Origin of the sequence: Methylobacterium indicum, from assembly GCF_017347565.1 — a bacterium.
Lineage (GTDB): Bacteria > Pseudomonadota > Alphaproteobacteria > Rhizobiales > Beijerinckiaceae > Methylobacterium > Methylobacterium indicum.
This window is the reverse complement of sequence record NZ_AP024145.1, coordinates 4577236-5024183: the sequence shown is the minus strand read 5'-3', so window position 1 is coordinate 5024183 and position 446948 is coordinate 4577236. Positions and strand designations below refer to the sequence as shown.

Here is a 446948-nt window from a genome sequence, read left to right as displayed (position 1 = left end):
GGTTCAGCCGCGCCTTGGTGACCGCGATGGTCGGGCGGATGTCGGTGCCGGTGCCGATCGCCTCGCGAAACACCTCGCCGGGCATGTGGCCCCAGGGATCGAGGGAGACGATTTTTTCCGGGTCGGCCCATTGCGGGTGCGGGCCGATGCCGACCACCGGGTGGGTGTTGGTGAGGTCGGGCCGCGCCAGGGGGTTCAGCGCCCGGCCGGCGATGGCGAGCGCCCGGTAGAGCGAGTAGGCGCCGCCATTGGCCCCGATCACGTTGCGGTCGGCCGGGTTGGTGACGGTGCCGATGATCGGCCCTCGCTCGCGCGGGTCGGCGGCGCCCCAGCGGATCGGCCAGCGGGCGGCGCCCGGCTCCGGGTGCGAGGTGAGCCGGATATGCGACGAGCGGTTGGAACTGGTCATGCGGACGCGCCGTCCTTCAACGGAGAAGGCTCCCCGCGGGGGCCGCGAGGAGCCTGTCGAGTGCTTGACCGGACCGAGGGTGGCCCAGCCGATTCGGCGCGTCAAGCTCAAGCCTGAGGCGCCGTTTCGCCCAATGGGGCGGCAGGACCGCCCCGTCGGGACCACCCTCCTCCGGTGATCAGAAGTTCGAGCCGGCGCGGCGGCGGGCCATGAAGGCGTCGAACTGCTCGCGGTCGCGGGCGCGCTTCAGCTCGTCCACGAACTCGGTGAAGGCGCGGCTCTCCTCCTCGAGGCGGCGGCGCTCCTCTTCGAGGCGCTCGATCTCCTTGCGGCGATACTCCTCGAAGGCCCAGTTGCCGCTGTCGTGGCGGGCGGCGCCGAAGCCCGAGAACCCCGAGAAGCCGTTCCGGAAGGAGCGCTCGGCGAAGGACTTCATCTCGTTCAAGGCCGGGTATCCCATGAGCTTCCACACCACGTAGGCCGCGGCCAACGGCCACGCATAGATGAAACCGATGACGATCGCGCCGATCTCGAGGGAGCGGCGCGGGAACGGGCCGTTGCGGCAGGAGCGGCCGCTCGACCAGGGGGCAGAGGAATACGACACGGTGCGATCTCCCGCGGGATGTAAATGTGAACGACATTTACATGCGGGGTCCGACGAGCGGTTTCAAGGAGGGCGGCGCGGGGAAAATGCGCGATGTCGGATCGCGCCGCCCGCGGCAGCGGGTCAGGCGCGGCGATAGCCGGCAAAGCACAGACGTGATTTATGCGATGTAGAAACGTATCAATTACACTAAAGATACAAAATGTGCTGTCTGAACAACAACGTCGGGAAAGATAAATTATGACGATATAATGAACATGCGGGTCGGATGATCATTTTCTAATCGTCCGCTCCGGGGCGCCGGGCCGGAGGGCAGGCGGCTTTTCGGGGATCTCGCCATGCTCTTCAGACACAGCGTCTCGCTCGTCGCGCTCGCCGCCGCGGCCCTCTCGGCCGAGGGCGCCCACGCCCAGACCGCCACGATCGCGCCGACCAGCGCCAACGTGCTGAATCTCCTCAGCCCGTTCCTGAGCCTGAACGCCACGGCGACCGGGCGGGCGGCCCTGCAGGCGAACCTCGACCAGGCGGTTCGGTACAACAACACCGCGATCCTGCGTCAGCAGCAGCTCGCGATCAGCGACAAGAACCTGCTCGGCTCGGCGACGAACAATCTCGCGTCGGTGGGCCTCGGCCTCTACGGCGCCGGCGCCAACCTGGCCGGCGGCCTGCCGGCCCAGACCGTCATCAACGGCATCACGCCCCAGCAGCCGGTCGGCGGCCTCGGCCCGGTTCTGGGTCCGATCTACGTCGCCGGCAGCGCCGCGGGCACGAGCGGCCCCCTCGGCAGCGTCGTCAATCTGCTGGCGCGCGCCTACAGCTTCACCGGCAACGACCTCGGCGTCGCCAAGAACTACTTCGCCAACGGTGCCGCCAGCAACCCGAGCACCACACCTGCGGGCTACGTGCCGGTCCCGGCCGCGGCGCCGCCCGGCTACACCATCCCGACCTTCAACGGCCTGCCCAACACCCGCGACAGCGTCTACGACCTCGCCTACGGCGTGACCAACACGCAGCCGGGCCAGGACGTCTACGGCTCCTCGCGCCCGATCCAGGTCGCGCAGGGCCGCTACACCATCTTCGATCCGACGGCCCTCAACGGCATCGCCACCAACCCGTCCTTCCCGAGCGGGCACACCACCTACGCCTTCACCGACGGGATCCTGCTGGCGATGACGACGCCGCAGGCCTACCGGAGCATGCTGCTGCGGGCCTCCGAGTACGGCGAGAGCCGCATCGTGCTCGGCGTGCATTACCCGCTCGACATCATCGGCGGCCGGGCCCTGGCGACCTACGACCTGGCGCAGGCCTTCACCAACCCGCTCTACCTCAACAACGCCGGCACCACCGGCACGGCCATCGACCTGCCGAGCCTGTACACTCAGGCATCGAGCCAGATGCAGAGCTATCTTGCGGCCCAGTGCGGCGCGTCGGTAGCGAGTTGCGCGGCGAGCGCGGCCAGCACCACGAACAACCCCTACCTGCCGTCGGCGGCGAATCAGGCCCTCTACCAGCAGCGCCAGAGCTTCGGCCTGCCGACCCTGACCTTCGCGCAGGCGCCCCGCGAGGCGGCGCCTTCGGGCGGGCCCGACGCCTCGATCCTGCTCGCCCCGATCTACGGCGGCAGCTCCGCCGCGGCCCAGCGCATCGCTCCGACCGGCGGTCTCGCCGGCAGCCTCGCCACCGACACGATCAACCAGATCGTCGTCAACACCGAGTCGAATGCGATCGCGGCGCTCTACGGCACGCCGCTGAGCTACTGGAGCCGCGTCGACCTGTATTCGGCTGCCGGCTATTTCGGGAACGTGATCGGCACGGTGCAGATGGCCGCCGACGACCGGCTCACCACCGACGTCACGATCGGCAACACGGGCGCGCTCTACGCCAACGGCACCATCGCCGGCCAAGTCACGGTCGGCGCCGGCGGCCTGCTCGGCGGCACCGGCACGGTCGGCGGCGTGACGGCGCAATCCGGCGGCACAATCGCCCCCGGCAATTCCATCGGCACCCTGACCGTCGCCGGCAACGCCGCCTTCGCGCAGGGCTCGACCTTCCAGGTCGAGGCGAACGCCGCCGGCCAGTCCGACCGCCTCGCCGTCACCGGCACCGCCACCCTCCAGGGCGGCACCGTCCAGGTGCTGGCCTCGAGCGGCACCTACAACCCGCGCACCCAGTACACGATCCTGTCGGCCGGCACCGGCGTCTCCGGCACCTTCGCGGGCGTCTCCTCCAACCTCGCCTTCCTCACCCCGACGCTGCGCTACCAGCCCGCCGAGGTCGATCTCACGCTCACCCGCAACGACGTCGCCTTCGCCGCCATCGCCCGGACCCGCAACCAGGCCGCCGTCGCCACCGCCATCCAGGGCGCGGGCACGGGATCGGGCGTCTACGACCGCACGGTGGGGCTGACCACGCCGGAGGCCGTCACCGCCTTCCAGGCGCTCGCCGGCGACATCCACGCCAGCTCGGTCTCGGCCGCCTACGAGACCGCCTTCTTCGTCCGCGAAGCCATCCTCGACCGGCTGCGCTGGTCGGGCGAGGCCACCCGCGACTACGGGAACCTGCCCGCCACCTACACCGCCGACCTGCCCGGCCGCCGCGCCCCGGTCGCCCCGGTGCCGGTGCGGGTGCTCGATCCCCGGGTCTTCGGTCTCTGGGGCCAGGGCTTCGGCAGCTTCGGCCAGGCGCGCAACGATGGGAATGCCGTCACCCTCAACCGCGACACCGCCGGCTTCGTGCTCGGCGCCGATATCCGGCTCGAGAGCGGCATCCGCCTCGGCGTGGCCGGCGGCTACACCCGCACCACTCTCGATGCGCCCGGCCAGACGGCGAGCGGGTCGATCGAGAGCGGGTTCGGCGGCGTCTACGGCGGGTACGAGGCCGGCCCGTTCGCCCTGCGGCTCGGCGCAGTGTACGCCGACAACAGCCTGCGCCTGCGCCGCTCCGTGGTGTTTCCCGGCGTCTCCGAGACCGAGAGCGCCCGCTACGGCGGATCGACCGTGCAGGGCTTCGGCGAGATCGGCTACCGGATCGCGCTCGCGGCGGGGACGCTCGGCAAGGCCTCCGCGTCCTCCATCGAGCCGTTCGTCGGCGGGGCCTATGTCGGCATCGACCGGGACCGGTTCGCCGAGACCGGCGGCGTGGCGGCCCTGAGCGGTGCCTCGCGGCTCGCCGAGATCCCGACGCTGACGGCGGGTGTCCGCGGGCAGACCGAGGTGGATCTGGGCTTCGGCGCGCCGGTGTCGCTGCACGGGCTGGTGGGCTACCGCCGCGCCTTCGGGGACGTGATCCCGACGGCGCTCCTGGCCTTCGGAACCGGCCCGAGCTTCGTGACCGCGGGGATCCCGATCAGCCGGGACGCGCTGGTGGCCTCGGCGGGCCTCGACCTGCGGGTGTCGCAGGCGGCGACGATCGGCGTGTCCTATACCGGTCAAGTCGGGTCGCGGGCCGAGGACCACGCGGTGAAGGGCAGCTTCACCTACCGGTTCTGACCCGACGCGGCTTCGACGGATAAATGGCGCGGCGCGAGCCGCGCCTTTCCCCGTCACGGGCTCGGCGGCGCCATCCCCTTCTCCGCCAGGACCGGCGCGGCGCCGGGGCCGGCGAGGTCATGCAGGAGCACCGACGCGGCCTCGGCCGCGCCCGCCGGGACCATGCCCGCATAGATCGTGAAGGTCTGCACCTCCGCGGGGATCGGGCCGACGAGGCGGGCGCCCCCGACCGCCAGCAGCTCGCTCGTCTGCTGCAAGGCCAGGTCCGCCTCACCGGTGACGAGGCGCGCGGCGGCGAGCCCTCCCCGCACCAGCACCAGCTTCCCCTTCATCGCCTCCGCGATGCCGAGGCGCTCGAACAGCCCCGCGAGGTAGATCCCGCTCGATCCGCCGGAGGCCGGATCGACCATCGCCACCGCGCGGGCCCGCAGCAGCGCCTCGCGAAAGCCCGCCACCGTCCCGATGTCGGGCGCGGGCGCCCCGTCGCGCACCGCGACGCCGATCCCGACCTGGGCGAGCGGCACCGGCGGCGCGCCGGACAGGCGGCCGTCCCGGATCAGCGCGTCGAACCCGCCCGGCGTCAGCACCACGAGGTCGGCCCGGGCCCCGTCGCGGATCGCCTGCGCCACCGCGCCGGCGGTCTCGTTGCGGATCGCGACGTGATGGCCGGTGCGCCGCTCGAATGCCGGGACCAGAGCGGCGGCGACGGGCTTGTAGGCGCCGGTAGTGAGGAGCGTGATCTCGGCCGCCGGCGCAGGTGTGGCGAGGGCGAGGCAGCCGGCCGCGCTCGCGCGCAGCAGGGCTCGGATCAGGATCGTGGCGCGGCGCATGGGCGGAGGCTCCCGGCGGGTGGGCCGTGTGCCCGGCCCCTGCCCCATCGGTAGCCGACTACCCTCGCCTTCAGCGAGCGAAATCCGAGAAACCGCCGGTGACGGCGCCCGAGGCCGCGAGCGCCGCGCGGCTCGCCGGCGCCGTGAGGGCCGCCAGCTCCTCGGCATAGGCGTAGCCCGGCGCCTCGCCCGGGAAGCCGCCCGCGGTGGCGGGGTGCAGGTAGAGTTCGGTCAGCCCGTCCGGCAGGTGGCGCAGCAGGCCCTCGACCCGGGCGGGTGTCATGGCCCCGGACCAGGCGAGGCCGAGCACCCCGTCGGGTACCGTGAGGCCGGCGCGCCGCGCCCGCCAGCCGAGCAAAGCCGCCCAGGGGGCGGTGTCGAGGGCGAGGCCGGGCTTCGCCCCCGGCTCGGCCCGGCGCAAGGCGTCCCGCGATTCCCACGGCACCCGGATCGCCCGCATGCCGAAGTCGCGCCCGATCCTCAGCACCATCCCGGCGATGATCGGGTGGACGTGGAAGTGCTTGTGCGCGTTCACGTGGTCGAGGGGCAGCCCGGTCGCGCGAAACGCTTCGAACTGCGCCCGGATCTCGGCGGCGAGCTGGCGGCGGGCGCGGGCGTTGCGCGCCAGGTCGAGTCCGAGCTTGGCCTGATCGGCCCGCATCAGCCCGGCGCCGTCCACGAGATCCGGCAGGTCGGAGGCCGGCAGGGTCGGCCAGGCCTCGACCATCACGAGGTGGAGGCCGACCCGCAGGGACGGCATCGCGCGGGCCCGGGCCACCGCGTCGGCGGCGGCGGGCGCGGACACCATCAGGCTGGCCGTCGTGAGGATGCCGTCGCGATGCGTCCGCTCCACCGCCTCGTTGACCTGGGGCGACAGGCCGAAATCGTCGGAGGTGACGACGAGGCGCTTGGCGGATGTGGGCGTGCTCATGCTCGGTCTCGTGACGTGAAAGAGCCTCCCCGTCCGGCCGGACGGAGAGGCTCGCACCCGCTTCAGGCGGGACGACTAGAGCACTTCACGATCGCGCTGCAATCGCGAAGTTCTCTACGTCTTCGTTTTGCCGCATTTTCTTCGACGAACCGGCATCCACTTCGTCGGAAAATGCTCTAGTCTCCAGGACGCTTACGCCGCCTTCTTGGCGACGCCCTGGCGCTCGCGCAGGAAGTGCCAGAACTCGACGCCCTCGCGCAGGCGGCGCTTCATCATGTCGGGCGAGCGCACCATCTCGCTGACGATCGAGGCGATCTTCGGGGCGCGGAAGTAGAACTTCTTGTAGAACGCCTCGACCGAGTTGAAGATCTCGGTGTGCGACAGGTGCGGGTAGTGCAGCGGCGCGATCTGCACGCCGTTCTCGTCGACGAGCTCGGCGTTGTCCTTGTCGAGCCAGCCGTTCTCCACCGCCTGCTTGTACAGGAAGGTGCCCGGATAGGGCGCGGCGAGCGAGACCTGGATGGTGTGCGGGTTGATCCGCTTGGCGAAGGCGATCGTCTCCTGGATCGTCTCGCGGGTCTCGCCCGGCAGGCCGAGGATGAAGGTGCCGTGGATGGCGATGCCGAGCTCGTGGCAATCCTTGGTGAACCGCTCGGCGACCTCGACCCGCATGCCCTTCTTGATGTTGTTGAGGATCTGCTGGTTGCCCGACTCGTAGCCGACGAGCAGCAGGCGCAGGCCGTTGGCCTTGAGCACCTCGAGGGTCTTGCGCGGGACGTTCGCCTTGGCGTTGCACGACCAAGTCACGCCGAGCTTGCCGAGCTCGCGGGCGATCTCTTCCGCGCGCGGCAGGTTGTCGGTGAAGGTGTCGTCGTCGAAGAAGAACTCCTTGGTCTGGGGGAACTCCTTCAGGCAGTACTTGATCTCCTCGATCACGTGCGCGACCGAGCGGGTGCGGTAGGTGTGCCCGCCGACCGTCTGCGGCCACAGGCAGAACGTGCAGCGCGACTTGCAGCCCCGGCCCGAATAGAACGAGATGTAGGGGTGCTTGAGGTACCCGATGAAGTACTTCTCCATCTCCAGGTCGCGCTTGTAGACCGAGGTCACGAACGGCAGCTGGTCCATGTCGGTCATGATCTCGCGGTCCTCGTTATGGACCACGACGCCGTCGGCGTTGCGGTACGAGAGACCCTTGATCTCCGCCATCGGCACGCCCTCGGCGACCTCCTTGACGGTGAAGTCGAACTCGTTGCGGGCGCAGAAATCGACCGCCGGGGCCTGGGCCATCGAGCCGGCGGCGTCGACCGCGACCTTGGCGCCGATCAGGCCGGCGATCAGCTTCGGGTTCTTGGCCTTCAGCGCCTCGATGGTCTTCACGTCCGACTTGAAGGACGGCACCGAGGTGTGCAGCACCACGAGGTCGAAGTCGTCGGCCTGGGCCACGATCTCCGGCAGCTTGATGTCGTGCGGGGGGGCGTCGATCAGCTTGGAGTTCGGCACCAGGGCGGCCGGCTGGGCGAGCCAGGTCGGGTACCAGAACGACTTGATCTCGCGCTTGGCCTGGTAGCGCGAGCCGGCGCCGCCGTCGAAGCCGTCGAAGGTGGGGGCCTGGAGGAAAAGGGTCCGCATCATCGGGAGTGTCGTCTTCTTGATCGGGGCCGCTTGCGGCCGGTGGGGCCGCGTCGCGGCCGGTGAGGCCGCCGGGCGGCCCGATGGCTGTCGTTCAGGTCGAGGGAGCGCCGGATTCGCGGGCGAGGCCGGATTCCGGGATCAGCGTACCGTCCGCAACGACCCGATAATCATGACCTTTCCAAGTCACGGCGCCGGAGGCGAAGCACCAGACGAAGCCGGCGAAGGACAGGAGGTCGCGGATCGGCAAGAGCCAGTACGGGTGCGGCTCGAGGCCGAAGGCCCGCTCGACCCGCATGCACAGCACGATCCGGCAGGCGAGCGCCAGCGCCGCGGTAGCGAGCGTGTAGGCTCCGGCATCCGGCAGCAGCGCGGCGATCAGCGCCAGCGGGAAGGCGTGGGTGACGAGGGTGCCGGCATAGCCCGCCGGATCGACGTTGCGGATGGTGCGGTTCCACCGCGTCTCGTGGCGCCACAGGCCGGCGAGCGAGGTGTCGACGCAGGTATGCCCGATGGTGAAGTTCGGGATCGCCACGATCCCGCCCTCGGCCCGCAGCGCCGCCCCGAGCGCGTAGTCGTCGGCGAGGTCGTCGCGGATCGATTCGAAGCCGCCGATGCGGGCAAGGCACGCGGTGCGGAACGCGATGGTCGAGCCGAAGCACGGATCGGCAAGCTTGAGGCCCGTGCCCATCAGGACGTTGGGCAGGAACTGGGTGTCGATGGCGAGCGTCGAGAGATGCGCCCAGACGCCCTGATTCGCCGGCACGCCGTGGTAGAGGCAGGTGACGCCGGAGACCCCCGGGCGGGCCAGCTCGGCGACGATGCGCTCGAGGTAGTCGGACGCCACCACCATGTCGCTGTCGGCCAGGACCACGATCTCGTGGGCGATGAGCCCCGCCATGTTGATCAGGTTCGAGACCTTGCGGTTCGCCCCGTGCTGGTGGGCGTCGATCACGAGGTCGATGCGCAGGGACGGGTGCTCGGCCTGGAGCCGGTGCACCACGGCGATCGCCGGGTCGGTGGCGTTCTGCACCCCGAAGATCACCTGCACCGCGCCCGCATAGGCCTGGGTGCAGAAGGTCGTCAGGTTGTGGTGCAGGTTCGGCTCGTCGCCGCAGAGCGGCTTGAGCAGGGTCACGGAGGGGCGGGCCGCCTCCGCGGGCAGGCGCGGCACCGGCTGGCGGGCGAGGCGGCCGGCGAGCCAGGCGGTGGTCAGGCCGTAGCCGCACCCGGCGAGCGCCAGGACGAGCAGGAGGGTGGAGATCCAGGTCCAATCCATGGCGATCCCTGGGAGGAGTTGGCGGCGCTGGGTGCGCGGCGAGCAGTCTTGTTGAGGATGCCGGTCCGAGGGTTGACGGCCGGTATGCCGCCGGCCGTCGGAAGGCGGGCCGGCGCTTACTTGGCCTTGGGGGCCGGCGCCGCGAGCATCGTCTCGGTGGATTTCTTCAGGTGGGCGAGCAGGCCGTCGGCCCCGCCTTCCTGCAGCGGCTCGGAGAAGCCGGTGCGCAGGGTGCCGGCCTCGCTCACCGTGCCCTGGAGGAAGACGTCGGTGATGCGGTTCTCGGCGTTCAGCACGTAGTCGACCGGGGAGGTGTCGCCGCTGCCGTCCGTCACCGTGACGTGCACGATGCGGCCGGCCCCGCGGGCCTCGCTCTTCGGGTCGATGGCGAAGCTGCTGCCGGCCGCGGCGCTGAGCCGCGTGGCGTAGGTCGCCGACAGGTAGGGGCCGAAGGCTGCGGTCAGCTCCTGCTGCTTGGCCGCCGGAATGTCCTTCCAGCGGGTGCCGACGCCCAGGCGCAGCATCGCCGGCAGGTCGAAGGTCTCCTTCATCGGGCCGGACAGGATTTCGGCCCGGGCGCGCACGTCGCCGGCCTTCAGCGCCGCCTCGAGGGCGTCGGTCATCTTGCGCACGGTCGCGACCGCCGGGTCGCCCTCCCCGGCCGCAGCCGCGGGGGAAGCGGGGGCGGGCGTCTGGGCCAGGGCCGGCAGAGCCGCCGCCAGGCAGGCGGCGATCGTCAGGCTGCGCAGGGTCTCGCGTCGGGTCTGCACCAGGTCACTCTCCTTTGCCGTCGGCGGGCGCCGCGGCATAGCCGAAGGCGGGCGCGTGAGTCCCGCCGCCGTGGGCCCGGCGCGGGCGCGTGAACGCCCGCAGGGCCGCGCCGATCCCGGCCGCCGGGCGGCGGCCCGGCTCGGTCTTGTCGTCTTCCATCGCGTGCCAGAGCATCAGGCTCGGCAGGCCGACCGCGAGGTCCGCCAGCCGCTTGATCAGCGACAGGGCGAGCGCCGCCTCGGCCGGGATGCCGAACACCGCGCAGAGCGCGATCAGGCCACCCTCCTGGGCCCCGAGCGCGCCCGGTACCGCGAAGGCGGCGCCGCGCACGGCCTGGGCCAGGCTCTCGATCACGATCGCCTCGAGGAAGCCGACCTCGTAGCCCATGAAGCGCAGGGCGATCCAGACCTCGAGGGTGCCGATGATCCAGCCGAACAGATGCGTGCCGATGGCGGTGAGAATGCGGCCGCGGGCGGCGTAGAGGCCGCGCAGGCGCTCGAACAGCACGTCGACCGCGCCGAAGATCCGCCATTCGCGCCCGCCGGCGAAGCGGTTGATCGCGGCCTGGAGCAGGCTCTGCCCGAAGCGGCGCTGGATCAGGTAGAAGGCCAGCAGCGCCGGCGCCGCCACGACGAGGCCGAGGCCCACGTAATGCACGATCGGCCCGTCGCCGCCGAGCGCCACCAGGATGCCCAGGCCGGCGACCGTGAACAGGAACTGGGTGAGCGCCTGGACCATCAGGTCGACGAGGGTCGTCGCCCCCGACAGCGCGCCCGAGACCCGGTAGCGGGTGAGGAGCCGCGCGCCGATCAGGTCGCCGCCGACCTGGGCGACGGGAAGCAGGGTGTTGACCCCCTCGCGCACGAAGCGCACGCTGACGCAGTCGCGCAGCAGCGGCCTCTCGCCGCGGGGAAACACCACCCACCAGCCCAGGCCCGCCCAGGCCACGGCGACGAAGCGCGCCACGACGACCAGGACCGCACCCCAGCCCGACGCCCACAGGGCCGCCGCGACCGCCTCCGGCCCCGAGGAGACGAACAGGCCGATCACGGTGCAAAGGCCGGCGATCAGGCCCAGTGTCGTCAGTCGCTTCATGACCCTCTTTCACTCGTCGCGGCGGCGGCCCCGGGGGCGCGCCATTCCGGCAACGGAGTCGAAACAAAGCAGCGCCGTTGCATCCCGGCACGTTGCAGCTTTGATGGGCCCTGTCTATCACCGCCCGGACACAGTGCCGGTGAAAGCGGCACGATCCGCGGGCGCGGCGAGCCCGCCCAAGCATCGCCGCAAGCCTATGTTATGGCGCGTCTTCCAGACCGGCCGGCGCCACGCCGGCGGGGCCGGATCACGCGAGGAATGGCCGCTTTGTGACGGCCGTCAGGGGATGGACGAGGCATGGACCGGGAGACGACCTTCGAGGCCGAGCGCGGCGCGCTCGACGATGCGGCCACGCACGACCTTTCGGCGTTCCAGGGCGGCGCCGACCGCGCCCCGGCGCCGCAATCGCCGGTCATGGCCTGGAACGAGTGGGATCCGCTGGAGGAGGTGATCGTCGGCTCGCTCGACGGCGCCACGATCCCGACCCATCACCTGACGGTGATCTTCAACCTGCCGCGGGCCGCCCAGCCGTTCTACCGGCTCGCCTCCGGCTGGAAGTACCCGGGCTTCATGAAGAAGCTGGCCCAGCAGGAGCTGGACGGCTTCATCAAGATCCTGGCCGGCGAGGGCGTGAAGATCCGCCGTCCCGATTCCGTGGACTTCTCGAAGAAGTTCAAGGCGCCGCGCTGGTCCTCGCGCGGCTTCTGCGTCGCCTGCCCGCGCGACCCGTACCTGGTGATCGGCGACGAGATCATCGAGAGCCCGATGTGCTGGCGCTCGCGCTACTTCGAGGGCGACGCCTACCGCTCGCTGTTCAAGGAGTATTTCCGGGCCGGCGCGCGCTGGACCTCGGCGCCGCGGCCCCAGCTCACCGACGACCTCTACAACTACGACTACCGGGTGCCGAACCTGAAGGCCGGCGAACCGATGCAGTTCACGGTCAACGAGTTCGAGCCCGTCTTCGACGCGGCGGACTTCGTGCGCTGCGGCCGCGACCTGTTCGTCACCCGCTCGAACGTGACCAACCTGATGGGCATCGAGTGGCTGCGCCGCCACCTCGGCCCGGGCTTCCGCATCCACGAGATCGAGAGCCGCTGCCCGCAGCCGATGCACATCGATTCGTCGTTCATGCCGCTCGCCCCCGGCAAGGTACTGGTCAACCCCGACTACATCGACGTCGAGAAGCTGCCGGCGGTGCTCAAGAAGTGGGACGTGCTGATCGCCCCGCGCCCCGACCCGGTCGAGGGCTTCATGAGCAAGATCTCGATGTGCTCGCCCTGGACCTCGATCAACGTGCTCGCCATCGACGAGAAGAAGATCGTAGTCGATGCGAGCCAGCCGACGCTGATCAAGGCGCTCAAGGATTGGGGCTTCGACCCGATCCCGACGCCGTTCCTGTCCTACGGCCCGTTCGGCGGCTCGTTCCACTGCGCCACGCTCGACGTGCGCCGGCGCGGCCCGCTGAAGTCGTACTTCTAGATCGGCGAATCCGGCCCGCCGCGGGCGGGTCGGGCATCATCGAGGATGCCGGAATGCGAAGAGGCCCGCCACCTTCCGGTGGCGGGCCTCTTTTGGTCCTGCGCGGACGCGCCGGCCGCCGTCGTCAGCGCCCGGCGGTCGCGCCCTTGTCGGTCCAGTCCGGCGGCAGGCCGAAGGAATCGCCGACGATGCCGTCGACGCCGGGGGCCCGGCCGAAAGCCTGGCAATCGGGGTCGCGGGGCATCTCGCCGAGCATCGTCACGCGGATGCGCTCGTAGGTCGGGATGGTCAGCTCGGACTCGAACGGGTCCTCGCCGGTGGCGAGGTAGGAGCCGAAATCCTGGCCGAAATCGCCGGCAAGGTCGTAGATGTCGGCGATGGGCGAGAACCGGGCCTGGTTGGTGAAGGAGTTGGCGCCCCCGGCCCACACCATCGCGGCGCGCTGCTGGCGTCGCGCGTCGAGGGCCTCGGCCTCGATCGTGAGGTCGCCGAGGCCGATCGGCAGGCGCGGCACCGGCACCTTGCCGATCGTGTCGGCGAAGCCGACGCCGACCTGCGCCGCGATGGTGATCGCCGCCGAGGCGCCGATGGCGACGCCGGAGGCCGGCACGTTGGTGAGGCCGGCCCGGGTGATGTTGGCCCGCACGGTCAGGTCGGCCGGGCCCGACGAGACCACGTCGTAGCGCAGCGACAGCTCGTAGCAGAGCGCCCGGTCGGCCGCGTTGGCGACCACGTGGCGCTCCCTCTCGGTCAGGACCGGGCCCGCGACCGCGGCCGGAAAGGTGGTGGGGATGATGCGCACCGTGCGCACCCGCGCCATCGCCGCCTTGTCGATGAAGATCCGCGACTTCGTGGCGGTGGCCTCGCTCGGCGTCAGGTGGTCGTAGTTGGTCAGGAGTCCGGTCTGCGTGAGCACCGGCGTGGCGCAGCCGGCGAGCAGCGCCAAGGTCGTCACGGCCGCGACGCGGCGGGCGGCCCGCGCGTTCAAGGCAGCCTTGATGGTCGTCCGCATTCGGTCGCTTTCCCGGATCGCGTGAAGCCGGACCCCCGGGCATCCCGTCATGGATTCCCGAAGGCCGGCTCCCGGCGGCGCGCGAGCGGACCCCGAGAGGCACGCCGCGCCGTTATGTCGTCGAGCCTAACGGTCGCCGGCCGGCCGGGAAAGCCGAGCTTGACCGCGAGCGCCGCTTCGCCCCGGGCTGTAACGCTTGGGCCACATTGTTTCCGATGTCCGCGCCGCGCCCCGGGCGCGCGACCGGTCAGGCCAGGGCCGCCATGCTGCAGCTCTGGCCGCCATCGACCGGCAGGCACACCCCGGTGATGAAGCGGGCCTCGTCGGAAGCCAGGAAGACCGCCGCGTGGGCGATGTCCCAGGCTTCGCCCAGGCGCCCCAGCGGCACCCGGCGGTCGCGGCCCGATTCGGGGGTGACGGCACCGCGGCACTCGTCGGCCAGGGTCGTGTCGAGGAGGCCCGGCAGGATGGCGTTGGCCCGGATGCCGTCGCGGGCATATTGCATCGCCACCGACACGGTCGCCTGGTTCACCGCCGCCTTGGCGGCCGCGTAGGCGAAGGACGGGGCCCCGGCCCAGCGCAGGGCCGCGATCGACGAGATGTTGACGACGGCGCCGGAGCGCCGCGCCCGCATCCCCGGCAGCACCGCCTTGCAGGTGCGCCAGACCCCGCCGACATTGATCTCGATCGCCCGGCGCCAGCTCTCCTCGTCGAGGTCCTCCGGCCCGCCGGCCTCGGGCTGGCCGACATTGTTGTGCAGGATGTCGATGCGGCCGAAGCGGGCCTCGCCGGCGGCGACCGCCCGGGCCACCGCGTCGTAATCGGTGACGTCGGCAGCGAGCGCCTCGGCCTCGTTGCCCTCCTCGGCGATGATCTGCGCCGTCTCCTCGGCGGCGGCGAGGCCCCGGTCGACGCAGACCACCCGGGCGCCCTCCCGGGCGAAGGCGACGGCCACGGCCTTGCCGTTGCCCCAGCCGGTGCCGGACGAGCCGGCCCCGAACACGATCGCGACCTTCTTCAGCAGGCGTGTCGACATGGGCCCGGCCTCCGCGCTCGGCGGAGAGACTCGCGGCAAATGCCGGGCGGGCGCAACGGGCGGGGAAGCAGGGCGGCCAGTCTCGGCCCGCATGTCTGCACCGGTATCGCGGCGGTCCCGTCCGTCGGGGAGAATCAGGCTCCGGCGGGCCGGCCTCCCCGGGCCCAGCGCCAGGCCGCGAGGCCGACCGCCAGCGCGAGGGCGACCTGGGCCAGGCTCCCCTCCCCGAGATGGGCATGGCCGAGGCCGTACCGCACGGCGAGGCGCACGAGCGTCCCGGCGATCCAGTAGCCGAGGCAGAAGGTCAGGGCGGCGACGAGGAGGGCGACGAAATCGTTCACGAGCGAAACCCCCGCGGGCGAGGACACCGTGGCGCCGCCTCGACGGGCCGGCGAAGCGGCGCCCGTGCCAGGATAGCGCGGCCTGGCTTGTGCCGGGCCGTCCGCCCGGCACCGGGCAGCCGCTCGACGTCCAGCAAGAGCCGCGCCACCGCCGCGTCGGGTCAGTCCGGGCGGGTCGCCTGCATCGAGGGGCGCTCGCCGAAGCGGGCGTACCAGGAGGCCGCCGCGGGAGCGCGCTCGCGCCAGCCGAGATCGGGAAGGCGCAGGTCGAGATAGCCGAGGGCGCAGCCATACGTGATGGTGGCGATGTCGACCCGATCGCCGAACTCGCCCGCCGCCGCTTCGATCCGCGCCAGGGCATCGCCGATCTTCTCGCGCTGGCCGGCGACCCAGGCGGTGGAGCGCTCGCCCTCCTGGCGCACCCGGGTCTCGTAGACGCACAGCAGCGCGGCATCGAGCAGGCCGTCGCCGGTCGATTGCGCGGTCAGCGCCGCCCAGCGGGCCGGCCCCGCCGCGGGAAACAGGCCGCCCTGCCCGAGATGGTCGAGGTACTCGCAGATCACCCGGCTGTCGGCGAGCGCGGTGCCGTCGTCGAGGATCAGGGTCGGCACCTGCCCGAGCGGGTTCTGGGCCCGGATCGTAGCGTCGCGGTTGATCGGGTGGGCGGCAGCCGGCAGCAGCTCCACCCGGTCGGCGAGGCCGAGCTCGTGGGCGGCCACCAGCACCTTGCGGACGAAGGGCGAGGCCTTGGCGTAGAACAGCTTCATCGGGTCTCCTCCGGATTTTTCTTCTGTCGTCGGCGGGGCGTCTCGTCCGCTTCGGCGGAAGAGGCGCCCCTTCGCATCGGAGCGCGGTCGCGACGGCGGGACCCGTTCCGGTCGCCGTCGTCGGCCGGCCGCTCACTGCCCCCGGGCCGATCCCGCCGGCTTCGCGGCCGGTTTGGCGGCCGGCTTGGCCGGGACCGGCGCGGCGACCGCCGTTCCGGGCTTCGGCGGGGCCGGCGGGCGCGGGGTCTCGACGGAGAGCCGCCGCACCGGCCAGCCGTCGCTCCAGCGCTCCATGTCGGTGAAGCGCGGGTTGCTCTTCAGGCTCGTGGCGGTCTGGCCCGAGAAGGCGGCCGCCGCCGCCATGTCGAAGGTCTTCCAGACCGCGAGGTAGTCGAGGCTGTCGGTGCCCGCGCCGTTGATCTGCCCGACCAGGACGGTCTGCTCGCCGGTCAGCGTCATGTCGGCGGACCACTTGAACGGGGCCGGCTTCTGCTTCGGGTCCGGGGTCGGCAGCTTCAGCTGGGCGACGTCGTAGGCCGTGTTGACGCCGGCGGGCGAGGCCAGGGTGGCCGACAGCGCCGGGAAGCCGTGGTCGTCGGAGAGCGCCCGGACCATCAGCTTGTGATCGGTCGGCACGGCGGTCGCCTCGCGCATCACCCGCCGGGCGGCGATGTCGGCGGCCCGCGCGTCGCGGTCGCCGATCACCGTGACGATGAGCGTCGCGGGATCGATGGCGTTGAGGTCGTGGAGCGCGATGCCCCGGGCCTTGTCGTCCCGGGCGATGCCGCCCGGCATCGCCCCGAAGATCAGCCGTGGCACCGGCAGGCCGGTCTCCCGCGCATGCGCCGCGAGGTTCGCTGCCAGCGGCACCCCGGCGAGATGGCCGACCAGCGCCACGCGGGTCGTGTCGGGCTTGGCTTCCTGGTCGCCGGCGAGCTCGGCGAGCGCGTCCTTGACGAGGTTGGCCGCGATGCCGCTCGCATCCACCGGCCGGGTGCGGCCCACCTCCTGGAAGCGCGGAAACAGCACGAGGTAGCCGGAGCGCGCGAGGTGCTCGATGAAGGAGCCGTAGGCCTGCGGGTTCACCGCCCCCCAGGCATGCAGCATCACCGCCACCGGGCGTCCCTGCTCGGGAGCCGCGCCGTTGCCGTAATAGGCCAGCGTGACCGCTCCAGCGCGGCCGAGCACCCGTTTCACCACGCTGGCGCTGGCATAGCCCTGGCCTCCCGGCCCCTCCTTGGGCTGGGCGGGCGGCGTGGCGGCGCCGGCGCCTGGCGCGCCGCCGAGGACCACGAAGGCCAGGGCGAGCGGAAGGGCGAGGCGGGTGAAGGTTAGCGGCGGCATGAGGCTGGGGGGCTGGCGGCTCGGGAGCCGCACCCCACACTGTTTCGCGCCCGCACTCAAGGCACGATCGACCGGCAAGGGGGTGTTCCTGCCCGTCATGTCGTTTCCACGGTACAGTCCCGCTCCCACGATCGGGTCCGGACGCCGAACGGTTCCTCGTGCGGCGCAAATGCCTAGCGTCGGGATTCGGGGTCGTCGCCCAGCACGGCGTGCAGCTGCTCGACCAGGGCGTCGAGTTCCCGCGGCACCGGCGCGTCGCTCACATCCGTGTACATCGCCCGCAGGTCGTGCCCGAGCTTGGCAAGCAGCAACGCATCGGCGAGCGAAGACGCCGTGATGTGCGTCTGGCCGAAGCTCGCGGCGTGATTGCTCGGAATCAGCTTCATGGCGCGTCAACGGGACGACAGTCCCGGCTCCGTCAAGACGAGGGCGGTGTTCGATACACGGGGCCCGTACCCGTGCAGGTTATGGAGAGACCGGAGTGCCGGCCCGACATGAACAACGCACGTCAAGGGGGGCAGTTGCGCCCGATTTTCGGGCAACGCCGACGCGGGGACCGCGACGACAGGAACGAGATCCTGCGCCGCGGCCGATTCTCTTTTCAGGCGACGGGGTTTGGCACGGTGGGGAACCGAGTCGGCCCCCCGGCCCGTCGCCCCCTCGCCGCCCCTCCGGTGGTCGTGGACAAGGCGTCGCGGGCCCTTGGGTCCACACGGTCCGGTTGTCACCCGGCTAGAGCATTTTCCGACGAAGTGGATGCCGGTTCGTCGAAGAAAATGCGGCAAGACAAAGACTTAGAGCGCTTCGCGATTGCAGCGCGATCGTGAAGCGCTCTAGCATCGTCCGGACCGGATTGGGCGGACCGGGAGGCCTTCCATGAAGGGGCTCTCGTCTCGTCAGCTTCACATGGGCGGCGTCAGGCCGTCCTTGCCGACCGAGACGCTGCGCGCCTCCAGATGGTCGCCGTCGCGCACCGCGGAGGCGAAGACCTTGGCGCCCGGCACCAGCACCGCCCGGTCGGCGGGCTCCAGCCGCACGATCGGCGTGCCCGGCGGCACCGCGACCGCGAGGCTCTGCCCCTTGTACGAGACCGTGAGGGTGCGGCCGGCACCGGGCGCGCCCGCAACGGTGCCGTTCGTCATGCTGGTCTCGGCGCCCGGGGCCCCGACCGTCCCGTTGGTCATGCTCGTCTCGACCTCCGGTGCCTTGACGGTGCCGTTCGTCATGCTGGTCTCGACCGGGCCGCTGGCGGCACCGTCGGGCAGGCGGTCCCACGGGTAGTGCCCCTCCCCCGCGCCCCGCAGGGCCTCGGGGAAGATCAGGACCTCCAGGGCGACCGGCGGGTCGCCGGGCTTCGGCCCGGCCTTGGCGGCGGTGCCGATGAAGCTGCCGTCCTTGACGTCGTCGAGGCTCGCCGGGGCGAGCTGCGCCACCCGCGTCCCTGCGGCGAGCCGCACGGTCTCGGTCGTGCCGGCACGGGTGCGGATGGTGACCGCGTCGCCCTCGACGCGTTCGATCGTGCCGCGCAGGCGCTCGACCTGCGGCGCAGCGAGGGCAGCGCCGAAGGGACCGCCTGCGGCCAGCATCAGGCCGGCGGCCGCGATCGTCCTGAGAAGGGGCATGGGGACACTCCGGGAGATGGGCCCGGGGATCCGGGCCCCGCCCGTTATGGTTCGCCCCGCCGCGCCGGACATTCTTCTCGCGCACACGTGAACGGGCGCAGGATCGCGAGACCGGCCTCGCTCCGCCCGCTCGCGGCCGCGGCACTTCGGCCTTCGCGATGCGGGAGACGACGATGGGGTACCGGGATCTACCCGACGATCAGGCTGCAATGCGGCTCGATGACCGGGTTGGCGCGCGACCAGTCCGTGACGTTGCGGCCGGCATCCCAGGTAAAATCGTACACGCCGAGATCGATGAAACGCTGGTGGATTCGCGCGTCGTACTTCTCGCTGACGGCGCGCGTGAGCCGCTGGATATCCTTGTTGCGCAGCCTCTGCGTATTTCCCACTTCGTTATAGTATTGAATGTAGCAGAACTTTCGCAGAAGAATCATTCGCGTGTGAAGGAACGTTCTCACGCATAACTCGTAATCGTCGGCGGCGGCCAAGTCTGGATTGTGCCCGCCGATGCCGTGATAGAAATCCTTGCGCCACGCCCTGATGTGGTTCGGGGCCGAGACGATGTGCCGTATCGTCTTGGCGTTGATCTTCGGTGCCTCATGGACGATGTAGTCCCGGCCGTTGTAGGTCTCGACCCGGTCCCGTCCGTAGAAGAACGCCCAGTCCTGGCCGTAGGTCGCGTTGCGCCCGTCCTCGAAGACCTCGGCCCAGTCCGTGTAGAGAAAGCCGGCTTCGGGATGCTGGTGAAACGCCAGCACGACCGCATCCAGGCTGGTGGACGTCAATTCGTCGTCGTGATCCAGTTCGAGGAGGATGTCGCCGCCGGCCAGGCGGCAGGCCGTCTGCTTCACCTCGCCGATCCGGCCCGACGGGCGATGCGGGCGGTAGATGCGGATACGGTGATCCTGTGCCGCCAGAGCGTTGAGCTCGGAGAATGTCACCCCATCATCGTCCGAGTCGTCGACGATGATCCACTCCCAGTCGACATAGGTCTGGGCCCGCAGAGACTTGAAGGGGCGCAGGATGCGGTGACCGGACCGATAGGCCGGCGTGAAAACGCTCACCAAGGGGCGCGACCGTCGAAACGTCGTCGCATTGTCGAGAAAACAGTAGAAAATCTGCCGCCCGATCTCGTCGGCATCGGCGGCAGTCGCGAAATTGATCCAGCGCTTGCGCACCTCGTACGGCGCGCGCATCAGATTCTGGAATTTCGCCTCCTCTCCGAAGGTCGCGATCACGTGCGGCCGCTTCGCGATGAGGATGTGCTCCAGATCACGATCGTCCGGATAAAACGAGCAGTTCAATTGCCTCGTTTCGACGTCGATATCCGGACCGGGACTTTTGATCTCGAACTCGCCGCGGCCGATGACGACGATTTCCGGAAGACTCACGACGGGCCTCGCGATTTGTAGATGACAGGATCCGACGTTCGGGACTGCAGGCGGCGCAGACCCGCTCCGGAGCATCGCCCGATCGCCTCGCGACGCAGGACACGCCACAGGAGGCGGTGTGGGCGAAACGGCAGCGCGACCGGACGAGCCCCTATTCCTCCTCGGCCTCTTCCGGCTCCAGCGTCGCCTTGACGGTCTCGAGCACCCGCCGGGCGAGGTCGGAATCCGGGTCCTCGCGGTTCAGCGCGTCCTCCAGCATGGCGAGGTAGCTGCCGAGCTGGTGGCGGTAATGGTCGGAATCGATGCCCCGCAGGATGCCGGCGACGAAGCGCACCGCCATCTGCAGGGCGACCTGCTTCACGGCGACGTCGGACTGCGCCTCCGACAGCCGGGCGATCATCTCGCCGTGATGGGCCGAGAGGGTGGTCAGGCCGGTGATCTTGTCGTCCTGGCTCATCGCGCGGGTCTCCCGAAGATGCGAAAGGGGCCCTTCCCGATCGGAAAAGGCCCCCGTCGCCGGTGGTGGGTCCCGGGTCCCGTCATCCGGGACCCGGTCGGCGGAGGACCGCCCCCGAGGGAGCGGCTCCTGTCCGGTCCTTACGCCGCGAGCTGGCGCAGGACGTAAGGCAGGATGCCGCCGTTGCGGAAGTACTCGAGCTCGTCGAGCGTATCGATGCGGCAGGTCAGCGGGACCTCCTTCACCGAGCCGTCGGCCGAGGTGATCTTGGCGGTGAGCGTCTGGCGCGGCTTCAGCTCGCCGGCCAGGCCCTCGATCGTCACGGTCTCGTCGCCCTTCAGGCCGAGCGAGGCCCAGGAGGCGTCGCCCTGGAACACCAGCGGCACCACGCCCATGCCGACGAGGTTCGAGCGGTGGATGCGCTCGAAGCTCTCGGCGATCACCGCGCGGACGCCGAGCAGCTTGGTGCCCTTCGCCGCCCAGTCGCGCGACGAGCCGGTGCCGTATTCCTTGCCGGCGAACACCACCAGCGGGGTGCCCTCCTGCTCGTAGCGCATCGCGGCGTCGTAGATGAACATCCGCTCGCCCGACGGCTGGTAGAGGGTGTAGCCGCCCTCGACCACGCTGCCGGACTCGTCGCGGACCATCTGGTTCTTGATGCGGATATTGGCGAAGGTGCCCCGCATCATGACTTCGTGGTTGCCGCGGCGGGTGCCGTACTGGTTGAAGTCCTGCACCCGGACCTGGTGCTCCTGCAGGTAGGCGCCCGCCGGAGACGCCGCCCGGATGTTGCCGGCCGGCGAGATGTGGTCAGTGGTGATCGAGTCGAGGAACAGGCCGAGGATGCGGGCATTGACCACGTCCTCCACGGGCTTGGGGGTCTTCTCCATGCCGACGAAGTAGGGCGGGTTCTGGACGTAGGTCGAGCCGCCGTTCCACGCGAAGGTCTCGGCCTCGGTGACCTCGACGTCCTTCCAGTTCTGGTCACCGCCGAACACGTCGGCGTAGCGCGACTTGAACAGGGTCGAGGTGATGTTGGCCTCGATGAACTCCTGAACCTCGGCGGTCGAGGGCCAGATGTCCTTCAGGTAGACCGGCTTGCCGTCCGAGCCGGTGCCGAGGGGCTCGGTGGTGATGTCGATCTGCATCGAGCCGGCGAGCGCGTAGGCGACGACGAGCGGCGGCGACGCGAGGTAGTTCGCCCGCACGTCGGGATTCACCCGGCCCTCGAAGTTGCGGTTGCCCGAGAGCACCGCGGCGGCCACCACGTCGTTGTCGTTGATCGACTTCGAGATCGCCGCCGGCAGCGGGCCCGAATTGCCGATGCAGGTGGTGCAGCCGAAGCCGACGAGGTTGAAGCCGAGCGCGTCGAGGCTCGGCTGCAGGCCGGCCTTGTCCAGGTACTCGGCAACGACCTGGGACCCCGGGGCGAGCGAGGTCTTCACCCAGGGCTTCGAGCGCAGGCCCTTGGCGACCGCGTTGCGGGCCAGCAGCCCCGCGCCGATCATCACGCTCGGGTTCGAGGTGTTGGTGCAGGAGGTGATCGCCGCGATCACCACGTCGCCGTGGCCGATGTCGAAGTTCGCCCCCTCGACCGGATAGCGCTTGGCGATGTCGGCCGCCTTCTTGAACTCGGTCTCCATCGACTGGGCGAAGCCGGGCTTGGCGCCGTCGAGGAGCACGCGGTCCTGGGGACGCTTCGGGCCGGCGAGCGAGGGCTTCACGTCGCCCATGTCGAGGGCCAGCGTGTCGGTGAAGACCGGGTCCGGGGTCTGGGCGTCACGCCACATCCCCTGCGCCTTGGCGTAGGCCTCGACGAGGGCGATGCGGTCGTCGGCGCGGCCGGTGACCTTCAGGAAGTCGATGGTCTTCTGGTCGACCGGGAAGAAGCCGCAGGTCGCGCCGTATTCGGGCGCCATGTTGGAGATCGTGGCGCGGTCGGCGACCGACATGTCGTCGAGGCCGGGACCGTAGAACTCCACGAACTTGCCGACCACGCCCTTCTTGCGCAGCATCTGGGTGACGGTGAGCACGAGGTCGGTGGCGGTGGTGCCCTCGGGCAGCTTGCCCGACAGCTTGAAGCCGACGACCTCGGGGATCAGCATCGACAGCGGCTGGCCGAGCATCGCGGCCTCGGCCTCGATGCCGCCGACGCCCCAGCCCAGCACGGCGAGGCCGTTGACCATCGTGGTGTGCGAGTCGGTGCCGACGAGCGAATCCGGGTAGGCGACCTCATGGCCCTCGAAGGGCTTGGTCCACACGGTCTGCGACAGGTACTCGAGGTTGACCTGGTGGCAGATGCCGGTGCCCGGGGGCACGACGGAAAAGTTGTCGAAGGCCGACTGGCCCCACTTCAGGAAGGTGTAGCGCTCGCCGTTGCGCTCGTATTCGAGCGCGACGTTGTCGGCCAGCGCCTTCGGGGTGCCGAACTCGTCGACGATGACCGAATGGTCGATGACGAGATCGACCGGGACGAGCGGGTTGATCTTCTGCGGGTCGCCGCCGAGCGCCACCATGGCGTCGCGCATCGCCGCCAGATCGACCACCGCCGGCACGCCGGTGAAGTCCTGCATCAGCACGCGGGAGGGGCGGAACGCGATCTCGACCTCGGTCTTGCCGCGGTTCTCGAGCCAGCCGACCACGGCCTCGATATCGGCCTTCTTGACCGAGCGGTCGTCCTCGTAGCGCAGCAGGTTTTCCAGCAGCACCTTCATCGAGAAGGGCAGGCGGCTCGCATCCGGCAGGCCGTTCTTCTCGGCCTGGGGAATCGCGTAGATGGTGTAGGTCTTGGCGCCGGCCTGAAGGGTCTGGCGGGCCTTGAAGCTGTCGATCGATGCCACGGCGTGGTCCTCGCGAGGGGTTGTCGAACACGGCGCAGGCAGGACCCGCGCCACTCAGAAGTGTTCGGCCGGATGCGCTGACGGGATCGATCGTGCCTGACGCCAAGGGATCGCCACGCACGAAACACCCGTGTGCCGCCCGCCCTCGCCTTGCGGCTGAGAATCGGACGGTGCGCGCGCCGCCCCGGGGGTGCCCGGACTGGGATGCGCGAAGGACGGTTTGGACGCCTCTGAAGGTCGCGCGGCGCAGCCGGGGATGCGTATAGAACACTTCGAAACTGGCCGCTACGGGTCTCTCGGCCGCGCAATCGGTCATTCTCGCCGGGGCAGGCATAGCGTAAACGCGGGCGGTCCCTCCCGCCCGCGGAGCCCCCTGCCCCTCGGAGCCTTCTGCCCCTTGGAGCCTCTGCCCTTGGAGCCTTTGCCCTTGGACCCCCGCCCTTGCGCCTGATCGCCGAGGACCTCGCCTGCCGGCGCTCCGGCCGCCGCATCTTCGCCGGGCTCTCCTTCACCCTGGCCGCCGGCGAGGCGCTGACGGTGACCGGGCGCAACGGTGCCGGCAAGTCGTCGCTGCTGGCGATCCTCGCCGGGCGGCTGCGGCCCGAGGCCGGGCGGCTCGTGGCCGAGGATGTGGGCGAGCGCACCATCCCCGAATGCCTCCACGTCGTCGGCCACCGCGACGGCCTGAAGGGCGCGCTCACCGCGGAGGAGAACCTCGCCTTCGCCCGCGACCTCCTGGGGGATGCCGACCTCGAACCCCGCGCGGCGCTGGCCCGTCTCGGCCTCGCCCACGCGGCCGGCCTGCCGGTGGCCTATCTCTCGGCCGGCCAGCGCCGGCGGGTGGCGCTCGCCCGGCTCCTCGTCTGCCGCCGGCCGCTCTGGCTCCTCGACGAGCCGACCGCCGCCCTCGACGTCGCCTCGCAGGCCGCCCTCGCCGGGCTGATGCGGGCCCACCTGGCGGGGGGCGGCCTCGTCATCGCCGCCACCCACCAGGCGCTCGGGCTCGAGAAGGCGCGGGACTTGTCGGTCGAAGCCTTCCGCACCAGCCGGTCGGAGGCCGCCGCCGATCCCTTCTCCGAGGTGATGTGATGGGTCGCGCCTTCCTGGCGGTGGTCGCCCGCGACCTGCGGCTCGCCGGCCGCATCGGCGGCTCGGGCGCCCTGTCCCTGGTGTTCTTCCTGATGATCGTCGCCCTGGTGCCGTTCGGCCTCGGGCCCGACCTCAACCTGCTCGCCCGGATCGGCCCCGGCATCCTGTGGATCGCCGCGGTGCTGGCGACGCTGATCGGCCTCGACCGGCTGTTCCAGGCCGACGACGAGGACGGCTCCCTCGACCTCCTCTCCGGCGCCCCGGCGCCCCTCGAACTCCTGGTGCTGGCCAAGGTCACGGCGCACTGGCTCACCACCGGCCTGCCCCTGGCGCTGGCGACCCCGCTCTTCGGGCTCCTGGTGGCGCTCAGCCCCACCGGCATGGCGGCGACCAGCCTGACGCTGCTGGTCGGCACCCCGGCGCTCACCTTCATCGGCGCCGTCGGCGCGGCACTCACCGCCTCGATCCGCCGCGGCGGCCTGATCCTCGCCGTGGTGGTGCTGCCCCTGATGGTGCCGACCCTGATCTTCGGCGTCTCGGCGGCGGACGCGGCGCTCGGCGGCACCGTGCCGTTCGCGACGCCGCTGGCGATCCTGGGTGCGCTGAGCCTCGCGGCGGGGGTGGTCGGCACGCTGGCGGCGGCGGCGGCGTTGCGATGGGGGGAATAGGCTCAGGCCGCCCTCAGCTTTCGGGCCGCCTCGGCCAGCGCCTCGTGCATGCGCGTCTGCCAGCCCGGACCGGTGGCCTTGAAGGTCTCGAGGATCTCGGGATCGATCCGCAACGACACCGGAACGCGCCGCGTCTCCGACCTTGGCCGGCCTGCACGGCTCCGGAACGCGGCCGCCATCTCGTCCGGCATGCCGTCGGGCCCCGGACGCGCCCGCGCCAGCTCGTCGCCCGTCAGCGGCGGGGTGTCGGAGACCTCATCCCAATCGTCCTGCGAGTAGAGTGGGTTCGGAACGTATCCGGGTGCGCGGTCATGGGACGGCATAGGCGGCCCTCTCGGTCTTGTTGGCGCGGCGGACGCTGACGACAGCGGTGGCTTCCGACCCGAGCGGAGAGACGATCGCCACCACGACGACCTCTCCATACCAAGTGCCGATCAGCTTGAATCTGGCACGTCCGGTTTCGCTTTGTGCGGCATCGATGGTGAGGAAGCGCTCGAAGCTGAATGCATCCTCGAAATCCGCGAGGTCGAAACCGTGCTTCGTGAGGTTTGCCTGTCGTTTCGGCTCGTCCCACACGAACGTCATGGTTCGTATCCTCCATATTTTCGTATATACGAAAATATGTGCTGCAGCAATCGCGCCATGTCTGCAGGAACGCGGTGGTCATGCCGTCGTGGGAACATCCCGTTCCATGACCACCGTCCGCTCCTCCCCGTGCCGGTGCTCGCGTGTCGCCCGGAACCCGAGCCGCGCGTAGAAGCCCACCGCCGTCAGCGAGGATTGCAGGGTCAGGGTCGTCACGCCCGCCGCCCGCGCGGCGCGGTCGACCTCGCCCATCAGGCACCGGCCGATGCCGCGACCCTGCGCTTCGGGGGCGACGAAGACGGCGCGCACCACCCGGCCGTCGCGGCTCGCCGTGCCGAGGATGCGGTCGCTGTCGAGGGCGACGAAGACCTGTCGCGCCGCGATCTGCGCGGCGATTGCCTCCAGCGTGAAGCCGCCGGCGATCCGCGCGATCGTCTCGGGCCCGTAGTCACGGCTGTTGGTCTCGTGCAACGCGGCGAGGACGACGCGGCTGATCTCCGCCGCATCGTCCGTCACCGCTCCGCGAATCGCGTACGCCATGCGCACCCTCCCCCGGCGCCGCGCACCGGGGGAGCGCCGCCGCTAGAACACCGCTTGGCCCATGACCACCGCCGCGATCACGATCACCACCGCGATCACCAGGAAGAGCCCGAACAGCAGCCGCGCGATGCCGCGGGCGCCCGACGCCACGTTGGTGAAGCCGAGGCCGCCGGCCACCAGCGAGATCACGAAGAAGATGATCGCCCATTTCAACATCGCGGCGGTACTCCGGTGCCTTGCGACAAGTCGCAGCGATAACCGGCACCGCCACGCTTCGTTCCGGTGCGGCCCGTCCCGAAGCGTCTCGCCCGTCTGCGCCGTTCGTCCGCATTGCCCGCGCCGCCCCGCACGGGCTACACCGCGACCATGGCGATGGGTCTCCTCACCCGGCTGGCGCAGCCCGGCCACTTCATGCGCTGGTCCGGGGCCTTGCTGCCCTGGGTGGCTGGCCTCGCGGTCGTGCTGCTGGCGGTCGGCCAGTACCTGACCTGGTTCGTCGTGCCCCCCGACTACCAGCAGGGCGAGACGGTGCGGATCATGTACATCCACGTCCCGGCGGCCTGGATGGCGGTGTTCTTCTATGGCGCCATGGCGGTCTCGGCGCTCGGCACCCTGATCTGGCGCCATCCGCTGGCCGACGTGGCGCAGCGCGCCGCCGCCCCGATCGGCGCCGCCTTCACGCTGATCTGCCTCGTCACCGGCTCGCTCTGGGGCAAGCCGATGTGGGGCACCTACTGGGTCTGGGACGCGCGCCTGACCTCGATGCTGGTGCTCTTCCTGATCTATTGCGGGCTCCTCGCCCTGTGGCGGACCATCGAGGATCCGAGCCGGGCTGCCCGGGCGGTCGCGATCCTGACCCTCGTCGGCGCCGTCAACCTGCCGATCATCAAGTTCTCGGTGAACTGGTGGTCGACCCTGCACCAGCCGGCCTCGATCCTGCGGATGGGCGGGCCGACCATCTACGCCTCGATGCTCTATCCCCTGCTCGTCATGATCGCCGCCGCCTCGGTGCTCGGCATCGCCCTGCATCTCCAGGCGATGCGCACCGAGATCCTGCGCCGGCGCGTGCGCACGCTCACGATCCTCGAAGCCGAGCGGCTCGACGCCGCCCTGATGGCGCCGCAGGCGGCCTGACCATGGATCTCGGACCTCACGCCGCCTTCATCCTCGGCGCCTACGGCTTCACCGCCCTGGTGATCGTCGGGCTCGTCGCCCACGCGATCCTCGACCGGCGGGCGCAGGAGCGGGCGCTCGCCCGCTTGGCGAAGGAGCCCCTCAAGCACGAGCCGGCGCGGGGCGCCCGGTGAGCGGCGCTCCCCCGCACCCGGCCGACGCGGCCGAACCCGCCGACGAGGCGCCGCGCCGCTCCCGGCTGATCTTCCTGCTGCCGCTCCTCGCCTTCGCGGCGCTCGCCGGCATCTTCCTCGGCAAGCTGCTCACCAAGGGCTACGACCCCTCGGCCATCCCCTCGGCGCTGATCGGCCGGCAGGTGCCCGACTTCGTCCTGCCGCCGGTCCCCGGCCTGGCGGCGGACGGCGCCGCGGTGCCGGGCCTGACGACGGCGGACCTGAAGGGCAAGGTGACGGTGCTCAACGTCTGGGCGTCGTGGTGCGCGCCCTGCCAGATCGAGCACCCGATGCTGATGCGGCTCTCCCGCGACGGGGTGAACCTCGTCGGCATCGACTACAAGGACCAGCCCGAGAACGGCCGTCGTTTCCTCGGGCGCCACGGCAACCCGTTCCGCGCCGTCGGTGCCGACGAGGCCGGCCGCGTCGGCATCGACCTCGGAGTCTACGGCGTGCCGGAGACCTTCGTCATCGGGCCGGACGGGCGCATCCGCGAAAAGCTCGTCGGCATCCTGACGCCGGAGACCTACGACGCCTTCCTCGCCCGGGTGCGGGCGATGAAATAGGAGCGGGGCTCGGGGCCCCGCCGCCGTCTCGGCTCCGCTTCCGCAGAAGTCGCCCGGGGGAGGAAGCGCCCGGCGCGCCCTATTTCGGCAGGGCGTAGATGTTGACCTCCAGCGCCTCGTCGGACGGGCTCGCGAGCGGGGTCAGGTACTCCTCCACGAAGGCGTCCTGGACGAGGATGCCCTTGGCGTCGAGATAGGCCGTCACCGTCTCGTAGGTCTGGTCGATGCCCTCGTAGGGGCCCTTGTGGGTGAAGCGCAGGGCCTTGCCGCTCGGGGTGGCGCCGAAGCGCAGGTCGTCGGGCAGGCCGGCCGGGCGCGGGTTCGGCACCGCCTCGACCGGCACCATCACCTCGTACTGGAAGCCGTCGTCGTCGGTGCGATTGAAGACCGAGATCGGCTTGCCGTTGGCCTTGATGCCGGCCTGGGCCAGCGCCGCCTCGACCTTGGCGATCGCGTCCTTGAGGCTCGGCACCGCCTGGTCCCACTTCGCGCTGCCGGACAGGATCGCCGCGGGCTTGGCCGGCAGCGTCACCTCGTCGACGTCCGACGGGTCGCCCGGATTGGCGACGAGGGGCGGCCGGTTGGCGCTCGACGGCGCCTGGCCTGCGGGCGGCACCGCCGGGGTCCCGGGCGGCAGCGCCTTCTCGGGTGCGGGCGGGGTCGGCGCCTGGTTGGTGCCCGGGCCCGGCCCGGGGGCGGTGGTGGTCGGCAGCGGCGTCGTCTGCGCCGGCGAGGGCGTCGCGGCCGGGGGCGCGGCGGGCGACGGGGCGGGAGCCGGGGCGGGCTGCTGGGCCAGAACGGAGGCCCCGCAGGCCAGGGACGCGGCGAGGCCGATCGCGATCGTCGGGAGGCGGGTCTTCATCACGGGCGGAACGCTCCGGGGTCTGGCGGGGCCGGTCTGGCCGGCTCTGGCACGGGCCGGCATCGCCGGCCCGGTCGAACGCGTCAAGCGCAAAGCCGTTGCGCCGTCATCGCGAGACCGTGAGCGCCATGGGTCCCGTCTTCCCATGGGTCCCGTCTTCCCATGTGCCCCGTCTCCCTCCTCGCCCCGCCCTCGTCTCGCCTGCGGGCCGGTTCTGGTCCATACAGCGACCGGCCCCCATCTCGTGCGTCCGTCGGAGAGCCCTGCCCGTGTCCCCCCTCGCCCATCGCCGCTTCCTCAAGATGAACGGGCTCGGCAACGAGATCGTGGTGCTGGACCTGCGCGGGAGCGACGTGCGGGTGCAGCCCGCCGAGGCCCGGGCGATCGCGGCCGATCCGGCCTCGCGCTTCGACCAGATGATGGTGCTGCACGACCCCGTCACCCCGGGCACCGACGCCTTCGTCCGGATCTACAATACCGACGGTTCGGAGGCCGGCGCCTGCGGCAACGGCACCCGCTGCGTCGCCTGGGCGATGCTGGACGATCCCGCGATGGCGCGCCCGCCTTTGGGGGAGAACCTGGTTCTCGAGACCCGGCCCGGCCTCCTCGCGGTCGTGCGGGTGTCGCCGGTCGACTTCACCGTCGATATGGGGCGGCCGCGCCTGAAGTGGGACGAGATCCCCCTCGCCGAACCCTTTCCCGATACCCGCCGCATCGAGCTGCAGGTCGGGCCGATCGACGATCCGGTGCTGCACTCGCCGGGGGCGGTCAGCATGGGCAATCCGCACGCGGTGTTCTTCGTCGCGCGCGACCCCGAGACCTACGACCTCGCCCGGGTCGGCCCGCTGCTCGAATGCCACCCGATCTTCCCGGACCGGGCCAACATCTCGCTCGCCCAGGTCCTCGACCGCGGCCATCTCCGCCTGAAGGTCTGGGAGCGCGGCGCCGGCCTGACCCGGGCCTGCGGCACCGCGGCCTGCGCCGCCCTCGTCGCCGCCGCGCGCCTGCGCCTCACCGACCGCGAGGCCACCGTCACCCTGCCGGGCGGCGACCTGCGTATCGCCTGGGGCGAGGACGACCACGTCCGCATGACCGGCCCGACCGAGCTGGAGCACGAGGGCACCTTCGCTCCCTCGCTGTTCGAGGCCGCCGCGTGAGCGTGGAGGTCCTGAGTTTCGGCTGCCGCCTCAACGCCGCCGAATCGGAGGCGATGCGCCGGCAGGCGGAAGGCGCGGGCCGCACCGGTCTCCTCCTCGTCAACACCTGCGCGGTCACGACCGAGGCCGGTCGCCAGGCCCGCAAGGCGATCCGGGCGGCGGCGCGGGCGAACCCCGACGCCCGGGTGGTGGTGACGGGCTGCGGCGCCCAGGTCGAGACCGACGTCTACGCCGCGATGCCGGAGGTGGCCGAGATCGTCGGCAACCGCCGCAAGCTCGACCCGGCGACCTGGGCCCGATCGTCGTCCGAGCGGGTGCGGATCGACGACGTGATGGCGCCGGGTGCCGATCCGCTGACGGACGCGACGCCGATGCCGGCGCGCACCCGGGCCTTCCTGCCGGTGCAGAACGGCTGCGATCACCGCTGCACCTTCTGCGTCATCCCGTTCGGGCGCGGCAACTCGCGCTCGGTGCCCGTGCCGATCGTCGTGGGGCAGGTCCGTGCGCTCGTGGCGGGGGGCACCCGCGAGGTGGTGCTGACCGGCGTCGACCTCACGGCGTACGGCCGCGACCTCGGCGAGGTCACCCTCGGCGCCCTGGTGCGGGCGATCCTGCGCGGGGTGCCCGACCTCGACCGCCTGCGCCTGTCCTCGATCGATTCCGTCGAGGCCGATCCCGAGCTGGTGGCGGCCTTCGCCGAGGAGGCGCGGCTGATGCCGCATCTCCATCTCTCGCTCCAGGCCGGCGACGACCTGATCCTGAAGCGCATGAAGCGCCGTCACGGCCGGGACGACGCCATCCGGTTCTGCGCCGAGATCCGGGCTCTTCGCCCCGATGCGGTGTTCGGCGCCGACCTGATCGCCGGCTTCCCGACCGAGACCGAGGCGCAGTTCGCCCGCTCCCTCGACCTCGTCGTGGAATGCGACCTCGCCCAGCTCCACGTCTTCCCCTACTCGCCCCGCCCCGGCACCCCGGCCGCGCGGATGCCGCAGGTCGCCCCGGTGGTGATCAAGGAACGCGCCGCCCGCCTGCGCGAGGCCGGCGCCGCCGCCTTCGCCCGGCGCCTCGACCGCGAGATCGGCGAGACCCGCCGGGTGCTGGCCGAGCGCGGCGGCACGGGGCGCACCGAGGGTTTCTTGCCGGTGCGGCTGCCGGAGGGCGTCGAGGCCGGGACGCTGACCACCCTGCGGATCGTCGGGCATGACGAGCAGGTCTTGCAGGGACAGGTGCTGCGGGCGGAGTGAGGCGGGAATCGGCGCCGGGCCTCACGGCACACCGCCTCACCGTCCCAGGGCCTGCCGCTCCGCCGGTCCCTCGATCAGCCGGTCGCTCTCGTCCTTGAGCGATACCCCGGTCAGTTCCCGGGTCAGCGCCTGGTCGATCAGCCAGGACAGCTTGAACGCCGCGAGGTCCGGCCTGAGCCCGGCCGCGCGCACGTTCGACAGGCAGTTGCGCTCGGCATCGGTGCGGCCGGGGCGCGGGCCGAAGGTGAGGTAGACGCCGAGGCTGTCGGGCGAGGACAGGCCGGGCCGCTCGCCGATCAGCACCGCGACGGCGCGGGCCTTGAGCCGCGCCCCCACCGCGTCGCCGAGCGCCACCCGGGCCTGCATGGCCACCACCACCGGGGCGAGGCTCAGTCCGGCGCCGGCCAGCGCCGGCGCGAGCGCCGCCAGCAGCGGCACCGCTCCCTCGTGGACGGCGCGGGCCGAGAGGCCGTCCGCCACCACGAGGGCGAGGTCGACCGGATTTCCTGCCGCCGCCGCGAGCGCCGCCGCGGAGTCCTCGTCGAGGCGGCGCCCGAGATCGGGGCGGCGCAGGTAGGTCGCCCGGTCGGGCGCGGCCGAGGCTACGACCAGCGTCTCGAAGCCGAGCGCCGTGATCCCCTCCCGCACCGCCTCGACGTCGAGGGGGGTGTGGACCGCGTCGCGGGCCTGGGCATGGGCGAGGGAGAAGCGCAGCACCTCCCGGGTCGGCAGGCCAGAGCCGGCCCGGCCGAGCGCGATCCGGGCCGGGGTCAGGGCGGCGAGGCGCCGCCAGGCTCCCGCCGCCTCGTCCTCGCGGCTCACGCGGCGAGCCCTGCCAGCAGGGGCATGCCCCCGCCCGGCCGCAGCGCGCCGTCCGCGTCGGTCAGGCCCATCCGGACGAGCCAGGCGGCGAATTCCGGCGCCCGCTTCAGGCCCGTCACCTCGCGCAGGTAGAGCTGGTCGTGGAACGAGGTCGACTGGTAGTTCAGCATCACGTCGTCGGCGCCGGGAATGCCCATGATGTAGGTCACCCCGGCGGTGCCGAGCAGCGTCAGCAGCGTGTCCATGTCGTCCTGGTCGGCCTCGGCGTGGTTGGTGTAGCAGACGTCGACGCCGAGCGGCACGCCCATCAGCTTGCCACAGAAATGGTCCTCCAGCCCGGCCCGGATGATCTCCTTGCCGTCGTAGAGGTATTCCGGTCCGATGAACCCCACCACCGTGTTGACGAGGAGCGGCCGGAAGGCGCGGGCGACCGCGTAGGCCCGGGCCTCCAGGGTCTGCTGGTCGATGCCGTGATGGGCATCGGCCGAGAGCGCCGAGCCCTGGCCGGTCTCGAAATACATCACGTTGTCGCCGACCGTGCCGCGCTTGAGGGCGAGGGCCGCCTCGTGCGCCTCCTTGAGCAGCGGCAGCGTGACCCCGAACGAGGCGTTGGCGGCCTGCGTGCCGGCGATCGACTGGAAGACGAGATCGACCGGAACGCCGCGGTTCATCGCCTCCAGCGTCGTGGTGACGTGGGTGAGCACGCAGGCCTGCGTCGGGATGGCGAAGCGCTCGATCGTCTCGGCGAGGAGGTGCAGCAGGCCGGCGAGCCCCTGCACCGAATCCGAGGCCGGGTTGATGCCGATGCAGGCATCGCCGCAGCCATAGGCCAATCCGTCGAGGATCGCCGCGGCGATGCCGGCGGGATCGTCGCTCGGGTGGTTGGGCTGGAGGCGCACCGCCATCGTGCCGGGGAGCCCGATCGTGTTGCGCAGGCGGGTGACCACCCGGGCCTTGCGGGCCACCAGGATCAGGTCCTGGTTGCGCATGATCTTCGACACCGCGGCGGCGATCTCCGGCGTCACCCCGGGGGCGATCGCCGCCAGGGTCTCGGGCGGGGCGGTGAGCAGGAATTCTCGGAAATCGCCGACGGTCAGATGGCCGATGCGCCCGAAGGCGGCGGCGTCGTGGGTGTCGAGGATCAGCCTTGTGACGTCGTCGGCCTCGTAGGGGATCAGCGGCCGGGCCAGGATCTCGGCGAGCGGCACCTCCGCGAGGCACCAGCGCGCCGCGACGCCCTCCGCGGCGCTCTCCGCCGCGAGGCCCGCGAGCCGGTCGCCGGAGCGCGGCGGGCTCGCCTTCGCCATCAGCTCGGCGAGGTCGGCAAAGACGAAGGTCCGGGGTCCGACGACGTGGCGGTAGCTCATGCGGGGCCTCCCGGGCGGAACCTAAGCAGATTTCGCCGAAGTGGACACCGGTTCGGCGGCAAAAATCTGCGACACGACAAGAACCTGAGCGGGCGAAGCGTTGGCTTGCCAACGCAAGTCTGCTTAGCGCAGGCCGCCCCCGGCGTCAGGACCCTCCTCCGCGGTCGAGATCGCCGCGGTCGTGCGCTCGCCCCTCTCCGGCGTCCCGTCGGCCCGGTCGATGCGGATCTCCATGCCGGTCGGTTTCATCTCGCCGAAGGGCGTCGAGAAGGCGATCTCGGCCGCGTCGCGCCCGACGCCGATCCGCACCAGCCCGTCGAGGTTGGCCTGCCGCGTGGCGTCGAACAGCCACCAGCGCCCGTCGAGATAGGCCTCGAACACCGCGTGGAAGTCGCACGGCACCAGGCCGTAGGCGTAGCAGCTGACGAAGCGGGCCGGGATGCCGAGGGCCCGGCAGAACGCGGCGCCGAGATGCGCGAAATCGCGGCACACCCCTGCCCGCTTCAGAAGCGTCTCGTCGGCGGTGGTCTCCTCGTCGCTGGCGCCGCGGACATAGGCGATGTGGTCGTGGATCCAGTTGCAGATCCGGCTCACCCGCTCGAAGCCGGGAGGGGCGTCGCCGAACTCGGCCTGGGCGAAGGGCGCGAGCCGGTCGGAGGAGACGAAGCGGCTCGGCAGCAGGTAGGGCAGGATGGCGAGCGGCAGGTCCTTCACCGGCGTCTCGCCGATGCCGGACGGATCGGCCCGATGGGGCTCGAGCGTCACGGCGGCCTCGTAGTCGAGGCTGAAGCGGCCGGGCGGCACCGTGACGGCGACGTAGCGGTTGCCGGTCTCCGGTGCCTCGTGCCGGCGCAGGGGAAGGTCCGGCGAGAGACGCAGCGTCTCCGAGAGGGCGCGGTGGCGCACCTGCCGTGCGACCTCCAGGTTGAAGATGAAAGCCGTCTCCGTCTCGACCTCGTAGGAGAGACGACAACCTAAAGTATAGCGCACGGCTTGAGCCCCTTCCCGCTGGCGGTATAGGGTCTCGCAAGAGCCGCGCCGATTCGGCCGGGCTGGGCGCCGCCTCGAATCGGCCCGATCTTTGCAGGCCAAGGCTTAGCCTGCGTTAAGGCCGATTGTCGTGGGGCCCGGCAAGACCGGGGCGAGCAGGGAGGACATGCCGTGCACCGCTACTTCTTCGACCTCGAAGCCGGAACCTGGGACGCCCGCGACACGATCGGGGTCGTCCTCACCGATGCCGGTGCCGCCCATGCCGAGGCCGTCCAGGCCCTGCGCTCCTGCTCCCTCGACCCGGCCCGGTCCGCCGGGGCGGCCCTGGCCATGAACGTCCGCGACGAGACCGGGCGGACGCTCTTCCGGGTGTCGCTGGCGCCGCAGTGAGCCGCTACGGTCGTGGATGACGGCGACGCCGTCGTTCATCGATCGGTCCCGGCCTCGTGCCTCGCTTGCCCCGAGGGATCCGCGATTGCCACGTGGCTGGCGGTCATGGATGCCAGGACTGGGGAGATGCGGAATCCGCATTGATCTATGGCTCTACGGCACCCGCGGCCAGACCGCGGAATCGGTGATCCGAGGGATCGCGCCGACGCATCGACCGGGCGATACCGCGCTCATCACCGCCTGAGAGCATCGGCGATCCGTCCTCGCGACCGTCGGCCTCGGCCTCGCCCCGGGACCTGCCGATCCGGGGCCATTCCAAACCCCGCCGCGGACGGCCCCTCGGACGAGAGGCCGACGGTCGCGTTCCGGCGCCCGGGTGCCGGTGCGTGCCGTCCACGCCGTCAGGCCAGGGAACGCCGCGCGGCGGCGGTGCTTTCGGTGCCGTTGCGAGACTGGAAGCGCCCCGCCGGTTCCGACTCGAGGTCCCGGGCCCTTCTGCGGTCGCATCCTGGGCCCGGAAAAGAAGGCGTGGCCTAACGAGGAGGCATCCGCTTCCTCACGGCACCATCGCCCCTTGCGTCTCCACATACACCGCGTAGATCGACGTGCTCGCCGCCATGAACAGCCGGTTCTTCTTCGGCCCGCCGAAGCAGAGATTGGCGCAGGTCTCCGGCAGGTGGATCTTGCCGATCAGGTCGCCGGACGGCGTGTAGCAGCGCACTCCGTCCTCCTTCGGGTCGGCCCAGCCCATCGAGCACCAGACGTTCCCGTCGACATCGGTGCGCACCCCGTCGGTGAAGCCCGGCGAAAACCCTTCGGCGAAGACCCGGTCGCCGGTGAGACGGTCGCCCTCGACGTTGAAGGCGCGGATGTTGGCCCGGCCGCCATGGGTGGCGCCGGAATCGACGACGTAGAGGATCTTTTCGTCGGGGGAGAAGGCGAGCCCGTTCGGACGGTCGATGCCCTCGGCCGCCACCTTGGCCTGGCCGGACGACGGATCGAGGCGGTAGACCCGGGTCGGGAGTTCCGCCTTGTCCTTGTGGCCCTCGTAGAACCCATCGATGCCGTAGCCCGGATCGGTGAACCAGATCGCGTTGTCGGCGGCCACCACCACGTCGTTGGGGGCGTTGAGCGGCTTGCCGTCGAATTTGTCGATCAGCACCGTGATCGTGCCGTCGGGCTCGGTGCGGGTGACCCGCCTGGTGTCGTGCTCGCAGGTGATGAGCCGCCCCTGCCGGTCGCGGGTGTTGCCGTTCGAGTAGTTCGCATTCGCCCGGTAGACGCTGACATGGCCGTTCTCGAGCCAGCGCATGATCCGGTTGTTGGGAATGTCGCTCCACAGGAGGTAGCCGCCGTCCCGGAAGTAGACCGGGCCTTCGGCCCAGCGGAAGCCGGTGGCGATGCGCTCGATGGCGGCGTTGCCGACCTTGTAGCGGAAGCGCTTGTCCAGGGCCTCGACCCGCGGGTCGGGATAGCGGGTGCCCGGCAGGTCGCCGAGGGGCAGCCTTTCGGCCCGTGCCGCGACCGTGGATGCGGTCAGGGCGGCGGCGCCCGCGAGGACGTCACGTCGGTTCATCACTCGTCTCCTCCCGTCCGGTCTTCGTGCCGGACGGGGGGATTGTAGGGGAGCGGCGCGCGGTGTCTCGTGGTTTTCCAGTCGATGAGGCGATGGTGCCGTGGCGGGGAGCGCTCGGTAAGGTCGCGAGTGGGGAGGCGGCGCAATGGCTCGCACCGTGACTAAAATGAACGAGGACCAGCATGTCTGCTCGCGGTCGGTGCGTCATCATGACAAGATCGAATCCAGAAGCTGCCAGCAGGTTGGCCAGAATATCCCTTCCGATCACCCTGACAATCTCTCTGCCATCCTCAGCGTGATCGACAGCATGCCAGACAACATGCTGTGCGATCTTCATGACGGCCTCCCGCAAGAGCGAGACGATCTGTAAAACTTACCGCGATAGCGGTGACTTGGCTGCCTCGTCGACATCATCCGGCACGACGCCGGTGCCGAGCGCCGCGAAGGCAGCCTCCGGCTCTCGCGCCACGACGGTTAGCAGGGCGCGGGCCGGGGCGTCCGGCACGGTGCGGCCCTGTTCCCAATTGCGGATCGTCGCCAAAGGAATGTGGAGCGCCTCCGCAAATTCTCGCTGCGTCAGGCCGAGTCGAACCCGCACGTCCCGCGGACCCGGCACGACCCGCACCGCTTTCGGCTCGAACTCGGGGTCAAAGCCATCCTCCTCCTGATAGGCCCGGATATCCTCTTCGGTCGTTGCATCCAATTTGGCTTCGTCGACTTGAGGGCGGTGCAGAAGCGCCTGGCTCAGACTGAATTTCGCCATCGGGTACGCTCCTTCCTGTTCGAGGGCCAGGCGGTGATGATCCAGCGCACCGGCCCTCGATCCGTGTAGACGACGGTGTAGAACCTGCCTCCGACCTCACCGACCGCAATCATGCGAGGTTCGCCGTAGGCTTGGCGCAGGTCCTGCCACTCGACGATCCGGCCGAGAAAGATGCCGACGGCATCCTCGAAGCCGAAGCCGCGCTCCGCGCGCACCTTCTCGTTCTTCTCGTCATGCCAGTCGAAATCCATGTGAAACGGTACGCTTACAACGTACTCATCGCAAGGTGGCCAGGCCTGGAGGATCTGCGGACTGTCCTCCGTAGAAGCCCGCCTTCAGCTCACCCCCGATACGCCTCCCCATCCAATCCAAACGACCGCCCCGCCGCCAGCAGCGTCTCCCAGACCGGATCCGGCAACGGCACGCCCTCGGCTAGGCGCGCGGCCCGGGTGCGCCGCTCCGGCTCGCCCGGCAGCATCACCTCGCCGCCCGGCACCGGCCGTGCGCCCTTGAAGAAGTCGAGATAGGCGCGGGTCTCGCGCACCATCGCATCCTCGGAGCCGAAGGCCTCCGGCGTCATGTAGAGCGACAGCATGCCGTTGCAGAACCGCCGCGCGCCCGGGCCCGCGGTGCCCGATCCGGTGAGCGCGCCGGCGAGCAGTTCGCATAGCAGCGCCAGCCCCGAGCCCTTGTGCTCGCCGAAGGCCCGGATCGCGCCGGCGCCCTTGAGATTGTCGCGCTCCGGACCGTCGAGGGGGCCGTAGAGCGTCGCGGGGTCGCTGGAGAGCTGACCGTCCGGCTCGATCAGCACGCCCTCGGGCAGCGCCTTGCCGCCCTGCGAGGCCACCAGCACCTTGCCCTCGGCCACCGCCGAGGTGGCGAAGTCGAGGATTACCGGCTCGGCGCCCTGGACCGGAAACCCCGCCGCGAAGGGCGCGGTCGAGAAGCGCCGGTCGACCGAGCCGAAGGGCGCGACGAGGAGGCTGCCGGCCACGTTGACGAAATGCACCGAGACGAGGCCGGCGGCGGCCGCCTGCTCGGCCCATTCGCCGATGCGGCCGAGATGGCCGGCATGGCGCAACGCCACGATGGCGACGCCGTTCTCCCGCGCCTTGCGGATGCCGAGTTCGGTCGCGAACGGGCCGGCGGTCTGGCCGAAGCCGTAATGCGCGTCGACCAGCGCGAAGGCCGGGCCGTCGGTCACCACCTCGGGGGTCTTGTCGGCCTCGACCTCGCCCTCCTGCAACCAGGAGACGTATCGCGGCACCCGGATCACGCCGTGGCTGTCGTGCCCGGTCAGGTTGGCGGCGACGAGATAGCGGCCGATCCGCTCGGCCTCGGCTTCCGAGCAGCCCGCGCGGGAAAAGATGTCCCGGACATAGGCGGTCAGGCCGCTGGCTGAGATCTGCATGAAAGAATCCTCCCGGTTTCTTGGTTTGGGTTTCTATTGTTCCGGCGGCCGGTTGGGATGGCCGCGCATTCTGGCGCGCCGGAGAATGGCCGCGCCGGCGCCCGCGGTCGAGGGCGTCCGGTGCAGATCTGCCCGGGCATTTTTAATCCGGGCGGACAGGCGGAGGGGATGGACATGGCAGCGCTGCCGGTGTCTCATCCGCTCCAAGGCCGGGCCTCGAAGCATCGGCCATTTTCCCACGGGAGGAACATGCCGATGAGGACGACGCGCCGCGTTTTCCTGAAGAGTGCGGCCACGGTCGCGGCTGCCGGCGTCGTCGCGCCGTCGATCATCCGGCCCGCCAGCGCCCAGGGCGGCACGGTGCGGATCGGCATGGTGCTGCCGGTCACCGGGCCCGGCGCCGATGCCGGCCGCTTCGCGCTGAACGGCGCCAAGATCGCGCTGGAAGCGGTCAACAAGGCCGGCGGCGTGCTCGGCAAGCCGCTGGAGCTCGTCACCGAGGACGACCAGACCACCAATCCGGGCGCCGTGCTGGCCTTCTCGAAGCTCGCCTCCCAGCCCGATCTCGTGGCGTTCCTCGGCTCGATCCGCTCGACCCAGAACCACGCCATGGCCCCCGACATCCTCAAGACCGGCAAGCCCGTCGCCTTCGGCGGCACCGATCCGGTGCTGACCCAGCTCGGCAATCCCTGGCTGTTCCGCTTCCGCCCGAACGACAGCTTCTCGGCCCGGGTGATCGCCGAATACGGCGTGACGACGCTCGCCAAGAAGAAGTGGGCGATCATCCACTCGACCGACGCCTTCGGCACCAGCGGCGCCAAGGCGCTGACGGAAGCGCTCGGCAAAGCCGGCGCGACGGTGGCGCTGGACCAGGGCTACACCAACCAGAGCCAGGACTTCACGCCGGTGGTTCTGGCGATCCGCCAGTCCGGCGCCGACGTGATCGGCTCCTACTTCACCTTCGAGAACGACCTCGGCATCTTCGCCCGGCAATTGCGCCAGCTCGGCGTGCAGGCGCCCTGGGTCGGCTCGGCCTCGATCGTCAACGTCACGGCGCTCAAGCTCGCCGGCCCCTCGCTCTACAACACCTACGGGGTGGCCGATTACGCCGAGGAATCGAGCGACGCGGCGCGCAACTTCGGCAAGGCCTACCGGGCGGTGATGAAACTCGCCCCCGACAACCAGTCGTCCTGGACCTTCGACGCCGTGACGGTGCTGGCCAAGGCCATCAACGCCGCCGGCAAGACCGACCCGAAGGCGATCCGCGAGGCGATCCTCGCCATCCGCGGTCACGAAGGCGCCGAGGGTACCTATAACTTCGACCAGAACGGCGACGGCCTGCACGGCTACAACGTGGTGCGCAACGACAAGGGCAACATCGTCTTCGACAAGCGCATCGACTTCTACAAGGCCTGACCTTCGGAAGACCCCGAGCGGGACGGCGATGCGCCGTCCCGACGCCGTCTCGGCCGCGGCGCCACGCGCGGCGGCACGACCCTTCTCATCCGATCGGGGCGGGCCCGCATGGACCTCATCCTCCAGCTTCTGTTTACGGGAATCGGCATCGGCGCCGTCTACGCGCTCGTCGCGCTCGGCTTCGTGCTGATCTTCCGCGCCACCAACGTGGTGAACTTCGCACAAGGCGAGTTCTCGATGGTGGCGGCCTTCCTGATGGTGGTCTTCGCCGTCGACCTGCAATGGCCGTACTGGCTGTCCTTCCTGCTCGCCATCGGCGGCATGGCGGCGCTCGGCGCCCTGTTCAACCTCGGCGTCTATTATCCCCTGCGCCACCGCACCTACCTGCCGGTGATCATCTCGACCATCGGTGCCTCGATCTTCCTCGCCAACACCACGCTCGCCCTCTACGGGCCGCAGCCGCAGGTGCTGCCGCCGGTCTTCGAGACGCAAGGGTTCCTGGTCGGCCCGGTCTTCCTCGACACCCAGTACCTGCTCATCATCGCCGTCACCGCGGTGCTGGTGGCGTTCCAGTACTGGTTCTTCGAGCACACCCTGATCGGCAAGAAGCTGCAGGCGACCTCGCAGGACAAGGAGATGGCGGCTTTGCTCGGCATACCCGTCGCCGGGATGATCATGCTGACCTTCGTGTACAGCGCGGTTCTGGGGGGCATCGCCGGCATCCTGGTGGCACCCGTGCTGTTCGTGTCGATCCAGATGGGCGCCACCATCGCGCTCAAGGCCTTCGCCGCCACCATCATCGGCGGCTTCGGCGACGTGACCGGCGCGATCATCGGTGGGCTGGCTCTCGGCATCATCGAGACCTTCGGCGCCGCCTACATCTCGGTGCCCTACAAGGACGCCTTCGCGTTCATCGTCCTCGTCGCCTTCCTGGCCTTCCGCCCGCAGGGCATCTTCGGCGAACGCATCGCGGAGAAAGCATGACCGGCTCCCCTCGCCCCGTCGCGGCGGACCCGGTGTCCGACGCTCCCGCCCGCCGCTTCCCCCTCGGCACCCTCGCCTATCTGGGCCTGGTCGCGGTCGCGGTCTTCCTCGCCGCCACGACGCCGTTCAGCGGCTACGTGCTCAACATCCTGATGCAGGCCGCGACCTACGCCATCGCGGTCATCGGGCTCACCGTCGTGCTGGGTCTCTGCGGGCAGATCAACCTCGCCCAGGCCGCCTTCTTCGGCATCGGCGCCTACGCGGTCGGCCTCGGCACCGTCGATCTCGGGATCAGCTTCTGGCTCTGCCTGCCGATCGGCCTCGCGCTCGCGCTCGTCCTCGGTGCGGTGCTCGGCGCCTCGACCCTGCGGCTCGGCGGCCACTACCTCGCCATGGTGACGATCTCGTTCCAGCAGATCCTGACGCTGATCATGATCAACTGGATTCCCGTCACCCACGGGCCGGACGGCGTGCCGAACATCAAGCGGCCGGGCCTGTTCACCGACGGCCAGAGCTACCTCGCGCTCTGCGTCGTCGTGCTGGCGGCGGTGGCCTACGCGGTGTGGCGGATGCCCAAGACCCGGCTCGGCCGGGCCATGCGGGCGGTGCGCGACAACGAGCTGGCGGCCGGCGTCACCGGCATCGACATCTACCGCACCAAGGTGGCGGCCTTCGCCATCGGGGCCCTTCTGGCGGGCCTCGGCGGCGGGCTGTTTGCCGGCAGCTTCACCTATATCAGCCCGGACCAGTTCTCTTTCGCCGAGTCGGTGGTGTTCCTCACCATGGCGCTCCTCGGCGGCGTCGGCTCGCCGGTCGGCGCGGTGATCGGCACCGGGCTCCTGATCCTGATCCCCGAATGGCTGCGGTTCCTGAAGGAGATCCCGGGCCTCTACCTGGCGATCTACGGGCTGGCCGTGATCCTGATCGTGGTATTCATGCCGGAAGGCATCTGGGGCTTCCTCGGCGACCAGGTGAAGCGCCTGCGGCCGAAGAAACCCGCCGCCCCCCGGGCGCAGGAGCTGACGCTGACGCAGGCCGCGGCCTCCGCCGCCCCGGTGCTCCAGGTCGAGGGCTTGTCGAAGCATTTCGGCGGCCTGAAGGCCGTCGACGAGGTGAGCTTCACGGTGGCCCGCGGCGGCATCCACGCGCTCATCGGCCCGAACGGATCGGGCAAGACCACGACGCTCAACGTGCTGTCGGGCCTCTACACCCCGACCGGCGGCCGGGTGCGGCTCGACGGGCAGGACATCACCCGCTTCGCCCCGCACCGGCGCGCGGCCTCGGGCCTCGGGCGGACGTTCCAGAACATCCGCCTGTTCCGCTCGATGAGCGCGCTCGAGAACGTGGTGATCGGCGCCGAGCGGCCGGGCAACGGCATCGTCGCCCAGGATCGCGCCTCGCTGGAGGCGCGGGCCCGCGCGGCTCTGGCCTTCGTCGGGCTCGAAGCGCGGGCCGACGAGCCGATCGCGTCGTTCTCCTACGGCCACCAGCGGCTGGTCGAGATCGCCCGGGCGCTCGCCGGCAACCCGGTGCTGCTCCTCCTCGACGAGCCGGCGGCGGGCCTCAACTCGACCGAGAAGAACGCGCTCACGGTGCTGCTACGCCGGATGGCCGCCAAGGGCCTGACCATCCTCATCATCGACCACGACATGACGCTGGTGAGCGACGTGGCGAGCCACATCACGGTGCTGAATTTCGGCCGGCGCATCGCCGACGGGGTGACGGCCACGGTGCTGCGCGAGCCGGCGGTGATCGAGGCCTATCTCGGCCAGGAGAGCACCGAGGGGCCGAATGTCGGCCTCAAGACCGACCTCGCGACGGCCTAAACAGGAGAGATCGATGGCACTCCTGGAAATCCGCGACCTGACCGTGCGCTACGGCGAGATCGAGGCCGTGCGCGGTATCTCGTTTTCGGTCGAGGCCGGCGAGGTCGTGACGCTGCTCGGCTCCAACGGCGCCGGCAAGTCGACGACGCTCAAGACCATCTCGGGGCTGGTGAAGCCGGCCGGCGGCGAGGTCCTGTTCGAGGGCCAGTCGCTGCTGGGCCTGAAGCCCGAGGAGATCGTGCGCCGCGGCGTGGCGCACGTGCCGGAGGGGCGCCGGGTCTTCCCGGGCCTCACGGTCCGCGAAAACATCATGCTCGGCGCCTCGAACCGGAAGGGACTCTCGACCCGCCAGATCAAGGACGAGGCGGAGGGCATGTTCGAGCTCTTCCCCGACATCCGCCGCTTCGGCGACGCGCTCGGCTGGACGCTCTCGGGTGGCCAGCTCCAGATGGTGGCGCTGGCCCGCGGGCTGATGGCGAAACCCCGCATCCTGCTCCTCGACGAGCCGTCGCTGGGCCTCGCCCCGGTGATCGTCCAGGCGGTGTTTTCCATCATCGCCGAGGTGCGCCGACGCGGCACCACCGTGCTCCTCGTCGAGCAGAACGCCCGCATGGGCCTCTCGGTCGCCGATCGCGGCTACGTGCTGGAGACCGGGCAACTGGTGCTCAGCGGCGCGCCGCAGGACCTGTGGGCCAACGACGACATCCGGGCGGCGTATCTCGGTGGGCGGGCCAAGGCGGAGGCCCTGGCGCATTGAACCTACTCAGTGGACAGGAAGTGGCGCGGGTCCCCCCTCTCCCGAGTGGGAGAGGGGCCGGGGGTGAGGGTGACACGCCTCAGTGTAAATCGCTGAGCATGGTGCTGGTAGCGGGACGGTCGGAGCCTGCCTCAGGACCATAACACCCTGCGCGATCTTCGATCGCCCCTACCCCTCTCCCACACGGGAGAGGGGATCCCGCGTTCCATGACACGCGAAACGCAGAATGGCCCGACGGACCGCACGGCCGTATGGTGCCCCTTCAGACTCACAAGGTCCCATCCATGTCCGCCCCCACCCCGCTCCACCCCACCAACCCCCGCATCGTGCGCCTCAGCCACGAGGACAACGTCGTGGTGGCGGTGGATCCGATCGTGCCCGGCGCCGTCGTCGAGGGCGTGACCGCCTCCGCGCGGGTGCCGCGGGGCCACAAGTTCGCCGTGGTGGCGATTCCCGAGGGCGGGCCGATCCGCAAGTTCGGTCAGATCATCGGCTTTGCGAACCGGCCCATCGCCCCGGGCGAGTGGGTGCACGAGCACAATGTCGGCCTCGGCGAGGCCAAGGGCGACTTCGCCCGCGACTACCGCTTCTGCGAGGAAGCGCGTCCCGTCGCGATGGTGCCGGAGAACGAGCGCGCCACTTTCGAGGGCTACCGCCGGGCCGACGGCCGGGTCGGCACCCGCAACTATGTCGGCGTGCTCACCTCCGTGAACTGCTCGGCCACGGTCGCCCGCTTCATCGCCGAGGAGGCCCGCCGCTCCGGCCTCCTCGACGCGTTTCCGGGCATCGACGGCATCATCCCGCTCACCCACGGCACCGGCTGCGGCTACGACATCCAGGGCGAGGGCGCCGACATCCTCAAACGCACGCTGTGGGGCTACGCCGCCAACCCGAACATGGGCGGCGTGATCATGGTGGGCCTCGGCTGCGAGGGCCTGCAGATCGACCGCTGGAAGCGCGCCTACGGCATCGAGGAGAGCGAGACCTTCCGCAGCTTCACCATTCAGGATACCGGCGGCACGCGCCGCACCATCGAGGCCGGCGTCGCGGCGCTCCGCGAGATGCTGCCCGCGGTGGCGAAGGCCAAGCGCGAGACCGTGCCGGCCTCCGAATTGATGCTGGCGCTGCAATGCGGCGGCTCGGACGGCTATTCGGGCATCACCGCGAACCCTGCCCTGGGAGCGGCGGTCGACCGGCTGGTGGCCGAGGGCGGCACCGCGATCCTGTCCGAGACGCCGGAGATCTACGGCGCCGAGCACCTGCTGACGGCCCGCGCCGCGAGCCCCGAGATCGGCCACAAGCTCGTCGAGATGATCCACTGGTGGGAGGCCTACACCGCCCGCAACGGCGGCGAGATGAACAACAACCCCTCCCCCGGCAACAAGGCCGGTGGGCTGACCACCATCCTGGAGAAGTCGCTGGGGGCCACCGCCAAGGGCGGCTCGACGACGCTGACGGGCGTCTACCGCTACGCCGAGCCGGTGACCGCGAAGGGCTTCGTCTACATGGACACGCCCGGCTTCGATCCGGTGGCGGCCACCGGCCAGGTCGCGGGCGGCGCCAACGTGCTGTGCTTCACCACCGGCCGCGGCTCGGCCTATGGCTGCAAGCCGACCCCGTCGATCAAGCTCGCGACCAACAGCGAGATGTACCGGCGGATGCAGGACGACATGGACATCGATTGCGGCGACGTGCTCGACGGCACCTCGATCGAGGAGAAGGGCCGCCAGATCTTCGAGACCATCCTGCGGGTGGCGTCCGGCGAGCGCACCAAGTCGGAAGGGTTCGGCTACGGCGATGCCGAGTTCGTGCCCTGGCAGATCGGCGCGGTGATGTAGCGGCCGCGATATGGCGGCAGCGGCCGAACCGTTTTAAGGGGCGCTCCGGGGCACACCAACAAGAACGCCCCGGAGGATACCACGATGACACCGAACGGGGGCGGCGGGCACGATCTCACCCGCCGCCAATGGAAGATGACGCTGCTCGCAAGCCTCGGCGGCGGGCTCGAATACTACGATTTCATCGTCTACGGGATCTTCGCCAAGGATATCGCCGCGGCGTTCTTCCCGGCGACCGATCCGGTGGTGGCGCTCACGCTGTCGCTGGCGGTGTTCGCGGTCGGCTACCTCGCCCGGCCCCTCGGCGGGCTGGTGCTGAGCCATTTCGGCGACCGCTACGGCCGCAAGACGGTGTTCGTGGTCACCGTCTTCACCATGTCGGCCTGCACCCTCGCCATGGGTCTGGTGCCCTCCTACGCCTCCTGGGGCGTGTGGGCGACCCTGCTCCTCGTGACCTTGCGCTTCGTGCAGGGGCTCTGCATCGGCGGGGAACTCCCCGGCGCCATCACCTTCGTGGTCGAGACCGCCTCGCGCCGCCCGGGGCTCGCCTGCGGCATCGTCTTCTGCCTCGTCAACGGCGGCGTGCTGCTCGCGGCTCTGGTCAACCTCGCCCTGCAATCGGTCCTGCCGCCGGCCGTCATGGCCGAATCCGGCTGGCGCCTCGCCTTCCTGTTCGGCGGCGTGGTCGGGCTGGTGAGCTTCTGGCTGCGGCGCTCCCTGGAAGAGACGCCCGAGTTCCTGCGCCTCCAGCATCGCGCCGCCCGCAGCCCGGTCGGAGAGGTACTGCGCGACCATCGCGGCCGGGTGCTCGTCGGCGTCGGCATCGTGGCGCTCACGGCGGGCTTCAACGGCATCCTGTTCGCCCACATGCCGGCCTACCTGATCCAGGTGCTCAAATATCCCCCGAAGACCGTGGCGGTGGCGATGAACGTCGCGCTCTTCGCCATGTCGGCCTCGCTGCTCTTCGCCTCGTTCTTCGCCGACCGGGTGGCGCCGCGGCGCCTGATGCAGGCCTCCGCCCTCGTCGTCCTGCTCGGCGTGATCCCCGCCTATCAGGTCCTGGCGCGGGGCGATGCCAACCTGTTCCTGGTGCTGCCGCTCCTCACCATGGCGGTGGCGGGCGCCAACGGCAGCTTCGCCTACCTGCTGGCCGGGCTGTTTCCGACCCGGGTGCGGTTCAGCGGCGTCGCGCTTTCGCTCAATATCGGCTTCACGCTGCTCAGCGGGCTCGGTCCGCTCGCCGCCAACGCGCTGATCGGCGCCACCGGCTGGACGGCGGCGCCGGCCCTGATCATCGCCGGGTCGGCGCTGATCGGGCTTCTGGTCGCGAGCCGCCTCTCCGACCGGCCCGACACGCTCGCCGAGGCGGCGGCGGTCTCCGGCTGACCCCGTCCGATCCCGGGCGCGCCGTTCAGGCCGCGTCCGGGGACTTGCGGGCGAGCCAGGCGCCCCAGAACAGGCTCGAGAAGAACCGCAGGGGCGGCGCGAAGCCGCCCTCGCGCAGGAGATCGGCGACCGCCTCCTCCGACGGGGGCGGGTCCGCCCCCTGCAGGATCCTGGCGCGCTTCGCCTCGACCTCCGCGGGTCCGGCTCCCTGCTGGCGCCAGCGCTCGCCCCAGGCGGCGAGCAGCAGCGGCTCGCTGGCATAGGCCCGGTAATTGCCCGCGAGGATCAGCGGCGCGCCGGGGCGCAGGCGCCGGGCGATGTCCTGCAGGATCGCCCGCTTGGCCGCGTCGCCGGGCAGGTGGTGGAGCACCCCGATCAGGGTCGCGGCGTCGAACGCGTCCCCGTCCGGCAGGTCGGCGACGGTCCCGCGCACCACCTCCGTCCGCGCCGTCAGGCCGGTCTCCTCCAGCCGGGCGACGGCCAGCGCCAACATCGGCTCGGACGGATCGACCGCGAAGAAGCGCCAGTTCGGCTCCAGGGCCGCCGCCGTGACGATCTCCGTCGCTCCGCCGCCGGCCCCCGCCACCAGGATCCGCGCCTCGCGTCCGGTGCCGAGGGCGGCCGCCAGCAAGCAGGCGGAGAGTTCGTGGCAGGCCTCGTAGCCGGCGAGCGCGATGCGGCTCTGCTGCCGGTATTCCCCGGCGCGGGAGGTGTCGAACTTCTGGGCGGAGTCGGGCGCGGTGCTCACGGGCAGGCTCCGGTCGTGGAACGGGTCCGCGAGTTGGACCCGACCGGAACCGGTGCGCAAGGCGGCGCCCCCAAATGAGCGCCGAGCCCGGTTGGCCGTAGCCTCAGCCCTCGGGATGCCGCTCGCGCCAGCGCGGGCCGGGGCCGCGCATGTAGTGCAGCTCGGGGCGGTAGGGGTCCATGAACTCCGCGACGAGATCCCGCCAGTGCTGGGCGAGGCGTCCGACGAAGGCCATCAGCATGGAACCGTCCTCCTGCGCGCGAGCGATTCGCTGTCGGTCCAGGCGAGGATCGTGCCGGCCGTTCGTTGCGAAACCCTTGACGGCGACGCTGGTCGGACGCTTTGGCGAGAGTGCGACGGCGGTGGGGAGGTCTCAGGGCAGGATTCCGGCGAGCTTCAGCCCGCCCGCGGCGATCACCGCCAGCACCACGCCCCAGAGATCGAGGGGCATCGCCGCCCACCAGGCGGTGCTCTCGACCCGCTTCAGCGGCGCGTCCGGCGCCCGTGCGACGTCCTGCATGGCCTATCTCCCTCGGTCGTGTGCGTCCTCCGGGCGTTCGTCTGATGCGACCGTCCCTGCCTCAATCTACAGCATGCTGCCGACGGGAATAGCGGACCGGGCCGGAATTGGCCGGGTACCGGCGCTCAAAGATGTGCCGCCCCTGAAATTTGCCCATGCTCCGTGCAGATGGCGCCGGCTCGTGGCCGGCTCGTAGCCGGCTCGTGGCCGGCTCGTAGCCGGCTCGTGGCCGGCACGGGCGGTCCGGGATCCGCATCCTCGCGGTCTCGGACGGACCGATGGGGCCCACGCGCCGCACCGGCAACAAAAAAGGGAGGGCCCCTGGGGGCCCTCCCGATCGTTGCGTTCAGCGTCCGAGAAAAATGGAGGCCAGTCGCTGGAACAGACCCTGCGGCGGAGGCGGCGGGGGCGGCGGTGGAGGCGCCGCTGACTGCTCCGGACGGTTTCCTGTCTAGGCGACGTTCGCCGCGAAGGGGTGCTGGGCGCTCTTGTACTGCTGGGTGACCTCGGCGGCGGTCGGCGTGCCCTTGATGGCGCGCTCGATCGACAGCTTCGTCGCCTCGTAGTTGTACTTCTCGATCTTGGCGTCGTCCGCGGCTTCCCAGTGGATGAACACGCCGACCAGGATGTACAGGTCGTCGGCCTCGGCGGCCGGGATGATGCCCTCGGCGACGCAATCCTGCACCGCCTTGGCGACGGCGTGCTGGGCGGGTCCGAACATCTGGACCGCCTGGCGGGCGTCGTTGATCGTGACCTTGTTGAACAGCAGGGTGTTCGGCTTGCACGGCAGGTTCGGCGCGACCACGGCGAGCAGGCTGGTGAAGCCGTGCTTGTTGTTGGTCAGGCTGTTGCAGAACGCCGTCTCGGCGGCGCTGCCGCGCGGGCCAATGATGAGATCGATATGGGCGACCTCGTTGCCGTCGCCGACGAGGGCCTCGCCGACCATCACCTTGTTGATCGTCGCCATGTGGGGCTTCTCCCAGGTGTCGAAAGGTTAGCCGGCCGCCACATCAGTGCGGCGCAGCACCGCCATCCTTGCTGTCGGCGTTCAGCGTGAGCCGAACCGGTTGTCTGGATGGCGGGCGGACCCTACAGCGCCGCTGAACTCCGAACAAGCCGGCCGGCCCGGTACATTGGGCCATTTCCGGCTCGGCGACGGAAGGAAAGCTCTTACGGGGTTAAGACTTATTGGCAGGTTGCGCCGGTTCGGACCCCTCGCCGGCCTTCGCTCGAGCGAGGGCGTCGAGGAACAGCGTCGCGACCGTGAGGTCGGCACTGGTGCCCGGGTTGAGACCGGCGGCCTTCAAGGCGGAATCGTGGGAAAGGAGCGCGGCGCGCGCCTCCTCGCCCAGGGTAAGGGCACCGAGGGCGGCCTGCGCCTCCGCCCGCACCGTCTCGGCCGCTGCCGCGCCGAACTTGCGGGCGAGGTGACTGTCGGGAAAGCCGGTCAGGAAGGCGAGATGGACCGCCGTGGTGGTCCAGGGCTCTGCGAGGCCGCGGGCCCGTGCCTGCGCGAGGGCCGAGAGCCCGGTGTCGAACAGGTCCTCGAAGCCGGTGACGTAGGCCCGCGCGATGCGGTCGCGCGCGGCCGCCTCGCCCATCGCGGCGAGCACCGGCGGCGGCGGGCCATCCGCCGTCACGTCGTGGCGCTCGGCCCGGCCGAGCCCGCCCGGGCTCGCGAGCCGGATCGCCGCGTAGATCCCGGCGGCGTCCGCGTCGTCGAGGTCGGCCAGCACGGCATCGAGCGCCGGGCGCAGGGGCCCCGGCCGCTCGGCCGCGCGGGCGAGCGGCGCGCAGAGCAGCACGATGCCGAGATTCGTGTTCTGGCCGACCCCCGCCCGCGTGGCGGCGACCGCGCCCTCGGCCCGGGCGCCGACCCCGGCCCCGGCGGATGCGAGAGGGGGCGCCGAGAGCGCCGCGCTCGCCTCGAAATCCGCCACGCTCATCCGGTGCCCGGCGGCGTGGATATGGACGTTGCCGGGCTTGATCGCCGCGAGCTCCGCCCGGCACGCGGCGAGATAGGCCGCCGCGATGGTGTCCGCGCCGAGACCCGGCGACGGCACAGGGCCAGCCGTCACAGGGCGACCAGCCGCGGCGCGTGTCCCGCCCGCACCGCCGCCAGGAAGCCGGCGGCGACCTCCCGGGCGATGTCGACCTGCGTCACCTGCTGCAGCCCGGACCAGGCCGGCATGCTGTTGACCTCGAGCACCTGGAAGCCGCCCTCCCCGTCCTCGACGAGGTCGATCCCCGTATAGCCGCAGCCGACCGCGGCGGCGGCGGCCTCGGCGAGTTCCGCGGCCCGGGCCGGCGGGCGCCAGGGCAGCGGCCGGCCGCCCCGGTGGACGTTGGTGATCCAGCCGTCGCCCTCGCGGATCATCCCGGCGACGGCCCGGCCGGCGCAGACGAAGACCCGGTAATCCTGCCAGGCGCCGTCGCGGCGGGCGACGTAGCGCTGGAGGTAGTAGACCCGGCCGACCAGCTCCTCGGGCGGCAGCTCCTCGGGTCGGGCGATCAGCTGAAGCCCCTCCCCCTGCGAGCCGAAGAGGGGCTTGAGCACCAGCGGGCGGCCGGGTGCCGCCTCCCGGGCCACGACCGCGGCGGCGGCGTCCCGGCGCGAGAGCACGAAGGTTTCGGGCGTCGGGATGCGGTGGCGCGCGAGGAGCAGGCTCGTCATCGCCTTGTCGACCGAGCGCTCGATGGCCGAGGGCCCGTTCCACACCACGGTGCCGGCGGCGACGAGCGCGTGCAGCACGCCGAGCCGCATCGTGGTGGCCTCGAAGGTCCCGCCCGCGATGGTGCGCAGCAGCACCCCGTCCGGCAGGGCGTCGCCGAAGCCCGGCACCCGCAGGGGCTCCGGGTAGCCGGTCTCCACCGTGACGTCGGCGAGCGAGAACAGCACCGGCGTGGCGCCGAGCGCCGTCAGCGCGGCCAGCAGCCGGGCCTTGTGCCAGGCGCCGTTATCGGCCGCGAGCCCGATCCGCATGACCCCGATCCTCTCGATTCCGCCTCAGGCGAAGGAGCGCGCCACCAACTCCGGCACGAGCCGGCCGGCGCGGTGGCTATGGCCGGAGCGCAGCGAGGTCACCACCACCTCGGCCGGGCTGAACAGGTGCTTGTCGATGGCGTAGAAATCGCCGTTGAAGCGGGAAAAAATCTCCGCGAAGGGGGCGCCGTGGTCGCGCGAGGTCGTGCTCGGCAGCGCCTCGGCCAGGCCCTTGGCGTCGGCGTCGTCCGCCTCGACGAAGAGCTGGACCCGGCCGCCATAGATGATGGCGTCGTTGGTGCGGCCCATCGCCTGGATGAAGTCCGGGTGCGGCGGGCTCAGCGGCGCGGCGCCGATCCCGTCGACGACGGCATTGAGGTCGAAGCCGACGGAATGCGCCTTGTGCAGCGCGACCTCGAGCACCCGGGCGACCACCTGGGTCGCACCGGCGAGGCTCTGGGTCGGGGCGTACACGAAGGTGACGTCGGCGGGCTTCACGCCGGCCGCCTCGGCCACCTTGGCGGTGACGGAGGCCGGCGGCGGGCTCGCCGATTCGAGCACCAGGGCGATGCGCTCGGCGGAATCGCGGTAGGCCAGCTCCTCGAACAGGTGCTCGACCGCCGCCGCGGCCCGCCCCGGGCCGGAGCCGAGGGCGAAGAAGCCCGAATCTCCGGTCTCGTCGGCGAGGCTCCAGCCGGCATACTGGCTGCCGAGGCAGGCGAGCACCGGATCGGTGCTGTGCACGGTGAGCGTGAAGGGCCAGGCCTCGAGCGGGCCGGCGGGGGCGATCGTCACGGTGCCGAGACCGCCCAGGCAGATCTCCGCCATCCGCCGGCCGGCCTCGATCGAGCCGCGCACGCCCGCCCCGGCATCGATCAGACGCGAGCCGTCCGGCGCCCGCGACACGGCGAGGCGCAGGCGGACCGCCTCGGCGGCCAGGGCCTCGACCAGGGGGGCGGCGAGCGCGTTGACGCTCGGGCGGGCGGCGGCAGTGGGGGTGGAACTCATCGGGTGGACTCCCTTGGGCCGGGCCGGGGCGTGTCGGCCTCCGGTCGGCCGGTCGAATCGATCGGGGTCTTCGAGGCCCCTTGGGACGCTGGAGCATCTTCCGACGGAGCGAATACCGGTCCGTCGTAGAAAATGCAGAAATATCAAAGACCTAGAGCAGCGTCCGATCGCGACGCGATCGGGCGCGGTCTAGAGCACTTCACGATCGCGCTGCAATCGCGAAGCTCTCTATGTCTTTGTTATATCGCATTTTCTTCGACGAACCGGCATCCACTTCGTCGGAAAATGCTCTAGTCGGGGCGCGTGATCCCCCCTCCCGCACGAGAGAGGGGATCGCGCGCCTCGCCGCCGAGCATGACGCTGCGGCGTGCGAAAGCCAACGCGGCGTCTCCTGGCCTTTTCGCCAACTGCGCCCGCAACGCGGCCGCCCGGGCTTCGAGGGCGCGGCGGGCCGCGATCGCGTCCGCTCCCTCGGCCATCACCGTGCAGATCGGGGCGCCGGCCTCGATCCGGCTGCCGGCGGCGGGGCGGTCCATCGCCCAGTCGGGCCAGTCGAGGGCCGGAACCGCGGGAATCGCCGCGTCGGCATAGAGGATCTCGGTCGCCGCCGCATCCCCAGGCACCGGCAGGGCCTGCGGCAGCCGGCCCCGGCTCGCGGCGAGATGGGCCGCGAAGAGCGGCACGGGCCCGCGATCGAGGAGGTCGAGGGTGGCGCCGGGCCGCGGATTGACCTCGAGGAGCCACCACGCCTCGCCCTCGACCAGGACATCGGCGCTGACGAGGCCGCGCAGGCCCGTCGCGGCGACGAGGCCGGCGAGTGCCTCCACGACCGCAGCCCGCACGCCGTCCGGCAGGGCGACCGGACCGACGGCGCCGGCATAGCGGAAGGGCCGGTCCGCGCCCGGCGCGGTCCATTGCTCGCTCGCGGCCAGCACGGCGATCCCGCGCCCGTCGGCGAGCGCCGCGAGGGCGTGCGGCCGGCCCGGCACGCGGCGCTGGAGATAGGCGTTCCTCGGCAGCCGTCCCGTCCGGGCCGCCCGAACGTGGCCGCCGCCCGAGGCGCCGCGCCGCTTCACGAGCCAGGAATCGGGGGCCGCCACCGGCGCCAGGGCGATCTCGGGGTGTGGAATGCCGAGGCGGGCGCACGACGCCGCGAAAGAGTCCGGGTCCTTCAGCGCCGCCACCGCGTCGGGCGAGGCGCCGAGCAGGGGATACCGCTCCGCGAGGCGTCGCATCAGGCCAGGCGATCCCTCGAAGCCGGAGCCGAGAACGAGGCCGACTGCGGGGCCGGCTTCCGCCGCCAGGGCGGCGAGGGCCGCCTCCACGCCGCGGGCCCCCGGGCCGGCGCCGAGGCGGCCCGGCACGCGACGATAGCCGGCGGCGAGGGACCGGGTGTCGTCGTCGCCGAACAGGTCGGCCACGAAGGGCCGGTACCCGGCCCGGCGAGCCGCGGCGGCGAGCGCCCGCCCGGATTGCGCGGCGATCAGCACCGCCTCGCCGGTCATCGCCGCGAGGTCCCCGCCCGTCCGGTCTCGTCCCGTCGGGTCACGCGGGTCCGGCTTGGCCGGTCAGCTCGACGGCGAGCCGATAGGCGTCGCGGAAATCGAGGACCAGGGGCTGGTCGGCCTGGAGCAGGCGGCGGAAGAGCCCAGCCTGAGTACAGTACTTGACGTTGCCGATGGCGAGCGCGCCGATGCCCACGCCCCGTCCGCTCGGCAGCGGGACCGCATCGGCGTTGACGTCGATCCCCGCGATGCCGGCGGGCGGCACGGCGTTGACGTCGGCGGCGACGAGCAGTCGGCCGGCCTGGGTCAGGTCCTCGGCGCTCAGCACCTGCACGCCGGCGGCCGCCGCCGACAGGATCACCTCGGCGTCCCGGGCCGCCGCGAGCCGGCCGGCCTGGTCCGAGCCGTCGGCGGCCTCGACCGCGACGCCGAACCGGGTGCGGATGCTCTCGGCGATCGCCGCCACCCGCTCGCGGCCGTTATAGCCGACGAGGACCGGGTGGGCGCCCTCCTGGGCGGCGATGACCGCGGCGCAATAGGCGACGACGCCGGTGCCGCCGTAGATCGCGACGCGCTTGCCCGCGAGCCCCTCGCCGAACCTGTCGTGCAGCGCCTTGCGCACGCAGGCCACCATCGCGGCCCCGGTGGTGAAGGAGCCGGCTGGGTCGGCGAAGACGTGGTTGGCGAAGGGCGGCACGAAGGCGCTCGTCGCCGCGTCCACCATGTCGAGGGAGGCCTCGGCGTTCTTGCCGCCGATGAAGATCGCCGTGCGGGTGCCGTCCTGAGGCGCGCGGGAGAAGATCGAGTCCTGGACCAGCGGCACCACCTCGCCCGGCTCCACGGCGGTGTAGGTCGAGACGACCTCGAAGCCCGCATCCACCGCCATGTTCACGTCGAACGGACTCATGTGCTTGAGCGGCGTCAGCATGTGCAGGATCGAGCGGGCCATTCGAACCTCCTGTCGGGAGCGGCGCAGCCGGGCGACCGCACCGGCAGCCCGTGCCGTGACGGGTGCCGTCCCGCCTTCTAAGCCGGGCGGTCCCGCCTGTGTCTTGTACGATAGTGCTGTTGCGCCGGTTCGAGTCGGTCCGGCCCGGCGGATTCTCGGAAGATGGCTTCCGAATTCTCTCTCAGCCGATCTCGGCGCCCCGGTTGCGCCCGCGCGCGATGCGGTAGCCCAGGTCCGGGTGGCGGGCGCGCAGGGTCGCGACCAGCGCCTCGGCCTCCGCCGCACCGGCGACGAGGGCGAAGCCGGTCGGCCCCCAGGAACTCTGGCCGAAGCCCGCGATACCCTCCGCCTCCACGGTGGCGAGCGCCGCCGCCACCGCGTCGCTGGCGTAGCGCCCGCCCTGGTGCGGGGCGAAGTAGTCGCCGATCCGGCGCTGGATCCCGGTGATGCCGGAGCCGAAGCGCGGCAGATCCTCGGTCACGGCCGCGGGCAGCACCTGCATCAGCACCGTGCGGCAGATCTCGGCCGCCTCCGCGGCGGGGAACCGGGGCAGTTCGCGGAAGGCCCGGCGCTCCTCGGAACCGTGGACGCCGGTGCGGCCCGCATCGAGCATCAGCACCACCCGCCAGGCCTCCGGGAAGGCGAGCCGGGCGATCACGGGCGGCGGCGCGTCGGTCTCGTCGCGCCCGCCATCGACGATGAGGCCGCCGGTGACGAAGGCGGCGAGGCCCACGCCCGAGCGGTTGCCGCGGTCGAGGACGTCCGCGAAGGCGGCGGGCGCGAAGGGGGCGCCGTGGAGCGCCGCGAGGGCCGCGGCGACCGAGAGGGCGAGCTGCGTGCCCGAGCCGAAGCCCGCATGGGCGGGGATCGCCTCCGCGAGGTGGAAGGCCCCCGTCTCCGGCACCCCGAGATGGCGGGCCGCGAGCGCCGCGTAGCCGCGCACCCGCGCGCATTCGGCGGCGATGCCGGGCCCGTCGGCCCCGGTGACCCGGAGGGTGTCGGCCCGCGCGGCGGTGAGGTCGAGGCCGGGCGCGTCGAGCCCGAGCCCGATGCTGCCGAAGCGCCGGCCGAGCCCGCCATGCAGGTCGAGGAACCCGAAATGCAGCCGCGCCGGGGCGCGCACCCGCACCTCAGCCCGCGCCGTCCCCATCCCGTGCGCCAAACCGGCCTCGCTTCCTGCCCTGCTGCCCGACCCTGCCGCCCGGGCGGCCGCGCCGGGCCGTCCCGCCGCGGGACTGTCCCACACCGTCGGTCGCCTGGGCAACTCTCGGCGCAACGGTGCGGGGCGGATATTTTCTGGCGCCCGGTGCGGCGAGCCGGACTTTCGGGGGACTTGCCTCGCCGCCCTCCCGGATGCGACCGTCCGGCGCGGAATCGAAGCGGGGTCCGGGTCGGGCGATCCACGGGACCGCGAAGACGTGAGCGAGGGCGGATGACGGCCTGGATCGACGGGCAAGCGGTGGAACGCGACGCGGCGGTCGCGGCGGCGGCGGAGCTGCTGGCGGGGGCGCGCAGCCCCCTCGTCGCCGGCCTCTGCGCCGACGCGGCCGCCGTGCAGGCGGCCTTCGACCTCGCCCGGACCGTCGGCGCCTCCGTCGATCCCGCGGCGGGCGCGGCGGTCTACGCCGATCTCGGCGCGCTCGCGTCCGTCGGTGCCATGGCGACGACCCCGGCCGAGGCGCGGGGCCGGGCCGACCTCGTGCTGGTCGTCGGGCAGGCGCCCTGGACCGCCGGTCTCGTGCCCGATCTCGCGGCGGGCGATCCCGTGCGGGGCCGGGCCTCGGGCCGTCCGCGCACGCTCGCGACCCTCGGCGGCACCGGCGACGGCGCCGTTCGGCACGTCGCCTACCCGGCGGGCGAGGCCGGGATCCCGGCGGCGATCGGGCTGCTGCGCGGGCTCGTCGCCGGCCGCGTCGCCGGTCCCCATCCGCTGGCCGACCTCGCGGCGCGCCTGCGCGACGCCCTCTACGGCGTGATCGTCTACGACCCGGCCGAGATCGGCGCCCTCGGGGCCGAGATGCTGACCGGTCTCGTCAAGGACCTCAACGAGACCACCCGCTGCTTCGCGCTTGCCCTCGGCGATGCCCATCAGGGCCGCACCGCCATGCAGGTCGCGGCCTGGAGCACCGGCCAGGGGCCGCGCGTCGGCTTCGGCCGCGGGCGCCCCGAGCACGATCCCTGGCGCTTCGATTCCGGACGGCAGGTCGCCGCCGGCGAGGTCGACGCGGCCCTGTGGCTCGCCGCCCTGCCGGCTCCCCTGCCCGCCTGGACCCGCACCGTGCCGAGCGTGGCGCTCCTCGGGACGCCGACCGGCAGCGAGGCACGGATCGTGATCGCAGTAGCCGTGCCGGGCGAAACGGCCGGCGCCGCCCTCTGGCATCCCGGCCGGGCCGCGATCGCCTGGCACGAGGCCGGGGCGCCCGCCGCGGCCGCGGCTCCGGACGCCGCCGCCATCCTCGCCGACCTCCACGACCGCCTCGCCGCCGCACCGATGCGTGCGCCTGCGGCCCCTACGGAGCTTTCCGCCTCATGCTGACCCGCATCGCCGGCGGCCGGGTGGTCGATCCGACCGCCGGGCGCGACTCCGTCAGTGACGTCTGGATCGAGGACGGCCGCATCGTCGCCACCCCGGATCGCGGGCCCGACCGCACCATCGATGCCGCCGGCTGCATCGTCATGGCGGGCGGCGTCGAGGTCCATTCGCACATCGCCGGCGGCAACGTCGTGCTGGCGCGCCTGCTGCTGCCGGAGCTCGGCGTGTCCGAGCCCGACGCGCCGAACCCGCACGGGTCGGGCCGCGACGTCGGCCTGCTCTACGCCCGGATGGGCTACACCACCGCCGTCGAGCCGGCGATGCCGCCGGTCAACGCGCTCGCCACCCAGCTCGAACTCGCCGAGATCCCGCTCCTCGACCGGGGCGGGCTGTGCGTGATGGGCAACGACGACCAGCTGCTCCAGCTCCTGCGCGACCGCGAGAGCGCGGATGCGGTGCGCGACCTCGTGGCGCTCAACGTCGCGACCTCCCGGGCGCTCGGCGTCAAGGTGATCAATGCCGGCGGCGCCGACGCCTTCAAGGACGGAGCGGTGCGCTTCTCCCTCGACGACGAGGTGCCGGCCTACGGGCTGACCTCCCGCACCATCCTCAACGGGCTCCTCGACGCGGTCGAGGCGCTGAAGGTGCCCCATCCGCTCCACGTCCATTGCAGCAATCTCGGCCTGCCCGGGGCCGACGACAGCCTGATCGAGACCCTCGAGGCGGCGGAGGGCCGGCGGATCCACTTCGCCCACGCCCAGTTCTACGCCTACGCGGCCCTGGACAAGGACAACCCGCTGACCGGCGGCTTCAAGTCGGCCGCGTCGCGGATCGCCGAGGCGCTGGCGCGCCATCCCAACGCGACGCTCGATATCGGCCAGGTGGTGTTCGGCCAGACCGCGACCATCTCCCTCGACGTCCTGCGCCAGTTCGCCGGCCGCAAGGGGGCGAGCCCGAAGAAGTGGATCGTCAATGCCGGCGACGCCGAGGGCGGCGGCATCGTGCCGTTCCGCTACCGCGACCGCGGCCCGACCTCGTCGCTGCAATTCGCCATCGGGCTCGAGCTGATGCTGCTCTCGCCCGACCCGGAGCGCACCATCCTGACCACCGACCATCCGAATGGCGGGCCGTTCACCGCCTATCCGCGCATCCTTCACCTCCTGATGGACAAGGAGGCGCGGGACCGCGAGGTCGCCGCCCATCCCAAGGTCGCCGCCGAGCGCTCGGGCCTCGCGGGAATCGAGCGCGAATACACCCTCACCGAGGTGGCGCAGCTCACCCGCTCGGGCCCGGCGAAGCTCTTGGGCCTCACCGACCGCGGCCATCTGCGCCCCGGGGCCCGGGCCGATATCGCGGTCTACCGCGACCAGGCGGACCGGACCGCGATGTTCGCCCGCGCCCACCGGGTGATCAAGGACGGCACGGTGATCGTCGAGGACGGCGAGGTCGTCGCCTGGACCCGCGGCCGCACGCTCCAGCTCTCCGTCGAGGCCGATGCTGGCATGGCGCGGCGGACGGAGTCCTATCTCCAGGGCCGCTTCGGTGCCGGCCTGTCGAGCTTCACCGTTCCCGACGCGGCCTTCCCGGGCCGCCGGGCGGACGAGCCGGTTTTCGAGGCGGTGGCATGCCGGACCTGATCCTCAACGGCATCCGAGTCGAGGATACCTTCGCGGAGGCCTTCGACATGGCGGGCACCGCCCTGGTGCTCACCGCCGACACCGCCGAATGGGCGATGATCGCCGCCGTCACCATGACCGGCTTCGCCACCTCGGTGATCGGCTGCGGGGCGGAAGCGGGCATCGACACCGTGCTCTCGCCCGACGACACCCCGGACGGGCGCCCCGGGGTGCGCGTCCTCCTGTTCGGCTTCGATGCCGGCGGCCTCAAGGACCAACTCCTGCGCCGGGTCGGACAGTGCGTGCTGACCTCGCCGGGCAGCGCGGTCTATGCCGGCATCGCCTGGGACGACCCCAACGCCGCCAAGGCGATCAAGCTCGGCGGGGCGATCCGCTATTTCGGCGACGGCTTCGCCACGGCCAAGCGCGTCGACGGGCGTCGCTACTGGCGCACCCCGGTGATGGACGGCGAGTTCGTCTGCGAGCATTCCGTGCCGACGATCCAGGGTGCGGTCGGCGGCGGCAACCTGCTGTTCCTCGGCCGGCGCTTCCCCGACACCCTGCGGGTGGCCGAGATCGCGGTGGCGGCGGCCCGCGCGATCCCGGACGCGATCCTGCCCTTCCCGGGCGGCGTCGTCCGCTCCGGCTCCAAGGTCGGCGCACGCACCAAGGGCATGATGGCCTCGACCAACGACGCCTATTGCCCGACCCTGAAGGGCCGCGCCGGCTCGCTCCTGCCGCCGGAGGTCGACGTGGTGCTGGAGATCGTCATCGACGGGCTCTCGGCCGGCGCCGTCTCGGCGGCGATGCGGGCGGCGCTCCACGCCTCGACGAAGGCCGGGGCCGATCTCGGCCTCGTCGCGGTCACGGCGGGCAATTACGGCGGCAATCTCGGGCGCCACCACTTTCACCTCCGGGACCTGCTCGGAGAGGCCGCATGACCACCCTGACCCTACGCGCCGCGCCTCCCGAACGCCTGGATCTCGCCGGGATCACCCCCGCGGCGCTGGCCGGCCTGTCCGAGGGCGAGGCCGCCCGGCTGCCGGTCGGCACCAGCCGCCACGGCCTCACCCTCGGCGATTGCTTTGCGGTCGCCCTCGACGGGGCCGACGAGTTGCGGATCGTCGGTGCCACCGACCGCCTCGACCGGATCGGCGCCGGCCTCGAAGCCGGCCGGATCGTGATCGAGGGCGATGTCGGCCAGCGCCTCGGCGCCGGCATGACGGGCGGCACGATCACGGTCTCGGGCTCCGCCGGCCCCTTCGCCGGCACGGCGGCCAAGGGCGGTACGATCCGCATAGACGGCGACGCCGCCGAGAGCGCCGGCGGCGCGATCCACGGCGCCCCCGCTGGGCTCGACGGCGCGACGCTGCTGATCGGCGGTCGCGCCGGCGACCGCCTCGGCGACCGGATGCGCGCCGGCTTGATCGTGGTGAAGCAGGCCGGGGACCATGCGGGCTCGCGCATGATCGCCGGTACGATCGTGGCCGAAGTCGTCGGCGACCATCCGGGCTACGGCATGCGCCGCGGCACCCTGGTGGCCGCCCGCCACGGCGCCCTGCTGCCGACCTTCGCCGAGACCGGGAGACAGGATCTCGTGGTGCTGCGCTTGCTGGCGAAGTCGATCGCGGCGCATTCCCCCGGGGCGGCGGCCCTGCTGCGCGGATCGATGCGCCGCTACGGCGGCGACCTCGCGACCCTGGGCAAGGGGGAGTTGTTCACCCCGGCGGGGTGAGAGCGGTCATCGCTGGTGCGGAGGTGTGCCCGCGAACACGCGTCCACCTGGCAGGGGCATCCCGGGGCTCGCCGCAGGCGAGAGCCCGGGATCCGGAACCGCCGATGGTTCCATGGAAGTCGGGACGCGTCCCGCCTCGTCCTGTAAGACTTGAGCGTCCGGATCCCGGGCTCCGCTGCGCGGCCCCGGGATGACGCGGAGGGTATTCAGGCTCGTCGTAGGGAGGCAGGCTCCGTCACAGCCTTGCCTGGATCTTCTTCGCGATCGCGCCCAGCCGCTGCTCCAGCAGGGTCGGCACCTCGCAGACATAGGTCAGCGACTGGCTGCGCTCCTGGAAGATGCGCTTGTCCCAATTGAAGCGGGATTCGATTTCGGCGAGTTCCTTCGTGTCGGGGACGTCCGGCGCGGTCTTGACCTCGCTGATCCGCCCGGCCTCGTCGCGGATGCGCTCGGCCATCACCTTCTGGCCGCGGGCGTAGCGGCCGATGCCGGCCACCACCTTGTCGCGCTCGCCGTTCAGCACCTCGAACACGCCGGCGAAGACGCGGGTCAGGCGGGCATCCTTCTCGGCCTTGTCGAGCTTGGCCGTGAACGCGTCGAGGAGGCCGTCGACCTCGTCCAGCGGCAGCCGACGCGACGCGATTTTTTGCGCCAGCAGGGCCGCGTCGGTGTCGTTGCCCCACTCGGCCAGAGCCTGGGTCGGGTCGGGCCCGGTCCAGACCGCGCCGGGACCCAGCGTCGAGACCTTGCGCTGGGCGCAGGGCCAGTCGGAATCGGGCTTCGGCTGGGCGAGCGCCGGGACGGCGGCCAGGACCAGGAGCGTGGCGAGGGTGGAACGGAGCATCATGGGCATCTCTCGATGATGGGCGGTCAGCCCGCCTCCCCGGCCGGGCCGCCGCGCCGGGCGAGCAGCCCGCGGCCGGGATCGTAGGCGGCCACCGCCATGACGAAGAACGCGAGGCCGGTCCCGACGACGACCGCGCAGGAGACCGGGTTGAAGGCGCCGTAGAGGGCGAAGCGCACGAGTTCGACCGCGTGGGTGAACGGGTTGATCTGGCAGATCCAGTAGAGCGTCGCGCTCGATTCGTTGATCCGCCACAGCGGGTAGAGCGCCGAGGAGGCGAAGAACATCGGGAAGATCACGAAGTTCATCACGCTGGCGAAGTTCTCGAGCTGGCGCACCAGCGAGGACAGGAACAGCCCGATGGCGCCGAGCATCAGGCCCGAGGCAAGGAAGGCCGGCAGGGCCAGGAGGTAGCCGCTCCAGGGGATGTCGGTCTCGAAGAAGCTCGCCACCGCTAGGAAGACGTAGGCCTGGATCAGCGAGACGATCACCCCGGCGATCAGCTTGGCCAGCAGCAGGCTCCAGCGCGGATAGGGGCTGGTGAGCAGCACCCGCATCGAGCCGACCTCGCGGTCGTAGACCATCGACAGCGAGGATTGCATGCCGTTGAACAGCTGGATCATCACCGCGAGCCCCGGCACGACGTAGACCTCGTAGAGGACATACGTTTCGTAGGGCGGCGTGATCGACAGGCCGAGGGTGTTGCGAAAGCCGGCGGCGAAGATGAACAGCCAGACCAGCGGCCGCACCAGCGCCGAGAAGAACCGCTCCTTCTGGTTGAAGAAGCGGAGCAGCTCCCGGCGGACGATGCCCGTCAACGCGATGAGGTAGCCGCCGGCATCGAGCCGGCCGCGGACCGGAGTGAGGCTCGCGCCCGCGCTCATGCCATCGTCCTCATGCGACCCTCTTCGTGGTGTCGGGGCCGCGCTCGGCGGTCATCTGGCGGAAGGCGGTCTCGAGGGAGCCGGTCGGTTCGCTGAGCGCCCCGGCGAGACCCCGGGCGATGATCCGGCCGCGATGCAGCACCACCACCCGGTCGTCGCCCTCGATCTCGTCGAAGATGTGGGTGGCCCAGAGCACCGACAGCCCCTCCTCGCGCACCAGGGCGCGAACGATGGCGACGATGTCGGCGCGGGATTCGAGGTCGAGGCCGACGGTCGGCTCGTCGAGGAGCAGCAGGTCTGGCGAATGGATCAGCGCCCGGGCGATCTCGATCCGCCGCGACTGGCCGCCCGACAGGGTGCGGATCTTGTCGTCGCGCCGCTCGACCAGGCCGATGCGGGCGAGCAGCGTCTCGATCCGGGCGAGTGCGGCCTTGCGGGGAATGCCGTGGAGGGCGGCGTGGTAGAGCAGGTTCTGGCGCACCGTCAGGTCGGTGTCGAGGGTGCGGGCCTGGAAGACCACGCCGAGGCGGGCGAGCGCCTGCGACGGCTCGCGGTTCAGGTCGTGCCCCAGCAGCGCGACCCGGCCGGCCTGGCTGGCATAGAGCCGGGTGACCACCGAGAACAACGTGGTCTTGCCGGCGCCGTTCGGCCCGAGCAACGCCACGAAGGCGGCCCGCGGCACCTCGAACGACACGGCGTCGAGGGCGGTGCGGGCGCCGAAGCGGTGGCTGACGCCCTCGACCGCCAGCGCCGGCCCGCTCATCGGCCGAGCGCCTTGCGGGCGTCGCGCACCGCATCCAGGCACTCGTCGTATTCCTTCTCGCCCAGCTCCCGCTCGGCGACGCGCAATTCCTTCTTCAGGGTCTTGGCGACCGCCTCGGCCGGGGCCTTCGCCAGCTCGGCCTTGATCATCGCGATGCCCTCCCGGCACGACGCGGCATCGTCGGCGCGGGCGGGCAAGGCCGTCAGCAGGAGCAGGGCGGCGAGGAACGCGCGCATCCGGGGGTATCCTCCTTGGTGGTGCGGTCGATGTAGGCCGGCGGTGGCGACCCGCCTACCCCGGATCATTTCACGATGAAGCGCCCGGTCATGCCCCGGCTCTCCAGCCCCTGGACCGACCACGGGAACTCGCCGGCCCGCACGGTGACGAACTCGACCGCGATCGTGCCCTGGTCGTCGAATTCGAGGTGGTGCGGCGGGCCGGCCATGTGCACCTCGAGGTGGTTGATGACGATCTGGTTCATCCACACGCCGCGGAAGAACTCGCTGGCGAAGAACTTGTACTCCTTCTGCCCCTTGGCGGTGATGCGCAGGCGGTAGGACTTGCCCGCCTCCATCTCGATGTCCTTCACGGGCACCGCGTAGTCGTTGTCCTCGGCGCCGAGGAACAGCTCGGGCAGGTCGGTGCGGCCCTTGGTGAGGTCGCCCGCGGAGGCGTGGGTGGCGAGGAGGGCGAAGGCCAGGGCGGCGGTGAGAAGGGCGCGCATGATCTGTCCGGTTGGGAGGTCGAGCACACTCCCCGCCCCACAAGGGGGAGGGGAAGTACGAAACTATTGCGGCGAGACCGCCACGCCCCAGGGCAGGAGCCCGACCGGGATGCTCTTCGTCACCTTCATGGCCTCGACGTCGATCACCGAGACGTCGTTCGAGGTGCCGTTGGTGGTGAACAGCAATTTCTGGTCCGGCGTGAAGGCGAGCTGCCACACCCGCTGGCCGACCGGCAGGTACTTCTGGACCTCGTAGGTCTTGGCATCGACCACCGCGACCCGGTTGGCGGGCCCGAGCGCGATGAAGGCCTTGGTGCCGTCGCCGGTCAGGCGCACGCCGACCGGCTGGATCTGCTCGTCGGTGACGCCCGGGATCTTGAAGGTGATCTTCTTCACCACCTTGCGGGTCTCGACGTCGATGACCGAGACGGTGCCGCCGACCTCCGCCGAGACCCAGAGCCACTTGCCGTCGCGGCTGAACTCGGCGAAGCGCGGGCGCGCGTCGACCAGCACGTTGTCGATCACCTGGAAGGTCTTGGTGTCGATGAAGTGGGCCATGTTGGTGGTCTCGGAGGTGTTGACCAGGATCGACCCGTCCGGGCTCAACCCCATCCCCTCCGGCTCGACGCCGACCGGCACCTCGGCCACCACCTTGTTCTTCTCGATGTCGAGCACCGTGACCTGGCTGTCGTCCTCGTTGGCGACGTAGAGCGGGTTGCCCGAGGGGTGCGCGATGAACTGCTCGGGGTCGGGCCCCGAGCGCAGCGAGCGCACGATCTTGCCGGTCTTGGTGTCGAGCACGTCGATGCGGTCGTCGTCGCTGGCGCAGACGTAGAGCAGGCTCCCGTCCTTGCCGACCGTGATTCCCCGCGGCCGGCGACCGACCGGCCAGGTCGCCGTGACCTTCAGGGTCTCGACGTCGATGACGCTGACCGAGTTGCCCTTCTCGTTGCTGACATAGACCGTGGTGGCCTGGGCGGGCGCGGCGAGGAGAGCGGCGGACAACGCCGCCGCGAGCGCCGCGGGGCGCGCCGGTCCGATCCGGTGACGGCTCATTCGTCCTCCCTTCCGGCCGCGCTGATGGCACGCGGTCCGCCTGTCTCTTGGGTCGTCGGATCTTACCTGGCCTGCCGCGAGGCCGCGGGCGAGGCCGACTTATGGCGGAAGCCTCTCCGCCATTGTCGCAGTCACGATTTCGGCAGCTTGCACTGCGTCTCCGGCAGGTCGATGCCCAGCGTGTCGAGCGGCGTGCGCTGGTGCAGGTAGCCCTGCTCCGGCGCCACCGCCACGAGCGCCTGGGGCTGCACCAGGAGCATCGGCTGGCGCAGCTGGTGGTCCCAGGGGCGGAAGCTCAAGGCCACGCCCTTGTAGCCCGGCAGGGTGAAGGCCGGGTCGGCGATCGCGGCCGTGAGCGCCGCCGGGTCGGTGGTCTTCTTCTGGAAGGCGGCCTCGCCGACCGCGCGCACCGACGCCCAGACCTGGTAGTCGAGGGGGCGCATCAGCCGGCCGGCGAGGCGGCGGAAGCGGTTCTGGGCCTGGGCGGCGCCCCAGACCTCCAGCGTCGGGTGCCAGGTGGTGGGGACGAGCCCTTGCGTGCCGACGACGGGCCGCGGGTCGACGGTGTGGAACGGCACGTAATCGCCGAAATCGCCCGCCTCGTCCGCCACCACGGCGACGTCGTAGTCGAGCCCGCGGGTGAAGACGAGGGCCTCGGCCCGGGTCGGGGTGTCGCCCCGCGCCCGCGCCAGGGGCCCGAAGGTCCAGGGGCGTTCCGCCGTGATCTGGAGCCCGAACTTCTTGGCCGAGCGCTTCAGCGCCTCGGCCCAGAGCTTGTCGCCGTCCTGCGGGCCGGTGATCAGGAAGAGCTTGCGCCAGCGCATGAAGGCCAGGAACTGCGCCAGCGCGTCGGTCTGCATCGCCCGGCTCGGGGCGACGTGGAAGATGTCGGCCCGGCAATCGGTGCCGCGCAGGCGGTCGTCCGGGGCACTGGCGTTGAACAGGACGACGCCCGACCCTTTCAGCGCATCGGCCACCGCCAGCAGCTCGTCGGCGGGCAAAGCCAGCACGATGAAGCGCAGGCCCTTGGCGGCGAGTTCGCGGGCGGCGTCCACCGGGCTCTGCGGCGGCGGCGCGCCGGGGGCGGCGGTGCCGAGCGCCACCGCGTCGAGGGCGTAGCTCTGGCCGACGAAGCGGCCGGTCGTGGTGTTGTCGCGGATGGCGAGGTTGGCGCCCGCCAGCCCCTCGTCCTCGGGTGCGGCCTGCGCGTCGTAGGAGGACGGCGCCGGGGCCGGCCGGTAGATCAGGCCGATGCGGATCTCCGCCGCCTTCGGGGCCGCGGGCTGGGCCGCCGGCGGCGCGGGCGCTCCTGCATCGGGCGCTTGAGCCTGGGCTTCGGGGAGCCACGGCCCGGGCGCCGCCGTCAGGGCGGCGAGGAGGCCGAGGGGGGCGAGGGCGCGCTTACGGAAGGAGGCCATGCCGGGGCAGGCTAGCCCGGATCGTCGCGCACCCTCAACGCCTGTTCGATGAGGAATTTCTGAGAATTTCTTCGCCCAAAGTCCGAAGGCCGGTGGCGCGAGACCGCGTTGCGCCCGCCCGCGCCGTCATGCGAGGGTCGCCCGATGCTGGTTCCGCGCGCCCTCTCCGTCCCGGCGATCCTGCCCGCCCTGGCGGCCCTGCTCGTCGGCCCGCCCGTCATCTCGCCCGTCTTGGCCGCGTCGAGCCCCGCGGCGGTGTTCGCGATCGAGCTCGCCGAGCCCGGGGTGATCGGGCCGCGGCCGCTGAAGCCCGACGAGGCGCGGCGCCTGGCGCTGGCCACCGACGCCCTGCGGCGCGAGGTTGCCGGGCGCGGGCTCGACCCCGTGGACCTGGCGCCCCAGGCCGCGGCGATCCGGCGCGACGCCCCGCTCTACAAGTGCGAGGGCTGCGCGGAAAAGATCGCCCAGGCGGCCGGGGCGGCTCTGGTCGTCTACGGCTACGTCCAGCGCAGCGCGCCGCAGGTGCTCAACCTGAACATCACCATCACGGACGTGGCGAGCGGCAAGGTGCTGCGCGGCGGCCAGGTGGTGATCCAGGGCGACACCGACGAGACCTGGCTCCACGGCGTCCGCTCGCTGGTCAAGAACCGCCTCTTCGCCGAGCCGCTGCCGAACCGGTCCTGATCCCGTGCCCGATCCCTCTTCTTCCCGCGTCCGCCTCCTCGTCAGTGTCCGCGACGCCGCTGAGGCGGCGCTCGCCCGCGATGGCGGCGCCGACCTGATCGACGGCAAGGACCCGGAGCGCGGCGCCCTCGGGGCGCTCCCGGCCGAGACCGTGCGGGCGATCGTGGCGGTCTCCGGCGACCGGCTCACCAGCGCGGTGGGGGGCGAGCCGCGGGACGCCGCGGAGGCGTCCGGCTGCCTCGCGGCGCTCGCCGGCACGGGGGTCGGCTACCTCAAGATCGCCTGGGCGCCGGGGCGGGACGCGACCGGCCTGCTTCTGCCCGCTGGCACGCCGGTGATCGCGGTGCTCTTCGCCGAGGACGGGCCGGACGGGGCCGATGTCCCGGGGCTCGCTGCCGCGGGCTTCTCCGGCGCGATGATCGACACGCGGGGCAAGGACGGCCGGCGCCTCACCGACCACCTGGACCTCCCGCGCCTCGCCGGCTTCACGGCGGCGTGCCGGGCGCACGGGCTGCTCTCGGGCCTCGCCGGCTCGCTCCGGCTCGACGACATCCCCGGCCTCGCGGCCTTGCGGCCCGGCTATCTCGGCTTCCGCGGCGGCCTCTGCGCGGCGGCGGACCGGACCGGGCGGCTCGATCCGGCGCGGATCGCCGAGGCGGCCCGGCGGCTGGCGGCGTCCCGCGTCGCCGCGGCCTGACCCCGTGCCGAGGCAGGAGACGGGCTTTGCGGGGGGGCTCACCGTCGTGAAGGTCGGCGGCAGCCTCGTGGCCGATCGCGACCGGCTGCGCCGTGTTCTCGCGTCCCTCGCCGAGGGGGAGGACGGGCCGGTCGCGATCGTGCCGGGCGGCGGCGCGCTCGCCGAGGCGGTGCGCACGACGCAAGGCGCCCTCGGATTCTCCGATCCCCTCGCCCATCGCCTCGCCCTCGACGCGATGGCGGGCATGGCCCGGATCTTCGCCGCCCTGGAGCCGCGTCTCGTCGTGACGCCGGAGCCGGGGGCGTGCCTCGCCGCCGGCGCCGTGCCGGTCTGGGATCCCTCCCCCCTCGGCGCCGGCCATCCCGACATCCCGGAGAGCTGGGAGGTGACCTCGGACAGCCTGGCTCTGTGGCTCGCCGCCGGCCTCGGGGCCGCGCGCTGCCTGCTGGTCAAGTCCGTCGATCCGGCGCCCGGGGGCGCCCTGGCGGATCTGGCGCGGGCCGGGCTGGTCGACGCCGCTTTCCCGTCCTTTGCGACTCTCTTCGCCGGCGCGATCGTGCTACGGGGCCCCGGCGGCGACCGGACCTGCCGCGAATCCCTGTCGGAGCGCGCCGCGTGAGGGAGCACCTCGTCTTCATCACCGGACGGCTCGCCAAGGCGCGGCTGGAGAAGATCGCCGCGACCCTGCCGCCGGAGCGGTTCGCCTGGACCATCGCGGATGCCGGCGTGAAGGTCGCCGCGCTGATGACCGAGGAGATCATCCGCCGCCGAGTGACGATCCCCGCTGACGCGACGCGGGTCATCCTGCCCGGGCGCTGCCGGGCGGACCCGGCCGTGCTGGCGGCACATTTCGGCGTGCCGGTGGAGCGCGGGCCCGACGAGATCGTCGACCTGCCGGTCTTCCTCGGGCTGGCCGGGCGCAAGGTCGACCTGACGCACCACGACGTGCGGATCTTCTCCGAGATCGTCGACGCCTCGCGGATGACGCCCGAGCAGATCCTCGTCCGTGCCCGGGACCTCGCCCGCCGCGGCGCCGACGTGATCGATCTCGGCGGCCTGCCGGACACGGCCTTTCCCCATCTCGACGAGACGGTGCGGCTCCTCAAGGCCGAAGGGCTGCGCGTCAGCATCGATTCGTTCTCGGCCGACGAGCTGCGGCGCGGCGCGGCCGCCGGGGCCGACTTCCTGCTCAGCCTCAACGAGGAGACCCTCGACATCGCCTTCGAGACCGAGGCGGTGCCGATCCTGGTGCCGACGCGGCCCGAGGATCTGCCTTCCCTCGATCGGGCGATCGAGCGGATGCAGCGGGCGGGAAAACCCTTCATCGCCGACCCGATCCTCGAACCGATCCATTTCGGCTTCGCGGCGTCGCTCGTGCGCTACCACGAGACCCGGCGGCGCCACCCCGACATCGCCATGATGATGGGGACCGGCAACCTGACCGAGCTCACCGAGGCCGACAGCCTCGGGGTGACGGCGCTGCTGATGGGCGTGTGCTCCGAACTGTCGATCGGTAACGTGCTGATCGTGCAGGTCTCCAACCACACCCGCCGCACGGTCGAGGAGCACGACGCCGCCCGCCGGGTGATGTACGCGGCCAAGGCCGACGCCGCCCTGCCCAAAGGTTATGGCCGCGCCCTCCTCGCCCTGCACGACAAGCGGCCCTATACCCAGAATGCGGACGAGATCGCGGCGCTCGCCGCGGACGTGCGCGATCCGAACTACCGCGTCGCGATCGCGGAGGACGGGGTCCACATCTACAACCGCGACATCCACGAGGTCGGGCGCGACGCGATGGCGTTCTTTCCCAAGCTCGGCGTCGAGGCGGATGGCGGCCATGCCTTCTATCTCGGCGGGGAATTGACCAAGGCGGAACTGGCTTGGCGCCTCGGCAAGCGCTACGTGCAGGACGAGCCGCTGGACTGGGGCTGTGCGATGGACGCCGACGCCGAGGACACCACCCGCTTCAAGGCTCCGGGCCATACCCGCCAGAGCGGAAAGCCCTGAGCGCCGTGCCGCTGATCCTCGAGACCATCGTGACGACGGCCGACCCCGACGGCGCCCTGCACCTCGTGCCGTTCGGGCTGATCCAGGACGGCGACGATTTTTGGGTGGCGCCGTTCCGGCCCTCGCCCACCATCGCCAACCTGGAGGCGGTGCCGTTCTTCGCCGCCGCCGCGCCCTCCGACGTGCGGGTGATCGCCGGCTGCGTCACCGGCCGGCGCGACTGGGCGACCGTCCCGTGCCGCGACATTCCGGTACCGCGCCTGGAGGCGGCCTACGGCCACATGGAATTGCAGGTCGCGGAGGTGCGCGACGATCCCGTCCGGCCGCGCTTCCGCGGCCGGGTGGTTCGCGCCGAGGCGCACCGCCCCTTCCTGGGTTACAACCGGGCGCAGAGCGCGGTGCTGGAGGCGGCGATCCTGTCGACGCGCCTGCACATGCTGGAGCCCGCGACAGTGCTGGCCGAGCTGCACCACCACCGCATCGCCGTCGAGAAGACGGCCGGGCCCGCCGAGCGCGAGGCCTGGAACTGGATCGCCGCGAAGGTCGCGGCCGCCCTGCCCCAGGCGGCCGGAGGTTCCCTCGCGGTCGATGACGCGTGAGACACGCGTGAACAGGAGAGATCCGATGAAGCGCATCATCGCGGCGGCCCTGGTCGCCGCCTTCGCGGCGGCCCCCGCCGCCCAGGCCCACGGCCCGACCCGCAAGAAGGTCGAGGAGAAGGTCACGATCAACGCCTCGCCGGACAAGGTCTGGGCGGTGGTCGGCAACTTCCAGGACATGAGCTGGCTGCCGCCGGTCGAGAAGACCGAGGGCAAGGGCGGCAACGAGGTCAAGGCCACCCGCACCCTCACCCTGAAGGGCGGCGCCACGGTCGAGGAAGAGCTCTACAAGTACTCGGCCGAGCAGAAGAGCCTGTCGTACCGTATCAACAAAGTCGACGTGAAGGTCCTGCCGGTCAACAACTACTCCTCGACGATCAAGGTCGAGCCGGCGGACGGCGGCAAGGCGTCCGAGGTGGTGTGGGACGGCGCGTTCTATCGCGGCTACATGAACAACGATCCGCCGCCCGAGCTGAGCGACGAGGCGGCGATCAAGGCGGTGTCGGCCCTGTACCGCGCCGGCCTCGACAACCTGAAGGCGAAGCTCGAGAAGAGCGGCTCGTGAGCCGCGGGCGCGCCCGGTCCCTCGCCGGGCTCTGCCTCTTCCTGGGGGTCGGCCTCGTGCCGGTCCCCTCCCGGGCGGGGCCGTCGGGGGCGACGGAGGCGTTCGTCACCGCCCAGAACGCCGACGCGGTCGACGTGGTCGAGCTCGACGGGCTGAAGCGGGTGGCGACGATTCCCGTGCCCGGCGCCCCGGCCGGCATCGCGCTCTCGCCCGATCGGGCCCGGGTCTACGTCACGGCGCCGGAGGGCAAGGCCCTGGTGGTGATCGACGCCGCCACGCGCCGGGTCGTGCAGACGGTCGCCCTCGGGGGCGGTCCCCTCGGGGTCGGGGTCAATCCGGTGAGCGGCGCGGTCTACGTCGCCGACTGGTACGCCAAGCGGTTGTGGCAGGTCGACCCGACATCGTTGACGGTCGCGGGCGAGATCCCGGTCGGCACCTCGCCGTCGGGCATCGCGGTGACGCCGGACGGCCGGTTCCTCCTGGCGGCGGACCGGGACGACGACGCGCTCTCCCTCGTCGATACCGCGACGCGCCAGCGGGTCGCGGTGATTCCGGTCGGCACCCGGCCCTTCGGGGTCACGATCGATGCCGCGGGCAAGCGGGCCTACAGCGCCAATGTCGGCTCGAACGACGTCTCGGTCGTCGACATCGCGACGCGCCGCGAGGTCGGCCGGGTCAAGGTCGGCGAGCGGCCCTACGCGGTGGCGCTCGCCCAGGGCCGCGCCTTCGTGACCGACCAGTATGGTGGTACGGTGAGCACCTTCGACACCGCCACCCTGGAACCGGGGCCCCGCCTCGATGTCGGAGAGTACCCGGAGGGCATCCAGGCGAGCCCGGACGGCAAGACGGTCTATGTCGCCAACTGGGAATCGAACACCGTCACGGCGATCGATACGGCGACCCTGCGGGTGACCGGGACCGTGAAGACCTCGGACGGGCCGCGGGCCTTCGGGCAGTTCCTGCGCTGAACCCCGGCGGGGCGGATCGCGCGTCGATCGGCACGGACCGGTAATTCGACGCGAACGGGTTGGTCACCAGCCCGCCCTCGGCCCGCGCGGGCACGGCGAGCAGCAGGAGGAGGGCCGCGAGCCGCAGCCGCATCAGAGACGACTCGTCCTCACAGGCCGGCGACCTTGCGGAGCGCCGCGTTGATGCGGTCCTGCCAGCCCGGCCCCTCTTCCTGGAAATGCTCGAGCACGTCGCGGTCGAGGCGCAGGGACACGGTCTCGCGCACGCCCGGCACGGCCGCCCGGACGGCGGGTTTCACCACGCCCTTGGCTGCGGCGTCCTTGCCGTCCTGGGGCGCTGCGCCCTCCACGGGCTTGCGGGTCACGGCCCGGAACGCGGCCTCGGCGGCCTGCCGGGGGTCGCTGCCGCGGCGGGAACGATCGAATGACATCGGGGGTCCTCCTGCCACCGCCGTAGCATGCCCCGCCCGGACCCCAAAATAACGAAGGCCCGCCGGCGCACCGACGAGCCTTAAAAGGCAGGGTCCACGTTCCAGGGTACGGGTGGCTCTCGCGCGGCACGCTGGTGATGGCCGTCTCGGCCCCGTGCCGCAATCAGCCCGCCCTGGAACCACTACCCCTGTCGCAAGGTGTCCGGTGGAGTTTCCTGGTCACCGGCATCGGTTTGTGTCGCGTGAGGGCTGCAACCTTGAGAATTCATGGTGGCCTCCTCGAGTTCTTCTCGACGAGGACTATGCTGCTCCTCTGCCGGAGGGTCGTCAAGAGGATTTCGTAGCCGGCTGCGCGCGATCTTTGCGAGGGGCGGGGAACTTGACGACAGGTTAATAACACGCTCGCCTGCCTCTGCGTCCGTCCGCGATCGACCGGCCGGTCGACGTCCTCTTGATGTGGGGCAGCGAAGACGTGGGGTGAGGATGTCCGGTGATCCGTCGCAAGCGCCGGCCCGGTGCGAGCTGAGTCGGAGTTCACAGGAGCCCAGAAACAACGAAGGCCCGCCGGCGCACCGACGAGCCTTAAAAGGCAGGGTCCACGTTCCAGGGTACGGGTGGCTCTCGCGCGGCGCGATGGTGATGGCCGTCTCGGCCCCGTGCCGCATTCAGCCCGCCCTGGAACCACTACCCCTGTCGCAAGTAGTCCGGTGGAGTTTCCTGGTCACCGGCATCGGTATGTGTCGCGTGAGGGCTGCAACCTTGAGAATTCATGGCTACCTCCTCGAGTTCGACTCGATGAAGACTATGCTGCCCCTCCTCGGGGGGATGGTCAAGGGGGATTCGTAGCCGACTGTGGGAGGGGCCTGCGGGAGCACGGACCCCTCCGGCTGACCCGCCGTTCCGCGCGGCGCAGTGTCGCCGCGCCATCCGGCGGACCGCGTGGCGCACCCGTGGGCCGATGTGACGGCTTCGGGCCGGGTGCCGCCGGTCGTCGCGAGCCGACCGTGGCGGGTCCACCCGTCTCGGTCTCCTGTTTCACTCGCCGCTGCTTGATCGCCGAACGATCTCCGGACCTTTCTCTGGACGTGGATAGACCTCGTTCATCATGCGGGCGATCGACGGGGAATACACTGCAAGTTGTAGGCGCGATGACCTCCCGTGATCGCAGGGGAAGCGAGGTCATGATTCGTTATCCGAGCCCGATTACCGGATATCAACGTCCGCTCCGGCATGGTCTCCATCGCGAAATTCCTCAGCGATGAATTGGCGGACTCGAGCCATGCGGCCGATCATGACGTGCATCGCGGGGCTCGCCCTCGGCCTGACGTTGGGGGGGAGCGCCGGCACCGCTTCCGTCGAGCTGCGGATTGCGGCGGCCGGGCCGGCGACGAGCGACCTCGACGGTCTGATCTGGCCCGCGGGCGCGGCGGGACGCCGGATCGACCAGGGTGGTGCAACCCTGAGCCCCGACGACCTGCGCGACCGGATCGTGGTCGTGTCCTTCGTGGCGCCGGACTGCGCCATCGTGTGCGTCGCCCGCACCCTCGATCTCGAGCGGGTCGCCCGCTCCCTGCCGGACGGTCTGCGCGACCGCGCGGTCTTTCTCGCGGTCTCGTTCGACGCCTCGCCCACGCGCCTGCGGGCTTTCGTGGACGGCACCGTCGGGGCGGGGACGCGGCTGCGCTTCCTGGCCGGCGCCCCGGCCTGGAGCCACGCGCTCGCGGCGATGCTGCGCTACCCGGCGGCGTCGTTGCCGGAGCCGCCGCCGCAGATCCTGCTCTTCGACCGGCGCGGCGCGGTTGCGTCGAATTACGGCGGCGACCCGGTCGATGGTCCGCGGCTCGCCGGCGACATCGCCGTCCTCGACACCTTCGCGCAGGGCCTCGACGCCGCCCGCTGAGGCCGCGTCCCGCTCCCTTCCCTCTCGCCTCCGGAAGACCCGACCATGACCGTACCGATACGCGGCGCCGCCCAACGTCTGCGGGATGCCGCCCTGCTCTCCGCCACGGTGCTGGCGACCGGCCTCCTCGCCCCGGCCGAGGCCGCGCAGTTCAAGGTGGTGGTCAATCCGGTCGCCGACCCGACGATGGCGGGTCTCGCCCTTCCCGACGGCGCGCCGGTGACGGGCGTCTTCTCGGGGGTGCAGGGTTGGCCGATGAATGCCATCACCCTGAGCCTGCTGCCGAGCGGCAAGATCCTGTCCTTCGGCACACCGGCGGGCAATCCGGGAACCCAGGACGGCCGCACCTTCGACAGCTGGGATCCGACCCAGGGCTTCGGAGCCGGGCACATCACCCTCGCGGGCGTCGGCGGCATCAACAGCTTCTGCGCCGCCCAGGCCTTCCGGCCCGACGGCTCGCTGATGATCGCCGGCGGCATCTTCGACAACGGCAACGACAAGGGCAGCCTGACCCTGAACGGGACCGCCACCGCCGTGACCGCCGTTGCCGCCAAGCTCGCCAACGACCGCTACTACTCGACCATGCTGACCCTGCCCAACGGTCGGCAGCTGATCATGGGCGGCTCCTACCCCTACCAGGGCGGCTGGGCCGACCCGCAGGGCAGCATCGACAAGGGCTACATGACCGGGATGACCCCGGAGCTCTTCGACGGCACCCGGTGGACGAGCCTGTTCGGCGCCAAGAGTCGCGACGCGTTCGGGCCGGACAACAACAGGTGGTGGTACCCGCGCGCCTGGGTCGCCCCCAACGGCAAGGTCTTCGGCATCACGTCGGAGAAAATGTGGTTCCTCGATCCGAGCGGCAACGGCGCCGTGACGGTGACGACCTTCAAGGAGCCGCAGCGCGACGCCGCCTCGGCCCTCGACGCGCCGAATGTCGGCCCGGTCTCGACGGCGGCGATGTTCGACACCGGCCGCATCCTGCAGGTCGGCGGCAACAGCTACGACAACGGCAACGGCTTCCTGTCGAGCAGCCGCGCCACGGTGATCGACATCAACGGCGGCAACCCGGTGGTGACCGACACCGCCCCGATGAGCGTCGGGCGCGCCTGGGCCAACGCCACGGTGCTGCCGACCGGCCAGGTCGCCGTGACCGGCGGCAGCAAGTGGAACGACCGGGCCGACGGCGACACCGTGCTGCAATCCGAGATCTGGGACCCACGGACCGGGACCTGGACGGCGGGTGCCTCCGGCGGGGTCTATCGCGGCTACCATTCGAGCGCGATCCTGATGCAGAACGGCACCGTGCTGCTCGCCGGCGGCGGCGCGCCGGGTCCGGTGGCGAACCAGAACGTCGAGGTGTTCTACCCGCCCTACCTGTTCACCACCGTGGACGGGAAGACGGCGCTCGCGCCCCGCCCGCAGATCGTCAGCCTCTCGACCGCGCAGCTGCAGCACGGCCAGGCGATGCAGTTCGAGCTGACCTCGCAGAACGGCCTCGCCCAGGTGGTGCTGGTCGGCCTGAGCGCGACGACGCACAGCTTCAACTCGACCCAGCGCCGCATCCCCGCCGCCTTCACCCAGGCCGGTACGGCCGTGACCCTGCAGCCCCCGGCCTCGGCGAACGTCGCGCCTCCGGGCTACTACCAGCTCGTCGCGATCGACCAGAAGGGCGTGCCCTCGCCGGGCGTGATCGTGGCGCTCGGCGCCGGCGTCGCGGCGCCGAGCCAGGTGGCGGCCCCGGCGGTCGCGGCGACGGGCACCGGCACCGGCACCGGCGGCCAGGCCGGCGGCGGGACCAGCGGCGGCACGGGTGGAGGCGGCACCGGCGGCGGCACCGGCACGAGCGTCGCCAGCGGCGCGGCGGTGAGCCTGCAGGCGAGCAACTACACGACGAGCTACCTGACCAATGTCGGCGGCACCGCCCGCCTGATGACGCCGGCTACCGCCTCCGACCGCCAGCAGGCGACGTTCCGGCAGGTGCCGGGGCTCGCCGGCCAGGGCGTGTCGTTCCAGTCGAGCACGGCGGCCGGCCAGTACCTGCGCCACCAGAACTTCCAGATCTACCAGCAGGCCAACGACGGCGGCGACATCTTCAAGCGCGGCGCGACCTTCACGCCGCGGGCCGGGCTCGCCGGTACCTGCGGCTGCACTACCGGAGCCTGCACGTCCTACGAGTCGATCGACTGGCCGGGCTATTACCTGCGCCACCAGAACTTCAACTTCTACATCGCGCAGCCGGACGGCGGCGATCTGTTCAAGCAGGACGCCTCGTTCTGCCCGGCGCCGCCGGCCGACGGCTCCGCCGCCTCGACGCCGGTGAGCCTGCAGTCGAGCAACTATACGACGAGCTACCTGACCAATGTCGGCGGCACCGCTCGGCTGGTCGTGCCGGGCAGCACGTCCGACCGCCAGCAGGCGAGCTTCCGGCAGGTGCCGGGGCTCGCCGGCCAGGGCGTGTCGTTCCAGTCGAGCAAGGCGGCCGGCCAGTACCTGCGCCACCAGAACTTCCAGATCTACCAGCAGGCCAACGACGGCGGCGACATCTTCAAGCGCGGCGCGACCTTCACGCCGCGGGCCGGGCTCGCCGGTACCTGCGGCTGCACCACCGGAACCTGCACGTCCTACGAGTCGATCGACTGGCCGGGCTATTACCTGCGCCACCAGAACTTCAACTTCTACATCGCGCAGCCGGACGGCGGCGACCTGTTCAAGCAGGACGCCTCGTTCTGCCCGGCCCCCGCGCTCCAGTAGGGAGGCCCAGGGGGGAGGACGAACCGCCCTCCCCCCGACCGGGCGGATCGTTCCCGTCGGTCGCGGCGCGAAACCGGTTTTTCCGGTCCGCTCAACCCCGCTCGCGCCCCCGCCGGCTCTCGTAGGCCTTGAGGTGGGTGTAGGCGGTCGCGAGGGAGGGCCACGCCCCGTCCGGATCCGCCGCGCGGCCGCGGGCGAGGAGGTCGCCGACGATGTGGTCGGCCTCGATCCGGGCGCCCTTCTCGATGTCGCGCAGCATCGAGGCGGTGAAGCCGGAGCCCGCCGCCGTCAGGGTGCCGCGGCTCGTCTCGACGAACTTCTCCCGCGGCGCCTCGCCCGCCGCCTTCGCGATGGACAGGCACTCCTCCAGGAGGCCGAGCATCGCCTCGCGCCCGCCCGGGGCGGCGACGATGTCGCCGATGGGCGCGCGCATCAGGCAGGTGCCGGCGGCGAGCGTCGCGAGGAAGACCCACTTCTCCCACATCTCGAGCAGGATCGTCTCGCTCAGCCGCGCCGTGAAGCCCGCGCCCTCCATCACGGCCGCGACCCGGGCGACGCGCGCGGAGCGCGTCCCGTCCCGCTCGCCGAAGGTGAGCGCGTGCAGCTCGGTCATCTGGACGATCGCGCCCTCGGGCGAGAGCGTCGCCGCGATGGCGCAGGAGCCGCCGAGCACCCGCTCGCGCCCGAACCGGGCGTCGAGGGCGTCGAGATGCGCCATCCCGTTGAGGATCGGCAGCACCATCGTGTCCGGCCCGACCGCCGGGGCGACGTCGTCGAGGGCGCCCGCGAGGTCGTAGGCCTTGCAGCTCAGGAGCACGAGATCGAACGGCCCCGGGATCGCCGCCGCGGTCACGGTCGTCGGCGCATCGATCCGGACATCCCCGAGTGGGCTTCGCACCGAGAGGCCGGCTTCCGCCAGCCGCGCCGCCCGGGCCGGGCGGACCAGGAAGGTCACGTCGCGTCCCGAAGCGGCGAGCCGGGCGCCGAAATACCCGCCGGTCGCCCCGGCTCCCACCACCAGCACCCGCATGCGGCTCCCTCCTGCCTGTTCTGTCGGCGAAGAGCTTCGCATTCCCGGCGGCTTCGTCCAAGGTACCCATCGGTCAAGGTGATGAGGGACACGGCGGTGCGGGGTTTGAGGGGGCGGATGCCCGGGGCGCGGGATCTCGCCGGTGTGTGGGTCCGGCGCGGCCTGTTCGTGGTCGGCGGCATCGCGGTCGGCGGTGCGGCGGTGCTGATGGCCTCGCTCGCGGATGCCGCGCAGGCGGGGTTCCGGGCGGTGCTGGGGATCTCGCCCCTGATCGCCCTCGTCCTCACGCCGTTCGGCTTCGGGCTCGCGGCGCTCCTCGCCCGCACGGTCTTCCCGAACTCGCAAGGCAGCGGCATCCCGCAGGTGATCGCCGCGCGCGACATCGAGGACCCGTCCCTGCGCCATCGCCTGATCTCGCTGCGGGTCGCCGCCGGCAAGATCGTGGTGATGACCCTCGGGCTGTTCTGCGGCGCCTCGACCGGGCGCGAGGGGCCGACGGTGCAGGTCGGCGCGGCCCTGATGGCGGCGGCCGGGCGGTTCGCCCCGGAGCGCCAGCGCGGCCTGCTGCTGGCCGGGGGCGCCGCCGGGGTGGCGGCGGCCTTCAACACGCCGCTCGCCGGCATCGTGTTCGGCATCGAGGAGCTCAGCCGCTCCTACGAGGCCAAGACCTCGAGCCTGATCCTCGGGGCGATCATCGCGGCGGGCCTGACCTCGCTCGCGCTCGTGGGCAACTACACCTATTTCGGCACCACCGGCGATACGCTGCCGCTCGGGCGGGCCTGGGCGGTGGTGCCGGTCTGCGGCGTGCTCGGCGGCCTGTTCGGCGGGCTGTTCAGCCGCATCGTCATCGCGGTCTCCCGCGGGTTGCCGGGCCCGGCCGGGCGGTTCGTCTCGGGCCGGCCGGTGATCTTCGCGGCGCTGTGCGGGCTGGGCGTCGCGCTCTGCGGGCTCCTCACCGACGGGCACATCTACGGCACAGGCTACGAGCAGGCGAAGGCGCTCCTGCACGACACCGCCGAGACCCATGCCTGGTTCGGCCCGGTCAAGTTCGTCGCCACCACGCTGTCGTCGATCAGCGGCATCCCGGGCGGGCTGTTCGCCCCCTCGCTGGCGGTCGGGGCGGGCCTCGGCGCCGAGGTCGCCGGCCTGTTCCAGGGCGTGCCGGTCGGCGCCGTGGTGCTGGTCGGCATGGTGGCCTACCTCACCGGCGTGCTCCAGGCGCCGATCACCTCGTTCGTCATCGTCTCGGAGATGACGGAGAACCACGCCCTGGTGATCCCCCTGATGGTCGCGGCGCTGATCGCCGACGCGACCTCGAAGCTCGTCTGCCGCGAGGGGCTCTACCACGCGCTCGCCGAGCCGATGGTCGAGCGCCTCACCGGGCGCCCGGCCCACGCGCCGCGCGTCGACGGCCCGGCGTGAGGGCGGGACGCCGCGCACGGACCCCCGTGCGCGGTCGCGGTCAGAGCGGCAGAATGCCGAACTCCGCGATGCGGCGGCTGTGCTCGCGCCACAGGCGCCGCATGCCGGCGAGGAAGCCGGTGGTGGCGGGACGGGTCGCGGCGGTCGACGGGGAGGCCATGGGCTCGGCTCCGAAGTGGGAGGGGACGCGGAACTCTTCGGTTCCTGTCCCGACCATGCCCCCGATGTTGCGCTGCAACAAACGATGATCTCGCAACTGCGATATGCGAGAATCGCACGCAACGCGCGCTATTTCGCCGAAACGCCTCCGTCGCATGCATGAGGCGCCGGGTCATGCGTCATCCTGCATGATCGCACGCCACGCCCCTCAGCGCCGGCCGAACAGCCGCTCCACGTCCGACAGCTTCAGCTCGACATAGGTCGGCCGGCCGTGGTTGCACTGGCCGGAGAACGGCGTCGCCTCCATCTCGCGCAGCAGCGCGTTCATCTCCTCCGGCCGCAGGCGCCGGCCGGCCCGGATCGAGCCGTGGCAGCTCATCCGCGACAGGACCGCGTCGAGGCGGCGGGCGAGCGGGTCGGCCCCGCCCTCGATGAGGGCGTCGACCACGTCGGTGAGGAGCGCCCGCAGCGACCCGCCGGCGAGGGCGGCCGGCACCTCCCGCACCAGCACCGCGCCGTGGCCGAAGGGCTCGAGGACGAGGCCGAGATCCTGCAGGGCGTCGGCCGCGTCGGCGAGGCGGTCGGCGTCGGCCGGGTCGAGCTCGACCACGTCGGGGATCAGCAGGATCTGGCGGGCGATGCCGCCGCCCGCCCGCTCGCGCTTCAGCCGCTCGTAGACCAGCCGCTCGTGGGCGGCGTGCTGGTCGACGATGACGATCCCGTCCCGGGTCTGGGCGACGATGTAGGTCTCGTGCAGCTGCGCCCGCGCCGCACCCAAGGGGTGGGCGGTCTCCGCCGCCGGCGCGGGGGCCGCGGCGGGCGCCCGCAGGTCGGCGCTCGGGGCGGCGAGGTCGCCGGAGAACTGCGCCTGGGCCGCCTCGCCAAAGCCGCCGCCCGCCTCAGGCGGTCCCTCGTCGGCGGCCTGAGCGGGCTCGCGCGCCTCCCAGGGCGTCTCCCAGGCCGCCTCCCATGGCGTTTCGTTGGGCGCAGCGCCAAAATCCCGCTCGAAGGCCTCGATCCGGCCCGAGCCCTCCGGCCGCGACGGCGCGGTCTCGTCGCGCCGTGCGAACAGGCTCGCGGGCGCACGGGCCGCCGAGGAGGCCGGCGCTCCTTGTGCCACCCGCCCCTGATGAGCCGGCAGCGGCGTGTGCGCCGGCCGCAGGCTCTCCAGGGTGCGGGCCGCGACCGTGCCGGAGCTGCGCCCGCCCTCCCGGCGCAGGGCCTCGTGGATCGCGCTGACGATCAGCCCGCGCACCAGGCCGGGATCGCGGAAGCGTACCTCGGTCTTGGCCGGGTGGACGTTCACGTCGACGAGGGCCGGATCGCAGGTGAGCGCCAGCGCCAGGACCGGATGACGGTCGGAGGCCATGACGTCGGCATAGGCGCCGCGCACCGCCGAGAGCAGCAGCCGGTCGCGCACCGGCCGGCCGTTGACGACGAAGTGGACATGGGTGGCGGCCGCCCGGTGGAAGGTCGGCAGGCCGACATGGCCGTCGAGGGCGAAGGCCTCGCGCTCGAGACTGAGGGGCGCCGAGTTCGCGCCGAATTCGGGGCCGAGCACCGCGACGAGCCGGCGCAGCCACGAGCCGGGCCCGGATTCGGCCGGGAGCACGAGGCCGGCCGTCGTCGAGCCCTCGCTGCTCAGCGAGAAGCGGATCTGCGGGTGGGCGACCGCGAGGCGGCGCAGGATCTCCCCCACCGCCGTGGCCTCGGCCCGGTCGGATTTCAGGAACTTCAGCCGCGCCGGTGTGGCGGCGAAGAGATCCGTCACCTCGATCCGCGTCCCGGGCTGGCCGGCGGCCGGGCGCACCGCCCCGCGCTCGCCGGCATCGACCACGATCGAGTGGCCGCTCTCCGCGCCGGGCACCCGCGAGGTGATGGCGAGCCGCGCCACCGCGCCGATCGACGGCAGCGCCTCGCCACGAAACCCGAGGGTCTCGATGCGTTCGAGGTCGCCGTCGGGCAGCTTCGAGGTGGCGTGGCGCTCGACCGCGAGCGCCAGGTCGCCCGGGCCCATGCCGCCGCCGTCGTCGACGACCCGGATCAGCCGCCGGCCCCCGGCGGCGATCGTCACCGCGATGCTGGCGGCGCCGGCATCGATCGCGTTCTCGACCAGTTCCTTGACCGCCGAGGCCGGCCGCTCGACCACCTCGCCGGCGGCGATGCGGTCGACGAGCACCGGGTCGAGGCGGCGGACCTGCGGGCGTCCGGGAGGTGAAGCGCTCATGACCGGAATATAAGGGGTCGAGGGCCGCGCCAGAAGGTGCCGGCCGGCGCGGTCCACCGGAGGGAGTGCGGTGATGGAGGAGAGCGAGACGGTCCTGCGGCCTTGCCGGGAGGACGACGTCGCGGCGATCACGGCGATCTACGCCCAGGCGGTCGCGACCGGCCGGGCCTCGTTCGAGATCGACCCGCCGGACGAGGCCGAGATGGCCCGGCGCCGGGCGGCCCTGGTCGAGAGCGGCTACCCCTACCTTGTCGCCGAGCGGGCGGGCGCGGTCGTCGCCTACGCGTATGCGGGACCCTACCGGACCCGGCCGGCCTATCGCGGCACGCTCGAGAACTCGGTCTACGTCCGGCCCGACCAGGCCGGGCGCGGCCTCGGCCGGCGGCTGATGGAGCGTCTGATCGCCGAGGCGACGGAAGCCGGCTTTCGCCAGATGGTGGCGGTGATCGGGGATTCGGCCAACGCCGCCTCGATCGGCCTCCACGCCGCCCTCGGCTTCCGGCATGTCGGGGTACTGACCTCGGTCGGCTGGAAGCACGGCACCTGGCTCGACACCGTTCTGATGCAGCGCGCCCTCGGCCCCGGCGACGGGGCGCCGCCGGATGCCCGAGGCAGGGGGCCGGTTACCGGGGCTTAACCCTGTTCGTTGTACCGCTCTTAACCATGATGGTCCGGCGGCCCCGGCGGGCCCCGGCGGAGCGGAGCGGCAGGCCCGTGGCGGACGAGCGGCGAACACGCGGACAGGCCGGCCCCGGCCTCCCGGCCCTGGCGCTGGCCGCCTCCCTGTCGGCGGCGCTTCCGTCGGCCGCGATCCTGTCGGCCCCGGCCGCGGCCCAGACCGCCACCACCCCGGCGACCGATCCGTCGCTCCCCGGCCCGCTCCCGGGCGGGCAGGATCCCGCCACCTTCGCGCTGCGGGCCGGCCCGGCGCCGCAGGGGCTGTCGCGGACCCCTGCGCGCCCGGGCGCGTCGCGCTTCGGCGCCCGGCCGCGCACGCCGCCGCAGCGGCGCAGCCGCCCGCCCACCACGGCGATCACCCGCCAGGCCACCCAGCAGGGCGTCGCCGACGAGCTGCGCCTGCGCCCGACCGTGCAGGTGCCGGTCTCGGGCCTGCCCGACCTCGCCACCGCGGCGCCGCTCCTGCGCCGCCGCACCATCGATCCCCTCGACCCCTACGGGCCGCTCGGCATCCGGTTCGGCGGCCTCACCCTGTTTCCGGCCCTGCAGCAGAGCGTCGGCTACGACAGCAACCCCGACCGCTCGATCTATCGCCGCAGCTCGATGGCCCTGCTCACCCAGGGCGAGTTGCGCGTCGCGAGCGACTGGTCGTCCCACGAGCTCACCGGGGCGATGCGCTTCGGCTACTTCCTGTACCCGGACAACCGCAACGCCAACCGGCCGGACGGCGACGGCGCGATGCGCCTGCGCCTCGACGTCGCCCGCGACACCAAGGTCGACCTCGAGGGCCGCTACGCCATCTCGACCCAGCGCGCCGGCAGCCCGGACCTCGCCGCCCAGGTCCGCGACCGGCCCCTCGTCGCGGCCTATGGCGGCACCGTCGGGGTGACGCAGGCCTTCAACCGGCTGCAGGTCACGGTGGCGGGCCTCGTCGACCGGCAGACCTTCGAGAACGCCCAGCTCACCGACGGCACGCTGCTGCGCCAGGACGACCGCAACGCCAACCAGTACGGCCTGCGCCTGCGCACCGGCTACGAGATCACCCCCGGCTTCACCCCCTTCGTCGACGCCCTGGTCGACACCCGCATCCACGATTTCGCCGTCGACCAGTCGGGGCTGCGCCGCGATTCCGACGGCGTGACGGTGCGGGGCGGCTCCAGCTTCGAGATCAGCCGGCTCCTCACCGGCGAGGTCTCGGGCGGCTACCTGTCGCGCCACTACGCCGACAGCCGCCTGCGCGACGTCACCGGACCGGTGATCGACGGCACGATGACCTGGGCGGCCACCGCCCTCACCGCCCTGCGCCTCGGCGCCTCGACCAGCGTCAGCGAGACCATCGTGCCGGGGGCGAGCGGCATCCTCACCCGCACCGCCGTCGCCGAGATCACCCACGACCTGCGCCGCAACCTGCGCCTGACCCTCACCGGCACCGTGATCAACAACGACTACCAGGGCACCAGCATCCGCGAGCAGGGCTACAGCGCCGGCGTGAAGCTCGACTATCGCCTCAACCGCTGGCTGGGCTTCCGGGCGAGCTACGCCCGCGAATTGCTGAAGAGCACGGCGGTGGGGTCGAGCTACCACTCGGACACGTATCTGGTGGGAGTGCGGGTCAACCCGTAGGCCCGTCTCACCCTGCGACACGGGCGCCGCGCAACCCGGAGCACCCTCCCCCGGTTTCATCGGATCGGTGCAACCGGTCCGAGGAGGGCGTATCCGCGCGATGACGACGGCGTTCCGGCCCGAGCGGATCTTCCTGGTCACCAGCCTGGTGCTGACCGTGGCCGCGGCGGTCGCGCTGTACCTGCTGCAGGCGACGACGCTCACCATCGCGGTGGCGCCGCGCGACGGCACCGAGCCCGCCCTGATCCGCGCCTACGCGGAGGCGCTGAAGACCGCCCAGAAGGGCGTGCGCCTCAAGATCCTGCCCTTCGACGACGTGCGCGAGAGCGCCAAGGCGCTGGAGGCGGGACAGGCCGACCTCGCGGTGGTGCGACCCGACGTCGACCTGCCGGCGAACGGCCTGACGCTGGCCATCCTGCGCGACCAGGCGATGCTGATCGCCTCGCCGGCGCCGTCCGGCATCACGACCTTCCCGGGCCTCGCCCGCAAGCGCCTCGGCATCGTCGCCCACCGCGACGCCGATCTGTGGCTGCTCAAGAACCTGATGGGCTATTACGGCCTCTCCCTGCAGGAGGGCGGGACGGGGCCCATTCCTGCCGGGCAGGTGCGGCTGGTGCCGATGGCGGAAGAGGACCTCGCCGGTGCCTTCGCGCAGAAGCGCATCGACGCGGTGGTGGCGGTCATCGCGCCGGCCGCCCCGATGGCGCTGCGCCTCGTCGGCACGGTCCAGGCGGCGAGCCGGACCCGCAAGGTCGACTTCGTCGGGGTCGAGGACGGGCCGGCGATCATCGAGCGCCTGCCTCGGCTCCAGGCGGTGACGGTGCCGGCCGGCCTGTTCGGCGGCAGCCCGAAGGTGCCCGAGGAGGAGGTGAAGACCGTCGGCGCGTCCTATCGGCTGATGGCCAAGGCCTCGATGAGCCGCACCGTGGCGGCGGACGTGACCCAGCACCTGTTCGAGCTGCGCTCGCGCCTCTCCGACGCGACGCCGGCGGCCGATTACGTGGCGGCGCCCGCCTACGAGACCACCGCGGAGGCGACGAGCGCCCGGCTGCCGATCCATCCGGGCGCCATCGACTATTACGAGCGCGAGCAGCAGGGCTTCATCGAGCGCTACGGCGACTGGGTCTACCTCCTGGCGGTCCTCGGCGGTGGCTTCGGCTCGGCCTTGGCCTGGCTGCGCCAGCGCCTCAGGCGCCTGCGGCGCGAGCGCATCGACGTGGTGATGGACCGCCTGCTCGAGATCCTGGCCGAGGCGAGGGGGGCGGAGGCCGCCGGCCTCGACGCCCTGACGGGCGAGGTCGATGCGCTTGCCGCCGACGTGGTGCGCTACACCCGCGAGCGCGAGACCGACACCCGCACCATGGCGGCGGTGATGATCGCCATCGAGACGGCGCGCTCGACCATCGCCGATTGCCGACGGATGATCGGCGCGACGGGGGGCGCCGTGGAGCCCCGCCGTCAGGCCTTCCGGCTCAGCGCGGCCGAGTAGTCCTACCGCACCATCGCCAGCGGCGCGCCGGACTTCGACAGGGCGCCGTCCATCGCCCCGCCCGCCGGGCGCAGGCGCGCCGCGACGGTGCCGCCGGGCTGATACAGGTAGACCTCGCCGTCGCGGTAGTCCCAGGCGGTGACCTTGGCGAGGTCCTTGTTGGCGCAGCCCGAGGACGAGGCCTTGTAGAGGTCGAGCGCCGGGGTGCTGGCGAGGTTCACCTTGCAGCTCGCGCCGGTGGCGTCCTTGGCGGTCCAGCCGCCGACCACCGCCGAGCGGCCGCCGGTCGAGACCACCGGGGGCGGCGGCGGCGCGATGGCGGCCTGCTGCTGCACCGGCGGCGGGGGGCTCGGCTCGGCCATGATCGGGCCGGAGGGGTTGGCGACGACGGGAGCGCCGGCGGCGCCCGGCGGCGGGGCGAGCGGCGCCGAGGTGACCGGGCCGGAGGACAGGCCGGGGCCGAGATCCGGCTCCTCGGGCGGCAGCGGCCGGGCGACCCGCGGGGCCGGCCGGGCCGGGGCGCTCAAGGCCGCGGTGTCGAAGCGCGACGAGGAGCAGGCGCCGGCGCTGGCGGCGAGCGCCAGGGCGGCGACGGTGCAGAGGATCTGACGCGGCATCGAGGGGTCCTGCAGGGGCCTGATTTCGAGGTCGTTGGTCCCCGGCAAATACGATCCCGCGAAGGCGGGCACAGGTCTTTCCCCAACGACAAAGGCGCCCGAAGGCGCCTTTTCCAGGGGGTGTGGCCGACAGGACCCAGTCGGCCACACCCGGGCGTGTCGCGCGGGAGGATCAGACCTCGCGGGCCACCATCATCTTCTTGATCTCGGCGATGGCCTTCGCCGGGTTCAGGCCCTTCGGGCAGGTGTTGGCGCAGTTCATGATGGTGTGGCAGCGGTAGAGCCGGAACGGGTCGTGCAGCCCGTCGAGGCGCTCGCCGGTATTCTCGTCGCGGCTGTCGATCAGCCAGCGATAGGCCTGGAGCAGGGCCGCCGGACCGAGGAAGCGGTCGCCGTTCCACCAGTAGCTCGGGCACGAGGTGGTGCAGCAGGCGCACAGGATGCACTCGTAGAGCCCGTCGAGCCGCGCGCGGTCCTCGGGGGTCTGGCGCCACTCCTTCTCGGGCGAGGGCGTCTCGGTCTGCAGCCACGGCTCGATCGCCGCGTGCTGGGCGAAGAACGAGGTCAGGTCGGGAACCAGGTCCTTCAGCACCGGCATGTGCGGCAGCGGATAGATCTTGACTTGGGCAGACTTGCAGTCGTCGATGCCGAGCGTGCAGGCCAGCGTGTTCTGCCCCATGATGTTCATGGCGCAGGAGCCGCAGATGCCCTCGCGGCACGAGCGCCGGAAGGTCAGGGTCGGGTCGATCTTGTTCTTGATCCACAAGAGCGCGTCGAGGACCATCGGGCCGCAATCGTCGCGATCGACGTAGTAGGTGTCGATCCGCGGATTGGCGCCGTCGTCCTCGTTCCAGCGGTAGATCCGGAACTCCTGAACGTTCTTGGCCCCGGCCGGCTTCGGCCAGGTCTTGCCCTCGGTGTACTGGGAGCCTTTGGGGAGGTTGAACTGGGCCATCTGTCTATGCCTGATCGGTGCGGTCGAGCCCGAGGGGACGCAATCGCACCCGTCCGGTCTCGATGGTGAGGAGGGCTCCGGTGAGCAGGTCCGCCCGCGCCCCGTCGATCGCGCGGGCGACGAGGGGGCCGACGCGCCCGGGCAGCGTGGTTCCCGTGCGGAGCTGGATGACGCTCGGTGCGGTCGCGTCCGACCGTGCCAGGGCGATCCCGAAATCGAGATCGGCCGTCATGACGGCGCGGTGGTGACTCCGCGCCCAATCGATGATGTCGGTATCGGGCGCATCCTCCGCACCGACCTCCGACCAGTGGACCGCGTCGTGCCCGAGGCTCGCGAGATAGGGGATCCAGGCGGGCGCGAGGTTCATGTCGATCACGATCCTCACGCCGCCGGCTCGAGAGCGATCTCACGCTCCTGCGCCATCCAGGCTGCGTAGCGAAGAGCCTCGAGGACATCCTCGCGCTCGAGATAGGGATAGGCCGCCAGCAACTCGTCGATGCCGACGCCCTCGCCGAGATTCCCCAGGATCATTGCGACCGTCACCCGCTTGCCGCGGATGCAGGCTTTCCCGGCCATGACGGCCGGGTCGCGGGTGATCCGGGGGAACTCGGTCATCGATCCCTCCAAGCCGGCCGTCGCGTCGGCCTTTAGTACACGCGGGCCTTCGGCTCGATATACGCGATGTCGTTCGACATCGTGTAGGTATGGACCGGCCGGTAATCGATCGCGACCTTGCGGGCGTCGGGATCGAGCCAGGCGAGCGTGTGCTTCATCCACTGCTTGTCGTCGCGGTCCGGGAAGTCCTCGCGGGCGTGGGCCCCGCGCGACTCGGTCCGGTTGGCGGCGGATTCCATGGTGACGACGGCCTGGCCGATCAGGTTGTCGTATTCCAGGGTCTCCAAGAGGTCGGTGTTCCAGACCAGCGAGCGGTCGGTGGTCTTCACGTCGTCGGTGCCGGCCCAGACCTTGTTGATCAGGCCCCTGCCCTCTTCCAGCACCTCGCCGGTGCGGAACACGGCGCAGTTGTTCTGCATCGTCTTCTGCATCTCGAGGCGCAGCTCCGCCGTCGGCGTGCCGCCATTGGCGTAGCGGAAGCGGTCGAGGCGCGAGAGCGCCTTGTCGGCGGAGTCCTTGGGCAGTTCCGGCAGACGGCCGCCCTTCTCCACCGTGTCGGCGCAGCGCAGGCCCGCGGCGCGGCCGAACACCACGAGGTCGATGAGCGAGTTCGAGCCCAGCCGGTTGGCGCCGTGGACCGACACGCAGGCCGCCTCGCCGATCGCCATCAGGCCCGGCACGACGTGGTCGGGGTTGCCGTCCTTCAGGGTCAGCACCTCGCCGTGGAAGTTCGTCGGGATGCCGCCCATGTTGTAGTGGACGGTCGGGATGACCGGGATCGGCTCCTTGGTCACGTCGACGCCCGCGAAGATCTTCGCGCTCTCCGAGATGCCGGGCAGGCGCTCGTGCAGGATCTTCGGGTCGAGGTGGTCGAGGTGCAGGAAGATGTGGTCCTTGTTCTTGCCCACGCCGCGGCCGGCGCGGATCTCCATGGTCATGGAGCGGGAGACCACGTCGCGGGACGCGAGGTCCTTGGCCGAGGGGGCGTAGCGCTCCATGAAGCGCTCACCCTCGGAATTGGTGAGATAGCCGCCCTCGCCGCGCGAGCCTTCCGTGATGAGGCAGCCGGCGCCGTAGATGCCGGTCGGGTGGAACTGGACGAACTCCATGTCCTCGAGCGCCAGGCCCGCCCGCAGCACCATGGCGTTGCCGTCGCCGGTGCAGGTATGGGCCGAGGTCGCCGAGAAATAGGCCCGGCCGTAGCCGCCGGTTGCCAGGATCGTCGTGGCGGCGCGGAAGCGGTGGATCTCGCCGGTCGCCTGGTCGATGGCGATGACGCCGCGGCAGCGGCCCTCCTCGTCCATGATCAGGTCGAGGGCGAAATACTCGATGAAGAAGTTGGTCTGCGCCTTCACGGCCTGGCCGTAGAGGGTGTGCAGCATGGCGTGGCCGGTACGGTCGGCCGCCGCGCAGGTGCGCTGGGCGGTGCCCTTGCCGTAATCGGTGGTCATGCCGCCGAACGGGCGCTGGTAGATCTTGCCTTCGGCGGTGCGCGAGAACGGCACGCCCCAGTGCTCGAGCTCGTAGACCGCGGCCGGGGCGTTGCGCACCAGGTACTCAATGGCGTCCTGGTCGCCGAGCCAGTCCGACCCCTTCACGGTGTCGTACATGTGCCAGCGCCAGTCGTCCGGGCCCATGTTGCCGAGCGAGGCCGAGATGCCGCCCTGGGCCGCCACGGTGTGTGAGCGGGTCGGGAAGACCTTGGTGATGCAGGCGGTGCGCAGGCCCGCCTGCGAGCAGCCGACGGTGGCGCGCAGGCCCGCGCCGCCGGCGCCGACGATCACGACGTCGAAGCTGTGGTCGATGATGGTGTACGCCTTGCCGTTCTGGGCCGGCGCGGCGGAAGCGGTGGAGGCCATGGGCGAGGTTCCCGTTCTGGCGTTACGCGAAGGCCCGCAGGCTCACGCGCACGATGGCGTAGAGGCAGGCGACCGCGACGACGACGCAGTAGAAGTTGTTGGCGATGACCGCGGCGATGCGCAGGCCCTTGTCGTGGACGTAGTCCTCGATGACGATCTGCAGGCCCATCCGCATGTGGTTCGTGACCGAGAGCACGCCAAGGATGAGCAGGATCGCCACCAGCGGGTGCGACACCAGGGCGACCGCCTCCGGGTAGGGCCGGCCGGCCATCAGGGCGACGATCACCACGAAGGCGAGGACGAGGGGCACGTTGGAGACCGCGGTGACGCGGTGCATCCACCACTCGCGGGTGCCGTGATGCGCAGGCCCCAAGCCGCTGATGCGGGCGCGGGCGGTACGGATCGAGGGACGGGTGTCGGCCATCTCGGGGGCGTCCTTCTCAGCGGGCCAGGAGGGCGACGAACCAGATCGCCAGCGTCAGCGCGGTCGAGCCGATCAGGGTGAAGCGGGCCATCGCGATGCGGGTGCCGGGCTCCATGCCGTGGCCGAAATCCCAGACCAGGTGGCGGATGCCGCCGAGCATGTGGTGCATCAGGATCCAGGTGTAGACGAACAGGATCAGCCGCCCGAGGATCGAGCCGAAGAACCACGCCACCGGGCCGTAGGCGCCGGGACCCGCGGCCAGCGCGACCAGCCAGAGGGCCAGCAACGCCGTGCCGCCGTAGAGCGCGACGCCGGTGATGCGGTGGGCCACCGACATCGCCATGGTCCAGGTCCAGCGATAGATCTGGAGATGGGGCGAGAGCGGTCGCACGACCGGTCTGCCGGCGGGGTTGCCGGAGGGGTTCATGGGCCTTGCGGTGTCCGCCATCGTGATCCTCGAAAGATTCCTGGTCTGTACCGGCTCTAAACTGGGTCACCTATCGGCTCCGCCGCGCGAGCGCAACGTGGCCGTCGGTCCACACGCGTGACACAAGCCGCAACCTGTCTCTCTGGAATGCGTCCAGTTCGCAATGCGGTTCTCGTTGACCCAGCCTTCGCGAGCCGCGAAGGCTGGAAGGGCCTCTGGTCATCGTGGGCCCGGGCGCTCTACCTTCGTGGCCGGCGAAACGATCGGTCGGGACCGGCGGACGTCGGATACCCCGGGGAGGTGCGGCCATGCATTTCGATCTCGTCGATCTCAGCCTGTTTCGCCACGTCGTCGAGGCGGGGTCGATCACCCACGGGGCGAACCGGGCGAACCTCGCGCTCGCCGCGGCGAGCCACCGCATCCGCAGCATGGAGGCCTCGCTCGGCGCCTCCCTGCTCGTCCGGGCCCGTCTCGGCGTCACCCCGACCCCGGCCGGGCGCACGCTGCTGGCCCATGCCCGCCAGATCCTCGGCAACGTCGAGCGGCTGCAGGGCGACCTCGCCGCCTTCGCGGGCGGGGCGGCGGGCCAGATCCGGGTCCTGTCGAACACCAACGCGCTGACCGAGTTCCTGCCCGAGGTGCTGTCGGCCTACCTCGCCCGGCATCCGGGGGTGAGCGTCGACATCGAGGAGCGGCTCTCCGACGAGATCGTCGGCCTCGTGGCCGAGGGCGCGGCGGATCTCGGCCTCGTCGCCGGCACGGTCGAGACCGGCAGCCTCGAGACCTACCCGTTCCGCCGCGACCGCTTCGTGCTGGTGGTGGCCCAGGGCCATCCGCTGGCCGCGCGGCCCTCCGTGCCATTCGCCGAGGTGCTCGGCCACGATCTCGTCGGGCTCGACCGGGCGAGCGCGCTCACCCGCTTCCTCGCCGCCAAGGCCGGCCGCAGCGGCCAGCCCCTGCGGCTGCGGGTGCAGCTGCGCGGCTTCGATGCGGTCTGCCGCCTGGTCGAGTGCGGGGTCGGCCTCGGCATCGTGCCCGAGACGACCGCGCGCCGGGCCGCCCGCACCATGGCGATCGCGCCGGTGGCGCTCGACGACCCCTGGGCGGTGCGCGACCTGACGATCTGCGTGCGGGACCTCGCCGCACTCCCCCCGTTCGCGCAGGATTTCGTCGCCGACCTGCGTCTGCCCGAGGGATGAGGCCGCCGGGGATCGCGAACGGCAGGGCCCTGCACACCCGGCCCGTCCTCGGGTAAGACTGCGTCACCCCGAACCGACGAACGAGGCGGACGACCCCACCCCATGCAGGACACCGACCGCCCGCACGAGCCCGCCGCCCTGGTCGATGCCGAGGCGCATTCCGCCGGCTTCCGGCAGGTGCGCGAGGCGCGCCGGCTCGAGCTGGTCGAGGATTACGTCGAGCTGATCGCCGACCTGATCGGCGACGGCGGTGAGGCGCGCCAGGTCGACATCGCGGCCCGGCTGGGCGTCGCCCAGCCGACGGTGGCCAAGATGCTCAAGCGCCTGGCCGAGGACGGCCTGGTGCAGCAGCGGCCCTATCGCGGGGTCTTCCTCACCGAGGCCGGCCGGACGCTGGCCGCGGAGGCGCGGGAGCGCCACCGCATCGTCGAGTCGTTCCTGCTGGCGCTGGGCGTCAGCCCCGACGTGGCGCGCTGCGACGCGGAAGGCATCGAGCACCATGTCAGCCGGGAGACCCTGGAGGCGTTCCGCCGCTTCACCGCCGCCAGGACCGATGCCTGACACTCCGACGCCTGATCCAGGCATCGGAGGTCGACGATGCGTTCTGGAGGACGGCCCCGTCAGGCCGCCCGCATCGCGTGCAGGAACGCGTCGGTTTGGACGTTCAGCTCGCGCGAGCGCTCCGAGACCTGCGACGAGGCGGTCATCACCCGTGCCGCGGTCTCGCCGGTCTCGGCGGCGGAGGCCGAGACGCCGGCGGTCCCCGTCATCACGTCGCCCGCACCCGTGGCCGCCTGGGCGACGTTGCGGACGATCTCCTGGGTCGCGGCGTTCTGCTCCTCGACCGCGGCGGCGATGGTCGTCGTCACGCTGCTGATCTCGCGGATCCGCGTGCCGAAGCCGCTGATCGCCGAGACCGCCTGCGCGGTCGAATCCTGGATGCGCGTGATCTGCGCCGAGATCTCGTCGGTCGCCTTGGCGGTCTGGTTGGCGAGTTCCTTCACTTCCGCCGCGACGACCGCGAAGCCGCGGCCCGCCTCGCCGGCCCGGGCCGCCTCGATGGTGGCGTTGAGCGCGAGCAGGTTGGTCTGCCCGGCGATCGAGGAGATCAAGCTGACGACGTCGCCGATCTTGCTCACCGCGCCGCTCAGTTCCTGCACCAGGCGCGCGGTCGAATCCGCCTCGACCACCGCCGCCTCGGCGAGGCTCGCCGAGCCCTGGACCTGGCGTCCGATCTCGTTGACCGAGCTGCCGAGCTGCTCGGAAGCCGCCGCGACGGTGCCGATATTGCTCGACGTCTGCTGGGCGGATCCCGCGACTTCCGTCGAGCGGGCGCTGGTCTGGCTCGCCGTCCCGGCCATCGAGGCGGCGGCGGCGTTCATCTCCGTGGCGGCATTCGAGAGGGTGGCGAACAGGGCCGCGGAGTCCCGGGTGAAGCCGGTCAACAGCTCCTCCAGCCGCTTCGCCCGTTCCTCGTCGCGGAGCTTGATGTTCATCTCCTCGTCGATGTCGACGAGCGAGCCGCAGATCCGCGTCGGGATGCCCTTCGCATCGTAATTGGCGCCACCGGTGGCGCGGAACCAGCGCGGCTTGCCGTCCGGCATCACGATCCGGTACTTGACGTCGTAGGCGCCCTGGTTCTTCGCGTCTTTGATCGCGGCGGCGAACGCGGACATGATGTGATCAAGATCGGCGGGATAGATCCGGCTCGACCACGCCTCCAGCGTGTTCGGAAACTCCTCGATCGTCTTGTAGCCGAGGATGCGCCGCATTTCCGGCGTCCAGGTCACCGTGGTCTTCGGATGGGTGAGATCGCCCTGATGCGGCACGACCTCCCACAGACCCACGCCGGCCCGCGTCGCGAGCAGCTCCAAAAACTCGTTTTTCCGTGAGAAGCGCTTCAGCATCTGCCGTCGTCCGGTCGTCCCTGGGCAAACCTTACGGCTCAACGATGAAGAAGACGTTACGTTAGATTTGAGAGATACTTACCGGCTTGTCCGAACGTTCCGCCCGTGCGAGTGGTCGCAGGGGCCAAGCGGCGTCCTGGCGTATGGGCAAAGCCAATCCCGGTCCCCCGGCAAGGCCTTCGACGTCGCCGGACGAGGCCCCCGCGATGCGCTCAGCGCGGCATCAATGCCCAGTAATCGAGGTCGAGGATGACCGCCGGGTCGGTGGCGTCCCCGACCTTGTCCGGATGGGCGGCGCAGGGCTGGTTCTTGGTCGCGATGGTGCGCAGGCGCAACGCCCCGACATCGTTGCGCCCGGGAAGCTCGGCGACCGCCAGAACCTCGCTCCAGGCATAGACCGTATCGCCGGCAAACAGCGGCGCGACGTGGCGCCCGGCATTGATGCCGGCGATCGAGAACGCGTTGCCGAGCCCGTTGAAGCTCAAGGCCCGGGCGAGCGAGATGACGTGGCCGCCATAGATCAGCCGCTTGCCGAAGCGGGTGTCCTTGGCGGCAAAGCCGTCGAAATGGACCTTGGCGGTGTTCTGAAAAAGCCGGGTGGCGATCTGGTGCTCGGCCTCCTCGACGGTCATCCCGTCGACGTGATCGATGCGCTCGCCGACCGCGTAGTCGCCGACGCGGTGCGGGCTGCCGGCAAGACCGAGATCGTAGGCGCCGGCGTTCAGGGGCGGCAGGGCGGCGGCCAGCTCCTCGGGCGCCACCGCCTTGGCGAGGCTCGGCACCGCCTCGGCGGCGATGGTGGCCTCGGGGTCGCGCTTGCGCACCAGCACCCAGCGGCAATAGCTCAGCACCGCCTCGCCGGCGGCGTTGGTGCCGGTAGAGCGGACATAGACCACGCCGGTCTGGCGGTTGGAGCTCTCCTTGAGGCCGATGACCTCCGAGACGGTGTTCAGGGTCTCGCCCGGATAGACCGGCCGCAGGAAGCGCCCCTCCGCATAGCCGAGATTGGCGACCGCGTTGAGGGAGATGTCCGGCACCGTCTTGCCGAACACGACGTGGAAGACCAGCAGGTCGTCGAGGGGAGCCCGAGCGTAGCCGAAGGCCGCCGCGAAGGCGTCGGAGGATTGCACCGCGAAGCGCGGGCCGTAGAGCGCGGTGTAGAGCGAGACGTCGCCGGTGGTCACGGTGCGCGGCGTGGCGTGGCGGATGGTCTCCCCGAGGCGGAAATCCTCGAAGAAGCGGCCCGGGTTGGTCTTCATCGTCGCCCCTCTCGTGCGAGAGCCTGTCATGCAAGAGCCTGCCGGGCGCGCCGAGGCGCCCGGCAGGCTCCGGGAAGTGTCCGATACGGCCGGGACGGGTCCGGCCGAGGATGCCGGCGGCGATTTGAGGGGCAGCGCCGCCCCACGGTCAAGCCCTACCGGAGACCGGTGACCGAGCGGCTTCGGGCCTCATCGCGCCCGCTGTCCGGCTAAGGCCTCGAAAAGCCGGGACAGGGCCGCCCCGTCGCCGGCGATGCGAAAGAGCTTGATCCGCGCGGTGGCGCCGGACGAGAGCGTCACCGCGGAGGCCGGGAGGCCGAGGGCGCGCCGCAGGACGTCCCGGATGGCGGCATTGGCGGCCCCGTCCTCCGGAGCCGCCCGCACCCGCACCTTCAGCACGGGCAGGCCGTCGTCCCGGGTCTCGACGCCGTCGAGGGCGTCGCGCCCGCCCCGCGGGGTGGCCCGGACCCGGACCTCGATCCCCTCCGGGGTCGTCCGCCAGGGCCGGGCGCTCATCGCGGGTCCGCCCCGTCCGCCCTACGCCATGCCGGCGAAGAGCTCGAACATCAGGTTGCGCAGGAAGAACAGGCCCAGCACCAGGATGATCGGCGAGATGTCGATGCCGCCGAGGTTGGGCAGGATGCGCCGGATCGGCCGCAGGGCCGGCTCGGTCACCCGGAACAGGAACTCCCCGATCTGCGACACGATCGGGTTGCGCACGTTGACCACGTTGAAGGTCACCAGCCAGCTCAGCACGGCGCTGGCGATCAGGAGGTACACGTAGAGCGTGATGATGTTGTCGATGAGCCAGAGGATCGAGCGCATGCGTGGTCCGTGCGAGCCCGGGGCGCCCGCGCGCAGTCGCGACGCGGCGGGGCCTCCAGGGGAATTGACAGGCTGAGAAGGGCCGGCCTACAAGGCACCCGCCTCGGACGGGGCTGTAGCTCAGATGGGAGAGCGCCGCAATCGCACTGCGGAGGTCAGGGGTTCGAATCCCCTCAGCTCCACCAGGCCTGCCTCGCGTGGTTAACGCTGGGTTGGGTCCGGTGAAGAGGTTGGTGGTTTTAGCGCCACCGGGTAGGTGACATCGCTTCGGCGATATGACATATGCCCGCTCACGGCGGGGCTGTAGCTCAGATGGGAGAGCGCCGCAATCGCACTGCGGAGGTCAGGGGTTCGAATCCCCTCAGCTCCACCAAATCGTCTTTGGTGGAACTCATCCTCGACTGGGTTCGAGATGAGATGAACCGGGATCGGCGCACGCCGAGGCCCGGTTTTTTCATGTTCGGCGTCGGCGTCGTCGTGTAACGAGGACGGCGCCCTCTCGGCCATCGGCGTCGCGCTGTCCGCTCTGTGGATGGGTGACAGCCCGCGCACCTCCCGGTTTCTGGCCTTTCTCCCTGGCGGCTCTGACTCCCACGCGACGGCCCCATCCCGCGCCTCGTCCGGCATCGGGCGCGATGCGGCAGCTGTGCGGTTCTGCCCTCCTGGGAAAAACCCGTCCGCCACGCTCGAACCGCCCCAGAGGCGGCACGTTGGTCGTCGATTCCAGATACTCACGCAGAGTATATTTCCCTGATGTGAGATCGGCGGCGCACGGCGTCCGGGATCACCGCGCGAGCGGAGAATCACCCAGCGTCAGGACGGAGAGCCCGATGTACTATCACGACAAGCGCCTGCAATATCCGGTCAAGGTCGACACGCCGGATCCGCTGTTCGCCCGCCAGTTGCAGCAGGCGATCGGCGGCATCGAGGGCGAGATCCGCGTCTGTCTCCAGTATTTCTTCCAGGCCTGGGGCGCCCGGGGACCGGACACCAAGTACCGCGACGTCCTGCTCAACACCGCCACCGAGGAGATCAGCCACATCGAGATGCTGTCGACGGCGGTCGCCCTCAACCTCGAGGATGCGCCGGCGACGCTCCAGGAGACCACCGCCCAGGCCAACCCGATCGTCGGAGCGGTGATGGGAGGCGAGCGCCCGCGCCACGTCGTTGAGGGGATGCTCCAGCGCCACCTGCTCTCCACCGGCATGGCGGCCTTGCCGGTCGATTGCGACGGCACGCCCTTCGATTGTTCGCATGTCTATGCCAGCGGCAATCTCGTCGGCGACATGTTCTGCAACGTGGCGGCGGAGGCGACCGGCCGCACCCTGGCGGTCCGGCTCTACAATTCCACCCACGACAAGGGCATGCAGGACATGCTCAGCTATCTCATCGCTCGCGATACCATGCACCAGCAGCAATGGCTGGCGATTATCGAGGATATGGGCGGGCTGAAGGATTCGTTGCCGGTCCCCAATTCCTTCGACCAGTCGAAGGAGGCACAAGACTTTAGCTATATGTTCATGGGTACCGAGCGTAACGGCACCCCGGTACCGCCCGGCCGCTACAGCGAAGGCCCGTCGATCGACGGCAAGGGCCAGTTCCACTTCAAGGCGTTCGAGCCCTTGGGCGAGGAGCCGGTGCTCGGCCCGGCCCGGCCGGATTCGGGCGCCCAGCGCGAGCAGATGGTCGAGCGCCCGGTCACCAACAGCAAGACCTAGCCCGAAGGAACGGGGGGGCGCGCGGCCGGGCGGCCAAGATTGAGCTTGACCTGCCCGGCCGTCATGCAAGAACGGTTGCCGTTCCTCAGGGAAAGGGCGGCGATCACTCATCAGACCCGACATCGCCCGGGCCGCCCGCGCCCTCCCGGACGAGCGGACCCCCGGTCGGGGAAGGCACACCATGGATTACCAATACGTCGACGGCCGGCTCCAGGTGCGCCGCACCGACGAGGAGAAGAAGCCGATCCTCCAACGCCTCAAGCGCATCGAGGGCCAGGTGCGTGGCCTCCAGGCGATGGTGCAGGAGGATCGCTACTGCCTCGACGAGGTCCAGCAGATGAACGCCATCACGGCCGCGGTGCGCGAGGCTGTGCTCCAGCTCATCAGCTCGCATCTCGACGCCTCGGTCGACTACGCGGCCAAGTCCGAGGATCGCGACGGCGCCATCGAGGAGATGGTGCGGGTCCTGCGCGCGGCCTTGCGGCAATCCTGACGTCCCGCGGGCGGCGCGCCTCGCGCTGTCCGGGCGCTCTGTCCGACGGACGGCGCCCGCGCTGTCCGGTCGCCCTGGCGGTGCGGGAGCACGGGCTTATCTAGGCTCCAAGTCCGGCGCGCGGCCCCCGTCCGCGCGCGTCCTCGCACGAGCCACGTCCCCGCATGTCCGACAGCGAAGCCAATCGCTTCTCCGCCCGCGCCGCCCGCTACGCGAAGGTCGGTGCCAATGTCGGCGGCGTCGCCGCCCGGATGGCCGGCGCGCGGCTCCTCGGGCGCAAGGGCGAGGACGTGTCGAGCGCCGCCGCCCTCGCCCAGGCCCTGGGTGGCCTCAAGGGACCGATCATGAAGGTGGCGCAGCTGCTCGCCACCGTGCCGGACCTGTTGCCGCCCGAATACGCCGCCGAGCTGCAGAAGCTGCAATCCGAGGCGCCGCCGATGGGGGCTGCCTTCGTCAAGCGCCGCATGGCCGCCGAACTCGGGCCGCAATGGAAGGACCGCTTCGGCGCGTTCGACCTGCGCCCGGCCGCCGCCGCCTCCCTCGGCCAGGTCCACCGGGCCGAAGCGCTCGACGGCACGCCGCTGGCCTGCAAGCTGCAATACCCGGACATGCAATCCGCCGTCGAGGCGGACCTCAAGCAGCTCGAACTCGCCTTCGCCCTGCACCGGCGCATCAGCGCGGTGATCGACACCCGCGAGATCGCCAAGGAGATCGGCGACCGGGTGCGCGAAGAGCTGGACTACACCCGCGAGGCCAAGCACGCCGCGCTCTACGCCGACGTGCTCAAGGGCGTCGAGACCGTGCGGGTCCCGGTCGTCTACCCGGACCTGTCGACCAAGCGGCTCCTCACCCAGGGCTGGCTGCAGGGCGAGAAGATCCTGAATTTCACCGGCGGGCCGCTGGAGCTGCGCAACCGCCTCGCGCACGCCATGTTCCAGGCCTGGTGGCACCCCTTCAGCCGCGCCGCGGTGATCCACGGCGATCCTCATCTCGGCAACTACACGGTCTTCTCCGAGGGCGACGAACCGCAGGGCATCAACCTGCTCGATTACGGCTGCGTGCGCATCTTCCACCCCCGCTTCGTCGGCGGCGTGGTCGACCTCTACAAGGGCCTCCTGCACGACGACGAGGCCCGCGTCGTCCACGCCTATGAGAGCTGGGGATTCCGCAACCTCACCCGCGACCTCGTCGAGACCCTCAACATCTGGGCCCGCTTCATCTACGGGCCGCTCCTCGAGGACCGGGTCCGCACGGTGGCGGACGGCGTCAAGCCGAGCGAGTACGGCCGCCGCCAGGCCTTCGAGGTCCATCGCGCCCTCAAGGAGCGCGGTCCCGTCACGGTGCCGCGGGAATTCGTCTTCATGGACCGGGCGGCGGTGGGCCTGGGCGCGGTGTTCCTGCACCTTCGCTCGGAGCTGAACTACCACCGCCTGTTCGAGGCCCAGATCGACCGGTTCTCCCTCGACGACCTCGCCGCCCGCCAGCACGCCGCCCTGGAGAAGGCGGGCCTGCCCCATCCCGTCTGAGGCGGAGGCGCGGCCGGGCGGAGCCTGGATTTGGAAAAAGGTGCGGATCCGCACCTTCGGCCGTCGATCCACGCCCGCGGCCGGCCCGCCGGCGGGCCGGTCCGCACGCCCGAAAATCTCGCTCCTGCAACGGCTTGCCGGTGGGTCGAGCAAGCCGCGTCCGCGCGCGCGGATCATCTATCGGCTGATTGCCGGGACCTTGAGCATGCGCTAAAGCCCGGCCAACGAGCACAAGACGGGGTCTACCGCATCATGGCCGACATCAATCACGCCACCGACTCCGCCTACAGCCCGGAGATGGACGGACCGACCCACGAGGCTACCTACCGGGGCTTCGTCCGCTTCGTCGAGATCGCCACCACCGTGGTGATCTGCTGGGTGCTCTCCCTCGCCGTCGGCGGTGTGCGCGAGGCCTGGATCACCGCCATCATCGGCGTCGTGCTCGGCGGCATCGGCGGTGCCATCGGCGCCCTCTCCCCGGGAATCGGCTGGCGCGCCCCGGCCGTGGTGGCGGTGCTGCTCGCCCTCATGCTCGCCTTCTACTGAGGCGGCGGGCGGCCCGTCCGCCCCTCCCCCTCTCACGCGCCCGACAGATTGCGCGTGACTCAATCGTTAAAGATTTGTAACCAGAGCCGTCCCTTCTGCCGAGGGGACGGCTTTACAGTTGTGGGGCAGGCGTGGCCTTGTACACACCGCCCGCAAGGGGGATCGGCGCTCCGCGCCGTGTATCGACCAAAGGGAAATCTGAATGCGGATCGCGGTCCTATCCGAGACCGATCCGGCGGAGCCGCGGGTCGCGGCAGTCCCGGAAACGGTGAAGAAGTACAAGGCTCTCGGGGCCGACGTGACGGTGCAGTCCGGTGCGGGCCTCAAGGCCGGCGTGCCGGATGCCGAATACGAGGCCGCGGGCGCCTCGATCGCCGCCGACGCCAAGGCCGCCGCCGAGGGCGCCGACATCGTCCTGCGGGTGCGCCGCCCCGGCGCCGACGAGCTTCCCGCGCTCAAGCGCGGCGCGATCGTGATCGCCATCATGGATCCCTACGGCCACGAGGCCGAGGTCAAGGCGATGGCCGATGCCGGCGTCTCGGCGATCGCCATGGAGCTGATGCCCCGCATCACCCGCGCCCAGGTGATGGACGTGCTCTCGAGCCAGGCCAACCTCGCGGGCTACCGCGCGGTGGTGGACGGCGCCGCCGTCTACGGCCGGGCCCTGCCGATGATGATGACCGCGGCCGGCACCGTGCCGGCGGCCCGCATCTTCGTGATGGGCGCCGGCGTCGCCGGGCTGCAGGCCATCGCCACCGCCCGCCGGATGGGCGCGGTCGTGACCGCCACCGACGTGCGGCCCGCCGCCAAGGAGCAGGTCGAGTCGCTCGGCGCCAAGTTCGTCGCCGTCGAGGACGACGAGTTCAAGCAGGCCGAGACCGCCGGCGGCTACGCCAAGGAGATGTCGGCCGAGTACAAGAAGAAGCAGGCCGAGCTGGTGGCGAGCCACATCGCCAAGCAGGACATCGTGGTCACCACCGCGCTGATCCCCGGCCGGCCGGCGCCCAGGCTCGTCACCGCCGACATGGTGGCGGCGATGCGGCCGGGCTCGGTCCTCGTCGACCTCGCGGTCGAGCGCGGCGGCAACGTCGAGGGCGTCAAGGCCGACGAGGTCGTGGAGACGCAGAACGGCGTGAAGATCGTCGGCTACGCCAACGTGCCGGGGCGGCTGGCCGCCACCTCGTCGAGCCTCTACGCCCGCAACCTCTACGCCTTCGTCGAGACCCTGGTCGACAAGGCCGCGAAGACGCTGGCGGTGAAGTGGGACGACGAGCTCGTCAAGGCGACTTGCCTGACCCGCGACGGCGCCGTCGTCCACCCGAACTTCCAGCCCAAGGCGGCCTAAGGCCGCTCGCCCCGCAATCGGAGGAGACCTCATGGCTACCCTTCCCCCCGACCAGGCGGCCGAGCAGGCACGCGCCGCCGCCGCCGCCGCCCGCAACGCGGCCGACATCGCCGCCCGCGCCGCCGACCAGGCCGCGATCATCGCCGACAGCGTCGGCCACGGCGTCGCCGCCGCGACCCACGGCGCCATCGACCCGACCGTGTTCCGCCTGGCGATCTTCGTGCTGGCGATCTTCGTCGGCTACTATGTGGTCTGGTCGGTGACCCCGGCCCTCCACACCCCGCTGATGTCGGTCACCAACGCGATCTCCTCGGTGATCGTGGTCGGCGCGCTTCTGGCCGTCGGCGTTCCGTACATCGAGAAGGGCACCGGCTGGGCCCGCTTCTTCGGGTTCATCGGCCTGGTCTTCGCCAGCGTGAACATCTTCGGCGGCTTCCTCGTCACCCAGCGCATGCTCAGCATGTACAAGAAGAAGGCCTGAGGCGATGTCGGAGAACGTCTCCTCGCTCCTCTACCTCGTCTCCGGCGTCCTGTTCATCCTGGCGCTGCGGGGCCTGTCCCACCCGACCACCTCCCGGCAGGGCAACCTGTACGGCATGATCGGCATGGGCATCGCCATCCTGACGACGCTGATCGGCCATCCGCCGGCCGGCGTCGGGGCGTGGTTCCTGGTGCTGCTCGGCATCGGCATCGGCGGCGGCGCCGGCGCTGTGATCGCCAAGCGCGTGCCGATGACCGCGATGCCGCAGCTCGTCGCGGCCTTCCACTCCCTCGTCGGCCTCGCGGCCGTCGCGGTGGCGGCCGGCGCTCTCTACGCGCCGCAGGCCTTCGGCATCATCGAGAACGGCGCCATCCACAAGCAGTCGCTGTTCGAGATGGGCCTGGGCGTCGCCATCGGCGCCATCACCTTCACCGGCTCGGTGATCGCGTTCCTGAAGCTCGACGGGCGCATGTCGGGCAAGCCGATCATGCTGCCGCAGCGCCACGCCATCAACATCGTGCTCGCCATCGTGCTGGTGGCGTTGCTCGCCGGCTTCATCGGCGGTGGCAGCAAGGTGCTGTTCTGGCTGATCGTGATCCTGTCCTTCGTGCTCGGCGGCCTCCTGATCATCCCGATCGGCGGCGCGGACATGCCGGTCGTGGTCTCGATGCTCAACTCCTATTCGGGTTGGGCGGCGGCCGGCATCGGCTTCACGCTGGGCAACCTCGCGCTGATCATCACCGGCGCGCTGGTGGGCTCGTCCGGCGCGATCCTGTCCTACATCATGTGCCACGCGATGAACCGGTCGTTCATCTCGGTGATCCTGGGCGGCTTCGGCGGCGACGCCGCGGCGTCCTCGGGCGGCGGCCAGGTCGAGACCCGTCCGGTCAAGCAGGGCTCGGCGGACGACGCGGCCTTCATCATGAAGAACGCCGAGAAGGTCATCATCGTGCCGGGCTACGGCATGGCGGTGGCACAGGCCCAGCACTCGCTCCGCGAGATGGCCGACCAGCTCAAGAAGGCCGGCGTCGACGTGAAGTATGCCATCCATCCGGTGGCGGGCCGCATGCCGGGCCACATGAACGTGCTCCTCGCCGAGGCCAACGTGCCCTACGACGAGGTGCACGAGCTGGAGGACATCAACGGCGAGTTCCCGCAGGCCGACGTGGCCTTCGTGATCGGCGCCAACGACGTCACCAACCCGGCCGCCAAGACCGATCCGCAATCGCCGATCTACGGCATGCCGATCCTCGACGTGGAGCGGGCCAAGACCGTGCTGTTCATCAAGCGCGGCATGGGCTCGGGTTATGCCGGCGTCGAGAACGAGGTGTTCTTCCGCGACAACACCATGATGCTGTTCGGCGACGCCAAGAAGGTGGTCGACGAGATCGTCAAGAACTTCTGACGGTCGACCCGTCAGGGCACGGTCTGCCGGAGCACTTTGCTCCGGACCGGGAAAGCGGGGCCTCGTGCCCCGCTTTTCGCGTTTGAAGGGACCCGCTCGGCGAAGCCCTATCCCTCTGCGCAGGGCTGTCCGGGGACAATTGTGGCGCGCCTCCCCTCTCCAGGCGATGCCGGGCAAGCCCGGCATCGCCTGGAGAGGGGATCCCGCGCTTGCTTCTGAAAGGAATATTCCCCGGATAGCCCTGCCCAAGAGGGGGAAGAGTTCACGCGGCGCCCTCAAGCGTGAACGCCCCCCACTGTCGCCCGGCTGCGGCAGCGCGCTCCCGCGAATCCCGCTACACTCCCCCGGTGTCCACGATCCTCGACCTGCCCCGCCCCCTCCTCGACGTCCACCGCTCCGCGCTCGGGCGGCCCTGGCACGAGCGCTGCGCCTCGGCGCCGGCGCAGAGCCTCGCGGTCGCCATCGCGCAGGGCCACGGCCTGCCGGAGGTGCTGGCCCGGGTGCTGGCCGGCCGCGGGGTCGACCTCCATGCCGTGCCGGGCTTCCTCGAGCCGCGCCTGCGCGACCTCCTGCCCGATCCCGCCGTGCTGGTCGACATGGAGGCCGCGGCCGACCGGCTCGCCGTCGCGATCCAGAAGCGCGAGAAGGTCGCGATCTTCGGCGATTACGACGTCGACGGGGCGGCGAGTGCCGCCCTGCTGGCGAGCGCGCTGCGCGACCTCGGCGTGCCCTACCGGCTTCACATCCCCGACCGCATCACGGAAGGCTACGGCCCCAACGTCGCGGCGGTGCGGATGCTCGCCGAGGAGGGCGCGACCCTCCTCGTCACCGTCGATTGCGGCACCGCCGGGCACGAGCCCCTGGCCGAGGCCGGGCGCCTCGGCATGGACGTGGTGGTGCTCGACCATCACGGCGCGCCCGAGGTGCTCCCGCCGGTGCACGCCCTCGTCAACCCGAACCGCCTCGACGACCTCTCGGGCCTCGGCCATCTCTGCGCCGCCGGGGTGGTCTTCCTGACGCTGGTGGCGCTCAACCGGCGCCTGCGCCGCGACGGGCTCGCCATTCCCGACCTGATGGCGGGGCTCGACCTTGTGGCGCTAGCCACCATCGCCGACGTCGTGCCGCTGCACGGCCTCAACCGGGCCTTCGTGCGCCAGGGGCTGGCGGTGATGCGCGGCCGCGGCCGGCGGGGGCTCGCCGCCCTCCTCGACGCCGCCGGTCTCGGGGAAGCGCCGCAGGCCTGGCATCTCGGCTTCCTGCTCGGCCCCCGGATCAATGCCGGCGGCCGCATCGGCGATTCGACGCTGGGCGCCCGGCTGCTGCTCTGCGAGGATCCGATCGAGGCCGCCGGCATCGCCGCCCAGCTCGACGCGCTCAACCGCGAGCGCCAGGCGATCGAGGCCGCCGCCGTGGCGGAGGCCGAAGCCGAGATGGGGATGCGCCTGGAACGCGATCCCGACCAGCCGGTCCTCGTCGCCGGCAGCCCGGATTGGCATCCGGGCGTCGTCGGGCTGATCGCGGCCCGCCTCAAGGAGCGGTTCGGCCGCCCGGCCTTCGCCTTCGCGCTGCGCCAGGACGGCACCGCCACCGGCTCGGGCCGCTCGATCCCGGGGGCCGATCTCGGCCGGGCGGTCCGGGCCTGCGTCGAGGCCGGGCTTGCCGCCAAGGGCGGCGGCCACGCCATGGCGGCGGGCGTGACGCTCGCCGCCCTCGACCTCGACCGCTTCCGCGAGGCGCTGTCGGGCGACCTCGCCGCCTCGGTGGCGGAGGCGCGCCTCGGCGAGGCGCTGCTGGTCGACGGCCTCGTCTCGGCCGGCGGGGTGCAACCCGATCTCGCGGACGCCGTCGAGCGGGCCGGGCCCTTCGGCCAGGGCGCGCCGGAGCCGGTCTTCGCCCTCGCCCGCCACCGCGTCGCCGATGCGCGCGTCGTCGGCACCGGCCACGTCAAGGCGCAGCTGCGCGGCCGGGACGGCGTCGCGGTCGGCGCCATCGCGTTCCGGGCCGCGGAATCGCCGGTCGGGCGGCTCCTGCTCTCGCATATCGGCCGGGACATCCATGCCGCCGGCACCCTCTCGCGCGACCGCTGGCGCGGTGCCGACCGGGTCGAGTTGCGCCTCTGCGACGTGGCGGAGGCGGGCTGACACGGCTCCGGTGAGCCGGCCACGGATCCCGGCTTGACACCCCCGGAGCGCCCCACCATAAGGGCCCCGTCGCCGAGAGGCGGCCCCTGCCGGTAACGGCAGCGTGGGGGAATGTCCCGAGCGGCAAAGGGGGCGGACTGTAAATCCGCTGGCTATGCCTTCGTAGGTTCGAGTCCTACTTCCCCCACCATTCAGTTTTCAGGTCAACCCGTCGTTGAGCGATGCCGATCCGCATCGACGGCACGGGTCGGGGCGGCTTCCGGCGTCTTGCGGGACGCGGATCGCTCCATCATACGGACCCGCTGCTCGCGCGGCGGCCCCTGCCGGCGACGGCAGCGTGGGGGAATGTCCCGAGCGGCAAAGGGGGCGGACTGTAAATCCGCTGGCTATGCCTTCGTAGGTTCGAGTCCTACTTCCCCCACCACTTTCCTTTCCCCATCGTCAGCGAGCCCGGCCGTTGCGGTCCCGGCGGCCGGCTTCTCGATAGTGTCATGGGACGGCGGGTAAGGCTTCCGGTCGGACGAACGGGAGCGGGACACACCACCATGAGCGAGTTGGACGGCACGTCGCAGGCGACCCTCATCGCGGCGCTCCGGCGCGAGATCGCCGAGGCCTACGACGAGGAGCTGGAACTCGAGATGGAGGAGGAGCGCCTCGCCGGCCTCGTGCCGCCGCGCGAGGGCGCCGGGCCGGAGCTCGACCGGTGCTTCTACTTCCGCGAGCTGCTGCGGCTCCAGCACGAGCTGGTGCGGCTCCAGGACTGGGTCCAGACCCACAAGCTCAAGGTCGTGGTGCTGTTCGAGGGGCGGGACTCCGCCGGCAAGGGCGGCGTCATCAAGCGCATCACCCAGCGCCTGAACCCCCGGGTCTGCCGTGTCGCCGCCCTCCCCGCCCCGAGCGAGCGCGAGCGCGGCCAGTGGTACTTCCAGCGCTACGTCAGCCACCTGCCGACCGGCGGCGAGATGGTGCTGTTCGACCGCTCCTGGTACAACCGGGCCGGCGTCGAGCGGGTGATGGGCTTCTGCTCCGAGGCCGACGTGGAGGAGTTCTTCCGCTCGGTGCCCGAGTTCGAGCGCATGCTGGTGCGCTCCGGCATCGTCTTGGTGAAGTACTGGTTCTCGATCACCGATGCCGAGCAGGCCCACCGCTTCGAGATGCGGATCCAGGATCCGCTCAAGCAGTGGAAGCTCAGCCCGATGGACGTCGAATCGCGCCGGCGCTGGGAGAGCTACACCCGGGCCAAGGAGGACATGCTGGCCCGCACCCACATCCCCGAGGCGCCCTGGTGGGTGGTCGACGCCGTCGACAAGCAGCGCGCCCGCCTCAACTGCATCAGCCACCTGCTGGAGCAGGTGCCCCACGGCACCGTCGAGCGGGCGCCCGTCCACCTGCCCGAGCGGGTGCGCAACCCCGATTACGTCCGCGGCCCGGTTCCGGCCGAAATGTACGTGCCGGCGCGGTACTGAGCGCGGCATGGCGGACTGGCGCGCGGCGATTCTGGGTCTCGTCGGTCTCGCCGCGGGCGAGGCCGCAGCCCAGCAGGCCGCGCCGGCCCCGACCCTGCCGATCCTCGCCCGCTTTCCCCTCACGGGCGCCGGCGGCGACCCGCAGACCGCCATCGCCCAGGCGCGCACCTCCGATCAGGTGTCGCTGACGATCGGCGGCTCGATCCAGTCGTCGCTGGGCCCCTATGGCGACCCGTTCGGCACCCGCGCCTTCCTCGCCGAGCGCGGCATCACCACCACCATCACCTATATCGGCGAGGGGCTGGCCAACCTGCGCGGGGGCTTGCGGCGCGGCGTCACCTATGGCGGGCGCCTCGACACCTCCCTCGACGTCGATCTCGACAGGCTCGCCGGATGGACCGGAGCGAAGTTCCACACCGACTTCTTCCAGATCCACGGCCACGGGATGTCGCGCTCCTACGTCAACAACCTGACGACGGTGAGCGGCATCGAGGCGCTGCCGGCAACCCGGCTGTTTGAATTGTGGCTCGAGCAGAGCCTGTTCGATAACACGCTCTCGATCAAGGTCGGCCAGGTCTCGGCCGATACCGAGTTCGCCATCGCCCAGTCGGCGGTGGTGTTCTTCAATGCCGGATTCGGTTGGCCGAATATCGGTGCCGTGGTGCTGCCGAGCGGCGGGCCGATCTATCCGCTCGCGACCCCGGCCGTGCGGGTCAAGTACGTCCCCGACCCGCACCTGTCGATCCAGGCCGCGCTCTTCAACGGCGATCCCGCGGGCCTGCGCCGGGGCGACGACACCGACCCGCAGCGCATCAACCGCAGCGGGACCAGCTTCCGGACCAGCGATCCGCCCCTGCTGATCGGCGAGGTCGCGTACGCCTACACGCTCGATCTCTGGGGCGAGGCCCTGCACGGCACCGCGACGCTCGGCGGCTGGCAGCATTTCGGCGGCTTCGACAGCCCGCGCCTCGACAGCGTATCTGGCCGGCTGCTCGCCGACCCGGAAGCGAGCGGCGTCGCCCGGCGCTTTCGCGGCGACCGCGGCGTCTACGGCATCATCGACCAGACGCTCTACCGCGAGCCCGGCACCGAGGACGAGGGCGCGAGCGCCTTCCTGCGGCTGTCGAGGGTGCCGGGCGACCGCAACCTGATCGATTTCTATCTCGATGGCGGCCTCGCCTACAAAGGCCTGCTGCCGGGGCGGCCCAACGACACCGTGGCGCTCGGGGTGATCTATTCCCGCATCGGCCCGGCGGCCCGGGCCTTCGACCGGGACACGATCCTGTTCGGCCAGGGCACAGGACCGATCCGGTCGAGCGAGGTGGTGATCGAGGCGACCTACCAGGCCGAAGTGGTGCCCGGTTTCACGGTGCAGCCCGACTTGCAGCTCGTGATGCGGCCCGGCGGCGGGCTCGCCGGCGAGGATGGCCGCCGGCTGAAGAACGCCACCGTGATGGGCCTGCGGGCGACGATCAACTATTGACGCTCAGGCCGAACGGCCGCCGCGCGCGGATCTCCGATCCGCTCAGAACACCTTCAGCACCCGGACGATCGCCCCGAATTCCTGCTTGAAGCCGCCGACGGCGCGCAGGTCGTGGTTGAGCTCCAGGCCGACCTGGAGGGTCGGGTCGATGAAGTAGCCGGTATGGGCGCGGATGCGCTGGATCTTGGTGCGGGCGCCCGTCAGGATGCCGTCGATCCGCTGCTCGCCGCCCCATGTGCCGGTATAGCCGAGCGAGGTGGTGAAGGCCGCGTTCCAGCGCCAGTTCGCCCAGGCCTGGATGCGGTGCGTGGTTCCCTGGCTCAGGACGCCGCCGCCCGGGAAGGGCCGGTCGTTGTCGCCGTAGAACTGGGCGTCGTAGGCGAGATCGAGGCCGAACTGCTCGCCGAAGCCCTGCTGCAACCCGACCTGCACCGTGCCCCGCACCCGGTTGTCGCCGAGGTTGAGGGGGGCGAAGCGGTCGTAGGTCCCGGTCGGCGGATTGAGGAAGCCGACCACGATCACGGCGGTCTTCGAGGCCTCGTTGATGTAGGGCCAGGCGAAGGCCGAGAGGCCGATGTTCTGGGCGCCGAAGGCCCCTTCGAGGCGCTGCCCCCCGATCCGCGCATCCTGGAGGCCGCCGAAGGCCTGGAACACCTGGACGCCGCCGCGGATGCCCGCGATCTCGTCGTAATGCACCAGCCGGGCGATGCCGATATGGGTCTCGAGGCCCGAATCGCGGAAGGTCGGACCCCGGGCGATGCTGTAATCGGTGTTGTGGCCGTAGGCGTAATAGCCGAGCGCCAGGTTTGTGCCCGCCGGCAGCGGCGTGAACTCGTAGGGCATGATCTCCTGCGCCGCCGCCGGGGCGGCCCGCAGGCCTGCCGCTGCGGCAAGGAGCGTCAGGCACAGCCCGACCCAGGCGCGGACCACGCGCCGCGCGCCGGCGGCCCGGCTCGACTCAGTCGTCATCTTGGTCATTCCCCCCACATGGCTTGCATTGAACGCCGCCGATCGGCAGCCCAGCCCCTTGCTGCCGATGCGGAGAGCGGTTTTCCCGACGCGACTCGAACAACAGCACCACAAAAATGGATCGATGCCGCGAACGAACACGGCCGATCGGCGAAGCGTCGATCTAGTAATATTATCGGATAACCGACACGACAGGTGGCGTCAGGCGAGACATGTGCCGGATAAATTGGCATGACTTGTGGTCATGACGCAAGGGATGCGTGTATGCCCCTGAAAGAGCGGCAACCTGTGTCCCTGGAGCAGCACGCGGTCGCGTTGCAACCGGACGCTGCTCCGGATCTTCGATTGTGCCGCATTGTCTGCGACGACCCGTTACCCGTGTCGTCGGAAGATCCTCTAAGCAGATTTCGCCGAATTGGTTACCGGTTCGGCGCCGAACATCTGCGACAAAACAAGAACCTCAGCGGACGAAGCGTGGCCCCCAATGCAAGTCTGCTCAAGATACGTCGTGCAGGGCCCGGTACAGGGCCGTCTCGAAGGCGAGGTAGCCGCCGAACGAGGCCGGGTCGCCGAAGGGAAGGATCTGGGTCGCCCAGAAACCGCCGACGCCGGACGTGCGGTCGATCCAGTAGAACAGGTTGGCCAGGCCGGCCCAGCCGAGGGCGCCGGCCGGACGGCCCGTCGGCGCCGGGGCGTCGTTGATCATGAAGGACAGGCCCCAGGATTTCGGCAGGCCGGGGAAGAATTCCGCGTCGTTGGACAACGCCGGGATCACCCCCGGCATCATCGTCACGCGCTGGCCGTCGAGGTGGTTCTGCGCCGCCATGCGGACGGTCTCGGGCCTCAGGACCCGGCCGCCCTCCCCCTGCCCGTCGTTGAGCCACATGCGGATGAAGCGCATGTAGTCGCCGACCGTGCCGTAGAGCCCGTGGCCGCCCATCTGCACCTCCGGGTCCTGCGGCAGCTCGAACGGCATCGCCGAAAGGGCGCCGCCGGCCTGGCGGGCCTGCATGCCGGCCGCCCGCGCCCGCAACGCCTCGCTCAGGGAGAAGGCCGTCTCGCGTATGCCCAGAGGCTCGAAGATGCGGGCCCGGAACACCTCGTCGAGGCGCTCGCCGGTGATCGCCTCGACGATCTGGCCGCACCAGTCGAGGTTGCTGCCGTATTCCCAGCGTTCGCCCGGATCGAACAGCAGCGGCGTCGTCAGCGCGGCCTTGGAGCCGGTGATGACGCTGGGCTGGCCCCGTTCGGCGGCGAGCCGGGCATAGGTCGCGTTGAAGAAGTCGTAGCCGAAGCCCGCGGTGTGGGTCAGCAGCATCCGGGTGGTGATGTCGCGCTTCGGCGCCCGCAGGAGCGGCGTCCCGTCCTCGCCGAAGCCGTCGATGACCTGGAGCTGGCCGATCTCCGGCAGGTAGGTGCGGGCCGGCGCGTCGAGGTCGAGACGGCCCTCCTCGACGAGCTGCAACGCCGCCGTGCCGGTGACCGCCTTGGTGGTCGAGAACAGCGCGAAGACGGTGTCGGTCGTCATCGCGGCCTCCTCGCCGAGGCGGCGCGTGCCGGCGGCGCCCTCGTAGACGGTGCCCTCCCGGTCCGTCGCCATGGCGACGACGCCGGAGACGCCCTGGTCCGTCGCAACCGCGCCGCGCAGGATGGTGTCGGCCGCCGTCGCGAAGGCGGCCGGAATCGCTGAGCCGGTCATGGTCGAACTCTTTCGTGTGGTCGGGGAAGGGGAAGCGCGGTCCGAGGGCGCGTGTGGGCCCCGCCCCGGCCCGCACCGATCAGGCCCTGAAGCATTTTCCGACGAAGTGGATACCGGTTCGTCGCAGAAAATGCTTCAAAAGCAAAAACCTGGAGAGCTTCGCGATGGCAACGCAATCGCGAAGTGCTCTAGCGAAGGCTAAAACCCGCGTAGTTGTTGGCCGCGACCTGGTCGCATTGCTGGCGATAGGCGCCGACGCCGCCGATATACGAGAGCAACCGCCGCGGCTTGCCTTCGACGTTCGAGCCCATGTACCAGGAGTTCGTCTTGGTCACGAGGGTCGCGGCGGCGATCTCGTCGTGATGGGCGACCCACTGGTCCTGGAACGCCTCCTCCGCCTCGATGACCGCGAGGCCGTGCTCGCGCATGGAGGCGATGCAGGCGGCGATCCATTCGGTCTGCTGCTGCAAGCAGGTCGTCATGTTGCACAGGGCGGCGGAGGGGGCGAGCGGCGCCGCCGTGGTGAACAGGTTCGGATACCCGTGCACCTGGAGACCCAGGGTGGTGCGGATGTCCCGGCTCCATTCCTCCCTCAGGGAGCGCCCGCCGCGGCCGCGGATGTCGATCCGGGTCAGGGCGCCGGTCCCGGCATCGAAGCCGGTGGCGAGGATCAGGATGTCGAGGGGGTGCTCGGTCCCGTCGGCCAGGCGCAGGCCCGTCGGGGTGATGGCGGCGATCGGGTTGTCCTTGACGCTGACGAGGGCGACGTTCGGCCGGTGGAAGGTCTTGAGGAAGCCGCGCTCGAGCGGGACGCGGTGGGTGCCGAAGCCGTAATCGGTCGGGATCAGCGCCGCGCAGAGCGCCGGGTCCTTCAGCTCCGCCCGCATCTTGGCGCGCACGAACTCCGAGACCTCCGCGCTGACCGCCTCGTCGACGAAGATCTCGGCGAAGGCGGCGAGCCACAGCTTGAGGGAGCCGTCCTGCCAGGTCTCCTCGAGGATCGCCTGCCGCTCCTCCGGGGTCCTGTCGGCCCAGGCACCGTTGTCGCACTCGTATTCGAAGCCCGAGAAGGTGTGCGGGATGCGGGCGGCCAGATCGTGGAACTTCGCCTTGTAGGCCTCCTGGTCGGCCGGCGTGTAGGTCGGGTTCTTCATCGGCAGGACGTATTGCGGCGTCCGCACGAAGACCGAGAGATGGCCGGCCTTGTCGGCGATGGTCTGCACCACCTGGATGCCGGTGGCGCCGATGCCGACCACGCCGACCCGCTTGCCGGAAAAGTCCACCGGCTCCTTCGGCCAGCGCGCGGTGTGGAAGACCTGGCCCTGGAAGCTGTCCTGACCCGGAAACATCCCGGTGAGCGGGGCCGAGAGCATGCCGCAGCAGGTGATCAGGAAGCGGGCATCGATCACCTGTCCGCCATCGGTGGTGATCCGCCAGCGCCCGGTCGCCTCGTCGAAATGCGCGGCGGTGATCGTCGTCTCGAACTGGATGTCCTTGCGCAGGTCGAGCCGGTCGGCGACGTAGTGCATCCAGCGTTCGATTTCCGGCTGGGCCGGGAATTTCTCGCTCCAGCTCCAGTCCTTGTAGAGCTCTTCCGAGAAAAGGTACTGGTAGATGTAGGCTTCCGAATCGAAGCGTGCGCCGGGATAGCGGTTCCAGTACCAGGTGCCGCCGACATCCGAGGCGGTGTCGAAGGCCCGCACCGCGAGGCCCTGCCGGCGCAGCAGGTAGAGCTGGTAGAGCCCCGCGACGCCGGCACCGATCACCGCGGCATCGAGGACGAGGGGCGCGTCGGCGGAACCGGGCGCGCGCGAGGGCGACGTCACGTCGGACATGTCTGTCTCCATCGGGATGGTGGGATGATGAAGTGTCTGGCTCGGCCGGCTCCGGTCAGCCGGCGGACATCGCCCCGTCGACGGAATACGCTCCGCCCGAGCAGAACCCGCTCTCGTCGCCGGCGAGGAACAGGGCCAGTGCCGCGACCTCCTCCGGCGTGCCGTAGCGGCCGGCCGGGATCCTGGCGGCAAACTCGGCCTTGGCGGCCTCCGCCGCCCCCGGGGCCGCGCCCTCCTCGATGGCGCGCATCATCCGGGTCTCGATCGGCGAGGGATGGATGGTGTTGACCCGGATGCCGTACGCCGCCCCTTCGAGCGCGGCGCAGCGCATGAGGCCGAGGACCGCGTGCTTGCTGGCGGCATAGGCCGACAGGCCGGCAAAGCCGCGCAGGCCGGCGATCGACGAGGTGATGACGATGCTGCCGCCGCCGCTCTCCTGCATCGCCGGCATCGCGGCGCGCAGGGACAGGAACACCCCGCGGACATTGACCGCCATCACGCGATCGAAGGCGTCGAGCGGATACTCGGCCAGGGGCAGGACCCGGCCCTCGATCCCGGCATTGCTCATCAGGATGTCGAGGCGCCCGTAGCGGTCGACGGCCGTGGCGGTCGCCCGCTCGACATCCTCCGGATCGGAGATGTCGGCGACGCAGGTGCTGCACCGCTCAGGCCCGATCCGGGCGACGAGCCCGTTCAGCGCCGCCTCGTCCCGGTCGACGAGGAGCAGCGTGGCGCCCTCGCGGGCGAAGGACACCGCCATTGCGGATCCGATGCCGCCCGCGGCGCCCGTGATGATCGCGACCTTGCGCGACAACCGCGGCATGACTGTCCTCCCGTCGATCATGTCACCGCGATCCGGCTCTGGCGTCCCGGATCTCGGTGCGTGGACTTGTGCGTCCCGGATTGGTGCGTCCCGGATGATCCGGGTGTCCGCGCATCAAGCCTGTCGATCTGAGGAGTGTCTTGAACGGAGGCGAACGCCTGCGTTGTTCAAACTTGCTGCGTGCCAGCGAGTGGTCGGCCGGGCGCGATCACCCGGTGATGTGCCGGCGGTAGGAAGCCGGGGTCGTGCCGAGCAGGTTGCGGAAGGCCCGGGTCATGTGGCTCTGGTCGGCGAAGCCGCACTCGGCGGCGACGACCTTGAGCGGCAGGTCGGGTCGGGCCAGGAGGCGCTTCGCGCCTTCCAGGCGCCGGCGCAGTACGTAGGCGTGAGGCGGACAGCCGAAGCTCCCGCGGAACTTCCGGGTGAAATGGAAGATGCTGAGGCCGACGAGGCCCGCGAGGTCGGCCAGCGTCAGGGACTGGCCGAGACTGTCCTCGATGAAGGCGGACAGCCGGCGACATTGGGCCGGCGACAGGCCGCCCCGGGCTTCGGGCTCGCGGAAGCGCACTTCGGCGTAATGGCGCAGGAGGTGGACGCAGGCGGCCTGCCGCAGGGATTCGACGTAGAGGCCGCCTTTCCCCACCTCTCCGTCCCGCGCGCGGCCCTCCCGGGCTTCCCGGGCGAAGCCCGCGACAAGGCCGGCGAGGACCGGATCGTCGGCCGCCAGGACGTCGCGCAGGGCCACCGCGCCGATCTCGCGCGCGTAGAGGTCGGTGGCGGTCCGGGCCATGAGGGCGGGCGAGAGGTAGAGGTGGAACACCTCGATCGTCTCGCTCCAGCGCCAATGGGAATCCTGTGCGTGGCTGAGGAGCGACACCGCGCCGGGTCTGGCCTCGTCCGTTTGCCATGCGCCGGTGCAGCGCCGATGTATCGTGCTGGCTCCCGCCCGATAGGCGACGAGCGCGTTGTCGCGCAGCGGCGGAATCCCCACGTCGGAGCCGGTATAGCGGTAGCCGACCAGCCGCACGCCGTCCCAGCACAGGTGCGCGCTGTCGTCGGTGCGTATCCCCGGCACATAAATCGGCAGGTCGTCCGGCGTGATCGGCGTGCTCATGCGACCCCCCCCTCCCCCCGTCGGGAGCGATCGGCCGGCCGCCGCATGAGGAATCTCCGTCCCCCGGGTCATCCCCCCATTCGGGTCGGATGGATTATGTCGCGATGTCCGGCCGCCATGCATGCTTCGACGAGTCGTATCACGTTATCTTGCGTCATGCCGTTACGCAAGATCGACGGTCCGACTGGCTCGGTCCCTTGTCCGGGATCGGGCGTGCTGCGGCACACCGGACATTGTTTGAGCGCGGCGGGAGCGCAGGAGACGTTTCCCCCCTGCGCTCCCGCCGCGCCGCATTCTTCTCCCCGCTCCGGTCAGGCGGCCTGGATGTCGCGCAGGAAGGTGTCGACCTCCTGCTTCACGCTGAGCGACTGCGTCGCCAGCTCGGCCGCCGCCCCCAGCACCTGCGTCGCCGCGCTGCCGGTCTCGTTCGCCGAGGTCAGCACCCGCGCCACGTTGGCCGACACGTCCTGGGTGCCGTGCGCCGCCTCCGCGGCGTTGCGCGAGATCTCCGTCGTCGCCTCGGTCTGCTGCACCACGGTGGAGGCGATCATCCCCGAGATCTCGTTGATCGACGCGATCGTCCGGCCGATCTGCAGGATCGCCTCGCCGGCACGCCCGGTCGCGGCCTGGATCGCCGTGATCTGGCCGCCGATCTCCTCGGTCGCCTTGGCGGTCTGGCCGGCCAGTTCCTTGACCTCGGCGGCCACCACCGCGAAGCCCCGGCCCGCCTCGCCGGCCCGGGCCGCCTCGATGGTGGCGTTCAGCGCCAGCAGGTTGGTCTGCGCGGCGATCGACGAGATCGTCGTCACGGCCGCGCCGATCTGCTCGGAGGCGGTGCCGAGTTCGGCCATTGCCGAGCCGGAGGCCTCGGCCTCGCGGGCGGCGTGCGACGCCACCTCGTTGGAGCGCAGCACCTGGCGCTGGATCTCGTGGAGCGAGGAGACCATCTCCTCGGCGGCCGAGGCGACGGTCTGCACGTTGACCGAGGTCTCTTCGGCGGCGGCGCTGGAGGCGACGGCCTGGCGGTTGGTGGTGTCGGCGACCTGGGTCATCGAGCGGGCGGTGGCGTCGAGCTCGGTGGCCGCCGAGGTGACGATCTCGAGGGAGCGGGCGACCTTCTGCTGGAAGGCGCGGACCAGGGCGTCGACCCGGTCGGCGCGGCGCTGGCGGGCGGATTGCTCGGTGGCCTGGGCGGCTTCGAGATCGAGGCGGGCGATGGCGTTGTCGCGGAACACCGCGACGGCGCGGGCCATGTCGCCGATCTCGTCGCGGCGGGTCAGGTCGGGGATCTCGGCCTGGACGTCGCCGTTCGCCAGCCCGATCATCCGCCGCGTCGCCCGGTTGATCGGCCGCACGAAGGAGCCGGCCGCGACGAAGATGCCGGCGAGGAGAGCCAGCAGGATCACGACCGAGGCGACGACCATCGTGATGAGGGTCGATCGGGCACCCGCCATGGCCGCGTCGTGCGGGATGGTCATGACGACCTGCCAGCGATCGGCGAGACCCGGGAAGTGGATCGGGATCGCCGAGACGAAATCCTGCGTCCCGTCGTCCCGCGTCGCGAGTTCGATCACCGGTTCGTCGGCCTGGCTCGCCGCTGCGATGAGCTTGGTCAGGTCCGGCCGGTCGAGCGGCTTGCCCAGAAGCGCGGTCTCCGCGTGCGATACCCAGGACCCGCCGGCCACGATCATGATCCGCCCGACGCCGAGCGGAACGAGATGGCTGGCGAAATCCTGCATCCGCGCGAGCGACAGGTCGACGCCGACCACGCCGATCGGCGCCCCGCCCCGGTCGCGGACGATGTCCGCCACGGTCGTCATCAGGATCTGCTTGCCGTCGACGGCGTAGCTGTAGGGGTTCAGCAGACGCGCCGCGTTGCTGCGCAGCGGCTTGACGTACCACTCCTGCATGCCGCTCTCGTCGTTCATCACGACCGATTCACGGCCGATCGACCCGTCGGGCTTGCGGAACGCGTAGGGGACGAACCGGCCGAGATCCTTGTCGCTCCGGTCGAAGGCATCCGGCTCCATCATCACCGAATGGCCGAGCATGTCCTTGTTGCTCGCGACGATGTTCGCCATGAACTGCTCGACGGCGGCCCGGTTGGGCCGGCCGGCCGCGACGAGCCCCGAGACGACGTTCGCCGTCGTCTCCGCGACCTTCGACCCTTCGGTGATCTTCAGGGACACTTCGTTGGCGTAGCGGCCGAGCAGGGTCCGCATCTCGCGGCGGGCCGCCTCTTCCGCCGACCGGTACATGAAGAACGAACCGGCAAGCGTCACGGTCGCCGTCGCGATGACCACCACGATGCCGCCACCCAGCGTCAGCCGCGATTTTATGCTTGTCAGCTTGAGCATCGTGCGGTCTCGGAGGCCGGAGGGTAGAAGACGGGCCGCGCGGTCAACGGCACCGCTCCGAAAATTCGGACCCTCTCCCTCTACGTTAATCTGGTTAACACTCCGTTCGGTCGGCCCGGTCCCTGGGGCATGAGGTGGTCGACTGTTGCGTTCCACTGCCCGACGGACATGCGACACTGGCAGGATGGCGACGGCAAGGCCATGGACGAGATGAGCGGGCGCCGCGCTTTTTCGCGCTGCGTGCCCCCTCCCGCCCGCCGGACGGGATGGAGCGGCGTCCGGCCCCCTTCATCGGGGGCCGACCGACGTCAGACCAGTTCGCCGGCAGGACCGACCGGGACGCCCGTGCGACGGCGCCGGATCACGAGGGTGGTTCCGGTGCCGGCGGCGATCACGAGGGCGAAGATCACGAAGATCTGCAGGTTGTAGACGACGAGGGCGACGAAGCAGACCACCGCCATCGCGAGCGCCGCCAGCGGGGCCACGGGGTAGAGCGGGGCACGGTAAGGCCGGGCGAGGGTCGGCTCGGTGCGGCGCAGCCGGAAGAGGGCCGCCATGCTGACGATGTACATCGTCAGCGCCCCGAACACCGCCATCGTCACGATGCTGGCGGTGAGCGACTGGCCGGCGATGCTGACGAGGTTGTCGCTGTAGATCGCCGCGATGCCGACCGCGCCGCCGGCGAGGGTCGCGAGGTGCGGGGTCTGGAAGCGCGGGTGCAGCCGGGCGAAGATGCGGGGCAGGAATCCGGCCCGGGCGAGCGCGAAGATCTGCCGGCCATAGCCCATGATGATGCCGTGGAAGGAGGCGACGAGGCCGAACAGCCCGAGCCAGACCAGCATGTGCAGCCAGCCGCTCGACTCGCCGACGACGCGCTTCATCGCCTGCGGCAGGGGATCGTTGAGATCGGCCAGCGACTTCCAATCGCCCGCGGCGCCCGCGAACAGCATCACCCCGAAGGCGAGCGCGGTGAGGGTGAGCACGCCGGTGATGTAGGCGATCGGGATCGTGCGCTTGGGGTCCTTGGCCTCCTCCGCCGCCATGGCGACGCCCTCGATGGCGAGGAAGAACCAGATCGCGAACGGCACCGCCGCGAACATGCCGCCGATGGCGGCGGGGCCGAAGGTGTCCTGCCCGGCCCAGCCCCCGGCGACGAAGTTCGAGACGCTGAAGGCCGGGGCGACGACGCCCATGAAGACCAGGAGCTCGCCGACCGCCAGGACCGTCACCACCAGTTCGAAGGTGGCGGCGATCTGCACGCCGACGATGTTGAGGCCCATGAACACGATGTAGGCGCCCAGAGCCGCGTGCTTCGGGTCGAGCCCCGGATACTGGACGTTGAGATAGGCGCCGATGGCGAGGGCGATGGCCGGGGGCGCGAAGACGAACTCGATCAGGGTCGCGAAGCCCGCAATCGCCCCGCCGGTCTCGCCGAAGGCGCGCAAGGCATAGGCGAAGGGGCCGCCCGCCTGCGGGATCGCGGTCGTCAGCTCGGTGAAGCTGAAGATGAAGGCAACGTACATCAGCGCCACGGCCGTCGTGGTGACGAGGAAGCCCAGCGTCCCGGCCTGGGCCCAGCCGTAGCTCCAGCCGAAATACTCGCCGGAGATCACCAGGCCGACGGCGATGCCCCAGAGGTGAAACGCGTTGAGCCCCTTGTGAAGATGAACCGGTGCCTCTGTCATGATTTCGTCCCCTGTTATCCAGCGATGCTCGATGTCGTTTCTTCTTGTTGTCGTTGTCGTGGTCCCGCCCCTCAGGGCGGGGACAGAAGCGGCGTGCCGGGCTCGGCCGCGAGGGCGGCCGGCATGTCGTCCTTGAGGGCGACGCCGGAGATTTGTCGGCGCAGGGCCTCGCGGGCGAGCCAGCCGAGCTTGCGGGCGGCCTGACCGGCGGTGAGGCCGCCGTTGGGGTGGATGTTGGAGATGCAGTTGCGCTCCGAATCCTGCCGGCCGGGCCGGGGACCGAAGGTCAGGTAGATCCCGAGGCTGTCGGAGACGGTGAGGCCGGGCCGCTCGCCGACGATCATCACGCAGAGGGCCGCGCCGAGGCGGGAGGCGATGGCGTCGCCGAGCGCCACCCGCCCCTGGGTCGCGACGACCACCGGGGCGAGGCTGAATCCGGCGAGCTCCGCCGCGCAGGCATGGACGAGGGCCGCCGCATGCGCCTGCACGCCGGTGGCCGAGAGCCCATCGGCGACGACGATCGCGATCTCGGCCGGCGGGAGATCGGCCAGGGCCGCGTGGCTCTCCGGCGCGAGCGTCCGGCCGAGATCCGGGCGTCGCAGGTAGGTGGCGCGATCCGGGGCGCTGCTGGCGACCTGGATCGTCGGCAGCGGCGCGAGGCCTCTGCACAGGGCGGCGGTGTCGAGGGCGTCGTGGACGGCGTCCCGCGCCAGGGCGTGCGCGTACTGGAACTCCAGCACGGCCCGCATCGGGATGGCGTTCCCGGTGCGGCCGAGACCGATGCGGGCCGGCGTCAGCGTGCGGAGGACCGCCCACGGATCGGCGAGAGCGGGGCGGGCCCCCCCGGTCGGAGTTTTTTCGGAAAGGGCGCCCTTCCCGAGGGCGCGTTCGCCAAGGGCATGTTCGTCGTCGCGCCGGCTCATGCCACCCGTCCATCGACGAGCTGGCGCACGAAGCGGGCCTCGAGCGGCGCTGGGGCACGGGCGCCGCTCCCCGTCACGCCCATCTCGGCGAGCCAGGCTTCGAATTCGGGGGCAGGCCGGACCCCGAGCAGCGAGCGCAGATAGAGGATGTCGTGGAACGACAGGCTCTGATAGTTCAGCATCACGTCGTCGGAGCCGGGCACCGCGATCAGGAAGGTGCAGCCCGCCGTCGTGAGCAGCGTCATCAGGTCGTCCATGTCGTCCTGGTCGGCCTCGGCGTGGTTCGTGTAGCAGACGTCGCAGCCCATCGGCAGGCCGAGCAGCTTGCCGCAGAAATGATCTTCGAGGCCGGCCCGGATGATCTGCTTGCCGTCGTAGAGGTATTCGGGGCCGATGAAGCCCACCACCGTGTTCACCAGCAGCGGCTCGAAGGCGCGGGCGACCGCGTAGGCGCGGGTCTCGACCGTCTGCTGGTCGACGCCGTGATGGGTGCCCGAGGACAGTGCCGCGCCCTGGCCGGTCTCGAAATACATCGCGTTGTGCCCGACCGTGCCGCGGTTCAGGGCCCGGGCGGCGTCGTAGGCCTCGCGCAGCACCGCGAGGTCGACCCCGAAGCCGACATTGGCGGCTTGCGTCCCGGCGACCGACTGGAACACGAGGTCGACCGGTGCGCCCCGGTTCATGATCTCGATGCAGTTCGTGACGTGCGTGAGCACGCAGGTCTGGGTCGGGATTCGGTATTCCTGGCGCAGGGCATCGAGCATCTCCATCAGGGCGACCGCGTTGGCCACGTTGTCGGTCGCAGGATTGATGCCGATCACCGCGTCGCCGACGCCGTAGAGCAGACCGTCGAGGGTGCTCGCCGCGATGCCGCGGGTGTCGTCGGCGGGATGGTTGGGCTGGAGCCGGGTGGCGAGGCGCCCGTCGAGCCCGAGGGTGGTGCGGAACGCCGTGACGATCCGGCACTTGCGGGCCACGCCGATCAGGTCCTGGTTGCGCATCAGCTTCGAGACGGCCGCGACCATCTCGGGCGTCAGGCCCGGCGCCAGGGCGGCGAGGGCGGCGGCGTCCGCCGCCTCGGAGAGCAGCCAATCGCGAAAACCGCCGACCGTGAGGGAGGAGACGGGGGCGAAGGCGGCCCGGTCGTGAGTGTCGACGATGAGGCGGGTCACCTCGTCGTCCTCGTAGGGGACGACGAGGTCCTCCAGGAAGGTCTTGAGCGGCAGGTCGGCGAGGGCGAAGCGCGCGGCCATGCGCACCTTGGCGCTCTCGGCGGCGAGGCCGGCGAGCGCATCGCCGGATTTCGGCGCCGAGGCGGCGGCGAGCAGGGTTCTCAGATCCGCGAAATTGTGGCGTTCGCCGCCCAGCGTGCAGTGATAGGTTGCCATGGCGCTTGCCCCTCAACTCCGGTGAGCCGTAACGGAACCGAAGCGACATCGATCGTTAGCGTGAAGCAGGCATGTCTTTTAGCACCTCGCCCGTCCGACCGGATTGACAGGGGAATCCGAAAAACTGACACCTGACGACACGGACGGTCGCCTGGACCTGAGCCGGGCGTGCGCACGTCCCGGCACAGGCCTGAATGGCCCAAGAAATGCAATCACGTGAACCGTACGTCTTGTCCTGCATTCGCTCGCCGCGCGTTGCAGAGGGTCTTTTGGAGGAGACCGCCCGCATGGCCGCTCCCGCCCACGCCGCCGGCACGCCGAAGCTCCTGTCCGCCGCCGCGACGGGGCTCGCGAGCTTCATCGAATCCCGCCGGCTCTGCCTGGACGCGATCCTGGGCCAGGCCGGCATCGACCCGGCGAGCCTCGCCGATCCGGTCGCGCCGTTGAGCCTCGACGGGTACTGCACCGTCCTCGATCTCGCGGCCCGGCGCTCGGGCGACGACAATTTCGGCCTCGCCTACGGCCAGCAGTTCCTGCCGAGCCAGCTCGGCCTCATCGGCTACATCGCCCTGTCGTCGGACAACGCCCTGCACGCGGCCGAGACCCTGGCCAGCCACTTCCGCTACCACCAGCAGGAGACCACGACCGCGCTGACCTTCGCCAACCCGTTCTACCATCTCACCTACAGGATCGAGGACGCGCGCATCGCGCACCGCGACCAGGACGCGGTGCTGACGCTCGGCATGTTCTGCAACGTGTTTCGCCACTGCTCCGGCCCGGACTGGTGCCCGGACGAGGTCCATCTCGAACAGGCCAGGACGGAGAACTGGCGCAGCATCGAGGCCGCCTTCGGCGCGCCGGTGCGCTTCGAGAGCCGGACCAACGCCCTGCTCTTTCGGCCGGAGCGGGCCGTCGCCCCGATGCCGCAGGCGGACCCGACCCTGCTGCGGCTCCTGTGCCACAACATCAAGTCCCTCGGTTTCCTCAAGTCGGCCCAGTCCATCGCCGCGAAGGCCGAGGACTACATCCGCGAGAACATCGCCAGCGGAAGCGTTTCCCTCGACGGCGCCGGCCGCGCCCTGCGCATGCCGTCGCGCATGCTGCAGCGGCGCCTCGTCGAGGAGCAGGCCAGCTTCGCCGACCTCGTCGAGCAGGTGCGGCGCGCGGAGGGGCGCAGAACCCTTCTGGAGGGCAAGCTCGACGTCGCGCAGATCGCCTACAGCCTGGGCTACTCCGAGCCGAGTGCCTTCGTGCGCGCCTTCAGCCGGTGGTACGGCGTGTCGCCCCTGCGCTTCCGGAAGATGCACCGGATCTGAGCGCCGTTCGCCGGGGAGGTCCGGGTTCGGCGCCGGCCGCGCCGCGGGCGCGTCGCGGCCCGCAGGCGCTCCCGCGTCGATCGGGCAGGCAGGCCCGGTCGGGCGGCGTCCGTCCGGTCCCCGAGAATACGATCCGCCGGCGATCGGACGCCCGGCGCGGGCGCGCCGACCGGGCAGGCTGCGGCCGGCGCCGGCATCTCGCTGCCGGCCGTCGCCGAGGACGCCGTCTCGATCCCGGAGTTCTTCACGGGCCGCCGCCGCGTCGTCGGAGGCCGCGCGCCATGATGATCGACGCCCACAGCCTCTGAATTCGCCGAGTTGGACAGTCGTCGGAAGTGGATCGACATTTGGGTCATCCGGCGCCGGTTGCTGTGTTGGTTCGCGCGATTGACGACAGCTTTGCTTGCGGCAGGATGTGTAGTGCGACCTAATAATGAAATCGAATGAGAAAATTTGATTTACGACAAGCCCTGGTTGTCGGGGGGTGATTACTAATTGAGCGACTTTGTGGCGATGTTAATTGGAATTTAAGGGTTTTGCCGCGTAATGCTGCATCCGCCATTGGTCTCATTGCCATGCTGTCGAATCTCACGATCCGGACGCGCCTGGTCGCCTCGCTCGCCGTGCTGTTGGTGCTGACACTCGGGCTGGGCGGCTTCTGCTACCACCGGCTCGGCGAGCTGCGCGCCGCGGTCGGCGAGCTCGGCGGGAACGCCCTGCCCTCGACCCGCATCATCGGGCGCCTGGCGACCAACTTCGAGGCGTTGCGCAGCCGGCAGCTGGCCTATCTCCTGTCGAGCGAGCAGCGGCGGCCGCAATCCCTCGGGCGCCTGCGCGAGACCATGGCGGCGGTGGAGGCCGACCTGAAGGAGTACGCGCCCAATGTCAGCCCGGGCGAAGAGGCCCTGTGGCAGGCAATCCAGACGACGGTGCCGGCCTATTCGCGGATGGGCGAGGAGTATCTGCGCCGCCTCGGCAGCGGCGACGAGAAGGGCGGGTCCGACTACCTCCTCGACGGCATGCTGCCGGCGCTCAACGCCGCCCGTGCCGCCCTCAAGGCCGATGTCCAGTTCAACGATGCGTTCGGTCGCAGGGCCGCCGCCATGGCCGATGCCCTCGGCGAGAGCGCCCGTCTCGCGATCGCGGTCGTCCTCGCCCTCGTCGTCGCGGTCACGCTCGCCATCTCGTGGATGGCCGTCTCCTCGATCTCGGTGCCGATCCGGCGCATGGCCGGCGTGATGCGGGTGGTGGCCGAGGGGGATGCCGCCGCCCCGGTGCCGAATGCCGGCGAGCGCAGCGAGCTCGGCGAGATGGCGGCCGCCCTCCAGGTGTTCAAAGACAACCTCGCCCGGACCCGGGCGCTGGAAGCGGAGACCGCCCGCGCCCGCGCCTCGGCCGAGGAGCAGCGCCGATACGCCATGCGGGAGATGGCCGACGGTTTCGAGAGGGCGGTCGGCGGCGTCATCGGCATGGTGGCGTCCGCGGCGACCGAGCTGCAGGTGACGGCGAGCTCCATGAGCGGCACGGCGGCCGAGACCGCGGCACAATCGACCGCCGTGGCGGCGGCCGCCGAACAGGCCGCCGCGAATGTCGGCACGGTCGCGGTCGCCGCCGAGGAACTCGGCGCCTCGGTCCAGGAGATCAGCCGCCAGGTCGGCGGCTCGGCCGAGCTGGCGCAGCGCGCCGTCGCCGAGGCCGACCGGACTGGAGCCCAGGTGCAGGAGCTGACCGCCGCCGTGTCGCGGATCGGCGACGTGGTCGGTTTGATCTCGACCATCGCGAGCCAGACCAACCTGCTCGCCCTGAACGCCACGATCGAGGCCGCCCGGGCGGGGGCGGCCGGCAAGGGCTTCGCCGTCGTCGCCTCCGAGGTGAAGGCGCTGGCCGAGCAGACCGGCAAGGCGACGAGCGAGATCTCGGAGCAGATCGTGCGCATCCAGGCCTCCACCGCCCAGGCGGTCTCCTCGATCGACGGCATCACCGGGCGCATCCGCGAGATCAGCGCCGTGGCGACCTCGATCGCCGCGGCCGTGGAGGAGCAGGGGGCAGCGACGCAGGAGATCGTCCGCAACGTCTCGCAAGCCTCGGTCGGCACCACCGAGGTCACCGGGAACATCGCCGGCGTGGCGGGCGCAGCCGAGGAGACCGGAGCGGCGGCGAGCCAGGTGCTGGCCGCCTCCTCCGAGCTGTCGCGCCAGTCCGAGCACCTGACCGCCGAGGTCGCGCGGTTCCTGGCGACGGTGCGGGCGGCCTGACGTAGGATTGTCGTAGAGGAATAAATACTCTATTTTCGGATGCACCCGCATTTGCTAGAGGGTAATGCCCGAGATTAATTCGGATCTATTCGGCCGTGCGATCGTCGTTACTGATTCCGCAAGCCCTCGACGTCGATGTTGCCGTGAGGGCGCAGTCGTCATCGTGCAGGGTCATGGACCGCACTCTGCCCATGCCGCCCGGCATCGATCGAACCATCGCGGCGTCATCGAGCCCGATCCGGCGCACCGCTTCGCGATCACGAGCCCGATGACACACCTCAGGCGCTGCCTGCGGTCGTCCCGGACCTGGGTCATGGTCGGGATCCTGGCACCCCTCGGCATGGTCGTGGTCTGCAGCCTGATGCTGCTCGACCTGCGCCGCGATGCCTGGGACAGGGCGGAGCAGACCTCCCGCAACCTGCTCCAGGTGATCGAGCGCGATATCGACCGCAACGTCGAGATCATCGATCTCGCCTTGCGCGCCGTCGTCGAGAACATGGCACTGCCCGGCCTCGAGACGCTCGAGCCGCAGTTTCGCCAGCGCATCCTGTTCGACCGCGCGGTCAACGCCAAGGATCTCGGCGTGATGCTGGTCCTCGACGAGAACGGCGACACCGCCTTCGATGCCGCCGCCTGGCCGGCCCGTCGGGTGAACAACGCCGAGCGGGTCTACTTCCAGGCGCACAAGGCACGGGCCGATCTCGGGCTCTACATCAGCCAGCCTCTGGTCTCGCAGCTCACCGGCGCGCCGATCATCGTTCTCAGCCGTCGCATCGACAAGCCCGACGGGTCGTTCGGCGGCGTCGTCCTCGGCAGCCTGTCGCTGTCCTATTTCAGCCGCCTGTTCGATCGGATCGAGCTCGGCCGGGCGGGGACGATCAACCTCTTTCTCCACGACGGCACCCGGATCGTGCGCTACCCGGAGCCCAACGCCGAGCTGGCCCCGAACTTCGCGACTTCGCCCAACGTCCAGCGCTTCCTGCGCGACGGGCGCGGCAGCTTCGTCGGCCTGACCCCGAGCGACAGCATCGAGCGCCTCTACACCTTCACCCAGGTCGGCACCCTGCCGCTCATGCTGAACGTCGCGCTCTCCACCCGGGAGATCGAGGCGGAGTGGCGCCTCAAGGCCCTGGTGATCGGTTGCATCGTGCTCGCGCTGTGCGGGACGACCATGGGACTCTCGCTCCTCGTCGGCGGGGAGCTGCGGCGGCGCAACGCGGTGGAGGCGGAACTCGCGCAGCTCTCCCGCACCGACGTCCTCACCGCCCTCCCCAACCGGCGCCACTTCGAGGAGACGTTCGGGCGGCTCTGGGCGGCGGCGCGCCTCGCAGGCGGCCCCCTCGCCCTGCTCGTGGTCGATGCCGACCACTTCAAACGCTACAACGACCGCCACGGCCACGCCGTCGGCGACCTCGTCCTGCAGGCCCTCGCCGGTGCCCTGTCGGCGAGCGCCCGGCGGCCGAGCGACCTCGTCGCCCGGGTCGGCGGCGAGGAATTCGCCGTCCTCCTCCCGGGCACCGACGCTCCCGGCGCCGCCATCGTCGCGCGGGCGGTGCACGAGGCCGTCGCCGGGCTCGCCGTGGAAGCCGAGGGGGGCGACATCGGCCCGATTACCGTCAGCATCGGCCTCGCCGCCGGCCTGCCCCTCGAAGGAGGCTCGCCGGGCGACCTGTTCCGCCGGGCCGATGCCGCCCTCTACGAGGCGAAGTCGCTCGGTCGCAACCGGACCTGCCCGGCGCAATCCGGCGACGAGCCGATCTCACACGCGCAAGCCCCGGTGCCGGTCGCGGCGACCTGACCGCCCGGCCGGGGGCGCCTCTCTCGGGACAATCCACGTGGGGGTGCCCCCATCGCGACTGCCCGCGGGCGTTCCCCGGGACAGGCCGGGCCTCGCCTCGCCTCGCGCAGGCGTCCCCTCGGGCGTGGCCGCCCGAGGGGGATAGGGTTTAGAACAGCCCCTCGATCCGTCCCTCGGCGTCGAGATAGATGCCTTCCGCCGCCGGAACCTTGGGCAGGCCCGGCATCGTCATGATCTCCCCGCAGATCGCCACCACGAACCCGGCGCCGGCCGACAGACGGGCGTCGCGCACCGCGACGACGTGGTCGCTCGGCGCACCCATCAGGGTCGGGTCGGTGGAGAAGGAGTACTGTGTCTTGGCCATGCAGACCGGCAGGTGGCCGTAGCCGGCCTGCTCGAAGGACGCGAGCTTGGCCGCGGCCTTCGATTCCACCTGGATGTCGGCGGCGCCGTACAGGGTCTGGGCGACGGTGCGGATCTTCGCCTCGAGCGGCATCTCGTCCGGGTAGACGAAGCGCGGGGCCGCGGCGGGGCCCGCATCGGCGAGCGCGGTCACCGCATGGGCGAGGCCCTCGGCGCCCGCGCCGCCCTCGGCCCAGTGCCGGCAGGTGATCGCCTCGACGTCGAGGCGGTCGCGGCAGAGTGCCTTGAGCGCCGCGTGCTCGGCCTCGGTGTCGGCGTGGAAGTGGTTGACCGCGACCACCACCGGGGCACCGAAGCGGCGCACGTTCTCGACGTGGCGGGCGAGGTTGGCAAAGCCCCGCTCCAGGGCCTCGACATTCTCGCGGCCGAGATCGGACTTGGCGACGCCGCCATGCATCTTGAGGGCCCGCACCGTCGCCACGATGACGACCGCCGACGGGTTCAGGCCGGCCTGGCGGCACTTGATGTCGAAGAACTTCTCCGCTCCGAGATCGGCCCCGAAGCCGGCCTCGGTCACCACGTAGTCGCCGAGCTTGAGGCCGGCCCGGGTCGCGATCACCGAGTTGCAGCCATGCGCGATGTTGGCGAAGGGGCCGCCATGGATCAGGGCCGGGCTGCCCTCCAGCGTCTGCACGAGGTTGGGCTGGAGCGCGTCCTTGAGCAGCACCGTCATGGCGCCGGTCGCCTTGAGGTCGGCCAGCGTCACCGGCTTGCGGTCGCGGGTCTCCGCCACCACGATCCGGCCGAGTCGCGCCTCCAGGTCGGCGAGGTCGCGGGCGAGGCAGAACACCGCCATCACCTCCGAGGCGACGGTGATGTCGAAGCCGTCCTCCCGCGGGAAGCCGTTGGCGACGCCGCCGAGGCTCTGGGTGATGGTGCGCAGCGCCCGGTCGTTCATGTCGAGGACGCGGCGGAACGCCACCCGGCGCAGGTCGATGTCGAGCGTGTTGCCCCAGTAGATGTGGTTGTCGATCAGCGCCGCCGCGAGGCTGTGGGCCGAGGTGATGGCGTGGAAGTCGCCGGTGAAGTGGAGGTTGATCGCCTCCATCGGCACGACCTGGGCCTTGCCGCCGCCGGCCGCGCCGCCCTTCATGCCGAAGCAGGGACCGAGCGAGGGCTCGCGTAGGCAGATCACCGTCTTGCGGCCGATCCGGTTGAGGGCGTCGCCGAGGCCGACCGTCGTGGTGGTCTTGCCCTCCCCCGCCGGCGTCGGGCTGATCGCCGTCACCAGGATCAGCTTGCCCTCGGGCCGCCCCTCGAGGCTGCGGAGATGGGCCTCGTCGACCTTGGCGATGTGCCGGCCATACGGGTGGAGCGCGTCCTCGGGGATGCCGATCCGCTCCGCGATGGCGGTGATCGGCTGGAGGGTGGCCGCGCGGGCGATCTCGATGTCGGTCGGCATGGTTCCCGATCGTTGTTCTGGAGCCGGGGGGAGGACGGCTGGCGTGAGGCGGATTTTAGGCCGAGGCCGCCAGTTTCGAACAGATCAAATCGCTTGAGCAGGATCCTCAGAAAAATTGAAGGTGGCATCGACCGGTTGCGAACAGCAACCGCCATCCCGGGGGGCGCTCCGGCCCTCGTTTCGGGCCGAAAGCCCCGTTAGGCATGTCGGCAGATCGCTGCGGGCCGGTTGGAAGACGTTTCACGATTGGCGCCCCAGAGTGCCGTCGGGCGCCCGCGACCATGGACGCCCGACGGCACGATCGGGACGCGGGGGAACGGAATGGCCTTCTGGCTGCGGGCCGGGCTGGTGATCGGCGCGATCTATTACCTGTCGCCGCTGCGCCTCGGCGATGCCGCGGCGCCCGAGAAGGCCAAGACGGGGCATTTGCCGGCGCATTTGCCCGCGAGCCTCGGCGAGGTCGCCGGCGCGGCCTTCGAGCGTCTGCCCGGCGACCTGCGCGCCCGGATCGTCGAGACCGCGACCGCGGAAGCCGGGCGCTCCCTCGAGGCCGGGCTGCGGAACGCCGTCGAGGCGGGTCGTCCGACCTCCCGCGACACCCTCACGACGCAGGACCGGCAGCCGTCCTGGCGGGGCGCCGCGGAGCGCGAGAGCCGCTGACGGCCCGCCGCCGCGGGAGCGCCTGCGACGCCCGCCCCTGCCCGTGAGGCAGGCGGCGGAACTTTGCCGTTCTGCTCCGGTTTCCACCTCATACACTAACAGGTAGTCGTGGGAATTGCTGCCCGCCTGCGAGCCCCCCGGCGGGTGTGACGGTCGGGTTCCTTACCCTGTCATGTCAGAAGCTTCGAGCCCGAGCCGCAGTGCCCCGCTACTTCTTCGATATCATGGACTCGACCCAGAGCGTGCCGGACGAGGCCGGGCTCGATTGCCGCGACCTCGACGAGGCGCATCGTCAGGCGCGGACCCTGATCGTCGACGCGATGACCGGCCCGGAGGCCACCCGGATCGACTGGTGTGCCTGGCGCGTCGAGGTGCGCGACGAGGCCCGCAGCCTCCTCTTCACCATACCGTTCCCGCACCCGCACGCCTGAGCCCGGGAGGTGCGATCGCCGCCGCATGCCCGGGGACAGGCGGCATTGCCCGGTTGAAAGAACTAACAAACCGTGATCACACCAATGTACCAGTAGGGAGCCTATATACTAGTAGGGAGTTGCCGGTGGCGCCCGCGGTGCCGGGCGAGAGGGGCGAGGTCGGCCCCGACCGGCAGGAAGGTCGTGACAGGAAAGGCTTCGATGTCCGAGATCGAGGGGGAGGTTCCGCCCGGCCGCGTGGTCGATGCCCTGGAACTCGTCCTGCAGACTCCACCGTTCCTGCGCTCGCCGAAGCTCGCCCGCTTCCTGCGCTTCGTGGTCGAGGAGGAGCTGTCCGGACAGGGCGCCACCATCAAGGCCTACACCATTGCCACGCAGGCACTGGGCCGGGGGCCGGACTTCGACCCGAGCCTCGACCCCAGCGTGCGCGTCGAGGCCGGTCGCCTGCGTCGCGCCCTCGAGGACGTCTATGCCCGGCACGCGGAGGGGCTCGCGGTCCGCATCGCGATCCCGGTCGGCAGTTACCGGCCCCGCTTCGGGGTTCTCGATGCGGCGCCCGTCGCCGTCGAGGCCAGCCCGGATCCCGTCTCCGGTGACCTGCCGCCGGTTCCGGCGTCGCGACCGCGCCCGGCCGTCGCCCTCAGCCCCCGCGGCGAGGGCGCGATCATCGCGCTCCTCGCCGGCATCCTGCTGGTGCTCTGCATCGATCTCGGGCTGACGGTGAGCGCGCGGCTCGCCGGAGGGCCCTCCCCCACCCGCGAGATCGCGGTGCGGGGGCGTTGAGGATCAGGTCCAGCGAGTGGCGAACCGGGCGAGGTCGGCGGCGCTCGCGAAGGCGACGACGCCGAGCGTGCGGGTCTCCTCCGGCCATCCCGGAAACAGCGCGTAGGTCACCGGGCGCCGGCTGAACGCGGCGCTGGGCGCTTCCGTGCCGGCCCAGTCCCGCACCTCGGGCGCGAGGGCGTCGGGGTCGTCCGGGGCGACGAGCCCGGAGCGCTCGCGCAGGGCGAGCACGTAGGGGCCGAGATCCGGGTGCTGGTCGCGCAGGACCTTGACGATGTCGATCATGGTCCGGTCCGCTCTCCGGAGAAGGGCCGGGCCCCGCGTCCGTCCTTGGGTTGCGTCATGACGGGATTGTCTCCTCGCATCCGCCCGCGACCCCGGGTCGGGGTCGCGGGCGGAGGATCGGTCTCGATCCGATCAGAAGCTCTGCGGCTCGTTGATCTGCACCACCGGCTGGCCCTTGAAGAAGTTCGGGATGTCCCCGAAGATCTCCTTGCCGTGGGCGGCGCCGGCCTTCTGGAAGTCGTCGAGGGAGCGGAAGGTGAGGAGCGCCATCATCTGGAACGGCGCCGGGCTGCCATCCGGCGTCCCGCTCGCCTTGACCACCTCGACCTTGTCCAGGCCCATCGAGGACCAGCGCTCGCGGACCAGCGGCATGTGGTGCTTGAGGTAGTAGTCGAGGTCGAAGGGCTGGGCGTCGGAGCCGCCCGGATACATCACGCTGACGAGGATCATGGCGTCGGTTCTTCCCCGGCTTCTCGGGGCCCTTGCGCGGCCCCTGCACGAGAGAGAGCATCGTTCCGGCCCCGGGCGCAAGCGCCCGGCCCGCCGGTTCGCCGCCGGGCCGGGCCTTCCCCCATGGCATTCAGCCCCAGAGCGCCGGCTCCGGCGGATGGACGAGGCTGCCCTCGAAGCGCAGGCCGGGCTCGCGGTCGCGGGCCAGCAGCAGCGGGCCGTCGAGATCGACGAAGTCGGCGAAGCCGGAGAGCAGCATCGCCGGCGCCATGGCGAGCGAGGTGCCGAGCATGCAGCCGACCATGATCGACAAGCCCCGCGCCTTGGCGGCCTGGGCCAGCAGCAGCGCCTCGGTGAGGCCGCCGGCCTTGTCGAGCTTGATGTTGATCGCGTCGTAGCGGTCGGCCAGCGCGTCGAGCCCGGCCCGGTCGTGCAGGCTCTCGTCGGCGCAGATCGGGATCGGACGGGCGATGGACGCGAGCAGCGCGTCGTCGCCGGCCGGCAGCGGCTGCTCGATCAGCTCGACCCCGGCCGCCACGCAGGCCGCGAGGTTGGCCGCCATGGTCTCGGGCGACCACGCCTCGTTGGCATCGACCACCAGGCGCGAATCCGGCGCGCCCCGGCGCACCGCCGCGATCCGCTCCGGGTCCCCGGCCCCGCCGAGCTTCACCTTCAGGAGCGGCCGGGCCGCCGCCACATGGGCGGCGGCCGCCATCTCCTCCGGGCTGCCGAGGCTCAGCGTGTAGCAGGTCGTCACCGGCGCGGGCGCGGGGATCCCGGCGAGGGCGAATGCCGGCCGGCTCGCGCGCTTGGCCTCGAGGTCCCACAGGGCGCAATCGAGGGCATTGCGCGCCGCCCCCGCGGGCAGGCACGCGGCGAGGCCCGCCCGGTCGAGGCCGGCGGCGAGCGCCTCGGCCTGCCGGTCGATCGCCGCGCGCACGCCCTCCACGGTCTCGCCGTAGCGAGCATAGGGCACGCACTCGCCCCGGCCCGTGGCGGTCCCGTCGGTGACCTCGGCGGTCACCACCACGGCCTCCGTGCGGCTGCCGCGCGAGATGGTGAACCTGCCGGCGATCGGCCAGGGCTCGATGGCGGTCGCGAGCCGGATCACGCCGGGAACTCCTCGACCAGGCGGTCGACCAGCCCCTCGACCCCGAACCGCACCGGGTCGGTCGCCGGCAGGTCGTGCTCGGCGGCGAGGCGTTCGAGGAGCGCCCGCGCTTCCCCCTCCTCCAGGGCCTGGGTGTTGACCGCGATGCCGGTCGGCCGGATGTCGGGGTTGGTCAGGCGCCCGAGCCGCACCGTCAGGTCGATCACCTCCCGGATGCTCGGCAGCGGATGCTTCACGCCGCGCATCGTCGTGCGGGTCGGCTCGTGGCAGACCACGAAGGCGTCGGCCTGCGCCCCGTGCAGCAGGCCGAGGCTGACGCCAGCGAAGCTCGGGTGGAACAGCGAGCCCTGGCCCTCGATCAGGTCCCAGTGGTGCGGGTCGGCGGCGGGCGCGATCCACTCGACGGCCCCGGAGATGAAGTCGGCCACCACCGCGTCGATGGCGACGCCGCGGCCGGAGATGAAGACCCCGGTCTGGCCGGTGGCGCGGAAATCGGCGTCGAGGCCGCGGTCCCGCATGCCCTTCTCGAGCGCCAGCACGGTGTACTTCTTGCCCACCGAGCAGTCGGTGCCGACGGTCAGCAGCCGCCGTCCCGGGCGCCGCGTGCCCTTGCCGGTGTCGAAGCGCTCCTCGGAATGGCGCACGTCGTGGAGGCTGCGCCCGTGCCGACCCGCGGCCTCGGCGATCTCCGGCACCGAGCCGAGGCGGGTATGCAGGCCGCTCGCCACGTCGAGCCCGGCCTCCAGCGCCGCCACGATGGTGGCGACCCAGTGCGGCGGCAGCACGCCGCCGGCATTGACGACGCCGACGATCAGCGTCCGGGCGCCCTGGGCGAGCCCTTCCGCGATGGTGAGATCCGGGATGCCGAGATCGGCGGCGCAGCCGGGCAGGCGCAATTGCCCGACGCACCAGTCCGGCCGCCAGTCGACGATACCGTAGGCGGTCTTGGCGGCGAGCCGGTCGGGCACGTCGCCGAGGAACATCAGGTAGGGCGTGGCGATCTGCATCGGTCTGAACGGTCCGTCGTCGCGGGGGCGTCACGGGTGCCGGGTCCCCCGCGGAGCCCGAAGGGTCTCGGGCCCGCGCCGGGCGTGTCCGGGCGCCGGCAGCTTCGCCCGGGTGGGGCCGGGGCGCAACGGGGCGCGGAGGGAAGACGGCCCGGCCGGAACGCCGGCCCGTTTGGCCCATCCCTTGCTCCCGCGTCCTCCGGACACGACCGCCGGTCGAGGTGCAGGATCCTGCGCCAAACGGTTCGTCCGGTCACCGCCATCCCCAGCCTAACCCTTGACGCCATGAGCGCGGTGACGGACTAGGTCGTTGCCCAAAAGGAGAGCACGAATGCGTTTGAGAAGCCTGCTTCCCGTCCTGCTCGCCGGCCTGGCGGCCTCCGCGGGAGCCGCCTCTGCCCAGGACCTCACCGGGACGCTCAAGAAGATCAAGGAGACCGGGCAGATCACGCTGGGCTACCGCGATTCGTCGGTGCCGTTCTCCTACCTGGACAACAACCAGAAGCCGGTCGGCTTCGCGATGGACATCTGCTACAAGATCGTCGACGCGGTGAAGGCCGACCTCAAGCTCGACAAGCTCGAGGTGAAGCTCAACCCGGTGACCTCGGCGACGCGCATTCCGCTGATCGCCAACGGCACGGTGGACCTCGAGTGCGGCTCGACCACCAACAACGCCGACCGCCAGAAGCAGGTCGCCTTCACCAACACCCACTTCCTCACCGCCAACCGCTTCGTCGCCAAGAAGTCGAGCGGCCTGACGAAGTTCGAGGACCTGAAGGGCAAGACCGTCGTGTCGACCTCGGGCACCACGAACATCAAGATGATCAACGAGTACAACGCCGACAAGAAGCTCGGCATCACGATCCTGCCGGCCAAGGACCACGCCGAGGCGTTCCTGATGGTCGAGACCGGCCGCGCCGCCGCCTTCGTGATGGACGACGTGCTGCTCGCCTCGCTCGCCGCCTCGTCCAAGGAGCCGGGCGCCTACATGATCTCGACGGATGCCCTGTCGAAGCCCGAGCCCTACGGCATCATGCTGCGCAAGGACGACGCGCCGTTCAAGAAGGTGGTCGATGCGGCGACCGCGGCCTTCTACAAGAGCCCCGAGTCGAAGGTCGCCTACGACAAGTGGTTCATGAAGCCGATCCCGCCGCGGGACATCAACCTGAACCTGCCGATGAGCGATGCGCTGAAGAACGCCTTCGCCAAGCCGAGCGACAGCCCGGACCCGGCCGCCTACTGAGGTGACGCCCGGCGCCGCCCCCGCCGCGGGGCGGCGCCTCCCTTCTCCGGCCTCGTCGCCCTCGGCACTTTTCCCTGTGCCCTCGCCCGCGCCCCGCCTCGCCCGGGCCGGAAAAACCCGTATACCTTCGCTGTCCAGGCGCACCCGGAAGACAGGGCATGAACTACAACTGGAACTGGGGCATCTTCTTCGAGCAGTCGCCCGAAGGGACCGGCACCTACGCCGACATGCTGCTGTCGGGCTTGATGTGGACGATTCTCACGGCGCTCTGCGCCTGGGTCATCGCCTTCGCGATCGGGTCGGTCGTCGGCGTGCTGCGCACCCTGCCGAGCCGGGCGGCGCAGGCCGTCGGCAACGCCTATGTCGAGCTGTTCCGCAACATCCCGCTCCTCGTGCAGATGTTCCTCTGGTACTTCGTGCTGCCCGAGGTGCTTCCGGAATCCTGGGGCACCTGGCTGAAGCAGCTGCCGAACGCCCCGTTCTACACCGCCGTCGTGTGCCTGGGCTTCTTCACCGCCTCGCGCGTCGCCGAGCAGGTGCGGGCCGGCATCCAGGCCCTGCCGCGGGGCCAGCGCATGGCCGGGACGGCGCTCGGGCTCACCACCGCGCAGACCTATCGCTACGTGCTGCTGCCCAACGCCTACCGCATCATCCTGCCGCCCCTGACCTCCGAGTTCCTCAACAACCTGAAGAACACGTCGGTCGCGCTGACCATCGGCCTCCTGGAGCTGACCGCCCGGGCCCGCGCGATGCAGGAATTCTCATTCCAGGTCTTCGAGGCCTTCACGGCCGCGACGATCATCTACATCGTCATCAACCTGCTGGTGGTGACCGTGGCCGGGCTGATCGAGCGCCGCGTCGCGGTGCCGGGCCGCTGACACTCACGTCATCGATATCGTCGCACCGTCTGCGGCGAACCGGTATCCACTTCGTCGAAAAATGCTCTAGGCTGCCGGACAAGGGCCCGCGATGTTCTCGAACTTCGATTTCAGCGTCATCCTGAATTCCTGGCGCTACCTGTTCTTCGACGGGATGGCGTTCACCCTGACGCTGACCGCGCTCGCGGCGATCGGCGGCGTGGTGCTCGGCACCCTGATCGCGATGATGCGCCTTTCCAGCGTGCCGGCGCTGCCGCAGATCGCCAAGGTCTACGTCAACTTCATGCGCTCGCTGCCGCTGGTGCTGGTGATCTTCTGGTTCTACTTCCTGGTGCCGTATATCGGGCAGTGGATCATCGGAGCCGAGCGGCCGATCCAGGTCGGCGCCTTTTCGTCCTCGCTCATCACCTTCACGCTGTTCGAGGCGGCCTATTTCTCCGAGATCATGCGGGCGGGCATCCAGTCGATCCCGAAGGGACAGGGAGCGGCGGCCTCGGCGCTCGGCCTCACCTATTGGCAGTCGATGGGCAGCGTCATCCTGCCCCAAGCCTTCCGCAACATGCTGCCGGTCCTGCTGACCCAGACCATCGTGCTGTTCCAGGACACCTCGCTCGTCTACGTCCTGTCGATCACCGACTTCCTCGGTGCCGCCTCCAAGATCGCCCAGCGCGACGGGCGCCTGGTCGAGATGTACCTGTTCGCGGCCATCGTCTATTTCACCGTCTGCTTCATCGCCTCGCTCCTGGTGCGCCGTCTGCAGCGCCGGGTCGCGATCATCCGATAGGGTTCCCGCCATGACCTCCTCCGCGATGCCGCCCCTCGGCCCCGTTTCGGAGCCTCAGGCCGCAACCGACGCGGCCCCGGGCACCGGCCCGGTCGGCACCCTGCTCACCGAGCCGCCCCCGGTCTCCGCTACCGGCGCGCCGATGATCACGATCGAGGGCATCTCGAAGTGGTACGGCGACTTCCAGGTGCTGACGAACTGCACCACCGCGATCCGCAAGGGCGAGGTGGTGGTGGTCTGCGGCCCCTCGGGCTCCGGCAAGTCGACGCTCATCAAGTGCGTCAACGCCCTCGAGCCGTTCCAGAAGGGCCAGATCACCGTCGACGGGACGCAGATCGCCAACAAGAAGACCAACCTGCCCAAGCTCCGCTCGCGGGTCGGCATGGTGTTCCAGCACTTCGAGCTGTTTCCCCACCTGTCGATCACCGACAACCTGAGCCTCGCCCAGCGCAAGGTGCTGGGCCGCGGCAAGGACGAGGCCGAGGCCAAGGGCCTGGCACTGCTGGAGCGGGTCGGCCTCAAGGCGCATGCCCACAAGTATCCGGGCCAGCTCTCGGGCGGCCAGCAGCAGCGCGTGGCGATTGCCCGGGCGCTCGCCATGAACCCGATCGTGATGCTGTTCGACGAGCCGACCTCGGCCCTCGACCCCGAGATGGTCGGCGAGGTGCTGGACGTCATGGTCGAGCTCGCCCGCGAGGGCATGACCATGATGGTGGTGACCCACGAGATGGGCTTTGCCCGCAAGGTCGCGAACCGCGTCATCTTCATGGACAAGGGCGAAATCGTCGAGGACGCGCAGAAGGAGGAGTTCTTCGGCTCGCCCCGCTCCGAGCGCGCGCAGACCTTCCTCTCCCGGATTCTCCAGCACTGATCCTGCGTCGCATCGCGCCACGACCAAGGGGCCCGTCGCGGGCTCCTTTTCATGGCTTGCCCTGCATGGCGCAGCCTTGAGGGCGTGGGTTGATTGCGGGGAGTGAACCGCCCCGGGTTTCCCGGAGGCTCCACCTTCTGAGAGGATGGAGCCCCGACGAAGCGAACAGCCCCGTTTTCCCCCGAGGTGCGCCAGCGTGCGGTGCGGATGGTGCGCGACCACGAGGGCGAGCACGGCTCGCTGTGGTCGGCGATCCGGTCTATTGCCGCCAAGATCGGCTGCTCGGGCGAGACGCTGAGGAGCTGGGTGAGCCAGTCCGAGCCTGATAGACGATCGACGCCCTGTTCAAGGCGGAGATGACCCACCGGCGCGGGCCGTGGCGCTTCTTCGAGGTGGTCGAGTACGCCACTTCGGAGTGCGTCGACTGGTACAACCACCGTCGCCTCCTCGCGCCGATCGGCAACGTCCCTCCCGTCGAGGCCGAAGCGCGCTATCATGCTCACATCGGCGACCAAGTCCTGTCCGCCTAACTAAAGTCTTGGCCGCCCGACCCAAGCCAATCAGTTTCCGAAAAACCCGGAGCGGTTCAGACGGGTTCTCGGCACGGCAAACACACTTCACGCGAAGGCGTTCTCGGGGTCCACCGATCCGGGGCAATCCCATATCGCGACTACAGGCAGATCGTGGACGCCTGCTGGGACGCATGGAACTTCTTCGCCAACGACCCCGACCTCGTCACACCCATCGTCAAGCGTGAGTGGGCACAGGTCGCAATCTGAGGCCGTTGATATCAGCCGATTGAAAATCGGCTGGCCTCGAAGAAGGGCTCCAGGGACCGCAATGGCTTCTGGAGTTCTCCTCCGAGGTCGGTCCATGATCGATGGACCGACACCTCGGGATGAGGTCGCGGGTGAAACGGATGGGAGGAACCGCGATCCCCCCTCACCCCCCCTTCACCGCTCCCGCCGTCAGCCCGGCGACGATCTGGCGCTGGGCGAAGACCGTCAGAACCAGCACCGGCAGGGTGACGATCAGCGCTGCCGCGGCGAGCGGGCCCCAGCTCAGCTGGTCGAACGAGATCATGTTGTAGACCGCGACCGGCAGGGTGCGGGTCTCGCGGCCGGCGAGCACGATGCCGAAGACGAAGTTGTTCCAGGAGAAGATCACCGCCAGGATCATCGCCACGGCGATGCCGGGCTTGGCGATCGGCAGGGCCACGTGGCGAAACACCTGCCAGCGGCTGGCGCCGTCGATGACGGCCGCCTCTTCCAGTTCCATCGGCGTGGTCTCGAAGTAGCCGATCATGATCCAGATCACGATCGGCACCGTGACGACGAGATGGATGATGATCTGCGGCCACAGCGTGCCCAGCAACCCGAGCCACTGAAAGAGCAGGAAGAGCGGGATGAGGTAGGACAGGCCCGGGGTGATGCGGGCGACCAGGATCACCACCGCGGCCTTGGCGGCCTTCATCCGGGCGATGCCGTAGCCCGCCGGCACCCCGACGAGGAGTGCGAGGAAGGTGGCCGTGCCCGTCACCAGCAGGCTGTTGACGAAGTAGGTCGAGAACCGGTTCGATTCGAGGACGTCGATATAGTTCTTCCAGGCGAAGCGCTCGGGGATCAGCACCGGCGGATAGGCGGCGTTGTCGATCTCGTACTTGACCGAGAGCGACAGCATCCAGACGAAGAACAGGATCACCGGCGAGACGATGACCAGGACGGCGAAGAGCAGGGCGGCCTGTCGGAGGAGCCAGCGCCAGTTCATGCCACCGCCCCTTGCGTGCGCTTGCGGACCACCAGCAGGGCGGCGGCGAGCGCGATGATGAGGAGAAAGAACACCACGGCGATCGCCGAGCCGTAGCCCACGTCGTAATAGGCGAAGGCGACGCTGTAGAGGTAGATGTTGATCGTCTCGGACGCCGTGCCGGGTCCGCCCTGCGTGATCGCGAAGATGATGTCGAAGCTCTTCACCGCGTCGATCATCCGGATCATCGCGGCGACGAACAGGAACGGGGCGACGAGCGGCAGGGTGATGTGCCGGAACATCTGCCAGATCGAGGCGCCGTCGATCTGCGCGCTCTCGTAGGGCTCGGTGGGGAGCGCCGCGAGGCCACCGAGCACGATCAGCATGACGAGCGGCGTCCATTGCCAGGTCTCGACCAGCACCAGCGAGGGGATCACGGTCGCCGGGTGAAAGACCCAGAGCTGGGGCGGGATGCCGACGAGCGAGAGGAGATAGTTCAGCACCCCAAGCTGGGGGTGGAACATCATGGTCCAGACGAGCGCGATGGCGACGGGGGTCGCCATCATCGGCAGGATGAACACCCCGCGCAGGAAGCCCCGCAGCGGGAACTTGGCGTGGAACACGCAGGCCGCCAGCGTGCCGAGGATCAGCGGCAGCACCACCGAGAGCGCGGTGTAGACCAGCGTCTGCCACACCGCGTCGAGGAAGCGCGGATCGGTCGGGAGCCGCGCGTAGTTCGACAGGCCGACGAAGGCCGGCGCCGCGCCGACCTTCCACTCGTGTAGGCTCATCCACAGGGTGAAGGCCCAGGGAAACACGATCACCCCGACGACGACGACGAGGGCCGGCACCACGAAGGGCCAGTAGCCCGGCGGTTGCCAGCGGGCAGGCGCGGCCGCGTCGGCTGATGACAGATCGTCCGCGGGCGATGCGAGGCCGGCCCGCGCCATCAGGCCTTCTCGCTGCGCTCGAGGATCGGGCGGTACTGCTCGGCCGCCTTCTTCAGCTCGGCCGCCGGATCGGCGCCCGACAGGGTGGCGGTGACGGCGGAGCCGACGATGTCGCGGAACTCCGCCACCGGCACCACGACCGGCAGGCCGAGCTTGCTGATCTTGGCCGAGCCGATCGCCGAATCGAGCCACTCGCGCGGCATCTTCACGCCCTGCTGGACCTCCGCGTCGCTCAGGATCGAATCGCGGAACGGCACGCCGCCGCCGGCCTGGAGCAGGCGCGCGCCCATCAGCTTCGAGACCGCCCACTGGCAGTAGAGGTAGCCCGCCTCCTTCTTGGTGCTGGCGGCCGCCACCCCGATGCCGTCGCCGTAGGTGGCGGCGGCGTGGTCCGCCGGGCCCTTCGGCACCACGGCGTAGCCGACCTTGCCGACGACGCGGGAGGCGTTGGGGTCTTCGAGCGGCGGCGCCCAGCCGACGCCGTCGAGCCACATCGCGGCGCGCCCTTGCGTGAAGGCCGCCATCGACTCCATCCAGTTGAAGCCGACGACCCCGGGGGGCGCGGTCTTGGTGAGCAGCCGCTGGTAGAGCTTCGTCGCCTCCACGGCCTCCGGCCCGTCGATCAGCAGGTTGCCCTTGTCGTCGAGGAAGCGGCCGCCATAGGCGAGGAAGAACGCGCCCCAGAGCGCCATGTTGGCGTTGCGCAGGCCCCGGCCGACGAAGCCGTAGGTGCCGGCCTTCGCGTCGGTCAGGGTCTCGGCCGCCCGCATCATCTCGTCGAAGGTCGTCGGCAGCGCGACGTTCTTCTTCTGAAAGAGTTCCTTGTTCCAGTACAGGATGAAGTAATCGACCGAGAGCGGCAGCGAGCGCATCTCGCCGTTCGGGGTCTTGGCGTATTGCAGACCCGCGTTGCTGAAGTCAGCCTCCTTCAGGGAGGGCTCGGTCAGGGCCGGGTCCTTCATGAACCCGGAGAGATCGGCGAGCCAGCCGGCCTTGTCGAACTGGCGCTTCTGGACGTGGTAGCTCAGATGCACCACGTCGAAGCTCGGCCGGCCCGAGGTCAGCTCGATGACGATCTTCTGGCGCTGCTGCTGCTCGGGGATCACCTCGGAAGAGACCTTGATCCCGGTGAGCGCCGTGAACTCCGCGGCGCTGCGGTGGAGCAGGTCGCCGCGCGGCCCCTTGATCAGGTTGACCTCGAGGGAGGTGCCGGCGTGCTTTTTCCAGTCCACGGCGGCGAAGGCCGGCCGTGAACCGATCAGCCCCACTCCGGCCGCGGCGGCGCCGGAGGCCAGGAGGCTGCGACGGCTCGGGCCGCCGCGAGACATCTCGCTCATCGTTTCCACCCTTGCGATTCCGCCCGGATCTGGCGCCGGGCTGGTTCGGGGCGGGGCCGGTCTTCCGGTCCCCGGGGCGCTGCGCCGCGTGAATTGGCGTCGCGGCGCGGCAGCGCTGCCGGTCGAGCCTAGTGCAAGTGATGAGGCGGTGGGAAGCGGCTCGCCACGAGGATCCCGAAAAATCCGGTAGAAGGTACCGAGGGTCACGAACAATCAAATCGACCGTGCGACACCGGCCGACGAGCGTCGTCATGCAGGACGGTCCGATGCGTCAGCGTCCGGATCGATCTCTCTTGAAACGACTTTTTCGGCGGCGCAGTCGGTATGACGCGCGCATCCGACATACGATGTTGAGTGTGATCACAGGAACGACAAACAGGCCGATCATTGTAAATTCAATAAATCGAAAATCTTTCAGGGCCGTTTCAATGCCTTTGTTGATATTCATGGCCGTAACAATCAGCCAAGCAACTATGAATAAAACGAAAAATGGAAATGCGACGAAGCGCATGACATATCGGTTTTGATATTGGACAGAATAAATTGCACATTTATATATTTTCAATATATTATCTTTGAGATAATGAATGTGCAGGTACATAAATAAAAATATCAATATTAACATGATGATCTCCACGGACGTAATCGTGAAGATCTGCGAATATTTTCTATGCGCCCAATCCAATATGATCGAGGCGCCGGCTAGCATCGTCGCAGCGCCGGCAACGACGCTGAAAACTTCCTCGTTGACAGCGCTAGCACGCTTGAACAAGTGTTTCCGATCAGGCTTTTTTACGTTTATAGAACGATTTTCCATCGCTTGCTAGGCTGACGCGCCAACAGATGGGCCCATGGCGATTGTTGCTCGGCTTGTCGCAAACGGCGAGCCGTGAATCGGAAGGTTCCGCGCCTGGAAAACTTGCATGCCGCTGCGTTTAGCAGGGATCCGTCCGGGGCACACTTGACGTTCGCGCGAGGCACGGTTCCCGACTGCTGCAGGACCTCTCTGCGATCGGGCTGATCGAGACGAAACTCCGAAGCATTTTACGCGAGCCCGATCCCGGTCCGTCGCGGAAAATGCCGAGAAACCAAAGACCGGGGTAGCAGCCTAAGGCGAGCGATCGAGCCCTGCTCTAGACGGCCTGGAGTTCCAGCGTCAGGGCGAAGCACGCCCCGTCCGTTCCCGTGACCGTGAGATCTCCGCCGAGCTGGCGCGCCAAGCCGTGGATCACCCGCATGCCGAGGCTGTGACGGGCGGCGGCCGCGTCGAAGCCCTCCGGCAGGCCGACGCCGTCATCCGACACGCTCAGGCGCACCCGGCCCTCGTCCCGCGCCTCCGCCTCGACCCGCACCGGGCCGTGGCCGTCCGGGTAGGCATACTTGATCGCGTTGGTGACGAGCTCGTTGACGAACAGCCCGAGGGGGATCGCGAGGTCGGCCGGAATCGGCATGGCGGGGGCCCGGCAGGTGATGGCGTGGCCCGGCGCGCTCTCGCGCAGCTTCTCGCACAGGCTCTCGAGAAAGCCCGACAGCTCCACCGCCGCGAGGTCGGGCTGGCGCCAGAGCTGGTCGTGGACCTGGGCCACCGCCTCGACCCGCGAGCGGGCATCCGCCAGGGCGTCGCGCGCCTGCTGGTTCTCGGTGGTGCGGGCCTGGAGCGAGAGCAGCCCCGCCACGGTGGCGAGGCTGTTCTTGACCCGGTGGCTCATCTCGCGGGTCAGCAGCTCCTGCCGGTCGAGGGCGGCCTGGAGCCGGGCCTCCGCGCGCTGGCGCTCGATGGCGCCGCCGAGGAGATTGGCGAAGCCCTGCATGAAGGCGATGTCGGCCTCGTCGAACTGGCCCTCGCGGGTGTCGTCGACCTCGAGCACGCCGAAATCACCCTGGCGGTTGCGGATCAGCACGTTCAGCGCCCGGCGCACGCCGTGATCGGCCATCAGCTGCGGGGTGCGGAAGCGGCGCTCGTTCTCGAGGTGGTTGGAGATCACCGGCTGCCCGGTCTTGAGGGCGTAGCCGGCCGGCGAGGCGAGGTCGGCCCCGACATGCGCCTGGCCGACGACGTTCGGCCCCCAGCCGACGCCCGCGATGACGAGCAGCGTGTCCTGGCCGGGCTTGTATTCCAGCGCCTTGCAGAACTGCGCCGACATTCCCTCCGCGCACAGCTCGGTCGCCCGCTGCAGCAACTGCCCGAGATCGTCGGCGCGCAGCGCCTCGACACCGAACTCGGACAGGATCTTCTGCTGATTCAGGCGGTAGTCGAGGTCCGAACGGCTGAGTTCCGCCATCGTGCGAGATCCTGTCCTTTCCCTGCGACAGAAGCGGGAGATGGTCCTGGCCGGGGGCCGAGCGTGGCCGGCATCGATCCTGCCAGAGGGCTCATGTCTGCGCGAGCCGGTCAAGCACATCAATGGCATCCGGCCGGGGACGGCGCGGGCCTGTCGGTGCGCCGCGCGGCTCCCATATGGTGCAGGGCCGTTCCGAAAGCAGGAGTGCGGGTCCGTGCTGCGCCTCGTCGCCCTCGGCATCATCGTCGCGGCCGCTGCGACGATCCTGGTCGTCGCCCTGCGCCCGCCCCTCCTCCGGGCACAGGAGGACGCGTATTGCCGCCCTCCCCTCAAGTTCGCCGCCGGTGCCTGCGTCGCCCGATGCCCGGCGGGCTACGAGGATCGCGGCCAGACTTGCGTCTTCCGCAGCCTGTCGCGCTGACGCCTCAGGCGGCCTCGGTCTCTGTGGGGAGCGCGGCATGGGCGTCGCCCCAGGCCTTGAGCGCCCGGATGACCGGCTCCAGGCTGCGGCCGCGCGCGGTCAGGCGGTATTCCACCCGGGGCGGCACCTCGGCGTAGACCGTGCGGTGCACGAATCCGTCCGCCTCCAGTTCGCGCAGCTGGTTGGTCAGCATGCGCTGGGTCACGTTCGGCATCCGGCGGCGCAAGCCGTTGAAGCGCAAGGCCCCGTCCGGCGCCTCCGCCAGCAGATGGTAGAGGATCACGCCCTTCCACTTGCCGTCGATCAGCTGGAGCGTCGCCTCGACGGCGCAGCCCGGGCTGCAATCCAGGCTGCGGTGCCGAATGCGGGCCATGACGGTATCCTTTTCGACACTATGGGCGTTTCATGTGCGTTCTTGCGCGTGATGAAGGTAGCGGTCATCTCGGCTCCAGTCATCAAGGAGCCCGCCCATGCGCGCCGTCGGTTACCAGACCTCCCTGCCGATCGAGGACGAGGCCGCCCTCCAGGACATCACCCTGCCCCGCCCCGAGCCCACCGGCCGCGACATCCTGGTCGAGGTCCGGGCGGTCTCGGTGAACCCCGTCGACACCAAGGTGCGCCGCCGCGCCGCACCCGAAGCCGGCGCCTGGAAGGTCCTGGGCTGGGACGCCGCCGGCATCGTCGTGGCGACGGGCCCGGAGGCGACGCGGTTCCGCCCGGGCGACGCGGTGTACTATGCCGGTGCCCTGGAGCGCCCCGGCACCAACGCCGAATTCCACCTCGTCGACGAGCGCATCGTGGGCAGGAAGCCCGCCTCGCTCTCCTTCGCCGAGGCCGCCGCCCTGCCGCTGACCGCGATCACCGCCTGGGAGACGCTGTTCGACCGGCTCGACGTCCGCAAGGCCGTGCCGGGGGCGGCGAGCGCGATCCTGATCGTCGGCGGCGCCGGCGGCGTCGGCTCGATCGCCACGCAGCTCGCGCGCCAGCTCACCGACCTCACGGTGATCACCACCGCGTCGCGGCCGGAGACGATGGCCTGGAGCCGGGACCTCGGCGCCCACCACGTCGTCGACCACGGCACCGGGCTCGCCCGGCAGGTTGCCGATCTCGGTCTCGGCGCGCCGGGGCTGGTCTTTTCGACCACCCACACCGACACGCATCTCGCGGCGATCGCCGAACTGATGGCGCCGCAGGGCCGGCTCGCCCTGATCGACGATCCCGCGACGCTCGACGTGTCGCTCCTCAAGCGCAAGAGCCTGTCGCTGCACTGGGAGTTCATGTTCACCCGGCCGATGTTCGGCACGGTCGACATCGCGGCCCAGGGCGCGTTGCTGGACGAGGTGGCGCGGCTCGTCGAGGCCGGTCAGCTGCGCACGACGCTCGCCGAGCATTTCGGGCCGATCGATGCCGCGAACCTGCGCCGGGCCCATGCGCGTCTCGAGAGCGGCCGGGCGAAGGGGAAAATCGTGCTGGAAGGGTTTGCCTGAGGGCTTCGTCGGTCGAGACGGTCGGACGGAAACCCTCCGAGGCGATCCCGGATTCCCGCCTGCGGCGAGCTCCCGGGATCGCCTTGCGGTTCGGGACCGCGAGCCATGCCTCCGCCTGGCTCGCCGCGTCCCGTGTACTCAGCGCATCGGCATCACTCAGCGCATCACTTGCCGATACGCGCGGCGATGCATCGTCGCCTTGGCGTGGTGGCGATGCTTGACGCCGTGGCGCACCCGTACGGCCCGCACCCGCGGTGCGTAACCGGGCTCGCCATAGTAGCCGGCCGGTGCGTAGCCGTAGCCCGGATTCTGGTACTGGTAGGCGCGCACCGGCCGCATCGGGGCCTGGATCGCGTCGTAGGGGCCGTGGCCGGTCCGGGCGCGGTAGGCGGCACCGGCGAAGTCGCCGGGCGTCGGCGGCGTGCCGGGCTGCGAGAAGCTGGTCTCGGGCCGATAGGCCGGGCCCCAGCCGATCTCGTCGTCGCCGGCCGGGTCCTTGCCCGGGAAGCCGGTGACGTAGCCGACGCTCTGGGCCGCGGCCGGCAGGGCCGCCGCCAGGGTGGCGAGGCCGGCCAGCAGGCCCGCCGCGAGAATGCGTGCACGCATGGAACGTCTCCTTCTCAAGCAGATTTCGCCTAACCAGATTTCGCCGAAGTGGACACCGGTTCGGCGGCAACAACCTGCGACACAACAAGAACCTGAGCGGACGAAGCGTTGGCCTGCCAACGCATGTCTGCCGAGAGGGTGGGATCAGTAGGGGCGGCTGCCGAGGACGTAGTCGGCCATGCGGGGCCGGCTATTGAGCGGGCCTTCGCTCACGCTGTCGCCGTAATAGCCGAAGCCCGTCGGCCCGAAGCCGCCGCCATTGGTGACGGCGACGACCGGTACGGCGCGGATCGCCACGAGGCCGCTCGCGCCCGCGGGCAGCGGGCCGAGGACGGCGTCGGGAGACATTGGCAGCACGACGGGGCCGGCCGCGGCGGCGCGGTTGTAGATGTCGGGCTCCGCGACCGGCGAGCGCACCCGCACGGCGAGCGGGGATTGCGCCGAGGCCGAGTTCGCGACCATGGGGCCCGAGAGGCAGGCCAGGGCGACGAGCGGCAGGACGAGACGACGGACCACGCGGGGCATCCTCGGTGATGGATGCTGGTTAACGCGCGGAAAGCCGCGCCCGGTTCCAGGGCGCGGCGAGCTGTCCGGGTGGCTCTGAAGAGTCGGGCTGGTTCGCGCCCGCGTGTCAGCCCTTGGTGCGGACCACGACCTCGCGCTCGCGCCGGATCCGCTCGCACTCGGCCCAGTAGCCGTTGAGGAGCGCCGGGGTCGAGGAGCAGCGATAGGCGATGTCGGGGCTCGGGGCCGGGACGGGGTCGCGGGCGATGATCGGGTTCGGCGCGCAGGCGGCCGGGAGGGCGGCCGCGGCGGCGAGAACGACGAGCTTCAGCGAGCGACGCATCGGATACCCAGTGTGGAGCGAAACCTTGGCCGTACCCTGACGCTCCGTTCCGCCCGGATCAACCCGGCGCGGCCGAGGCGACGACACGGGGATGCGATTGCGCCTCCCCTGTCGCCCCCCGGCCACAAGTCGTGGCGTCAGCCGACCTTCTGCATCGGCACCACGTTGTGCAGCGTGCGATCAGCGTTGTCGAAGAAGCGCCGGATGTTGCGGGCCGCCTGACGGATGCGCTGCTCGTTCTCGACCAGCGCGATCCGCACGTAATCGTCGCCGTGCTCGCCGAAGCCGATGCCCGGCGCCACCGCCACGTCGGCCTTCTCGACGAGCAGCTTGGAGAATTCGAGGCTGCCGAGACCCCGGAAACGCTCCGGGATCGGCACCCAGGCGAACATCGAGGCGGACGGGACCGGGATGTCCCAGCCGGTCTTCTGGAACGCGTCGACCATCGCGTCGCGGCGGCGGCGATAGGTGGCGCGCATCTCGTGGATGCAGTCCTCGGGGCCGTTCAGCGCCGCGGTGGCGGCGACCTGGATCGGCGTGAAGGCGCCGTAATCGAGGTAGGACTTCACCCGCGTCAGCGCCGCGAGCAGCCGCTCGTTGCCGACCGCGAAGCCCATCCGCCAGCCGGCCATCGAGAAGGTCTTGGACAGCGAGGTGAATTCCACCGCCACGTCGATCGCGCCCGGCACCTGCAGCACGGAGGGCGGCGGGTTGGCGTCGTCGAAATAGACCTCCGCGTAGGCGAGGTCGGAGAGCAGGATCAGCTCGTGCTTCTTCGCGAAGGCGACGAGGTCGCGGTAGAAGTCGAGGGAGGCGACGTAGGCCGTCGGGTTCGAGGGATAGCAGACCACCATCGCCACGGGCTTGGGGATCGAGTGCTGCATCGCCCGTTCGGCCGCCGGGAAGAAGGCCGGGGTCGGCTCGGCCGGGACCGAGCGGACCACCCCGCCGGCCATCAGGAAGCCGAAGGCATGGATCGGGTAGCTGGGGTTGGGCACCAGCACCACGTCGCCCGGCGCCGTGATGGCCTGCGCCATGTTGGCGAAGCCTTCCTTGGAGCCGAGCGTGGCCACGACTTGCGTGTCGGGGTTGAGCGCGACGCCGAAGCGGCGCTGGTAATAATTCGCCTGGGCGCGGCGCAGGCCCGCGATGCCCTTCGAGGCCGAGTAGCGGTCGGTGCGCGGCTTGCCGGCGGTCTCGACCAGCTTCTCGATCACGTGGCGGGGCGCGTCGAGATCGGGATTGCCCATGCCGAGGTCGATGATGTCGGCGCCGTTGGCGCGGGCGGCGGCCTTGATCCGGTTGACCTGCTCGAAGACGTAGGGAGGCAGTCGCTTGATGCGGTGAAAATCGGTCATGGCCGGGTCCTGGATCGGCGCCGCCGCTGCGACGCGCGTGTCACATACGCTGTCTAGAGGGGTTTTGGGGCAAGAGGAAGATTGGCCGGGCCGGGGCCGGTCTGGGACTTAAGCCTCACCCGGGCCGTGTCGCTCCTCTGCGTCATTCATCCGGGTCACGCGCGGGTCGCCCGCGGGTCACTCGGTGGGCGGAAGGGCCGGCGGCATCTTGGGCGGGGCCGGCGGCTTGACCGCGCCGCCGACCTTGGCGGCGTCGCGGCCCTTGGCCTCGTTGCGCTGGCGGCTCGCGTCGAGCTCGGCCTCCAGCGCCTTCACACCGGCAGCCGATTTGGCCCGGGTTTCGCGAGGCGGGGCGGACTCGCCGACCGGCAGGAAGTCGCCGCCCCCGCGGCGGGACTTCTCGACGAAGTCGGGCGCGGCGACTTCCTTGGGGCCGAACCCCGCCGACTTGGCGGCGTCGCGGATGCCGGCCCCGTCGAGGACGCAGCCGCCGGCGGACAAGCCGATGACGACGAGTGTCGCGGCAGTGGCGAGACGGGTCGAGAGAGCGGGGAAGGCGGGCATGGACGTGGAGGAACCTTGCGCGAGGGCAGCGTGGCGGTGAGGAAACCGGGTCCGGTCATCTGGCGCAACCGGCGGTTTGAGATGATAGTTTGTCCGAAAGGCGGCCTGTCGCGGCAGGCCGCAACAAGGGAGGAGAGAGCGCGTGACGTCTTCTGAGAGAGGTACGGCGCCGGTTGCGGATGTGGAGGCCCTGTCGCGCAATGCGGGCCTGATGACCGAGCAGTTCAGCCGGGCGCTCGCCGCCTACGCCAAGCCCCTCGAGGAGGGCAAGCCGAGCACGGCGCTGGCCGACTCGGTGACGGAGGTCGTGCGCACGCTGGGCACCGTCGCCGAGAAGTGGTTCACCGATCCCCAGAAGGCGATGGAGGCCCAGAGCCTGATCGGCGGCCAGTTCCTGGCCCTGTGGGGCTCGACCCTGCAGCGGATGCAGGGCGAGACGGTCACCCCCGTGGCCCTGCCCGATCCGAAGGACAAGCGCTTCGCCGCTCCCGAATGGACGTCGAACCCGGTCTTCGACTTCCTGAAGCAGGGCTACCTCATCACGACGCGCTGGGCCGAGATCATGGTCGACGAGGCCGAGGGGCTCGACGACCATACCCGCGCCAAGGCGCAGTTCTACGTCCGGCAGATCTCGGGCGCGATGTCGCCGTCGAACTTCCTGGCGACGAATCCCGAGCTCCTGCGCGAGACGTTTCGGGAGAACGGCGCCAACCTCGTGCGCGGCATGAAGATGCTGGCCGAGGACGTCGAGGCCGGCGGCGGCGAATTGCGCGTGCGCCAGACCGATCCGGGCCAGTTCAAGGTCGGCGTCAACATGGCGAGCACCCCCGGCGAGGTGGTGTTCCGCAACGACCTGATCGAGCTGATCCAGTACGCGCCGCAGACCGAGACGGTGCTCAAGCGCCCGCTGCTGATCGTGCCGCCCTGGATCAACAAGTTCTACATCCTCGATCTGAACAAGGACAAGAGCTATATCGGCTGGGCGGTCGCCCAAGGCCTGACGGTGTTCGTGATCTCCTGGGTCAACCCGGATGCGCGCCACGCCGCCAAGGACTTCGAGAGCTACATGCGCGAGGGCATCTTCGCGGCGCTCGAAGCCATCGAGAGGTCGACCGGCGAGCGCGAGGTCTCGGCGGTGGGCTACTGCGTCGGCGGCACGCTGCTCGCCGTCAGCCTCGCCTACATGGCGGCGGTGGGCGACGACCGCATCGCCAGCGCCACCTTCCTGACCACCCAGGTCGACTTCACCCATGCCGGCGACCTCAAGGTGTTCGTCGACGAGGCCCAGATCCGCTCGATCGAGGCCGGCATGAAGGACCGCGGCTACCTCGAAGGCGCCAAGATGGCCAACGCCTTCAACATGCTGCGGCCGAACGACCTGATCTGGCCCTACGTCGTCAACAACTACCTGAAGGGCAAGGCGCCGCTGCCCTTCGATCTCTTGTACTGGAACTCTGACGCGACCCGGATGCCGGCCGCCAACCACTCGTTCTACCTGCGCAACTGCTACCTCGACAACAAGCTGTCGCGCGGCGAGATGGTGCTCGGCAACGTCCGCCTCGACCTCGGCAAGGTGAAGGCCCCGGTCTTCAACCTCGCGACCCGCGAGGACCACATCGCCCCGGCCCTCTCGGTCTTCGAGGGCTGCCGCGCCTTCGGCGGCACCGTCGACTACGTGCTGGCGGGCTCAGGCCACATCGCCGGCGTGGTGAATCCGCCGGCCAAGCCCAAGTACCAGTACTGGACCGGGGGTCCGGCCTACGGCACCCTCACCGACTGGATCGCCGCCGCAACCGAGCATCCGGGCTCGTGGTGGCCCTACTGGCTCTCCTGGCTAGAGCACCAGAACAACGAGCGGGTGCCGGCGCGCCAGCCCGGCGGCGGGGTGCTGCCCTCGCTCGGGGCGGCGCCGGGGACCTACGTGCTCGAGAAGGCGTGAAACGAGAAAGGCCCCCGGGAGGATCTCCCGGGGGCCTTTCCCTCGATGGTGCTTGCGCTTCAGTACTTGCGCACCAGCGGCACCGGGATCGGCGCCGGGGCCGGCGGGTTGTCCCAGCGGTACTTCAGGCCGACCGAGACGATGTCGGCGCTGGCGTCGGTGGTGGCCAGGAAGGCGAGCGGGGCGGTGTAGAGCGGCTCGCCCGGCACCAGCGCGATCCGGTTGCGGCTGGCGGCGAACAGGTGCTGGTAGGAGACGTCGAACTGGATCTTCTCGCTGTAGCGGTAGCTGGCGCCGACCGAGGCGAAGTAGCGGTCGCCGTCGGGCAGGCGGGTCGAGCGGTTCGAGTTGTCGATCGGCGACTGCTCGTAGGCGACGCCGACGCGGCCGGTCCATTGCGGGGTGAAGTCGTACTCGGCGCCCAGCGAGTAGTAGAAGCCGTTCTTGTAGTTGAGCGGCAGGGCCGTCACCGGCCGGCCGAGCGCCACCGAGACGATCGCCGGCGTGCCGATGCGGGTCCAGTTGTCCCACTCGAAGCCGAAGTTCAGGCGGAAGTCCCGGGTGATCGCCTGGGTCAGGCCGACCGAGACCTTCTCGGGCGTGTTGAGGTTCGCGCGGACCTGGCCGATGCCGAAGGCCGAGCCCTCGATCCGGTGGTTGATCGACGAGCGGTAGCCGACGCCGACCGTGGTGCCCTCCGAGAGCCGCGCGACCACGCCGGCGGTGAAGCCCCAGGCCCAGTCGTCGCCCTTGAGGAACGCCGAGTTCGCCAGCGGCGTGATGCCGGTGGCCTGGCGCAGGGTGAGCTTGAAGTATTCGAGCACCGGGCCGGCGGCGACCGACAGCCAGTCGTTGACCTTGTAGCCGATGACCGGATTGAAGTTCAGGGTGAAGATCTTGGACGACCGGCTGTAGGTCTGGCCGGCCCAGACCTGGTTCGGCTTGGTGATGAGGCCGAACGGCGCGGCGCCGGACAGGCCGAGATACAGCCGGTCGTTGATCTGGTAGTTCGAGTAGGTCGCCGGCAGCACCGCCGCCTGGCCGATATCGCCGGAGTCGCCGAGCCCGATCAGCGGCGGGAAGGTGCCGGTGGTCGGCGTGATCCGGGCCGAGGGAGCCACCAGGGTGGCGTTGAAGTCCGAGTTCCAGCCGGGCTTCATCGTGACGACGGCCGGGTTCCAGAACATCGACGACAGGCCGCCCGAGCCGGCGGCCGCGCCCGCGAAGGCGAGGCCCATCGCCTGGGCGCTCTGCTCGCGCAGGCCGAACGCCCCCGCCTGCGCGGCTCCGCTCGCCCCGGCGAGCAGCGCCACCGAGGCGCCGGCCAGCAGCGCCGTCCTCCCCAAACCCGTCATGACGTTACCTCGACCCCGACTTCGTAAGACGTGCCGCGTGGCTTCCCGACGCCCGCGGCTTGGGCGGAATGATGCGGTAGGAGGCAGCGGCTGCGCAATCCCGCCGGAGCGTCGACCACGACGCGCGACCTCGAGACGATGACCCGGATCGATTGCGGGCATCGATAAATCCGGAAGTCGTTCGTGAGAATTTATTCGATGGCGCGTGCAGTATCATGTATAGGCCGTGTCGGCTGATCCCGCGCGTTCCGACCCTCTCCGACACGGTTTCGCCGCAGATGTGACGAAACTGCAACGGGGACGTGCCGCGGGCGCGGAAGTCCCGGCTTGCGGCGGTGGCGCGCCGGCGCCAATGTCCCGGCCCGACGGGGCTCCGGCTCGGATGGATGGGGGAGACGCGCGATGAAGCTTGTGCGCTGGGGCGAGAGCGGGGCGGAGAAGCCGGGCCTGATCGATGCGGCGGGGAAGATCCGCGACCTGTCGGGCGTCGTCCGCGACATCGCCGGGCCGGCGCTGGCCGCCGACAGCCTCGACTCCCTGCGCCGCATCGATCCCGCGACGCTGCCGGAGGTGCCGGCCGGCACCCGGCTCGGGCCCTGCGTCGGCGCGGTGCGCAACTTCATCGCCATCGGCCTCAACTACGCCGACCACGCCGCCGAGACCGGCTCGCCGATCCCGGCCGAGCCGATCCTGTTCAACAAGGCGCCGTCCTGCATCGTCGGCCCGACCGACACCGTGATCCTGCCCAAGGGTTCGGCAAAGACCGACTGGGAGGTCGAGCTCGCCATCGTGATCGGCAAGCGGGCCTCCTATGTCCATGCCAACGAGGCGCTCGACTACGTCGCCGGCTACTGCGTCTGCCACGACGTGTCCGAGCGCGAGTTCCAGCTCGAGCGCGGCGGCACCTGGACCAAGGGCAAGGGCTGCCCGACCTTCGGCCCCCTCGGGCCCTGGCTCGTCACCCCCGACGAGGTCGGCGACGTGCAGAACCTCGACATGTGGCTCGACGTGAACGGCGAGCGGATGCAGACCGGCTCGACGCGGACGATGATCTTCGACGTGCGCCAGATCGTCTCCTACCTGTCGCACTTCATGCTGCTCGAGCCAGGCGACGTCATCACCACCGGCACGCCGCCCGGCGTCGGCATGGGCATGAAGCCGCCGCGCTACCTCAAGTCCGGCGACGTCGTCAGCCTCGGCATCGCGGGTCTCGGCGAGCAGCGCCAGGCCGTCCTCGCCTTCGACGACTGGACCGCCAAGGTCGCGGCCGGCGAGCCGACCAACTGAGCGACGTCCGGCCCGCGACGCCGTCGCGGGCCGCCCCTTTCCCACGAAGGTTACCGCGGCCGTGAACGTCCTCGTCGTCGACGACCATCCGATCGTGCTGCAGGGCTGCCGCCGCGTGCTGGAGGATGCCGGCGTCGAGACCGTGCACGAGGCCACCGGCATCGCCGCCGGCTACCGCCGCTTCCGGCGCCACCGCCCCGACCTCGTGGTGGCCGACCTGACGTTCCAGGGCGCGTCGCTGAGCGGCCTCGCGCTGATCCGGCGGATCCGGGCCGTGGCGCCCGAGACCCGCATCCTGGTCTTCAGCATGCACGACGACCCGGAAATCGCCGTCCGGGCGATCGAGAGCGGGGCGACCGGCTACGTCCTCAAGGACACCGCGTCGATGGAGCTGCACACCGCCTTCGAGCGGGTGCGCGACGGCGGCACCTATGTCGCGCCCTCGCTCGCCGCCGAGGTCGATCGGCTGCGCCGCGAGGCGCCGGCGGCCCCGCCCCTCACCCCGCGCGAGCGGCAGATCCTCGAGCGGCTCGGAGCCGGCCGCTCGCACGGGGCGATCGCCGAGGAACTCGGCCTGAGCTACAAGACCATCGCCAATGCCTGCACGCAGCTGCGCCGCAAGCTCGGTGCGCGCACCCTCGCCGACCTGATCCGCATCGGCCTGCGCGGCACGGCCCGGACCCCGTGAACCTTGGCCGCACCGTGGCAAGACGCGGCCCGGCGGGGCCGCCGGGTTTGATCGGCCAAGACAGTTAACGATCGTAAACCCTGTCGGTTCCCGCAATTGGCGTGGTCGAATATACGCAAAGTCTTCTCGTCTTCGACTGTTCCATAATGTCGCCTTCTTCAGTTTTATGTTGCGCGGCGTCAAGCAACAAAAACGGGAATGCGAAATGGTTTCGAAGGCAAAGCTGGCGATCATCGGCCTCGCAGCTGCGGGCGCCGTCGGAGTGACGATACAAGCCAGCACGCCCGCCGAAGCCCAGTCCGGCAAGGCCTCCTGGTACGGCCCCGGATTTCAGGGTCGGCGCACTGCGAATGGCGAGCGGTTCAACACGCACGCCCTCACGGCGGCTCATCGCCGTCTCCCCTTCGGCACCCGGGTCCGGGTCACCAACACCTCCAACGGCCGCTCCGTCGTGGTGCGCATCAACGACCGCGGACCCTATGTCGGTGGCCGGGTGATCGACCTGTCCCAGGCCTCGGCCCGGGCGATCGGCATCTCGGGCGTCGCCCGGGTGCGGCTCAGCCGCCTCTGAGACGCGATCCGGAAGACGTTGTCCGGAACTCGTCTCGCGAGCCGGCGCGGCGCCCGCGCCAAGCCGACATCCACCTCGCGGAGCGATCACCCGGATTTCGTCCGGGCATCCCTCCCCTTCGTCGCCGGACGGCCCCGGCGGGTTTCCCCGCGCCGTCGTCTTGGCGGAGGAGGCTCCTGGACGATCCAGCCACAGACGAGGACCGCATTGCCGGGAACGGCGCGGTCCTCGTCTGTCGCGAGATCTCGGGGTTACCCTAACGGCAGGTTGCCCGTACCCGCAAGAATGCTAAGTGACGCCACCGGCCGAGGCCCTCCGCGCGGTTGGGACCGGCCCGTCGTCGACCGCCCTCTCCTCCCTCTCACGGAGAACCCCGTGCTCCTGCGTTCCACCCTCCTCCTCGCCCTGACCACGGGCGCGGCCCTCGCCGAGCCCGTCGTGGTCGATCGCGCGGTGCTCAAGCAGTATTGTACCGGCGATTACCTGACCTATTGCGGCAACCTCTCGCCCGATGGGCCCGAGGTGCAGGCCTGCTTCCGTCAGAACAGGGCGAAGCTGTCCCAGAACTGCCAGTCCGCGATCACCAGCTACATGAAGGCGCAGCGCAAGGGCTGAGGCCGGAGCCGACCGACCGAGTTGCGCGGTCCCGGCGATCCAGGGCCGCCCCGGATCCGGGGTGGATCGCCGGTCGGGTCCGATCCATCGTCTGCCCCCGGATGGCGCCCCTCGTGCCGCGGTCATTCCAGACCGTTTCCCCGGATCGCTGCGCCGGGGACCAGTACGGCGAGGGCCGATGCGCCCGGGTGAATCCGGGCCGGCCGTGCCGGAGGTGCGATAGGCGCGCCCATCAAGGCGCGCCCCGCCCGATGCCGCAGGCCCGCGCACGCCGCGAAAGGGAGAGGCCGCTGCGAGCGGCGCGGCCGCGTAACCCAGGGTTGTGTGTCCGCCTCATGCGAACTCGTCGAACATGACGAGGAAGAGGCCGTCGTTTAACATGTGTCTTTGTCGTAGAGATCCCGAAGGCAGATTTTGTTTGCTGTTATTTGCTGGGTGAGGCGGGATCTGTCCTTCACGGTTCGATAAGGATCGGGGCGCATCGTCCCGGGCAAGTCCAGCAAGAGACGCACGCCGTGCCCCTCCTCCTGTCCCGCCACGCGGCCCTGCTCGCGGCCGTCGACCGTTCCCAAGGCCGGATCGAGTTCGATCCCTCCGGGACGATTCGCGACGCGAATGCGTGCTTCCTGGCGCTCACCGGCTACACCCTGGCCGAGCTCAAGGGTCGGCACCACCGCCTGCTGATGCCCCCGGAGGAGCGGGACGGCCCGGACTACGCCGCGTTCTGGCACGGCCTGCGGCAGGGCCGGTTCGAGACGCGCGAGTTCCGCCGCATCGCCAAGGACGGCCGGACGATCTGGATTCAGGCCTCCTACAACCCGGTCCTCGACCGTCGCGGCCGGGTCGTCCGGATCGTCAAGCTCGCGTCCGACATCACCGCCCGCAAGGAGCGCGACGCCTACCTGGCGGGCCAGGTCGCGGCCCTGGACCGCTCGCAGGCGGTGATCCACTTCACGCCGGACGGCGTGATCACCGAGGCCAACGCCTCCTTCCTGGCGACGATGGGATATACCCGCGACGAGGTGGTGGGGCGCCACCACCGCCTGTTCGTCACGGAGGCGGATCGGGACGACCCGGACTACGCGGCGTTCTGGCAAGCCCTGGCCGGGGGCCGCCACCAGGCGGGCGAGTTCCGCCGAGTCGGCAAGGGCGGGCGGGAGGTCTGGATCTTCGGCGCCTACAACCCCGTGCTCGGCGTCGACGGCAAGCCCTGCGCGGTGGTGAAGTTCGCCACCGACATCACCCGGCAGGTCCACGATCGCGAGCGCCTGGCCTCCGGCCAGCGCGCGATCGAGTCGGACATCGCCGCGGTCACCCTGGCGGTCACGGACGTCTCGGACCAGGCCCGCGCCAGTGCCGATCAGACCGTGCGGGCGTCAGGCAGCGTCGCGGCGGTGGCCGCTGGCGCGGGGGACTTCTCCGCCTCGATCGCCGATCTCGGCCGCCACGCCGAGGAGGCCCGCACCGCCGCCGAGGCCGCGTTGCGGCAGGCCCGGGATGCCGGCACCATCGTCACCGGCCTCGCCCAGGCCGCCGGGCGGATCGGCGAGGTGGTCTCGTTGATCGGCGCCATCGCCGACCAGACCAACCTGCTGGCGCTGAACGCCACGATCGAGGCGGCCCGGGCCGGCGAGGCGGGACGCGGCTTCGCGGTCGTGGCCGCCGAGGTGAAGGAACTGGCCGGCCAGACCGCGAAGGCGACCCACGAGATCGGCACCCAGATCGCGGCCGTCCAGGGTGCCACCACGGCGGCGGTGACGGCCATGGAAGCGATCGCCGATTCGATCGGCCGGGTCAGCCACATCTCGGTCGGTGTCTCCTCGGCGATCGCCCAGCAGGCATCCGCCACCGACGCCATGACGGTGAACATGCGGAGCGCCGCCGAGGGCGTCGCCGCGGTGCATCGGACCGTGGAACGGATCAGCGGCGCGGCCGAGGCGGTCGACCTGTCGGTGCGCAAGATCGCGGATGCCGCGCGGGCGCTGCTCTGAGACGATTTTCGGGAAAACGACTTCCGGACACGGATCGCGAGCGCGCCCGACGCGCGAGGGGAGCCGCAATCCACCCCGCGAGGCAATCGATCGAATTGCGTCCGATCGTCGAGTCGGTCCCCGGACCGCGTCTCTCGTTCAGGCGCTCAGACCGAGCAGCACCACGAGGGCGATGCCGAGGGCGAGGCAGGAGCCGGCGGCGAGCAGCAGGGGCATCGGGAGACCTCCGGAACAACGGCGATGCGCACCGGGCTAGCGCCGGAGTGCGGCCTCTCCGTGACGATGCGGCAGCGCGGGCCGGACGGAGCGTCGCCGCGGCCGACTCGCCCCGGAAGCCATGTTCAGGTAGTATGGCTCCCGCGATAGACAGGGAGAGCCATGCATCTTGTCGTGACGGCCCATACTCAGGATGGGCATTTGTCCTACCAGCGGACCTCGCCGCAGGCGGCCTTGGAGAAGGCCGACGAGCTCGCGGCGGACGGCCATGAGCGCGTCGTGATCACCGACATCACCGGTCGCGACTACGAGCCCGGCGAGTTCGACAGCCTGTTCGTCAACCCGGGAAGCTGACGCGCGGGCCTTCGCCGCCGGCTCGCCGGAGATCAGGCACCGAACGTCAGACGCCTGCTGTCAGGCGCCTACTGTCAGGCGCCTACTTGGAGCAGGCCGGCCTCGCCGGTCGCCGGGCGCAGGGCCGACGGCATCGGACGCTTGGGGAACGGAATGATCAGGCAGCCGTGCTCCGTCGCGTCGGCGTCGCGGTTTCGGGCCGAGCGCCGCACGGCGGCGGCGATCGCCTGCATCGCACGGGGAGAATAGCCGCGACGACGCAGCCAGGCCGGGATCGGGGAGGAGCTTCGCTTCGACATGGTCCGGTGAGCCGCTGCAGGGTTGCGATGGCTCAAGTTCAAACACGGATGCCCTGGTCGGGAAACGTCGCTGCGTCCCAGATTCTTGTCCCAGAATCCCAGGCTTCGGCCTGTGCCCTTGAAGCCTGGTTCCCCCACCAAACATCACCAAGCCGGCTCCAGCGCCGGATCGGTCGGTTCGGGTCGAGGCGGACCGGCGGACGGTCAGCCGTCCGCCGCGCCGACCTATGCATCCCGGCGGATCGGGCGCTCAGCGCCCCCCTTGCCTCTGGCGCGCCAGCTCCGAGGCCTTGCCGGCCGCGGCGTAGAGATTGAGCCGCGAATAGACCCCGAAGGCCGAGCCGTCGTCCAGGAAGCCGCCGCCCGGTCCCTGCGTCTCGGTCAGGATGGCGTTCGCCTCCGCGAGGGTCAGGGACGGGAAGGCCGCGGTCAGCAGGTAGCCGGCCTCGGGGGCGAGCTTGCCCACGTCCTCGACCGTGTTGGCGGTCTCGGCATGGACCACCGGCAGGCCGTAGGTCTGGGTGGTGTCGTAGAAGGCGGCGTTGGCGGTGGCATCGCGGAAGCGGCCGGTATCGGTCGCCGCGCAGGTCGCCAGCGCGTCGCCGCAGGCGTCCTTCAAGATCCGGGTGAGGTCGGTGCGGGCCGTCTCCAGGGCGGCCCGGTAATCGGTGATCGCGACCGCGTCGTTGGTGGCCCGGCTCATCTCGCCGATCACCGCCGGGTTGCGGCGGATCTGGCCGACATAGGCCGGATCGTTGGCGAGCAGATGGGCGACCGCGTGCAGCGCCACCGTACGTCCGCCGAGCACGTCCATGGCGTAGTGGGCACCGACGACGATGCGGTCGTTGCCGTACTCGGCCGCCCGCACGATCATCTGCTGGTAGCGCTCGGGGACGAGGAGCGCGAGGACCAGGGACTCGGTGTAGCCGTAGGTGGTGTGGCCGCTGGGATAGGACGGGCTGTCGGTCAGGTTCTGGCTCGGCCCGTGCAGCCAGTCGAGGCTGTGCGAGCCCTGCCCGAAATAATCGGCGCCGCGATAGGCGGTGAGCCGCGCCAGGGTCTGGAACGGGCGGGAATTGCCGTAGGCGTCGGCCCCCTTGGCGCCGGCCGGCCGGTCGTAGGCCTTGCCGAACACGTCCGTGACGCCGCCCTGCGTCTTGAGGATCGCCGCGGCCGCCTCCGTGACCGGCGCCTTGCCGTCGGTGGTGGCGTTCGCGAAGAAGTATTTGCCCGAGTTCGAGTCGGACTTGGTGATGTTGTTGGTGTAGCCGATCAGGTCGGCGACCGATTGCGTCACGTTGCCGAACGTCTTGTAATCGGTGTAGCGCGCCCGCTCCTGGTAGATCGCGCCGAGCCGGCTGCCGAGGCCGTCGGCGAGCTCGGTGGCGTTGCCGTCGGTGATGAAGCAGTCGCGCAGGGCGAGCTGCCGCTGCTCGTCGAAGGGCAGCAGGTAGGGTTGCTGGCCGGCGCCGGACTGGATGTCGCCGGTCACCCGCAGGTTCGCGGCGAGCGCCGCCCGCCCCGCCTCGGTCCGCGGCAGCACGCTCACCGCGGCGAGCCCCTTCAGGGCGGTGAGGTTCGTCGCGGTCTGCGCCGCCGCCGGAAGCGGCAGCAGCAGGCAGACAAGAGCCGCACCGTGAATCGTCGCCCTGCGCATGATGATCGGCCTCCCGCGGCACCTTCGCATGGCGGGGCCGCCCCGTTCTGTTGAGGGCGGCGCCGGTCGTCTGTCCAGTCCGACTCGCCGAGCCGCCTCGGATTTTCCGGAAAGCCCCGACGTCGTCGATGGGCAACGTCCTCCCCCGACGAGATCGAAACGGCGCCCTCGATCGCGCGCCCGCTGCCCGACCCGGCGCAGCGATCCTCCGGCGCCCGAGCCGGTACGACGCGCGGTGGCCGGCCGGCCCGTGATCGGGGCTTATACTTGTACTCCGTACGAGACATAGGTGGCGATCCGGGGAACCGTGCCCTATTCGAATGCCGTGGGCGAGGAACGTCCATCTCCTCGATTGTCTGAAAATCCAGCGACATAACGGATTTTTTGAGCAGAAACATAAGAGAAACAATAATTGTGTTTTTAGATTATCCTGCGGCTTGATCGCAAATAAACTTGGGAACTGCGTCAGATTTGCCGCCTCACCGTGCGGAACTCCTTGGTCGAGGCTGAGTTGCCGTGCCGCCTTGCTGCTGTCCGTTCGGGACCGTCGCGATGGGTCTGGCTTTTCGAGCAACGGACGATCTGATGTCACCGCAATTCTGGCTCTGGGTCGGCTTCGCCGGCATGAGCGTCGGCGCCGCCCTGATCCTGTTCATCGGCAAGCGCCGCACCCCGGCCGAGGAGGCCGACACCATCATCCACGGCCTGGTGCCGATCATCGCTGCCTGCTCGTACTTCGCGATGGCGACCGGCCAGGGCAGCATCCTCCTGCCGGCCGGGCCGGATGCCGGCACCGCCACCCGGGCCTTCTACTTCGCGCGCTACATCGACTGGTCGTTCACCACGCCGCTGCTGCTGCTGGGCCTCGCCAACACCGCGATGCACAGCGGCATGCGCCGCCGGGCGGTCGTCGGCGGGATGATCGGCTCCGACCTGATCATGATCGTCACCGCCCTGGTCTTCGGCCTGAGCCAGCTGGCGTGGCTGAAATGGACTTGGTTCGCGATTTCCTGCGGAGCCTTCCTGGCGGTGTATTACGGGATCTTCGTGCAGCTGCGCGAGGAGAACGCCAGCGAGCGCGACGACACCCGGGCCGACTTCATGCGCAACGCCGTGTTCCTGTCGGTGATCTGGCTCGCCTACCCGGTCGTGCTGCTCTTCGGCGACGACGGCCTCGGCCTGCTCGGCCCGGCGCTCGGCCTCGGCATCATCGCGGTGCTCGATCTGGTGGCGAAGGTCGTCTACGGCCTGATGGCCACCGTCCAGACCGCCAAGCGCGTCGACCGCGACCTCGCCGAGGGCAAGGATCTCACCCGGGGCAAGGCGGCGCCGGTGCGCCCCCACGTCGCGGCGGCCGAGTAGGCGCCCGCGATGCGCCGGCCCTCCCCGATCCCGGCGGCGGCCGGCGCCGATGCGCCGCGGATCCCGCCGCCGGTTCTCCGTCGCGTCACCCTGCGGGGGGCGGCATCCTGCCTGCTCCCCGGCGCCGCTCTCCTCCTCGCCGCGACCGCCCTGCTTCCGCGGGAGACGGGCTGGCTCGCCGTCCTGATCCTGGTCATCGGCCTCGGGGTTCCGCACGGCGCCCTCGACGGCGAGGTCGCGAAACCCTTGCTGCGCCCGCGCTTCGGCCGGGCCTGGTTCCCGGTCTTCGCCGCGCCCTACCTCGCGCTCACCGCCGCGGTGCTGGCCGCGTGGCGGCTCGCCCCCGAGGCGACCCTGGCGGGCTTCCTCGCCCTGTCGGTCCTGCATTTCGGCCGGGAGGATGCCGGGCCCGGCCGTCCGGTCGAGGCCCTGGTGCGCGGCGGGTTGCCGATCGCGCTCCCGGCGCTCCTCCGGCCCGACGCCACCGCCCGCGTCTTCGCGGTCGTGACCGGGACCGCGATGCCGGTGCTGCCGGCCTGGTGGGTGCTGCTCGCCCAGGCCTGGCTCGGCCTCGCGCTCGTCTGGCTGCTGGCGGCCCGGCCGGCGCCCCGGCTCCTCGCGGAACTCGCGGCCCTCGCCCTCGCCTTCCTGGTCCTGCCGCCGCTCAGCGCGTTCGGGCTCTACTTCGTCTGCCTGCACGCGCCGCGCCACATGCGGGCGCTCGCCGACGATCCCGCCCGGGCTCCCTCGGTCGACGGGATGGGGCGGGCGGTCGTGCTGGCGCTGCCGGTCTTCGCGCTCACGCTGCTCATCGGCCTCCTGCTCTGGCCGACCTACCCGCAGGCGCCGGGTGCCGGGCGGCTGCTCGCCCTGACGCTCCAGCTCCTCGCCGCCCTGACCCTGCCGCATCTCCTGCTGGATGCGTGGGTCGAGCGATCGGGGGCCCGGCCCGAACCAGACCGCTGACGCGACCCCGTGCTCCGGGCGGCAATCCGCGCTCAGCAGATTTCGCCGAAGTGGCTACCGGTTCGGCGCCGAAAATCTGCGACACGGCAAGAGCCCAAGCGGGCGAAGCGTTGGCCTGCCGACGCGAGTCTGCTTAGAAGCGGAGCCGTGACGGGGGAGGCGCGACGATGCGGCGGGCGGTGCTGTCCGGGATGCTGGCCGTGTGCCTGGGCGTTGGCGCGCTCGCGCCGGCCCGGAGCCAGGGGCCGGCGCGCGTCTCGTCGGAGGGCGGCCGCGTCGCCGTGCGGCTGACGGAAAAGGAACGCGCCCGCATCGGCGTCGTCACCGCCCGCCTCGCGGCCCAGCCGCACAGGATCGAGATCCTGGCCTATGCCAGCGTCCTCGATCCGGCCCGCATCACCGACCTCGCCAACAGCTATGCCGGGGCGGTCGCCGCCCTGCGGACCGCCCGGGCGCGGGCCGAGGTCTCGGCGGGGGCCCTGCGCCGGGCGAGGAGCCTCGGGGCGACGGTGGTGTCCGGGGCCCAGCGCGAGACGGTCGAGGGCACGGCCGCGACCGACGAGGCGGCGGTGGCCGCGGCCGAATCGCAGGTGCGGACCCTCGCCGCCACCGCCCAGCAGGAATGGGGATCGGTGCTCGGCCGGGGGATCGTCGAGCGGTCGTCCCTCGTCACCCGCCTGATCGAGCGGGCGGACCTTCTGGTGCAGGTGACGCTGCCCTCGGGCGAGGCCATGAAGCCGCCCCCGGCCACGGCCGCCGCCGAGGTGCCGCCGCAGAGCGACCGCATGACCCTGCGTCTCGTCTCGCCGGCGACGCGGGCCGACCAGCGCATCCAGGGCCTCAGCTACTTCTACCTCGCGGCCGGCGACAGCGGCCTCCTGCCCGGCATGAGCGTGCAGGCCTTCCTGACCTCGCCGCAGGAGGCCGTCGGGATCGCCGTGCCGGAGAGCGCCGTGGTCCACTGGCAGGGGCGTGCCTGGATCTACCGCGCCGTCGGCCCCGACACGTTCGCCCGGCACCCCCTCAAGCCGGACGCGGCGATCTCCGCCGACCGCTCCGTGGTCGACGACCTCGGCGAGGCGGCGGAGGTCGTCGTGACCGGGCCGCAGGCCTTGCTGACCGAGGAGCTGAAGGGCCAGGTCCAGGCCTCCGGCGACGCCGACGACGACTGAGCGCGCAGGACGCCTCGACGTGACCCCGACCGACACCGATCCGCGGCCAGCCGACCGGCCGCCCCCCTCCGGCCTGCAGGCGGCGCTGGTGCGACTGTCCGTGCGCCGCCCGGGCCTCGTCGTCGCCCTCGCGCTCGCGCTCGTCGTCTACGGCCTCGTCGCCCTGACGTCGGCCAAGTACGACGTCTTCCCGGAATTCGCCCCGCCCGCCGTCACGGTGCAGACCGAGGCCCCCGGTCTCAACCCGGAACAGGTCGAGGTGCTGGTCACCCAGGCCGTCGAGGGCGTCGTCAACGGCCTGCCCGGCCTCGCGAGCCTGCGGTCGAACTCGATCCAGGGCGTCTCGGTGGTGACCGCGACCTTCCGCTCGGGGACCGACATCTACCGGGCGCGCCAGCTCGTCGGCGAGCGGCTCGCCGGGCTCGCCGGCCGACTGCCGCAGGGGGGCGCCTCGCCGACGATGACCGCCCTCACCTCCTCGACGAGCGCGATCCTGCTCGTCGGCCTGACCTCGCCGACGCGCTCGCTCATGGACCTGCGGACGGTCGCGGACTGGCGGGTGCGCCTGCGCCTCCTCGCGGCACCGGGGGTCGGCGAGGTGCTGGTCTATGGCGGCGACGTCCGGTCGATCCGCATCCAGGTCCGGCCGCAGGACCTCGTCCGGTTCCGCATCGGCCTCGCCGACGTGCTCGCCGCCGGCCGCAAGGCGACCGGCGTGCGCGGGGCCGGCTTCGTCGACACGGCGAACCAGCGCATCACCCTCCAGACCGAGGGGCAGGCGGTGACCCCGGCGGCGGTCGCCCGCACGGTGCTGATCAACGAGGGCGGCGCGAGCGTGGTGCTCGGCGACGTCGCCGACGTCGTCGCCGGCCCGGAGCCGGCGATCAGCGCCGCGCTCGTCGACGGGCAGCCCGGCGTCCTGATGATGATCGGCGCGCAGGTCGGCGCCAACACGGTCGAGGTCGCGGCCGGGGTCGAGGCGGCGCTCGCCGAGCTCCAGCCGGGCCTCGCCAAGGACGGGATCGTCCTGCGCACCGACCTGTTCCGCCCCGCCGGCTTCGTCGCGCAGGCCACCGGCCACGTCCTGCAGGCCCTGGCGCTCGGCGGTGCCCTCGTGGTCGTGGTCCTGGTGGTCTTCCTGTTCGACTGGCGCACCGCGCTGATCAGCGCGACGGCGATTCCGCTCTCGCTCATCGGCGCGGTCCTGGTGCTCGGGGCGTTCGGGTTCAGCCTCAACACCATGACGCTCGGCGGGCTCGCCATCGCGATCGGCGAGGTGGTCGACGATGCGGTGATCGGCGTCGAGAACGCGATGCGCCGCCTGCGGGAGAACCGGCGCCTCGCCGCCCCGCGGCCGGAGGCCCGGGTGGTGTTTGAGGCCATCCTGGAGGTCCGGGTCGCGGTCGCCTACGCGACCGTCGCGGTGCTGCTGGTCTTCCTGCCGGTGCTGGCGCTCTCCGGCGTACCCGGCCGCCTGTTCGGTCCCCTGGCGCTGGCCTACATCCTGGCGGTCCTGGCGTCGCTCGTCGTGGCGCTCACGGTCACGCCGGCCCTCGCGCGCCTGCTGCTCGCAGGGCGCAGGACGCTGCCCGCCCGGGAGCCGCCGGTGACCCGGGCGGTGCGCGGCGTCTATGTCCGGCTCCTCGAACGCCTGGTGCGGCACCCTCTCCTCGTCGGCGCGGCGGGGCTCCTCGCCGTCCTCGTCGGTGCCGTGCCGATCTCCTCCTTCGGCGGCGCCTTCCTGCCGGACCTGAAGGAGGGGCACTTCATCCTGCACATGGCGACCGCTCCCGGCACTTCGCTGCAGGAGAGCCTGCGCCTCGGCGGCCACGTCACGGCGGGCCTCAAGGCGATCCCCGGCGTGCGGGCCGTCGCCCAGCAGGTCGGCCGGGCCGAGGCCGGCTACGATCTCGGCGGCACGCACGAGAGCGAGATCCACGTCGACCTCGCCCCGGACCTCGACGGCGAGGCCCAGGAGCGGGCCGAGGCCGGGATCCGCGCGCTGATGGCGGCCACGCCCGGCGCGACCTTCTCGCTCAAGACCTTCCTCACCGAGCGCATCGAGGAGGTCGTGTCGGGCTTCACCGCCCCGGTGGTGGTCAGCGTCTACGGGGCCGACCTCGACCGGATCGACGCCACGGCCCGGGACGTCGCCCGCGAACTCGCGGAGGTACGGGGCGCCGTCGGCATCCAGCTCCGGTCGCCGGCGGGCCTGCCGCAGGTCACCGTATCGCTGCGCCCCGCCGACCTGCGCCACTGGGGCCTCGATGCGATCGAGGTGCTGGAGCTCGCCCGGACCGCCTTCCAGGGCGACACGGTCGGCCAGTCCTACGAGGGCAACGCGGTGTTCAACGTCGTGGTCGTCCTCGATCCCGCGGCCCGCTCGCGGCTCTCCGGCCTCGGCGACCTGCCGCTGCGCACGCCCGGGGGCAGCACCATCCGGCTGTCGCAGGTCGCGGACGTCTACGAGACCGTGGGGCGCTACGCGATCGCGCATCACGGCGCCCAGCGGGTCCGGGTGGTGACGGCGAATGTCGAGGGCCGGGACGTCGCCTCGTTCACCGAGGCGGTGAGGCGCAAGATCGCCCGGGAGGTGACGCTGCCGCCCGGCGTCTATGTCGGCATCGGCGGAGCGGCGGAGGCGCAGGTCCAGGCCCGCCGGGACCTCGCGCTCTATACGGGCCTTGCCGGGTTCGGGATCCTGCTCCTGCTCGCGGTCGTCACCGGGTCCGCCGCCAATCTCGGGCTGATCCTCGTCAACCTGCCCTTCGCCTTCGTCGGCGGCGTGCTGGCGGTGGCGGCGACCGGCGGCCTCGTCTCCCTCGGCGTCATCGTGGGCTTCGTCACGCTGTTCGGCATCTCGCTGCGCAACACCATCATGATGGTCGCCCACTACGAGCACCTCGTGCTCGTGGAGGATCGGCCCTGGAGCGCCGCGACGGCGATCGAGGGCGCCGCCGACCGCCTGGTGCCGATCCTGATGACCTCTCTCGTCACCGGCCTCGGCCTCCTGCCCCTGGCACTGGGCGCCGGCGAGCCGGGCCGCGAAATCGAGGGACCGATGGCGATCGTGATCCTCGGCGGGCTGGCGAGCTCGACGCTCCTGAACCTCTCGGTCCTGCCGGTGCTGGCCCGGCGCTTCGCCCGGTTCGGGGTGCGGGATCGCGAGTCCGAGGCCGTTTGATCGGCTCGATGGGAGTGATGACGAGGACGATGTGAATACTGTCGATCAGGTCGAACAGTCTCCGATACGGGTTCCGCTCTATCCGTTCCGAAACAAATAAAGCGCGGGATCCCCTCTCCCGCGTGGGAGAGGGGTTAGGGGTGAGGGTGACACGCTTCCGAATGGAACTCGACCGTGCCGCCGCCAGAACGAAGGCCTGAGCTTTACCCAGAGCCGAAGCACCCTCGCACGATCTTCGTTCGCCCCGACCCCTCCCCCACACGGGCTAGCGTGTTCACACTTCTCGGTTCGAGAGCTTCTCCCGATGAAGGTCGCGCGCCTCTCCTCCCCCTTGTGGGGAGGAGCTGGAGGTGGGGGTGGTGCCGGATAGAGCGCAGCGGTGCCTCCTGCACCACCCCCACGCGGGATCTTCGATCCCCATAACTCCTCCCCACAAGGGGGAGGGGAAAGCGTGCATATTTACAGAGGGTTAGCTCTCGAAGGAGAAATGCGAATCCGCTAGCCCACACGGGAGAGGGGAAATGCACCTTCAATTTTTTTTGGGCCGATCAAGCAGAAATTAGATGAGAGCCTGTTTGGCTGGTTGCTTGAGTCGGTCTGGCGCCGACATTGCCGCTTCACCTCGTCATCCTGGGGCCGCGCAGCGGAACCCGGGATCCATAACCGCTGACGGTGCCAGGCGAAGCGTGACGCTTGTCGCCCGATCCTTGAAGCGTCGGCGATGATGGATCCCGGGTTCCCGGCTACGCCGGGCCCCAGGATGACGATGGAGGATTTTCGATCCACTCTCGCAATCAAACGGGCGCCCAGACGACACCCGACATGGGCCCCGGATCGCGCATCGTCCTCGGCGGCCGTCCCCGATGTCGTCCTCGTGCGATCAGGCCGCCCTCACCCGGCCGTACCGGATGATCGCGTGGTCGGGGATCGACGGGGCGCGGGTCTTGGCGGGGCTTGCCGGCGCGGGGTTTGCCAGTGCGGGGTTTGCCAGTGCGGGGTTTGCCTCGGCAAAGCTTGCCCGAGCCGGATGTGCCGGGATTGGTTCGGCCGGGCCGGCGAGGGCCGGGATGGCGACCCGCGCGGCCGGGGCCGCCGCGAACAGGGCGTCGATCTCCGGTTTCGGCATCGGCTTGCCGAACAGGTAGCCCTGGCCGAAGTCGCAGCCCTGGCCGGAGAGCCAGTCGACGCTGGCATCCGTCTCGATGCCCTCCGCCGTCGTCACCAGGCCCAGGCTGCGGCCCAGGCTGATGATGGCGTCCACGAGCTTGGCGCGTTCCTCGCTCAGCGTGATGGTGTCGACGTAGGACCGGTCGATCTTGAGCTTGTCGAACTTCAGCTCGCGGAGATGGTAGAGGCTGGAATAGCCGGTCCCGAAATCGTCCAGCGCGATGCGCACGCCGAGGTTCTGGAGCGACGTCAGGGTGGTGCGCGCCGCCTCCAGGTCCTGCACCAGGGCGCTCTCGGTGATCTCGACCTCGAGGCGGCTCGGGGAGAATCCGGTCTCGGCCAGGATGCCGAGGATCCGCTGCGCCAGGCCGCGGTCCTGGAACTGCTGGGGGGCGATGTTGACGGCGAGCTGCAGGTGCGGAGGCCAGGAGACGGCGTCCCGGCAGGCCTGCTGCAGCAGCCGGTAGCTGAGGTCGGCGATCAGGCCGGTCTCCTCGGCGATCGCGATGAACTGGTCGGGCCCGAGCAGGCCGCGGGTCGGATGACGCCAGCGCGCCAGCACCTCGAAGCCGACGCAGTCCCGGCCCGGCAGCGCGACGACCGGCTGGTAGAACGGCTCGATCTCGCCGTTCTCCACCGCCTCGCGCAGCTCCGCCTCGAGGGCGGCCCGCTCGCGCAGCTCGGTATCCATCGCGTCCTCGAACACCCGGAAGGTGCCGCGGCCCTCGCGCTTGCCCTGGTACATCGCGAGGTCGGCCGCGTGCAGGAGCGCGTCGGCGTCGTGCTCGGCGGTGACGAGGGCGATGCCGACGGTCGCGCCGATCTTCACCTCGCCGTCGTTCCAGGCGATCGGCGCCGTGAGGCTCGCGATCACCTGCTGGGCCAGCCGCTTGATGTTCTCGATGCTGCCCGTGAAGGGCGCCAGCAGGGCGAACTCGTCGCCGCCCAGCCGCGCGGCCATGCCGCCGGCCGGCAGCAGGGCGCCGAGGCGATCGGCCACGCTGCACAGGACCGCGTTGCCGGCGGCGTGGCCATAGAGGTCGTTGACCGGCTTGAAGCGGTCGAGGTCGATCAGGAACACCGCCGCCCGCTCGCCCTCGCCCATCCGCCGGCGGGCGTTCTCCACCGCCTCGACGAAGTGGCGCCGGTTGGTCAGGCCCGTCAGGGCGTCGTGGCGGGCGATCGCCTCGGCCTGCCTCGCGGCGGCGTCGCGTTCCAGCATCGTGCGGCGCAGCGTCAGCGACTTGCGGATGATCGCCCCGGACAGCGCCACACCCATACACCCCGCCAGCATGACGAGATCGAGCAGGCCGTGGCGCAGGGAGAAGGCGATCGCGACCTCGAAGATGCCGAGCACGCTGCCGATCAGGTAGCAGCCGGCCCCGATGATCAGCAGGCAAAGCGTCTCGTATAACTCGCCCTTACCCCAGGATCGGCCTTCGACCCAAGTTTTACGCCACGCCCTCGGCATGAACCGCCCCGGTTCCACATCCATTTGACAGTGATTGTCGCAGTCTCACCTGACTATGCCGTTAATTCCCGGATCGGCATTGCGTGGAACGGCCGGCCGACCGGGGCGGATCGGGTTCCGGAGACCCGCTTGCCGGCCTTCGCCGGCCTGCCGTCGGGGAGCGCGGAACCGCCCCGCGCGACGCGGCTCGCCCCAACGCAAGCTCGGCCGGAACCATGCCCGGTCTCGATCCCTGTGTTGATGGAGCCTTCGTTGATCTTGCGATCCCGGAGGATTATGCAGGCGCCCATGGACCTCCAAGCTTCCGCCGAACGATCCGTGGCCCCTGTGGCGGCCCTGGCCTGCAAGTCGCCGCCCGCCGGCAAGGCCGCCCCGTTCCTGCCGATGAGCCGCGCCGAGATGACGGCGCTCGGCTGGGACGCCTGCGACATCGTGCTCGTGACCGGCGATGCCTATGTCGACCATCCGAGCTTCGGCATGGCCATCATCGGCCGGCTGCTCGAGGCCCAGGGCTTCCGGGTCGGCATCATCGCCCAGCCCGACTGGCAGTCGGCCGAGCCGTTCAAGGCGCTCGGCCGGCCGCGGCTGTTCTTCGGCGTGACCGGCGGCAACCTCGATTCGATGGTGAACCGCTACACGGCGGACCGCCGCCTGCGCCACGACGACGCCTACACGGCCGGCGGCGAGGGCGGGAAGCGACCGGACCGCTGCACCATCGTGTACACGCAGCGCTGCCGCGAGGCCTACAAGGACGTGCCGATCATCCTCGGCGGCATCGAGGCCTCGCTGCGCCGGATCGCCCACTACGATTACTGGTCCGACAAGGTGCGCCGCTCGATCCTGGCGGACGCCAAGGCCGACCTGCTCCTCTACGGCAACGCCGAGCGCGCCGTGGTCGAGGTGGCGAACCGCCTGGCCGCCGGCGAGGCGCCGCACGAGCTCGAGTCGGTGCGCGGCGTCGCCCTGTTCCGGCGCGTGCCCGAGCACTACACCGAGCTGCCCGCCGACGACCTCGATTCCGCCGACGAGGCCGCCGCCCGCAAGGCCGGCGAGACGGTGATCCGGCTCCCGGCCTACGACGTCGTCAAGGACGACAAGGAAGCGTATGCCCGCGCCTCCCGCGTGCTGCACCGGGAGGCCAATCCGGGCAATGCCCGCCCCCTCGTCCAGCGTCACGGCGACCGCGACCTGTGGCTGAACCCGCCGCCGATCCCGCTCACCAGCGAGGAGATGGATTCGGTCTACGACCTGCCCTACGCGCGGGCCCCCCACCCGTCCTACGGCGACGCCAAGATTCCCGCCTGGGACATGATCAAGTTCTCGGTGACGATCATGCGCGGCTGCTTCGGCGGCTGCACCTTCTGCTCGATCACCGAGCACGAGGGCCGCGTCATCCAGAACCGCTCCGAGGGCTCGATCCTGCGCGAGATCGAGCGGATCCGCGACAAGACCCCGGGCTTCACCGGCGTGATCTCGGATGTCGGCGGGCCGACCGCCAACATGTACCGGATGGCCTGCAAGGACCCGAAGATCGAGGCGGCGTGCCGGCTGCCCTCCTGCGTCTTCCCGGACATCTGCCCGAACCTGAACACCTCGCACGACGACCTGATCCGCCTCTACCGCAAGGTCCGCGAGGTGAAGGGCGTCAAGAAGGTGATGGTCGCGTCCGGCGTGCGCTACGACCTCGCGGTCAGGAGTCCCGAATACGTCAAGGAACTCGTCACCCACCACGTCGGCGGCCGCCTGAAGATCGCGCCCGAGCATACCGAGCGCGGCCCCCTCGACCTGATGATGAAGCCGGGGATCGGCACCTACGACCGCTTCAAGGAGATGTTCGACGAGGCGGCCAAGCAGGCGGGCAAGAAGTACTACCTGATCCCGTACTTCATCGCGGCGCATCCCGGCACGACCGACGAGGACATGCTGCAGCTCGCGCTGTGGCTCAAGAAGAACGACTACCGGGCCGACCAGGTCCAGACCTTCCTGCCCTCGCCGATGGCGACCGCCACGGCGATGTACCACACCGAGGTCAACACGCTGAAGGGCGTGCGGCGCGGCGGCAGCGAGCCCGTCGAGGCGATCAAGGGCCTGCGCCAGCGCCGCCTCCACAAGGCGTTCCTGCGCTACCACGACCCCGAGAACTGGCCCCTGCTGCGCGAGGCGCTGCGCGAGATGGGCCGCGCCGACCTCATCGGGCCGCGGCCGGACCAGCTGGTGCCGTTCTCGCAGCCGCCGGGGACGGGCTTGGGCACGGGCAAGGGGCGGGGCCCGCAGCGGCCGGTACGCCCGGCGGGCGGCGGCCAGCGCTTCACCACCAAGGGCGTGCCGCTGAGGAAGTGACGATCCTGCGCGCCTGACGAGCGAGCGGTCGGTCATCGATTGGATGCCGGGCCGCTACGCGATCCGTAACGGCACGGGCCGTCGGTCAAGATCCTCGTCCGAGGGCCCGGAGCGGCGGCCTCGGGCCGTTGCGACGGCGAAGGGGCCCGCCTCCCGAAGGAAGCGGGCCCCAGCAGGCTCCGTCAGTTCAGCAGGGCACGCGCCGGCCGACGCTCGTCGGGAGAGACCGACTGGTCGCCGATGAACAGGCCGGCGGGACCGAGGCGCACCGGCACGGTCTCGCCGTCATGGACGCGGCCGGCCAGAATCTGCTCGGCGAGGGGATCCTGCACCGCCTTCTGGATCACGCGCTTCAGCGGGCGCGCACCGTAGGCCGAGTCGTAGCCCTTGTCGGCGAGCCAGGCGCGGGCGTCGGGCTCGATGTCGAGGGTGATCTTGCGATCCTCCAGGAGCTTCGCGAGGCGCCCGAGCTGGATGTCGACGATCGCCCCCATCTCCTGCCGCTGCAGGCGGTGAAAGAGGATGATCTCGTCGACCCGGTTCAGGAACTCGGGGCGGAAGTGCGAGCGGACCACGGTCATCACGTCGTCGCGCACCACGTCGGTATCCTGGCCCTCCGGCTGGTTGACCAGATACTCGGAGCCGAGATTCGACGTCATGACGATCAGCGTGTTGCGGAAGTCGACCGTCCGCCCCTGCCCGTCGGTGAGCCGGCCGTCGTCGAGAACCTGCAAGAGGACGTTGAACACGTCCGGATGCGCCTTCTCGACCTCGTCGAACAGCACGACCTGGTAGGGCCGGCGCCGCACGGCCTCGGTCAGCGCCCCGCCCTCCTCGTAGCCGACATAGCCCGGAGGCGCGCCGATCAGGCGGGCCACCGCGTGCTTCTCCATGTATTCCGACATGTCGATGCGCACGAGCGCCGTGTCGTCGTCGAACAGGAAGCCGGCCAGCGCCTTGGTCAGCTCGGTCTTGCCGACGCCGGTGGGGCCGAGGAACATGAACGAGCCGATCGGCCGGTGCGGGTCCTGAAGGCCGGCGCGGGCGCGCCGCACCGCGGTGGAGACCGCGATCACCGCCTCGTGCTGGCCGACGACGCGCTTGCCGAGCGCCGCCTCCATCCCGAGCAGCTTCTCGCGCTCGCCCTCCAGCATCTTGTCGACCGGCACGCCGGTCCAGCGCGACACCACGCCGGCGACGTGGCTCGGCGTCACCGCCTCCTCCATCATGCCCGAACCGTTGCCGCGGGACCCATCCGCGCCGCGCGCCTCGATCTCGGCGAGTTCCCGCTCGAGCCCCGGGATGATGCCGTAGGCGAGTTCGCCCGCCTTCTGGTACTGGCCCTGGCGCTGCGCCGCCGCGAGGTCGTTGCGCGCCGCGTCGAGCTTCGTCTTCAGCTCGGCTGCCCGGCCGAGCTTGTCCTTCTCGGCCTTCCAGCGCGCGGTGATCGAGGCCGACTGCTCCTCGAGGTCGCCGAGTTCCTTCTCCAGCCGCTGCAGACGGTCGCGGGAGGCGGAATCGGTCTCCTTCTTCAGGGCCTCGCCCTCGATCTTCAGCCGCACGATCTCACGATCGATGTTGTCGAGTTCCTCCGGCTTCGAATCGACCTGCATGCGCAGGCGCGAGGCCGCCTCGTCGACGAGGTCGATCGCCTTGTCGGGCAGGAAGCGGTCGGTGATGTAGCGGTTCGACAGGGTCGCGGCCGCCACGAGCGCCGAATCCTGGATCCGGACCTTGTGGTGCTGCTCGTACTTCTCCTTGATGCCGCGCAGGATCGACACCGTGTCCTCGACGGTCGGCTCCGAGACGAAGACCGGCTGGAAGCGGCGAGCGAGCGCCGCGTCCTTCTCGACGTGCTTGCGGTACTCGTCGAGCGTGGTCGCGCCGACGCAGTGCAATTCGCCGCGGGCGAGCGCGGGCTTGAGGAGGTTCGAGGCGTCCATCGCCCCGTCCGCCTTGCCGGCGCCGACGAGCGTGTGCATCTCGTCGATGAACAGGATGATCTGGCCCTCCCCGGCCGTGACCTCGGAGAGCACGCCCTTCAGCCGTTCCTCGAACTCGCCGCGATACTTTGCGCCGGCGATCAGCGCGCCCATGTCGAGGGCGAGGAGCTGCTTGTCGCGCAGGCTCTCCGGCACGTCGCCGTTGACGATGCGCAGCGCCAGCCCCTCGACGATGGCGGTCTTGCCGACGCCGGGCTCGCCGATGAGAACCGGGTTATTCTTGGTGCGCCGCGACAAAACCTGGATGGTGCGGCGGATCTCCTCGTCGCGGCCGATCACCGGGTCGAGCTTGCCGTCGCGGGCCGCCTCGGTGAGATCGCGGGCATATTTCTTCAGGGCGTCGTAGGCGTTCTCGGCCGTCGCGTTGTCGGCGGTGCGGCCCTTGCGCAGCGCGTTGATGGCGCCGTTGAGCGAGGCCGCGGTGACGCCGGCCTGAGCCAGGATCTTGCCCGCATCCGTGTCCTTCTCGACCGCGAGCGCAAGCAGCAGGCGCTCCACGGTGACGTAGGAATCGCCCGCCTTCTCGGCGGCCTTTTCCGCGGTGTCGAACAGGCGCATCAGCTCGCGGGTCGCCTGCGGCTGCGAGGCGCCGCCCGAGACCTTCGGCTGCTTGGCGAGCCACGCCTCGGTCTGGGCCAGCGCGACGCGGGACTGGCCGCCGGCCCGGTCGATCAGGCCCGCGCACAGGCCCTCGGGATCGTCGAGCAGCACCTTGAGAACATGGGCGGGCGCCAGCTGCGGATGGCCCTCGCGCAGGGCCAGCGACTGCGCCGATTGCACGAAGCCCCGCGCCCGTTCGGTGTACTTTTCGAAGTTCATGAATGCGCTCCTCCTTGGCCGATCCTCCCGCCCTCGTGACGAGGCATCGGTGGGACCGAAGGGTTCGCCCTCGCGCGGTCGTCGCGCGCCGGGCGCCGGCCCTTCCAGGAAGCTGCCGGCTCTCCCCATGTGGTGTGACATATCGGTAACACAAGGGGCGCGCCCTCGATTTCACGGTCACGAGACATGCGGTGCGCGGATGCCTCGACGGGCGCCCTCCGGGTCCGATTCCCAGCTGCGGCGAATCCGGATAGGCATGGGGCATGAGCAGCCCCGCCCTGACCGTCACCGCCCTCCATCGCTACCCGGTGAAGGGCCTCTCTCCCGAGCCCCTGACGACGGCGGCGCTCACCGCCGGCGGCTACTTTCCGGGCGACCGGCTCTTCGCGGTCGAGAACGGCCCGGGCGGCTTCGACCCGGCTTCGCCGGTGCATCAGCCGAAGATCAAGTACCTCATGCTGATGCGCAACGAGGCCCTGGCCCGGCTGATCACGCGGTTCGACGATGCGAGCGGCGTGCTCGCCATCCGCGAGGGCGACCGGGAGGCGGCGCGGGGCGACCTCGCGACGCGCGAGGGGCGGCTCGCCATCGAGGCATTCTTCCGCCGCTACCTGCCCAAGGAGCTGCGCGGCCCGCCGAAGGTGCTGGCGGCGCCGGACGGCTACCGCTTCACCGATTCGCGCAGCGGCTACGTCTCGCTCATCAACCTGGCGAGCGTCGCGGCGGTCGAGGACATGGTCGGGGCGCCGGTCGATCCCCTGCGCTTCCGCGGCAACCTGCACGTCACCGGGTTGCCGGCCTTCGCCGAGCTCGACCTCGTCGGGTCGGAACTCGTGACCGAGGGGGGCCTGCGGCTGAAGGTGACGAAGCGCATCGTGCGCTGCGCCGCGACCAACGTCGATCCCGTCACGGGCGCACGCGACCTCGCGATCCCGGAGGCCCTGCAGAAGACCCTCGGCCACGCCGATTGCGGGATCTATGCCGAGGTGGTCGTCGGCGGCGAGGTGCGGAAGGGGGATGTGCTGCGGGTGGTGGGCTGAGCGCTCACCGCTTGGCCGGCAGCCAGGCCGGCTCCGGCTCCTGGCGCGGCAGCACCGCCGCCACGGCGTCGAGGTCGACCGTGTAGCTGTCGGTCAGCAGGCGCCAGAGGTCCTGGCGGCTCGCGGCGCGGTCGCTCAGCGAGGTCACCGTGGCGGCGAGCAGGGCGGGATTGGTGAGGGCGGGACGCGGCAGGAGGAGATCGGCGGGGCGCATCGTCGGCATCCGTGGAACCGTCCCCAGATTGTGCCGATCATAGTAAATTCCTGGTAAAGCCGAGCGGGACGGACGCAGCGAAAGCGGCCGTCATCCCACCGTCGCGCAGCGTCGCCAGAACCCCGGCCCGACACCGACGGTCCGACGCGGGGCGCGGTCGTCGCCCCGGGGCCGTCGCTCGCGCGTTTTCGGTGTGACAGGCCGCGCGATGATGCGTAGAACCCCGCGCCGACCGCGCGCCGCGACGGTACCGCGGCCCGACCTTGCGAGAGGAAACCCGCCACGATGAGCGATTCCGGAGCGGACAAGCAGCCCGACGTCCAGCTGCCCAACGTCCATGTGCGGGCCGAGGTGCTGGTGCAGGCGCTGCCGCACATGCAGCGCTACGACGAGGAGGTCGTGGTCATCAAGTATGGCGGCCACGCCATGGGCGACCGCGCCGCCGCGGAGGACTTCGCCGAGGACATCGTGCTCCTCGAGCAGTCGGGCCTGAAGCCCGTGGTGGTCCATGGCGGCGGGCCGCAGATCGGCCGCATGCTCGACCGGCTCGGCATCAAGTCCGAGTTCCGCGAGGGCCTGCGCGTCACCGACGAGGCCACCGTCGAGGTGGTCGAGATGGTCTTGGCCGGCTCGATCAACAAGCAGATCGTCGGCTGGATCTCGGCCGAGGGTGGCAAGGCGATCGGCCTGTGCGGCAAGGACGGCAACATGGTGCGGGCGCGCCGCGCCGCCCGCACGGTGACCGATCCCGACTCGCACATCGAGCGCCACATCGATCTCGGCCTCGTCGGCGAGCCCGAGCATGTCGACCGCACGGTGCTCGACGCGGTGCTGAAGGCCGAGCTGATCCCGGTCCTCGCCCCGGTGGCGGTCGGCGCCGACAACCAGACCTACAACGTCAACGCCGACACCTTCGCGGGCGCGATCGCCGGGGCGATGCGGGCCAAGCGCCTGCTGCTGCTCACCGACGTGCCGGGCGTGCTCGACAAGAACAAGAAGCTGATCCCGGAGCTGTCGATCGAGGATTGCCGCCGGCTCATCGCCGACGGGACCATCACGGCCGGCATGATCCCGAAGATCGAGACCTGCATCTACGCCCTGGAGCAGGGCGTCGAGGCGGTGGTCATCCTCGACGGCAAGGTGCCGCACGCGGTGCTGCTCGAGCTGTTCACCGATTACGGCGCCGGCACGCTGATCCGCCGGTCCTGACCTCCCGCCCGCCGGCTTGAGACCGGGCGGCCGACCCCACGGCCGCCCGACCCGTGAGACCTTTCTTTCGACTTCCCTTCCGCCCCGCCTCGCTTATCTTGGGTGCCCGGGGCCGTGGGGCCCCCTCCGCCGGATCGTCCCTTGCTCCTGCCAGGCGAGAGCCACCTCACCGCCCCCGCGGCCCGCGGCTTCTCCGGGGTCGACACCTGGGTGTTCGACCTCGACAACACCCTCTATCCCCACGACGCCCGCGTCTGGCCGCAGGTCGACGAGCGCATCACGCTCTACGTGATGAACCTGTTCGGGCTCGACGGGATCTCGGCGCGGGCGCTGCAGAAATACTTCTATCATCGCTATGGCACGACGTTGCGTGCGCTGATGGCCGAGTGGAAGATCGACCCCTACGATTTCCTCGACTTCGCCCACGACATCGACCATTCGAGCATCGCGCTCGATCCGGGGCTCGGCGTGGCGATCGAGAGCCTGCCCGGCCGCAAGCTGATCCTCACCAACGGCTCGCGGCGGCACGCCGAGAACGTGGCGAAAAAGCTCGGCATCCTCGATCATTTCGAGGACGTGTTCGACATCGCGGCGGCCGATTTCGTGCCCAAGCCCGAGCGTAGCGCCTACGAGAAGTTCCTCGACCGCCACGGGGTCGACCCGACCCGCTCGGCCCTGTTCGAGGACATGGCCAAGAACCTCGTCGTCCCGCACGACCTCGGCATGGCGACGGTGCTGGTGGTGCCCCGCACCATCGACCCGTTCCGCGAGAGCTTCGAGCAGGAGGCGGTGCGCGCGCCCCATATCGACCACATCACCAACGACCTCGCCGGCTTCCTGACCGACCGGGTCGCCCCGGCGCTCGCGGCGTGAGCCGGCCGGACGGTCACGGACCGGATGCCCACGACCCGGTGGAGGTCTGGGGCCGGCGCATCGGCCGCGGGCTCGGTGCCGTGGCGCTCGTTGGGCTGGCCTTCCTGCTCGGCCGGCAATTGCAGTGGTGGTGATGCCCTCGTCCGGAGATCCGATGTCCGAGACCGACTGGAGCGGGTGCAAGGCCCCCGACCTCGCTGCCTTCGAGGCCCTGGCCGAGGACGCGTTCGCGCGCCTCCCGGAGGCGTTCCGCGCCCTGTGCGAGGGCGTGGTGATCCGCGTCGAGGATTTTCCCGACGACGAGACCCTGGAGGAGATGGGCTGCGAGACCGAGTTCGACCTCCTCGGCCTGTTTCGCGGCACCGGCCTCGCCCAAGGCGGCGGCGCCCTGACCCTCGCCACCGGGCAGTTTCCCAACATGGTCTGGCTCTACCGCCGGCCCCTCCTCGATTACTGGGCCGAGCACGACGAAACCCTGGGCCATCTCGTCACCCACGTCCTGGTCCACGAGATCGGCCATCATGTCGGCCTGTCGGACGACGACATGGCGGCGATCGAGGCGGCGGCGGAGGCGTGACGGGCCCGATGGGCCTAGCTCTGACGCTCTAGGACGCGCCCCGTTAAATCGCGCCCTTGCGACGGCGCAAACCCTTGGTTCGTCGGCCTTTTCGAGAGAGGGAACCGCACCTCTCAACCCCGAATATGCCCTAGGGTAGTATAACGGCAAGACGGTTGCCGGCGGCCGGCCTCCTCCCCTATCGGCGAGGACGGACCGGCGATCCGGTCGTCATCGCGATCCCCGACATGGCCAGCCGCATCACCCTCGATCCCGTCCGCATCGACACCGGCAGCACCGACAGCGAGGGCCGCCTGGCCTATCGCGACGGACACCTCATCGGCGTTCTGACACTGCTCGACCCGGACCTGCACGAGGAGCTGGGGGTCGGCCGGCACTGGTTCCTGGAGGCCGGATTCGGGCGGATTGCCGACGAGCCGCGCCCGCCGGCCTTCCCGACCCTCGATGCCGCCCGCGCCTGGCTCGCCGACCGGATCACGGGCCTCTCCCAGCCCTGTGACCTACGGCGTTGAGGCCACGCCGCGCTGCGCGGCGGCATTTTGGGGTCAAGCCGCGCTGCGCGGCGGCATTTCGAGACTACGCCGCGCTGCGCGGCGGGCATTTTCCGGGGTCAAGCTGCGCTGCGCGGCGGCAGGGCACTCGCCTTCGGCCGGCTGGTGCGGAACTGGCCGCGCTCAACGGCGATGAAGACCAGCACCACCACGGTGACGCTGGTGAACCACCAGCTCGCGGTCGTGCCGATGCCGAGGCAGGCGGAGGCGAAGGCGGTGGCGGCCGTCGCCATCGCGCCGGGGGTCAGCACCGGGTGCTCGCGGCCGGAATGGCGGATGCCGGTCCACAGCACGAAGGCCGCCGCGAAGGCGCCGACGATGCCGAGCTCGTACCAGATCTCGAACAGCAGCGAGGCCGGGGCGTTGATCGGCAGCATGCCGATCACCTTGCCGCGCAACGCCGTCTCCAGGCCGTGGCCGGTGATCAGGCGCAGCGGCTCGGTCGTCACCACCCGCTGCCAGGCCTTCAGCGACAGGATCGTCGGGTGGAGCGGGCCGAGTAACGGGGTGAGCAGCGGCCGCAGCAGGAACGGCAGCAGCGGCGCCAGCGCCACGAGGCCGGCGGCCACGCCCGCGGTGACCCGCACCCCGAGCCCCTGGCGCCAGGCCGAGAGGGCGAAGGCGGCCGCACCGACGGCCAGGGCGAGCAGCGGCACCGGTCCGGGGGCGAGCACCAGGGCCACCGCCGTCGCCACGGCGAGGCCGAGGGCCTGCATGTCGCGCCGGCGCGAGCGCAGCCAGGCGGCGGCGGGCCAGACCAGCAGGGCGAGCAGCATCGCGCCGCGTTCGAGGGCGCCGTCGTCCTCGAGGGCGCTCCGCACGGCGGTGCCGCTGGACAGCCCCAGCAGGATCGCCCCGATCGCCGCCGCGCCGACGCCGAGCGGCAGGAGGTAGAGGTTGGCCGAACGCATCCGGTCCGGCAGCGCGAGGTAGCCCGCCACCGTCAGACCCACGGTGGCGGCGAGGTTGAGCAGGCGCTCGCTCGCCGGGCCGGGAAACGGCGTCCAGACCAGCGACAGGGCGCACCAGCCCAGCAGCAGGCCGCCGGCCAGGATCGCCCGTGCGCCGCCGAGGCGGGCCAGCCCGGCTCCGAGGGGGCGTTGGGCCCCGTCGAGGAGGGCGGCGATGATCAGGAGCGCGATGCCGATGGGCGCCAGGATCACCACCGTGCGCCGGGACACCAGGGCGGTGACCGGGATCACCACGGTCAGGTTGAAGAAGGCGAGGCGCCGCAGCAGCGCCGCCGCATCGACGGCGGGATCGGTGGTGTGCGACGTCGCGCGCGGCATGGCGGCAATTCCGGCTGGCGGCCCGACGGGCGCCGTTCTCCCCTCCTAGTCGAGAGGGCGGTCCCTCGCTGTAGATGGCGGGCAACACTGAGGCGGGCGTGCCTCAGCCGGGCGGCTGGAGGGCGGGCAGCAGGTCGTTGTTCTCTTCGATCCGCAGCATGCGGACGTCTACCACCGCCGCCCGGAACCAGGGGCATTCCCGCGCGACCTCCTGGACCGCCAGCACGCAGCGAACCGGGTCGACCTTCTCGTTTCCGAAATAGACGCTACCCTGCTGCCGGTCGAAACCGTGCCGTTCCAGCACGCGGGCGATGTCCTGGTAGCCATTCTGCCAGGACGAATTGTGATACTGATTCTTCAGTGTCTCGGTGTCGAGATCAAAGCAGATCGCGTACACTCGCGTTCCCCAGGCCGGCCTATTCGGAATCAGGCTGGGTAAAGGACTATCGCTTTCTTGACGCTGCGGCAACAGCGGCTTTCGGCGCCGGGTCTTCATGCGTCTGCTGCTGGCCTCGTCGCGGATCGACACCCGGGGTATCCGGATATCCCATGAATCCGAATGTGGACGCTTCCCCCGTCCGTGTGAAGCACCCGGTGCGGTGCGTCTTCAAGACCGGAGCGCCGCCGCCACGTCCTCGTCCGTCACCGCCTCCAGGGGCTTTTCCACCTTGCAGGCCCGCGAGCGATCCCCTGCGCGCATCACCAGGATCACCGTCTCGGTGCCCGGGCAGGCCGGATCGGCGCAGACGATCTCGTTGACCGTCACGCTCACCTCCGGGCCGAAGCCGCCGAGTCGGCGCGCGGCATCCGCCACCCGGGCCCGCGCGGCGGCGTCCGGGCCGGAGCGCCGCCGGAAGGCGCCGAGGAGGCCCATTGCCCTACCGGGGCAGGTTCAGGAGGCCAGCCTGCCCGTCGGCGCAGCCGAAGGCGAGGTGCTCGCCCCCGGCGTGCCAGCTCAGCGCCGTCACGGTGCTGCCCCGCACCGCCGGGCGCACCAGGAGCTCGGAGGCGTCGGTGAAGCGGATCAGCAGCACGCAGCCATCCTCGTAGCCCGCCGCCAGGACCGGGGATTTGGGGTGGAAGGCGACCTGCGAGACCCGGGCCGGGCGCACCCCGCATTCCCGCGGCGCCTTGCCGGTCGGGCCCTCCTTGGAATCGAACGGCCACACGATCACCGCGTCGGCGCCGCTCGTCGCCAGCCAGTCGCCGTCGGAGGACCAAGCATAGGAGCGGACCTTGGCGGGGTAGCCGCTCATCCGCATGTGGCCGCGGTCGGGCTGGAGGCGCCAGCCGTGCAGGGCATTCTCCTGCATGGTGGTGATGACGAACCGCCCGTCCGTCGACCAGGTGACGTCGATATGCGAGCCCTTCCAGGTCAGGGGCTCCGGCGGCGTGTCGAGATTCGGGTACCACAGGGTCGCGCCGCCGTAATGCGACACAGCGAGCCGGTAGCCCTTGGGCGCGAAGGCGAGGCCGCGGGCGGTCGACGGCGCCTCGAAGGTCTTTTCCCGGCCCTTGGCGTCGCGGGCGACGACGCGCTTGCCCGCCGCGAAGGCGAGGCCGCCATCGGCATGCAGCGCCAGGGCGTCGATCCAGGCCGCGCCTTGCGCGGTCGCCACCGTCTCGGTCGTGCTGTCGGCCTTCACCGCGACGACCCGGCCGTCATCGCCCCCGGTGAGAAGGCGCTTGCCGTCCCCCGCCGCCACCAGGATCCCCGCATCCGGGTGGGCCTCGACCCGGGCGGTCTCGCCGCCCGCGTGGACGAGCAGCACCGCCCCGTCGCCGAGGGCCAGGGCGAGGCTGCGGCCGAGCCAGTGCGCCGCGACGACGTGGGCGCCGGCCGCGACGTCGGTGACCTGCTGGGTGAGGGAGGGGGCAGCGGAGGCGCTCATCGCTCGTCTCTGAACCTCTGGGGCATCGGCCGGGCAGGGAGGGGCCGGTTCTCCCGAGCCCGGGGGGCGGGCCTCTCACACGGGAAGGCGCGGCGCAAGGGGCTGGGCACAGGACAGGTCGAGAGGCCTGGCCGGGACGGGAACGGTTCCCACGGGCGTTAACCGCCCCTCCCGCAAGGTTAAGGCTTCGCTCACCAAACCCCGTCAATTCGAGGGATCCGCCCCGAACACGGCCGCGGTTCCGGCGGTTCTTCCCGCGAACCGTCACCGGAACGCGGCCCGAGCGGACCGGCGGCCCCCACCCTCCTGGAGCGAGTTGCGTCATGATCCAGTCTGCCTACGCGGCGATGGTGCCGCCCGCCGCCCTCCCCTGGGAAACGGTGCTGGTGGTCGAGGACGAGGCGATGGTCTGCGAGATCGCCGCCGAGGCCTTGGCGGACGAGGGCTACCGGGTGCTGACCGCCGCCGACGCCGTCGAGGCGGAGCGCATCCTGCAGGCCGAACAGGTCGACATGCTGTTCACCGACATCGATCTCGCCCGCAACACCAACGGGGTCGCGCTGGCCCGCGACGCCAGGCGCCACTGCCCGCGCCTGCCGGTCGTCTATACTTCGGGCGGCCGCCACGCCCTTCCGGCGGGCGAGGCCGTCACCGGCTCGGTCTTCGTGCCAAAACCCTACCGCCCGAGCCAGATCGTGGCCCTCGCCAACCGGATCCTCGGGCACTGACCCGGAAAAACCCTCTTCACTTCAGGAGCCAGACACCGATGCGCGCGCCCTTCGTCATGACCGGTCTCCTGGCCGGCCTCCTCGCCGTCCAGGCCCTGACCGCGGGGGCCAAGGACGCGGCGGCCCCGGCCCCCGCCCCGGCAGCGGCACCCAGCGCGACCTGTGACATCGTCGGCCTGCGGCTGGAGGACGTGATCGCCAAGTCGCCGGAACTGAAGAAGTCGGCCAACGAGCAGGCCGTGCGCGACCTGCGCACCCTGCGCGACGCCGCGGTGGTGCTCGACACCTACAAGCACCCGAAGGTCTGCGCCCAGGTCCTGGCGGTCCTGCGCGGGTTGATCGCCGATCCCGAGCGGGCGATCGACCAGGGCGGCGACACCGACGAGGAGAAGGCCGAGGCCGTCGAGCAGGCCCGCAAGCCGAAGGTCCAGGAGAGCAGGGATTCCGAGGGCAAGGGTTCCGAGGGCAAGCCGGCGGAGAGCAAGGCGCCGGCCAAGTCGCCGGATGCCGCCCCGGAGACCACGAAGAAGTAGAGGTTCGGGCGGCAACGAAATTGCCGAATCTTCCCTATCCCGTGTAACAGATTGGAATTCCTCTGAGTTTCGCCGGTGGCCTTGATCCGGCCCGGTCCCCTCGCTAGTTCGTCTCTGCCGGCGGTCCGGGGCTTGCCCGGGCCGGAACCGGCCTTGTCCGACGAACAGGAGCGGGAGCCGCAAACGGCGTCGCGCCGTCGCCCGCCAGGGCCGACGGACCGCGCGTGGACGGCCCGTTCGCGTTCGCCGTCCAGAGGAGTTCGAGACGTGCTCACGCAAGGGTTGCCGCGGCGCCGGGGTCGGATCCCCAGCCTGGCCTTCCGCCTCGTCCCGTCGCTGGTGCTGCTCGCCGCCGCGGCTCAGCCCGCTGCCGCGACCGAGGCCCGGGCGACCGAGGCCCAGGCGACCGGGGCCCAGGCGACCGTGACGCAAGCGGCCGCGACCCCGGCCGGCGCGGGCGCACCGCTGCGCGTCGAGCTGAACAAGCTCGAGACCGCCGGCGACACCTGCAAGGCGGTGATGATCGTCGAGAACGGCAAGGGCGGCGCGATCAAGTCGCTGCGCCTCGACCTCTACGCCTTCGACACCGACGGCGTGGTGCAGAAGCGCAGCATGGTCGAACTCGGCCCGGTGCCGGCTCGCAAGACGGCGCTCCGCCAGTTCGAGATCGCTCCCACCCCCTGCGCCCAGGTCGGCCGCGTGCTGCTCAACGACGTGGCGGCCTGCGAGGGGCACGACCTGACCCGCGAATCCTGCCTCGAGCGCATCGAGCCGTCCTCCGCCAAGGGCGCCGCGCCGTTCGTGCGCTGACCGCCGCTTCCCCCACATCCCTGCTCCCGGAGACCGCCGAGATGGATCCGACCACCGCGCCCGCCGCGACTGCCGGCCACGACTTCTCCTTCCTCGGCCTCTTCCTGCAGGCCGATCCGATCGTGAAGGGGGTGATGATCCTCCTGGTCCTGGCCTCCCTGGTCTCCTGGACGATCATCATCGAGAAGGTGGTCCGCATCGCCGGGGCCCGCCGCCAGGCCAAGGCCTTCGGCCGCCTCGTCGCCAGCGGCGGCATGCCGGAGGCGCGCTCGGGCATCTCCGCCCGGGTGGTGGCCGCCGCCCAGGAGGCCTGGCGCGACCAGGACGCGAGCGAGACCCGGGCCGAGCGGCGCGAGCGCATCGAGCGCGCCATGCGGGCCGCCCTCACCCTCGACCTGAAGCGGCTCCAGATCGGCCTGCCGTTCCTGGCCAGCGCCGGCTCGGCGGCGCCGTTCATCGGCCTGTTCGGCACGGTCTGGGGCATCATGAACTCGTTCTCGTCGATCGCGAAGAGCCAGGACACCAGCCTCGCCGTGGTGGCACCGGGCATCGCGGAGGCGCTGTTCGCCACCGCGATCGGCCTCGTCGTCGCGATCCCCGCGGTGCTTGCCTACAACAAGTTCTCGACCGATCTCGCCAAGGTGCAGGGGTCGTTCGTGGCCGGGATCCAGACCCTGGGCAACCGGCTGGCCCGCGACCGCACCCACCACGCCCGCAGCGCCGCCGCCGAGTAGCGCGCAGCACGCGAAATCCGCGCGGGGTCCTGCCCCGCGCCCGTCGAGTTCACGACTTCGCCTGTCCTCAAGCGGCAGGCTCCGGGAGAGGCCCGCCAGATGGGTATGGGACCTGTGCAGGGCGGCGCCGGCGACGAGGATGGCTTCGACGCCGCGCCGATGTCCGAGATCAACGTCACCCCGATGGTCGACGTGATGCTGGTGCTCCTGATCATCTTCATGGTCGCCGCACCGCTCATGACCGTCGGCGTGCCGGTGCAGCTGCCGAAGACCGCCGCCGCCAAGAGCGCCGAATCGAAGAAGCCGGTCGTCGTCTCGGTCGACAAGGACGGCCAGGCCTTCCTCGCCAAGGAGCCGCTGCCGGCCGACACGGCGCTCGCGCGCCTCAAGCAGGCGGCGGCCGAGGATCCGGGCCAGACCGTGCTGGTGCGCGGCGACAAGGACGTGCCCTACGGCAAGGTGATGGAGGTCATGGGCCTCGTCGGCCAGGCCGGCTTCGCCAAGGTCTCCCTGATCGCCAACGCGCCCTCGGGTGCACCCGCTGCCCCTGCGTCTGCCCCTGCCCCGGCGGCCCCACGCTGATTCGATGAGCCAGACCGTGACGACCGACGCGCCCGAGCCGCGCGAGCCGGGAACGGGGCTCGGCCTCGCCTTCCTGGTGGCGCTCGCCCTCCATGCCGGCGGCCTGTTCGCCCTCACCTACTGGCGTGCCGCCCCGACCCCGCCGGGCGAGAACGAGATCACCATCGATCTCGCGCCCGATCTCGCGGCGGTCGACGTGCCGAACGAGTCGAAGGACAGCGAGGCCACGCCGACGCCGACCGACGTGACCGCGCCGACCACGACGCCGACGGCCGAGCCGCCCTCCGACACCGTGCCGGTGGAGACGCCGCCGCCGCCCGAGACCAAGGTCGAGGAGACGCCGCAGGAGACGCCGGTCGAGCAGGTCCCGGCCGAGACGGTGCCGATGGAGAAGCCGCCCGACCCCGTGACCGAGGCGGTGCAGGAGCCCGAGGAGCAGGTCGTCACCTCGACCGCCCAGGACGCACCCGCGACCGTCGTGGCCCGCCCGGTGACCGAACCCAAGCCCGAGCCCAAGCCGCTTCCTAAGCCCGTGGCCAGGCCCAAGCCCGTCGAGCGGCCGAAGCCGGTCGAGAGGCCCAAGCCCGTCGAGGCGAGGAAGCCGCCGCCGAAGCCCACGCGCGACGTCAAGCGCGAGGCCGAGCAGGCCGCCGAGCGCCGCCTGGAAGCCGCCCGTCAGCGCCGGGCCGCGGCCTCCGCCTCGCGGATGAACGACGGCGGCTCCTCGGCGGCGGCGAGCGCCAACGCCGCCCGGATGTGGGGCGCGATGGTGCGCGGGGCGATCCAGGGCCGCGTCCGCAGCGTCGGGGCGAGCGGTACCGCAACGGTCCGGTTCACCGTGTCCCGGTCCGGCCGGGTGCTCGGCGCCTCGCTCGCCGGGAGCAGCGGCAACGGCAGCATCGACGCCGCGGCCGTAGCGGCGGCCTCCGGCAGCCTGCCGCCGGCACCGCCCGAGTTCACCGGCGCGCAGCAGAGCTTCACCCTGCCGGTGCGATTCAACTGAGGCCGACGACCCGGAACCCGGCGCGCGGCCGGAACCGGGCCGCCAGCCGGGCATTCCGGTCGGCGGCCCGGCTCCCGCCGGGCGCCCGACCGGACGGCGCATGACCACCTACTTCACCAGCGACACCCATTTCGGCGACCCCCGGGTGCTGCGCATCGATCGCCGGCCCTTCCCCGACCTCGCGACCCACGACGCCGTCCTCATCGAGAACTGGAACGCCGTGGTCGAGCCGGACGACACGGTGTGGCACCTCGGCGACTTCGCCCTCGGCCCGCCGCCGGAGCGGGTATGCGCCCTGCTCGCCGCCCTGAACGGGCACAAGCACCTGATCGTCGGCAATAACGACGGGCCGGCGACGCTCGCCGCGCCGGGCTGGCTCAGCACGGCCCACTATGCCGAGATCGATGTCGACGGGCAGCACCTCGTCCTGTGCCACTACGCGTTCCGGACCTGGAACCGCATGGGCCGCGGGGTCGTGAACCTGCACGGCCATTCCCACGGCAAGCTCACGCCGGCGACCCGGCAATACGATGTCGGCGTCGATGCCCGGGAGTTCCGCCCGGTCACCCTGGAGACGATCCGCGCGACCCGCCGGCGGCGCAAGACCGCCTGATTCGGCCCGCCATGCGAGCCCCTGCGCAGCGTACTGCCGAGCATCCGGGCAGTTTTGCGGGGAACCTCGCGGCCGCCCCCGACGTTCCTCGGTCACAATAAGCAAGCTTGGCATCGGCCTTCATCCTTGAGGCGGATCGCCGCAGCTTCGGACCCCGAATCAGTACGCGAGTTCAACGATGACCTTCACGCGTCGTCTCCCGCTCGGCTGGCCCGTCGCCGCCGTCCTGCTCCTTGCCGCCGGACCGGCCCTGGCGCAGCCGGTCTGCATCGGGGCCCAGCGCAAGATCGACGAAGCCGGTGCCCTCCGCTTCCAGGCCCGCCAGGATGCCCGCATCGGCGACCGCGACCGGGTCTGCGACAACCTCGGCGATGCCGAGGACCGCTACGAGGATGCCCGCGACAAGCTCGACGATTGCGGCCTGAACGTCGCCTCGGTCGACCTCAAGAGCGCCCTGCGCTCGGTGCGGCAGGAGAAGCGTTTCTTCCGCTGCGACTGACCGTGTGCCGTAGCGCACACCGTTTCATCGAAGCTTAACCCATTCCTCTTGCCGGGCGGTGCCGTGAGTCGGCACGCCAGATCGGATCTCTCGCCATGACCAGCGCCAGCCACGCCTCGACCGAGTCCCGCCTCGCCACTCCGACTGCCGGCGCCCATTCCTTCACGGCGGCGCTCTGCGGCTTCCTCGGCTCGACGGCGGCCACCACCGTGGTGATGCTGCTGCTGAGCAGCGTCTGATCGTCAGCTTCCCGTCGGGGGTGCGCCGGGCCTCAAGGCGCCACCGACCAGAACCGGCGCCGGGCAAACAGCATGTCCGGCTGACCGACCTGCGGGCTTGCCGCCTGCACCTGCACCGGCGGCGCCGGCGGGCAGACGGGGTCCGGGCGCTTCGTCTGGACCATGACCGGCTCGGGCCGGACCATCCCCATCCTCACCTGGACGTCCGGGTTACGCAGGGCCGCGACCGTCGCGACGGCGGCCATCAATGCGCCCGCGACGGCGCCGAGGAGAAAGTTCAGCATAGTGGCCGGTCCTTGCGCCGACATCGTAGCGGTTTGAGGGCGATCCTGCCTCTCCGTCCCGCCTGTCCGGGCTGGTGGGAACGCCGCAACGTCGGTTCTTTCACAACTCAAGCTTAACAAATCGATGGCAGACCTGCCGCCGGGCCATCGCTGGCCCGCCGGAGACGCAAGACGATGAGCTACGCGGCGAACGCCTACGCGCGCACGTCCCAGGTGGCGCTGACACCCCGCGAGGCGGAGGCCGCGATCCTGATCAAGGCCGCGGTCGGCATGCAGGCCGTCCAGGACAACTGGGGTGCGCACCTCATGACACTGGACGACGCGCTCGGCTACAACCGCAAGGTCTGGACGCTTCTCGCCACATCCGCGACCGAAGCGGATTCGCCCCTGCCGCAGGAACTCAAGGTCTCCATGGCCCAGCTCGGCGCCTTCGTGTTCACCCGCACGCTCGACGTGCTGGTCGATCCGAGCGCCGACAAGCTGACGGCGCTGATCGAAATCAACCGCAATCTCGCCAACGGCCTGCGCGGCAACGCCTGAAGGTCCTGCCCGCGCGGAAAATCCCCGTCCCGGCGGGACGGGGATGAGACTCGTGACCCTCTATATCCGTTGCCGATCGAGCGCACTGTCCTCGCCCGAGACGGTCGTCATCGGGGCCTCGGCGCCGCTGGTGTTCTGCTCTCCACGATCGGGCAGGGTCTGGTCGAAGTTGCGCCGATTGCCGGCGTGGTCGTGGTACTGCTCGGTCTGGACGTGCTTGCCGTCGAGCCCGCGCGCCGTGCCGTGCTGGGACTTGTCGCGGTTGCTGAGGACCATGTTCTCCTCGAGGATGCCCTCGGGCAGCTCGGTCATCGCCCCGGTGCCGGAGCCCTTGCCCCGCGCCCCGGGCCCCATGCTGTGCCTGTCCGCCTTGGCCATGCTCATCCTCCGGTCGGTGGGAGAGAGGCGTGGATCCACCCGCGCCTTCCGTACAGGGTAAGAGTATGGAGAGACCGAGCCGCAGCAAGCGCAGCCGTTGCAAATATTCCCGGGAACCTTTTTGGAACAATGCGATAGCCGCGCCGGTCGTGACGGTCCCGTCGGCCGTCAGTCCTTGCGGCACGGAAACGCATCGCGCAGGGCGAGCAGCGCCAGGACCCCGGCCGGCTCGCGCAGGACCGGCGGATGGGCGGTCCCGTAGGCGACGACCGCGCGAACGAGCTGAAGGCGATTGCCGTCCGGCGGCAGGCAGGCACCGAGGATCGGTGGCTGGTTGGCGATCTCGGCCACGCCGGCGAGGTCCTGGACGGCGCCCATGAACGACCAGCAGCCGACGGTCTCAGGGTCCTGGCGGAATTCCACCTGATCGCCGCGGGTCTTGGCACTGCGCAGCAGGACCTTGCATTGGGCCACCAGCACGGTGCCCTCGGCGGCACGGGCCGTCCCCATGGCCGGTCCGACCACGGCGAGCGCACCGATCAGGGCGAGGGTCATGGGCGGGCGCGGTCGCGCCCGGCGTCGCAGGTTCTCGCCGGGGGACGGCGCGCGGCACGCAAACCTGCTCAGGATCGACATGGGACTCGACTCGATACGACGGGCCGCCTGCCTGCGGCCCGCCGCATCCTAGCAAGCGCCGCGTCGCCTTGCCCGGCCTACTGCAGAGCCAGTCACACCCTCGTTGCCGCAGGCCGTGTATGGCCGGGAGGTCGCGCCGGTCAGCGCGCCGGATAGACCACGCGGGTCAGCGTCGCCTCGGCGCGGGTGACCGCCTCCGTCGCCGGGCCGGCCTTCTGGTAGCGCGCCATCAGCCGCCGGGCGGCGTCGGCCGGCAATGCCCCGATCGGCGCGGTCATCGCCAGCAGTTCCTTGCGGGTCTTGCTCGCCACCACGCCGGGGCGGTTCACGTCCTGGAAGTCGCTCATCTTGTGCCGGTCGGTGCCGGAATCGCCGTGGAACACTCGCGGCCCCTCCGGCATGATCACGATGTCGCCGGACCGCAGGGTCGGGTCGCGCATGAGCGCGGTGCGGGCATCGAGGTTCTTGAGCGGCGACACCGCGATGGCCAGGGGCTTGGTATCGGCCTTCTCGGGCTTCACCTCGGCCTTGGGCAGCGCGACGTAGCGGGTGCGGCCGCGCAGGGCCTTGGCCTGGACCGCAAGGCGATTGCGCCGGCTCACACGCTGGCGGATCGGTGCGTCGTAGGGCTGGACCACCGAGGGCTGGGCCACCGGCGCCGGAGCGTAGGCCGGCGGCGGGTTGAAGATCTGGCGCAGGAAGTCGAGGCCGTCCCCATCGGCCGCCCGGGCTCCCGCCTGAGAAGCGATCAGGAGGCATCCCGACGTGACGGTGAGGAGAATGGCGCGCAACCGGGCAGCCGGCATGGTCTGGGGCAGCGGCATCGGGCCTCTCCAGTGGGGACGTCGGTGGGGTTTGGAAGATCTGTACTGGTACGCGGCCGATTAACCTCGACGGCGCCCCGACAGTTCCGGGCTTCGTAACGAAGATGAACGATTTATGAGTACGCGGTCGCGGAGCCGTCCCGATCCGACCAGGGCCGGACGGCGGCGGCCCGGCAGAGGTCAGGGCGGCATGCTCGCGATCGGGCTCCTCTGCCCTCGTCTTGGCGATACCTTGTCGATCACGGCCGGCCGGGCCGCAGAACACGGAACGATCGATGACGTTGCGGAATTCGATGGAATCGGGACGGTGGGCCGCCGTCGCGATCGGGATCGCGCTCCAGGGGCAGGCCCCGTCCCCCGACCGGCGCGTGCCGCTCGAGCCGACCACCTGGCCGTTCACGGCGATCGGCCGGGTCAACGTGGTGCAGGGGCCGGCCCATCGCAGCCACTGCACCGGGACCCTCGTCGGGCCGCGCCACGTCCTGACCGCCGCCCATTGCCTGTTCGATGCCCGGATCGACGGCTGGGTGAAGCCGCACCAGGTCCATTTCGTCGCCGGCCAGGCCCGGGACGCGAATGCCGGCACCGCCGAGATCGAGGCGATCCGGCTCGCCCCGGGCATCGATTGGCGGGCGGCGGCGCGGCCCTCCGGCGGCGGCATCGCACCCGGAATGGTCGGACGGGACTGGGCGATCCTCACCCTGCGCCAGCCTCTTCCCGGCCGGCCCGTCCCCTGGCGGGTGCTGCCGGGGTCCGAATTGCCGGGCAGCCGGCCCGACTCCGTGGTGGTGCTGGCCGGCTACGCCGCCGACCGGCCCTACTTGCCGGTGATCGATCGCGGCTGCAGCGCCCGGATCGACGCGCCCTCGGTCGGCCTGCTCAGCGATTCCTGTGAGTCGATGTCGGGGGAATCCGGGGCGCCGGTCCTGCTGCTGGAGGCCAGCGGCACTGCCGCGCTCGTCGGCATCCACACCGCGGTGACGAACGGCGAGCGGGTCGGCCGGGCCTACCGGGCGGCGAGCGGCGTCGGCGTCGCGGCGTCGAGCTTCGCCCCCGCCCTCGAGGAAATGGTCAGGCCGCGCTGAAGCGCCAGAACGCCACTTGCGTCTCGCCGTAGGTTCGGCGCTCGATCTCGGTGAAGCCGTCCGGTGCGGCGAGCGCGGCGGAGGCCGCCTCCTCCACCACCGCCAATGCGCCGGGGACGAGCCAGCCGCCCTCCGCGGCCGCGCTCAGCGCCTTGGGGGCGAGGTCGCGTCCGTAGGGCGGGTCGCAGAAGGCGAGCCCGAACGGCGCACCGGGGGGCGCCGCGCCGAGGCGCGTGGCGTCGCGGCGAAACAGGCGCGTCGTGCCGCCGAGCCCGAGGGCGTCAAGATTCGACCGGATCACGCCGCGGGCTTCGGCCCCGTCGTCGACGAGAAGCGCGAAGGCGGCGCCGCGCGAGATCGCCTCGCAGGACAGCGCGCCCGTCCCCGCGAACAGGTCGAGGACGCGGGCGCCCTCGACCGGGTCGTCGTAGGCGTGCGCCAGGACGTTGAACATCGCCTCGCGCAGCCGGTCCGAGGTCGGCCGGATCGCATCGCTGCGCGGCCCGGCGAGAGCCCGGCCCCGCAAGGATCCTCCGACGATCCGCATCGTCTCGGACTCAGGCGCCGCGCGGCGGACGGCCACCGCCGCCACCGGGACGGCCGCCGCGCCCACCGGGCTTGCCCCCGCCCGCGCCGCCCGAGCGGAACCCGCCGCCCGGCTTGCCGAAGGACTTCCCGCCCGGCCGGCCACCACCGCCGGGACCGCCCTCGCTCTTGCCACCGAAGGACTTCGCCCCGAACGACTTGGCCCCGAACGACTTGCCGCCCCCGGGCTTGCCGGCGAAGGGCTTGCCGCCGAACGACTTGCCCCCCGGCTTGTCGCCGAAGGACTTGCCGCCGAAGGACTTCCCACCGAACGAACGGCCTTCCCCGCCACCGGCACGGCCCTCGAACGAACGACCACCGCCGCCCGATCGCCCTTCGCCCGAACGGCCCTCTCCTTTGCCGCCGAAGCCGCGGTTCTCGCCGCCGGACCGCCCCTCGAACGAGCGGCCGCCGCCGAGGCCGCGACCCTCGCCGCCGAAGGAACGACTCTCGCCACCCGAGCGCCCGTCGCTTCTACCGCCGAAGCCGCGATTCCCGCCGCCGAAGGAGCGACCCTCGCCGCCGGACCGGCCCTCGAACGAACGGCCCTCGCCGCCACGGCCGCCGAAGCTCTTGTTCCCCCCGAAGCCGCGGCCCTCGCCGCCCTCGGGGCGTCCGCCGGACCGGCCGAAGCCGCGCCCGCGCCCGCCCTCGTCGCCGAGACCGGCCTTGGCGCCGAGACCGGCCTTGGCGCCGCCCCGCGGCGCGCTGCCGTCCCGGTCCCGGCGCATCGGACGGTCGTCGCCGCCCGGAGCCCGGCTCGACGCACCGTCGCGGTCGTCGCTGCGGAAACGGGTGCGGCGATGCGGGGTCGCCTCCTCCTGCGGCTGGGCCACCAGACGCTCGACCAGCACGCGGCGGTCGCCCGACGCGATGGCACCCACGCGCTTGCGCGGGGCGTCCGCCATGGCGGCCCGGATCTCCTGCGGGCTGTCGCCGCGCCGGTGCACCCGGCCGCGGTTCGGCAGGTCGCCGGCGGCCTCGGCCTCGGAATCGCGCCACACCGTGCGCAACGGGGCGCGCCGCGCCGCAGGCGCCGCCGGCGGCTTGCCGAATTGCGGCCGGGCCGGGTCGCGCCCGCGGGGGGCGCTCTCCTGCGCCGCCTTGCGGGCGGCGGCCTTGGGCGAGCCGAACGGCGCGATCGGCTCGCGCACCGGGCTGGTGAAGTCGACCCCGGCCTGCTCGGCCAGCGAGTTGCCGAGCTGGTCCTTGAGAACGCGGGTGCGGATCTCGTCGACGAGGCCGACCTCGAGCTCGCCGAGCTGGAACGGCCCGAAGGAGAGCCGGATCAGCCGGTTCACCGAGAGGCCGAGATGCTCGAGGATGCGCTTGACCTCGCGGTTCTTGCCCTCGCGCAGGCCGAGCGTCAGCCAGACGTTGTCGCCCTGCGCCCGGTCGATCGTCGCCTCGACCGGGCCGTATTCCATCCCGTCGATGGTGACGCCCTTGCGCAGCCCGTCGAGCATCGCCTGGTCGACGTCGCCGAAGGCGCGCACGCGGTAGCGGCGCAGCCAGCCGGTCTCCGGATGGGCGATGACCTTGGCGAGCCCGCCATCGTTGGTGAGGAGCAGGAGCCCCTCGGTGTTAATGTCGAGCCGGCCGACCGCCACCACCCGGGGCATGTCCTCGGGCAGCACGTCGAACACCGTTTGGCGCCCCTCGGGGTCGCGGGCGGTGGTGACGACGCCCCGCGGCTTGTGGAATAGCCACAGCCGGGTGCGCTCGCGGGTCGGCAGCGGCTCGCCGTCGATGGTGATGCGGTCGCTCGGCGTCACGTTCACGGCCGGCGAGTCGAGACGCTGGCCGTTCAGGGTCACGCGGCCTTCCGCGATCATCGCCTCGGCGTCGCGGCGCGAGGCGATGCCCGCCCGGGCGATCGCCTTGGCGATGCGCTCCGGCTCGGGCTCCGCCTGCGGGGCCGCCTTCCTGCTCGAAGCCTGCTCGCCGGTGGAGCCCGCGGATGCCTCGTTCCGTCCGCGACGCCGCTGCGGCGCCCCGGTCTCGTCGTCGTTGATGTCGCTCATGCGGGCCTGATACCAGACGGGGTTTGTTCAGGCGAGTGGAACCGATGCGCGATTTTGCAAGGGGTGACCTGATTGCAAGCGGGGCTCCGCATCGGGACCCCCTCGGCCTCGCCTTCGACGCCGCCCGGGCGGCGGCGGCGCGCGGCGAGGTCCCGGTCGGCGCCGTCGTGGTGCGCGACGGAGCCGTGCTGGCGGTCGCCGGCAACCGCCCCCGGGCCGACCGGGATCCGACGGCGCATGCCGAGATCCTGGCGATCCGCGCCGCCTGCGCGGCGATCGGCGACGAGCGCCTGACCGGCTGCGACCTCTACGTCACCCTCGAACCCTGCGCGATGTGCGCCGGCGCCATCAGCTTCGCGCGCATCCGCCGCCTCTACTTCGCCGCCGCCGACCCGAAGGGCGGCGCCGTCGAGAACGGCCCGCGCTTCTTCAACCAGCCGACCTGCCACCATGCGCCGGAGGTCTATGGCGGCTTGCGCGAGAGCGAGGCCGCGGCGCTCCTGCGCGACTTCTTTCGCGACCGGCGGTCCTGAACCCCTCGAATTCAGCCTTCTCAAATCAATATAGCAATGGCTATATGAACCGGGCCCGAGCGGGGCCGGGACGAGGAGCGCGGGCGGATGCGGGACGGACGAGCGTGGCGCGCCGGTGACGGGGTGGCGGAGCCGAGCCTCGGGGCGATGAACGCGAGCGTGCCGGTGCTCGCCACCGGCTCCTGGTTCCGGCGCCTCCTCGCCTTCCTGGGGCCCGGCTACATGGTCTCGGTCGGCTACATGGATCCGGGCAACTGGGCCACCGACATCGCGGGAGGCTCGCAGTTCGGCTACACCCTGCTCGCCGTCATCCTGCTGTCGAACCTGATGGCGGTGGTGCTCCAGGCGCTGGCGGCCCGGCTCGGCATCGCCACCGGGCGCGACCTGGCGCAGGCTTGCCGCGACGCCTATTCGCGCCCGGTCGGCATCGCGCTCTGGCTCGCCTGCGAGGCGGCGATCATCGCCTGCGACCTCGCCGAGGTGATCGGCACCGCCATCGCCCTCAAGCTCCTGTTCGGCCTGCCGCTGCTCGCCGGTGCGCTGCTGACCGGCCTCGACGTGCTGCTGATCCTGCTCCTGATGCGCCGGGGCTTCCGGGCGCTCGAAGCCTTCGTGATCGCGCTCCTGACGATCATCTTCGCCTGCTTCGCGGTGCAGATCGCCATGGCGGCGCCGCCGATCCGCGACGTACTCGGCGGGTTCGTGCCCTCGGCGACGATCGTCACCGATCCGGCGGCGCTCTACCTCGCCATCGGCATCATCGGCGCCACCGTGATGCCCCACAATCTCTACCTCCACTCCTCGATCGTGCAGACCCGGGCCTATCCGCGCGACGAGGCCGGCCGGCGCAGCGCGATCCGCTTCGCGACCATCGACTCGACCATCGCGCTCACGCTGGCGCTCTTCGTCAACGCCGCGATCCTGATCATGGCGGCCAAGGTCTTCCACGGCGCCGGGCAGACCGGCGTGCAGGAGATCGAGGAGGCGCACGCCCTGCTCTCGCCGCTTCTCGGCATCGGCCTCGCCTCGACCCTGTTCGCGCTGGCCCTCCTCGCCTCCGGCCTCAACTCGACGGTCACCGCCACGCTGGCCGGCCAGATCGTCATGGAGGGTTTTTTAAGGCTGCGCCTGCCCGACTGGGCGCGCCGCCTCGTCACCCGCGGCATCGCCATCGTGCCGGTCGTGGTGGTGACGGGCCTCTACGGCGAGGCCGGCACCGCCCGGCTCCTGGTGCTGAGCCAGGTCGTGCTGTCGATGCAGCTGCCCTTCGCGGTGATCCCCCTGGTCCGCTTCGTCTCGGATCGCTCCAAGATGGGCGTGTTCGTCATCCCGTCTTGGCTGACGATCCTGTCCTGGCTCATCGCCGCGGTGATCGTCGGCCTCAATCTGAAGCTCCTGATCGACACGATCCTGGGCACCTGACGCGGATGTCGGGAAGCAGACGCAGGGGCCGGAGGTGTGGCGCCTGCACAACATTTGGGCGCAACCGGTGGTTCGGGTCGGGCCAAAACTCGGAACAACCGGGCCCGTACCGACTTTAAGCTCCACGTTTTTCGACTGACGTGGACGCCACGATGAAGATCCGCACCGGCTACTCGATCGCCTTCGACACGCCCGGCCCGACCCCGATGGTCCTGATGCTCACCGTGCATCCCGACCGGGCCGGCGACCTGATCACGCCCGACACCATGACCATCGACCCGCCGGTCCCCGCCCACACCTTCGTGGATTCGTTCGGCAACGTCTGCACCCGCCTCACCGCGCCGGGCGGCCGCATCACGGTCTCGGCGGATTGCCTCGTGCAGGATAGCGGCCTCGTCGACGACTACGCGCCCGACGCCGTGCAGCACCCGGTCCAGGACCTGCCCGACGACGTGCTGCCGTTCCTGCTCGCCAGCCGCTACTGCGACACCGACAAGCTGTCGAACACCGCCTGGCAGCTCTTTGGCCAGACCCCGGAAGGCTGGGCCCGGGTGCAAGCGATCGTCGACTACGTCCACAACCACATCCGGTTCGACTACCAGCGTGCCGATTCGACCCGCTCCGCGCTGGACGGGTACAACCAGCGCGAGGGCGTGTGCCGCGACTTCGCGCACCTCGCCGTCACCTTCTGCCGCTGCATGAACATTCCGGCGCGCTACTGCACCGGCTATCTCGGCGATATCGGCGTGCCGGCGGTGCCCGATCCGATGGATTTCTCGGCATGGTTCGAGGTCTATCTCGGCGGCCGCTGGTACACGTTCGACGCCCGCCACAACCGCCCGCGGATCGGCCGGATCGTGATCGCCCGCGGCCGCGATGCCACCGACGTGGCGATCTCGACGAGCTTCGGCCCGGCCCGCCTCGCCAAGTTCGAGGTCCATACCGACGAGGTGATGGAGGCGACGCCGCAGGCGGAGTGGCTGCAGGCCGCCGAGTAGAGCGCCGGACACAAGCGGCACCGCCTCGTCGAGCGGCGCGCCGAAGTACGGGCCCTCGTTCTCCACCGGAGGGGGGGCCCGTGCGACGATCGCCCGTTTCGCGATTCGTCCGCGAGGCGGCGTCGCGCGCCCTACCCTTTACCCGCGCTGTCAAGCCTGGATGATCGCACGGTCTCCGGCTATGGCGGCGCGATGCTGCTTCGTCCCTACCAGCGCGCGAGCCTCGACGCGCTTCAGGCCGACTGGGCGCGCGGTGGCCGCAACGGGCTCATCGTGCTGCCGACCGGGGCCGGGAAGAGTCTCGTCATCGCCACCCTGGTGCGGGAGACGATGGCCCGCGACCCCGCCGCCCGCATCGCCGTCGTCACCCATACGCGCGAGCTGATCGCCCAGAACCACGCCGAGCTCATCGGGTTGTGGCCCGAGGCCCCCGCCGGCATCGTCTCGGCCGGGCTCGGCCGGCGCGAGGAGACGAAGCCGATCCTCTTCTGCGGCATCCAGTCGGTGTGGAACCGGGTCGAGGCGACGGGCGGCTTCGATTTGGTGATCGTGGACGAGGCCCACCTGATCCCCCGCGACGCCGAGACCCGCTACGGCCGCTTCCTCGAAGCGGTGCGGGCGCGTTCGCCCGACATGCGCCTCGTCGGGCTCACCGCCACCCCCTACCGCCTCGACAGCGGCCGCCTCGACGAGGGCCAGGGCCGGGTCTTCGACCGCATCGTCTACGAGGCCCAGGTCGGCGACCTGATCCGCGAGGGCTACCTCGCGCTCCTCGTCTCGAAGGCGACCGCGACGATCCTCGACGTCAGCGGCGTGCCGCTGCGGGCCGGCGACTACGTGCCGGGCGCCCTGGAGGCCGCGGTGAACCGCGACGTCATCACCAAGGCGGCGGTGGCCGAGATGGCGACCTACGGCGCCGACCGGAAGGCCTGGCTCGCCTTCTGCGCCGGGGTGAAGCACGCCGACGCGGTGCGCGACGCGATCCGGGCGGAGGGTTTTTCCTGTGAATCGATCTCCGGCGAGACCGGCAAGCGCGAGCGCGACCGCATCGTGCGCGAGTTCCGGGCCGGGCGCATCCGCTGCCTCACCTCGGTGGGCGTGCTGGCGACGGGCTTCAACGTGCCGGAGGTCGACCTCATCGCGCTACTGCGCCCGACCCAGAGCACCGGCCTCTACGTGCAGCAGGTCGGCCGGGGCCTGCGCCGCGCGAAGGGCAAGACCGACGCCCTCGTCCTCGACTATGCCGGGCTCGTGCGCCGGCACGGGCCGATCGACGTGCTGACGGCGAATGCCGTGGCGCGGGCCCGCCTCCTCGGCGAGACCGGTGCGCCGCGGGCCAAGCCCTGCCCCGGCTGCGGCGCCCTCATCGCGCTCAACGCCAGCACGTGCGAGGCCTGCTGGGTCGAGCCCGAGGCGGAGGACGAGGCCGACCTGCCGCACGAGGCGGTGGCCGACGACGAGACCGCGGTCCTCTCCGCCGGCACCGTGGCGGTGGTGCGCGAGGCCCATGCCCGCTGGTGGCCGGTCGCCGGCTGGCGGTTCGGCCGCGAGGCGCGGATGCGCGGCCCCGACGTGCTGACCGTCGCGCTGGAGGGCGACGAGGACGCGACGACCGTGCGCCTCGACCTCGAGGCGACGGGCTTCGCCCGCGAGAAGGCGGTGCAGTGGTGGCGCCGCCTCGGCGGCGAGATGCCCCCGCCCCTCGACATCGACGAGGCGCTGGACCGCTGCGACGAGCTCACCCGCCCCGAGGCGGTGCGGGTGGTGCCGACCGGGCGGCTGTCCGAGAACGTGGATTACCGCCTGGCCGGCGGCGCGACCTGGACCGATACGCGCCGCGTTGCGTGACCCCTCACCCCGCCGCGATCAGCCGGGCGGTCTCGGCCTCGGCGACGGCCTTCTCGGCGGCAACTTGCCTCGCGAGATCCCGGATCTCTTCGAGGTCGCCGGCATGACACGCCGTTTCGAGGGCGGCGCAGAGGCGCGACAGCCGCACGAACCCGATCAGCCCCGAGGAGGCGATCACGCCGTGCGCGGCCGCGCCCAGGGCCACTGGGTCCCCCGTCACCGACCAATCCCGGAGTTGCTGCCGGAAGCGCCCGAGCAGCACCGGCAGCGCATCGTCGCCCACCGCCTGGCGCAGATCGGCATAGGTCGCGGCGTCGAGGGAGGGGGGCGTCGTCGTCATGGCGTCCGGCTCCGGTGCTGGTCGGCTCCGCGCCCATCCCGGGGGACGCCGCGGAGGCTCTCGGAGCGCGATCGTAGAGGATATGAGGCGGTCGCGATGCTCGGCCATCAGGCCGACCCCATCATCCTCGGGTAAGCCTCGGGCGAGGCGCGAGATCAGGCGGTGCGCGCCACGGTGGTGCCGATCTCGGCCTTGCCGGCGGCCTCCACCTCCCGAGCGTAGGTCCGCGCCCGCAGGAACGCCTCGGACGGAAGCTGCTCGATGACCGCGCCGTCCCGGCCGACGATCTGGAAGACCATCTGCTGGGTGTCGAGATCGCGCCGGAAGCGGGCGGTGAGCGCGGTCGGTTCGGGTTCGGCGGACGCCGGGGCGTCCTTTGCCACGCTGGCTTTCGCCGCCGTGCCGTCGTCCGGCGTCGTGGTCGTCGAGGTCTCGGCCGCCGACGTCTTCGCGCCTGGGCTCAGATCGAGGGTCACCGGCGGGTCGAGGGGCGCATCGGCAGCGTCCCGGCGGGTGCGCTCGGCATTGATCCGCATCGCCGGCTCGACGGCGGCCAGCGGAAACGTCGCGGAGAGGGTACTGGTCTCGATCACGGCGCCATCCTTTCAGCCGTCCTTTCCCGTCGAGGAAACGGCCGAGACCCCTACCTGGATGTTAACGCCGGACGGACGATGAAAGACTGTCTTAAGGAGCGATTGACGCGCGTTAAGCAATTTTATCGATTTGGATGTGGCAAAGAACAGATTTTTCTTGCCGCAGGGGAATATATCATCTTCATTTGCGGCGCAATCCCGCCGGCGGGCGGACGGTCCGGCGATGACGGCCGCGGACGCTGCGCGAACCGGCGGAATCTTGGGGTCGACGGCGCGATGGATCTTGCGATGTCCGGAGGGGCCCTTCCGGACATCGCATCTCCGGCCTGCGCGGCGCTCGAGCGAAGCCGGTTCCCGCATCGCGAAGCAACCGATCGGAAACCGTGTCAGAGGGCGATGTCGATGCTCGCCGCGGTGCCGCGCTCGGCCTGGCCGTACTCGATGTGGGCGCGCAGGTTCGATGCCATGGCGCGCACGATGCGCGAGCCGAGACCGGTCCCCCGCGGCGTGCCGGCTCCCTGCCAGCCGACGCCGTCATCCGCCACCGTGAGACGCAGGGTATCGCCGTCGCGGCGCGCCGTGATGCGGATCTCGCCGGTGACGCCCTCCGGATAGGCGTACTTGTAGGCGTTGGTCACGAGCTCGGTGACGATCACCCCGAGCGACACCGCCTTGTCGGTCGCGACCTCGACCGGGGCGGCGTCGAGCAGGATGCGGTGGCGCTGGCCGGTGGCGTTCATCGCCCCGTCGAGATCCTCGACCAGGGTCGCCAGATAGGCATCGACCGCCACCACCCGCACGTCGTCGGAGGTGTAGAGCCGCCGGTGGATGCCGGCGATCGCCGTGATGCGGGTCTGGGTCTCCTCGAGCGCGGCGCGTGCCGAGGCGTCGGTGACCGCGTTGGCCTGCATCCGCACGAGCGCCGCCACCAGGGCGAGGCTGTTCGCGACCCGGTGGTTGACCTCGCGCAGGAGCAGTTCGGCCCGGTCGCGCGCCTCGCGCACCTCGGCCTCGGCCCGCTCCTTCTCGCGCCGGGTGCGGTCCTGGAGCACGGCGGTCGCCACGGCCTCGGCGAGCAATTCGCGGAAGTGGCCCTGGAGGTCCTTCCAGACGTAGTCGACGGCCCCGGCCTTGAGCGCGGCGACGGCGACGCGGCTGTCCTCGGACCCGGTGACGTAGATGACCGGCGGGGCGTCGGCCAGCGCCCGGATGCGCGGCAGGATGTCGAGGCCGGTCTCCATCGGCATGTGGTGGTCGAGGGCGACGACGTCGAAGCGCTCCGCCGCGATGCGGGCGAGCCCGGTCTCCCCGTCGGCCGCGTGCTCCACCGTGCAGCCCCGGGCGCCGAGCGTGCGGCTCACCAGCCGCGCCAGTCCGGGATCGTCGTCGATGTAGAGCAGGCGGACCGGTTCGCTCACGGTCACGCGCTCTCCGGGACCTGCATCACCGAGAAGAACAGCCCGAGCTGGCGGATCGCGTTGGCGAAGCCCTCGTAGTTCACCGGCTTGGTGATGTAGACGTTGCAGCCGAGGTCGTAGCAGCGCTGGATCTCGCGCTGGTCGTCGGTGGTGGTCAGGATCACCACGGGCGAGCGCTTGAGATGCGGGTTCGACTTGACCTTCTGCAGGATGTCGATCCCGGTCATGTCCGGCAGGTTGAGGTCGAGCAGGATCAGGAGCGGCCGGCCGGCATTGATCTCGCCGCTGCCGTCCGGCCCGAACAGGGCGGCGAGCGCGGAGGTGCCGTCCCGGAACGACTCGATGACGTTGTTCACGCCGGCGCGGCGGATGTTCCGCTCGATCAGCCGGGCATGGCCCTCGTCGTCCTCGATCATCACGATGTGTACGGCCGGCACCTGACGTCTCCCCGCGGCATGGTCCCGGCCAGGCCGGCATTCTCTCGTCCGTTCCCGCCGATCGCGGACGGGGCGGGAGCCGGGCTCCCGCAAGTCTCTCTAGACTACATTCCGGCGCTTGCGCACGGGGCCGGCACCGAAAACATCGCGATCGCGTTAACGCCGCCCGGCCGCGCAACCCAGGGTCAGCTCTGCCGCAGCGGCAGCGTGACCGTGAAGGTTGTGCCCACCCCGACCTGCGAGGCGAGGTCGATCCGTCCGCCGAGCGCCCGCACCAGGGTGCGGACATGGGCGAGCCCGATCCCCTCCCCGGGCCGGTCCTGGGCGCCGGAGCGGCGGAAGAGCTCGAACACCCGGCCGTGGTCGCGGGCGTCGATGCCGCGGCCGTTGTCGGCGACCTGGAACACCGCGAGCCCGTCCGACACCGCACCCGTCACGGCGATCCGCCCGGGCCGGTTCCGGTCGAGGTACTTGATCGCGTTGTCGATCAGGTTGCCGAAGATCTGCTCCACGGCGACCCGGTCGGCGACGAGGCCGGGAAGGTCGCCGATCGTGATCGCGGCCCCCGCCGTCTCGGCCTGGTGGCGCTGCGCGTCGGCGAGCCCCTGGACCAGGGCGGTCATCGCCAGCGGCTCGGGCTGGAAGTTGCGCCGTCCCTCCCGCGACAGCTTCAGGATGGCGTTGATCAGGCCGTCCATCTTGGTGATCGCCGCCTTGATGAAGCTCACCGATTCGACGAGGTCGGCGTCGATCCGCGAGGCCTCCGGCCGGCCGGCCAGGGCGGCCCGGATGTCGTCCTGGCTCGCCTCGATCTCGCTCGTGAAACCCATGATGTTCACGAGCGGCGCCCGGAGGTCGTGGCTGACGATGTAGGCGTAGCGCTGGATCTCCTCGTTCGATTCGCGCAGCGCCGCCTCCGCCGCGCGCTGCTCGGTGATGTCGGAATGCACCCCGACCCATTCGCGGATCGTCCCGTCGGGATCGAGCACCGGTACCGCCTGGATGGCGTAGGTGCGAAACACCCCGTCGTGGCGCCGCACCCGGTGCTCGTGGGTGTAGCGCCGGCGCCCGGCGACGGCCTGGTTCCAGGTCTCGACGCTGGCGGCCCGGTCGTCGGGATGCACCGCCTCGGCCCAGCCGTAGCCGGCATACTCGTCCGGCGTCTGGCCGGTCAGCGCGGCCCAGGCCGGCTGGTCGTTGGTCATCCGGCCGTCGGGGCCGTTGGTCCACAGGACGCCCCGCACCGCCTGGACGGCGGCCTCGAAGCGGTCCTGCCCGCGGCGCACCGAGGCGAACAGGCGGGCATTGTCCATCGCCACCGCGGCCTGCCCGGCCAGGCCCTCGACCAGGGCCGCCTCGCGGGTGCCGAAGCGATGCGACTCGGGGTGGCCGAACAGCAGCGCGCCCAGGGTGGCGCCGGTGCCCGACACCACCGGCACCGCCAGGTAGCTGCGCACCGGCAGGTGGCCCTTCGGCATGCCGCCGTGGCTGCCGTAGCGCGGATCGGTGGTCACGTCCTCGCTCAGGACCACGCCGCCGGCCGCGAAGGTCTGGCTGAACAGGGTCGTCACCCGCGGCAGGCCGAAGCGGGTGAAGGCCTCGCGGGGGCCGCCGGTGAGGCTGAGGAGCTGCCAGTGCTCCGGCCCGTCCGGGCCCTCCGGCACCCGCTCGAACAGGGCGCCGTAGGCCGCGCCGGTCAGGTGGGTGGCGGCCTCCACCACCGCGTCGCCGAGGCGCTGCCGGTCGAGCTCGCTCGCCAGCGCCGTGCCGAGCCGGTTCAGCACTTCGAGGCGCTGCGTCTCGGAGCGGAGCGCCGCGGCGGCGCTCTCGCGCTCGCTCGCCCGCTCGCGCTGGCGCTGGGCCGCCTCGGCGATCTCGGCGCTCACCGCCGCCACTTCCGCCGGCACCCCGGCGAGCACCGGGGCCGGCCGGCCGCGGCCGAGCGCCACCGCCTGGTCGCGCAGGGCCTGGAGCGGCGCCGCGATGCCGCGGGCGAAGGCCAGCGCCAGGACGGCCGCGATGGCGGCCAGCATGATCCCGAGCCCGGCGAACCACACGAGCGAGGCCCGGACCGGTGCGGCCAGCGCCTCCTCGGGTACCCCGACGGCGATGCGCCAATCCGGCACGCCCGCCCGCGCATAGGCGATGAAGAACGGCTGGCCCTCCAGCGAGGTGCCGCGCCAGGTCCCTTCCGGGCCGGTGGCGAGGCGCAGGTCGTCGGGGGCCTTGGTGCCGGTGAAGCGCTCCGGCGCGCGGGTGCGGGTGAGCACCCGGTCGTCGCGGTCGACGACGCTCATCACCCAGTCCTTCGGCACCCCGCCGGAGGCCAGCACGTCGCGGATCCGGTCCGTCGGCAGGGAGAAGGACAGGAGGTACAGGACCGCCTCGCCGCCCCGGCGCATCACCGGCACCGTCACTCGGAAGCGCCCGTCGACCACGCCCGACACCGCCGGCCGTCCGGCCAGGGCCGCCGCATCGGCGGCATCGAGGCGCTCCGGCATCGGCTCGGCGCCGATGTCGATCAGCCGCCGGCCATCGGGATCGCGCAGGGTCGCCGAGAGGCCGCTGCGGCGGAAGAGTTCCTGCAACTGCTCGCGGAAGGCCGTCACGTCGCCGCGCTGGAGCGCGTTCGACAGGGTCAGGGCCTCCAGGGTGGCGGTCAGGCTCGCGACCTCGCGGTCGACCGCCGCCGCCTCCATCCGGGCCCGCCCCAGCGCCTCCGCCTCGAGGCGGGCGCGGGCAGCGCCCGCGAATTGCCACAGGACCACGCCGCCGAAGATCAGGATCGGCACCGCCAGGCCGAGGGCGAAGACGACGAGGCGGCGCACGATCGAGCTGGGGCGCGATCCGGCGCGATCCGGCCGGGCCGGGTCCGGCGGAGCCTTCGGGGCCTGCATCAGCATTCGTGACATCCTCGCGCGGCGCGCCGGCGACCGGATCGGTTCCGCGCGCCCGACCGGTCGGGCGCGCGGAGGACGCGCTCATCCGGCGTCGACGTAGAGTCTCCCGCCCTCGCCCAGGAATTCCGCCGATTTTTGGGCCATGCCGGCCGCGCGGGCCGTTTCGTCGAGCGGTGTGGCCTCGCCGACCACGGCGCTCGCCGCCTCCATCGCCAGCACGTCGGCGCGCAGGTCCTGGGTGATCTTCATCGAGCAGAATTTCGGGCCGCACATCGAGCAGAAATGCGCGACCTTGTGGGCGTCCTTCGGCAGGGTCTCGTCGTGGTAGGCCCGGGCGGTATCGGGATCGAGCGAGAGGTTGAACTGGTCCTCCCAGCGGAAGTCGAACCGGGCCCGGGACAGGGCGTCGTCCCGCACCTGCGCCGCCGGATGGCCCTTGGCGAGGTCGGCGGCGTGCGCGGCGATCTTGTAGGTGATGACGCCGGTCTTCACGTCGTCGCGGTTCGGCAGGCCGAGATGCTCCTTCGGGGTCACGTAGCAGAGCATCGCGGTACCGAACCAGCCGATCATCGCCGCGCCGATGCCCGAGGTGATGTGGTCGTAGCCCGGCGCCACGTCGGTGGTGAGCGGGCCCAGCGTGTAGAACGGCGCCTCGCCGCACTCGGCGAGCTGCTTGTCCATATTGACCTTGATCTTGTGCATCGGCACGTGGCCGGGACCCTCGATCATCACCTGGCAGCCCTTGGCCTGTGCGATCTTGGTGAGTTCGCCGAGCGTCTCGAGTTCCGCGAACTGCGCGGCGTCGTTGGCGTCCGCGATCGATCCCGGCCGCAACCCGTCGCCCAGCGAGAACGACACGTCGTACTCGCGGCAGATGTCGCAGATCTCCTCGAAGCGCTCGTAGAGGAACGATTCCCGGTGCCCGGCGAGGCACCAGCGCGCCATGATCGAGCCGCCGCGCGAGACGATGCCGGTGACACGCCGGGCCGTCAGCGGGACGTGGGCGAGGCGCACGCCGGCATGGATGGTGAAGTAGTCCACCCCCTGCTCGGCCTGCTCGATGAGGGTGTCCTTGAACACCTCCCAGTCGAGCTTGAGCGGATCGCCGCCGACCTTCTCCAGCGCCTGGTAGATCGGCACGGTGCCGATCGGCACCGGGGCGTTGCGCAGGATCCAGCCGCGGATGTTGTGGATGTTGCGCCCCGTCGAGAGGTCCATCACCGTGTCGGCGCCCCAGCGGATCGCCCACACCATCTTCTCGACCTCCTCGGCGGCCGAGGAGGTCACGGCCGAGTTGCCGATATTGGCGTTGATCTTGACGAGGAAGTTGCGGCCGATCGCCATCGGCTCAAGTTCGGTGTGGTTGATGTTGGCCGGGATGATCGCCCGGCCCCGCGCCACCTCCTCGCGCACGAAGTCGGGGGTGACAAAGGGCGGGATCGCGGCCCCGAAACTCTCGCCATCGGCGAGTTTGCCCTCGGCCTGCGCCAGCATCGCCTCGCGGCACAGGTTCTCCCGATGGGCGACGTAGATCATCTCCTCGGTGACGATCCCGGCCCGGGCGAATTCGAGCTGCGTCACCCTCTGGCCGGTCTCTCCCCGCCGGACCGTGCGGGGAGCCGGGCACGGCGCCACCAGCCGATCCTCGGGCACGAAGCCGTTATCCTCCGGCTTCACCGCCCGGGGGGCGACGGCCGCGTAGCCGCGGGCGGCGAGCCAGCCGGCGCGGATCTCCGGCAGCCCGGCGGACAGGTCGATGCGCGCGTCCGTCTCGGTATAGGGGCCCGAGGGATCGTAGACCCGCACCGGGGCCTCGCCCGGATCCGTCAGGGCGATCTCGCGGTAGGGCACCCGCAGGTCGGGCCGGTCCTTGGGCGCGGCATAGACCTTCACCGAGCCGGTGACCGGCCCCGTGGTGACGGTCTTCGGACGATCTTTCGGGGGGAGGATGGGTGCGTTCATGGATCTCTCCGGGCGAGGAGATCCGGCCTCGGGGCGCGAGGACGCACGGGTCACGTCGGTCATGGCAGGTTCCCGTCCCTCCGCCGGTACGAACCGGATCAGGTTCAAGGGTCAGGACGCGCGCTCGTCCAATCTCAGCCCCTGCCGGCGGGGCTCCCCTCGGTAACCCCATCACTGTCCGGCGGCGGGGGAGGTTTGTCAATCGCGGCTCCGGGGGCGTTCCCGAGGGACGCTGCGGCATCCGGGCCCCCGCGACATCGCCCACGCGGCCTTGAACCCCGGCCGCCCGGCGACCCAGATACGGAGGAGTTTTCCCCGCCCTTGCAGGAGCTGGCCTTGGGACGTCGAGAGCGGCGCTGGCGCGACGACGACCCCTCGACCCATGGTCTGGGGACCCGCCCCGCCGTCATCTGTCCGCTCTGCGAGCGGCCGATCCCGCCCGGTGCCCGCCAGAGCCGGCACCACCTGACGCCGAAGCTGAAGGGCGGCACCCACGGCGAGACCGTGCAGCTGCACCAGATCTGCCACTCGGCGATCCATGCCCGGCACAGCGAGGCGGAGCTGGCGCGGCGCCTCAACGACGTCGAGAGCCTGCGGGCCGAGCCCGAGATCGCCCGCTTCCTCGCCTGGGTGCGGACCAAGCCCGACGATTTCCACGCCGCGACGCGGATGACCCGGACGCGGCGCGAGACGAAGCGGAGCGTCCGGTAGCCGGCGGCCCCTCGGGCGGTAAGGTGAATCGCCTGTTGCCCGGTTCGCCGCAATTTACGGGACCGGGCCCGATCCGATCTTTACGTCTCCCTGGCAGCCTCCCGGGCGATCCTCCGGAGACGCCCGATGTCCGCCCGTCCCAACACCGAACCCGCCCTCTCGGTCCGGCCGGACGATCCCGTTCGCCCGCGCGCGGGGACCGCCCCGGGGCGCCGCGCCTGGGTCGACGTCGCCAAGGGCATCTGCATCATCCTCGTGGTGATGATGCACTCGACCCTCGGGGTCGGCGAGGCGATGGGGGGCGAGGGCTTCATGCATCACGTCGTGGAGTTCGCCAAACCCTTCCGGATCCCGGATTTCTTCCTGCTCTCGGGCCTGTTCGTCGGCCGGGTCGTCGATCGCGACTGGCGGCTCTTCGCCGACCGGCGCATCGTCCACTTCGCGTATTTCTACCTGCTGTGGATGGTGCTCCAGTCGGCGGTGAAGTACGGCCAGATCACCGACGGCGCGGGGCCCGGCGCCTTCGCGGCCCATCTCGCCCACGGCCTGATCGAGCCCTACTCGACCCTCTGGTTCATCTACCTGCTGGCGGTCTTCTCGGTCGTCGTGAAGCTCCTGCGCCGGCTGCCCTGGCCGGTGCTGCTGATCGGCGCCGCCCTCCTCCAGCTCGCCCCGGTCCATACCGGCTCGACGCTGATCGACGAGTTCTGCGACCGGCTGGTCTACTTCGTCGCCGGCTACCTGTTCGCCGCCCGGATCTTCGCCCTGGCCGACTGGGTGCGGGCGCGAGCCGGCCTCGCGCTCCTCGGCCTCGCCGCCTGGGCGTCGATCGAGGCGTTCCTCGTCTTCACGCCGACCGGGCTGACCTCCCACCCGACGCTCGCCAGCCTGCCGGTGGTGAGCCTGATGCTCGGCGCCGCCGGCGCGCTCGCCATCGTGGCGACCGCCGCCCTCCTCACCCGGGCCGGCGGCCCGGTGACCGCCGCCCTGCGGGCCTGCGGCGAGCGCTCGATCGTGATCTACCTCGCCTTCTTCCTGCCGATGGCGGCCCTGCGCACGGCCCTCGTGCGCAGCGGGGTGATCGAGGATATCGGCCTCGTCGCGCTCCTCGTGACGCTGACCGCCGTGGTGGTGCCGCTCGCCATCGAGCGGGTGATCCGCCACACCCCGGCCCGGTTCCTGTTCCGGCGTCCGGCCGCCTTCCACCTCGTCGGCGAGGACGAGGCCCGCCCGGCGCCGCGCCTCGCCGCCGCACCGACGGCCTGAGCTCGCCAGGCCCTTCCAAGTCCCGTCAAGTCCCGCCAAGCATTCCCAAGCGAAATCACGCCACACGACAGGACGGCGCCCCGCGGGGCGCCGTTTTCGTTGGTGCACGCGATCGTCGCGGACGGGAGCAGTTGCGCGCCAGCTAACCGTTACGCTGAAGGCGCCACGGACACCCTGCCCTTCAAGTCGAGGATCAGTCCCGCAAAATCCGGACATTGCGCTTTACCGGCCGTAAGGCATTCCTCCCGCAAGGTCCCCGCCATTCACGCATGGGACGAGCCTCATGGCCGCGCGATCCCGCCTCCAGGATGGCACCGGTCTGCTGCTCCTGACCTTGGCCCCGTTCCTGGTCGTCGCTCTGCCGCGCTCGGACGCGGTGGCGGTGCTCGGCCGTCCGGGCGCCGGGATCGGCGAGGCGGCCGCGATCGTGGCCGCCGCTGGCGGCCGGCTCGTTCGCGCAGGCCCGGCCGGCCTGGTCGTCGCGCGCTCGGAGGCGCCCGGCTTCGTCCGGCGCCTCTACGGCGCCGGCGCCTGGCTGGTCCTCGATCCGCTCGTCGCCGGCGGCTGCGGCCCCTCCCCGCCCGCGACCTCCCGTCATTCTCCACCGTCACCGAGCACCGCCCGCTGATGACCGACGTCGACGACCTCCGCCGTTCCTTCGCCCGCATCCTGATCCCGCTGCTCTGGGCCCATGTGCCGGTCGCCGCCGGCCTGCCGCTGATCGCCGGTGACGGAGCCGCCCTGGTGCCGGGCACGGCCGCAACCCTGCTCGCGGGCATCGCCACCCTGTCGTGGTGGCGCGACCCGATCGGGCTGCGGACCCGGCTCGCCACCGCGTTCGCGCTCGTCGGCATGGCGGCGGTGCTGCTCTATGCCAGCGCCGGGCATCCCTGGCAGGTCGACCTGCACATGTATTTCTTCGCCTGCCTGGCGGTGCTCGCCGGCTGGTGCGACTGGCGGGTGATCCTGGCGGCCACCGGCGCCACGGCCGTGCACCACCTCGTGCTGAACCTCGTCCTGCCGGCCGCCGTCTTCCCGGCGGGCGGCGATCTCGGCCGGGTGCTCCTCCACGCCGTGATCCTGACGATCGAGGCGGCGGTGCTGGCCCGGATCTGCCACACCGTCGCCCGAACGCTGGCCGGGCTCGCCGCCTCCGAGCGGGAGGCCAAGGCCCAGATGGCGCGCCTGCGCGCCCTGGAGCAGGACGGCGAGGCGGCCCGTCGGGCTGCCGAGCATGAGCGGCGCGAGGGCGTGCTGCGGATGGCGGCGGCCTTCGAGGCGGCGGTCGGCGGCATCGTCGGCGAGGTCGCGGCCTCGGCGGGCGATCTGCAGGCGACCGCGAGGGCGATGTCGCGGACCGCCGGCACCGCCGCCGACCGCTCGGCCGAGGCCGATGCCGCCGCCGGTCGGGCGGCGGGGGATGTCGGCGCCGTCGCGGCGGCGACGCGGGAGCTCGGGGCGTCCGTGCGCGAGGTCGGCCAGCAGGTCGGCGAGACCGCCGGCCTCGCCCGCGCCGCCGTCGCCGAGGCGGACCGTTCGGCCGCCCTGGTGGGGGCTCTCAGCGAGGCGGCCGCGCGCATCGGCGACGTCGTCACGATGATCTCGGCGATCGCCGACCAGACCAACCTCCTGGCGTTGAACGCCACCATCGAAGCCGCCCGCGCGGGCGCGGCGGGGCGGGGCTTCGCGGTGGTGGCGGCGGAGGTGAAGGAACTCGCCGCCCAGACCGCCCGGGCGACCGGCGAGATCGGCGGCCAGATCGGCCGTATTCAGGACGCCACCGGCGACGCCGTCCGGGCGATCGAGGCGATCGGCGGGCGCATCCGCGGCATCGACGGGGTGGCGGCCGCGGTGGCGGCGGCCGTCGAGGAGCAGGAAGCGGCGACCCGGGAGATCCTGCGCGCCATGGAGCGGGCCACCGCCGGGACGGGCTCGCTCACCGCGACGATCGGTGCGGTGGCCGAGGCCGCCGGCACCACCGGCACCGTCGCCAGCCGGGTGCTGGCCTCCGCCGACGCGCTCACGCACCAGGCCGAGCATCTCGGCGCCGAAGTCGAGCGCTTCCTCGGCGGCGTCCGGGCGGCGTGAGCGACTCCGGCTTCACGCCCTCTGCCTTGGCCGCACCAGCCGGTCGAGGAAGTTCGCGATCTCGCGCCGGCGCCGCTCCGGCACCAGCACCTCGGCGGTGACGCCGAGGCGCCAGGCGAGGTCGGCCCGGCCCTCCGGGTCGCGGTGCAGGTCGCGCAGGGCATCCGCGTAGGCGTGGAGCGCGGCCTCGTCCGGGCACAGGCCCGCCTCCACCACGCCCTCGGCGGACAGCCGCAGCATCGCCGCGACCTCGTCGAGGTCGAGCTCGGGATGGTACTGCGTGCCCCAGAACACGCCGCCGCCGAGGCGGATCTCGATCGCCTGCACGTCGAGGCGGTCGTTGCCGGCGAGCACCGTGCTGCGAGGGGGCGGCTCGATCACCGCGTCGTCGTGGATCGCCGGGGCGTCCCAGGAGGCCGGCCGGCCGGCCAGCAGCGGGTGGTCCCCTCCGGCCTCGGTCCGGCTGATGGCGCGGGCGAGCCCGTATTCCGGGCCCCGCGGGTTGCGGGCGGCCCGTCCCCCGGCGATCGTCGCCGCCACCTGCACGCCCCAGCACGAGCCGAAGACCGGCACGCCCGCTTCCAGCGCCGCCCGCACGAGGTCGCATTGGCGCGTCACCGCGGGGCCGCCCTCCTCGACATGCAGGGTCGAGCCGGTGAGCACCAGGGCATTGCACGCGTCGAGCGCCCGCGGCAGCGTCGCTCCCGCATCCGCCGGGGCGACGAGGTGGCAGGTCGCGTCCGGGGCGAGCTTTTCCAGGATTCCCGCATAGGTCTCGGCCGAGGTCCGGCCGCACACCGCGACATGCCGCTCGCGGCCGTCCCGGTCGTTCCCATCCGCCACCAGCAGGTGCAGCATGTCGGCTCCTTGTTCGAGCCTGCGCAACGCCTCCCGCGATCCGCCGTTCCGGCGCAGCTTGCCGCATCCTCTGCAGTGCTTTGCTAAGCAGCGGGAATCGTTCGACAAAATTTCGGTTAACGGCCCTTAAACCCGCCTCAATTATTGTCTCTTGAGTGCCCCACGCGGGCCGGCTCGTCCGGGGGCGAAGGGGAACTCGACAGGATGGCGAAGGGACGCGAGCGGACGGGTCGGGTCGAGCCCCGCTTCGAGGCGGAGGGGCCTGGGGATCCGGCCTCCCTCGACCTGCGCCTCTCGCGGGGCGATCGGGCGGGAGGCGGCGTGGCCAAGGGGACATCCAAGGGATCGGCCAAGGGGTCGACCAAGGCCGCCCCGAAGCGGGCCGCCCGCGCGGCGGCTCCTGCCCCGCGGCGGCGTCGGCGCTCGTTCCTCGGCTCCCTCGTCTACGGCACGGTGATCCTCGGCCTCTGGGGCCTCGTGGCGGTCGCCGGCATCGTCGCCTACCACGCCTCGCAGCTGCCGCCGATCGACCAGCTGGCGGTGCCGAAGCGCCCGCCCAACATCGCGATTTTGGCCGCCGACGGCTCGCTGCTCGCCAATCGCGGCGAGACCGGCGGGCGCACGGTGAGCATCCGCGAGCTGCCGCCCTACCTGCCCCGCGCCTTCGTGGCGATCGAGGACCGGCGCTTCTACTCCCATCTCGGCATCGATCCGGTCGGCATCGCCCGCGCCATCGGCCAGAACCTGACCCGCCGCGGCGTCGCCCAGGGCGGCTCGACCCTGACCCAGCAGCTCGCCAAGAACCTCTTCCTGACCCAGGAGCGCACCGCCTCGCGCAAGATCCAGGAGGCGATCCTCGCGCTCTGGCTCGAGCACAAGTACACCAAGGACGAGATCCTCGAACTCTACCTCAACCGGGTCTATTTCGGTGCCGGCGCCTACGGCGTCGAGGCCGCGGCCCAGCGCTACTTCGCCAAGCCCGCCAAGGACGTGACCCTGGCGGAAGCCGCGATGCTGGGCGGCCTCGTCCAGGCGCCCTCGCGGCTCGCCCCCAACCGCAACCTGCCCGCCGCCCAGGCCCGGGCCGCGCAGGTGCTGGCGGCGATGCAGGAGCTGGGCTTCGCCAAGCCCGCGGACGTGAAAGTGGCGCTGGCCCAGCCGGCCAAGCCCGCCCGGGCCAAGGGCGGCGGCTCGGCCAACTACGTCGCCGATCTCGTGATGGACGTGCTCGACGACTACGTCGGCAAGATCGAGACCGACGTCTCGGTCCAGACCACCGTCGATCCGGGCCTGCAGGCGGTGGCCGAGCGGGCGCTGGTCGACGAGCTCAACCAGAAGGGCGCGCGCTACAATGTCGGCCAGGGCGCGGTCGTGTCGATGCGGCCCGACGGGGCGATCCGGGCGCTGATCGGCGGGCGCGACTATGCGCAGAGCCAGTTCAACCGCGCCACCACCGCCAAGCGCCAGCCCGGCTCGGCCTTCAAGCCCTTCGTCTACCTCGCGGCGATCGAGCGCGGCCTGACCCCCGACACGGTGCGGGAGGACGCGCCGATCAACATCAAGGGGTGGAACCCCGAGAACTACTCGCGCAACTACAGCGGCCCCGTGACCCTGCGGGACGCGCTCGCCCACTCGCTCAACACCGTGGCGGTGCGGCTCGGCATGGAGGTCGGCCCCAAGGCGGTGGTGCAGACGGCCCAGCGCCTCGGCATCACCTCGCCGCTCCAGGCCAATGCCTCGATCGCGCTCGGCACCTCCGAGGTGACGCCGCTCGAACTCGTCGGCGCCTATGCCACCTTCGCCAATGGCGGCATGGGGGTGATTCCCTACGTCATTGCCAGCGTGAAGACCGTCGACGGCCGCACCGTCTACAAGCGCGCCCCGAGCGGCCTCGGCCGGGTGATCGAGCCCCAGGCCGACGGCATGATGAACGCGATGATGCACGAGGTCTTCGTCAGCGGCACCGCCAAGAAGGGCGACATCCCGGGCTGGGAGCTCGCCGGCAAGACCGGCACCAGCCAGGATTTTCGCGATGCCTGGGTGGTCGGCTTCTCCGCCACGCTGGTGACCGGCGTCTGGCTCGGCAACGACGACGGCGAGCCGACGAAGCGGGTCTCGGGCGGCAACCTGCCGGTGGAGGTCTGGAACCGGGTGATGGTCGCGGGCCTGCGCGGCGACAAGCCGGCGCCGCTTCCCGGCGCGGCCCGCTGGCGCCGCACCAGCAACGCCGTCGCATCGGCCAATCCCGCCGAGCCGCCGACGATCGGCGGCATGATCGACGACCTCCTCGGCGGCCAGCAGCCCGCCGCCCGCCCGCAGCCGGCGCCCCAGCGCGGCGGACCGACCCGGGAGGACAAGAACTTCCTCGAGCGGCTGTTCGGGATCGGGGAGTGATACCGACGGTCGTCGGAAACGACCTTTGGTTCCGTTCTCGAATTGTCGCCGAGCCTTTGACCGGGCATCGACAGTTCGAGATGGTTCGCCGGCCCCGTCGATCTCGGGCAAGCCCGAGATCGACTTGATGCGCTAGGATCGTGGGCCGGTGGGATGAGGCGAGCGCCGCCCGTTCAGTCCGCGAATTCCTCGATCGCATCCACCTTGCCCGGGTAGAAGGCGAGGTGATCCTTGATCGCCGCCACCGCCGGAAACGGGTCCTCGTAGCTCCAGACCGCGTTCGCCCGCTCCAGCCCGCCGGCGGTGAGGGAGAAGTAGCTGGCATCGCCCTTGTGCGGGCAATGCGTGCGGTGCGCGGTGCGCGCGAAGAGATCCAGTTGCGCATCCTCGCGCGGGATGTAGAGCACCGGCGGCATGGCGCCCTCGCGCAGGGTCAGCGCCCGGGTCGTCTCGGCGACGATCGTGCCGCCGAGCATCACGCGGATCCGGTGCGGGTTCGGCGTGATCGTGATGGACCTGTCCGTCATGACGGCTCCTTGCGTTCGACGGTGCCGAGGGCGTCGGCCAGCCGCGCCTGGGCGCTGCCCGGCCGCAACGGCTTCTGCTGGCTCTCGTGCGGCACCCAGCCCGAGAGCCAGATCATCTCGAACGTCGCCCGGATGCGCCCGTCCGGATCGGCGAAGCGTTCGGCGTACAGGGTGGCGGCCCGCATCAGGGTCTCCCGGCGCAGGGCGCCGCGGCGCTCCCGCAGGGCGTTGGTGAGCCCCATGGCGCGCAGGTCGCGCATCAGCCCGAACGGATCGCCGTAGCGCACCGTCACGGTCTCGACATCGGTGACCGGCAGGGCGAAGCCGGCGCGCTGGAGCAGGCCGCCGATGTCGCGCACCTCCGCGAAGGGCGCCACCCGGGGGCTGGCCCCGCCCTCGATCTCGCTCTCGGCCTGGGTGAGCACCTGGCGCAGCTCGGTCAGCGTGCGGCCGCCGAGCAGGCAGCCGATGAACAGCCCGTCGGCCCTCAAGGCCCGGCGGACCTGCACGAGCGCGCCCGGCAGGTCGTTGGCGTGCTGGAGCGCCAGCAGCGACACGGCGAGGTCGAAGCTCCTATCGCCGAACGGCAGAGTCTCGGGGTCGCCCACCGCGACCGTAAGGTCCGGGCCGCCCGGCTCCGCCACGGGAGCGAGGCGGATGACGGAGCCCGCCCGCCCGCTTGCCCGGAGCCAGGACGCGGCGGCCGGGACCGGGGTGGCGAGGTCGAGGGCGCGGGGAAATTCCCGCAGCACCGCGCCGAGGCGGTCGGTCAGGTCGTCGACCGCCCGCGCGACCAGGAAGTCGGCGAAGCCGGCGCGGCGGGCGCGGGCGAGCCGCTTGCGGATCAGGGGGGTGTCGAACAGGAGCGGCGAAGACATCGCCCGCTAGATGGCGCGGGACGGGGCGCTGCGCCAGGGCCGGCATGCCCGCGGGATCGGAAAGCCGGTCCGGGACGGATCCGCGACAACCTCGACCCTTGCCGAATTGGTCACCGAATCGAGGTATGAGGGCCTGGTGACCCGCCCCCCTCTCCTCCTCGCGGCTTGGCTCCTCGCGGCCTGCGCCCTTCCGGTCGTCGCGGCCGCCGCGCCGGCGCGGCCGGCGCCTGCGTCGGAGAGCAAGGAACCGGTGGGCCGGGAATCGGGCGGCAAGGAGGAAACGGTCGAGCAGGCCCTGTGCCGCCTGATCGAGGGCGCGGCCCAGTCGAAGGGGCTGCCGGTCGCCTTCCTGACCCGGCTGATCTGGCGCGAGAGCAGCTTCCGGCCCGGCGTGGTGAGCCCCGCGGGCGCGCAAGGGGTGGCGCAGTTCATGCCCGGCACGGCGCAGGAGCGCGGCCTCACCGATCCGTTCGATCCCGAACAGGCGATTCCCGCCGCGGCCCGCTTCCTCCTCGACCTGCGCGCCCGCTTCGGCAATCTCGGCCTCGCCGCGGCGGCCTACAATGGCGGGCCCGGCCGCGTCTCGGCCTGGCTCGCCGGCACCGGCGGCCTGCCGGCGGAGACCCGCGCCTATGTCGCGGCGATCACCGGGCGCAGCGCCGAGGATTGGGCGGCCGCCGCCAAGGAGGCGCCGAAGGGCGACCTGACCGAGCCGGAGGGCACCCGCTGCCTGCAGGTGACGGCGGCCCTGCGCATCCGCGGCCGCACCGAGACCTTCTTCGCGGGCGCCGCCGCCACCCTGGCGCCCTGGGGCGTCCAGCTCGCCGGCAACTTCTCGAAGTCGATCGCGCTGGCGAGCTTCGGCCGGGCCCGCGACCGCTACGCGACGATCCTCGGCGACGTGCGCCCGATGGTCATCGGCACCCGGCTGCGCCACCGCGGTACCCGGGCGTTCTATCGCATCCGCGTGCCCTCCGAGACCCGCGCCAGCGCCGAGACCCTGTGCAACCGCATCCGCGGCGTCGGCGGCGCCTGCATCGTCCTTAAAACCTGAGGTTCATGCCGTGTCACCCAAATGGGTGATGACACGCAAGCTGCCCCCCTGTTTCGTTCGAGAGCCGACAGAGTGTCGCGCGGCGGGCGAGCAAGGGAGGAGTCCCATGAAGTTCGGCGATGGCGTGCCCCGATGGGCCCGGAGGCGGGTCGAACGGCACATGATGCGCCACGGCGACGGCCGGATCGTGCGCTGGATGGCGTTCCGAGCCGGGTCGCGGCGCGGCGTCGGCGGCGAGGGAGCGGCCGGGGCGGCATCGGCCGAGTGGTCCGGGAACGTGGTTCCCTTCATCCGCCGGCCGGTCTCCGGCCCGGGCGAGACCGCCCCGCCGCTCGACGCGACGGGGTCGTGATCGACAAAAACCGGTCGATCGACATCTGACGTTCGATCGAAACCGGCGCCGGGGCGGCGCCGGTGCCCGTCAACCGCGAGGCTGGCCGATCTCGTCCAGCATCCCGGTGAACCAGGATTCGCTCGGATCGAACGCCTTGCCGCCGCGGATGCGCGGGAACTCGATCGCCCGCAGGCGGCCCCCGTGCTCCTCGTCGTGGCCGATCACGCCGGAGACGCCGGCGAGGCCGCACTCCACCGCGTAGTCGACCATGCCCTGGATCAGCCGCAGGTCGTCCGCGTTCGGCGCCGCCGAGCGGCCGAAATGGCCGGATTTCAGCACGAGCGTCTTCTCCGCCCCGATCATCGGCGCGAAGCGGTCGGCGAACCACTTGCCGACATTGACCGTGTCGATCTTGACGTGGCCGAAGGGATCGCGGCCCAGCACCTCGCCGCGCCCCTCGATCTCGGCGACGATCTCGTCGAGGCCGGCGCCCTCGCTCAAGAAGATCGTCACGCAATCCTTGGCGTCGAGCCGGGCCTTCAGCCGCGCCGCCTCCCGGGCGATGTCGAGGGGCATCTCGGGCAGGTAGACCGCGTCCACCTCCTTGTGCGCCCGGTCGAGCCCGAATTCCGGCACGAACGCGGTGCGGTCGAGGCGGTCGCGATAGGCTCGGGCCGTCGCGGCGGTGAGCCAGCCGCATTTACGGCCCATGATCTCGTGGACGATCAGCATGCGCGGGTTGGCGCTCTGCTCGTTGACGATGTTCTCGGCGAAGAGCGCGCCCTGCTCGGCCGCCGTCCAGGCCCCGAGCGTCTGGCGGATCGGCACCACGTCGTTGTCGATGGTCTTGGGCAGCCCGACGACGGTCAGGTGGTAGCCGTTGGCCTCGAGATAGGCCGCGAGATCGGCCGCCGTGGTGTTGGTGTCGTCGCCGCCGATCGTGTGCAGCACGCTCACCCGGTCGCGGGCGAGCTGGTCGGCCGCCACCTTGAGCGGATCCTGCCCCTCCTTCACCAGACCGCGCTTCACGCAATCCTTGACGTTGGTGAGCTTGATCCGGCTGTTGCCGAGCGGCGAGCCGCCGTGGCGCAGGAGGAGATGGGCCTTCGCCCGCACCGCCGGGGTGACCGGGATGTGGTCGCCGAGGAGCAGGCCCTTGTAGCCGCTGCGATAGCCGATGATCTCGGCCTCCGGCGCCAGGTCGGTGTAGCGGGCGATCAGCCCGCCGACCGCCGCCGACAGGCACGGGGCGAGGCCGCCCGCGGTGAGCATGGCGATCTTCAGGGTAGGCATCATGGGCTCCGCATGTCCGACGCGAAGCCCATAGTGGGCCGAAAGGCCCTCCGGTCCAGCCCCCGGGCTCAGTCCTTGTCGAGGCTGAGGTCCGGCGCCTCGGGATTCTTCATGCCGACGACGTGGTAGCCGGCATCGACGTGCAGGATCTCGCCGGTCATGCCGCGGGACATGTCGGAGATCAGGTAGGCGGCGGTCTCGCCGACCTCGTCGATCGTCACGGTGCGCCGCAGGGGGGCGTTGTACTCGTTCCACTTCAGGATGTAGCGGAAATCGCCGATTCCGGAGGCGGCGAGCGTCTTGATCGGGCCGGCCGAGATCGCGTTGACGCGGATCTTCTGCGGGCCGAGATCGGCCGCGAGGTAGCGCACCGAGGCCTCGAGCGCGGCCTTGGCGACGCCCATCACGTTGTAGTGCGGCATCCACTTCTCGGCGCCGTAATAGGTCAGCGTGAGGAGCGAGCCGCCGTTGCGCATCAGCTTCTCGGCCCGCTGGGCCACGGCCGTGAACGAGTAGCAGGAGATCAGCAGCGACTTCGAGAAGTTCGCCTCGCTGGTCTCGATGTAGCGGCCGGTCAGCTCGTCCTTGTCCGAGAAGGCGATGCAGTGGATGACGAAGTCGATCCCCTCGGGGAAGTGCCGGCCGGTGGCCTCGAAGGCCGCGTCGATCGAGGCCGGGTCGGTGACGTCGCAATGGCCGACCACCGCCGCGTCGAGTTCGCGGGCGAGCGGCTCGACGCGCTTCTTCAGCGCCTCGCCCTGATAGGTGAAGGCCAGCTGCGCACCATGCTGGTGGGCGCTCTTGGCGATGCCCCAGGCGATCGAGCGGTTGTTGGCGACGCCGAGCACGAGGCCGCGCTTGCCGGCGAGAAGCCCGGTGCGGGGCTGCCCGTCATCCTGTACCTGTGCCCGGTTGGAGTCAGCCATGAGTCACCCAAAGAACAGCCGCCACGCGGAGCACGCGGCGGCAGGTCGGACCCGGCCGTGCATGGCTCCCCAGCGGCTTCCTTAACCGACGCCCGCGGGCGACGGAAGTGCGCCGGCTCCGGTAATGCCGCGCGCAACCCGCGGTTCAGTTCGCCGCGGTTGCCGCCCGGCGCTTGCGGGCGAACTCGGTCAGGGCCTCGTCGGCGCTCGCCGGCAGGGTGACGGCGATGGTGGCCAGAAGGTCGCCGCGGGTGCCGTCCTTCTTCGGCAGGCCCTTGCCGCGCAGGCGGAAGACCCGGCCGGAGCTGGTCATGGGCGGGATCTTCATCTCGACCGCGCCGGTCAGGGTCTGGATCCGGATCGGCCCGCCGAGCACCGCATCCTCGAGCGGCACCTCGGCGGAGGTGCGCAGGTCCGCGCCCTCGATCTGGAAGCGCGAATCGGGCGCGAAGCGGATGGTGAGGAGCGCGTCGCCCGGCTCGGCGCCGTGGGCACCCGGATAACCGAGGCCGCGCAGGCGGATGACCTGCCCGTCGACCACGCCCTTGGGCACCACCACGTCGACCTCGCGGCCGCTCGGCAGGTTGAGGCGGAGCTTGGCCTCCCCCACCACCTGATCGAGGCCGACCGTCAGCTCGGCGGCCACGTCCTCGCCCTTCTGGGGCGCGCCGCGGCCGGCCCCGCCGGAGCGGAACGCCTCGCCGAACAGGTGCGAGAAGATTTCTTCGCCGAAGCCGCCGGCGGCCCCGCCGCCCGCGCCGCCCCGGCCGCGCGCCATCGATTCGAAGTCGAACCCGCCGGCGCCGCCGCCGCGCCCGGCGCCGCCGCCGAAGCCCTCGAAGCCGGTGAAGCGGGGCTTGCCGTCGCCGTCGATGGCGCCGCGGTCGAACTGCTCGCGCTTCTTGGCGTCGCCCAGGATCTCGTAGGCCTGGTTGACCTCCGAGAAGCGGTCCTGCGCCTTGGCGTCGTTCTTGTTGCGGTCGGGGTGATAGGCCTTGGCGAGCTTGCGGAAGGCCTTCTTGATCTCCGCCTCGTCGGCCGAACGGCTCACGCCGAGTACGTCGTATGGGTTGCGCATGGCGATCCGATGGCGATTCGAGCGGCTCCGATCCGGCGCGTCACGGGCGGGAGCGGGACCGCGGCTTGAAAGAGATGAGCCCTATCTGGCGACCCTGTTGCCGGATTGCAACGCAGGCGGAGCGGGAAGCCGCGAGGTTACGCCGTTTCCCGCGCGAGCGCCAACGATCCGGCTCAGCCCGGCTTCGTCGAGGCCTTGAGGCTCTTGAGCTCCCAGGCGCCGCCGGACGGACGGCAACCGGTGCCGCGCACGAAGCGGTTGCTGCCCGGCCCGATCACCGAGGCGAGGAAGCCGCGGCAGATCTCGTCGTTCTTCACGAAGGGCAGCCCGGTCGGGTTGATCATGCCGCGCATGCCCGAATCCGGGTTGTCCCACTTCACCGGCTGGCCGTTGCCCTGCGGGTCGAGGGCGACGGAGAGGGCCGCCTTGGCCCGGCGCCAATCCTCGCCCGAGAGGTCGGAGCCGAAGCTCTTCGGCGCCGCCGGCTCGATGCTGCCGGTGCTCTCGGGCTCCGGCGGGGCCGCGTCCACCTGCGGGGTGAACATGATGAGCGGCTGGCTGCAGCCGCCGAGCGCCAGGACGCCGCCGAGCACGCCCGCCGCGCAGGCGAGCCCGAGCGTCACCGAACCGACTTTACACGCACCGCGACGCATTACACCTAATCTCAAGACCGGACGGCCCGCCGCGACGCATCACCTTGCGACGCCGACCCGCCCCCGGTTCGGTTGTCACAGCGGCACTCGAACGGAGTGCCAATTGGGTAAGGACGATGCCGTGGACGGGTTAACGAAGGGTGATTTCACGCAGAACCCGGATCCGTGGGGCCTGTTCCGGCAATGGTTTGCCGACGCGCAGGCCTCCGAGCCGGAGGATCCCAACGCCATGGCGCTCGCGACCAGCGGCGCCGACGGGCTGCCGGACGTGCGCATCGTTCTCCTGAAGGACGCCGACGAGCGCGGATTCGTGTTCTACACCAACACCCTGTCGATGAAGGGGCAGGAGCTCGCCGACAACCCGCAGGCCGCCCTGGTGCTGCACTGGAAGAGCCTGCGCCGTCAGGTCCGGGCCCGCGGGCCGGTGACGAAGGTCTCGGACGCCGAGGCCGACGCCTATTACGCCTCGCGCCCCCGCGACAGCCGTCTCGGCGCCTGGGCGAGCCGCCAGTCGCAGCCGCTGGAGAGCCGCGACGCCCTGATCCGGGCGGTGGACGAGGTGCGCGCCCGCTTTCCCGACGAGGCGGTGCCGCGCCCGCCGCACTGGACCGGCTACCGCATCGCCCCGGTGACGATGGAGTTCTGGCAGGACGGCGCCTACCGCCTGCACGACCGGGTGCGCTTCACCCGCGAGGGCGAGGGCTGGGCCGGTAACCGGCTCTACCCCTGAGCCCCGGCACCTCCGGGGCCGCCGCGTCCGTGACGCGCAACCTTTGCTGCGGCGCGGCGAGCCCTGGATTTCCGGGTCGCCGGGCCCTACCCTGAGGCTCTTCGCGCCCCATACGACCGGCGGCGCTCGCACCGGACATCCCGAGGAGCGGCCGTGGCCCAACCGTCGAACGAACGCCGCCGCGTGATGCTGCTCACCGGCGCGAGCCGGGGCATCGGCCATGCCACCGTCAAGCGCTTCTCGGCGGCGGGCTGGCGCGTCATCACCTGCTCGCGCCACCCCTTCCCGGAGAACTGCCCCTGGGAGATGGGACCCGAGGACCACCTGCAGGTCGACCTCGCCGATCCTTCGGACACCGTGCGCGCCGTCGAGGAGGTGGCCGGGCGGCTCGAGGCCGAGGGCGGTCTGCTCCACGCGCTCGTCAACAATGCCGGCATCTCGCCGAAGGGAGCGGGCGGCGCGCGGCTGGGCGCCATCGACACCCCGTTCTCCGACTGGCAGCGGGTTTTTCAGGTCAACTTCTTCGCCCCCATCCTGCTCGCCCGCGGCCTGTGCGGCGAGCTGACCCGGGCCCGCGGCTCGATCGTCAACGTGACGTCGATCGCGGGTTCGCGCGTCCACCCCTTCGCGGGGGCGGCCTACGCCACCTCCAAGGCGGCGCTCGCCGGCCTCACCCGGGAGATGGCGTCCGATTTCGGGCCCCTCGGCGTGCGGGTGAACGCGATCTCGCCGGGCGAGATCGACACCTCGATCCTGTCGCCCGGCACCGACAAGCTGGTGGCGCAGATCCCGCAGCGCCGCCTCGGCACCCCCGACGAGGTCGCCAAGGCGATCTACTTCCTGTGCACCGAGGCCTCGTCCTACGTGAACGGCGCCGAGCTGCACATCAACGGCGGCCAGCATGTCTGAGCGGGCGGCGTTCGCCCTCGCGGTCCTGCTTCTCGCCTCCCCCGCCGCCGCCGAGCCGCGGGTCGCGCTCCTCGACCTGCCGTTCCGGGTGACGCAGCTGCGCGACGCCGGCAGCGAGGCGGCGCTCGCCGTATCCACCGCCGGCCTGCCGCAGCTGCCCCGCAAGCCCGGGCCGCTGGCGGTCGCCTGGGGCGAGACGGGTGCGGCCGTCGTCACCCTGGCGGGCGACACGGTGACGGTGATTCCCCTCCCCCTCGACGCGATCGAGGGACTGACCGCCGGCGAGACGCCGAAGGGCGCGGTGCCGGGCTCGCGCCGGGTGCTGGCCGGGCCGTTGAGCGCCTACCTGTCGGGCGCAGGGACCGGCCCGGACGGGCGTCCGGGCGCTGCGAGCCTCACCCTGCGCGAGCGCCAGCCGGTGGCGATGAGCGCCGACCCGAAGCCGGTGCCGGTCGCGACCAGCACCGTGTCGCCGGGCCCCGGCGCGGTCTTCTCCGCGGACGCCCTGCAGCCGGTCGAGATCGACGGCGCGACGAACCTCCTCGCGGTGAGCGAGCGGCCGGAGGGCGCCAGCCTCGCGCTGATCGGGCGCCGGGACGGCGCCTGGCAGGTGCGGGGCGCGACCCCGCCCGAACCGGGTTTAGCGACCCTCGCGGCCGCCCGCCCGGGCCCGAAGCCCGCCGCCCTGCTGGTGCGCGGCGACGGCCGGCCCGAGAGCTGGGCCTTGGCCGGCGGTACGCCCGCGCGGCAGGCCCGCGGCGGCGCGGGCTTCTCGGCTCCCGGCGCCGCCCTCGGCGAGGGCGAGTGGGTGCTGACGACGGGCGACCACAAGGCGCTCGCCTACCTGCCGGCCGATACGCTGGACGAGCGGGCCCGCGCGGCCCTGCCGGCGCCGGTCGGGGCCGGCCTCGCGGTCCTGGGCGCCGGGCGCGGTGCCGCCGTGGTGGTGGCGCTGGCCGACGGGCGTCTGGCGAGCGTGCAGGATGGGGATGCGCGGCCGTGAATGCCGAGTCCGACGACCCGGCCTGGCGCCGGCGCTATCCCGTCCGTCCCTTCGTCGCCGCCTCAGTGGCGGTGGTGCGTAACGGCCGGGTGCTCCTCGCCGCCCGCGGAAAGGCGCCGATGCGGGGCGTCTACACCCTGCCGGGTGGGCAGGTGGAGGTCGGCGAGACCCTGGCCGTGGCGGCCCTGCGCGAATTGCACGAGGAGGTCGGGGTGGTGGCCGAGATCGTCGCCGGCCTGCCCCCCCTCGAGGTGATCGGCCGCGACGCCGGGGGCGCGGTGCTGCACCATTTCGTGATCCACCCCCACGCCGCCCGCTGGCGCTCCGGCGAGCCGACGACCGGGCCGGAGGCCCTGGCCCTGCGCTGGGTGACGCCCGAGGAGGCCCATGACCTGCCGACCACCGAGGGGCTGCACGGCGTGATCGCCCAGGCCCTCGCCACCGTGGGGAAGAACGGCGCATGAGGCGGTTCCCGTCGCTCGGTGCGCGCGCCGCGGTGCTCGCCGCCTGCCTGCTCGCGGCCTCGCCCGCCCTCGCCCAGACCCGGCCGAAGCCGGGGGCCAAGCCGCCGGAGGCGACCAAGCTGCCGGAGAAGGAGGCTCCCGCCTCGCCTCCGCCGCCCGATGCGCCCGCTCCCTACGACCGCGATCTCCTGCGGCTGTCGGAGATCATCGGCGCGCTGAGCTTCCTGCGCGAATTGTGCGGCCATCCCGACGCCGCGGAATGGCCCGCCCGCATGAAGGCGCTGCTCGATTCCGAGGGGACCAGCCAGGGCCGGCGCGACCGCCTGGCTGGGGCCTACAACCGCGGCTACGGCGGCTACGCGGTCACCTACCGGGTCTGCACCCCCTCCGCGGTCGAGGCGGCGACCCGCTTCATCGGCGAGGGCGAGCGGCTGTCGGTCGCGCTGGCCGGCCGGTTCGGCGGCTGAGCGCCGGCCTGTTGCGGGGACGCCACAGCTGTGGCGGTGGCGTCGAAGAGAGCGGCATTCTCGCGGCGCCGTTAACCTCTTCGCAATTCCTTGCTGGCTCGCGCCCGGCAGAGATCCTATGAATCGGGGCATCACCTGAGGCCGCTGCGGATTCGAGACCGCCGTTCTCCTCCAGAGACCCGATCTCAAGGCTGTCGATGACCGATTTCGAAACCTACGAGCCCGAGCTCCACTCCGATCAGGACGCGAAGCGTGCCGCCCTGAGCTACGTCTCGGAAGCCTTCGCGGAAGGCTGCCTGGACGGGCTCGACGGCGACTGCATGGCCCAGGCCGCCCTGTTCGCGGCCTTCCAGGAACTGGTGCAGACCTACGGCGAGGAAGCCACCGCCCGCTACGCGGAAGGATTTCCCGAGCGCATCCGCGGCGGCACCTACACGGTGCGGCCCGAGGCCCGGCATTAAGTGCACCTCACAAAACTCCCGCTGCAATGTCGCTGCCACAGCAAGCTGAGGCGGTGATCGGGAGTTTTGTGAGAGACACTACGAACCGCCGTTAACGACCGCGACCCGCCCGTCAGCGAACGGGCGGGACCTTCGGGCCGGCTCCGCGCGTTCGTGGAGCATGAGCGTCCACGATCCCGCCTCCCTCCGCGCGGCCCGACTCTGGCGTCCGCGACGGGTCGTCGCCACGGCGGCGGCGCGGGAGCACGCCCACGGCCGGGCGATCCTGGCCCGCGCCGAGGCGCTGGGCCTGCCCGTCGAGGTCCTGCCCGGCAACCGCCTGACCGGCCTGCGCCACCCCGATCCGCGCCGGGCCTATATCGAGGCCAAGAACACGCTGGCGGTGGTGGTGGCCCCGCCCGCCAAGCTGAAGCTGCAACCGATCCCGCCGAGCGCCGACTGGCGGTTCGATCTCGCCGAGGGCTGCCCGGCCCATTGCCAGTACTGCTACCTCGCCGGCTCGCTCGCGGGCCCACCGGTGACCCGGGTCTACGCCAACCTGCCGGAGATCCTGTCGAACCTCGCGGCCTATGTCGGGCACGGCGGCGTCACCTCGGCGAGCGCGGAGCGGGCGCAGGAGGGCACGAGCTTCGAGGCCTCGTGCTACACCGATCCCCTCGGCATCGAGCACCTGACCGGCTCGCTCTCGGCGGCGATCCGGCATTTCGGCGCCTGGGACGCTCCGGTGAGCCTGCGCGCGACCACCAAGTTCGCCGCGGTCGAGCCGCTGATCGGCCTCGATCACCGGCGCCGCACGCGGCTGCGCTTCTCGGTCAACCCCGCGGCGGCCGGCCGCTTCGAGGGTGGCACCGCCCCCCTGCGCGAACGGCTCTCGGCCCTCGGCGCCGTCGCCCGGGCGGGCTACCCGGTCGGCCTCACGGTCGCGCCGATCCTGCCCCTGCCGGATTGGCGCGCGGCCTACGACGACCTGTTCGCCCAGGCCGCCGAGGCGCTCGAAGGCGTGCCCGACCTCGACCTCACCGCGGAGCTGATCACCCACCGCTTCACCCCCGGCTCGAAGACGGTGCTGGAGGGCTGGTATCCGGGCTCCGACCTGCCGATGCGCGAGGCCGAGCGCAGCCGCAAGTTCACCAAGTTCGGCTCGGTGAAATACGTGTTTCCCGCCGAGCTGATGCGGGAGATGCGCGGGGCACTGACCCGGGCGCTCGCGGAGCGGCTGCCGATGGCGCGGGTGCTGTACTGGACCTGAGGCGGCTCTCTCACCCGCCTCCCGCGAACTCCGCCTCCAGGGCCGGGATCAATTCCTCCAAAAAGTCCTCGGCGGCGGCCGGCAGGGTGCGGCCGACCTTGGCGATCAGGCAGACCGGGCGGGAAAAGCTCGCCTCGGAGATCGGGCGCGAGCGCAAGCCGGGCTCGGCCCGGATCTCGCGGGCCGAGCCCGGCAGGATCGTGAGCCCGAGCCCGGCCCGCACCATCCCGACGGCGGTCATCATGTAGGTGGCCTCGCAGGCGGTCACGGGCCGGCGACCGGCGGCCACGAAGGCGGCGTCGACCACGCCGCGCACGCTGGTCGCGGCGTCCATCAGCACCAGCGGGTGCTCGGCCAGGGCCTCCAGCGTCACGGCCGCGACCTCCCCGATCGGGTGGCCCGCCGGGTAGACGACGTGCAGCCGATCCGCCGCGCGGGCGAGCACCGTCACGTCGGGGTCGCGGACCTCGCCGCCGGTCACGCCGAGATCGACCTCCTCCTGGCGCACCAGGGCGAGCACCCGCTCGGCGATCACGTCCTTGACCACGAAGCCCATCCGCGGATGCGCGGCCCGGAAGCCCGCGATCGCGTCCGGCAGCAGGCCCGCCGCCACCGAGGGCAGCGCCGCGATCCTGACGATGCCGTGGCGGCGCGCGGCGAGGTCGCGGGTATCGACCACCACGCTGTCGAGCTCGCGCAGCACGCGCTGGAAGACCGGCAGCAGCTCGCGTCCGGCCCGGGTCGGCGCGACGCTGCGGCTGGTGCGGTCGAGGAGGCGCACCGCCAGCGCCTCCTCCAGGCGGCGGATCTGCACCGTGAGCGCCGGCTGCGACAGGTTCAGGAGCGCGGCCGCCCGGGTGAAGCTGCGCAGATGCGCCACCGACACGAAGGCCCGGACGTGGCGCAGGTTGAGATCCATAACGAAACGCTATCCGGACGATCCGATCTTTTCAATTGTTAGATCTTCACCCTTGAGGTGTGATCCCGCGATCATCAACGGCGCCACGTCCCGAGCGCCGAACCCTGGGAGGAAGCGATGCTGGCCCTGCTCGGCCTGTGCACCATCGCGTTGTTGCTCGCGGCCATTCTCACCAAGCGCCTGTCGCCCCTCGTGGCGCTGATCGTGATCCCGGTCGCCGCCGCCCTCGTCGGCGGCTTCGGGCTCGGGACCGGCAAGTTCGTGCTCACCGGCATCCAGAACCTGGCGCCGGTCGTCGGCATGTTCGTGTTCGCGATCCTGTTCTTCGGGATCGTCAGCGATGCCGGCCTGCTCGACCCGATCATCGACCGGATCCTCGCGACCGTCGGTACGCGGCCGAGCCGGATCGTGCCGGGCACGACGCTGCTCGCGCTGCTGATCCATCTCGACGGCTCGGGCGCGGTGACGTTCCTCATCACGATTCCGGCCATGCTGCCGCTCTACGACCGGGTCGGGATCGACCGGCGCATCCTCGCCTGCGCGGCCTCGCTCGCGGCGGGCGTCAACTTCCTGCCCTGGACCGGGCCGATGATCCGCGCCTCGGCGGCGCTGAAGCTGCCGATTCCCGACATCTTCACGCCGCTGGTGCCGGTGCAGGCGGTGGGTCTCGTCTTCATCTTCGCCGTCTCGTACTGGCTCGGCCTGCGCGAGGAGCGCCGGCTCACGCTGGCGCGTGCCGGCGCCGTCGAGGCCGTGGCCGCCGAGACGCGGGTCTTGAGCGATGCCGAGCGGGCCCTGCGGCGCCCGGACCGGTTCTGGCTGAACCTCGTCCTCACCCTCGCGGTGCTCGGCACGATGGTGCTGATGGCGGAGAAGATCCCGCCGGCCCTGATGTTCATGCTCGGCACGGCGCTCGCGCTGATCATCAACTACCCGAGCGTGGACGCCCAGCGCCAGCGCATCGACGCGCACGCCAAGGCGGCGATCCTGATGGCGTCGATCCTGCTGGCCGCCGGCGTGTTCACCGGCATCATGCAGGGCACCGGCATGCTGAAGGCGATGGCGCAGGGGGCGGTAGCCTTCGTGCCCCCCGGCCTCGCGCCGCACATCCCCTTCGCGCTCGGCCTCGTCTCAATGCCGCTCAGCATGCTGTTCGACCCCGACTCGTTCTATTTCGGCGTGCTGCCAGTGGTGGCCGAGGTCGCCCATCAGCTCGGTGTGCCGCCGCTCCAGGTCGCGCAGGGCGCGCTGCTCGGCCAGATGACCACCGGATTCCCGGTGAGCCCGCTGACTCCCGCGACCTTCCTGGTCTGCGGGTTGTGCGGGATCGACCTCGCCGACCACCAGAAGTTCACTTTTCCGTTCCTGCTCGCGGCCTCCGTGGTGATGACCTTCGCGGCCGTCGCCTTCGGGGTCTTCCCATTATGAGCCCGCGGCACCCGCAGGGCGCCGTGCAGGTCCGAACGGGCGGCGGCGCCGATGCGCCGGACGCCCTCGCCGGAGGCAACCGAGGAAGAGATTCGATGAAGTCCATCCGCCTGGGGGCCGGGGCCGGCTATGCCGGCGACCGGATCGAGCCCGCGGTCGAGCTCGCCGAGCACGGCGCCCTCGACTACCTCGTCTTCGAGTGCTTGGCCGAGCGCACCATCGCGCTCGCCCAGCAGGCCCGCCTGCGCGATCCCGCCGCCGGCTACGATCCCCTGCTGGAGGCCCGGATGCGGGCGGTGCTGGCGCCGTGCCGCCGGAACGGCACCCGCATCGTTACCAACATGGGGGCCGCCAACCCCCTGGCCGCCGCCGAGAAGACCCGGGCGATCGCCCGCGACCTCGGCCTCGACGGTCTGAAGATCGCGGCGGTGATCGGCGACGACGTGCTGGAGGCGGTGGGCGCCGGCGACTACGAGGTCCTCGAGACCGGCGGCCGGGTGCGCGACCTCGGCAACCGGGTGATCTCGGCCAACGCCTATCTCGGCGCCGGCCCCATCGTCGAGGCGCTGGCCCGGGGCGCCGACGTCGTCGTCACCGGCCGGGTCGGCGATCCGGCGCTCTTCCTCGCGCCGCTCATCCACGCCTTCGGCTGGGCAGACGACGACTGGGACCGGCTCGGCCGCGGCACGCTCGCCGGCCACCTCCTCGAATGCGCCGGCCAAGTCACCGGCGGCTACTTCGCCGATCCGGGGGTGAAGGACGTGGCAGGTCTTTCCCGCCTCGGCTTCCCGATCGGCATCGTGACCGAGGACGGAACGGTCGAGATCACCAAGGTGCCGGGCTCGGGCGGGCAGGTGACGCTCGCCACCTGCAAGGAGCAGCTCCTCTACGAGGTCCACGACCCCGCCCGCTACCTCCAGCCCGACGTGGTGGCGGACTTTTCGCACGTGACCATGGAGGCGGTCGGTCCCGATCGGGTGCGAGTGACCGGCGGGCGCGGCACACCGGCGACCGGACTGCTCAAGGTCTCGGTCGGGCTGATCGACTCCTATATCGGCGAGGGCCAGATCTCCTATGCGGGGCCGGGTGCCGCCGCGCGGGGCCGCCTCGCCCTCGACATCGTGCGCGAGCGCCTGGACCTGACCGGCGTAACGGCGAGCGAGCTGCGCTTCGACCTGATCGGCATCGATTCCCTGCACGGGCCGGGCCGGGCCGCCGGGGCGCCGGAGCCCTACGAGGTCCGCATCCGGGTCGCCGGGCGCTGCGACAGCCTCGGCGAGGCGGCGCGGATCGGCAACGAGGTCGAGACCCTCTACACCAACGGGCCGGCCGGCGGCGGCGGGGCCTGGAAATCGGCCCGCGAGGTCGTCGGCGTCGTCTCGGTGCTGGTGCCGGCCGAGCTCGCCCGGCCGAGCGTGCGGATGATCGAGGCGTGAGGAGACATCCGATGAAGCTGCGCGCGCTCGCCCATTCCCGCACCGGCGACAAGGGCAACACCGCCAACGTCTCGCTGATCGCGATCGACCCGGCCGACTACCCACGCCTGGAGCGCCACGTCACGCCCGAGCGGGTGCGGGCGCATTTCGCCGGCATCGTCCACGGCGAGGTCGTCCGCTACGCCCTGCCGACTCTCGGCGCCCTCAACTTCGTGATGGCGCAGGCGCTCGGCGGCGGCGTCACCCGCTCGTTGGCGCTCGACGCCCACGGCAAGGGCCTGAGCGCGGCGCTCCTCGACATGGAGATTCCCGACGAGGCGTGAGGGTCGGCCGGGACGATGGCCGGCCGCATTCCGGCTCCGTCATCGCATAATTGTTGACAATCCTACGATAAGAATGATGATGGCTCAAGCCGAGGCCGATGCCCTGGCGTCGTCCATCCGTACCGGGTCGTCACCGATGAAGCTCGCATCCTACTGGCTCGAGACCGCGCCGCCCTTCACGGCCGGCAGCCCCGGCCCGTCGGAGGGACGCTACGACGTCGCGGTGGTGGGGGCGGGCTTCACCGGGCTCTCGGCGGCGCTCGCGCTGTCGAAGCGCGGCGCCCGGGTGGCGGTGCTGGAGGCCGAGGGCGTCGGCGGCGCGGCGTCCGGCCGCAACGGCGGCCAGTGCAACAACGGCTTCGCGTCGGATTACCGCGCCATCGCGGCCCGGTTCGGCGAGGAGCGGGCCGCGGCGCTCTACCACGCCTACGACGCGGCGGTGGACAGCGTCGAGCGGCTGGTCCGCGAGGAGGGGATCGACTGCGATTTCCGCCGCACCGGCAAGATCAAGCTGGCGGCCAAGCCCGAGCATTTCGACAAGCTCCAGCGCACCTACGAGGCGCTGTCGCCGAAGGCCGACCCGGACACCCACCTCGTCCCGGCTTCCGCCATCCGCGGCGAGGTCGGCTCGGACGCCTTCTACGGCGGCCTCGTCTACGCCAAGAGCGGCGGCATGCATGTCGGCAAGTTCGCCCGCGGGCTCGCCCGTGCGGCGGCGGGCCATGGCGCGGCGGTGTTCGAGAACGCCCCCGTCACCCGCCTGCGCCGGCTCTCCGGCACCGCCCACGAGGTCACGACCCCGCGCGGCACCCTGACGGCGAACCAGGTGCTGATGGCCACCGGCGCCTCGACGGTCGGCCCGCTCGGCTGGTTCCGCCGTCGCATCGTGCCGGTCGGCTCCTTCGTGATCGTCACCGAGCCGCTGCCGCGCGACGTGCTCGACCGCCTGATGCCGACCCGCCGCATGGCGACCAACACCAAGAACGTCGGCACCTATTTCCGGGTCACCCCGGACGACCGGCTGCTGTTCGGCGGCCGGGCCCGGTTCGCGGTCTCGAACCCGCTCTCGGACGAGAAGAGCGGCCGCGTGCTGCGCCGCGCCCTCGATCAGGTGTTCCCTGAACTCGCCCGGGCCCGGATCGACTATTGCTGGGGCGGCGTCGTCGACATGACCGCCGACCGCCTGCCCCGGGCGGGCGTCCGCGACGGGCTGTACTACTCGATGGGCTATAGCGGCCACGGCACCCAGATGGCGACCCATATGGGGCAGGTCATGGCCGAGGTGCTGGAGGGGCGCGCCGAGCGCAACCCCTTCGCGGGCTGGGACTGGAAGGCCATCCCCGGGCATTTCGGCCCGCCCTGGTTCCTTCCCTTCGTGGGCGCGTATTATCGTCTGCAGGACGTCCTGCACTAGGACGACGGTCTTCTGATCCGACCAGGGGGGCGCGGAGCGGCATGGCGAGCCAGAGTGACAGGGAGGCCAAGGCGGCGGTCGGGACGCCGGCCACCAAGCGCCTGCCCCGCACGACCCTGTCGGGCCAGATCGCCGGCCAGATCCGCGCCTCGATCCTCGACGGCAGCTACCCGCTCGGCGCCCAGCTCAACGAGATGGAGCTGGCCTCGGCCTTCGGCGTCAGCCGCGGCCCGGTGCGCGAGGCGATGCAGCGGCTGATCCAGGAAGGCCTCTTGCGCAGCGAGCCGCATCGCGGCGTGTTCGTGCCCGAACTCGCGCCCTCCGACCTCATCGACATCTACTTCGTGCGCCGCTCCCTCGAACTCGTCGCCATGCGGCGCATCCTCGAGACCCCCGACCGCGGCGGCGTGGTGCGCGACCTCGCGGGCATCGTGCGCCAGATGAAGGCGGCGGTGCGCCGCAAGGACTGGGCCCAGGTCGCCGACCTCGACATGCAGTTCCACCGTCGCATCGTCGACGAGGCCGGCAGCGAGCGCCTGACCCGCAGCTTCGCGACGCTCCAGGCCGAGACCCGCCTCTGCCTCCAGATGCTGATGGGCGGCTACAGCGAGAACGCCGCCCTGATCGACGAGCACCAGCTCCTCGTCGACCTGATCGAGCGCGGCGCCATCGAGCCGGCGCTCGCCGAGATGGAGCGCCATTTCGGCGATCCCGTCCGCACGCTGCACAAGGCCAACGCCTCCCGCAAGGAGAAGCTCGGCGCCGAGGCGGCGTGAGGTTTCGCGCTGCAACACACGCTCAAGCTTAATCCGGAGTGAGCCGGATCCGCGACTTTCGCCGTGATCCTCCCGGTTTTCGCTGACCAGCCGAGCAGAGGCTGGGGGTTGGACTTGGCTCAGTTTCATTTTCGAGTGGAACCACCGTAATCCGCGTGGTACCCGACCAATACGGACCGATTCGGTCCCTCTCCCCCTGTCGGGATCTGCCATGCTCCTCCGGTTCAGCTTCGGCCGGCTGGCCTGCCTGTCGGCGGCCGTCTTCGCCGGTCACCTCGTCGCGGCCCGTCCGGCCTCGGCTTGCCCGGCCCCCCTGCCGGCGGCGGCGGAACGGATGAGCCTCGCGCTGACCGAGGCGCACGTGACCCGGCGCGAGCCGGTGCGCGTCCTGGCGATCGGCTCGTCCTCGACGGAGGGGATCGGCGCCTCGGGCCCGGACCGGACCTACCCGCACCTCCTGGAGCAATCCCTACGGGGCGCCTGGCGCGGCACGCCGGTCGAGGTGACCAATGCCGGCATCGGCGGCGAGACCGCCGACCGGACCCTCGCCCGCCTCGCCGAGGCCCTGGGCCGCCCGGTGAAGCCCGACCTGGTGATCTGGCAGGTCGGCACCAACGACGCGATCACGGGGGGCGACGAGGCGGCGTTCCGCCGCCGGCTCGAGCAGGGCGTCGCCCTGGTGCGCGCCGCCGGCAGCGACCTGATCGTCCTCGACCAGCAATACTATCCGGCGATTCCCGACCACGCCCGCTACGAGCGCTTCGTCGGCCTCGTCGCGTCGGTGGCCCAGGAGGCCGAGGTACCGGTCTTCTCCCGCTACGCCCTGATGAAGGACTGGAACCGCCAGGATCCGGCGCTCCTCGCCGGCATGCTGTCGTCGGACCGGTTCCACATGGGCGACCAGGGCTATGCCTGCCTCGCCCAGGCGCTCGGCCGCGACATCCTCGACGCGGTGACTCCGCGCCCCGAGCCGCTCCAGGCGGTGGCGCGCGCCAAGCGCCAGAAGCTGCCGGATTCGGTGTCGCTGCGGCGGGGCTGACCTCGGCAGCACGTCGGTGGGTGTGGATCGGCCTCCTGACGGATGGGGTTCGGGGGCCTCGTCGGTTTTGGCGACCCGACCGGTGATCCGGGCAACCTCGGAGGTGGTTCTCAGGACCCGCCGAAGTCCTCGGCTGCTGCCCTCGACGGACCCGCGACGGGAGAGGGACGGTCCCGCTCCACTCCTTACAATTCCGGCGCCCGCCTATGCCACTCCGTCGCTGCCTGGAAGGCCTGGCCGATTCGCAGCGCCATCGCTTCCTCGTAGCCGCGGCAGACGATCTGGAGCGAGAGCGGCAGGCCCGCCGCCGTAGCGCCGTTCGGCAGGGCCAGGGCGCAGAGTTCGAGCAGGTTGCCGAAGCGGGTGAAGCGCGAGGGCGCCACCGCCTGGTCGACCGCGTCGAGGGGGATGGCCGCGCTCTCGGTGGTCGGGGTGAGGAGCGCGTCGATCCCGTCCATCGCCCGGGCGAAGGCGGCATTCATCTCGCGCTGCATCCGCCGCGTGCGCAGATATTCCTGCGCCGTGATCCCCGCGCCCGCCAGGATGCGCCCGCGGACGTCCTCGTCGAGGAGCGCGGCCCGGTCCTCGGCGACCGCGCCGTTGACCGCGTAGGCCTCCGCCTCGACGATCGCCGAGGTCGTCAAGAGGTCGGTGAAGCGGAACGGCAGCGCCACCTCGACGATCTCGGCCCCGCCCCGGGCCAGGGTGTCGAGGGCGGCATCGTAGGCGTCGAGCATCTCGGACGAAACGCCCACCCGTTCCGCCGCCGGCATCCTGGCGAGCCGCAGGCCCCTCACCCCGCGATGCAGTCCCGGCATCGGGTCTTCCGGCACCACGCCCCGGGTGTTCGGGTCGAGCGGGTCGGGCCCGGAGAGGAGGGTGTAGAGGAGCGCGACGTCTTCGACCGAGCGCGCCATCGGCCCCGGCGTGTCGAGGGTGGCGCTGAGCGGGACGATCCCGGCGGTGCTGATCCGCCCGATCGTGGCCTTCAGGCCGGTGAGCCCGCAATACGAGGCCGGCAGCCGCACCGAGCCGCCGGTATCGGTGCCGATGCCCCAGGGCGCCATCCGGGCCGCCACGGCGACGCCGGTCCCGCTGCTCGATCCGCCGGGGGTGCGGGCGACCGCGAGATCCCAGGGGTTGCGGGGCGTGCCCATCCGCCGGTTGGTGCCCCAGCCGCCGAAGGCGAACTCGACCGTATGGGTCTTGCCGAGCACGATCATGCCCTGCGCCAGCATCCGCCGGGCGATGGTGGCGGTCCCGGCCGCGCGCCGCGCGGCGAAATGCGCCGAGCCCCCGGTGGTGATCCGGCCCTCGAGATCGATCAGGTCCTTGAGCACCACCGGCACGCCGTGCAGCGGGCTGACGGCGTGGCCGGCGCGGATCATCCGGTCGGCGCCCTCGGCGGCGAGCCGCGCGTCGTCGGCGAAGACCTCGACGAAGGCCCGAAGCGTCGGCTCGAGCCGCGCGATGCGGTCGAGATGGGCCTCCACCGCCGCGACCGGCGAGAGCGTGCGGGCGGCGATGGCCCGGGCGAGCGCGTGGGCGGGCAGCGCGGCGGGATCGGTCACGGCAAGCCTCATGGAACGCTGATCCGGGTCAGGTCGACGAACCAGGATTCGGGCGAGACGTAGCCCTTCACCCGCGGCGACATCGCCCTGGGGTTGAGATCATGAACAACGTACAGCCATGGCGGGTCATCGACCAGCCGCTCGTGGCCGGCCCGCATCGCCGCGTCCATGGCCTCGGAATCGGGCGCGCGGGCGGCATCCGCCATCGCGGTGTCGAAGCCGGCATCCGTCCACTGGGCGAAGTTGAAGCCCTTCGGGGCGATGTTGGCCGACCCGAAGTAGCGCGCCATCACGGCGACGTCGGAGGTCGTCGAGGAGATGTTCAGCACGGTGGCGCCGCGCAGGGCCGGCGCGTCCGGCGTCGCCCGCATCGCGTTGAGCAGGACCTGCCATTCGACCACGTCGATGGCGACGTCGACGTCGCATGTCTGCTTCAGGTTCTCTTGCAGGAACTCGTTCATCGGCAGCGGCTGCATCTGGCCCGAGCCCGAGGCCGAGACCATCAGCCTGAGCGTGAGCGGCTTGCCCGCGCCGAACCCGGCCTCCGCGAGGAGCGCGCGCCCCTTGGCCGGATCGAGGCGGTAGCGGTTCTGCGGCGAGCCGAAATTCGGATCGCTCCGCTTGAGCCAGCCGAAAGCCGGCTCGGCGGTGCCGTTGAGCAGGGTGACCAGCGCGTCGCGGTCGATGCAGTAGTTCAGCGCCTGGCGCACCCGCACGTCCTTGAGCGGGCTTCCGGTGGCGCCGATGTTGTAGAGCCACGGCCAGATATGCGGGTAGGAGCCGGTGGTGACGGTGAAGCCGGCCTGGCGCAGCGACGGGATCGCGTCGGGTGCCGGCGCCTCGATCCAGTCGACCTGCCCGGCCCGCAGGGCGGCGATGCGGGCATTGGCCTCCGGGATCGGCATCAGCCGCACCTTCTCGACCTGCGCCCGGTGCGCCTCGTCCCAGTATTCCCCGTTGCGGGCGAGCTCGACCATCTCCCGCGGCTGCACCCGGGCGATGCGGAACGGCCCGGTCCCGGCCGCCGGCAGCGTCGCGACCCGGGCCCAGTCCCGCCCGGCCGCCTCGAACGACGCCGGCGAGGTGAACAGCAGGTAGACGACCATGTAGGGGAAGTAGGCGACCGGCTCGCGACTGGTGATCGCGACGGTGCGGTCGTCGATCTTGCGGTAACTCGCGAGGAGCGGCGCCCGGGCCCGGCTGATTCCGGCGGCCGGTGGCTCGTATTGCGGGCTGTCGGGCCTGAAGAAGCGGTCGAGGTTCCAGATCACCGCGTCGGCGTCGAAGGCGGTGCCGTCGTGGAAGCGCACGCCCTGGCGCAGGTGGAAGATCCAGGTGGCCGGATCGTCCGGCGCCTGCTCCCAGCGCTCGGCGAGGCCCGGCCGCAGGGCCGAGGCGCGGTCGGTGCGCGCGATGTCCCACAGCACCAGTCCCTCGAAGACCGGGTAGCCGAGGAAGCGCATTCCCTCGAAGCCGTTATTCGGCAGGCCGGTCGTCGTCGGAATGTCGGCCGCCGTCATGGCGATGCGGAGCACCGGCTCGGCGGCGGCCGGTGCCGTGGCGGAGAGGAGGGCCGAGAGGGCGATGGACGAGAGGCGCGGGCAGGTCATCACGAGGGCTGTTGGCACTGACGGGCTTGCTTGCGGGCGTTCTTGCAAGCGTTCTTGCAGGCGTTCTTGCCTGAGCAAGCTCTAAGCCATCCCGGCTCAGCACTCGTGTGGCCATCCGATCGAATTCTCAGCTTTTCAGCCGGTATCCCGTCTTGAAGATCCGGGCGACGGCCGCGAGGCAGACGACGAGAAAGACCACCGCCATGCCGAGGCTCACCGCCGGGTTGACGTCGGAATGGCCGTAGAAGCTCCAGCGGAAGCCGCTGATCAGGTAGACCACCGGGTTGACGAGGCTGACCGTGCGCCAGACCGGCGGCAGCATGTCGATCGAGTAGAAGCTGCCGCCTAGGAAGGTCAGCGGCGTGACGATGAGGAGCGGCACGAGCTGCAGCTTCTCGAACCCGTCCGCCCACAGGCCGATGACGAAGCCGAACAGGCTGAAGGTGACGGCGGTGAGCACCAGGAAGAGCACCATCACGAAGGGGTGCTCGATGCGCAGGGGCACGAACAGCGCGGAGGTCGCCAGGATGATCAGCCCGAGCATGATCGACTTGGTGGCCGCCGCCCCGACATAGCCGGCGACGATCTCGACCGCGGAGATCGGTGCCGACAGGATCTCGTAGATCGTGCCGGAGAAGCGCGGGAAGTAGATGCCGAACGAGGCGTTGGCGATGCTCTGGGTCAGGAGCGTCAGCATGATGAGCCCCGGCACGATGAAGGCGCCGTACGGCACCCCGTCGACCGACGTCATCCGGCCGCCGATGGCGGCGCCGAAGACCACGAAATAGAGCGAGGTCGAGATCACCGGCGCGACGATGCTCTGGAGCAGCGTCCGGAAGGCGCGGTGCATCTCGAAGCCGTAGATGGCGCGGATGGCGGGCCAGTTCATGCGCGGTCCTTCACGAGATCGACGAAGATGTCCTCGAGCGAGCTCTGTCGGGTCTGGAGGTCCCGGAAGCGGATGCCGGAGGCGGCGAGGTCGGTGAGCAGACCCGTGATCCCGGTGCGCTCCGCCTTGGCGTCGTAGGTGTAGGTGAGCACCGTCCCGTCCTGCGACAGGGCGAGGGGATGGCCGGCGAGCGCCGGCGGCAGGGCGGTGAGCGGGTCGTGGAGGAGGAGCGTCAGCTCCTTGCGGCCGAGCTTGCGCATCAGCTCGGCCTTCTCCTCGACCAGCACGATCTCGCCCTTGGCGATCACCCCCACCCGGTCGGCCATCTCCTCGGCCTCCTCGATGTAGTGGGTGGTGAGGATCACCGTGACGCCCTGCTCGCGCAGGCGGCGCACCAGGCGCCACATGTCCTGGCGGAGCGCCACGTCGACGCCGGCGGTCGGCTCGTCGAGGAAGAGGATGCGCGGCTCGTGCGAGAGCGCCTTGGCGATCAGCACGCGCCGCTTCATGCCCCCCGACAGGGTCATGATCCTGGCGTCGCGCTTCTCCCACAGCGAGAGGTCGCGCAGGATCCGCTCGATATGGGCCGGATCGGCTTTCAGCCCGAACAGGCCGCGGCTGAAGCTCACCGTCGCCCACACGGTCTCGAAGGCGTCGGCCGTCAGCTCTTGCGGCACGAGGCCGATCAGACGCCTCGCGGCGCGGGGGGCGGCCAGGATGTCGTGGCCGCCGACCGTCACCGTGCCGGTGCTCGGCGTGACGATGCCGCAGATGATGCTGATGAGGGTGGTCTTGCCGGCGCCGTTGGGCCCCAGCAGGGCGAAGATCTCGCCCTCTCGGACGTCGAGGTCGACGCGCTTGAGCGCGGCGTGACCGGAGGCGTAGGTCTTCGACAGGTTGGCGATCGTGATGATGGGCGTCATCCGGTCCCGGGGCGTGTCAGGGGCTGACGGGAATGGCCGATCACCTAGGCCAGCCGGGGGCGGATCGCCACCGCCCTCCCCCGAAACCCGACATGCCCGAGGCCTCTGCGGGTCGAAAAGCCGCGCTTGTTGCCCGGATGCGCGTCGGGCGCCGTCGCCCGGCGAACGGGCGACGTCGCGTGTTTACGGGTCTACCGGTCGCGGGGCGGCGCGTCCTCCGCCGCATCGTCCTCGACCTCGCCGTCATAGAGGTCGTCGTCCTCCGGGCCGTCGTCGTGCGCGGACTCGTCCTGAACCTGGACCTCGTCGTCGCGGGTGCGCGGCTTGGTGTAGAAGTTGCCGACGAGCAGCGCCTCGCCAGCGCCGACCATGCCGCTGAGATAGGCGTTGATGGTCGCCGGTGCGGCGTCGGGCAGCGCGCGCAGGATCTGCGGCTGCGACAGGCCCTGCGGCCCGGCCCCGTCGATCAGCGCCTTCAGCCGCCCCTTGGTCGAGTTCGCCCGCGGTCCCCGGGGGCCGCGCCGCCCGCCGGCGCGCGCCTCGGCGCCCCCGCCGCCGGCACTGCCGACCGCGAACCCGCCCGCCGGGCCGGCCGCCGGCCGCGCGAGGCCGAGATCCTCGATCGGCGTATCCTCGACGATCGCCCTGAGCGCGTTCTCGGCGAGCCGGAGCTTGGCGAGTTCCGCCCCGATCCGCTCGTACTCGGCCTCGAGCGCCGCACGCCGTTCGCTCACATCAGCCAAGGCCTTCATGAGCGCATCATTCTCCGACATTGCCCCTCCGGTGAAACTGGGCACCGGCTCCTTGCCCGAGGCGGTGTGGACCGTCAACGACGATGCGGACGTCCGGCGAAACGTCTCCGCGAGATGTCCCCATGTCCCGACACGAGACGGCCCCCGCAACGGCGTCCGCCATCAGGTCGATCCGGAGCCAAGACTGCCGAGATTCGCGACACCCGACAATCGAAGCCGTGCCCGACCGCCGTTCAACGGCATTGCTGGGTGAACGATATGGACTCGCTGGATAGTCGAGAAAAGATGGTGAGCGCGCTGGGACTCGAACCCAGGACCTACAGATTAAAAGTCCGTTGCTCTACCAGCTGAGCTACGCGCCCGTGCTCCCGGGATGACGACGCGGCGCTGGTGGGCCGGCCCTGGTCCTGTTCGGAGCATGGGCGGACATAGGGGGTTGACGCGGCCGGGTCAACCGGGAGACCACGGTCGCCCACAGAAGCCCCGCCGCGATGGTCCCTGCCCCCGCCCCGCCCGCCGATTCCGCGACCGCACCCGCCGCGGCCTGGCGACGTTTCGCCGGCCTCCTCGTCGGGGCCGCGGGCGCGATGGGGCTCCTCGTGCTCGGCGTCGTGACGCTCCTCGATCCCTATGGACTGCGCGCCGCGCCCGGGCGGGCGCCGGGGCCGATCATGGATCTCAACCAGCGCTTCATGTACCCGCAGGTGGTGCGGGGCGGCGCTTACGACGCGGCGGTGTTCGGCACCTCGACGGCGCGGCTCCTCGACCCGCACGCTCTCGACCGGGCCTTCGGCGGGCACTTCGCCAACCTCGCGATGAATGCCGCGACGCCCTGGGAGCAGACGCAGCTCGCCCGGCTGTTCCTCGCCCGGACCGACGCGAAGGCGGTGCTGTTCGGCCTCGACGCGCCGTGGTGCGAGGCGGATGCGGACGCGAGGCGCCTGACCTTCCGGGCCTTCCCGCCCTGGCTCTACCGCGAGCCGCTCGCCTGGACCGCCCCCTTCCATCAGTGGAACCAGCAGAGCGTGGAGATCGCCGGGCGCGCCCTGCTGCACCGCCTCGGGCGCATGCCGCCGCGCATTCGCGGCGACGGCTACGAGGTCTTCACCCCGCCGGAATCCCAGTACGACGCGGCCCGGGCCGCGGCCCATATCCACGGCGACGCGCCCGCGGCCGACGCCGCGCCCGGGGCCGATCCCGCGACCCCGGCCCTGCCCTGGCTCGACGCGCTGCTGGGCCTCGTGCCGGCGGATGCCCTCAAGCTCGTCGCCTTCATGCCGGTCAACGTGGCGGCGCAACCCCGCCCGGGCAGCGCCGGGGCGGCGCGGGAGGCGGTCTGCAAGGCGCGGGTGGCGGAGATCGCCCGCCGGCACGGCGCGACGCTGGTCGATTTCCGCATCCCGTCCTCCGTGACGCGGGACGACACCCAGTACTGGGACGCCCTCCATTACCGTCTGCCGGTCGCCGGGCGCATCGTCGATGCCCTGCGCCGGGCGGTGGACGCGAAGGCCGACGATCCGGACGGGTTCTACCGGGTGCTCGCCGCGCCGCGCATGACGGGGCCGTGATCAGGCGGCCCGGTCGCGCTCCGCCTTCTGCCAGCCCTCGCGGGTCTCGCCGATGAAGTCCTGGAGCCTCCCCTCCGCGATGGCCTTGCGCAGGCCGGCCATCAGGTCCTGGTAGTAGGACAGGTTGTTCCAGGTCAGCAGCATCATCCCCAGGATCTCGCCGGCGCGGACGAGGTGGTGCAGGTAGGCCTTGCTGTAGAGGTTGGCCGCCGGGCAGGTCGATTCCGGGTCGAGGGGGGTGTTGTCCTCGGCAAACCGCGCGTTGCGCAGGTTGAGGCGGCCGTGGCGGGTATAGACCATGCCGTGGCGGCCGGCGCGCGTCGGCATCACGCAATCGAACATGTCGATGCCGCGGCTCACCGCCTGGACGATGTCGTCGGGCGTGCCGACTCCCATCAGGTAGCGGGGCTTCGCGGTCGGCAGGTGAGGCTCGACGGTCTCGATCATGGCGAGCATCGTCGCCTGCGGCTCGCCGACCGCCAGCCCGCCGACCGCGTAGCCCTTGAGGTCGAGATCGACCAGGGCCTTGGCGCTCTCGACGCGCAAAGCCGGGATGTCGCCGCCCTGGACGATGCCGAACATCGCCTTGCCGGGCTGGTCGCCGAAGGCGATGCGGCAGCGCTCGGCCCAGCGTAAGGACAGCCGCATCGCGCTCTCGATCGCCGATTCGGGCGCGGGCAGGCGCACGCATTCGTCGAGCTGCATCTGGATGTCGGAGCCGAGCAGGCCCTGGATCTCGATCGAGCGCTCGGGGCTGAGCAGGTGCGTCGAGCCGTCGAGATGCGACTGGAAGCGCACTCCCGTCTCGTCGAGCTTGCGCAAGCCCGCGAGCGACATGACCTGGAAGCCGCCGGAATCGGTCAGGATCGGATAGGGCCACTGCATCATGGCGTGCAGGCCGCCGAGACGCGCCACCCGCTCGGCGCCCGGGCGCAGCATCAGGTGGTAGGTGTTGCCGAGCACCACGTCGGCGCCGAGCGCCTTCACCTGCTCGGGATACATCGCCTTGACGGTGCCGGCGGTGCCGACAGGCATGAAGGCCGGGGTGCGGATGACGCCCCGCGGCATGCGGATCTCGCCGGTGCGGGCCGGGCCGTCGGTCGCCGCGACGGTGAAGGTGAAGTGGTCGGTCATCGCGTCTCCGCCCGGAAGAGCAGGCTGCTATCGCCGTAGGAATAGAAGCGGTAGCCGCGTTCGATCGCGGCCGCATAGGCCGCTCGCATCGGCTCGAGCCCGGCAAAGGCCGAGACGAGCATGAACAGGGTCGAGCGCGGCAGATGGAAGTTGGTCATCAGCACGTCCACCGCGCGGAAGCGGTAGCCGGGCGTGATGAAGATGTCGGTGGCGCCGGTCCAGGGCCGGATCGTGCCGTCGGACTCGGCAGCGCTCTCCAGGAGCCGGAGCGCCGTGGTGCCCACCGCCACGATGCGCCCGCCCGTTGCCCGCGCCCGGTTCAGGGCCTCGGCGGCGTCGGGCGTGATCTCGCCGATCTCGGCATGCATCCGGTGCGCGTCGGTGTCGTCGGCCTTGACCGGCAGGAAGGTGCCGGCGCCGACATGCAGCGTCACCCGCACCTGCTGCAGGCCGGCGGCCTTGCAGGCCGCCAGCAAGTCGGGGGTGAAGTGCAGGCCGGCGGTGGGGGCGGCCACCGCACCGGGCTCGCGGGCGTAGACCGTCTGGTAGTCGGCGGTGTCCTGCGCGTCGGTCGGGCGCTTGGCGGCGATGTAGGGGGGCAGCGGCAATTCGCCGAGCGCCGCCACCGCCTCGTCGAGGGCCGGGCCTGAGAGGTCGAAGGCGAAGGTGGTCTCGCCCCCCTCCCCGCGCTCGACGATGGTGGCGTCGAGGCGGGTGAGCGCGCAGGCCTCGCCCTCCCCGGCCGCCCCGAAGCTGACCCGGTCGCCGACCTTCAGGCGCTTGGCCGGCCGGGCGAAGGCGCGCCAGCGATCCGGGGCCTCCCGCAGATGGAGCATCGCCTCGAGCCGCACCGTGGTGCCGTCCCGGTGGCGCAGGCCGCGCAGGCGGGCCGGGATCACCCGGGTGTCGTTGAAGACCAGCACGTCGCCGGGCCGCAGCAGGCCGGGGAGATCGCGCACGATGCGGTCCTCCGGGAGGCTGCCGGGATGCAGCAGCATCAGGCGGGCGCCGTCCCGCGGCACCGCGGGCCGGAGGGCGATGCTGTCCTCCGGCAGGTCGAAATCGAACAGGTCCACGCGCATCGCGCCCTTCAGCCAGGATTCCGCCGCCGGATCAATGGGGCTCGCGTACCCGCGGGCGGGAGCATGGCGTATTGGTCCGTCGCGCCCCATCTGAGATCGCGTCGTCCCAGTTCGCCCCGGAGTCCCGTCATGCCCAGCCATCCGACCCTCGATGCCGAGCTCGTCGTCTGGTGGGAGTGCGAGGCCGAGCGGCTGGAGAGCCTCGCATCCTCCGCCCGCTTCGGCTTCACGCGCCGGCACTACGCCCGCAAGGCCGCCGCCGCCCGGGCGCGGGCCCAGGTGTCGCGCCTGCGCGAGCAGGCCCGGGAGCCGTCGGCCCGCCCCGCCATCGGCTGACCGGTCCGGACCTGACCCAGAGGAATAGCCGACGTCCGAGGTTTTAGCCGGGGCTAAGACCTGTGCCGTGGCCTTCCGGGAGGCGGCGCCGTATGGGAGCGGCGCCGCGCCGCGGCGGCGCCCTCCGCGCCGCGGCCACGCCCTCGTGTCTCGGAACATCGTCATGGAACGTGCGCAAGCCGCCGCCCTCGCCAGCGCCGGGGTCGGCCTCCTGGTGCTCGGCCTCAAGTTCTTCGCCTGGTGGATCACCGGGAGCCTCGCGCTCTACTCGGACGCGCTGGAGAGCATCATCAACGTGGTCGCGGCGATGACGGCCTTCGTGGCCCTGCGCGTCGCCGCCCAGCCCGCCGACCAGAACCACCCCTACGGCCACCACAAGGCCGAGTACTTCTCGGCGGTGATCGAGGGCGCGCTGATCATCGTCGCGGCGATCGTCATCCTGCGCGACGCCTACGACGCGCTGCAGGCGCCCAAGACCCTCGACGCGCCGCTGATCGGCGTCGCGGTGAACGGGGTGGCCACCGCGATCAACCTCGTCTGGGGCGTGATGCTGGTGCGGCGCGGCCGCGCCTGGCGCTCGCCCGCCCTGGTGGCGGACGGCAAGCACGTGCTGGCCGACGTGTTCACCTCCGGCGGCGTGCTGATCGGCCTCGGGCTCGCCACCGCGACCGGCTGGGCGATCCTCGATCCGGTCATCGCGGTCGTGGTGGCGCTCAACATCCTGTGGTCGGGCGGCGCCATGGTGCGGGATTCGGTGAGCGGCCTGATGGACCAGGCCGCCCCCGCCGAGATGGTGACGCAGATCCGCCGGCTGATCTCGGAGCACGGCGAGGGCGCGCTGGAGGCGCACGACGTGCGCACCCGCCATGCCGGCCAGGTCACCTTCATCGATTTCCACCTCGTGGTGCCGGGCGAGATGACGGTGGCGGAATCGCACGCCATCTGCGACCGGCTCGAAGCCGCGATCGAGGGCGCGGTCGAGGGCGCCGTGGTGACGATCCATGTCGAGCCCGGCGAGGAAGCCAAGCAGCGCGGCCTACCGGTTATCTGAGGACCGGCCCCTTGCGGGGGGCCGACCCCACCGGCGACAACGCCCCCGCAACGGAGGACCGACGAGCGTGACGGGTGCGGACGACGACTACGTGTACGACGAGGCGACGGGCGAGTGGCGCCCGGCGAGCGAGATGCAGGCCGCTCCGACCCGCGAGGTGCGCGACGCCGCCGGCAACGTGCTCACCAACGGCGATTCGGTCACCCTGATCAAGGACCTGAAGGTCAAGGGCGCCAACCAGACCCTCAAGCAGGGCACGGTGATCCGCTCGATCCGGCTGACCGACGATCCCGACGAGATCGATTGCCGGCACGACACCATCAAGGGCCTGGTGCTGCGCACGGAGTTCGTGCGCAAGCGGTGAGGCCGCCCTCATGGTCACCCCAGAGCGGCGAAAGCAGAACCTGGGATCCTTACCCGCATCCAGTCCGAGGTGGATCGAGACGCAATCCACCTCGCTTTTCGAATGGTCGTAGATCAAGAGTTATAATTTTATATTCGGACTATGTTCTGAAGCGCGCTCGTAGTATGGCGAGCCATAAAAATTTTTGCCGCTTTCCACAATGATTTCATGCCATAAAGGCAAGACCCATCGTGCGGGCTATTCGCAAAATGCGCAGTTCGCAAAAATAGTGCAATGATTTTTGTTAAATGAATAATCCATATTGCGGTTTCGCTCGCGCTGGTAGATAATACATGAAGGATTGGAAATCTGATCATTGCGCTCGGGGGTGAATGGCAATCATGCGACTCGTCAGTTCTTGTAGTGTATTTTTTGTATTGAGCATGTCGTGCCTGCTTGCTGCCGGATGTGATAGATGGACCAGCCTTGCAAATATCACCAAAGAGACAATCACAGATAATTGGCCCGAACAGTATCTGGAGGCCATCACAGCAGCCAACAAGGGCGACTGCCGCGAATCTTGGAAAAGCCTCTGGCCGCTCGCTAAGCGGGGTGACCGAAATGCTATCTATCTTCTGTCCGAGATGCTGCTGGAGGGGATGGAAATCACAGTAAATTCAAATTATAAGAAAGACGCTTTTCTATTTTATTTATATTCGTTAGGCTCGAGAGACGCGTATTCTATATATATCAGCAGATCAAACCCGAAGTATCATCATTCAGAATTTATCAAGAGATTTGAAAAGCAGGATCTCGGTGAATTGAGTCAGGTCTATCAATGCATCAAGAATAATCACGAGTCGGATTGTCTCAAAGAGTATAAAGAAAAGGGGATTATACCAAATTTCAATAAATTTACATCCGATATCGAAAGGCAAATAAAAAATCATAAGACGATCTTCGGATGCCACATATTTCTAGGATAAAATATCGGAGTTTTAGATTGTTGGGCCTAAAACTCCGATTAGGCAGTTGACTATCAGAATTTTTGAAAAACCGGCACCATCCGGCGCATCGCCTCGGTGAGGTCCGCCGCCGAGCGGGCGAAGCACAGCCGCAAAAACCCTTCTCCGCCGGGCCCGAAAGCCGAGCCCGGAGCGAGCCCGACATTCGCCTGATCGACGATGCGCTTGGCCAGGCGGACGTCGTCCGGCTCGGCCGGCACCCGCGGAAAGGCGTAGAAGGCGCCCGGCGGCGCCGGCAGCTCGACGCCGGGCACGGCGCTCAAGGCTTCGGAGACGATGGCGCGCCCGGCGCGGGCCTGGGCGATCTGCTCGGCCACCAGTGCCTCGCCCTCGCGGATCGCCGTGATCGCGGCGTGCTGCAGGAAGGTGGCGACGCCGGACGTGCCGTAGAGGACGAGCCCGTCGACGATCCGGCCGATCGAGGCCGGTCCCTCGAGCCAGCCGACGCGCCAGCCGGTCATCGCCCAGTTCTTGGAAAACGTCTGGACGAACAGCACCCGGTCGCGGTCCTCCGGCTGCCAGACGTCGCGGATCGAGGGCGCCCGGCCGAGGGTTTCGTGGGCCGGGTCGAAGCAGAAGCGGCCGTAGATCTCGTCGGCGACGATCCAGAGGTCGTGGCGGCGGGCGATCGCCAGCACCGCCTCCAGATCGGCCCGGGTCGCGACCCAGCCGGTCGGGTTCGCCGGGGTGTTGAGCACGATGGCGCGGGTGCGGGGCGTGATCGCGGCGGCGATCCGGGCGATGTCGAGGCTCCAGCCGTTGCCCGCGTCGAACTGCATCGGCACCGGGACGGGCTTGGCCCCCTGCATCGCGACGGCACCGAAGAAGTTCGACCAGGTCGGCGTCGGCAGCACCACCTCGTCGCCGGGCTCGGCGGCAATGCGGATCGCGGTGTGGAAGGCGTGCATGCCGCCGACCGTCACGAAGAACCGCTCCGGGCCGACCGGATCGCCGTAGAGCCGCGAGACGTACTCGGCCAGGGCCTCGCGGAGCGGCGGGATGCCGAGCATGCGGGTGTAGAAGGTGGCGCCGTCGCGCAGCGCCCGCTGGGCCGCCTCGGCGATGAAGGCCGGGGTCGGCCGGTCGCCCTCCCCGACCCAGAGCGGGATCAGGCCCGGTCGCTCGACGCCGTAGGCCACGAGCTCGCCGATGCCGCTCGGCCACACCCCGGCGGCCTCGCGGCTCACCGGCGGCATCGTGTCGGGCAGGGGCGTGACGGTCATGCTGGGACTCACCGATGGAACGGGGAGACCCAGGCATCGCAAGCGGTACGCTCCGGCGCAAGCCGGGGCGTGTGGGGGTCAGATCCGCGTGGCGATGAAGAACCAGCGGGTGCCTTCGAGGGAGCCGGTCTCGCTCAAGGGAACGAACGGCCCCTCGTCCGAGCGGCAGAAGTGACGCTTGAACCGGTCGGCGGGGAAATAGCCGAGCAGCCGGTCGACCGAGCCGCCGAACTTTTCGAGGCCCGCGCCGCCATGGACCTCGATGAACCAGTTCGGGATCCGGTCGAGGGAGGCGCCTGCGCCGTCCAGCACCGCGCATTCGAAGCCCTCGACATCGACGTAGACGATGTCGGGGGTGCCGAACTCGGCCGCGAGGCTGTCGATCGACCGGCTCTTCACCTGGACCTTGCCGTGGGTGCCGGCGCCGCCGTCGACCTGGCCGTTCAGGCTCTCGTTGAACTCCAGCACCCCGTCCTCGCTCGCCGCGGCGGCGTGCAGGATGGTGAGGTTGCGGGCGCCGTTCTGGGCGACGTTCTCGTTGGCGACCCGGGCGTTGTGCGGGTTGGCCTCCAGGGCCACCACGCGGCCGGTGGGGCCGACATGATGGGCGAGCTGCAGCGCCACCACGGCCTGATGGGCGCCGAGGTCGAAGACCGTCGCGCCGTCCTTCAGCGCACCGCTTTCCTTGAAGAACGCGATCTCGGCGAGCATCCCGGAATCATGGTCGTACCATTCGGCGCCGACCGGGTCGCACAGGCTGACGGTGAGGTCGATCCCGCCGAAGCGGTGCGTCACGACGCGTCGCTCGAAGGTCTTCAGCGAGCGCTCCAGCTTGGCCCGCCGCGCCATGGACTGCATCCATGGCGGCATCAACTGCTTGGACAACGCCGTCAACATGGAAGGAGTATCCCTCATCCCGATTGCTGCGTCGTTCATAGCAGGTCGGGGGCGGGGGTCCGAAGCGGCTTCCGGTTTCTCGGTTAAGCGTCCCGGTGGTGAAATGCCGAGATCCCACGACCGCTCGTCAAGAGTCGGGTGAGGGATCGCGGTATTCCGGACGGGTCGTGCCCATGCGCGGGACCCCTCGGGAGAGAGGTCCCGCGCGATGGCTCAGACAGGCCTTTTACCTCTTCATCCCTTGCGCACCAGGATGATCGTCCCGAGCGGCGGCAGGGACAGGGTCAGCGAGTGGTCCTGGCCGTGCGAGGCCTCCGCCACGGCGTCGACTCCACCGTAATTGCCGACATTGCTGCCGCCATACCCTTCGGCATCCGAGTTGAACGCCTCGCGGTAATGGCCGGCCATCGGCACGCCGATGCGGTAGCCGTGGCGTACGACGGGGGTGAAGTTCGACACCACGATCGCGATCTCGCCGGGCGCGCGGCCCTTGCGGGCCCAGGCGATGACGTTGTTCTCGGCATCGTCCGAGACCAGCCACTGGAAGCCGGCGGCCTCCGTGTCGCGCTCGTAGAGCGCCGGGGTCGCGGCGTAGAGATGGTTGAGGTCGCGCACCAGATCCTTCAGGCCGGCATGGAAGGGGTCTTCCAAGAGGTGCCAGTCGAGGCTCTGGTTGTGGTTCCACTCCCGCTCCTGGCCGAACTCGCCGCCCATGAACAGGAGCTTCTTGCCGGGATGCCCCCACATGAAGCCGAAATAGGCGCGCAAATTCGCGAATTGCTGCCAGCGGTCGCCCGGCATCTTGCCGAGCAGCGAGCCCTTCCCGTGCACCACCTCGTCGTGGGACAGGGGCAGGATGAAGTTCTCCGAGAAGGCGTAGAGCAGCCCGAAGGTCAGGTCGTGGTGGTGGTAGCGGCGATGCACCGGCTCTTTTGATATGAACCGCAGGGTGTCGTGCATCCACCCCATGTTCCACTTGAAGCCGAAGCCGAGGCCGCCGGTATAGGTCGGGTGCGAGACGCCGGGCCAGGAGGTCGATTCCTCCGCCACCGTCATCGTGCCCGGCGCGTGGCTGTAGGTCGCCTCGTTGGTCTTGCGCAGGAAGTCGATCGCTTCCAGGTTCTCGTTGCCGCCGTACTGGTTCGGGATCCACTCCCCGGCCCGGCGCGAGTAGTCGAGATAGAGCATCGAGGCCACCGCATCGACCCGCAGGCCGTCGAGGTGGTAGTGCTCGAGCCAGAACCGGGCGTTGCAGGCCAGGAACGCCGAGACCTCGGTGCGCCCGAAATTGTAGATGTAGGTGCCCCAGTCCTGGTGGAAGCCCTGGCGCGGGTCGGCGTGCTCGTAGAGGTGGGTGCCGTCGAACTGGCCGAGGCCGTGGGCGTCGAGGGGGAAGTGGCCCGGCACCCAGTCGAGCAGGATGCCGATGCCGGCCTCGTGCGCCGCGTTGACGAACTCGGAAAAGTCGTCGGGCGAGCCGAAGCGGCTGGTCGGCGCGTAGAGCGAGACCGGCTGGTAGCCCCAGGACCCGTCGAACGGGTGCTCGGTGATCGGCAGGAGCTCGATATGGGTGAAGCCCATCTCCTTGGCGTAGGGGATCAGGCGCGCGGCGAGCTCGCGATAGGTGAGGTAGCGGTTGCCCTCCTCCGGCACCCGCGCCCACGAGCCGAGATGGACCTCGTAGATCGAGATCGGGCTGTGGCGGTGGTCGATCGCGTTGCGGCTCTCCATCCAGGCGCCGTCGCGCCAGGCGAGCTTCGGCAGGCCTTCGAGCCGGGACGCGGTCTCGGGCGGCTGCTGGGCCGCGAAGGCGACCGGGTCGGCCTTGAGCGGCAGGAGCGCGCCGTCGGGGCCGCGCATCTCGAACTTGTAGTGCCCGCCCCGCTTCAATTCGGGAATGAACAGCTCCCAGACGCCGCCATCCTGCCACAGCCGCATCGGGTGGCGCCGGCCGTCCCAGTCGTTGAAGTCGCCGACGACCGAGACGCGCCGGGCATTCGGGGCCCAGACCGCGAAGCGGAAGCCCGGCGTGCCGCCGATCTCGACCTCCTGCGCGCCCAGCACCCGGTGCACCGCGTCGTTGCCGACGTCGCGCAGGAGGCCGATCTCCCCCTGGTCGAGGGTGGCGCCGTACTCGTAGGGGTCGCGCCGCAGGCGCTCGGTGTTGTCCCAGCCCTCGACCGCGATGCGGTAATCGGGCCGCTGCGGGTGCGGGAGGCTGGCGATGAAGAAGCCGGCCGGGTGGCGCCGCTCCATCGGCACGCGGGTATCGCCGACGACGACCGTGGCGGCGCGGGCCTCCGGCAGCACCGCGCGGATCTCCCACTGGCCCTCGGCCGTCTCGTGGGGGCCCAATACCGAGAAGGGATCGCCGTGCTCGGCCCGCATCATCGCCTCGACGGCGTCCGGGTGGACCGCGTAGGCGCGGCCCGCCACCGGGGGACGGACGGGCCGGGTCGGCGCCGGGCCCGAGACGCGGGGCGAGGACGCCGCCTGCATGGCGGCGACGCGCAGCGACACCGGCTGGCCGGAGGTGGGGCCGCGGCTCGTCGTCTTGCCGATCGGGGAGGCCTTGCCGGTCGGGGAGGCCTTGTCGGTCGGGGGAGCCTTCGCGGCGGCATCCGTCGGTGCCGCGGTGGTCGTCACGGTCTCGGTCACGCGCGGCTCAGGCGGGCGGGCGGTCGGGCGCCGGCGAGCGGCCGGCTTCCGGGCGCTGGTCTCGTCGTCCATGGGTCTCGCACCTCTCCAAGCGGGTTTTCGTCGATGTGGTCGCGGGTCTCGCACCAACCCGCGACCCCTGAAATCGATACGGGCGACGCCGCGATGCGCCGCCGCCCGTGGGGTGTCAGTCGGCCAGGATGGCCAGGACGCCGCGGGCCGGAATCTCGATCCAGTCCGGACGGTTGTTGGCCTCGTAGTCGATCTCGTAGAGCGCCTTCTGCAGCAGGCAGAGGCGCAGCAGGCGCTCCTGCGTCGCCGCATCGGTGACGGCGGCACGGCTGCCCTGCACGGTGGCCGCATAGGCCTCCAGGAACGCGCCGCTCACCATCCCGCGCCAGGCGGACACGGCGGTCTTGGCCCGGTCGCCGGCCTCCGCGAAGCGGGAGGCGACCTCGCGGCTCACGGTCTCGCCGCCATAGGCGAGCGAGCGCAGGATGCCGGCAACGTCGCGCAACGGCGTCGACTTCGCCCGGCGCTCGTCCACCGGCCGCGACGGCTCGCCCTCGAAGTCGACGATGATGAGGTCGTCCTGCGAGGCCAGAACCTGGCCGAGATGGTAGTCGCCGTGGATGCGGGTCCGGTGGGCGCCGGCCGGCGCCTCGCGGCTCAGGGTCTCGATCAGCGCCTCGATCCTCGTCTTGGCGTCGAGCACCGCGGCGGCCGCCTCGCGGGCGCCCTCCGAGGCCGCAGCGCCCAGCGCGTTGCAGGCGCGCAGGGCCTTCTCGGCCTGGCGGCGCGTGTCGGCGGCGAGCGCCGCGAGATCGTCGCCGGTGAACGGCTCGGCGGCAAAGGCCGGGTCGTCGGTCTCGGTGGCGAGCGCCCGGTGCATCTCGGCGGTGCGCTGGCCCAGAAGCGCAGCCCAGCGCAGATGCGTGGCGAAGGCGTCCTCGGGGGCTGGCGCCTCGCTCTCGGGCACCAGCACGAACGTGTCGAGGTCGCGCCGGAGGTATTCGAGCATCAGGGTCCAGGCGTCGCCCTGGTTGCGCACGAAGGCCTGGAGCAGGCCGAGCGCCGTGGCGGTGCCGTCGGGCCCGACATGCTCGACCACGCCGAGGAGCGCCGGGGTGTTCTTGAAGCCCGCCTCCTCGGTGAGGAAGCGGCCGACCTCGACCTCCGGGTGGTCGCCGGGCTGGAGCCGGCGCAGGAGCTTCAGCATCAGCCGCGAGCCGAACGCGATCGAGGTGTTGCTCTGCTCCGCCGACAGGCGGCGGATGTCGGCCGGGTCGAGCTCCATCTCGGGGTCGAAGGCCGAGGTCGCCCGGAAGCGCAGGCTGCCCTTCTCCGAGGCGATGTCGCGGTTGTTACGGATCGCGTCGACCATTGCGAGGGCGAAGTCGGTCGAGGAGGCGGCGCCGTAGAGGAGGCCCATCCGCGGGCCGCGGCGCACCCGGGCGACCGCGTGGTCCATCAGCGACTCGTCCTCGCGGTTCTCGTCGACCGCGAGCGGCACGAAGTAGTCCTGCGTGTCGCCGTTGCCGAGCGAGACGGCGATGCGCGGCAGCAGGAAGCCGCCGGTGCCGCTCGCGGAGGGCAGGATCGCGCTGTCGGTGACCTCGACCGAGCGGATGCGCGAGCCCTTGGCGCCGAACCAGCGCCGCGAGCCGATGAAGCGCGGCGCGACCGTGCGCTCGAAGGCCTGGCGTTCGCGGCCCCGCATCAGGGTCTCGACGCCGCCGGTGAGCACCAGGGTGAACAGTTCCGGCGCCTCGGGGCTCGGGCCCATCGTGCCGGCATTCGCCGTCGAGAGCGAGAACCAGTAGAAGCCGTAGGCCGGCATGGTGAGCAGGTACGGCAGGTCGCCGATCGGCGGGAACGAGGTGCCGCCGGTCAGCTCCACCGGCACGGCGGTGCGGAGATCCGACAGGTCGAGCTGCACCGCCTGCGGCGCCCGCGACAGGTTGGCGACGCAGAGCACCCGCTCGTTGTCGTGCTCGCGAATCCAGGCCAGCACCTTGCGGTTGTCCGGATAGAGGAAGCGCAAGGCGCCGCGCCCGAGCGAGACGTGGTTGTTGCGGATCGCGATCATCCGCCTCGTCCAGTTGAGCAGGCTGGTCTGGGCGCGGGCCTGCGCCTCGACGTTGACCGCGTCGAAGCCGTAGATCGGGTCCTGGATCGTCGGGAGAAAGAGTCGGGCCGGGTCGGAGCGCGAGAAACCGCCGTTGCGGTCCGGCGACCATTGCATCGGCGTGCGCACGCCGTCGCGGTCGCCGAGATAGATGTTGTCGCCCATGCCGATCTCGTCGCCATAGTACAGCACGGGCGTGCCGGGCATCGAGAGGACCAGGAACTTCATCAGCTCGATCTTGCGCCGGTCGTTCTCGAGCAGCGGCGCGAGGCGGCGGCGGATGCCGAGATTGATGCGGGCGCGCCGGTCGGCGGCGTAGAAGCTCCAGAGGTAGTCGCGCTCCTTGTCGGTCACCATCTCGAGCGTCAGCTCGTCGTGGTTGCGCAGGAAGATCGCCCATTGGCAGCCGTCGGGGATCTCCGGCGTCTGCCGCATGATGTCGGTGATCGGGTGCCGGTCCTCCTGCGCGATCGCCATGTACATCCGCGGCATCAGCGGGAAGTGGAACGCCATGTGGCATTCGTCACCGTCGCCGAAATACTGCGCGGTCTCCTCCGGCCACTGGTTGGCTTCCGCCAGCAGCATCCGGTCGGGATAGGATTCGTCCAGCGCGGCGCGGATCTTCTTGATGACCGTGTGGGTCTCGGGGAGGTTCTCGCAATTGGTGCCGTCGCGCTCGATCAGATAGGGGATCGCGTCGAGGCGCAACCCGTCCACCCCCATGTCGAGCCAGTAGCGCATCACCTCGATCACGGCCTCCAGAACCTTCGGGTTGTCGAAGTTCAGGTCGGGCTGGTGCGAGTAGAAGCGGTGCCAGTAATACGCCTTGGCGACCGGATCCCAGGTCCAGTTCGAGGCCTCGGTATCGAGGAAGATGATGCGGGTGTCGGTGTACTTCTCGTCGGTGTCCGACCAGACGTAGAAGTCGCGCCACTCCGAACCTTTAGGGGCGTTGCGGGCCTGCTGGAACCAGGGATGCTGGTCCGAGGTGTGGTTGATGACGAGCTCGGTGATGACCCTGAGGCCCCGGGCATGGGCCTCGTCCACGAAGGTGCGGAACTGGTCCATCGTCCCGTAGGACTGGTTGATGTCGCGGTAATCCGCGATGTCGTAGCCGTCGTCGCGCAAGGGCGAGGGGTAGAAGGGCATCACCCAGATCGCGGTCACGCCGAGGTCGCGGATGTAGTCGAGCTTCGCGGTCAGGCCGTCGAAGTCGCCGATGCCGTCGTTGTTCGCGTCGAAGAAGGACTTGACGTGCACCTGGTAGATGATGGCGTCACGGTACCATTGCGGATCGGTACGATCGATCATCGCGTCAGAGCCTCATTCGATCGGGTCGTGGCGCCGGGCTGAAGGCCTTTGCGGCTGTCGCCATGCTCGGGCTCAACGCGGGGCACCGGGGAGAGTTCGGAATGCCTGCCGGCGCGGACGGTCGCCCGCCCGCGCCTGATACGCACTTCGGCTAGGCCGAGCCGTGCTGCCACGCGTCGCCCGCCGCCGCAAGCCGCGTCGGGCGGCGAAGCCGCCAGATCACCACCGAACGCTCGGCGGGATCGAGGGCGATGCGGTGGGTCTTGCCGCGCAGCTCGAACTTGTAGCCGAGCAGCAGGTCCTCGACCTCGACGGCGCCGTCATCGGGCAGGCCGAGTTGCCAGAGCGGCACCTCGTAGGTGCATTCCTGGCGGTTCCTCGGGTCGAGGTTGACCATGCAGAACACCGCGTTGTCGCCGGACGGCGTCATCCGCAGGTAGGCCAGGATCTGCTCGTTCCAGGCCGGGGTGAAGACCACGTTACGGAAATCCCAGAGCGCCGGGTTCTCGCGCCGGATGCGGTTCAGCGCGATGATGTGGTCGCGGATGTTGCCGGGCCGGTAATAGTCCCAGGCCTTCAGCTCGTATTTTTCCGAGTCGAGGTAATCCTCCTTGCCGGGGACCGGCGCGGATTCGCACAGCTCGAAGCCGTTATAGATGCCGTAGACGCTCGACAGCGTCGCGGCGAGCGTGCCGCGGATGACGAAGCCCGGCCGGCCGCTGGTCTGGAGGAAGACCGGGTTGATGTCCGGCGTGTTGGCGAAGAAGTTCGGGCGGTAATACTCGCCCATCTCGCCGGCCAGTTCGGTCGCGTAGGTCGCCAGCTCGTCCTTGGTGTTGCGCCAGGTGAAGTAGGTGTAGCTCTGCTGGAAGCCGGCCTTGGCGAGCTTCTTCATCATCTTGGGCCGGGTGAAGGCCTCGGCGAGGAAGAGCACGTCCGGGTAGCGGTCGTTGACGTCGCGGATCATCCAGTCCCAGAACGGGATCGGCTTGGTGTGCGGGTTGTCGACCCGGAAGATCTTCACCCCCAGCTCGACCCAGCCGACGATGATGTCGCGCAGCTCGGTCCACAGCGACGGCAGGGCGCCCTCGCGGTAGAAATCGACGTTGACGATGTCCTCGTACTTCTTCGGCGGGTTCTCGGCGAACTTGATCGTGCCGTCGGGCCGCCAGTCGAACCATTCCGGGTGCTGCTTGATCCAGGGATGGTCCGGCGAGCACTGGATGGCGAAGTCGAGCGCCACTTCCATGCCATGGGCGTGGCTCGCCGCGACGAGGCGCCGGAAGTCGTCGAGCGTGCCGAGGTCCGGATGCACCGCCTCGTGGCCGCCCTCCTCCGCACCGACCGCATAGACCGAGCCGACATCGCCGTCCTTGGCCTTCAGGGAGTTGTTCTTGCCCTTGCGGTTGGTGCGGCCGATCGGATGGATCGGCGTGAAGTAGAGCACGTCGAAGCCGAGTTCGCGGATCTCGGGCAGGCGCGCGATCACGTCGTCGAAGGTGCCGTGGCGGGTCGGGTCGCCCGATTGCGAGCGCGGAAAGATCTCGTACCAGGCCGAGAACCGGGCGGCGAGCCGATCGGCGACCACCTCCAGCACCACCGGATAGCGCGAGAGGTTCACCCGCTCCGAGTTGCGGTGGATCAGCGCCGTCTGCTCCAGGAGCCGCATCAGCTGCGCGGCCGAGCCCGCCTCGTCGGCGTCGAGCGCCGCGACGAGGCCGGTCAGCGCGGCGGCGTCGCTCCCCTCGGCCAGCGCCGCCGCCCGCTTGACGAGGCCGACGCCCTCGATGGTCTCGAGCCGCACGTCGATCCCGGCCTGGCGCTTCTTCTCCAGGCCGCGCAGCCAGGACGAGAAGTCGTCGCGCCACGCCTCGACCGTGTACTCGTAGCGGGCGTTGCGGGTGAGCGGGAAATGGCCGTGCCAGCGGTCGTTGTCGACGAACAGCATCGGGTCGCGGCGCCACTCGGTCTCGCCGGCCAGCCGCGAGAGCACCGCGGCGTTGATGACGTCGTGCCCGTCGGTGAAGATGTCGGCCTCGACATGGACCTGGTCGCCGACGACCCGCTTGATCGCCGAGCGGCCGCCATCGATCTCCGGGCTCACCGCCTCGATGACGACGCGGCCACCCCCGTCCGGGCTGGTGCGGCGGGGCCGGCGCATCGCGCCGATGCGGCGGGCGGCGAGGATGCGCACCGCGCGGGGTTCGAGGCCGATCGACTGGTCGGCCCGGAAGACCAGCGGAGCGACTTCGGGCGTCAGATCCTGGAACGGGCCGAACTCGCCGCCGGTGCCGGCGATGAGCGGCGCCGGATCGACGGCGACGGGCGCATCGGTCGGATTGTAGAGCACGATCACGGCGTTCTCGGCCGAGCCGGTATGGCCGGTATCGATCCGGATCAGCGCGACATACGGCGCGTCGGGCGCCGAGAGGCGCCACTGCGCACCCTCGACATTGGCCGCGGGCAGATCGGCGCGCAGGCGGTTCACCGCCGCGACGAAGCCCGAGATGTCGATGCCGGTGTGGTGCTCGCGACTCTCGGGCGTCGTCTCGACCACGTGGAGCGCCTTCGCGTAGCCCCACTCGTAGCCGATCGGCATCAGCACGCCGGCCGAGAAGAAGGCGGCGAGCGCGTAGCGGCTCTTGAGTTCCGCCGCCGCCGCCTCCTTCCCGCCCTCGAGCGAGGCGGCCAGCCGCGGCATGTCGTGGTTTTCCGGGAAGGCGATCGAGGGCGCCAGGATGCGCAGGCGCTCGTACTGTTCCAGGGCCCAGGGCGCCTTCAGGTCCCACCAGGCGAAGGAATTGAACAGGTAGTCGAACCCGGCCTCCGCCGTTGCGCGGGCCTCCTCGAAGGTGCAGCCCAGCGTCTCGGCGGCGAAGAGCGCGGCGTGGTCGCGCTGCTTGGCGGCGCCGATCAGGCTGCGCCAGACGTCCGGCGGCACCTTGTAGGCGGCGTCGCACCGGAAGCCGGCGACGCCCAGAGCCTGGAGCCGGGCGATGTAGCCGTTCCACAACTCCGTCAGCGCGGTGCGCGGGCCGGCCTCGACGTAGTCGAACTCGGCGAGGTCGCCCCAGACGGTGATCTTCGAGGGATCGTCGGGATCCACCGCGTGCGGGCTCACCGGCGCGCCGGAGGCATCGCGCACGAAGAGATCGGGGCGCTCGTGGGCGAGCCTTCCATCGTTGGCGGCGTGGTTCACCACCAGGTCGGTCATGATCTTCAGGCCGTGCCCGGCTGCCGCCGTACAGAAGCGGCGGATCTGCTCGTCGTCCGGCGTGCCGTCGAGGTCGCGCAGGCGCTCATCGAGGTGGTCGATGTCGGCCACGGCGTAGAGCGAGCGCGAGCCGCCGGCCTGATGGAACGGGTTGAGGTAGACCCAGTCGAAGCCGAGCTCGGCGATGCGGGGGAGTTCCGCGGTCCAGGCCGAGACCCGGCCGACCAGAAGGGGAAAGAGGTTGTAGATCCGCGGTCCGGCCGCCAGCGGCGCCAGGGTGGCCGGCAGCGGCGTCACCTCGCGGGTGCGCTTCGCCGGCTTCGTGCTGGTGCGGGGTACGTTCATCGGCCCGGTCCTGCCTGCTTCTCTCGAATCATCTCGGGCGGGTTCGCATGCCCCCTCGGGGCACGCGAACCCGTGGTCTCAAGTGGCGGAGCGACGCAGAACCGCCAGGGGGAGACGCGCGAAGAGTCGATCGACGGACACATGCCGCCCCTCGGCCCGGACCTCGTCGCCGGTGACGAGGTCGCGCCAGACGCTGCCCTCCGGCACCGGCAGGACGGTGCCGGCGAAGGCCCCGGCGACCGACCGGCCGTCCTCGCCCGCGAGATCGTCCGCGAGGTTGTCCGCGAGGTGGCGCGGCACCGCGACCAGCAGGTCGCCGGCCTCCGAGCCCGCCGTCGCGTCCTGGCGCAGGAAGGCGACGACCCGCGTCGCCCCCTCTCCCTCGGCGGCGACCGGCACGTAGTCGGCCTCGGCGTAGAAGCCGGGATGCGCGGCGCGGTCGGCGAGCAGCCGGGCCAGCACCCGCTGCTTGATGCGCCCGTCCGGCCAGGCGGCGAGCAGGTCCTCCAGGGCCGTGTCCTGCCCGAGCGCCGCCTCGCGCTCGGCGTAGTCGACCGGGCGGCGGTTGTCGGGATCGACGAAGGAGAAGTCCCAGAACTCCGTGCCCTGGTAGATGTCGGGCAGGCCCGGCAGGGTGCATTTCAGGGCCGAGCGGGCGAGGCCCGTCACCATGCCGACCCGGGCCAGCCGCACGGCGAAGGGCCGGAACTCGCGCAGGAACTCCGAGCCCGGCGCCACCAGGGCGTCGAAGAGCTTGGCGACCGCACCCTCGTAGGCCTCGTCGACATTGACCCAGCTCGACCGGCGCTTGCCCTCGCGCATCGCCTTCTCGGCATAGGCGCCGAGCCGTCGGCGAAATGCCTCGACGTCCTTCGGGTCCGGGTTCTCCGCCAGCAGTTCCAGCGGCCAGGCACCGAGGATCGCCTGCAGGAACATCCACTGGTCGTTGGCGTCGGGGGCCGGTTCGCCCTCGACCGCCGTGAGGTGCGGCTCGGCCACGCGGCCCCAGAGGTCCCAGGCCTGCGCCCATTCCCCCGGGATCTCGGAGAGGGCCAGAAGCCGCGTGCGGGCATCCTCGCCGCGCTTGGTGTCGTGGGTGGCCGTGGTGATCATCGCGTTCGGCCAGTCGCGGGCGCGGGCGGCCTGGAGCCCGTGAAAATGCTCCGCGGTGAGGCCGTACTCGCCCGGATCGCCCCCGACCTCGTTGAGCGCCAGAAGCTCGACGAAGCGGTAGAACAGCGTGTCCTCCAGGCTCTTGGCCATGACCGGGCCGGTGAGCTGCTGGAAGCGGCGGCGGAAGCGGCGCACCACCTCCGGGTCGGGCCGGCCCGGTCCCTCGGTGTCGAGCCGTCCGAGCAGCACCCGTTCGGCGAAATCGTGCACCGAACGGTCGGGCAGGCTGGACCGGCGCTTGGCCTTGCGCACCGTGTCGCCGATGAGCTTCAGGTCCTCCGCCTCGATCTCGTTCTCGTCGAGCTCCTGGGGCAGGTAGCTGCGATAGACCGGGAACCGGGCGACGATCTCGGACAGGGCCTGGCGCAGCGCGTTGACCGAGAAGTCGCGGGTGCGCCGGTCGGCGTCGGCCACCTGCTTGAGGTCCGAGGTCAGGACTTCCAGCTCGCTGGCGAAGCTGGTCTCCAGGATCTCACCCTTCACGTTGCGCAGGAGATGCGCATAGGGCTCGTCCATGCCGGTCGCCCCGGCATAGAGCCCCGCCACGGCCTCCCGCTTCACCTGGTCGACGAACAGCCCGTCGATCTGGTTGAGGACGTCGTAGCCGGTGGTGCCGGCGATCGGCCAGGGGCGCAAGCGCTCGCCGGGCTCCAGGATCTTCTCCACCACGATGTAGAAGCCCGGTCCGAGCGCCGCCTGGAGCGCGCGGGCGTAGCCCGCCGGGTCGGCGAGCCCGTCGATATGGTCGATGCGCAGCCCGTCGATCCGCCCCTCGCGGATCTGGCGGAACAGCATGGCGTGGGCGCCCTCGAACACCCGGCGATCCTCGACCTTGAGCCCGGCGAGCGAGTTCACGTCGAAGAAGCGGCGGTAGTTGATGTCGCTCGCCGCGACCCGCCAATGGGCGAGCCGGTAGGCCTGGGCCTCCAGGATGCGGTGGAGCGCCCCGAAGCTGTCGGGATGACCCTTGAAGCCGTTGACGAGCGTCACCGCTCGGTCGATCGCGGCCTTCAGATCGGGCGAGGATGCCACCGCATGGGCGAGGCGCCGCTTCAGCCCTTCCGCCTCCTCAGGGTAGCCGGCCTGGCGCTCGGCATTGGCCTCGTCGCCCATCCGCCGCAGGCGCTCGGAGATCGACAGCACCTCGGCCGAGGCCTCGTCGCCGACCTCCGTCAGCGCGGCGAGCGCCCGGTCGAGGACGATTGGGTAGCTCAGCGGGTTGACCGGGAAGCGGTGCTCGAAGTGCCAGACGCTGAGGGCGCCCTCCTCCGGATCGAAGGCGAGCTTCAGGTCGCCCTTCTCCAGGGCCTCGCCGTAGCGGTCGCCGAGGAACGGCACGACGAGCTTGTTGCGGGCGCCCAAGCGACCCCAGTCGATGTCGAAGGCGTCGGCGGCCGGCGACAGCGCGCCCCATTCGAGCACCGAGAGCCACCACGGATTGTCGGCGCCGCCGACACCCATGTGGTTGGGCACGATGTCGAGCAGGAATTTCAGGCCGTGGGCCTTCAGCACGTCGCTGAAGCGGACGAACGCCTCCTCGCCGCCGAGCTCCGGGTTGATCTCGCGGTGGTCGACGATGTCGTAGCCGTGCATCGAGCCCGGCCGCGCCTTGTGGATCGGCGAGGCGTAGACGTGGCTGATGCCGAGCTTGGCCAGATACGGGATGATCTTCGCCGCGTGGTCGAAGGTGAAGTCCTTGTGGAATTGCAGCCGGTAGGTCGCCCGCGGCGGCGGCGAGGCCAGTCGCGCGGCGCCCGAGCGCGGGCCCCGCGCCTCCGCCGCGAGCGAGGAGGCGAGCTTGGCGAGCGGCCCGCCGGGCGCCGCGATCGCGTCGAGGTCGCGGTCGAGCTTGCGGCGCCAGTTCGGGTAGCCCTCGGTGACGCCCGGCATGTTGGCCTGGCTCACTTCGCCCAGAATGTCCTCGTACTGCACCGCCGTCAGCACCGACGGCGCGCGGGCGAGGAAGCGCACGGCCGCCTCGAAGGGCGGCTCGGCCGGTACCTCGCTCGTCGGGATCAGGCCCTCCTGGTTCAGCGCCTCGGCGAGGCGCCGGCGCTCGTGGACCCGCTCGTCGCGCTCGGATCCCGCCCGGTCGGCGTCGTAGAGGCCCAAGGACTGGCGCAGCTCCGTATCGACCCCGCGCCACCAGCCGACGAAGGTCGGCAGGTCGTGGGTGGTGATGGCGCAGAGCGCGTCGCGCGGGTACTCGGCCGGGCGCTTGAAGCTGCCGCCCTCCCCCCGCTCGAAGGACAGGATGCGGTAGCTCAGGATGCCGGCCTGCATCAGCGCGTCCGAGAAGCCGGCCGGCGCGGTGCCGAGGTCTTCCGCGATGACGAGGCACTTCGCCCGGTGGCTCTCGAGGCGCAGCACCGCCAGCATCGCCTCGAACGGCATCGCCACGTAGGCGCCGCCCTTGGCGCCCCCACCGACCGGGATCAGGAACAGCCGGGCGAGCTGGAAGGCGTGATCGATGCGGATCGCGCCGGCATGGCGCATGTTGGCCTGGACCAGCGCCCGGAAGGCCGCGAGGCCATCGCGTTCCAGCTCCAGCGGATCGAAGGGCGGCAGGCCCCAATCCTGGCCGTTCGGGGCGAGGATGTCCGGCGGCGCGCCGATCGACAGCCCGGCGGCGAAGCGCTCGGGATGCGACCAGATCTCCGAGCCGCCGCGATCCGCGCCGACCGCGAGGTCGCGGTAGAGCCCGAGCCGCATGCCGGTTGCGAGGCCCCGGGCGGCGGCCTCGGCGAATTGCCGGTCGGCGAGGAATTGCAGCCAGGCGTGGTAGGACACCCGCTCCTGATGCTCGGCCGCGAAGGCCGCGACCTCGGATGTGCCGTTGCGGCGGTAGGCTTCCGGCCAGTCGCCGAGCCAGTTGGCACCACCTTGCGCGAAATGCTCGGCCAGGGCCTCGAAGGTGGCGTGGGCCTCCAGGTTCTCGCCGCCCGCGGCCCGGAAGGCGAGGTAGTCGGTGTCGCGTCCGGCCCGGGCCGGCGAGTCCTGCCACAGGGCTTCCAGCACCGGGCTCAGCACCTGCCAGATGCCGGCGTGATCGACCAGCGAGGCCTCGCGCAGGCGTGCGATCTCGGAATCCGAGTCCCGCAGGAGCACTTCCGCCCGGCTGCCGGCGAAGCCCGGCAGGGCGGAGGGCGCGATGTAGAGCGTCTCGAGGAACAGCCGCGAGGACGGCGAGTAGGGCGAGACCTTCTGGCGATCGGTCGAGAATAGGGCGTGGACCGGGCTCAAGCCCAGGAACGCCGCGCCCTTGGCGCCGGCATCGGCGGCGGCCCGGCCGGCATCCGCGTAGGTGCCGATGCCGAGGTTGTCGGCCGAGCGCAGTCCATAGAGCTGGGCGGCGAGGCCCCAGTCGCGAGCCCCCTCCTCGGCCAGCGCCCGCGGGCGCCAGCAGCGCTGGGGCGCGGCGATCACGGTAGCCTCGGCCCGCCGCTCGCCGAGCGTCACGACGAGCTTGTGGTAGCCGGGGGTGAGGGGCGGCAGCTCGATCGCCTCGGTGCCGGGGGTGAGCGCCACCCGCCCGTCGCGGGCGGTGCCGCGCTCGTCGGTGACGCGCCAGCTCAGCGTGCCGGAGCCGCCTTCCGGCCGGACCGGCACCCGCGCGGCGCGCCTGGCCTCGACCGGCACCAGCGGCGGCACGAGGCCGTGGCGCAGGGCATGGATGCGGCCGAGGCTCGCCCGCGCCTCCTCCTCGGTGCCCGCAGGCAGGCCGAGGGCGGCGAGCAGCCCCCGGCGCACGGAGAGCGGGGTCTCGACGCGCTGGCCGAAGGCGTCGGTGTAGTCGGCGGCGATGCCCGCCTCATCGGCGAGCCGCGCGACGACATCCTCGGTCACGGCCATCTCAACGCACCTCTTTCACGAACATGCCCGACCAGGCGGGCAGGACCAGGGAACCGTTCTCGCCCTCCGTCACGGCGGGCGAGCGCCAGACGACACGGCCGGGAGGCTTCGGGAGGGCGAAGGGCTCGCCCCCAAACACCCCGACGAAGCGCAGATCGCCCCCGGCATACGACCAGGTGACGTCGATCGTGTCGGGCCGCGGCAGGGCGTAGCGGCCGCCCTGCCAGGCGGTCTTCGTCAGCGGCACGATCTCGCGCTGTCGCAGAGCCAGGAGCGCGGTGGTGTCGGCGAGCACCTCGCGATGGGGCGAGCGGTCGCGCTCCGCCCAGTCGAGGGTAGAGCGTTGGAATGTCTCCTCCGCGGTCGGATCGGGGATCGTCTTCGCCTTCTCCTCGTCGGCGAAGGCCGCGAAGCTCTTGAACTCGCGACGCCGGCCGTCGCGCACCGCCTTGTTCAGCTCCTCGTCGGGAGCGAAATCGACGAAGAACAGGAACGGCGTCGAGGCCGACCATTCCTCGCCCATCCACAGCATCGGGATCTGCGGGCCGAGCAGCAGGCCGGCGCGGGCGAGCGCCAGCCTGTCGGGCTCCGCGAGATGGCTCAGGCGCTCGCCCAGCGCCCGGTTGCCGACCTGATCGTGGTTCTGCAGGAAGGTGACGAAGGCCGAGGGCGGCAGGTGACCGGAGGGCTCGCCGCGCGGGTGATCGTCGAGGGTCTTGAACGGCTCGCCCTGGTAGGCGAAGCCCTCGGCGAGGCTGCGGGCGAGATGCGCCGCCGGCTTGTCGGCGAAGCTCTCGTAGTAGCCGGCCTCCTCGCCGGTGAGCAGGATGTGCCACCCGTGATGGGTGTCGTCGGCCCATTGCGCGCTGTGATGGCGCGGCTGTCCCGCCCCGTCCCGTTCCAGCCAGGAGGCCTGGTTGGCCTCGTTCTCCAGCATCAGGTGGATCGGCCGGTCGGGGAACGCGGCCCGGATCCGCTCGGCGAGCTCACCGAGGAAGTGCTTGTCGGAATCGTCCTGGATCGCGTGGACGGCGTCGAAGCGCAGGCCGTCGACGTGGAATTCCTCCAGCCAGTACAGCGAGTTATGGACGAAGTAGTCCCGCACCACCTGGCCGCTGGTCTTGCCATCGAAGTTGATCCCCGCGCCCCAGGGGGTCTGGTGGCGCTCGGTGAAGAACGTCTTGGCGTAGGCGTTGAGGTAGTTTCCGGCCGGTCCGAAGTGGTTGTAGACCACGTCCAGGAAGACCATCAGGCCGAGCGCGTGCGCCCGGTCGACGAGGCGGCGCAGGTCGTCGGGAGTGCCGTAGGCGGAATCCGGCGCGTAGGGCAGCACGCCGTCGTAGCCCCAGTTGCGGGTGCCCTTGAAATCGGCCAGCGGCAGGAGTTCGATCGCGGTCACGCCGAGGTCGCGCAACGCCTCCAATCTCTCCGCCAGTGCCGCGTAGGTGCCCTCGGGCGTCGCCGTGCCGATATGGGCCTCGTAGATCACCGTCTCCTCGAACGGGCGGCCCTTCCAGCCTCCGTCGGTCCACGGGAAGGCGGCGGGATCGATCACCTCGGAGAGGCCCGAGACGTCCTCGGGCTGGAAGCGCGAGGCCGGGTCCGGCACCACGAGGTCGCCGTCGATCCGGTAGCCGTAGCGGGCCCCGGCGCGCACGCCCGGCACCGTCAGGCGGCGCCAGCCCTCGCCCGCCTCCGGCAGCGGATGCTCGCTCCCGTCGAGAACCAGGGCGACCTCCGTCGCGGTCGGCGCCCAAAGGGCGAAGCGCACGCCCTCCGGTCCGATCTCCGCACCGAATGGCATGCTGTGGGCGCGCCGCATCGGGCCACCATCCTTTGAAAGCGTGAGGGCAAAGAGCGAGTCGGGACAGCGTGGGGGCCGCCGCTCTGGAAATTCCGCCGGCCTGTCGAGGTTCCGCACTGCGGAAGGCCAGGCTTGCGGCGGGAGCTAAGGCGGCCGGCCGTCCCGGCAATGGCGGATCTCCACCATCCCTGTTGGCCGACTCGCATTGTTCTGGGGACGAGGTGCGGGGTGCCGGATTCGCGCGATCCGGCGCCACGTCCGGGAACCCGGACGCGTCGGCTCGAGGGAAGATCGGCTCGAAACAGTGGTCTTGAGTGAGGCGAGGCTCAGAACGCCCAGGCCAAGGTCGCGGCGAGGGCGACCGCGAGGGTCGCGCCGGTCGCCGTCATCGCCATCCGGTTGAGGCCGGCCCCCGCCGCGGCGATGCCCTCCTCGGCGAAGCCGAAGGCCTGACCGGCGGCCAACTCGGCGCGCGCGAGGGTGAGGTGACGGGTCTGGCTGTCGCGGACCGGGCGTCTGGCGGCTCTCATCGTCGGGTCGCTCCTGTGGCGCGGCCTGTCCGGCCGGCGAATGCGCGACCGATTCGACAACGGGTGGTCATGGCCGAGGTTCCGGCGCGCCCGTGTCCGTCACCGGGCTTTAAGGGAATTTGTTTACGTCTCGGTGACTCTGGTACGGGTTCTGCTGCGCGGCGGTCCCGGACCGCCCGCCCGTACGCGACCATGCCACGCCCGACACCCCCGGAAACCCCTTTTTGTTCCGCGTTTGTTCCGGTATAGGGAGAGGATGACCTCGAATGCTGCCAGAGCCCTTCCCCCACCGCGAGGCCGTCGCGTGAGCGAGGCCGCACGAGACCTGTTCGGAGCGGGCGGCAAGCCTCCCGGGGACAAGACCCCCGAGGGCAAGCCGCCGGCCGAGCCGTCCAAGGCCGATCAGCTCAAGGCCGATCGGCTCAAGGCGGATCAGCCCAAGGTCGAGCCGCTCAAGCGTCCGAAGCCGGTCGCCGTGCCTCCGCCCGCGGAGGCGGCGGAGGCCGGCTACGATGCCTCGGCGATCGAGGTGCTGGAGGGGCTGGAGCCGGTGCGGCGCCGGCCGGGCATGTATATCGGCGGCACCGACGAGAAGGCGCTGCACCACCTCTTCGCCGAGGTGATCGACAACTCGATGGACGAGGCGGTGGCGGGCCATGCCAGCTTCATCGAAGTGGAGCTGCAGGAGGACGGCTGCCTCGTCGTGACCGACAACGGCCGCGGCATCCCGGTCGACCCGCACCCGAAATTCCCGGGCAAGTCGGCGCTCGAAGTGATCATGACGACGCTGCATGCCGGCGGCAAGTTCGACTCGAAGGTCTACGAGACCTCCGGCGGCCTGCACGGCGTCGGCATCTCGGTGGTGAACGCCCTCTCGGACCTGCTCGAGGTCGAGGTCGCCCGCAACCAGACGCTCTATCGCCAGACCTTCTCGCGCGGCCACGCGCAGGGACCGATCGAGACGGTCGGGCGCGTGCAGAACCGGCGCGGCACGCGGGTGCGCTTCCACCCCGACGCCGAGATCTTCGGCGAGCACCGGTTCGATCCGCGCCGCCTGTTCAAGATGGCGCGCTCGAAGGCCTACCTGTTCGGCGGGGTCGAGATCCGCTGGCGCTGCGCGCCCTCGATGCTGGACGGGGTCGAGAACGTGCCGGCCGAGGCCGTGCACCGCTTCCCGGCCGGCCTGAAGGACTATCTCGCCCGCGAGATCGACGGCAAGGAACTGGTCGCCGACGGCGTGTTCGCCGGCAAGGTGACGAAGCCGGGCAGCCACGGCTCGCTCGAATGGGCGATGGCGTGGTTGTCGAACGACGACGGCTTCTCCTCCTCCTACTGCAACACCATCCCGACGCCGGAGGGCGGTACCCACGAGAGCGGGATGCGGGTGGCGCTGCTGCGGGGTTTGCGCGACCACGCCGAGCGGGTCGGCCAGGTCAAGCGGATGGCCTCGGTCACCGCCGACGACGTGATGGCAACCTGCGCGGCGATGCTGTCGGTCTTCATCCGCGAGCCGGAATTCCAGGGCCAGACCAAGGACAAGCTCGCGACGCTCGAGGCCTCCCGCATCGTCGAGGCGGCGATCCGCGACGCCTTCGATCACTGGCTCGCCGCCTCCCCGGCCCAGGCCAACAAGCTCCTCGACTGGGTGATCGACCGGGCCGAGGAGCGCCTGCGCCGGCGCCAGGAGAAGGAGGTCGCCCGCAAGACCGCGACCCGCAAGCTGCGCCTGCCGGGCAAGCTCGCCGATTGCTCGAAGGCCGGGGCCGCCGGCTCCGAGATCTTCATCGTCGAGGGCGATTCGGCCGGCGGCTCGGCCAAGCAGGCGCGGGATCGCGCCACCCAGGCGATCCTGCCGTTGCGCGGCAAGATCCTCAACGTCGCCTCGGCGAGCCGGGACAAGCTCGGGGCCAACCAGCTCCTCTCGGACCTGACCCAGGCGCTGGGCTGCGGCCTCGGCAACCAGTACCGGCACGACGACCTTCGCTACGAGAAGGTCATCATCATGACCGACGCCGACGTCGACGGCGCCCACATCGCCTCGCTGCTCATCACCTTCTTCTACCGGCAGATGCCGAAGCTGATCGAGGGCGGCCACCTCTACCTCGCGGTCCCTCCCCTCTACCGGCTGACGCAGGGCGCCAAGAGCGCCTATGCCCGGGACGACCGCCACAAGGAGCAGCTCCTCAAGACCACGTTCAAGTCGGGCAAGGTCGAGATCGGGCGCTTCAAGGGCCTCGGCGAGATGATGCCCGGCCAGCTCAAGGAGACCACCATGGACCCCAAGAAGCGCACGCTCCTGCGGGTCGAGGTGGTCGAGGAGGCGCGCGACGCCACCGGCGACACGGTGGAGCGGCTGATGGGCAACAAGCCCGAGGCCCGCTTCGCCTTCATCTCCGAGCGCGCCGTCTTCGCCGACGAGATCGAGCTCGACATCTGATCGGCCCCCGCCGAGAAGGGAGGGACGATCCGACGAAAGAAAGGCCCGGCCGCGGGAGCGGCCGGGCCTTTCTTTCGTCCGCACGGTGCGCACGAGGATCCCAGACCCCCTGCCCCCGCCGGGACCCACCCCCGAAACGCGAAGAGCCCGGCCGTGAGGCCGGGCTCCGCTCCGTCCGGGGACGGACAGTTCAGACTAGAAGCCGTTGAACTTGTAGTTCAGGCCGGCGCGGACGACCGCGAACTCGGTCTCGCGACGGTACAGGTTGGCCGGGCCGACCGACACGACGCCCGGCGAGAACACCGAGTACTGCGTGCCGTTGACGGTCTGAGCGAACACGCCGTTGTTGCGGTTGCCCTGATCCAGGTTCACGTACAGGCCTTCGACCTTGAGGGTCACGGCCGACGAGCGGAAGAAGTTGAAGAACGAGTCGGTGGGCAGAGCGTACTCGACGCCGCCGCCGACGACCCAGCCGGTCTGGAAGTTGTCGCGCGAGCTGTTCGGCAGGCCGAAGTCGCGGCCGCCGCCCGAGCCGTAGGCGAAACCGCCGGTGGCGTACACGAGGGTGCGGTCCCAGGCGTAGCCGAGGCGGCCACGGACTGTGCCGAAGAAGTCGAGGCCCGAGATGCCGTTCGGGTTGAAGACGAGCGTGCCCGGGTTGATGCCGGCGCCGGCCGCGGTGGCGAAGGCGTAGCGGTTCCGGTCACGGCCGAAATCGGCGTACTGGGCATCGGCCTCGAGGCCGACGACCACGCCCGAGCCCGGGGTGAACTGGTAGTTGTAGCCGATCTGGCCGCCGCCGACGAAGCCGTCGTTGCTGTTGCGGTTGCCGAAGGCGAGGACGCCGGTGGTCGGGACGCCGGCGCCGGTCACGAAGACGCTGCTGGCGGCGTTGACGCCGGCCGGCACGCCGACGACGGTCGGGGCGCGGGTGTCAGCGGTGTTGAAGCCGTAACCGGCGTTGAAACCGGCGTAGAAGCCCGTCCAGGTGAAGACCGGCACCGGGGTGAAGACCGGCGGGGGGGCCACGCGGCGCGGGAGGTCGGCGGCCGAGGCGGCGGCGGACAGGCCGACGAGGGCCACGGAGGCGAGGAGGATCTTCTTCATTGTCTGACTGGTCCTGATTGGCGAGAGCCGGCGCGCTTCTATCCCCGGTCGGTCACCCGGTCTGTCGCATTCCTGCAACGAGGACAGGGTTTACCCCTCCACCCGTCAACGAACCGTGAATCGGCGGCGACCTGCGCCGGAAAAAATCGAGCCAGTGCGGTCACTTGGCATTAACCATGGTGCCGCAGCCTCACACCCGACGACATCCACCGAGGCAATCGCGATGGCCGGTTCCGGGCGCCCTTCCCTCCTCAGCCATACCTGGGCGATGGCCTTCCTCGTCGTTCTGGTCTCGCTCGCGGTCCTTCGCGTCCTCGCCCCGCCCGGCCCGGAACCGGCTGCCCTCGCGGGAAAGACGATCGCGTTGCGCGGGCTCGTCGAGCCCGAGACGACCGGGTCGATCGCCGGGGAGGCCGCCCGGACCCGGCTCGATCCCTGCACGGCGGGACCCCGTCCCTGATTTCCCGGCATCTCCGCGCGCGGGAGCGGCGCGTGCATGACGGTCATCACCGGACAAATGACGGCGGACACTTGACAAGCGGGCGCGCATCGGGCGTGTCCTGCGTGCGGTCGCGTGCCCGACGCGACGGAGCAATGGCGTGAACGTCCCGCCTCGGATGACCGGCGCGGGACTGGCTGCGAAACGACTTTGCCTCCCGGCCGTTGCCGCGACGGTTTCTCCGCGCCGGCCCGATCCGCCCGCGCGCAACGGTTCTCCTCAGGATGTCATTCGCCGAACTGGGTTTAAGTGAGAAGGTCCAGCAGGCCGTCGAGGCCGCGGGCTACACCACGCCGACCCCGATCCAAGCCCAAGCCATTCCGCACGTTCTGGCACGGCGCGACGTGCTGGGCGTCGCCCAGACCGGCACCGGCAAGACGGCGGCCTTCACGCTGCCGATGCTCACCCTGCTCGAGCAGGGCCGAGCCCGCGCCCGGATGCCGCGCACGCTGATCCTCGAGCCGACGCGCGAGCTCGCCGCGCAGGTGGTGGAGAACTTCGAGCGCTACGGCTCGAACCACAAGCTCAACGTGGCGCTCCTGATCGGCGGCGTCTCGTTCGCCGACCAGGACATGAAGATCACCCGCGGCGTCGACGTGCTGATCGCGACGCCCGGCCGCCTCCTCGACCATTTCGAGCGCGGCAAGCTGCTGCTCACCGGCGTTGAGCTTCTCGTCATCGACGAGGCCGACCGGATGCTCGACATGGGGTTCATCCCCGACATCGAGCGCATCGTGAAGATGGTGCCGTTCACCCGCCAGACGCTGTTCTTCTCCGCGACGATGCCGCCGGAGATCCAGCGCCTCGCCGACGACTTCCTGCACAATCCCGTCCGCATCGAGGTGGCGCGTCCCGCCTCGACCGCCACCACCATCACCCAGCGCCTCGTGGCGACGGGCGGCGAGGGGCACCAGAAGCGCAAGACCCTGCGCAAGCTGATCCGGGCGGCGGAAGAGCTGAACAACGGCATCATCTTCTGCAACCGCAAGCGCGACGTCGCGCAGCTGCAGAAGTCGCTGGCGAACCACGGCTTCAACGTCGCGGCGCTCCACGGCGACATGGACCAGCGGGCCCGCATGGCGGCGCTCGACGCCTTCCGCTCCGGCGAGGTGCCGCTGCTCGTCGCCAGCGACGTCGCGGCCCGCGGCCTCGACATCCCGGCGGTGAGCCACGTCTTCAATTTCGACGTTCCGCACCATGCCGAGGACTACGTCCACCGCATCGGCCGCACCGGTAGGGCCGGCCGCGCCGGTGCCGCCTTCACGCTGATCGGCCGGGGCGACGAGAAGTCGCTCGCCGCCATCGAGACCCTGATCGGCCAGCCGATCGCCTGGGCGGAGGGCGATCTCGCCAGCCTGCCCGACGAGGAGCCCGGCGAGTCCGACGACCGCCGCCGCCGGGGCGGTCGCGGCCGCCGCGAGGAATCGCGCCGGGACGAGGGACGCCGCGAGGAAGGCGGCCGCCGGGACGAGACGCGCCGGCGCCGCGCCCGCAGCCCCCGTACCGAGGAGGCCGCTCCAGCCCGCCGCAACGGCGAAGCGCAGGCGTCCGACGAGCGGCCCGCCGCCGAGGAGCGTCGTCCGCAGGACGGTCGGTTGCAGGAGGCCCGCTCGCACGAGCCCCGCTCGCAGGAGCCCCGCTCGCAGGAGCGTCGTCCCCAGGACGATCGCCGTCCCCGCGACGAGCGGGCCTCCAGCCGCCGCAACGACCGAGGCCGCAGCCGAGACGACGACGCGATGCCGGACGCCGTGGTGGGTCTGGGTGATCACGTTCCGGCCTTCCTGCTACGGCCGGTTGTGCTGAAGAAGCGCAAGGAATCCGAGTAGACCCCGGTTTTTTGCCTGGCCGGCGCTCCGGGAGCGCCGGCTTTAACTGCTTCTCCACGGAACGAGCGTAAACATCGCGGAACGGTGCCGGCATGAAGCCGGTGCCCAGCGCGGAGACGTTCGATGCCTGACCTGAGCAGCGCCGACCTCGATCGGAGCTTCTTGTTCGGTCAGCGGGCGATGGAGCTGATGAAGGCGTACCGCTCGTCGGCGACGCCGCGCAGCTACGCCGTCTGGTACACGTACGTCGCCGGCCTCAACCCGCAGCTGACCGAGACCGTCAAGCGCCTCACCGCCGAGCACGGCGCGCTGACCGACAACGCCGTCGATCACCTGTTCGAGACCTATCTCGACGGCCGCCGGCTCTCGAGCGAGACCGAGCGGGCGAGCAACGGCGTGCTGGCCGAGATCGAGCAGATCATGGAGATGCTCGACACCGCGCTCGGTTCGACGGCACGCTACGGCGCCTCGCTCCAGGCCTTCAGCCAGGACCTCGCCGCCCCGGCGGTGAACCGGGCCCGGGTGCGCGAGATCATCTCCTCGCTCGTCGTGACCACGCGGGACGTCGCGGCCAACAACCGCACCCTCGAAGCGCGGATGCGGGAGAGCCGCAACGAGATCGAGACCCTACGCGAGACCCTCGAGGCGGTCCGGGTCGAATCCCTGACCGATCCCCTCACCGGCATCGGCAACCGTAAGCACTTCGAGGAAATGCTGCACAAGGCCGTCGACCATTCGGCGGTTCAGGGCCAGCCGGTCTGCCTCGTGGTCCTCGACATCGACCACTTCAAGCGCTTCAACGACCTTTACGGCCACCTCACCGGGGATCAGGTGCTGCGCCTGGTGGCGATGACGATGCGCGAGAGCGTCGAGACCCGCACCACGATCGCCCGGTTCGGCGGCGAGGAATTCGGGATCATCCTGCCGGACTGCGACCGGACCAGCGCCCGCGAGGTGGCCGAGAAGGTCCGCACCAGCGTCATGGGCCGCGAGCTGGTCAAGCGCTCGACCGGCGAGAGCCTCGGCCGGATCACGATCTCGGTCGGCGTCGCGGTCTACCGGCGCGGCGACACCGCGGTGTCGCTCCTGGAGCGCGCCGACCACTGCATGTTCACCGCCAAACGCTCGGGCCGCAACCGGGTCGTCGACGACGGCACTTCGGCCGACACCATGAACGACGTCGCCTGAGCCCCGAGGGGCCGAGGCGGCGAGGGGCCGCCCCGGAGGACGCTGCCCTCAGGCGTGGGCGGCGTTGAGCGCGTTGGGGTCGACGGGCGTGATCGCGACCGACTCGCCGCAGCCGCAGGCCGAGGTCTGGTTGGGATTGTTGAACACGAACTGCGACGACAGCTTCGTGGTCTGGTAATCCATTTCCGTCCCGAGCAGGAACAGCACCGCTTTCGGGTCGATGAAGACGCGCACGCCCTTGTCCTCGACCACGTCCTCGCCGGCTTTTCGCTCCTCGGCGTATTCCATCGTGTAGCTCATCCCGGCGCAGCCGCCGTTCTTGACGCCGACGCGCAGGCCCGCGATCGGGCGTTCGGCGTCGGCCATGATGCCCTTGATCCGCGTGGCGGCGGCGTCCGTCAGCGACATCACCTTGAAGCTCGGTGCCATGGTCAAAACTCTCTCCGGCGGCCGGGTTCAAGGCCCGGGCGGTTGAGGCGTGAGGTTACGTCTCGGAAGATAAGCATCCCGTTGCCGATGGTCCACCGGAGGGATGTGCTAGGATGGGACCGCACGGAGGCGGCCATGGCGGATGCGGCGCGGCGGCGGATGACGCCGGAAGAATTCTTTCGCTGGCAGGAGGGCCAGGACGAACCCTTCGAGCTCGTGGACGGCGTTCCGGTGCCGAAGCACCGGATGATGACCGGGGCGAGCGTCCAGCACGATCGGGTGACGGTGAACGTCATCGGCATTCTGTATGGTCAGCTTCGCGGCTCGCGCTGCCGGCCGACGACCGACGACGTTTCGCTCCGTACCAGCATCACCACGATCCGGCGGCCCGACGTCACGGTCGAATGCGGCGAACTGGTCTACGACACCCATGAGTCCCGGGAGCCGCGCCTCGTCGTCGAGGTCGCCTCTCCCTCCACCACTGCCGTCGACCGGACCGTGAAGCTGGAGGAGTACAAGCGCCATCCGACGCTCCGGTACATCCTGCTCTTCGAGACCGTGGCTCCGGTCGCCCTGCTCTACCGCCGCGAGGCGGAGGGATGGCAACCGGAGCTGTTCGAAGGCCTCGACGCCGTCATCGCCTTGCCGGAGATCGGCGCGAGCCTGTCCCTCGCCGATGTCTATGACGGTCTTACCTTCGCACCGCGTATCACCGACGCGATGCGCTGAACCGGCTCACCACATATCCAGCGCGATGCGGGCCTCGTCCGACATCCGGCTCTGATCCCACGGCGGGTCGAACACCATCGTGACGCTGCAGCCGGCGATGCCCGGCACCGCCGAGACGGCGTTCTCGACCCAGCCCGGCATCTCGCCGGCCACCGGGCAGCCCGGGGCGGTGAGCGTCATGTCGATGGCGACGTTGCGGTCGTCGGCGATGTCGACCCGGTAGATCAGGCCGAGCTCGTAGATGTCGGCCGGGATCTCCGGATCGTACACGGATTTCAGCGCCGCCACGATGCCGTCGGTCAGGCGGTCCATCTCCTCCGGCGGGATCGCAGGAGCGGTCACTTGCGCGTTCAGCGGCGGGGTCGTCGCGCCGGTCGCGGCGGGGGTATCGGTCATGGGGTCCTCACGCGAACATCCGTTCGGCCCGGGTCAGGGCCGAGACGAGGGCGTCGATCTCCGCCGTCGTATTATACAGGCCGAACGAGGCGCGACAGGTGGAAGTGGCGCCGAACCGCTTCAGGAGCGGCATGGCGCAGTGGGTGCCGGCCCGCACCGCGACGCCCTGGCGATCGATCACCGTGGCGACGTCGTGGGCGTGCGCGCCCTTCATCTCGAAGGCGATCACCGCGCCCTTGGTCTTGGCCGTGCCGATGATCCGCAGGCTGTTCATGCCCCGCAGGCGCTCCTGGGCGTAGGCCAGCAGATGCGCCTCGTGGGCGGCGATGCGCTCGCGGCCGAGGCTCATCATGAATTCGAGCGCCGCGCCCAGTCCGATCGCCTCGATGATCGCCGGGGTTCCGGCCTCGAACCGGTGCGGCGGCGCGTTGTAGGTGACGCGCTCCTCCTCGACGATCTCGATCATCTCGCCGCCGCCCTGGTAGGGAGGCAGGCGCTCCAGCCACTCCTTCTTGCCGTAGAGCACGCCGATCCCGGTCGGTCCGTAGACCTTGTGGCCGGTGAAGACGAAGAAGTCGCAATCGAGGGCCTGGACGTCGATCGCCTGGTGGACCGCGCTCTGCGCCCCGTCGAGCAGCACGGGCACGCCATGGGCATGAGCGATGCGGACGATGTCTTCCGCCGGGGTCACCGTCCCGAGGACGTTCGACATGTGGCTGATCGCCACCATCTTGGTGCGGGGCGAGAAGAGCTTCTCGTATTCCTCGACCAAAAAATTGCCCTCGTCGTCGACGGGGGCGAATTTCAGCACGGCGCCGCGGCGCTCGCGCAGGAAGTGCCAGGGCACGATGTTGGAATGGTGCTCCATGATCGACAGGATGATCTCGTCACCCTCGCCGATCAGGCCGGCCCAGCCCATGCTGCTCGCCACGAGATTGTAGGCCTCGGTGGCGTTGCGGGTGAAGATGATCTCGTCGGTGGAGCGGGCGTTGAGGAACTGGCGCGTCGTTTCGCGCGCGCCCTCGAAGCCGTCCGTCGCCGCATTCGCCATGAAGTGCAGGCCGCGATGCACGTTGGCGTAGGCCGTCTCCATCGCGCCCGACATCGCGTCGATCACCGCCCGCGGTTTCTGCGCCGAGGCGGCATTGTCGAGATAGACCAGCGGCTTGCCGTAGACCTGCTGCGACAGGATCGGGAATTGCGCCCGGATCGCCTCGACGTCGTAGGGGGTCTGGAGGACGGGTGCGTTCATGTCGGGCTCTCGTGCATGGGCGTGAGAGGGGCCGGCCCTTGGGCCGGCCCGATCGTTTCTTAGCCGCGGCGGGCGAGCCAGGCCTCGGTCTCGGCGATCATCGCGGCGCGGGCCCCCTCGTGGGTCACCACCTCGATCGCCTCGCCGAGGAAGGCCTGGACCAGCAGGCTCTCGGCCTGAGGCCGCGGCAGGCCGCGGGCCATCAGGTAGAACAGCAGGTCGTCGTCCGGCGCGCCGCAGGTGGCGCCGTGGCCGCAAGCCACGTCGTCGGCGAAGATCTCCAGCTCCGGCTTGTTCATCATCTGCCCCTCGTCGGTGAGGAGGAGGCAGTCGGACTTCATCTTGCCGTCGGTCTTCTGGGCGATCTGGCGGACGATGATCTTGCCCTGGAACACGCCGGTGGCGTCGCCGTCGATGACCGTCTTGAACTGCTCGCGGCTGATGCCGCCGACGGCGGCATGGTCGGCGAGCAGCGTCGAATCGGCGAGCTGGCCGTCGCGGATCATCGCGGCGCCGTTGACGGTGGCGGTCGCGTCGTCGCCCGCGAAGTGCAGGTAGAGCTGGTGGCGCGACAGCACCGCGCCGGTCACCACGTTGACGGTCTCGATGTGAGAGCCGGCACCGAGGCGGGCCGAGACGGTCGAGAGCGCGATCGCCGCGTCGCCCTCGATGTTGAGCCGGCTGTGCAGCACGCGGGCGCGGTCGCCGATCACGACGTCGAGGACGTCGTTGGGCTGGTAGGCGATCCCGTCCGGGCCCTCGTGGCTCTCGAGGATCGTCACCTCGGATTCCTCGCCGGTGACGACGAGCACGCGGGTCGCGGTCGAGAACGGCGCCGAGCCGGTGCCGACGAAGCGCAGGTGCAGGGCGCGCTCGATCTTGGCGCCGGCCTCGACCCGGATCACCGCCCCGTCCGCCATGAAGGCGGCGTTGAGCTGGTAGATCGGGTTCTCGCGGGTCTGCTCGACCGGAGCGAGATGGTCGAGGAGCGGATGCCCTTCGGCCATGGCCTTCGCGAAGGTCACCACCTCCAGGCCCTCGGGCAGGCCCGAGAGGTCGGAGAGCGCCGCGACCAGATGGCCGTTGACGAAGGTCAGGCGCGCGGCCTCGATCCCGGCAAAGCCCCGGGCGGTCTTGACCGCGTTGCGCGCCGTCTCGGCGTCGGGGACCTCGGCCGGCGGGGCGGCCTCGCGCACGGCGGCGCGCAGGTCGGTGTACTTGAAGGCCTCGACGCGGCGGTGGGGCAGGCCCGCCGCCTCGAAATAGCGAAAAGCCTCCTCGCGGGCGATGGCCGCGCCGGGGAGCTTGAGCCGCTGGACCTCGAAAAGCTTCGACAGCCCGGTCTCGGCGGCGGTGCGGAGGGTCGTGACGTCGGCCATGGTCACGCGGCCTCGTTCGACCGGTACTCGGCGTAGCCCGAGGCCTCGAGCTCGAGGGCGAGCTCCTTGCCGCCGGACTTCACCACGCGGCCCTGCGCCATGACGTGCACGGCGTCGGGCACGATGTGGTTGAGGAGGCGCTGGTAGTGGGTGATGACGAGGAAGCTGCGGTTCTGGGCGCGGAGCGCATTCACGCCCTCCGAGACGATGCGCAGCGCATCGATGTCGAGGCCCGAATCGGTCTCGTCGAGGACGCAGAAGCGCGGCGAGAGCAGCGCCATCTGGAGGATCTCCATGCGCTTCTTCTCGCCGCCGGAGAACCCGACATTGAGGGCGCGCTTGAGCATTTCACGGTTGATCTCGAGCTTGTCGGCAGCCGCGAAGACCTGGCGCATGAAGTCGGGGGTGGTCAGCTCCTCCTCGCCGCGGGTCTTGCGCTGGGCATTCATCGCCGCCTTGAGGAAGGTCATCGTGCCGACGCCGGGGATCTCCAGCGGGTACTGGAAGGCCAGGAAGATGCCGGCCGCCGCGCGGGCATCCGCCTCCATCTCCAGGATGTTCTCGCCGTCGAGCAGGATCTCGCCGTCGAGGACCTCGTAGTCCTCCTTGCCGGCGATGACGTAGGACAGGGTCGACTTGCCGGAGCCGTTCGGCCCCATGATGGCGGCGACCTCGCCGTCGTTGACGGTCAGGCTGAGGCCGTTGAGGATGCGCTTGTCCTCGATGTTGACGACCAGGTTCTTGATCTCGAGCATGGTAGAAAAGTCCTGACGGGAGCGCGGGCCGAGCGTGCGGCGCCGCGTCCGTGATGGGCGGTATCGGGTAGGGAGCGGCTCCCGGCGCGTCGCCGGGAACCGTGACGGGTGATCAGCCCACCGAGCCTTCCAGGCTGATCGAGATCAGCTTCTGGGCCTCGACGGCGAATTCCATCGGCAGCTGCTGCAGCACGTCGCGGACGAAGCCGTTGACGATGAGCGCGGTCGCCTCCTCCTCGGAGAGGCCGCGCTGCAGGCAGTAGAACTTCTGGTCCTCGGAGATCTTCGAGGTGGTGGCCTCGTGCTCGAACACCGCCGAGGCGTTCTTCGACTCGATGTACGGTACGGTGTGCGCGCCGCACTGGTCGCCGATCAGCAGCGAGTCGCAATTGGTGAAGTTGCGAGCGTTCTTGGCCTTCTTGTGGGCCGAGACGAGACCGCGGTAGGTGTTCTGCGACCGGCCGGCCGAGATGCCCTTCGAGATGATCCGGCTCGTCGTGTTCTTGCCGAGATGGATCATCTTGGTGCCGGAATCGACCTGCTGCATGCCGTTCGACACCGCGATCGAGTAGAACTCACCCCGAGAGTTGTCGCCGCGCAGGATGCAGGACGGGTACTTCCAGGTGATCGCCGAGCCGGTCTCGACCTGCGTCCACGAGATCTTCGAGTTCACGCCGCGGCAATCGCCGCGCTTGGTCACGAAGTTGTAGATGCCGCCGCGGCCCTCGGCGTCGCCCGGGTACCAGTTCTGCACCGTCGAGTACTTGATCTCGGCGTCGTCGAGCGCCACGAGCTCGACCACCGCGGCGTGGAGCTGGTTGTCGTCGCGCTTCGGGGCGGTGCAGCCCTCCAGGTACGAGACGTACGAGCCCTTGTCGGCGATGATCAGCGTGCGCTCGAACTGGCCGGTGTCACGCTCGTTGATGCGGAAATAGGTCGACAGCTCCATCGGGCAGCGCACGCCCGGCGGGATGTAGACAAACGAGCCGTCGGAGAAGACCGCCGAGTTCAGCGTCGCGAAGTAATTGTCGGTGACCGGCACGACCGAGCCGAGGTACTTGCGCACCAGCTCGGGATGCTCGCGCAGGGCCTCCGAGATCGGCATGAAGATCACGCCGGCCTTGGCGAGCTCGGCCTTGAAGGTGGTGGCGACCGAGACCGAATCGAACACCGCATCGACGGCGACGCGACGCTCGGGGGCGATGCCCTCCAGCACCTCGACCTCGCGCAACGGGATACCGAGCTTCTCGTAGGTCTTCAGGATCTCGGGGTCGATCTCGTCGAGCGACTGCGCCGCCTTGCGCTTCGGCGCGGCGTAATAGTACAGCTCGTCGTAGTTGATCTTGTCGTACTCGACCCGTGCCCAGTTCGGCTCCTTCATGGTGAGCCAGCGGCGATAGGCGTCGAGGCGCCATTCGAGCATCCACTCCGGCTCGTCCTTCTTGGCCGAGATGAAGCGGATCACGTCCTCGGAGAGGCCCTTCTCGGACTTCTCCATCTCGATCGTGGTCTCGAAACCGTACTTGTACTGATCGACATCGATGGCGCGAACGCGATCGACCGTCTCCTGCACTGCAGGCATACCCGTCTCCTACCGCTTACGGCTTCAAGGGCCGCGAGGTGATGACACGGCCGGATGCGAGGCGCACGCTCACGCGGCCCGCTCCCGGCGCTTATATAGGGATGAAACCAGCCGATCGAAGGCCGCGAGGAACCTTTCCCCGTCCTCTTGCCGGCTGTTCCACCCCAAACTCACGCGCAGCGCCCCCGCGGACAGGGTCGCATCGACCCCCATCGCCGCGAGCACGCCGGAGCGCGAAACCTTGCCCGAGGCGCAGGCCGCCCCGGACGACACCGCCACCCCGTCGAGGTCGAGGGCGATGAGGGCCGTCTCCGCCTTGAGGCCCGGCACCGCGAGGCAGAGCGTGTTGGGCAGGCGTTCGGCGCCCTCCCCGAACACCACCGCGTCGGGGGCCCGCGCCCGCACCCCGGCGGCGATCCCGTCGCGCAGGGCGGCGAGGCGGACCGCTTCCCCCGGCATGGCGGCGAGCGCCAGTTCGGCGGCGAGGCCGAACCCGACGATGCCCGGCAGGTTCTCGGTTCCGGCCCGCAGCCGCGCCTCCTGGCCGCCGCCGCGGATGAAGGCCGGCTCCAGGCCCGCTCCCTCCCCGAGCACGATCGCGCCGACGCCCTTCGGTCCCCCGAGCTTATGGCCGGAGAGCGTCACCGCATCGGCAACAAATATATTGCGCCCAATCGAAATCCGTCCAGCGGCTTGAACCGCATCGGTGTGCAACAGGGCGCCGTGCTGGCATGTCAGCGCCGCAACCCTCGCCAGGGGCTGGATCACCCCCGTCTCGTTGTTGGCGGCCTGAACCGAGACCAGCGCCGTCGTGCCCTCCCCCGCCAGCGCGGCGAGCCGCGTTTCCAAGACGTCGAGCCGCAGCACGCCGTCCGCATCCACCGGCAGGATCTCGGTCGCCTCGGGGGCGAAGGCGTGGCCTTGCAGGCCGCAGGGATGTTCGGTCGCCCCGATCAGCAGCCGGGTCGGAGCCGGCAGGCCGCGGCGTCGCAGGGCGCCCGACAGAACGGCGTTCGACGCTTCTGTGCCGCCGCTGGTGAACACCACCCTGGCCGGCGCCGCCCCGACGAGGGCCGCGACCTGAACGCGGGCCGCCTCGATCGCCGCCCGGGCGGCACGGCCCTCGCGGTGGATCGAGGACGGGTTGCCGGGAAGCTCGGTGAGCGCGCGCGCGACCGCAAGCGCAACCTCAGGCTTCACCGCCGAGGTCGCGTTGTGGTCGAGATAGGCGCGCTCGCGCTCCATGCGCTGAATTCCTTTGCCTTTCCCCCCGGGGACCGTGCTAAGGCCCGCCCCGGACACGCGTAATCAGACGGTGCGTGCTCACCGGCGCGAGGCGCGGGATTGCGGCACCTGTTGTTTAGAATGGTTCTAGTGATCTAGAACTGTTCTAAGGGTGCTTTTATGGGAGACGGAACCCGAGTCAAGGTTCCGGCCCGGCATCCTCGCCCGCCTGCGCCGCACTCACGCACCCGGAAGCCTTAATGAGAGGTGGTTCATGCCCGAGGTCATCTTCGCCGGTCCCGCCGGTCGGCTCGAGGGGCGCTACCAGGCCCCCAAGCAGCGGGGCGCCCCGATCGCCATCGTGCTGCACCCGCACCCGCAATTCGGCGGGACGATGAACAACCAGATCGTCTACAACCTGTTCTACACGTTCGCGAATCGGGGCTTTGCGGCCCTGCGCTTCAACTTCCGCGGCGTCGGCCGCAGCCAGGGCGCGTTCGACCACGGGGTCGGCGAGTTGTCGGATGCCGCCGCCGCCCTCGACTGGGTGCAGGCGGTGAACCCGGAGGCCCGGGCCTGCTGGATCGCCGGCGTGTCGTTCGGCTCCTGGATCGGCATGCAGCTGCTCATGCGCCGCCCCGAAATCGAGGGTTTCATCTCGATCGCCGCGATGGCCAACCGCTACGATTTCAGCTTCCTGGCCCCCTGCCCCTCGTCGGGCCTGTTCGTGCACGGCTCCGAGGACCGGGTCGCGCCGGCCCGCGAGGTGATGCCGGTGATCGAGAAGGTGAAGACCCAGAAGGGCGTCATCATCGAGCACCAGATCGTCGACGGCGCCAACCACTTCTTCGACGGCAAGGTCGACGAGCTGACCCAGACGGTCGACACCTACCTCGATAAGCGCCTCGGCAAGCGGGACGAGGCGGCGTGATCTGCTGAAGGTCCTCGTTCTTGCGGCGACTGATTCACCCTCCACGTCATCCTGGGGCTCGCCCAAGGCGAGAACCCGGGATCCATAGCCGCTGACGATGCCGGAGATGGTGGCCGGCATCCCGCTCCAACCTGCACCGTCGGCGGTTATGGATCCTGGGTTCCGCTTTCGCGGCCCCGGGATGATGCGGAGGATGTCCGGTTCGCGTCGGGAAGCCGGGTCCGTTCGGCCTCAATCCGGCACCGTGATCCCAGCCAGATCCGCCGTCTGTTCCGGGAAGCGCGGATCCATCGCCTCCAGGGTGTCGGCGACGAGGCGGGCGACCGCGAGGTTGCGGAACCACTTCCGGTTCGCCGGCACGACGTGCCAGGGGGCGAGCCGCGTGCCGCAGAGGGTCAGCGCGTCCTGGAACGCGCCCTGGTAGGCGTCCCAGGATTCGCGCTCGACGAGGTCGGCGGGATCGAACTTCCAGTTCTTCGTCGGATCGGCGAGGCGGGCCTCGAGCCGCTCCTTCTGCTCGGCCTTCGAGATGTGAAGGAAGATCTTGAGCACGGTGGTGCCCGAGAGGGTGAGCAGGCGCTCGAAGTCGTTGATGAGGTCGTAGCGCGGGCGCCACACCGCCTCCGGCACCAGCCGCTTGACCCGGACGATCAGCACGTCCTCGTAGTGGCTGCGGTTGAACACCCCGATCATGCCGCGGGCCGGCACCTGGCGGTGGTAGCGCCACAGGAAATCGTGGTCGAGTTCCTCGGCGCTCGGCGTCTTGAACGACGCGACCTGGCAGCCCTGCGGGTTCACGCCCTCGAAGACGTGCCGGATGGTGCCGTCCTTGCCGCCGGTGTCGATCGCCTGGAGCACCACCAGAAGGCTGCGCTTGCGCTCGGCATAGAGCCGCTCCTGCAGGTCGCGGATGCGGGCGCGCACCTCGGCGAGCTCGGCTTCGGCCTGCGCCTTGCCGTCGGAGGAGCCCGGCGCGTCGGGGTCGATCTCGGCGAGGCGACACGGCGCTTCGGGCCGCGACTGGACCACGCCCGGGGGCGGCACCGGCATCGTCGCGCCGTGCTCGGCGAGGAAGCCGGGGCTCGCCGCCGCCAGCAGCCCGGCCTCGTTCGCCCAGGCGGCCGAGGACGGTCGCGGATGGCCGGGAAGCGAAACCGTCTTGTCTTTCGGGTTCTTCTTCGACATCGGAAGGCGGGGGCTCGGGCGAGGAACGGCGTGTGCAGGCGATAACGACAGCGAAGCGGGGCCGTTCCGAAAGGGCCGGCCGGTGATCCGGGCACCGATCTATTTCGTGCGCCACGGCGAGACCGACTGGAACGCCGAGGGCCGGCTCCAGGGCCAGCGCGACATCGCCCTCAACCGCAAGGGCGTGGCCCAGGCGGCCGAGGTCGGCGAGCGCCTGGCGGGCCTCGTCGGCGGGGACGTCGCCACCCTGCCCTATCTGTCGAGCCCGATGGAGCGCACCCGCCACACGATGGAGGGCCTGCGCCGGTCGCTCGGCCTCGATCCCGCCGGCTACACCACCGATCCGCGCCTGCGCGAGATCGGCTTCGGCGCCTGGGAGGGCCTGACCTGGAAGGACGTGCGCCGGAGCGATCCGGCCCGCTCCCAGGCCCGCGACCGGGACCGCTGGGGCTTCTGTCCGCCGGGCGAGGGCGCGGAGAGCTACGCCATGGTGGCCGAGCGGGTGCGGCCGCTCCTCGATTCCCTCGACGGACCGACGATCATCGTGGCGCATGGCGGCGTCGCCCGCGCCGTCATGGTGACGCTCGGCGTCGCGAACCCCGAGGAGGCGCCCCACCTCGAGATCCTGCAGGGCCGGGTCCTCGTGCTCGAGGCGGGCGGGCGGCGCTGGGTCTGATCCCCGCCGGAGGTTTTTGGGACGGCCCGTGCCGTGAACCGGCGCCGGTGCCTTGAACCGGCCCCGGTTCTCGTCCACCTCCCCGTGCACCGCCCGTCCGCTACCTGACGCGGGCGAGACCCGTCCGCCGGCCTCCATCCCGGAGCCGCGCCGGCGCCCTGGTTAAGCTCAATGGCCCGAGGCGGGCCAGCGGAGTCGCTTGATGAACCACACCGCCGGGACCGTTCGTCCGTCCAGCCCCGGGACGCGCCAGACGGCCGTTCCGCCCACGGGCGCGGCGGTGCTGCGCGGCCCCGTGCGGCCGGACCTGATCCGCGACGAGGTGCTGGCCGAGATCTTTCGCGACACCGCCCGGGCGCGGCCCGATCACCCGGCGCTGATCGACGCGGCGAGCGGGTCCGACGCGGCCTCCCGCACCCGCCTGACCTATGCCGAGGTCGACCGGCGTTCCGACGCGATCGCCTCCGGCCTCGCGGCCCGCGGCATCGGGCCCGGCGACGTGGTCGGCCTGTGGATGGCGCGCTCCCTCGACCTGCTGGTGGCGCAGATCGGCATCACCAAGGCGGGTGCCGCCTGGCTGCCCTTCGATGCCGAGGCGCCCTCCGACCGGGTCGCCGTCTGCCTGAAGGATTGCGACGCCAAGGCGTTGGTCGTCTCGCCCGCCCTCAAGGACAAGGCGCCGGCCGAGGCCTGCCCGCCCCTCACCCCCGACGAGATCGCCGCGGGAGCCGGCGGCCCGGCGCCCGACCTGCGCGCCGCCGGCCTCACGCCCGAGCACCCGGCCTACCTGATCTACACCTCCGGCTCGACCGGCGTGCCGAAGGGCATCGTCATCAGCCATCGCAACATCTGCCACTTCCTGCGCTCGGCCAACGACCTCTACGGCGTTGCCGGCGACGACGTGGTCTTTCAGGGCGCCTCCGTCGCCTTCGATCTCTCGATGGAGGAGATCTGGGTTCCGTATCTCGCCGGCGCGACCCTGTTCGTGGCGAGCCCGGCCCAGATGGGCGACGCCGAGGCCCTGCCGGATATCCTCAACGAGGCCGGCATCACGGTGCTCGATACGGTGCCGACCCTGCTCGGGCTGATGACCCGGGACGTGCCGCGTCTGCGGTTGATCCTGCTCGGCGGCGAGGCGCTCCCCGAGCCGCTGATCGCCCGCTGGGCTACCGGCTCGCGAAAGCTGTTCAACACCTACGGGCCGACCGAGGCGACCGTGGTGGCGACTGCCGCCGAGATGAAGCCCGGCGACCCCGTCACCATTGGCGGGCCGATCGCCAACTACACCGCCTACATCGCCGACGAGGCCCTGAATCTCGTCGGGCCGGGCGTGCAGGGCGAACTCCTGATCGGCGGTCCCGGCGTCGCCAAGGGCTACCTCGCCCGGCCGGAACTGACGGCGGAAAAGTTCGTCGCCAACCCGTATGGCGGCGACGGGTCGGACCCGGTGCTCTACCGCTCGGGCGACGCGGTCTCCCTCGATTCCGCCGGCCGGATCGTCTTCCACGGCCGCATCGACGATCAGGTGAAGGTCCGCGGCTTCCGGGTCGAGCTCGGCGAGATCGAGTCGCGGATTCGGGTCCAGCCGGGCATCGCCTCGGCGGCGGTGGTGCTGCGCCAGGACGACGGCGTCGACCGGCTGGTGGCCTTCGTGGTTCCCGAGCGGGGGGTGGAGTTCGATCGCGGGCGCCTGCGCGCGGCGCTCGCCGAGACGATGCCGCCCTACATGATCCCGGCGCATTTCGAGGTGGTGGAGAGCCTTCCCGTGCTCGCCGCCTCCGGCAAGGTCGACCGCAAGGCGCTTCGCGCCCGGCCGCTCGCCGTGGTCGAGACCTCCGGCGAGCAGGAGGAGCCCCGGGACGAGACCGAGGCCGCTTTGCTCGCCGCCGCCCAGACGGTGTTCGGCAACCAGCCGATTCCGTTCGAGGCCGATTTCTTCGGCGATCTCGGCGGTCACTCGCTGCTTGCCGCCCGCTTCGTCTCGGCGGTGCGCACGGTGCCGGCGCTCGCCGCCATCACGCTCCAGGACGTCTATAACGGGCGGACCTTGCGGGCGATGTCCGAGACCCTGATCGCGCGGACCGGCGGGGCGGGCGCGGCCGCCGCGACCCACGACCTCTCCTTCGAGCCGCCCCCGCTCATGCGCCGCTTCCTGTGCGGTCTCGCGCAAGCCGCCGTCCTGCCCTTCGTGATCGCGCTCGCCACGGCGCAGTGGCTCGGCATCTTCGTCACCTACCTGCTGATCACCGGCGGCGAGCTCGGCTTCTTCTCCGAGATGGCGGTGCTGCTGCTGGTCTATATCGGCCTCAACGCCGCCACCGCGCTGATCGCCATCGCGGTGAAGTGGCTGGTGCTGGGGCGGACCAAGCCCGGGCGCTACCCGCTCTGGGGCACCTACTATTTCCGCTGGTGGCTGACCCAGCGCCTGACGCCGCTGGTCCACGTCAAGTGGCTCCAGGGCTCGCCGATGATCCGCATCTACCTGCGGCTGCTGGGCGCCAAGGTCGGCGAGGATGCGCTGATCTCCGACATCGAGATCGGGGCGCCGGATCTCGTCAGCATCGGGCGCGGCGCCTCGCTGGGGGGCCGGCTGACGCTCGCCAATGCCGAGGTGGTCGGCAACGAACTGGTCATCGGACCCGTGTCGATCGGCGACGATGTCGCCATCGGCACCTCCTGCGTCGTCGGCTACGACACCCGGATCGAGGACCACGCGGAACTGGCCGACCTCACCACCGTGCCGTCCGGGACCGTGGTCGGCCGCGCCGAGGCCTGGGACGGCTCGCCGGGCCGCAAGGTCGGCATGGTCGATCTCTCGGAGATCCATCCGGAGCCCGAGGTCTCGCGTGAGCGCCGGGCGGTTTTCTTCGCGATCTACGCCGTGCTGCTGGCGGCGATCCCGGCGGTCGGCCTGCTGCCGATCTTCCCGGCCTTCTACATCTTCGACCAAATCAGCGATTCGCTGGCGACGATGACCGACGTGGACTACCACTGGTACCTGCCGTTCCTGACCTGGCCGACGGCGATGCTGATGACCGCCGGCACGGTGGGGCTCATCGCCGGCATCCGCTGGCTGGTGCTGCCGCGGCTCAAGGCCGGCAGCTACTCGATCCATAGCGGCGTCTACCTGCGCAAATGGGCGGTGGCGCTCGCCGCCGAGGTGACGCTGGAAACCCTCTCGTCGCTCTTCGCCACGGTCTACATGCGGGCCTGGTACCGGCTGATGGGCGCCGGGATGGGTCAGGGCGCCGAGATCTCGACGAACCTCGCCGGCCGCTACGACCTGGCGGAGGTGGGCGCGCGCAACTTCATCGCCGACGAGGTCGTCTACGGCGAGGAGGAGGTGCGCCGCGGCGTGATGGAGCTGGCCCCGGTCCGCACCGGCGCCCGTGTCTTCGTCGGCAACGACGCGGTGGTGCCGCCCGGCGCCATCATTCCGGACGACGTGCTGATCGGCATCAAGTCGAAGCCGCCGGCCAACGACCGCATGGCGCCCGGCGAGACCTGGTTCGGCTCGCCGCCGATCAAGCTGCCGGTCCGGCAGAAGGTCGATCTCGGCCAGGCGCAGACCTTCGAGCCCGGGATCTGGCCGCGGGTCCGCCGCGGCGTGTTCGAGGCCTTCACCTCCTCGTTCTCGCCGATGCTGTTCATCACCTTCGCCATCCTGGCGATCGACTTCATCTTCTACCCGGCGATCCTGGCCGGCGACTGGGGCGGGCTCGCCGTCGGCTTCGTCGCCACCAGCGTGGTGATCGCGGTGCTGCAGACCCTCGTGGTCATCGCCGTGAAGTGGCTGCTGATGGGCCGCTACGAGCCCGGCATGCACCCGATGTGGTCGTGGTGGGCGATGCGCACCGAGGCGGTGGCGGTGATGTACTGGGGCCTCGCCGGCAAGGTGCTGCTCGAGCACCTGATGGGCACGCCGTTCCTGCCCTGGGTGCTGCGGCTGTTCGGCACCCGCACCGGCGAGGGCGTGTGCATGCTCGCCACCGACATCACCGAGTTCGATTGCGTCACCATCGGCGACTTCGCCTCGGTCAACCGGATGTCGGCTCTCCAGACCCACCTCTACGAGGACCGGGTGATGAAGGTCGGCCGGGTCGAGGTCGGCCGCGGCGTCAGCGTCGGTGCCTTCGCGACGGTGCTCTACGACACCAAGGTCGGCGACTACGCCCAGCTGCGCCCCCTCACCATCGTGATGAAGGGCGAGAGCATCCCGGCCCATTCCCGCTGGGAGGGCGCGCCGGCGGTGCCGGTGGTGCATCGGGCGCCCGAGCCGCACCGCGCGGCGGCGGAATAGCCGCCCTCACCCGGCGGGGTAGGCCAGGCAGGCCGCCCCGCCGGCGATCGCCAGGCAGGCGGCGATCCGGCGGGCGGTCAGCCGCTCGTTCAGGAAGAGCCGGCCGATGAGCGCGGCGTAGACGACGCTCGTCTCGCGCAGCGCCGAGACGACGCCCATCGCGCCGGACTGCATCGCCGCGATCACGATGCCGTAGGCGACGATCGAGACGAGGCCGCCGCCGAGCGCCGCCATGGTCTGGCCGCGCGTGTAGGCCGGGGGCCGCTGGCGGCCAAACAGGTAGATCACCGGCGTCGTCACGCTCCAGAGCAGGAACATGCTGTTGGCGTAGGCGAGGCTGTTCCCGGCGAGTCGCACCCCGATTCCGTCGACCACCGTGTAGGCCCCGATGAGCGCCCCGGTGACGAGGGCGGCCGGCAGAAATCCCCCCTTCCTCTGGCCATCCCGCGGACGGGCGCCCTGGAGGGCCAGGGACAGGATCCCGCCGGAGACGAGGGCGATGCCGATCACCGCCGGGACGGTCAGGCGCTCCTGTGCGAAGGCCGCGGCGCCGAGCGCGACCAGGACCGGCGAGGACCCGCGCGAGACCGGGTAGATCTGGCCCAGCTCCCCCGACCGGTAGGCCCGCACGAGGGAGAGGTTGTAGGCCGCGTGGATCACCGCCGAGGCGACGATGTAGGGCCAGCTCGCCGGGGCGGGCCAGGGCAGGAACGGCAATGCGGCCGCACTGGTGCCGCCGACCGCGATCATCATCAGCGTCATCGACCATAGCCGGTCGCTGCCGCCGCGGAGCACCGCGTTCCAGCCGGCGTGCAGGATCGCCGCCAGCGTGACGCCGGCCAGGACGAGGGGTGTCATGGGTGGTGGCCCGAATCCAGCCTGCGCAGCGCGAGGCGATGAGATGACGGCCGGCCCGTGAGAGAGGGCCGTCCGCAAGGATCGGGTGAGGCTAAGTGTTGCGAACCGGCGCGACAAACCAGTAATCAGCGGCAACAAGATCAGAAAAACTCTTCTGAGAGGAATTCGCGCCGATGCCGCGGTCCCTGCCCCCGCTCAATGCCCTGCGGGCCTTCGAAGCCGCGGCCCGCCTCGGGAGCTTCAAGGAGGCCGCCGGCGAGCTCGGCGTGACCCAGGGCGCGGTCGGCCAGCATGTCCGCGGCCTCGAAGGATGGCTGGGCGCGCCGCTGTTCACCCGCCACAACCGGAGGATCGTGCCGACCGACGCCGCCCGGTCGTACCTCGCCGGGATCGGCCCCGCCCTCGACCGGATCGCCGCGGCGACCGAGCGGTTCGGACAGGACCACCGGGCGGTGCTGCGGGTCAGCGCCCCGGCGACTTTCGCGCTGCGCTGGCTGGTGCCCCGGCTGGCGCGGTTTCGCGCGGAGCATCCGGGCGTCGAGGTCCGGCTCGAGACCTCGAACGCGTCGCCCGAAGCCCTCGGCGATCCGTTCGACGTGATCATCCGGGGTGGGCCCGACACGTTCTACGGCTTCAGGGCCGCGCCCTTCCTGGCCGAGGAGCGCCTGCCGGTCTGCAGCCCGGTTCTCATGGACCGGATCCCGCTGCGGCGCTGCGAGGACCTCGCGCGGCACACGCTCCTGCACACGCTGAGCCTGCCGCGGCTCTGGGCCGATTGGCTGGCCCGGGCCGGCCGGGCCGGGCTCGACCCGGCCGCGACGTTGGTCCTCGACCACTTCTACCTGACGCTGCAGGCGGCCCTCGACGGGCTCGGCGTCGCGATGGGGCCGACCGCCCTGGTGGCGGACGACCTGGCGCGGGGCCGCCTCGTCGCGCCGTTCGCCGGACCGGCGCTGCCGGCCCGGAGCTACTGCACCTATCTCCCCGAGGAGCGGGCGAACGACCCGCTCGCCCTTGCGTTCCGTGCCTGGCTGGAGTGCGAAGGCGATGTCGGGGTACGCCTCGGGTAGCGCGGGCCAGGATCAGACGGTGCTGCTCAGGCCCATCGCCGCCAGCCCCTCGTCGAGAAGGTCGCCGACATTCGGGATGCCGAGCAGGTAGTCGGCGGTACGGGTGCCGGCGGCCTCGCGCTCGCGGGCGAGCCGCACCGCATCGGGAAACTCTTCGGGCTCCATGTCGCCGCGACCGACGAACAGGAGCGCCACGAGGTCGGCGCGCTCGTCGTCGTTGAGGCCGGCGATCATCTCGCGAAGCTCCTCCTCGGTCGCGTCGTCGGTACCGTCGACCAGCACGTCGCGGGCGCCGTCGTCGATCGGGTTCGACCCGGAATCGGGATCGCTCAGGCCCTCCTTCACGTCGAGGGCGCGGGCCCGCAGGATGAATTCACTGACCTTGTCTACGGCGATGTCCATCGGTCGAGCCTCCTCGCGGCGCGGGCGCCATGCTGTGGTGCCTCAACCCGCGAAGCGGGGCGCGGTTCGCCCGCCGCACAGGTTGCCCCTGGACGACGGGGCCGTTCGACATCAAGTGAACGGCGGCGCGGTCCATCCTCGAGGCTTCGATGCTCATCAACGCCGCCTTCGCGGCCCTGCGGCAGGTCTTTTCCCCGCCGCTCCGCCAGATCCTGTGGAAGTCCCTCGGCCTCACGGTCGGGCTCCTGGCCCTGATCTGGTTCGGCCTCTCCAAGGGCATCGCGGCGCTGATCGCCGCCCATCCGATCTCGACCGACTACGCCATGGTCAACGCCGTGGCGTCGTTCCTGGCCGGGGCCGGGCTGTTCGTCGGCCTCGCCTACATCCTGCCGCCGGTCTCGATCCTGGTGGCGGGCTACTTCCTCGACGATGCCGCCGCGATCGTCGAGCGCACCGACTTCCCCGACGAGGTGCCGGGCCAGGCGATGCCGCTCGGCCAGGCGATGCTCTACACGGTGCGGTTCGCTGGGCTGGCGCTCGCCGTCAACCTCGCGGCGCTGGCGCTGCTGCTCGTGCCGGGCATCAACGTGGCGGCGTTCTTCCTCGCCAACACCTACCTGCTCGGACGCGAGTATTTCGAGCTCGCCGCCGCCCGGTTCCGGCCCCTCACGGAGGCGGGCGCCATGCGGCGCCACCACAGCGCCACCGTGATGCTCGCCGGGGCGCTGCTGGCCGGGCTGATGCTGGTGCCGATCGTCAACCTGATCACGCCGCTCTTCGGCATCGCCCTGATGGTCCATGTCCACAAGGGCCTGAGCCGCGACCGCTTGCTGCGGGCGCCGCAGACGCGGCCGCCGGTGGCGATGGATCGCGACCGCCTCGGTGCGGGTCGGCGCTGACGCGCCTGCCCTCACTCGAACACGACGCGGCCCATGATCCGCCCGGGTGACAGGGTGAACAGGCCGGTGACCACCAGCGCCCCGAGATAGAGCCCGATCATGGTCCAGCGATGGGCCGCGATCTCGCCGCGCCGCGCATGCAGCACCCCGCGGACCAACGCCGCCAGGGTGAACAGCGACAGGAGGTGGATCCAGCTGAACGGCCCGACCTGGCGCAAGCTTGAGATGCCGAACGAACTCAGCGCCACCACTGCCATCAGCCCGACCCAGAGCCGGCCCATCCATCGGTGCCGCCCACCGCCCCGCCGGAGCCCGAACTGCAGCGCGCCGAGCGACAAGGCGGCGAGGGCCGCCGCGGCGTGAACCTGGACCACCGGCGAGGACTGGAGCAGCGGCTGGAGGGTCATGGCGCAGGCCCGATCCACGGCGCGGCCCGGCTGTCGCAGCTTGCGGCGGCGCCCGGGGCCCGTATGTTGACAGGCGCAACATACGGGGCATGTGGGCATTGTCAACATCTGGCGGCGGCGCGAGCTACCATCACGGCGACCTGCGCCGTGGCCTGATCGCGGCGGGGCAGGACCTCCTGCGCGCCGGCGGAGTCGAGGCGGTGAGCTTTCGCGAGGCGGCGCGCCTCGCCGGCGTGTCGCACAATGCGCCCTACCGGCACTTCGCGAGCCGCGAGGCGCTGCTCGCGGCGCTCGCGACCGAGGGCTTCCTGGCCCTGCACCGGGCGCTCGACCGGGCGGCGGGCGAGACGAGCCCGCCGGATCGGCTCAAAGCGCTCGGCCGCGCCTATCTGCGCTTCGCCGAGGAAGATCGGGCGACCTTCCGGCTGATGTTCGGCGGGACCCTGGACCGCGATGCCCATCCGGATCTCGCCGAGGCCTCCGCGGCGGCGTTCGGGACGTTGCGGGGCGCGGTGGCGGACCGCGAGCCCCCGGCATCCGCCGACCGCGACGCCCTGCGGGCCTGGGCTCTGGTCCACGGCCTCGCCCACCTCGTCGCCGACCGGCAGATCGAGGCCGCCCAGGCCGAAGCCTGCCTCCTGTAAGAGCAGTGTCGCCGCGGTTTGTTCGCCCACGAATGAGGCAGGCTACAATTTAGGCATTCCAGTTCCAGGAATGCGCCTCCAGCGCAGGCGAGGCGGTTGGCAGGGCTCTTGCAGTCCTGTCGTTCGTCAACCCCACGGAGACGATCGACGATGCCGCTGCTCACCCCCCCGTCCCTGCGCCGGTCCGCGCTCGGGCGGACCCTGTCCGGCCTCGCCCTCGCCCTGGCACTAACGGGGCCCGCGAGCGCGCAGGGCGTGCTGCGCATCGGCATGACCGCCTCCGACATCCCGCTCACCACCGGCCAAGCCGACAATGGCGGCGAGGGCATGCGCTTCACCGGCTACACGGTGTACGACGCGCTCATCAACTGGGACCTGAGCCGGGCCGACAAGGCCTCCGAGCTGACGCCGGGCCTCGCCACCTCCTGGTCGATCGACCCCGCCGACAAGACCCGCTGGACCTTCAAGCTCCGCCCCGGCGTTACCTTCCACGACGGCTCGGCCTTCGACGCGAATGCCGTGGTGTGGAATCTCGACAAGCTCCTGAAGTCGGACAGCCCGCAATTCGACCCGCGCCAGTCGGCGCAGGGGCGCACCCGCATCCCGGCCGTCGCCACCTACAAGGTGGTCGACCCGATGACGGTCGAGATCGTCACCAAGACCCCGGACGCGACCTTCCCCTACCAGCTCGCCTGGATCCTGATGTCGTCTCCCGCCAACTGGGAGAAGCAGGGCAAGAGCTGGGACGCGGTCGCCAAGGCGCCCTCCGGCACCGGTCCGTGGAAGGTGACGGGCTTCGTGCCGCGCGAGCGCCTCGAGCTGGTGCCGAACAAGGAGTACTGGGACAAGGCGCGCGTTCCCAAGCTCGACAAGATGGTGCTGGTCCCGCTGCCGGAGGCCAATGCTCGCGTCGCCGCCCTGCGGTCGGGCCAGGTCGACTGGATCGAGGCGCCGGCCCCCGACGCGGTGCCCTCGCTCAAGGCCGCGGGCTTTGCCCTCGTCACCAACCTCTATCCGCATAACTGGACCTGGCACCTGTCGCGGGCCGAGGGCTCGCCGTGGAACGACATCCGCGTGCGCAAGGCCGCCAACCTCGCCATCGACCGCGAGGGCCTGAAGGAATTCCTGGGCGGCCTCGCCACCCCGGCCGAGGGCTTCCTGACCCCCGGCCATCCCTGGTTCGGCAAGCCGACCTTCAAGCTCGGCTACGATCCGGAGGCGGCAAAGAAGCTCCTCAAGGAGGCCGGCTACGGCCCCAACAAGCCGCTCTCCACCAAGGTGCTGATCTCGGCCTCGGGCTCGGGCCAGATGCAGCCGCTGCCGATGAACGAGTTCATCCAGCAGAACCTCGCGGAGGTCGGCATCAAGGTCGATTACGAGGTCGTGGAGTGGAACACGCTGATCAACATCTGGCGGGCCGGCTCCAAGTCCGACAGTGCCCGCGGCGGCACCGCGATGAACTACTCCTACCTGATTCAGGACCCGTTCACCGCCTTCATCCGCCACGCCCAGTGCAACCTGGCGCCGCCGAACGGCACCAACTGGGGCTATTACTGCGACCCGGCGATGGACAAGCTGTTCGACGAGGTGCGGGCGACCTTCGATCCGAAGGAGCAGGTCGCGGTGCTGCAGAAGGTGCACGAGAAGTTCGTCGATGACGCCCTGTTCCTGATGGTCACCCACGACGTCAACCCGCGGGCGATGAGCAAGAAGGTCCAGGGCTTCGTCCAGGCCCAGAGCTGGTTCCAGGATTTTTCGCCGATCACCATGGCGAAGTAGGCGACCACTCACCCGAATTGGTTCGAGAAAACAAAAGCCGGTCGATTTTCACTCTCGGCCCCCCAGCGGCCTCATCCTGAGGTGTCAGTCCATCGTCGATGGACTGACCTCGAAGGAGGGCTCCAGAGATCGCAAGGCTTCCGGAGCCCTCCTTCGAGGCTCAGCGATCTTCGATCGCCCGCACCTCAGGATGAGGTTGAGGGTGGGACAGACCGCATGACGACGGCTTTGACAGATCACGACCTCGCCTGGCCCCCGCCCGGCGGGCTACGACCCCGACAACCGGCGCCGTTCCTATGATCCTCTTCATCCTCAAGCGCATCGGCTACGCCGCCCCGGTCGCCCTGGGCGTCAGCCTGGTGTGCTTCCTCCTCGTCCACCTCGCCCCCGGCGATCCCCTGAGCGCGATCCTGCCCGTCGACGCCACCGCCGAGATGCAGGCGCAGATGCGGTCGGCCTACGGCTTCGACAAGCCGCTGCCGGTGCAGTACGGCCTGTGGCTCTGGAAGATCCTGCACGGCGACCTCGGCACCTCGATCGCCACCGGCCGCCCGGTCCTGTCGGAGGTCGGCCGCGCCGTCGGCAACAGCCTGATCCTCGCCTCGATGGCGACGTTGATCGGCTTCACCTTCGGCACCTTCTTCGGCTTCGTCGCCGGCTATGCCCGCGATTCCTGGCTCGACCGGGTGGCTTCGGCCATCGCGGTGTTCGGGGTCAGCGTGCCGCATTACTGGCTCGGCATCGTCCTGGTGATCATCTTCTCGGCCACCCTCGGCTGGCTGCCGCCGACGGGCGCGGGGCCGCAAGGCTCGGGCAACTGGTTCCCGGACCTCGAGCACCTGCGCTACATCCTGCTGCCGGCCATCACCATGTCGGTGATCCCCATGGGGGTGATCTCCCGCACCGTCCGGGCGCTGGTCGGCGACATCCTGCACCAGGACTTCGTCCAGGCGCTCCGCGCCAAGGGCCTGTCGGAATTCGGCGTCTTCCGTCACGTCGTCAAGAACGCCGCGCCGACCGCCATCGCCATCATGGGGCTGCAGCTCGGCTACCTGCTCGGCGGCTCGATCCTGATCGAGACCGTTTTTGCCTGGCCGGGCACCGGCTTCCTCCTCAACGCCGCGATCTTCCAGCGCGACCTGCCGCTGCTGCAGGGCACGATCCTGGTGCTCGCGATGTTCTTCGTCACCCTCAACCTCCTGGTCGACGTGGTGCAGACCGCGCTGGACCCCCGCATCGAGAGGGCCTGATCCGATGAATGTTCAGACCTCCCTCGCCACGGGCGATCCGGTCGCGGCGGTCGCCGCCCCGGAGATCCCGGCGGTCGCCTCGCGCGGCTACTGGGGCAGCGTGCTGCGCCGCCTCCTGCGCGATCCGGTGGCGATGGCCGCCGCCTGCGTCATCCTCGCCATCGTGCTGGCGGCGATCTTCGCGCCGCTCATCGCCCCGATGGACCCGTTCAAGGGCTCGATGGTCCGGCGCCTGCGCCATGTCGGCGACGCGACCTACTGGCTCGGCTCGGACGAGCTCGGCCGCGACATGCTCACGCGCCTGCTCTATGCCGGCCGCCTCTCCCTCTTCATGGGCGTGCTGCCGGTCGTGATCGCGTTCTTCGTCGGCTCCGGCCTCGGCATCCTGGCGGGCTATGCCGGCGGCTGGGTCAACACCGTGATCATGCGCGTGGTCGACGTGTTCTTCGCCTTTCCCTCGGTGCTCCTCGCCATCGCGCTGTCGGGCGCGCTGGGTGCGGGCATCCTCAACTCCATCGTGTCGCTCACCGTCGTGTTCGTGCCGCAGATCACCCGCGTGGCGGAAAGCGTGACGGTGCAGATCCGCAACCGCGACTACGTCGAGGCGGCCCGGGTCTCGGGCGCGAACCCGTTCACGGTGGTGCGGGTGCAGGTGCTCGGCAACGTGCTCGGCCCCGTCTTCGTCTACGCCACGAGCCTGATCTCGGTCTCGATGATCCTGGCCTCGGGCCTGTCCTTCCTCGGCCTCGGCGTGAAGCCGCCGGAGCCGGAATGGGGCCTGATGCTCAACACCCTGCGCACCGCGATCTACGTCAACCCGGTCGTGGCGGCTTTGCCCGGCGTGATGATCTTCCTGACCTCGATCTCCTTCAACCTGCTGTCGGACGGCCTGCGCTCGGCCATGGAGGTGCGCCAGTGACCGACCTCGATCCCCGCGACCGCGGCGGCCCCGCCCAGCCGCTGCTGACCGTCGACGGCCTGGTGAAGCACTTTGCCGGCAAGGGCGGTCTCTTCGGCAAGGGCCCGGCGGTGCGCGCCGTCGATGGCGTCGATTTTTCCGTGATGAAGGGCGAGACGCTCGGCGTCGTCGGCGAATCCGGCTGCGGCAAGTCGACGACGGCGCGCCTGCTGATGCAGATTTCTCGGCAGGACAAGGGCGACATCGTCTTCGACGGCGAATTGCTCGGCTCCCGCGCCCTCGACCTGAAGGCCTATCGCCGCCAGGTGCAGATGGTCTTCCAGGATTCCTACGCCTCGCTGAACCCGCGCCTCACCGTCGAGGAATCGGTGGCCTTCGGACCGAAGGCGCACGGGCTGTCCGCGGCGGCCGCCCTGTCGCGGGCCCACGACCTCCTGCGCCGGGTCGGCCTCGAGCCGCGGCGCTTCGGCGGGCGCTATCCGCACGAGGTCTCGGGCGGCCAGCGCCAGCGGGTCAACATCGCCCGCGCGCTCGCCCTCGAACCCCGTCTCCTCATCCTCGACGAGGCGGTCTCGGCCCTCGACAAGTCGGTGGAGGCGCAGGTGCTGAACCTGCTCACCGACCTCAAGCAGGAATTCGGCCTGACCTACATCTTCATCTCGCACGACCTCAACGTCGTGCGCTTCATGTCCGACCGGGTGATGGTGATGTATCTCGGCCGGATCGCCGAGATCGGCCCGGCCGACGCGATCCTGGGAACTCCGCGCCACCCCTACACGGCGGCTTTGCTGGCCTCCCAGCCCTCGACCGACCCGGACGCGCGGCTCGAGGAGGCGCCGCTCACCGGCGATCCCCCGAACCCGATCAACCCGCCCCCGGGCTGCCGCTTCCATACCCGCTGCCAGTTCGCCGCCGAGGTCTGCCGGACCCGCGAGCCCGGCCTCGACCCGGTGGCACCGGCCCATTCCGCCGCCTGCCACATGGCGGCGGCGGGCTCCGGCCACCCGAAGGCTCCCCCGGTCCCGATGGCGGCGTGAGGCGCACCCCATGAACGCACCCCTGCGCAGTTCCGACACCGCGACGTCCGATGCCCTGATCGAGGTCCGCGACCTCACGGTGGACTTCCTCGGCGGCCGCAAGCCCGTCCGGGCGGTCGGCGGGGTCGACTTTTCGATCCGGGCCGGCGAGGCCCTGGCGCTGCTCGGCGAATCCGGCTCGGGCAAGTCCGTGACGCTCCGGGCCCTGATGCGGCTCCTGCCGGAATCCCGCACCCGCATCGCCGGGCATCTCCGGGTCGACGGGCACGACGTGCTCTCCCTCAAGCGCAAGGCGCTCTCGGCCTATCGCGGCGGCACCGTCGCGATGATCTTCCAGGATCCGGGCCTCGCCCTCGATCCGGTCTACCGCATCGGCGACCAGATCGCCGAGGCCGTGATGCGCCACGAGGGCGTCTCCCGCGCGGCGGGCCGGGCCCGCGCGCTGGAACTGTTCGAGCGGGTCCACATTCCCTCGCCGGCCCGGCGCCTCGACGCCTATCCGCACGAGATGTCGGGCGGGATGCGCCAGCGGGCGATGATCGCGCTCGCGCTCGCCTGCCGGCCCAAGGTGCTGCTCGCCGACGAGCCGACGACGGCGCTGGACGCCACGGTGCAGATCCAGATCCTGCTTCTCCTGCGCGAGCTCCAGCGCGACCTCGGCCTCGCCGTCATCTTCGTCACCCACGATGTCGGCGTGGCGGTGCAGGTCGCCGACCGGGTGGCGGTGATGTATGGCGGCCACCTCGTCGAGGTCGGCGCGAGCGGGGACGTGATCGGCCGGCCGGCCCATCCCTACACGCAGGGGCTGCTCGCCTCCCGCATCACCCCGGATTCGCCGAAGGGCGTGCGGCTCGCCACCATCCCGGGCTCGCCCCCGGACCTCGCCGACCCGCCCCCCGGCTGCCCGTTCGAGCCCCGCTGCGGCCTCGTGGTGCCGGCCTGCCGCGAGGGCCTGCCGGCGCGGGTGGCGGTGGCGCCCGGGCATGCGGCGCGGTGCGTGCGCCTGGGCGAAGCGGCGGCCTCGGTGTGAGAACCGATGTCGGGCCGCGGCTCGACGAGCCGGCCGGCTGCGCAGTCCGGCCCCCGACATCCATCCCCTCGCCGCGCTTGACGGATTCGCCCCGGTAGCCCCTCCTGGGACGATAACAAACGCACCCGGGAGGAACCCATGATCACCCTGAAGCGGCTGCTCTTGTCGGCCGGATGCCTGATGCTGGCGGCCCTGCCGGCCTCGGCCCAGACGACGGTCAAGGTCGGCATCCTGAACGACATGTCGGGGGTCTACTCGGATATCGGCGGCAAGGGTTCGGTCGCGGCGGCCCAGCTCGCCGCCGAGGATTTCGCGGCGATCGACAAGTCCATTAATGTCGAGATCGTCTCGGCCGATCACCAGAACAAGCCCGATGTCGGTGCCGGCATCGCCCGGCAATGGTACGACCGCGACGGGGTCGACGCGATCTTCGACGTGCCGACCTCGTCGGTGGCGCTGGCGGTGAGCCAGGTGACCCGCGAGAAGAACAAGATCTTCATCAATTCGGGCGCCGGCACCACCGACCTGACCGGCCCGCAATGCTCGCCCAACACGGTCCACTGGACCTACGACACCTATGCGCTCGCCAACGGCACCGGCGGCGCCATGGTCAAGCGCGGCGGCGACACCTGGTTCTTCCTCACCGCCGACTACGCGTTCGGCCAGTCGCTCCAGAGCGAGACCGCCGCGGTCGTGACGCGCAACGGCGGCAAGGTTCTGGGCTCCGCCCGGGTGCCGTTCCCGGCGAGCGACTTCTCGTCCTTCCTGCTCCAGGCCCAAGCCTCCGGCGCCAAGGTGGTCGGGCTCGCCAATGCCGGCGGCGACACGATCAACGCCGTCAAGCAGGCGCACGAATTCGGCCTGACGGAGGGCGGGCAGAAGCTCGCGGCCCTGCTGTTCTACGCCCAGGACGCCAAGGCGCTCGGCCTCGACATCGCCAAGGGGCTGGTGCTCACGGAAGCCTTCTACTGGGACCTGAACGATGGCACCCGGGCCTTCTCGCAGCGCTTCGCCAAGCGGGCGAACGGCAACATGCCGAGCATGAACCAGGCCGGCGTCTATGGCGGGATGATGCACTACCTGAAGGGCGTCTCGGCGACGAAGTCGAAGGACCCGAAGGTCGTGATGGAGTGGATGAAGGCCAACCCGACCGACGACCCGCTGTTCGGCAAGGGCATGATCCGGCCCGACGGCCGCACGATCCACGACATGTACCTATTCGAGGTGAAGAAGCCCTCCGAGTCGAAGGGCCCCTGGGACGTCTACAACAGGCTCGCGACGATCCCCGGCGATCAGGCGTTCAAGCCCATGAGCCAGGGCGGCTGCCCGCTGGTCGGCAAGAGCTGAACGGCAAGAGCTGAATGGGCGAGAGCCGATCGGACAGGTACCGGCGTCGCGATCGGCGAGGGCGGGCGCGGCGTCCGACGCCGCGTCATGCCGCGTTGCACCCGCTCCGGCCGGAGGGTAACTCCGGCATCACGGAATCGCGGAACGGGAGACGGTGACCCGCGTGAGCAAGCTGGCGGTGACGAAACGCGGTCCGGCCAAGGCGGCCTCCGCCCCCTTCGCCGAGATCGTGATGGTGTGCGCGAAATGCGCCAAGCGGCAGGGCGTCGGCGCCAAGGCGGTGCGGGGCGGGCTCAAGCGCGCCCTCAAGGCCGACCCCCGCGGCCGCAAGGTCCGGGTGGTCGAGACCGGCTGCCTCGGCCTGTGCCCCAAGCGCAGCCTCACGCTGGCCACCGCCGGCTCGCTCGGCGAAGGCCGCCTCCTGGTGCTCGATCCGGACCTCGCCCCCGCGGCGATGCTGGACGTCCTGCTGCCCGGGCGGAACGACGGCCCGTGACGGCGCGGGACTCCCCCCGTCGCCCGAGTCCCGGGCGCCCGAGCCTCGGCCGGCGCCTGCTCCGTCGCGTGCCGCTCCTCGGCGCGGCGATCGGCGTGGTGCTGGCGCTCTGGCTCGTCGCCGCCAACGACGTCGGCGCCGTGGCGGATGCGTTCGGGCGCGTCGGCGTGCTCGGCATCGTCGCGGTGGTGCTGGTGCGGGTGGCGATCATCGGCTTGTGCGGGGTCGCCTGGGCCCGGGTCCTGTCCGGGCTCGTCGGGCTGGCCTCCGGCCCGTTCGTGCTGCTGCGCTTCGTGCGCGAGGGCGTCAACGTGCTCCTGCCCGTCGCCTCGGTCGGCGGCGAGGTCCTGGGCGCGCGCCTCCTCACCTTCTGGGGCGTCACCGGGGCGGCGAGCGCCGCGGGAATCCTGGTCGACATGTTCTTCCAGGTCGTCACCCAGGCCCTGTTCGCGCTGACCGGCGTCGTGCTGCTGTCTCAGCTCGAAGGCGAGCAGGCCGCCACCCTTGCCGCCTGGTGCACCAAGGGGCTCGCGCTCACCGTCGTCGTCCTAGCCGCCTTCTTCGCCGTGCAGCGCTATGGCGGGGCGGCCTTCGTCGAGCGCCGCGTGAGCGCCCTCGCCCGCCGCTTCGCCGCCGAGGGCGGGACCGCGCCGGCCGGGGGCGGCGTTCAGGCCGCCCTCGACGCGGTGTGGGACCGGCGGCGCGGGCTGCCCCTCGCGGAGGGATTTTTGCTCCACCTCGCGGCCTGGTTCCTCGGTGCCCTCGAGATCTGGATCGCCTTGCGCTGCATCGGCATCGAGGGCGTCACCCTCGCCGAGGCGGTGGTGCTCGAGTCGCTCAGCCAGGCGATCAAGTCCGCCGCCTTCCCGGTCCCCAGCGGCCTCGGCGTGCAGGAGGGCGGCTTCGTGCTTCTCGGCAGCCTGTTCGGCATCGACCCGCACACCGCGCTCGCCCTCTCCCTGGTCAAGCGGGTGCCGGACGTGGTGCTGGGCCTGCCGGCGCTCCTGGCCTGGCAGATGATCGAGGCGAGACGCGGGCTCATGGCGCCCCCCGCCGCCCCGCCCGCGATCTGAGCAGACTTGCGTCGGCAAGCCCGCTTCGCCCGCTCAGGTACTTGTTTCGTCGCAGATTTTGGTCGCCGAACCGGTATCCACTTCGGCGAAATCTGCTGAGAGCGGCGCCCGATCACCCTGCAGCCGATCGCTGCTCCAGGTCTTGGATTTCGCCGCATTTTCCATCGACGAAACGGTGCCCGCCTCGCCGAAAAATATTCTAGGTCTCGTCTGCCGCCGCCGCCCGCGCCAGCAGGTCCGGCGTGTCGGGGGCGTTCATCGCCCGGGCCGCGGCCTCGGCGGTGAGGCCGCCCGCATCGCGATGCGCTGGATCCGCGCCGCGGGCGAGCAGGGTCTCCACCATCTCGACGCGGTTGAACATCGCCGCGACCATCAGGGCGGTGCGCCCGTCCGGGCCGGTGCCGTCGATCGCGGCGCCGCCGTCGAGGAGGGCGAGGACCACCGGCAGCGTGCCCTTGAACGCCGCCGCCGCCAGCGGGGTCTGGCCCCGGTCGTTGGCGATCGTCGGGTCCGCCCCGTGCGCCATCAGCACGCCGACCGTCTCGACATGGCCGTGATAGGCCGCGAGCATCAGCAGCGTGTCGCCCTTGTCGTTGCGCAGGTTGGGCGGCATCCCCATACCCAGGAGCTCGGCCAGCTCCGCCTGGTGGCCGAGGCGGGCATAGCCGAAGACGCGGCCCGCGAAGGCGATCGTATCCTCGTCCAGGGGTGGCCGCGCCGGTGGTCCGGGCTCGTCGTTCTGCATCGCTCTCATCCGTCGTGGTCGCCGCGGCATATCGGGCGGGTGGCCTTCGCGCCAAGAGGTGCCTCGCCGCGTGGGGGGATGGACCGCGATCCGCTCGCGCCAGGATTGATTGAGCCCATTAGGTCGCCATTCACTACATGTCCGGGAAACCGGCGGGATCACCGGAAGTCCGAATGAAAGTTCATCATCGGACGCGTAGGTCTGACACCACATAGATCTCCAAAGAGAGACGCCCGTCGTGATCGCGCTCTACGACTGCATCGCCCACCACCACGATCTCAAACTGGTCTTGCTCGCAGCGGTTGTGTGCAATCTGGCTGCAGCAACCAGCCTCACCCTTCTCGATTATGCACGCGGTCACGCCGGCAAGGCGCGCCGGTTGTGGCTGCTCACCGGGGCGCTCGCCGGCGGCACCGGCATCTGGGCGACCCACTTCATCGCCATGCTGGCCTTCTCGCCCGGCATCGCCTCGGCCTACGATCTCGGCCTGACCGGGCTGTCGCTGATGATCGCCGTCGGCATGACGGGGGCGGGATTCTGGATCGCCCTGCGGCCGGGCCTGCCGGCCGCAGCCTGGCTCGGCGGCGCGCAGATCGGTATCGGTGTCGGGGCCATGCACTTCACCGGCATGGCGGCTTTCGAGGTCGCGGGCCGCATCGCCTGGGATCCGGTCCTCGTCGTCACGGCCCTCGTCGCCGGCGCCGGGCTCGGCGGCCTGGCGCTCGCCACCACCCTGCGGGACGGCTCGGTGCGCACCAAGGTGCTCGGCGCGGTCCTGATGGTCGCCGGCATCTGCAGCCTGCACTTCACCGCGATGACCGCCGCGGTGATCGTCCCGGATCCGAGCCGGGCGGTCTCGGGCACCGCGGTGCCGGCCGAGATGATGGCGGTCGCGGTCGCCCTCGGCAGCATCACGATCCTCGTCCTCGCCTTCGCGGGGCTGTGGCTGCATCTGCGCGACGAACGCCGCTCGGTCCTCGAAGGCGACCGGATGCGGGGGCTGGCCAACGCCGCGGTCGAGGGACTGGTGGTCTGCAGCGGCGACCGCATCGTGACCGTCAACGACAGCTTCGCCGACCTCGTCGGCTGCACGCCCGACGCCCTGACCGGGCAATCCCTGTCGGCCATCCTGGGCGATGCGGCCCATCCGCTCCCCACCGACGCCGCGGACGCGACCGACATCGTCGAGGTGCCGGAGGCAGAGCTCCACCGCATCGATGGCACGATCGTGCCCGTGGAGGTGATCCGCCGGGTCATCGATTTCGCCGGTCGTCCGCACGCCGCGCTCGCGGTGCGCGACCTGCGGGCGCGCAAGCGCGCCGAGGCCCGGATCGCCTACCTCGCCCATCACGACGCACTGACCGGTGCGCCGAACCGGGCGAGCTTCAACGAGCGGCTGGTGCAGGAAATCGCCCTCGCCCGGGCCGCTCAGCGGCCGCTGGCGGTGCTCTGCGCCGATCTCGACCGGTTCAAGGAGGTCAACGACCTGTTCGGCCACGCCGCCGGCGACGCCCTGCTGCGCGCGGTCTGCGCGACGATCACCGGCGTCCTCGCCCCGGGCCAGATGCTGGCGCGGCTGGGCGGCGACGAATTCGCCGTGCTGGCGCCGAACCTCGACGCGGCCGGCGCCGAGTCGCTCGGGGAGTCGATCCTCGCCGCCCTGCGCGCCGCCGAGACCGGGCCTGCGGGCGCCATCGCGGCGGCGAGCCTCGGCATCGCCGTCTACCCGCATGACGGCGAGGATGCCGAGGCCCTGATGGTCCAGGCCGACACCGCCCTCTACCGCGCCAAGCAGGAGGGCCGGGGCCGCCTGCGCTTCTACGAGGCGCGGATGGGCGTGCAGGTGCGCGAGCGGCGCCAGATCGAGCACGACCTGCGCCACGCCGTCGAGCGGTGCGAATTGCAGGTCGTCTACCAGCCGCAGACCCGCATCGACAGCGGCGAGGCGGTGGGCTTCGAGGCGCTCCTGCGCTGGCACCACCCGGAGCGCGGCATCGTCCCGCCCAACCTGTTCATTCCGATCGCCGAGGAGACCGGCAGCATCTTGGGGATCGGCGAGTGGGTCCTGCGCGAGACCTGCCGCGAGGCCGTGTCCTGGGACAAGCCGCTGCGCATCGCCGTCAACGTCTCGGCGGTGCAGCTCCACGCCCCGGGCTTCGCCGAGCTGGTCCACGAGATCCTGTTCACCACCGGCCTGTCGCCGGCCCGCCTCGAACTCGAGATCACCGAGACGGCGCTGATCCGCGACCTGCCCCGGGCGCTCGCCACCCTGCGGCGGATCAAGGCGCTCGGCGTGCGCATCGCCATGGACGATTTCGGCACCGGCTACTCGTCCTTGTCGAACCTGCGGGCCTTCCCGTTCGACAAGATCAAGATCGACGCCTCCTTCACCCGCGCGGTCGATTCGAGCGAGCAGGCCGCCACCATCGTGCGCACGGTGCTGGGGCTCGGCCGGGGCCTCGGCCTGCCGGTGCTGGCCGAGGGCGTCGAGACCTCGGCCGAGCTCGCCTTCCTGGATGCCGAATCCTGCCAGGAGGCGCAGGGCTACCTGATCGGCCGCCCGGGCCCGATCGGCGGCTTCCAGCATCTGACCGCCGAGCACGGCGAATCCGCCGCCGAGGACGCGGCCTGAGGGCGACGGGCGGGCTGGCCCGCGCGGGCAAGAGGCGGCATAAGCCGGGCAGGCGGGACCGTCCGGCCCCGTCGCCTCTTCCCGAGACGAGACCCCATGACCGTCAAGGCCGTCCCCACGCAGCCCTTTCCCGATCAGAAGCCCGGCACCTCGGGCCTGCGCAAGAAGGTGCCGGTCTTCCGTCAGCCGAACTACGTCGAGAACTTCGTCCAGGCGATCGTCGACTGCCTGCCCGACCGGGCCGGTACGACCCTGGTGGTCGGCGGCGACGGGCGCTTCCTCAACCGCGAGGTGGTGCAGACGACCCTGAAGATCGCCGCCGCCAACGGCTTCTCGCGCATCCTCGTCGGCCGCGGCGGCTTGCTCTCGACGCCCGCCGCCTCCTGCGTGATCCGGAAATACGGCGCGATCGGCGGCGTGGTGCTCTCGGCGAGCCACAATCCGGGCGGGCCCGAGGGCGATTTCGGCATCAAGTTCAACGGCCGCAACGGCGGTCCCGCCCCCGAGCCGGTGACGGAAGCGATCTTTGCCCGCACCAAGGTCATCGGCGAGTACCGCCTCGTCGAGGCCGCCGACATCGACCTCGATACCCTGGGCGACGTCCGTCTCGGCGAGGCTACCGTCACGGTGATCGATCCGGTGGCGGATTACGCCGCGCTGATGGAGACGCTGGTCGATTTCCCGGCCATCGCGGCCCTGTTCCGCTCCGGCTTCCGGATGCGTTTCGACGCGATGAGCGCGGTGACCGGCCCCTACGCGGTGGAGATCCTGGAGCGGCGCCTCGGCGCGCCGGCCGGCACGGTGATCAACGCCGAGCCGCTGCCCGATTTCGGCGGCCACCATCCGGACCCGAACCCGGTCCATGCCCACGACCTGATGGTCGAGATGACCGGCCCGGCCGCCCCCGATTTCGGCGCCGCCTCCGACGGCGACGGCGACCGCAACATGATCGTCGCGCCCCATCTCTTCGTCACCCCGAGCGACAGCCTGGCGATCCTCGCCGCCCACGCGCATCTGGCGCCGGGCTACAAGGCGGGCCTCTCCGGCATCGCCCGCTCGATGCCGACGAGCCGCGCCGCCGACCGGGTCGCGGCGGCGCTCGGCATCCCGGCCTTCGAGACCCCGACCGGCTGGAAGTTCTTCGGCAACCTCCTCGATGCCGGGCGGATCACGCTCTGCGGCGAGGAGAGCGCCGGCACCGGCTCGAACCACGTCCGCGAGAAGGACGGCCTGTGGGCGGTCTTGCTCTGGCTCAACCTGCTGGCGGCGACGAAGAAACCCGCCGACCAGGTGGTGCGCGACCACTGGGCGACCTATGGGCGCGACTACTACGCCCGCCACGATTACGAGGAGGTGGAGAGCGCCGCCGCCGAGGGGCTGATGAGCGCGCTCCGCAACAAGCTCGCCGGGCTGCCGGGGCAGAGCTTCGGCGGGCTCACCGTCGAGGCCGCGGACGACTTCGCCTATACCGATCCGGTCGACGGCTCGGTCACCGCCCGCCAGGGCGTGCGGATCCTCTTCCGCGAGGATGCCCGGGTGGTCTTCCGCCTGTCGGGCACCGGCACCGTCGGCGCGACGCTCCGGGTCTATCTCGAGCGCTTCGCCAAGGACCGGCTCGACGCGCCGACCGTCGAGATGCTGGCCCCGGTCGTGGCGGCGGCCGAGGCCATCGCGGGGATCGTGCAGCATACCGGCCGGACCGAGCCGTCGGTGGTGACGTAGGACGCTACGGGTTTGAACCCTCCCCCCGCAGAGGGGGGAGGGTTACGGAAAGTCCCCCTCACACCGCCCCCTCCTCCCCCGGCGGGGTGACCCGGGGGCGCTCCTGATACAGAAGGTACAGCCCCGAGGCCGCCACGATCGCGCCGCCGATCACCGTCCAGTGGTCAGGAAGGTGGCCGAAGATCAGGAAGCCGAGAAGCACGGCCCAGAGCAGGTGGGCGTAGGCGAAGGGCGCCAGCGTCGAGGCCGGTGCCCGGCGATGCGCCAGGATCAGCAGCCAGTGCCCGAGCGCGCCGAAGAATCCCACGGACGCGATGCCGATCCAGGTCGAGGTCTCGCTCGGCGTCTCCCACAGGAACGGCAGGGCCGGCGCGGTCAGCACCGAGCCGACGAGGCCGGTATAGAACATCGTGGTCTCGGGCGGATCGTGGGCGGCGAGCATTCGCGTCACCACGATGTAGACCCCGTTGACGAGGGCGGTGACCACCGCCAGCAGGGCCGCCGGGTGCATGCCGGAGAGGCCCGGGCGGCTCACCACCAGGACGCCCGAGAAGCCGATCAGCACCGCGATCGCGCGCCGCCAGCCGACCCGCTCGCCCAGGAGCTTCCCGGCGATCAGCGCCACCACGAGCGGCGAGGCGAAGGTGATCGAGGTCACCTGCGCCAGCGGCAGGTAGCGCAGCGCCACGAACGAGCACATCGTCGCCGTGACCAGGCAGAGCGAGCGCAGGACCTGCAAGCCGGGCCGGCGGGTCCGCATCAGCCCGACGATGTCGCGCCGGGCGGCGAGAAAAACCGCCACGATGACGAAGCTGACGAGGTAGCGCAGGGCCACGATGAGGAACGGGCTCATCGTTCCGCTCAGGAACTTCGCCGAGGCGTCGATCGAGGCGAAGCCCGCCACGGCGCTCACCATCAGGGCGATGCCGATCAGGGTCTCGTGCTGGCCCGTGCCGCGCATGTCCGACGTCCCCCCTCGTTCGCTCCCTTGACTTAGATCGGAACTGAGTTCAGATCCAGAACTGCGTTCCAGATTTGCGAGCGCGGACTTCGAGCACGAGAGATGGCCGGCTCCCTGCTGCGGCGCGTCCTGGATCTGGTGGAACTCCTCGCGAACCATCCGCGCGGGTTGCCCCTCCAGACCATCGCCGAGACGCTGGATATCCCCAAGAGCGGCGCGCATCGTCTCCTGGCGGAGCTGGCCGAGCACGCCTACGTCGTGCAGGACGGCGAGACCGGCCGCTATCTGCTGACCACCAAGTTCGCGACGCTCGGCCTCAAGCACCTCTCGCGCACCGGCGTCGTCGACATTGCCCAGTCGGTGCTCGACCGGCTGGCCGGCCTCAGCGGCGAGCTGGCGCGGCTCGCGGTGGTCGATTACCCGCGCCTCGTCTGGGTGGCGAAGGCGCAAGGCGCCCGCACGGGCCTGCGCTACGACGGCGACATGGGCACCGAAGCCCGGCTCTCCACCACCTCGACCGGCATCGCCTGGCTCGCCAGCCTCACCGACGAGGAGGCCCTGAGCCTCGTGATGCGCCAGGGCCTCGGGGCTCCCGAGGAATGCGGCCCCAACGCGCCGCGCACGGTGGCCGCCCTGATGGTGTTGGTGAACGAGGCCCGGGCCCGGGGCTATGCCTGGGTGCAGGACACCAACACGCCCGGGGCCGCCGCGATGGCGGCCAACATCGTGCATCCGCAGACCGGCCGGGCGATCGGCAATCTCAGCGTCGCCGGGCCGAGCCTGCGCCTGACCGAGGCGCAGCGCGACGCGATCGCGCCGGACCTCCTCTCGGCCGCCGCCGACCTGTCCTCGGTCGGCGCCTTCTCGGACTATCTCGGCGCGCTTGGCGGCCGGCCCGCCACGACCCGGCCGGCGATGTCCTGAGGGCCGGCATGGCCCGCCCCGCAGGGGAGTGATACCCCTCGGGGCAGGCGCGTCGAACGATCTCGAACACCCGAGGGCCGACCCTCGCACGACCCGCACCACGCCCCGGACGGGGCGCCCAGGAGGAGACGATGATCCACGCCGACAGCGAGTTCCTGCAAAGGGACCGCTCGATCCACCCGCCGGCCTTCACGCCGGACTACAAGACCAGCGTGCTGCGCTCGCCGCGCCGGGCGATGATCTCGCTGCAATCCTCCCTGTCGGAGGTGACCGGCCCGGCCTTCGGCCACTCCGAGCTCGGCCCGCTCGACAACGACCTGATCCTCAACTACGCCCGCGAGGGCGAGCCGATCGGCGAGCGGATCTTCGTCCACGGCCATGTCCGCGACGAGAACGGGCGCGGCATCCCCCACACCCTCGTCGAGTTCTGGCAGGCCAATGCCGGCGGGCGCTACCGCCACCGCAACGACCGCTACCTCGCGCCGATCGACCCGAATTTCGGCGGCTGCGGCCGGACGATCACCGACGAGAACGGCTTCTACTACTTCCGCACGATCAAGCCCGGGCCCTATCCCTGGCGCAACAACCTCAATTCCTGGCGCCCGGCCCATATCCACTTCTCGGTGTTCGGCTCCGGCTTCGCCCAGCGCCTCATCACCCAAATGTACTTCGAGGGCGACCCGCTGATCTGGCGCGACCCGATGGTGCAGGGCATCCCCGACCGCTCCGCCGCCGAGCGCCTGATCGCCCCCCTCGACCTCGGCGCCGCGGTGCCGCTCGACATGCTCGCCTACAAGTTCGACATCGTGCTGCGCGGCCGCCAGCAGACGCTGTTCGAGAACAAGCTCCAGGGGAACTGAGACGATGGTCCAGCCGCTTCCCGTCCGTCTCCAGGAGACGCCGTCCCAGACCGCCGGGCCCTACGTCCATATCGGGCTGATCCCGCTCCAGGCCGGGTTCGACATCTTCGAGACCAACTTCACCAACGTGCTCGCCGGGCCCGACACGGCGGGCGAGCGCATCCGGATCGAGGGCCGGGTCTTCGACGGGGCCGGCAACCTCGTGCGCGACGTGCTGATCGAGATCTGGCAGGCCAATGCCGCGGGCCGCTACAACCATCCGGCCGACCGCCAGGAGGGCAAGCCTCTCGATGCGGGCTTCCGGGGCTGGGGCCGCACCGGCTCGGACTTCGAGACGGGCGTGTGGTCCTTCGAGACGGTGAAGCCCGGCCCGGTCGTCGGCCGCAAGGGTCATCGCCCGATGGCGCCGCACATCAACCTCTGGATCGCCGCCCGCGGCATCAATATCGGCCTCCAGACCCGGCTCTACTTCGCCGACGAGGCCTCGGCCAACACCGACGATCCGGTGCTGAACCTCGTCGAGCGCGGCCAGCAGCGCGACAGCCTGCTGGCCAGGCGCCAGGAGCGGGATGGCAAGGCGGTCTACGTCTTCGACATCTATTTGCAGGGACCGAACGAGACCGTGTTCTTCGACGTGTGATCGTCACCGCCCCTATGATTTCTGCTTGACTATTCCGATCAAGGTATAGCGCGCCTCCCCTCTCCCGTGTGGGAGAGGGGCCGGGGGTGAGGGTGCTACGCTTCCGTGTGAAGCGCTCAGCATTGGGCTGGTAGCGGAACAGTCAAAGTTTCGCTCAGCACCGTCGCACCCTCGTGCGATCTTCGATCGCCCCTGCCCCTCTCCCACACGGGAGAGGGGATCCCGCGTCTTACTGGCATCGGACAGATCAGGCGGAAACTAGAACACACCAACCAAAACCAGGAGACCCCCATGAACCCCGTCGTCATCGCCGTCGCGATCACCGGTTCCGTGCCGCGCAAGACGGACAACCCGGCGGTGCCCACCACCGTCGCCGAGCAGATCGAATCCACGCATCAGGCTTTTGAAGCCGGCGCTACCCTGGTCCACATCCACGTCCGCAACGACGACGAATCCCCCTCCTCCGACCCGGACAAGTTCGCGGCGGTGCAGGAGGGCGTGCGCAAGCACTGCCCCGGCATGATCGTGCAGTTCTCGACCGGCGGCCGCGGCCGCGACCCGAGCGCGCGGGGCCTCTCGCTGGTCCACAAGCCCGACATGGCCTCGCTCTCGACCGGCTCGGTCAACTTCCCGAGCATCGTCTACGAGAACCATGCGACGCTGGTGACCGACCTCGCCGGCACGATGCACAAGAACGGCATCCGGCCCGAGATCGAGATCTTCGATCTGTCGCACATCCACGGCGCGAAGCGACTGATCGAGGAGGGGCTGATGGATGCCCATCCCCACGTCCAGTTCGTGATGGGCGTGAAGAACGCGATGCCGGCCGACGAGCACCTGCTCGACATCCTGCTCGCCGAGACCAAGCGCGTCATCCCGGGCGCGACCTGGACCGCCGCCGGCATCGGCCGCGAGCAGGCCCGCGTGATGGGCTGGGCGCTCGCCCGCGGGGCCGACGCGGTGCGCACGGGCCTCGAGGACAACATCCGGGTGACCAAGGACCGGCTCGCCGCGAGCAACGCCGAGCTGGTGTCGCTCGCCGCCGAGATGGTGACGCGGAACAACCGCAAGGTCGCGACCCCGGCCGAGGCCCGTGCCGCCCTCCACCTGAAGCCCGTGGCCTGATCCGATGACGCTCTCGGCCCTCGACTCCGCCCTGCTCGGGCCCCTCTTCGCCACGGACGCCATGCGCGCCGTCTTCGCCGACGAGGCCCGGGTGGCGGCGATGCTGCGGGCCGAGGCGGCCCTCGCCCGGGCGCAAGCGGAGGCCGGCCTGGTGCCGCCCTCCCTCGCTCCCGCCATCGAGGCGGTCACGTCGACGGCGCTCGACCCCGCCGCGCTCGGCCGGCGCACCGCCGTCTCGGGCGTGCCGGTGATCCCGTTCGTCAAGGCGGTGCAGGGGGCCCTGCCCCCGGAACTGGAGCCCGCCTTCCACAAGGCCACCACGACCCAGGACATCGCCGACACCGCCCTGGTGCTCCAGATCCGCGACGCCTTTGACCTCGTCGCGGCCGACCTGAAGGCGATCCTCGACGGGCTCTCGGTTCTGGCCCGCCAGCACCGCGAGACCGCTTGCGTCGGGCGCACCTACGGCCAGCACGCCGCGCCCGTGACCTTCGGCTTCAAGGCGGCGATCTGGGCGCTCGGCATCGCCGAGGTGGCGGCCCTGCTCCCGGGCTTGCGTGACCGCGTGCTCACCGCCTCGCTCGGTGGTCCGGTCGGCACGCTCGCCGGCCTCGGCGAGAGCGCGGAGGCGGTTGGCGACGGATTCGCCGCCGCGCTCGGTCTCCATCCGGACCTCGCGCCCTGGCACACGCGGCGTGCCCGCATCGCCGAGACCGGGTCGTGGCTCGCCCTCCTGATGGGGGCGCTCGCCAAGTTCGCCACCGACGTCGCGCATCTCGCCACCACCGAGGTCGGGGAGGTGGCCGAGCCCTACATGCCGGGCCGCGGCGGCTCCTCGGCGATGCCGCACAAGCGCAACCCCGTCTCCTCGACGGTGATTCTCTCCGCCTTCGGCGCCGCCAAGGGCACCAGCCTGACGTTGCTCGACGGGATGGCGGCGGCCCACGAGCGTCCGGCCGGCGCCTGGCATGCCGAATGGCACGCCCTGCCGACCCTGTTCGGCCTCGCCTCCGGCGCGCTCCGCGAAGCCCGCGGCCTCGCGCAAGGGCTGGTGCCCGATCCCGAACGGATGCGCCGCAACCTCGACGTGACGCAAGGCCTGCTCTTCGCCGATGCCGCCGCGAGCCGGCTGAGCCCGGTGGTCGGTGCCAAGGCCGCCCACGCCCTGGTGGAAGAGGCCGCCGGTGCCGTCCGCGACGGACAGGGCTCGCTCCGGGACGTCCTGAGTGCGAAGCCCGAGGCGGCGAGCGCCGACCTCGATGCCGCCTTCGATCTCGGCCCCGCCATCCGGGCCGGGGCCCGCACCGCCGACCGGGCGCTGGCGGACGTCTCGCGCCTCGCCGCCTTCCTGCATTCCGCGTAAAACGAGGTTCCCATGCCCCAGATCGAGGCCAACGGCACCCTTCTGAACTACGAGCTCTCCGGCCCGAGCGGCGCGCCGGTGGTGGTCTTTTCCAACTCGCTCGGCACCACCCTGGCGATGTGGGACCCGCTGGTGCCCCATCTCCGCGGCCGCTACCGGGTGCTGCGCTACGACACCCGCGGCCACGGCGCCTCGCAGGTGCGCGACCAGCCCATCGAGGTCGCGGATCTCGCCGAGGACCTGATCGGGCTCCTCGACGCGCTCAACATCCCCCGCGCCCACGTCGTCGGCCTGTCGCTCGGCGGCATGACCGGTCAGGCGGCGGCGAGCCGCCATCCCGACCGGGTGATCAGCCTGACCCTGATGGCCACCGCCGCCTTCATGCCGAGCGAGGCGTCGTGGAACGAGCGCGCCGCCCTGGTGCGCCAGAAGGGCACGGCGGCGATCGTCGAGGCGACGATGACCCGCTGGTTCACCCCGCATTTCCCGGCCTCCTCCCCCGACGCGGTGACGCCGGTGCGGGCGCAGTTCACCGGCACCGATGCGGCCGGCTACGCGGTCTGCTGCAACGCCATCGGCCGCATGGACCTGCGTCCGGTCCTCGACCGCATCACCGCGCCGACCCTGGTGATCGCCGGCCGCGACGACCCGGCGACGCCGCCCGCCATGGCGCAGGAGATCTGCGACGGCATCCGCCACGCCGAGCTGGTGGTGCTGCCGAACGCCGCCCACCTCCTCTCCGTCGAGCAGCCGGAGGCCACCGCCGCCCATCTCCTCGGCTTCCTCGACCGGCACCGCGGGGCACCCGAGGCCGCGACCGGCGCGGTGGCGTTCGAGACGGGGCTCACCAACCGCAAGAGCGTCCTCGGCGAGGCCCATGTCGAGCGCTCGCTGAACGCCGCGGGCGACTTCGCCGGGCCGTGGCAGGACTTCATCACCCGCACCGCCTGGGGCGAGGTCTGGGGCGATCCGCGCATCCCGTGGAAGACCCGCTCCTTCGTCACGCTCGCCATGATGGTGGCGCTCGGCCGCGAGGAGGAGTTCAAGCTCCACGTCCGCCCGGCCCTGCGCAACGGCGTCACCGTCCCGGAGCTGCAGGCGCTGCTGATCCAGACCGCGATCTATGCCGGCGTGCCGGCGGCGAACGGCGCCTTCCGCTGGGCCCGCGAGGTCCTGGGCGACGACCTCGCCTGAACGGGCGACGACCTCGCCTGACCGGATGCATGGGGGCGGGCGGGGTGTTAGAGCAGGCGCAATTGCCCCGCCTCTCGCCTCCCCGCCCCCTTGTGGCTCGCCGAACCCGCCGGATCATGGACGCCGTCACGCCCCGCCCTCCCCGCACCAAGGATCCCGAGCGGACCCGGGCCGACATCCTGGCGGTCGCGACGGAGGAATTCTCCGCCTTCGGGCTCAGCGGCGCCCGGGTCGACGCCATCGCGGAGCGCACCCGCACCTCGAAGCGGATGATCTACTACTATTTCGGCAGCAAGGAGGGCCTGTACCTCGCGGTGCTGGAGAAGGCCTATGCCGACATCCGCCAGGTCGAGGCCGATCTCGACCTCGGCAACCTGGCGCCGGCCGAGGCGATCCGCCGGCTCGTCGAGTTCACCTTCGAGTACGACGAGGCCCACCCCGATTTCATCCGCCTCGTCGCGATCGAGAACATCCACCGGGCCGAGCACCTCTCGGGTTCCGAGACGATCCGGGGCCTCAATCTCGGGGTGATCCAGACCATCACCGACATCATCGCCCGGGGCCAGCGCGAGGGGATCTTCCGCGCCGACGTCGATCCCCTGGACGTCCACCTGTTGATCAGCGCGCTCTGCTTCTTCCGGGTCTCGAACCGCCACACCTTCGGGGCGATCTTCTCGATCGACCTCGCCGCGCCCGACTTGCGGACCCGCCACAAGCGGATGGTCGGCGACGCGGTCATCGGGATGCTGTCCCTGCGCTGACCCGGCCGGGAACCGGATTCGGGCCCGGTCGATTGCTCTTCATGAAGATCAGCACAGTCATGGAGGAGAGCCCGATGACCCGAGGCACCAGCCGTCTCGTCCTGCTCGCCGTCCTGGCCGCCTCGCCGGTGGTGGCGCAGGTCGTCGACAAGCCGCTCGTCGACAGCCCGCAGCGCAGCCGCGAGATGGCCCCCAACATGCCGTCGGTCCACGAGACGCCGGCCGAGCGCGTCCGCCCGGGCGACGCCGACACGACCGGCACCGTCCGGCCCCCCGCCCCGGACCCGAAGACGACCGACGGTGTGCTGCGGCCCCAGCGGGGGTGAGCGGAACCCGGTCGGGCTCCCCCGTCCCATGACGGGGTGCCCCGAGCCGAGACCGCGCCGGGGCGTCCCCCCGCCTTGCGAATCGCCGGTCGGGCTGCTTCCCTCCTCCAGCCAGGGAGGCCGCTCATGACCGACGAACTCGTGTTCTACACCCACCCGATGTCCCGCGGCCGCATCGTCCGCTGGATGCTGGAGGAGGTCGGGGCCACCTACCGCACCGAGATCCTCGGTTACGGCCCGACGATGAAGGACGCGGCCTACCGGGCCATCAATCCCCTCGCCAAGGTGCCGTCGCTGGTCCATCGCGGCGTCACCGTCACCGAGACGGCGGCGATCTGCGCCTATCTGGCCGACGCCTTCCCGCAAGCCGGTCTAGCCCCGGCCCCGAACGATCCCGAGCGCGGCGCCTATTACCGCTGGCTGTTCTTCGCCGCCGGTCCGGTCGAGGCGGCGGTGACCAACAAGGCGCTCGGCGTCGTGGTCCCGGACGATCCGCGGATGCGCGCCATGGTCGGCTACGGCAGCCTGGCGGAGGTCCTGGATGCCCTCGAGGGTGCTGTCTCGGGCCGCGACTACCTCGCCGGCGGGCGCTTCTCGGCCGCGGACCTCTATGTCGGCTCGCACCTGATCTGGGGCATGCAGTTCGGCTCGATCGAGCGGCGCCCGGCCTACGAGTCCTACGTGGCCCGTCTCGCCGACCGGCCCGCGGCCGTGCGCGCCCGGGAGATCGACGACCGGATTCACGCCGAGATGCAGCAGCAGGCGTGATTGACGCCGCGATCCGGCCGGGGAGAGGCACCCGCGGAGGCGGTCGAGCGGGAACGTCCGGCCTCCGCCCGCGTTCGCACCGCGACGCAGCGGAAATCCTCCGCGCCCCAGCCCGACGGAGCCACCATGGCCAGCGACCTGATTCACGACGTCTTCAGCGGCGAGCGCAACCTGACCACCAAGGAGCGGGCGATCTCGGTCGTGCTCGGGCTCGGCCTCGCCGCCGCGGCGGCCCAGCCCCGGCCGAACAAGTTCCTGAGCCTCGCGGCCCTGGTCGCCGGTTCGCTCCTGGCGATTCGCGGCGCCACCGGCCATTGCGCCGCGAAGTCGCTGATGAACGACAGCGGACGCAGCCCGGCCCGCATCTGACGAACGACCGATCCGGGGCGTCCCTGCGGGCGCCCCGGATCTCCGTCGGGTCAATTGGTCTCCCTTGGATCGTTCTCCTGCACCTTAGAGACGAGAAAGGCCCGTACCGGCATCCCGGTACGGGCCTTTCTCGTTTCGGGTCGAGGCCGGCTGCCGCCGGCCCCTCACTCGCTCAGAGCACGGTGGTGCGGCGACGGCCCTGGATGAAGCCGAAGATCGCGAGCACGACGACCGCGCCGACGACCGAGGCGATCAGGCCGGCGCCCTCGTTGGGCGGGTACCAGCCGGTGACCTGTCCGAGGAAGGTCGCCACGAAGGCGCCGACGATGCCGAGCAGCGTCGTCATGATGAAGCCGCTCGGCTCATTGGCCGTGCCGGGCATGATGAACTTGGCGATGACACCGGCGACGAAGCCGATGATGATGGTCCACAGGATCGCAAGCATGGGGGCTGCCCTTCGGCTCCGCTTCTATGCTGATGAAACGCACGGGTCGGGCCGAGGTTGCGCCGGACGACGTGACCGTTCGGCATTTCCTGCCCTCGCCCAGTTCCCGCTCAGTTCCCGCCCTCGCCCCGGCCGTCGCCCGTCCTTCGCCGCGAGGGCCCTTTACGCGGCCCCGCCTTCGGCGGCACAAGGCGCCGGAGCGCTACGGAAGCCTCGTGGAGAACCCGATGACCATCACGCGTTTCGAGACCGGCCCCCGGATGAGCCAGGCTGTGGTCCATAACGGCACCGCCTACCTGGCCGGGCAGGTCGCGGACAACGTCTCGAACGGCGAGGGCGTCGAGGCGCAGACCAAGGACATCCTGGCCCAGATCGACGCACTGCTCGCCAGCGTCGGCAGCGACAAGACTCGGCTCCTCTCGGCCACGATCTACCTCGCCGACATGTCGACCTTCGCCGAGATGAACCGCGCCTGGGACGGCTGGGTCGCCGCCGGCCACACCCCGGCCCGCGCCACCGTCGAGGCCAAGCTCGCCGCCCCGCAATACAAGGTCGAGATCTCGATCATCGCCGCGACCGGAGCCTGACCGATGCGGCTGCTCCGGCGCGGTTTCCTGCGGGCCTCGGCCTGCCTCCTCGCCCTCGCGGCGGGGTCCGTCGGCTCCGCGGCGGCCGCGCCGGAGCGGGTCGTCAACGTCTACAACTGGTCGGACTACATCGACCCCCAGATGCTCGACGCCTTCACGCGCGAGACCGGCATCAAGGTGGTGTACGACACCTACGACACCAACGAGATCGTCGAGACCAAGCTGCTCGCCGGCCGCTCGGGCTACGACATCGTGGTGCCGTCCGGCCCGTTCCTGCAGCGCCTGATCAAGGCGGGCGTCTTCCAGCCCCTCGACAAGGCCAAGCTGCCGAACCTGAAGAACGCCTGGCCCGAGGTGACGGCGCGGCTCGCGGTCTACGATCCGGGCAACGCCTACGCCGTCGACTACATGTGGGGCACCACCGGCATCGGCATGAACACCGCCCTGGTGCGCGCCCGCCTGGGGGCGAACCAGCCGCTCAACACCTGGGACATCGTCCTGCGCCCCGAGCTCGTCGCCAAGCTCAAGGATTGCGGCGTCACGATACTGGACGCACCCGAGGACATCTTTCCGAGCGTGCTCCAGGCCCTCGGGCTGAAGCCCGACACGCGGCGGGTCGACGATCTCGAGAAGGCGGGCGACGCGCTGTTCCGCATCCGCGGCGCGGTGCAGAAGTTCCACTCCTCGGAATACATCAACCAGCTCGCCAACGGCGACGTCTGCCTGTCGGTCGGCTATTCCGGCGACGTGCTGCAGGCCCGCCGCCGGGCTCGCGAGGCCAAGAACGACGTCGACATCGCCTACGTCATCCCGCAGCAGGGCGCGCTGATGTGGTTCGATTCCTTCGCGATTCCGAAGGACGCCCCCCACGCGGCGGAGGCCCACGCCTTCATCGACTTCATGATGCGGCCCGAGGTGGCGGCGGCCAATACCAACTTCGTGTCCTACGCGAGCGGAAACCTGGCCGCCAAGGCCCTGGTCAAGCCGGAGATCCTGGCCGATCCCGGCATCTATCCGGACGAGGCGACGTTCCGGCGGCTGTTCACCAACACCGCCTACGACGACCGCACCCAGCGGCTGGTGACGCGGCTCTGGACCCGGGTGCGCACCGGACGCTGAGGCACCCACCCACGAGAAGGGCCCGCTCCTCGCCGGAACGGGCCCCGTCCTGTTCTGCCCACCCGCGTCGCGGGCGAGCGCAATCTCGTTCCGGCATCAATCCTTGAGGTCGTCCGGCACCTTGCCGCCGTTCTCCTCGAGCTTCTTGATGACCTGCTTGTGCAGCCACACGTTCATCGTGGCCGAATCCTCGGTGTCGCCGGTGTAGTTCAGCTCCTTGGCGAGTTCCTTGCGGGCCGACAGGCTGCTGTCGAGGTGGAGCAGCTTCATCAGGTCGACGATCGAGGTGCGCCAGTTCAGCGGCTGGCCGGCCTTCCCGGCGAGGTCGTTGAGCACCGCCTCGACATCGACCTTGCCGTCGACCTTCGGCACAGTGCCGCCGGATGCCGCGTCCGAGCCGCCGCCGAGCGCTCCGCCCGTCGAGGACGTATCGGTCTTGGGCGCATCCCCCGACGTCTGCGCCTGGGCGTCGCCGCCGCCGAAGGGGTGCAGGATCTTGCTGACGATCGTCCCGAGCAGGCTCATCGTGTCGTTCTCCGTCTGGGGCTCGTGGGGCGCTGCCCGCACCCTCGCGGGCGGAGGGCGGGCGCGCTCGGCCCTGCGGCACGGTAACGAACGGCCCCGCTCACCGTTCCGTGAGGCTCGTCCGTGAAGCTGGCGCCGCGACCATCCCGGCGCTGCACGCCGCCGCGGGATCGGCTAAGGACGGGCCGGATGGCGGGCCGGGCGCGTGGCGCCGGCCGCGACGGGAATGCGTGGGAGCGGCATGACAGGGGATCCGATACGCCGGGCGCTCGACGACGTCTGGTACTGCGTCGGCGAGAGCCGCAGCGTCCGGCCCGGCGGCATGCGGTCGGTGAGCCTCGGCGAGGAGGCCGTGGTGGTCGGGCGCGAGGAATCGGGCGCGCTGTTCGCGCTGCGCGACCGCTGCCCGCATCGCGGCATGGCGCTCTCGGCCGGCCGCATCGTCGACGGCAACCTCGTCTGCCCGTTCCACGGCTGGCAGTTCCGGCCCGACGGCGCCTGCGCGGCGATCCCGGCGCTCGCCCGCCGGGACGACGCGAACTTCGCGTCCGTCCGCCTCGCCCGCTTCGCGGTGGCGGAGAAGTCCGGCCTGATCTGGGTCCATGCCAGCGCCAACCCGGCGCATGCCAGCCCCGAGGCGGCGCCGCCGATCCCGGAGGTGGAGTTCGACTATTGCGGCCAGCTGGTCGAGATCCTGGAGGTCGAGGCCTCGTTCGACCTCGTGGCGCTGAGCTTCGTCGATCCGGCCCACGTCGCCTACGTGCACGATTCCTGGTGGTGGCGCCCCTCGAAGACCATGAAGGAGAAGGTGAAGCACTTCGCGCCCTCGCCCTTCGGCTTCACCATGACGAGCCACACGGCCAAGACCGCCTCCCTCGCCTATCGCATGCTCGGCTCGATTCCGGAGGTCGAGATCGAGTTCCGGCTGCCGGGCGTGCGGCTGGAGCGGATCACCGCCGGCGAGAAGCGGCTGGCGAACTACACCTTCGCCGCGCCGCTGGCGAACGGGCGCACCGCGCTCATCAACGCGATGTACTGGAACATCCCGGCCCTCAACCTGCTCAAGCCCGTCGCCCGGCCGCTGATGCGCCAGTTCCTCGGCCAGGACCGCGACGTGCTCCAGATCGCCCAGCGCGGCCTCGACCGGAAGCCCGCGATGGTGCTGATGGGCGAGAGCGACGTGCAGTCGCAATGGTACTTCAGCCTCAAGCGCGAGTTCCTGCGGGCGCGCGAGGCGGCGGCGCCCTTCGTCAATCCGCTGGAGCCGCGGGAGCTGCGCTGGCGCAGTTGAACGGGCCGACACCGCACCGGCGGCGTCGCGATCGCGCCTGCCGCAGCGATGTCGTGGGCAAGGGCGGAATGCAGGGCGGGTGGGATCGGCGGGCAATTCTGTTTCGGTCCGCCGGATCGGCATCAAATCCTTCGGGCGTACGCCGGAGCGCTATCGCTGTCCGTCCATTTCAGGGTATGTCGTCTCTTCCGCTGCCCGGGGGAAACGGATGTCAGGCGACGTCTTCCGCATCGTCTACAAGAGTACGGCCGCTCATCCGATGGAGACGATGCTGGAACAGGGGCACATCGCCTCTCTGCTGGCGGTTGCCCGGGAGCGCAACCGTCGGGCGGAGGTGACCGGCGTGCTGGTCTATACCGGGCTCGGCTTCTTCCAGGTGCTGGAGGGGCGGCGCTCCGCCGTGCAGCCGATCTTCGAGTCGATCCTGGTCGACCGGCGCCACCACACCCTGGCGGTGATCGAGATGGATGTCGTCGCCGAGCGGCGCTTCCCGGGCTGGAACATGGGCTTCCTCGGCACCACCCCGGAGCTCGACGCGCGGCTGAACGGCGCCTGCCCCTCGGGCGGTGCCGAGGCCCGCGACCAGCTCCTGCGCCGCACCCTGCTGCTCCTCGTCGACAGCCCGATCAGCACGCCCTGGCATTCCGCCCCCGACGACACGATCGGGGACGCCCGGCGCTGAGTCCCTCTCACCCCGCCCGGGCGGGCGGTCCGGCGGCAAGCAGCGCCACGGCGACCGCCGGGCCGCAGGTCGACGCGAAGGCGCCGGCCTCCGGAGCCAGACGGGGCGCCAGGAGGTCGCTCAGCTCCTCGGCCGGCCGGCCGAGACGGGCGGCGAGGCGCGCGGCGACGAAGCGGCCGGCGCCGCAGATCACGACCGGCGCCTCCTCCGGCAGCTCGCCGCGGGACAGGATCGTGGCGGCGGCATCGTGCAGGAGCCGCAGCTGCGCCTCCGCGAAGACCCCCGCGAGGCGGACCCAGTCGGCGGCGGAGCCCTCGTGGCGGTCGCGCCCGATCATCCGCGCCAGCCGGATCTCGGTCTCCGGGATGGACTTGCCCTTGAGGTCGGCGGTGTCCTGCTGGTCCTCCGCCTCCGGCAGGTCGCGGAGCAGCCGGTAGGCATCCCCGGTGGTGGCGAAGCACTCGGCCATCAGGGCGGTGCGGCGGCCGCGGAACGGCACGGCCGGGCTGAGCGCCAGGAGCGGGGTTCGCACGACCCCGGTATAGACCAGTTCGCCGGTCTCCAGCCGCTCGGCATCGCTGTAGCCGACCGCGCGGGGCTGCCCGTCGCGGATCGGGATCAGGTCGCCGGTGGTCGAGCCGAGATCGACCAGGAGGGCCGCCGGCCTGAGGCGTCCGACGAGGGCCGCGGTGGCGTGCCAGTTGGCGCTGGCGACGTCGGGCGCCTTCGCCCCCGCTTCCTCGGGTGCCACGAAGCCGGCGCGCCCGGCATAGACCGCGACCGTGCCGGGCAGGTGCGCGGCGGCCCAGCCGGCGATCTGCGTCACCCCGTCGGCGCGGTCGGAAAAGCAATCGGTCAACTCGCCGGTCATCGTCACGGCGTGGTGCGCCGGCTCGCGCGCCCAGCCCGGCAGGGCGGCGACCGAGTTTTCCAGCGCCGGCAGGCCGTTCCAGAGCGGGCACGGCACCTGCACCACCGCCTGCACCCGGCCCCCCTCGACCAGGGCCGCCTTGACATGGACCCCGCCGAAGTCCCAGCCGATGATGCGCTCGCGCGGAGAAACGGAAGGGGCGGAGGAATGGGAATCAGTCACGGTCGGGTCCCGGTCACGGCGCGTCGGGCCCGGGTCGCATGAGCGGCGCTCCTTCCGCAACCCGGACCGAGGTGGTGCCGGTCCTCGACCTGCGCGGCGGCCTCGTCGTGCGGGCCCGGGCCGGCGACCGCGACGCCTACGCGCCGATCGTGACGCCGCTCAGCCCCGGCTCCGCCCCGGCCGACGTGGCCCGGGGCCTCCTCGGCGCCTGGCCGGCGCGGCGGCTCTACGTCGCCGATCTCGACGCGATCGTGGACGGCGTGCCGCCCGACCTCGGCGCGCTCCGGGCGATTCGCGCCGCCTGCCCGGGGATCGAGCTGTGGGTCGATGCGGGGTTCTCCAGCGAGGCGGGCGTGGCGGCCTTCCTGGCCTCCGGCCTCGGCCGGCCGGTGCTCGGCAGCGAGAGCCAGGCCGACGACGCCCTGGTGCGCCGCATCGGCGACCGGGCGGTCCTGTCCCTCGACAGCCGGGACGGGGCTCCGATGGGGCCCGCGATCCTGCACGAGGATGCGTCCGCCTGGCCGCCGGAGGTGATCGTGATGACGCTCGCGCGCGTCGGCAGCGGCGCCGGACCGGACCTCGCGGGATTGCGGGCGCTCAAGGCGCGGGCGCCGCATGTCGCGTTCTACGCCGCCGGGGGCTTGCGCGGCCCGGAGGATCTGCCGGCCCTCGACGACGCGGGAGCGGCGGGGGTGCTCGTCGCCAGCGCGATCCACGACGGGCGGCTGCGGGTCTGAGGCCCGTCGGCGGCGGCGAGAAAGGCGGGGCGATATGCGCGGGACGGCGTGCCCGCCCGCCGCCGCCGCGCTTGTCCGGACCCGGTCGCCGTGCTCCGCTTGATGCGACGCCGAGCCAGGACCCCGCGATGCCCTCCACCGATCTCGTGACGATGCGTGCCACCGACCTCGCGCGGGCCATCCGCGACCGGGCCGTCTCGGCCCGGGAGGTGATGCAGGCCCATCTCGACCAGATCGCCCGCCACAACCCGGCGGTGAACGCCATCGTGTCCCTGCGCGACCCCGACGCGCTCCTCGCCGAGGCCGAGGCCGCCGACCGGGAGCTCAAGGAGCGGGGTCCGCGCGGGCCGCTCCACGGCCTGCCGCACGCGGTCAAGGACCTCTCGCCCACCGCCGGCATCCGCACCACCCACGGCTCGCCGCTCTTCCGCGACACCGTGCCGGAGGTGGACGCGCTCCACGTCGCCCGCCTCAGGGCGGCGGGCGCGCTGCTCATCGGCAAGACCAACGTGCCGGAATTCGGCCTCGGCTCGCACAGCACCAACCCGGTCTTCGGCCCGACCCGCAACGCCTACGATCCGCGCAAGGCCGGGGGCGGATCGAGCGGCGGCGCCGGGGTGGCGCTCGCCATGCGGATGGTGCCCCTTGCGGACGGCAGCGACCATGGCGGCTCCCTGCGCAATCCCGCCGCCTGGAACAACGTGCTGGGCCTGCGCCCCGCCGCCGGGCGCATCCCGAACAGCACCGAGGAGGTCTTCCTGCCCCAGCTCGGGGTGCTCGGGCCGATGGCGCGCTGCACCGAGGATCTCGGCCTGCTCCTCTCGGTCCAGGCCGGGTACGATCCCCGCACGCCGACCGCTTTCCGGGAGGACCCCGCCGCCTTCGCGGCGCCGCGTCCTCGGGAGCTGAAGGGCCTGCGGATCGGCTGGATCGGCGATTTCGGGGGCCACCTGCCGTTCGAGCCCGGCGTGCTCGACCTCTGCGAGGACGCCCTGCGGGTGTTGTCGGGCGAGGGCGCGGCGGTGGAGCCGGTACTGCCGGCCTTCGACCCGGAGGCGATCTGGAAGAGCTGGACCCGGCTGCGCCAATGGATCATCGGCGCGACCCTCGCGGTCCATTGGCGCGACCCGGAAACGCGCGCCCTGATGCGGCCGGAGGCGATCTGGGAGGTCGAGCAGGGCCAGGGGCTCTCGGCCTTCGACGTCCACGCTGCCAGCGTCACCCGCACCGCCTGGTACCACTGCGTGCGCGAATTGTTCACGCGCTTCGACGTGCTGGCGATGCCCGCCGCCCAGGTCTTCCCGTTCGCCGCCGAGGAGACCTGGCCGCGGGAGGTCGGCGGGCGCGCCATGGACACCTATCACCGCTGGATGGAGGTGGTGGTGCCCGGCACGCTCTCGGGCTGTCCGGTGATCAGCCTGCCGGCCGGCTTCAACGCCGCGGGCCTGCCGATGGGCCTCCAGCTCATCGCCCCGAACCGCGGCGAGGCGGATCTGCTGGCCATTGCGGCGGCCTACGAGGCGGTGACGGGCTTCGACCGGGTGCTGCCGCCGGCCCTGCGCGGCTGATCCCCGTACCTGATCACGGCGGCGTGAACGGGATAGGCTGCCTGCTCCGCTTGCCGCCTGTCAGACCTCCCGGCATACATGGCGGGCAACAAGCTCGGCCACGCCGCAACGGCCGAGATCCGGAGGAAATCCCGATGAAGCCCTTCCTGCTGGCGCTCGCCGCCGGCGTCTCCTTCGCGAGTGCCGCCCTTGCCCAGGACACGACCGCCGGCGACACCAAGGCCAAGGTCGACAACCTGGAAAAACTCGGCAGCTTCCGGCAGACCGGCGTCGCCGAGCCGGCACCGATTCCGCAGACCGGCCGGCGCGCCGACGCGATCAACAAGACGCTCCAGAAGATCAAGGTCCCGGACGGGTTCAAGATCGAGCTCTACGCCGTGGTGCCGGACGCCCGCTCGATGGCGGTCGGCCCGAATGCCGGCGTGGTCTTCGTCGGCACCCGCAAGTCCAAGATGTACACCGTCACCGATCGCGACAAGGACCGCGTCGCCGACGAGGTGAAGGTCTACGCGCCGGGCGTCGACTTCAAGATCCCGAACGGCGTCTGCTTCTCCCGCGACGGCGTGCTGACGGTGGTGGAGCAGAACCGCATCCTGGCCTTCCCGGCTGCCGAGTTCTTCTACGAGGGCACGGACGGCCCGGCCGTCGTGGTGGTCAAGCAGGGCGAGCTGATTCCGCCGTCCGAGGAAAGCTACAACCACACCGCCCGGATGTGCCGCATCGGGCCGGACGGCAAGCTCTACGTCTCCCTCGGCCAGCCGTTCAACGTGCCGCCGAAGGAGAAGTCCGACCTCTACGCCAAGACCGGCATCGGCGGCATCATCCGCATGGATGCCGACGGCAAGAACCGGGAGGTCTACGCCACCGGCATCCGCAACTCGGTCGGCATGGACTTTGCCCCCGACAAGACCCTGTGGTTCACCGACAACCAGGTCGACGGCATGGGCGACGACCAGCCGCCCGGCGAGCTGAACCAGATCACCAAGCCCGGCCAGAATTTCGGCTTCCCGTGGTTCGGCGGCGGCGCCGTCCGCACCGTCGAGTACAAGGACGACAAGGTCCCGGCCGACGTCGTGGCGCCCAAGGCGGAACTCCCGCCCCACGCCGCCGATCTCGGCATGATCGTCTACAAGGGCAAGTCGTTCCCGGAGAAGTACCGCGGCGGCATCTTCACCGCCGAGCACGGTTCCTGGAACCGCACCACGCCGATCGGCGCCCGGGTGATGTACGTGCCGGTCAACAAGGACGGCAGCGCCGGCAAGCCCGAGCCTTTCGCCGAGGGCTGGCTGACCGAGGGCGGCGAGTATCTCGGCCGCCCGGTCGACGTCGCGACCCTGCCCGACGGCTCGCTGCTCGTCTCGGACGACACCGCCGGCGCGATCTACCGCATCTCCTACGAGAAGTAGGCTTTTCGGAGCGGGGCGGCCGGAGGGCCGCCCCGCTCCTCTCTCAAGGAGACGCCCATGACCCGCGCCCTCGCCCTCCTGCTGCTCCTCGCCGCCACCGCCCCGGCGGCCGCCGGCGACGCCAAGGCCGGCCGGGCCAAGGCGATCGCCTGCCAGGCCTGCCACGGCCTCGACGGGCTCTCGAAGCTCCCCGACGCGCCGAACCTTGCCGGCCAGGTCGAGCCCTACCTCGTCAAGGCGCTGACCGAGTTCCGCAGCGGGACCCGCAAGAACGAGGTGATGTCGGTCGCCGCGCAGGACCTGTCGGATGCCGACATCGCCAACCTGGCGGCGTATTACAGCGGGATCCAGATCGACGTGATCCCGCCGGGGTGAGGCGCTTGCGCTAAGCAGATTTCGCCGAAGTGGACACCGGTTCGGCGGCAAAAATCTGCGACAAGACAAGAACCTAAGCAGGCGAAGCGTTGGCTTGCCAACGCAAGTCTGCTCAGTCGCCGCCCCCACCCCCGCATCCCCCGCAGCCGCCTCCGCCACCGCTGCCCCCGTCCCCAGCACTCCCGCTGCCGTCGCCGCCTCCGCTGTCGGTGACGAAGAAGCGCCGGAGCGAGGCGAACTCGGTGCCGGCGAGCGCCGCAGCACCGCCGAGGGCAAAGGCGAACGGGATCTCGTGGCGCAGGGGCGCCCGGGCGGCGCGGGCATGGCGCGCGCGGTGGCGGTCGAGCGCCTGCGCGCCGGCCGTCGTGCAGGTGATCGGCCGGATGTGGATGACGATCGCGACGATGACCGTCGCGATCATCAGGCCGACGAGGTAGCCGACCGGGCGCCCGGTCCCGGCGACCCACGCCACCTTGGCCAGGCCGAGAGCCAGTACCAGCGCCACGGCGCTCAGCGAGACGACGAGCGTCCGGCGGCGCTGCTCGGCGCTCGGGCACAGGCCGCGCGCGGCGAGCCGCTCCGCCAGCCGCTCGGTCGGCCCGGCCAGCCTCCGCAGCAGCTGGCCGCGGGTCGCCAGCCCGTCCGGCGGCCGGAAGGCCTCGATGTCGGGTGGAAGCGCGATGCCCCGTGCCGAGACCCAGAGTCCGCGCGGCGGATCGATGTTTCCCGCCCCGCAGGTGTGGAGGGCGAGCGCCGTCACGTCCGCCACCCGGTCAGGCCCTCCGGCGAGATAGGCGAGTTCGGGGAGGCCGAGATCGGACGACGGCACCATCCGGACCGCCTGCCGGCAGCGCGCGCGCAGAACGACGCCGACGAGGAGCGCCACTGCCGCCAGGATCCCGTCGAGCCAGAGGAACGGCGGTCCCGGCCAGTCGAGGGGGTTGAGCGGCAGGGCGAGTGCCGGCCGCGGGGCGAGGAGGATCGCCCCGGCGAGGGCGGACAGCAGGCGCCGGCCGAGGCGAGGCCGGGCGACGACGAGGTTGCTCCGCGTGTCGACGATGCGGTAGCGCGGCCGGCGGCCGAAGCGCTCCCCCGTGCCCGGCCACAACGCGGGATCGGGCTGGCCGAAATAGGCCTCGTGCCGGGCGAGCGTCGCGGCGTATTGCCGGGCGTAGCGGCCCTGCTCCGCCGGCCCGCCGGAGGTCGGGTCATGGTGGAGCGCCGTGCGCAGGACCGCCCCGCACCACACCTCCCAGTAGTCGCGCGAATAGGTGAGGTGGAGGTGCCAGACCTCGTCCACCTCCTCGCTCGGCGTGACCGGCTCGCCGGAGGTGCAGGCGAGGAAGCAGAACCGGCGATAGGCCTCGACCGCCGCCCGCGCGAAGGCGAGGCTCCAGTCCCGGTCGCGGGCGAGCCGCCGGGTGAAGTCGAGAACCTGGTCCGGATGCTCGAACGGGTGCGACCGGATCCGCTCCCAGAGTGCGGTCTCTGCGGCCGACCAGGTTGCGGGCAGGATGCTCGGCATGACACCCCCATCGCCGACGTCGACCCCTGTCGTCGTCGACCCCTGTCGTCGTGGTCATGCCGTCATGGTAGCGCATGAGGGTGGGGCAGGCGCGACCGGACGTGCCCCGTCTCACCGGTCATCCGCGCGATCACCGCCACCGGCCCGCCGCCGTCCGGCCCCTGGTGCTCCGCCCCGCCCGACACGAACAGGTCCGTCCGGCCGATCGCCGCGGCGGCGACGCCGCCGACGAGAGCCCGGGCGTGCCGGGTGGCGTTGATGTCGCTGTCGTCGTTCATGATGTGGCGGTTGCCGCGGATCAGCCCGTCGCCGGTCGGCTCGGCCTTGGCCAAGAGCGCGACGACGCGCTCGGCCGCCTCGGGCGGGAGCTGGCCGGCGGCCGGCAGGCCGAGATCGGCGAGGGCACCCTGGATCGCCGGAAGATCGATGCCGTCGCGCATGACCCGGTGGGCGATGCGCAGGGGGCCGGTCCAGCCCGGCGCGTTGCCGAGCACGATCACCTCATTGCGCATCAGCTCGATCCCCGCCGAGGCGCTGGCGCGGCCCGAAAACAGGTCGGTGCGGGTGCCGATCACGGTATCGTCGAGGGCGGATTCGGCGATCTCGCCGAGCGCCAGCCCGATGCCTAGCGCCGAGGCGCCCCGCGACAGGCCCATCGACGCGTAGGTGTCGTGGCTGGACACGTCCTGCCCGCGGGCGGCGGCCTCCTGGATGCGGGCGCTGGTGAGGAGCGGGCACTTCACCTGGACGAAATGCACGTCGTCCCGGTCGGTCAGGCCCGCCGCCGCCATGGCCCGTTCGACGGCCGCCGCGGTCGCCCGCACCTGCGCCATGCGGCCGATCTCCTCGGGGAGAAAGTCGTCCGTGAAGGCGGTGCCGACCGCCAGCGCCCTGCCCCCGCCGCCGGTCCCCTCGCGGCGGGCGACGATCAGCAGATGGGGCGAGAGCCCGCCCTCGGTGCCGCCGGACATCACGAGCGCGACCCGGGCGCCGACCGCGGCGGGCGTGAGCCCGAGCCGGGCGCCGAGCGCGGCCTCCAGCGCCATCACGGCGAGCGGCCGGGTGAAGTCGTTGACGCAGCCGTTGCCCTCGGTCTTGCCGAACACCGCGACGACCTCCGCGGGGGCGAGCGCGCCGGAGGCGAACAGGGCGTCGAGGCCCGAGACGTCGGCGGGGTGCCGGGTCGGCACGCGGAAGACGAGGCATTCGGGCATCGCGGATCCCTGACTTTTCTTGTGCGGGAAAACGGGCCGGCCGGGTCCGGGCCCGGGCGGCGGCGATCGCCTTGCAACTTCGCCGCCAACCCGCACACGCGCGCCGTCCCGGACGGCCGACGATGCGGCGGCGCCACAAGCCTGGCCATAACCGCCGGGCGCTCCCCAGGCCCGGGTAGCCGGCCCGGGGGAGGATGCGCTATTCTGGCCTCCCGCGCCCGGGAGAGCCGCCACCCGATGCCGAACCCGTTGAGCCGCCCCCGGCCCGCCGTGTCCGCACGGGCCTGCCTCCCTGCCAGGTTCCTTGCCAGCTCCGCCGCATCCCCGCGGATCGCGACGCCCGCCTGATGAGCTTTCCCCTCCCCGCGCCCGGCGCGTCCCCGCAGCGGGTGCTGATCTACTCGCACGACACGTTCGGGCTCGGCCATCTGCGCCGCGCGCGGGCGATCGCGCACGCGCTCGTGGCGGAGGCGCCGGAACGGCGGGTGGTGATCCTGTCCGGCTCGCCGGTGAGCCACGCCTTCCGGTTCGCCCCCGGGGTGACCTGCCGGCGCCTGCCGGGCGTGACCAAGCTCGCCTCCGGCGAGTACCAGAGCCTCGGGCCCGGCCATGGCCTCGACGAGGTAGTGGCGACCCGCGCCGCCCTGATCCGCCACGTCGCCGAGCGCTTCGATCCCGACCTCTTCCTCGTCGACAAGGAGCCGGCGGGCTTCCACGGCGAGGTGCTGCCGGCGCTCCACCGCCTCAAGGCCCGCGGCTGCCGGCTGGTGCTCGGCCTGCGCGACGTCCTCGACGATCCGGCGCTGCTGGCGCCCGAATGGGAGCGCAAGGGCGCCCTCGCGGTGCTGCCGCTCTACGATTCGCTCTGGGTCTACGGCCTTCAGGCGATCTACGCCCCCCTCGACGGGCTGGCGCTGCCGGCGGGCGTCGCCGGGCGCCTGACCTATACCGGCTACCTCCGGCGCGAGGCGCCCGACTCCGAGGGACCCGAGGAGGCGGCGCGGGAGCCGTTCCTCCTCGTCACCCCGGGCGGCGGCGGCGACGGGGTCGAGCTCGTCGAGGCGGTGGTGCGGGCCTACGAGGCCCACCCCCTGGAGCACCCGGCGCTGGTGGTGTTCGGGCCGTTCTTTCCGGCGGCCGAGCAGGCCGCGCTCGGCGCCCGCATCGCCGCCCATCCGCGGCTGTCCTCCCTCGGCTTCGATGCCCGGCTGGAGCGGCTGATGCGCCGGGCCGCCGGCGTGGTGGCGATGGGCGGCTACAACACCTTCTGCGAGATCCTGTCCTTCGACCGACCGTCCCTGATCCTCCCGCGGGTCCGGCCCCGGCGCGAGCAGCTGATCCGGGCGCGGGCCGCCGCCCGGCTCGGCCTCGTCGGGGTGATCGAGCCCGGAGACGCCGACGAGCCCACGGCGGACGAGACCGCCCGCATGGCGCAGGCGCTCGCGGCCCTGCCGCACCGGCCCGCCCCCTCCGCGCGGCCGATCCCCGGCCTCCTCGACGGCCTGCCGGCGATCCGCCGCCTCGCCGCCACCGCCGACGCCGCCTGCGTGGCGGCCGAGTAAGCCCCCCTCCTCCGAACCCCCGACCGTATGCCCCCGCTCCGCATCGCCGTCCTCGTCAAGGGCTACCCGCGCCTGTCCGAGACCTTCATCGCCCAGGAGCTGCTGGGGCTCGAGGCGCGGGGCCTCGACCTCGCGATCTGGTCCCTGCGCCATCCGCATGACGGCGCCGTGCATCCGATGCACCGCAAGATCCGCGCGCCGGTCTCCTACCTGCCCGAATACCTCTACCAGGCGCCCTGGCGGGTGCTGCGCGGCGCCGTCTCGGCCCTGCGCCGGCCGGGCCTATGGACCTTCCTGGCGCTCGCCCGCCGCGACCTCGCCCGGGACTTCACCGCCAACCGCGGCCGGCGCCTCGGCCAGGCCCTGGTGCTCGCCCGCGAGTTGCCGGCGCAGACCGACCACATCCACGTCCACTACCTGCACACCCCGGCCTCGGTCGCCCGCTACGCCGCCGCGCTCACCGGAAGGCGGTGGAGCGCGTCGGCCCACGCGAAGGACATCTGGACCACGCCGGACTGGGAGCTCGCGGACAAGCTCGACGATCCCCGGCTCGCCTTCGCGGTGACCTGCACGGCGGCCGGCGCGGCGCGGCTGCGCGAGGTCGCGGCCGCGCCGGACCGGGTCTCGCTCGTCTATCACGGCCTCGACCTGTCGCGGTTCCCCGCCGCCCCGGAGACCCGCCCGTCCCGGGACGGGTCGGACCCGGCCGACCCCCTGCGGGTCGTCGCCGTCGGCCGCGCCGTGGCGAAGAAGGGGTTCGACGATCTGCTCGACGCCCTGGCGGCCCTGCCGCCGGACCTGCACTGGCGCCTCGCCCATGTCGGCGGCGGCGAGGAACTGGCGGCTCTGCGCGCCAAGGCCGCCGCGCTCGGGCTCTCGCAAAAAGTGGTCTTCCTGGGCGCGAAGCCCCAGCCCGATGTGGTGGCGCTGCTGCGGGAGGCCGACCTGTTCGTGCTGCCGGCCAAGCGCGCACCCTCGGGCGACCGCGACGGGCTGCCCAACGTCATCATGGAGGCTGCCTCGCAGGGGCTCTGCGTCGTCGCCACCGACTTCGCCGGCATCCCCGAATTCCTGCGCGACGGGATCGAGGGCCGGCTGGTGCCGCCGGGCGATTGGGGAGCGCTCTCGAACGCCATCAACCTGCTGGCCCGCGACCCCGCCGAGCGCGCCCGCCTCGCCGCCGCGGCGCTCGCCCGCCTCCGGGCCGAGTTCGGCGCCGAGGCCGGGTTCGACACCATCGCGCGCCTGCTCGAGGGGGCGGCCCGGCGATGAGCCGCGTCGCCTTCTACGCGCCGCTCAAGGCCCCGGACCACCCGGTGCCCTCCGGCGAGCGCACGATGGCGCGGCTCCTCCTGCGGGCGCTCGGGGCGGCGGGCTTCGCCCCCGAGGTCGCCAGTTCGTTGCGCACCCGCGATCCCGACGGGGCGCGGCACCCGGCCCTGCGGGCAGAGTCCCTCGCCGAGGCCGAGCGCCTGATCGCCGCCTGGGCCTCCGACCCTCCGGCGCTCTGGTTCACCTATCACGTCTACTACAAGGCGCCGGACTGGATCGGCCCGGCGGTGGCCGCGAGTCTCGGCATCCCCTACGTGGTGGCGGAGGGCTCGCGGGCGCCCAAGCGCGCCGGGGGGCCGCATGCCCTGGGCCATGCGGGGGCGGAGGCGGCCCTCGACGCCGCCGACCTGATCCTGGTGATGAACCGCCGCGACCGGCCGGCGCTCGAGGCGGCGCGGCCGGCGCGCCAGGTGCTGGCGGGTTTGCCGCCCTTCCTCGATCCGGCGGACTGGCCGATGCCCGTCACCGGGAGAACACCCGGCTCTCTGCGACTCCTCACCGTCGCGATGATGCGCGAGGGCGACAAGCTCGCCTCCTACCGGCTGCTGGCCGAATCCCTGGCGCGGCTCGGCGATGTACCCTGGACCCTCGACGTCGCCGGCGACGGCCCGGCCGCGGGGGCGGTGACGGACCTGCTCGCGCCCTTCGGCGCCCGGGTGCGCCGGCACGGCGCCGTGGCGTCGGACGCGCTCTCGGTCCTCTACGCCGCCGCCGACCTCCTGGTCTGGCCGGCCGTCAACGAGGCCTACGGCATGGCGCTCCTGGAGGCGCAGGCCCATGGATCCCCGGTGGTGGCCGGCGGCTACGGCGGTGTGCCGGACGTGGTGCGGGACGGCGCGACCGGTCGAGTGACGGCGCCCGGCGACGCCGTGGCCCTCGCCGCCGCGATCCGCACCCTCGCCGAACGGCCGGACCGACTCGCCGCGATGCGCGCGAGCGCCCTCGCCTTCGCCCGCGACGAGCGCGGCCTCGATCGGGCGGCCGCGATCCTGCGCACGACGCTGGCGCCGCTCCTGCGGACGTCCCTCGCATGAGCCGGATCCTGATCGCCGTCACGCACCTGCTCGGGGCCGGGCACCTGACCCGGGCGGCCGCCCTGGCGCGGGCTTTCGCGGCGGCCGGCCACGCGGTGACGCTGGTGTCCGGCGGCATGCCGGTGGCCCTGCCCCGCCTCGACGGCGTGCGCCTGGTGCAGCTGCCGCCCCTGCGCATCACAGGCACCGCCTTCACGACGCTCCTCGATCCCGACGGCGCGGCCGTGACGGCGGAGCGCCTGGCCGCCCGCCGCGACGGTCTCGCCGCCGCCTTCGCCGAGGCCGCGCCCGACGCGGTGATCACCGAACTCTACCCGTTCGGCCGCCGGGTGCTGGCGCCGGAATTCACGGCGCTGGTCGAGGCCGTGCGGGCGGCTACGCCCCGTCCCCTGCTCCTCGCCTCGATCCGCGACATCCTGGCGACCCCGAGCCACCGGGATCGCATCGCCGCCACCCATGCGCGTCTCGCCGCCTACGACGCCGTGCTGGTCCACGGCGATCCCGGCTTCCTGCCGCTCGACGCCTCCTGGCCAGTCGTGGAGGAGCTGGCGCCGCGCCTGCGCTACACCGGCTACGTCGACGAGGGCGAGGTCGTTTCCGCACCGGGCGAGCCCCGCTCCGGCATCGTCGTCTCGGGCGGCTCCAGCGCCGCCGGGCTGCCGCTGCAGGAGGCCGCCGTCGCGGCCGCCGCCCTCGCCCCGGCCCTGTCCTGGCGCATCCTCGTCGGCCGCGCCGTACCCGAGCCCGCCTTCGCGGCCCTGCGCGAGGCCGCGCCGCCGAACGCGATCGTCGAGCGGGCCCGGCCGGATTTCCGCGCGCTGCTCGCCGGAGCGGCCCTCTCCGTCAGCCAGGCCGGCTACAACACCGTGCTGGACCTCCTCCGGAGCGGCTGCCCGGCCGTGCTGGTTCCCTTCGAGGCCGGCCACGAGACCGAGCAGCGCCTACGCGCGGAGACGCTTGCCGCCCACGGCCTCGCTCGGGTGCTGCCGGAGGATGCGCTGACGGCGGAGAGCCTCGCCGACGCGGTGCGGGCCGCCCCGCCGCCGGGCATGCCCCACGCCATCGCGTGCGACGGGGCGCGGCGGAGCGTGGCGATCGTGGAGGAGATGCTGCACGCCGTCTCGCCTCTCCCGGATCGGAACGGTGCCGGATCCCCCCGCCGATCCCCCGACTTCACCCCCCTCACCGAGGCGCTGGACCGCGCCGCCGATGAAGGCCGCAGGGTCACGCTCTGGTGGCGGGACGACGACGCGGTCGCCCACACCCCCGCCCTCGACCGCCTGCTCGCGCTGGCGGCCCGCACCGGCTGGCCGGTGGCGCTCGCCGCCGTGCCGGCCCGGGCCGAACCGTCGCTGGCGGCGCGCCTCGCCGACGAGACCGGAATCGATTGCCTGGTCCACGGCCTCGCCCACGCCGACCACGCGCCGCCGGAGGCCAGGAAGGCCGAGTTCGGCCCCCACCGTCCTCTCGCAGCCTTGCGGGCCGACGCCGCCGAGGCCCTGGCGCTCGCCCGCGCCCGCCTCGGACCCCGCCTGCTGCCGGTGCTGGTGCCGCCCTGGAACCGCTTCGCCCCGGACCTGCCGGCAATCCTGCCGGGGATCGGCTATCGCGGCCTCTCGGCCGCCGCGCCCGTGCCCCCGGTACCGGGCCTGGCCCAGGCCCATGCCGCGATCGATCCGGTGGCCTGGCGCTCCGGCGGCGGGCTCGCCGATCCGGACGGCATCGTCGCCCGCGCGGCCCGGGCGGTCGCGGCGGGCGGCCCGGTCGGGCTTCTCACCCACCACCTCGTGCAGGACGAGGCGACCTGGGAGTTCTGCGCCCGGCTCCTCGACCACCTGGCGGACCGCGCGGCGAAAGGCCGGTCTCCAACAATATCGCGCGCCGCCGCATTGTTTGCGAACCCGCCGCTGCCCGTGTCACAAGCGGGCCCTATCTTCCGCGGTGATCCGGGGGCGTCCCCGCCCCGAGAGGACAGCACGGCATCAGGATGACGGCTCCGCTCCTGTCGATCCGCGACCTCCGGGTCGATTTCTCGACCGATTCCGGTGCGTTCCGGGCGGTCGACGGCCTGTCCCTCGACGTGCCGGCGGGCCGCACCGTGGCTTTGGTGGGCGAGTCGGGCTCGGGCAAGTCGGTCACCGCGCAGGCCATCCTGCAGATCCTGCCGAAGGTCGCGCGGATCTCGGGCGGGAGCATCCGCCTCGCCGATCCGGCGGGTCCCCCGGGCGGCACCGACATCGCGGCGCTCAAGGCCGATTCCTCCCGCATGCAGGCCCTGCGCGGCGGGCGGATCGCGATGATCTTCCAAGAGCCGATGACCTCGCTGTCGCCGCTCCACACCGTCGGCGACCAGGTCACCGAGGCCCTGCGCCTGCACGCCGACGTCTCGGCCGAGCAGGCCAAGGCGAGAGCGATCGAGGTGTTCGACCGCGTCGGCTTCCCCGACCCGAAGCGGGCGCTCGTCACCTACCCGTTCGAGCTGTCCGGGGGACTGCGCCAGCGCGCGATGATCGCCATGGCGCTGATCACCAAGCCCGCGCTCCTCATCGCCGACGAGCCGACGACGGCGCTGGACGTCACCACCCAGGCCCAGATCCTCGAACTGATGCGCGAGCTGCAGGCCGAGACCGGCATGGCGATGCTGCTCATCACCCACGACCTCGGGGTGGTGGCCAACATGGCCGACGACGTGGTGGTGATGTATCGCGGCCGGGTGATGGAGGCCGGCTCGCGGGAGGACATCTTCCGCCACCCCGGCCATCCCTACCTCAAGGCCCTGATGCGGGCGGTGCCGCGCTTCCACATGGAGCCCGGGGAGCGCCTGACCCCGATCCGCGAGGTGAAGAGCGCGGTCCTCGCCCGCAAGGCCGGCGAGCCGCACCGGCCCGATCCGGCCGGGCCGCTCCTCGCCATCGACGGGGTGCGCAAGTCCTTCACCCTGCGCTCGGGCTGGTTCAAGGGGAAGACCCGCACCATCAACGCCGTCAACGGCGTGTCGCTGAGCCTGCATCCGGGCCGGACGCTCGGCCTCGTCGGCGAATCGGGCTGCGGCAAGACCACCCTCTCGAAGGTGGTGATGCGGGCCCTTCGGCCCGATTCCGGCACCGTGACCTTCGACGACGGCTCGGGCCGCGGGCCACGCGACGTCTTCGCCCTCGAGGACCGGGAGTTGAAGGATTTCCGTCGCGCGGTGCAGTTCGTGTTCCAGGACCCGTTCTCGTCGCTCAACCCGCGCATGACGGTCTACGAGCTGCTGACCGAGCCCCTGCGCATTCACGGCGTCGGCACCGCGGACGAGCGCTACGAGCGCGCCAAGGAACTCCTGGACATGGTCGGGCTCGACCAGTCGTCGCTCCGGCGCTACCCGCATGCCTTCTCGGGCGGCCAGCGCCAGCGCCTCGGCATCGCCCGGGCGCTGGCCCTGAAGCCCCGGGTGCTGCTCTGCGACGAGCCGGTCTCGGCTCTCGACGTGTCGGTCCAGGCCCAGGTCCTGAATCTCCTGAAGGACCTGCAGGCGAGCCTCGGCGTCTCGTACCTGTTCGTCTCCCACAACCTCGCGGTGGTCGACTACATCGCCGACACGATCGCGGTGATGTGCCGGGGCTACATCGTCGAGGAGGCCTCGAAGGCCGCCCTCTTCAAGAACCCGGCCCATCCCTACACGCGGGCGCTGCTCGCCGCCGTGCCCGAGCCCGACCTCGACCACCCCCTCGACCTGAAGCTCCTGATGAGCGACCGCTTCTCCGATCCGGCGAGCTGGCCCGAGCCCTACCGCCTCACCGGCGGCGCGGCCGGGACGATGACCGAGATCGAGCCCGGGCACCGCGTCCGGGTCGCCGGCCCGGCGAGCCGGCAAGCCGCCTGAGTCCGAACGCCGCCTGACCTTACGTCCGAGACCCCGATAGAGCCCCCGATGTCGAACGGTGCCGCCCTCCGTCCCCACCCCCTCGTCGAGCGGCTCCGCCGCCGCTTCCTCGGCCGCCTGTTCGACCGCCTCGGCTACGACCTCGTCCCGGCGGTGTCGGACTGGAACCACCGCCCGCTCTCCGGCCCGGAAACCGACGCGCTGATCGCGGCCGCCGCCGCGCGCCTCGACGCCGATCTGGCCGAGGCCGGCCTGTCGCTGCCCGGCGGTGCCGCGCCCGCGGTCGCGACCTTCTGGGACCTGATCGCCACGGCGCCGGTCGCGCAGAAGCGCGGCGGCAACGGCTTCAACGGCGCGCTTCAGCTCTACGTGCTGATGCGGGCGCTCGCCCCCGAGGTCATCGTCGAATCGGGCGTGTTTCGCGGGCTGACCACCTGGGTGATGCGCCAGGCCTGCCCGCAGGCCGAGATCCTCTGCTTCGATCCCGATCTCTCGGGCCTGCGCTACCGCGATCCCCGCGCGCGCTACCACGCCGTCGACTGGTCGATTGTGAGCCTGCCCCACCTCGACGCCGACCGGGCGGTGGGCTTCTTCGACGACCACATCAGCCAGGCCCGCCGGGTGCTGGAGGCCCGCGAGCGCGGCCTGACGCGCCTCGTCTTCGACGACGACGCCGCCGCCCACCGGCTCCACGCCCACGGGGGGCCGGCCTTTCCGACCATCGCGATGCTGACCGCGCCCCGCTCCGGCGAACCGGTGCGCTGGCGCCGCAACGGGCGCGAGTTCGTCTACCGGCCCGACGACCCGGAGGCGGAAGGAGCCCGTTCGGCCATCGCCGCCACCCACGCCTTCGACGACCTGCACGCCGCGACCGGCTACTCGCCCACCCGCATCACCTGGGTGCGCCTGCACGGGAGGGACGGGACATGACTTGGCTCGGACGTCGTTTCACGGACGTTGCCGCAGTGGAACCCTCCCCCCTCTGCGGGGGAGGGTGGCCTGCGGAGCAGGCCGGGAGAGGGGAACCCCGCCTCCGGAAAATTCTGAGCCGTTCTGAAGGGCGCCCGCTGGATCAGCCTCGCGCTGCATCTCTCCCGGCCCCCTCCGGGGGCCACCCTCCCCCGCAGAGGGGGGAGGGTCGGTGGTGCGGCGCCGTCCTGTCGGTTCTGCTGGCGCTCCTTGCCTCCCCCGCCCTCGCCGCCGAAACCTCCGACCGCCTGCCCAAGCAGCCCCTCCTCGTCGATCCCGCCGCCCATGGCCGCCGGATCGGCAAGCCGGGCGGCGACATCGTCACCCTGGTCTCGAAGGCCCGGGACATCCGCTACATCTCGACCTACAGCTACACCCGCCTCGTCGGCTACGACGAGACGCTGGGATTGAAGCCCGACATCCTCGAAAAGGTCGAGAACGACGGCGACAGGGTCTTCACCTTCACGATCCGCGACGGCCACCGCTGGTCCGACGGCCAGCCCTTCACGGCGGAGGATTTTCGCTACTGGTGGGAGGATGTGGCGCTCAACAAGGAGTTGAGCCCGTCCGGCCCGCCGGAATTCATGCTGGTCGACGGTGCGATGCCGCGGTTCGAGGTGATCGATCCGCTCCACGTCCGCTTCACCTGGGACAAGCCGAATCCCCGCTTCCTGCCGGAACTCGCCTCGCCGCGCGATCCCTTCATCTACCGGCCGGCCCACTACCTGAAGACGTTCAACGTCAAGTACACGCCGAAGGCCGAGATCGAGCCGCTGGTGAAGCAGGCCAAGGTCAAGGGCTGGGCGGCGCTCCACAACCGGCTCGACGCGATGTTCGAGCAGACCAACCCGGATCTCCCGACGCTGCAGCCCTGGCGCGTGACCAACACCGCGCCGGCCGCCCGCTTCGTCTTCGTGCGCAACCCCTATTACCACCGGGTCGACACCAACGGGCAGCAACTCCCCTACATCGACAAGGTCAACATGGACGTGGCGGCCGGCGGTCTTCTCGCCGCCAAGGCCAATGCCGGCGAGGCCGACCTGTTGTTTCGCGGCCTCAACATGGAGGACATCCCGATCCTGCGGGAGGGCGAGCGCGCCAAGGGCTACCGTACCCATCTCTGGCCCACCGCCCGCGGCTCGGAACTGGCGCTCTATCCCAACCTGACGGTGACGGACCCGGTCTGGCGCGCGCTCAACCGCGACTTGCGCTACCGCCGGGCGCTGTCGCTCGCCATCGACCGGCGGACCCTCAACAATGCCCTGCTGTTCGGGCTCGGCACCGAGGGCAACGACACGGTGGTGGAGGCCAGCCCCCTCTACAAGCCCGACTACCGCACCCTCTATGCCGGCTACGACCCCGGGGAGGCGTCCCGCCTCCTCGACGAGGTCGGGCTGACGCAGCGCAACGGCGCCGGCATCCGGCTCCTGCCCGACGGGCGCGAGCTCGAGATCGTGGTCGAGACCGACGGCGAGAGCAGCATGCTCACCGACGGGCTGACCCTGATCTCGGAATTCTGGCGCGAGGTCGGCGTCAAGCTGTTCGTCAAGCCGCAGGACCGCACGGTCCTGCGCAACCGCGCCTATTCGGGTGCCGCCGTGATGGTGGCGGCGCAGGGCCTCGACCTCGCGATGCCGACCGCCGACATGTCGCCCGACGAACTCGCCCCGGTCCACCAGGACACCTATGCCTGGCCGAAATGGGGCCAGTACGTCGAGACCAAGGGCAAGGAGGGCGAGCCCTGCGACATCCCCGCCGCGAAGGTGCTGATCGACCTCAACGCCCGCTGGATGGCGACCGCCGACAACACCGAGCAGGCCAAGATCTGGGGCGAGATGCTGCAGAACCGGGCCGAGAACCAGTGGGTGATCGGCACCGTGTCGGGGGCGTTGCAGCCGGTGGTCGCCAAGACCCGGCTCCTCAACGTGCCCGACAAGAAAATCTACAGCTGGAAACCGACCGCGCTGATCGGGATCTACCGCATGGACGAGTTCTACTGGGGCCCGAGCCCGAAGGAGGCCGCGCGGTGATCCGCTATCTCGCCCGCCGCCTCCTCACCATGGCGGCCACGCTTCTCGTCATCTCGGCCCTCGTCTTCGTCATCATCAAGCTGCCGCCGGGCGACTTCCTCACCAACCAGATCGCCGAATTGCGCTCGCAGGGCGAGGCGGCGTCGGTCGCCAAGGCGCAGTTCCTGATGCAGCAATACGGCCTCGACCGCCCGGTCTGGGAGCAGTACCTGCGCTGGATCGGGCTGTGGCCCAACCCCGAGGGCGCCTTCAACGGCCTGATCCAGGGCAATTGGGGCTGGTCGTTCGAGTATGACCGTCCGGTGCGCGAGGTGGTGGGCGACGCGCTCTGGTTGACGCTCGTCGTCAACCTCGCGGTGGTGGTCTTCGTCCACCTCGTCTCGATCCCGATCGCGATCTACTCGGCGACGCGGCAATACTCGCTCGGCGACTATGCGGCGACCTTCATCGGCTATATCGGGCTCGCCACCCCGTCCTTCCTCCTGGCGCTGGTGATGCTGTTCTATGCCAACCGCTGGTTCGGAGTGTCGATCGGCGGGCTCTACGACAGCGCCTATGCGGGCCAGCCCTGGACCTGGGACAAGCTGCGCTCGCTCATGGCCCACCTCGTCGTGCCGACCCTGGTGATCGGGTTGGGCGGCACCGCCGCGATGATCCGGCGGATGCGCGCCAACCTCCTCGACGAGCTCGCCAAGCAATACGTCGTCACCGCCCGCGCCAAGGGGCTGCCGCCGACCCGGGCGCTGCTGAAATACCCGTTCCGGATGTCGCTCAACCCGTTCATCGCCGATATCGGCAACCTTCTCCCGCACCTGATCTCGGGCTCGGTGCTGGTGTCGCTGGTGCTCAGCCTGCCGACCGTCGGGCCGATCCTGCTCGCCGCCCTCAAGAGCCAGGACCAGTTCCTGGCCGGCTTCATCCTGATGTTCGTGGCGATGCTGACCGTGGTCGGCATGCTGGTCTCCGACCTGCTGCTCGCTTGGCTCGATCCGCGCATCCGCCTCGGAGGGGACGGCCGATGACCCTCGGCTTACGCGACCGGCCGCACCACTTCGTCGATCCCGCGCCCTTCGATCCGGGCCGCACCGAGCCGGTGGGGGCGGAGAGCAGCGCCGTCGACCGCGCCTCGTCCTGGCGCCTGACCTGGTGGAAGTTCCGCAAGCACCGGGTGGCGGTGGCGGCGGGGCTGATCCTGATCGCCTTCTACGCCCTGATCCCCTTCGTCGAGGTGATCGCGCCCTATAACCCGGCCAAGCGCCACGGCGACTATCTGTACGCGCCGCCCCAGAGCGTTCATCTGTTCCACGAGGGCCGCTTCGTCGGGCCCTACACACATCCCTACCACTTCACCTTCAACCTCGAGACCTTCCACCGCGACTACACGGTCGACCGCACCAAGGCGCAGCCCCTGCGCTTCTTCTGCCGCGGCGATTCCTATGCGTTCTGGGGCGTGATCGACACCGACTGGCACCTCGTCTGCCCACCCGAGAACGGAACGATGTTCCTGCTCGGCACCGACCGGCTCGGGCGCGACCTCCTCTCGCGGATCGTCTCGGGGACCCGGATCTCGCTCACAGTCGGCCTCGTCGGCATCGCGGTGTCCTTCGCCCTCGGTCTCTTCTTCGGCGGGCTCGCCGGCTATCTCGGCGGCTGGGTCGACAACGTGATCCAGCGGGTGATCGAGATCCTGCGCTCGCTGCCCGAACTGCCGCTCTGGCTCGCGCTCTCGGCGGCGCTGCCGCCGAACTGGAGCCCGATCCTGGTCTTCTTCGGCATCACGCTGATCCTCGGGCTCCTCGACTGGCCGGGCCTCGCCCGCGCCGTTCGGTCGAAGCTCCTGGCGTTGCGCGAGGAGGATTACGTCCGCGCCGCCGAGCTGATGGGGGCCTCGAAGACGCGGATCATCGCCCGCCACCTGATTCCGAACTTCATGAGCCACCTGATCGCCTCGGCGACCCTGTCGATCCCCTCGATGATCCTCGGCGAGACGGCTTTGTCGTTCCTGGGGCTCGGCCTGCGTCCGCCGGTGACGAGCTGGGGCGTGCTGCTCAACGAGGCCCAGAACCTCGCGGCGGTGCAGCTCCATCCCTGGCTGCTGGCGCCGATCCTGCCGGTGGTGATCGTGGTGCTGGCCTTCAACTTCCTCGGCGACGGCCTGCGCGACGCGGCCGATCCGTACCACTAGCGATGCGCGAACGCCCCGCCGCCCGGCTCCTCGTCCTCGACGGCGAGGACAGGCTGCTCCTGTTCCGCTTCGCGTTCCGGACGGGGGCGCTCGCCGGGGAAGAATACTGGGCGACGCCGGGCGGCGGCGTCGAGCCGGGCGAGAGTTTTTCCGAGGCCGCGATCCGGGAGCTGCGGGAGGAGACCGGCCTGACCTGCCCGGAGACGGCGCCGGAGGTCGGCACGTGCCGCTTCACGATGCAGTTGTCGGACGGGGAGTGGGTCGAGGCCGAGGAGCGCTTCTTCGCGGTCCGGGCGGGGATCGATCCCCTCTCCCGCGACGGCTGGACGGAGAACGAGGTCGAGGTGCTGGCCGAGCACCGCTGGTGGACGCGGGCCGCGCTCGCCGCTCCCCCGATGCAGGTCTACCCCGAGGATATCCTGACCTACTACGACGCGGCCCTCGCCGCCCTGAAGGGTCCCGCGTGACGCCGCGGGACCGGTGCAGGCTCTGCCGCTCAGCAGATTTCGCCGAAGTTGGCACCGGTTCGGCGGCAAGAATCTGCGACGAAACAAGACCCCAAGCGGGCGAAGCGTTGGCCTGCCAACGCAGGTCTGCTTAGAGGTCGGCCTCCTCGGCGTCGAGCGATGCGAGATCGGTGCGCGCCTGCGAGATCAGGCGGGCATGCTGGAGCTGGAGGGCGCGGCTGTTGGCGCCCAGGCCCGCCGAGGAGCGGATCTCCGCGAGCGTCCGTTCGTAGTCCGCGAGCTGCGCTTCGAGACGGCGACGGCGTTCCGTGAGGGTATGCGGCATTCCGGGTTCCCTTGGATGTCGGGCGGGCCCGCCGGTGAGGCAGGCCGGCCATGAGCCAAGCCTGGCCGCCGGAACGGCCAAGCTCTGCCGAGCATGGTCACGGATGCGGCGAGAATGCGGCATGGCCGCCCCAATGCGGCTCGCCCGGCAGGCGCCGGTGTCCGGGACCTGGAACCGGTCGCTGAGGCCAGCGCGACGACATCGGCCACGCCGCTCTCCGCCTCGTCAGCCTCCGGCTCGGCACCGCGATGGTCGGCGTCGACACCGCCCCCTCCCCGACCGTGTGCCGGATCGCCGGGGACGGCCTGTCCCACAACGCCGTCGCGAGGGCGCAGGGGACGGCAGTCCGGTGCGCCGGCGTGAGGGCTTGGCAACCGGCGATCACGCGGATGTGAACCCGCTTCACGCAAGGGTGGATGGAAGCGGGATTAGATCGGGCCCGGCACACGTTCACCCATTATGATGCTTCGCAAGCGCCCCGACGTCCTCGACCTCCTGGTGCCGCTCCGGCGCTACGCCCGGTCCCTGACGCGCGATTCCGCGCAGGCCGACGACCTCGTGCACGACACCCTCGTGCGCGCCCTCGAACGCCAGGGCACCCTGCGGCCGGGGACCAACCTGCGCACCTGGCTGATGACGGTGCTGCACAACGCCTTCATCGACGACCAGCGCCGCCGGAAGGTCGAAGCGCGCTACGCCGACGCTCTCGGCCACATCGTCGAGGAGGCGACGCCGCCGGCCCAGGAAGGGCATGTGCGCCTCGCCCAGGTGCGGGAGGCGTTCGGTCGGCTGCCGGCGGAGCAGCGCGAGGCCCTGCACCTCGTGACGATCGAGGGGCTGGCCTACCAGGAGGCTGCCGACGTCCTCGGCATCCCGATCGGCACGCTGATGTCGCGCCTCGGACGGGCCCGGGCGGCGTTGCGCAACATCGAGAGCGGCGGGGGCACCCGCCAGACCGAAGCCGAGGACGCGCCGGCCAGGGCCACCCCGCGCCTGCGCGTGGTCGATGGCGGGGCCGGCCCCGCGAGGGCGTCGTGATGCGCGGAGAGCATGCACCGGAGGCGAGGATGGACCCGATCACCGAAGCGGACCTGAACGCCTATATCGACGGCCAGCTCGATCTCGGCCGGCGGATCGAGGTCGAGGAGCATCTCTCGGCCCGGCCCGAGGTGGCGGCCCGGGTGATGGCCGACCTGCACACCCGCGACGCGCTCCGGGCCGCCTTCGGGTCGGCGCGGGACGATGCCGGGCGCGTCGGTCCCCAGCCCGAGCGCCTCGCCGCGGCGGCCCGCCGCCTCGACCGGGCCCTGACCTGGCGGCGCGTCGGCGCGCGGCTCCAGCGCGCCGCGGTCATCGCCATGCTGGTCGGCACCGGCTGGCTCCTGCACAACGAGACCGGTGATTTCGGCGTGCAGAACACGAACGCCTCGACGCATTCTCCCGCCTTCGTCGAGGACGCGCTCCAGGCCCGCCAGGCCGCCCAGATGCGGGCCCGGGTCGCCTCGCAGCGCCCGACCCCGGCCTACGACCGGCGCGAGGTCGAGGCCGCGACCGGCATCGCCCTGCCCGACCTGCCGGCCGACTGGCGCGTCGACGACATGCAGATCTTCCCCTCGCGCAGCGGCGCGGGCGTCGAGGTCGCGATCGATGCCGGCAGCCTCGGCAAGGTGGCGCTCTTCGCCACCCGCTCGGCCGATGCGGCGGCGCACGCCCCCGCCATCGTCCGCTCGCCGGAGGCCGTCACGGTCTACTGGACCGCCGGGCGCGGGGCCTACGCGCTCAGCGGCTCGGGGAGCGAGCCCGATCTCGGCCGCGCCGCCGCCACCCTGGCGGCCCTGCAGCACTGACCCCGCCACCCGTCTTCCCCCGGAGCGACCTCCCCGATGAACACCCCCTTCGCCTGGCAGACCCACGCCGCCCCCGCCGGCGCGGTCTTCGACGAGGGCCTGCGGCGCCACATGCTGCGGGTCTACAACACGATGGGCCTCGGCCTGGCGCTGACCGGCCTCGTCGCGCTCGGCGTCTCCTCGACCACGGCGCTCTACAAGCCGCTGTTCGGTACGCCGCTCAAATACGTCGTGATGCTGGCCCCGCTCGCCTTCATCATGGTCCTGTCGTTCCGCGCCGACCGGATCTCGGCCGCCACCGCCCACACCCTGTTCTGGACCTTCTGCGGGGTGATGGGGCTGTCGCTCGCCTCGATCTTCCTGGTCTTCACCGGCACCAGCATCGCCCGCACCTTCTTCATCACCGCGGCGATGTTCGGGGCGACCAGCCTGTACGGCTACACCACCAAGCGCGACCTCTCGAAGATGGGCTCGTTCCTGGTGATGGGCTTGATCGGCCTCGTCATCGCCAGCCTGGTCAACATCGTCCTGGCCTCGAGCGCGCTGCAATTCGCGATCTCGCTGATCGGCGTCGTGATCTTCACCGGGCTGACCGCTTACGACACCCAGTCGATCAAGGAGCAATATGCCGAGAACTGGGGCGAGGAAGCCAAGTCCAAGCTCGCGGTGTTCGGCGCCTTGTCGCTCTACCTGAACTTCATCAACCTGTTCCAGATGCTGCTGAGCCTGACCGGCGAGCGGGAATAGGTAACGAGCCGCCCACAGGGACGGACCCTCGACTTGACGCCCGCCTGCCTCGCGAGAGGTGGGCGGGTTTTTTTCTGATGGTGGCAAATTTGCTTTAAAATCTTGATCCCACCCTCGATCTCATCCTGAGGTGCCGGCGATCGGAGATCGCAGACTGAAAGGAGCCTCGAAGGAGGGCTCCAGATGCCGCCGCGTTCTCTTGACCCCTCCTTCAAGGTCAGTCGATCTTCGATCGTGTGCGATCTACGATCGCCGACACCTCAGGATGAGGTCGAGAGTGGGAGGCAGCATTCCTCAGCGCCCGGCCAGGGATCGTCCTCGATCGAGCGCCGTCACCCCGTACGTATTTGAGGCGCCGCGCCCCGCCCCCTTGACCTCGCGCCGCCCCAAGCCCCACACCGCGCCGCGAGAGGCGCCTCCCATGTCCGACATCCTGGTCATCGACAACTACGATTCCTTCACCTGGAATCTCGTCCACCTGATCGGGCCGCTCGCCGGCGCGATCGAGGTCGTGCGCAACGACGCGATCACCGTGGAGGACATCCGCCGGCGCGCCCCCGACGCCCTGGTGCTGTCGCCCGGGCCGTGCACGCCGAGCGAGGCCGGAGTCTGCCTCGACGTGGTGCGGGAGTTGAGCGACGAGATCCCGATGCTCGGCGTCTGCCTCGGCCTCCAGGCGATCGGGCAGGCCTTCGGGGGCGACGTGGTGCGGGCCCCGGCCCCGATGCACGGCAAGGTGTCGCGCGTGCAGCACCGGGCCACGGGGCTGTTTCGCGGCATCAACGGGCCGTTCGCCGCGACGCGCTACCACTCCCTCGTCGTCGAGCGCACGACGTGCCCGGCGAACCTCGTCGTGACCGCGGAGGCGGATGGGCTGATCATGGCGCTCGAACACGCCGAGCGGCCGGTCCACGGGGTGCAGTTCCACCCCGAGAGCATCCTGTCGCAGCACGGCGAGACGATGGTGCGCAATTTCCTCGACCTCGCCTCCGTCTGGAATGCCGGGGCCCGGAATGTCGGCGCCCGGGGTGACAAGCGCGGCCGAGATGTGCATTGACGGGACCGGCCCTTTAAGCCCGCGCTGAGATCAGGCTCGTTATCGTCATGGACTCGTTCAAGCCCTACCTGGCGAAGGTCGCCACGGGCGCCGCGCTGACGCGCGAGGAGGCGCGCCGCGCCTTCGACCACCTGCTCTCCGGCGAGGTGACCCACGCCCAGGCCGGCGCCTTCCTGATGGCGCTGCACGTCCGCGGCGAGGCTCTGGACGAGATCACCGGTGCGGCCGCGGCGCTGCGCGAGCGCATGACCCGCGTGGTCGCGCCCGAGGGCGCGGTCGACATCGTCGGCACCGGCGGCGATCACTCGGGCAGCTACAACGTCTCGACCCTGGCCTCGATCGTCACCGCCGCCTGCGGCGTGCCGGTGGCCAAGCACGGCAACCGCGCCGCCTCGTCCCGCTCCGGCGCCGCCGACGTCCTGTCGGCCCTCGGCGTCGGCATCGGCCTGACGCCGGACCATCTCGCCCGCTGCCTCGCCGAGGCGGGCCTGTGCTTCATGTTCGCCCAGGCGCATCACGCCTCGATGCGCCACGTCGCGCCGGTGCGGGTCGAGATCGGCACCCGCACGCTGTTCAACGTGCTCGGCCCCCTGTGCAATCCGGCCGGCGTGCCGGCGCAGCTGCTCGGCGTCTACGCCCCCTCGCTCGCCGAGCCGATGACCCGGGTGCTGGCCGAGCTCGGCAGCCGTCGGGTCTGGACCGTGCACGGCTCCGACGGCCTCGACGAGATCACCACCACCGGCCCGACCGCCGTGGTGGCGCTCGAGGACGGCGCGATCCGCCGCTTCACCCTCGATCCGCGGGAGGTGGGCCTGCGCCTCGCCCAGCCCGAGGAGCTGCGCGGCGGCGATCCGGCCCACAACGCGGCGGCCCTGCGCGCCGTGCTCGACGGCGCCCGCACCCCCTACCGCGACATCGGCGTCCTGAACGCCGCGGCCGCCCTGGTGGTCGCCGGCCGGGTCGAGAGCCTGCAGGACGGCGTCGCCCGGGCCGCGCAGGCGATCGATACCGGCGCGGCCCGCGCGGTGCTGGAGCGCCTGGCGGCCGTCTCCACCACGTGATCGGATCCGGGCCGTCCGCCCGGGCCGCTTTCCTGCTATACCCGATCGACCCCCGACATCCCCGAGGGGAGGCACGGCCTTGTCCGACATCGACACGACGCACCCGGAGGGCGAGGCCCGGCCGCGCCCGGCCGACGTCCTCGCCCATATCGAGGCCTACAAGCGGCGCGAGATCGCGGCGGCGAAGCTGCGCGTGCCGCTGGCCGAACTCGAGAAGCGCGTCGCCAAGGTGGATCCGCCCCGGGGCTTCGCCGACGCGATCGCCGCGCATGTCGCGCAGGACCGCTTCGCGCTGATCGCCGAGATCAAGAAGGCCTCGCCGTCCCGCGGCCTGATCCGCGAGGATTTCGATCCGCCGGCGCTCGCCCGCGCCTACGAGGCGGGCGGGGCCACCTGCCTGTCGGTGCTCACCGACGAGCCCTCGTTCAAGGGCAAGCCCGAATACCTGACGGCGGCCCGCGCAGCCTGCTCGCTGCCGGTCCTGCGCAAGGACTTCCTGTTCGAGCCCTACCAGGTGGTGGAGGCCCGGGCCTGGGGGGCCGACTGCATCCTGGTCATCATGGCGAGCCTCGACGACGAGGAGGCCGCGGCCCTGGTCGAGACCGCCCACGACCTCGGCATGGACGTGCTGGTCGAGGTGCATGACGAGGCCGAGCTGGCACGCGCCCTCCCCCTCGGCACGCGGCTCATCGGCGTGAACAACCGGTCCCTGCGCACCTTCGAGGTCTCCCTCGACAACGCGGTGCGCCTGAGCCCGCTGGTGCCGGCCGACCGGATCCTGGTCGGCGAGAGCGGCATCGGCGGCCATGCCGACGCGCAGGTGCTGGGCCGGGCGGGGATCCGCACGCTGCTCGTCGGCGAGAGCCTGATGCGGCAGGACGACGTGACGGCAGCGACGCAACGGCTGCTGTTCGGCGATCAGACCTGATCCGATGGAGCGGCTCGGATCTCCGCGGTCAGGAACCCGATCAGGGCGTCGTTGACCGCCTCCGGCTCCTCGTGCTGGAGCCAATGGGTCGCCTCCGGGACGTACCGAACGGCGCCCTGCGCGCAGAGGCGCAGGCTCTCGGCGGCGAGGCCGCGCTCGAGCGCCGTGTCGCGCTCGCCCCACAGCACCAGGACCGGCGGCCGGATCGGCCCGGGGGCGGGCTCCCGCGGCAGGCGCAGGGCCCGGTACCAGTTCAGCATCGCGGTGATCGCGCCTGGCCTGCGCCAGGCGTCGGCGTAGGCCGCCAGATCGTCCGGCCCGAAGGTGCCGGGGCGGCTCGACGCGGTTAGGGCCCGTTTCAGGGCGGCGCAGTCTCCGGCCCGCAGCAGGGCCTCCGGCAAGCCGGGCAGCTGGAAGAACCCCACGTAAAAGCTGCGAAGGGCCTGGCTCGGGTGGCGGCGGGCATAGGCGCCGAAGACGTCCGGGTGCGGCGCGTTCAGGATCGCCACCCTGTCGATCCGGTCGGGGAAGCGGGCCGCCGCCCACCATGCGACGAGGCCGCCCCAATCGTGCCCGACGAGACGCAGGCGCTCCTGCCCGAAGGCGTCGGCGAGGCCGATGACGTCGCCGGCGAGCCGGTCGAGGTGATAGGCGGCGAGGTCCCCGGGCCGGCTCGACTCGCCGTAGCCGCGCTGGTCCGGCGCCACCACCCGCAGGCCGGCGTCCGCGAGCGGGCCGATCTGGCGCTTCCAGCTCCGCCGCGTCTCGGGAAAGCCGTGCAGCAGCACCGTGAGCGGTCCGTCGGCGGGACCGGCCTCGGTGACGGCGAGGGTGAGGCCGCGAACCGGGATGGACCGGGTGATGTGGGCCGGGTTCACGGGATCGGGGAACGTCGTCACGGCACTCTCCCCAGAGGCGGCGGACGAGAGCGAAACGCCGGGGGGCGACACGGGGTCCCCGACCGGGGTCCGTGATGGAAGCGTTGCCACGACGCATCACCTGCGTCGTCAATGCCACGAAACGCCCAGCGGGCCCTTGCCAGCGATGCCGGCAGGGCCTAGCTTGGTTGGGCAACGCGGCGATGGCGTCGCGGCGTTGCTGCCCTCTTTGGGCGTTTCCTCCCTAGACTTGGGCCACACTTCGGTGTGGCCCTTTTTCTTAGGTGCGAGGCCTCCTGTCAACGGCCAAGCCGGCCCTGACGGCATTGATTTCACGTCATTTCACGCATCGCCCCAGTTGCTTGGCATCGGCTTGCCCGAGCCGCGGCATTGCCGGCCGGCGATGTTCACCGTTCATCAAGCACGGGTGCGAATGCACACTGCACGGCCGCGCGTCAGGCCCTACACGGCAGCCAGTTACAGGACGGCGGAGGCTCGGCGATGATCAGGGAAAAACTCGACGACATCCGTTTCATCGCGACGCTCGCGGTCGTCGCGGTGGCCGGCAGCCTGATCGCCGGCCTGTTCGGCTGAACCGCATTCCGCGAGATCTGCCAGTCTGCTGTTCGCGCGCAGCGCCGGCCTTGTCCGGCGTGCCGATTCATGACCCTGGGACGCCCGCGCGACCGCCGATCCGGTGACGGGAGCCGAGGCGCGTCGACCGCGAGGATGGCGGGCGTGCCGGGGCCAGATCAGGCGGCCGAGCGCCGTACCGGCCCGGCGGCAAAAAAGGGCGGCGGCGAGAAACCAGGCGAGGCCGAGCCAGAGCCCCTGGAGCACCGCGAGCAAGCCCGATCCGAGCACCAGGGCGCCGCGACCGAGGAGCGCGAGGACCGCGCGGGTGCGCCCACCCATCCCTTCCGACAGGCGGGCGACGCGGCGCAGGTCGTCGGCGTTCTCCGCCACCGACAGGGCCTGGAGAGTGCCGCGCGTTCCGAGCCGCGCCTGGATCCGGGCCGATTGCTCGCCGACGGTGCGCAGCTCGCGGAACGGTCCGGGGCGCAGCACCCCCGTGGCGCCCCGGCGCAGGGCCGTGAGATCGAGCCGGCCGGCCGCCGCGGCGGTCGATCCCAGAGCTTCCCGGTCGACGGCGGCGGCAGCAGCGCGGCCGAGCCGGGCCGCGAGCGGCCGCGACAGCTTGCCGGTGCGGGCCGCGAGCTTCAGCGTCGTGGTGCCGGCATGGACCGGCACGCTGGTGCCGAGGGACAGGACGGTCGCCCCGGTCAGCGCCAGCCCGGCGGCGGCGAGGCCGAGGATCAGCGGGTCGTAGGCTTCGCCGCGCGAGAAGCGCCCGCCCTCGCGCCACAGGTCGCGCAGGTCGCCATAGCCGACGAGATCCCCCGCCACCGCTCCGGCGAGGCCGGCCGGCCCGGCCCCCTCCCCGCTGACGAAGCCGGCGGCGGCCTCCGACAGCGCCCGGCGCGGGGCATCCGCGGCGAGCGCCGCCACCCGCGCCCGGCGCTCGGGCGAGACCGCCACGCCACGCTCGTCCGCGAGTGCCAGGAAGCTGCGGGCGAGGTCGTCGTCGCCGGACGCCATCGCGGCGTCGAGCCCGGCCCCGATCCGTTCCGCATCGGCCATAGCGGGCAGTCGGAGCGCCGCCAGCGTCTCCGGGTCGTCGGCCGCCTCGCGCAGGTGCCAGGCCCGGTCGGCGGCCGGAAGCAGCACCGGGGCGGCCGCGGCGAGGCCGGCGGCCCCGAGGAGTAGGAGAGCCGCGGCCGTCGGGCGACGAGGCGGGTTCGGGGCATCGGTGTCCATCGCCCCGGTCCCGTCAATCCTGCTGCCGCGGTCGCCGCGGCGGGCGGGCCGCCATCGCGGCGGATGCGAGGGCATCCGCGGGTGCGGCCGGGGATGCCGCGGTCGGGCCCTCGGCGGAGGCGGCGGCCGGCTCGGCGGCGGGACCGGCCGCGGACTTGGCCGCTGACTTCGCACCGGCCCTGGGCCGTGCCGGCGCCTTGGCCTTCGGCTTCGCCGCCGGTGCGGAGACGGGCGCGAGAGTGCCGGCGAGCGCCATCAGGTGACGGCGATGGGTCACCGCCGGCGCGTCCTTGAGGTCCGGGTGGTGCTTGTCCAGGCGGGTCGCCAGGGCCTTCACCTCGGCATCCTTCAGCCCGTCGACGATCAGCGCCAGGGGCTGCGGGCCCAGGGCTTCGCGCACGGCGCGCAGGCCCGGGAGATCGAGGGTCTTGGCCTTCAGCTGCTTGGTCACCAGGGCGTGGGCGGCCTTGGTCACGTCGCTGCGGATCGCCGGGAAGGCCTCGGGTGCCTCCGCGATCGCGCACAAAACCGCGAGGCCGTCGATCTCAAGCGCCATCCAGGGCCTCCTTCAGCTCGGCCACCACGGGCGTGATCACCTCGCCGATCAGGTCGCGGGTGGCGTCGCGATACTTGTTGGCAAAGGTCTGATACTCGAGGGTCAGCGCGTTCGCCAGGGCGGCCGATTGCGGCACGCGGGTCCGGAACAGGCGGAAGCGCGCGTCGTCCGCCGCGGCGCTCGCCTGCAGGGTGGCGTAGGTGGTGGCCTGCTGCTTGGTGTTCTGCCAGCGGGTGATCAGGACATGCGGGGGCTTCTTGGGGGCCAGCATGCTCTCCGAGGCGCTGCCGACGCCCCAGATCGTCTCGTAGAACGCCTTCAGCCCGTAGGTGGACAGGAAATCCGAGATGCAGGCGACCACCACGAGGTCGCTCGCCCGGATCGCCACCTCGGTCATCGGCGAGATGCCGGGGGCGCAGTCGAACAGCACGTAGTCATACTGTTCGCGCAAGGGTACGAAGTCTTCCTGAAACAACTTCCACAGGTGGCCCTCGATGGCGTGCATCGAGTATTTGCGCTTGGTGAGCGCATAGATGATCTCGCGCTCGACGATGCGAAGCGACGGGCCGGAGGCGAGGAGCGAGATCGGCAGCGGCTCGCCGAGATGCGTGGTGCTCGAGACGTGATCGCGGATGAAGTCCGGCAAGGTGGCCTTGTCGCGGTCGACGATGCGCAGGCCGAGATAATAGTCGAGGGTGCGTCCCCCGGTGATCATCTCGGCAAGGACGGCATCGCCGGCAAAGCAAACCGAGGCGCTCGCCTGCGGGTCGAGGTCGATCACCAGCACCGACGCGCCGCCGGCGGCGAGCGCATCGGCCAGCATCACCACGCTGGTGGTCTTGCCGACGCCGCCCTTCATGTTGGCGACCGCGACCAGTTTGCCGGTCATGCGCCGGCCCGCGGGGCGGGAGCGCGGGACCGCGGCGCAGCGGGCGGGCGGGACGGGGCCATCGGGGCTCTCTTCACGGCGGAACCCCTTTCCACCACCGGCGCGCGAGGCGAGTCAAGGCCGGTTGCACCGGTCCGGCGCAGGGGGCAGCAAGGGCCGGTCAGCCGCCCGAGCAGCGCGTGTAGCTGGACGAGCCGCGCTCGCTCGCCCAGGTCAATCGGTTGCCCACCACCGTCAGGCGCACCCGTGAGGTCCAGCGACGGCCCGCGGCCTGGCAGGAGGCCGTCGTGGTCCAGGTCCGCCCCGCGCGGCGCGTCTCGCGGAACCGGCACAGGGTCTTGCCGGCCTGGGCGCTGCCGGGCCGGATCACGGCCGGCAGGAAACCGTGCCGGGCGGAGCGCCGCTTGGCGCAGGCCGCCGCGCTCGGACCCCAGACGCCCGCATAGGCCGGCGTCTCGTCCTCGTCCCGCTCGGTCTCGGGCGGGCGCTCGGCCTGCGCGGTCGGCGTGCGCGGCGCGGCCCGGGTCTCCCGGCGCGGCTCGGGCACGAGGCGTGACTGGCCCCGGCCGGCCGGCACCCGCTCCTCCACCTCGTCGTCGGCGGCGAGATCGCTCGCGGGGGCGGGCTTCACCGGGCCGAAACCGGTCTCGCCCTGGGCCGTGCCGCGCGGCGCGGTCTCGTCCTTGTCGTCGTCCCGCTTGTCCAGATCCCGCTTGCCGGCATCGGGTGGCGCCCGGTCGCGGGCGGCGGCCCGGCCCGGCGGCTCGCGCCAGCCAGCGGCCGGACGCGTTCCTTCGTCCGGCACGGCATCCGGGGGCGGCAGCCGGCGGCGGAAGATCGGCACCGTGGAGCGGTAGGGTTTCGAGAGCACCGGCGCATCCGCGGGCATCTCGAGGTCGGATTGCGCGACCGCCCGGCCGGCTCCGGCCATGCCGGCCGCGGCGGCCAGCCCCAACAGGCCGGCCACGAACAGGCCCGCGCGGTGAAACGCCCTCATGCTACCCCCAGGGTGCCCCGGCCGATGCCGGCGGTCGCGTCGTCGAGCGCTCGCAAGCCATTGTGGACATTGGCCCAGGGCCGCGAGAATGCGTCAAGTCGTCGGTGCCCCCAAGTCATCTTTCCGGTCGCGCCGGATTCGAGCCGCCGGTCCTTCTACCGACGGAAGATGCCCTTCAGAAGCTGCGACGTCCGGTTGCGTCGGCGCTTGCGCGCGAGCTCGGCCGCATCCCTCATCCAGGCGACCTGCACGACGCGCCTCTCGCCCGCGAAAGGCCGGTGGCCGTGCCAGGAATTGTCGGCGCGCAGGAAGGCGAACATCGTCCCCATGGTGGGCGGCACCTCGACCGCGTAGGGATCGAACCGCTCGCCGTCGTAGAGCACCCGCAGGCGACCGGCTTCCGCCGTCTCCCAGGCCTCGTTCATGTAGAGCAGGAGCGTCATCACCTTGGCGGCGCCGTCGGTGTGGATCGCCCCGTATTTGGACTGCGAGCGCCGCATGACCGTGGTCAGGCGCGGGCAGGAGACGAGGTCGATGCCGAACGTCTCGCCCAGCACCCGCGAGACCGCGTCGCTCTCCAGTTCCGCGACGAGGTCCCCGAAGCGTCCGGCGAGGCCCACCTCGTCCAGCGTGAGGTAGCCCGGCTTCTCGATGGCCGGAAAGTCGCGCAGGAGCGCGGGCACCGCCTCGGACCGGATCACCTGTCGGCCGAGGACGTAGCGGTAGGGCGCCTGCGTCAGGGGCGCGGCGCGGATCGCGTCGAGGTCGAGGATCGACGACGCCAGGGCTGGAACGTTCATCGAGGAAACTGCCGAAAGGGAAGACGACGAAGAAGGGAGCGTCGACGGAGTGATGACGGCGGTGCGCGCCCATCGGATCTTGCAGCCATCCGCCCGGGAGGCAAGCGACGACCCGGGTGTTGCATCCGATTGCGGCACCGACACGGCATCGCGGCCGTCCGTGCGGCCGCGATGCTCGCGGAGGCCGTGCCGGCCGCGTCGCATTCACGTCTTGGCGAGCGATCGGACGCGACGAGCGCCAGGACGGCTCCTGCGCCCGCGCTCCCTCCCGGGAGTCCGCCGAGGTGGACGCGGTTTAACTTGCCACGGCAACGGTGCCATGGTCCTGCCACGGGGTCGACCCATGGCGGGACGGCCGGCGGGCAACGACCCAGGCCCGGACCGCACCCCTTCCCCGGCCCGCCCTCACAGGCGGGCCCGCCTTGAGGCCCGCCCCCGGGCGGCCCGGAGACCGCGATGCAAGGCTTGAAGCAGGCCCTCCTGCAGATCTGGCGCCTGGCCTATCCCTACTACACCACCCGCGAGGTCACGACCGTGCGGCTGTGGCCGCTGCCGGCGGTGAAGATGCAGGAACGCTGGGTCGCGCTCACCATGGCGGCCCTGGTGATCGGCATCGAGTTCGCCCAGGTCGCCATCAACGTGCGCCTGTCCTACTTCAACCGCGACTGGTTCAACGCCATCCAGGGCAAGGACGCCGCGGCGTTCTGGTCGCTGCTGTTCTCGGTGTTCTGCCTCTGGGCCGCGGTCTACGTGGCGAGCGCGATCATCCAGTACGTGATCCAGTCGTTCCTGCGCATCCGCTGGCGGGCCTGGATGACCCGGCACTACGTCGAGCGCTGGCTCGGCAACGACACCCATTACCGCATGGGCTTCTCCGGCGCCCAGGCCGACAACCCCGACCAGCGCATCGCCGACGACATCGACCAGTTCACCCAGACCACCCAGTCGCTGACCATCAGCTTCCTGTCGGCGGTCTCGAACCTGATCTCGTTCTCGGTGATCCTGTGGAACATCTCGGCCGCCTTCACGGTGCCGGGGACCGAGTGGCACGTGCCGGGCTTCCTGGTCTGGGGCGCGCTGATCTATTCGGCGCTCGTCACCTGGATCACCCACCGCATCGGCCGCGCGCTCGTCGGCCTCAACTTCGAGCAGCAGCGCCGCGAGGCGGATTTCCGCTTCTCGCTGGCCCGCCTGCGGGAATACGGCGAGCAGGTGGCCCTGCTCGGTGGCTCCCGGGCCGAGAAGGTCTCTCTCGGCGACCGCTTCTCCGCGCTGATCCAGAACTTCTACGCCATCGTCGACCGCCGCAAGAAGCTCGCCGCCTTCACGGTCAGCTACCAGCAGGTCAACGTGGTGATCCCCTACATCCTGGTCGCGCCCTACTACTTCGCCGGCCAGATCCCGCTCGGGGTGATGACGCAGACCGCCGGCGCGTTCTCGCGGGTCGAGAGCACGATGTCGTTCTTCATCACGTTCTACGTCACGCTCGCCGACTACAAGGCGCAGGTCGACCGGCTCACCACCTTCGACGCCGCGATGAACCGGGCCGACGCGATGGCCGCGGGCAGCGCGCTCGCGGTCGTGCCCGCGGCCGATGCCGGACTGCACCTGAAGGGCCTCGCCCTCGACCTGCCGGACGGCCGCCGCATCGCCGAGGCGCCCGCCCTCTCGTTCCGGCCCGGCGAGACGACCCTGCTCACCGGCCCCTCGGGCTCGGGCAAGTCGACGCTGTTTCGCGCCATCGCGGGCATCTGGCCGTTCGGCGAGGGCTCGGTCACGACCCCGGAGGGCGCCCGCCTGATGCTGCTGCCGCAGCGCCCCTACCTGCCGATGGGGACCCTGCGCGCCGCCGCGACCTACCCGCAGCCCACCGGCCAGCACGACGACGCGGCGATCCGCTCGGCCCTCGAGGCGGCGCGGCTGCCGCATCTGGCGGCGCGCCTCGACGAGGAGGCGCCCTGGGCCCAGGCCCTGTCGCTCGGCGAGCAGCAGCGCCTCGCCATCGCCCGGGCGCTGCTGGCCAAGCCCGACTGGCTCTTCCTCGACGAGGCCACCGCCGCCCTCGACGAGCCCACCGAGGCCGCGCTCTACCGGATGCTGCGGGAGGAACTGCCCGGCACCACGATCGTGTCGATCGGCCACCGCTCGACGCTGACCGCCTTCCACGACCGGCGGATCGACATGGCCCGCCGCGAGGACGGCCGCTTCGTGCCGACCGACCTCGCCGCGGCGGTCCCGGCGGAGTAGCCGGAAACGGGGCGACGAAGCGCCTTGACGCGCCGCGTCGCCCCGCCTAGAAGCCGGCTCACCGGGCGCGTAGCTCAGCGGGAGAGCATTCGCTTCACACGCGAAGGGTCACAGGTTCAATCCCTGTCGCGCCCACCACCCTTTACTGGACTGTTCGATCGGTTGAGCCGTGGCACCCCGCGCCACACTGTCTCGACGATCGGAGTTTCGGCCTCCGACGAGTACGCCCCTTGGGCCTCTCGTCGTCCCGCATCACGGCCGAGCCGGGCGCGTAGCTCAGCGGGAGAGCATTCGCTTCACACGCGAAGGGTCACAGGTTCAATCCCTGTCGCGCCCACCATTCCTTCCAAATCCCCGATCCGAACCGGACGTCGTCCGGCATCCTCGACATCCCTGACGACCCGCCTCGTCATCCCGGGGCCGCGCAAGCGGAGCCCGGGATGAGGCCGAGGGTGTCGGGCCCGTCGCTTCGACGATCAGGCCACGCCCGGATCGAGCCGGCGCACCGCGTCGTACAGCGCGTCGAAATGCTGGATCACCACGTCCGGCTCCAGCTCCTCCACCGGCACGTCGGTATAGCCGAACGGTACCGCCACCACCGGGATGCCGGCCGCCTTGGCGGTGGCGACGTCGGTGCGGGAATCGCCGACCATGATGGCCCGGGCCGGATCGCCGCCGGCCAGCGCGATCGTCTCGGTGAGGTGGCGCGGATCGGGCTTGAAATACGGGAAGGTGTCGCGGCCGCAGATCGCCGCGAAGCGCTCCTTGACGCCGAGGAGCTCCAGGAGGCGCAGGGAATGCTCCTCGGGCTTGTTGGTGCAGACCGCCAGGCGGTAGCCCGCCGCCTCGAGCCGGTCGAGGGACTCCACCACGCCGGGGAAGAGGTGCGACACCTCGCACAGGTGCTGGCCGTAATGGGTGAGGAACACCAGGAACAGTTCGTCGAGCTTGTCGGGCGCCAGCTCGCGCCCTCCGGCCGCGAAACCGCGCTGGATCAGCGCCCGGGCGCCCGCCCCGATCAGTTCGCGCGCCTGCGACAGCGCGACCGGCGGCAGACCCTCCCGGGCGAGGATCACGTTGAGCGTGCCGATCAGGTCGCCCGCGGTCTCCGCCAGCGTACCGTCGAGATCGAACACCACGATCGGCGCGGGGCCGGCAGCGGTCTTTGGCGTGGAGGATTCGCTCGGCATGGGATCTCGCGGCTTGCGATGGCGTGGGTGGCCTCCCTTACAGGCCGACGGCGCGCACGGCCAAGCCCGACGCGCACGCCCCCGCCCGAATGCCCAGCCCGGGACAAGCCGCCCCGAGCTATAACGCGCGCATGCGGACGGGTTGGCCGCCGCGCCGTGCGGGCGCGGGCCGAACCCCCGACAGGGTCGAGGAGCGGCGCGCCATGCGCGGGAGAACGGGTTATCGAATCGGCGCGGCCGTCGTGGCGGGCCTGCTCATGGCGGGCGCGGCGCGGGCGGCGTCCTACGAGTTCGTGCCGGCCCCCCAGGCCGACCTCAACCGGGTCTACCGGGTCGACAAGGCCACCGGCGAGGTGATCTCCTGCCAGTACGGCCTGCAGGAGAACACGATCGGCACCACCCTGTGCTTCGGCCCGGGCGAGGGCGCCGGGCCGCAGGCCCCGTCCGAATACGGCCTGGTGGCGTCGCGCCACCTGCGCGAGGCCGGCGTCTTCCGGGTCAACCACCGCACCGGCGCGATGAGCATCTGCTACGTTCTCGACGACGCGGTGGTGTGCACGCCGCAGGGCAATGCGGGCAGCGAGGTCCCGCGGACCGGATCGGCCCCGGCCCCGGCGAGCAAGCCCTGACGCGCTGAACTCACGACGACGGTGGACGAGCGGCCCGCTCCCATTCTTCGATGATCTCGTGGCCGCCGCAATCGATGGCGGTGTAGACCGCTTCGCCATCGATCAGGTCCGTCCGTAGGACGATGCGATCGTAGCGGGCGCTATCGATTAGGTAGTGGCCTGGCGCGCATCGCAGTGGCCGCAATCGCAGCTGGGGTTCCTGTGGATCGCGCTGGAACCGGATCATCCGGTTGCACGGTACACGACCCTGGCCGGGAGCCGTGCAGCCAAGCTTCATGACCCATTGCAAACCAACCCCTTTTCCGGACGACTGAAGCGAAGCGGAAGGAGATCCGGAATCCAGCACGAAAAGCCGCGAAGCGTCTCATTGTCTGCGACGGTGCAACAGGGTGAGCCGCTTCGCGGCATGTCCTCTGCTGGATCCCGGATCTCCTTCCGCTGACGCTCCAGTCGTCCGGGAAAGGGGGTGGAACGCCCGCGTGGTGGCCTCCACTTACTTCAATGTCGTGTACCGTGATCCGGTTGATGATCTGCTCGCGTCTCCCCTCGGACAGGAGAGCAAGGCGCGCACGGAAGCGATCCGAAATCCGTAGCGCCACCATCAGGCGGCAGGCGCTCGCAGATAATCTTCCAGGACGGCCGAATTGGTGAAGACTGGTCCGGACCGTGCAGCGGGATCGTGGCTCGCTCGGAGCGCGCGAAGCGCCAGGACGAGTTCGAACCGGATCAGGCAGGACCGAGCGTAGGCGGCGAACAGCCGGTCGCGCTCGGCAGCAAGGCGCACCGCGTCATTGGGGGCAACCGCCTTCACTCGCTTGAGAAACCGCCGCGTACGCTTCTCGAGATTTCGGAACGTTGCCGCCTGCGCGTCGGTCTGCTCCGCCAGGAGATCGATGAGCCGGTCCAGCTGATGCAGCTCCCGTGTCGCGACCGGTTCTGTCTCCAGCCGAGCCCGCAAGGCATCGACCTGCGTCTCGGCATCCCGCGCCCAGTCGGCATTCCAGCGCTCCGCATCACGAACCAGCCTCTCGGACGCGCGCGCCGTCACGGCACCGCGCAGAGCGAGGGAAGGCGAGACGATGGCGGGCGGCTGGCGGCTGAGATGATGCGTCAGGTCGATGAGCGCGGCATCGATCATGGGCTGGCCCTTTCCAAGGCATCCTAGCACCGGCGGCGCTCACGGGCGAGGCTGGATGGCCGCTTCCGCCTCCCCCGGCCGCGTGCTAGGGGCCTCTCGATCGGCGGGGCCGGCCGTTTTCGGGCGCTTCGCCGACGTGAGACCACATGCGGCGGGTTGCCATGCTGATTGCCTTCATCCGTTCGTCCTGCGGGGACCGGCGTTGAGCCCCGCCGAGCTCAAGCGCGCCGCGGCCGCCCGCGCGGTCGCCCTGGTCGAGGACGGGATGCGCCTCGGCCTCGGCACCGGTTCGACGGCGGCGCTCTTCGTCGCGCTGCTCGGCGAGCGGGTGCGGGCCGGCCTCACCGTCGTCGGCGTGCCGACCTCCGAGGCGACCCGCATGGCGGCCGAGGCCGCCGGCATCCCGCTGACCACGCTCGACGCCACGCCGGATCTCGACCTGACGATCGACGGCGCCGACGAGATCGACCCCGAGCTGCGCCTGATCAAGGGCGGCGGCGGCGCGCTCCTCCGCGAAAAGATCGTGGCGGCGGCGAGCCGCCGCATGGTGGTGATCGTCGACGGCGCCAAGCGCGTCGAGACCCTGGGGCGCTTCCCCCTGCCGATCGAGGTGGTGCCGTTCGGCCTCGTCGCCACCACCCTGGCGGTCGCGGCGGCGATCCGGTCCGCCGGCTGCGCCGGGCCGCTCGCGGTGCGCAAGGGCGCCGACGGCACGCCCTTCGTCACCGATGGCGGGCACTTCATCCTCGATGCGGGCCTCGGCCGCATCCCCGACCCGGAGGCGCTGGCGCGCGCCCTCGTCGCGGTGCCGGGCGTGGTCGAGCACGGCCTGTTCCTCGGGCTGGCCACCGGCGCGATCGTCGCGGAGGCGGCCGACGGCCAGCCCCGCATCGTCACCCTCGGGGCGGCCTGACGCGCCACCCGCCTGTCCTCGTCACGGTCGCCCGCTCAGGGCGCCGTCTTCCGGAGCAAAACGATGTCCCCGCGCCGTTCCCGTGTCCTCCTGGCGGGCCTCCTTGCCGCGACCATGGCCAGCCCGGCCCTCGCCCAGACGAAGCCGGCGGCCCCCGCCGCCCCGGCCGCCCCGCAGGCGGGCGCGATCACCCCGAGCCATCTCGCGCTCGCCAAGGAGGTCATGCTCTCCTCCGGCATCGCCCGCTCGTTCGATTCGATCCTCCCGGCCTTCGGCGAGCAGATCCGGCAGGCGGCGGTCACCCGGCCCGAGCTGACCAAGGATCTCAACGAGGTCATCGAGAAGCTGCAGCCCGAGCTCGAGCTGCAGAAGCAGCGCATCATCGACACCGCCTCGCGCATCTACGCCAACAAGCTCTCCGAGGGAGAACTGCGCGACATCGCGACCTTCTTCCGTTCGCCGTCGGGCAAGCGCTACGTCGAGACCCAGCCCCAGGTCCTCGACGACATGGTCCAGGCGATGCAGACCTGGACCCAGGAGGTCTCGGAATACATGATGGTCCGGGTCCGGGCCGAGATGGGCAAGCGCGGCCACCAGCTTCAGTGATCGCCGCGACGCCCGCCGGGACATCGGCCTCGCCAGCCGGCGGGAGAGCCGCGACGCTGGAGCGTCTCGGCGCCGTCGTGATCGCGGCCCTGCCGGCCTGCATGGCGGTCGCCAACCGGTCGAGCCCGGTGGTGGTCGGCCTCGCCGGGCTGCTGCTGCTCGCCGGCGCCGCGGCGTCGGGCCGGCCCCTGCGGCCGCTCCTCGTCGCGCCGCTGGCGACGCCGCTCGGCGTCGCCGCCCTGGCCTTCCTGGCCTGGTGCGGGATCAGCCTGGCCTGGAGCCCGCTCCCCGGCCTGTCGCTGCGCGCCCTGTCCGAGTTCCTGCCGGCCCTGCTCGGCGCCTACCTGGTGGCCCGCCTCGCGCCGCCGCATCTCGGCCGCGTCGCGGCGCCGGCGGCCTGGATCCTGATCGCGACCTGCCTCTACGTGGTCGTGGATCTCGCCTCCGGCCTCGTGATCCGCGAGGCGCTCGGCCAGCGCGCCGCCGCCTTCGCCTTCAACCGGCCGCTCCTGACCGTGATGCTGCTCGTCGGCACGCTGGCGCTCGTCCTGGTCGCTGCCGGCCGGCGCGCGCTCGCGGCGCTGGCGCTGGCGGTGTTCGCGATCGCGGCCTGGCGCTCGGTCAGCGGCGCCACGGTGCTGGGGCTCGCCAGCGGCGCCGTCGCCTTTCTCGCCCTGTGCCGGCTGCCGGCCCGGCTCGGCCTCGGCCTGACCGGGGCCGCGCTCCTCGGGGCGCTGGTCCTCGCGCCCGTCGAGGGCGACCTCCTCGCCCGCACGATGCCCGAGGCCCTGCATCAGCGGCTCGCCGGCAGCAGCACCCGGGCCCGGGTCGCCATCGCCCGCAGCTTCGGGGCGGCGGTCGCCGCCGATCCGTGGCGCGGGGCCGGCTACGGCACCAGCGCGCGGTTCCAGGACGTGCCGGTCGCCGAGCGGGTCGAGCCCGAGATGCGCTTCATGCTGGCGGTCGGGCATCCGCATAACAGCTTCCTGCAGGTCTGGGCCGAGCTCGGGGTGGTCGGCGCGGCCTTGGCCGCCCTCGTCATCGTGCTGACCTTGCGGGCGGTCTCGAACTGGGCCGCGACGGCCCGGACCATGGCGCTCGCGCTGTTCGCCGGCGCGGGCATCGTCGCCTTCGTCGAGCACGGCGCCTGGCAGGCCTGGTGGACCGCCGGCGTCGGCGGCGCCATCGCCTGGCTGCGCGCCCTGCCCTATCAGTTGCAAGATCCGACGCAAGATCCAAGGACCGAGCGGTGAGCGCCATGACCGAGACCCGCAACGACGCGTTCGACGTCGACCTGTTCGTGATCGGCGGCGGCTCCGGCGGCGTGCGGGCCGCCCGCATCGCCGCCGGCTACGGCGCCCGGGTGCAGCTCGCCGAGGAGTACCGGGTCGGCGGCACCTGCGTGATCCGCGGCTGCGTGCCCAAGAAGCTGATGGTCTATGCCGGGCGCTTCAGCGACGAGTTCGAGGACGCCGCCGGCTTCGGCTGGGAGGTCGGCACCCCGCGCTTCGACTGGGCGACCCTGAAGGCCCGCCGCGACGCCGAGGTGACGCGGCTCGAGGGCATCTACGCCACCAACCTGATGCGGGCCGGCGTCGAGGTGGTGGCCGACCGCGCCGTGATCGAGGACCCGCACACGGTGCGGCTCGTCCGCTCCGGCACCCTCGTGCGCGCCCGCCACATCCTGGTCGCGGTCGGCGCCCACCCGGTGAAGGAGCCGCTGATTCCCGGCGCCGAGCTCGCCATCACGTCGAACGAGGTGTTCGAACTCGAGACCCAGCCGGAGCGGATCCTGGTCGTCGGCGGCGGCTACATCGCGGTCGAGTTCGCCGGCGTCTTCGCGTCCCTGGGCACCCGCACCACCCTGCTCCATCGCGGCGACCGGCTGCTGCGCGGCTTCGACGGCGAGATCCGCCAGGCGCTGGGCGAGGCCTATGCCAAGCGGATGGACCTGCGCCTGAACACCACCGTCCACCGCCTCGACCGGCGCGACGGCGCGATTTGCGCCACCCTGCACGACGGCAGCGAGATCCTGGTCGACCAGGTGCTGGTGGCGACCGGGCGGCGCCCGAACGTCGCCGGGCTCGGGCTGGAAAAGGCGGGCATCACCCTGGATTCGGTCGGGGCGATCCCCGTCGATCGCTTCTCGCAGACCGCCGCGCCCTCGATCTACGCCGTCGGCGACGTCACCAACCGCGCGGCGCTGACCCCGATCGCGATCCGCGAGGGCCACGCCTTCGCCGACACGGTGTTCGGCCAGAAACCCTGGGCGGTCGACCACGACCTGATCCCCACCGCGGTGTTCTCGACGCCGGAGATCGGCGTCGTCGGCCACGGCGAGGAGGTGGCGCGCCGCCTCCACGGCGAGATCGACGTCTACGAGGCCCGCTTCCGGCCGATGAAGGCGACGCTCTCGGGCCGCGACGAGCGGATCCTGATGAAGGTGATCGTCGATCGCGCGAGCGACCGGGTGGTGGGCGTCCACGTGCTCGGCCACGATGCCGGCGAGATCATCCAGGCGGTCGGCATCGCGGTGACGATGGGGGCGACGAAGGCCGATTTCGACCGCACGATCGCGGTTCACCCGACCGCCGGCGAGGAATTGGTGACGATGCGTACGCCCTCGGTGGTCAAGCAGCCGGTCGCTGTCGGCTGAGGGCCGCCGCTACCGGCAGGCATCCGCGTAACGCCGCGGGGTGGTTCCGAAGGCTCGCCGGAAATGGCCGGTGAAGTGGCTCTGGTCGTAGAAGCCGTAGCGCGCCGCCGCCTCCGCCGGCGGTATGCCCCGCGCCAGCGCGGCCCTGGCGGCTTCGAGCCGCCGATGGACGACGTATTGGTGCACGGTCATGCCGGTTCGGGCCTTGAACAGCCGCATGACGTGGAACTCGCTCAGGCCGACCTGAATGGCGACCTCCGCGATCGCCAGGCGGCGGTCGAGGTTGCCCATGATGTAGTCGATTCCCCGCTGGATCGGAGCCGGGACCAGCCGCCGCGGCGCCAAGGGACGTGTGCTTCGCCCGTGTCGGCGAACGAGGAGCGCGAGCGCCCGCCCGATCGCCTCCTGCCGCCGCATCGCCTCGGCCGATCGGGCGGCGACGTCGACCGCGGACAGGAGAGTCTGGGCCAACGCCTCATCCTCGATCAGGAACGTCGTCCCGAGATCGAGTCCTCCATGGGGTGCGGTGAAGAGTTCGCTCGATAGTCGATCGAGGGCGGCGGCGCTCGGATAGAGGGCCGAGTAGATCCAGCCGCCGTCCCGCGCCGCTCGCTCCCCCGTATGCACCTCGCCGGGCGGGATGATCATCACCGTTCCGGGCGACGTCACGCCGCGCGCTCCGGCGATGCTGTACTTCTGGGCTCCGGCACGGAACGCGGCGATCACGAAGGCGTCGTGCGCGTGCGCGTCGTAGCGGCACGTCCGGCACTCGGCCCGCAGGAGGTCGATCCCTCCGAGAACCTCGCTGTCGTGCCAGAGCTCGATCCTGTCCTTCATCGCCGCACCGTTCCGACGCCGCCGGTGTAGCGCCGGGGCCGATACCGGTCGACCGCAGGATTTTCCCAACAGCAGGGATGTCCTATCGACGGCGGCCTCCGGCCGGATAGGCGTCCTGCCGCATCGGTACCGGTCGCCCGACATCAGGTCGGCGCCGGTCCGGATTGCCGGCGAGGAGTTCGATGCCGCCTGGATCTTCGATCGATCACCCGTCCCGCGGCCTGTTCGTACAGGGGGTCGCGGCCTGCCTCCCCACCGTCCTCGGCTACTGGAGCATCGGCTTTGCCGCCGGCGGCGTCGGGACGCTGTCCGGGTTCCCGTTTTCCGAGGTCCTCCTGCTCGCCGGGCTGCTCTATGCAGGCTCGGCGCAGTTCCTGTTCTATGGCATGGCCGCTGCGGGCGCCGGGCCGCTCGCGATCGCCACCGCGATCCTGCTGGTGAACATCCGCTACCTGCTGATGAGTTCGGCCCTGGCGCCATATTGTCGTGGCCAGACGCCGATACAGAAAGTCGTCGGCGGCGCGCTCCTGACCGATGAGACCTTCGCGGTCGCCTCCGGCTATGCCGTTCAGCACGGTTTCCTGCCGTTCCGGTGGCTTCTCGGCGTCAACGCGATCGCCTACCTGAACTGGATCGTCGCGAACGGCCTGGGGGCGGTCTTCGCCCGGACCCTGCCGGCCTCCGTCACCGACGGTCTGTCCTTCGGCCTCACCGCGATGTTCGTCGGGCTTTTGCTGCTCGCGGTCCTGGCGAGCCGGAGCCGGGCAGAGGAGTTGGTGTCCGTCGCCGTCGCGGCCGGTGTCTCGGCTTCGGCGCTCGGGCTCCTGCCGCCGAACCTCGCCCTCCTGTCGGGCGCGCTCGCCGGGGCGACGGCGGCGGCCGCCGCGCGCCTGAGCCGGCCTCGGGGGGGCAATGAACGGTTCCGTCGTGACCGCCATCCTGCTCGGCGCCGCCGTCACGGTGTGCGCCCGCACCCTGCCGATCCTGCTCCTGTCACGGCGTCCGCTGCCGCGGCCGGCGGTGCTCTGGTTCGGTTTCGTGCCCTCCGCCGTCATGGCGGCGATCGTCGCCGTCGACCTGATCGTGCATCCTGCGCGAACCGCGTCCGGCTGGAGCGTCTCGTCCCTCGCCGCCGCGACGGCGCTCGCCATCGGAGCGTTCAGCCGGAGCCTCTTCTTCACGGTGCTGTCGGGCGTGTGCGCCTTCGTGCTGTTCAAGGCGGTCCTATCCTAGCTCTGACGGAACGAGCCGTACGGCATGACCCCAAATCACGAGGAACGACCCCCTCGCGCGACGGCCCAAACCCCCCTATAAGCCCGGCTTCCGCGACCGACCTGACCGGTTATCGAAGAGGTGCGGTAGGAGAGGACGATGAGCGAGCGTTGGACCCCCACGAGCTGGCGGCGGCTGCCGATTCAGCAGGTCCCGGATTATCCGGATTCCGCGGCCCTTTCGGCGGTGGAGCGGCAGCTCGCGAGCTTTCCTCCGCTGGTGTTTGCCGGTGAGGCGCGCAAGCTGAAGCAGAACCTCGCCAAGGTCGCGGCCGGCGAGGCGTTCCTGCTTCAGGGCGGCGACTGCGCCGAGAGCTTCGACGAGCATTCCGCCGACAACATCCGCGATTTCTTCCGCGTCTTCCTGCAGATGGCGCTGGTGCTGACCTTCGCGGGCGGCTCGCCGGTAGTGAAGGTCGGGCGCATCGCCGGTCAGTTCGCCAAGCCGCGTTCCTCGCCGGTCGAGACCGTCGACGGCGTGGCGCTGCCGAGCTATCGCGGCGATATCGTCAACGGCATCGGCTTCACGGAGGCCGAGCGGGTGCCGAACCCGAACCGCCAGACCGAGGCCTATCGCCAGTCGGCGGCGACGCTGAACCTGCTGCGCGCCTTCGCGACCGGCGGCTACGCCAACCTCGAGAACGCGCATCGCTGGATGCTCGGCTTCGTCAAGGACTCGCCCCAGTCCTCGGCCTATGCCGACCTGGCGCAGCGCATGACCGAGACCCTCGACTTCATGCGGGCGATCGGCATCAACCCGGAGACGCACCAGGAGGTGCGCCAGACCGATTTCTTCACCAGCCACGAGGCGCTGCTGCTCGGCTACGAGGAGGCCCTGACCCGGGTCGATTCGACGAGCGGCGACTGGTACGCCACGTCGGGCCACATGCTGTGGATCGGCGACCGCACCCGCCAGGCCGACCACGCCCACATCGAGTTCGCCCGGGGCATCAAGAACCCGATCGGCCTCAAATGCGGGCCGTCGCTGAAGGCCGACGACCTGATCAGGCTCGTGGACGTGCTGAACCCGGCGAATGAGGCCGGCCGCCTGACCCTGATCTGCCGCTTCGGCGCCGACAAGGTCGGCGACCACCTCCCGGCGCTCGTCCGGGCGGTGGAGCGCGAGGGCCGCAAGGTCGTGTGGTCCTGCGACCCGATGCACGGCAACACCGTGACGGCGAGCGGCTACAAGACCCGGCCGTTCGAGCGGGTGATGAAGGAGATCCAGGGCTTCTTCGACATCCACCAGGCGGAAGGGACGCATGCCGGCGGCATCCACCTCGAGATGACGGGCAAGAACGTCACCGAGTGCACCGGCGGCGCCCGGGCGCTGACGGCGGACGACCTGCGCGACCGCTACCACACCTATTGCGACCCGCGCCTCAACGCCGAGCAGGCGCTCGAGGTGGCCTTCCTGACCGCCGACCTCGTCAAGCGCGAGCGCAAGCAGCACGAGCATCCCCGGATCGAGGCCGCCGAGTAGGCGTCTCGTTCCGTCGCGATGTTGCAAGGCCCGGGATGGGCGCCGCCGGCCGGTGGTGTCCGTCCCGGGCCTTTTCGCGTCCAGCGATGATCTTCCGCGCCCTGTCCGGCCGTAAGCCGCGGTGCCGTACGTGAATGTCCCGGCACGGGCCAACGCACCCCTTGCCCACCCGTGAGGCCAAAGCCGGACGATCCTTCCGGATACTGTCTCACAAGCCCTTCCGGTGCTTGGGCGACGCCGATTTCCGCATCGCGAAGCGATCAGGCGGACATCGTATGACGCGATGGATATCCGAGTGGCCGGTCGAACGCGATTCCCGCGAACTCACCATGCCGCCATACGAGCCGGACACGACGTGTGATCTCGGCGTGCCGGGTGACGATCCAGAAGCGATCCGTGAGCGCATAACGGGGAGACAAGCCGATTCTGGCGCCTCCATCCGAGAGATCGCGGATGACGCAGGGGATATGGTCGTAGAGCGACAGCAGGATCGTTGCCGGCATCGAGGTGACGTAGCGGGGATGGCGCCTCGCATCCGGCTCGGGAGATTCCGGAGCGTCGTTCCTGTCTCCGCTCGCCATGGCCGAGTCGGCGTTCATTTCATCTGCGTCCCGTGTTTCGTCGGAGCGGCGTCCACCACAGCCGCTCCGCTTTATTACCTTGGGTAATAGGATATATCGGCTTCATAAAAACCGCATGTCCTTTGTCGGTTAAGATATATTTACGCGTATTCGCGATATGCAACAAGGCATAGGTCGATTTTTATCTCCGAAGGTCTAGGTCGGAAGATTGTGGGATTATGTCCGAGTGCTTGATCTCTCGACGCGTGGAGCGCGGTCCGCGACCCTGAGGGATGCGCATGCCGGGAGATCGACGTTCCGGGATGGGCCGGCCCTTGTCCCGGACGAATTCAGCGCAGCGGAAGGAGATCGGGGAAAGACGGACGGCTGACGAGAGGCCGAGGGCCGGGCGGACCGCATCCAAGTCGTGTCGTGTACCGTGCGCATGGAGGAACGACACGGTTGGATCTCCGGGCGATCGACGCGGCCTTGGTCCGGGGGACGGTGCGCGTGCCCTCCGAAGGGGGGCGGCCTACAGATCCAGAAGGCGGCCCGGAACCCCGAGCCTTGGGCTCTCCGCACGTCTCCCGTCACGGTCCGGCCGAGAGGCTCGAACGGATGACCGACACCGCGGCTTGCGCCCGGACCGAACCGTCGCTATACAGCCGCCATCCCGCCGGGACAGCTCCCATCGTCTAGCGGTCTAGGACGTCGCCCTCTCACGGCGAAAACAGGGGTTCGAGTCCCCTTGGGAGCGCCAACTCTTCGAAGAGTTGTTTTTGGCCGCGGGTTCATCTTCGAGATCGTGAAACGGCTGCGTGAACCCGCGTCGAGGGCGAGCGCAGATGCCGTCCGCTCGCCGTATTCCGGCCCGCCGAGATCCCCCTGCCGCGCGTCGAACGGCGTCCCGCCGGCGGGCAGCGCCCGCCTGCCCCAGCGGCGGAGACGCGTCCATAGCTCACCGGTACTAATGGGCGCCGCCGACGCGGCAGGCTATTCGGTCGCGGTCCGAGGGATGGCTCCGGGTGCGGGGCGAAGCCGGATCGCGGGAGGGAGCCTGGACATGACCTGCCAGCCACGCCAGTTGGCGATCGTCCTCGCGGCGGTGCTGCTTCTGTCCGGACCGTCGCGGGCTCAGGTCATCGACCCCCGGGACGACGCGGCCGTCGTCACGGCGAGCGGCCAGTCCACCGCCATCGCGATGGCCTGCGGCAAGATCGATCGCGCGGCCGCGGCCTTGCGGCGGGCCGACCTGCAGAAGCGCTTCGCGTCCAAGGGGATGGCTGCAGCGACCTTCGCTCGCCTCTACGACACGGCCGTCGACGGCATGACCGCGACCACGAAAGCGAATCCGGCCGCGACCAAAGCGGGCTGCGAGCGGCTCGGCAGGCTCGGGGCCGAGCCGTAGCGGTTGCGCCCCTTGTCCGATCGCCGGCGGCTCGGACGCGCTTCACGATGCAGGAAGGATCAGGATCACATGCGCCGCTCAGCTCTTCTCCCGTTCCTGATGCTGTCCACGGCAGCCCTGGCCGAGGGACAGCCCTCGCTGATCTGGCTCGACATGCCGCGCGGCAAGGTCTCGATCGAGATCAACGGGGTCGAGGGCAACGAGAACGGCCACGGCCTCGTCGTCCATGCCGGCGGCGACAAGGAGGCCCTGATCGACAGTGAATCCCTGCCCGATGTCGTGACGAAATCGGGCGACAGCGTCCTGTTGCGGGTGTTCACCGGCGGCAATGCCTGCCCGGCCATGTATGCGTGGTTGACCTACGACCGCGAGGGCCTGCGTGCGACGCCGACCTTCGGAACCTGCGCGGAGGACGGCGAGCTGGTCCCGGGCACGGGCCACCCGGCCTTCGTCCTCGATAAGCTCGGCAACGGGCCGGGCAAGATCCGCTACGACTTCGACGGCAGAACCGTTCGTGAGACCCCGATCCGGGCAGGCCGGACGTAGCGAGGCGACCCGCATGCCGGTGGGCGTCGGGCCCGCCGCGGGCCTCAATACTCCACGAATTCGCCGAGCTGGCCGGCGAGGCGGTAGGCGCGCTCGCGGGTGAGACCGCGCAGGATCACCCGGGTGTCGCTGTAGAGCGTGAAGGTGCCGTCCGCGTCGGCCTGGATGCGAATGCCCTCGTGCATGTGGTCGGCGCTCCCTCGCGTAGGCTTGGCACCCGTCGGGATGCGGGGGGAAACGCGCGACAGGGCGGCCGGATACGGACCCGGCAACACTTTTTTAAATCCCGGCTTCCGGAAAAAAGAGACGGTTCGTCGGAACCTTCACCGTTGGAAGATTCTTTTAAGGGACCCGCTCAACGGGCCGGCCTCGCCGCAGGGAGGGGCCGTGCAGAGGAGACACCAAGATGAAGAAGATGACCCTGAGCCTCGCGGCCGCGGCCGTTCTCGGCAGCCTCACCTTCGGCATCGGCGCGGCCTCCGCCGCCCCGGCGAGCCCGGCCGGCATCCAGGCCGCCCCCATGGTGGAAACGGTGCAGATGACCCGCGGCGAGCGCCGGATGATGCGCCACCACCGCATGCACCGCCACATGATGCATCGCCGCCATATGATGCACCGCCGGCACATGATGCGGCACCGCATGATGCACCGCCACATGCACCGCATGTAACGGATTCCGCTCCGCCCGGTCCTCGGACCGGGCGGAGCTTTTTCGGGAGGACTCAGTACGGCCGGTTGGCGAAGGCCGGCTTGCCGGCGAGGATGCGCTCGTCGACCTGGCGCACGTCGCGCAGGCCGCACATCGCCATCGTGACGTCGAGCTCCTTGCGGATGATGTCGAGGCACTGGGTCACGCCCGCCTCGCCGCCGGCCCCGAGCCCGTACAGGAAGGCGCGGCCGATGAAGACGCCGTGCGCCCCGAGCGCCAGCGCCTTGATCACGTCCTGCCCCGAGCGGATGCCGCCATCCATCAGGACCTCGATCCGGTCGCCCACCGTCCGGACGATCTCGGGCAGGGCCTCGATCGACGAGATCGCCCCGTCGAGCTGGCGGCCGCCGTGATTCGAGACGATCATCGCCTCGGCGCCGCTCTGCGCGGCCAGCTCCGCGTCCTCGGGATCGAGGATCCCCTTCAGGATCAGCTTGCCGCCCCAGCGGTCGCGGATGCGCTTGACGTCGTCCCAGTTCAGGCGGGGATCGAACTGCTCGGCGGTCCAGGACGAGAGCGAGCGCAGGTCCCCCACCCCTTGCGCGTGCCCGACGATGTTGCGGAAGGTGCGCCGCTGGGTGCGCAGCATGTTGAGGCACCAGCGCGGCTTCGTCGCCAGGTTGACGATGTTGGGGATCGTCATCCGGGGCGGGGTCGAGAGGCCGTTCTTCACGTCCTTGTGGCGCTGGCCCAGGATCTGGAGGTCGAGGGTGAGCACCAGCGCCGAGCATTGCGCCGCCTTGGCGCGGTCGATCAGCCGGTCGATGAAGTCCCGGTCGCGCATCACGTAGAGCTGGAACCAGAACGGGGCGTCGGTGTTCTCGGCCACGTCCTCGATCGAGCAGATGCTCATGGTCGAGAGCGTGAACGGCACGCCGGCCTTGGCGGCGGCGCGGGCGGCCAGGATCTCGCCGTCGGCGTGCTGCATCCCCGTCAGGCCGGTCGGCGCCAGCGCCACCGGCATGCTCACCGGCTGGCCCGCCATGGTGCTGGCGAGCGTGCGGTTCGTCATGTCGACGGCGACGCGCTGGCGCAGCTTGATCCGGGAGAAATCGTCCTCGTTCGCCCGGTAGGTGCCCTCCGTGTACGAACCGGAATCGGCGTAATCGTAGAACATCCGCGGCACCCGCCGCTCGGCGAGCACCCGCAGGTCCTCGATGCAGGTGACGGGGCCGCCCGCGAAGAACCGCGACGCCCAGGATGGCGGCCGCGACGAGGGCATTCGGGTGGCTTGCATGGCGTCTCGCTCGTGCGTCTGTTCTGGCGCGCGGGTCATCGCTCCGCGCGCGGGCTTATTGAGCCTCACCTGTCCGAAATACCCTCAACCGTTCCGGTCTGACCATCGTTTTTGCCCTGCGCCCGGCGCGGCCCGCCCGCGCGGGAATCTACGGGACCACCTCGTCCCGCGGCGTCGCGCTCAGTTCGGTCCCCTCGAGTTCTTCCTCCAGGCGGAAGAACGCGTCGTCGCCGATCTCGCCGCGGTCGCGCAGGTCCAGGATGACGCCGCGGGCGGCCTCGACGGCGCGATGGCAACGGATTGTGTGGCTGAACTCCTCACCGGTTCCGGGTGCCCGAGTCGATGCGGCCCATTCGTGACTTGCCGGCCACACACGGGGTATGAAAAATACCGTAAAAACCTCTCAAGAACAGCAAATACCCGCCAAATTCGGGAGGAATCGTCATGGATTGTCGTATCCTGCGTCAGCTGACCTTGAAGGCCGACGGGCATCTGTCATGTGACGACAGCAATGGATATTATATCCATGTCGGGGACGTGGCCAACAAGCCGGGATGGTCGATCAGACAGGTCTTTGGGGGCGCGATCTACGAGCATATTCGACGCTCGTTCCAGGACGGCCGCGTGCCATGGCCGGGCAAATGCGAGACCTGCGATTGCTTCTCTCCGCATGACCAGCCAGTGGACACTTTGGAATCGCGCGTGCGGATCATGGTCGAGCCGACCCTGGACTGCCGGTTGGCCTGCCCGTCCTGCAAGCGTCGGCAGGAACTGGGACGGCGTCGGAGCGATGATCATCTCTCGCCGGAACTGCTCGGAAACCTTATCCGCAGTTGCGTGCGCTCCGACATCGCGGTCGACGAGGTGCACTATCTCGGCTGGGGCGAACCGCTGCTGCATCCCAACTTCCGCGACTTGGTCGAGACGGTACGAGCGCTCTCGCCGGGGACGATCCAGGAGGTCACCACGACCGGAAATGCCGATTTCCGCGCGAGCCTCGGCGGCACATACATCGACCGCGTGGTCGTATCGTGCGATGGAGTGCGGCAGGAAGAGTACCAGAAGTACCGCATCAACGGTTCCCTGGAGGAGGCACTGCGGTTCATGCGCGATGCCAAGCTCCACGGCCATCCCGACACCTTCGTCGAGTGGAAGTACATCCTGTTCGACGGCAACGACCACCCCGACGACCTAATCCGAGCGCAGGTGCTCGCCGACGAATTCGGTCTCGACAGCTTGCTCTTCATCGTCACGAATTCGAAGACCCGCTCGCTTCGCTACACCAACGACACCATGGCGGAGATCCCGATCCGCTCGCGTCGAACCAAAATTTCGCCCGCCGCCGCGATGATGATCGGCTCGCGCGTCTCCGGCCACTTGGATCCAGCCCGGTCGCAGCTGGGCGACCGGGAGAACGCTTCTCTCTATATCGACGAATGCCGCGTGACCCGCGGCAACATGCTGACGGTGAGCGGCTGGTCCCTCGGCGCCGACGGCAGCTATGTCGACGAGGTCGAGTTGATCGCAGGCTCGCATCGGCAGGTTACCCAGACCCACGATCTGCGCCACGACGTGGCCGCGGCCCGCAGCAATGCGCAGGGTGCCCGCTGCGGCTTCCTGTTCCGAGTCCCACTCGGGGGGCAGTCGATGCCCGATGCGCTCGCCCTCACCGTGAGGCTGCGCAACCACACCCAGGACTTCTCCGCCGCCGTGCAGTGGCCAGCGGCCGGGTGAACCCACGATCCTCCATGAACCGCCGGGCCTGCCGACGGGGCCCGTTTCCCACTCCGGGGGACGGGCCACATGGGAGTGCCCACGGATTACCGAAAGGCGTGAAGGTGCCGTCCGCGTCGGGTGAGACCCGTATGCTCTGGTTCGCGGAGTGTCCCCTGCCCTTTCGTCACGCCAACCATTCGAGGCGTCGGGGGAGCCACGTGGGCCTCAAGGCACCACCTCGTCCCGCGGCGTCGCGCTCAGTTCGGTCCAGTCGAGTTCCTCCTCCAGGCGGAAGAACGCGTCGTCGCCGATCTCGCCGCGGTCGCGCAGGTCCAGGATGACGCCGCGGGCGGCCTCGACGGCGCGACGGCGCAGGCCGTCGGCGGGCAGGCTCTCGGGGGCCAGGCCCTCGTCGTGCGATTCGGCCTCGCTGAGCGCCGCGTCGAATTCCCGGCGCAGCGCCTCGGCATGGGGCGAGTCGTCGCCGTCGAGGCTGTCGCGCGCGGCCCGATAGGCGGCGGCCCGGGCCCGGCCGATCTCGTGGCCGACCGGATCGTCGTCGCCGAGGGAGAACCAGGCGAGCAGCGGGCGCACGGTGAGACCCTGGATCACCAGCGTGCCGAGCACGACGCAGAAGGCCGTGAGCACCACGAGGTCGCGGTGCGGGAAGTCGCCCGGCAGCGCCAGGGCGAGCGCGATGGTGACGACGCCGCGCATGCCGCACCAAGCCACCGTCGTGCCCGAGCGCAGCCCGATCGGCGGCGGGCCGCTCGGTCCGAGCACCCGGTGCCACAGCCGCGCGACCGACCGCGCGCCGAGCACCCAGGCGAGGCGTACCGCCACGGTGGTGCCGAACACCGCCGCGGCCACGAGGGCGTAGTGGTGCCGCTCGGCCGGGCTCAGGCCTTCGAGGATCGGGCCGATCTGCAGGCCGACCAGCACGAAGGCGAGCACGTTGAGCACGAACACCGCCGTCTCCCAGACGGTGTTGGAGGTGATCCGCAAATGCGCCGGCACGGTCTGGGGCGAGAGCCGCGACACGGTGAGGCCGAAGCTCACCACCGTCAGCACGCCCGAGACCTCGACCCGCTCCGCGGCGAGCCAGAGCCCGAAGGTGGCGACGAATTGCAGCACCACGGCGCTCGGCGGATCGGTGACGCGGCGCATCAGCCGGACGTAGAGCATCGCCAGCAGCGGCCCCGCCGCGAGGCCGCCGACGACGCCGATCAGGAAGGTCGGAGCGACCTCGGACGGGGCGAACGACCCCGTCGCCACCGCCCCGAGGGCCAGGCGGTAGATCAGCAGCGACGAGGCGTCGTTGAACAGGCTCTCGCCCTTGAGGATGGTGACGAGGCGGTGGGGCAGCCGGACATGGGCCAGCACCGAGAGCGCCGCCACCGCGTCCGGCGGCGCCACGATGGCGCCGAGCACGATGCAGGCGGCGAACGGCATGTCGGGCACGAGCCAGCGCGCCACCAGGGCGACCGCCACCGTGGTGACCCCGACCGCGCCGACGACGAGGCCGGCGATCGGCCGCCAGTTGCGCCGCAGGTCGCGCAGGCTGGTGTCGTAGGCGGCGTCGAGCAGGACCGGGGCGAGGAAGAGCGCCAGCGCCAGATCGGGGTCGAGGCCCGGGCGCGGGACCTGGGGCACGAAGGCCAGCACGACCCCGCCGATGGCCAGGAAGGCCGGGAACGGCGCCCCGAGGCGCCGTGCCACCCCGGCGAGCAGGACCGCGACGACGAGCACGCCCGCGATCCATTCGAAGATCAGCATCACCCCTCCGGTTGCAAGGGTGAGCAACGCGCGAGGGCTGCGGATGGTTTGCCGGGCGCTCCGGCCGGTCCGATCGCGGGCGGTGGGACGGCTTAGAGCTCGGCCTGCAGCTCGGCGATCTCGGCGGGGCGCAGGATGTGCCCGTCGGCGAGCACGATCCAGGCGATGCCGCCCTCCACCGCACGGGCGGCCGTCACCGCCTCGCGCAGGGTCGTGGTCGGGCGCTCCCCGGCCTCGTCGCCCGGCCAGACGACGAGTTGCGCCGGGGCGGTCCAGTCGATGCGGCTGCGGTCGGTCATGCGCCTTGATCACCACCCCATTGCGGCCATGGCGGGGCGGACGCGTTGCGGGCGCGTGACGAAACCAAAGGCCGGAGCCGTCGCCCCGGCCGCCGCGATGTCATCCGGCCGCCGCCAGCCCCTCCGGCCGTTTCACCTCGATCTCCACGAAGGCAATCGGATGGTCGGAGCCGTTCTGGACGTCGTGCCGGATGCCGGCCGGGCGCCGGTAGGACTGGCCGTGGGCGAGCGGCACCTCGGTGACGCTCGTGCCGTCATGGACCCGCAGGGTGCCCTCCGTGATCATCACCACGAAATAGGGCCAGCCATGCTCGTGCCAGCCGGTGACGGCGCCGGGCGAAAAGTCCCAGCGGGTGATGCGGACGGTCTCGTCGTCGACCTGGACGGTCGGGACAGCGGGGATCGTGCAGGCGAAGGCCATCGGGATCTCCTATCGGGCCGATTCGAAGCCGGCGAGCACCGCCGTCAGGTTTTCGCCCAGGAGATCCGAGAGGTAGCCGCCCTCCTGCACGAGCACGGTCGGGAGGCCGAGTCTTCCGAGCGCCGCCCCGATGCGCGAAAACCCCTCGGTGGTGATGGCGAGCCCGGCCAGCGGATCGTGCTCCGAGGCGTCGAGGCCGAGCGCCACCACCAGCGCGGTCGGGGCGAAGGCCTTCACGGTGCGGCTCGCCACGCCCTCCAGCACGTCGAGATAGGCGTCGTCGCCGGTGCCGAGCGCCAGCGGCAGGTTCAGGTTGGCGCCGATCCCCTCTCCCTCGCCGCGCTCGTGGGCGTAGCCCCAGACGAAGGGATAGAAGCCGCGCGGATCGGCGTGGAGCGAGACGGTGAGCACGCTCGGATCGCGGTAGAAGATGCCCTGCGTGCCGTTGCCGTGATGCACGTCGACGTCGAGCACCGCGACCCGGGCGTGGCGCTGGCGCAAGGCCGCGGCGGCGACCGCGCTGTTGTTGAAGTAGCAGTGTCCCCCGGCCCGGTCGCGATAGGCGTGGTGGCCGGGCGGGCGGCAGAGCGCGTAGGCCGCGCCCTCGCCGTCGAGCACGAGTTGCGCGGCGCTCGCCGCGACGTCGGTGGCGGCAGCGGCGGCCGCGTAGGTGCCCGGCCCGATCGGGCAGGCGGTGTCGACCGTGTGCCAGCTGAGCCGCCCGACGATGTGGGTCGGGTAGGTCGCGGCCTCGCGCACCGGGTGGATGTTGGCGATCATCTCCGCGCCGTGGTCCGGCAGCGCCTCCCATTCCTCCCAGGCCTGCGCCAGGAAGGCGAGGTAGTCCGGGCTGTGGACCCGGGCCCGGGCGCTGGTGCCGTGGGCCTGCGGCGCCACCACCGTGTGGTGTCCGGCCTTCAGCCCGGCGAGCAGGCGGTCGGCCCGTTCCGGCTGGTCGGCGGCGGGCTTCACCTGGCCGCGCACCAGGAAGAACTTCGGGTCGTGGCTGCGATGGTCCTCGGAATGAACGGCCTTCATGGGGTCTCCGACGTCTCGTTGCGGGGTGGGGGGCCTTGCGGCGTGAGGCTCTCGAGCAGCCGGACGACCTCCCGGCGGGCGACGCCGATATGGTGGTCGACATGGGCGACGATCCGCTCCGGATGGCCGGCCTCGATCGCCGCCAGCACCGGCTCGTGGGTGCGGGCGATCTCGTCGGGGTCGTCGTAGAGCCGGCCGATCAGCCCGATCACGATCCGCAATTCCGAGGCCAGCCCGTCGAACAGGCGCAGGAGCCGGGCATTGCCGGCGGCCTCGCAGATCAGGCGGTGGAACTGGTAATCGGCCTCGACGATGGTGGCGGGGTCATCGCGCCGGGCGAGGTCCCGCATCAGGTCGAGCTGGCGGCGCAGGGCCGCCCTCGTCTCCGCCGTCAGGCGCCGCGCCGCCTCCACCGCCGCGTGGCGCTCGACGCAGAGACGCAAGGCATAGAGTTCGTCCACGTCCCGCGCCGAGAGCTCGCGCACGAAGAAGCCGCGCCGCGGCGAGGCCATCAGCAGGCCCTGGCTCTCAAGCAGGCGGGCGGCCTCCCGCACCGGCGCCCGGCTGATGCCGAGCTCGCGCGCCACCGCCGCCTCCGCCACCTTGGCGCCGGGAGGCAACCGCCCCTGCACGATCGCGTCGGTGAGCCGGCGCGCGACCTGGCGCACGAGGTCGCTCTCGGCCAGCACCGGCAATCCGACGGGTTGGGACATCGTGCGCATCGCACCTCCGTGGCCGGATTGTGCAACGCGTAGGCGTCGATTGTCGACACTTTTGGCTTGATCGAGATGCAAGGCCGGGTCAGTCTCCGGTCATGCCGGATCCTGTCGTGGGTCCGCCCGGTCCTGTATCCGGATGTCGGCGCGCGAGTATCCGCGTCGCATCGATCGATCACGTCAAGATCTCGCGGCGTTCGATTCTGCCGCGACACCGTCCGCACGGAGGTCCGATGTCGTCATCCGCTCATCCGCAGGCCGGCGAAGCCGCGCAGCGCATCCGCGTCGACCTCGCGGCGGCCTACCGGCTGATCCACCGCCTCGGTCTCGACGACAGCATCTACACCCACATCTCGGCCCGGCTGCCCGGGCCGGAGCACCACTTCCTGATCAACCCCTACGGGTTGCGCTTCGAGGAGGTGAAGGCCGGCAACCTCGTCACCGTCGACCTCGACGGCCGGGTGGTCGACGATCCCTGCGGCCTCGGCATCAACCCGGCGGGCTTCACCATCCACAGCGCGGTCCACGCCGCCCGGGAGGACGCGCTGTGCGTGCTCCACACCCATACGGTGGCGGGCGTCGCCGTCTCCTGCCAGGAGGAAGGGCTGCTGCCGCTCAACCAGTGGTCGATGCAGTTCGCCGGCCGCCTCGCCTACCACGATTACGAGGGCATCGCGCTGGACCTCGACGAGCGCCAGCGCCTGGTGGCCGATCTCGGCGACAAGCCGGTGATGGTCCTGCGCAACCACGGCATGCTGACCTGCGGCCGCTCGGTGGCCGAGGCGTTCAAGCTGATGCACAACCTGGAGCGCTCGTGCCGGGCTCAGCTCGCGCTCCAGGCCGCCGGCGCCCCGCTGATCCGCCCCTCGGCGGCGGTCGCGGCGAAGACCGCCGGCCAGTACACGTCGTTCTACGACAAGATGGAGACCGGCCGGCTGCCCGACCCCGAATGGGACGCCTTCAAGCGCATGCTGGAGCGCAGCGACCCGGATTATAGAGAATAGGGCGACGCCCGACCCGCCCGCTTCCGAGACGAGCGCGGGTTTCCCCTCTCCCCGCAGGCGGGGAGAGGGCTGCGGACCCCTTGTCGGGTCCGCGGCAAGCGGAGGCGAAAGCCGAAGCGAGGGTGAGGGGGTCTCGACGCGTGAGCCTCTTCCGGAGACACCCCCTCACCCTCGGCTGACGCCTCGCTCCGTCGACGACAAGGTCGCCGGAGCCCTCTCCCCGCCCGCGGGGAGAGGGGAGATGCGCGCGACCCGCGCGTTCACCGTCTCACGACGCCGCCACAGGGACCAACGGGGACACTCTCGATGCTCAAGACGCTCATGGCCGGCACCGTGCTCTCCCTGGCGCTCGCCGGCGCGGCCTTCGCACAAGCCACTCCCACCTCCGGCGCCCCGAAGCCCGGCGGCACCGCCAACGCGGTGATCCAGCCCGAGCCGCCCGGCCTGATGCTGGCGATGGTGCAGAACGGCCCGACCCAGATGGTGGCCGGCAACATCTACGAGGGCCTGCTGCGCTACGATTCCGCGCTCAAGCCCCTGCCCGGCCTCGCCGAGAGCTGGAGCATGGGCGACGACGGCAAGACCTACACCTTCAAGCTGGTCAAGAACGCCACCTGGCACGACGGCAAGCCGTTCACCGCCGACGACGTGATCTTCTCGGTCGAACTCCTGCGCCAGACCCATGCCCGCGCCCGCGGCAACCTCGCCCGCGTCGCCAGCGTGACGGCGCCCGATCCGTACACGGTGGTGTTCACCCTGTCCGAGCCGTTCGGCCCGTTCCTCGGCATCTTCGAGGTCGGTTCGCTGCCGATGATCCCGAAGCACATCTATGCCGGGACCGACTACAAGACCAACCCGGCCAACAACACGCCGATCGGCACCGGCCCCTATATGTTCAAGGAGTGGAAGAAGGGCTCCTACATCCGGCTGGTGAAGAACCCGAACTACCACGTTGCGGGAAAACCCTATCTCGACGAGATCTACTGGCACGTGATCCCCGACGCCGCCGCCCGCGCCGTGGCGTTCGAGACCGGCAAGGTCGACATCCTGCCGGGCGGCTCGGTCGAGAATTTCGACGTACAGCGCCTCTCCGCGCTCAAGGGCGCCTGCTCGACGACGAAGGGCTGGGAGTTCTTCAGCCCGATGTCCTGGCTCTGGCTCAACAACCGCAAGGGCCCGATGGCCAACAAGGCCTTCCGCCAGGCGGTGTCCTACGCGCTGGACCGCGACTTCGCCCGGGACGTGGTCTGGAACGGGCTCGGCAAGCCGGCCACCGGCCCGTTCGCCTCCACCGTGCGCTACCACGACGCCAAGGCGGCGAAGTATGCCTACGACCCCGCCAAGGCTAAGGCCCTGCTCAAGGAATCCGGGTACAAGGGCGAGACCGTGCGCCTGCTGCCGCTCCCCTACGGCGAGACCTGGCAGCGCTGGGCCGAGGCCGTGAAGCAGAACCTCGAGGATGCCGGCATCAAGGTCGAGCTCGTCGCCACCGACGTCGCCGGCTGGAACCAGAAGACCTCCGACTGGGACTACGACATCGCCTTCACGTATCTCTATCAGTACGGCGACCCCGCCTTGGGGGTCGGGCGCAACTACGTCACCTCGCAGATCGCCAAGGGCTCGCCGTTCAACAACGTCGAGGGCTATTCCAACCCGAGCGTCGACGAGGCCTTCGCGAAGGGTGCGGTGGCGGTCGGCGACGACCAGCGCCGGCCGATCTACGACGCGGTGCAGAAGACGCTCGTCGAGGACGCACCGAACGCCTGGCTTCTGGAGCTGCAATTCCCGACCATCACCCGCTGCAAGGTCCACGACCTCGTCACCACCGGCATCGGCGTCAATGACGGTTTTCGCGATGCCTGGATCGACCGCTGAGGGCTGACAGCATGGTGGGCTTCGTCGCGCAGCGGATCGTGAAGGGCATCGTGGTGCTCCTCGCCATCGTGGTCCTGAACTTCTTCCTGATCCGCCTCGCCCCCGGCGATCCGGCCCTGGTGATGGCCGGCGAGGCGGGGGCGGGCGACGAGGCCTTCATCGCCCAGCTGCGGGAAAAATTCGCCCTCGATCAGCCGCTGCCGCGCCAGCTCGCCGCCTATCTCGGCAGCATCGCCACGCTCGATCTCGGCTATTCGGTGCGCCAGCAGATGCCGGTGGCCACGCTGATCGGCGAGCGGCTGCCGGCGACCCTGCTTCTCACCGGCACCGCCTTCGCGGTCTCGCTGTCGCTCGGGGTGCTGCTGGGCTCGCTCGCCGCGCGGCGGGCCGGCACCCTGGCCGATACCGCGATCACCGGCCTCGCGCTGCTGTTCTACGCCACGCCGCTCTTCTGGGTGTCGCTGATGGCGATCATCCTGTTCTCGGTCCGGCTCGACTGGCTGCCGAGCTTCGGCTTCGAGACCGTGGGGGCGGGCTATACCGGGCTCGCCCGCGCCCTCGACATCGCCCACCATCTCGTCCTGCCGGCCATGACGCTGGGGCTGTTCTTCATGGCGGTCTACGTGCGGATGACCCGCTCCTCGATGCTGGAGGTCTCGCGCCTCGATTTCGTGAAGACGGCGCGGGCCAAGGGCCTGACCGAGGGGGTGATCCAGCGCCGCCACATCCTGCGCAACGCGCTCCTGCCGGTGGTGACGCTGGCCGGCCTCCAGGCCGGAACGCTGGTGGGAGGTGCGGTGCTGACCGAGACGGTCTTCGCCTGGCCGGGGATCGGGCGGCTCATGTACGAGGCCCTGCTCCAGCGCGACTACAACCTGCTGCTGGGCGTCTTCGTGGTCTCTTCCGCGATGGTGCTGGTCTTCAACCTCGTCACCGACGTGGTCTACCGCGCGGTCGATCCCCGCATTGAGGTGGCGTGATGAGCGGCGCCCTCCCGTTGAGCGCCCCGGCGCCGGCCCGCCGCCGCCGCGGACCCCTCGCGGCCTTCCTGCGCCATCCCGGCGCGGTGTTCGGGCTGGTGGTCCTCGCCCTCGTCGTCGCCGCGGCCCTGCTCGCGCCGGTGCTCTACCCGACCTCGCCCTGGCGCATGGTGCAGCGGCCCTTCGTGCCGCCCTTCACCCTGGAGCGGGTGCCGCTCGGCACCGACGCGCTCGGGCGCGACATCGCCGCCGGGCTGATGCACGGGGCCGGGGTCTCGCTGATCGTCGGCCTCGTCTCGACGCTCGCCGCCCTCCTCATCGGGGTGCCGCTCGGGGCGCTCGCCGGCTATCTCGGCGGCCGGGTCGACGACGCGCTCATGCGCTTCACCGAGCTGTTCCAGACCGTGCCGAGCTTCGCGCTCGCCATCGTGCTGGTGGCGATCCTCCAGCCCTCGCTGTCCTCGATGATCCTCGCCATCGCGCTGGTCAGCTGGCCGCCGGTGACCCGGCTGGTGCGCGGCGAGGTGCTGAGCTTGCGCTCGCGCGAATACGTCCAGGCGGCGATCGTGACGGGCCAGACCACCTTCACCATCCTGCGCCGGGAGGTTTTGCCCAACACCCTGTCGCCGATCGTGGTGCTGGCCTCGCTGATGGTCGCCACCGCGATCCTGCTCGAATCCTCGCTCTCGTTCCTCGGGCTCGGCGATCCCAACCGGATGTCCTGGGGATTCATGGTCGGGGCCGGCCGCACGGTGATCCGGCAGGCCTGGTGGATCACCGCCTTTCCGGGCGTGCTGATCCTGCTCACCGTGCTCGCCCTCAACCTGATCGGCGAGGGGCTGAACGACGCCCTCAACCCGCGCCTGTCCCGGGAGCGCTGAGATGGATGCCGACGTGACCCGCGCCGCCGTCTCGGTCCGCAATCTGAGTCTGGCCCTGCCCGAGGGCGCCGACCGGCCGAACGCCGTCGACGGCGTGTCGTTCGACCTCGTGGCCGGCGAGATCCTGTGCCTCGTCGGCGAATCGGGCTCCGGCAAGTCGATGTGCGCCCATGCCCTGATGGGCCTGCTGCCGAAGGCGGTGCGGCCGGTCTCGGGGAGCATCCGCCTGGGCGAGACCGACCTGCTTGCCCAGGACGATGCCGGCTGGCGCGACACGCGCGGACGGCGGATCGCGATGATCTTCCAGGAGCCGATGACGGCCTTGAACCCGCTGATGCGGATCGGCGACCAGATGGCCGAGATGTTCGAGGCCCACGGCCAGCTCACCCCCAAGGAGCGCCGCGCCCGTGCGGTGGCGCTCGCCGGCGAGGTCGGGCTGCCGAACCCCGAGCAGATCGTCCGCTCCTATCCCCACCAGCTTTCCGGCGGCCAGCGCCAGCGGGCGATGATCGCCATGGCGCTGGCCCTCGAACCCGCCGTGCTGGTGGCCGACGAGCCGACCACCGCCCTCGACGTGACCACCCAGGCGCAGATCCTCAAGCTGATCCGCGACCTCCAGACCCGCCGCAACATGGCGGTCCTGTTCATCACCCACGATTTCGGCGTGGTGGCGGAGATCGCCGACCGGGTGCTGGTGCTCCGCCACGGCCGGGTGGTGGAGGAAGGACCGGCGAGCGCCGTGCTCGGCCGGCCGCAGGCGGCCTATACCCGCACGCTTCTCGCCGCCGTGCCGACCATGGACCCGCCGAGCCGCCCGCCCCTCTCCGGGCCGAAGGCGGTCGAGGTGACGGGGTTGCAGAAGACCTACGTTACCGGTGGTGGCCTGTTTCGCGCCAAGCGCCGCACGGCGGCGGTGCGGGACGTCGCCTTCGCGCTCCATCGCGGTGAGACCCTCGGCCTCGTCGGCGAATCGGGCTCGGGCAAATCCTCGGTCGCTCGCCTCGTCATGCGGCTGATCGACCCCGATTCCGGCCGGGTGCGCCTCGGCGACACCGACCTGACGGGGTTGAAGGGCGAGGCCCTGCGCCAAGCCCGCAGCCGCATCCAGATGGTGTTCCAGGATCCCTTCGCCTCGCTCAACCCGCGCCGCAGCGTGGGCAAGATCATCGCCGACGGGCCGGTGGCGCACGGGGTGCCACTCAGGGAGGCGATGGAGCGGGCGCGCCGGCTTCTCTCGCTCGTCGGCCTCGACGAGAAGGCGCTGGAGCGGTTTCCCCACGAATTCTCCGGCGGCCAGCGCCAGCGCATCGGCATCGCCCGGGCGCTCGCGCTCGAACCCGAGGTGCTGGTCGCCGACGAGGCGGTCTCGGCCCTCGACGTCTCGGTCCAGGCCCAGGTTCTGGCGCTCTTGGAAGACCTGAAGGCGCGGCTCGGCCTGTCGATGCTGTTCATCACCCACGATCTGCGCGTCGCGGCCCAGATCTGCGACCGGATCGCGGTGATGCGCCAGGGCGAGATCGTCGAGCTCAAGACCGCGAGCGCGCTGTTTGCCAATCCCGAGCATCCCTATACCCGCGCGCTCCTCGACGCCGTGCCGGGCCGGGTGCGGCAGGCGGCGTGAGGGTCCCGTGATCCCGCTTTTCAAATCATCGACCTCATCCTGAGAGCCTGTTTGAGCAGGATCGTCTTCCATAAAGCTGGGAACAGCAGGGCATATCCTACCCACGACCTCATCCTGAGGTGTCAGTTCATCGGAGATGGACTGACCTCGAAGGAGGGCTCCAGAACTCTCCGAGCGAGCTGGAGCCCTCCTTCGAGGCTCAGCGATCTTCGATCGCCCGCACCTCAGGATGAGGTTGTGGATGGGACATTCCACTCACTCACCGCATTCGACCACACCTCTGCCTGAACAGATCCGACGATGGACCGCCTGCCCTGCGTGCTGCTCAGCACCACCACCGACCTGCGCGGGCTGTTCGGCACGGCGCTCGCCGAGATTGCCGATCATGTCGAGATCCTGGACGATCCGGCACCGCACCCCGAGCGGGTGCGCCTGGCACTGGCCTGGCGCCCGCCCGCCGACGCGCTGGCGCGCTATCCCAACCTCGCGGCCCTCTGCTCGATCGCCGCGGGGGTCGACAACCTGCTCGCCTGTCCCGGTCGCCCGCCCGACCTGCCGGTGGTGCGGGTGGTCGATCCCGACCAGGCGCGGGCGATGTCGGGCTTCGTGCTCTGGCACGTCATCGGCCACCAGCGCCGCTTTTCCACCTATGCCGAGAACCAGCGCGACCGCCTCTGGCGCCGGCTCTACCCGCGGGACGCGAGCGCGGTGCCGGTCGGGATCCTAGGCTACGGCAAGATCGGCCGGCGGGTCGCCAGAGATCTGGCCGCCCTCGGCTTCCCGGTCCGGGCCTGGAGCCGCGGCCCGCAAGCGGCCGATCCCGGCATCGTCCATCATCACGGGCCCGACGGGCTCGCGGCGATGCTCAGGCAGAGCGAGGTGCTGGTGAACCTGCTGCCGCTGACGCCGGAGACGCGCGGCCTCCTCGATATGCGCCTCTTCTCGCGCCTGCGCCCGGGGGGTTACCTGGTCCAGGTCGGCCGCGGCGAGCACTTAGTCGAGGCCGATCTCCTGGCGGCCCTCGAATCCGGCCGGCTCGCGGGCGCGGCCCTCGACGTCTTCGCCACCGAGCCGCTGCCCGCCGCCCATCCGTTCTGGGACCACCCGGCGATCCGCATCACCCCGCACGAGGCCTGCGAGGCGAGCCCGCAGGCCGTCGCCCGCACCCTGCTCGCGGCGGCCCAGGCCGTGCGCGAGGGCCGGGTGCCGCCGGACACGGTGGATCCGGCGCGGGGCTATTGACGGCCCTGGCGAGCCGCGACGCCCGGCGGATTGCGACGCCGCTTCCGTTGCGGTAATATTGAGCCGTGGACCGGGATTGGACCCGGCCGGAGGGCGAGCCATGGAATCCATCCATGCCCGCCCCGTCCTCTGACGGGGCAACGACGCGAGGATCCCCGCATGGGCGGCGGACCGGCGTTCTGACGCAGCGAGGCGGTTCGTCCGCTCGCTGAGGCTCGTCTTCGGCTGCCTTGCGCAGCCCCGGAATCCACATTGTTCATGGGCAATCCCATCATCGCCACGCGCGCCCCCGGCGTTCGCGTGGTCGCCTCCGCCTCGACCTGGATCGAGGGCGAGGCCCTGCGCCAGCTCGACGAGACCGGCGCCCTTCCCGGCATGCGCGAGACCGTCGGCATGCCGGACCTCCATCCCGGCAAGAACGGCCCGGTCGGAGCGGCCTTCCTGTCGGAGGGACTGATCCGGCCGACGCTCGTCGGCTCCGATATCGGCTGCGGCATGGCCCTGTGGCAGACCGACCTCGCGGCGCGCCGGGCCGATCCGCACCGGATCGCCGCCCGGCTCGACGGGCTCGACGGCCCTTGGGACGGCGACACCGCCGGCTGGCTCGCCGAGCGCGGCGTCGCGCCTACGGCCTATGACGCCTCCCTCGGCACGGTCGGGCACGGCAACCACTTCCTCGAGGTGCAGGCGGTCGCCGAGATCCGCGATGCCGAGGCCGCCACCCGGATCGGGCTCGATCCCACCCGCCTCGCCCTGCTGGTCCATACCGGCAGCCGGGGCTTCGGCGAGGCGATCCTGCGGGCCCATACCGAGCGGCACGGGGCCTCGCCCCTGCGGGCCGACACGCCGGAGGGCGACACCTATCTGGCAGACCACGACGCGGCCGTGGCCTGGGCCCGCGCCAACCGCGACCTCGTCGCCCACCGGGCGCTGACGGCGCTCGGGGCCGAGGGGCGCTGCCTCCTCGACCTGTGCCACAACGGCGTCTCGCCGGTGGAGGTCGGCGGCTGCCGCTGCCACCTCCACCGCAAGGGCGCGGCCCCGGCCGATCGCGGGCCGGTGGTCGTGCCGGGGTCCCGGGGCGACGTCAGCGTCCTCGTCGCGCCGGTCCCGGACCGGGCCGACGCGCTGTGGTCGCTCGCCCACGGCGCCGGGCGCAAGCTCGGGCGGCACGAGGCGAAGGCCAAGCTGAAGGGCCGCCTGCGCCGCGAGGACCTCGCCCGCAACCCCTATGGCGGCGTCGTGGTCTGCGGCGACGAGCGCCTGCTCTGGGAGGAGGCGGCGCCGGCCTACAAGCCGGCCGCGTCCGTCGTCGGCGACCTGGAGGCCGCCGGGCTGGTGCGGACCCTCGCGGTGCTGCACCCGCTCGTCACCTTCAAGTGCTCGCTCGACCCCGACGGTCCGGCCCGGGCCGACAAGCAGGCCCGCCTGCGCGAGCGCCGCAGCGCCCGCGCGGCCAAACACCGGGAGCGCTGAGATGGTGCTGCTGCAACTCAGCGCCGGCCGCGGGCCCGGCGAATGCCGGCTGGCGGTCGCGGGCCTGTGCGACGTGCTGGTGCGGGAGGCCGGGGAGGCCGGCCTCGCCGCCACGGTGCTGGAGACGGTGCCGGGAAAACCCGGCCTGCTCTCCGCCCTCGTCCGCCTCGACGGCGAGGACGGCGAGTCCCTGGATTCCTGGGCCCGGTCCTGGGAAGGCACCGTCCGGTGGACCTGCCCGAGCCCGCTCCGGCCGGGACACGGGCGCAAGAACTGGTTCGTCTCCGTCGCCCGGGTGGTGCCGCCCCGGATCGAGGATCTCGGCATCCGGGAATCCGACCTGCGCTGGGAGACGTTCCGCGCCTCCGGCGCCGGCGGCCAGCACGTCAACACGACGGACAGCGCCGTGCGGCTGCGCCACGGTCCGAGCGGCCTCACGGTCACCTGCGACACCGAGCGCAGCCAGCACCGCAACCGCGCCCTGGCCCTCGCCCGGCTCGGCCTCGCGCTCCGGGCCCGGGCGGAGGCCCGGGCGCAGGCCGGCGCGCAGGAGCGCTGGGCCCTGACCGTCACGGTCGCGGATCGCGGCGGCAGCGCGGTCCGCGCCTATGCGGGGCCGGATTTCAGGCGGGAGCGTCGAGGGGCGGCGCGTCCGACCCACGCCGTTACGCATCGTTAACCATTCGGCGTGCAGGATCGCTGTGGCCGAGTTGACACGTCGCAGCGATTATTTCCGGCGGGTGGCTTCGTTTCGTCGTGTTGCGGGGATAAGCTCCGCCACGGCTCACGGCCAAAGGGGGATGGACATGCTCGGGACAGTGACGGCCTTCATGGCAATCCTGATGGTTCTGGCCCTGCGCAACCTCGCCAAGGCGGCGTTGATGCCGGTCTATGCCGTGCGTGACATCCATCGCGGGCGCTACGTCCGCGGGCTGGTGCTGCTCTCCTGCTCGGGCCTCGCCGCCTGGTCGATCTGGGCCATGACCCACACCGCCCGCCCGACGGCCGCCCCGGTGGCGGCGGTGATGTATACCGGCTGATCGCCGGACCGTTCCTCGTTTTTCTGCACTGCGGCATCGACGCTGGCGCTTCGCGCTGGCGTTCTGCGGCGTTCGGGCCCATATCCTCGCTCGCGTCGCGCGCCCGCCCCTTCGCGGCAGGCCCCCGACCGAGTGCCCGAAGGACCGCCGTCACTCGATCGATCCTCCCCCTCGCGGCGCGGGCCGCATGCCGGCGTGGCCTCACGGGCCGCGCCGTCACGCCGTGCGCCCCGCCGCCAAGAAGAGTCAACGACCATGCTGCGTTCGAAGCAGAAGCCGAAAGTGCAGGATACGGGCTACGTCCTGTTCGACGTCTATTACGAGGACGGCTCGCGCCGCTCCAACCGCCGGGTACCCCGCACCGCCACCCTCGAGCACGACGTCGACGGCGCCGTCCGCCAGGTGATCGAGGAGCAGGACCGCGACATCGCGGAAAAGTCCGGCAAGCCCCCGCTCGCCATCACCAAGATCGTGCGCTCGGCCGACTGAGCCGCCCGCTCGACCGATCGGTGCCGGCCCCCGGCCGGCATCCGCCCCTAACGTTTCGCGCCGACCCTCGCGGCGGAGGGTTTCGACAGATCGCGGTGGAGGCGCTTGAGCTCCGCATCGTCCCGCGCGCAGAGGTCGTGCCGCGTCATCGCGTCGAGGTCTCGCTGGATCCGGTCCCGGCTGTCGGGCGAGCCGGCAAAGGCCGCCCCGGTGAGCCACAGCGTTCCAAGCCCCACCGCCACACCGATTCCGATCCGACCTTCCATGCCGCTCCCCGTGCAACCTGCGCCCAGCCTCGCGCACGAGGCGTAAACGGCTCCCCAACGGCATGGCCGTCGCGGTCGTTCAGGCCGGGAGCAACGCATAGACACCCCCGGAACTTCGCCGCCTGCGGTAGCCCCCTGGGGTGCGCCGCCCTGGCGCGCCATGAAATGGGACGCCCGAGGCTCAACGCCTGGCTTTCGCCGAGCGCGACGTCGAACCCGTGCGCTCACAACGCGAGCCGGTCGAGGTTGCGCAAGGCCATGTCCCGCGTGAAGCCGCCGACCGCAATGTCGGCGGCATGTCTGTCGCCAGATTGGACCAGCGCCGCGGTGCCGTGATAGCTGAGACCCCATGCCTCTCGGACCGGACCCCCGCTCGATTCATCCCGTGCCCGCGCACCCGCGGATCGTGTTCCTGAAGCCCCTGATCGACGATCCGAAGATCGAGATCGGCGACTACACCTATTACGACGACCCCGAGAATGCGCGGCTCTTCGCCTCGCGCAATGTGCTGCACCATTACGACTTCCTGGGCGACACGCTGCGAATCGGCCGCTTCTGCGCGATCGCGACAGGCGTGCGCTTCATCATGAACGGCGCGAACCACGCCTTGACGGGCTTCTCCACCTTTCCCTTCAACATCTTCGGAGGCGGATGGGAGGAGGGCTTTGACGTCGGCACCATCACGGCGGGCTTGCGCGGCGACACGGTGGTCGGCAACGATGTCTGGATCGGCGCAGAAGCGGTGATCCTGCCGGGCGTCACGATCGGCGACGGCGCGGTGATCGGCGCCTTCAGCGTGGTCGCGAAGGACGTCGCCCCTTACACGATCGTGGCAGGCAATCCGGCCGTCGAGCGCCGCCGCCGCTTTTCGCCCGACGTGACGGAGCGCCTCGTTCGCGTCGCCTGGTGGAACTGGCCGATCGCGCGCATCACCAAGAACCTCGCCGCCATTCGCGGCGCCGACATCGACGCCCTAGAGCGCGCCGACTGACCCGAGACCGCCGTAACGGGCTGGCGCTGGTTCCGCCGAGGCCAGTTCGCCCAGCATGGCGACGCACTCTCTCGCCCTGTTCAGGCCTACAGCAGGGCGTAGACATCCCCGGAATTCGCCTCCGGCGGCAGGCCGGTGAGGTAGTCCGCCATCGCGTCGCGCCCGACCGGGCGGCCGAATCGCAGGGACTGGCTCTCGCCGAGCGCCACGTCGAACCCGTAGGGGCCGAGCTCCGCCAGCCGGTCGAGGCAGCGCAGGGCCACCGCCCGGGCGATGGTGGTGAACTCGAAGGACAAGGCCGGCAGCGGCTGCGTGAGCCCGGCGAGCACCCGGTCCTCGAATCCCTCGACGTCGATCTTCACGAAGGCCGGGCGCCCGTGCTCCGCCACCAGCCGGTCGAGGGTGGTGGCCGGCACCGTGATCCGGTCGTCCCAGATCTGACCCTCCCAGCCCGGCGCCCCCGCGGCCTCCGCGATGAAGCCCGGCGACGCCGTGGACACGGTCGGGTTGGCGCGGTTCAGGTGGAGCACGACGTCACCGCATCGATCTCCCGCGGCGGCCGCCATCAGGACCACGCCGGGATCGCGGCCGTGGAGCAGGCGCAGGGCCCGCATCGGTCCCGGCTGCGGCTCGAGGGCGACGACCCGGGCGCCGAGGCGCCGAAACGCCGCCACCCGGTCCCCGACATGGGCGCCGATATCGAACACCAGGTCGTCCGGTCGCACGAAGCGGCGGTAGAGCGCGTCCATCGCGGCCCGGGGGGCGCCCGCGCCGCGATAGAGCCGCAGCGAACGGCCGATGGCGGCGGCGGTGCCCCGCGGGCGGGTACCTTCGGGACAAGTCATCGAAACTCCGGGACGGCGACGGCTGCACCGATGCCTAAGCGGATTTCGCCGAAGTGAACACCGGTTCGGCGGCAGGAATCCGCGACCAAATACGGAACCCGAGCGGGCGAAGCGCCGGCCCGCCGACGCACCTCGGCTTCGCACGAAAATCGGCGGTCGCCCGCGCTGCGGCACCGTGCAGCGCAGGACCGCGCGGGACTTATCCAACCACCGGACGTTGTGGGCGCACACGACCCCGCTTCGCGCGGGTACCCCCACACGCCTGTGAGAGACCCGATGGCTGCCGAGACCACCGACCTGTCCGACCGCGCCCTGTCGATCTTCGCCTTCGCGGCCTACCACCACCTGATCAGCGGCCAGCCGATCAGTTCGGTCATCCGCCGGGACGGCAGCGGCCATGAGGCCGACCCGCAGGGCGCCGCCGAGGTCGAGAAACGCGGTCTCGCGACGCTGAGCGAGGACGAGATCACCTTCACCGAGTCCGGCGTCGCCTTCGTCGAGCGGGTGGTGGCGTCGATCCGCGGGGCGTCCTCGCGCTGACGCGCCGCTTGACGGCCCGCGCACCATGATGGGAAGCCGTCCCGGCCGTGCGCGGGCTGCTCCCGGCGCCGCCGGGAGGGATTTCGCCTTGGACGCGTCCGCATTGTCAGGCTCGCACGATCTCGCCGGCCTGATCGACCACACGCTCCTGCGCGCCGACGCGACCGCGCCCGAGGTGCGGCGTCTCTGCGAGGAAGCGCTGGCGCATCGCTTCAAGGCGGTCTGCGTCAATCCCGTCCATGTCGGGCTGACGGCGGAGATCCTGGCCGGCAGCGCCGTCGCCCCCTGCTCCGTCGTCGGCTTCCCCCTCGGGGCCGTCATGCCGCGGGACAAGGCCGCGGAGGCCGCCGGGGCCGTCGCCCGCGGTGCCGCCGAGATCGACATGGTTATCGCGCTCGGCGCCCTGAAGGCCGGCGACCACGCTTCTGTCCGGGACGACATCGCGGCGGTGCGAGCCGCCTGCCGGGGCCGGGTGCTGAAGGTGATCGTCGAGACCTGCCTCCTGGACGACGCGCAGAAGCGTCTCGCCTGCACGCTGGCGGTCGAGGCCGGGGCCGATTTCGTCAAGACCTCGACCGGCTTCTCGACCGGCGGCGCCACCGTGGCGGACGTCGCCCTGATGCGGGCGACGGTGGGCGACGGAATCGGCGTCAAGGCGTCGGGCGGCGTGCGCAGCCTGGACACCGCCCGCGCCATGATCGCCGCCGGGGCGACCCGGCTGGGCACCAGCTCGGGCGTGGCCCTGGTGACCGCTGGCCTTGCCGGCGACGGCTACTGAGGCGAGGCGTCCTCCGGCCGCCAGCGCGCCGGCCGGCTGCCGTCCTCGTCGGTGAAGCCGTACGCGGCCGCGAGGTCGGCGACGTGCACGACCTGTCCGCCCCGCTCGGCCACGGCCGGATCGCCGGCGAGCGCCGCCAGCGCCCGTCCGGCATAGAGCGGGCTCTCCCCGGCCTCGCCGCCCATGCCGGCCTCCAGCACCCGCTCGGTCCGCACCAGGCCCGGCGCCAGGGCGAGCGCGGTGACGCCGTAGGGGCGCAGCTCTTCCGCCATCGCGAGGGCGAGGCGGTTGGTGGCGGATTTGGCGAGGTCGTAGAACAGGTCGCCGAGATAGGCCTCCGTGGCGAACGAGACCAGCGCCAGGAGCCCGCCCTTGGCCGAGACCATCGCGGGGGCGACGGCGCGGGCCAGCAGCAGGCCGGCGAGCGGCCCGGTCTCCATGCCGTGGCGCAGGGGCGCGAGGCCGCGGCGCCAGAACGCGGTGCCCCAGGCGGCGCCATCGGGGTAGCGCACGCCGTCATAGCCCTCGTTGCCGCCCCAGACGCTCGACACCGCGACGTCGATCCGGCCGAAGCGGCGCAGCACCCAGCGCACCATCGCGTCGACCTCACCCTCGCGGGTGTGGTCGCACAGGTAGTGGTGGCCGCGCCCGCCCGCGAGGTCGACCTCCCGGGCGGTATCCTCCAGGGCCTCGGAGCGCTGGTCGGTGCGGGCACCGGTCTCGCTGGAGCGCGCGGTGACCACGACCGTGGCGCCGGCCTCGCCCAAGGCCCGGGCGATGCCCCGGCCGACCCCGCGCGAGGCGCCGGCGACGAGGCAGACTTTTCCGGAAAGGTCCGGGACGCCTGCGGGCCTCACCGGGGCGCGCGGGACAGGAAGCGCTGGAACGCGGCCTGCGCCTCGGGCGAGCGTAAGGCCGCGTCGAACGCCTCGGCCTCCGCCGCCATGGCGGATTGCACGGCCGCGTGGTCGCCGCGGATCAGCCGGCGGGCGGCGGCGATCGCCTGGCGGGGCTTGGCGGCGAGCTTGGCGCCCTGCGCCAGCGCGTGCTCCAGGAGGCCGTCCGCCGGCACGACCGCGTTGGCAAGGCCGAGCCGCACCGCCTCGTCGGCCCCGTAGGCCTCGCCGAGGAGCAGCAGTTCGGTGGCCTTCGCCACGCCGACCCGGCGCGGCAGCAGGTAGCTGGAGGCGGCCTCCGGCACGAGGCCGAGATCGACGAAGGGCATCCGGAAGGTGGCGGCCGGCGCGACGTAGACGAGGTCGCAGTGATAGGTCAGCGTCGTCCCGACCCCGACCGCGAGCCCGTCCACCGCCGCCACCATCGGGGTACGGGTCACGGCGAGCTGGCGGATGAAACGCAGCGACGGCGCCTCCCCGAAGGATTTTTCCGCCCGGGCGACGAAATCCGCGATGTCGTTGCCGGCGGTGAACACGCCCTCCGACCCGGCGAACACCACCGCGCCGACGCCCGATCCCTCGCGGTCGGCGCCCTCCAGCGCCTCCCGCATGGCGTCGTACATCGCGCCGGTCAGCGCGTTCTTCTTCTCGGGGCGGGCGAGCTGCACGAGGCGGACACCGCCGGGCTGGTCGGTGATGCGGACGTGGTCGGTCATGGAACCCTCGGGATTGCGGCCTGGACGCAGGATCTTTCGTGACGAGCCGGCCTAGCTGAAGTCCTCCATGTCATCCCGGGGCTCGGCGAAGCCGAGAACCCGGGATCCATAACCGCTGACGGTACCGAACGAGGCGGCTGGCCTTCCGCTTCATCCTGCATCCTCGGCGGCTATGGATCCCGGGTTCCACTGCGCGGCCCCGGGATGACCCGGAGGGGATGAGTCCGGGCGTATGCGACCCGGCTCCCTCACCCCGCCAGCGCCAGCACCCCATCCTGCAGGAAGCCGCCGCCGCCGGTCACCGTCTCCTCCAGGCCGCGCGACGCGGTGGCGAGGTTCTCGGCGAAGAACCGGGCGAGCGCGATGCGGGCCGGGTGGGCGGGATCGGTCGCGCCGTCCTTGACCGCGGCGTTCGCCGCGAGGGCCGCCTGCGCCAGGCAGGTACCGCCTTGCGCCAGGCCGAACAGGCGGAGATACGGCGTCGCGCCCGCCAGGGCCTCGTCGGGCCGGTTGGAGCCCAGCGCCTTCAGGAGGTAGCCCGTCGCCCGGTCGAGCGCTTCGATCGTCTCGCGCAGCCGCGGGGCGGTGTGGCCGAAGCCGGGACCGCCCTCCTTCAGCACCCGCTCGGCGATGAGGCGCATTGCGGCGATCTGGCCGCGGACCACCGCGCCGTTCTCCAGCGGCAGCTTGCGGGTGACGAGGTCGATCGCCTGGATGCCGTTGGTGCCCTCATAGATCGCCGCGATGCGGGCGTCGCGCAGGTGCTGGGCCGCGCCGGTCTCCTCGACGAAGCCCATGCCGCCATGGACCTGGATGCCGAGCGAGGCGACCTCGATGCCGATATCGGTCGAGAATGCCTTCGCCACCGGGGTCAGCAGCGAGGCCCGGGCCTGCGCCGCCTTGCGGGCCGCCTCGTCCGGAGCCCGGTGCGCGCGGTCGATCGCTTCCGCCGTCAGGTAGCAGATACCCCGGGAGGCGCCGGTCAGGGCCTTCATGGTGAGCAGCATGCGCTGCACGTCCGGATGGTCGATGATCGCGCTCGCGCCCTCGGTGGCGGAGGCCGCCCGGCCCTGGCGGCGGTCGCGGGCATAGGACAGCGCCTGCTGATAGGCTCGCTCGGCGATGGCGACGCCCTGGAGGCCGACGCCGAGGCGGGCGTTGTTCATCATCGTGAACATGCAGGCCAGCCCCCGGTTGGCCTCGCCGACGAGCCAGCCGGTGGCGCCGTCATACACCATGGTGCAGGTCGGCGAGCCGTGGATGCCGAGCTTGTGCTCGATGCCCGCACATTTGAGCGCGTTGCGCGAGCCGTCCGGCAGCACCTTCGGCACCAGGAACAGCGAGATGCCGCGGGTGCCGGGAGGCGCGTCGGGCAGCCGCGCCAGAACGAGATGCACGATGTTGTCGGTGAGGTCGTGCTCGCCCCAGGTGATGTAGATCTTCTCGCCCGAGATCCGGTAGGAGCCGTCGCCTGCGGGCTCGGCCCGGGTGCGCATCACCGAGAGGTCCGAGCCGGCCTGCGGCTCGGTGAGGTTCATGGTGGCGGTCCACTCGCCCGAGACCAGCTTCTCGAGGTAGCGGGCGCGCAATTCCTCGCTGCCGTGGCGGCTCAGCGCCTCGACGCCGCCGGCGGTCAGCAGCGGGCCGAGGCCGAAGGCCATCGCGGCGGAATTCCACATCTCGATGCAGGCGGCGTTGAGCAGGATCGGCAGGCCCTGGCCGCCATACTCGACCGGGCCCGGGAGCGCGTTCCAGCCGCCCTCGGTCCAGGCGCGGTAGGCCTCCCGGTAGCCCGGCGGCATGGTGACCACGCCGTCCTTGAGCGGGGTGCCGTGGCGGTCGCCGACCGTGTTGAGCGGCGCCACCACGTCGTTGGCGAAGCGGCCGGCCTCGTCCAGGATCGTGTCGACGAGATCGTCGGAGAGGTCGCCGTGCAGGCCCTCCGCGATGGCGCGGTCGAGCCCGGCGACGTGCCGGAGGGTGAAGGCCATCTCGGCCACGGGCGCGCGATAGGTCATCGAGGGCTCCTCCCCGGGGAGCGGGTCGGGCGGTCGACCGCGGAGGAACCCGCCGCGCGGGACCCCGGGCGCCGCCGTTTGGATTTGACGTGCGGCCGCCGCCGACGTTACGGCCGGTGGCATGGTGACCGACAGTTTAGACGTGAACGATGATCGCGGGTCAATGGCGACCCAGCGCCTCTCCGCCGATGCCGCGGGCCTCGCCGAGGCCGGTGCGCTGCTGCGGGCGGGTAAGCTCGTCGCGATTCCGACCGAGACCGTCTACGGGCTTGGCGCCGATGCCGGCGATCCCAAGGCGGTGGCGGCGATCTACGCCGCCAAGGAGCGGCCGCGGTTCAACCCGCTGATCGCCCACCTGCCCGACCTCGCGGCGGCCCGGCGCGAGGGCGAGTTCGGCCCGGACGCCCTGGCTCTCGCGCAGGCGTTCTGGCCCGGGCCGCTGACCCTGGTGGTCCCGGCGGCCTCGGGCGGCCGCGTCTGCGACCTCGCCCGGGCCGGCCTGCCGAGCGTGGCCCTGCGAGTCCCCGGCAGTCCCCTCGCCCGCGCGGTGCTGGCGGCGGCGGGCTGTCCGGTGGCGGCGCCCTCGGCCAACCGCTCGGGGCGCGTGAGCCCGACCGAGGCCGACCACGTGCTCGGCGACCTTGACGGCCGGATCGCCGCGATCCTCGACGGCGGCGCCTGCCCGGTCGGGGTCGAATCGACCATCGTCGCCTGCCTCGACGGCCCCCCCGTGCTGCTGCGCCCGGGCGGCGTGCCGCGCGCGAGCATCGAAGCCGTTCTCGGCCGGCCCCTCGCCCTGCCGTCGGTGCCGGCCGGATCGGCGCCGGTTTCTCCGGGGCTCCTCGCCTCGCACTACGCGCCCCGGGCCGCGATGCGCCTCGACGCGACGGAGATCCTGTCCGGCGAAGCCGCCCTGCTGTTCGGGCCTGCGGCCCCGGCCGGCCTCGACCGGGCGCTCCTGTCGCTCAATCTCAGCCCGGCCGGCGACCTCGCGGAGGCGGCCTCCCACCTCTTCGGCTACCTGCGCCGGCTCGACACCGCCGGCCCGGCGGTGATCGCGGTGGCGCCGATCCCCGCGGACGGCCTCGGCGAGGCGATCCGCGATCGCCTCGGCCGCGCCGCCGCGCCGCGCTGACGGCGCCCTAAAAAAATTCGCGCCTCCCGCGGAACCGAATCCGCGGGAGGCGCGTTGTAGGGGTCTAGAAGGTCACTCAAGCCCCCATCGACCTTCCGCCTCGAAGCCCGGATCCGTCCGGGCTTTTTCTTTGGCCGGTCCAGTGCTCAGCCGGCGAGCTTCGCGGCGAGCCCGGCGACGTGGCGGCCCTGGAAGCGGGCGCCTTCGAGCTCCACCGCGCTCGGCTGGCGGCTGCCGTCGCCGCCCGCGATGGTGGAGGCGCCGTAGGGCGAATTGCCCATCACCTCGTCGGTGCCGAGCTGGCCCTGGAAGCTGTAGGGCAGGCCGACCACCACCATGCCCTGGTGCAGCAGGACGGTGTGGACGCTGAGGATCGTCGATTCCTGGCCGCCATGCTGCGAGGCCGTGGAGGTGAAGACCGCCCCGACCTTGCCGATCAGCGCACCCTTGGCCCACAGGCCGCCGGTCTGGTCGATGAAGTTCTTCATCTGCGCGGCCATGTTGCCGAAGCGGGTCGGCGTGCCGATGATGATCGCGTCGTAGCCCGGCAGCTCGTCCACGGTGGCGATCGGCGCCGCCTGATCGAGCTTGTAATGGGCGTTGCGGGCGACGTCCTCCGGCACCAGTTCCGGCACCCGCTTGACCGCCACCTCGGCGCCCGCCTCCCGGGCGCCCTCGGCCACCGCCTGCGCCATCTGCTCGATATGGCCGTAGGTCGAATAGTAGAGGACCAGAACCTTCGCCATCGCGCGATCTCCTGCCAATGCCGTGACTTGCGTGGGGCGGACCATCGCGGATCGCGGGCGCCGACGAAATCCCCTATGCTGCAAGTCCGCGCTTGCAGGCGCGCAAGGTCGGGAGATCCCCGTGACTGCTCCCCTCGCCTGGGACGATTTTCGGCTGGTGAAGGCCATCTTCGATCAGCGCGGCCTGACCCAGGCCGCCGAGCGGCTCGGCATCAACCACTCCACCGCCTTCCGGCGGCTCGGCCAGATCGAGGCGTCGCTGCGCACGCCGCTCTTCGAGCGCCACCGCACCGGCTACGTGCCGACCCCGGCGGCCGAGGAGATGGTGCGGATCGCCGCCCGGATGGAGGAGGACGTGCTCGCCTTCACCCGGCGGATCGAGAGCTGCGGCCTCACCCCGGCCGGGGAGCTGCGCGTCACCACCGCGGCCTCGCTCCTGACCGGTCTCCTGACGCCGATCCTCGCGGAGTTCTGCGCCCGCTGCCCGGAGGTGCGCCTCGACGTCGTGGTGTCCGAGCAGGCGCTCAACCTCGCCAAGCGCGACGCCGACGTAGCGCTGCGCGCCACCAACGACCCGCCCGACACGCTGGTCGGCCGGCGCCTCGCCACCATCGCCTGGGCGCTCTACGGCCGGGCCGACCTCGACAGGAGCGTGCCGCTCGATGCGCAGCGCTGGGTCTCGCCCGCGCCCCGCCTCGGCGCCGCGGCGGCGGCCCGCTACGTCCAGGAGCGCACGGCGCCCGAGCGGGTGATCCTGCGCCTCGACACGGTGCAGGGGCTGGCGGACGCGGTCGAATCCGGCATCGGGATCGGCCCCCTGCCCTGCGTCATCGGCGATCCCCGGCCCGGGCTCGTGCGGCTCTCCGAACCCGAGCCCGAACTGGCGGCGGGCCTGTGGCTCCTGACCCACCCCGACCTGCGCCGCGCCGCCCGGGTGCGCGCCTTCCTCGACTTCGTCGGCGACGCCCTCACGCGTCAGCGCGACCTGATCGAGGGGGGCCGGCCGGACGGTTGACGCCCTCGTCGCGGCCGCCCGCGGCGTTGCCGATCAGAAGAAGGTCGGGCGCGCGCTCGCGGTGTGCTCCTTCAGCACCGCGCCGGTCGTGGTGTCGACCTCCTTCATCAGCACGTCGTAGCCCCAGAGGTCGGCGAGGTGCTGGAGCACCCGGTTCGCGTCGTCCTTGTTGAGGAGCACGCGGTTGAGCACCTTGTGGTGCAGGATCAGCTTGCGATCGCCCTCCAGGTCGACGTCGACGACCTCGATGTCGGGGTCGAGCCAGGCGACGTCGTATTGCCGGGCGAAGGCCCGGCGCAGCTTCCGGTAGCCGCGCTCGTCGTGGATCGCCTCGACACGGAGTTCCGGCTTGTCGGGATCGTCGGTGACGTGGAACAGCCGCAGCTGGCGCATCAGACGCGGGCTGAGGAACTGCGCGATGAAGCTCTCGTCGCGATAGTTGGCCCAGACGTCGCGCAGCACCCCCATCGCGTCGCCGCTGCCGGCGATGTCGGGGAACCAGGCTCGGTCCTCCTCGGTCGGATCGGTGCAGATGCGGGCGATGTCCGTCATCATGGCAAAGCCGATGGCGTAGGGGTTGTGGCCGCCATAGCTCCGGTCGTCGTAGTTCGGCTGGCGGATGACGTTGGTGTGGGATTGCAGGAATTCGAGGTAGGCCGCCTCGTCGATCTGGCCGGTCTCGGACAGGCGGGTCATGATCCGGTAGTGGTTGTAGGTGGCGCAGCCCTCGTTCATCACCTTGGTCTGGCGCTGCGGGTAGAAATACTGCGCGACGTGCCGGACGATGCGCAGGATCTCGCGCTGCCAGGGCTGGAGCCGCGGCGCCGCCTTCTCCAGGAAGTAGAGGATGTTCTCCTGGGGCAATTCCAGCAGTGCCCTGCGCCGCTCGGCGCCCGGGTCCGGCTTGCCGGTCGGGCTCTTGGCCGGCAGGGTGCGCCAGAGGTCGTTGTACATCCGCTCCTGGTGCTCCTGCCGCTCGCGCTCGCGGCGCTGCTCGGAGGAGAGGTCGGGGCGCTTCTTGCGCGGGTAGCGGTGGACGCCCTGGTTCATCAGGGCATGGGCGGCGTCCAGCACCGATTCGACGGCGTTGTGGCCGTAGCGCTCCTCGCAGCGCGTGATGAAGGTCTTGGCGAAGTCGAGGTAGTCGAGGATGCCCTCGGCATCCGTCCACTGGCGAAACAGGTAGTTGTTCTTGAAGAAATGGTTATGGCCGAAGGCGGCATGCGCGATGACGAGCGTCTGCATCGTCGCCGTGTTCTCCTCCATAATGTAGGAGATGCACGGGTCGGAGTTGATGACGATCTCGTAGGCGAGCCCCATCAGGCCGCGGCGGTAGCCGGCCTCGTGCTGCGCGAAGTGCTTGCCGAACGACCAGTGCTTGTAGAACAGGGGCATGCCGATCGACGCGTAGGCGTCGAGCATCTGCTCGGCGGTGATGATCTCGATCTGGTTGGGGTACCAGCTCAGGCCGAGCTCCGGTCCGGCGATCGCCTCGCAGGCGTCGTGGATGCGCCGGATGGTGTCGAAGTCCCAGTCGTTGCCGGTGAAGAGCGGGGCGGTCCTGGCGATGACGGCCGGGCTCGCGGGCCGCGTGCCGAAGGTGGCGGAACTCATCGGGCGTCGAACCTCCCGGTACCTGAAAACATCCCGCGGCGGGATGCGGATCGTCGTTCAAGCGGGCGCGGCCCGGAGCCGGGGCCGCGCCGTCGTCGCGGCCGTCAGGGTGCCGCAGCCTCCTGGCCGGCCTTGTTGCGCGAGAAGAGCTCGCGGAAGACCGGGTAGATGTCCCGGCGATGGTTGACCTTGCGCATCGCCAGGACCGAGTTGGCCTTTGCCACCGGCTCGTAGGTGCGCCACAGCGTGGTGCGGTGCTCGACGAAGCCCGCCCGCGGCCCGCCCTCGTCGCCGACCTCCAGATAGGCGAAGTACTGGCAGGCCGGCAGGATCGCCGAGCGCAGCAGGTCCTGCGAGGTGGCGCCGTCGCTCGACACGTTGTCGCCGTCCGAGGCCTGGGCCGCGTAGATGTTCCAGTCGTCCGGGCTGTAGCGCTCGGCGATGATCCGCTTCATCTCGACCAGCGCCGAGGAGACCAGCGTGCCGCCGGTCTCGCGCGAGCCGAAGAACGTCTCCTCGTCGACCTCCTTGGCGTGGTCGGTGTGGCGGATGAAGACGATCTCGACGTGCTTGTAGCGCCGGGTCAGGAAGATGTGCAGCAGGATGTAGAACCGCTTGGCGAGGTCCTTCATGTGCTCGGTCATCGAGCCCGAGACGTCCATCAGGCAGAACATCACCGCCTGGGCGACGGGCCGCGGGTAGGGCTCGAAGCGCCGGTAGCGCAGGTCGATCGGGTCGACGTAGGGGATGCGGTGCGAGCGGGTGCGCAGGCGCTCCAGTTCCGCCCGCATCTCGTCGAGGATCGCGGCGTCGGGCTCGCTCTCCTCGAGCGCCCGGATCTCCTCCTCGAGCGCCGCGGTCTCGGCCGCCTTGGGCCGCTTCAGGGCGATGCGTCGCGACAGCGAGTTGCGCAGGGTCCGGCCGATCGAGAGGTTGGCGGGCGAACCCGAGACCGTGTAGCCGGCCCGGCGCAGGGTCGCGGTCTCCACCACCGCGAGGCGGCGCTTGGCGAGGTCGGGCAGTTCGAGGTCCTCGAGGAAGAGCTCCAGGAACTCCTCGCGGGTCAGCACGAAGCGGAACGAATCCTCGCCGTCCGCCCCGCCGTCGCCGGCCTCGCCGCTGCCGCCCCCTCCCCCGCCGCCGCCCGGCGGGCGCTCGATCAGGTCGCCCTCGATGTAGGTCTTGTTGCCGGGCAGGATGTGGTCCTGCACCCCGGTCGAGGGATTGCGGGTGAATTTCGGCTCCCGCACGCCGTCCACCGGGACGGTGACGTGACCGTCCTTGCCGAGATCCTTGATGTCCTTCTCCCGGGCCGCCTCGCGCACGGCACGCTGAGCCACGTCGCGAACCCGGCGCAGGAAGCGCTGCCGGTTCGCCAGGCTCTTGCCGCCGGGATTGAGGCGTCGATCGATGATGTGCATCCGCTTCGCGCTCTCCGATCACGCCATCCTGTCGTTTCCGGCTCGGTCCCGCTACGGCGAGCGGGTGATCCGAGGGAGTGGGATCCGCGGGCCTGACGCCGCCCGCGGATCCGTCCGGGCTCAGCCCGCCTGCTTGACGCGCATGTACCACTCGACGAGGCGCCGGACCTGGCGCTCGGTGTAGCCGCGGTCCTTCATCCGCTCGACGAACTCGCCGTGCTTCTTCTCGGTCTCGCTGTCCTTCTTCGAGCCGAAGGAGATCACCGGCAGCAGCTCCTCGACCTGGCTGAACATCCGCCGCTCGATGACTTCGCGGATCTTCTCGTAGGAGGTCCAGGACGGGTTGCGCCCGCCATGCTGGGCCCGCGAGCGCAGGGCGAACTTCACCACCTCGTTGCGGAAATCCTTCGGGTTGGCGATGCCCGCCGGCTTCTCGATCTTGGTGAGTTCCTGGTTCAACAGCTCGCGGTTGAGCAACTGCCCGGTTTCCGGGTCCTTGAAGTCCTGGTCCTCGATCCAGGCGTCCGCATAGTCGATGTAGCGGTCGAACAGGTTCTGGCCGTAATCGTGGTAGGATTCGAGATAGGCCTTCTGGATCTCGTGGCCGATGAACTCGGCGTAGCGCGGCGCCAGCTCGCCCTTGATGAATTCGAGGTAGCGCTTCTCGGTCTCGGGCGGCAGCTGCTCGCGGCGCAGCGACTGTTCGAGGACGTACATCAGGTGGACCGGGTCGGCCGAGACCTCGGTGGTGTCGTGGTTGAAGGTGGCGGCCATCACCTTGAAGGCGAAGCGGGTCGAGATCCCGTCCATGCCCTCGTCGACGCCCGCGGTGTCCTTGTATTCCTGCATCGAGCGGGCGCGGGGATCGACCTCGCGCAGGGATTCGCCGTCATAGACCCGCATCTTGGAGAAGACGTTCGAGTTCGCGTGCTCGCGCAGGCGCGAGAGCACCGAGAACCGGGCCAGCATCTCCAGGGTGCCGGGCGCGCAGCGGGCGTTGGCGAGTTCCGAGCCCGAGACCAGCTTCTCGTAGATCCGCTGCTCCTCGGTCACCCGCAGGCAGTACGGCACCTTGATGACGTAGATGCGGTCGATGAAGGCTTCGTTGTTCTTGTTGGTCTTGAAGCTCTGCCACTCGGCCTCGTTCGAGTGGGCGAGGATGATGCCGGTGAACGGGATTGCGCCGATATTCTCGGTGCCGACGTAGTTGCCTTCCTGCGTGGCGGTGAGCAGGGGGTGCAGCATCTTGATCGGCGCCTTGAACATCTCGACGAATTCGAGGATGCCCTGGTTCGCCCGGTTGAGGCCGCCCGAGTAGGAATAGGCGTCGGGGTCGGCCTGGCTCAGGGTCTCGAGCTTGCGGATGTCGACCTTGCCGACAAGGGACGAGATGTCCTGGTTGTTCTCGTCGCCCGGCTCGGTCTTGGCGATGCCGATCTGGCGCAGGCGCGACGGATTGACCTTGACGACCCGGAACTTCGAGATGTCGCCGCCGAACTCGTCGAGGCGCTTCAGGCACCACGGGCTCATCAGCCCGGTCAGGCGCCGGCGCGGCACGCCGTAACGCTCCTCGATCATCGGCCCCATCGTCTCGGGGTCGAACAGCACCAGCGGGCTCTCGAAGACCGGGCTCATCTCGTTGCCGGCCTTGAGCACGTAGATCGGGTGCACCTCCATCAGGGCCTTCAGCCGCTCGGCGAGCGACGACTTGCCGCCGCCGACGGGACCGAGCAGGTAGAGGATCTGCTTGCGTTCCTCCAAGCCTTGCGCGGCATGGCGGAAGAACGAGACGATCCTCTCGATCGTCTCCTCCATGCCGTAGAATTCGGAGAAGGCAGGGTAGGTACGGATGGTCCGGTTCATGAAGATCCGGCCCAGGCGCTGGTCGCGCGCAGTGTCGATGAACTCGGGTTTGCCGATCGCATCGAGGATACGCTCGGGCGCACTCGCGTACATCAAGGGGTTGTCACGGCAGGCTTCGAGATACTCGGAGAGCGTCATCTCGGAGTCCCGGCGGGACTCGTAGCTGCGTGCGAAAGTTTGAAAGAGGTCGCTCGCTGACGGCATTGGCATTCCGGACCCTCACGACATCGCCAGGATCATCCTGTCCCGCCTCGGATGCAATCGATATCCCCATGTTTGTCGCAGCGCGGTGGCGGATCGGGGGGTGCGGCGGCGGCCGGAAGGCTGTATGCAGGCCGGCTGCGGGCGGGGCGCCGGTCCTGACGAACGGGAAAGTCGCAAGCCTGCCAATGCGAAAGCCGGGCATCGGCCGGGCCTGTGCCGTAAAGGACACGCCTGTTCCAGTTTTTCCACACCCCCCGAGGCGCCGTCGGGCGCTCCGCGGGATGTGAGGGCAACGTCGCCCGCGCGGGCGACGTTCCGTATTCGTTTCGGCTCCTCCGGCGCGGGGCCGGCCGTCAGAGGTCGGTGGTGTCCTTCTTCGCGCCGTCCTTGGCCCCGTCCTTCGGCGCATCCTTGCCGCCGACCGTCAGCTTGATCGTCTGGGTGCTGACGTTGCCGTCCGTGCCCTTGATCTCGACCGTGACCTCGTCGGTGCCGGTGAAGCCGGCCTTGCTCTCGTAGAACAGGGCCTGGACGTTGGCGTCGGCGTTCGGGCAACGATAGGTGGCGGGCGTCTTCACCTTGCCGGCGCGCTGGATCAGGGCACCGTTCTTCGGCGGGCTCGTCACCTTCAGCTCGGGCTGCGGCCCGAGCGAGCAATCCTTCTTCAGGTTCGGCACCATCACCAGCCGGACCTGCTTGCCGGAGGCGACGGAGTGCTCGCGCACCTTGGCGGCCTGGGCGAGCGCGGGGCCCACGGCCAGGAGGGGCCCGAAGAGGGGCCCGGTGGCGATCACGGCGGCGAGCGCCAGGGTCGGGCGAAGGGGGCTCGTCATTGGGCTCTCAAGCTCTTCGAGTGGGGTGCCGGCCGCATGTGGGGAGCGGGCCGGGCGCCGTCGAGGCCCGCCGCGCGGGTTCCGTCCAGGAAACCGGCATCCGGGCGGAAACGCACCGGAAACCCGGGATCCCGGCACGGAACCCTCAATGCAGGACCAGCATCACGAACAAGTTGAACAGCCCGAGCAGGGCGACGCCGGCGAGCCACATCCAGTAGCCCCGTCCCTCGACCGGATAATCGCCGATCATCATGTCCCCTCCTCCGGTCCGTCGCCGGTCGCGGCCTGGAGCACCGCCAGGGTCGCGCCGGTCACCCGGGCGATCTGGGCCGGGGTGAACTCGCCCGCAAGGGCCGAGGCGAGCCCGCGCTCGATCCGGGCCCGCTCGCCCGCATCCCCGATCGGATCGGACGGGATGTCGCTCTCGCGCAGGCGGCAGGCGTCGCGGATCGTGTCGGCGGCCTGCTTCAACACCTGACGCTGATCCGGCGTCATGTCCCAGAGCGGGTTGCGCAGCCGCGCGATCACCCGCCTGGCGTCGCGGTAGTCGCGATCGACCGCCGGGATCGCCTCGATCTGGCTCACCAGCAGCACGAGTTCGAGGATGTCCGCCGTCGCCTCCGGGCAGGTGCGCACGACGCGCATCAGCCGCGTGATCAGCTCGGTGGTCGGGGAAGCCTGGCGGCGGGGATCGGCCATGGGCGCGTAACGCGGCATGGGCCGATCGGTTCTGTCACGAACCGGAAAAAGACGGAGACCTTCGCCGGGCGGCGTCGGTCGCCGTCGCGACGGAGCGTCAGCTTCTCGCCACCGTGAACCCGGCGCGCGGGAAATGCAGGTGCAGCGCCCCGACCCGGGACTCGTCGCGCCGGATGACGATGCGCTCCGCGTCGACCGCCACGAGCCGACCCTCGACCGGAACGCGGGCGAAGTCGTCCGGCGTCACCGTCACGGCGTCGCCGGGCGCTGCCGCGATCAGCTCCGGCACCGCATTCACGGGCTCGACCGGCGCCGGCTCGGCATCCCGGGCGGCATCGAGCGCCGCCTCGGCGGTCATCTCCCGCGGACGGCCATGCCCGAGGGCCGCGACCCGCTCGATCCAGCCGTGGAGCGGCGCCAGGCCGAGCAGCCGGTCGACCGATTCGGCTCGCCCGCCGCCGCGCATCAGCCAGAGCAGGTGATAATGCGCGAGGTCCGCGACCCCGGCCTGATCCCCGCCGAGGAAGCGGCGGCCGTCCGACAGGCCTTCGGCGAGCCAGGACGTCCAGGCCGCGACCCGCTGGGCGTTGCGGAAAAAATCCGGCTCCATCGCCGCGTGGCTGATGTCGACGTAGAGGTAGTCGTCCTTGCGGTCGCGCAGGAAGGTCTCGGGCAGGTCGCCGGCGAAATGCACCGTGACGCCGATCACCGCGAGCCAGAGGTCGCGCTCGAGGCCGAAGGTCAGGCCCTCGGCAAGCGCCGGGGCGAGCCCCGGATACAGGCTCGGCGCCGGGTGCAGCCGCTCGAGGGCGGGCAGGATCGCATGGGTGTCGCAGTAGATGTCGGCGCCGACCTGCATCACCGGCACGCGCCGGTAGCCGCCGGTGAGCGGATCGAGGAGTGGGCGCGGCGGCATCATCGCGACGTCGACGGAGGCCCAGTCGAGGCCCTTCAGGCCGAGGGCGAGGCGGACCTTCTCGGCGTAGGGCGAGAAGGCGTAGTGGTGCAGGACGATCTGCGGCGCGGACATGCGGAATCTTTCGGCTGACGGGGTGGAGCGGGTCAGGCCGGGAGGGCGCCGACCTGCTTCAGGAGGCCGAGATTGTCGAGGAGCGCCCAATGCTCGACCAGGCGCCCGTCGACGATGCGAAACAGGTCCATCACGGCGATGTCGATGGTGCGGTTGCTCGGAGCCAGACCCATCAGGTCGCCGGTATGCCGCCCCTGGAAGCGCAGGCGCACCAGCACCCGGTCGCCCTCGGCGATCACCTCGTCGATCGGCAGAGTCATCTCGGTGACGCCGCCATGCAGCACCTCGCCGAGGTGGCGTACGCCCTCCGGGCCGCGCACGGCGAAGTTCAGGCCGGGATCGTGGCGGACGAACTCGGGCGCGATGTGCCGCTGCCACCACGCCTCGTCCCGGTCGCGGAAGGCCGTGAAGTAGGCGCGCGCCAGATCCTTGTTGGCATCGATCGACATCGAATCCTCCCTGGGCGCGAGGCCCGAACGAGCCGCGCTCTCCCTATTTATTTGCACACAACTTATATCGGTGCGATGCATTCCGCAACGGACGACGGATCGGCGACACGGTCGGTCATCCTGGCATGGCGGGTGACGAAACGGAATGGCGACCGGCCGCGACATCGGCCGTCGAGACATCGACGACGGTCGGGGCGCACCCTCGCCACGGCGGGACGCCCGCCGCATCACCCCTCGGCGCGCAGAATCCGCGCCAGCTCCTCCGACAGACCGACGCTGTCGGTCGCCGGGCACACCGGGCGCGCGCCGGCGAGGCCTGCGGCGGCGACCACCGCCCGCGCTCCGGCCTCGACGGAGCAGATCACCGGCACGGTGACCCGGGGCTGCACCCGTTCGGCGAGGCCGGCGAGCGCCGCGCCGCCGAGGATCACGACGTCGGCGCCGTCGATCTCGGCGCAGTCGCGGCAGGCGGCGGCCAGTCGGTCCAGGGCCGCATCAGGATCGCGGGCGATCTCGCCGCCGGTGGGCGCCACGGTGCGGATGCCGGCGAGGCGCTCGGAGAGGCCGAGCATCGCCACGAACTCGGTCAGCATCGGCTGCCACAGCACGCCGCCGGTGACGATGCCGATGCGCCGTCCCCGGGTGCAGGCGAGGTGCAAGGCACCTTCCGCCATGCCGACGACCGGTACCGGCGAGACCTCCTTGAGGGCGAGCAGGCCCGGGTCGCCGAAGCAGGCGAGGTAGACCGCATCGCATCCCGCGACGTGGGCGGCCAGGGCGTCGAGGGCGGCGTGGCCCGCGATGGCGGCGGCGGCGCGGCTCGCGATGTAGCGGGCGCCGAACCGCCCGGTCGCCGGCACGATCTCGGCGGGGATCAGCCGCCGGACATGCGCCGCCGCCTGCTCGGTGACGGCGGCGGTGGTGTTGGGGTTGATGAGCAGGATGCGCAACGGACGGTTCTCCCGGCGCATCCCGCGGATCATGCGACGTCCGATGGATCGCTTCGCGATGCGCAAGTCGGCTTCGTGCGAGAACCGCGCGGGCTTGCCGGACAACGCCCGGAAGAAATCTTCCGGGCGTTGTCCGACAGGGCTACTTCTCGACGAAGGCCTTCTCGATGACGTAGTGGCCGGCCTCGCCGTGGTTGCCCTCGACGTAGCCGGCATCCGCGAGCAGGTCGCGGGTGTCGCGAATCATGTCGGGACTGCCGCAGAGCATGAAGCGGTCGGCCTCCTTCGTCATCATCGGCAGGCCGATATCGGCGAAGAGCTTGCCCGAGGTCATCAGGTCGGTGATCCGGCCGCGGTTGCGGAAGGGCTCGCGGGTCACGGTCGGATAGTAGATGAGCTGGTCGCGGACCATCTCGCCGATCAGCTCGTGCTGGGGCAGCGTCTCGGTGATCGTCTCGCCGTAGGCGAGCTCCTGGACCTGGCGGCAGCCATGGACCAGGATCACCTTCTCGAAGCGCTCGTAGGTCTCCGGATCCTTGATGATCGCCAGGAACGGCGCGAGGCCGGTGCCGGTGCCGAGCAGGTACAGGTTGCGGCCGGGCATCAGGTTGTCGAGCACCAGGGTGCCGGTGGCCTTCCGGCTGACCACGATCGGGTCGCCGACCTTGAGGTGCTGCAGCTTCGAGGTGAGCGGGCCGTTGGCCACCTTGATGGAGAAGAACTCCAGCTCGTCCTCGTAATTGGCGCTGACCACGCTGTAGGCGCGCAGGAGCGGCTTGGCGCCCTCGCCCTTGAGGCCGATCATCGTGAACTCGCCGTTGCGGAAGCGGAACGACGGGTCGCGGGTGGTGCGGAAGCTGAAGAGCGAGTCGGTCCAGTGATGGACGGACAGGACGCGCTCCTCGTTGAAGTTGCTCATCGTGCCAGGAATCCTGAAGGCGTTCGACGGGTCGACGGTTCTCGGTTTGGGAGCGGTCATCTCGCAGGTGCGGCATCGCCGTCAAGGCGTCGGCGCACAAGCGAGGTCTGCGTGGCCGTCAAGCCCCAGGAAAAATCGCCTCTTCTTCGGAATGCTTCCAGGCGGCGGGGTCTCACGCCATCCCGGTCGCGTCCGCCACGAGGTGCAGGGTAGCGCGCAAGCCGGTCATCAGCCCGGCCTCGTCGACGCGGAAGCGCGGCGAGTGGTTGGGCGCCGCCTTGGCGGGATCGGTGCCGGGGGCCGTGATGCCGACGAAGTAGAAGAAGCCGGGCGCCGCCTGCGCGAAGTAGGGGAAATCCTCGCTCGCCATGGCGGGGTCGACGAGGCGCGCGTGCTCGCCGAACAGGCGCGTCAGCGTCGGGGCGCAGCGGGCGGTGAGCTTGGCGTCGTTGTGGAGGGGCGGGTAGCCGTTCTCGTCCCAGGTCACCTCCGCACTGCCGTTCATGCCGGTGGCGATCGACTGGGCGATCTCGGTCACCCGGCGCCTGGCGGTGGCGCGCTGCGCCTCGCCGAAGGTCCGGAGCGTGCCCTCCAGCTCGGCGGTCTCCGGGATGATGTTGTTGCGCAAGCCCCCCTTGAAGATGCCGACGCTGAGGACCGCGGGGCTGCGCGCGACGTCGGTCTCGCGGCTGACCACGGTCTGGAGCGTCGTGACGATGGTCGCGCCGATCACGATCGGGTCGACGCCGTTCCACGGCATTGCGCCGTGGGTCTGGCGCCCGGTCACCGTGATCCGGAAGCGGTCCGATCCCGCCATGGCGTTGCCGGGCCGGTAGCCGATGCTGCCCACCGGCAGCGCGCTCGAGACGTGCAGGCCGAACACCATGTCGGGCTTCGGGTCGCGCATCGCGCCCTCCTCGACCATCAGGCGGGCGCCGGAGACGCCCTGACCCACCGTGCCCTCCTCGGCGGGCTGGAAGAGCAGCTTGACCGTGCCGGGCAGGCGGTCGCGGCGGGCGGCGAGCACCTGGGCCGCCGCCATCAGGATCGCGACGTGACAATCGTGGCCGCAGGCATGCATCACCCCGACCTCCTGGCCGCCCCACTCGGCCCGGGCCTTCGAGGCGAAGGGCAGGTCGACCTCCTCGCGCACCGGCAGCGCGTCCATGTCGGCCCGCAGCGCCACGACCGGGCCGGGGCCGCCTCCGCCCCTCAGCACGGCGACGACGCCGGTGCGCCCGACGCCCTCGCGCACCTCGTAGCCGAGACCCTCGAGGTGCCGGGCCACCAGGGCCGCCGTGCGGTGCTCGCGGTTGCCGAGTTCGGGGTTGGCGTGGATGTCGCGCCGCCAGGCGATCATCGCCGGCTCGACCTCGCGCGCCGCGGCGTCGAGTTCGGCATGGACCGGCCGGGCGGAGGCGTGCGCCTCCGCGGCCTGCGCGGCGGCCGGCCGGGGCAGGAACGTCGGCAGGACCGTCAGGGCCGAGCAGGCGCAGGCGCCCGCCAGCAGCGCCCGCCGCCCCGGGGCGACCGCGTCGTCGGCCGCGTCCTCGGCCCGGAACCCCCTGGCCGCGCGTAATCCGATGCGAAGCATGGTCCATCCTCCCGTGCCGGCCCGCTTGCCGCGGGGCCGTGGTTCGGCCCCACGATAGACCCGGGCCCGGGCGGCGGACCAGCGCCATCGCCGCCGGGATCGCCGGGGGCGGGACGGCCTGCGCCGGGCCGGCCGCCAAGCCGTCCCGTCCCCACCTGTTCGAGACCGGAGAAGTGGCGGGTTTTCGAGGCCGACCACACCGCCGACCTGCCGCAGCTCTGGGGGGCCGCCACCCGGCAGCGGGAGCCGAAGGGCTCCCCCGTGCGACCGGTACGTCTCCACGGGGTCGCTGCGGGGGGGTGCCGCGTGAGGACAGGACGCCGAAGCTCGCCCGCGAACACATGGCCCGGCATACCCCGGTCCTGGCACCGGGTCTGGGCCTGGGCCTGTGGTTCGACTATCAGGATCATCGCCTCGACGAGGCGGCGGCCTCGATGGGATGGCTCGGGGTGACGGATCTCCGCACCGGCCTGTCCTTCGCCGACTCGTTCCGGCCCGATGCCCTCGACCGGTAGATGGAAGCCCTGGCGGAGTGCGACGTGACCGTGACCTTCTGCTTCACCCCCGAGCACCGGGGCATCGCTCCCCACCACGCCAGCCCGCCACCGGTGGAGACATTCCCCGAGGTCCGCGCCGGGATGATCCGGCTCGAACCGGCCCTCCGGCCGCAGCTCGCGATCTGACGCCGATGCCGGCGATCGCCCCGACCTCGCCCGCCGCCGAGCGCGTCCTGGCGGCCCTCGCGCATCCGGCCTGCGGCCCCGTCTCGGCCGAGACCGCCGCCCTCGTGGTCGCCCATCCGGACGACGAGAGCATCGGCTGCGGCGCGCAGCTGCCGCGCCTGACCGGGCTCACGGTGATCCACGTCACCGACGGCGCGCCGAGGAACGCCACCCGACCCGGCTTCGCGGATTCCGCCGCCTACGCGGCGGCCCGGGCCCGGGAACTCGACGCGGCGCTCACCCTCGCGGGCATCGCGCCGGAGCGGCGCGTCGCCCTGGGCTATCCCGACGGCGAGGTGGCCGAGGGGATCGCGCCGCTGGCCCGCCGCCTCGCGGAGCTGTTCGCCGAGCGCGGCATCACGGTGGCGCTGACTCACGCCTACGAGGGCGGTCACCCGGACCACGACGCGGTGGCGCTGGCGGTGGCGGGCGCCCGCCGGATTCTCGGGCCGGAGCGCCTCGCGGTGATCGAGATGCCGTTCCGCCATGCCGGAATGGACGGCCCCGAGCCCGGCGGCTTCCTGCCGACCGAGCCGCCGCGCCGCTCGATCGCGCTCCATCTCGATCCCGACGATTGTGCCTTCAAGGCCGAGCTCTTCGCCGCCCATGCGAGCCAGGCCGACACGTTGAACGGCTTCCCCATCGCTCTGGAACGCTTCCGCGAGGCGCCCGACCACGCCTTCGATGCACTACCGAACGGCGGGCGGCTGCTCTACGGGGCGGAGGATCCCGACGGGGCACGGTTCCGGGCGCTCGCCCAGGCCGCGGACCGGGACATCGGCTGACCCGTCAGTGCCCGCTGCCCGCCGGCATGGCGCGGTAGAACGCCACCACGTCGCGGTAATCCTGGTCGACCGGGGTGACCGGCACGGCGAGCCGCAGGGCGAGACCCGCGAGACCGGTGAGCAGGGCGAGGACGAGGCAGGCGCGCAGGGACATGACGGGCCGGTGCCAGAAAGGCGGGCGCGCGTAAAGCCGGGCGGCCCAAAAGCGTACGACCGGGCCGGTCGACGATCTCTGGCGGAGCGAGGGGGCGGAGCTCAACCGAAGATCGCGACCGGCCCGGCCGCATGTCCATGAACCTACCGGACGAGTGATGAATGTCAATAATCGTCACTCGCCAGCGGGCGGCATCGGACGACCTGTGTGCGCCAGCGCACAAGGGTCGTTGCGCGCACCGGTCGGACAGGTTGACGATGCGGGGCTCGCGGATGGCGGACGAGCGCTGTCGAGTCCCGGCGGTTCGGCGCATCACCTTGGACGCACAACGGACAAGCTCGGTCGATCGCAGGCCGGCCGCGAGGCCACCGGAAGCCGAATTCGACGATGGTCGCCGACATCCCGAGAGGGCGACCGCCGTCCGTCATCGAACCCGATCGCATCCCTCAGGCTCGGGATGGGACGAGGGCCACGCTCCGATCATCGAAGTGCCGGGTCACGCCGCGGCGGCCTCTCCATCCCCGAAGATCCGCCGGCAATAGGCCGCCAGCCGCTCGGGCCGATCGGCGGCATCGCGGAAGGCGATGTGCCCGTCCGGGCGGACCAGGATGACGGCCGGCCGGGCCTCCAGGCCGTAGGCGCCGTGCGCCTTGCCGTCGAGGTCTGAGAGCACGGGCACGTCGCCTTCCTCCATCGACGGACCGGCCAGGATCAGGCGCGGCCGCACCCAGGGCCAGGGTGCCGCCGCCGCGATCGTCGCGCGCAGGGCGCCGGCGGAGGCCGGGTCGCGGCCGTCGAAGCACAGGAGCGCCCAGCCCGTCGTCCGCCCATCCGGGTTGGCGAGGAATCGGAACAGCGAGGTCGTCTCGCCGTCCCGCACCACCTCCGCGTCGGGGGCGCGCTCGCCCGGCTCGGGCCCGCGCTGGAGCAGGTGGGCGAGGCCCGAGAGGTGGTCCTCGTTCAGCGGGCTCTTCGGATAGCGCACGGAGAGCTGCTGGAGGTCGTCGGTGCCCTGAAGCAGGGCGCCGATACCCGGGATCGCCTTGGCGGCGAGGCCGAGGGCCGCGTCGGTGACCGCCCCGCGATAGACGGTTCGGCGAAAACCTTTCGCCTGCTGCGCGCTCAGCCGGGCATGCTCGGCCGCGCGCTCGGCATCGTAGGACGCGAGAACGACCGGCGCGGCTTCGCCCCGCAGGGTCATGGCGAGCCGCCAGGCGACCTCGACGGCGTCGTGCAGGCCGGCATTCATCCCCTGCCCGCCGATCGGCAGCGACAGGTGCCCGGCATCGCCCGCGAGCAGGACCCGGCCGCGGGCATAGGCCGGCGAGACGCCGTACTGGAACCGGCTGTGGGTCAGCCATTGCGGATCGCTCAAGGTCAAGGTCTCGTCCCCCGTGACCTCGCGCGCCACCGCCTGCATCTCGTCGAGCGTCGGGTCGCGGTCCGGCACGCCGGTGTCGTCGGCGAGGAAGAAGAGACGGTGGTAGCCGCCCCAGACCGGCATCACGCCGCAGAAGCCGCGCGCATAGTAGAAGAACCAGAGCTGATCCGGCTCCCGCGACCGCCGCCAGGACAGCTTCGCGTCGACCTGCCGGTTCATGCACCCTTCGAACCGCTTGGGCTCGAAATCGAGGTCGAGGAGCGGGCGCAGGGTGCTCTTCGCGCCGTCGGCGGCAACGAGGTAGCGCGCGCGCAACGTTTCTTCGGTGCCGTCCCGCCGCACCGTGACGGTCACGCCGTCCTCGTCCTGCGCCATGGCCACGACCTTGCGGCCGCGCGCCAGCCGGCCGCCGCGCTCCCGAAGCGCCGCGATCAGCGTGGTCTCGATCACGTCCTGCCCGCTGTAGAGGACCCGCGGATAGGGGCTGGCGACGTCGTCGATCGCGATCGGCGTCGTCGGCGTGCCGTCGAGGAAGAAGTTGACGAGGCGGATCGGATAGGCCCGCTCCGCCAGGGCGTCGCGCAGACCGATCCCCGCCAGCAGTTCCTGCGGCCGCGCCCAGAGATTGTTGGCACGGGAATAGGCCCGCACCTTTGTCCGCTCCTCCAGGACCAGGCAGTCGACGCCGTGATGGCGCAGGGCGCATGCCGTGGTCAGGCCGATCGGGCCGGCGCCGACCACGATGACCTCGGCGTCGAAAGCGGCTCGGCGTGCGGCGGGAGACGACATCGTGGGGGACACCTCAGGGGATATGTCAGGGGACATCGCGACCTCGCATCGGCTTCGGGGGGATCGATCGGTCGTCCTGCGCGGTCTCGCCGATCCGGCGCTGGATCTCGCGCAGCAGAGCCGCGGCGGCGGCGATCGCCTGCGGGTCCAGGCCGGCGCAGAGGTCGTCGAACCAGACATCCTTGCGGGCGATCGCATGACGATAGGCGGTCTCGCCGGGTCCGGTCAGGGCGACGAGGTGGGCGCGGCGGTGGTGCGGATTTGGATCGATCCGGACGAAGCCGACCCCGTGCAGGTCGTCGACGACCCGCTGCACCGCCTGGCGGGTCAGGCCCATGTTGCGGGCGATGTGCGCCACCGGCAGCGGCACCGGCGAGAGCGCGACCGCTCCGAGCACCTGCCAGCGGGCGCTGGTCAGCCCGAGATCGTCGACGAGGGCGTCGCCGGCCGTGAGCAGGTCGCCGTTGAGGCGGAACACCGCCAGCGTCAGTTCGGTGAGTGCGCAGCGGCCGCTGTCGGGGGCCGAGCCGGGTCGGGACGAGGCGGGAGGGGTGATCTGCTCGGGCACGATCGTTTCGCTACAGGTTGTCGAAATGACAGCGTATTGTCATCGTGGGTGCAGAACGGGCATACCGGGCGCCGGGTTCCCCGCGCGCGGCAGCGCCGGGTGACGGGCGCCGTCCCGGGTGTGCCGCAACGAGGGGGAAGCGCCGCTCCCGTCAGGCGACGCGAGCGGAAGGACGGTCCGTGGGGGCCCGCGGTTCTCGCCCGCCGAGCCGACGGTACGGGGCGCAGTTCAGGCGCCGGCCTCGAACCGTTCTCCCTCGTAGTCGAGGTGAAGGTAGTCGGGGTCGAACCGGGCGAGGGCCGTGAGGGCGTCGAGGTCCGGCAGAACGAGGGATTTGTCGCGCCAGTCGATCAGACCGGCCTGGCGCAATTCGCGCAGTGTCCGGTTGACGTGGACCGCCGAAAGGCCGAGCGCATCGGCGAGTTCCACCTGGGTGATCGGCAGCTCGCAGCGGCCGTCCTGGGCTCGGCCGACGGCGCGCTGCCGGAGGAAGATCTCGCAGAGCAGGTGGGCGAGCCGTTCGAGGGCGCTGCGCCGGCCGATATTGACCAGCCATTCGCGGTGGATCGCCGCCGTGACCAGGACCTCCCACCACAGGGCCCGGGTCAGGCGCGGGTCGGCGTTCAGCATCCGGTCGAGGAGGTCGCGGGAGATCTTGGCGACGGTCACCGGCGTCAGCGTGCCGAGGGCGTGATCCATCCGGCGCAACAGGAAGATGTTCAGGTCGCACAGGTCGCCCGGCAGCAGGAACGACATGATCTGGCGGCTGCCGTCGGCGAGCTGCTTGTAGCGACAGACCCAGCCGGCGAGAATCAGGTTGACGTCGCAGGGCTCCTCGCCCTCGGCGATGATGTCCTGGTGGGTGTCGTAGTTGACGATCCGCGCGGAGGCCGCCTGCTGCAGGAGGCGCTTGTCCGCATCGCTCAGGCGGGTGAACCGTTCGAGCTTCCGGATCAGCGGGTTCATCGTGTCCTGGCCCCTCCGCCCGCGGTTCGCCCGCGCGGGCTGCCGTCGTTCCGGGTCGGAAATTAGCGTCGGGTGCGCGACAGTAAAGCGGTGGCCACAAGTCCCCGCCCGAGGCCGCTGGGTCGCCCTCGCCTTTCGCCGCGCGCCTTCCGCCGTGCCGGGCAAGACCCGGAACCGCCGCCGCTTGGGGCCGCGCCGGCGTCGATTGCCCGGGCGGGCGCGTCTCTACGGCAGCGCGGCCGGCGGCGTCTCCCGGTCCTCCTGAAACGAGAGGGACGCGCGGCTGGCGCCGCGCGTCCGATCGAGCGTCCGGGCGGGCCCGGACGCCTCGACGGTTCAGCCCTGCGCCAGCGCGCTCGCCACCCGGCGGGCGAAGGCGACCGGATCGCGCGGCGGGTCGCCGCCCTGGACGTGGGCGAGATCGACGAGGGTCTGGGCGGCCTCGCCGACATCCTCGCCGGCCGCCGCCCGCTCGGCGATGCGGCGGATCAGCGGGTGGCGCGGGTTGAGCTCCAGCACCGGCTGGCCCCCCATTCCCGCTCCCATGCCGCCCCCGGCGCCGCGGCCGGCCCGCCGCAGCAGGCGCTGCATCTGCAGGTCGGGGCCGAAGGCCGGGGCCGAGAGCAGCACCGCGCTGTCGACCAGGCGCTGGCTCGCCTTCACGTCGGAGACGTCGTCCTTGAGCGCCTCCTTCAGCTTCGGCAGCAGGTCGGCGAGGTCGGCCGGGGCGTCGCCCTCCGCGACCTCGGGCTCGAAGGCCGAGAGGTCGTCGCTGCCCTGCGTGATGCTGCGGATCGGCTTGCCGTCGTGGCTGTCGTAGCGCTCGGGCCAGAACGCGTCGACATGGTCGGAGAGCAGCAGCACCTCGATGCCGCGGGCGGAGAAGCCCTCGATCTGGGCCGAGCGCTTCAGCGCATCGACGTCGTCGCCGACCAGGATGTAGATCGCCTCCTGGTTCGGCTTCATCCGCGACACGTAGTCGGCCAGCGACACCCAGCCCTCGGTCGTGGAGGAGCGGAAGCGCAGGAGACCCGCGATGTCCTGCCGGTGCTCGGCATCCTCCCACAAGCCTTCCTTCAGCACCGGCCCGAAGGCCTGCCAGAAGGTGGCGTAGGACTCCGCGTCCTTCGACCGGCTCTTCAGCTCGGACACGACCTTGGCGGTCACCGCCCGGCGGATGCGGGCGAGGACGGGCGTCGCCTGCAGCATCTCGCGCGAGACGTTGAGCGGCAGGTCCTCGGTGTCGACCACGCCCTGGACGAAGCGCAGCCAGGACGGCAGCAGCCCGGCCTCGTCGGTGATGAACATCCGGCGCACGTGCAGGCGCACCTTGCTCTCGCGCTGCTCCTCGATCGCCATGAAGGGCTTCATGCCCGGCACGAACAGCAGCGCGTTGAACTCGAGCTGGCCTTCCGCCCGCCAGTGCAGGGTCGCCCACGGCTTGTCGAAGGCGTGCGCCACCTGGCGGTAGAACTCGGTGTACTCCTCCTCGCTCACCTCGGATTTCGGCTTGCGCCAGAGCGCCGTGCCCTTGGTCCCGGCGACCTCCTCGCCGTCGCGCACCAGCGTCACCGGCACGGTGATGTGGTCGGCCCACTTGCGCAGGATGGTCTCGAGCCGGATGCCCTCGAGATACTCCTCGGCGTCCGCCTTCATGTGCAGGACGATGTCGGTGCCGGGCTCGGCCCGGGTCGCGGGCGCGAGCGTGTACTCGCCCTGCCCTTCCGAGGCCCAGGTCCAGGCCTCGTCGGACCCGGCCTTGCGCGAGGTGACCTCGACCCGGTCGGCGACCATGAAGGCGGAGTAGAAGCCGACGCCGAACTGGCCGATCAGGCTCGGGCGCTCCTCGGGCTTGGCGTCGGCCAGCGACTGGCTGAAGGCCCGGGTGCCGGAGCGCGCGATGGTGCCGAGGTTCTGCGCCAGTTCGTCCTTCGACATGCCGATGCCGGGATCGGACAGGGTCAGGGTGCGGGCCGCCTTGTCGGGGTTGATCCGCACCTTGGCGTCCGCCGGCAGCGCCAGGGCGGCATCGGTCAGGGCGCCGAACCGGCGCCGGTCGACCGCGTCGGCGGCGTTGGCGACCAACTCGCGCAGGAAGATCTCGCGCTCGGAGTAGAGGGCGTGGACCACGAGGTCCAGGAGGCGCCCGACCTCGGCGCCGAAGGAATGCCGCTCCACAGTCTCGCTCACGTCTCGGTTCTCCGCATGGGAACAATTCGTCGCGGGCGGATATGCGGGCCGGGACCCCGCTTTTCAAGGAAGCGGGGCCGCCAGCCGCTCGACGATCGCCCGCACCTCGTCGCGGCCGGCCGGCCGGGGATCGACCGAGCGGTGGATCGTCAGACCCTCGATCATCGCGTCGAGGGCCCGCGCCTCCTCGGGGGAGAAGTGCCGCTCCAGCGCCGCCCGGCTCTTGCCCATCCAGTCCCGCATCACCGCGGCCAGCGCCGGCACCCGGGCGGCGTAGGCGTAGAGCTCGTAGCTCAACAGCATGGTGCGGGGCGTCGCCCAGTCCTCCTCGACGACGAGGTCGACCACCGCCTCGCAGGCCTCGGCCCGGGTCGTTGCCGTGGCGAGCCGCGCTTCGAACCGGCCCGACACCGTGTCGGCCAGCAGCGTGAAGGCCTCGGTCAACAGGTCGTCGAGGCCGGCGAAATGGTAGGTCAGCGAACCGAGCGGCACGTCCGCCGCCGCGGCGATGCGCCGGTGGGTGGTGCCGGCGACGCCGTGCGCGGCGATCACGTCGAGGGTGACCCGGATCAGGCGGGCGCGGCGGTCGGGGTCGTGGCGGCGCGGGGCAGCGGGCAAGGATGCGTCTCGCAAGCGGGCGTCCCGCTGAAGCGGGTTGGCGGTACGGCCATGTGTACATATGTACGCATCGCGGCCGAACGCCAACCGACAGCGAGGATTGCATGACCCCGACGAGCCAGAAGCAGAAGATGCTCTCCGGCGCGCTCTACGTCGCCGACGACCCGGAGCTCGACGCCGACAACCGGCGCATCTCGGCCTGGATGGACCGCTACAACGCCCGCAACACCCTGACCCAGCCGGAGCGGCAGGCCCTCCTCGCCGAGGCCTTCGCCCGGGTCGGCGAGGGCTGCAACATCCGCCCGCCCTTCTTCTGCGACTACGGCTACAACATCAGCCTCGGCCGCGGCGTCTTCCTCAACTTCAATTGCTGCATCCTCGACGTGGTGCAGGTGACGATCGGCGACCTGACGCAGATCGGGCCCGGCGTGCAGATCATGACCGCCGACCACCCGCGCGATCCGGCCCAGCGCCGTCGGATGCTCGAATTCGGCCGGCCGATCGCGATCGGGGCGAATGTCTGGATCGGCGGCGGCGCCCAGATCCTGCCCGGCGTCACCATCGGGGACGACGCGATCATCGGGGCGGGCAGCGTGGTCACCCGCGACGTGCCGGCGGGCGGCACCGTGATGGGCAACCCGGCCCGTCTGCGGAGCCCGGGATAGGCCCCTGCGGGCGGTCGGCGTCAGCCCTCCGGCCGGCGCACCACCAGGAGGTTGGCCACCAGCACCTGCACCGCTTCGCCATGCTGGTTGAGGGTCGTGGTGCGCACCTTGGCGAGGCCTTGCGTCGGGCGCGAGCGCGAGGGGCGCACCTCCAGAACCTCGCTCTCCAGCCGGATCGTGTCGCCGGGGCGCAGGGGCTTGGGCCAGCGCACCTCGTCCATGCCCGCGCCGATGATGCCGCCGGCGATCCGCATCTCGCTGTCGATCAGGAGCCGCATGGTGAGCGCCGCGGTGTGCCAGCCGCTCGCCGCGAGGCCGCCGAAGAACGTCCTGCGCGCCGCCTCGGCGTCGAGGTAGAAGGGCTGCGGATCGAACTCGCCGGCGAAGCGGACGATCTCGGCCTCGGTCACGGTCGTCTCGCCGGAGCGGTAGACCTGGCCCGGGGCCAGATCGTCGAGATAGAGGTCTGGTGTCATCGCCTATTGTCCTCCGGCCGGGACGAGGCCGGGCGCGGCCCGCTCGCCCCGGAACCACGCGCCGGTCGCGACCGCGCCGGCATTGATGAGACCGAGCGCGGCGAGCCCGAGGCCGAGCGCCAGGAAGACGCCGTCGAGCGACAGCCCGAGATGCAGCGCGAACAGGCCGCCGCCGATCGACACCGCCATGCGGGCGAGCCCCGCGACGAGGGGCCAGCCGACCCGGCCGGCGCCCTGGGACGCGAAGTAGAGCGCCAGCCCGATCCCGGCGAAGCCGTAGAACGGCCCGACGAGCTGGAGGTAGCGGGCGCCGACCGCGAGCATCTGCGGATCGTGACCGAACAGGCCGAGGAACGGGAGCGGCCACAGGGCGGCGGCGAGCCCGATCGCCTCGGTCAGCACCCCCGCGATGGCGGCGCCGGTCCAGGCGACCCGGAGCGCCCGGGCCCGGTCGCCGGCGCCGATGCAGGTGCCGACCATCGCGCCGATCGGCGCGCCGAGGCCGAAGACGAGGGGCACGAGCAGGTATTCGAGCCGCGCGCCGGTGCCGTAGCCCGCGACCGCGGCGGGGCCGGCGGCCCCCGTAAAGGCGGTGGCGGCGGCGATCGTCACGTTGGTGGTGGCGCTGACGATCGACGAGACGGCGCCGATCCGCAGGATGTCGCGCAGAGGCGCCCAGGCGAGGCGGGGCGGGCGCGCGGAGGGCCGCAGCAGGCCGCGCCCGGCCCAGAGGTGGTGCGCGAACACGATCGCGCCGGCGGCGTAGTAGGCCAGCACCGCGACGCCGCCCCCGACGATGCCGAGGCCCGGGACCGGGCCGAACCCGTAGATGAGGGCGGGCGAGAGCGGAACCAGCACGGCGGCGCCGAGGCTGATCACGATCGCCGGCAGCGCCATGTTGCCGGTGCCGCGGATCACCGCCGCCAGCGCGTTGAACAGCCAGACCAGCACCGCGCCGGAAAACACCACGCCGCCGTAGGTGGAGGCCGCCGCCAGCGAGGCGCCCTCCCCGCCCATGACCCGGTAGAGCCCCGGCCCGAAGGCGAGGGCGAGGAGCGTGGTGAGGAGGCCGAGACCGAGCCCGATGGCGGCGGCGTACCAGGGCAGCGCGTCGGCGTCCGCCCGCCGCCCGGCGCCGAGCGCCCGGGCCACCGCCGACAGGATGCCGCCCCCCATGGCGCCGGCGGAGATCATCTGCACCAGCATCAGCACGGGGAAGACCAGCGCCATGCCGGCGAGCGCGTCGGTGCCGAGCCCGGAAACGAAGGCGGTCTCCAGCAACCCGACGAGCGCCTGGACCAGCATCACGACGACGTTGGGTGCGGCGAGCCGCAGGAGCGTCGGCCCGATCGGGGCATGGAGCAGGCGGTGGGTGCGCGCATCCATCGAGCGGCGCTCCTCGTCTCGCGCCGGCGATCCCGGCGCCGACGATTTAGTGGCATATGCCAGTATTTCGTCAAGCGGCGCGCGCGACGCCGGTGTCCCGCGCGCGCGCCTTAGGCCTGCAGCGCTGCCAGCCTCTCGGCCTCCAGGGCCGCCAGGTCGAGGTCGTCGTCGGGGACGCGGGGCAGGAAGCGCTCGACCTGCTCGCACAGCACGATGTCGGGCAGGATCCGCTCGATATAGGCCCAGTCGAGGTTGGCCGACCAGATGAAATGGACCTCGCGAAAGGTCTCGGCCAGCATCGCGGTCAGGCCGTTGCCGGCGAAGTTGGCGCAGGAATCGCCGAAGAGCACCAGGGTGCGGGGGTCGGCCTCCGGCGAGGCGTTGCGGTAGACGGCGTGGGCCCCGGTATGCAGCTCGCCCAGGCGCCCGGCGGCGCGGTAGGCGTCGATGAGCGTCCCGCCCGAGACCCGCACGGCGTCGCGGAAGAGCTCGTAGTTGTGCACGGTCTCGAGGGGCTGGGCCTCGAGCTTGTTGCCGATGTCGAGCACCGCCTCGAAGGTGTGGAGCGGCCGCTCCAGGAAGTCGGTACGGGGCGCTGCGCCGCAGGCCCGGCAGACCAGCCGGTAGGCGAGCAGGCAGCCGTGGATGTTCCAGTGCGTGTCGGTGCGGTAATGCAGGTCGCGCTCGTGCCTGCGCGCCCGCATCGGCTCCAGGAGCTCGATCCAGGCCCGGCGCCCGGCCCACGACCAGCGCATCAGATCGCCGAGGCGGCGGGCCGGTGCGAGGCGGGGGTCGAGGGTGAGGCCGTCGAAGCGGTCGTCGTAGACGCTCAGCTTTTCCGGCACCACGAGGTGGAGGTAGCGGGCGCCGAAGATCCGGCAGCGCTGGACGCGCCGCACGATCCGCCGGCGCCACTGGCGCAGGACCCGGTCCATCGGGCGCACGCGGCGGTACTGGTCCGCGACCTCGTTGGTGCCCCCGGTGAGGAACAGCCAGCCGTCCTTGCCCGCGTGATACATCCGGTTCCCTGTCCGCGGTCCCGCCGCGGCTCGGGCGGGTTCCTGCCCCGCGTCGATCGCGTGCCCCCGCGCGACCGGCTTTCCGGCCGTCTGCTACCGCAGGATGGAAAAATAAAGGTGACCGCCGCCGCGCGCCGACCCGGCGGGATCACGGCGCCCGCACCTTGGCGCCGTAGCGGCGGCGCCACTCGGCCAGGATGCGGGGGCGGTTGCGGGCCGTCCAGTCCCGGTCGGTGCGGATCATCCGGGCCTCGGCATGGGCCGGGTAGACCGAGGGCGGAGCGGCGAGGCCCGGATGGGCGACGATCGCGAAGCTCCGCGCATAGAGCGCGTTGGCCTCGCGGCTCGCCGCCCAGTCCGCCACCCGGCGGGCGAGCGCCCGATGCGGCCGGCCGGCGACGACCGCGACGCCCTCGGTCTCCCATCCGGTGCCGTCGAGGGGGACCACGATGTCGATCGGCGCGCCCGCCGCCTTCTCGGCGGCGGCCCGCATGTCGAAGGAGAGGCCGGCGGCCTGACGGCCCGCCGCCGCCTCCCGGCACGGGGCCGAGCCGCTCGGCAGGTAGGCGTCGACGTTGGCGTCGAGGGCGTCCATGAAGGCCCAGCCCTCCTCCTCGCCGAGGGTCTGGAGCCAGGCCGCGACGAGGAGGTAGCCGGTGCCGGAGGCGGCCGGATCGGGCATGACGACCCGGCCCTTGAGGGTGGGGCCGAGCAGGTCGCGCCAGAAGCTCGGGCGCGGGATGCGGTGCCGGTCCGCGACCTCGAGGTTGAAGCAGATCACCCCCAGATACGCGTCCATGCCGGTCCAGCTGTAGGGCGGCACCGGATCGCGGAAGGCCGGCCGCAGCGCCGCGGCGCCCGCGGGGCGGTAGGGATCGAGGAGGCCGGCGGCCTTGACCTGGATCAGGCTGCTGGCGGCGAGCCCGATGAGGAGGTCGGCCTGCGGTGCTGCCTTCTCGGCCAGCAGCCGGTCGGTGACGAGGCCGGTCGAGTCGCGCAGCCAGGCGATCTCGACCTCCGGCACCGCCGCCTCGACGGCCCGGCGGATCGGGTCGAGCTGCTCGATCTCGAGGGCCGTGTAGGCGACGAGGCGGACGCGCTCCCCCGCCGGCGCGGGACGGGCGACGCCCACGGCCGCGAGGAGGGCCAGGAGGCCGGCCGCGACGAGATTGACGCGCCCGAGCCCCCGGATGCCGACGATTCGCGGCCGCCTGCCCTCGACCGCCCCACGCGCCAGCATGATCGTCCTCCCTCGTGCTCATGGCGAGAGCGCTTCACGATCGCGTTGCAATCGCGAAGCTCTCTAAGTCTTTGTTTTGCCGCATTTTCTTCGACGAACCGGCATCCACTTCGTCGGAAAATGCTCTAGGCAGGTTTCGCCGAGGTGGATACCAGTTCGGCAACGAAAATCTGCAACCAAACAAGAACCGAAGCGGGCGAAGCGTTGGCCCGCCGCCACGAGTTCTGCTCAGGAGCCGATCGTCGGCGTCCACGCCGCGGTTCTCAAGACCTTTTCCCGGGACGGGCGACAGTTCGGCGAGGAGACGTGCCGGCGCGGCCCGAACCTCGGCGGACGAGGACACGGCTCGTCCCCACCGATCTGCTGGAGAACGGGACCATGGGCAAGGGTGCGATCGCTCGCCGCAGGTTGCCGGACTGTCCACAAGTCGACCGGAGAGACGCTTCGGGGGCCCGCAGGCGGCCGGAGGCCACCGAGCCGGGGGATAGGTCGTTGATATTGCCGGTCATTCCGCAGCGTGAGGGTACCCACGCGACCCCGACTTGCTCTAGGATCGGTCACGGACCGTATCCAGAGACGCCACGGTATGACCCAACCGACTCCGCCAGTCGCCCTGATCGCGGATGACGACGATTTCTTCCGCCTCGCCGTGGTGGCGATTCTGACGCGCAGCTTCGGGTTCGCCGAAGTGATCGAGACCGGCTCCCTCGATGCCGCCGTCGATCAGCTCTCGACCCGCCGCGGGGCCGTGACCCTGGCGCTGTTCGATCTCGCGATGCCCGGCATGGAAGGCCCCGGCAGCCTGAGCGCGGTGCGGGAATGCTTCCCGGCCGTGAAGGTGGCGGTGGTCTCCGCCTCGACCGAGCGCAACAAGATCCTCACCGCCCTCGAGGTCGGCGTCCACGGCTACGTGCCGAAGGGGATCGGCTCGGCCGAGCTCACCCGGGCGGTCGGCATGATCCTCGACGGCCAGATCTTCGTGCCGGCCTGCCTGGCGGTGCTCGACGGCGCGGGTCCGCGCCCGTCCTTCGAGGCGCGGATCCCCGGCCCGGACGGGCGCGGGGACGGGCGTTCGCTCCGCATTCCCGACCTGACTCCGCGCCAGCGCGACGTGCTGGCACTCCTGGTCGAGGGGCGCTCGAACAAGGAGATCGCCCGGCGGCTCCAGCTCGGCGAGGGTACCGTCAAGGTGCACATGGCGGCGCTCCTGCGCAGTCTCGGGGTCCAGAACCGCGCCGCGGCGGCGGTGGTCGGGGCGCGGTTGCTCGCGGAGTGAGCCCGGCCGGCGGATCGTCGCCGTGCCCGCGCGGTGACCGGGGCGGAGGCGGATGGCGGACCGCGGCGGTGGCCATCCGATTCCCGGTATCGCGAGCGTCCACGGGATGATCTGGCAATTGATCAGTCATGCCGGTCAATATCCTGACCCGTCCCCGCACCGATGCTGTGGCGGTCCTTACGATAATCAATTCCACGATCATCGATAGCTCAGGCCGTTCTTCTTTTTCCCATCGATCTGTTGTCCGTCGTAAAGCCAGCCGCGGATGGCCGGCGGTTCTTAGACGAAGGTTGTGGGTCGATTTGAGGCTCGTGACCCATCGTCAATCGCGCGGTTGCCTTGGTCGCTTGACACTGTGGCCGTCTGCCGTATCACCTTAAGACGTAACGGGGCAGACGACGCACAGCGTCGCGTCACCGGCCAGATACTTGGAGCGTGGCGGGACTAGACCGCGTTGCGTGACGAACCTGGCCGGACCCGTCATCGGGGTGGAAGGCGGCGGGAACGGACGATGGATCGGGAAGCGATCGGAAGCGAGAACATCCACGCTGCCCTCGACGCCCTGTTGACCCTGCCGCCGTTGCGGAAATCGCCGCAGCTCTCGGCGTTCCTCACCTATGTCGTGCGCGAGAGCCTGGCCGGGCGCGGCAGCCTGCTCAAGTCCTACACCATCGCAACCGACGCGCTCGGCCGCTCCACCAGCTTCGATCCGGCGACGGACGCCATCGTCCGGGTCGAGGCCCGGCGCCTGCGGCAGGTGCTACAGCAGATCTACGCCGACCCCACCTGCCCGATCGGCGTGCGCATCGACCTGCCCCTCGGCCGCTACGAGCCGAGTTTCCGCCACATCGCGCCGCCGCCTTCGGGATCCGTGCCGGTGCGAGCCGAGGACGAGCCCGACGGCGTGCGGGAGAGCGAGCAGCGCTACCGCGCCCTGGTGGAGGCCAGCGCGGCGGTGGAATGGCGTACCGGGCCCGATGGCGGCCTCCTCCAGACCTTCGGCCTCAGCGCCCGGACGGGCCTGACCGATGCCGAACTCCGGGGCTTCGGCTGGCTCGATGCGCTTCACCCGCATGATCGCGGTGGTGTCGAGGTCCTGTGGCGGGCCTGCTGCCAGAGCGGGACGCCGCTCGACACGACCTATCGGGTGCGCCACCGGGACGGGCAGTATCGCTGGATGCTCGGCCGCGCGGTCCCGATCGAGAGCGCCGACGGCGCGATCCGCGAGTGGGTCGGCACCATGGCCGACATCGACGAGCAGGTCCGGGCGCAGGAGGCTCTGCGCACCAGCGAGGAGCGGCTGCGCCTCGCCATGGCGGCGGCCGAGATGATGAACTGGGACATCGACCCGGCGACCCGGGAGGTCACCTGCTCGGAGATCGGCGAGAGCCTGATGGGCGTGACCACGGGTCCGCTCGACGAGTTCCTGGCGATGATCCTGCCCGACGATCTTCCCACCGTGCTCGCCAGCCTCGAACCGGCCCTGCGCGGCGAGGGCATCTACGACGCGCAGTACCGGATCGTCGACCACGAGGGGCGAGTGCGCTGGCTCTCCGCCCGCGGCAGCCTCGTGCGGACGCCCGGCGGCGGCTCCCGGCTCATCGGGGTCGCCTGCGACATCACCCGGCGCTACCCGGATCCGGCCATCGCCGGACCGCTGCGTCTGTCGGCCTGACCCCGGGCGTACGGCCTCGGGGCTTCGCGGGGTCGCCGTCCGGCCTCACGCGGCGGCCTTGGCCGGGCGCGGCCCGCGGGGCGGGGCGGCGCGCTTGCGCGGCGGCTTCGCGGCGGGAGCCGGGGCAGCCGCGGCGCGGACGGGCGCCCGTTCGGTCGCGCGCTCGCTCCCTTGCGCCCCCCCGTGCCACCAGCCCTGCCAGCTCCAGCCGCCGGGGCCGGTGACGGCGTAGAGCACGAAGCCGGCGGCAAGGCCGAGCTGGGCGAGGAAGAGCTCCTGCTCGACCCGGGCGCCGGCGCCGGCGAACTCCCAGAACCGGTGCAGCAGAAGCCCGGCCACGACCGCGTGCACCGCGAGGCCGAGGCCGACGAGGCGCGGCAGCACCCCGAGCACCAGAAGGAGCGGCCCGAACAGCCCGATCACCACCGACGCGGTCGCGACGGCGTTCGGGTAGGGCATGCCGGTGCCGGCGAGCGTCAGGGCGAAGCCCGAGGGGTTGAGCGCCCGACCGATCGCCGCGGGGAGCAGCGCGGAGGCGAGCAGCAGCCGCCCGGCGAGCAGGATTCCGTCGTTGCGCGCAGCCATCCCGAATTCCCCCGATCCACCCCGGTCCTGAGGCCCGGACGGTGGCGCGCCAGGGGTTAAGGGGGTTCTACCGGGCCCCGGCGCCGAACAGGCGGCCGCGCTCGGTCCACAGCACCGTCGCGAGGGCGAGCCCGCTGAGCGCGCAGTAGCCGACCGCGAGCGGCGTGACGGTGCCGTCGAAGGACTGGCCGACGAGGAGGCCGCAGAAGGCCGCGAGCAACGTGGTGTAGAAGCCGATGAACGACGAGGCGGTGCCGGCGATCGCCGCCAGCGGCTCCATCGCCAGGGCGTTGAAGTTCGGCATCGCGAAGCTCATCAGGAACTGGCAGGCCGACAGGGTGGCGATCAGGACCCAGACCGGCGGCCGGCCCCCGTAGGCCAGCATCAGGACGAGTTGCAGGCAGGCGACCGCGAACAGCCCGACCGTGCCCATATGCGCCAGCCGCCGCATGCCGAGCCGTCGCACGAGGCGGGCATTGATCAGGGTGGCGACGCCCATCGCACCGGCGATGAGCGCGAAGGCGACCGGAAACAGCGGTCCCAGGTGGTAGAGGCCGGTGTCGAAGATCGCCTGCGCCGAGCCGACATAGGCCATGATGCAGCCGGTGGTGAGCCCGAGCGCCGTGGCGTAGCCGAGCGAGGTCCGGGTGCCGACCGTGACGGCGACGCCCGATCCGATCGCCCGGACGGAGACGGGGCGGCGGAAGGCCGGGTGCAGGGTCTCGGGCAGGCGCGTGCCGAACCAGGCCAGGGTGACGAGGGCCAGCGCCAGCATGGCGCCGAAGATCAGCCGCCAGCTTCCGCCGAGCAGGATGGCGCCGCCCATCGAGGGCGCGAGGATCGGCACGATGAGGAAGACCATCATGCAGAACGACATCACCCGGGCCATGTCGCGGCCCTCGTAGCGGTCGCGCACGATCGCCACCGCCAGCACCCGGCCGGCGGCGCCGCCGATGCCCTGGACGGCGCGGGCGAGGAGCAGCACCTCGAAGCTCGGCGCCAGCATGGCGAGCACGGTCCCGGCGAGGTAGATCCCGATGCCGACCATCAGCGCCGGACGCCGCCCGGTGCCGTCCGAGACCGGGCCGTAGAGGAGCTGGGCGGTGCCGAATCCCAGCATGTAGACGTAGACGAGGAGCTGCAGCCGGTTCGGGTCCCGGACCGCGAAATCGCCCTGGATCGCCGGGAAGGCCGGCAGGAAGCTGTCGATCGTGATCGCGGTCAGGCCCATCATCAGGGCCATCAGCGCCACGAACTCCACGAAGCCGGGCCCGGCCCAGACCGGCCTGGTCGTCTCGACGGGAGTCGCCTCGCCGCGCGCGCTGCTCGCCATGATCATCCTGAGGGAGCGGCCCACGGGGACGAGGCCGGCATCTGCGCCGGACCAGTGGCGGAGGCGCGCGCCGCCCGCAAGGCAGGCAGGGGCATGGCAGCGATGCGGCGGGCCGGCGCAGCGGCGCGGTTCGCCGGCGCGAAACCATACGGCGCGAGTTGGGTCCGGATTGCCGGCCGCGGCCGGGTCCCGCCCCTTCCGATAGGACCGCCCGGCGTGGCACACGAGGCTGCCCAGGCGCTGTGCCTTCGGCCGCGTGGCCCGGAGCCCGACCATGTCCGATTCTGGTGACCTGATCCACCCGGTGATCCTGTGCGGCGGATCCGGCACGCGGTTGTGGCCGGCCTCGCGCGAGAGCTTCCCCAAGCAGTTCCTCCCGCTCGTCGAGCCGGGGCGCTCGTCGTTCCAGGCCGCCGCCGCGCGGCTCGGCGACACCGCGATCTTCGACCGGCCGGCGGTCGTCGCCGCCAACGATTCCCGCTTCCTCGTCGCCGAGCAGCTGGCGCAGGCGGGCGTGCAGGCCGACATCCTGCTCGAACCCTGCCGGCGGGATTCCGCACCCGCCGTCGCCGTCGCGGCCCTCCACGCCGCCGCCCGCGACCCGCAGGCCCTCGTGCTGATCCTGCCCGCCGACCACGCCATCGGCGACGACGCGGCCTTCGTGGCGGCCGCCCGCGCGGCCGGCCTCGGGGCCCGGGCCGGTCACATCATGACGCTCGGCATCGCACCGACGACCCCCTCCATCGCCTACGGCTACATCGAGCCCGGCCATCCCCTGGCGGGGGCCGCGGGCGAGGCGGGCGCGCACCTCGTCGCCCGGTTCCGCGAGAAGCCCGACGCCGCGCGCGCCGCCGACCTGATCGCGCAGGGCGCCCTTTGGAACGGCGGCTACTTCCTGTTCCGCGCCGACGTGATGCTGGACGAGCTCGAGGCCCACGCCCCCGCGGTGCTGGCGGCGGCCCGGGAGGCGATCGGGACCGCCACCCGCGACCTCGACTTCATCCGCCTGGGGGCCGAGGCCTTCGCCCGGGCGCCGCAGATCTCGATCGACTACGCGGTGATGGAGCGGACGAGGCGGGCCGGCGTGCTGCCGGTGCGCTTTCCGTGGTCGGATATCGGCACCTGGGGCGCCCTGTGGGAGGTCTCGCCCCGCGATCACGACGGCAACGCGGTGCGCGGCCGGGTGGCGCTGCGCGACACCCGCAACAGCCTGGTCCATTCCTCCGGGGAGGTTCTGACCACGGTGGTCGGCCTCGACGACGTGGTGGTGGTGACGACCGACGACGCGGTCTTGGTGACGAGCCGCACGACCGGCGGCGCCGTGAAGGACCTGGTCGAGGATCTGCGCCGCCGCCGCGAGCCGGAGGCGGACGCCCACCGGCTGATGTACCGGCCCTGGGGCTCCTACCAGCGCATCGACATCGGGGGCCGTTTCCAGGTCAAGCGCATCACCGTGAAGCCGGGCGGCCGCCTGTCGCTGCAGCGCCACTACCACCGGGCCGAGCATTGGGTGGTGGTGCGCGGCACCGCCGAGGTGACCGTGGATGGAACGGTGCGGCTCGTGCACGAGAACGAGGCGGCCTACCTCCCGATCGGCTGCGTGCACCGCCTGGCCAACCCGGGCAAGATCCCGCTCGAACTCATCGAGGTCCAGGTCGGCAGCTATACCGGCGAAGACGACATCATCCGCATCGAAGACGTCTATGGACGCGAGGGCGGATAGACCAAGAGAACGTCCGTCCTCCCGACCGTTACCGGAGTGCCGCCTTGCTTCCGGGAGGCGCCCATTCCGGTGCCTCGAACACGACCGGCATCGTCCCGGTCGGCGTCGGGCGCGCGGTTCGCGACGGTCCGTCTCTTCCGGGATGGAGTGGCGCGCCGCCTGCACGGGGGATCAGTGTCCAGGCGGAGCGTTGGAACCGCGACGGCCCCCGCGCAGGGCGTCGGGGGCGTCGCCGCCTATCCCTCTCGTCGTGGTCGCCCGGGACGTGCCGGGAAGCAGGCCCTTCCGTCCGTCCGGTCAGCGCCCGGTGCAGCGCAGGGCCTCGCGCTGGCAGGCGAAGCCCGGGGTCGAGCAATGGACCCCGTCGGTGCCGCGGGTGCAGACGCGGCAGGAATCGGTCCATTCCCGGCAACCCGGATCGTCGGCGGGCGACAGCACCGCCGGGCGGGGGACCGGCGCCGGCCCGGAGGCCGGCGCGAAGTTGGCGATCAGGATCGTCGCCAGGGTCGCTCCGGCGGCGATCCAGGCGAAGCGGGCGTCGCGCGAGCGGTCGGGGCGGGTCTCTGCCGGGATGTCTGCCATGCCGGCCGTCGTCACCCGCCCCTCGCCATCTGTCAATCCGCCCGCTCTTCGCCGCCCGCTCTTCGCCGCCCGCTCTTCGCCTTTCGCCGACCGCCTGTCGCGACGGGCTACCCAGCCGCCCGCGCGGCGGGGGAGCCGACGGCGGCGGCGGCGAGACGCGGCGCGGCGGCCGCCTCGGCGACCGGAAGCGCGTCCTCCTCGGCCAGGACCACGAACTGGCCGGCCTCGCCGTCATAGACCAGGAGGTGGCCGGTCTCGATCTCGAACAGCCAGCCGTGCAGGGTGAGCTGGCCCGAGGCGAGCGCGCTCGCCACCGCCGGGTGGGTGCGCAGGTGATTAAGCTGCACCAGCACGTTCTCCATGGCGAGAGCGTGCAGGCGGCGCTTGTCGTCGATGTCGTTCGGGTAGGCGTCGCAGACGATCTTGCGGGCGGCCTCGCCGTGGCGCAGCCAGGCGGCGACGCTCGGCATCTTCTCGGCGAGCCCCGGGGTGAGCAGGCCCTTCATGGCGCCGCAATCCGAGTGGCCGCAGACCACGATGTCGCGCACGTTCAGCGCCATCACGGCGTACTCGACCGCCGCGGTCACGCCGCCCATCATGGTGGCGAAGGGCGGCACGATGTTGCCGACGTTGCGGGTGACGAACAGCTCGCCCGGCCCGGCCTGGGTGATCAGCTCCGGCACGACGCGGGAATCGGCGCAGGAGATCACCAGCGCCTTCGGCTTCTGGCCGTCATGGACGAGGCGCTGGTAGACCGAGCGCTGGCTCGGAAACACCTGCTCGCGGAACTGGGTGAACCCCTGAACGATATTGTCCATCATCGACAACCTCCTTTCGCCGGCCGAGACCGCGTCGGTCATGAGCTCGCGGGCCCGTCCGGGGCCGCGCCACGAAGCCGAGAACGTCGCAGCGGCCGCCGGGTTGCCCGAGGTCGCCTGTCTGCCTATGCGTCATCTGGCCCGGCGGCGGGGCGGGATGAGACTGCGTTCCTCGACCGTGACCGGACCGATGCCTGGGTAAGCCGCTGGTCCGCCGTGGCGATTTCTGCGACGAAGGGGCACCCGGGCCGGAACGCCCTCGGAGACCGCCCCGTCATGCATCCCCACACCTTCCTGTGCGTCGACGCCCATACCTGCGGCAACCCGGTGCGGGTGGTGGCCGGCGGCGCGCCGGTCCTGCCCAACGTCCCGATGGGCGAGAAGCGGCAGATCTTCGTCGCCGAGCACGATTGGGTGCGCCGGGCGCTGATGTTCGAACCGCGCGGCCACGACGCGATGTCGGGCTCGATCCTCTATCCGCCGTCGCGGGAGGATTGCGACCTCGGGGTTCTGTTCATCGAGGTCTCGGGCTGCCTGCCGATGTGCGGCCACGGCACGATCGGCACCGTCACGGTGGCGCTGGAGCAGGGCTTCGTGGTGCCGCGCGTCGAGGGGCGGCTCGCCCTCGAGGTGCCGGCCGGCAAGGTCGAGGTCGAGTACCGGCGCGACGGCCGCTTCGTCGACGAGGTCCGGCTCTACAACATCCCGAGCTACCTGCACGCGGCGGATGTGCGGGTCGAGGTGCCGGGCCTCGGGCCGCTCACCGTCGACGTCTCGTACGGGGGCAACTTCTACGCCATCGTCGAGCCGCAACCCGGCTGGGCCGGGCTCGACGGCATGACCTCGGCGGACATCCTGACGCTGAGCCCGCTCGTGCGCCAGGCGGTGCAGCGGGCGGTGTCGCCGGTCCACCCGGAGGATCCGCGCATCCAGGGCCTCAGCCACGTCATGTGGGCCGACCGGCCGAAGCACCCGCAGGCGCATGCCCGCAACGCGGTGTTCTACGGCGACAAGGGCATCGACCGCTCGCCCTGCGGCACCGGCACCTCGGCCCGGATGGCGCAGCGCGTCGCCAGGGGGCTCCTGAAGGTGGGCGACGACTTCGTCCACGAGAGCATCATCGGCACGCTCTTCCACGGCCGGGTCGAGGGCACCGCCGAGGTCGGCGGGCGCGCCGCCATCCGCCCGAGCATCGGCGGCTGGGCCCGGGTGATCGGGCACAACACCATCCTGGTCGACGAGCGCGACCCGCTGGCCTTCGGCTTCCAGCTCGCCTGATCCGGCAACGGGCCCGACCGCGAACGGGGCGTCCTACTGCGACGCCCCCTCCCCGATCACCGTGAAGCCTTGCGCCTCGAAGAAGCGGCGGGCGGCCTTGCTCCGCAGGTAGGACAGGAAGCGCCGACCGCTCTCGCCCCTGGCCTCCATCGTCACCGCGAAGGGATAGATCACCGGCGGGTGGCTGCCCTCCGGAAAGACCCCCACCACCTTCACGCCCGGATCCGACTTCGCGTCGCTCTCGTAGACCACCCCGAGCGGCGCCTCGCCGCGGGAAACGAGCGCCAACGCCGCCCGCACGTTGTCGGCCTGGGCGAGCCGGGGCTGAAGCGGCGCCCATAAGCCCAGTGTCTCGAACGCCGCCTTGGCGTACTTGCCGATCGGCACCGAATTGACCTCGCCGGTGGCGAGGCGTCCGTCGGGGCCGAGCGCCCGGGCGAACCAGTCCGGCGTGAACGCCGCCTCCGTGATCGTGGCATCTTTCGGCGCCACCACGACCAGGCGGTTGCCGAGCAGGTTCACCCGGGTCTCGGGCCGGACCAGCTTGCGGGCGGCGAGATAGTCCATCCATTCGAGGTCGGCCGAGGCGAAGAGGTCGGCCGGCGCCCCCTGCTCGATCTGGCGCGCCAGAGCCGAGGAGGCGGCGTAGCTCGCCCGCACCGGGATGCCGCTCTCGGCCGTGAAGGCCTTGCCGGCCTCGTCGAGGGCGTTCTTCAGGCTCGCCGCCGCGAAGACCGTCGTCGGCTCGGCGGCCGCGGCCGGGACCGCGATCAAGGCGGCGACGACGAGGCAGGCGGCCCGGAGGGTGCGGCTGGAGCGCATGGTGGCGGATCCTCGGCTCGTAATGGTCGTGCGCGTAATATGCCGCCGCGCGCAACATCCGCCAGTGCCGCTTCGTCCACGGCATCCGAGGCGGACGAGGCCACGATGCCGCCGCGTCCGCCCGCCTGGACGAGGGGGAAACCCGCGCGTCGTCTTTCGCGCTCCGACCGTCGGGCCGCCGGAACCGTCCGGCCCGGATCCACCGCTACCAACCATCGTCGGGTTCACCCGCCACGCTGCCGCGTGCGAAGGTGGCGCAAACGAACGAAACGGCTCCGGGGGGAACCGCCGTCATGCTGCTCTACGAGCATCCGCTCTCGTCCTACGCGCAGAAGGTCAAGATCGCCCTGCGCGAGAAGGGCGTGGCGTTCACGGCCGAGCTGCCGGAGACTTTTGGGACCGGCCGCAGCGACGGTCCCTTCGCGCATGCCAATCCCCGCACCGAGGTGCCGGTGCTGGTCGAGGGCGACGTCGCCATCTTCGAATCGACGATCATCCTCGAATATGTCGAGGAACGCTGGCCCGCGCCGCCGCTGCTGCCCCGCGACCCCGCGCAGCGCGCCGTCGCCCGCATGACCGAGGAGGTCTGCGACACCCAGTACGAGGCGGTGAACTGGGGGTTCGGCGAGATCCTGTGGTTTCGCCGCGCGTCGGGAGCGCTCGCCGACCACCTGCGGTCCCAGGCGGCGGCGCAGACGAAGGTCCTGCAGGACTGGCTGACCGGCCGTCTCGGCGACGCCCCGTGGTTCGGCGGCGAGGGGTTCGGCTGGGCCGACGCGGCGGTCGCCCCGATGGTCAACCGCTCGGTGCATTACGGGCTCGGGCCCGCGGAGGGCAGCCCGCTCGCGCGCTGGCACGCCCGGATCCGCGAGCGCCCCTCGGTCGCCGAGACCTTCCGGGAATTCGACGCCGCGGCGGCCCGGATGGCGGAGGCCTCCGAGCTCTACACCTCCGGCGGGCGCCGGCGGGAATACCGCGACCACCGCCTCGAATGGATGGTGAAGTCGGGCGGGATCGAAGTGGTGCTGGAAGGCCTGCGCGCCGGCAACATCCGCTTTCCCTGGCCCGACGCCGACCAATCCTGACGCCCGCCCTCGCCCCCGCCCCGGGAGACCCCATGCATCCCCTGCGCATCCTCGACCGCCTCGAGGAGATCCTGATCGCGAGCCTGATGGCCGGCGCGACGCTGCTGATCTTCGTCGCCGTGGTCCATCGCTACGCGTCCGGCATCGACGCGCTCTATCCGATCACCACCGCGATCCACCTCTCCTGGGCCCAAGAGTTGTGCATCTACATGTTCGTCTGGATGGCGAAGTTCGGTGCCGCCTACGGCGTGCGCACCGGCATCCATGTCGGCGTCGACGTGGCGGTGAACCAGCTGCCCCCCGCCTGGCGCGACCGGGTCGTGCTGTTCGGTCTCCTCTGCGGCGCGTTGTTCACGGCGATCGTCGGCACGATGGGCGCGCGCTTCGTCTACGGCCTCGTCGATACCGACCAGACCACCCCCGACCTCGAGCTCCCGAGCTGGGTCGTCTACCTGGCGATCCCGCTGGGCTCGGCCCTGATGTGCTTCCGCTTCCTCCAGGTCGCCTGGAGCTTCTGGCGCACCGGCGAGCTGCCCCACCACGATCCGGGCCATGTCGAGGGCGTGGTCGAGAGCCCGCACGCGGCGCAGGACCTCGCCGACGAAGCCCGCACCGGAGGCCCCGCCCGATGAACGCCGCCATCATCTTCGGGCTGCTCATCGCCCTGATGCTCACCGGCATGCCGATCTCGATCGCGCTCGGCCTCTCGGTGCTCACCTTCCTGTTCACCATGACCACCGTGCCGATCGAGGCGGTGGCGCTCAAGCTGTTCACGGGAATCGAGAACTTCGAGATCATGGCGATCCCGTTCTTCATCCTGTCGGGCAACTTCCTGACCCATGGCGGCGTCGCCCGGCGGATGATCAACTTCGCCACGTCGATGGTCGGCCACTGGCATGGCGGCCTCGGGCTCGCCGGCGTCATGGCCTGCGCGCTGTTCGCCGCCATCTCGGGCTCGAGCCCGGCCACCGTCGTGGCGATCGGCTCGATCATCCTGCCCGCCATGGTGGCGCAGGGCTTCCCCAAGCGCTTCGGCGCCGGGGTCATCACCACCTCGGGGGCGCTCGGCATCCTGATCCCGCCCTCGATCGTCATGGTGATGTATTCGGTGGCGACGAGCGGCGCGGTGGTGACCGGGCCGGACGGCCAGCGCGTCTCCTCGGCCTCGATCTCGACGCTCTTCGTCGCCGGGGTGATCCCGGGCCTGATGCTGGCCGCTCTACTCGGCTTCACCACTTGGTACCGGGCGCGCAAGTTCGGCTATCCGCGGATGCCCAAGGCGAGCTGGGCCGAGCGCTGGACCGCGTTCCGCAAGTCGGTCTGGGGCCTCCTGCTGATCGTGCTGGTCTTGGGCGGCATCTATAGCGGCGCCTTCACGCCGACCGAGGCGGCGGCGGTGAGCGCGGTCTACGCCTTCGTGATCGCACTGTTCGTCTATCGCGACCTCACCTGGCGCGACGTGCCGCGGGTGCTGCTCGATTCGGCCAACATGAGCGCGATGCTGCTCTACATCATCACCAACGCGGTGCTGTTCTCGTTCCTGATGACGAGCGAGCAGATCCCGCAGGCGATGGCGAGCTGGATCACCGGGGCCGGCCTCAACTGGGTCGTCTTCCTGCTGATCGTCAACATCCTGCTGCTCGTCGCCGGCAACGTGATGGAGCCGTCCTCCATCGTGCTCATCATGGCGCCGATCCTGTTTCCGATCGCCGCGAAGCTCGGCATCGACCCGGTGCATTTCGGCATCCTGATCGTGGTCAACATGGAAGTCGGCATGTGCCACCCGCCGGTCGGCCTCAACCTCTACGTGGCGTCGGGCATCACCCGCATGGGCATCACGGAACTGACCGTCGCGGTCTGGCCGTGGCTGCTCACCATGCTGATCTTCCTCGTCGTCGTGACTTACGTCCCGGCGATCTCGCTCTGGCTGCCGCGGATGCTCGGCATGATGTGAGATGGTGTTAGACTCCGGGAAGCATCCGCTGTCCCGGAGTCCCGCCATGACCCACCCGAATCCGGCCCACCCGAATCCGACCCTCGTCGTCCCGGTCATCCTCGGCTCGGTGCGCCAGGGGCGCAACGGTCTGCGCGCCGCCCGCTACCTCGTCCGGGCCCTCGAATCCCGCGGCCACGAGGCGCCGCTGGTCGACCCGGCCGAGCTCGGCCTGCCGCTCCTCGAACGGATGTACAAGGAATACCCGAAGGGCGAGGCGCCCGAGCCGCTGGAGCGGCTGGCCGCCCTCTATCGCCGCGCGGACGGGTTCGTGGTCGTGTCGGCGGAGTACAATCACAGCATCCCGCCGGCTTTGTCCAACACCCTCGACCATTTCCTGGAAGAGTATTTCTGGAAGCCCTCGGCCATCGTCTGCTACTCGGCCGGCCGCTACGGCGGCGTGCGGGCGGCGATGCAGCTGCGCGCCATGCTGGGCGAGCTCGGCACCCCGAGCATCCCGTCCCTGCTGCCGATCCCCGAGGTGCACAAGGCGCTCGACGAGGAGGGGCAAGCGCTCCAGCCCTGGCTGGAGCGCCCGACCGGCCGGTTCCTCGACGAATTGACGTGGTACGCGGAGGCGCTGCGGGAGAAGCGGCGGGGTGGGGTGCCGTATTGAGGGGAGCGACGACCGTGCGCGAAAACCCTCCCCGCTTTGCGGGGGAGGGTGGCCCCTGCGTCAGCAGGGGTCGGGAGGGGGGCAGCGCGACGGTGCCAAGTATGGCGCCCGTCAGAACGGTTCCGCCTCATCCGGAAGCGTGGTTCCCCTCTCCCGGCCTGCTCCGCAGGCCACCCTCCCCCGCAGTGGGGGGAGGGTTCAAGCTCTTGGCCGTCGCTCCCGCACTGCGCACCTGCTGTGTCGTGTGCCGAGCCCGGCTTCTGTGAGGCCCGGATGACCCGGCGCGTCGTCCGGGTGTGTGGCAGGCGAGCCGGTCTCAGACCACCCCGGCCCGAAGAATGTCGTGGATGTGCAGGATGCCGACCGGGCGCCCGCGCTCCACCGCGAACAGCGCGGTGATCTGGGTCCGGTTCATCAGTTCCAGGGCGGCGCTGGCGAAGGTGCCGGGGGTGGTCGTGATCGGGGTCGGCGTCATGATCTCCTCGACGCGTCGGTCGAGGATGTCGCTGTGGCCGACGCCCCGGCTCATGTGGCGGCGCATGTCGCCATCCGTGAACATGCCGACGAGCTGGCCGCCCTCGTCCACGATGCCGGCGCAGCCGAAGCGCTTGCCCATCACGGCGATCAGCGCCTCGGAGACCCGGACGCCCCGGGTGACCAGCGGCATCTCCTCGCCGGCATGCATCAGCTGCGCCACGGTCTTGAGCCGAGCCGCGAGCTTGCCGCCCGGGTGGAACACCTTGAAGTCGCTGGCCGAGAAGCCCCGCCGCTCCAGCAGCGCCACCGCCAGCGCGTCGCCGAGCGCCAGCTGGATCACGCTCGAGGAGGTCGGCGCGAGGTTGTGCGGGCAGGCTTCCTTGACGAGCGGCAGCGGCAGCAGGATGTCGGCGGCCTGGCCGAGCGTGCTCGCCGGATTCGACGTCATGCCGATCAGCGTCACGGCGAAGCGCTTGGAGAAGCTGATGAGGTCGCCGAGCTCGGTCGTCTCGCCCGACCAGGACAGCGCGATCACGATGTCCTGCTGGGTGATCATGCCGAGGTCGCCGTGGCTGGCCTCGCTCGGGTGGATGAAGGAGGCCGGGGTGCCGGTGGAGGCGAGCGTCGAGGCGATCTTGCGTCCGATATGGCCGCTCTTGCCGATGCCCGACACGATGACCCGGCCCGGGATGTCGTGGATTGCCGCGACGGCGGCGCCGAAACCGGCCTTCAGCTCGTGGTCGAGGGCGCGGGCCAGCGTCAGCAGCGCCTCGGCCTCGGTGCGGACGCTGCGGATGGCGGAGAAATGCGCCGCCTCGACCACCTGCCCCGTCGCCGCGTCCGGCGCGTCGTAGCTCTCGGCCCGGTTCGAACTCTCCATCGTGCTCCTCGACCCCGCCATGATTCCTCGGGCATCATCCCTCGGGCACGATCGTCCGTGCGCGACGGCGACCCTGCCGACTCATTTGCGGCCAGAATGCGTGCGGGGACCGGACCGGACGGCGATTTTTCTGGGCCGTCCGGCCAGGCCGTGGCGCGGGCGCCTCAGCTCCCGCGCCGCGCGCCCCCGCCGAGATAGCCCTCGACCAGGCCGGTCAGCTCGGCGGCGGTCTCGGCCACGTTGTGGTCGGCGGTGTCGATCACCGCCCGGGCGCGGGCATAGAGCGGCTCGCGGCTCATCAGCACCGCCCGGATCTCCCGCAGCGCGTTGTCGCTGTCGGGGAGCCGGGCCTGGGCGAGGCCCTTGGCCGCCTGCTCGCGCACCCGGTGGATATGCTCCTCCGGCCGTGCCTTGAGCCAGACGGTGAAGAACGACGACAGGAGGAGGTCGTAGGTGACGGGCTCGGCGACGATGCCGCCGCCGGTCGCCAGCACCATCGGGCCCGGCCGTTCGGCGAGCTGGCGCAGGGCGCCCTGCTCCAGCCGGCGATAGGTCTCCTGGCCGTAGATCGCGAAGATCTCCGCCACCGACAGGCCGTTCTCGCGTTCGATCTCCCGGTTGAGCTCGACGAAGGTCCAGCCCATCCGCTCGGCGAGGATGCGCCCGAGGGTCGACTTGCCGGCGCCGCGCAGGCCGACGAGGGCGACGCGCTGCGTCGGCCCCTCCCCGGGTGCCGCCGCGCCCGACAGGACGCGCTTGGCCTCGGCGATCTGCTCCGCCCCGGCCTTGGCCAGGAGGTCGCGCACCACCGGCCAGTCGGGCGGGCTCTCGACCGCGGCGATCAGGTCCTCGAGCCGCACGCCCATGGCGATGGCGACGCGGCGCAGGAGGATGATCGAGACGTTGCCCTGCCCGCCCTCGAGCTGCGCGATGTAGCGCTCGGACAGGCCGGAGGTCTGCGACAGCACCTTGCGCGACATCGCCCGGACGGCCCGCATGGTGCGCACGCGCTGGCCGAGGACCGTCAGGAACTCGGCTTCGGCGTCGCCGGCCTCGGGCTCGTCGGTCTCGGGGGCGCCTGCGGCCGCGTCGGCGCCGGGGCGTGATCCGGTTCTGCTGGGCATCGCGGGCCTCACCGGGTCCGGCGGGCGAAGCGGAGGCTTCGTCCGGGCGGCAGGAGGTCGGGACCGGGATGGGAGATGTGACGGCTCATGCGATCGTTGGCGCTCCGGCGATGCGCCCCGCGGATGGCGGAGGGCCGCGTCCGGGCGGTTCCTTGGGACGTGCGAGAACGCTCATGCTTATCTCAAGCCGTCCGGCCCCGCCATGGTGCAGTGCGGGAGGAGCGATGGGTTTCCCGCGTCGTGTTCGGCCTTCCCCGAAGGGCGGCGGGGCTCCTGCGGCGCCCCGCCGCGGATCGGGACGGCTTCAGGCGACCCGCTCGACCGCGAGCGCGACGCCCTGGCCGACGCCGACGCACATCGTTGCGAGCCCGAGCTGGCCACCCGTCCGGGCGAGCTGGAGCGCGACGCTGCCGGCGATCCGCGCCCCCGACATGCCGAGGGGATGGCCGAGCGCGATGGCGCCGCCGTTCGGGTTCACGTGGTCGGCATCGTCGGGCAGGCCGAGGCCGCGCAGGCAAGCGAGCGCCTGCGAGGCGAAGGCCTCGTTGAGCTCCACCGCGTCGAAGTCGGACGGCTTGAGCCCGAGCCGCGCGCAGAGCTTTTCCACTGCCGGAATCGGGCCGATGCCCATCACCCGGGGCGGCACGCCCGCCGAGGCGAGGCCGAGCACCCGGGCGATCGGGGTGAGGCCGTGGCGCTCGGCGGCCTCGCGGGTGGCGAGCACCAGGGCGGCGGCGCCGTCGTTGACGCCGGACGCGTTGCCGGCGGTCACCGTGCCGTCCTTCTTCACGAAGGGCTTCAGCTTCGCCAGACCCTCTGCGGTGGTGTCGGCCCGGGGATGCTCGTCGCGATCGACCTTCGTGTGGCCGCCCTTGCGGTCCGAGATCTCGACCGCGACGATCTCGCGGGCGAAGGTGCCGTCGGCTTGCGCCCGGGTCGCCCGCTGTTGCGAGCGCAGCGCGAAGGCGTCCTGGTCGGCGCGGCCGATCTGATAATCCTCGGCGACGTTCTCGGCGGTCTCCGGCATCGAATCGACGCCGTACTGGTGCTTCAGAACCGGGTTGACGAAGCGCCAGCCGATCGTGGTGTCGTGGATCTCGGCCTGGCGCTGGAACGCGCCCTCGGCCTTGCCCATCACGAAGGGCGCCCGGGTCATCGATTCGACGCCGCCCGCCACCGCGAGGTCGATGTCGCCGGCCCGGATCGCGCGGGCCGCGGCGCCCACCGCGTCGAGGCCCGAGGCGCAGAGCCGGTTGAGGGTCAGGCCCGGCACCCGCTCGGGATAGTCGGCCAGCAGCAACGCCATGCGGGCGACGTTGCGGTTGTCCTCGCCGGCCTGGTTGGCGCAGCCGAGAAACACCTCCTCGACCGCCTCCTTGAGGGCCGGGTTGCGCCGCGCGAGTTCGGCGAGCGGCACGGCCGCGAGATCGTCCGCCCGCACACGCGCCAGCGCGCCGCCGTAGCGGCCGATCGGGGTCCGCACGTAATCGCAGATGTAGACGTCCCGCGGCGCGCTCATGGCCTTCTCTCCCGGTCTTGATTTCGAAAAAGCGGTACGGCGGCCTGCGGGTTCGATCAAGCCCCGCGGAGAATCCGGCGGCCGGTCGCACCGGCTTGACAGAATGTCGCGGCCGCTTGTGCAGTGCGAGCGGAACCCCCACTGTCTCGCTCTGTGACTGGTCGTCTCTGGACATCTCTCGCGCGTCTCTGCGCGACCGCCCTTCTCGGCCTCGGCTTCGCCTTCCTGGCGATGTCGGCGGCGGATGCCGCGGCCGGCCGTCCCGAGCCCGTCCTGCGCGCCGCCCACGGCGCCTCGCCGATGGCGGCGCTCCATGCGCATTGGGTGAAGAGCCCGGCCTGCACCCTCACGGCCGGCGGCGTCGACAACCCCCGCCCGGATGACGGTGGCGCGGCGAGCACGAACCTCGCCTGCCCGGCCGAGACACCCGCGGCGGGAGCCGCCACGCTTCTACCCCCGCGCCGCCTCGGTGCCCTGGTGCAGGCTCGCGCCGCCCTGCCCGAACGCCCGCCGAAGGCCGGCGCCTGACGGCCGTCGTGTCGCTTCCTTAACGGAAGACGGCGCACCGTCACATCTCCGCCTCGTCACCTTGCGAGCCTGAAGGCCCGCCGCTGCTCCCGGCAGCCGCGCCGGTGCGCGCATCCGAGGCTCGCGTCACCGCGAGCCCCCCGACCTTTGCCCGGACGCCCGGCGGCGCGACGCGCCCCGGCCGCCTCCGACAACCGCGCAGGAAAGACCGACCCGTGACCCAACGCCGCCGCCTCCTCCTCGGAGCGACCGCCCTCCTCCTCGGGCTCGCCGCCTGCAAGCCGGCCCAGCAGGCCGCCGCGCCCACGGCCCCGGCCGCGCCGCCGGAAGTCTCGATCGTGACGGTCAAGCATCAGCCGATCCCCTACGAGCGCGACCTGCCGGGCCGCGCCGCGCCGACCCGCATCGCCGAGGTGCGGGCCCGGGTCGCCGGCCTCGTCACCAAGCGCACCTTCGAGCAGGGCAGCCAGGTCAAGGAGGGCGACATCCTCTACAAGATCGACCCGATGCCGTTCCGGGCCGATCTCGCCAGCGCCGAGGCGGCCTTGGCCAAGGCCGAAGCCGCCCTGGTGCTGACCCGCCAGCAGGCCGAGCGCCTGGAGACCCTGCTGTCGCGCCAGACCGCGAGCCAGGCCCAGTACGATGCCGCCTTCGCGGCCCAGAAGCAGGCCGAGGCCGAGGTGGCCGGCGCCAAGGCGGCCCGCGACCGGGCCCAGCTCAACCTCGGCTACACGGACGTGCGGGCGCCGATCTCCGGCCGCATCGGCCGGGCGCTGGTCACGGAAGGGGCGCTGGTCGAGCAGGGCGGCGCCAGCAACCTGGCGACGATCCAGCAGCTCGACCCGATCTACGTCGACATCACCCAGTCGGTCGGCGAATTGAACAAGCTGCGCCGGGATCTCGCCAGCGGCGAGCTCGACCGCCTCGCCGCCGACGTCGCGAGCGTGCGGGTCATCATGGATGACGGCTCGCTCTATCCCGAGCCCGGCCGGCTGCTCTTCTCCGACGTGACCGCCGATCCGAGCACCGGCCAGGTGACGCTCCGCGCCGTGGTGCCGAACCCCCACGGCGAGCTCTTCCCCGGCATGTATGTCCGCGCCCGGATCAAGCAGGGCATCGATTCCGACGCCATCGCGGTGCCGCAGCAGGCGGTGCACCGCTCCAATGACGGCCGCGCCCAGGTCTGGCTCGTCGGGCCGGACCAGAAGGTGATGCTCCAGCCGGTGGAGGTCGGCCCGGTGGTCGAGGGCCAATGGGTGATCCGCGACGGGCTCAAGGAGGGCGACCGGGTCGTAGCCGAGGGCTTCCAGAAGATCGTCGCCGGCACCCAGGTCGCGGCGGTGCCGTTCGAGACCACCACGGTGGCGTCGGCGGGCTCGCACCCCGCCCCCGCCTCGACCGAACAGCGCTGAGGAGGACACCCCCTTGGCGAGCTTCTTCATCGACCGGCCGATCTTCGCCTGGGTCGTCGCGCTGTTCATCTGTCTGGGTGGCGTGCTCACGATCCCGATGCTGCCGGTGGCGCAGTACCCGATCATCGCGCCGCCCTCGATCGCCCTCTCCACCGCCTTCCCGGGCGCCTCGGTGGAGGATCTCTATACCGGCACCACGCGCCTCATCGAGGATGAGCTGAACGGGGCGGCCAACATCCAGAGCTTCGAATCGGCGAGCGATTCGTTCGGCGTCGTCGAGATCACGGCCAACTTCGAGCCGGGCACCGATCCGGGCTATGCCGGCGTCGAGGTGCAGAACCGCCTCAAGCGCGTCGAGGCGCGCCTTCCGGCGGAAGTGCGCCAGCAAGGCATCCTGGTCGAGGAGGCCTCGGCCGCGACCCTCAACATCATCACCCTGGTCTCCAAGGACGGGTCGATGGACGAGGTCGCCCTCGGCGACTTCCTGATCCGCAACGTCATCAACGAGATCCGGCGCATCCCCGGCGTCGGGCGCGCCACCCTGTACTCGACCGAGCGCAGCCTGCGCGTCTGGATCGACCCCGACAAGCTGCGCGGCCTGTCGCTCAACGCCGCCGACGTGACCCAGGCGATCACCCGCCAGAACGTCCAGATCGCGTCCGGCGCCGTCGGCGCCCAGCCGAGCCCGGAGACCAACGCGGTCAACTACCCGATCACCGTCAAGGGCCAGATGCGGGCGCCCGAGGAGTTCGGCGCGGTGGTCTTGCGCGCCAATCCCGACGGTTCGACCGTGCGCCTGCGCGACGTCGCCCGGATCGAGCTCGGCGGCGAGGATTACAAGTTCACCACCCGCCTCAACGGCGGGCCGGCAGCCGGCATCTCGGTGACGCTGGCGCCGGACGGCAACGCGCTCGACACCGCCAAGGCCATCCGTGCCAAGATGGTGGAATTGTCCCAGTTCTTCCCCGATACGGTGAAGTGGGACATTCCCTACGACATCACGCCGGCCGTGGAGGCCTCGATCGAGAAGGTGCTCCACACCCTCGTCGAGGCGGTGGTGCTGGTGTTCATCGTGATGTTCCTCTTTCTCCAGAACATCCGCTACACCCTGATCCCGACGATCGTGGTGCCGATCGCGCTGCTCGGCACCTGCACGATCATGCTGCTCGCCGGGTTCTCGATCAACGTGCTCACCATGTTCGGCATGGTGCTGGCGATCGGCATCCTGGTCGACGACGCGATCGTGGTCGTCGAGAACGTCGAGCGGATCATGTCCGAGGAGGGGCTGTCTCCCAAGGAGGCGACCCGCAAGGCGATGACCCAGATCACCGGCGCGATCATCGGCATCACGCTGGTGCTCGTCGCGGTGTTCATCCCGATGGCGTTCTTCCCCGGCTCGGTCGGCATCATCTACCGCCAGTTCTCGATCGCGATGGTGACCTCGATCGCCTTCTCGGCCTTCCTGGCGCTGTCGCTGACGCCTGCGCTCTGCGCCACGCTCCTGAAGCCCGTCGAGCCCGGCCATCACCACGCCAAGAAGGGCTTCTTCGGCTGGTTCAACCGCATCGTCGACCGCGAGACCGCGCGCTACGGCCGCGGCGTCGCCTGGGCGGTGAAGAAGTCCGGCCGAATGATGGTGGTCTACCTGATCCTGGTCGCGGGCGTGGCCTACGCCTTCGTGCGCTTGCCCGAGGGCTTCCTGCCGGTCGAGGACCAGGGCTTCTTCACCGTCGACATCCAGACCCCGCCGGGCTCCTCGTTCAACCGCACGCTGGCCGCGGTGAAGAAGACCGAGGAGCACCTCTTGGCCCAGCCGGGCGTGGCGACCGTGACGATCGTCAACGGCTTCTCGTTCTCGGGCCAGGGCCAGATGACCTCGCAGGCCTTCGTGACGCTGAAGCCCTGGTCGGAGCGCGGCAAGGACCAGTCGGCGGCGGCGCTCGTCGCCGGCACCAACAAGGCGATGGCGAGTTACCGCGACGCGGTGATCCAGGCGCTCGAGCCGCCGCCGATCGACAACCTCGGCAATGCCTCGGGCTTCAGCTTCCGCCTCCAGGACCGGGCCCAGAAGGGCTACGCGGCCCTGATGGCGGCCCAGGAGCAGCTGCTGGCGCTGGCCCGCAAGAGCCCGATCCTCAAGAACGTCTATGTCGAGGGCCTGCCGCCCGCGCCGCAGGCGGAGCTGGTGATCGACCGCGAGAAGGCGGCGGCGCTCGGCGTCAACTTCTCCGACATCAACGACACGATCCAGGTCAATCTCGGCTCGGTCTACACCAACGACTTCCCCAACCGGGGCAAGATGCAGCGGGTGATCGTCCAGGCCGACGACAACCAGCGCCTCAACGCCACCGACCTGCTGAATTACGGCGTCAAGAACCAGCAGGGCACGATGGTGCCGATGTCGTCCTTCGCTCATTTGAAGTGGAGCGTCGGCCCGGCCCAGATCATCGGCTTCAACGGCTACCAGTCGGTCCGCTTCACCGGCGAGCCGGCGGCGGGCTTCACCTCCGGCGAGGCCATCGCCGAGATGGAGCGGCTGATGACGCAACTGCCGAAGGGCTTCGGCTATGCCTGGACCGGCCAGTCGCTGCAGGAGAAGCAGGCCGGATCGCAGGCGACCCTGCTGCTGGCGCTGTCGGTGCTGATCGTGTTCCTGTGTCTCGCCGCGCTCTACGAGAGCTGGTCGATCCCGCTCGCGGTGATGCTGGTCATCCCGCTCGGCGTGATCGGCTCGGTCGCCGGCGTGCTGATCCGGGACATGCCGAACGACGTGTACTTCAAGATCGGCCTCATCACGATCATCGGCCTGTCGGCCAAGAACGCGATCCTGATCATCGAGTTCGCGCGCGAACTCTGGAAGCCCGGCACCAAGCTGGTGCCGGCCACGGTCGAGGCCTCGCGCCTGCGCTTCCGGCCGATCGTCATGACCTCGCTCGCCTTCATCTTCGGCGTCGTGCCGCTCGCCATCGCGAGCGGCGCGGCCTCGAAGAGCCAGCAGGCGATCGGCACCGGCGTGATGGGCGGGATGATCTCCGCCACCGTGCTGGCGGTGATCCTGGTCCCGGTCTTCTTCGTCGTCGCGATGCGGTTCTTCCAGAGGAAGCGCGTGCGTGAGGAGAACCTGGACCGGAACCTCGACGCGGCGCCGGGAGCGGTTCACGCGACCGAGCCGGCCCGGGAGCCGGCTCACGGTCACTGACGATCGATCACCCCCATCAGGGCATCGACGGCCCGGGGCGCGATCCGCGTCCCGGGCCGTTTCCGTCAGATCTCCACGACGCCCATCGTCTCCTCGTCGAAGGCGACGCTCTTCACGATCGCCACCACCGGCAGCCCCGGTGCGAGAGAAAGCTCGTGGGCGGCGAGCCGCGTGACCTGGGCGACCAGCACCGCCTCGCCGCAGGCGATCTCGACCCGGGCATGGGCCACCTCCCCCGGCGTGACCGCGACGACCGTCCCGGGCAGGACGTTGCGGGCGCTCAACCCACGCGGCGCCTCCCGCGCCACCAGCACGTCGCGGGCCCGCACCCGGACCCGGAGGCTCGATCCCGGCGGCAGGGACAGGCGCGGCACCGTCAGCCGGCCGGCTGCGCCGTCGAGATGGGTGAGCCCGAAGGCGTCGTCGTGGGCGGCGACGCGCAAAGGCAGCAGGGCGCCGGTCTCCCCGGTTTCGCGACCGGGAAACAGCGCATCGCGCCGCAGGACCTCGGCCGCCGGGCCGCAGGCCGCCACCCGCCCGCAATCCAGCACCACCACCGTGTCGGCGAGGCGCGCCACCTCCGCCACCGCGTGGCTGACATAGACGATCGGAACCCGGGCCTCGTCGCGCAGCCGCGCGACATAGGGCAGGATCTCGGCCTTGCGCGCCGCGTCGAGGGCCGAGAGCGGCTCGTCCATCAGGAGGAGCCGCGGGCGGGCGAGCAGCGCCCGGCCGATCGCCACCCGCTGGCGCTCGCCGCCCGACAGCCCGGCCGGGCGCCGCTCCAGGAGGGGCGCGATGCCGAGGAGATCGGCGACCGCGTCGAGGCTCGGGCCGCCGGAGCGGTGGCGGGCGAAAAAGCGCCCGAACAGCAGGTTCTGGCGCACGCTGAGATGCGGCATCAGCCGCGCCTCCTGGAAGACGTAGCCGATCCGGCGCCGGTGGACCGGCACCCGAACCCGGGCTTCGGTGTCGAGGAGGGTGACGCCGTCCACCACCACCCGCCCGTGATCCGGCCGCACCAGCCCGGCGATCACGTCGACGAGGGTCGACTTGCCCGAGCCCGAGCGACCGAACAGGGCGGTGATCCGGCCCGCCGCCGCGAAGTCCGCGTCGAGCGCGAAGGCGCCGCGCCTGTGCCGGACCGAGACCTCGATCATGCCGAAATCCCGGTCATGCCCCGAGCCGGGCCTTCGCCCGCCGCGCGAGCCACTCGGAGGCGATCAGCGCCGCCATCGACAGGGCGACCGAGACCAGGGTGAGGCGCAACGCCCCCGCCTCGCCGCCGGGCACCTGGGTCAGGGTATAGATCGCCGCCGGCAGTGTCTGGGTCTCGCCCGGGATGTTCGACACGAAGGTGATGGTGGCCCCGAACTCCCCCATCGCCTTGGCGAAGGCCAGCACCGCCCCGGCGAGGATGCCCGGCAGGGCGAGCGGCAGCGTCACGACGAGGAAGACCGCGACCGGCGCGGCGCCGAGGGTCCCGGCGGCCTGTTCGAGCTTCGTGTCCACCGCCTCGAAGGAGAGCCGCATCGCCCGCACCATCAGGGGAAACCCCATCACCGCGCAGGCGAGCGCCGCCCCGGTCCAGCGGAACGAGAACACGATGCCGAGTTCCGCCAGCGCGGGGCCGAACCAGCCCCGCCGGCCGAAGGCGAGGAGCAGCAGGTAGCCGGTCACCACCGGCGGCAGGATCAGCGGCAGGTGCACCAGCCCGTCGAGGAGCGCCCGGCCGCGGAACTCGCGCCGGGCGAGCAGGTAGGCGACCGCGAGGCCCGGCAGCAGGCTCGCCAGCGTCGCCACGCTCGCCACCAGCAGGCTGAGCCGGAGCGCGCTCCACTCGTCGGGGGTGAGGACCAGGGCCGAGGCTTCCCGCTGAAACGATCCCGCACCATGGCGGATCGGCGCCGGGAGTCCAGGCCCGGCACGGCAACGCTGCGTTTCGATGCGCAGCAGTTGATCCCCGCCGGCAATTGGGGAGTGTGAGAGCCGTCGACCGCGCGCGATGGAGTCTCGGATGATCACCTTCTACTTCAACGGTTCGCCCAACCCGACCAAGGTCGCGCTCTTCCTGGAGGAGGCGGGGCTTCCCTACGAGGCGATTGCCGTGGACACCCGCAAGGGCGAGCAGTTCGCCCCCGATTTCCTGAAGCTCAATCCGAACGGCAAGGTGCCGGTGCTGGTCGACGACGGCCAGGTGGTGTTCGATTCGAACGCGATCCTGCTCTACCTCGCCGAGAAGACCGGCCGTTTCCTGGCCCCGGCCTCGGAGCGGGCCGCGCTCTTGTCCTGGCTGATGTTCGTCGCGACCGGCATCGGTCCGTTCTCCGGCCAGGCGGTGCATTTCCGCAATTTCGCGCCCGAAAAGGTGCCCTACGCCAACGACCGTTACCAGTACGAGGCGAAGCGCCACTACACCGTCCTCGACCGGCACCTCGCCGAGCACGGATGGATGGTGGGCGAGGCTTACGGCATCGTCGACATGGCGGTCTGGGGCTGGGCCCGGATGCTGCCCTTCGTGATGGGCGAGGACGCCTATGCCGATCTCCCCAACGTGAAGCGCCACGTCGACGCGATCGCGGCCCGCCCGGCCGCCGCCCGGGCCGTCGCCCTCAAGGACCGGTTCACCTTCAAGGCGGAGTTCGACGCCGAGGCGCGCGGGCACATGTTCAAGCACCTGGCAAAGGCCGGGTGACCCCGGGCCGATGATGTCGTCCGTCCCGTTCGCGACCTCCGTCCGGGGGGCGACTCGGGACGGACGACGACCGACATTCCAACGAGAACGACAACACGAGCCGGGAGGACACGCCATGAAATCCTTCGACAACCCGTTCAAGCGCGGACTCGCCGAGGGCCGCCGGCTCGCCGGCCTGTGGATGACCACCGGCTCGGCCGGCATCACCGAACTCGCCGCCGGGGCCGGCTTCGCCTGGATGCTGATCGACATGGAGCACTCGCCCAACGACCTGATCCAGGTCGTCGACCACCTGCGCGCCGCCGAGGGCGGCACCGCCGAGCCGGTGGTGCGGGTGCCCTGGAACGAGCCCGTGATGGTCAAGCGTTTGCTCGACCAGGGCGCCCGCTCGCTGATGTTCCCCTTCGTGCAGAATGCCGAGGAGGCGCGCCGGGCCGTCGCGGCGACGCGCTACCCGCCGCACGGCATCCGGGGCTTCGCCGGCGCCTCGCGCGCGACCGGCTACGGGTTGCGGCCGGACTACCACGCCCGCTCGGTCGAAGAGGTCTGCGTCGTGGTGCAGGTCGAGACCGCGCAGGCGCTGGAGGCGGCGGGCGAGATCGCGGCGGTCGAGGGCGTCGACGGCGTGTTCATCGGCCCCAACGACCTCGCCGCCAGCATGGGCCATCTCGGCCAGCCCGGCGCGGCGCCGGTGCGCGCGGCGATCGCCGCGGCGCTGCCGCGGATCCGCGGGGCCGGCAAGGCGGCGGGCCTCCTCAACTTCGACGAGGCCGGCGCGAAGGCCGATTTCGAGGCCGGATTCGGCTTCGTGGCGGTGGCGGGCGACGCCGCGCTGCTTGCCCGCGAGACCCAGCGGGTCGCGAAGCTCTTCGGTGCCTGAGCGCCGTATCCGGAGGATCCCGATGGCCGCCCTGTCGTTCCAGCACCGCTTCGAGCCCGCCGCCGACCCGGCGCTCCCGCCGCTCCTGCTCCTGCACGGCACCGGCGGCGACGAGGACGACCTCCTGCCCCTCGGCCGGGCGCTGTCGCCCGCCGCCGCCCTGCTCTCGCCCCGCGGCCAGGTGCTGGAGGGCGGCGCGCCGCGCTTCTTCCGCCGCCTCGCGGAAGGCGTGTTCGACGAGGCCGACGTGGTGCGCCGGGCCGGCGACCTCGCTGGCTTCGTCACGGCGGCGCGGGCCGAGTACGGCCTCGCGGCGCCCATTGCGGTCGGATTCTCCAACGGCGCCAACATCGCCGCCGCCCTGATGCTCCTGCATCCCGGGGTGCTGTCGGGCGCCGTGCTGCTGCGGGCGATGGTGCCGCTCTCGACGTCGCCAGCCTCGCGCCTCCAGGGTGAGCCGGTGCTGATCCTGTCGGGCCGGATGGACCCGATCGTGCCGGCTGACAACGCGGCGGGCCTCGCCGCGATGCTGCGGGATGCGGGTGCGGCCGTCACCCACGAGGTGCTGCCCGCCGGCCACGGCCTGTCGCAGGCCGATCTG

The 446948-nt window shown here is 71.0% G+C and carries 416 protein-coding genes, 8 tRNA genes, 5 pseudogenes and 1 riboswitch (2 of these 430 only partly in view); of the genes and pseudogenes, 223 read left to right on the top strand and 206 right to left on the bottom strand.

The window, feature by feature from the left end:
- Together miv_RS23365 and miv_RS23360 are read right to left on the bottom strand one after the other, a co-directional pair.
- Window positions 1-409, bottom strand: the beginning of a protein-coding gene (locus miv_RS23365) for a GTP cyclohydrolase II (RefSeq protein WP_207179181.1). It extends 842 nt beyond the left edge of the window; 409 of the gene's 1251 nt are visible here — the first part of the coding sequence; it begins with the start codon at window positions 407-409; the stop codon falls past the left edge of the window.
- A 178-nt stretch (window positions 410-587) separates the two neighbouring features.
- The gene (locus miv_RS23360; RefSeq protein WP_048429170.1) at window positions 588-1013 is read right to left on the bottom strand and encodes a DUF2852 domain-containing protein; all 426 of its coding nucleotides are present in this window, start codon (window positions 1011-1013) and stop codon (window positions 588-590) included.
- Between the two features lie 338 nt (window positions 1014-1351).
- Between miv_RS23360 and miv_RS33760 the strand changes: the two genes are divergently transcribed.
- On the top strand, window positions 1352-4501 hold the full coding sequence (locus miv_RS33760; RefSeq protein WP_207179179.1) for an autotransporter family protein: 3150 nt from the start codon (window positions 1352-1354) through the stop codon (window positions 4499-4501).
- A gap of 53 nt (window positions 4502-4554) precedes the next feature.
- On the opposite strand, the gene miv_RS23350 is transcribed toward miv_RS33760, so the two are convergent.
- The 6 genes from miv_RS23350 to miv_RS23325 form a co-directional block, all read right to left on the bottom strand.
- Entirely contained in the window at window positions 4555-5331 is a 777-nt protein-coding gene (locus tag miv_RS23350) for a molybdate ABC transporter substrate-binding protein (protein ID WP_058618365.1), read from the bottom strand.
- A 70-nt stretch (window positions 5332-5401) separates the two neighbouring features.
- Entirely contained in the window at window positions 5402-6262 is an 861-nt protein-coding gene (gene hpnK / locus miv_RS23345; RefSeq protein WP_207179171.1) for a hopanoid biosynthesis-associated protein HpnK, read from the bottom strand.
- Between the two features lie 192 nt (window positions 6263-6454).
- Window positions 6455-7891, bottom strand: a complete 1437-nt coding sequence (gene hpnJ, locus miv_RS23340; protein WP_048429196.1) for a hopanoid biosynthesis associated radical SAM protein HpnJ — start codon at window positions 7889-7891, stop codon at window positions 6455-6457.
- 94 nt (window positions 7892-7985) lie between these two features.
- Window positions 7986-9170 carry a bacteriohopanetetrol glucosamine biosynthesis glycosyltransferase HpnI gene (gene hpnI / locus miv_RS23335; RefSeq protein ID WP_207179168.1) on the bottom strand — a complete coding sequence of 395 codons (1185 nt, stop codon included), beginning with the start codon at window positions 9168-9170 and terminating at the stop codon, window positions 7986-7988.
- Between the two features lie 116 nt (window positions 9171-9286).
- Complete coding sequence (locus tag miv_RS23330; RefSeq protein ID WP_244748667.1) at window positions 9287-9940, bottom strand: MlaC/ttg2D family ABC transporter substrate-binding protein; 654 nt, start codon at window positions 9938-9940, stop codon at window positions 9287-9289.
- Between the two features lie 4 nt (window positions 9941-9944).
- The gene (locus miv_RS23325; protein ID WP_207179160.1) at window positions 9945-11036 is read right to left on the bottom strand and encodes a lysylphosphatidylglycerol synthase domain-containing protein; all 1092 of its coding nucleotides are present in this window, start codon (window positions 11034-11036) and stop codon (window positions 9945-9947) included.
- Window positions 11037-11333: 297 nt separating this feature from the next.
- On the opposite strand from miv_RS23325, the gene miv_RS23320 reads away from it, so the two are divergent.
- Window positions 11334-12515 (top strand): hypothetical protein, encoded by a 1182-nt coding sequence (locus miv_RS23320; protein ID WP_058618370.1) that lies wholly within the window; start codon window positions 11334-11336, stop codon window positions 12513-12515.
- A gap of 124 nt (window positions 12516-12639) precedes the next feature.
- Here the strand turns inward: miv_RS23320 and miv_RS23315 are convergent, their stop codons facing one another.
- The 10 genes from miv_RS23315 to acnA all read right to left on the bottom strand — a co-directional run bounded on the left by miv_RS23315 (window position 12640) and on the right by acnA (window position 23325).
- Window positions 12640-13527 (bottom strand): DUF3313 domain-containing protein, encoded by an 888-nt coding sequence (locus miv_RS23315; RefSeq protein ID WP_048429176.1) that lies wholly within the window; start codon window positions 13525-13527, stop codon window positions 12640-12642.
- Between the two features lie 247 nt (window positions 13528-13774).
- Window positions 13775-14563, bottom strand: coding sequence for an SDR family NAD(P)-dependent oxidoreductase (locus miv_RS23310; RefSeq protein WP_048429177.1), 789 nt, complete (start codon window positions 14561-14563; stop codon window positions 13775-13777).
- Window positions 14564-14697: 134 nt separating this feature from the next.
- Window positions 14698-14904 carry a hypothetical protein gene (locus miv_RS23305; RefSeq protein WP_048429198.1) on the bottom strand — a complete coding sequence of 69 codons (207 nt, stop codon included), beginning with the start codon at window positions 14902-14904 and terminating at the stop codon, window positions 14698-14700.
- A 161-nt stretch (window positions 14905-15065) separates the two neighbouring features.
- Window positions 15066-15671: a glutathione S-transferase family protein gene (locus miv_RS23300; protein ID WP_058618372.1), complete on the bottom strand. Its 606-nt coding sequence runs from the start codon at window positions 15669-15671 to the stop codon at window positions 15066-15068.
- 132 nt (window positions 15672-15803) lie between these two features.
- Window positions 15804-17015 carry an alpha/beta hydrolase gene (locus tag miv_RS23295; protein ID WP_053220987.1) on the bottom strand — a complete coding sequence of 404 codons (1212 nt, stop codon included), beginning with the start codon at window positions 17013-17015 and terminating at the stop codon, window positions 15804-15806.
- Window positions 17016-17188: 173 nt separating this feature from the next.
- On the bottom strand, window positions 17189-17401 hold the full coding sequence (locus miv_RS23290; protein ID WP_207179152.1) for a NepR family anti-sigma factor: 213 nt from the start codon (window positions 17399-17401) through the stop codon (window positions 17189-17191).
- 516 nt (window positions 17402-17917) lie between these two features.
- A complete protein-coding gene (locus miv_RS23285; RefSeq protein WP_342345217.1) occupies window positions 17918-18637 on the bottom strand; it encodes a metal ABC transporter permease in 720 nt (239 codons plus the stop codon).
- A 188-nt stretch (window positions 18638-18825) separates the two neighbouring features.
- The gene (locus miv_RS23280) at window positions 18826-20028 is read right to left on the bottom strand and encodes a glycosyltransferase (RefSeq protein WP_207179150.1); all 1203 of its coding nucleotides are present in this window, start codon (window positions 20026-20028) and stop codon (window positions 18826-18828) included.
- Between the two features lie 151 nt (window positions 20029-20179).
- Window positions 20180-20485, bottom strand: coding sequence for a hypothetical protein (locus miv_RS23275; protein WP_048429181.1), 306 nt, complete (start codon window positions 20483-20485; stop codon window positions 20180-20182).
- 140 nt (window positions 20486-20625) lie between these two features.
- Window positions 20626-23325, bottom strand: coding sequence for an aconitate hydratase AcnA (gene acnA / locus miv_RS23270; RefSeq protein ID WP_048429182.1), 2700 nt, complete (start codon window positions 23323-23325; stop codon window positions 20626-20628).
- Between the two features lie 441 nt (window positions 23326-23766).
- Between acnA and ccmA the strand changes: the two genes are divergently transcribed.
- Entirely contained in the window at window positions 23767-24414 is a 648-nt protein-coding gene (gene ccmA, locus miv_RS23265) for a heme ABC exporter ATP-binding protein CcmA (RefSeq protein ID WP_207179148.1), read from the top strand.
- On the top strand, window positions 24414-25082 hold the full coding sequence (gene ccmB / locus miv_RS23260; RefSeq protein ID WP_207179146.1) for a heme exporter protein CcmB: 669 nt from the start codon (window positions 24414-24416) through the stop codon (window positions 25080-25082). Before ccmA ends, ccmB begins: the two co-directional genes overlap by 1 nt.
- A gap of 2 nt (window positions 25083-25084) precedes the next feature.
- On the opposite strand, the gene miv_RS23255 is transcribed toward ccmB, so the two are convergent.
- The 4 genes from miv_RS23255 to miv_RS23240 form a co-directional block, all read right to left on the bottom strand.
- Complete coding sequence (locus tag miv_RS23255) at window positions 25085-25405, bottom strand: BrnA antitoxin family protein (RefSeq protein WP_048429185.1); 321 nt, start codon at window positions 25403-25405, stop codon at window positions 25085-25087.
- Window positions 25392-25667, bottom strand: a complete 276-nt coding sequence (locus miv_RS23250; protein ID WP_058619617.1) for a BrnT family toxin — start codon at window positions 25665-25667, stop codon at window positions 25392-25394. Before miv_RS23250 ends, miv_RS23255 begins: the two co-directional genes overlap by 14 nt.
- A gap of 78 nt (window positions 25668-25745) precedes the next feature.
- Window positions 25746-26207, bottom strand: a complete 462-nt coding sequence (locus tag miv_RS23245; protein ID WP_207179145.1) for a GNAT family N-acetyltransferase — start codon at window positions 26205-26207, stop codon at window positions 25746-25748.
- Between the two features lie 42 nt (window positions 26208-26249).
- Entirely contained in the window at window positions 26250-26423 is a 174-nt protein-coding gene (locus miv_RS23240; RefSeq protein WP_207179143.1) for a DUF1328 domain-containing protein, read from the bottom strand.
- A 150-nt stretch (window positions 26424-26573) separates the two neighbouring features.
- Between miv_RS23240 and miv_RS23235 the strand changes: the two genes are divergently transcribed.
- From miv_RS23235 to miv_RS23225, 3 genes are read left to right on the top strand one after another with little or no spacing between them, the layout of a single operon-like run.
- Window positions 26574-27341 (top strand): heme ABC transporter permease, encoded by a 768-nt coding sequence (locus miv_RS23235; RefSeq protein ID WP_207183606.1) that lies wholly within the window; start codon window positions 26574-26576, stop codon window positions 27339-27341.
- 2 nt (window positions 27342-27343) lie between these two features.
- Window positions 27344-27514 carry a heme exporter protein CcmD gene (ccmD, locus tag miv_RS23230; protein ID WP_082711618.1) on the top strand — a complete coding sequence of 57 codons (171 nt, stop codon included), beginning with the start codon at window positions 27344-27346 and terminating at the stop codon, window positions 27512-27514.
- Entirely contained in the window at window positions 27511-28119 is a 609-nt protein-coding gene (locus miv_RS23225) for a DsbE family thiol:disulfide interchange protein (RefSeq protein ID WP_207179141.1), read from the top strand. Before ccmD ends, miv_RS23225 begins: the two co-directional genes overlap by 4 nt.
- Before the next feature lie 79 nt (window positions 28120-28198).
- Here the strand turns inward: miv_RS23225 and miv_RS23220 are convergent, their stop codons facing one another.
- Complete coding sequence (locus miv_RS23220; protein WP_244748666.1) at window positions 28199-28981, bottom strand: GyrI-like domain-containing protein; 783 nt, start codon at window positions 28979-28981, stop codon at window positions 28199-28201.
- Window positions 28982-29250: 269 nt separating this feature from the next.
- Between miv_RS23220 and dapF the strand changes: the two genes are divergently transcribed.
- Together dapF and mtaB are read left to right on the top strand one after the other, a co-directional pair.
- Complete coding sequence (gene dapF, locus miv_RS23215; protein ID WP_207179140.1) at window positions 29251-30138, top strand: diaminopimelate epimerase; 888 nt, start codon at window positions 29251-29253, stop codon at window positions 30136-30138.
- Window positions 30135-31382, top strand: a complete 1248-nt coding sequence (gene mtaB, locus miv_RS23210; protein ID WP_207179139.1) for a tRNA (N(6)-L-threonylcarbamoyladenosine(37)-C(2))-methylthiotransferase MtaB — start codon at window positions 30135-30137, stop codon at window positions 31380-31382. Before dapF ends, mtaB begins: the two co-directional genes overlap by 4 nt.
- Window positions 31383-31418: 36 nt before the next feature.
- Here mtaB and eutC (miv_RS23205) read toward each other — a convergent pair whose 3' ends face one another.
- From eutC (miv_RS23205) to miv_RS23195, 3 genes are all read right to left on the bottom strand, one after another.
- Complete coding sequence (eutC, locus tag miv_RS23205; protein ID WP_207179134.1) at window positions 31419-32204, bottom strand: ethanolamine ammonia-lyase subunit EutC; 786 nt, start codon at window positions 32202-32204, stop codon at window positions 31419-31421.
- Window positions 32201-33571 carry an ethanolamine ammonia-lyase subunit EutB gene (locus miv_RS23200; protein WP_207179132.1) on the bottom strand — a complete coding sequence of 457 codons (1371 nt, stop codon included), beginning with the start codon at window positions 33569-33571 and terminating at the stop codon, window positions 32201-32203. Before miv_RS23200 ends, eutC (miv_RS23205) begins: the two co-directional genes overlap by 4 nt.
- Window positions 33572-33694: 123 nt before the next feature.
- Complete coding sequence (locus tag miv_RS23195) at window positions 33695-34561, bottom strand: transglutaminase-like domain-containing protein (RefSeq protein WP_048425631.1); 867 nt, start codon at window positions 34559-34561, stop codon at window positions 33695-33697.
- Window positions 34562-34732: 171 nt separating this feature from the next.
- Between miv_RS23195 and miv_RS23190 the strand changes: the two genes are divergently transcribed.
- Window positions 34733-34951: a DUF6894 family protein gene (locus miv_RS23190; RefSeq protein ID WP_048425630.1), complete on the top strand. Its 219-nt coding sequence runs from the start codon at window positions 34733-34735 to the stop codon at window positions 34949-34951.
- A 556-nt stretch (window positions 34952-35507) separates the two neighbouring features.
- Here the strand turns inward: miv_RS23190 and miv_RS23185 are convergent.
- A complete protein-coding gene (locus miv_RS23185) occupies window positions 35508-36527 on the bottom strand; it encodes an SMP-30/gluconolactonase/LRE family protein (protein WP_082171874.1) in 1020 nt (339 codons plus the stop codon).
- Between the two features lie 145 nt (window positions 36528-36672).
- Here miv_RS23185 and miv_RS23180 point away from each other — a divergent pair, with 145 nt between their 5' ends.
- The gene (locus miv_RS23180) at window positions 36673-36897 is read left to right on the top strand and encodes a hypothetical protein (RefSeq protein WP_048425629.1); all 225 of its coding nucleotides are present in this window, start codon (window positions 36673-36675) and stop codon (window positions 36895-36897) included.
- Between the two features lie 3 nt (window positions 36898-36900).
- On the opposite strand, the gene miv_RS23175 is transcribed toward miv_RS23180, so the two are convergent.
- The 3 genes from miv_RS23175 to miv_RS23165 form a co-directional block, all read right to left on the bottom strand.
- Entirely contained in the window at window positions 36901-37290 is a 390-nt protein-coding gene (locus tag miv_RS23175) for a helix-turn-helix domain-containing protein (protein ID WP_048425628.1), read from the bottom strand.
- Complete coding sequence (locus miv_RS23170; protein ID WP_048425627.1) at window positions 37272-37541, bottom strand: BrnT family toxin; 270 nt, start codon at window positions 37539-37541, stop codon at window positions 37272-37274. The genes miv_RS23175 and miv_RS23170 overlap by 19 nt, the downstream gene beginning before the upstream one ends.
- A gap of 89 nt (window positions 37542-37630) precedes the next feature.
- Window positions 37631-38701, bottom strand: coding sequence for a malate/lactate/ureidoglycolate dehydrogenase (locus miv_RS23165; RefSeq protein ID WP_058617815.1), 1071 nt, complete (start codon window positions 38699-38701; stop codon window positions 37631-37633).
- 255 nt (window positions 38702-38956) lie between these two features.
- Between miv_RS23165 and miv_RS23160 the strand changes: the two genes are divergently transcribed.
- The 6 genes from miv_RS23160 to miv_RS23135 all read left to right on the top strand — a co-directional run bounded on the left by miv_RS23160 (window position 38957) and on the right by miv_RS23135 (window position 46908).
- The gene (locus miv_RS23160) at window positions 38957-40117 is read left to right on the top strand and encodes an ABC transporter substrate-binding protein (RefSeq protein ID WP_058617816.1); all 1161 of its coding nucleotides are present in this window, start codon (window positions 38957-38959) and stop codon (window positions 40115-40117) included.
- 108 nt (window positions 40118-40225) lie between these two features.
- Window positions 40226-41101 carry a branched-chain amino acid ABC transporter permease gene (locus miv_RS23155; protein ID WP_048425624.1) on the top strand — a complete coding sequence of 292 codons (876 nt, stop codon included), beginning with the start codon at window positions 40226-40228 and terminating at the stop codon, window positions 41099-41101.
- Complete coding sequence (locus miv_RS23150) at window positions 41098-42927, top strand: branched-chain amino acid ABC transporter ATP-binding protein/permease (protein ID WP_207179130.1); 1830 nt, start codon at window positions 41098-41100, stop codon at window positions 42925-42927. The genes miv_RS23155 and miv_RS23150 overlap by 4 nt, the downstream gene beginning before the upstream one ends.
- A 13-nt stretch (window positions 42928-42940) precedes the next feature.
- Window positions 42941-43684: an ABC transporter ATP-binding protein gene (locus tag miv_RS23145; protein WP_058617817.1), complete on the top strand. Its 744-nt coding sequence runs from the start codon at window positions 42941-42943 to the stop codon at window positions 43682-43684.
- A 284-nt stretch (window positions 43685-43968) separates the two neighbouring features.
- Entirely contained in the window at window positions 43969-45522 is a 1554-nt protein-coding gene (locus miv_RS23140; RefSeq protein WP_048425622.1) for a UxaA family hydrolase, read from the top strand.
- A gap of 84 nt (window positions 45523-45606) precedes the next feature.
- Entirely contained in the window at window positions 45607-46908 is a 1302-nt protein-coding gene (locus tag miv_RS23135) for an MFS transporter (protein ID WP_207179129.1), read from the top strand.
- Window positions 46909-46933: 25 nt separating this feature from the next.
- Here miv_RS23135 and miv_RS23130 read toward each other — a convergent pair whose 3' ends face one another.
- From miv_RS23130 to miv_RS23085, 10 genes are all read right to left on the bottom strand, one after another.
- Window positions 46934-47656 (bottom strand): class I SAM-dependent methyltransferase, encoded by a 723-nt coding sequence (locus miv_RS23130; RefSeq protein WP_207179126.1) that lies wholly within the window; start codon window positions 47654-47656, stop codon window positions 46934-46936.
- A 103-nt stretch (window positions 47657-47759) separates the two neighbouring features.
- Window positions 47760-47897: a hypothetical protein gene (locus miv_RS23125; protein ID WP_165602036.1), complete on the bottom strand. Its 138-nt coding sequence runs from the start codon at window positions 47895-47897 to the stop codon at window positions 47760-47762.
- A gap of 132 nt (window positions 47898-48029) precedes the next feature.
- Window positions 48030-48176: a hypothetical protein gene (locus tag miv_RS23120; RefSeq protein WP_207179125.1), complete on the bottom strand. Its 147-nt coding sequence runs from the start codon at window positions 48174-48176 to the stop codon at window positions 48030-48032.
- Between the two features lie 451 nt (window positions 48177-48627).
- Complete coding sequence (gene fae / locus miv_RS23115) at window positions 48628-49143, bottom strand: formaldehyde-activating enzyme (RefSeq protein ID WP_048431570.1); 516 nt, start codon at window positions 49141-49143, stop codon at window positions 48628-48630.
- Window positions 49144-49354: 211 nt separating this feature from the next.
- The gene (locus miv_RS23110; protein WP_207179123.1) at window positions 49355-50239 is read right to left on the bottom strand and encodes a triphosphoribosyl-dephospho-CoA synthase; all 885 of its coding nucleotides are present in this window, start codon (window positions 50237-50239) and stop codon (window positions 49355-49357) included.
- Between the two features lie 11 nt (window positions 50240-50250).
- The gene (locus miv_RS23105) at window positions 50251-51159 is read right to left on the bottom strand and encodes an ATP-grasp domain-containing protein (RefSeq protein ID WP_058617822.1); all 909 of its coding nucleotides are present in this window, start codon (window positions 51157-51159) and stop codon (window positions 50251-50253) included.
- A 24-nt stretch (window positions 51160-51183) separates the two neighbouring features.
- Complete coding sequence (gene mch / locus miv_RS23100; protein ID WP_207179121.1) at window positions 51184-52167, bottom strand: methenyltetrahydromethanopterin cyclohydrolase; 984 nt, start codon at window positions 52165-52167, stop codon at window positions 51184-51186.
- A 290-nt stretch (window positions 52168-52457) separates the two neighbouring features.
- Window positions 52458-53672, bottom strand: coding sequence for an ATP-grasp domain-containing protein (locus miv_RS23095; protein WP_207179114.1), 1215 nt, complete (start codon window positions 53670-53672; stop codon window positions 52458-52460).
- A gap of 40 nt (window positions 53673-53712) precedes the next feature.
- A complete protein-coding gene (locus miv_RS23090; RefSeq protein ID WP_207179112.1) occupies window positions 53713-54621 on the bottom strand; it encodes an NAD(P)-dependent methylenetetrahydromethanopterin dehydrogenase in 909 nt (302 codons plus the stop codon).
- A gap of 181 nt (window positions 54622-54802) precedes the next feature.
- Window positions 54803-55771 carry a beta-ribofuranosylaminobenzene 5'-phosphate synthase family protein gene (locus tag miv_RS23085; protein WP_207183604.1) on the bottom strand — a complete coding sequence of 323 codons (969 nt, stop codon included), beginning with the start codon at window positions 55769-55771 and terminating at the stop codon, window positions 54803-54805.
- A gap of 282 nt (window positions 55772-56053) precedes the next feature.
- On the opposite strand from miv_RS23085, the gene miv_RS23080 reads away from it, so the two are divergent.
- Genes miv_RS23080 through miv_RS23065 form a run of 4 tightly spaced genes read left to right on the top strand, consistent with a single transcriptional unit; the run spans window position 56054 to window position 60505 of the window.
- Window positions 56054-57157, top strand: coding sequence for a molybdopterin-binding domain-containing protein (locus tag miv_RS23080; protein WP_048426584.1), 1104 nt, complete (start codon window positions 56054-56056; stop codon window positions 57155-57157).
- A complete protein-coding gene (locus miv_RS23075) occupies window positions 57151-58791 on the top strand; it encodes a formylmethanofuran dehydrogenase subunit A (RefSeq protein WP_207179110.1) in 1641 nt (546 codons plus the stop codon). The genes miv_RS23080 and miv_RS23075 overlap by 7 nt, the downstream gene beginning before the upstream one ends.
- Window positions 58779-59711 (top strand): formylmethanofuran--tetrahydromethanopterin N-formyltransferase, encoded by a 933-nt coding sequence (fhcD, locus tag miv_RS23070; protein ID WP_058617828.1) that lies wholly within the window; start codon window positions 58779-58781, stop codon window positions 59709-59711. The genes miv_RS23075 and fhcD overlap by 13 nt, the downstream gene beginning before the upstream one ends.
- Window positions 59708-60505, top strand: a complete 798-nt coding sequence (locus tag miv_RS23065; RefSeq protein WP_058617829.1) for a formylmethanofuran dehydrogenase subunit C — start codon at window positions 59708-59710, stop codon at window positions 60503-60505. Before fhcD ends, miv_RS23065 begins: the two co-directional genes overlap by 4 nt.
- Before the next feature lie 235 nt (window positions 60506-60740).
- On the opposite strand, the gene miv_RS23060 is transcribed toward miv_RS23065, so the two are convergent.
- From miv_RS23060 to miv_RS23030, 7 genes are all read right to left on the bottom strand, one after another.
- Complete coding sequence (locus tag miv_RS23060) at window positions 60741-61349, bottom strand: hypothetical protein (RefSeq protein ID WP_207183603.1); 609 nt, start codon at window positions 61347-61349, stop codon at window positions 60741-60743.
- 26 nt (window positions 61350-61375) lie between these two features.
- The gene (locus miv_RS23055; protein ID WP_048426580.1) at window positions 61376-62233 is read right to left on the bottom strand and encodes an ABC transporter permease; all 858 of its coding nucleotides are present in this window, start codon (window positions 62231-62233) and stop codon (window positions 61376-61378) included.
- 10 nt (window positions 62234-62243) lie between these two features.
- On the bottom strand, window positions 62244-62996 hold the full coding sequence (locus tag miv_RS23050; protein ID WP_048426579.1) for an ABC transporter ATP-binding protein: 753 nt from the start codon (window positions 62994-62996) through the stop codon (window positions 62244-62246).
- Window positions 62993-63232, bottom strand: a complete 240-nt coding sequence (locus miv_RS23045) for a hypothetical protein (protein ID WP_048426578.1) — start codon at window positions 63230-63232, stop codon at window positions 62993-62995. The genes miv_RS23050 and miv_RS23045 overlap by 4 nt, the downstream gene beginning before the upstream one ends.
- Window positions 63233-63297: 65 nt before the next feature.
- Entirely contained in the window at window positions 63298-63720 is a 423-nt protein-coding gene (locus miv_RS23040; RefSeq protein WP_058617832.1) for a cupredoxin domain-containing protein, read from the bottom strand.
- Between the two features lie 63 nt (window positions 63721-63783).
- On the bottom strand, window positions 63784-64776 hold the full coding sequence (locus miv_RS23035) for a YVTN family beta-propeller repeat protein (protein ID WP_048426576.1): 993 nt from the start codon (window positions 64774-64776) through the stop codon (window positions 63784-63786).
- 131 nt (window positions 64777-64907) lie between these two features.
- On the bottom strand, window positions 64908-66194 hold the full coding sequence (locus tag miv_RS23030) for an ABC transporter substrate-binding protein (RefSeq protein WP_048426575.1): 1287 nt from the start codon (window positions 66192-66194) through the stop codon (window positions 64908-64910).
- Window positions 66195-66338: 144 nt separating this feature from the next.
- Between miv_RS23030 and miv_RS23025 the strand changes: the two genes are divergently transcribed.
- The 7 genes from miv_RS23025 to miv_RS22995 are packed head-to-tail and all read left to right on the top strand — an operon-like array spanning window position 66339 to window position 71714.
- Entirely contained in the window at window positions 66339-66878 is a 540-nt protein-coding gene (locus miv_RS23025; RefSeq protein WP_207179108.1) for a DUF3280 domain-containing protein, read from the top strand.
- Window positions 66879-66882: 4 nt separating this feature from the next.
- Complete coding sequence (locus miv_RS23020; RefSeq protein WP_207179106.1) at window positions 66883-67575, top strand: (5-formylfuran-3-yl)methyl phosphate synthase; 693 nt, start codon at window positions 66883-66885, stop codon at window positions 67573-67575.
- 4 nt (window positions 67576-67579) lie between these two features.
- Entirely contained in the window at window positions 67580-68194 is a 615-nt protein-coding gene (locus tag miv_RS23015) for an amino acid kinase family protein (RefSeq protein ID WP_207179104.1), read from the top strand.
- The gene (locus miv_RS23010) at window positions 68191-69582 is read left to right on the top strand and encodes a DUF6513 domain-containing protein (protein ID WP_207179102.1); all 1392 of its coding nucleotides are present in this window, start codon (window positions 68191-68193) and stop codon (window positions 69580-69582) included. Before miv_RS23015 ends, miv_RS23010 begins: the two co-directional genes overlap by 4 nt.
- Window positions 69583-69587: 5 nt before the next feature.
- Complete coding sequence (locus miv_RS23005) at window positions 69588-70181, top strand: DUF447 domain-containing protein (protein ID WP_207179100.1); 594 nt, start codon at window positions 69588-69590, stop codon at window positions 70179-70181.
- A 25-nt stretch (window positions 70182-70206) separates the two neighbouring features.
- A complete protein-coding gene (locus tag miv_RS23000; RefSeq protein WP_048426569.1) occupies window positions 70207-70746 on the top strand; it encodes an SRPBCC family protein in 540 nt (179 codons plus the stop codon).
- A 41-nt stretch (window positions 70747-70787) separates the two neighbouring features.
- Entirely contained in the window at window positions 70788-71714 is a 927-nt protein-coding gene (locus miv_RS22995) for a YVTN family beta-propeller repeat protein (RefSeq protein WP_207183602.1), read from the top strand.
- Window positions 71715-71863: 149 nt separating this feature from the next.
- Here the strand turns inward: miv_RS22995 and miv_RS22990 are convergent, their stop codons facing one another.
- The gene (locus tag miv_RS22990) at window positions 71864-72145 is read right to left on the bottom strand and encodes a BrnA antitoxin family protein (RefSeq protein ID WP_048426568.1); all 282 of its coding nucleotides are present in this window, start codon (window positions 72143-72145) and stop codon (window positions 71864-71866) included.
- 1279 nt (window positions 72146-73424) lie between these two features.
- On the opposite strand from miv_RS22990, the gene miv_RS22985 reads away from it, so the two are divergent.
- Window positions 73425-74045 (top strand): SCO family protein, encoded by a 621-nt coding sequence (locus tag miv_RS22985; RefSeq protein WP_207179093.1) that lies wholly within the window; start codon window positions 73425-73427, stop codon window positions 74043-74045.
- 45 nt (window positions 74046-74090) lie between these two features.
- A complete protein-coding gene (locus miv_RS22980; protein WP_207179091.1) occupies window positions 74091-76799 on the top strand; it encodes an AbfB domain-containing protein in 2709 nt (902 codons plus the stop codon).
- A gap of 91 nt (window positions 76800-76890) precedes the next feature.
- Here miv_RS22980 and panE read toward each other — a convergent pair whose 3' ends face one another.
- Window positions 76891-77829, bottom strand: coding sequence for a 2-dehydropantoate 2-reductase (panE, locus tag miv_RS22975; RefSeq protein ID WP_207179083.1), 939 nt, complete (start codon window positions 77827-77829; stop codon window positions 76891-76893).
- A 117-nt stretch (window positions 77830-77946) separates the two neighbouring features.
- Here panE and miv_RS22970 point away from each other — a divergent pair, with 117 nt between their 5' ends.
- The gene (locus miv_RS22970; RefSeq protein ID WP_048426566.1) at window positions 77947-79251 is read left to right on the top strand and encodes a chloride channel protein; all 1305 of its coding nucleotides are present in this window, start codon (window positions 77947-77949) and stop codon (window positions 79249-79251) included.
- A 367-nt stretch (window positions 79252-79618) separates the two neighbouring features.
- On the opposite strand, the gene mutL is transcribed toward miv_RS22970, so the two are convergent.
- On the bottom strand, window positions 79619-81637 hold the full coding sequence (gene mutL / locus miv_RS22965; protein ID WP_207179081.1) for a DNA mismatch repair endonuclease MutL: 2019 nt from the start codon (window positions 81635-81637) through the stop codon (window positions 79619-79621).
- A 73-nt stretch (window positions 81638-81710) separates the two neighbouring features.
- Here mutL and miv_RS22960 point away from each other — a divergent pair, with 73 nt between their 5' ends.
- From miv_RS22960 to miv_RS22950, 3 genes are all read left to right on the top strand, one after another.
- Window positions 81711-82274, top strand: a complete 564-nt coding sequence (locus tag miv_RS22960; protein WP_207179079.1) for a GNAT family N-acetyltransferase — start codon at window positions 81711-81713, stop codon at window positions 82272-82274.
- Window positions 82275-82351: 77 nt separating this feature from the next.
- Window positions 82352-83938 (top strand): outer membrane beta-barrel protein, encoded by a 1587-nt coding sequence (locus miv_RS22955; protein ID WP_244748665.1) that lies wholly within the window; start codon window positions 82352-82354, stop codon window positions 83936-83938.
- Window positions 83939-84038: 100 nt separating this feature from the next.
- Window positions 84039-85427 carry a TAXI family TRAP transporter solute-binding subunit gene (locus tag miv_RS22950; RefSeq protein WP_207179075.1) on the top strand — a complete coding sequence of 463 codons (1389 nt, stop codon included), beginning with the start codon at window positions 84039-84041 and terminating at the stop codon, window positions 85425-85427.
- A 2-nt stretch (window positions 85428-85429) separates the two neighbouring features.
- On the opposite strand, the gene miv_RS22945 is transcribed toward miv_RS22950, so the two are convergent.
- The 7 genes from miv_RS22945 to sdhC all read right to left on the bottom strand — a co-directional run bounded on the left by miv_RS22945 (window position 85430) and on the right by sdhC (window position 90324).
- Window positions 85430-86044, bottom strand: a complete 615-nt coding sequence (locus miv_RS22945) for an AprI/Inh family metalloprotease inhibitor (protein WP_207179074.1) — start codon at window positions 86042-86044, stop codon at window positions 85430-85432.
- A 172-nt stretch (window positions 86045-86216) separates the two neighbouring features.
- Window positions 86217-86999: a succinate dehydrogenase iron-sulfur subunit gene (locus miv_RS22940; protein ID WP_207179072.1), complete on the bottom strand. Its 783-nt coding sequence runs from the start codon at window positions 86997-86999 to the stop codon at window positions 86217-86219.
- Between the two features lie 4 nt (window positions 87000-87003).
- The gene (locus miv_RS22935) at window positions 87004-87366 is read right to left on the bottom strand and encodes a DUF5615 family PIN-like protein (protein WP_053220813.1); all 363 of its coding nucleotides are present in this window, start codon (window positions 87364-87366) and stop codon (window positions 87004-87006) included.
- A 14-nt stretch (window positions 87367-87380) separates the two neighbouring features.
- A complete protein-coding gene (locus tag miv_RS22930; RefSeq protein ID WP_048432913.1) occupies window positions 87381-87614 on the bottom strand; it encodes a DUF433 domain-containing protein in 234 nt (77 codons plus the stop codon).
- A gap of 32 nt (window positions 87615-87646) precedes the next feature.
- A complete protein-coding gene (gene sdhA, locus miv_RS22925; RefSeq protein ID WP_207179068.1) occupies window positions 87647-89473 on the bottom strand; it encodes a succinate dehydrogenase flavoprotein subunit in 1827 nt (608 codons plus the stop codon).
- A gap of 22 nt (window positions 89474-89495) precedes the next feature.
- Window positions 89496-89897 (bottom strand): succinate dehydrogenase, hydrophobic membrane anchor protein, encoded by a 402-nt coding sequence (sdhD, locus tag miv_RS22920; protein WP_058616991.1) that lies wholly within the window; start codon window positions 89895-89897, stop codon window positions 89496-89498.
- Between the two features lie 16 nt (window positions 89898-89913).
- Window positions 89914-90324, bottom strand: coding sequence for a succinate dehydrogenase, cytochrome b556 subunit (gene sdhC, locus miv_RS22915; RefSeq protein ID WP_058616992.1), 411 nt, complete (start codon window positions 90322-90324; stop codon window positions 89914-89916).
- Window positions 90325-90632: 308 nt separating this feature from the next.
- On the opposite strand from sdhC, the gene miv_RS22910 reads away from it, so the two are divergent.
- Window positions 90633-91523: a LysR family transcriptional regulator gene (locus miv_RS22910; protein ID WP_058616993.1), complete on the top strand. Its 891-nt coding sequence runs from the start codon at window positions 90633-90635 to the stop codon at window positions 91521-91523.
- A gap of 102 nt (window positions 91524-91625) precedes the next feature.
- Window positions 91626-92084 (top strand): manganese-binding transcriptional regulator MntR, encoded by a 459-nt coding sequence (gene mntR / locus miv_RS22905; protein ID WP_048426556.1) that lies wholly within the window; start codon window positions 91626-91628, stop codon window positions 92082-92084.
- A 59-nt stretch (window positions 92085-92143) separates the two neighbouring features.
- Here the strand turns inward: mntR and miv_RS22900 are convergent, their stop codons facing one another.
- From miv_RS22900 to miv_RS22885, 4 genes are all read right to left on the bottom strand, one after another.
- A complete protein-coding gene (locus tag miv_RS22900; RefSeq protein WP_244748663.1) occupies window positions 92144-93430 on the bottom strand; it encodes a methyl-accepting chemotaxis protein in 1287 nt (428 codons plus the stop codon).
- 212 nt (window positions 93431-93642) lie between these two features.
- Window positions 93643-94689, bottom strand: a complete 1047-nt coding sequence (locus miv_RS22895; protein WP_048426554.1) for a MaoC family dehydratase — start codon at window positions 94687-94689, stop codon at window positions 93643-93645.
- A 189-nt stretch (window positions 94690-94878) separates the two neighbouring features.
- Complete coding sequence (locus miv_RS22890) at window positions 94879-95205, bottom strand: DUF167 family protein (RefSeq protein WP_058616995.1); 327 nt, start codon at window positions 95203-95205, stop codon at window positions 94879-94881.
- 21 nt (window positions 95206-95226) lie between these two features.
- On the bottom strand, window positions 95227-95514 hold the full coding sequence (locus tag miv_RS22885; protein ID WP_048426552.1) for a YggT family protein: 288 nt from the start codon (window positions 95512-95514) through the stop codon (window positions 95227-95229).
- A gap of 109 nt (window positions 95515-95623) precedes the next feature.
- Here miv_RS22885 and miv_RS22880 point away from each other — a divergent pair.
- The 14 genes from miv_RS22880 to miv_RS22815 all read left to right on the top strand — a co-directional run bounded on the left by miv_RS22880 (window position 95624) and on the right by miv_RS22815 (window position 108118).
- A tRNA-Ala gene (locus tag miv_RS22880) sits at window positions 95624-95699 on the top strand.
- 112 nt (window positions 95700-95811) lie between these two features.
- A tRNA-Ala gene (locus tag miv_RS22875) sits at window positions 95812-95887 on the top strand.
- Window positions 95888-96344: 457 nt separating this feature from the next.
- Complete coding sequence (locus miv_RS22870; RefSeq protein WP_207179062.1) at window positions 96345-97232, top strand: manganese catalase family protein; 888 nt, start codon at window positions 96345-96347, stop codon at window positions 97230-97232.
- Window positions 97233-97413: 181 nt separating this feature from the next.
- Window positions 97414-97725, top strand: a complete 312-nt coding sequence (locus miv_RS22865) for a metal-sensitive transcriptional regulator (protein WP_048426551.1) — start codon at window positions 97414-97416, stop codon at window positions 97723-97725.
- Window positions 97726-97889: 164 nt separating this feature from the next.
- Complete coding sequence (locus miv_RS22860; protein WP_048426550.1) at window positions 97890-99251, top strand: ABC1 kinase family protein; 1362 nt, start codon at window positions 97890-97892, stop codon at window positions 99249-99251.
- Window positions 99252-99503: 252 nt separating this feature from the next.
- Window positions 99504-99797 carry an aa3-type cytochrome c oxidase subunit IV gene (locus miv_RS22855; RefSeq protein ID WP_048426549.1) on the top strand — a complete coding sequence of 98 codons (294 nt, stop codon included), beginning with the start codon at window positions 99504-99506 and terminating at the stop codon, window positions 99795-99797.
- Window positions 99798-99999: 202 nt separating this feature from the next.
- Complete coding sequence (locus tag miv_RS22850; protein WP_207179055.1) at window positions 100000-101142, top strand: Re/Si-specific NAD(P)(+) transhydrogenase subunit alpha; 1143 nt, start codon at window positions 100000-100002, stop codon at window positions 101140-101142.
- Between the two features lie 31 nt (window positions 101143-101173).
- The gene (locus miv_RS22845; RefSeq protein WP_048426547.1) at window positions 101174-101623 is read left to right on the top strand and encodes a proton-translocating transhydrogenase family protein; all 450 of its coding nucleotides are present in this window, start codon (window positions 101174-101176) and stop codon (window positions 101621-101623) included.
- Between the two features lie 4 nt (window positions 101624-101627).
- Entirely contained in the window at window positions 101628-103028 is a 1401-nt protein-coding gene (locus tag miv_RS22840; RefSeq protein WP_207179048.1) for an NAD(P)(+) transhydrogenase (Re/Si-specific) subunit beta, read from the top strand.
- Between the two features lie 347 nt (window positions 103029-103375).
- Window positions 103376-105169: a single-stranded-DNA-specific exonuclease RecJ gene (gene recJ, locus miv_RS22835; RefSeq protein ID WP_207179046.1), complete on the top strand. Its 1794-nt coding sequence runs from the start codon at window positions 103376-103378 to the stop codon at window positions 105167-105169.
- 105 nt (window positions 105170-105274) lie between these two features.
- A tRNA-Tyr gene (locus tag miv_RS22830) sits at window positions 105275-105359 on the top strand.
- Between the two features lie 149 nt (window positions 105360-105508).
- A tRNA-Tyr gene (locus miv_RS22825) sits at window positions 105509-105593 on the top strand.
- A 121-nt stretch (window positions 105594-105714) separates the two neighbouring features.
- Window positions 105715-106635, top strand: coding sequence for a polyphosphate kinase 2 (gene ppk2 / locus miv_RS22820; protein WP_207179044.1), 921 nt, complete (start codon window positions 105715-105717; stop codon window positions 106633-106635).
- A 7-nt stretch (window positions 106636-106642) separates the two neighbouring features.
- The gene (locus tag miv_RS22815) at window positions 106643-108118 is read left to right on the top strand and encodes a carbohydrate porin (protein ID WP_207179043.1); all 1476 of its coding nucleotides are present in this window, start codon (window positions 106643-106645) and stop codon (window positions 108116-108118) included.
- A 42-nt stretch (window positions 108119-108160) separates the two neighbouring features.
- On the opposite strand, the gene miv_RS22810 is transcribed toward miv_RS22815, so the two are convergent.
- The 9 genes from miv_RS22810 to miv_RS22770 form a co-directional block, all read right to left on the bottom strand.
- The gene (locus tag miv_RS22810; protein WP_207179041.1) at window positions 108161-109087 is read right to left on the bottom strand and encodes a transporter; all 927 of its coding nucleotides are present in this window, start codon (window positions 109085-109087) and stop codon (window positions 108161-108163) included.
- A 496-nt stretch (window positions 109088-109583) separates the two neighbouring features.
- Window positions 109584-110786 (bottom strand): methyl acetate hydrolase AcmB, encoded by a 1203-nt coding sequence (gene acmB / locus miv_RS22805; RefSeq protein ID WP_207179039.1) that lies wholly within the window; start codon window positions 110784-110786, stop codon window positions 109584-109586.
- Between the two features lie 188 nt (window positions 110787-110974).
- Complete coding sequence (locus miv_RS22800; protein WP_207179037.1) at window positions 110975-112621, bottom strand: flavin-containing monooxygenase; 1647 nt, start codon at window positions 112619-112621, stop codon at window positions 110975-110977.
- Between the two features lie 55 nt (window positions 112622-112676).
- Window positions 112677-113444 carry an SDR family NAD(P)-dependent oxidoreductase gene (locus miv_RS22795; protein WP_244748661.1) on the bottom strand — a complete coding sequence of 256 codons (768 nt, stop codon included), beginning with the start codon at window positions 113442-113444 and terminating at the stop codon, window positions 112677-112679.
- Window positions 113445-113652: 208 nt separating this feature from the next.
- Complete coding sequence (locus miv_RS22790) at window positions 113653-114558, bottom strand: helix-turn-helix transcriptional regulator (RefSeq protein ID WP_058617005.1); 906 nt, start codon at window positions 114556-114558, stop codon at window positions 113653-113655.
- A gap of 311 nt (window positions 114559-114869) precedes the next feature.
- The gene (locus miv_RS22785; protein WP_244748659.1) at window positions 114870-116915 is read right to left on the bottom strand and encodes a methyl-accepting chemotaxis protein; all 2046 of its coding nucleotides are present in this window, start codon (window positions 116913-116915) and stop codon (window positions 114870-114872) included.
- 308 nt (window positions 116916-117223) lie between these two features.
- Window positions 117224-118600, bottom strand: a complete 1377-nt coding sequence (eat, locus tag miv_RS22780) for an ethanolamine permease (RefSeq protein ID WP_207179033.1) — start codon at window positions 118598-118600, stop codon at window positions 117224-117226.
- 71 nt (window positions 118601-118671) lie between these two features.
- Window positions 118672-119523, bottom strand: coding sequence for an ethanolamine ammonia-lyase subunit EutC (eutC, locus tag miv_RS22775; RefSeq protein WP_207179031.1), 852 nt, complete (start codon window positions 119521-119523; stop codon window positions 118672-118674).
- Window positions 119520-120911, bottom strand: coding sequence for an ethanolamine ammonia-lyase subunit EutB (locus tag miv_RS22770; protein WP_207179028.1), 1392 nt, complete (start codon window positions 120909-120911; stop codon window positions 119520-119522). The genes eutC (miv_RS22775) and miv_RS22770 overlap by 4 nt, the downstream gene beginning before the upstream one ends.
- Window positions 120912-121198: 287 nt before the next feature.
- Here miv_RS22770 and qhpR point away from each other — a divergent pair, with 287 nt between their 5' ends.
- The 3 genes from qhpR to miv_RS22755 all read left to right on the top strand — a co-directional run bounded on the left by qhpR (window position 121199) and on the right by miv_RS22755 (window position 126280).
- Window positions 121199-122227, top strand: coding sequence for an AraC-like transcriptional regulator QhpR (gene qhpR, locus miv_RS22765; RefSeq protein WP_048430746.1), 1029 nt, complete (start codon window positions 121199-121201; stop codon window positions 122225-122227).
- A gap of 575 nt (window positions 122228-122802) precedes the next feature.
- Complete coding sequence (locus miv_RS22760; protein ID WP_207179027.1) at window positions 122803-124482, top strand: methyl-accepting chemotaxis protein; 1680 nt, start codon at window positions 122803-122805, stop codon at window positions 124480-124482.
- 313 nt (window positions 124483-124795) lie between these two features.
- On the top strand, window positions 124796-126280 hold the full coding sequence (locus miv_RS22755; protein ID WP_207179025.1) for a sensor domain-containing diguanylate cyclase: 1485 nt from the start codon (window positions 124796-124798) through the stop codon (window positions 126278-126280).
- A gap of 148 nt (window positions 126281-126428) precedes the next feature.
- On the opposite strand, the gene miv_RS22750 is transcribed toward miv_RS22755, so the two are convergent.
- A complete protein-coding gene (locus miv_RS22750) occupies window positions 126429-128105 on the bottom strand; it encodes a formate--tetrahydrofolate ligase (protein ID WP_048430744.1) in 1677 nt (558 codons plus the stop codon).
- 321 nt (window positions 128106-128426) lie between these two features.
- Between miv_RS22750 and miv_RS22745 the strand changes: the two genes are divergently transcribed.
- The 3 genes from miv_RS22745 (at window position 128427) to miv_RS22735 (ending at window position 129979) form a co-directional block, all read left to right on the top strand.
- Window positions 128427-128765: a hypothetical protein gene (locus tag miv_RS22745; RefSeq protein ID WP_207179024.1), complete on the top strand. Its 339-nt coding sequence runs from the start codon at window positions 128427-128429 to the stop codon at window positions 128763-128765.
- A gap of 224 nt (window positions 128766-128989) precedes the next feature.
- Window positions 128990-129196 (top strand): DUF6894 family protein, encoded by a 207-nt coding sequence (locus miv_RS22740; RefSeq protein ID WP_244496303.1) that lies wholly within the window; start codon window positions 128990-128992, stop codon window positions 129194-129196.
- A 201-nt stretch (window positions 129197-129397) separates the two neighbouring features.
- Window positions 129398-129979 carry a hypothetical protein gene (locus tag miv_RS22735; protein ID WP_058617010.1) on the top strand — a complete coding sequence of 194 codons (582 nt, stop codon included), beginning with the start codon at window positions 129398-129400 and terminating at the stop codon, window positions 129977-129979.
- Between the two features lie 3 nt (window positions 129980-129982).
- Here the strand turns inward: miv_RS22735 and miv_RS22730 are convergent, their stop codons facing one another.
- From miv_RS22730 to dgcN, 4 genes are all read right to left on the bottom strand, one after another.
- Window positions 129983-130264 carry a hypothetical protein gene (locus miv_RS22730; protein ID WP_058617011.1) on the bottom strand — a complete coding sequence of 94 codons (282 nt, stop codon included), beginning with the start codon at window positions 130262-130264 and terminating at the stop codon, window positions 129983-129985.
- Window positions 130265-130396: 132 nt separating this feature from the next.
- Window positions 130397-130714, bottom strand: a complete 318-nt coding sequence (locus miv_RS22725) for an EthD family reductase (RefSeq protein ID WP_207179023.1) — start codon at window positions 130712-130714, stop codon at window positions 130397-130399.
- 130 nt (window positions 130715-130844) lie between these two features.
- On the bottom strand, window positions 130845-131825 hold the full coding sequence (gene dgcA / locus miv_RS22720) for an N-acetyl-D-Glu racemase DgcA (RefSeq protein WP_207179022.1): 981 nt from the start codon (window positions 131823-131825) through the stop codon (window positions 130845-130847).
- Window positions 131822-132832: an N-acetyltransferase DgcN gene (dgcN, locus tag miv_RS22715; RefSeq protein ID WP_207179021.1), complete on the bottom strand. Its 1011-nt coding sequence runs from the start codon at window positions 132830-132832 to the stop codon at window positions 131822-131824. The genes dgcA and dgcN overlap by 4 nt, the downstream gene beginning before the upstream one ends.
- A 331-nt stretch (window positions 132833-133163) precedes the next feature.
- Here dgcN and miv_RS22710 point away from each other — a divergent pair, with 331 nt between their 5' ends.
- The 5 genes and pseudogenes from miv_RS22710 to miv_RS22690 all read left to right on the top strand — a co-directional run.
- Complete coding sequence (locus miv_RS22710; protein WP_048430737.1) at window positions 133164-134075, top strand: amino acid ABC transporter substrate-binding protein; 912 nt, start codon at window positions 133164-133166, stop codon at window positions 134073-134075.
- 158 nt (window positions 134076-134233) lie between these two features.
- Window positions 134234-134953, top strand: a complete 720-nt coding sequence (locus miv_RS22705) for an amino acid ABC transporter permease (RefSeq protein WP_048430736.1) — start codon at window positions 134234-134236, stop codon at window positions 134951-134953.
- A gap of 91 nt (window positions 134954-135044) precedes the next feature.
- On the top strand, window positions 135045-135737 hold the full coding sequence (locus miv_RS22700) for an amino acid ABC transporter permease (protein ID WP_207179020.1): 693 nt from the start codon (window positions 135045-135047) through the stop codon (window positions 135735-135737).
- A gap of 142 nt (window positions 135738-135879) precedes the next feature.
- Entirely contained in the window at window positions 135880-136608 is a 729-nt protein-coding gene (locus miv_RS22695; RefSeq protein WP_048430750.1) for an amino acid ABC transporter ATP-binding protein, read from the top strand.
- 329 nt (window positions 136609-136937) lie between these two features.
- Window positions 136938-137138 (top strand): annotated as a pseudogene (locus tag miv_RS22690) (IS3 family transposase); the annotation flags it as partial.
- Between the two features lie 412 nt (window positions 137139-137550).
- On the opposite strand, the gene miv_RS22685 reads toward miv_RS22690, so the two are convergent.
- From miv_RS22685 to miv_RS22665, 5 genes are all read right to left on the bottom strand, one after another.
- Entirely contained in the window at window positions 137551-138375 is an 825-nt protein-coding gene (locus miv_RS22685) for a carbohydrate ABC transporter permease (protein WP_058617017.1), read from the bottom strand.
- Window positions 138372-139304: a carbohydrate ABC transporter permease gene (locus miv_RS22680; protein WP_207179018.1), complete on the bottom strand. Its 933-nt coding sequence runs from the start codon at window positions 139302-139304 to the stop codon at window positions 138372-138374. Before miv_RS22680 ends, miv_RS22685 begins: the two co-directional genes overlap by 4 nt.
- A complete protein-coding gene (locus miv_RS22675) occupies window positions 139304-140632 on the bottom strand; it encodes an ABC transporter substrate-binding protein (RefSeq protein WP_207183599.1) in 1329 nt (442 codons plus the stop codon). The genes miv_RS22680 and miv_RS22675 overlap by 1 nt, the downstream gene beginning before the upstream one ends.
- A gap of 280 nt (window positions 140633-140912) precedes the next feature.
- Window positions 140913-141413 carry a hypothetical protein gene (locus tag miv_RS22670; RefSeq protein WP_207179016.1) on the bottom strand — a complete coding sequence of 167 codons (501 nt, stop codon included), beginning with the start codon at window positions 141411-141413 and terminating at the stop codon, window positions 140913-140915.
- Between the two features lie 361 nt (window positions 141414-141774).
- On the bottom strand, window positions 141775-142923 hold the full coding sequence (locus miv_RS22665) for a sensor histidine kinase (RefSeq protein ID WP_207179014.1): 1149 nt from the start codon (window positions 142921-142923) through the stop codon (window positions 141775-141777).
- Between the two features lie 214 nt (window positions 142924-143137).
- Between miv_RS22665 and miv_RS22660 the strand changes: the two genes are divergently transcribed.
- Complete coding sequence (locus miv_RS22660) at window positions 143138-143344, top strand: hypothetical protein (protein WP_207179012.1); 207 nt, start codon at window positions 143138-143140, stop codon at window positions 143342-143344.
- Between the two features lie 4 nt (window positions 143345-143348).
- On the opposite strand, the gene miv_RS22655 is transcribed toward miv_RS22660, so the two are convergent.
- Complete coding sequence (locus tag miv_RS22655; protein ID WP_048428821.1) at window positions 143349-143717, bottom strand: winged helix-turn-helix transcriptional regulator; 369 nt, start codon at window positions 143715-143717, stop codon at window positions 143349-143351.
- A 97-nt stretch (window positions 143718-143814) separates the two neighbouring features.
- Between miv_RS22655 and miv_RS22650 the strand changes: the two genes are divergently transcribed.
- On the top strand, window positions 143815-144831 hold the full coding sequence (locus miv_RS22650) for a zinc-binding alcohol dehydrogenase family protein (protein WP_207179011.1): 1017 nt from the start codon (window positions 143815-143817) through the stop codon (window positions 144829-144831).
- 156 nt (window positions 144832-144987) lie between these two features.
- Here miv_RS22650 and miv_RS22645 read toward each other — a convergent pair whose 3' ends face one another.
- The 5 genes from miv_RS22645 to miv_RS22625 all read right to left on the bottom strand — a co-directional run bounded on the left by miv_RS22645 (window position 144988) and on the right by miv_RS22625 (window position 148206).
- Complete coding sequence (locus miv_RS22645) at window positions 144988-145437, bottom strand: hypothetical protein (protein WP_207179009.1); 450 nt, start codon at window positions 145435-145437, stop codon at window positions 144988-144990.
- A gap of 144 nt (window positions 145438-145581) precedes the next feature.
- On the bottom strand, window positions 145582-145953 hold the full coding sequence (locus miv_RS22640) for a hypothetical protein (protein ID WP_244748657.1): 372 nt from the start codon (window positions 145951-145953) through the stop codon (window positions 145582-145584).
- Between the two features lie 115 nt (window positions 145954-146068).
- The gene (locus miv_RS22635) at window positions 146069-146284 is read right to left on the bottom strand and encodes a hypothetical protein (protein WP_048428817.1); all 216 of its coding nucleotides are present in this window, start codon (window positions 146282-146284) and stop codon (window positions 146069-146071) included.
- A gap of 137 nt (window positions 146285-146421) precedes the next feature.
- Complete coding sequence (locus miv_RS22630) at window positions 146422-147642, bottom strand: LL-diaminopimelate aminotransferase (RefSeq protein WP_048428816.1); 1221 nt, start codon at window positions 147640-147642, stop codon at window positions 146422-146424.
- Window positions 147643-147819: 177 nt separating this feature from the next.
- Entirely contained in the window at window positions 147820-148206 is a 387-nt protein-coding gene (locus miv_RS22625) for a hypothetical protein (RefSeq protein ID WP_244276351.1), read from the bottom strand.
- A gap of 211 nt (window positions 148207-148417) precedes the next feature.
- Here miv_RS22625 and phaC point away from each other — a divergent pair, with 211 nt between their 5' ends.
- Window positions 148418-150145, top strand: a complete 1728-nt coding sequence (gene phaC / locus miv_RS22620; protein WP_207183598.1) for a class I poly(R)-hydroxyalkanoic acid synthase — start codon at window positions 148418-148420, stop codon at window positions 150143-150145.
- A gap of 59 nt (window positions 150146-150204) precedes the next feature.
- On the opposite strand, the gene miv_RS22615 is transcribed toward phaC, so the two are convergent.
- Entirely contained in the window at window positions 150205-151500 is a 1296-nt protein-coding gene (locus miv_RS22615; RefSeq protein WP_207179005.1) for an OmpP1/FadL family transporter, read from the bottom strand.
- A 402-nt stretch (window positions 151501-151902) separates the two neighbouring features.
- Here miv_RS22615 and miv_RS22610 point away from each other — a divergent pair, with 402 nt between their 5' ends.
- From miv_RS22610 to miv_RS22585, 6 genes are all read left to right on the top strand, one after another.
- The gene (locus tag miv_RS22610) at window positions 151903-152787 is read left to right on the top strand and encodes a fumarylacetoacetate hydrolase family protein (protein WP_058617025.1); all 885 of its coding nucleotides are present in this window, start codon (window positions 151903-151905) and stop codon (window positions 152785-152787) included.
- 61 nt (window positions 152788-152848) lie between these two features.
- Window positions 152849-153475: a response regulator transcription factor gene (locus miv_RS22605; RefSeq protein WP_048428812.1), complete on the top strand. Its 627-nt coding sequence runs from the start codon at window positions 152849-152851 to the stop codon at window positions 153473-153475.
- A gap of 205 nt (window positions 153476-153680) precedes the next feature.
- The gene (locus tag miv_RS22600) at window positions 153681-154046 is read left to right on the top strand and encodes a septal ring lytic transglycosylase RlpA family protein (RefSeq protein WP_048428811.1); all 366 of its coding nucleotides are present in this window, start codon (window positions 153681-153683) and stop codon (window positions 154044-154046) included.
- A gap of 375 nt (window positions 154047-154421) precedes the next feature.
- On the top strand, window positions 154422-154661 hold the full coding sequence (locus tag miv_RS22595) for a hypothetical protein (RefSeq protein WP_048428810.1): 240 nt from the start codon (window positions 154422-154424) through the stop codon (window positions 154659-154661).
- A gap of 515 nt (window positions 154662-155176) precedes the next feature.
- Window positions 155177-156652 (top strand): methyl-accepting chemotaxis protein, encoded by a 1476-nt coding sequence (locus miv_RS22590; protein ID WP_207178998.1) that lies wholly within the window; start codon window positions 155177-155179, stop codon window positions 156650-156652.
- 378 nt (window positions 156653-157030) lie between these two features.
- Window positions 157031-157222, top strand: a complete 192-nt coding sequence (locus miv_RS22585) for a hypothetical protein (protein WP_131800117.1) — start codon at window positions 157031-157033, stop codon at window positions 157220-157222.
- A 74-nt stretch (window positions 157223-157296) separates the two neighbouring features.
- Here miv_RS22585 and miv_RS22580 read toward each other — a convergent pair whose 3' ends face one another.
- Complete coding sequence (locus miv_RS22580) at window positions 157297-157521, bottom strand: hypothetical protein (RefSeq protein ID WP_048428808.1); 225 nt, start codon at window positions 157519-157521, stop codon at window positions 157297-157299.
- A gap of 250 nt (window positions 157522-157771) precedes the next feature.
- On the bottom strand, window positions 157772-159178 hold the full coding sequence (locus tag miv_RS22575) for a phosphatase PAP2 family protein (RefSeq protein WP_207178996.1): 1407 nt from the start codon (window positions 159176-159178) through the stop codon (window positions 157772-157774).
- A 585-nt stretch (window positions 159179-159763) separates the two neighbouring features.
- Here miv_RS22575 and miv_RS22570 point away from each other — a divergent pair.
- The 4 genes from miv_RS22570 (at window position 159764) to miv_RS22555 (ending at window position 165862) form a co-directional block, all read left to right on the top strand.
- Window positions 159764-160540, top strand: coding sequence for a bacteriorhodopsin (locus tag miv_RS22570; RefSeq protein ID WP_207178995.1), 777 nt, complete (start codon window positions 159764-159766; stop codon window positions 160538-160540).
- Window positions 160541-160549: 9 nt separating this feature from the next.
- Window positions 160550-161506: a Brp/Blh family beta-carotene 15,15'-dioxygenase gene (locus tag miv_RS22565; protein ID WP_082171655.1), complete on the top strand. Its 957-nt coding sequence runs from the start codon at window positions 160550-160552 to the stop codon at window positions 161504-161506.
- A 191-nt stretch (window positions 161507-161697) separates the two neighbouring features.
- Window positions 161698-162678, top strand: coding sequence for an efflux RND transporter periplasmic adaptor subunit (locus miv_RS22560; protein WP_244276356.1), 981 nt, complete (start codon window positions 161698-161700; stop codon window positions 162676-162678).
- 19 nt (window positions 162679-162697) lie between these two features.
- The gene (locus tag miv_RS22555) at window positions 162698-165862 is read left to right on the top strand and encodes an efflux RND transporter permease subunit (RefSeq protein WP_207178989.1); all 3165 of its coding nucleotides are present in this window, start codon (window positions 162698-162700) and stop codon (window positions 165860-165862) included.
- Between the two features lie 880 nt (window positions 165863-166742).
- Here the strand turns inward: miv_RS22555 and miv_RS22550 are convergent.
- On the bottom strand, window positions 166743-168500 hold the full coding sequence (locus miv_RS22550) for a putative bifunctional diguanylate cyclase/phosphodiesterase (protein WP_244748656.1): 1758 nt from the start codon (window positions 168498-168500) through the stop codon (window positions 166743-166745).
- Between the two features lie 288 nt (window positions 168501-168788).
- Between miv_RS22550 and miv_RS22545 the strand changes: the two genes are divergently transcribed.
- Window positions 168789-170840 (top strand): YgiQ family radical SAM protein, encoded by a 2052-nt coding sequence (locus miv_RS22545; RefSeq protein ID WP_058619157.1) that lies wholly within the window; start codon window positions 168789-168791, stop codon window positions 170838-170840.
- A gap of 182 nt (window positions 170841-171022) precedes the next feature.
- Here the strand turns inward: miv_RS22545 and clpB are convergent, their stop codons facing one another.
- Window positions 171023-173662: an ATP-dependent chaperone ClpB gene (gene clpB, locus miv_RS22540; protein WP_207178987.1), complete on the bottom strand. Its 2640-nt coding sequence runs from the start codon at window positions 173660-173662 to the stop codon at window positions 171023-171025.
- 263 nt (window positions 173663-173925) lie between these two features.
- Here clpB and miv_RS22535 point away from each other — a divergent pair, with 263 nt between their 5' ends.
- The gene (locus miv_RS22535; RefSeq protein ID WP_207178985.1) at window positions 173926-174702 is read left to right on the top strand and encodes an MOSC domain-containing protein; all 777 of its coding nucleotides are present in this window, start codon (window positions 173926-173928) and stop codon (window positions 174700-174702) included.
- Between the two features lie 4 nt (window positions 174703-174706).
- Here miv_RS22535 and miv_RS22530 read toward each other — a convergent pair whose 3' ends face one another.
- Entirely contained in the window at window positions 174707-174916 is a 210-nt protein-coding gene (locus miv_RS22530; protein ID WP_048428827.1) for a hypothetical protein, read from the bottom strand.
- 285 nt (window positions 174917-175201) lie between these two features.
- On the opposite strand from miv_RS22530, the gene argB reads away from it, so the two are divergent.
- From argB to miv_RS22505, 5 genes are all read left to right on the top strand, one after another.
- Entirely contained in the window at window positions 175202-176125 is a 924-nt protein-coding gene (gene argB / locus miv_RS22525; protein WP_048428801.1) for an acetylglutamate kinase, read from the top strand.
- Window positions 176126-176266: 141 nt separating this feature from the next.
- Entirely contained in the window at window positions 176267-176998 is a 732-nt protein-coding gene (locus tag miv_RS22520; protein ID WP_048428800.1) for a pyrimidine 5'-nucleotidase, read from the top strand.
- Window positions 176995-177132: a hypothetical protein gene (locus miv_RS22515; RefSeq protein ID WP_165602101.1), complete on the top strand. Its 138-nt coding sequence runs from the start codon at window positions 176995-176997 to the stop codon at window positions 177130-177132. Before miv_RS22520 ends, miv_RS22515 begins: the two co-directional genes overlap by 4 nt.
- A 20-nt stretch (window positions 177133-177152) precedes the next feature.
- The gene (locus miv_RS22510; protein ID WP_048428799.1) at window positions 177153-177575 is read left to right on the top strand and encodes a metallopeptidase family protein; all 423 of its coding nucleotides are present in this window, start codon (window positions 177153-177155) and stop codon (window positions 177573-177575) included.
- 227 nt (window positions 177576-177802) lie between these two features.
- Window positions 177803-178087 carry a hypothetical protein gene (locus miv_RS22505; RefSeq protein ID WP_048428826.1) on the top strand — a complete coding sequence of 95 codons (285 nt, stop codon included), beginning with the start codon at window positions 177803-177805 and terminating at the stop codon, window positions 178085-178087.
- Window positions 178088-178185: 98 nt separating this feature from the next.
- On the opposite strand, the gene miv_RS22500 is transcribed toward miv_RS22505, so the two are convergent.
- From miv_RS22500 to miv_RS22485, 4 genes are all read right to left on the bottom strand, one after another.
- Complete coding sequence (locus miv_RS22500; RefSeq protein ID WP_058619161.1) at window positions 178186-179415, bottom strand: hypothetical protein; 1230 nt, start codon at window positions 179413-179415, stop codon at window positions 178186-178188.
- A gap of 103 nt (window positions 179416-179518) precedes the next feature.
- Window positions 179519-179944, bottom strand: a complete 426-nt coding sequence (locus miv_RS22495; RefSeq protein ID WP_244276352.1) for a hypothetical protein — start codon at window positions 179942-179944, stop codon at window positions 179519-179521.
- Window positions 179945-180022: 78 nt separating this feature from the next.
- Entirely contained in the window at window positions 180023-180289 is a 267-nt protein-coding gene (locus miv_RS22490; RefSeq protein ID WP_207178983.1) for a hypothetical protein, read from the bottom strand.
- A 4-nt stretch (window positions 180290-180293) separates the two neighbouring features.
- Complete coding sequence (locus miv_RS22485; protein ID WP_207178981.1) at window positions 180294-181307, bottom strand: WD40 repeat domain-containing protein; 1014 nt, start codon at window positions 181305-181307, stop codon at window positions 180294-180296.
- 323 nt (window positions 181308-181630) lie between these two features.
- Here miv_RS22485 and miv_RS22480 point away from each other — a divergent pair, with 323 nt between their 5' ends.
- From miv_RS22480 to miv_RS22440, 9 genes are all read left to right on the top strand, one after another.
- A complete protein-coding gene (locus tag miv_RS22480; protein ID WP_048461063.1) occupies window positions 181631-182035 on the top strand; it encodes a response regulator in 405 nt (134 codons plus the stop codon).
- A 38-nt stretch (window positions 182036-182073) separates the two neighbouring features.
- Window positions 182074-182568, top strand: a complete 495-nt coding sequence (locus miv_RS22475) for a photosystem reaction center subunit H (RefSeq protein WP_207178980.1) — start codon at window positions 182074-182076, stop codon at window positions 182566-182568.
- Window positions 182569-182835: 267 nt separating this feature from the next.
- Complete coding sequence (locus tag miv_RS22470; protein WP_244748655.1) at window positions 182836-183378, top strand: Tat pathway signal protein; 543 nt, start codon at window positions 182836-182838, stop codon at window positions 183376-183378.
- A 41-nt stretch (window positions 183379-183419) separates the two neighbouring features.
- Complete coding sequence (locus miv_RS22465; protein WP_048426681.1) at window positions 183420-184112, top strand: MotA/TolQ/ExbB proton channel family protein; 693 nt, start codon at window positions 183420-183422, stop codon at window positions 184110-184112.
- Window positions 184113-184211: 99 nt separating this feature from the next.
- Complete coding sequence (tolR, locus tag miv_RS22460) at window positions 184212-184694, top strand: protein TolR (RefSeq protein WP_207178979.1); 483 nt, start codon at window positions 184212-184214, stop codon at window positions 184692-184694.
- 4 nt (window positions 184695-184698) lie between these two features.
- On the top strand, window positions 184699-185697 hold the full coding sequence (locus miv_RS22455) for a TonB family protein (RefSeq protein ID WP_207178978.1): 999 nt from the start codon (window positions 184699-184701) through the stop codon (window positions 185695-185697).
- A gap of 100 nt (window positions 185698-185797) precedes the next feature.
- Window positions 185798-186310: a metallophosphoesterase family protein gene (locus tag miv_RS22450; RefSeq protein WP_207178977.1), complete on the top strand. Its 513-nt coding sequence runs from the start codon at window positions 185798-185800 to the stop codon at window positions 186308-186310.
- 178 nt (window positions 186311-186488) lie between these two features.
- Entirely contained in the window at window positions 186489-186809 is a 321-nt protein-coding gene (locus miv_RS22445; RefSeq protein WP_048426684.1) for a hypothetical protein, read from the top strand.
- A gap of 95 nt (window positions 186810-186904) precedes the next feature.
- Window positions 186905-187048 (top strand): hypothetical protein, encoded by a 144-nt coding sequence (locus miv_RS22440; RefSeq protein WP_165602100.1) that lies wholly within the window; start codon window positions 186905-186907, stop codon window positions 187046-187048.
- Window positions 187049-187080: 32 nt separating this feature from the next.
- Here miv_RS22440 and miv_RS22435 read toward each other — a convergent pair whose 3' ends face one another.
- Window positions 187081-187332, bottom strand: a complete 252-nt coding sequence (locus miv_RS22435; RefSeq protein WP_048426685.1) for a hypothetical protein — start codon at window positions 187330-187332, stop codon at window positions 187081-187083.
- 174 nt (window positions 187333-187506) lie between these two features.
- Between miv_RS22435 and flaF the strand changes: the two genes are divergently transcribed.
- Window positions 187507-187872, top strand: a complete 366-nt coding sequence (flaF, locus tag miv_RS22430) for a flagellar biosynthesis regulator FlaF (protein ID WP_048426686.1) — start codon at window positions 187507-187509, stop codon at window positions 187870-187872.
- A gap of 60 nt (window positions 187873-187932) precedes the next feature.
- Here the strand turns inward: flaF and miv_RS22425 are convergent, their stop codons facing one another.
- The 3 genes from miv_RS22425 to miv_RS22415 all read right to left on the bottom strand — a co-directional run bounded on the left by miv_RS22425 (window position 187933) and on the right by miv_RS22415 (window position 189710).
- A complete protein-coding gene (locus miv_RS22425; protein ID WP_207178976.1) occupies window positions 187933-188250 on the bottom strand; it encodes a hypothetical protein in 318 nt (105 codons plus the stop codon).
- Between the two features lie 168 nt (window positions 188251-188418).
- Window positions 188419-188805, bottom strand: a complete 387-nt coding sequence (locus tag miv_RS22420) for a Rap1a/Tai family immunity protein (RefSeq protein WP_207178974.1) — start codon at window positions 188803-188805, stop codon at window positions 188419-188421.
- A 221-nt stretch (window positions 188806-189026) separates the two neighbouring features.
- Window positions 189027-189710: a hypothetical protein gene (locus miv_RS22415; RefSeq protein WP_082711559.1), complete on the bottom strand. Its 684-nt coding sequence runs from the start codon at window positions 189708-189710 to the stop codon at window positions 189027-189029.
- Between the two features lie 275 nt (window positions 189711-189985).
- Between miv_RS22415 and miv_RS22410 the strand changes: the two genes are divergently transcribed.
- Window positions 189986-190795 (top strand): trypsin-like serine peptidase, encoded by an 810-nt coding sequence (locus tag miv_RS22410; protein WP_207178972.1) that lies wholly within the window; start codon window positions 189986-189988, stop codon window positions 190793-190795.
- Here miv_RS22410 and rsmD read toward each other — a convergent pair.
- Together rsmD and miv_RS22400 are read right to left on the bottom strand one after the other, a co-directional pair.
- Entirely contained in the window at window positions 190782-191342 is a 561-nt protein-coding gene (gene rsmD / locus miv_RS22405; RefSeq protein ID WP_058618868.1) for a 16S rRNA (guanine(966)-N(2))-methyltransferase RsmD, read from the bottom strand. The two genes, miv_RS22410 and rsmD, sit on opposite strands and share 14 nt — an antisense overlap.
- 10 nt (window positions 191343-191352) lie before the next feature.
- Window positions 191353-193404, bottom strand: coding sequence for a pseudouridine synthase (locus miv_RS22400; RefSeq protein WP_207178970.1), 2052 nt, complete (start codon window positions 193402-193404; stop codon window positions 191353-191355).
- A 44-nt stretch (window positions 193405-193448) separates the two neighbouring features.
- Between miv_RS22400 and miv_RS22395 the strand changes: the two genes are divergently transcribed.
- From miv_RS22395 to miv_RS22380, 4 genes are all read left to right on the top strand, one after another.
- Window positions 193449-193937, top strand: coding sequence for a nucleoside deaminase (locus tag miv_RS22395; protein WP_048426691.1), 489 nt, complete (start codon window positions 193449-193451; stop codon window positions 193935-193937).
- Window positions 193938-194024: 87 nt separating this feature from the next.
- Window positions 194025-195359, top strand: a complete 1335-nt coding sequence (locus tag miv_RS22390; RefSeq protein WP_048426692.1) for an Nramp family divalent metal transporter — start codon at window positions 194025-194027, stop codon at window positions 195357-195359.
- Between the two features lie 152 nt (window positions 195360-195511).
- On the top strand, window positions 195512-196357 hold the full coding sequence (locus miv_RS22385) for a transglutaminase-like domain-containing protein (RefSeq protein ID WP_048426693.1): 846 nt from the start codon (window positions 195512-195514) through the stop codon (window positions 196355-196357).
- Between the two features lie 192 nt (window positions 196358-196549).
- Complete coding sequence (locus tag miv_RS22380; RefSeq protein ID WP_207178969.1) at window positions 196550-198205, top strand: DEAD/DEAH box helicase; 1656 nt, start codon at window positions 196550-196552, stop codon at window positions 198203-198205.
- A 4-nt stretch (window positions 198206-198209) separates the two neighbouring features.
- Here the strand turns inward: miv_RS22380 and miv_RS22375 are convergent, their stop codons facing one another.
- The 7 genes and pseudogenes from miv_RS22375 to thiC all read right to left on the bottom strand — a co-directional run bounded on the left by miv_RS22375 (window position 198210) and on the right by thiC (window position 205855).
- A complete protein-coding gene (locus tag miv_RS22375; protein WP_207178967.1) occupies window positions 198210-198545 on the bottom strand; it encodes an Hpt domain-containing protein in 336 nt (111 codons plus the stop codon).
- Between the two features lie 155 nt (window positions 198546-198700).
- Window positions 198701-199138 (bottom strand): hypothetical protein, encoded by a 438-nt coding sequence (locus miv_RS22370; RefSeq protein ID WP_207178961.1) that lies wholly within the window; start codon window positions 199136-199138, stop codon window positions 198701-198703.
- A 386-nt stretch (window positions 199139-199524) separates the two neighbouring features.
- Entirely contained in the window at window positions 199525-200556 is a 1032-nt protein-coding gene (locus tag miv_RS22365) for a sensor histidine kinase (protein WP_244748654.1), read from the bottom strand.
- A 2-nt stretch (window positions 200557-200558) separates the two neighbouring features.
- Window positions 200559-200972, bottom strand: a complete 414-nt coding sequence (locus tag miv_RS22360) for a response regulator (protein WP_048426740.1) — start codon at window positions 200970-200972, stop codon at window positions 200559-200561.
- A 206-nt stretch (window positions 200973-201178) separates the two neighbouring features.
- Window positions 201179-202315 (bottom strand): annotated as a pseudogene (locus tag miv_RS33830) (sensor histidine kinase); the annotation flags it as partial.
- 45 nt (window positions 202316-202360) lie between these two features.
- Window positions 202361-203026 (bottom strand): annotated as a pseudogene (locus miv_RS33825) (GAF domain-containing protein); the annotation flags it as partial.
- A gap of 948 nt (window positions 203027-203974) precedes the next feature.
- On the bottom strand, window positions 203975-205855 hold the full coding sequence (thiC, locus tag miv_RS22350; protein WP_207178958.1) for a phosphomethylpyrimidine synthase ThiC: 1881 nt from the start codon (window positions 205853-205855) through the stop codon (window positions 203975-203977).
- 58 nt (window positions 205856-205913) lie between these two features.
- Window positions 205914-206025: riboswitch (TPP riboswitch) on the bottom strand.
- Between the two features lie 166 nt (window positions 206026-206191).
- Between thiC and miv_RS22345 the strand changes: the two genes are divergently transcribed.
- The 4 genes from miv_RS22345 (at window position 206192) to miv_RS33755 (ending at window position 209920) form a co-directional block, all read left to right on the top strand.
- A complete protein-coding gene (locus miv_RS22345; protein ID WP_207178957.1) occupies window positions 206192-206566 on the top strand; it encodes an HNH endonuclease family protein in 375 nt (124 codons plus the stop codon).
- A gap of 126 nt (window positions 206567-206692) precedes the next feature.
- Entirely contained in the window at window positions 206693-207832 is a 1140-nt protein-coding gene (locus miv_RS22340) for an acyltransferase family protein (RefSeq protein ID WP_207178955.1), read from the top strand.
- Between the two features lie 283 nt (window positions 207833-208115).
- A complete protein-coding gene (locus tag miv_RS22335) occupies window positions 208116-208460 on the top strand; it encodes a hypothetical protein (RefSeq protein ID WP_053220820.1) in 345 nt (114 codons plus the stop codon).
- Complete coding sequence (locus miv_RS33755) at window positions 208460-209920, top strand: methyl-accepting chemotaxis protein (RefSeq protein ID WP_048426700.1); 1461 nt, start codon at window positions 208460-208462, stop codon at window positions 209918-209920. Before miv_RS22335 ends, miv_RS33755 begins: the two co-directional genes overlap by 1 nt.
- A gap of 12 nt (window positions 209921-209932) precedes the next feature.
- On the opposite strand, the gene miv_RS22325 is transcribed toward miv_RS33755, so the two are convergent.
- Complete coding sequence (locus miv_RS22325) at window positions 209933-210778, bottom strand: type 1 glutamine amidotransferase (protein ID WP_058619811.1); 846 nt, start codon at window positions 210776-210778, stop codon at window positions 209933-209935.
- A gap of 204 nt (window positions 210779-210982) precedes the next feature.
- Between miv_RS22325 and miv_RS22320 the strand changes: the two genes are divergently transcribed.
- Window positions 210983-213172 (top strand): transglycosylase domain-containing protein, encoded by a 2190-nt coding sequence (locus tag miv_RS22320; RefSeq protein WP_048426702.1) that lies wholly within the window; start codon window positions 210983-210985, stop codon window positions 213170-213172.
- A 173-nt stretch (window positions 213173-213345) separates the two neighbouring features.
- Here the strand turns inward: miv_RS22320 and miv_RS22315 are convergent, their stop codons facing one another.
- Together miv_RS22315 and miv_RS22310 are read right to left on the bottom strand one after the other, a co-directional pair.
- Window positions 213346-213699, bottom strand: coding sequence for a DUF427 domain-containing protein (locus miv_RS22315; RefSeq protein ID WP_207178952.1), 354 nt, complete (start codon window positions 213697-213699; stop codon window positions 213346-213348).
- The gene (locus tag miv_RS22310; protein WP_207178951.1) at window positions 213696-214577 is read right to left on the bottom strand and encodes a methyltransferase domain-containing protein; all 882 of its coding nucleotides are present in this window, start codon (window positions 214575-214577) and stop codon (window positions 213696-213698) included. Before miv_RS22310 ends, miv_RS22315 begins: the two co-directional genes overlap by 4 nt.
- 136 nt (window positions 214578-214713) lie before the next feature.
- Between miv_RS22310 and miv_RS22305 the strand changes: the two genes are divergently transcribed.
- Both miv_RS22305 and miv_RS22300 read left to right on the top strand, forming a co-directional pair.
- Window positions 214714-215631, top strand: coding sequence for a lytic transglycosylase domain-containing protein (locus miv_RS22305; RefSeq protein ID WP_244748652.1), 918 nt, complete (start codon window positions 214714-214716; stop codon window positions 215629-215631).
- Window positions 215632-215737: 106 nt separating this feature from the next.
- The gene (locus miv_RS22300) at window positions 215738-215983 is read left to right on the top strand and encodes a hypothetical protein (RefSeq protein ID WP_207178947.1); all 246 of its coding nucleotides are present in this window, start codon (window positions 215738-215740) and stop codon (window positions 215981-215983) included.
- Window positions 215984-216052: 69 nt separating this feature from the next.
- On the opposite strand, the gene miv_RS22295 is transcribed toward miv_RS22300, so the two are convergent.
- The 4 genes from miv_RS22295 to miv_RS22280 all read right to left on the bottom strand — a co-directional run bounded on the left by miv_RS22295 (window position 216053) and on the right by miv_RS22280 (window position 219915).
- A complete protein-coding gene (locus miv_RS22295; protein ID WP_207178945.1) occupies window positions 216053-217258 on the bottom strand; it encodes a pyrophosphate--fructose-6-phosphate 1-phosphotransferase in 1206 nt (401 codons plus the stop codon).
- 68 nt (window positions 217259-217326) lie between these two features.
- Window positions 217327-218184 carry an enoyl-ACP reductase FabI gene (gene fabI / locus miv_RS22290; protein WP_207178943.1) on the bottom strand — a complete coding sequence of 286 codons (858 nt, stop codon included), beginning with the start codon at window positions 218182-218184 and terminating at the stop codon, window positions 217327-217329.
- Between the two features lie 145 nt (window positions 218185-218329).
- On the bottom strand, window positions 218330-219262 hold the full coding sequence (locus miv_RS22285) for a DnaJ C-terminal domain-containing protein (RefSeq protein ID WP_207178941.1): 933 nt from the start codon (window positions 219260-219262) through the stop codon (window positions 218330-218332).
- Window positions 219263-219435: 173 nt separating this feature from the next.
- A complete protein-coding gene (locus miv_RS22280; protein WP_048426708.1) occupies window positions 219436-219915 on the bottom strand; it encodes an RT0821/Lpp0805 family surface protein in 480 nt (159 codons plus the stop codon).
- Window positions 219916-220036: 121 nt separating this feature from the next.
- Here miv_RS22280 and pdxH point away from each other — a divergent pair, with 121 nt between their 5' ends.
- From pdxH to miv_RS22245, 7 genes are all read left to right on the top strand, one after another.
- Window positions 220037-220645: a pyridoxamine 5'-phosphate oxidase gene (gene pdxH, locus miv_RS22275; protein ID WP_058619173.1), complete on the top strand. Its 609-nt coding sequence runs from the start codon at window positions 220037-220039 to the stop codon at window positions 220643-220645.
- A gap of 186 nt (window positions 220646-220831) precedes the next feature.
- Window positions 220832-221554: an SDR family NAD(P)-dependent oxidoreductase gene (locus tag miv_RS22270; protein WP_207183596.1), complete on the top strand. Its 723-nt coding sequence runs from the start codon at window positions 220832-220834 to the stop codon at window positions 221552-221554.
- Window positions 221547-222557, top strand: coding sequence for a hypothetical protein (locus tag miv_RS22265; protein ID WP_207178938.1), 1011 nt, complete (start codon window positions 221547-221549; stop codon window positions 222555-222557). Before miv_RS22270 ends, miv_RS22265 begins: the two co-directional genes overlap by 8 nt.
- Complete coding sequence (locus miv_RS22260) at window positions 222554-223021, top strand: NUDIX hydrolase (RefSeq protein WP_207178936.1); 468 nt, start codon at window positions 222554-222556, stop codon at window positions 223019-223021. The genes miv_RS22265 and miv_RS22260 overlap by 4 nt, the downstream gene beginning before the upstream one ends.
- Window positions 223018-223488 (top strand): TIGR02301 family protein, encoded by a 471-nt coding sequence (locus tag miv_RS22255; protein ID WP_207178934.1) that lies wholly within the window; start codon window positions 223018-223020, stop codon window positions 223486-223488. The genes miv_RS22260 and miv_RS22255 overlap by 4 nt, the downstream gene beginning before the upstream one ends.
- 197 nt (window positions 223489-223685) lie before the next feature.
- Window positions 223686-223949: a hypothetical protein gene (locus miv_RS22250; RefSeq protein ID WP_048426713.1), complete on the top strand. Its 264-nt coding sequence runs from the start codon at window positions 223686-223688 to the stop codon at window positions 223947-223949.
- Window positions 223950-224109: 160 nt separating this feature from the next.
- The gene (locus tag miv_RS22245) at window positions 224110-225198 is read left to right on the top strand and encodes an SPL family radical SAM protein (RefSeq protein WP_207178932.1); all 1089 of its coding nucleotides are present in this window, start codon (window positions 224110-224112) and stop codon (window positions 225196-225198) included.
- A gap of 10 nt (window positions 225199-225208) precedes the next feature.
- On the opposite strand, the gene miv_RS22240 is transcribed toward miv_RS22245, so the two are convergent.
- The gene (locus tag miv_RS22240) at window positions 225209-226117 is read right to left on the bottom strand and encodes a LysR family transcriptional regulator (protein ID WP_207178930.1); all 909 of its coding nucleotides are present in this window, start codon (window positions 226115-226117) and stop codon (window positions 225209-225211) included.
- 117 nt (window positions 226118-226234) lie between these two features.
- Between miv_RS22240 and miv_RS22235 the strand changes: the two genes are divergently transcribed.
- From miv_RS22235 to miv_RS22210, 6 genes are all read left to right on the top strand, one after another.
- Window positions 226235-227545: a CitMHS family transporter gene (locus miv_RS22235; RefSeq protein WP_207178929.1), complete on the top strand. Its 1311-nt coding sequence runs from the start codon at window positions 226235-226237 to the stop codon at window positions 227543-227545.
- 95 nt (window positions 227546-227640) lie between these two features.
- On the top strand, window positions 227641-228981 hold the full coding sequence (locus tag miv_RS22230; protein WP_207178927.1) for an acyclic terpene utilization AtuA family protein: 1341 nt from the start codon (window positions 227641-227643) through the stop codon (window positions 228979-228981).
- Between the two features lie 11 nt (window positions 228982-228992).
- Window positions 228993-229304 (top strand): AtuA-related protein, encoded by a 312-nt coding sequence (locus tag miv_RS22225; protein ID WP_207178925.1) that lies wholly within the window; start codon window positions 228993-228995, stop codon window positions 229302-229304.
- A gap of 136 nt (window positions 229305-229440) precedes the next feature.
- Entirely contained in the window at window positions 229441-230718 is a 1278-nt protein-coding gene (locus miv_RS22220) for an NAD(P)/FAD-dependent oxidoreductase (protein WP_048426719.1), read from the top strand.
- 41 nt (window positions 230719-230759) lie between these two features.
- On the top strand, window positions 230760-231494 hold the full coding sequence (locus tag miv_RS22215) for a GntR family transcriptional regulator (protein WP_207178923.1): 735 nt from the start codon (window positions 230760-230762) through the stop codon (window positions 231492-231494).
- Window positions 231495-231705: 211 nt separating this feature from the next.
- Entirely contained in the window at window positions 231706-232533 is an 828-nt protein-coding gene (locus miv_RS22210) for an SGNH/GDSL hydrolase family protein (RefSeq protein WP_207178921.1), read from the top strand.
- A gap of 185 nt (window positions 232534-232718) precedes the next feature.
- Here miv_RS22210 and miv_RS22205 read toward each other — a convergent pair whose 3' ends face one another.
- The 6 genes from miv_RS22205 to miv_RS22180 all read right to left on the bottom strand — a co-directional run bounded on the left by miv_RS22205 (window position 232719) and on the right by miv_RS22180 (window position 238640).
- A complete protein-coding gene (locus miv_RS22205) occupies window positions 232719-234116 on the bottom strand; it encodes an amidase (protein WP_207178919.1) in 1398 nt (465 codons plus the stop codon).
- Entirely contained in the window at window positions 234113-235732 is a 1620-nt protein-coding gene (locus miv_RS22200; protein WP_244748650.1) for an ABC transporter substrate-binding protein, read from the bottom strand. Before miv_RS22200 ends, miv_RS22205 begins: the two co-directional genes overlap by 4 nt.
- A gap of 109 nt (window positions 235733-235841) precedes the next feature.
- Window positions 235842-236603: an ABC transporter permease gene (locus miv_RS22195; RefSeq protein ID WP_207178917.1), complete on the bottom strand. Its 762-nt coding sequence runs from the start codon at window positions 236601-236603 to the stop codon at window positions 235842-235844.
- Window positions 236600-237526: an ABC transporter ATP-binding protein gene (locus tag miv_RS22190; protein ID WP_207178915.1), complete on the bottom strand. Its 927-nt coding sequence runs from the start codon at window positions 237524-237526 to the stop codon at window positions 236600-236602. The genes miv_RS22195 and miv_RS22190 overlap by 4 nt, the downstream gene beginning before the upstream one ends.
- A gap of 191 nt (window positions 237527-237717) precedes the next feature.
- Complete coding sequence (locus tag miv_RS22185) at window positions 237718-238299, bottom strand: hypothetical protein (protein WP_425312935.1); 582 nt, start codon at window positions 238297-238299, stop codon at window positions 237718-237720.
- A gap of 265 nt (window positions 238300-238564) precedes the next feature.
- Window positions 238565-238640, bottom strand: a tRNA-Lys gene (locus tag miv_RS22180).
- Between the two features lie 129 nt (window positions 238641-238769).
- Between miv_RS22180 and miv_RS22175 the strand changes: the two genes are divergently transcribed.
- On the top strand, window positions 238770-239846 hold the full coding sequence (locus miv_RS22175; protein WP_207178911.1) for a hypothetical protein: 1077 nt from the start codon (window positions 238770-238772) through the stop codon (window positions 239844-239846).
- Here the strand turns inward: miv_RS22175 and tgt are convergent, their stop codons facing one another.
- Both tgt and queA read right to left on the bottom strand, forming a co-directional pair.
- On the bottom strand, window positions 239847-240980 hold the full coding sequence (tgt, locus tag miv_RS22170; RefSeq protein ID WP_048426727.1) for a tRNA guanosine(34) transglycosylase Tgt: 1134 nt from the start codon (window positions 240978-240980) through the stop codon (window positions 239847-239849).
- Window positions 240977-242062: a tRNA preQ1(34) S-adenosylmethionine ribosyltransferase-isomerase QueA gene (gene queA / locus miv_RS22165; RefSeq protein ID WP_207178909.1), complete on the bottom strand. Its 1086-nt coding sequence runs from the start codon at window positions 242060-242062 to the stop codon at window positions 240977-240979. Before queA ends, tgt begins: the two co-directional genes overlap by 4 nt.
- Window positions 242063-242191: 129 nt before the next feature.
- Between queA and miv_RS22160 the strand changes: the two genes are divergently transcribed.
- The 3 genes from miv_RS22160 to miv_RS22150 all read left to right on the top strand — a co-directional run bounded on the left by miv_RS22160 (window position 242192) and on the right by miv_RS22150 (window position 243813).
- A complete protein-coding gene (locus tag miv_RS22160) occupies window positions 242192-242398 on the top strand; it encodes a hypothetical protein (RefSeq protein WP_048426729.1) in 207 nt (68 codons plus the stop codon).
- A 163-nt stretch (window positions 242399-242561) separates the two neighbouring features.
- Window positions 242562-243449 (top strand): cation diffusion facilitator family transporter, encoded by an 888-nt coding sequence (locus miv_RS22155; protein WP_048426730.1) that lies wholly within the window; start codon window positions 242562-242564, stop codon window positions 243447-243449.
- Window positions 243450-243516: 67 nt separating this feature from the next.
- Window positions 243517-243813: an alkylphosphonate utilization protein gene (locus miv_RS22150; RefSeq protein ID WP_048426731.1), complete on the top strand. Its 297-nt coding sequence runs from the start codon at window positions 243517-243519 to the stop codon at window positions 243811-243813.
- A gap of 1018 nt (window positions 243814-244831) precedes the next feature.
- Here miv_RS22150 and miv_RS22145 read toward each other — a convergent pair.
- The 8 genes from miv_RS22145 to miv_RS22110 all read right to left on the bottom strand — a co-directional run bounded on the left by miv_RS22145 (window position 244832) and on the right by miv_RS22110 (window position 263952).
- Window positions 244832-246040: a pyridoxal phosphate-dependent aminotransferase gene (locus miv_RS22145; RefSeq protein ID WP_207178907.1), complete on the bottom strand. Its 1209-nt coding sequence runs from the start codon at window positions 246038-246040 to the stop codon at window positions 244832-244834.
- 78 nt (window positions 246041-246118) lie between these two features.
- Complete coding sequence (locus miv_RS22140; RefSeq protein WP_207178905.1) at window positions 246119-246889, bottom strand: FkbM family methyltransferase; 771 nt, start codon at window positions 246887-246889, stop codon at window positions 246119-246121.
- Window positions 246890-247171: 282 nt separating this feature from the next.
- The gene (gene glgB / locus miv_RS22135) at window positions 247172-249328 is read right to left on the bottom strand and encodes a 1,4-alpha-glucan branching protein GlgB (RefSeq protein WP_244749074.1); all 2157 of its coding nucleotides are present in this window, start codon (window positions 249326-249328) and stop codon (window positions 247172-247174) included.
- A 454-nt stretch (window positions 249329-249782) separates the two neighbouring features.
- A complete protein-coding gene (gene treS, locus miv_RS22130) occupies window positions 249783-253034 on the bottom strand; it encodes a maltose alpha-D-glucosyltransferase (RefSeq protein ID WP_207178903.1) in 3252 nt (1083 codons plus the stop codon).
- 151 nt (window positions 253035-253185) lie between these two features.
- Window positions 253186-256593: a maltotransferase domain-containing protein gene (locus tag miv_RS22125; protein ID WP_207178900.1), complete on the bottom strand. Its 3408-nt coding sequence runs from the start codon at window positions 256591-256593 to the stop codon at window positions 253186-253188.
- A 78-nt stretch (window positions 256594-256671) separates the two neighbouring features.
- A complete protein-coding gene (locus miv_RS22120) occupies window positions 256672-261618 on the bottom strand; it encodes a malto-oligosyltrehalose synthase (RefSeq protein WP_207178898.1) in 4947 nt (1648 codons plus the stop codon).
- A 1-nt stretch (window position 261619) separates the two neighbouring features.
- Window positions 261620-263440 carry a malto-oligosyltrehalose trehalohydrolase gene (gene treZ, locus miv_RS22115; protein WP_207178896.1) on the bottom strand — a complete coding sequence of 607 codons (1821 nt, stop codon included), beginning with the start codon at window positions 263438-263440 and terminating at the stop codon, window positions 261620-261622.
- A gap of 308 nt (window positions 263441-263748) precedes the next feature.
- Window positions 263749-263952: a hypothetical protein gene (locus miv_RS22110; protein WP_048427256.1), complete on the bottom strand. Its 204-nt coding sequence runs from the start codon at window positions 263950-263952 to the stop codon at window positions 263749-263751.
- Window positions 263953-264256: 304 nt separating this feature from the next.
- Between miv_RS22110 and parE the strand changes: the two genes are divergently transcribed.
- Complete coding sequence (gene parE / locus miv_RS22105; RefSeq protein ID WP_207178894.1) at window positions 264257-266389, top strand: DNA topoisomerase IV subunit B; 2133 nt, start codon at window positions 264257-264259, stop codon at window positions 266387-266389.
- 195 nt (window positions 266390-266584) lie between these two features.
- Here the strand turns inward: parE and miv_RS22100 are convergent, their stop codons facing one another.
- Entirely contained in the window at window positions 266585-267496 is a 912-nt protein-coding gene (locus miv_RS22100; protein WP_207178892.1) for an outer membrane protein, read from the bottom strand.
- Window positions 267497-267719: 223 nt separating this feature from the next.
- Here miv_RS22100 and miv_RS22095 point away from each other — a divergent pair, with 223 nt between their 5' ends.
- The 3 genes from miv_RS22095 to miv_RS22085 all read left to right on the top strand — a co-directional run bounded on the left by miv_RS22095 (window position 267720) and on the right by miv_RS22085 (window position 271009).
- Window positions 267720-267956 (top strand): hypothetical protein, encoded by a 237-nt coding sequence (locus miv_RS22095; RefSeq protein WP_207178890.1) that lies wholly within the window; start codon window positions 267720-267722, stop codon window positions 267954-267956.
- A 263-nt stretch (window positions 267957-268219) separates the two neighbouring features.
- Window positions 268220-269821 (top strand): DEAD/DEAH box helicase, encoded by a 1602-nt coding sequence (locus miv_RS22090; protein ID WP_207178888.1) that lies wholly within the window; start codon window positions 268220-268222, stop codon window positions 269819-269821.
- Window positions 269822-269944: 123 nt separating this feature from the next.
- Window positions 269945-271009 (top strand): GGDEF domain-containing protein, encoded by a 1065-nt coding sequence (locus miv_RS22085; RefSeq protein WP_048429138.1) that lies wholly within the window; start codon window positions 269945-269947, stop codon window positions 271007-271009.
- A gap of 48 nt (window positions 271010-271057) precedes the next feature.
- Here miv_RS22085 and sufA read toward each other — a convergent pair whose 3' ends face one another.
- On the bottom strand, window positions 271058-271438 hold the full coding sequence (sufA, locus tag miv_RS22080; protein WP_207178886.1) for a Fe-S cluster assembly scaffold SufA: 381 nt from the start codon (window positions 271436-271438) through the stop codon (window positions 271058-271060).
- Between the two features lie 135 nt (window positions 271439-271573).
- Here sufA and miv_RS22075 point away from each other — a divergent pair, with 135 nt between their 5' ends.
- Window positions 271574-272167, top strand: coding sequence for a Uma2 family endonuclease (locus miv_RS22075; protein WP_207178884.1), 594 nt, complete (start codon window positions 271574-271576; stop codon window positions 272165-272167).
- Between the two features lie 6 nt (window positions 272168-272173).
- On the opposite strand, the gene miv_RS22070 is transcribed toward miv_RS22075, so the two are convergent.
- From miv_RS22070 to miv_RS22045, 6 genes are all read right to left on the bottom strand, one after another.
- On the bottom strand, window positions 272174-272563 hold the full coding sequence (locus miv_RS22070; protein ID WP_091751497.1) for an SUF system Fe-S cluster assembly protein: 390 nt from the start codon (window positions 272561-272563) through the stop codon (window positions 272174-272176).
- A gap of 7 nt (window positions 272564-272570) precedes the next feature.
- Window positions 272571-273815, bottom strand: a complete 1245-nt coding sequence (locus tag miv_RS22065; RefSeq protein ID WP_207178882.1) for a cysteine desulfurase — start codon at window positions 273813-273815, stop codon at window positions 272571-272573.
- Window positions 273816-273874: 59 nt separating this feature from the next.
- Window positions 273875-275194 (bottom strand): SufB/SufD family protein, encoded by a 1320-nt coding sequence (locus miv_RS22060; RefSeq protein ID WP_207178880.1) that lies wholly within the window; start codon window positions 275192-275194, stop codon window positions 273875-273877.
- A 2-nt stretch (window positions 275195-275196) separates the two neighbouring features.
- The gene (sufC, locus tag miv_RS22055; RefSeq protein ID WP_207178878.1) at window positions 275197-275949 is read right to left on the bottom strand and encodes a Fe-S cluster assembly ATPase SufC; all 753 of its coding nucleotides are present in this window, start codon (window positions 275947-275949) and stop codon (window positions 275197-275199) included.
- 112 nt (window positions 275950-276061) lie between these two features.
- Window positions 276062-277531 carry a Fe-S cluster assembly protein SufB gene (gene sufB, locus miv_RS22050; RefSeq protein WP_048429143.1) on the bottom strand — a complete coding sequence of 490 codons (1470 nt, stop codon included), beginning with the start codon at window positions 277529-277531 and terminating at the stop codon, window positions 276062-276064.
- Between the two features lie 69 nt (window positions 277532-277600).
- A complete protein-coding gene (locus miv_RS22045) occupies window positions 277601-278776 on the bottom strand; it encodes a cysteine desulfurase family protein (RefSeq protein ID WP_207178876.1) in 1176 nt (391 codons plus the stop codon).
- Between the two features lie 253 nt (window positions 278777-279029).
- Between miv_RS22045 and miv_RS22040 the strand changes: the two genes are divergently transcribed.
- Window positions 279030-279686, top strand: a complete 657-nt coding sequence (locus miv_RS22040; protein ID WP_048429145.1) for an alpha/beta hydrolase — start codon at window positions 279030-279032, stop codon at window positions 279684-279686.
- 231 nt (window positions 279687-279917) lie between these two features.
- Here miv_RS22040 and miv_RS22035 read toward each other — a convergent pair whose 3' ends face one another.
- On the bottom strand, window positions 279918-280871 hold the full coding sequence (locus miv_RS22035) for a polyphosphate kinase 2 family protein (RefSeq protein WP_058618266.1): 954 nt from the start codon (window positions 280869-280871) through the stop codon (window positions 279918-279920).
- 82 nt (window positions 280872-280953) lie between these two features.
- Between miv_RS22035 and miv_RS22030 the strand changes: the two genes are divergently transcribed.
- Together miv_RS22030 and miv_RS22025 are read left to right on the top strand one after the other, a co-directional pair.
- Window positions 280954-281547 carry a histidine phosphatase family protein gene (locus tag miv_RS22030; RefSeq protein ID WP_048429147.1) on the top strand — a complete coding sequence of 198 codons (594 nt, stop codon included), beginning with the start codon at window positions 280954-280956 and terminating at the stop codon, window positions 281545-281547.
- Between the two features lie 202 nt (window positions 281548-281749).
- The gene (locus miv_RS22025) at window positions 281750-285847 is read left to right on the top strand and encodes a Pls/PosA family non-ribosomal peptide synthetase (protein WP_207178874.1); all 4098 of its coding nucleotides are present in this window, start codon (window positions 281750-281752) and stop codon (window positions 285845-285847) included.
- 6 nt (window positions 285848-285853) lie between these two features.
- Here miv_RS22025 and miv_RS22020 read toward each other — a convergent pair whose 3' ends face one another.
- Window positions 285854-286705, bottom strand: a complete 852-nt coding sequence (locus miv_RS22020) for an EamA family transporter (protein WP_207178873.1) — start codon at window positions 286703-286705, stop codon at window positions 285854-285856.
- 173 nt (window positions 286706-286878) lie between these two features.
- Between miv_RS22020 and miv_RS22015 the strand changes: the two genes are divergently transcribed.
- The gene (locus miv_RS22015; RefSeq protein ID WP_207178871.1) at window positions 286879-287775 is read left to right on the top strand and encodes a LysR substrate-binding domain-containing protein; all 897 of its coding nucleotides are present in this window, start codon (window positions 286879-286881) and stop codon (window positions 287773-287775) included.
- A gap of 12 nt (window positions 287776-287787) precedes the next feature.
- Here miv_RS22015 and miv_RS22010 read toward each other — a convergent pair whose 3' ends face one another.
- Complete coding sequence (locus tag miv_RS22010; RefSeq protein WP_058618262.1) at window positions 287788-288177, bottom strand: DUF3775 domain-containing protein; 390 nt, start codon at window positions 288175-288177, stop codon at window positions 287788-287790.
- A 149-nt stretch (window positions 288178-288326) separates the two neighbouring features.
- On the opposite strand from miv_RS22010, the gene miv_RS22005 reads away from it, so the two are divergent.
- Window positions 288327-289076: a sulfate transporter family protein gene (locus miv_RS22005; RefSeq protein WP_207178869.1), complete on the top strand. Its 750-nt coding sequence runs from the start codon at window positions 288327-288329 to the stop codon at window positions 289074-289076.
- Window positions 289077-289087: 11 nt separating this feature from the next.
- Here miv_RS22005 and miv_RS22000 read toward each other — a convergent pair whose 3' ends face one another.
- Window positions 289088-289483: a DUF2306 domain-containing protein gene (locus miv_RS22000; RefSeq protein WP_207178868.1), complete on the bottom strand. Its 396-nt coding sequence runs from the start codon at window positions 289481-289483 to the stop codon at window positions 289088-289090.
- Between the two features lie 89 nt (window positions 289484-289572).
- Between miv_RS22000 and miv_RS21995 the strand changes: the two genes are divergently transcribed.
- The 9 genes from miv_RS21995 to miv_RS21955 all read left to right on the top strand — a co-directional run bounded on the left by miv_RS21995 (window position 289573) and on the right by miv_RS21955 (window position 299058).
- Window positions 289573-290127, top strand: a complete 555-nt coding sequence (locus tag miv_RS21995) for a TetR/AcrR family transcriptional regulator (RefSeq protein WP_207178866.1) — start codon at window positions 289573-289575, stop codon at window positions 290125-290127.
- A gap of 150 nt (window positions 290128-290277) precedes the next feature.
- The gene (locus miv_RS21990) at window positions 290278-291906 is read left to right on the top strand and encodes an ABC transporter substrate-binding protein (RefSeq protein ID WP_207178865.1); all 1629 of its coding nucleotides are present in this window, start codon (window positions 290278-290280) and stop codon (window positions 291904-291906) included.
- Between the two features lie 296 nt (window positions 291907-292202).
- Window positions 292203-293156 (top strand): ABC transporter permease, encoded by a 954-nt coding sequence (locus tag miv_RS21985; protein ID WP_048429155.1) that lies wholly within the window; start codon window positions 292203-292205, stop codon window positions 293154-293156.
- A 4-nt stretch (window positions 293157-293160) separates the two neighbouring features.
- The gene (locus miv_RS21980) at window positions 293161-294075 is read left to right on the top strand and encodes an ABC transporter permease (protein WP_048429156.1); all 915 of its coding nucleotides are present in this window, start codon (window positions 293161-293163) and stop codon (window positions 294073-294075) included.
- Window positions 294072-295112, top strand: a complete 1041-nt coding sequence (locus tag miv_RS21975; protein ID WP_207178863.1) for an ABC transporter ATP-binding protein — start codon at window positions 294072-294074, stop codon at window positions 295110-295112. Before miv_RS21980 ends, miv_RS21975 begins: the two co-directional genes overlap by 4 nt.
- A 10-nt stretch (window positions 295113-295122) precedes the next feature.
- Window positions 295123-296142: an ABC transporter ATP-binding protein gene (locus tag miv_RS21970; protein ID WP_207178862.1), complete on the top strand. Its 1020-nt coding sequence runs from the start codon at window positions 295123-295125 to the stop codon at window positions 296140-296142.
- Window positions 296143-296280: 138 nt separating this feature from the next.
- Complete coding sequence (locus miv_RS21965) at window positions 296281-297489, top strand: ABC transporter substrate-binding protein (RefSeq protein ID WP_207178860.1); 1209 nt, start codon at window positions 296281-296283, stop codon at window positions 297487-297489.
- Window positions 297490-297643: 154 nt separating this feature from the next.
- Complete coding sequence (locus tag miv_RS21960) at window positions 297644-297985, top strand: (2Fe-2S) ferredoxin domain-containing protein (protein ID WP_244748648.1); 342 nt, start codon at window positions 297644-297646, stop codon at window positions 297983-297985.
- The gene (locus miv_RS21955; RefSeq protein WP_207178859.1) at window positions 297982-299058 is read left to right on the top strand and encodes a lysylphosphatidylglycerol synthase domain-containing protein; all 1077 of its coding nucleotides are present in this window, start codon (window positions 297982-297984) and stop codon (window positions 299056-299058) included. Before miv_RS21960 ends, miv_RS21955 begins: the two co-directional genes overlap by 4 nt.
- Before the next feature lie 199 nt (window positions 299059-299257).
- Here the strand turns inward: miv_RS21955 and miv_RS21950 are convergent, their stop codons facing one another.
- Window positions 299258-299803 carry an ankyrin repeat domain-containing protein gene (locus miv_RS21950; protein WP_207178854.1) on the bottom strand — a complete coding sequence of 182 codons (546 nt, stop codon included), beginning with the start codon at window positions 299801-299803 and terminating at the stop codon, window positions 299258-299260.
- 238 nt (window positions 299804-300041) lie between these two features.
- Between miv_RS21950 and miv_RS21945 the strand changes: the two genes are divergently transcribed.
- Both miv_RS21945 and miv_RS21940 read left to right on the top strand, forming a co-directional pair.
- A complete protein-coding gene (locus miv_RS21945) occupies window positions 300042-302435 on the top strand; it encodes a bifunctional diguanylate cyclase/phosphodiesterase (RefSeq protein WP_207178853.1) in 2394 nt (797 codons plus the stop codon).
- 96 nt (window positions 302436-302531) lie between these two features.
- The gene (locus tag miv_RS21940; RefSeq protein ID WP_207178852.1) at window positions 302532-304157 is read left to right on the top strand and encodes an alpha-D-glucose phosphate-specific phosphoglucomutase; all 1626 of its coding nucleotides are present in this window, start codon (window positions 302532-302534) and stop codon (window positions 304155-304157) included.
- 58 nt (window positions 304158-304215) lie between these two features.
- Here miv_RS21940 and miv_RS21935 read toward each other — a convergent pair whose 3' ends face one another.
- Entirely contained in the window at window positions 304216-305118 is a 903-nt protein-coding gene (locus miv_RS21935; RefSeq protein WP_207178850.1) for a DMT family transporter, read from the bottom strand.
- A gap of 102 nt (window positions 305119-305220) precedes the next feature.
- Here miv_RS21935 and miv_RS21930 point away from each other — a divergent pair, with 102 nt between their 5' ends.
- From miv_RS21930 to miv_RS21885, 10 genes are all read left to right on the top strand, one after another.
- Window positions 305221-306042 carry an IclR family transcriptional regulator gene (locus miv_RS21930; protein WP_207178848.1) on the top strand — a complete coding sequence of 274 codons (822 nt, stop codon included), beginning with the start codon at window positions 305221-305223 and terminating at the stop codon, window positions 306040-306042.
- A gap of 131 nt (window positions 306043-306173) precedes the next feature.
- Window positions 306174-306902 carry a protocatechuate 3,4-dioxygenase subunit beta gene (gene pcaH / locus miv_RS21925; protein WP_048429966.1) on the top strand — a complete coding sequence of 243 codons (729 nt, stop codon included), beginning with the start codon at window positions 306174-306176 and terminating at the stop codon, window positions 306900-306902.
- Between the two features lie 4 nt (window positions 306903-306906).
- Window positions 306907-307542: a protocatechuate 3,4-dioxygenase subunit alpha gene (gene pcaG, locus miv_RS21920; protein ID WP_207178846.1), complete on the top strand. Its 636-nt coding sequence runs from the start codon at window positions 306907-306909 to the stop codon at window positions 307540-307542.
- Between the two features lie 291 nt (window positions 307543-307833).
- Window positions 307834-308667, top strand: a complete 834-nt coding sequence (locus miv_RS21915; RefSeq protein ID WP_207178844.1) for a 3-oxoadipate:acetyl-CoA acetyltransferase — start codon at window positions 307834-307836, stop codon at window positions 308665-308667.
- 4 nt (window positions 308668-308671) lie between these two features.
- On the top strand, window positions 308672-310030 hold the full coding sequence (locus tag miv_RS21910) for a class-II fumarase/aspartase family protein (RefSeq protein WP_207178842.1): 1359 nt from the start codon (window positions 308672-308674) through the stop codon (window positions 310028-310030).
- Window positions 310031-310042: 12 nt separating this feature from the next.
- Complete coding sequence (pcaDC, locus tag miv_RS21905; RefSeq protein WP_207178840.1) at window positions 310043-311224, top strand: bifunctional 3-oxoadipate enol-lactonase/4-carboxymuconolactone decarboxylase PcaDC; 1182 nt, start codon at window positions 310043-310045, stop codon at window positions 311222-311224.
- Window positions 311225-311340: 116 nt separating this feature from the next.
- A complete protein-coding gene (locus miv_RS21900; RefSeq protein ID WP_207178838.1) occupies window positions 311341-311985 on the top strand; it encodes a TetR/AcrR family transcriptional regulator in 645 nt (214 codons plus the stop codon).
- A gap of 74 nt (window positions 311986-312059) precedes the next feature.
- Window positions 312060-312311 (top strand): hypothetical protein, encoded by a 252-nt coding sequence (locus tag miv_RS21895; RefSeq protein WP_053221099.1) that lies wholly within the window; start codon window positions 312060-312062, stop codon window positions 312309-312311.
- A 126-nt stretch (window positions 312312-312437) separates the two neighbouring features.
- Window positions 312438-313079 (top strand): glutathione S-transferase family protein, encoded by a 642-nt coding sequence (locus tag miv_RS21890; protein ID WP_207178836.1) that lies wholly within the window; start codon window positions 312438-312440, stop codon window positions 313077-313079.
- Between the two features lie 126 nt (window positions 313080-313205).
- Window positions 313206-313448 (top strand): YgaP-like transmembrane domain, encoded by a 243-nt coding sequence (locus miv_RS21885; RefSeq protein WP_048430535.1) that lies wholly within the window; start codon window positions 313206-313208, stop codon window positions 313446-313448.
- A 172-nt stretch (window positions 313449-313620) separates the two neighbouring features.
- Here the strand turns inward: miv_RS21885 and miv_RS21880 are convergent, their stop codons facing one another.
- Window positions 313621-313893, bottom strand: coding sequence for a GlsB/YeaQ/YmgE family stress response membrane protein (locus miv_RS21880; protein WP_048430536.1), 273 nt, complete (start codon window positions 313891-313893; stop codon window positions 313621-313623).
- A gap of 227 nt (window positions 313894-314120) precedes the next feature.
- Between miv_RS21880 and miv_RS21875 the strand changes: the two genes are divergently transcribed.
- Window positions 314121-314480: a RidA family protein gene (locus tag miv_RS21875; protein ID WP_058620108.1), complete on the top strand. Its 360-nt coding sequence runs from the start codon at window positions 314121-314123 to the stop codon at window positions 314478-314480.
- A gap of 3 nt (window positions 314481-314483) precedes the next feature.
- Window positions 314484-315599 (top strand): polyamine ABC transporter substrate-binding protein, encoded by a 1116-nt coding sequence (locus miv_RS21870; RefSeq protein ID WP_082172080.1) that lies wholly within the window; start codon window positions 314484-314486, stop codon window positions 315597-315599.
- A gap of 96 nt (window positions 315600-315695) precedes the next feature.
- On the opposite strand, the gene miv_RS21865 is transcribed toward miv_RS21870, so the two are convergent.
- Window positions 315696-316124, bottom strand: a complete 429-nt coding sequence (locus miv_RS21865) for a DUF3597 domain-containing protein (RefSeq protein WP_207178834.1) — start codon at window positions 316122-316124, stop codon at window positions 315696-315698.
- A 241-nt stretch (window positions 316125-316365) separates the two neighbouring features.
- On the opposite strand from miv_RS21865, the gene miv_RS21860 reads away from it, so the two are divergent.
- The gene (locus miv_RS21860) at window positions 316366-317415 is read left to right on the top strand and encodes an aromatic ring-hydroxylating oxygenase subunit alpha (RefSeq protein WP_207178832.1); all 1050 of its coding nucleotides are present in this window, start codon (window positions 316366-316368) and stop codon (window positions 317413-317415) included.
- Between the two features lie 208 nt (window positions 317416-317623).
- Window positions 317624-318097: a BLUF domain-containing protein gene (locus miv_RS21855; RefSeq protein WP_207178830.1), complete on the top strand. Its 474-nt coding sequence runs from the start codon at window positions 317624-317626 to the stop codon at window positions 318095-318097.
- A 7-nt stretch (window positions 318098-318104) separates the two neighbouring features.
- On the opposite strand, the gene miv_RS21850 is transcribed toward miv_RS21855, so the two are convergent.
- Entirely contained in the window at window positions 318105-319190 is a 1086-nt protein-coding gene (locus miv_RS21850; RefSeq protein ID WP_207178829.1) for a hydantoinase/oxoprolinase family protein, read from the bottom strand.
- Window positions 319191-319228: 38 nt separating this feature from the next.
- On the opposite strand from miv_RS21850, the gene miv_RS21845 reads away from it, so the two are divergent.
- From miv_RS21845 to miv_RS21830, 4 genes are all read left to right on the top strand, one after another.
- Window positions 319229-319927 (top strand): HisA/HisF-related TIM barrel protein, encoded by a 699-nt coding sequence (locus miv_RS21845; RefSeq protein ID WP_207178827.1) that lies wholly within the window; start codon window positions 319229-319231, stop codon window positions 319925-319927.
- 128 nt (window positions 319928-320055) lie between these two features.
- Entirely contained in the window at window positions 320056-321495 is a 1440-nt protein-coding gene (locus miv_RS21840; protein WP_207178825.1) for an amidase, read from the top strand.
- Window positions 321496-321629: 134 nt separating this feature from the next.
- Window positions 321630-322901, top strand: a complete 1272-nt coding sequence (locus miv_RS21835) for a PQQ-dependent sugar dehydrogenase (protein WP_207178823.1) — start codon at window positions 321630-321632, stop codon at window positions 322899-322901.
- A 57-nt stretch (window positions 322902-322958) separates the two neighbouring features.
- Window positions 322959-323276 (top strand): c-type cytochrome, encoded by a 318-nt coding sequence (locus miv_RS21830; RefSeq protein ID WP_207178821.1) that lies wholly within the window; start codon window positions 322959-322961, stop codon window positions 323274-323276.
- Between the two features lie 112 nt (window positions 323277-323388).
- On the opposite strand, the gene miv_RS21825 is transcribed toward miv_RS21830, so the two are convergent.
- Both miv_RS21825 and atzD read right to left on the bottom strand, forming a co-directional pair.
- Window positions 323389-324801, bottom strand: a complete 1413-nt coding sequence (locus tag miv_RS21825) for a TIGR04222 domain-containing membrane protein (RefSeq protein ID WP_207178819.1) — start codon at window positions 324799-324801, stop codon at window positions 323389-323391.
- Between the two features lie 62 nt (window positions 324802-324863).
- Window positions 324864-326015, bottom strand: a complete 1152-nt coding sequence (gene atzD, locus miv_RS21820) for a cyanuric acid amidohydrolase (protein WP_207178817.1) — start codon at window positions 326013-326015, stop codon at window positions 324864-324866.
- A 347-nt stretch (window positions 326016-326362) separates the two neighbouring features.
- On the opposite strand from atzD, the gene miv_RS21815 reads away from it, so the two are divergent.
- The 10 genes from miv_RS21815 to miv_RS21770 all read left to right on the top strand — a co-directional run bounded on the left by miv_RS21815 (window position 326363) and on the right by miv_RS21770 (window position 339459).
- Entirely contained in the window at window positions 326363-327577 is a 1215-nt protein-coding gene (locus miv_RS21815; protein ID WP_207178815.1) for a glycosyltransferase family protein, read from the top strand.
- A gap of 27 nt (window positions 327578-327604) precedes the next feature.
- Window positions 327605-328849 carry a glycosyltransferase gene (locus miv_RS21810; RefSeq protein WP_207178813.1) on the top strand — a complete coding sequence of 415 codons (1245 nt, stop codon included), beginning with the start codon at window positions 327605-327607 and terminating at the stop codon, window positions 328847-328849.
- Window positions 328846-329943: a glycosyltransferase family 4 protein gene (locus miv_RS33750; RefSeq protein WP_207178811.1), complete on the top strand. Its 1098-nt coding sequence runs from the start codon at window positions 328846-328848 to the stop codon at window positions 329941-329943. Before miv_RS21810 ends, miv_RS33750 begins: the two co-directional genes overlap by 4 nt.
- Window positions 329940-331934, top strand: a complete 1995-nt coding sequence (locus miv_RS21800) for a glycosyltransferase (RefSeq protein WP_207178809.1) — start codon at window positions 329940-329942, stop codon at window positions 331932-331934. The genes miv_RS33750 and miv_RS21800 overlap by 4 nt, the downstream gene beginning before the upstream one ends.
- Window positions 331931-333808 carry an ABC transporter ATP-binding protein gene (locus miv_RS21795; RefSeq protein ID WP_207178807.1) on the top strand — a complete coding sequence of 626 codons (1878 nt, stop codon included), beginning with the start codon at window positions 331931-331933 and terminating at the stop codon, window positions 333806-333808. The genes miv_RS21800 and miv_RS21795 overlap by 4 nt, the downstream gene beginning before the upstream one ends.
- Before the next feature lie 48 nt (window positions 333809-333856).
- On the top strand, window positions 333857-334738 hold the full coding sequence (locus miv_RS21790; protein WP_207178805.1) for a hypothetical protein: 882 nt from the start codon (window positions 333857-333859) through the stop codon (window positions 334736-334738).
- A 137-nt stretch (window positions 334739-334875) separates the two neighbouring features.
- The gene (locus miv_RS21785) at window positions 334876-336807 is read left to right on the top strand and encodes an ABC transporter substrate-binding protein (RefSeq protein WP_207183592.1); all 1932 of its coding nucleotides are present in this window, start codon (window positions 334876-334878) and stop codon (window positions 336805-336807) included.
- Window positions 336804-337829 (top strand): ABC transporter permease, encoded by a 1026-nt coding sequence (locus tag miv_RS21780; protein WP_207178803.1) that lies wholly within the window; start codon window positions 336804-336806, stop codon window positions 337827-337829. The genes miv_RS21785 and miv_RS21780 overlap by 4 nt, the downstream gene beginning before the upstream one ends.
- The gene (locus miv_RS21775) at window positions 337826-338992 is read left to right on the top strand and encodes an ABC transporter permease (RefSeq protein WP_058620476.1); all 1167 of its coding nucleotides are present in this window, start codon (window positions 337826-337828) and stop codon (window positions 338990-338992) included. The genes miv_RS21780 and miv_RS21775 overlap by 4 nt, the downstream gene beginning before the upstream one ends.
- 2 nt (window positions 338993-338994) lie before the next feature.
- On the top strand, window positions 338995-339459 hold the full coding sequence (locus miv_RS21770; protein WP_207178801.1) for an NUDIX hydrolase: 465 nt from the start codon (window positions 338995-338997) through the stop codon (window positions 339457-339459).
- A 130-nt stretch (window positions 339460-339589) separates the two neighbouring features.
- Here the strand turns inward: miv_RS21770 and miv_RS21765 are convergent, their stop codons facing one another.
- Window positions 339590-339784: a hypothetical protein gene (locus miv_RS21765; protein ID WP_048431331.1), complete on the bottom strand. Its 195-nt coding sequence runs from the start codon at window positions 339782-339784 to the stop codon at window positions 339590-339592.
- A 462-nt stretch (window positions 339785-340246) separates the two neighbouring features.
- Here miv_RS21765 and miv_RS21760 point away from each other — a divergent pair, with 462 nt between their 5' ends.
- From miv_RS21760 to trpC, 6 genes are all read left to right on the top strand, one after another.
- Window positions 340247-340822, top strand: a complete 576-nt coding sequence (locus miv_RS21760; RefSeq protein ID WP_420865562.1) for a sigma-70 family RNA polymerase sigma factor — start codon at window positions 340247-340249, stop codon at window positions 340820-340822.
- Window positions 340823-340851: 29 nt separating this feature from the next.
- Window positions 340852-341631 (top strand): anti-sigma factor family protein, encoded by a 780-nt coding sequence (locus miv_RS21755; protein ID WP_082711635.1) that lies wholly within the window; start codon window positions 340852-340854, stop codon window positions 341629-341631.
- A 36-nt stretch (window positions 341632-341667) separates the two neighbouring features.
- Window positions 341668-342378: a Bax inhibitor-1/YccA family protein gene (locus miv_RS21750; protein ID WP_207178799.1), complete on the top strand. Its 711-nt coding sequence runs from the start codon at window positions 341668-341670 to the stop codon at window positions 342376-342378.
- 421 nt (window positions 342379-342799) lie between these two features.
- On the top strand, window positions 342800-343435 hold the full coding sequence (locus miv_RS21745) for an anthranilate synthase component II (protein WP_048429121.1): 636 nt from the start codon (window positions 342800-342802) through the stop codon (window positions 343433-343435).
- 47 nt (window positions 343436-343482) lie between these two features.
- Complete coding sequence (gene trpD, locus miv_RS21740) at window positions 343483-344496, top strand: anthranilate phosphoribosyltransferase (RefSeq protein WP_048429122.1); 1014 nt, start codon at window positions 343483-343485, stop codon at window positions 344494-344496.
- 79 nt (window positions 344497-344575) lie between these two features.
- On the top strand, window positions 344576-345424 hold the full coding sequence (trpC, locus tag miv_RS21735; protein WP_207178797.1) for an indole-3-glycerol phosphate synthase TrpC: 849 nt from the start codon (window positions 344576-344578) through the stop codon (window positions 345422-345424).
- Here the strand turns inward: trpC and miv_RS21730 are convergent.
- From miv_RS21730 to miv_RS21705, 6 genes are all read right to left on the bottom strand, one after another.
- Window positions 345415-346323, bottom strand: a complete 909-nt coding sequence (locus miv_RS21730) for an alpha/beta fold hydrolase (protein WP_244748645.1) — start codon at window positions 346321-346323, stop codon at window positions 345415-345417. The genes trpC and miv_RS21730 overlap by 10 nt on opposite strands.
- 456 nt (window positions 346324-346779) lie before the next feature.
- Complete coding sequence (locus miv_RS21725) at window positions 346780-348120, bottom strand: hypothetical protein (RefSeq protein WP_207178795.1); 1341 nt, start codon at window positions 348118-348120, stop codon at window positions 346780-346782.
- A gap of 13 nt (window positions 348121-348133) precedes the next feature.
- A complete protein-coding gene (locus miv_RS21720; protein WP_048429124.1) occupies window positions 348134-348676 on the bottom strand; it encodes a hypothetical protein in 543 nt (180 codons plus the stop codon).
- Window positions 348666-349565, bottom strand: a complete 900-nt coding sequence (locus miv_RS21715) for a ParA family protein (RefSeq protein ID WP_207178793.1) — start codon at window positions 349563-349565, stop codon at window positions 348666-348668. The genes miv_RS21720 and miv_RS21715 overlap by 11 nt, the downstream gene beginning before the upstream one ends.
- 160 nt (window positions 349566-349725) lie before the next feature.
- Window positions 349726-350562, bottom strand: coding sequence for a hypothetical protein (locus miv_RS21710; protein WP_207178791.1), 837 nt, complete (start codon window positions 350560-350562; stop codon window positions 349726-349728).
- Window positions 350563-350717: 155 nt separating this feature from the next.
- Window positions 350718-351362, bottom strand: a complete 645-nt coding sequence (locus tag miv_RS21705; protein ID WP_207178790.1) for a 2OG-Fe(II) oxygenase — start codon at window positions 351360-351362, stop codon at window positions 350718-350720.
- 456 nt (window positions 351363-351818) lie between these two features.
- Here miv_RS21705 and miv_RS21700 point away from each other — a divergent pair, with 456 nt between their 5' ends.
- The 3 genes from miv_RS21700 (at window position 351819) to miv_RS21690 (ending at window position 353949) form a co-directional block, all read left to right on the top strand.
- The gene (locus miv_RS21700) at window positions 351819-353609 is read left to right on the top strand and encodes an ABC transporter ATP-binding protein/permease (RefSeq protein ID WP_207178788.1); all 1791 of its coding nucleotides are present in this window, start codon (window positions 351819-351821) and stop codon (window positions 353607-353609) included.
- Window positions 353610-353672: 63 nt separating this feature from the next.
- Window positions 353673-353747, top strand: a tRNA-Val gene (locus tag miv_RS21695).
- Between the two features lie 127 nt (window positions 353748-353874).
- Window positions 353875-353949, top strand: a tRNA-Val gene (locus miv_RS21690).
- Window positions 353950-354085: 136 nt separating this feature from the next.
- Here the strand turns inward: miv_RS21690 and gph are convergent.
- Window positions 354086-354799, bottom strand: coding sequence for a phosphoglycolate phosphatase (gph, locus tag miv_RS21685; RefSeq protein WP_207178786.1), 714 nt, complete (start codon window positions 354797-354799; stop codon window positions 354086-354088).
- A gap of 203 nt (window positions 354800-355002) precedes the next feature.
- On the opposite strand from gph, the gene miv_RS21680 reads away from it, so the two are divergent.
- Entirely contained in the window at window positions 355003-355428 is a 426-nt protein-coding gene (locus tag miv_RS21680) for a hypothetical protein (protein WP_207178784.1), read from the top strand.
- A 601-nt stretch (window positions 355429-356029) separates the two neighbouring features.
- Here miv_RS21680 and miv_RS21675 read toward each other — a convergent pair.
- A complete protein-coding gene (locus miv_RS21675; RefSeq protein WP_207178783.1) occupies window positions 356030-356566 on the bottom strand; it encodes a hypothetical protein in 537 nt (178 codons plus the stop codon).
- 202 nt (window positions 356567-356768) lie between these two features.
- Here miv_RS21675 and rpiA point away from each other — a divergent pair, with 202 nt between their 5' ends.
- From rpiA to gor, 4 genes are all read left to right on the top strand, one after another.
- Window positions 356769-357479 (top strand): ribose-5-phosphate isomerase RpiA, encoded by a 711-nt coding sequence (gene rpiA / locus miv_RS21670; protein ID WP_048460983.1) that lies wholly within the window; start codon window positions 356769-356771, stop codon window positions 357477-357479.
- A 63-nt stretch (window positions 357480-357542) separates the two neighbouring features.
- Window positions 357543-358085 (top strand): DUF2059 domain-containing protein, encoded by a 543-nt coding sequence (locus miv_RS21665; protein ID WP_048460984.1) that lies wholly within the window; start codon window positions 357543-357545, stop codon window positions 358083-358085.
- Window positions 358082-359338 (top strand): O-antigen ligase family protein, encoded by a 1257-nt coding sequence (locus miv_RS21660; RefSeq protein WP_244748644.1) that lies wholly within the window; start codon window positions 358082-358084, stop codon window positions 359336-359338. The genes miv_RS21665 and miv_RS21660 overlap by 4 nt, the downstream gene beginning before the upstream one ends.
- 5 nt (window positions 359339-359343) lie before the next feature.
- Window positions 359344-360741 (top strand): glutathione-disulfide reductase, encoded by a 1398-nt coding sequence (gor, locus tag miv_RS21655; protein ID WP_207183589.1) that lies wholly within the window; start codon window positions 359344-359346, stop codon window positions 360739-360741.
- 9 nt (window positions 360742-360750) lie between these two features.
- Here the strand turns inward: gor and miv_RS21650 are convergent, their stop codons facing one another.
- Window positions 360751-361578 (bottom strand): helix-turn-helix transcriptional regulator, encoded by an 828-nt coding sequence (locus miv_RS21650; protein WP_207178781.1) that lies wholly within the window; start codon window positions 361576-361578, stop codon window positions 360751-360753.
- A gap of 182 nt (window positions 361579-361760) precedes the next feature.
- Here miv_RS21650 and miv_RS33930 point away from each other — a divergent pair.
- From miv_RS33930 to miv_RS21635, 3 genes and pseudogenes are all read left to right on the top strand, one after another.
- Window positions 361761-362189 (top strand): annotated as a pseudogene (locus tag miv_RS33930) (AzlC family ABC transporter permease); the annotation flags it as partial.
- Window positions 362190-362505: 316 nt separating this feature from the next.
- Window positions 362506-362811, top strand: coding sequence for an AzlD domain-containing protein (locus tag miv_RS21640; RefSeq protein WP_207178779.1), 306 nt, complete (start codon window positions 362506-362508; stop codon window positions 362809-362811).
- A 138-nt stretch (window positions 362812-362949) separates the two neighbouring features.
- On the top strand, window positions 362950-364332 hold the full coding sequence (locus miv_RS21635; protein ID WP_207178778.1) for a class II 3-deoxy-7-phosphoheptulonate synthase: 1383 nt from the start codon (window positions 362950-362952) through the stop codon (window positions 364330-364332).
- A gap of 260 nt (window positions 364333-364592) precedes the next feature.
- On the opposite strand, the gene miv_RS21630 is transcribed toward miv_RS21635, so the two are convergent.
- Complete coding sequence (locus miv_RS21630) at window positions 364593-364931, bottom strand: PilZ domain-containing protein (RefSeq protein WP_082711427.1); 339 nt, start codon at window positions 364929-364931, stop codon at window positions 364593-364595.
- Between the two features lie 645 nt (window positions 364932-365576).
- Here miv_RS21630 and miv_RS21625 point away from each other — a divergent pair.
- From miv_RS21625 to miv_RS21615, 3 genes are all read left to right on the top strand, one after another.
- A tRNA-Glu gene (locus tag miv_RS21625) sits at window positions 365577-365652 on the top strand.
- A gap of 303 nt (window positions 365653-365955) precedes the next feature.
- On the top strand, window positions 365956-366300 hold the full coding sequence (locus miv_RS21620) for a hypothetical protein (RefSeq protein ID WP_207178776.1): 345 nt from the start codon (window positions 365956-365958) through the stop codon (window positions 366298-366300).
- A 69-nt stretch (window positions 366301-366369) separates the two neighbouring features.
- Complete coding sequence (locus miv_RS21615) at window positions 366370-366846, top strand: hypothetical protein (protein WP_048429721.1); 477 nt, start codon at window positions 366370-366372, stop codon at window positions 366844-366846.
- A gap of 44 nt (window positions 366847-366890) precedes the next feature.
- Here the strand turns inward: miv_RS21615 and miv_RS21610 are convergent, their stop codons facing one another.
- Window positions 366891-367031, bottom strand: a complete 141-nt coding sequence (locus miv_RS21610; RefSeq protein WP_165602072.1) for a hypothetical protein — start codon at window positions 367029-367031, stop codon at window positions 366891-366893.
- Window positions 367032-367252: 221 nt separating this feature from the next.
- Here miv_RS21610 and miv_RS21605 point away from each other — a divergent pair, with 221 nt between their 5' ends.
- Window positions 367253-367516 (top strand): hypothetical protein, encoded by a 264-nt coding sequence (locus tag miv_RS21605; RefSeq protein WP_207178775.1) that lies wholly within the window; start codon window positions 367253-367255, stop codon window positions 367514-367516.
- A gap of 52 nt (window positions 367517-367568) precedes the next feature.
- On the opposite strand, the gene miv_RS21600 is transcribed toward miv_RS21605, so the two are convergent.
- Window positions 367569-368777: an alpha-hydroxy acid oxidase gene (locus miv_RS21600; RefSeq protein ID WP_048429723.1), complete on the bottom strand. Its 1209-nt coding sequence runs from the start codon at window positions 368775-368777 to the stop codon at window positions 367569-367571.
- A gap of 459 nt (window positions 368778-369236) precedes the next feature.
- On the opposite strand from miv_RS21600, the gene miv_RS21595 reads away from it, so the two are divergent.
- Window positions 369237-370526 carry a radical SAM protein gene (locus miv_RS21595; RefSeq protein WP_207178774.1) on the top strand — a complete coding sequence of 430 codons (1290 nt, stop codon included), beginning with the start codon at window positions 369237-369239 and terminating at the stop codon, window positions 370524-370526.
- A 207-nt stretch (window positions 370527-370733) separates the two neighbouring features.
- On the opposite strand, the gene miv_RS21590 is transcribed toward miv_RS21595, so the two are convergent.
- The 5 genes from miv_RS21590 to miv_RS21570 all read right to left on the bottom strand — a co-directional run bounded on the left by miv_RS21590 (window position 370734) and on the right by miv_RS21570 (window position 374755).
- Window positions 370734-372284 (bottom strand): Na+/H+ antiporter, encoded by a 1551-nt coding sequence (locus miv_RS21590; RefSeq protein WP_207178772.1) that lies wholly within the window; start codon window positions 372282-372284, stop codon window positions 370734-370736.
- A gap of 92 nt (window positions 372285-372376) precedes the next feature.
- Window positions 372377-372583, bottom strand: coding sequence for a hypothetical protein (locus miv_RS21585; RefSeq protein ID WP_207178771.1), 207 nt, complete (start codon window positions 372581-372583; stop codon window positions 372377-372379).
- A 100-nt stretch (window positions 372584-372683) separates the two neighbouring features.
- Window positions 372684-373004 (bottom strand): cupin domain-containing protein, encoded by a 321-nt coding sequence (locus miv_RS21580; RefSeq protein ID WP_058618872.1) that lies wholly within the window; start codon window positions 373002-373004, stop codon window positions 372684-372686.
- 9 nt (window positions 373005-373013) lie between these two features.
- Window positions 373014-374042, bottom strand: coding sequence for a histone deacetylase family protein (locus tag miv_RS21575; RefSeq protein WP_207178769.1), 1029 nt, complete (start codon window positions 374040-374042; stop codon window positions 373014-373016).
- Window positions 374039-374755 carry a GntR family transcriptional regulator gene (locus tag miv_RS21570; protein ID WP_244496553.1) on the bottom strand — a complete coding sequence of 239 codons (717 nt, stop codon included), beginning with the start codon at window positions 374753-374755 and terminating at the stop codon, window positions 374039-374041. The genes miv_RS21575 and miv_RS21570 overlap by 4 nt, the downstream gene beginning before the upstream one ends.
- Window positions 374756-374991: 236 nt before the next feature.
- On the opposite strand from miv_RS21570, the gene miv_RS21565 reads away from it, so the two are divergent.
- The 10 genes from miv_RS21565 (at window position 374992) to miv_RS21520 (ending at window position 385366) form a co-directional block, all read left to right on the top strand.
- Window positions 374992-375762 carry a class II aldolase/adducin family protein gene (locus miv_RS21565; protein WP_207178767.1) on the top strand — a complete coding sequence of 257 codons (771 nt, stop codon included), beginning with the start codon at window positions 374992-374994 and terminating at the stop codon, window positions 375760-375762.
- Between the two features lie 306 nt (window positions 375763-376068).
- A complete protein-coding gene (locus miv_RS21560; protein WP_207178765.1) occupies window positions 376069-377637 on the top strand; it encodes an ABC transporter substrate-binding protein in 1569 nt (522 codons plus the stop codon).
- A gap of 11 nt (window positions 377638-377648) precedes the next feature.
- Window positions 377649-378617, top strand: a complete 969-nt coding sequence (locus miv_RS21555) for an ABC transporter permease (RefSeq protein WP_207178763.1) — start codon at window positions 377649-377651, stop codon at window positions 378615-378617.
- Window positions 378617-379498 (top strand): ABC transporter permease, encoded by an 882-nt coding sequence (locus miv_RS21550; RefSeq protein ID WP_244748642.1) that lies wholly within the window; start codon window positions 378617-378619, stop codon window positions 379496-379498. The genes miv_RS21555 and miv_RS21550 overlap by 1 nt, the downstream gene beginning before the upstream one ends.
- Window position 379499: 1 nt before the next feature.
- Window positions 379500-381119 carry an ABC transporter ATP-binding protein gene (locus tag miv_RS21545; protein WP_207178761.1) on the top strand — a complete coding sequence of 540 codons (1620 nt, stop codon included), beginning with the start codon at window positions 379500-379502 and terminating at the stop codon, window positions 381117-381119.
- A 300-nt stretch (window positions 381120-381419) separates the two neighbouring features.
- Window positions 381420-382361 (top strand): 2-hydroxyacid dehydrogenase, encoded by a 942-nt coding sequence (locus tag miv_RS21540; RefSeq protein WP_207178760.1) that lies wholly within the window; start codon window positions 381420-381422, stop codon window positions 382359-382361.
- Between the two features lie 258 nt (window positions 382362-382619).
- A complete protein-coding gene (locus tag miv_RS21535; RefSeq protein WP_207178758.1) occupies window positions 382620-383837 on the top strand; it encodes an RNA ligase RtcB family protein in 1218 nt (405 codons plus the stop codon).
- A gap of 1 nt (window position 383838) precedes the next feature.
- Complete coding sequence (gene prfH, locus miv_RS21530; protein ID WP_207178757.1) at window positions 383839-384516, top strand: peptide chain release factor H; 678 nt, start codon at window positions 383839-383841, stop codon at window positions 384514-384516.
- A gap of 127 nt (window positions 384517-384643) precedes the next feature.
- Complete coding sequence (locus miv_RS21525) at window positions 384644-384877, top strand: hypothetical protein (protein WP_207178756.1); 234 nt, start codon at window positions 384644-384646, stop codon at window positions 384875-384877.
- 255 nt (window positions 384878-385132) lie between these two features.
- Window positions 385133-385366 carry a hypothetical protein gene (locus miv_RS21520; RefSeq protein WP_165085980.1) on the top strand — a complete coding sequence of 78 codons (234 nt, stop codon included), beginning with the start codon at window positions 385133-385135 and terminating at the stop codon, window positions 385364-385366.
- 47 nt (window positions 385367-385413) lie between these two features.
- On the opposite strand, the gene miv_RS21515 is transcribed toward miv_RS21520, so the two are convergent.
- Window positions 385414-385632, bottom strand: a complete 219-nt coding sequence (locus miv_RS21515) for a hypothetical protein (RefSeq protein WP_207178755.1) — start codon at window positions 385630-385632, stop codon at window positions 385414-385416.
- 349 nt (window positions 385633-385981) lie between these two features.
- Between miv_RS21515 and miv_RS21510 the strand changes: the two genes are divergently transcribed.
- Window positions 385982-386623, top strand: coding sequence for a CatB-related O-acetyltransferase (locus miv_RS21510; protein ID WP_207178753.1), 642 nt, complete (start codon window positions 385982-385984; stop codon window positions 386621-386623).
- An 86-nt stretch (window positions 386624-386709) separates the two neighbouring features.
- Here miv_RS21510 and miv_RS21505 read toward each other — a convergent pair whose 3' ends face one another.
- A complete protein-coding gene (locus miv_RS21505; RefSeq protein ID WP_207178752.1) occupies window positions 386710-387468 on the bottom strand; it encodes an FkbM family methyltransferase in 759 nt (252 codons plus the stop codon).
- A 276-nt stretch (window positions 387469-387744) separates the two neighbouring features.
- On the opposite strand from miv_RS21505, the gene miv_RS21500 reads away from it, so the two are divergent.
- On the top strand, window positions 387745-388008 hold the full coding sequence (locus miv_RS21500) for a hypothetical protein (protein ID WP_207178750.1): 264 nt from the start codon (window positions 387745-387747) through the stop codon (window positions 388006-388008).
- Between the two features lie 88 nt (window positions 388009-388096).
- Window positions 388097-388786, top strand: coding sequence for a deoxyribose-phosphate aldolase (deoC, locus tag miv_RS21495; protein ID WP_244748641.1), 690 nt, complete (start codon window positions 388097-388099; stop codon window positions 388784-388786).
- On the opposite strand, the gene miv_RS21490 is transcribed toward deoC, so the two are convergent.
- The 3 genes from miv_RS21490 to miv_RS21480 form a co-directional block, all read right to left on the bottom strand.
- The gene (locus miv_RS21490) at window positions 388780-389643 is read right to left on the bottom strand and encodes an SDR family NAD(P)-dependent oxidoreductase (protein WP_207178747.1); all 864 of its coding nucleotides are present in this window, start codon (window positions 389641-389643) and stop codon (window positions 388780-388782) included. The two genes, deoC and miv_RS21490, sit on opposite strands and share 7 nt — an antisense overlap.
- Window positions 389640-390398: an enoyl-CoA hydratase-related protein gene (locus tag miv_RS21485; protein ID WP_048429744.1), complete on the bottom strand. Its 759-nt coding sequence runs from the start codon at window positions 390396-390398 to the stop codon at window positions 389640-389642. The genes miv_RS21490 and miv_RS21485 overlap by 4 nt, the downstream gene beginning before the upstream one ends.
- A gap of 248 nt (window positions 390399-390646) precedes the next feature.
- Entirely contained in the window at window positions 390647-392416 is a 1770-nt protein-coding gene (locus tag miv_RS21480; RefSeq protein WP_048429745.1) for an acyl-CoA dehydrogenase family protein, read from the bottom strand.
- Between the two features lie 163 nt (window positions 392417-392579).
- Between miv_RS21480 and miv_RS21475 the strand changes: the two genes are divergently transcribed.
- Window positions 392580-393551 carry an L-threonylcarbamoyladenylate synthase gene (locus tag miv_RS21475; protein WP_425312934.1) on the top strand — a complete coding sequence of 324 codons (972 nt, stop codon included), beginning with the start codon at window positions 392580-392582 and terminating at the stop codon, window positions 393549-393551.
- A gap of 146 nt (window positions 393552-393697) precedes the next feature.
- Here miv_RS21475 and wrbA read toward each other — a convergent pair whose 3' ends face one another.
- On the bottom strand, window positions 393698-394297 hold the full coding sequence (gene wrbA, locus miv_RS21470; protein WP_207178745.1) for an NAD(P)H:quinone oxidoreductase: 600 nt from the start codon (window positions 394295-394297) through the stop codon (window positions 393698-393700).
- A gap of 121 nt (window positions 394298-394418) precedes the next feature.
- On the opposite strand from wrbA, the gene miv_RS21465 reads away from it, so the two are divergent.
- A complete protein-coding gene (locus tag miv_RS21465; RefSeq protein ID WP_089504089.1) occupies window positions 394419-395312 on the top strand; it encodes a LysR family transcriptional regulator in 894 nt (297 codons plus the stop codon).
- A 33-nt stretch (window positions 395313-395345) separates the two neighbouring features.
- Here miv_RS21465 and miv_RS21460 read toward each other — a convergent pair whose 3' ends face one another.
- From miv_RS21460 to miv_RS21415, 10 genes are all read right to left on the bottom strand, one after another.
- Window positions 395346-396926 carry a SpoVR family protein gene (locus miv_RS21460; protein ID WP_058620579.1) on the bottom strand — a complete coding sequence of 527 codons (1581 nt, stop codon included), beginning with the start codon at window positions 396924-396926 and terminating at the stop codon, window positions 395346-395348.
- A 104-nt stretch (window positions 396927-397030) separates the two neighbouring features.
- Window positions 397031-398347 carry a YeaH/YhbH family protein gene (locus miv_RS21455; RefSeq protein ID WP_207178743.1) on the bottom strand — a complete coding sequence of 439 codons (1317 nt, stop codon included), beginning with the start codon at window positions 398345-398347 and terminating at the stop codon, window positions 397031-397033.
- A gap of 120 nt (window positions 398348-398467) precedes the next feature.
- Window positions 398468-400420, bottom strand: a complete 1953-nt coding sequence (locus miv_RS21450) for a PrkA family serine protein kinase (RefSeq protein WP_082171959.1) — start codon at window positions 400418-400420, stop codon at window positions 398468-398470.
- A gap of 347 nt (window positions 400421-400767) precedes the next feature.
- Window positions 400768-401247, bottom strand: a complete 480-nt coding sequence (locus miv_RS21445) for a 4-aminobutyrate aminotransferase (protein WP_244748640.1) — start codon at window positions 401245-401247, stop codon at window positions 400768-400770.
- Window positions 401248-401496: 249 nt separating this feature from the next.
- Complete coding sequence (locus tag miv_RS21440; RefSeq protein ID WP_048431430.1) at window positions 401497-401946, bottom strand: hypothetical protein; 450 nt, start codon at window positions 401944-401946, stop codon at window positions 401497-401499.
- Window positions 401947-402043: 97 nt separating this feature from the next.
- Window positions 402044-402976, bottom strand: coding sequence for a glutathione S-transferase family protein (locus tag miv_RS21435; RefSeq protein ID WP_207178742.1), 933 nt, complete (start codon window positions 402974-402976; stop codon window positions 402044-402046).
- 32 nt (window positions 402977-403008) lie between these two features.
- Entirely contained in the window at window positions 403009-403425 is a 417-nt protein-coding gene (locus miv_RS21430) for an ester cyclase (RefSeq protein ID WP_048461322.1), read from the bottom strand.
- 227 nt (window positions 403426-403652) lie between these two features.
- Window positions 403653-404375, bottom strand: a complete 723-nt coding sequence (locus tag miv_RS21425; RefSeq protein WP_048461328.1) for an aspartate/glutamate racemase family protein — start codon at window positions 404373-404375, stop codon at window positions 403653-403655.
- Window positions 404376-404517: 142 nt separating this feature from the next.
- Window positions 404518-405294 (bottom strand): ferredoxin--NADP reductase, encoded by a 777-nt coding sequence (locus miv_RS21420; protein ID WP_048461321.1) that lies wholly within the window; start codon window positions 405292-405294, stop codon window positions 404518-404520.
- 172 nt (window positions 405295-405466) lie between these two features.
- Entirely contained in the window at window positions 405467-406888 is a 1422-nt protein-coding gene (locus tag miv_RS21415) for an amidohydrolase (protein WP_207178740.1), read from the bottom strand.
- 204 nt (window positions 406889-407092) lie between these two features.
- Between miv_RS21415 and miv_RS33410 the strand changes: the two are divergent.
- Window positions 407093-407571 (top strand): annotated as a pseudogene (locus miv_RS33410) (beta-xylosidase); the annotation flags it as partial.
- 5 nt (window positions 407572-407576) lie between these two features.
- A complete protein-coding gene (locus miv_RS21400) occupies window positions 407577-408395 on the top strand; it encodes a PIG-L deacetylase family protein (protein ID WP_048461320.1) in 819 nt (272 codons plus the stop codon).
- Between the two features lie 4 nt (window positions 408396-408399).
- On the opposite strand, the gene miv_RS21395 is transcribed toward miv_RS21400, so the two are convergent.
- The 6 genes from miv_RS21395 to miv_RS21370 form a co-directional block, all read right to left on the bottom strand.
- On the bottom strand, window positions 408400-408549 hold the full coding sequence (locus miv_RS21395) for a hypothetical protein (protein ID WP_165602045.1): 150 nt from the start codon (window positions 408547-408549) through the stop codon (window positions 408400-408402).
- 496 nt (window positions 408550-409045) lie between these two features.
- Window positions 409046-410719, bottom strand: coding sequence for an FAD-dependent monooxygenase (locus miv_RS21390; protein WP_207178739.1), 1674 nt, complete (start codon window positions 410717-410719; stop codon window positions 409046-409048).
- 25 nt (window positions 410720-410744) lie between these two features.
- Window positions 410745-411287 carry a MarR family winged helix-turn-helix transcriptional regulator gene (locus miv_RS21385; RefSeq protein ID WP_244748638.1) on the bottom strand — a complete coding sequence of 181 codons (543 nt, stop codon included), beginning with the start codon at window positions 411285-411287 and terminating at the stop codon, window positions 410745-410747.
- Window positions 411288-411515: 228 nt separating this feature from the next.
- Window positions 411516-412253 carry a Crp/Fnr family transcriptional regulator gene (locus miv_RS21380; protein ID WP_207178737.1) on the bottom strand — a complete coding sequence of 246 codons (738 nt, stop codon included), beginning with the start codon at window positions 412251-412253 and terminating at the stop codon, window positions 411516-411518.
- Between the two features lie 336 nt (window positions 412254-412589).
- On the bottom strand, window positions 412590-414443 hold the full coding sequence (gene htpG / locus miv_RS21375) for a molecular chaperone HtpG (RefSeq protein ID WP_207178736.1): 1854 nt from the start codon (window positions 414441-414443) through the stop codon (window positions 412590-412592).
- 63 nt (window positions 414444-414506) lie between these two features.
- Entirely contained in the window at window positions 414507-415061 is a 555-nt protein-coding gene (locus tag miv_RS21370) for a TetR/AcrR family transcriptional regulator (protein WP_207178734.1), read from the bottom strand.
- 104 nt (window positions 415062-415165) lie between these two features.
- On the opposite strand from miv_RS21370, the gene miv_RS21365 reads away from it, so the two are divergent.
- Window positions 415166-415726: a sugar O-acetyltransferase gene (locus miv_RS21365; RefSeq protein ID WP_207178733.1), complete on the top strand. Its 561-nt coding sequence runs from the start codon at window positions 415166-415168 to the stop codon at window positions 415724-415726.
- A 20-nt stretch (window positions 415727-415746) separates the two neighbouring features.
- Here miv_RS21365 and miv_RS21360 read toward each other — a convergent pair whose 3' ends face one another.
- The 4 genes from miv_RS21360 to miv_RS21345 form a co-directional block, all read right to left on the bottom strand.
- Entirely contained in the window at window positions 415747-416202 is a 456-nt protein-coding gene (locus miv_RS21360; RefSeq protein WP_207178731.1) for a MaoC family dehydratase, read from the bottom strand.
- Between the two features lie 3 nt (window positions 416203-416205).
- Entirely contained in the window at window positions 416206-417588 is a 1383-nt protein-coding gene (locus miv_RS21355) for an MATE family efflux transporter (RefSeq protein WP_207178729.1), read from the bottom strand.
- 110 nt (window positions 417589-417698) lie between these two features.
- Entirely contained in the window at window positions 417699-418607 is a 909-nt protein-coding gene (locus miv_RS21350; RefSeq protein ID WP_207178727.1) for an alginate O-acetyltransferase AlgX-related protein, read from the bottom strand.
- A 148-nt stretch (window positions 418608-418755) separates the two neighbouring features.
- On the bottom strand, window positions 418756-419847 hold the full coding sequence (locus tag miv_RS21345; protein ID WP_207178725.1) for an extracellular solute-binding protein: 1092 nt from the start codon (window positions 419845-419847) through the stop codon (window positions 418756-418758).
- 586 nt (window positions 419848-420433) lie between these two features.
- On the opposite strand from miv_RS21345, the gene miv_RS21340 reads away from it, so the two are divergent.
- Together miv_RS21340 and miv_RS21335 are read left to right on the top strand one after the other, a co-directional pair.
- Complete coding sequence (locus miv_RS21340) at window positions 420434-421123, top strand: LuxR C-terminal-related transcriptional regulator (protein ID WP_048461310.1); 690 nt, start codon at window positions 420434-420436, stop codon at window positions 421121-421123.
- A 511-nt stretch (window positions 421124-421634) separates the two neighbouring features.
- Window positions 421635-422798: a PAS domain-containing protein gene (locus miv_RS21335; RefSeq protein WP_048461309.1), complete on the top strand. Its 1164-nt coding sequence runs from the start codon at window positions 421635-421637 to the stop codon at window positions 422796-422798.
- 45 nt (window positions 422799-422843) lie between these two features.
- Here miv_RS21335 and miv_RS21330 read toward each other — a convergent pair whose 3' ends face one another.
- Entirely contained in the window at window positions 422844-423383 is a 540-nt protein-coding gene (locus miv_RS21330) for a DoxX family membrane protein (protein WP_207178723.1), read from the bottom strand.
- 67 nt (window positions 423384-423450) lie between these two features.
- On the bottom strand, window positions 423451-424716 hold the full coding sequence (locus tag miv_RS21325) for a multidrug effflux MFS transporter (protein ID WP_207178721.1): 1266 nt from the start codon (window positions 424714-424716) through the stop codon (window positions 423451-423453).
- A gap of 274 nt (window positions 424717-424990) precedes the next feature.
- Here miv_RS21325 and miv_RS21320 point away from each other — a divergent pair, with 274 nt between their 5' ends.
- A complete protein-coding gene (locus miv_RS21320) occupies window positions 424991-426439 on the top strand; it encodes a mannose-1-phosphate guanylyltransferase/mannose-6-phosphate isomerase (RefSeq protein ID WP_207178719.1) in 1449 nt (482 codons plus the stop codon).
- Between the two features lie 297 nt (window positions 426440-426736).
- Here the strand turns inward: miv_RS21320 and miv_RS21315 are convergent, their stop codons facing one another.
- Both miv_RS21315 and miv_RS21310 read right to left on the bottom strand, forming a co-directional pair.
- Entirely contained in the window at window positions 426737-427021 is a 285-nt protein-coding gene (locus tag miv_RS21315) for a hypothetical protein (RefSeq protein WP_207178717.1), read from the bottom strand.
- 107 nt (window positions 427022-427128) lie between these two features.
- Window positions 427129-427839: a carbonic anhydrase gene (locus miv_RS21310; RefSeq protein ID WP_207178715.1), complete on the bottom strand. Its 711-nt coding sequence runs from the start codon at window positions 427837-427839 to the stop codon at window positions 427129-427131.
- A gap of 276 nt (window positions 427840-428115) precedes the next feature.
- Here miv_RS21310 and miv_RS21305 point away from each other — a divergent pair, with 276 nt between their 5' ends.
- Window positions 428116-429117, top strand: a complete 1002-nt coding sequence (locus tag miv_RS21305) for a 4-hydroxyproline epimerase (RefSeq protein ID WP_207178713.1) — start codon at window positions 428116-428118, stop codon at window positions 429115-429117.
- Window positions 429118-429150: 33 nt separating this feature from the next.
- On the opposite strand, the gene modA is transcribed toward miv_RS21305, so the two are convergent.
- Entirely contained in the window at window positions 429151-429939 is a 789-nt protein-coding gene (modA, locus tag miv_RS21300) for a molybdate ABC transporter substrate-binding protein (protein WP_207178712.1), read from the bottom strand.
- 293 nt (window positions 429940-430232) lie between these two features.
- On the opposite strand from modA, the gene miv_RS21295 reads away from it, so the two are divergent.
- From miv_RS21295 to miv_RS21280, 4 genes are read left to right on the top strand one after another with little or no spacing between them, the layout of a single operon-like run.
- Window positions 430233-431024 carry a glutathione S-transferase family protein gene (locus tag miv_RS21295; RefSeq protein WP_207178711.1) on the top strand — a complete coding sequence of 264 codons (792 nt, stop codon included), beginning with the start codon at window positions 430233-430235 and terminating at the stop codon, window positions 431022-431024.
- A 32-nt stretch (window positions 431025-431056) separates the two neighbouring features.
- Window positions 431057-431656 carry a TRAP transporter small permease gene (locus miv_RS21290; protein ID WP_207178710.1) on the top strand — a complete coding sequence of 200 codons (600 nt, stop codon included), beginning with the start codon at window positions 431057-431059 and terminating at the stop codon, window positions 431654-431656.
- Window positions 431653-432978 (top strand): TRAP transporter large permease, encoded by a 1326-nt coding sequence (locus miv_RS21285; protein ID WP_048425653.1) that lies wholly within the window; start codon window positions 431653-431655, stop codon window positions 432976-432978. The genes miv_RS21290 and miv_RS21285 overlap by 4 nt, the downstream gene beginning before the upstream one ends.
- A 46-nt stretch (window positions 432979-433024) precedes the next feature.
- Window positions 433025-433633, top strand: a complete 609-nt coding sequence (locus tag miv_RS21280; RefSeq protein WP_207178709.1) for an NADPH-dependent FMN reductase — start codon at window positions 433025-433027, stop codon at window positions 433631-433633.
- Window positions 433634-433949: 316 nt separating this feature from the next.
- On the opposite strand, the gene miv_RS21275 is transcribed toward miv_RS21280, so the two are convergent.
- The 3 genes from miv_RS21275 to pcaF form a co-directional block, all read right to left on the bottom strand.
- A complete protein-coding gene (locus miv_RS21275) occupies window positions 433950-434990 on the bottom strand; it encodes a KpsF/GutQ family sugar-phosphate isomerase (RefSeq protein ID WP_207178707.1) in 1041 nt (346 codons plus the stop codon).
- 164 nt (window positions 434991-435154) lie between these two features.
- Window positions 435155-436114: a helix-turn-helix transcriptional regulator gene (locus miv_RS21270; protein ID WP_082171956.1), complete on the bottom strand. Its 960-nt coding sequence runs from the start codon at window positions 436112-436114 to the stop codon at window positions 435155-435157.
- 304 nt (window positions 436115-436418) lie between these two features.
- Window positions 436419-437633 (bottom strand): 3-oxoadipyl-CoA thiolase, encoded by a 1215-nt coding sequence (gene pcaF, locus miv_RS21265; protein WP_207178706.1) that lies wholly within the window; start codon window positions 437631-437633, stop codon window positions 436419-436421.
- A gap of 153 nt (window positions 437634-437786) precedes the next feature.
- Here pcaF and miv_RS21260 point away from each other — a divergent pair, with 153 nt between their 5' ends.
- The 3 genes from miv_RS21260 (at window position 437787) to miv_RS21250 (ending at window position 442772) form a co-directional block, all read left to right on the top strand.
- Window positions 437787-438161 (top strand): hypothetical protein, encoded by a 375-nt coding sequence (locus miv_RS21260; RefSeq protein ID WP_048425649.1) that lies wholly within the window; start codon window positions 437787-437789, stop codon window positions 438159-438161.
- Between the two features lie 215 nt (window positions 438162-438376).
- Window positions 438377-439573: an efflux RND transporter periplasmic adaptor subunit gene (locus miv_RS21255; RefSeq protein WP_048425648.1), complete on the top strand. Its 1197-nt coding sequence runs from the start codon at window positions 438377-438379 to the stop codon at window positions 439571-439573.
- Between the two features lie 13 nt (window positions 439574-439586).
- Window positions 439587-442772 carry an efflux RND transporter permease subunit gene (locus tag miv_RS21250; RefSeq protein WP_244748637.1) on the top strand — a complete coding sequence of 1062 codons (3186 nt, stop codon included), beginning with the start codon at window positions 439587-439589 and terminating at the stop codon, window positions 442770-442772.
- 65 nt (window positions 442773-442837) lie between these two features.
- Here the strand turns inward: miv_RS21250 and modC are convergent, their stop codons facing one another.
- Entirely contained in the window at window positions 442838-443932 is a 1095-nt protein-coding gene (modC, locus tag miv_RS21245) for a molybdenum ABC transporter ATP-binding protein (protein ID WP_207178704.1), read from the bottom strand.
- Window positions 443933-443945: 13 nt separating this feature from the next.
- The gene (gene modB / locus miv_RS21240; RefSeq protein WP_207183586.1) at window positions 443946-444632 is read right to left on the bottom strand and encodes a molybdate ABC transporter permease subunit; all 687 of its coding nucleotides are present in this window, start codon (window positions 444630-444632) and stop codon (window positions 443946-443948) included.
- A 157-nt stretch (window positions 444633-444789) separates the two neighbouring features.
- On the opposite strand from modB, the gene miv_RS21235 reads away from it, so the two are divergent.
- From miv_RS21235 to miv_RS21225, 3 genes are all read left to right on the top strand, one after another.
- Entirely contained in the window at window positions 444790-445467 is a 678-nt protein-coding gene (locus miv_RS21235; RefSeq protein WP_207178703.1) for a glutathione S-transferase family protein, read from the top strand.
- 115 nt (window positions 445468-445582) lie between these two features.
- A complete protein-coding gene (locus miv_RS21230; RefSeq protein ID WP_207178702.1) occupies window positions 445583-446347 on the top strand; it encodes an HpcH/HpaI aldolase family protein in 765 nt (254 codons plus the stop codon).
- Between the two features lie 22 nt (window positions 446348-446369).
- A protein-coding gene (locus miv_RS21225) for an alpha/beta hydrolase (protein WP_207178701.1) crosses the window boundary here: on the top strand, window positions 446370-446948 show its 5' portion. The gene runs 36 nt beyond the window's last position; 579 of the gene's 615 nt are visible here — the first part of the coding sequence; its start codon is at window positions 446370-446372; its stop codon lies off the right edge, out of view.

What these genes read in the sequence shown, in the direction of transcription:
- miv_RS33760 (WP_207179179.1), top strand. Translation starts at nt 1,352, where the DNA reads ATGCTCTTCAGACACAGCGTCTCGCTCGTCGCGCTCGCCGCCGCGGCC.
- miv_RS23350 (WP_058618365.1), bottom strand. Translation starts at nt 5,331, where the DNA reads ATGCGCCGCGCCACGATCCTGATCCGAGCCCTGCTGCGCGCGAGCGCG.
- hpnK (WP_207179171.1), bottom strand. Translation starts at nt 6,262, where the DNA reads ATGAGCACGCCCACATCCGCCAAGCGCCTCGTCGTCACCTCCGACGAT.
- hpnJ (WP_048429196.1), bottom strand. Translation starts at nt 7,891, where the DNA reads ATGCGGACCCTTTTCCTCCAGGCCCCCACCTTCGACGGCTTCGACGGC.
- hpnI (WP_207179168.1), bottom strand. Translation starts at nt 9,170, where the DNA reads ATGGATTGGACCTGGATCTCCACCCTCCTGCTCGTCCTGGCGCTCGCC.
- miv_RS23325 (WP_207179160.1), bottom strand. Translation starts at nt 11,036, where the DNA reads ATGAAGCGACTGACGACACTGGGCCTGATCGCCGGCCTTTGCACCGTG.
- miv_RS23320 (WP_058618370.1), top strand. Translation starts at nt 11,334, where the DNA reads ATGGACCGGGAGACGACCTTCGAGGCCGAGCGCGGCGCGCTCGACGAT.
- miv_RS23315 (WP_048429176.1), bottom strand. Translation starts at nt 13,527, where the DNA reads ATGCGGACGACCATCAAGGCTGCCTTGAACGCGCGGGCCGCCCGCCGC.
- miv_RS23310 (WP_048429177.1), bottom strand. Translation starts at nt 14,563, where the DNA reads ATGTCGACACGCCTGCTGAAGAAGGTCGCGATCGTGTTCGGGGCCGGC.
- miv_RS23300 (WP_058618372.1), bottom strand. Translation starts at nt 15,671, where the DNA reads ATGAAGCTGTTCTACGCCAAGGCCTCGCCCTTCGTCCGCAAGGTGCTG.
- miv_RS23295 (WP_053220987.1), bottom strand. Translation starts at nt 17,015, where the DNA reads ATGCCGCCGCTAACCTTCACCCGCCTCGCCCTTCCGCTCGCCCTGGCC.
- miv_RS23290 (WP_207179152.1), bottom strand. Translation starts at nt 17,401, where the DNA reads ATGAAGCTGATTCCGAGCAATCACGCCGCGAGCTTCGGCCAGACGCAC.
- miv_RS23285 (WP_342345217.1), bottom strand. Translation starts at nt 18,637, where the DNA reads ATGCCCCTTCTCAGGACGATCGCGGCCGCCGGCCTGATGCTGGCCGCA.
- miv_RS23275 (WP_048429181.1), bottom strand. Translation starts at nt 20,485, where the DNA reads ATGAGCCAGGACGACAAGATCACCGGCCTGACCACCCTCTCGGCCCAT.
- ccmB (WP_207179146.1), top strand. Translation starts at nt 24,414, where the DNA reads ATGGGTCGCGCCTTCCTGGCGGTGGTCGCCCGCGACCTGCGGCTCGCC.
- miv_RS23255 (WP_048429185.1), bottom strand. Translation starts at nt 25,405, where the DNA reads ATGCCGTCCCATGACCGCGCACCCGGATACGTTCCGAACCCACTCTAC.
- miv_RS23250 (WP_058619617.1), bottom strand. Translation starts at nt 25,667, where the DNA reads ATGACGTTCGTGTGGGACGAGCCGAAACGACAGGCAAACCTCACGAAG.
- miv_RS23245 (WP_207179145.1), bottom strand. Translation starts at nt 26,207, where the DNA reads ATGGCGTACGCGATTCGCGGAGCGGTGACGGACGATGCGGCGGAGATC.
- miv_RS23240 (WP_207179143.1), bottom strand. Translation starts at nt 26,423, where the DNA reads ATGTTGAAATGGGCGATCATCTTCTTCGTGATCTCGCTGGTGGCCGGC.
- miv_RS23235 (WP_207183606.1), top strand. Translation starts at nt 26,574, where the DNA reads ATGGCGATGGGTCTCCTCACCCGGCTGGCGCAGCCCGGCCACTTCATG.
- ccmD (WP_082711618.1), top strand. Translation starts at nt 27,344, where the DNA reads ATGGATCTCGGACCTCACGCCGCCTTCATCCTCGGCGCCTACGGCTTC.
- miv_RS23220 (WP_244748666.1), bottom strand. Translation starts at nt 28,981, where the DNA reads ATGAAGACCCGCCTCCCGACGATCGCGATCGGCCTCGCCGCGTCCCTG.
- miv_RS23200 (WP_207179132.1), bottom strand. Translation starts at nt 33,571, where the DNA reads ATGAGCTACCGCCACGTCGTCGGACCCCGGACCTTCGTCTTTGCCGAC.
- miv_RS23185 (WP_082171874.1), bottom strand. Translation starts at nt 36,527, where the DNA reads ATGAACCGACGTGACGTCCTCGCGGGCGCCGCCGCCCTGACCGCATCC.
- miv_RS23180 (WP_048425629.1), top strand. Translation starts at nt 36,673, where the DNA reads ATGGCTCGCACCGTGACTAAAATGAACGAGGACCAGCATGTCTGCTCG.
- miv_RS23175 (WP_048425628.1), bottom strand. Translation starts at nt 37,290, where the DNA reads ATGGCGAAATTCAGTCTGAGCCAGGCGCTTCTGCACCGCCCTCAAGTC.
- miv_RS23170 (WP_048425627.1), bottom strand. Translation starts at nt 37,541, where the DNA reads ATGGATTTCGACTGGCATGACGAGAAGAACGAGAAGGTGCGCGCGGAG.
- miv_RS23165 (WP_058617815.1), bottom strand. Translation starts at nt 38,701, where the DNA reads ATGCAGATCTCAGCCAGCGGCCTGACCGCCTATGTCCGGGACATCTTT.
- miv_RS23160 (WP_058617816.1), top strand. Translation starts at nt 38,957, where the DNA reads ATGAGGACGACGCGCCGCGTTTTCCTGAAGAGTGCGGCCACGGTCGCG.
- miv_RS23155 (WP_048425624.1), top strand. Translation starts at nt 40,226, where the DNA reads ATGGACCTCATCCTCCAGCTTCTGTTTACGGGAATCGGCATCGGCGCC.
- miv_RS23150 (WP_207179130.1), top strand. Translation starts at nt 41,098, where the DNA reads ATGACCGGCTCCCCTCGCCCCGTCGCGGCGGACCCGGTGTCCGACGCT.
- miv_RS23145 (WP_058617817.1), top strand. Translation starts at nt 42,941, where the DNA reads ATGGCACTCCTGGAAATCCGCGACCTGACCGTGCGCTACGGCGAGATC.
- miv_RS23140 (WP_048425622.1), top strand. Translation starts at nt 43,969, where the DNA reads ATGTCCGCCCCCACCCCGCTCCACCCCACCAACCCCCGCATCGTGCGC.
- miv_RS23135 (WP_207179129.1), top strand. Translation starts at nt 45,607, where the DNA reads ATGACACCGAACGGGGGCGGCGGGCACGATCTCACCCGCCGCCAATGG.
- miv_RS23125 (WP_165602036.1), bottom strand. Translation starts at nt 47,897, where the DNA reads ATGCTGATGGCCTTCGTCGGACGCCTCGCCCAGCACTGGCGGGATCTC.
- miv_RS23120 (WP_207179125.1), bottom strand. Translation starts at nt 48,176, where the DNA reads ATGCAGGACGTCGCACGGGCGCCGGACGCGCCGCTGAAGCGGGTCGAG.
- fae (WP_048431570.1), bottom strand. Translation starts at nt 49,143, where the DNA reads ATGGCGACGATCAACAAGGTGATGGTCGGCGAGGCCCTCGTCGGCGAC.
- miv_RS23105 (WP_058617822.1), bottom strand. Translation starts at nt 51,159, where the DNA reads ATGCGGATCGGGCTCGCGGCCGATAACGGCGCCTGGCACAAGGCCCGG.
- mch (WP_207179121.1), bottom strand. Translation starts at nt 52,167, where the DNA reads ATGAGTTCCACCCCCACTGCCGCCGCCCGCCCGAGCGTCAACGCGCTC.
- miv_RS23095 (WP_207179114.1), bottom strand. Translation starts at nt 53,672, where the DNA reads ATGACCGGCGAGGCGGTGCTGATCGCCGCGCAATCCGGGCGGGCGCTC.
- miv_RS23090 (WP_207179112.1), bottom strand. Translation starts at nt 54,621, where the DNA reads ATGGCCCGCTCGATCCTGCACATGCTGACGCCGCTCAAGCACATGAGT.
- miv_RS23085 (WP_207183604.1), bottom strand. Translation starts at nt 55,771, where the DNA reads ATGGGGACGGCGCGGGCTGAGGTGCGGGTGCGCGCCCCGGCGCGGCTG.
- miv_RS23080 (WP_048426584.1), top strand. Translation starts at nt 56,054, where the DNA reads ATGACGGCCTGGATCGACGGGCAAGCGGTGGAACGCGACGCGGCGGTC.
- miv_RS23075 (WP_207179110.1), top strand. Translation starts at nt 57,151, where the DNA reads ATGCTGACCCGCATCGCCGGCGGCCGGGTGGTCGATCCGACCGCCGGG.
- fhcD (WP_058617828.1), top strand. Translation starts at nt 58,779, where the DNA reads ATGCCGGACCTGATCCTCAACGGCATCCGAGTCGAGGATACCTTCGCG.
- miv_RS23065 (WP_058617829.1), top strand. Translation starts at nt 59,708, where the DNA reads ATGACCACCCTGACCCTACGCGCCGCGCCTCCCGAACGCCTGGATCTC.
- miv_RS23060 (WP_207183603.1), bottom strand. Translation starts at nt 61,349, where the DNA reads ATGCTCCGTTCCACCCTCGCCACGCTCCTGGTCCTGGCCGCCGTCCCG.
- miv_RS23055 (WP_048426580.1), bottom strand. Translation starts at nt 62,233, where the DNA reads ATGAGCGCGGGCGCGAGCCTCACTCCGGTCCGCGGCCGGCTCGATGCC.
- miv_RS23050 (WP_048426579.1), bottom strand. Translation starts at nt 62,996, where the DNA reads ATGAGCGGGCCGGCGCTGGCGGTCGAGGGCGTCAGCCACCGCTTCGGC.
- miv_RS23045 (WP_048426578.1), bottom strand. Translation starts at nt 63,232, where the DNA reads ATGCGCGCGTTCCTCGCCGCCCTGCTCCTGCTGACGGCCTTGCCCGCC.
- miv_RS23040 (WP_058617832.1), bottom strand. Translation starts at nt 63,720, where the DNA reads ATGCGCGCCCTTCTCACCGCCGCCCTGGCCTTCGCCCTCCTCGCCACC.
- miv_RS23035 (WP_048426576.1), bottom strand. Translation starts at nt 64,776, where the DNA reads ATGAGCCGTCACCGGATCGGACCGGCGCGCCCCGCGGCGCTCGCGGCG.
- miv_RS23030 (WP_048426575.1), bottom strand. Translation starts at nt 66,194, where the DNA reads ATGGCCTCCTTCCGTAAGCGCGCCCTCGCCCCCCTCGGCCTCCTCGCC.
- miv_RS23025 (WP_207179108.1), top strand. Translation starts at nt 66,339, where the DNA reads ATGCTGGTTCCGCGCGCCCTCTCCGTCCCGGCGATCCTGCCCGCCCTG.
- miv_RS23000 (WP_048426569.1), top strand. Translation starts at nt 70,207, where the DNA reads ATGAAGCGCATCATCGCGGCGGCCCTGGTCGCCGCCTTCGCGGCGGCC.
- miv_RS22990 (WP_048426568.1), bottom strand. Translation starts at nt 72,145, where the DNA reads ATGTCATTCGATCGTTCCCGCCGCGGCAGCGACCCCCGGCAGGCCGCC.
- miv_RS22985 (WP_207179093.1), top strand. Translation starts at nt 73,425, where the DNA reads ATGCGGCCGATCATGACGTGCATCGCGGGGCTCGCCCTCGGCCTGACG.
- miv_RS22980 (WP_207179091.1), top strand. Translation starts at nt 74,091, where the DNA reads ATGACCGTACCGATACGCGGCGCCGCCCAACGTCTGCGGGATGCCGCC.
- panE (WP_207179083.1), bottom strand. Translation starts at nt 77,829, where the DNA reads ATGCGGGTGCTGGTGGTGGGAGCCGGGGCGACCGGCGGGTATTTCGGC.
- miv_RS22970 (WP_048426566.1), top strand. Translation starts at nt 77,947, where the DNA reads ATGCCCGGGGCGCGGGATCTCGCCGGTGTGTGGGTCCGGCGCGGCCTG.
- mutL (WP_207179081.1), bottom strand. Translation starts at nt 81,637, where the DNA reads ATGAGCGCTTCACCTCCCGGACGCCCGCAGGTCCGCCGCCTCGACCCG.
- miv_RS22960 (WP_207179079.1), top strand. Translation starts at nt 81,711, where the DNA reads ATGGAGGAGAGCGAGACGGTCCTGCGGCCTTGCCGGGAGGACGACGTC.
- miv_RS22950 (WP_207179075.1), top strand. Translation starts at nt 84,039, where the DNA reads ATGACGACGGCGTTCCGGCCCGAGCGGATCTTCCTGGTCACCAGCCTG.
- miv_RS22945 (WP_207179074.1), bottom strand. Translation starts at nt 86,044, where the DNA reads ATGCCGCGTCAGATCCTCTGCACCGTCGCCGCCCTGGCGCTCGCCGCC.
- miv_RS22940 (WP_207179072.1), bottom strand. Translation starts at nt 86,999, where the DNA reads ATGGCCCAGTTCAACCTCCCCAAAGGCTCCCAGTACACCGAGGGCAAG.
- miv_RS22935 (WP_053220813.1), bottom strand. Translation starts at nt 87,366, where the DNA reads ATGAACCTCGCGCCCGCCTGGATCCCCTATCTCGCGAGCCTCGGGCAC.
- miv_RS22930 (WP_048432913.1), bottom strand. Translation starts at nt 87,614, where the DNA reads ATGACCGAGTTCCCCCGGATCACCCGCGACCCGGCCGTCATGGCCGGG.
- sdhA (WP_207179068.1), bottom strand. Translation starts at nt 89,473, where the DNA reads ATGGCCTCCACCGCTTCCGCCGCGCCGGCCCAGAACGGCAAGGCGTAC.
- sdhD (WP_058616991.1), bottom strand. Translation starts at nt 89,897, where the DNA reads ATGGCCGACACCCGTCCCTCGATCCGTACCGCCCGCGCCCGCATCAGC.
- sdhC (WP_058616992.1), bottom strand. Translation starts at nt 90,324, where the DNA reads ATGAACCCCTCCGGCAACCCCGCCGGCAGACCGGTCGTGCGACCGCTC.
- miv_RS22910 (WP_058616993.1), top strand. Translation starts at nt 90,633, where the DNA reads ATGCATTTCGATCTCGTCGATCTCAGCCTGTTTCGCCACGTCGTCGAG.
- mntR (WP_048426556.1), top strand. Translation starts at nt 91,626, where the DNA reads ATGCAGGACACCGACCGCCCGCACGAGCCCGCCGCCCTGGTCGATGCC.
- miv_RS22900 (WP_244748663.1), bottom strand. Translation starts at nt 93,430, where the DNA reads ATGCTGAAGCGCTTCTCACGGAAAAACGAGTTTTTGGAGCTGCTCGCG.
- miv_RS22895 (WP_048426554.1), bottom strand. Translation starts at nt 94,689, where the DNA reads ATGAAGACCAACCCGGGCCGCTTCTTCGAGGATTTCCGCCTCGGGGAG.
- miv_RS22890 (WP_058616995.1), bottom strand. Translation starts at nt 95,205, where the DNA reads ATGAGCGCCCGGCCCTGGCGGACGACCCCGGAGGGGATCGAGGTCCGG.
- miv_RS22885 (WP_048426552.1), bottom strand. Translation starts at nt 95,514, where the DNA reads ATGCGCTCGATCCTCTGGCTCATCGACAACATCATCACGCTCTACGTG.
- miv_RS22870 (WP_207179062.1), top strand. Translation starts at nt 96,345, where the DNA reads ATGTACTATCACGACAAGCGCCTGCAATATCCGGTCAAGGTCGACACG.
- miv_RS22865 (WP_048426551.1), top strand. Translation starts at nt 97,414, where the DNA reads ATGGATTACCAATACGTCGACGGCCGGCTCCAGGTGCGCCGCACCGAC.
- miv_RS22860 (WP_048426550.1), top strand. Translation starts at nt 97,890, where the DNA reads ATGTCCGACAGCGAAGCCAATCGCTTCTCCGCCCGCGCCGCCCGCTAC.
- miv_RS22855 (WP_048426549.1), top strand. Translation starts at nt 99,504, where the DNA reads ATGGCCGACATCAATCACGCCACCGACTCCGCCTACAGCCCGGAGATG.
- miv_RS22850 (WP_207179055.1), top strand. Translation starts at nt 100,000, where the DNA reads ATGCGGATCGCGGTCCTATCCGAGACCGATCCGGCGGAGCCGCGGGTC.
- miv_RS22845 (WP_048426547.1), top strand. Translation starts at nt 101,174, where the DNA reads ATGGCTACCCTTCCCCCCGACCAGGCGGCCGAGCAGGCACGCGCCGCC.
- miv_RS22840 (WP_207179048.1), top strand. Translation starts at nt 101,628, where the DNA reads ATGTCGGAGAACGTCTCCTCGCTCCTCTACCTCGTCTCCGGCGTCCTG.
- ppk2 (WP_207179044.1), top strand. Translation starts at nt 105,715, where the DNA reads ATGAGCGAGTTGGACGGCACGTCGCAGGCGACCCTCATCGCGGCGCTC.
- miv_RS22815 (WP_207179043.1), top strand. Translation starts at nt 106,643, where the DNA reads ATGGCGGACTGGCGCGCGGCGATTCTGGGTCTCGTCGGTCTCGCCGCG.
- miv_RS22810 (WP_207179041.1), bottom strand. Translation starts at nt 109,087, where the DNA reads ATGACGACTGAGTCGAGCCGGGCCGCCGGCGCGCGGCGCGTGGTCCGC.
- acmB (WP_207179039.1), bottom strand. Translation starts at nt 110,786, where the DNA reads ATGACCGGCTCAGCGATTCCGGCCGCCTTCGCGACGGCGGCCGACACC.
- miv_RS22800 (WP_207179037.1), bottom strand. Translation starts at nt 112,621, where the DNA reads ATGTCCGACGTGACGTCGCCCTCGCGCGCGCCCGGTTCCGCCGACGCG.
- miv_RS22795 (WP_244748661.1), bottom strand. Translation starts at nt 113,444, where the DNA reads ATGCCGCGGTTGTCGCGCAAGGTCGCGATCATCACGGGCGCCGCGGGC.
- miv_RS22790 (WP_058617005.1), bottom strand. Translation starts at nt 114,558, where the DNA reads ATGAGCACGCCGATCACGCCGGACGACCTGCCGATTTATGTGCCGGGG.
- miv_RS22785 (WP_244748659.1), bottom strand. Translation starts at nt 116,915, where the DNA reads ATGCTCAAGCTGACAAGCATAAAATCGCGGCTGACGCTGGGTGGCGGC.
- eat (WP_207179033.1), bottom strand. Translation starts at nt 118,600, where the DNA reads ATGACAGAGGCACCGGTTCATCTTCACAAGGGGCTCAACGCGTTTCAC.
- eutC (WP_207179031.1), bottom strand. Translation starts at nt 119,523, where the DNA reads ATGAGCCGGCGCGACGACGAACATGCCCTTGGCGAACGCGCCCTCGGG.
- miv_RS22770 (WP_207179028.1), bottom strand. Translation starts at nt 120,911, where the DNA reads ATGGCAACCTATCACTGCACGCTGGGCGGCGAACGCCACAATTTCGCG.
- qhpR (WP_048430746.1), top strand. Translation starts at nt 121,199, where the DNA reads ATGGCCGCTCCCGCCCACGCCGCCGGCACGCCGAAGCTCCTGTCCGCC.
- miv_RS22760 (WP_207179027.1), top strand. Translation starts at nt 122,803, where the DNA reads ATGCTGTCGAATCTCACGATCCGGACGCGCCTGGTCGCCTCGCTCGCC.
- miv_RS22755 (WP_207179025.1), top strand. Translation starts at nt 124,796, where the DNA reads ATGGTCGGGATCCTGGCACCCCTCGGCATGGTCGTGGTCTGCAGCCTG.
- miv_RS22750 (WP_048430744.1), bottom strand. Translation starts at nt 128,105, where the DNA reads ATGCCGACCGACATCGAGATCGCCCGCGCGGCCACCCTCCAGCCGATC.
- miv_RS22745 (WP_207179024.1), top strand. Translation starts at nt 128,427, where the DNA reads ATGGCCTTCTGGCTGCGGGCCGGGCTGGTGATCGGCGCGATCTATTAC.
- miv_RS22740 (WP_244496303.1), top strand. Translation starts at nt 128,990, where the DNA reads ATGGACTCGACCCAGAGCGTGCCGGACGAGGCCGGGCTCGATTGCCGC.
- miv_RS22735 (WP_058617010.1), top strand. Translation starts at nt 129,398, where the DNA reads ATGTCCGAGATCGAGGGGGAGGTTCCGCCCGGCCGCGTGGTCGATGCC.
- miv_RS22730 (WP_058617011.1), bottom strand. Translation starts at nt 130,264, where the DNA reads ATGATCGACATCGTCAAGGTCCTGCGCGACCAGCACCCGGATCTCGGC.
- miv_RS22725 (WP_207179023.1), bottom strand. Translation starts at nt 130,714, where the DNA reads ATGATCCTCGTCAGCGTGATGTATCCGGGCGGCTCCGACGCCCAGCCC.
- dgcN (WP_207179021.1), bottom strand. Translation starts at nt 132,832, where the DNA reads ATGCAGATCGCCACGCCCTACCTGATGTTCCTCGGCGACGTGCCCGAC.
- miv_RS22710 (WP_048430737.1), top strand. Translation starts at nt 133,164, where the DNA reads ATGCGTTTGAGAAGCCTGCTTCCCGTCCTGCTCGCCGGCCTGGCGGCC.
- miv_RS22705 (WP_048430736.1), top strand. Translation starts at nt 134,234, where the DNA reads ATGAACTACAACTGGAACTGGGGCATCTTCTTCGAGCAGTCGCCCGAA.
- miv_RS22700 (WP_207179020.1), top strand. Translation starts at nt 135,045, where the DNA reads ATGTTCTCGAACTTCGATTTCAGCGTCATCCTGAATTCCTGGCGCTAC.
- miv_RS22695 (WP_048430750.1), top strand. Translation starts at nt 135,880, where the DNA reads ATGATCACGATCGAGGGCATCTCGAAGTGGTACGGCGACTTCCAGGTG.
- miv_RS22685 (WP_058617017.1), bottom strand. Translation starts at nt 138,375, where the DNA reads ATGAACTGGCGCTGGCTCCTCCGACAGGCCGCCCTGCTCTTCGCCGTC.
- miv_RS22680 (WP_207179018.1), bottom strand. Translation starts at nt 139,304, where the DNA reads ATGGCGCGGGCCGGCCTCGCATCGCCCGCGGACGATCTGTCATCAGCC.
- miv_RS22675 (WP_207183599.1), bottom strand. Translation starts at nt 140,632, where the DNA reads ATGTCTCGCGGCGGCCCGAGCCGTCGCAGCCTCCTGGCCTCCGGCGCC.
- miv_RS22665 (WP_207179014.1), bottom strand. Translation starts at nt 142,923, where the DNA reads ATGGCGGAACTCAGCCGTTCGGACCTCGACTACCGCCTGAATCAGCAG.
- miv_RS22655 (WP_048428821.1), bottom strand. Translation starts at nt 143,717, where the DNA reads ATGGCCCGCATTCGGCACCGCAGCCTGGATTGCAGCCCGGGCTGCGCC.
- miv_RS22650 (WP_207179011.1), top strand. Translation starts at nt 143,815, where the DNA reads ATGCGCGCCGTCGGTTACCAGACCTCCCTGCCGATCGAGGACGAGGCC.
- miv_RS22645 (WP_207179009.1), bottom strand. Translation starts at nt 145,437, where the DNA reads ATGCGTGCACGCATTCTCGCGGCGGGCCTGCTGGCCGGCCTCGCCACC.
- miv_RS22635 (WP_048428817.1), bottom strand. Translation starts at nt 146,284, where the DNA reads ATGCGTCGCTCGCTGAAGCTCGTCGTTCTCGCCGCCGCGGCCGCCCTC.
- miv_RS22630 (WP_048428816.1), bottom strand. Translation starts at nt 147,642, where the DNA reads ATGACCGATTTTCACCGCATCAAGCGACTGCCTCCCTACGTCTTCGAG.
- miv_RS22625 (WP_244276351.1), bottom strand. Translation starts at nt 148,206, where the DNA reads ATGCCCGCCTTCCCCGCTCTCTCGACCCGTCTCGCCACTGCCGCGACA.
- phaC (WP_207183598.1), top strand. Translation starts at nt 148,418, where the DNA reads ATGACCGAGCAGTTCAGCCGGGCGCTCGCCGCCTACGCCAAGCCCCTC.
- miv_RS22615 (WP_207179005.1), bottom strand. Translation starts at nt 151,500, where the DNA reads ATGACGGGTTTGGGGAGGACGGCGCTGCTGGCCGGCGCCTCGGTGGCG.
- miv_RS22610 (WP_058617025.1), top strand. Translation starts at nt 151,903, where the DNA reads ATGAAGCTTGTGCGCTGGGGCGAGAGCGGGGCGGAGAAGCCGGGCCTG.
- miv_RS22600 (WP_048428811.1), top strand. Translation starts at nt 153,681, where the DNA reads ATGGTTTCGAAGGCAAAGCTGGCGATCATCGGCCTCGCAGCTGCGGGC.
- miv_RS22585 (WP_131800117.1), top strand. Translation starts at nt 157,031, where the DNA reads ATGCATCTTGTCGTGACGGCCCATACTCAGGATGGGCATTTGTCCTAC.
- miv_RS22580 (WP_048428808.1), bottom strand. Translation starts at nt 157,521, where the DNA reads ATGTCGAAGCGAAGCTCCTCCCCGATCCCGGCCTGGCTGCGTCGTCGC.
- miv_RS22575 (WP_207178996.1), bottom strand. Translation starts at nt 159,178, where the DNA reads ATGCGCAGGGCGACGATTCACGGTGCGGCTCTTGTCTGCCTGCTGCTG.
- miv_RS22570 (WP_207178995.1), top strand. Translation starts at nt 159,764, where the DNA reads ATGTCACCGCAATTCTGGCTCTGGGTCGGCTTCGCCGGCATGAGCGTC.
- miv_RS22565 (WP_082171655.1), top strand. Translation starts at nt 160,550, where the DNA reads ATGCGCCGGCCCTCCCCGATCCCGGCGGCGGCCGGCGCCGATGCGCCG.
- miv_RS22560 (WP_244276356.1), top strand. Translation starts at nt 161,698, where the DNA reads ATGCTGGCCGTGTGCCTGGGCGTTGGCGCGCTCGCGCCGGCCCGGAGC.
- miv_RS22550 (WP_244748656.1), bottom strand. Translation starts at nt 168,500, where the DNA reads ATGCCGAGGGCGTGGCGTAAAACTTGGGTCGAAGGCCGATCCTGGGGT.
- miv_RS22545 (WP_058619157.1), top strand. Translation starts at nt 168,789, where the DNA reads ATGGACCTCCAAGCTTCCGCCGAACGATCCGTGGCCCCTGTGGCGGCC.
- clpB (WP_207178987.1), bottom strand. Translation starts at nt 173,662, where the DNA reads ATGAACTTCGAAAAGTACACCGAACGGGCGCGGGGCTTCGTGCAATCG.
- miv_RS22535 (WP_207178985.1), top strand. Translation starts at nt 173,926, where the DNA reads ATGAGCAGCCCCGCCCTGACCGTCACCGCCCTCCATCGCTACCCGGTG.
- miv_RS22530 (WP_048428827.1), bottom strand. Translation starts at nt 174,916, where the DNA reads ATGCGCCCCGCCGATCTCCTCCTGCCGCGTCCCGCCCTCACCAATCCC.
- argB (WP_048428801.1), top strand. Translation starts at nt 175,202, where the DNA reads ATGAGCGATTCCGGAGCGGACAAGCAGCCCGACGTCCAGCTGCCCAAC.
- miv_RS22510 (WP_048428799.1), top strand. Translation starts at nt 177,153, where the DNA reads ATGTCCGAGACCGACTGGAGCGGGTGCAAGGCCCCCGACCTCGCTGCC.
- miv_RS22505 (WP_048428826.1), top strand. Translation starts at nt 177,803, where the DNA reads ATGGCCAGCCGCATCACCCTCGATCCCGTCCGCATCGACACCGGCAGC.
- miv_RS22500 (WP_058619161.1), bottom strand. Translation starts at nt 179,415, where the DNA reads ATGCCGCGCGCGACGTCGCACACCACCGATCCCGCCGTCGATGCGGCG.
- miv_RS22490 (WP_207178983.1), bottom strand. Translation starts at nt 180,289, where the DNA reads ATGGGCCTCCTCGGCGCCTTCCGGCGGCGCTCCGGCCCGGACGCCGCC.
- miv_RS22485 (WP_207178981.1), bottom strand. Translation starts at nt 181,307, where the DNA reads ATGAGCGCCTCCGCTGCCCCCTCCCTCACCCAGCAGGTCACCGACGTC.
- miv_RS22480 (WP_048461063.1), top strand. Translation starts at nt 181,631, where the DNA reads ATGATCCAGTCTGCCTACGCGGCGATGGTGCCGCCCGCCGCCCTCCCC.
- miv_RS22475 (WP_207178980.1), top strand. Translation starts at nt 182,074, where the DNA reads ATGCGCGCGCCCTTCGTCATGACCGGTCTCCTGGCCGGCCTCCTCGCC.
- miv_RS22465 (WP_048426681.1), top strand. Translation starts at nt 183,420, where the DNA reads ATGGATCCGACCACCGCGCCCGCCGCGACTGCCGGCCACGACTTCTCC.
- tolR (WP_207178979.1), top strand. Translation starts at nt 184,212, where the DNA reads ATGGGTATGGGACCTGTGCAGGGCGGCGCCGGCGACGAGGATGGCTTC.
- miv_RS22455 (WP_207178978.1), top strand. Translation starts at nt 184,699, where the DNA reads ATGAGCCAGACCGTGACGACCGACGCGCCCGAGCCGCGCGAGCCGGGA.
- miv_RS22450 (WP_207178977.1), top strand. Translation starts at nt 185,798, where the DNA reads ATGACCACCTACTTCACCAGCGACACCCATTTCGGCGACCCCCGGGTG.
- miv_RS22445 (WP_048426684.1), top strand. Translation starts at nt 186,489, where the DNA reads ATGACCTTCACGCGTCGTCTCCCGCTCGGCTGGCCCGTCGCCGCCGTC.
- miv_RS22440 (WP_165602100.1), top strand. Translation starts at nt 186,905, where the DNA reads ATGACCAGCGCCAGCCACGCCTCGACCGAGTCCCGCCTCGCCACTCCG.
- miv_RS22435 (WP_048426685.1), bottom strand. Translation starts at nt 187,332, where the DNA reads ATGCTGAACTTTCTCCTCGGCGCCGTCGCGGGCGCATTGATGGCCGCC.
- flaF (WP_048426686.1), top strand. Translation starts at nt 187,507, where the DNA reads ATGAGCTACGCGGCGAACGCCTACGCGCGCACGTCCCAGGTGGCGCTG.
- miv_RS22425 (WP_207178976.1), bottom strand. Translation starts at nt 188,250, where the DNA reads ATGGCCAAGGCGGACAGGCACAGCATGGGGCCCGGGGCGCGGGGCAAG.
- miv_RS22420 (WP_207178974.1), bottom strand. Translation starts at nt 188,805, where the DNA reads ATGACCCTCGCCCTGATCGGTGCGCTCGCCGTGGTCGGACCGGCCATG.
- miv_RS22415 (WP_082711559.1), bottom strand. Translation starts at nt 189,710, where the DNA reads ATGCCGCTGCCCCAGACCATGCCGGCTGCCCGGTTGCGCGCCATTCTC.
- miv_RS22410 (WP_207178972.1), top strand. Translation starts at nt 189,986, where the DNA reads ATGACGTTGCGGAATTCGATGGAATCGGGACGGTGGGCCGCCGTCGCG.
- rsmD (WP_058618868.1), bottom strand. Translation starts at nt 191,342, where the DNA reads ATGCGGATCGTCGGAGGATCCTTGCGGGGCCGGGCTCTCGCCGGGCCG.
- miv_RS22400 (WP_207178970.1), bottom strand. Translation starts at nt 193,404, where the DNA reads ATGAGCGACATCAACGACGACGAGACCGGGGCGCCGCAGCGGCGTCGC.
- miv_RS22395 (WP_048426691.1), top strand. Translation starts at nt 193,449, where the DNA reads ATGCGCGATTTTGCAAGGGGTGACCTGATTGCAAGCGGGGCTCCGCAT.
- miv_RS22390 (WP_048426692.1), top strand. Translation starts at nt 194,025, where the DNA reads ATGCGGGACGGACGAGCGTGGCGCGCCGGTGACGGGGTGGCGGAGCCG.
- miv_RS22385 (WP_048426693.1), top strand. Translation starts at nt 195,512, where the DNA reads ATGAAGATCCGCACCGGCTACTCGATCGCCTTCGACACGCCCGGCCCG.
- miv_RS22380 (WP_207178969.1), top strand. Translation starts at nt 196,550, where the DNA reads ATGCTGCTTCGTCCCTACCAGCGCGCGAGCCTCGACGCGCTTCAGGCC.
- miv_RS22375 (WP_207178967.1), bottom strand. Translation starts at nt 198,545, where the DNA reads ATGACGACGACGCCCCCCTCCCTCGACGCCGCGACCTATGCCGATCTG.
- miv_RS22360 (WP_048426740.1), bottom strand. Translation starts at nt 200,972, where the DNA reads ATGATCGAGGACGACGAGGGCCATGCCCGGCTGATCGAGCGGAACATC.
- thiC (WP_207178958.1), bottom strand. Translation starts at nt 205,855, where the DNA reads ATGAACGCACCCATCCTCCCCCCGAAAGATCGTCCGAAGACCGTCACC.
- miv_RS22340 (WP_207178955.1), top strand. Translation starts at nt 206,693, where the DNA reads ATGTCCGCCCGTCCCAACACCGAACCCGCCCTCTCGGTCCGGCCGGAC.
- miv_RS22335 (WP_053220820.1), top strand. Translation starts at nt 208,116, where the DNA reads ATGGCCGCGCGATCCCGCCTCCAGGATGGCACCGGTCTGCTGCTCCTG.
- miv_RS33755 (WP_048426700.1), top strand. Translation starts at nt 208,460, where the DNA reads ATGACCGACGTCGACGACCTCCGCCGTTCCTTCGCCCGCATCCTGATC.
- miv_RS22325 (WP_058619811.1), bottom strand. Translation starts at nt 210,778, where the DNA reads ATGCTGCACCTGCTGGTGGCGGATGGGAACGACCGGGACGGCCGCGAG.
- miv_RS22320 (WP_048426702.1), top strand. Translation starts at nt 210,983, where the DNA reads ATGGCGAAGGGACGCGAGCGGACGGGTCGGGTCGAGCCCCGCTTCGAG.
- miv_RS22315 (WP_207178952.1), bottom strand. Translation starts at nt 213,699, where the DNA reads ATGACGGACAGGTCCATCACGATCACGCCGAACCCGCACCGGATCCGC.
- miv_RS22310 (WP_207178951.1), bottom strand. Translation starts at nt 214,577, where the DNA reads ATGTCTTCGCCGCTCCTGTTCGACACCCCCCTGATCCGCAAGCGGCTC.
- miv_RS22300 (WP_207178947.1), top strand. Translation starts at nt 215,738, where the DNA reads ATGAAGTTCGGCGATGGCGTGCCCCGATGGGCCCGGAGGCGGGTCGAA.
- miv_RS22295 (WP_207178945.1), bottom strand. Translation starts at nt 217,258, where the DNA reads ATGCCTACCCTGAAGATCGCCATGCTCACCGCGGGCGGCCTCGCCCCG.
- fabI (WP_207178943.1), bottom strand. Translation starts at nt 218,184, where the DNA reads ATGGCTGACTCCAACCGGGCACAGGTACAGGATGACGGGCAGCCCCGC.
- miv_RS22285 (WP_207178941.1), bottom strand. Translation starts at nt 219,262, where the DNA reads ATGCGCAACCCATACGACGTACTCGGCGTGAGCCGTTCGGCCGACGAG.
- miv_RS22280 (WP_048426708.1), bottom strand. Translation starts at nt 219,915, where the DNA reads ATGCGTCGCGGTGCGTGTAAAGTCGGTTCGGTGACGCTCGGGCTCGCC.
- miv_RS22270 (WP_207183596.1), top strand. Translation starts at nt 220,832, where the DNA reads ATGCTGCTCACCGGCGCGAGCCGGGGCATCGGCCATGCCACCGTCAAG.
- miv_RS22265 (WP_207178938.1), top strand. Translation starts at nt 221,547, where the DNA reads ATGTCTGAGCGGGCGGCGTTCGCCCTCGCGGTCCTGCTTCTCGCCTCC.
- miv_RS22255 (WP_207178934.1), top strand. Translation starts at nt 223,018, where the DNA reads ATGAGGCGGTTCCCGTCGCTCGGTGCGCGCGCCGCGGTGCTCGCCGCC.
- miv_RS22250 (WP_048426713.1), top strand. Translation starts at nt 223,686, where the DNA reads ATGACCGATTTCGAAACCTACGAGCCCGAGCTCCACTCCGATCAGGAC.
- miv_RS22245 (WP_207178932.1), top strand. Translation starts at nt 224,110, where the DNA reads ATGAGCGTCCACGATCCCGCCTCCCTCCGCGCGGCCCGACTCTGGCGT.
- miv_RS22240 (WP_207178930.1), bottom strand. Translation starts at nt 226,117, where the DNA reads ATGGATCTCAACCTGCGCCACGTCCGGGCCTTCGTGTCGGTGGCGCAT.
- miv_RS22235 (WP_207178929.1), top strand. Translation starts at nt 226,235, where the DNA reads ATGCTGGCCCTGCTCGGCCTGTGCACCATCGCGTTGTTGCTCGCGGCC.
- miv_RS22230 (WP_207178927.1), top strand. Translation starts at nt 227,641, where the DNA reads ATGAAGTCCATCCGCCTGGGGGCCGGGGCCGGCTATGCCGGCGACCGG.
- miv_RS22225 (WP_207178925.1), top strand. Translation starts at nt 228,993, where the DNA reads ATGAAGCTGCGCGCGCTCGCCCATTCCCGCACCGGCGACAAGGGCAAC.
- miv_RS22220 (WP_048426719.1), top strand. Translation starts at nt 229,441, where the DNA reads ATGAAGCTCGCATCCTACTGGCTCGAGACCGCGCCGCCCTTCACGGCC.
- miv_RS22215 (WP_207178923.1), top strand. Translation starts at nt 230,760, where the DNA reads ATGGCGAGCCAGAGTGACAGGGAGGCCAAGGCGGCGGTCGGGACGCCG.
- miv_RS22210 (WP_207178921.1), top strand. Translation starts at nt 231,706, where the DNA reads ATGCTCCTCCGGTTCAGCTTCGGCCGGCTGGCCTGCCTGTCGGCGGCC.
- miv_RS22205 (WP_207178919.1), bottom strand. Translation starts at nt 234,116, where the DNA reads ATGAGGCTTGCCGTGACCGATCCCGCCGCGCTGCCCGCCCACGCGCTC.
- miv_RS22195 (WP_207178917.1), bottom strand. Translation starts at nt 236,603, where the DNA reads ATGAACTGGCCCGCCATCCGCGCCATCTACGGCTTCGAGATGCACCGC.
- miv_RS22190 (WP_207178915.1), bottom strand. Translation starts at nt 237,526, where the DNA reads ATGACGCCCATCATCACGATCGCCAACCTGTCGAAGACCTACGCCTCC.
- miv_RS22185 (WP_425312935.1), bottom strand. Translation starts at nt 238,299, where the DNA reads ATGTCGGAGAATGATGCGCTCATGAAGGCCTTGGCTGATGTGAGCGAA.
- miv_RS22175 (WP_207178911.1), top strand. Translation starts at nt 238,770, where the DNA reads ATGGTCCCTGCCCCCGCCCCGCCCGCCGATTCCGCGACCGCACCCGCC.
- tgt (WP_048426727.1), bottom strand. Translation starts at nt 240,980, where the DNA reads ATGACCGACCACTTCACCTTCACCGTCGCGGCGACCGACGGCCCGGCC.
- queA (WP_207178909.1), bottom strand. Translation starts at nt 242,062, where the DNA reads ATGCGCGTGGACCTGTTCGATTTCGACCTGCCGGAGGACAGCATCGCC.
- miv_RS22160 (WP_048426729.1), top strand. Translation starts at nt 242,192, where the DNA reads ATGCCCAGCCATCCGACCCTCGATGCCGAGCTCGTCGTCTGGTGGGAG.
- miv_RS22155 (WP_048426730.1), top strand. Translation starts at nt 242,562, where the DNA reads ATGGAACGTGCGCAAGCCGCCGCCCTCGCCAGCGCCGGGGTCGGCCTC.
- miv_RS22145 (WP_207178907.1), bottom strand. Translation starts at nt 246,040, where the DNA reads ATGACCGTCACGCCCCTGCCCGACACGATGCCGCCGGTGAGCCGCGAG.
- miv_RS22140 (WP_207178905.1), bottom strand. Translation starts at nt 246,889, where the DNA reads ATGGCGCGGCGGGCCAAGCTGGAGCGCTCGCTGAAGACCTTCGAGCGA.
- glgB (WP_244749074.1), bottom strand. Translation starts at nt 249,328, where the DNA reads ATGATGCGGGCCGAGCACGGCGATCCCTTCTCGGTATTGGGCCCCCAC.
- treS (WP_207178903.1), bottom strand. Translation starts at nt 253,034, where the DNA reads ATGATCGATCGTACCGATCCGCAATGGTACCGTGACGCCATCATCTAC.
- miv_RS22125 (WP_207178900.1), bottom strand. Translation starts at nt 256,593, where the DNA reads ATGAACGTACCCCGCACCAGCACGAAGCCGGCGAAGCGCACCCGCGAG.
- miv_RS22120 (WP_207178898.1), bottom strand. Translation starts at nt 261,618, where the DNA reads ATGGCCGTGACCGAGGATGTCGTCGCGCGGCTCGCCGATGAGGCGGGC.
- treZ (WP_207178896.1), bottom strand. Translation starts at nt 263,440, where the DNA reads ATGCGGCGCGCCCACAGCATGCCATTCGGTGCGGAGATCGGACCGGAG.
- miv_RS22110 (WP_048427256.1), bottom strand. Translation starts at nt 263,952, where the DNA reads ATGAGAGCCGCCAGACGCCCGGTCCGCGACAGCCAGACCCGTCACCTC.
- miv_RS22100 (WP_207178892.1), bottom strand. Translation starts at nt 267,496, where the DNA reads ATGAAGAAGATCCTCCTCGCCTCCGTGGCCCTCGTCGGCCTGTCCGCC.
- miv_RS22095 (WP_207178890.1), top strand. Translation starts at nt 267,720, where the DNA reads ATGGCCGGTTCCGGGCGCCCTTCCCTCCTCAGCCATACCTGGGCGATG.
- miv_RS22090 (WP_207178888.1), top strand. Translation starts at nt 268,220, where the DNA reads ATGTCATTCGCCGAACTGGGTTTAAGTGAGAAGGTCCAGCAGGCCGTC.
- miv_RS22085 (WP_048429138.1), top strand. Translation starts at nt 269,945, where the DNA reads ATGCCTGACCTGAGCAGCGCCGACCTCGATCGGAGCTTCTTGTTCGGT.
- sufA (WP_207178886.1), bottom strand. Translation starts at nt 271,438, where the DNA reads ATGGCACCGAGCTTCAAGGTGATGTCGCTGACGGACGCCGCCGCCACG.
- miv_RS22075 (WP_207178884.1), top strand. Translation starts at nt 271,574, where the DNA reads ATGGCGGATGCGGCGCGGCGGCGGATGACGCCGGAAGAATTCTTTCGC.
- miv_RS22070 (WP_091751497.1), bottom strand. Translation starts at nt 272,563, where the DNA reads ATGACCGATACCCCCGCCGCGACCGGCGCGACGACCCCGCCGCTGAAC.
- miv_RS22065 (WP_207178882.1), bottom strand. Translation starts at nt 273,815, where the DNA reads ATGAACGCACCCGTCCTCCAGACCCCCTACGACGTCGAGGCGATCCGG.
- miv_RS22060 (WP_207178880.1), bottom strand. Translation starts at nt 275,194, where the DNA reads ATGGCCGACGTCACGACCCTCCGCACCGCCGCCGAGACCGGGCTGTCG.
- sufC (WP_207178878.1), bottom strand. Translation starts at nt 275,949, where the DNA reads ATGCTCGAGATCAAGAACCTGGTCGTCAACATCGAGGACAAGCGCATC.
- sufB (WP_048429143.1), bottom strand. Translation starts at nt 277,531, where the DNA reads ATGCCTGCAGTGCAGGAGACGGTCGATCGCGTTCGCGCCATCGATGTC.
- miv_RS22045 (WP_207178876.1), bottom strand. Translation starts at nt 278,776, where the DNA reads ATGGAGCGCGAGCGCGCCTATCTCGACCACAACGCGACCTCGGCGGTG.
- miv_RS22040 (WP_048429145.1), top strand. Translation starts at nt 279,030, where the DNA reads ATGCCCGAGGTCATCTTCGCCGGTCCCGCCGGTCGGCTCGAGGGGCGC.
- miv_RS22035 (WP_058618266.1), bottom strand. Translation starts at nt 280,871, where the DNA reads ATGTCGAAGAAGAACCCGAAAGACAAGACGGTTTCGCTTCCCGGCCAT.
- miv_RS22025 (WP_207178874.1), top strand. Translation starts at nt 281,750, where the DNA reads ATGAACCACACCGCCGGGACCGTTCGTCCGTCCAGCCCCGGGACGCGC.
- miv_RS22020 (WP_207178873.1), bottom strand. Translation starts at nt 286,705, where the DNA reads ATGACACCCCTCGTCCTGGCCGGCGTCACGCTGGCGGCGATCCTGCAC.
- miv_RS22015 (WP_207178871.1), top strand. Translation starts at nt 286,879, where the DNA reads ATGCCGCGGTCCCTGCCCCCGCTCAATGCCCTGCGGGCCTTCGAAGCC.
- miv_RS22010 (WP_058618262.1), bottom strand. Translation starts at nt 288,177, where the DNA reads ATGGACATCGCCGTAGACAAGGTCAGTGAATTCATCCTGCGGGCCCGC.
- miv_RS22005 (WP_207178869.1), top strand. Translation starts at nt 288,327, where the DNA reads ATGCTCATCAACGCCGCCTTCGCGGCCCTGCGGCAGGTCTTTTCCCCG.
- miv_RS22000 (WP_207178868.1), bottom strand. Translation starts at nt 289,483, where the DNA reads ATGACCCTCCAGCCGCTGCTCCAGTCCTCGCCGGTGGTCCAGGTTCAC.
- miv_RS21995 (WP_207178866.1), top strand. Translation starts at nt 289,573, where the DNA reads ATGTGGGCATTGTCAACATCTGGCGGCGGCGCGAGCTACCATCACGGC.
- miv_RS21990 (WP_207178865.1), top strand. Translation starts at nt 290,278, where the DNA reads ATGCCGCTGCTCACCCCCCCGTCCCTGCGCCGGTCCGCGCTCGGGCGG.
- miv_RS21985 (WP_048429155.1), top strand. Translation starts at nt 292,203, where the DNA reads ATGATCCTCTTCATCCTCAAGCGCATCGGCTACGCCGCCCCGGTCGCC.
- miv_RS21980 (WP_048429156.1), top strand. Translation starts at nt 293,161, where the DNA reads ATGAATGTTCAGACCTCCCTCGCCACGGGCGATCCGGTCGCGGCGGTC.
- miv_RS21970 (WP_207178862.1), top strand. Translation starts at nt 295,123, where the DNA reads ATGAACGCACCCCTGCGCAGTTCCGACACCGCGACGTCCGATGCCCTG.
- miv_RS21965 (WP_207178860.1), top strand. Translation starts at nt 296,281, where the DNA reads ATGATCACCCTGAAGCGGCTGCTCTTGTCGGCCGGATGCCTGATGCTG.
- miv_RS21950 (WP_207178854.1), bottom strand. Translation starts at nt 299,803, where the DNA reads ATGCAGAACGACGAGCCCGGACCACCGGCGCGGCCACCCCTGGACGAG.
- miv_RS21940 (WP_207178852.1), top strand. Translation starts at nt 302,532, where the DNA reads ATGACCGTCAAGGCCGTCCCCACGCAGCCCTTTCCCGATCAGAAGCCC.
- miv_RS21935 (WP_207178850.1), bottom strand. Translation starts at nt 305,118, where the DNA reads ATGCGCGGCACGGGCCAGCACGAGACCCTGATCGGCATCGCCCTGATG.
- miv_RS21930 (WP_207178848.1), top strand. Translation starts at nt 305,221, where the DNA reads ATGGCCGGCTCCCTGCTGCGGCGCGTCCTGGATCTGGTGGAACTCCTC.
- pcaH (WP_048429966.1), top strand. Translation starts at nt 306,174, where the DNA reads ATGATCCACGCCGACAGCGAGTTCCTGCAAAGGGACCGCTCGATCCAC.
- pcaG (WP_207178846.1), top strand. Translation starts at nt 306,907, where the DNA reads ATGGTCCAGCCGCTTCCCGTCCGTCTCCAGGAGACGCCGTCCCAGACC.
- miv_RS21915 (WP_207178844.1), top strand. Translation starts at nt 307,834, where the DNA reads ATGAACCCCGTCGTCATCGCCGTCGCGATCACCGGTTCCGTGCCGCGC.
- miv_RS21910 (WP_207178842.1), top strand. Translation starts at nt 308,672, where the DNA reads ATGACGCTCTCGGCCCTCGACTCCGCCCTGCTCGGGCCCCTCTTCGCC.
- pcaDC (WP_207178840.1), top strand. Translation starts at nt 310,043, where the DNA reads ATGCCCCAGATCGAGGCCAACGGCACCCTTCTGAACTACGAGCTCTCC.
- miv_RS21900 (WP_207178838.1), top strand. Translation starts at nt 311,341, where the DNA reads ATGGACGCCGTCACGCCCCGCCCTCCCCGCACCAAGGATCCCGAGCGG.
- miv_RS21895 (WP_053221099.1), top strand. Translation starts at nt 312,060, where the DNA reads ATGACCCGAGGCACCAGCCGTCTCGTCCTGCTCGCCGTCCTGGCCGCC.
- miv_RS21890 (WP_207178836.1), top strand. Translation starts at nt 312,438, where the DNA reads ATGACCGACGAACTCGTGTTCTACACCCACCCGATGTCCCGCGGCCGC.
- miv_RS21885 (WP_048430535.1), top strand. Translation starts at nt 313,206, where the DNA reads ATGGCCAGCGACCTGATTCACGACGTCTTCAGCGGCGAGCGCAACCTG.
- miv_RS21880 (WP_048430536.1), bottom strand. Translation starts at nt 313,893, where the DNA reads ATGCTTGCGATCCTGTGGACCATCATCATCGGCTTCGTCGCCGGTGTC.
- miv_RS21875 (WP_058620108.1), top strand. Translation starts at nt 314,121, where the DNA reads ATGACCATCACGCGTTTCGAGACCGGCCCCCGGATGAGCCAGGCTGTG.
- miv_RS21870 (WP_082172080.1), top strand. Translation starts at nt 314,484, where the DNA reads ATGCGGCTGCTCCGGCGCGGTTTCCTGCGGGCCTCGGCCTGCCTCCTC.
- miv_RS21865 (WP_207178834.1), bottom strand. Translation starts at nt 316,124, where the DNA reads ATGAGCCTGCTCGGGACGATCGTCAGCAAGATCCTGCACCCCTTCGGC.
- miv_RS21860 (WP_207178832.1), top strand. Translation starts at nt 316,366, where the DNA reads ATGACAGGGGATCCGATACGCCGGGCGCTCGACGACGTCTGGTACTGC.
- miv_RS21855 (WP_207178830.1), top strand. Translation starts at nt 317,624, where the DNA reads ATGTCAGGCGACGTCTTCCGCATCGTCTACAAGAGTACGGCCGCTCAT.
- miv_RS21845 (WP_207178827.1), top strand. Translation starts at nt 319,229, where the DNA reads ATGAGCGGCGCTCCTTCCGCAACCCGGACCGAGGTGGTGCCGGTCCTC.
- miv_RS21840 (WP_207178825.1), top strand. Translation starts at nt 320,056, where the DNA reads ATGCCCTCCACCGATCTCGTGACGATGCGTGCCACCGACCTCGCGCGG.
- miv_RS21835 (WP_207178823.1), top strand. Translation starts at nt 321,630, where the DNA reads ATGAAGCCCTTCCTGCTGGCGCTCGCCGCCGGCGTCTCCTTCGCGAGT.
- miv_RS21830 (WP_207178821.1), top strand. Translation starts at nt 322,959, where the DNA reads ATGACCCGCGCCCTCGCCCTCCTGCTGCTCCTCGCCGCCACCGCCCCG.
- miv_RS21825 (WP_207178819.1), bottom strand. Translation starts at nt 324,801, where the DNA reads ATGCCGAGCATCCTGCCCGCAACCTGGTCGGCCGCAGAGACCGCACTC.
- atzD (WP_207178817.1), bottom strand. Translation starts at nt 326,015, where the DNA reads ATGCCCGAATGCCTCGTCTTCCGCGTGCCGACCCGGCACCCCGCCGAC.
- miv_RS21815 (WP_207178815.1), top strand. Translation starts at nt 326,363, where the DNA reads ATGAGCTTTCCCCTCCCCGCGCCCGGCGCGTCCCCGCAGCGGGTGCTG.
- miv_RS21810 (WP_207178813.1), top strand. Translation starts at nt 327,605, where the DNA reads ATGCCCCCGCTCCGCATCGCCGTCCTCGTCAAGGGCTACCCGCGCCTG.
- miv_RS33750 (WP_207178811.1), top strand. Translation starts at nt 328,846, where the DNA reads ATGAGCCGCGTCGCCTTCTACGCGCCGCTCAAGGCCCCGGACCACCCG.
- miv_RS21800 (WP_207178809.1), top strand. Translation starts at nt 329,940, where the DNA reads ATGAGCCGGATCCTGATCGCCGTCACGCACCTGCTCGGGGCCGGGCAC.
- miv_RS21795 (WP_207178807.1), top strand. Translation starts at nt 331,931, where the DNA reads ATGACGGCTCCGCTCCTGTCGATCCGCGACCTCCGGGTCGATTTCTCG.
- miv_RS21790 (WP_207178805.1), top strand. Translation starts at nt 333,857, where the DNA reads ATGTCGAACGGTGCCGCCCTCCGTCCCCACCCCCTCGTCGAGCGGCTC.
- miv_RS21775 (WP_058620476.1), top strand. Translation starts at nt 337,826, where the DNA reads ATGACCCTCGGCTTACGCGACCGGCCGCACCACTTCGTCGATCCCGCG.
- miv_RS21770 (WP_207178801.1), top strand. Translation starts at nt 338,995, where the DNA reads ATGCGCGAACGCCCCGCCGCCCGGCTCCTCGTCCTCGACGGCGAGGAC.
- miv_RS21765 (WP_048431331.1), bottom strand. Translation starts at nt 339,784, where the DNA reads ATGCCGCATACCCTCACGGAACGCCGTCGCCGTCTCGAAGCGCAGCTC.
- miv_RS21760 (WP_420865562.1), top strand. Translation starts at nt 340,247, where the DNA reads ATGCTTCGCAAGCGCCCCGACGTCCTCGACCTCCTGGTGCCGCTCCGG.
- miv_RS21755 (WP_082711635.1), top strand. Translation starts at nt 340,852, where the DNA reads ATGGACCCGATCACCGAAGCGGACCTGAACGCCTATATCGACGGCCAG.
- miv_RS21750 (WP_207178799.1), top strand. Translation starts at nt 341,668, where the DNA reads ATGAACACCCCCTTCGCCTGGCAGACCCACGCCGCCCCCGCCGGCGCG.
- miv_RS21745 (WP_048429121.1), top strand. Translation starts at nt 342,800, where the DNA reads ATGTCCGACATCCTGGTCATCGACAACTACGATTCCTTCACCTGGAAT.
- trpD (WP_048429122.1), top strand. Translation starts at nt 343,483, where the DNA reads ATGGACTCGTTCAAGCCCTACCTGGCGAAGGTCGCCACGGGCGCCGCG.
- miv_RS21725 (WP_207178795.1), bottom strand. Translation starts at nt 348,120, where the DNA reads ATGGACACCGATGCCCCGAACCCGCCTCGTCGCCCGACGGCCGCGGCT.
- miv_RS21720 (WP_048429124.1), bottom strand. Translation starts at nt 348,676, where the DNA reads ATGGCGCTTGAGATCGACGGCCTCGCGGTTTTGTGCGCGATCGCGGAG.
- miv_RS21715 (WP_207178793.1), bottom strand. Translation starts at nt 349,565, where the DNA reads ATGACCGGCAAACTGGTCGCGGTCGCCAACATGAAGGGCGGCGTCGGC.
- miv_RS21710 (WP_207178791.1), bottom strand. Translation starts at nt 350,562, where the DNA reads ATGAGGGCGTTTCACCGCGCGGGCCTGTTCGTGGCCGGCCTGTTGGGG.
- miv_RS21705 (WP_207178790.1), bottom strand. Translation starts at nt 351,362, where the DNA reads ATGAACGTTCCAGCCCTGGCGTCGTCGATCCTCGACCTCGACGCGATC.
- miv_RS21700 (WP_207178788.1), top strand. Translation starts at nt 351,819, where the DNA reads ATGCAAGGCTTGAAGCAGGCCCTCCTGCAGATCTGGCGCCTGGCCTAT.
- gph (WP_207178786.1), bottom strand. Translation starts at nt 354,799, where the DNA reads ATGCCGAGCGAATCCTCCACGCCAAAGACCGCTGCCGGCCCCGCGCCG.
- miv_RS21680 (WP_207178784.1), top strand. Translation starts at nt 355,003, where the DNA reads ATGCGCGGGAGAACGGGTTATCGAATCGGCGCGGCCGTCGTGGCGGGC.
- miv_RS21675 (WP_207178783.1), bottom strand. Translation starts at nt 356,566, where the DNA reads ATGATCGATGCCGCGCTCATCGACCTGACGCATCATCTCAGCCGCCAG.
- miv_RS21665 (WP_048460984.1), top strand. Translation starts at nt 357,543, where the DNA reads ATGTCCCCGCGCCGTTCCCGTGTCCTCCTGGCGGGCCTCCTTGCCGCG.
- gor (WP_207183589.1), top strand. Translation starts at nt 359,344, where the DNA reads ATGACCGAGACCCGCAACGACGCGTTCGACGTCGACCTGTTCGTGATC.
- miv_RS21650 (WP_207178781.1), bottom strand. Translation starts at nt 361,578, where the DNA reads ATGAAGGACAGGATCGAGCTCTGGCACGACAGCGAGGTTCTCGGAGGG.
- miv_RS21635 (WP_207178778.1), top strand. Translation starts at nt 362,950, where the DNA reads ATGAGCGAGCGTTGGACCCCCACGAGCTGGCGGCGGCTGCCGATTCAG.
- miv_RS21630 (WP_082711427.1), bottom strand. Translation starts at nt 364,931, where the DNA reads ATGAACGCCGACTCGGCCATGGCGAGCGGAGACAGGAACGACGCTCCG.
- miv_RS21620 (WP_207178776.1), top strand. Translation starts at nt 365,956, where the DNA reads ATGACCTGCCAGCCACGCCAGTTGGCGATCGTCCTCGCGGCGGTGCTG.
- miv_RS21615 (WP_048429721.1), top strand. Translation starts at nt 366,370, where the DNA reads ATGCGCCGCTCAGCTCTTCTCCCGTTCCTGATGCTGTCCACGGCAGCC.
- miv_RS21610 (WP_165602072.1), bottom strand. Translation starts at nt 367,031, where the DNA reads ATGCACGAGGGCATTCGCATCCAGGCCGACGCGGACGGCACCTTCACG.
- miv_RS21605 (WP_207178775.1), top strand. Translation starts at nt 367,253, where the DNA reads ATGAAGAAGATGACCCTGAGCCTCGCGGCCGCGGCCGTTCTCGGCAGC.
- miv_RS21600 (WP_048429723.1), bottom strand. Translation starts at nt 368,777, where the DNA reads ATGCCCTCGTCGCGGCCGCCATCCTGGGCGTCGCGGTTCTTCGCGGGC.
- miv_RS21595 (WP_207178774.1), top strand. Translation starts at nt 369,237, where the DNA reads ATGGATTGTCGTATCCTGCGTCAGCTGACCTTGAAGGCCGACGGGCAT.
- miv_RS21590 (WP_207178772.1), bottom strand. Translation starts at nt 372,284, where the DNA reads ATGCTGATCTTCGAATGGATCGCGGGCGTGCTCGTCGTCGCGGTCCTG.
- miv_RS21585 (WP_207178771.1), bottom strand. Translation starts at nt 372,583, where the DNA reads ATGACCGACCGCAGCCGCATCGACTGGACCGCCCCGGCGCAACTCGTC.
- miv_RS21580 (WP_058618872.1), bottom strand. Translation starts at nt 373,004, where the DNA reads ATGGCCTTCGCCTGCACGATCCCCGCTGTCCCGACCGTCCAGGTCGAC.
- miv_RS21575 (WP_207178769.1), bottom strand. Translation starts at nt 374,042, where the DNA reads ATGAAGGCCGTTCATTCCGAGGACCATCGCAGCCACGACCCGAAGTTC.
- miv_RS21570 (WP_244496553.1), bottom strand. Translation starts at nt 374,755, where the DNA reads ATGTCCCAACCCGTCGGATTGCCGGTGCTGGCCGAGAGCGACCTCGTG.
- miv_RS21565 (WP_207178767.1), top strand. Translation starts at nt 374,992, where the DNA reads ATGTCGTCATCCGCTCATCCGCAGGCCGGCGAAGCCGCGCAGCGCATC.
- miv_RS21560 (WP_207178765.1), top strand. Translation starts at nt 376,069, where the DNA reads ATGCTCAAGACGCTCATGGCCGGCACCGTGCTCTCCCTGGCGCTCGCC.
- miv_RS21555 (WP_207178763.1), top strand. Translation starts at nt 377,649, where the DNA reads ATGGTGGGCTTCGTCGCGCAGCGGATCGTGAAGGGCATCGTGGTGCTC.
- miv_RS21550 (WP_244748642.1), top strand. Translation starts at nt 378,617, where the DNA reads ATGAGCGGCGCCCTCCCGTTGAGCGCCCCGGCGCCGGCCCGCCGCCGC.
- miv_RS21545 (WP_207178761.1), top strand. Translation starts at nt 379,500, where the DNA reads ATGGATGCCGACGTGACCCGCGCCGCCGTCTCGGTCCGCAATCTGAGT.
- miv_RS21540 (WP_207178760.1), top strand. Translation starts at nt 381,420, where the DNA reads ATGGACCGCCTGCCCTGCGTGCTGCTCAGCACCACCACCGACCTGCGC.
- miv_RS21535 (WP_207178758.1), top strand. Translation starts at nt 382,620, where the DNA reads ATGGGCAATCCCATCATCGCCACGCGCGCCCCCGGCGTTCGCGTGGTC.
- prfH (WP_207178757.1), top strand. Translation starts at nt 383,839, where the DNA reads ATGGTGCTGCTGCAACTCAGCGCCGGCCGCGGGCCCGGCGAATGCCGG.
- miv_RS21525 (WP_207178756.1), top strand. Translation starts at nt 384,644, where the DNA reads ATGCTCGGGACAGTGACGGCCTTCATGGCAATCCTGATGGTTCTGGCC.
- miv_RS21520 (WP_165085980.1), top strand. Translation starts at nt 385,133, where the DNA reads ATGCTGCGTTCGAAGCAGAAGCCGAAAGTGCAGGATACGGGCTACGTC.
- miv_RS21515 (WP_207178755.1), bottom strand. Translation starts at nt 385,632, where the DNA reads ATGGAAGGTCGGATCGGAATCGGTGTGGCGGTGGGGCTTGGAACGCTG.
- miv_RS21510 (WP_207178753.1), top strand. Translation starts at nt 385,982, where the DNA reads ATGCCTCTCGGACCGGACCCCCGCTCGATTCATCCCGTGCCCGCGCAC.
- miv_RS21505 (WP_207178752.1), bottom strand. Translation starts at nt 387,468, where the DNA reads ATGACTTGTCCCGAAGGTACCCGCCCGCGGGGCACCGCCGCCGCCATC.
- miv_RS21500 (WP_207178750.1), top strand. Translation starts at nt 387,745, where the DNA reads ATGGCTGCCGAGACCACCGACCTGTCCGACCGCGCCCTGTCGATCTTC.
- miv_RS21485 (WP_048429744.1), bottom strand. Translation starts at nt 390,398, where the DNA reads ATGACCGACCACGTCCGCATCACCGACCAGCCCGGCGGTGTCCGCCTC.
- miv_RS21480 (WP_048429745.1), bottom strand. Translation starts at nt 392,416, where the DNA reads ATGACCTATCGCGCGCCCGTGGCCGAGATGGCCTTCACCCTCCGGCAC.
- miv_RS21475 (WP_425312934.1), top strand. Translation starts at nt 392,580, where the DNA reads ATGGCGACCCAGCGCCTCTCCGCCGATGCCGCGGGCCTCGCCGAGGCC.
- wrbA (WP_207178745.1), bottom strand. Translation starts at nt 394,297, where the DNA reads ATGGCGAAGGTTCTGGTCCTCTACTATTCGACCTACGGCCATATCGAG.
- miv_RS21460 (WP_058620579.1), bottom strand. Translation starts at nt 396,926, where the DNA reads ATGAGTTCCGCCACCTTCGGCACGCGGCCCGCGAGCCCGGCCGTCATC.
- miv_RS21455 (WP_207178743.1), bottom strand. Translation starts at nt 398,347, where the DNA reads ATGCACATCATCGATCGACGCCTCAATCCCGGCGGCAAGAGCCTGGCG.
- miv_RS21450 (WP_082171959.1), bottom strand. Translation starts at nt 400,420, where the DNA reads ATGCCAATGCCGTCAGCGAGCGACCTCTTTCAAACTTTCGCACGCAGC.
- miv_RS21445 (WP_244748640.1), bottom strand. Translation starts at nt 401,247, where the DNA reads ATGACGAGCCCCCTTCGCCCGACCCTGGCGCTCGCCGCCGTGATCGCC.
- miv_RS21440 (WP_048431430.1), bottom strand. Translation starts at nt 401,946, where the DNA reads ATGGCCGATCCCCGCCGCCAGGCTTCCCCGACCACCGAGCTGATCACG.
- miv_RS21435 (WP_207178742.1), bottom strand. Translation starts at nt 402,976, where the DNA reads ATGTCCGCGCCGCAGATCGTCCTGCACCACTACGCCTTCTCGCCCTAC.
- miv_RS21430 (WP_048461322.1), bottom strand. Translation starts at nt 403,425, where the DNA reads ATGTCGATCGATGCCAACAAGGATCTGGCGCGCGCCTACTTCACGGCC.
- miv_RS21420 (WP_048461321.1), bottom strand. Translation starts at nt 405,294, where the DNA reads ATGAGCAACTTCAACGAGGAGCGCGTCCTGTCCGTCCATCACTGGACC.
- miv_RS21415 (WP_207178740.1), bottom strand. Translation starts at nt 406,888, where the DNA reads ATGCTTCGCATCGGATTACGCGCGGCCAGGGGGTTCCGGGCCGAGGAC.
- miv_RS21400 (WP_048461320.1), top strand. Translation starts at nt 407,577, where the DNA reads ATGCCGGCGATCGCCCCGACCTCGCCCGCCGCCGAGCGCGTCCTGGCG.
- miv_RS21395 (WP_165602045.1), bottom strand. Translation starts at nt 408,549, where the DNA reads ATGTCCCTGCGCGCCTGCCTCGTCCTCGCCCTGCTCACCGGTCTCGCG.
- miv_RS21390 (WP_207178739.1), bottom strand. Translation starts at nt 410,719, where the DNA reads ATGTCGTCTCCCGCCGCACGCCGAGCCGCTTTCGACGCCGAGGTCATC.
- miv_RS21380 (WP_207178737.1), bottom strand. Translation starts at nt 412,253, where the DNA reads ATGAACCCGCTGATCCGGAAGCTCGAACGGTTCACCCGCCTGAGCGAT.
- miv_RS21365 (WP_207178733.1), top strand. Translation starts at nt 415,166, where the DNA reads ATGACCCCGACGAGCCAGAAGCAGAAGATGCTCTCCGGCGCGCTCTAC.
- miv_RS21360 (WP_207178731.1), bottom strand. Translation starts at nt 416,202, where the DNA reads ATGACACCAGACCTCTATCTCGACGATCTGGCCCCGGGCCAGGTCTAC.
- miv_RS21355 (WP_207178729.1), bottom strand. Translation starts at nt 417,588, where the DNA reads ATGGATGCGCGCACCCACCGCCTGCTCCATGCCCCGATCGGGCCGACG.
- miv_RS21350 (WP_207178727.1), bottom strand. Translation starts at nt 418,607, where the DNA reads ATGTATCACGCGGGCAAGGACGGCTGGCTGTTCCTCACCGGGGGCACC.
- miv_RS21345 (WP_207178725.1), bottom strand. Translation starts at nt 419,847, where the DNA reads ATGCTGGCGCGTGGGGCGGTCGAGGGCAGGCGGCCGCGAATCGTCGGC.
- miv_RS21340 (WP_048461310.1), top strand. Translation starts at nt 420,434, where the DNA reads ATGACCCAACCGACTCCGCCAGTCGCCCTGATCGCGGATGACGACGAT.
- miv_RS21335 (WP_048461309.1), top strand. Translation starts at nt 421,635, where the DNA reads ATGGATCGGGAAGCGATCGGAAGCGAGAACATCCACGCTGCCCTCGAC.
- miv_RS21330 (WP_207178723.1), bottom strand. Translation starts at nt 423,383, where the DNA reads ATGGCTGCGCGCAACGACGGAATCCTGCTCGCCGGGCGGCTGCTGCTC.
- miv_RS21325 (WP_207178721.1), bottom strand. Translation starts at nt 424,716, where the DNA reads ATGGCGAGCAGCGCGCGCGGCGAGGCGACTCCCGTCGAGACGACCAGG.
- miv_RS21320 (WP_207178719.1), top strand. Translation starts at nt 424,991, where the DNA reads ATGTCCGATTCTGGTGACCTGATCCACCCGGTGATCCTGTGCGGCGGA.
- miv_RS21315 (WP_207178717.1), bottom strand. Translation starts at nt 427,021, where the DNA reads ATGGCAGACATCCCGGCAGAGACCCGCCCCGACCGCTCGCGCGACGCC.
- miv_RS21310 (WP_207178715.1), bottom strand. Translation starts at nt 427,839, where the DNA reads ATGGACAATATCGTTCAGGGGTTCACCCAGTTCCGCGAGCAGGTGTTT.
- miv_RS21305 (WP_207178713.1), top strand. Translation starts at nt 428,116, where the DNA reads ATGCATCCCCACACCTTCCTGTGCGTCGACGCCCATACCTGCGGCAAC.
- modA (WP_207178712.1), bottom strand. Translation starts at nt 429,939, where the DNA reads ATGCGCTCCAGCCGCACCCTCCGGGCCGCCTGCCTCGTCGTCGCCGCC.
- miv_RS21295 (WP_207178711.1), top strand. Translation starts at nt 430,233, where the DNA reads ATGCTGCTCTACGAGCATCCGCTCTCGTCCTACGCGCAGAAGGTCAAG.
- miv_RS21290 (WP_207178710.1), top strand. Translation starts at nt 431,057, where the DNA reads ATGCATCCCCTGCGCATCCTCGACCGCCTCGAGGAGATCCTGATCGCG.
- miv_RS21285 (WP_048425653.1), top strand. Translation starts at nt 431,653, where the DNA reads ATGAACGCCGCCATCATCTTCGGGCTGCTCATCGCCCTGATGCTCACC.
- miv_RS21280 (WP_207178709.1), top strand. Translation starts at nt 433,025, where the DNA reads ATGACCCACCCGAATCCGGCCCACCCGAATCCGACCCTCGTCGTCCCG.
- miv_RS21275 (WP_207178707.1), bottom strand. Translation starts at nt 434,990, where the DNA reads ATGGAGAGTTCGAACCGGGCCGAGAGCTACGACGCGCCGGACGCGGCG.
- miv_RS21270 (WP_082171956.1), bottom strand. Translation starts at nt 436,114, where the DNA reads ATGCCCAGCAGAACCGGATCACGCCCCGGCGCCGACGCGGCCGCAGGC.
- pcaF (WP_207178706.1), bottom strand. Translation starts at nt 437,633, where the DNA reads ATGAGCGCGCCGCGGGACGTCTACATCTGCGATTACGTGCGGACCCCG.
- modC (WP_207178704.1), bottom strand. Translation starts at nt 443,932, where the DNA reads ATGATCGAGGTCTCGGTCCGGCACAGGCGCGGCGCCTTCGCGCTCGAC.
- miv_RS21235 (WP_207178703.1), top strand. Translation starts at nt 444,790, where the DNA reads ATGATCACCTTCTACTTCAACGGTTCGCCCAACCCGACCAAGGTCGCG.
- miv_RS21230 (WP_207178702.1), top strand. Translation starts at nt 445,583, where the DNA reads ATGAAATCCTTCGACAACCCGTTCAAGCGCGGACTCGCCGAGGGCCGC.